The sequence below is a fragment of the Cupriavidus sp. DF5525 genome (assembly GCF_040149425.2).
Classification (GTDB): Bacteria; Pseudomonadota; Gammaproteobacteria; order Burkholderiales; family Burkholderiaceae; genus Cupriavidus; species Cupriavidus pickettii_A.
Genome location: NZ_CP168265.1, coordinates 3,387,566 through 3,837,187 on the forward strand (window position 1 = coordinate 3,387,566; position 449,622 = coordinate 3,837,187).

414 protein-coding genes, 4 tRNA genes, 1 other RNA gene, 8 pseudogenes and 2 riboswitches (2 of these 429 only partly in view) are annotated in these 449,622 nt (G+C 66.6%); of the genes and pseudogenes, 184 read left to right on the forward strand and 243 right to left on the reverse strand.

What is annotated here, in order from left to right:
• The 7 genes from ABNX08_RS15800 to ABNX08_RS15830 all read right to left on the reverse strand — a co-directional run.
• Nucleotides 1–385 carry the 5' portion of a peptidase domain-containing ABC transporter gene (locus ABNX08_RS15800; protein WP_022536036.1) on the reverse strand. 2,726 nt of this gene lie to the left of the window's left edge, so the window shows 385 of its 3,111 coding nt (coding positions 1–385); the start codon lies at nt 383–385; the stop codon falls past the left edge of the window.
• A complete protein-coding gene (locus ABNX08_RS15805; protein ID WP_349607287.1) occupies nt 366–1,118 on the reverse strand; it encodes a peptidylprolyl isomerase in 753 nt (250 codons plus the stop codon). The genes ABNX08_RS15800 and ABNX08_RS15805 overlap by 20 nt, the downstream gene beginning before the upstream one ends.
• An 80-nt stretch (nt 1,119–1,198) precedes the next feature.
• On the reverse strand, nt 1,199–2,578 hold the full coding sequence (locus ABNX08_RS15810) for an HlyD family efflux transporter periplasmic adaptor subunit (protein WP_022536038.1): 1,380 nt from the start codon (nt 2,576–2,578) through the stop codon (nt 1,199–1,201).
• Nucleotides 2,575–5,190 (reverse strand): FHA domain-containing protein, encoded by a 2,616-nt coding sequence (locus tag ABNX08_RS15815; RefSeq protein ID WP_349607286.1) that lies wholly within the window; start codon nt 5,188–5,190, stop codon nt 2,575–2,577. The genes ABNX08_RS15810 and ABNX08_RS15815 overlap by 4 nt, the downstream gene beginning before the upstream one ends.
• A gap of 227 nt (nt 5,191–5,417) precedes the next feature.
• On the reverse strand, nt 5,418–6,863 hold the full coding sequence (locus tag ABNX08_RS15820) for an efflux transporter outer membrane subunit (protein ID WP_022536040.1): 1,446 nt from the start codon (nt 6,861–6,863) through the stop codon (nt 5,418–5,420).
• Nucleotides 6,864–7,056: 193 nt separating this feature from the next.
• Nucleotides 7,057–7,326, reverse strand: a complete 270-nt coding sequence (locus tag ABNX08_RS15825) for a hypothetical protein (protein ID WP_022536041.1) — start codon at nt 7,324–7,326, stop codon at nt 7,057–7,059.
• Nucleotides 7,327–7,383: 57 nt separating this feature from the next.
• Nucleotides 7,384–7,653 (reverse strand): hypothetical protein, encoded by a 270-nt coding sequence (locus ABNX08_RS15830; protein WP_022536042.1) that lies wholly within the window; start codon nt 7,651–7,653, stop codon nt 7,384–7,386.
• A gap of 409 nt (nt 7,654–8,062) precedes the next feature.
• On the opposite strand from ABNX08_RS15830, the gene ABNX08_RS15835 reads away from it, so the two are divergent.
• The gene (locus ABNX08_RS15835; RefSeq protein ID WP_374063611.1) at nt 8,063–9,313 is read left to right on the forward strand and encodes an IS256 family transposase; all 1,251 of its coding nucleotides are present in this window, start codon (nt 8,063–8,065) and stop codon (nt 9,311–9,313) included.
• 203 nt (nt 9,314–9,516) lie between these two features.
• Here ABNX08_RS15835 and ABNX08_RS15840 read toward each other — a convergent pair whose 3' ends face one another.
• Both ABNX08_RS15840 and ABNX08_RS15845 read right to left on the reverse strand, forming a co-directional pair.
• The gene (locus ABNX08_RS15840; RefSeq protein ID WP_022536044.1) at nt 9,517–9,945 is read right to left on the reverse strand and encodes a DUF4399 domain-containing protein; all 429 of its coding nucleotides are present in this window, start codon (nt 9,943–9,945) and stop codon (nt 9,517–9,519) included.
• Nucleotides 9,946–9,982: 37 nt separating this feature from the next.
• Entirely contained in the window at nt 9,983–10,408 is a 426-nt protein-coding gene (locus ABNX08_RS15845; protein ID WP_041681111.1) for a DUF4399 domain-containing protein, read from the reverse strand.
• 826 nt (nt 10,409–11,234) lie between these two features.
• Between ABNX08_RS15845 and ABNX08_RS15850 the strand changes: the two genes are divergently transcribed.
• A complete protein-coding gene (locus tag ABNX08_RS15850; protein WP_374063680.1) occupies nt 11,235–11,885 on the forward strand; it encodes a formylglycine-generating enzyme family protein in 651 nt (216 codons plus the stop codon).
• A gap of 42 nt (nt 11,886–11,927) precedes the next feature.
• Here the strand turns inward: ABNX08_RS15850 and ABNX08_RS15855 are convergent, their stop codons facing one another.
• Nucleotides 11,928–13,979, reverse strand: a complete 2,052-nt coding sequence (locus ABNX08_RS15855) for a serine/threonine-protein kinase (RefSeq protein WP_022536047.1) — start codon at nt 13,977–13,979, stop codon at nt 11,928–11,930.
• Nucleotides 13,980–14,380: 401 nt separating this feature from the next.
• Between ABNX08_RS15855 and ABNX08_RS15860 the strand changes: the two genes are divergently transcribed.
• From ABNX08_RS15860 to ABNX08_RS15880, 5 genes are all read left to right on the forward strand, one after another.
• Complete coding sequence (locus ABNX08_RS15860; protein WP_022536048.1) at nt 14,381–14,644, forward strand: hypothetical protein; 264 nt, start codon at nt 14,381–14,383, stop codon at nt 14,642–14,644.
• Between the two features lie 57 nt (nt 14,645–14,701).
• The gene (locus tag ABNX08_RS15865; protein WP_022536049.1) at nt 14,702–14,965 is read left to right on the forward strand and encodes a hypothetical protein; all 264 of its coding nucleotides are present in this window, start codon (nt 14,702–14,704) and stop codon (nt 14,963–14,965) included.
• 82 nt (nt 14,966–15,047) lie between these two features.
• Nucleotides 15,048–15,323 (forward strand): hypothetical protein, encoded by a 276-nt coding sequence (locus ABNX08_RS15870; RefSeq protein ID WP_349608822.1) that lies wholly within the window; start codon nt 15,048–15,050, stop codon nt 15,321–15,323.
• 141 nt (nt 15,324–15,464) lie between these two features.
• Nucleotides 15,465–15,707: a hypothetical protein gene (locus ABNX08_RS15875; protein ID WP_022536051.1), complete on the forward strand. Its 243-nt coding sequence runs from the start codon at nt 15,465–15,467 to the stop codon at nt 15,705–15,707.
• Nucleotides 15,708–16,546: 839 nt separating this feature from the next.
• On the forward strand, nt 16,547–18,484 hold the full coding sequence (locus ABNX08_RS15880; RefSeq protein ID WP_349608820.1) for a DEAD/DEAH box helicase: 1,938 nt from the start codon (nt 16,547–16,549) through the stop codon (nt 18,482–18,484).
• 80 nt (nt 18,485–18,564) lie between these two features.
• Here the strand turns inward: ABNX08_RS15880 and ABNX08_RS15885 are convergent, their stop codons facing one another.
• Together ABNX08_RS15885 and egtD are read right to left on the reverse strand one after the other, a co-directional pair.
• Nucleotides 18,565–19,821, reverse strand: a complete 1,257-nt coding sequence (locus tag ABNX08_RS15885; protein WP_022536053.1) for an SUMF1/EgtB/PvdO family nonheme iron enzyme — start codon at nt 19,819–19,821, stop codon at nt 18,565–18,567.
• Between the two features lie 150 nt (nt 19,822–19,971).
• Nucleotides 19,972–21,081, reverse strand: coding sequence for an L-histidine N(alpha)-methyltransferase (egtD, locus tag ABNX08_RS15890; RefSeq protein WP_349608818.1), 1,110 nt, complete (start codon nt 21,079–21,081; stop codon nt 19,972–19,974).
• Between the two features lie 523 nt (nt 21,082–21,604).
• On the opposite strand from egtD, the gene ABNX08_RS15895 reads away from it, so the two are divergent.
• The 4 genes from ABNX08_RS15895 (at nt 21,605) to ilvA (ending at nt 25,520) form a co-directional block, all read left to right on the forward strand.
• Nucleotides 21,605–22,309 carry a TerC family protein gene (locus ABNX08_RS15895; protein ID WP_022536055.1) on the forward strand — a complete coding sequence of 235 codons (705 nt, stop codon included), beginning with the start codon at nt 21,605–21,607 and terminating at the stop codon, nt 22,307–22,309.
• Between the two features lie 135 nt (nt 22,310–22,444).
• A complete protein-coding gene (locus tag ABNX08_RS15900; protein WP_041681113.1) occupies nt 22,445–23,239 on the forward strand; it encodes a thymidylate synthase in 795 nt (264 codons plus the stop codon).
• Nucleotides 23,236–23,736: a dihydrofolate reductase gene (locus tag ABNX08_RS15905; protein ID WP_022536057.1), complete on the forward strand. Its 501-nt coding sequence runs from the start codon at nt 23,236–23,238 to the stop codon at nt 23,734–23,736. The genes ABNX08_RS15900 and ABNX08_RS15905 overlap by 4 nt, the downstream gene beginning before the upstream one ends.
• Before the next feature lie 212 nt (nt 23,737–23,948).
• Nucleotides 23,949–25,520 (forward strand): threonine ammonia-lyase, biosynthetic, encoded by a 1,572-nt coding sequence (gene ilvA / locus ABNX08_RS15910; RefSeq protein WP_022536058.1) that lies wholly within the window; start codon nt 23,949–23,951, stop codon nt 25,518–25,520.
• Between the two features lie 30 nt (nt 25,521–25,550).
• Here the strand turns inward: ilvA and pmbA are convergent, their stop codons facing one another.
• Nucleotides 25,551–26,918, reverse strand: coding sequence for a metalloprotease PmbA (gene pmbA, locus ABNX08_RS15915; RefSeq protein ID WP_349608815.1), 1,368 nt, complete (start codon nt 26,916–26,918; stop codon nt 25,551–25,553).
• A gap of 67 nt (nt 26,919–26,985) precedes the next feature.
• Here pmbA and yjgA point away from each other — a divergent pair, with 67 nt between their 5' ends.
• Complete coding sequence (gene yjgA, locus ABNX08_RS15920; protein ID WP_349608813.1) at nt 26,986–27,594, forward strand: ribosome biogenesis factor YjgA; 609 nt, start codon at nt 26,986–26,988, stop codon at nt 27,592–27,594.
• Nucleotides 27,591–28,229 (forward strand): molybdopterin adenylyltransferase, encoded by a 639-nt coding sequence (gene mog, locus ABNX08_RS15925; protein ID WP_022536061.1) that lies wholly within the window; start codon nt 27,591–27,593, stop codon nt 28,227–28,229. The genes yjgA and mog overlap by 4 nt, the downstream gene beginning before the upstream one ends.
• Before the next feature lie 63 nt (nt 28,230–28,292).
• On the opposite strand, the gene ABNX08_RS15930 is transcribed toward mog, so the two are convergent.
• Both ABNX08_RS15930 and orn read right to left on the reverse strand, forming a co-directional pair.
• Nucleotides 28,293–29,174 carry an AEC family transporter gene (locus ABNX08_RS15930; protein ID WP_022536062.1) on the reverse strand — a complete coding sequence of 294 codons (882 nt, stop codon included), beginning with the start codon at nt 29,172–29,174 and terminating at the stop codon, nt 28,293–28,295.
• Nucleotides 29,175–29,308: 134 nt separating this feature from the next.
• Nucleotides 29,309–29,965, reverse strand: coding sequence for an oligoribonuclease (gene orn / locus ABNX08_RS15935; protein ID WP_041681114.1), 657 nt, complete (start codon nt 29,963–29,965; stop codon nt 29,309–29,311).
• 222 nt (nt 29,966–30,187) lie between these two features.
• Here orn and ABNX08_RS15940 point away from each other — a divergent pair, with 222 nt between their 5' ends.
• The 3 genes from ABNX08_RS15940 to ABNX08_RS15950 are packed head-to-tail and all read left to right on the forward strand — an operon-like array spanning nt 30,188 to nt 32,740.
• On the forward strand, nt 30,188–31,435 hold the full coding sequence (locus ABNX08_RS15940) for a M48 family metallopeptidase (RefSeq protein WP_022536064.1): 1,248 nt from the start codon (nt 30,188–30,190) through the stop codon (nt 31,433–31,435).
• The gene (rsgA, locus tag ABNX08_RS15945) at nt 31,432–32,403 is read left to right on the forward strand and encodes a ribosome small subunit-dependent GTPase A (protein WP_022536065.1); all 972 of its coding nucleotides are present in this window, start codon (nt 31,432–31,434) and stop codon (nt 32,401–32,403) included. Before ABNX08_RS15940 ends, rsgA begins: the two co-directional genes overlap by 4 nt.
• Before the next feature lie 31 nt (nt 32,404–32,434).
• The gene (locus ABNX08_RS15950; RefSeq protein WP_022536066.1) at nt 32,435–32,740 is read left to right on the forward strand and encodes a putative signal transducing protein; all 306 of its coding nucleotides are present in this window, start codon (nt 32,435–32,437) and stop codon (nt 32,738–32,740) included.
• A 29-nt stretch (nt 32,741–32,769) separates the two neighbouring features.
• Here the strand turns inward: ABNX08_RS15950 and ABNX08_RS15955 are convergent, their stop codons facing one another.
• On the reverse strand, nt 32,770–33,765 hold the full coding sequence (locus ABNX08_RS15955; RefSeq protein WP_022536067.1) for a CobD/CbiB family protein: 996 nt from the start codon (nt 33,763–33,765) through the stop codon (nt 32,770–32,772).
• A gap of 230 nt (nt 33,766–33,995) precedes the next feature.
• Entirely contained in the window at nt 33,996–34,694 is a 699-nt protein-coding gene (locus tag ABNX08_RS15960; RefSeq protein WP_022536068.1) for a pirin family protein, read from the reverse strand.
• Nucleotides 34,695–34,846: 152 nt separating this feature from the next.
• Between ABNX08_RS15960 and ABNX08_RS15965 the strand changes: the two genes are divergently transcribed.
• Nucleotides 34,847–35,767 carry a LysR substrate-binding domain-containing protein gene (locus tag ABNX08_RS15965; RefSeq protein ID WP_041681115.1) on the forward strand — a complete coding sequence of 307 codons (921 nt, stop codon included), beginning with the start codon at nt 34,847–34,849 and terminating at the stop codon, nt 35,765–35,767.
• A gap of 10 nt (nt 35,768–35,777) precedes the next feature.
• Entirely contained in the window at nt 35,778–36,689 is a 912-nt protein-coding gene (gene gluQRS / locus ABNX08_RS15970; RefSeq protein WP_022536070.1) for a tRNA glutamyl-Q(34) synthetase GluQRS, read from the forward strand.
• Between the two features lie 56 nt (nt 36,690–36,745).
• Here gluQRS and ABNX08_RS15975 read toward each other — a convergent pair whose 3' ends face one another.
• Complete coding sequence (locus ABNX08_RS15975) at nt 36,746–38,233, reverse strand: DEAD/DEAH box helicase (protein WP_349608808.1); 1,488 nt, start codon at nt 38,231–38,233, stop codon at nt 36,746–36,748.
• Between the two features lie 318 nt (nt 38,234–38,551).
• On the opposite strand from ABNX08_RS15975, the gene ABNX08_RS15980 reads away from it, so the two are divergent.
• Nucleotides 38,552–38,704: a hypothetical protein gene (locus ABNX08_RS15980; protein ID WP_349608806.1), complete on the forward strand. Its 153-nt coding sequence runs from the start codon at nt 38,552–38,554 to the stop codon at nt 38,702–38,704.
• An 84-nt stretch (nt 38,705–38,788) separates the two neighbouring features.
• Here the strand turns inward: ABNX08_RS15980 and ABNX08_RS15985 are convergent, their stop codons facing one another.
• From ABNX08_RS15985 to ABNX08_RS15995, 3 genes are all read right to left on the reverse strand, one after another.
• On the reverse strand, nt 38,789–40,426 hold the full coding sequence (locus tag ABNX08_RS15985) for a malonate decarboxylase subunit alpha (protein ID WP_349608804.1): 1,638 nt from the start codon (nt 40,424–40,426) through the stop codon (nt 38,789–38,791).
• Between the two features lie 599 nt (nt 40,427–41,025).
• Entirely contained in the window at nt 41,026–41,379 is a 354-nt protein-coding gene (locus tag ABNX08_RS15990; RefSeq protein ID WP_022536076.1) for a DUF1428 domain-containing protein, read from the reverse strand.
• A gap of 246 nt (nt 41,380–41,625) precedes the next feature.
• Nucleotides 41,626–42,585: a LysR family transcriptional regulator gene (locus ABNX08_RS15995; protein WP_022536077.1), complete on the reverse strand. Its 960-nt coding sequence runs from the start codon at nt 42,583–42,585 to the stop codon at nt 41,626–41,628.
• A gap of 155 nt (nt 42,586–42,740) precedes the next feature.
• On the opposite strand from ABNX08_RS15995, the gene ABNX08_RS16000 reads away from it, so the two are divergent.
• Genes ABNX08_RS16000 through ABNX08_RS16010 form a run of 3 tightly spaced genes read left to right on the forward strand, consistent with a single transcriptional unit; the run spans nt 42,741 to nt 45,726 of the window.
• Nucleotides 42,741–43,715 carry a tripartite tricarboxylate transporter substrate binding protein gene (locus tag ABNX08_RS16000; protein WP_022536078.1) on the forward strand — a complete coding sequence of 325 codons (975 nt, stop codon included), beginning with the start codon at nt 42,741–42,743 and terminating at the stop codon, nt 43,713–43,715.
• Between the two features lie 14 nt (nt 43,716–43,729).
• Entirely contained in the window at nt 43,730–44,932 is a 1,203-nt protein-coding gene (locus ABNX08_RS16005) for a CoA transferase (protein ID WP_041681549.1), read from the forward strand.
• 23 nt (nt 44,933–44,955) lie between these two features.
• Nucleotides 44,956–45,726: an enoyl-CoA hydratase/isomerase family protein gene (locus tag ABNX08_RS16010; RefSeq protein ID WP_022536080.1), complete on the forward strand. Its 771-nt coding sequence runs from the start codon at nt 44,956–44,958 to the stop codon at nt 45,724–45,726.
• 47 nt (nt 45,727–45,773) lie between these two features.
• Here the strand turns inward: ABNX08_RS16010 and ABNX08_RS16015 are convergent, their stop codons facing one another.
• The 4 genes from ABNX08_RS16015 to ABNX08_RS16030 form a co-directional block, all read right to left on the reverse strand.
• Entirely contained in the window at nt 45,774–46,580 is an 807-nt protein-coding gene (locus ABNX08_RS16015) for a hypothetical protein (protein WP_022536081.1), read from the reverse strand.
• Between the two features lie 178 nt (nt 46,581–46,758).
• Nucleotides 46,759–48,138, reverse strand: coding sequence for an MFS transporter (locus ABNX08_RS16020; RefSeq protein ID WP_022536082.1), 1,380 nt, complete (start codon nt 48,136–48,138; stop codon nt 46,759–46,761).
• A gap of 169 nt (nt 48,139–48,307) precedes the next feature.
• Complete coding sequence (locus ABNX08_RS16025; protein WP_022536083.1) at nt 48,308–49,573, reverse strand: iron-containing alcohol dehydrogenase; 1,266 nt, start codon at nt 49,571–49,573, stop codon at nt 48,308–48,310.
• A gap of 21 nt (nt 49,574–49,594) precedes the next feature.
• Nucleotides 49,595–50,326, reverse strand: coding sequence for an alpha/beta fold hydrolase (locus ABNX08_RS16030; RefSeq protein ID WP_022536084.1), 732 nt, complete (start codon nt 50,324–50,326; stop codon nt 49,595–49,597).
• A gap of 171 nt (nt 50,327–50,497) precedes the next feature.
• Here ABNX08_RS16030 and ABNX08_RS16035 point away from each other — a divergent pair, with 171 nt between their 5' ends.
• The gene (locus ABNX08_RS16035; RefSeq protein ID WP_051369914.1) at nt 50,498–51,211 is read left to right on the forward strand and encodes a GntR family transcriptional regulator; all 714 of its coding nucleotides are present in this window, start codon (nt 50,498–50,500) and stop codon (nt 51,209–51,211) included.
• A gap of 77 nt (nt 51,212–51,288) precedes the next feature.
• On the opposite strand, the gene ABNX08_RS16040 is transcribed toward ABNX08_RS16035, so the two are convergent.
• The 6 genes from ABNX08_RS16040 to ABNX08_RS16065 all read right to left on the reverse strand — a co-directional run bounded on the left by ABNX08_RS16040 (nt 51,289) and on the right by ABNX08_RS16065 (nt 58,358).
• Nucleotides 51,289–51,367, reverse strand: a tRNA-Ile gene (locus ABNX08_RS16040).
• 10 nt (nt 51,368–51,377) lie between these two features.
• On the reverse strand, nt 51,378–53,651 hold the full coding sequence (rpoD, locus tag ABNX08_RS16045) for an RNA polymerase sigma factor RpoD (RefSeq protein WP_041681117.1): 2,274 nt from the start codon (nt 53,649–53,651) through the stop codon (nt 51,378–51,380).
• A 494-nt stretch (nt 53,652–54,145) separates the two neighbouring features.
• A complete protein-coding gene (gene dnaG, locus ABNX08_RS16050) occupies nt 54,146–55,960 on the reverse strand; it encodes a DNA primase (RefSeq protein WP_022536087.1) in 1,815 nt (604 codons plus the stop codon).
• A gap of 202 nt (nt 55,961–56,162) precedes the next feature.
• Nucleotides 56,163–56,612, reverse strand: coding sequence for a GatB/YqeY domain-containing protein (locus ABNX08_RS16055; RefSeq protein ID WP_349608798.1), 450 nt, complete (start codon nt 56,610–56,612; stop codon nt 56,163–56,165).
• A 130-nt stretch (nt 56,613–56,742) separates the two neighbouring features.
• Nucleotides 56,743–56,955 (reverse strand): 30S ribosomal protein S21, encoded by a 213-nt coding sequence (rpsU, locus tag ABNX08_RS16060; RefSeq protein WP_022536089.1) that lies wholly within the window; start codon nt 56,953–56,955, stop codon nt 56,743–56,745.
• Nucleotides 56,956–57,098: 143 nt separating this feature from the next.
• Nucleotides 57,099–58,358, reverse strand: a complete 1,260-nt coding sequence (locus tag ABNX08_RS16065) for an NAD(P)/FAD-dependent oxidoreductase (RefSeq protein ID WP_022536090.1) — start codon at nt 58,356–58,358, stop codon at nt 57,099–57,101.
• 157 nt (nt 58,359–58,515) lie between these two features.
• On the opposite strand from ABNX08_RS16065, the gene tsaD reads away from it, so the two are divergent.
• Nucleotides 58,516–59,550, forward strand: coding sequence for a tRNA (adenosine(37)-N6)-threonylcarbamoyltransferase complex transferase subunit TsaD (gene tsaD / locus ABNX08_RS16070; RefSeq protein WP_022536091.1), 1,035 nt, complete (start codon nt 58,516–58,518; stop codon nt 59,548–59,550).
• Nucleotides 59,551–59,603: 53 nt separating this feature from the next.
• Here the strand turns inward: tsaD and folE2 are convergent, their stop codons facing one another.
• The 4 genes from folE2 to ABNX08_RS16090 form a co-directional block, all read right to left on the reverse strand.
• On the reverse strand, nt 59,604–60,407 hold the full coding sequence (gene folE2 / locus ABNX08_RS16075; protein ID WP_022536092.1) for a GTP cyclohydrolase FolE2: 804 nt from the start codon (nt 60,405–60,407) through the stop codon (nt 59,604–59,606).
• Between the two features lie 252 nt (nt 60,408–60,659).
• Nucleotides 60,660–62,576: a 1-deoxy-D-xylulose-5-phosphate synthase gene (gene dxs, locus ABNX08_RS16080; protein ID WP_022536093.1), complete on the reverse strand. Its 1,917-nt coding sequence runs from the start codon at nt 62,574–62,576 to the stop codon at nt 60,660–60,662.
• A 43-nt stretch (nt 62,577–62,619) separates the two neighbouring features.
• Complete coding sequence (locus ABNX08_RS16085) at nt 62,620–63,504, reverse strand: farnesyl diphosphate synthase (RefSeq protein ID WP_349608795.1); 885 nt, start codon at nt 63,502–63,504, stop codon at nt 62,620–62,622.
• Nucleotides 63,501–63,824, reverse strand: coding sequence for an exodeoxyribonuclease VII small subunit (locus ABNX08_RS16090; RefSeq protein WP_022536095.1), 324 nt, complete (start codon nt 63,822–63,824; stop codon nt 63,501–63,503). Before ABNX08_RS16090 ends, ABNX08_RS16085 begins: the two co-directional genes overlap by 4 nt.
• 381 nt (nt 63,825–64,205) lie before the next feature.
• Between ABNX08_RS16090 and ABNX08_RS16095 the strand changes: the two genes are divergently transcribed.
• The 3 genes from ABNX08_RS16095 (at nt 64,206) to ABNX08_RS16105 (ending at nt 67,345) form a co-directional block, all read left to right on the forward strand.
• Nucleotides 64,206–65,309, forward strand: a complete 1,104-nt coding sequence (locus ABNX08_RS16095; protein WP_022536096.1) for an SRPBCC family protein — start codon at nt 64,206–64,208, stop codon at nt 65,307–65,309.
• Between the two features lie 204 nt (nt 65,310–65,513).
• Nucleotides 65,514–66,437, forward strand: coding sequence for a DMT family transporter (locus tag ABNX08_RS16100; RefSeq protein ID WP_022536097.1), 924 nt, complete (start codon nt 65,514–65,516; stop codon nt 66,435–66,437).
• A 50-nt stretch (nt 66,438–66,487) separates the two neighbouring features.
• Nucleotides 66,488–67,345 carry a sulfurtransferase gene (locus tag ABNX08_RS16105; RefSeq protein ID WP_349608792.1) on the forward strand — a complete coding sequence of 286 codons (858 nt, stop codon included), beginning with the start codon at nt 66,488–66,490 and terminating at the stop codon, nt 67,343–67,345.
• 2 nt (nt 67,346–67,347) lie between these two features.
• On the opposite strand, the gene ABNX08_RS16110 is transcribed toward ABNX08_RS16105, so the two are convergent.
• The 4 genes from ABNX08_RS16110 to polA form a co-directional block, all read right to left on the reverse strand.
• Nucleotides 67,348–68,160, reverse strand: coding sequence for a ZIP family metal transporter (locus tag ABNX08_RS16110; protein ID WP_349608790.1), 813 nt, complete (start codon nt 68,158–68,160; stop codon nt 67,348–67,350).
• Between the two features lie 183 nt (nt 68,161–68,343).
• A complete protein-coding gene (locus ABNX08_RS16115; RefSeq protein ID WP_022536100.1) occupies nt 68,344–69,222 on the reverse strand; it encodes a dienelactone hydrolase family protein in 879 nt (292 codons plus the stop codon).
• Nucleotides 69,223–69,364: 142 nt separating this feature from the next.
• Nucleotides 69,365–70,690, reverse strand: a complete 1,326-nt coding sequence (locus ABNX08_RS16120) for an NAD(P)/FAD-dependent oxidoreductase (RefSeq protein ID WP_022536101.1) — start codon at nt 70,688–70,690, stop codon at nt 69,365–69,367.
• A gap of 146 nt (nt 70,691–70,836) precedes the next feature.
• Nucleotides 70,837–73,656, reverse strand: a complete 2,820-nt coding sequence (gene polA, locus ABNX08_RS16125) for a DNA polymerase I (RefSeq protein ID WP_022536102.1) — start codon at nt 73,654–73,656, stop codon at nt 70,837–70,839.
• A gap of 4 nt (nt 73,657–73,660) precedes the next feature.
• On the opposite strand from polA, the gene ABNX08_RS16130 reads away from it, so the two are divergent.
• From ABNX08_RS16130 to ABNX08_RS16145, 4 genes are all read left to right on the forward strand, one after another.
• Entirely contained in the window at nt 73,661–74,608 is a 948-nt protein-coding gene (locus ABNX08_RS16130; RefSeq protein ID WP_022536103.1) for a TIGR00730 family Rossman fold protein, read from the forward strand.
• A gap of 242 nt (nt 74,609–74,850) precedes the next feature.
• Nucleotides 74,851–75,282, forward strand: coding sequence for a membrane protein (locus tag ABNX08_RS16135; RefSeq protein WP_022536104.1), 432 nt, complete (start codon nt 74,851–74,853; stop codon nt 75,280–75,282).
• Nucleotides 75,283–75,425: 143 nt separating this feature from the next.
• Nucleotides 75,426–76,421 (forward strand): homoserine kinase, encoded by a 996-nt coding sequence (locus ABNX08_RS16140; RefSeq protein WP_349608787.1) that lies wholly within the window; start codon nt 75,426–75,428, stop codon nt 76,419–76,421.
• 3 nt (nt 76,422–76,424) lie between these two features.
• Nucleotides 76,425–77,231, forward strand: a complete 807-nt coding sequence (locus tag ABNX08_RS16145; RefSeq protein WP_022536106.1) for a BPSS1780 family membrane protein — start codon at nt 76,425–76,427, stop codon at nt 77,229–77,231.
• Nucleotides 77,232–77,321: 90 nt separating this feature from the next.
• Here ABNX08_RS16145 and ABNX08_RS16150 read toward each other — a convergent pair whose 3' ends face one another.
• Nucleotides 77,322–78,080 (reverse strand): IclR family transcriptional regulator, encoded by a 759-nt coding sequence (locus tag ABNX08_RS16150; RefSeq protein WP_022536107.1) that lies wholly within the window; start codon nt 78,078–78,080, stop codon nt 77,322–77,324.
• A 242-nt stretch (nt 78,081–78,322) separates the two neighbouring features.
• Between ABNX08_RS16150 and ABNX08_RS16155 the strand changes: the two genes are divergently transcribed.
• The 3 genes from ABNX08_RS16155 to ABNX08_RS16165 all read left to right on the forward strand — a co-directional run bounded on the left by ABNX08_RS16155 (nt 78,323) and on the right by ABNX08_RS16165 (nt 82,831).
• A complete protein-coding gene (locus tag ABNX08_RS16155) occupies nt 78,323–79,792 on the forward strand; it encodes an aldehyde dehydrogenase family protein (RefSeq protein WP_022536108.1) in 1,470 nt (489 codons plus the stop codon).
• Nucleotides 79,789–81,315 carry an acyl--CoA ligase gene (locus tag ABNX08_RS16160; RefSeq protein ID WP_022536109.1) on the forward strand — a complete coding sequence of 509 codons (1,527 nt, stop codon included), beginning with the start codon at nt 79,789–79,791 and terminating at the stop codon, nt 81,313–81,315. Before ABNX08_RS16155 ends, ABNX08_RS16160 begins: the two co-directional genes overlap by 4 nt.
• Before the next feature lie 223 nt (nt 81,316–81,538).
• On the forward strand, nt 81,539–82,831 hold the full coding sequence (locus tag ABNX08_RS16165; protein WP_022536110.1) for an MFS transporter: 1,293 nt from the start codon (nt 81,539–81,541) through the stop codon (nt 82,829–82,831).
• A 64-nt stretch (nt 82,832–82,895) separates the two neighbouring features.
• Here ABNX08_RS16165 and ABNX08_RS16170 read toward each other — a convergent pair whose 3' ends face one another.
• Nucleotides 82,896–85,244 (reverse strand): UvrD-helicase domain-containing protein, encoded by a 2,349-nt coding sequence (locus ABNX08_RS16170; protein WP_022536111.1) that lies wholly within the window; start codon nt 85,242–85,244, stop codon nt 82,896–82,898.
• Between the two features lie 248 nt (nt 85,245–85,492).
• On the opposite strand from ABNX08_RS16170, the gene ABNX08_RS16175 reads away from it, so the two are divergent.
• On the forward strand, nt 85,493–88,360 hold the full coding sequence (locus tag ABNX08_RS16175; RefSeq protein ID WP_349608783.1) for a valine--tRNA ligase: 2,868 nt from the start codon (nt 85,493–85,495) through the stop codon (nt 88,358–88,360).
• A gap of 121 nt (nt 88,361–88,481) precedes the next feature.
• Nucleotides 88,482–89,369 (forward strand): UTP--glucose-1-phosphate uridylyltransferase GalU, encoded by an 888-nt coding sequence (gene galU, locus ABNX08_RS16180; RefSeq protein ID WP_022536113.1) that lies wholly within the window; start codon nt 88,482–88,484, stop codon nt 89,367–89,369.
• A 77-nt stretch (nt 89,370–89,446) separates the two neighbouring features.
• On the opposite strand, the gene ABNX08_RS16185 is transcribed toward galU, so the two are convergent.
• From ABNX08_RS16185 to ABNX08_RS16210, 6 genes are all read right to left on the reverse strand, one after another.
• Complete coding sequence (locus ABNX08_RS16185) at nt 89,447–89,674, reverse strand: sulfurtransferase TusA family protein (protein ID WP_010813669.1); 228 nt, start codon at nt 89,672–89,674, stop codon at nt 89,447–89,449.
• A 37-nt stretch (nt 89,675–89,711) separates the two neighbouring features.
• Nucleotides 89,712–90,296 carry an NUDIX domain-containing protein gene (locus ABNX08_RS16190; protein ID WP_022536114.1) on the reverse strand — a complete coding sequence of 195 codons (585 nt, stop codon included), beginning with the start codon at nt 90,294–90,296 and terminating at the stop codon, nt 89,712–89,714.
• A gap of 53 nt (nt 90,297–90,349) precedes the next feature.
• Nucleotides 90,350–91,387, reverse strand: coding sequence for a low specificity L-threonine aldolase (locus ABNX08_RS16195; RefSeq protein WP_349608780.1), 1,038 nt, complete (start codon nt 91,385–91,387; stop codon nt 90,350–90,352).
• Nucleotides 91,388–91,415: 28 nt separating this feature from the next.
• Complete coding sequence (locus tag ABNX08_RS16200) at nt 91,416–91,604, reverse strand: 4-oxalocrotonate tautomerase (protein ID WP_010813672.1); 189 nt, start codon at nt 91,602–91,604, stop codon at nt 91,416–91,418.
• A 38-nt stretch (nt 91,605–91,642) separates the two neighbouring features.
• Entirely contained in the window at nt 91,643–92,416 is a 774-nt protein-coding gene (locus tag ABNX08_RS16205; protein WP_022536116.1) for a class II aldolase/adducin family protein, read from the reverse strand.
• Nucleotides 92,417–92,562: 146 nt separating this feature from the next.
• Nucleotides 92,563–93,822 (reverse strand): YbfB/YjiJ family MFS transporter, encoded by a 1,260-nt coding sequence (locus ABNX08_RS16210; protein ID WP_022536117.1) that lies wholly within the window; start codon nt 93,820–93,822, stop codon nt 92,563–92,565.
• A gap of 132 nt (nt 93,823–93,954) precedes the next feature.
• Here ABNX08_RS16210 and ABNX08_RS16215 point away from each other — a divergent pair, with 132 nt between their 5' ends.
• The 3 genes from ABNX08_RS16215 (at nt 93,955) to ABNX08_RS16225 (ending at nt 97,211) form a co-directional block, all read left to right on the forward strand.
• Complete coding sequence (locus ABNX08_RS16215) at nt 93,955–94,848, forward strand: LysR family transcriptional regulator (protein ID WP_022536118.1); 894 nt, start codon at nt 93,955–93,957, stop codon at nt 94,846–94,848.
• 102 nt (nt 94,849–94,950) lie between these two features.
• On the forward strand, nt 94,951–96,450 hold the full coding sequence (locus ABNX08_RS16220) for a nodulation protein NfeD (protein WP_051369789.1): 1,500 nt from the start codon (nt 94,951–94,953) through the stop codon (nt 96,448–96,450).
• A gap of 2 nt (nt 96,451–96,452) precedes the next feature.
• The gene (locus ABNX08_RS16225) at nt 96,453–97,211 is read left to right on the forward strand and encodes a slipin family protein (protein WP_022536120.1); all 759 of its coding nucleotides are present in this window, start codon (nt 96,453–96,455) and stop codon (nt 97,209–97,211) included.
• A gap of 244 nt (nt 97,212–97,455) precedes the next feature.
• On the opposite strand, the gene alaS is transcribed toward ABNX08_RS16225, so the two are convergent.
• Nucleotides 97,456–100,080: an alanine--tRNA ligase gene (gene alaS, locus ABNX08_RS16230; RefSeq protein ID WP_349608776.1), complete on the reverse strand. Its 2,625-nt coding sequence runs from the start codon at nt 100,078–100,080 to the stop codon at nt 97,456–97,458.
• 296 nt (nt 100,081–100,376) lie between these two features.
• Between alaS and ABNX08_RS16235 the strand changes: the two genes are divergently transcribed.
• The 3 genes from ABNX08_RS16235 (at nt 100,377) to ABNX08_RS16245 (ending at nt 103,199) form a co-directional block, all read left to right on the forward strand.
• A complete protein-coding gene (locus ABNX08_RS16235; RefSeq protein WP_041681118.1) occupies nt 100,377–101,597 on the forward strand; it encodes a CaiB/BaiF CoA-transferase family protein in 1,221 nt (406 codons plus the stop codon).
• 123 nt (nt 101,598–101,720) lie between these two features.
• A complete protein-coding gene (locus ABNX08_RS16240; RefSeq protein ID WP_022536123.1) occupies nt 101,721–102,176 on the forward strand; it encodes a DUF2214 family protein in 456 nt (151 codons plus the stop codon).
• A gap of 27 nt (nt 102,177–102,203) precedes the next feature.
• Complete coding sequence (locus tag ABNX08_RS16245) at nt 102,204–103,199, forward strand: tripartite tricarboxylate transporter substrate binding protein (RefSeq protein ID WP_022536124.1); 996 nt, start codon at nt 102,204–102,206, stop codon at nt 103,197–103,199.
• 84 nt (nt 103,200–103,283) lie between these two features.
• Here the strand turns inward: ABNX08_RS16245 and ABNX08_RS16250 are convergent, their stop codons facing one another.
• Complete coding sequence (locus tag ABNX08_RS16250; RefSeq protein WP_022536125.1) at nt 103,284–105,062, reverse strand: potassium/proton antiporter; 1,779 nt, start codon at nt 105,060–105,062, stop codon at nt 103,284–103,286.
• 362 nt (nt 105,063–105,424) lie between these two features.
• Here ABNX08_RS16250 and ABNX08_RS16255 point away from each other — a divergent pair, with 362 nt between their 5' ends.
• From ABNX08_RS16255 to ABNX08_RS16265, 3 genes are all read left to right on the forward strand, one after another.
• Nucleotides 105,425–105,886, forward strand: a complete 462-nt coding sequence (locus ABNX08_RS16255; protein ID WP_022536126.1) for a tripartite tricarboxylate transporter TctB family protein — start codon at nt 105,425–105,427, stop codon at nt 105,884–105,886.
• Between the two features lie 13 nt (nt 105,887–105,899).
• Nucleotides 105,900–107,402, forward strand: a complete 1,503-nt coding sequence (locus ABNX08_RS16260) for a tripartite tricarboxylate transporter permease (RefSeq protein WP_022536127.1) — start codon at nt 105,900–105,902, stop codon at nt 107,400–107,402.
• A 231-nt stretch (nt 107,403–107,633) separates the two neighbouring features.
• Nucleotides 107,634–108,110: a YbaK/EbsC family protein gene (locus ABNX08_RS16265; RefSeq protein ID WP_041681553.1), complete on the forward strand. Its 477-nt coding sequence runs from the start codon at nt 107,634–107,636 to the stop codon at nt 108,108–108,110.
• Nucleotides 108,111–108,314: 204 nt separating this feature from the next.
• On the opposite strand, the gene katG is transcribed toward ABNX08_RS16265, so the two are convergent.
• Both katG and ABNX08_RS16275 read right to left on the reverse strand, forming a co-directional pair.
• Nucleotides 108,315–110,579, reverse strand: coding sequence for a catalase/peroxidase HPI (gene katG, locus ABNX08_RS16270; RefSeq protein WP_022536129.1), 2,265 nt, complete (start codon nt 110,577–110,579; stop codon nt 108,315–108,317).
• Between the two features lie 316 nt (nt 110,580–110,895).
• Complete coding sequence (locus ABNX08_RS16275; RefSeq protein WP_349608772.1) at nt 110,896–111,780, reverse strand: LysR family transcriptional regulator; 885 nt, start codon at nt 111,778–111,780, stop codon at nt 110,896–110,898.
• A 246-nt stretch (nt 111,781–112,026) separates the two neighbouring features.
• On the opposite strand from ABNX08_RS16275, the gene ABNX08_RS16280 reads away from it, so the two are divergent.
• The 4 genes from ABNX08_RS16280 (at nt 112,027) to ABNX08_RS16295 (ending at nt 116,418) form a co-directional block, all read left to right on the forward strand.
• On the forward strand, nt 112,027–113,004 hold the full coding sequence (locus ABNX08_RS16280; protein WP_022536131.1) for a tripartite tricarboxylate transporter substrate binding protein: 978 nt from the start codon (nt 112,027–112,029) through the stop codon (nt 113,002–113,004).
• A gap of 78 nt (nt 113,005–113,082) precedes the next feature.
• The gene (ggt, locus tag ABNX08_RS16285; RefSeq protein WP_022536132.1) at nt 113,083–114,708 is read left to right on the forward strand and encodes a gamma-glutamyltransferase; all 1,626 of its coding nucleotides are present in this window, start codon (nt 113,083–113,085) and stop codon (nt 114,706–114,708) included.
• 177 nt (nt 114,709–114,885) lie between these two features.
• Complete coding sequence (locus tag ABNX08_RS16290) at nt 114,886–115,746, forward strand: PhzF family phenazine biosynthesis protein (RefSeq protein ID WP_022536133.1); 861 nt, start codon at nt 114,886–114,888, stop codon at nt 115,744–115,746.
• 54 nt (nt 115,747–115,800) lie between these two features.
• Nucleotides 115,801–116,418 carry a pyridoxamine 5'-phosphate oxidase family protein gene (locus ABNX08_RS16295; RefSeq protein WP_022536134.1) on the forward strand — a complete coding sequence of 206 codons (618 nt, stop codon included), beginning with the start codon at nt 115,801–115,803 and terminating at the stop codon, nt 116,416–116,418.
• 49 nt (nt 116,419–116,467) lie between these two features.
• Here ABNX08_RS16295 and ABNX08_RS16300 read toward each other — a convergent pair whose 3' ends face one another.
• Entirely contained in the window at nt 116,468–117,907 is a 1,440-nt protein-coding gene (locus ABNX08_RS16300; protein ID WP_022536135.1) for a CoA transferase, read from the reverse strand.
• Nucleotides 117,908–118,182: 275 nt separating this feature from the next.
• Between ABNX08_RS16300 and ABNX08_RS16305 the strand changes: the two genes are divergently transcribed.
• From ABNX08_RS16305 to ABNX08_RS16335, 7 genes are all read left to right on the forward strand, one after another.
• Complete coding sequence (locus ABNX08_RS16305; RefSeq protein WP_022536136.1) at nt 118,183–119,940, forward strand: glutamine--tRNA ligase/YqeY domain fusion protein; 1,758 nt, start codon at nt 118,183–118,185, stop codon at nt 119,938–119,940.
• On the forward strand, nt 119,940–120,173 hold the full coding sequence (locus ABNX08_RS16310) for an RNA-binding S4 domain-containing protein (RefSeq protein WP_022536137.1): 234 nt from the start codon (nt 119,940–119,942) through the stop codon (nt 120,171–120,173). The genes ABNX08_RS16305 and ABNX08_RS16310 overlap by 1 nt, the downstream gene beginning before the upstream one ends.
• Nucleotides 120,174–120,234: 61 nt before the next feature.
• Nucleotides 120,235–120,618, forward strand: a complete 384-nt coding sequence (locus ABNX08_RS16315) for an MAPEG family protein (protein ID WP_022536138.1) — start codon at nt 120,235–120,237, stop codon at nt 120,616–120,618.
• 3 nt (nt 120,619–120,621) lie between these two features.
• Nucleotides 120,622–121,212: a YceI family protein gene (locus ABNX08_RS16320; RefSeq protein ID WP_022536139.1), complete on the forward strand. Its 591-nt coding sequence runs from the start codon at nt 120,622–120,624 to the stop codon at nt 121,210–121,212.
• Between the two features lie 112 nt (nt 121,213–121,324).
• The gene (locus ABNX08_RS16325) at nt 121,325–121,633 is read left to right on the forward strand and encodes a hypothetical protein (protein WP_022536140.1); all 309 of its coding nucleotides are present in this window, start codon (nt 121,325–121,327) and stop codon (nt 121,631–121,633) included.
• Nucleotides 121,634–121,790: 157 nt separating this feature from the next.
• Nucleotides 121,791–122,339, forward strand: a complete 549-nt coding sequence (locus ABNX08_RS16330) for a YaeQ family protein (protein WP_022536141.1) — start codon at nt 121,791–121,793, stop codon at nt 122,337–122,339.
• A gap of 63 nt (nt 122,340–122,402) precedes the next feature.
• Nucleotides 122,403–122,750: an FKBP-type peptidyl-prolyl cis-trans isomerase gene (locus tag ABNX08_RS16335; RefSeq protein ID WP_022536142.1), complete on the forward strand. Its 348-nt coding sequence runs from the start codon at nt 122,403–122,405 to the stop codon at nt 122,748–122,750.
• 75 nt (nt 122,751–122,825) lie between these two features.
• On the opposite strand, the gene ABNX08_RS16340 is transcribed toward ABNX08_RS16335, so the two are convergent.
• Entirely contained in the window at nt 122,826–123,146 is a 321-nt protein-coding gene (locus ABNX08_RS16340) for a hypothetical protein (protein ID WP_022536143.1), read from the reverse strand.
• Nucleotides 123,147–123,401: 255 nt separating this feature from the next.
• Here ABNX08_RS16340 and ABNX08_RS16345 point away from each other — a divergent pair, with 255 nt between their 5' ends.
• Entirely contained in the window at nt 123,402–124,169 is a 768-nt protein-coding gene (locus ABNX08_RS16345; protein WP_051369791.1) for a gamma-glutamylcyclotransferase, read from the forward strand.
• A gap of 17 nt (nt 124,170–124,186) precedes the next feature.
• Nucleotides 124,187–124,990, forward strand: coding sequence for an ankyrin repeat domain-containing protein (locus tag ABNX08_RS16350; protein ID WP_022536145.1), 804 nt, complete (start codon nt 124,187–124,189; stop codon nt 124,988–124,990).
• 85 nt (nt 124,991–125,075) lie between these two features.
• On the opposite strand, the gene ABNX08_RS16355 is transcribed toward ABNX08_RS16350, so the two are convergent.
• Complete coding sequence (locus tag ABNX08_RS16355) at nt 125,076–126,791, reverse strand: long-chain fatty acid--CoA ligase (RefSeq protein ID WP_022536146.1); 1,716 nt, start codon at nt 126,789–126,791, stop codon at nt 125,076–125,078.
• A gap of 235 nt (nt 126,792–127,026) precedes the next feature.
• Here ABNX08_RS16355 and trxA point away from each other — a divergent pair, with 235 nt between their 5' ends.
• Nucleotides 127,027–127,875 (forward strand): thioredoxin, encoded by an 849-nt coding sequence (trxA, locus tag ABNX08_RS16360; protein ID WP_022536147.1) that lies wholly within the window; start codon nt 127,027–127,029, stop codon nt 127,873–127,875.
• Nucleotides 127,876–127,945: 70 nt separating this feature from the next.
• The gene (locus ABNX08_RS16365; RefSeq protein WP_022536148.1) at nt 127,946–128,323 is read left to right on the forward strand and encodes a cupin domain-containing protein; all 378 of its coding nucleotides are present in this window, start codon (nt 127,946–127,948) and stop codon (nt 128,321–128,323) included.
• Between the two features lie 12 nt (nt 128,324–128,335).
• Here ABNX08_RS16365 and ABNX08_RS16370 read toward each other — a convergent pair whose 3' ends face one another.
• Nucleotides 128,336–128,776: a bacteriohemerythrin gene (locus tag ABNX08_RS16370; RefSeq protein ID WP_022536149.1), complete on the reverse strand. Its 441-nt coding sequence runs from the start codon at nt 128,774–128,776 to the stop codon at nt 128,336–128,338.
• 124 nt (nt 128,777–128,900) lie between these two features.
• On the opposite strand from ABNX08_RS16370, the gene ABNX08_RS16375 reads away from it, so the two are divergent.
• A complete protein-coding gene (locus ABNX08_RS16375; RefSeq protein ID WP_022536150.1) occupies nt 128,901–129,479 on the forward strand; it encodes an ATP-binding protein in 579 nt (192 codons plus the stop codon).
• 29 nt (nt 129,480–129,508) lie between these two features.
• Here the strand turns inward: ABNX08_RS16375 and tcdA are convergent, their stop codons facing one another.
• Complete coding sequence (gene tcdA / locus ABNX08_RS16380) at nt 129,509–130,357, reverse strand: tRNA cyclic N6-threonylcarbamoyladenosine(37) synthase TcdA (RefSeq protein WP_022536151.1); 849 nt, start codon at nt 130,355–130,357, stop codon at nt 129,509–129,511.
• A gap of 221 nt (nt 130,358–130,578) precedes the next feature.
• On the opposite strand from tcdA, the gene ABNX08_RS16385 reads away from it, so the two are divergent.
• The 4 genes from ABNX08_RS16385 to ABNX08_RS16400 all read left to right on the forward strand — a co-directional run bounded on the left by ABNX08_RS16385 (nt 130,579) and on the right by ABNX08_RS16400 (nt 136,715).
• Nucleotides 130,579–132,894 carry an AsmA family protein gene (locus ABNX08_RS16385; protein WP_022536152.1) on the forward strand — a complete coding sequence of 772 codons (2,316 nt, stop codon included), beginning with the start codon at nt 130,579–130,581 and terminating at the stop codon, nt 132,892–132,894.
• A 348-nt stretch (nt 132,895–133,242) separates the two neighbouring features.
• Nucleotides 133,243–134,436 (forward strand): MFS transporter, encoded by a 1,194-nt coding sequence (locus ABNX08_RS16390; RefSeq protein ID WP_041681556.1) that lies wholly within the window; start codon nt 133,243–133,245, stop codon nt 134,434–134,436.
• A 163-nt stretch (nt 134,437–134,599) separates the two neighbouring features.
• The gene (pdxH, locus tag ABNX08_RS16395) at nt 134,600–135,238 is read left to right on the forward strand and encodes a pyridoxamine 5'-phosphate oxidase (protein ID WP_022536154.1); all 639 of its coding nucleotides are present in this window, start codon (nt 134,600–134,602) and stop codon (nt 135,236–135,238) included.
• 235 nt (nt 135,239–135,473) lie between these two features.
• Nucleotides 135,474–136,715, forward strand: a complete 1,242-nt coding sequence (locus tag ABNX08_RS16400) for a cyclopropane-fatty-acyl-phospholipid synthase family protein (protein ID WP_022536155.1) — start codon at nt 135,474–135,476, stop codon at nt 136,713–136,715.
• A gap of 97 nt (nt 136,716–136,812) precedes the next feature.
• On the opposite strand, the gene tnpA is transcribed toward ABNX08_RS16400, so the two are convergent.
• Nucleotides 136,813–137,226: an IS200/IS605 family transposase gene (gene tnpA, locus ABNX08_RS16405; RefSeq protein WP_374063612.1), complete on the reverse strand. Its 414-nt coding sequence runs from the start codon at nt 137,224–137,226 to the stop codon at nt 136,813–136,815.
• A 22-nt stretch (nt 137,227–137,248) separates the two neighbouring features.
• Here tnpA and ABNX08_RS16410 point away from each other — a divergent pair, with 22 nt between their 5' ends.
• Complete coding sequence (locus ABNX08_RS16410; RefSeq protein WP_022533340.1) at nt 137,249–138,472, forward strand: RNA-guided endonuclease TnpB family protein; 1,224 nt, start codon at nt 137,249–137,251, stop codon at nt 138,470–138,472.
• Nucleotides 138,460–139,578, forward strand: coding sequence for a DUF72 domain-containing protein (locus ABNX08_RS16415; protein ID WP_349606610.1), 1,119 nt, complete (start codon nt 138,460–138,462; stop codon nt 139,576–139,578). The genes ABNX08_RS16410 and ABNX08_RS16415 overlap by 13 nt, the downstream gene beginning before the upstream one ends.
• Before the next feature lie 4 nt (nt 139,579–139,582).
• On the opposite strand, the gene msrA is transcribed toward ABNX08_RS16415, so the two are convergent.
• The 5 genes from msrA to ABNX08_RS16440 all read right to left on the reverse strand — a co-directional run bounded on the left by msrA (nt 139,583) and on the right by ABNX08_RS16440 (nt 144,953).
• Entirely contained in the window at nt 139,583–140,125 is a 543-nt protein-coding gene (gene msrA, locus ABNX08_RS16420; protein ID WP_022536160.1) for a peptide-methionine (S)-S-oxide reductase MsrA, read from the reverse strand.
• 75 nt (nt 140,126–140,200) lie between these two features.
• Nucleotides 140,201–141,730, reverse strand: a complete 1,530-nt coding sequence (locus ABNX08_RS16425; RefSeq protein WP_349606585.1) for an AMP-binding protein — start codon at nt 141,728–141,730, stop codon at nt 140,201–140,203.
• Nucleotides 141,727–142,980 (reverse strand): acyl-CoA dehydrogenase family protein, encoded by a 1,254-nt coding sequence (locus tag ABNX08_RS16430; RefSeq protein ID WP_349606587.1) that lies wholly within the window; start codon nt 142,978–142,980, stop codon nt 141,727–141,729. Before ABNX08_RS16430 ends, ABNX08_RS16425 begins: the two co-directional genes overlap by 4 nt.
• Nucleotides 142,981–143,064: 84 nt before the next feature.
• A complete protein-coding gene (locus ABNX08_RS16435) occupies nt 143,065–143,886 on the reverse strand; it encodes an alpha/beta fold hydrolase (protein WP_349606588.1) in 822 nt (273 codons plus the stop codon).
• On the reverse strand, nt 143,883–144,953 hold the full coding sequence (locus tag ABNX08_RS16440; protein ID WP_349606589.1) for a peptidase M29: 1,071 nt from the start codon (nt 144,951–144,953) through the stop codon (nt 143,883–143,885). The genes ABNX08_RS16435 and ABNX08_RS16440 overlap by 4 nt, the downstream gene beginning before the upstream one ends.
• 148 nt (nt 144,954–145,101) lie before the next feature.
• Here ABNX08_RS16440 and ABNX08_RS16445 point away from each other — a divergent pair, with 148 nt between their 5' ends.
• Together ABNX08_RS16445 and ABNX08_RS16450 are read left to right on the forward strand one after the other, a co-directional pair.
• Nucleotides 145,102–145,662: a flavin reductase family protein gene (locus ABNX08_RS16445; protein ID WP_349606612.1), complete on the forward strand. Its 561-nt coding sequence runs from the start codon at nt 145,102–145,104 to the stop codon at nt 145,660–145,662.
• Between the two features lie 16 nt (nt 145,663–145,678).
• A complete protein-coding gene (locus ABNX08_RS16450) occupies nt 145,679–146,134 on the forward strand; it encodes a MarR family winged helix-turn-helix transcriptional regulator (RefSeq protein ID WP_022536166.1) in 456 nt (151 codons plus the stop codon).
• Here the strand turns inward: ABNX08_RS16450 and ABNX08_RS16455 are convergent.
• Nucleotides 146,131–146,616, reverse strand: coding sequence for an Lrp/AsnC family transcriptional regulator (locus ABNX08_RS16455; protein ID WP_022536167.1), 486 nt, complete (start codon nt 146,614–146,616; stop codon nt 146,131–146,133). The genes ABNX08_RS16450 and ABNX08_RS16455 overlap by 4 nt on opposite strands.
• A gap of 158 nt (nt 146,617–146,774) precedes the next feature.
• Between ABNX08_RS16455 and kynB the strand changes: the two genes are divergently transcribed.
• From kynB to kynA, 3 genes are read left to right on the forward strand one after another with little or no spacing between them, the layout of a single operon-like run.
• On the forward strand, nt 146,775–147,425 hold the full coding sequence (gene kynB, locus ABNX08_RS16460) for an arylformamidase (RefSeq protein ID WP_022536168.1): 651 nt from the start codon (nt 146,775–146,777) through the stop codon (nt 147,423–147,425).
• A 28-nt stretch (nt 147,426–147,453) separates the two neighbouring features.
• Nucleotides 147,454–148,710, forward strand: a complete 1,257-nt coding sequence (gene kynU / locus ABNX08_RS16465; protein WP_349606592.1) for a kynureninase — start codon at nt 147,454–147,456, stop codon at nt 148,708–148,710.
• Nucleotides 148,711–148,723: 13 nt separating this feature from the next.
• Nucleotides 148,724–149,605 carry a tryptophan 2,3-dioxygenase gene (gene kynA, locus ABNX08_RS16470; protein ID WP_022536170.1) on the forward strand — a complete coding sequence of 294 codons (882 nt, stop codon included), beginning with the start codon at nt 148,724–148,726 and terminating at the stop codon, nt 149,603–149,605.
• A 25-nt stretch (nt 149,606–149,630) separates the two neighbouring features.
• Here kynA and ABNX08_RS16475 read toward each other — a convergent pair whose 3' ends face one another.
• The gene (locus ABNX08_RS16475; protein ID WP_349606595.1) at nt 149,631–150,440 is read right to left on the reverse strand and encodes an IclR family transcriptional regulator; all 810 of its coding nucleotides are present in this window, start codon (nt 150,438–150,440) and stop codon (nt 149,631–149,633) included.
• A gap of 247 nt (nt 150,441–150,687) precedes the next feature.
• On the opposite strand from ABNX08_RS16475, the gene ABNX08_RS16480 reads away from it, so the two are divergent.
• Nucleotides 150,688–151,881, forward strand: a complete 1,194-nt coding sequence (locus tag ABNX08_RS16480; protein ID WP_022536172.1) for an acyl-CoA dehydrogenase — start codon at nt 150,688–150,690, stop codon at nt 151,879–151,881.
• A 152-nt stretch (nt 151,882–152,033) separates the two neighbouring features.
• Here the strand turns inward: ABNX08_RS16480 and ABNX08_RS16485 are convergent, their stop codons facing one another.
• The gene (locus tag ABNX08_RS16485) at nt 152,034–152,672 is read right to left on the reverse strand and encodes a peroxiredoxin (protein WP_349606597.1); all 639 of its coding nucleotides are present in this window, start codon (nt 152,670–152,672) and stop codon (nt 152,034–152,036) included.
• A 253-nt stretch (nt 152,673–152,925) separates the two neighbouring features.
• Between ABNX08_RS16485 and ABNX08_RS16490 the strand changes: the two genes are divergently transcribed.
• The 3 genes from ABNX08_RS16490 to ABNX08_RS16500 all read left to right on the forward strand — a co-directional run bounded on the left by ABNX08_RS16490 (nt 152,926) and on the right by ABNX08_RS16500 (nt 154,357).
• A complete protein-coding gene (locus ABNX08_RS16490; protein ID WP_022536174.1) occupies nt 152,926–153,252 on the forward strand; it encodes a YqjD family protein in 327 nt (108 codons plus the stop codon).
• Nucleotides 153,253–153,446: 194 nt separating this feature from the next.
• Nucleotides 153,447–153,827 (forward strand): phage holin family protein, encoded by a 381-nt coding sequence (locus ABNX08_RS16495; RefSeq protein WP_041681559.1) that lies wholly within the window; start codon nt 153,447–153,449, stop codon nt 153,825–153,827.
• The gene (locus tag ABNX08_RS16500; RefSeq protein WP_022536176.1) at nt 153,824–154,357 is read left to right on the forward strand and encodes a DUF3318 domain-containing protein; all 534 of its coding nucleotides are present in this window, start codon (nt 153,824–153,826) and stop codon (nt 154,355–154,357) included. The genes ABNX08_RS16495 and ABNX08_RS16500 overlap by 4 nt, the downstream gene beginning before the upstream one ends.
• 35 nt (nt 154,358–154,392) lie before the next feature.
• Here the strand turns inward: ABNX08_RS16500 and ABNX08_RS16505 are convergent, their stop codons facing one another.
• Nucleotides 154,393–157,218, reverse strand: coding sequence for an EAL domain-containing protein (locus ABNX08_RS16505; protein ID WP_374063613.1), 2,826 nt, complete (start codon nt 157,216–157,218; stop codon nt 154,393–154,395).
• A 457-nt stretch (nt 157,219–157,675) separates the two neighbouring features.
• Here ABNX08_RS16505 and ABNX08_RS16510 point away from each other — a divergent pair, with 457 nt between their 5' ends.
• The 3 genes from ABNX08_RS16510 to ABNX08_RS16520 are packed head-to-tail and all read left to right on the forward strand — an operon-like array spanning nt 157,676 to nt 160,390.
• Nucleotides 157,676–158,638 carry a glycosyltransferase family 2 protein gene (locus ABNX08_RS16510; RefSeq protein WP_349606601.1) on the forward strand — a complete coding sequence of 321 codons (963 nt, stop codon included), beginning with the start codon at nt 157,676–157,678 and terminating at the stop codon, nt 158,636–158,638.
• The gene (locus ABNX08_RS16515; protein WP_349606603.1) at nt 158,631–158,996 is read left to right on the forward strand and encodes a GtrA family protein; all 366 of its coding nucleotides are present in this window, start codon (nt 158,631–158,633) and stop codon (nt 158,994–158,996) included. The genes ABNX08_RS16510 and ABNX08_RS16515 overlap by 8 nt, the downstream gene beginning before the upstream one ends.
• The gene (locus tag ABNX08_RS16520; RefSeq protein ID WP_349606605.1) at nt 158,993–160,390 is read left to right on the forward strand and encodes a hypothetical protein; all 1,398 of its coding nucleotides are present in this window, start codon (nt 158,993–158,995) and stop codon (nt 160,388–160,390) included. Before ABNX08_RS16515 ends, ABNX08_RS16520 begins: the two co-directional genes overlap by 4 nt.
• On the opposite strand, the gene ABNX08_RS16525 is transcribed toward ABNX08_RS16520, so the two are convergent.
• From ABNX08_RS16525 to queC, 4 genes are all read right to left on the reverse strand, one after another.
• Nucleotides 160,381–160,599, reverse strand: coding sequence for a DUF2514 family protein (locus tag ABNX08_RS16525; protein WP_349606614.1), 219 nt, complete (start codon nt 160,597–160,599; stop codon nt 160,381–160,383). The two genes, ABNX08_RS16520 and ABNX08_RS16525, sit on opposite strands and share 10 nt — an antisense overlap.
• Nucleotides 160,600–160,880: 281 nt before the next feature.
• Nucleotides 160,881–160,956 (reverse strand) — tRNA-Lys (locus ABNX08_RS16530).
• 59 nt (nt 160,957–161,015) lie between these two features.
• Nucleotides 161,016–162,131, reverse strand: a complete 1,116-nt coding sequence (locus ABNX08_RS16535) for a YeeE/YedE family protein (protein ID WP_349606606.1) — start codon at nt 162,129–162,131, stop codon at nt 161,016–161,018.
• A 45-nt stretch (nt 162,132–162,176) separates the two neighbouring features.
• The gene (gene queC, locus ABNX08_RS16540; protein WP_349606608.1) at nt 162,177–162,860 is read right to left on the reverse strand and encodes a 7-cyano-7-deazaguanine synthase QueC; all 684 of its coding nucleotides are present in this window, start codon (nt 162,858–162,860) and stop codon (nt 162,177–162,179) included.
• 173 nt (nt 162,861–163,033) lie between these two features.
• Here queC and ABNX08_RS16545 point away from each other — a divergent pair.
• Nucleotides 163,034–163,339 (forward strand): annotated as a pseudogene (locus ABNX08_RS16545) (transposase domain-containing protein); the annotation flags it as partial.
• Between the two features lie 354 nt (nt 163,340–163,693).
• Here the strand turns inward: ABNX08_RS16545 and ABNX08_RS16550 are convergent.
• Nucleotides 163,694–164,833 carry an IS110 family transposase gene (locus ABNX08_RS16550; RefSeq protein ID WP_374063614.1) on the reverse strand — a complete coding sequence of 380 codons (1,140 nt, stop codon included), beginning with the start codon at nt 164,831–164,833 and terminating at the stop codon, nt 163,694–163,696.
• A gap of 203 nt (nt 164,834–165,036) precedes the next feature.
• On the opposite strand from ABNX08_RS16550, the gene ABNX08_RS16555 reads away from it, so the two are divergent.
• Both ABNX08_RS16555 and ABNX08_RS16560 read left to right on the forward strand, forming a co-directional pair.
• On the forward strand, nt 165,037–166,167 hold the full coding sequence (locus ABNX08_RS16555) for an IS110 family transposase (protein ID WP_349609889.1): 1,131 nt from the start codon (nt 165,037–165,039) through the stop codon (nt 166,165–166,167).
• A 292-nt stretch (nt 166,168–166,459) separates the two neighbouring features.
• Nucleotides 166,460–167,470: pseudogene (locus ABNX08_RS16560) on the forward strand (IS4 family transposase); the annotation flags it as partial.
• A 58-nt stretch (nt 167,471–167,528) separates the two neighbouring features.
• Here the strand turns inward: ABNX08_RS16560 and ybgF are convergent.
• The 7 genes from ybgF to ybgC all read right to left on the reverse strand — a co-directional run bounded on the left by ybgF (nt 167,529) and on the right by ybgC (nt 173,070).
• The gene (ybgF, locus tag ABNX08_RS16565) at nt 167,529–168,287 is read right to left on the reverse strand and encodes a tol-pal system protein YbgF (protein ID WP_022536199.1); all 759 of its coding nucleotides are present in this window, start codon (nt 168,285–168,287) and stop codon (nt 167,529–167,531) included.
• Between the two features lie 17 nt (nt 168,288–168,304).
• Nucleotides 168,305–168,814: a peptidoglycan-associated lipoprotein Pal gene (pal, locus tag ABNX08_RS16570; RefSeq protein WP_022536200.1), complete on the reverse strand. Its 510-nt coding sequence runs from the start codon at nt 168,812–168,814 to the stop codon at nt 168,305–168,307.
• A gap of 15 nt (nt 168,815–168,829) precedes the next feature.
• Entirely contained in the window at nt 168,830–170,203 is a 1,374-nt protein-coding gene (gene tolB, locus ABNX08_RS16575) for a Tol-Pal system beta propeller repeat protein TolB (protein WP_349607128.1), read from the reverse strand.
• Between the two features lie 204 nt (nt 170,204–170,407).
• Complete coding sequence (tolA, locus tag ABNX08_RS16580) at nt 170,408–171,433, reverse strand: cell envelope integrity protein TolA (RefSeq protein ID WP_349607127.1); 1,026 nt, start codon at nt 171,431–171,433, stop codon at nt 170,408–170,410.
• 48 nt (nt 171,434–171,481) lie between these two features.
• Nucleotides 171,482–171,925: a protein TolR gene (gene tolR, locus ABNX08_RS16585; protein ID WP_349607126.1), complete on the reverse strand. Its 444-nt coding sequence runs from the start codon at nt 171,923–171,925 to the stop codon at nt 171,482–171,484.
• A 60-nt stretch (nt 171,926–171,985) separates the two neighbouring features.
• The gene (gene tolQ / locus ABNX08_RS16590; protein WP_022536204.1) at nt 171,986–172,669 is read right to left on the reverse strand and encodes a protein TolQ; all 684 of its coding nucleotides are present in this window, start codon (nt 172,667–172,669) and stop codon (nt 171,986–171,988) included.
• Complete coding sequence (gene ybgC, locus ABNX08_RS16595) at nt 172,666–173,070, reverse strand: tol-pal system-associated acyl-CoA thioesterase (RefSeq protein WP_041681124.1); 405 nt, start codon at nt 173,068–173,070, stop codon at nt 172,666–172,668. Before ybgC ends, tolQ begins: the two co-directional genes overlap by 4 nt.
• Before the next feature lie 153 nt (nt 173,071–173,223).
• A riboswitch (ZMP/ZTP riboswitch) is annotated at nt 173,224–173,324 on the forward strand.
• A gap of 128 nt (nt 173,325–173,452) precedes the next feature.
• Between ybgC and glyA the strand changes: the two genes are divergently transcribed.
• Together glyA and nrdR are read left to right on the forward strand one after the other, a co-directional pair.
• The gene (gene glyA, locus ABNX08_RS16600; protein ID WP_349607125.1) at nt 173,453–174,700 is read left to right on the forward strand and encodes a serine hydroxymethyltransferase; all 1,248 of its coding nucleotides are present in this window, start codon (nt 173,453–173,455) and stop codon (nt 174,698–174,700) included.
• Nucleotides 174,701–174,857: 157 nt separating this feature from the next.
• Nucleotides 174,858–175,322, forward strand: a complete 465-nt coding sequence (nrdR, locus tag ABNX08_RS16605; protein ID WP_022536207.1) for a transcriptional regulator NrdR — start codon at nt 174,858–174,860, stop codon at nt 175,320–175,322.
• An 18-nt stretch (nt 175,323–175,340) separates the two neighbouring features.
• Here the strand turns inward: nrdR and ABNX08_RS16610 are convergent, their stop codons facing one another.
• From ABNX08_RS16610 to ABNX08_RS16635, 6 genes are read right to left on the reverse strand one after another with little or no spacing between them, the layout of a single operon-like run.
• On the reverse strand, nt 175,341–175,802 hold the full coding sequence (locus ABNX08_RS16610; protein WP_022536208.1) for a type IV pilin protein: 462 nt from the start codon (nt 175,800–175,802) through the stop codon (nt 175,341–175,343).
• Complete coding sequence (locus ABNX08_RS16615) at nt 175,799–179,410, reverse strand: PilC/PilY family type IV pilus protein (protein ID WP_349607124.1); 3,612 nt, start codon at nt 179,408–179,410, stop codon at nt 175,799–175,801. The genes ABNX08_RS16610 and ABNX08_RS16615 overlap by 4 nt, the downstream gene beginning before the upstream one ends.
• The gene (locus tag ABNX08_RS16620; RefSeq protein WP_349607123.1) at nt 179,407–180,030 is read right to left on the reverse strand and encodes a pilus assembly protein; all 624 of its coding nucleotides are present in this window, start codon (nt 180,028–180,030) and stop codon (nt 179,407–179,409) included. The genes ABNX08_RS16615 and ABNX08_RS16620 overlap by 4 nt, the downstream gene beginning before the upstream one ends.
• Complete coding sequence (locus tag ABNX08_RS16625; RefSeq protein ID WP_349607122.1) at nt 180,031–180,846, reverse strand: PilW family protein; 816 nt, start codon at nt 180,844–180,846, stop codon at nt 180,031–180,033. It lies immediately after the preceding gene.
• A complete protein-coding gene (pilV, locus tag ABNX08_RS16630; RefSeq protein ID WP_349607121.1) occupies nt 180,819–181,412 on the reverse strand; it encodes a type IV pilus modification protein PilV in 594 nt (197 codons plus the stop codon). Before pilV ends, ABNX08_RS16625 begins: the two co-directional genes overlap by 28 nt.
• Nucleotides 181,403–181,954, reverse strand: a complete 552-nt coding sequence (locus tag ABNX08_RS16635) for a GspH/FimT family pseudopilin (RefSeq protein WP_349607120.1) — start codon at nt 181,952–181,954, stop codon at nt 181,403–181,405. The genes pilV and ABNX08_RS16635 overlap by 10 nt, the downstream gene beginning before the upstream one ends.
• Nucleotides 181,955–182,340: 386 nt before the next feature.
• Here ABNX08_RS16635 and ABNX08_RS16640 point away from each other — a divergent pair, with 386 nt between their 5' ends.
• From ABNX08_RS16640 to ABNX08_RS16660, 5 genes are all read left to right on the forward strand, one after another.
• Nucleotides 182,341–182,775: a hypothetical protein gene (locus tag ABNX08_RS16640; RefSeq protein WP_349607119.1), complete on the forward strand. Its 435-nt coding sequence runs from the start codon at nt 182,341–182,343 to the stop codon at nt 182,773–182,775.
• A complete protein-coding gene (locus tag ABNX08_RS16645; RefSeq protein WP_022536215.1) occupies nt 182,772–183,236 on the forward strand; it encodes a prepilin-type N-terminal cleavage/methylation domain-containing protein in 465 nt (154 codons plus the stop codon). The genes ABNX08_RS16640 and ABNX08_RS16645 overlap by 4 nt, the downstream gene beginning before the upstream one ends.
• A 1-nt stretch (nt 183,237) precedes the next feature.
• Nucleotides 183,238–183,471 (forward strand): Tfp pilus assembly protein FimT/FimU, encoded by a 234-nt coding sequence (locus ABNX08_RS16650; RefSeq protein ID WP_022536216.1) that lies wholly within the window; start codon nt 183,238–183,240, stop codon nt 183,469–183,471.
• A 378-nt stretch (nt 183,472–183,849) separates the two neighbouring features.
• Nucleotides 183,850–184,965 carry a bifunctional diaminohydroxyphosphoribosylaminopyrimidine deaminase/5-amino-6-(5-phosphoribosylamino)uracil reductase RibD gene (gene ribD / locus ABNX08_RS16655; RefSeq protein ID WP_022536217.1) on the forward strand — a complete coding sequence of 372 codons (1,116 nt, stop codon included), beginning with the start codon at nt 183,850–183,852 and terminating at the stop codon, nt 184,963–184,965.
• Nucleotides 184,966–185,030: 65 nt separating this feature from the next.
• Nucleotides 185,031–185,651, forward strand: a complete 621-nt coding sequence (locus ABNX08_RS16660) for a riboflavin synthase (protein ID WP_022536218.1) — start codon at nt 185,031–185,033, stop codon at nt 185,649–185,651.
• Between the two features lie 29 nt (nt 185,652–185,680).
• Here the strand turns inward: ABNX08_RS16660 and ABNX08_RS16665 are convergent, their stop codons facing one another.
• Complete coding sequence (locus tag ABNX08_RS16665) at nt 185,681–185,923, reverse strand: hypothetical protein (RefSeq protein WP_041681567.1); 243 nt, start codon at nt 185,921–185,923, stop codon at nt 185,681–185,683.
• A 434-nt stretch (nt 185,924–186,357) separates the two neighbouring features.
• Here ABNX08_RS16665 and ABNX08_RS16670 point away from each other — a divergent pair, with 434 nt between their 5' ends.
• The 8 genes from ABNX08_RS16670 to ABNX08_RS16705 all read left to right on the forward strand — a co-directional run bounded on the left by ABNX08_RS16670 (nt 186,358) and on the right by ABNX08_RS16705 (nt 191,673).
• Entirely contained in the window at nt 186,358–186,684 is a 327-nt protein-coding gene (locus ABNX08_RS16670) for a hypothetical protein (RefSeq protein ID WP_022536220.1), read from the forward strand.
• Nucleotides 186,685–186,694: 10 nt separating this feature from the next.
• Entirely contained in the window at nt 186,695–186,976 is a 282-nt protein-coding gene (locus ABNX08_RS16675) for a hypothetical protein (protein ID WP_022536221.1), read from the forward strand.
• A gap of 19 nt (nt 186,977–186,995) precedes the next feature.
• Nucleotides 186,996–187,604, forward strand: coding sequence for a hypothetical protein (locus tag ABNX08_RS16680; RefSeq protein WP_022536222.1), 609 nt, complete (start codon nt 186,996–186,998; stop codon nt 187,602–187,604).
• A 2-nt stretch (nt 187,605–187,606) separates the two neighbouring features.
• Nucleotides 187,607–187,852, forward strand: a complete 246-nt coding sequence (locus tag ABNX08_RS16685) for a hypothetical protein (protein ID WP_022536223.1) — start codon at nt 187,607–187,609, stop codon at nt 187,850–187,852.
• Nucleotides 187,853–188,169: 317 nt separating this feature from the next.
• Nucleotides 188,170–189,279, forward strand: coding sequence for a bifunctional 3,4-dihydroxy-2-butanone-4-phosphate synthase/GTP cyclohydrolase II (gene ribBA, locus ABNX08_RS16690; RefSeq protein ID WP_022536224.1), 1,110 nt, complete (start codon nt 188,170–188,172; stop codon nt 189,277–189,279).
• Nucleotides 189,280–189,352: 73 nt separating this feature from the next.
• A complete protein-coding gene (ribH, locus tag ABNX08_RS16695; RefSeq protein ID WP_022536225.1) occupies nt 189,353–189,850 on the forward strand; it encodes a 6,7-dimethyl-8-ribityllumazine synthase in 498 nt (165 codons plus the stop codon).
• Nucleotides 189,843–190,349: a transcription antitermination factor NusB gene (nusB, locus tag ABNX08_RS16700; RefSeq protein WP_022536226.1), complete on the forward strand. Its 507-nt coding sequence runs from the start codon at nt 189,843–189,845 to the stop codon at nt 190,347–190,349. The genes ribH and nusB overlap by 8 nt, the downstream gene beginning before the upstream one ends.
• Nucleotides 190,350–190,491: 142 nt before the next feature.
• Nucleotides 190,492–191,673 carry a pyridoxal phosphate-dependent aminotransferase gene (locus ABNX08_RS16705; RefSeq protein ID WP_022536227.1) on the forward strand — a complete coding sequence of 394 codons (1,182 nt, stop codon included), beginning with the start codon at nt 190,492–190,494 and terminating at the stop codon, nt 191,671–191,673.
• An 82-nt stretch (nt 191,674–191,755) separates the two neighbouring features.
• On the opposite strand, the gene ABNX08_RS16710 is transcribed toward ABNX08_RS16705, so the two are convergent.
• Nucleotides 191,756–192,823 (reverse strand): lytic transglycosylase domain-containing protein, encoded by a 1,068-nt coding sequence (locus ABNX08_RS16710; RefSeq protein WP_349607118.1) that lies wholly within the window; start codon nt 192,821–192,823, stop codon nt 191,756–191,758.
• Nucleotides 192,824–193,416: 593 nt separating this feature from the next.
• On the opposite strand from ABNX08_RS16710, the gene ubiD reads away from it, so the two are divergent.
• Together ubiD and ABNX08_RS16720 are read left to right on the forward strand one after the other, a co-directional pair.
• Complete coding sequence (gene ubiD, locus ABNX08_RS16715; RefSeq protein ID WP_349607117.1) at nt 193,417–194,946, forward strand: 4-hydroxy-3-polyprenylbenzoate decarboxylase; 1,530 nt, start codon at nt 193,417–193,419, stop codon at nt 194,944–194,946.
• 110 nt (nt 194,947–195,056) lie between these two features.
• Nucleotides 195,057–197,081, forward strand: coding sequence for an acetoacetate--CoA ligase (locus ABNX08_RS16720; RefSeq protein ID WP_349607116.1), 2,025 nt, complete (start codon nt 195,057–195,059; stop codon nt 197,079–197,081).
• Between the two features lie 15 nt (nt 197,082–197,096).
• Here the strand turns inward: ABNX08_RS16720 and ABNX08_RS16725 are convergent, their stop codons facing one another.
• Entirely contained in the window at nt 197,097–197,750 is a 654-nt protein-coding gene (locus ABNX08_RS16725) for a glutathione S-transferase family protein (protein ID WP_042886852.1), read from the reverse strand.
• Between the two features lie 293 nt (nt 197,751–198,043).
• Here ABNX08_RS16725 and ABNX08_RS16730 point away from each other — a divergent pair, with 293 nt between their 5' ends.
• Both ABNX08_RS16730 and ABNX08_RS16735 read left to right on the forward strand, forming a co-directional pair.
• Entirely contained in the window at nt 198,044–199,258 is a 1,215-nt protein-coding gene (locus ABNX08_RS16730; protein WP_349607115.1) for a polyhydroxyalkanoate depolymerase, read from the forward strand.
• Nucleotides 199,259–199,337: 79 nt separating this feature from the next.
• Nucleotides 199,338–200,237: an aldose epimerase gene (locus ABNX08_RS16735; protein WP_349607114.1), complete on the forward strand. Its 900-nt coding sequence runs from the start codon at nt 199,338–199,340 to the stop codon at nt 200,235–200,237.
• A gap of 87 nt (nt 200,238–200,324) precedes the next feature.
• Here ABNX08_RS16735 and ABNX08_RS16740 read toward each other — a convergent pair whose 3' ends face one another.
• From ABNX08_RS16740 to ABNX08_RS16780, 9 genes and pseudogenes are all read right to left on the reverse strand, one after another.
• A complete protein-coding gene (locus tag ABNX08_RS16740; protein WP_349607113.1) occupies nt 200,325–200,702 on the reverse strand; it encodes a DUF5594 family protein in 378 nt (125 codons plus the stop codon).
• A gap of 572 nt (nt 200,703–201,274) precedes the next feature.
• The gene (locus ABNX08_RS16745) at nt 201,275–201,655 is read right to left on the reverse strand and encodes a transglutaminase family protein (RefSeq protein ID WP_349607112.1); all 381 of its coding nucleotides are present in this window, start codon (nt 201,653–201,655) and stop codon (nt 201,275–201,277) included.
• A complete protein-coding gene (locus ABNX08_RS16750; RefSeq protein ID WP_349607111.1) occupies nt 201,655–201,843 on the reverse strand; it encodes a hypothetical protein in 189 nt (62 codons plus the stop codon). The genes ABNX08_RS16745 and ABNX08_RS16750 overlap by 1 nt, the downstream gene beginning before the upstream one ends.
• Before the next feature lie 25 nt (nt 201,844–201,868).
• Nucleotides 201,869–203,104 carry an MFS transporter gene (locus ABNX08_RS16755; RefSeq protein ID WP_349607110.1) on the reverse strand — a complete coding sequence of 412 codons (1,236 nt, stop codon included), beginning with the start codon at nt 203,102–203,104 and terminating at the stop codon, nt 201,869–201,871.
• Nucleotides 203,101–203,661 carry a carbamoyltransferase C-terminal domain-containing protein gene (locus ABNX08_RS16760; RefSeq protein WP_349607109.1) on the reverse strand — a complete coding sequence of 187 codons (561 nt, stop codon included), beginning with the start codon at nt 203,659–203,661 and terminating at the stop codon, nt 203,101–203,103. The genes ABNX08_RS16755 and ABNX08_RS16760 overlap by 4 nt, the downstream gene beginning before the upstream one ends.
• Before the next feature lie 182 nt (nt 203,662–203,843).
• Nucleotides 203,844–203,927: pseudogene (locus tag ABNX08_RS16765) on the reverse strand (hypothetical protein); the annotation flags it as partial.
• A gap of 233 nt (nt 203,928–204,160) precedes the next feature.
• The gene (locus tag ABNX08_RS16770) at nt 204,161–204,853 is read right to left on the reverse strand and encodes a helix-turn-helix domain-containing protein (protein ID WP_022536241.1); all 693 of its coding nucleotides are present in this window, start codon (nt 204,851–204,853) and stop codon (nt 204,161–204,163) included.
• Between the two features lie 15 nt (nt 204,854–204,868).
• Nucleotides 204,869–206,239, reverse strand: a complete 1,371-nt coding sequence (locus ABNX08_RS16775) for an MFS transporter (protein ID WP_374063615.1) — start codon at nt 206,237–206,239, stop codon at nt 204,869–204,871.
• 273 nt (nt 206,240–206,512) lie between these two features.
• Nucleotides 206,513–206,863 (reverse strand): DUF2958 domain-containing protein, encoded by a 351-nt coding sequence (locus ABNX08_RS16780; RefSeq protein WP_041681569.1) that lies wholly within the window; start codon nt 206,861–206,863, stop codon nt 206,513–206,515.
• 279 nt (nt 206,864–207,142) lie between these two features.
• On the opposite strand from ABNX08_RS16780, the gene ABNX08_RS16785 reads away from it, so the two are divergent.
• Nucleotides 207,143–207,538 carry a transcriptional regulator gene (locus tag ABNX08_RS16785; protein ID WP_349608064.1) on the forward strand — a complete coding sequence of 132 codons (396 nt, stop codon included), beginning with the start codon at nt 207,143–207,145 and terminating at the stop codon, nt 207,536–207,538.
• Between the two features lie 94 nt (nt 207,539–207,632).
• Here ABNX08_RS16785 and ABNX08_RS16790 read toward each other — a convergent pair.
• Nucleotides 207,633–207,851, reverse strand: a pseudogene (locus ABNX08_RS16790) (DUF2958 domain-containing protein); the annotation flags it as partial.
• Between the two features lie 478 nt (nt 207,852–208,329).
• Here ABNX08_RS16790 and ABNX08_RS16795 point away from each other — a divergent pair.
• A complete protein-coding gene (locus ABNX08_RS16795) occupies nt 208,330–208,728 on the forward strand; it encodes a helix-turn-helix domain-containing protein (protein WP_349608062.1) in 399 nt (132 codons plus the stop codon).
• 601 nt (nt 208,729–209,329) lie between these two features.
• Here the strand turns inward: ABNX08_RS16795 and mobH are convergent.
• Complete coding sequence (gene mobH, locus ABNX08_RS16800; RefSeq protein WP_349608060.1) at nt 209,330–211,153, reverse strand: MobH family relaxase; 1,824 nt, start codon at nt 211,151–211,153, stop codon at nt 209,330–209,332.
• A gap of 239 nt (nt 211,154–211,392) precedes the next feature.
• Between mobH and ABNX08_RS16805 the strand changes: the two genes are divergently transcribed.
• Together ABNX08_RS16805 and ABNX08_RS16810 are read left to right on the forward strand one after the other, a co-directional pair.
• Nucleotides 211,393–211,578, forward strand: coding sequence for a hypothetical protein (locus tag ABNX08_RS16805; protein WP_349608058.1), 186 nt, complete (start codon nt 211,393–211,395; stop codon nt 211,576–211,578).
• 65 nt (nt 211,579–211,643) lie between these two features.
• Nucleotides 211,644–212,027, forward strand: a complete 384-nt coding sequence (locus tag ABNX08_RS16810) for a DUF3742 family protein (protein WP_349608057.1) — start codon at nt 211,644–211,646, stop codon at nt 212,025–212,027.
• 26 nt (nt 212,028–212,053) lie between these two features.
• On the opposite strand, the gene ABNX08_RS16815 is transcribed toward ABNX08_RS16810, so the two are convergent.
• The 31 genes from ABNX08_RS16815 to ABNX08_RS16965 form a co-directional block, all read right to left on the reverse strand.
• On the reverse strand, nt 212,054–213,571 hold the full coding sequence (locus tag ABNX08_RS16815; protein WP_349608055.1) for a conjugal transfer protein TraG N-terminal domain-containing protein: 1,518 nt from the start codon (nt 213,569–213,571) through the stop codon (nt 212,054–212,056).
• 15 nt (nt 213,572–213,586) lie between these two features.
• Nucleotides 213,587–213,892 (reverse strand): hypothetical protein, encoded by a 306-nt coding sequence (locus ABNX08_RS16820; protein WP_374063681.1) that lies wholly within the window; start codon nt 213,890–213,892, stop codon nt 213,587–213,589.
• Between the two features lie 44 nt (nt 213,893–213,936).
• Nucleotides 213,937–215,340: an integrating conjugative element protein gene (locus ABNX08_RS16825; RefSeq protein ID WP_349608051.1), complete on the reverse strand. Its 1,404-nt coding sequence runs from the start codon at nt 215,338–215,340 to the stop codon at nt 213,937–213,939.
• A gap of 10 nt (nt 215,341–215,350) precedes the next feature.
• On the reverse strand, nt 215,351–216,301 hold the full coding sequence (locus ABNX08_RS16830) for a TIGR03756 family integrating conjugative element protein (protein ID WP_349608049.1): 951 nt from the start codon (nt 216,299–216,301) through the stop codon (nt 215,351–215,353).
• The gene (locus ABNX08_RS16835; protein WP_349608047.1) at nt 216,298–216,744 is read right to left on the reverse strand and encodes a TIGR03757 family integrating conjugative element protein; all 447 of its coding nucleotides are present in this window, start codon (nt 216,742–216,744) and stop codon (nt 216,298–216,300) included. The genes ABNX08_RS16830 and ABNX08_RS16835 overlap by 4 nt, the downstream gene beginning before the upstream one ends.
• A 192-nt stretch (nt 216,745–216,936) precedes the next feature.
• On the reverse strand, nt 216,937–217,428 hold the full coding sequence (locus ABNX08_RS16840; protein ID WP_041681127.1) for a JAB domain-containing protein: 492 nt from the start codon (nt 217,426–217,428) through the stop codon (nt 216,937–216,939).
• A gap of 193 nt (nt 217,429–217,621) precedes the next feature.
• Entirely contained in the window at nt 217,622–218,386 is a 765-nt protein-coding gene (locus ABNX08_RS16845) for a thioredoxin domain-containing protein (protein ID WP_349608045.1), read from the reverse strand.
• A gap of 10 nt (nt 218,387–218,396) precedes the next feature.
• Nucleotides 218,397–221,288 carry a conjugative transfer ATPase gene (locus ABNX08_RS16850; RefSeq protein ID WP_349608043.1) on the reverse strand — a complete coding sequence of 964 codons (2,892 nt, stop codon included), beginning with the start codon at nt 221,286–221,288 and terminating at the stop codon, nt 218,397–218,399.
• Nucleotides 221,288–221,722, reverse strand: a complete 435-nt coding sequence (locus ABNX08_RS16855) for a TIGR03751 family conjugal transfer lipoprotein (RefSeq protein WP_349608041.1) — start codon at nt 221,720–221,722, stop codon at nt 221,288–221,290. The genes ABNX08_RS16850 and ABNX08_RS16855 overlap by 1 nt, the downstream gene beginning before the upstream one ends.
• The gene (locus ABNX08_RS16860) at nt 221,703–223,184 is read right to left on the reverse strand and encodes a TIGR03752 family integrating conjugative element protein (protein ID WP_349608039.1); all 1,482 of its coding nucleotides are present in this window, start codon (nt 223,182–223,184) and stop codon (nt 221,703–221,705) included. Before ABNX08_RS16860 ends, ABNX08_RS16855 begins: the two co-directional genes overlap by 20 nt.
• Nucleotides 223,174–224,094, reverse strand: a complete 921-nt coding sequence (locus ABNX08_RS16865) for a TIGR03749 family integrating conjugative element protein (protein ID WP_349608037.1) — start codon at nt 224,092–224,094, stop codon at nt 223,174–223,176. Before ABNX08_RS16865 ends, ABNX08_RS16860 begins: the two co-directional genes overlap by 11 nt.
• Nucleotides 224,091–224,780: a PFL_4703 family integrating conjugative element protein gene (locus ABNX08_RS16870; RefSeq protein ID WP_349608035.1), complete on the reverse strand. Its 690-nt coding sequence runs from the start codon at nt 224,778–224,780 to the stop codon at nt 224,091–224,093. Before ABNX08_RS16870 ends, ABNX08_RS16865 begins: the two co-directional genes overlap by 4 nt.
• Nucleotides 224,777–225,238 (reverse strand): TIGR03750 family conjugal transfer protein, encoded by a 462-nt coding sequence (locus ABNX08_RS16875; RefSeq protein ID WP_349608033.1) that lies wholly within the window; start codon nt 225,236–225,238, stop codon nt 224,777–224,779. Before ABNX08_RS16875 ends, ABNX08_RS16870 begins: the two co-directional genes overlap by 4 nt.
• 12 nt (nt 225,239–225,250) lie before the next feature.
• Nucleotides 225,251–225,613, reverse strand: a complete 363-nt coding sequence (locus ABNX08_RS16880) for a TIGR03745 family integrating conjugative element membrane protein (RefSeq protein WP_022536265.1) — start codon at nt 225,611–225,613, stop codon at nt 225,251–225,253.
• Nucleotides 225,614–225,636: 23 nt separating this feature from the next.
• Nucleotides 225,637–225,876 carry a TIGR03758 family integrating conjugative element protein gene (locus ABNX08_RS16885; RefSeq protein WP_349608031.1) on the reverse strand — a complete coding sequence of 80 codons (240 nt, stop codon included), beginning with the start codon at nt 225,874–225,876 and terminating at the stop codon, nt 225,637–225,639.
• Nucleotides 225,873–226,241 (reverse strand): RAQPRD family integrative conjugative element protein, encoded by a 369-nt coding sequence (locus ABNX08_RS16890; protein WP_349608029.1) that lies wholly within the window; start codon nt 226,239–226,241, stop codon nt 225,873–225,875. The genes ABNX08_RS16885 and ABNX08_RS16890 overlap by 4 nt, the downstream gene beginning before the upstream one ends.
• Before the next feature lie 554 nt (nt 226,242–226,795).
• Entirely contained in the window at nt 226,796–227,545 is a 750-nt protein-coding gene (locus ABNX08_RS16895) for a TIGR03747 family integrating conjugative element membrane protein (protein WP_349608027.1), read from the reverse strand.
• Nucleotides 227,542–229,713, reverse strand: coding sequence for a type IV conjugative transfer system coupling protein TraD (traD, locus tag ABNX08_RS16900; RefSeq protein WP_349608025.1), 2,172 nt, complete (start codon nt 229,711–229,713; stop codon nt 227,542–227,544). Before traD ends, ABNX08_RS16895 begins: the two co-directional genes overlap by 4 nt.
• A 15-nt stretch (nt 229,714–229,728) precedes the next feature.
• On the reverse strand, nt 229,729–230,265 hold the full coding sequence (locus ABNX08_RS16905; RefSeq protein WP_349608023.1) for an integrating conjugative element protein: 537 nt from the start codon (nt 230,263–230,265) through the stop codon (nt 229,729–229,731).
• Nucleotides 230,262–230,849 (reverse strand): lytic transglycosylase domain-containing protein, encoded by a 588-nt coding sequence (locus tag ABNX08_RS16910; RefSeq protein ID WP_349608021.1) that lies wholly within the window; start codon nt 230,847–230,849, stop codon nt 230,262–230,264. Before ABNX08_RS16910 ends, ABNX08_RS16905 begins: the two co-directional genes overlap by 4 nt.
• Entirely contained in the window at nt 230,834–231,529 is a 696-nt protein-coding gene (locus ABNX08_RS16915) for a TIGR03759 family integrating conjugative element protein (protein ID WP_374063682.1), read from the reverse strand. The genes ABNX08_RS16910 and ABNX08_RS16915 overlap by 16 nt, the downstream gene beginning before the upstream one ends.
• A gap of 45 nt (nt 231,530–231,574) precedes the next feature.
• On the reverse strand, nt 231,575–232,228 hold the full coding sequence (locus ABNX08_RS16920; protein ID WP_022536276.1) for a hypothetical protein: 654 nt from the start codon (nt 232,226–232,228) through the stop codon (nt 231,575–231,577).
• Nucleotides 232,225–232,815 carry a PilL N-terminal domain-containing protein gene (locus ABNX08_RS16925; RefSeq protein WP_349608078.1) on the reverse strand — a complete coding sequence of 197 codons (591 nt, stop codon included), beginning with the start codon at nt 232,813–232,815 and terminating at the stop codon, nt 232,225–232,227. Before ABNX08_RS16925 ends, ABNX08_RS16920 begins: the two co-directional genes overlap by 4 nt.
• Nucleotides 232,816–232,998: 183 nt before the next feature.
• Complete coding sequence (locus ABNX08_RS16930; protein WP_374063616.1) at nt 232,999–233,331, reverse strand: hypothetical protein; 333 nt, start codon at nt 233,329–233,331, stop codon at nt 232,999–233,001.
• Nucleotides 233,332–233,365: 34 nt separating this feature from the next.
• The gene (locus ABNX08_RS16935; protein WP_349608017.1) at nt 233,366–233,617 is read right to left on the reverse strand and encodes a hypothetical protein; all 252 of its coding nucleotides are present in this window, start codon (nt 233,615–233,617) and stop codon (nt 233,366–233,368) included.
• A gap of 1,206 nt (nt 233,618–234,823) precedes the next feature.
• Nucleotides 234,824–235,132, reverse strand: a complete 309-nt coding sequence (locus ABNX08_RS16940) for a hypothetical protein (protein WP_367576175.1) — start codon at nt 235,130–235,132, stop codon at nt 234,824–234,826.
• Nucleotides 235,133–235,156: 24 nt separating this feature from the next.
• A complete protein-coding gene (locus ABNX08_RS16945) occupies nt 235,157–235,705 on the reverse strand; it encodes a DUF3158 family protein (RefSeq protein WP_349608015.1) in 549 nt (182 codons plus the stop codon).
• The gene (locus ABNX08_RS16950) at nt 235,702–236,478 is read right to left on the reverse strand and encodes a PFL_4669 family integrating conjugative element protein (protein WP_349608074.1); all 777 of its coding nucleotides are present in this window, start codon (nt 236,476–236,478) and stop codon (nt 235,702–235,704) included. The genes ABNX08_RS16945 and ABNX08_RS16950 overlap by 4 nt, the downstream gene beginning before the upstream one ends.
• A 196-nt stretch (nt 236,479–236,674) precedes the next feature.
• Nucleotides 236,675–237,427, reverse strand: a complete 753-nt coding sequence (locus ABNX08_RS16955) for an OST-HTH/LOTUS domain-containing protein (protein ID WP_349608072.1) — start codon at nt 237,425–237,427, stop codon at nt 236,675–236,677.
• A 495-nt stretch (nt 237,428–237,922) separates the two neighbouring features.
• A complete protein-coding gene (locus ABNX08_RS16960; protein ID WP_349608013.1) occupies nt 237,923–238,483 on the reverse strand; it encodes a DUF2857 domain-containing protein in 561 nt (186 codons plus the stop codon).
• A 15-nt stretch (nt 238,484–238,498) separates the two neighbouring features.
• Complete coding sequence (locus ABNX08_RS16965) at nt 238,499–240,169, reverse strand: ParB family protein (protein ID WP_374063683.1); 1,671 nt, start codon at nt 240,167–240,169, stop codon at nt 238,499–238,501.
• Nucleotides 240,170–240,583: 414 nt separating this feature from the next.
• Between ABNX08_RS16965 and ABNX08_RS16970 the strand changes: the two are divergent.
• Nucleotides 240,584–241,571 (forward strand): annotated as a pseudogene (locus ABNX08_RS16970) (IS630 family transposase).
• Nucleotides 241,572–241,995: 424 nt separating this feature from the next.
• Here ABNX08_RS16970 and ABNX08_RS16975 read toward each other — a convergent pair.
• Nucleotides 241,996–242,301: a hypothetical protein gene (locus ABNX08_RS16975; protein ID WP_022536287.1), complete on the reverse strand. Its 306-nt coding sequence runs from the start codon at nt 242,299–242,301 to the stop codon at nt 241,996–241,998.
• 227 nt (nt 242,302–242,528) lie between these two features.
• On the opposite strand from ABNX08_RS16975, the gene ABNX08_RS16980 reads away from it, so the two are divergent.
• From ABNX08_RS16980 to trmB, 3 genes are all read left to right on the forward strand, one after another.
• Entirely contained in the window at nt 242,529–243,389 is an 861-nt protein-coding gene (locus tag ABNX08_RS16980) for a transglutaminase family protein (RefSeq protein WP_022536288.1), read from the forward strand.
• 98 nt (nt 243,390–243,487) lie between these two features.
• A tRNA-Gly gene (locus ABNX08_RS16985) sits at nt 243,488–243,562 on the forward strand.
• A 66-nt stretch (nt 243,563–243,628) separates the two neighbouring features.
• Nucleotides 243,629–244,417 (forward strand): tRNA (guanosine(46)-N7)-methyltransferase TrmB, encoded by a 789-nt coding sequence (trmB, locus tag ABNX08_RS16990; RefSeq protein WP_349608008.1) that lies wholly within the window; start codon nt 243,629–243,631, stop codon nt 244,415–244,417.
• Nucleotides 244,418–244,488: 71 nt separating this feature from the next.
• On the opposite strand, the gene ABNX08_RS16995 is transcribed toward trmB, so the two are convergent.
• The 3 genes from ABNX08_RS16995 to ABNX08_RS17005 form a co-directional block, all read right to left on the reverse strand.
• Nucleotides 244,489–245,370 carry an undecaprenyl-diphosphate phosphatase gene (locus ABNX08_RS16995; RefSeq protein ID WP_022536290.1) on the reverse strand — a complete coding sequence of 294 codons (882 nt, stop codon included), beginning with the start codon at nt 245,368–245,370 and terminating at the stop codon, nt 244,489–244,491.
• A gap of 79 nt (nt 245,371–245,449) precedes the next feature.
• Nucleotides 245,450–246,010 carry a DUF1439 domain-containing protein gene (locus ABNX08_RS17000; protein ID WP_349608006.1) on the reverse strand — a complete coding sequence of 187 codons (561 nt, stop codon included), beginning with the start codon at nt 246,008–246,010 and terminating at the stop codon, nt 245,450–245,452.
• A 55-nt stretch (nt 246,011–246,065) separates the two neighbouring features.
• The gene (locus ABNX08_RS17005; RefSeq protein ID WP_022536292.1) at nt 246,066–246,371 is read right to left on the reverse strand and encodes a YkgJ family cysteine cluster protein; all 306 of its coding nucleotides are present in this window, start codon (nt 246,369–246,371) and stop codon (nt 246,066–246,068) included.
• Nucleotides 246,372–246,635: 264 nt separating this feature from the next.
• On the opposite strand from ABNX08_RS17005, the gene ABNX08_RS17010 reads away from it, so the two are divergent.
• The 6 genes from ABNX08_RS17010 (at nt 246,636) to ABNX08_RS17035 (ending at nt 254,561) form a co-directional block, all read left to right on the forward strand.
• On the forward strand, nt 246,636–247,433 hold the full coding sequence (locus ABNX08_RS17010; RefSeq protein WP_374063617.1) for a TetR/AcrR family transcriptional regulator: 798 nt from the start codon (nt 246,636–246,638) through the stop codon (nt 247,431–247,433).
• Nucleotides 247,430–248,548, forward strand: coding sequence for an efflux RND transporter periplasmic adaptor subunit (locus tag ABNX08_RS17015; RefSeq protein WP_349608002.1), 1,119 nt, complete (start codon nt 247,430–247,432; stop codon nt 248,546–248,548). Before ABNX08_RS17010 ends, ABNX08_RS17015 begins: the two co-directional genes overlap by 4 nt.
• Before the next feature lie 7 nt (nt 248,549–248,555).
• Nucleotides 248,556–251,804, forward strand: coding sequence for an efflux RND transporter permease subunit (locus ABNX08_RS17020; RefSeq protein ID WP_349608001.1), 3,249 nt, complete (start codon nt 248,556–248,558; stop codon nt 251,802–251,804).
• A 114-nt stretch (nt 251,805–251,918) separates the two neighbouring features.
• Nucleotides 251,919–252,572: a protein-L-isoaspartate O-methyltransferase gene (locus ABNX08_RS17025; protein WP_349607999.1), complete on the forward strand. Its 654-nt coding sequence runs from the start codon at nt 251,919–251,921 to the stop codon at nt 252,570–252,572.
• Between the two features lie 13 nt (nt 252,573–252,585).
• Entirely contained in the window at nt 252,586–252,909 is a 324-nt protein-coding gene (locus tag ABNX08_RS17030) for a rhodanese-like domain-containing protein (RefSeq protein ID WP_022536297.1), read from the forward strand.
• A gap of 134 nt (nt 252,910–253,043) precedes the next feature.
• Nucleotides 253,044–254,561, forward strand: coding sequence for a TolC family outer membrane protein (locus tag ABNX08_RS17035; RefSeq protein WP_349607997.1), 1,518 nt, complete (start codon nt 253,044–253,046; stop codon nt 254,559–254,561).
• A 61-nt stretch (nt 254,562–254,622) separates the two neighbouring features.
• On the opposite strand, the gene ABNX08_RS17040 is transcribed toward ABNX08_RS17035, so the two are convergent.
• Entirely contained in the window at nt 254,623–255,453 is an 831-nt protein-coding gene (locus ABNX08_RS17040; RefSeq protein WP_022536299.1) for an META and DUF4377 domain-containing protein, read from the reverse strand.
• A gap of 282 nt (nt 255,454–255,735) precedes the next feature.
• Here ABNX08_RS17040 and ABNX08_RS17045 point away from each other — a divergent pair, with 282 nt between their 5' ends.
• Nucleotides 255,736–256,833 (forward strand): glycosyltransferase family 4 protein, encoded by a 1,098-nt coding sequence (locus ABNX08_RS17045; RefSeq protein ID WP_349607995.1) that lies wholly within the window; start codon nt 255,736–255,738, stop codon nt 256,831–256,833.
• 8 nt (nt 256,834–256,841) lie between these two features.
• Here ABNX08_RS17045 and waaA read toward each other — a convergent pair whose 3' ends face one another.
• From waaA to ABNX08_RS17060, 3 genes are read right to left on the reverse strand one after another with little or no spacing between them, the layout of a single operon-like run.
• Nucleotides 256,842–258,131 (reverse strand): lipid IV(A) 3-deoxy-D-manno-octulosonic acid transferase, encoded by a 1,290-nt coding sequence (waaA, locus tag ABNX08_RS17050; protein ID WP_349607993.1) that lies wholly within the window; start codon nt 258,129–258,131, stop codon nt 256,842–256,844.
• On the reverse strand, nt 258,131–259,237 hold the full coding sequence (gene waaC / locus ABNX08_RS17055; protein ID WP_349607991.1) for a lipopolysaccharide heptosyltransferase I: 1,107 nt from the start codon (nt 259,235–259,237) through the stop codon (nt 258,131–258,133). The genes waaA and waaC overlap by 1 nt, the downstream gene beginning before the upstream one ends.
• Entirely contained in the window at nt 259,218–260,603 is a 1,386-nt protein-coding gene (locus ABNX08_RS17060; RefSeq protein WP_349607989.1) for a phosphomannomutase/phosphoglucomutase, read from the reverse strand. The genes waaC and ABNX08_RS17060 overlap by 20 nt, the downstream gene beginning before the upstream one ends.
• 315 nt (nt 260,604–260,918) lie before the next feature.
• Here ABNX08_RS17060 and ABNX08_RS17065 point away from each other — a divergent pair, with 315 nt between their 5' ends.
• The 4 genes from ABNX08_RS17065 to ABNX08_RS17080 are packed head-to-tail and all read left to right on the forward strand — an operon-like array spanning nt 260,919 to nt 265,781.
• Nucleotides 260,919–262,073: a glycosyltransferase family 4 protein gene (locus ABNX08_RS17065; RefSeq protein WP_374063684.1), complete on the forward strand. Its 1,155-nt coding sequence runs from the start codon at nt 260,919–260,921 to the stop codon at nt 262,071–262,073.
• Nucleotides 262,073–263,392 (forward strand): sugar transferase, encoded by a 1,320-nt coding sequence (locus ABNX08_RS17070; RefSeq protein WP_349608070.1) that lies wholly within the window; start codon nt 262,073–262,075, stop codon nt 263,390–263,392. Before ABNX08_RS17065 ends, ABNX08_RS17070 begins: the two co-directional genes overlap by 1 nt.
• Nucleotides 263,392–264,525 (forward strand): glycosyltransferase, encoded by a 1,134-nt coding sequence (locus ABNX08_RS17075; protein WP_374063618.1) that lies wholly within the window; start codon nt 263,392–263,394, stop codon nt 264,523–264,525. Before ABNX08_RS17070 ends, ABNX08_RS17075 begins: the two co-directional genes overlap by 1 nt.
• Nucleotides 264,525–265,781: an oligosaccharide flippase family protein gene (locus ABNX08_RS17080; protein WP_349607985.1), complete on the forward strand. Its 1,257-nt coding sequence runs from the start codon at nt 264,525–264,527 to the stop codon at nt 265,779–265,781. Before ABNX08_RS17075 ends, ABNX08_RS17080 begins: the two co-directional genes overlap by 1 nt.
• 27 nt (nt 265,782–265,808) lie before the next feature.
• Here the strand turns inward: ABNX08_RS17080 and ABNX08_RS17085 are convergent, their stop codons facing one another.
• The 13 genes from ABNX08_RS17085 to rfbB form a co-directional block, all read right to left on the reverse strand.
• The gene (locus ABNX08_RS17085) at nt 265,809–266,912 is read right to left on the reverse strand and encodes an MraY family glycosyltransferase (RefSeq protein ID WP_349607983.1); all 1,104 of its coding nucleotides are present in this window, start codon (nt 266,910–266,912) and stop codon (nt 265,809–265,811) included.
• A gap of 9 nt (nt 266,913–266,921) precedes the next feature.
• The gene (locus ABNX08_RS17090; RefSeq protein WP_349607981.1) at nt 266,922–267,716 is read right to left on the reverse strand and encodes a glycosyltransferase; all 795 of its coding nucleotides are present in this window, start codon (nt 267,714–267,716) and stop codon (nt 266,922–266,924) included.
• Entirely contained in the window at nt 267,700–268,743 is a 1,044-nt protein-coding gene (locus ABNX08_RS17095) for a glycosyltransferase family 2 protein (protein ID WP_349607979.1), read from the reverse strand. Before ABNX08_RS17095 ends, ABNX08_RS17090 begins: the two co-directional genes overlap by 17 nt.
• The gene (locus ABNX08_RS17100) at nt 268,740–269,672 is read right to left on the reverse strand and encodes an NAD-dependent epimerase/dehydratase family protein (RefSeq protein ID WP_349607977.1); all 933 of its coding nucleotides are present in this window, start codon (nt 269,670–269,672) and stop codon (nt 268,740–268,742) included. Before ABNX08_RS17100 ends, ABNX08_RS17095 begins: the two co-directional genes overlap by 4 nt.
• Nucleotides 269,669–270,952: a glycosyltransferase family 4 protein gene (locus ABNX08_RS17105; protein WP_349607975.1), complete on the reverse strand. Its 1,284-nt coding sequence runs from the start codon at nt 270,950–270,952 to the stop codon at nt 269,669–269,671. Before ABNX08_RS17105 ends, ABNX08_RS17100 begins: the two co-directional genes overlap by 4 nt.
• A complete protein-coding gene (locus tag ABNX08_RS17110) occupies nt 270,949–271,965 on the reverse strand; it encodes a glycosyltransferase family A protein (RefSeq protein WP_349607973.1) in 1,017 nt (338 codons plus the stop codon). Before ABNX08_RS17110 ends, ABNX08_RS17105 begins: the two co-directional genes overlap by 4 nt.
• Before the next feature lie 14 nt (nt 271,966–271,979).
• Entirely contained in the window at nt 271,980–274,928 is a 2,949-nt protein-coding gene (locus ABNX08_RS17115; RefSeq protein WP_349607971.1) for a glycosyltransferase, read from the reverse strand.
• Nucleotides 274,921–276,345, reverse strand: a complete 1,425-nt coding sequence (locus ABNX08_RS17120) for an ABC transporter ATP-binding protein (protein ID WP_374063619.1) — start codon at nt 276,343–276,345, stop codon at nt 274,921–274,923. The genes ABNX08_RS17115 and ABNX08_RS17120 overlap by 8 nt, the downstream gene beginning before the upstream one ends.
• On the reverse strand, nt 276,290–277,108 hold the full coding sequence (locus ABNX08_RS17125; RefSeq protein ID WP_349607969.1) for an ABC transporter permease: 819 nt from the start codon (nt 277,106–277,108) through the stop codon (nt 276,290–276,292). The genes ABNX08_RS17120 and ABNX08_RS17125 overlap by 56 nt, the downstream gene beginning before the upstream one ends.
• Nucleotides 277,109–277,254: 146 nt before the next feature.
• Nucleotides 277,255–277,809, reverse strand: a complete 555-nt coding sequence (rfbC, locus tag ABNX08_RS17130; RefSeq protein WP_349607967.1) for a dTDP-4-dehydrorhamnose 3,5-epimerase — start codon at nt 277,807–277,809, stop codon at nt 277,255–277,257.
• Complete coding sequence (rfbA, locus tag ABNX08_RS17135; protein ID WP_349607965.1) at nt 277,806–278,684, reverse strand: glucose-1-phosphate thymidylyltransferase RfbA; 879 nt, start codon at nt 278,682–278,684, stop codon at nt 277,806–277,808. Before rfbA ends, rfbC begins: the two co-directional genes overlap by 4 nt.
• A 10-nt stretch (nt 278,685–278,694) precedes the next feature.
• Nucleotides 278,695–279,609 carry a dTDP-4-dehydrorhamnose reductase gene (gene rfbD / locus ABNX08_RS17140; RefSeq protein ID WP_349607963.1) on the reverse strand — a complete coding sequence of 305 codons (915 nt, stop codon included), beginning with the start codon at nt 279,607–279,609 and terminating at the stop codon, nt 278,695–278,697.
• Nucleotides 279,599–280,663, reverse strand: coding sequence for a dTDP-glucose 4,6-dehydratase (gene rfbB / locus ABNX08_RS17145; protein ID WP_349607961.1), 1,065 nt, complete (start codon nt 280,661–280,663; stop codon nt 279,599–279,601). The genes rfbD and rfbB overlap by 11 nt, the downstream gene beginning before the upstream one ends.
• Before the next feature lie 231 nt (nt 280,664–280,894).
• Here rfbB and ABNX08_RS17150 point away from each other — a divergent pair, with 231 nt between their 5' ends.
• Entirely contained in the window at nt 280,895–281,743 is an 849-nt protein-coding gene (locus tag ABNX08_RS17150) for a symmetrical bis(5'-nucleosyl)-tetraphosphatase (protein ID WP_349607959.1), read from the forward strand.
• Nucleotides 281,744–281,784: 41 nt separating this feature from the next.
• Here ABNX08_RS17150 and ABNX08_RS17155 read toward each other — a convergent pair whose 3' ends face one another.
• The 7 genes from ABNX08_RS17155 to ABNX08_RS17185 all read right to left on the reverse strand — a co-directional run bounded on the left by ABNX08_RS17155 (nt 281,785) and on the right by ABNX08_RS17185 (nt 287,366).
• Nucleotides 281,785–282,618, reverse strand: coding sequence for a lysophospholipid acyltransferase family protein (locus ABNX08_RS17155; RefSeq protein WP_349607957.1), 834 nt, complete (start codon nt 282,616–282,618; stop codon nt 281,785–281,787).
• Nucleotides 282,615–283,898, reverse strand: a complete 1,284-nt coding sequence (locus ABNX08_RS17160) for a dihydroorotase (RefSeq protein ID WP_349607955.1) — start codon at nt 283,896–283,898, stop codon at nt 282,615–282,617. Before ABNX08_RS17160 ends, ABNX08_RS17155 begins: the two co-directional genes overlap by 4 nt.
• Nucleotides 283,899–283,954: 56 nt before the next feature.
• Entirely contained in the window at nt 283,955–284,929 is a 975-nt protein-coding gene (locus ABNX08_RS17165) for an aspartate carbamoyltransferase catalytic subunit (RefSeq protein WP_022536335.1), read from the reverse strand.
• 98 nt (nt 284,930–285,027) lie between these two features.
• A complete protein-coding gene (gene pyrR, locus ABNX08_RS17170) occupies nt 285,028–285,558 on the reverse strand; it encodes a bifunctional pyr operon transcriptional regulator/uracil phosphoribosyltransferase PyrR (RefSeq protein WP_022536336.1) in 531 nt (176 codons plus the stop codon).
• Nucleotides 285,555–285,980 carry a Holliday junction resolvase RuvX gene (gene ruvX / locus ABNX08_RS17175; protein WP_022536337.1) on the reverse strand — a complete coding sequence of 142 codons (426 nt, stop codon included), beginning with the start codon at nt 285,978–285,980 and terminating at the stop codon, nt 285,555–285,557. Before ruvX ends, pyrR begins: the two co-directional genes overlap by 4 nt.
• On the reverse strand, nt 285,973–286,545 hold the full coding sequence (locus ABNX08_RS17180; protein ID WP_041681585.1) for a YqgE/AlgH family protein: 573 nt from the start codon (nt 286,543–286,545) through the stop codon (nt 285,973–285,975). The genes ruvX and ABNX08_RS17180 overlap by 8 nt, the downstream gene beginning before the upstream one ends.
• 113 nt (nt 286,546–286,658) lie before the next feature.
• Complete coding sequence (locus tag ABNX08_RS17185; protein WP_349607952.1) at nt 286,659–287,366, reverse strand: pseudouridine synthase; 708 nt, start codon at nt 287,364–287,366, stop codon at nt 286,659–286,661.
• Nucleotides 287,367–287,529: 163 nt separating this feature from the next.
• Between ABNX08_RS17185 and ABNX08_RS17190 the strand changes: the two genes are divergently transcribed.
• A complete protein-coding gene (locus ABNX08_RS17190) occupies nt 287,530–289,086 on the forward strand; it encodes a deoxyribodipyrimidine photo-lyase (protein WP_349607950.1) in 1,557 nt (518 codons plus the stop codon).
• A 31-nt stretch (nt 289,087–289,117) separates the two neighbouring features.
• Here ABNX08_RS17190 and ABNX08_RS17195 read toward each other — a convergent pair whose 3' ends face one another.
• The 3 genes from ABNX08_RS17195 to hemC are packed head-to-tail and all read right to left on the reverse strand — an operon-like array spanning nt 289,118 to nt 293,481.
• The gene (locus ABNX08_RS17195) at nt 289,118–290,308 is read right to left on the reverse strand and encodes a heme biosynthesis protein HemY (protein WP_349607948.1); all 1,191 of its coding nucleotides are present in this window, start codon (nt 290,306–290,308) and stop codon (nt 289,118–289,120) included.
• A gap of 4 nt (nt 290,309–290,312) precedes the next feature.
• On the reverse strand, nt 290,313–292,454 hold the full coding sequence (hemDX, locus tag ABNX08_RS17200; protein WP_349607946.1) for a fused uroporphyrinogen-III synthase HemD/membrane protein HemX: 2,142 nt from the start codon (nt 292,452–292,454) through the stop codon (nt 290,313–290,315).
• A gap of 10 nt (nt 292,455–292,464) precedes the next feature.
• Nucleotides 292,465–293,481: a hydroxymethylbilane synthase gene (hemC, locus tag ABNX08_RS17205; RefSeq protein WP_022536343.1), complete on the reverse strand. Its 1,017-nt coding sequence runs from the start codon at nt 293,479–293,481 to the stop codon at nt 292,465–292,467.
• A 66-nt stretch (nt 293,482–293,547) separates the two neighbouring features.
• On the opposite strand from hemC, the gene ppc reads away from it, so the two are divergent.
• Entirely contained in the window at nt 293,548–296,586 is a 3,039-nt protein-coding gene (ppc, locus tag ABNX08_RS17210) for a phosphoenolpyruvate carboxylase (RefSeq protein WP_374063620.1), read from the forward strand.
• Between the two features lie 216 nt (nt 296,587–296,802).
• Here the strand turns inward: ppc and ABNX08_RS17215 are convergent, their stop codons facing one another.
• Entirely contained in the window at nt 296,803–297,414 is a 612-nt protein-coding gene (locus ABNX08_RS17215) for a ferritin-like domain-containing protein (RefSeq protein ID WP_374063621.1), read from the reverse strand.
• A gap of 140 nt (nt 297,415–297,554) precedes the next feature.
• Between ABNX08_RS17215 and ABNX08_RS17220 the strand changes: the two genes are divergently transcribed.
• From ABNX08_RS17220 to ABNX08_RS17250, 7 genes and pseudogenes are all read left to right on the forward strand, one after another.
• A complete protein-coding gene (locus ABNX08_RS17220) occupies nt 297,555–298,154 on the forward strand; it encodes a sigma-70 family RNA polymerase sigma factor (protein ID WP_041681135.1) in 600 nt (199 codons plus the stop codon).
• Nucleotides 298,151–298,903: an anti-sigma factor domain-containing protein gene (locus tag ABNX08_RS17225; RefSeq protein WP_349606212.1), complete on the forward strand. Its 753-nt coding sequence runs from the start codon at nt 298,151–298,153 to the stop codon at nt 298,901–298,903. Before ABNX08_RS17220 ends, ABNX08_RS17225 begins: the two co-directional genes overlap by 4 nt.
• A 131-nt stretch (nt 298,904–299,034) precedes the next feature.
• The gene (gene argH, locus ABNX08_RS17230; RefSeq protein ID WP_349606214.1) at nt 299,035–300,447 is read left to right on the forward strand and encodes an argininosuccinate lyase; all 1,413 of its coding nucleotides are present in this window, start codon (nt 299,035–299,037) and stop codon (nt 300,445–300,447) included.
• A 191-nt stretch (nt 300,448–300,638) separates the two neighbouring features.
• Nucleotides 300,639–301,181 (forward strand): TRAP transporter small permease subunit, encoded by a 543-nt coding sequence (locus ABNX08_RS17235; protein WP_022536349.1) that lies wholly within the window; start codon nt 300,639–300,641, stop codon nt 301,179–301,181.
• The gene (locus ABNX08_RS17240) at nt 301,178–302,917 is read left to right on the forward strand and encodes a TRAP transporter large permease subunit (RefSeq protein ID WP_349606216.1); all 1,740 of its coding nucleotides are present in this window, start codon (nt 301,178–301,180) and stop codon (nt 302,915–302,917) included. The genes ABNX08_RS17235 and ABNX08_RS17240 overlap by 4 nt, the downstream gene beginning before the upstream one ends.
• Before the next feature lie 386 nt (nt 302,918–303,303).
• Nucleotides 303,304–305,103: a cytochrome P450 gene (locus ABNX08_RS17245; protein WP_349606218.1), complete on the forward strand. Its 1,800-nt coding sequence runs from the start codon at nt 303,304–303,306 to the stop codon at nt 305,101–305,103.
• 128 nt (nt 305,104–305,231) lie between these two features.
• A pseudogene (locus ABNX08_RS17250) lies at nt 305,232–305,346 on the forward strand (VapC toxin family PIN domain ribonuclease); the annotation flags it as partial.
• An 83-nt stretch (nt 305,347–305,429) separates the two neighbouring features.
• Here ABNX08_RS17250 and ABNX08_RS17255 read toward each other — a convergent pair.
• The 14 genes from ABNX08_RS17255 to apbC form a co-directional block, all read right to left on the reverse strand.
• Nucleotides 305,430–307,703: an arginine/lysine/ornithine decarboxylase gene (locus ABNX08_RS17255; RefSeq protein WP_022536352.1), complete on the reverse strand. Its 2,274-nt coding sequence runs from the start codon at nt 307,701–307,703 to the stop codon at nt 305,430–305,432.
• 150 nt (nt 307,704–307,853) lie between these two features.
• Complete coding sequence (gene dcd / locus ABNX08_RS17260; protein ID WP_022536353.1) at nt 307,854–308,420, reverse strand: dCTP deaminase; 567 nt, start codon at nt 308,418–308,420, stop codon at nt 307,854–307,856.
• Between the two features lie 96 nt (nt 308,421–308,516).
• Nucleotides 308,517–309,347 carry a formate dehydrogenase accessory sulfurtransferase FdhD gene (locus tag ABNX08_RS17265; protein WP_022536354.1) on the reverse strand — a complete coding sequence of 277 codons (831 nt, stop codon included), beginning with the start codon at nt 309,345–309,347 and terminating at the stop codon, nt 308,517–308,519.
• A gap of 65 nt (nt 309,348–309,412) precedes the next feature.
• Nucleotides 309,413–309,796, reverse strand: coding sequence for a hypothetical protein (locus ABNX08_RS17270; protein WP_022536355.1), 384 nt, complete (start codon nt 309,794–309,796; stop codon nt 309,413–309,415).
• A gap of 37 nt (nt 309,797–309,833) precedes the next feature.
• A complete protein-coding gene (locus tag ABNX08_RS17275; protein ID WP_349606221.1) occupies nt 309,834–311,060 on the reverse strand; it encodes a formate dehydrogenase subunit gamma in 1,227 nt (408 codons plus the stop codon).
• 76 nt (nt 311,061–311,136) lie between these two features.
• A complete protein-coding gene (locus ABNX08_RS17280; RefSeq protein WP_022536357.1) occupies nt 311,137–311,373 on the reverse strand; it encodes a hypothetical protein in 237 nt (78 codons plus the stop codon).
• Nucleotides 311,370–312,059, reverse strand: coding sequence for a formate dehydrogenase FDH3 subunit beta (fdh3B, locus tag ABNX08_RS17285; RefSeq protein WP_022536358.1), 690 nt, complete (start codon nt 312,057–312,059; stop codon nt 311,370–311,372). The genes ABNX08_RS17280 and fdh3B overlap by 4 nt, the downstream gene beginning before the upstream one ends.
• Before the next feature lie 15 nt (nt 312,060–312,074).
• Nucleotides 312,075–315,104 (reverse strand): molybdopterin-dependent oxidoreductase, encoded by a 3,030-nt coding sequence (locus ABNX08_RS17290; RefSeq protein WP_022536359.1) that lies wholly within the window; start codon nt 315,102–315,104, stop codon nt 312,075–312,077.
• Between the two features lie 71 nt (nt 315,105–315,175).
• Nucleotides 315,176–315,391 carry a hypothetical protein gene (locus tag ABNX08_RS17295; RefSeq protein ID WP_022536360.1) on the reverse strand — a complete coding sequence of 72 codons (216 nt, stop codon included), beginning with the start codon at nt 315,389–315,391 and terminating at the stop codon, nt 315,176–315,178.
• A 211-nt stretch (nt 315,392–315,602) separates the two neighbouring features.
• Complete coding sequence (locus tag ABNX08_RS17300; RefSeq protein ID WP_349606226.1) at nt 315,603–316,235, reverse strand: molecular chaperone TorD family protein; 633 nt, start codon at nt 316,233–316,235, stop codon at nt 315,603–315,605.
• 38 nt (nt 316,236–316,273) lie between these two features.
• Nucleotides 316,274–318,439 (reverse strand): 4Fe-4S binding protein, encoded by a 2,166-nt coding sequence (locus ABNX08_RS17305; protein WP_022536362.1) that lies wholly within the window; start codon nt 318,437–318,439, stop codon nt 316,274–316,276.
• Nucleotides 318,440–318,540: 101 nt separating this feature from the next.
• Entirely contained in the window at nt 318,541–319,158 is a 618-nt protein-coding gene (locus ABNX08_RS17310) for a DUF3306 domain-containing protein (RefSeq protein ID WP_349606229.1), read from the reverse strand.
• A gap of 35 nt (nt 319,159–319,193) precedes the next feature.
• Entirely contained in the window at nt 319,194–319,742 is a 549-nt protein-coding gene (locus ABNX08_RS17315; protein WP_349606231.1) for a DUF3305 domain-containing protein, read from the reverse strand.
• A 27-nt stretch (nt 319,743–319,769) separates the two neighbouring features.
• Entirely contained in the window at nt 319,770–320,858 is a 1,089-nt protein-coding gene (gene apbC / locus ABNX08_RS17320; RefSeq protein ID WP_349606233.1) for an iron-sulfur cluster carrier protein ApbC, read from the reverse strand.
• Between the two features lie 347 nt (nt 320,859–321,205).
• Between apbC and ABNX08_RS17325 the strand changes: the two genes are divergently transcribed.
• On the forward strand, nt 321,206–321,844 hold the full coding sequence (locus ABNX08_RS17325) for an OmpA family protein (RefSeq protein WP_022536366.1): 639 nt from the start codon (nt 321,206–321,208) through the stop codon (nt 321,842–321,844).
• Nucleotides 321,845–322,143: 299 nt separating this feature from the next.
• Nucleotides 322,144–324,204 carry a methionine--tRNA ligase gene (gene metG / locus ABNX08_RS17330; protein ID WP_022536367.1) on the forward strand — a complete coding sequence of 687 codons (2,061 nt, stop codon included), beginning with the start codon at nt 322,144–322,146 and terminating at the stop codon, nt 324,202–324,204.
• Between the two features lie 76 nt (nt 324,205–324,280).
• Here metG and bamE read toward each other — a convergent pair whose 3' ends face one another.
• Genes bamE through ABNX08_RS17345 form a run of 3 tightly spaced genes read right to left on the reverse strand, consistent with a single transcriptional unit; the run spans nt 324,281 to nt 330,825 of the window.
• Nucleotides 324,281–324,829 carry an outer membrane protein assembly factor BamE gene (gene bamE, locus ABNX08_RS17335; RefSeq protein WP_022536368.1) on the reverse strand — a complete coding sequence of 183 codons (549 nt, stop codon included), beginning with the start codon at nt 324,827–324,829 and terminating at the stop codon, nt 324,281–324,283.
• A 43-nt stretch (nt 324,830–324,872) separates the two neighbouring features.
• Nucleotides 324,873–329,006: a translocation/assembly module TamB domain-containing protein gene (locus ABNX08_RS17340; RefSeq protein WP_374063622.1), complete on the reverse strand. Its 4,134-nt coding sequence runs from the start codon at nt 329,004–329,006 to the stop codon at nt 324,873–324,875.
• A gap of 28 nt (nt 329,007–329,034) precedes the next feature.
• Complete coding sequence (locus tag ABNX08_RS17345) at nt 329,035–330,825, reverse strand: autotransporter assembly complex family protein (RefSeq protein WP_349606237.1); 1,791 nt, start codon at nt 330,823–330,825, stop codon at nt 329,035–329,037.
• 269 nt (nt 330,826–331,094) lie between these two features.
• Here ABNX08_RS17345 and ABNX08_RS17350 point away from each other — a divergent pair, with 269 nt between their 5' ends.
• The 3 genes from ABNX08_RS17350 (at nt 331,095) to panC (ending at nt 333,254) form a co-directional block, all read left to right on the forward strand.
• Nucleotides 331,095–331,286 (forward strand): DUF3460 family protein, encoded by a 192-nt coding sequence (locus ABNX08_RS17350; protein ID WP_022536371.1) that lies wholly within the window; start codon nt 331,095–331,097, stop codon nt 331,284–331,286.
• Between the two features lie 44 nt (nt 331,287–331,330).
• Nucleotides 331,331–332,218, forward strand: a complete 888-nt coding sequence (locus tag ABNX08_RS17355; RefSeq protein WP_349606238.1) for a ScpA family protein — start codon at nt 331,331–331,333, stop codon at nt 332,216–332,218.
• Nucleotides 332,219–332,405: 187 nt separating this feature from the next.
• Nucleotides 332,406–333,254 carry a pantoate--beta-alanine ligase gene (gene panC / locus ABNX08_RS17360; protein WP_022536373.1) on the forward strand — a complete coding sequence of 283 codons (849 nt, stop codon included), beginning with the start codon at nt 332,406–332,408 and terminating at the stop codon, nt 333,252–333,254.
• Nucleotides 333,255–333,311: 57 nt separating this feature from the next.
• Here panC and ABNX08_RS17365 read toward each other — a convergent pair whose 3' ends face one another.
• Nucleotides 333,312–334,505 carry a PepSY-associated TM helix domain-containing protein gene (locus ABNX08_RS17365; protein ID WP_349606332.1) on the reverse strand — a complete coding sequence of 398 codons (1,194 nt, stop codon included), beginning with the start codon at nt 334,503–334,505 and terminating at the stop codon, nt 333,312–333,314.
• Between the two features lie 134 nt (nt 334,506–334,639).
• A complete protein-coding gene (locus tag ABNX08_RS17370) occupies nt 334,640–336,160 on the reverse strand; it encodes a cobyric acid synthase (protein ID WP_349606239.1) in 1,521 nt (506 codons plus the stop codon).
• Nucleotides 336,161–336,231: 71 nt separating this feature from the next.
• On the opposite strand from ABNX08_RS17370, the gene cobU reads away from it, so the two are divergent.
• The 4 genes from cobU to ABNX08_RS17390 are packed head-to-tail and all read left to right on the forward strand — an operon-like array spanning nt 336,232 to nt 339,812.
• A complete protein-coding gene (cobU, locus tag ABNX08_RS17375) occupies nt 336,232–336,906 on the forward strand; it encodes a bifunctional adenosylcobinamide kinase/adenosylcobinamide-phosphate guanylyltransferase (protein WP_022536376.1) in 675 nt (224 codons plus the stop codon).
• Nucleotides 336,900–337,874 (forward strand): adenosylcobinamide-phosphate synthase CbiB, encoded by a 975-nt coding sequence (gene cbiB / locus ABNX08_RS17380; protein ID WP_349606241.1) that lies wholly within the window; start codon nt 336,900–336,902, stop codon nt 337,872–337,874. The genes cobU and cbiB overlap by 7 nt, the downstream gene beginning before the upstream one ends.
• Complete coding sequence (cobD, locus tag ABNX08_RS17385) at nt 337,871–338,890, forward strand: threonine-phosphate decarboxylase CobD (protein ID WP_022536378.1); 1,020 nt, start codon at nt 337,871–337,873, stop codon at nt 338,888–338,890. The genes cbiB and cobD overlap by 4 nt, the downstream gene beginning before the upstream one ends.
• A 19-nt stretch (nt 338,891–338,909) precedes the next feature.
• Nucleotides 338,910–339,812 carry a cobalamin-binding protein gene (locus ABNX08_RS17390; RefSeq protein WP_022536379.1) on the forward strand — a complete coding sequence of 301 codons (903 nt, stop codon included), beginning with the start codon at nt 338,910–338,912 and terminating at the stop codon, nt 339,810–339,812.
• On the opposite strand, the gene ABNX08_RS17395 is transcribed toward ABNX08_RS17390, so the two are convergent.
• The 7 genes from ABNX08_RS17395 to ABNX08_RS17425 are packed head-to-tail and all read right to left on the reverse strand — an operon-like array spanning nt 339,813 to nt 346,652.
• On the reverse strand, nt 339,813–340,388 hold the full coding sequence (locus ABNX08_RS17395; RefSeq protein WP_349606243.1) for a histidine phosphatase family protein: 576 nt from the start codon (nt 340,386–340,388) through the stop codon (nt 339,813–339,815).
• Nucleotides 340,373–341,197, reverse strand: coding sequence for an adenosylcobinamide-GDP ribazoletransferase (locus ABNX08_RS17400; RefSeq protein ID WP_349606245.1), 825 nt, complete (start codon nt 341,195–341,197; stop codon nt 340,373–340,375). The genes ABNX08_RS17395 and ABNX08_RS17400 overlap by 16 nt, the downstream gene beginning before the upstream one ends.
• Nucleotides 341,194–342,234 (reverse strand): nicotinate-nucleotide--dimethylbenzimidazole phosphoribosyltransferase, encoded by a 1,041-nt coding sequence (gene cobT / locus ABNX08_RS17405; protein WP_349606247.1) that lies wholly within the window; start codon nt 342,232–342,234, stop codon nt 341,194–341,196. The genes ABNX08_RS17400 and cobT overlap by 4 nt, the downstream gene beginning before the upstream one ends.
• 28 nt (nt 342,235–342,262) lie before the next feature.
• A complete protein-coding gene (gene cobO / locus ABNX08_RS17410; protein WP_042886999.1) occupies nt 342,263–342,895 on the reverse strand; it encodes a cob(I)yrinic acid a,c-diamide adenosyltransferase in 633 nt (210 codons plus the stop codon).
• Nucleotides 342,892–343,740, reverse strand: coding sequence for an ABC transporter ATP-binding protein (locus tag ABNX08_RS17415; protein WP_022536384.1), 849 nt, complete (start codon nt 343,738–343,740; stop codon nt 342,892–342,894). Before ABNX08_RS17415 ends, cobO begins: the two co-directional genes overlap by 4 nt.
• Entirely contained in the window at nt 343,737–344,744 is a 1,008-nt protein-coding gene (locus ABNX08_RS17420) for an iron ABC transporter permease (RefSeq protein WP_022536385.1), read from the reverse strand. The genes ABNX08_RS17415 and ABNX08_RS17420 overlap by 4 nt, the downstream gene beginning before the upstream one ends.
• A 15-nt stretch (nt 344,745–344,759) precedes the next feature.
• Nucleotides 344,760–346,652 carry a TonB-dependent receptor domain-containing protein gene (locus ABNX08_RS17425; RefSeq protein WP_349606249.1) on the reverse strand — a complete coding sequence of 631 codons (1,893 nt, stop codon included), beginning with the start codon at nt 346,650–346,652 and terminating at the stop codon, nt 344,760–344,762.
• 73 nt (nt 346,653–346,725) lie between these two features.
• Nucleotides 346,726–347,021, reverse strand: a riboswitch (cobalamin riboswitch).
• 190 nt (nt 347,022–347,211) lie between these two features.
• On the opposite strand from ABNX08_RS17425, the gene ABNX08_RS17430 reads away from it, so the two are divergent.
• The 6 genes from ABNX08_RS17430 to ABNX08_RS17455 all read left to right on the forward strand — a co-directional run bounded on the left by ABNX08_RS17430 (nt 347,212) and on the right by ABNX08_RS17455 (nt 350,590).
• Complete coding sequence (locus tag ABNX08_RS17430) at nt 347,212–347,517, forward strand: hypothetical protein (protein ID WP_041681139.1); 306 nt, start codon at nt 347,212–347,214, stop codon at nt 347,515–347,517.
• Nucleotides 347,514–347,846: a cell division protein ZapA gene (locus ABNX08_RS17435; protein WP_022536388.1), complete on the forward strand. Its 333-nt coding sequence runs from the start codon at nt 347,514–347,516 to the stop codon at nt 347,844–347,846. Before ABNX08_RS17430 ends, ABNX08_RS17435 begins: the two co-directional genes overlap by 4 nt.
• 296 nt (nt 347,847–348,142) lie before the next feature.
• Nucleotides 348,143–348,360: non-coding RNA, 6S RNA (gene ssrS / locus ABNX08_RS17440), on the forward strand.
• A gap of 110 nt (nt 348,361–348,470) precedes the next feature.
• Nucleotides 348,471–348,953 (forward strand): EVE domain-containing protein, encoded by a 483-nt coding sequence (locus ABNX08_RS17445; RefSeq protein WP_022536389.1) that lies wholly within the window; start codon nt 348,471–348,473, stop codon nt 348,951–348,953.
• Nucleotides 348,953–349,777 carry a sulfite exporter TauE/SafE family protein gene (locus ABNX08_RS17450; protein WP_022536390.1) on the forward strand — a complete coding sequence of 275 codons (825 nt, stop codon included), beginning with the start codon at nt 348,953–348,955 and terminating at the stop codon, nt 349,775–349,777. Before ABNX08_RS17445 ends, ABNX08_RS17450 begins: the two co-directional genes overlap by 1 nt.
• Nucleotides 349,778–349,891: 114 nt before the next feature.
• Nucleotides 349,892–350,590 (forward strand): SIMPL domain-containing protein, encoded by a 699-nt coding sequence (locus tag ABNX08_RS17455; protein ID WP_022536391.1) that lies wholly within the window; start codon nt 349,892–349,894, stop codon nt 350,588–350,590.
• A 124-nt stretch (nt 350,591–350,714) separates the two neighbouring features.
• On the opposite strand, the gene ABNX08_RS17460 is transcribed toward ABNX08_RS17455, so the two are convergent.
• The 5 genes from ABNX08_RS17460 to ABNX08_RS17480 all read right to left on the reverse strand — a co-directional run bounded on the left by ABNX08_RS17460 (nt 350,715) and on the right by ABNX08_RS17480 (nt 356,562).
• Nucleotides 350,715–352,268: a malonyl-CoA synthase gene (locus ABNX08_RS17460; RefSeq protein WP_349606251.1), complete on the reverse strand. Its 1,554-nt coding sequence runs from the start codon at nt 352,266–352,268 to the stop codon at nt 350,715–350,717.
• A gap of 104 nt (nt 352,269–352,372) precedes the next feature.
• Complete coding sequence (locus ABNX08_RS17465; protein WP_022536393.1) at nt 352,373–353,155, reverse strand: enoyl-CoA hydratase/isomerase family protein; 783 nt, start codon at nt 353,153–353,155, stop codon at nt 352,373–352,375.
• 5 nt (nt 353,156–353,160) lie between these two features.
• Nucleotides 353,161–354,174: a tripartite tricarboxylate transporter substrate binding protein gene (locus ABNX08_RS17470; RefSeq protein WP_022536394.1), complete on the reverse strand. Its 1,014-nt coding sequence runs from the start codon at nt 354,172–354,174 to the stop codon at nt 353,161–353,163.
• 147 nt (nt 354,175–354,321) lie between these two features.
• The gene (locus ABNX08_RS17475) at nt 354,322–355,779 is read right to left on the reverse strand and encodes a malonyl-CoA decarboxylase domain-containing protein (RefSeq protein WP_349606252.1); all 1,458 of its coding nucleotides are present in this window, start codon (nt 355,777–355,779) and stop codon (nt 354,322–354,324) included.
• 75 nt (nt 355,780–355,854) lie between these two features.
• On the reverse strand, nt 355,855–356,562 hold the full coding sequence (locus ABNX08_RS17480; RefSeq protein WP_349606254.1) for a GntR family transcriptional regulator: 708 nt from the start codon (nt 356,560–356,562) through the stop codon (nt 355,855–355,857).
• Between the two features lie 820 nt (nt 356,563–357,382).
• Here ABNX08_RS17480 and ABNX08_RS17485 point away from each other — a divergent pair.
• Together ABNX08_RS17485 and ABNX08_RS17490 are read left to right on the forward strand one after the other, a co-directional pair.
• The gene (locus ABNX08_RS17485; RefSeq protein WP_349606255.1) at nt 357,383–358,483 is read left to right on the forward strand and encodes a YjgN family protein; all 1,101 of its coding nucleotides are present in this window, start codon (nt 357,383–357,385) and stop codon (nt 358,481–358,483) included.
• A gap of 25 nt (nt 358,484–358,508) precedes the next feature.
• Nucleotides 358,509–359,528 (forward strand): M48 family metallopeptidase, encoded by a 1,020-nt coding sequence (locus tag ABNX08_RS17490; RefSeq protein ID WP_349606256.1) that lies wholly within the window; start codon nt 358,509–358,511, stop codon nt 359,526–359,528.
• 19 nt (nt 359,529–359,547) lie between these two features.
• On the opposite strand, the gene lgt is transcribed toward ABNX08_RS17490, so the two are convergent.
• Together lgt and ABNX08_RS17500 are read right to left on the reverse strand one after the other, a co-directional pair.
• Entirely contained in the window at nt 359,548–360,366 is an 819-nt protein-coding gene (gene lgt, locus ABNX08_RS17495) for a prolipoprotein diacylglyceryl transferase (RefSeq protein WP_022536399.1), read from the reverse strand.
• Nucleotides 360,367–360,410: 44 nt separating this feature from the next.
• The gene (locus ABNX08_RS17500) at nt 360,411–361,376 is read right to left on the reverse strand and encodes a LysR family transcriptional regulator (protein ID WP_349606258.1); all 966 of its coding nucleotides are present in this window, start codon (nt 361,374–361,376) and stop codon (nt 360,411–360,413) included.
• 153 nt (nt 361,377–361,529) lie between these two features.
• Here ABNX08_RS17500 and ilvD point away from each other — a divergent pair, with 153 nt between their 5' ends.
• Nucleotides 361,530–363,203 (forward strand): dihydroxy-acid dehydratase, encoded by a 1,674-nt coding sequence (gene ilvD, locus ABNX08_RS17505; protein ID WP_349606259.1) that lies wholly within the window; start codon nt 361,530–361,532, stop codon nt 363,201–363,203.
• 75 nt (nt 363,204–363,278) lie between these two features.
• Here ilvD and ABNX08_RS17510 read toward each other — a convergent pair whose 3' ends face one another.
• Genes ABNX08_RS17510 through ABNX08_RS17520 form a run of 3 tightly spaced genes read right to left on the reverse strand, consistent with a single transcriptional unit; the run spans nt 363,279 to nt 365,796 of the window.
• A complete protein-coding gene (locus ABNX08_RS17510; RefSeq protein ID WP_349606260.1) occupies nt 363,279–363,770 on the reverse strand; it encodes a hypothetical protein in 492 nt (163 codons plus the stop codon).
• On the reverse strand, nt 363,767–364,201 hold the full coding sequence (locus tag ABNX08_RS17515; RefSeq protein WP_022536403.1) for a DNA polymerase III subunit chi: 435 nt from the start codon (nt 364,199–364,201) through the stop codon (nt 363,767–363,769). The genes ABNX08_RS17510 and ABNX08_RS17515 overlap by 4 nt, the downstream gene beginning before the upstream one ends.
• Nucleotides 364,202–364,233: 32 nt before the next feature.
• A complete protein-coding gene (locus ABNX08_RS17520) occupies nt 364,234–365,796 on the reverse strand; it encodes a leucyl aminopeptidase (RefSeq protein ID WP_349606262.1) in 1,563 nt (520 codons plus the stop codon).
• A 178-nt stretch (nt 365,797–365,974) separates the two neighbouring features.
• On the opposite strand from ABNX08_RS17520, the gene lptF reads away from it, so the two are divergent.
• Genes lptF through ABNX08_RS17535 form a run of 3 tightly spaced genes read left to right on the forward strand, consistent with a single transcriptional unit; the run spans nt 365,975 to nt 368,700 of the window.
• Nucleotides 365,975–367,102: an LPS export ABC transporter permease LptF gene (lptF, locus tag ABNX08_RS17525; RefSeq protein WP_022536405.1), complete on the forward strand. Its 1,128-nt coding sequence runs from the start codon at nt 365,975–365,977 to the stop codon at nt 367,100–367,102.
• The gene (gene lptG, locus ABNX08_RS17530; protein WP_022536406.1) at nt 367,099–368,277 is read left to right on the forward strand and encodes an LPS export ABC transporter permease LptG; all 1,179 of its coding nucleotides are present in this window, start codon (nt 367,099–367,101) and stop codon (nt 368,275–368,277) included. Before lptF ends, lptG begins: the two co-directional genes overlap by 4 nt.
• A gap of 24 nt (nt 368,278–368,301) precedes the next feature.
• Complete coding sequence (locus ABNX08_RS17535) at nt 368,302–368,700, forward strand: CbiX/SirB N-terminal domain-containing protein (RefSeq protein ID WP_349606264.1); 399 nt, start codon at nt 368,302–368,304, stop codon at nt 368,698–368,700.
• Between the two features lie 84 nt (nt 368,701–368,784).
• Here ABNX08_RS17535 and cobA read toward each other — a convergent pair whose 3' ends face one another.
• From cobA to ABNX08_RS17570, 7 genes are read right to left on the reverse strand one after another with little or no spacing between them, the layout of a single operon-like run.
• Complete coding sequence (gene cobA, locus ABNX08_RS17540; RefSeq protein ID WP_022536408.1) at nt 368,785–369,585, reverse strand: uroporphyrinogen-III C-methyltransferase; 801 nt, start codon at nt 369,583–369,585, stop codon at nt 368,785–368,787.
• A gap of 27 nt (nt 369,586–369,612) precedes the next feature.
• Entirely contained in the window at nt 369,613–370,917 is a 1,305-nt protein-coding gene (locus ABNX08_RS17545; protein ID WP_022536409.1) for a sulfate adenylyltransferase subunit 1, read from the reverse strand.
• A gap of 26 nt (nt 370,918–370,943) precedes the next feature.
• Nucleotides 370,944–371,909 carry a sulfate adenylyltransferase subunit CysD gene (cysD, locus tag ABNX08_RS17550; protein ID WP_022536410.1) on the reverse strand — a complete coding sequence of 322 codons (966 nt, stop codon included), beginning with the start codon at nt 371,907–371,909 and terminating at the stop codon, nt 370,944–370,946.
• Between the two features lie 13 nt (nt 371,910–371,922).
• A complete protein-coding gene (locus tag ABNX08_RS17555) occupies nt 371,923–372,726 on the reverse strand; it encodes a phosphoadenylyl-sulfate reductase (protein WP_349606266.1) in 804 nt (267 codons plus the stop codon).
• Nucleotides 372,723–373,307 carry a DUF934 domain-containing protein gene (locus tag ABNX08_RS17560; protein WP_349606268.1) on the reverse strand — a complete coding sequence of 195 codons (585 nt, stop codon included), beginning with the start codon at nt 373,305–373,307 and terminating at the stop codon, nt 372,723–372,725. The genes ABNX08_RS17555 and ABNX08_RS17560 overlap by 4 nt, the downstream gene beginning before the upstream one ends.
• A gap of 16 nt (nt 373,308–373,323) precedes the next feature.
• Nucleotides 373,324–375,006, reverse strand: coding sequence for a nitrite/sulfite reductase (locus tag ABNX08_RS17565; protein ID WP_022536413.1), 1,683 nt, complete (start codon nt 375,004–375,006; stop codon nt 373,324–373,326).
• Nucleotides 375,007–375,034: 28 nt separating this feature from the next.
• A complete protein-coding gene (locus ABNX08_RS17570) occupies nt 375,035–375,808 on the reverse strand; it encodes a sulfite exporter TauE/SafE family protein (RefSeq protein WP_022536414.1) in 774 nt (257 codons plus the stop codon).
• A gap of 165 nt (nt 375,809–375,973) precedes the next feature.
• Here ABNX08_RS17570 and ABNX08_RS17575 point away from each other — a divergent pair, with 165 nt between their 5' ends.
• From ABNX08_RS17575 to ABNX08_RS17590, 4 genes are all read left to right on the forward strand, one after another.
• A complete protein-coding gene (locus tag ABNX08_RS17575) occupies nt 375,974–376,915 on the forward strand; it encodes a CysB family HTH-type transcriptional regulator (RefSeq protein WP_022536415.1) in 942 nt (313 codons plus the stop codon).
• An 85-nt stretch (nt 376,916–377,000) separates the two neighbouring features.
• Nucleotides 377,001–378,164: a class I SAM-dependent methyltransferase gene (locus ABNX08_RS17580; protein ID WP_349606270.1), complete on the forward strand. Its 1,164-nt coding sequence runs from the start codon at nt 377,001–377,003 to the stop codon at nt 378,162–378,164.
• A gap of 73 nt (nt 378,165–378,237) precedes the next feature.
• A complete protein-coding gene (locus ABNX08_RS17585) occupies nt 378,238–379,407 on the forward strand; it encodes an ABC transporter substrate-binding protein (RefSeq protein WP_349606272.1) in 1,170 nt (389 codons plus the stop codon).
• 33 nt (nt 379,408–379,440) lie between these two features.
• Nucleotides 379,441–380,316, forward strand: a complete 876-nt coding sequence (locus ABNX08_RS17590) for an NAD(P)-dependent oxidoreductase (RefSeq protein WP_022536418.1) — start codon at nt 379,441–379,443, stop codon at nt 380,314–380,316.
• Nucleotides 380,317–380,327: 11 nt separating this feature from the next.
• On the opposite strand, the gene ABNX08_RS17595 is transcribed toward ABNX08_RS17590, so the two are convergent.
• Entirely contained in the window at nt 380,328–381,248 is a 921-nt protein-coding gene (locus ABNX08_RS17595) for an alpha/beta hydrolase (RefSeq protein WP_022536419.1), read from the reverse strand.
• Between the two features lie 117 nt (nt 381,249–381,365).
• Here ABNX08_RS17595 and ABNX08_RS17600 point away from each other — a divergent pair, with 117 nt between their 5' ends.
• The 4 genes and pseudogenes from ABNX08_RS17600 to ABNX08_RS17615 form a co-directional block, all read left to right on the forward strand.
• Nucleotides 381,366–381,731 carry an HNH endonuclease gene (locus tag ABNX08_RS17600; RefSeq protein WP_022536420.1) on the forward strand — a complete coding sequence of 122 codons (366 nt, stop codon included), beginning with the start codon at nt 381,366–381,368 and terminating at the stop codon, nt 381,729–381,731.
• A gap of 86 nt (nt 381,732–381,817) precedes the next feature.
• A tRNA-Leu gene (locus tag ABNX08_RS17605) sits at nt 381,818–381,902 on the forward strand.
• Nucleotides 381,903–382,372: 470 nt separating this feature from the next.
• Nucleotides 382,373–383,116, forward strand: a complete 744-nt coding sequence (locus tag ABNX08_RS17610) for a M48 family metallopeptidase (RefSeq protein WP_022536437.1) — start codon at nt 382,373–382,375, stop codon at nt 383,114–383,116.
• A gap of 131 nt (nt 383,117–383,247) precedes the next feature.
• Nucleotides 383,248–383,376, forward strand: a pseudogene (locus ABNX08_RS17615) (SMP-30/gluconolactonase/LRE family protein); the annotation flags it as partial.
• Nucleotides 383,377–383,405: 29 nt separating this feature from the next.
• Here ABNX08_RS17615 and hutG read toward each other — a convergent pair.
• The 11 genes from hutG to ABNX08_RS17670 all read right to left on the reverse strand — a co-directional run bounded on the left by hutG (nt 383,406) and on the right by ABNX08_RS17670 (nt 395,641).
• Nucleotides 383,406–384,221 (reverse strand): N-formylglutamate deformylase, encoded by an 816-nt coding sequence (gene hutG, locus ABNX08_RS17620; protein WP_022536439.1) that lies wholly within the window; start codon nt 384,219–384,221, stop codon nt 383,406–383,408.
• 33 nt (nt 384,222–384,254) lie between these two features.
• The gene (locus ABNX08_RS17625; RefSeq protein WP_349606275.1) at nt 384,255–385,661 is read right to left on the reverse strand and encodes a formimidoylglutamate deiminase; all 1,407 of its coding nucleotides are present in this window, start codon (nt 385,659–385,661) and stop codon (nt 384,255–384,257) included.
• The gene (gene hutI, locus ABNX08_RS17630) at nt 385,658–386,914 is read right to left on the reverse strand and encodes an imidazolonepropionase (protein ID WP_022536441.1); all 1,257 of its coding nucleotides are present in this window, start codon (nt 386,912–386,914) and stop codon (nt 385,658–385,660) included. The genes ABNX08_RS17625 and hutI overlap by 4 nt, the downstream gene beginning before the upstream one ends.
• Complete coding sequence (locus ABNX08_RS17635) at nt 386,911–387,513, reverse strand: HutD family protein (protein WP_022536442.1); 603 nt, start codon at nt 387,511–387,513, stop codon at nt 386,911–386,913. Before ABNX08_RS17635 ends, hutI begins: the two co-directional genes overlap by 4 nt.
• On the reverse strand, nt 387,510–389,210 hold the full coding sequence (gene hutU / locus ABNX08_RS17640; RefSeq protein WP_022536443.1) for a urocanate hydratase: 1,701 nt from the start codon (nt 389,208–389,210) through the stop codon (nt 387,510–387,512). The genes ABNX08_RS17635 and hutU overlap by 4 nt, the downstream gene beginning before the upstream one ends.
• Before the next feature lie 36 nt (nt 389,211–389,246).
• Nucleotides 389,247–390,836 (reverse strand): histidine ammonia-lyase, encoded by a 1,590-nt coding sequence (gene hutH / locus ABNX08_RS17645; protein ID WP_022536444.1) that lies wholly within the window; start codon nt 390,834–390,836, stop codon nt 389,247–389,249.
• A gap of 63 nt (nt 390,837–390,899) precedes the next feature.
• Entirely contained in the window at nt 390,900–391,658 is a 759-nt protein-coding gene (gene hutC / locus ABNX08_RS17650) for a histidine utilization repressor (RefSeq protein WP_022536445.1), read from the reverse strand.
• 6 nt (nt 391,659–391,664) lie between these two features.
• Entirely contained in the window at nt 391,665–392,444 is a 780-nt protein-coding gene (locus tag ABNX08_RS17655) for an ABC transporter ATP-binding protein (RefSeq protein ID WP_022536446.1), read from the reverse strand.
• A complete protein-coding gene (locus ABNX08_RS17660; protein ID WP_349606278.1) occupies nt 392,441–393,310 on the reverse strand; it encodes an ABC transporter permease in 870 nt (289 codons plus the stop codon). Before ABNX08_RS17660 ends, ABNX08_RS17655 begins: the two co-directional genes overlap by 4 nt.
• A gap of 27 nt (nt 393,311–393,337) precedes the next feature.
• Complete coding sequence (locus tag ABNX08_RS17665) at nt 393,338–394,279, reverse strand: ABC transporter substrate-binding protein (protein ID WP_041681143.1); 942 nt, start codon at nt 394,277–394,279, stop codon at nt 393,338–393,340.
• Nucleotides 394,280–394,642: 363 nt separating this feature from the next.
• On the reverse strand, nt 394,643–395,641 hold the full coding sequence (locus ABNX08_RS17670; RefSeq protein WP_349606280.1) for an NAD-dependent epimerase/dehydratase family protein: 999 nt from the start codon (nt 395,639–395,641) through the stop codon (nt 394,643–394,645).
• A gap of 9 nt (nt 395,642–395,650) precedes the next feature.
• Here ABNX08_RS17670 and ABNX08_RS17675 point away from each other — a divergent pair, with 9 nt between their 5' ends.
• Together ABNX08_RS17675 and ABNX08_RS17680 are read left to right on the forward strand one after the other, a co-directional pair.
• The gene (locus ABNX08_RS17675) at nt 395,651–396,715 is read left to right on the forward strand and encodes a CDP-6-deoxy-delta-3,4-glucoseen reductase (RefSeq protein ID WP_349606281.1); all 1,065 of its coding nucleotides are present in this window, start codon (nt 395,651–395,653) and stop codon (nt 396,713–396,715) included.
• 307 nt (nt 396,716–397,022) lie between these two features.
• The gene (locus ABNX08_RS17680) at nt 397,023–398,210 is read left to right on the forward strand and encodes an acetylornithine transaminase (protein ID WP_349606283.1); all 1,188 of its coding nucleotides are present in this window, start codon (nt 397,023–397,025) and stop codon (nt 398,208–398,210) included.
• A gap of 225 nt (nt 398,211–398,435) precedes the next feature.
• Here the strand turns inward: ABNX08_RS17680 and ABNX08_RS17685 are convergent, their stop codons facing one another.
• From ABNX08_RS17685 to ABNX08_RS17715, 7 genes are all read right to left on the reverse strand, one after another.
• Complete coding sequence (locus ABNX08_RS17685) at nt 398,436–399,152, reverse strand: ABC transporter ATP-binding protein (RefSeq protein ID WP_022536452.1); 717 nt, start codon at nt 399,150–399,152, stop codon at nt 398,436–398,438.
• A gap of 17 nt (nt 399,153–399,169) precedes the next feature.
• Nucleotides 399,170–399,946 carry an ABC transporter ATP-binding protein gene (locus tag ABNX08_RS17690; RefSeq protein WP_022536453.1) on the reverse strand — a complete coding sequence of 259 codons (777 nt, stop codon included), beginning with the start codon at nt 399,944–399,946 and terminating at the stop codon, nt 399,170–399,172.
• A gap of 13 nt (nt 399,947–399,959) precedes the next feature.
• On the reverse strand, nt 399,960–401,117 hold the full coding sequence (locus ABNX08_RS17695) for an ABC transporter ATP-binding protein (protein ID WP_022536454.1): 1,158 nt from the start codon (nt 401,115–401,117) through the stop codon (nt 399,960–399,962).
• Between the two features lie 13 nt (nt 401,118–401,130).
• The gene (locus tag ABNX08_RS17700; protein ID WP_022536455.1) at nt 401,131–402,066 is read right to left on the reverse strand and encodes a branched-chain amino acid ABC transporter permease; all 936 of its coding nucleotides are present in this window, start codon (nt 402,064–402,066) and stop codon (nt 401,131–401,133) included.
• A gap of 214 nt (nt 402,067–402,280) precedes the next feature.
• The gene (locus tag ABNX08_RS17705; RefSeq protein WP_022536456.1) at nt 402,281–403,474 is read right to left on the reverse strand and encodes a branched-chain amino acid ABC transporter substrate-binding protein; all 1,194 of its coding nucleotides are present in this window, start codon (nt 403,472–403,474) and stop codon (nt 402,281–402,283) included.
• A 563-nt stretch (nt 403,475–404,037) separates the two neighbouring features.
• Nucleotides 404,038–405,003 carry a 4-hydroxy-3-methylbut-2-enyl diphosphate reductase gene (gene ispH / locus ABNX08_RS17710; protein ID WP_022536457.1) on the reverse strand — a complete coding sequence of 322 codons (966 nt, stop codon included), beginning with the start codon at nt 405,001–405,003 and terminating at the stop codon, nt 404,038–404,040.
• Between the two features lie 40 nt (nt 405,004–405,043).
• Nucleotides 405,044–405,532 carry a peptidylprolyl isomerase gene (locus ABNX08_RS17715; RefSeq protein ID WP_022536458.1) on the reverse strand — a complete coding sequence of 163 codons (489 nt, stop codon included), beginning with the start codon at nt 405,530–405,532 and terminating at the stop codon, nt 405,044–405,046.
• A gap of 709 nt (nt 405,533–406,241) precedes the next feature.
• On the opposite strand from ABNX08_RS17715, the pseudogene ABNX08_RS17720 reads away from it, so the two are divergent.
• The 4 genes and pseudogenes from ABNX08_RS17720 to nadB all read left to right on the forward strand — a co-directional run bounded on the left by ABNX08_RS17720 (nt 406,242) and on the right by nadB (nt 409,176).
• Nucleotides 406,242–406,792 (forward strand): annotated as a pseudogene (locus ABNX08_RS17720) (JAB domain-containing protein).
• A 179-nt stretch (nt 406,793–406,971) separates the two neighbouring features.
• Nucleotides 406,972–407,205: a 50S ribosomal protein L28 gene (rpmB, locus tag ABNX08_RS17725; protein ID WP_006575661.1), complete on the forward strand. Its 234-nt coding sequence runs from the start codon at nt 406,972–406,974 to the stop codon at nt 407,203–407,205.
• 13 nt (nt 407,206–407,218) lie between these two features.
• Nucleotides 407,219–407,389 (forward strand): 50S ribosomal protein L33, encoded by a 171-nt coding sequence (gene rpmG, locus ABNX08_RS17730; protein WP_010814980.1) that lies wholly within the window; start codon nt 407,219–407,221, stop codon nt 407,387–407,389.
• A gap of 194 nt (nt 407,390–407,583) precedes the next feature.
• Nucleotides 407,584–409,176 carry an L-aspartate oxidase gene (gene nadB / locus ABNX08_RS17735; RefSeq protein ID WP_022536460.1) on the forward strand — a complete coding sequence of 531 codons (1,593 nt, stop codon included), beginning with the start codon at nt 407,584–407,586 and terminating at the stop codon, nt 409,174–409,176.
• A 78-nt stretch (nt 409,177–409,254) separates the two neighbouring features.
• On the opposite strand, the gene nadC is transcribed toward nadB, so the two are convergent.
• The 6 genes from nadC to purN all read right to left on the reverse strand — a co-directional run bounded on the left by nadC (nt 409,255) and on the right by purN (nt 416,514).
• Nucleotides 409,255–410,118 (reverse strand): carboxylating nicotinate-nucleotide diphosphorylase, encoded by an 864-nt coding sequence (gene nadC, locus ABNX08_RS17740; protein ID WP_349606285.1) that lies wholly within the window; start codon nt 410,116–410,118, stop codon nt 409,255–409,257.
• On the reverse strand, nt 410,115–411,269 hold the full coding sequence (gene nadA / locus ABNX08_RS17745; RefSeq protein WP_349606286.1) for a quinolinate synthase NadA: 1,155 nt from the start codon (nt 411,267–411,269) through the stop codon (nt 410,115–410,117). Before nadA ends, nadC begins: the two co-directional genes overlap by 4 nt.
• A gap of 126 nt (nt 411,270–411,395) precedes the next feature.
• Entirely contained in the window at nt 411,396–412,586 is a 1,191-nt protein-coding gene (locus ABNX08_RS17750; protein WP_349606287.1) for an acyl-CoA desaturase, read from the reverse strand.
• Between the two features lie 389 nt (nt 412,587–412,975).
• On the reverse strand, nt 412,976–414,370 hold the full coding sequence (locus tag ABNX08_RS17755; protein ID WP_349606289.1) for a mechanosensitive ion channel domain-containing protein: 1,395 nt from the start codon (nt 414,368–414,370) through the stop codon (nt 412,976–412,978).
• A 63-nt stretch (nt 414,371–414,433) separates the two neighbouring features.
• On the reverse strand, nt 414,434–415,849 hold the full coding sequence (locus ABNX08_RS17760; protein ID WP_022536465.1) for an RsmB/NOP family class I SAM-dependent RNA methyltransferase: 1,416 nt from the start codon (nt 415,847–415,849) through the stop codon (nt 414,434–414,436).
• Nucleotides 415,846–416,514: a phosphoribosylglycinamide formyltransferase gene (purN, locus tag ABNX08_RS17765; protein WP_349606290.1), complete on the reverse strand. Its 669-nt coding sequence runs from the start codon at nt 416,512–416,514 to the stop codon at nt 415,846–415,848. Before purN ends, ABNX08_RS17760 begins: the two co-directional genes overlap by 4 nt.
• A 265-nt stretch (nt 416,515–416,779) precedes the next feature.
• On the opposite strand from purN, the gene ABNX08_RS17770 reads away from it, so the two are divergent.
• The gene (locus tag ABNX08_RS17770; protein WP_022536467.1) at nt 416,780–417,439 is read left to right on the forward strand and encodes a response regulator transcription factor; all 660 of its coding nucleotides are present in this window, start codon (nt 416,780–416,782) and stop codon (nt 417,437–417,439) included.
• 43 nt (nt 417,440–417,482) lie between these two features.
• Here the strand turns inward: ABNX08_RS17770 and ABNX08_RS17775 are convergent, their stop codons facing one another.
• A complete protein-coding gene (locus ABNX08_RS17775) occupies nt 417,483–419,201 on the reverse strand; it encodes a hybrid sensor histidine kinase/response regulator (RefSeq protein ID WP_349606333.1) in 1,719 nt (572 codons plus the stop codon).
• Nucleotides 419,202–419,559: 358 nt separating this feature from the next.
• Here ABNX08_RS17775 and ABNX08_RS17780 point away from each other — a divergent pair, with 358 nt between their 5' ends.
• From ABNX08_RS17780 to dut, 6 genes are all read left to right on the forward strand, one after another.
• On the forward strand, nt 419,560–420,555 hold the full coding sequence (locus ABNX08_RS17780) for a bifunctional riboflavin kinase/FAD synthetase (RefSeq protein ID WP_041681144.1): 996 nt from the start codon (nt 419,560–419,562) through the stop codon (nt 420,553–420,555).
• Nucleotides 420,556–420,681: 126 nt separating this feature from the next.
• Nucleotides 420,682–423,564 (forward strand): isoleucine--tRNA ligase, encoded by a 2,883-nt coding sequence (gene ileS, locus ABNX08_RS17785; RefSeq protein ID WP_349606292.1) that lies wholly within the window; start codon nt 420,682–420,684, stop codon nt 423,562–423,564.
• Nucleotides 423,564–424,103, forward strand: coding sequence for a signal peptidase II (gene lspA / locus ABNX08_RS17790; RefSeq protein WP_022536471.1), 540 nt, complete (start codon nt 423,564–423,566; stop codon nt 424,101–424,103). The genes ileS and lspA overlap by 1 nt, the downstream gene beginning before the upstream one ends.
• A gap of 106 nt (nt 424,104–424,209) precedes the next feature.
• Complete coding sequence (gene coaBC / locus ABNX08_RS17795) at nt 424,210–425,412, forward strand: bifunctional phosphopantothenoylcysteine decarboxylase/phosphopantothenate--cysteine ligase CoaBC (protein ID WP_349606293.1); 1,203 nt, start codon at nt 424,210–424,212, stop codon at nt 425,410–425,412.
• Nucleotides 425,413–425,426: 14 nt separating this feature from the next.
• Complete coding sequence (locus ABNX08_RS17800; protein WP_022536473.1) at nt 425,427–426,452, forward strand: LLM class flavin-dependent oxidoreductase; 1,026 nt, start codon at nt 425,427–425,429, stop codon at nt 426,450–426,452.
• Between the two features lie 64 nt (nt 426,453–426,516).
• Nucleotides 426,517–427,017 carry a dUTP diphosphatase gene (gene dut, locus ABNX08_RS17805; RefSeq protein WP_349606294.1) on the forward strand — a complete coding sequence of 167 codons (501 nt, stop codon included), beginning with the start codon at nt 426,517–426,519 and terminating at the stop codon, nt 427,015–427,017.
• Between the two features lie 56 nt (nt 427,018–427,073).
• Here the strand turns inward: dut and ABNX08_RS17810 are convergent, their stop codons facing one another.
• From ABNX08_RS17810 to clpS, 4 genes are all read right to left on the reverse strand, one after another.
• Nucleotides 427,074–427,922: a VOC family protein gene (locus tag ABNX08_RS17810; RefSeq protein WP_022536475.1), complete on the reverse strand. Its 849-nt coding sequence runs from the start codon at nt 427,920–427,922 to the stop codon at nt 427,074–427,076.
• Between the two features lie 49 nt (nt 427,923–427,971).
• Complete coding sequence (locus tag ABNX08_RS17815) at nt 427,972–428,982, reverse strand: tripartite tricarboxylate transporter substrate binding protein (RefSeq protein ID WP_349606296.1); 1,011 nt, start codon at nt 428,980–428,982, stop codon at nt 427,972–427,974.
• A 164-nt stretch (nt 428,983–429,146) separates the two neighbouring features.
• The gene (gene clpA, locus ABNX08_RS17820) at nt 429,147–431,441 is read right to left on the reverse strand and encodes an ATP-dependent Clp protease ATP-binding subunit ClpA (RefSeq protein WP_022536477.1); all 2,295 of its coding nucleotides are present in this window, start codon (nt 431,439–431,441) and stop codon (nt 429,147–429,149) included.
• Complete coding sequence (gene clpS / locus ABNX08_RS17825; protein WP_010814998.1) at nt 431,438–431,764, reverse strand: ATP-dependent Clp protease adapter ClpS; 327 nt, start codon at nt 431,762–431,764, stop codon at nt 431,438–431,440. Before clpS ends, clpA begins: the two co-directional genes overlap by 4 nt.
• Before the next feature lie 525 nt (nt 431,765–432,289).
• Here clpS and ABNX08_RS17830 point away from each other — a divergent pair.
• Complete coding sequence (locus ABNX08_RS17830; RefSeq protein WP_010814999.1) at nt 432,290–432,496, forward strand: cold-shock protein; 207 nt, start codon at nt 432,290–432,292, stop codon at nt 432,494–432,496.
• Nucleotides 432,497–432,726: 230 nt separating this feature from the next.
• Here ABNX08_RS17830 and ABNX08_RS17835 read toward each other — a convergent pair whose 3' ends face one another.
• Nucleotides 432,727–433,188: a VOC family protein gene (locus ABNX08_RS17835; protein ID WP_349606299.1), complete on the reverse strand. Its 462-nt coding sequence runs from the start codon at nt 433,186–433,188 to the stop codon at nt 432,727–432,729.
• Between the two features lie 148 nt (nt 433,189–433,336).
• Nucleotides 433,337–434,587 carry an NADP-dependent isocitrate dehydrogenase gene (gene icd / locus ABNX08_RS17840; protein WP_349606300.1) on the reverse strand — a complete coding sequence of 417 codons (1,251 nt, stop codon included), beginning with the start codon at nt 434,585–434,587 and terminating at the stop codon, nt 433,337–433,339.
• A gap of 263 nt (nt 434,588–434,850) precedes the next feature.
• Between icd and ABNX08_RS17845 the strand changes: the two genes are divergently transcribed.
• From ABNX08_RS17845 to ABNX08_RS17855, 3 genes are all read left to right on the forward strand, one after another.
• Nucleotides 434,851–435,516 carry a pseudouridine synthase gene (locus ABNX08_RS17845; RefSeq protein WP_022536481.1) on the forward strand — a complete coding sequence of 222 codons (666 nt, stop codon included), beginning with the start codon at nt 434,851–434,853 and terminating at the stop codon, nt 435,514–435,516.
• A 104-nt stretch (nt 435,517–435,620) separates the two neighbouring features.
• Nucleotides 435,621–435,818 carry a hypothetical protein gene (locus ABNX08_RS17850; RefSeq protein WP_349606302.1) on the forward strand — a complete coding sequence of 66 codons (198 nt, stop codon included), beginning with the start codon at nt 435,621–435,623 and terminating at the stop codon, nt 435,816–435,818.
• 208 nt (nt 435,819–436,026) lie between these two features.
• Nucleotides 436,027–436,491 (forward strand): DUF192 domain-containing protein, encoded by a 465-nt coding sequence (locus ABNX08_RS17855; RefSeq protein ID WP_041681146.1) that lies wholly within the window; start codon nt 436,027–436,029, stop codon nt 436,489–436,491.
• Between the two features lie 39 nt (nt 436,492–436,530).
• On the opposite strand, the gene ABNX08_RS17860 is transcribed toward ABNX08_RS17855, so the two are convergent.
• Entirely contained in the window at nt 436,531–437,016 is a 486-nt protein-coding gene (locus ABNX08_RS17860; RefSeq protein ID WP_022536484.1) for a YajQ family cyclic di-GMP-binding protein, read from the reverse strand.
• Nucleotides 437,017–437,149: 133 nt separating this feature from the next.
• Here ABNX08_RS17860 and murB point away from each other — a divergent pair, with 133 nt between their 5' ends.
• On the forward strand, nt 437,150–438,160 hold the full coding sequence (murB, locus tag ABNX08_RS17865; RefSeq protein ID WP_022536485.1) for a UDP-N-acetylmuramate dehydrogenase: 1,011 nt from the start codon (nt 437,150–437,152) through the stop codon (nt 438,158–438,160).
• A 49-nt stretch (nt 438,161–438,209) separates the two neighbouring features.
• Here murB and ABNX08_RS17870 read toward each other — a convergent pair whose 3' ends face one another.
• Both ABNX08_RS17870 and argF read right to left on the reverse strand, forming a co-directional pair.
• Nucleotides 438,210–438,521, reverse strand: coding sequence for a pyrimidine/purine nucleoside phosphorylase (locus ABNX08_RS17870; protein ID WP_010815007.1), 312 nt, complete (start codon nt 438,519–438,521; stop codon nt 438,210–438,212).
• A 76-nt stretch (nt 438,522–438,597) separates the two neighbouring features.
• Nucleotides 438,598–439,521 carry an ornithine carbamoyltransferase gene (gene argF / locus ABNX08_RS17875; protein ID WP_022536487.1) on the reverse strand — a complete coding sequence of 308 codons (924 nt, stop codon included), beginning with the start codon at nt 439,519–439,521 and terminating at the stop codon, nt 438,598–438,600.
• 428 nt (nt 439,522–439,949) lie between these two features.
• Here argF and ABNX08_RS17880 point away from each other — a divergent pair, with 428 nt between their 5' ends.
• The gene (locus ABNX08_RS17880) at nt 439,950–440,249 is read left to right on the forward strand and encodes a DUF3579 domain-containing protein (protein WP_041681147.1); all 300 of its coding nucleotides are present in this window, start codon (nt 439,950–439,952) and stop codon (nt 440,247–440,249) included.
• A gap of 115 nt (nt 440,250–440,364) precedes the next feature.
• Here ABNX08_RS17880 and rpsT read toward each other — a convergent pair whose 3' ends face one another.
• Nucleotides 440,365–440,631, reverse strand: a complete 267-nt coding sequence (gene rpsT / locus ABNX08_RS17885; RefSeq protein WP_022536489.1) for a 30S ribosomal protein S20 — start codon at nt 440,629–440,631, stop codon at nt 440,365–440,367.
• 372 nt (nt 440,632–441,003) lie between these two features.
• Here rpsT and murJ point away from each other — a divergent pair, with 372 nt between their 5' ends.
• Complete coding sequence (gene murJ, locus ABNX08_RS17890; protein ID WP_041681148.1) at nt 441,004–442,554, forward strand: murein biosynthesis integral membrane protein MurJ; 1,551 nt, start codon at nt 441,004–441,006, stop codon at nt 442,552–442,554.
• Between the two features lie 52 nt (nt 442,555–442,606).
• Nucleotides 442,607–443,455, forward strand: coding sequence for a SirB1 family protein (locus ABNX08_RS17895; RefSeq protein WP_022536491.1), 849 nt, complete (start codon nt 442,607–442,609; stop codon nt 443,453–443,455).
• Nucleotides 443,456–443,482: 27 nt separating this feature from the next.
• Here the strand turns inward: ABNX08_RS17895 and ABNX08_RS17900 are convergent, their stop codons facing one another.
• The gene (locus tag ABNX08_RS17900) at nt 443,483–444,136 is read right to left on the reverse strand and encodes a VTT domain-containing protein (protein WP_349606335.1); all 654 of its coding nucleotides are present in this window, start codon (nt 444,134–444,136) and stop codon (nt 443,483–443,485) included.
• A gap of 144 nt (nt 444,137–444,280) precedes the next feature.
• Between ABNX08_RS17900 and mutL the strand changes: the two genes are divergently transcribed.
• From mutL to ABNX08_RS17920, 4 genes are all read left to right on the forward strand, one after another.
• A complete protein-coding gene (gene mutL, locus ABNX08_RS17905) occupies nt 444,281–446,278 on the forward strand; it encodes a DNA mismatch repair endonuclease MutL (RefSeq protein ID WP_022536493.1) in 1,998 nt (665 codons plus the stop codon).
• 36 nt (nt 446,279–446,314) lie between these two features.
• Nucleotides 446,315–447,280 (forward strand): tRNA (adenosine(37)-N6)-dimethylallyltransferase MiaA, encoded by a 966-nt coding sequence (miaA, locus tag ABNX08_RS17910; protein ID WP_022536494.1) that lies wholly within the window; start codon nt 446,315–446,317, stop codon nt 447,278–447,280.
• 68 nt (nt 447,281–447,348) lie between these two features.
• A complete protein-coding gene (locus tag ABNX08_RS17915; protein WP_022536495.1) occupies nt 447,349–447,852 on the forward strand; it encodes a GNAT family N-acetyltransferase in 504 nt (167 codons plus the stop codon).
• A gap of 108 nt (nt 447,853–447,960) precedes the next feature.
• Nucleotides 447,961–448,707, forward strand: coding sequence for a GntR family transcriptional regulator (locus ABNX08_RS17920; protein ID WP_022536496.1), 747 nt, complete (start codon nt 447,961–447,963; stop codon nt 448,705–448,707).
• Between the two features lie 22 nt (nt 448,708–448,729).
• Here ABNX08_RS17920 and ABNX08_RS17925 read toward each other — a convergent pair whose 3' ends face one another.
• Complete coding sequence (locus ABNX08_RS17925; RefSeq protein WP_022536497.1) at nt 448,730–449,473, reverse strand: aspartate/glutamate racemase family protein; 744 nt, start codon at nt 449,471–449,473, stop codon at nt 448,730–448,732.
• A gap of 5 nt (nt 449,474–449,478) precedes the next feature.
• A protein-coding gene (locus ABNX08_RS17930) for an amidase (RefSeq protein WP_041681596.1) crosses the window boundary here: on the reverse strand, nt 449,479–449,622 show its final stretch. It continues 1,251 nt past the right edge of the window; 144 of the gene's 1,395 nt are visible here — the last part of the coding sequence; the start codon falls outside the window, past its right edge — the gene reads right to left on this strand; it ends in the stop codon at nt 449,479–449,481.

Sequence of the window (449,622 nt, forward strand, 5' to 3'; positions counted from 1 at the left end):
TCATCAGCAGCTCGGTCTTGCCCGAGGCGCGCACCGACGACTCATGCCGGTATTCGCGCAGCAAGGCGATATCGGCAAAGACCTCGCCGGCCTTGCGCACGCCCATGCTGATTTCCTTGCCGTGCTCCTCGTTGAACACGCGCACCGAGCCGGACTTGACGATAAACAGGCCCGGCGCCGCATCCCCCGCGTTGCAGACGGTGTCGCCGAAGCCGAAGGTCAGCACCTGCGCGGCATCGGCCAGGCGCCCCAGCTCCTCCGGCGTCAGCACCGACAGGATCTCGACGGTGGCGAGGAAGGCGGCCAGCGCCGACGCTGCCTCCGGCTTTTCCGGGGCAGCCGGGGCGGCGGGATCGCCGGTCTCGCTAGCGGGCTTCGATGACATGTTCCTGCGCCCTGGCCATCAGCCAGTCCTCGCGCAGCAGGCGGCGCACTTCCACCGCCACGTCGCCGTCGAGCGTGGCCGGGTGTTTCTCGCGCACCAGGAAAACTTCGAAGAAGGAACGGTCAGCGGCCGGGAACGGCCCCAGCAGGTCGCCCGGCTCGGCATTGAAGACCTTGGCCTCGATATCGGTCTTGAGCGAGCCGCGCAGCACCTTGCCGATCTCGCCGCCGCGCTCGCGCGTGTCGGCAATGGAATGCTCGCGCGCCATCTCGGCAAAGGCGTCGGGATCGTCCTGCAGGTACGAGATCAGCTCCTTGGCCTTGCCCTCGCTATCGACCACGATATGGCTGACCTCGATGCTGTCGAAGCGCGGCGAGTTGAGCGCAAAGTACTCCTGCACCGCGGCCTCGCTGCACACCTGCTCCATCATCCGTTCCTGGTACAGGCTGTCGGTGATAAAGGCCTCGAACTCGTCCAGGCTGACGTTCAGCGCATCCAGGTAGTGATTCATGTCGGCCGCGCGGTGGAGGCCCTGCACACGGCGGAACTGGTCGGCGCGCTCCTGGATTTCCTCGGGCGTGACCAACAGGCCCTGCCGCTTCGCGGCGTGCACGGCCAGCTTGTCGCGCACCATCTGCTCGACCAGGCCTTCGAACTGCCCGGTCAGCTTGAGCAGCCGCACGAACTCCTCGACGCCGAGCACCTCGTCGTCGATACGCACAATGCCAGTCATTTCTCGGCTCCTTTGACGGCCCCCTGCGCTGGCGCACCGGGCTGTCCACATCGGCTGTTTTCGTGTTTCCCCCGGCTGCGCTACCCGGCCACCTCACGGAAGGGGTCTAGCCCCAGGTCGATCAGGCGGCGTTCGCGCACCACGATCTCTGCCGTGGCGGTCATGCCGTAACGCAACGGATACTTGTTGTCGGCCACGGCGTAGTAGTCGCGTGCCAGGCGCACGCGGCCCTCGTAGACCGGCTGCTTGTCCGGCCCCGGCTTGGTGGCGGGCGAGATGAATTCCAGCGTGCCTTCGATGATCCCGTAGCGCTGGTACGGGAAGGCGCTGAACTTGAGCTTGACCGGCAGGCCTTCGCGCAGGAAGGCGCGGTCGCGCTCGGCAATGACGATCTTGACAACCGGGCGCGCATCCTTGGGTGCGATGCCGCCCAGCGGCGTGTTGGCCTGCACCTTGTCGCCGCGCTGGGTGGAGGTGACATCGGTGATCACGCCCGACACCGGCGCCAGGATCAGCAGGAAGTTGTCCTTGTCGATATTCTCGAAGCGGATGCGCGCCGCGGCGTCGGCCACCAGCCGCGCGGTCTGTACCTGCAGGCGCAGCTTGTCCTCGGTATTGGCGATCTCGCGCAGCGCGGCGTCGTACTGCACGCGCAGCCCGGCCAGGTCCTGGCCGCTGCTTTCGAGCTCGGAGCTGGCCTGCGTCAGCTCCCGGCCCAGCCGCGCATCCAGCTCGGCCAGCCGCGACTGCGCCACGCGCAGGTTGTTTTCCGCATCCTGCGCCGCCGCGCGCTTGGCATCCACCTGCGACTGCGACACCCCGCCGCCGCCAGGCAGTGCCAGCAGCCGCGCATAACGATCCTGCTCCTGGCGCGCGAACTCGCGCGCACGCCGGGAGTTTTCCAGGTTGCTGCGCGCTTCCTGCAGCTGCGCACGCTGCTGCTCGGCCAGGCGCGCGGTGCCCTCGGCGAGGCGGTTCTCATGCTGGCGCGTGGCCACGTCGATCTGCTGCTTGAGCGCGGCCGCCCTGCGCTCCATCAGCGCCTTCTTGTCGGGGAACTGCTTCCATTCGCGTTCGGAGTCTTCCAGCTTGAGCTGCGCTTCCAGCGCATTGGCCGCGGCTTCGATCGCGCCGCGCGCATTCAGGCGCGCCAGCACGTCGTCCTTGGATACCGGCTGCCCTTCGGCCACGTAGAGGTCGGCCAGCTCGCCGTCCACCGGGGCATAGAAGCGCCGCACCTCGGATTCCGGCGCCAGCGTGCCCTGCGCCGTAACAATGACATCGGCATGCCCGACGAACGACCACACCAGCGCGCACAGCACCAGCGCGAAGGTGGTCACGATGGTCAGCAAGCCCAGGCGCGACGGCTCGGCGCTGAGCAGGCCGATGCCTTCGGCGCTGTGGTCTTCCAGCGCCTCGGTCAGCGGCTTGAGACCGCCCTGGCGGGAGTCGTCCTTCATGGCTGCCCCGCTTGCTGTGGCGCCGCGCTGCTCACTGCGTCCCGGGCCGGCGCCTTGCCGGTGTCTTCGCCGCCGATCAGCTCCAGCTTGGTCTTGAGCACGGCGGGATCGAGCACGCTGCGCAGCTCGCGCAACGCCTGGCGCTGCTGGTCGGCCTCGGCGCGGATTTCTTCCTCGACCTTGGCGAGCTGCGCCAGGTCGGCGCTTTCGCCGGCGCGCAGCTGCGTGAAGATGCGCATGCCCTGGCGCGCGTCTTCCTGCGCCTGCGACAGCAGCCGGGCCTGCGCGCGGAACTTGGGCGAGATGCCGGGCTCGAGCCGCTGCTCGCTGCCGATCACGCCGTTGCTGCGGTACTGCTTCCACGCAACGACGGCGCTTGTCATCAGTTCGCGCGCGCGCCGCAGTGCGCTGTCGCGCACGCCGTTGACGTCGGCCTCGACCGCCTTGGCGAAGTAGCGGTCTTCATCGGCGTCGAGCATGGCGTAGAAGCCCAGCAGCCGATCCTCGTAACCCGTGCCGCCGCGCGCGGACTGCAGCTCGGCATATTGCGAGGCCACCTTCTGCTTGTGCGCGAGGTCGCGCGCGAGGTCATCGGCCCACGGGCCGCCGTTGATCTGCTTCAGCCCGGCAAGCGCGCCGGTGGTGTCGCCCTGCTGCCACGCCTTGGCCGTGCTGGCGTACTGGCGCGCCATTTCCGGCGGCGGCAGCCGCGCTGCCAGGCTGGCGAACTGCGCCTGGAACGGCGGCGTAACAAAGCGGCTGTCAGCCAGGCGTGCTACCAGCGCACCGGGCCGGCGCGCGCGCAGCGCCTGCATCAGCGCGGTATAGCGGTCCAGGTCGGCCTGCACGCGATCGAGGCCCGCCAGGCGCGGGTATTTCTCGCGGTATTCCGCGATGACCGGCTGCAAGGCCTCCGGGCGGTCGCGGCCGAGTTCGGCGGCGATGGTGGCGTTGAGCCGGTCGATCGCCGCCAGGTAGACGGACGCATCATTCTGCAGCCGGCGCACGTCGCTCAGCGCGTCCGCATAGAGGTCGCGGAATGCCGGTACATCGCCCGCGATGCGGCCGAGCGCGCGCTGGTGCGCGATGGTGTCCTGGTTCCAGTACGCCAGCAACTGGCGGATCGGCGCCTCGTCGGTGTAGAGGCGGATCGGCGCGTCGGCGCCGCGCTGCGCGGTAAAGCGCTCGAGCCGGCCGATCCAGTCGATTTCCTCCACCAGAGCGCGCGCGTCGGCGTTGTGCGCACCGAGCTTGCGCATCTGCGCCAGTGCGGCGTCGGCGCCGCTGAAATCGCCCGCCTTCAGCTTTGCCGTCCACGCGGGCACGTAGCCGCGCAGCAGCGCCTCGGTGCCGATAGCCTGCACCTGGGCATCGTCGGGATGGCGCGCCAGGTAGTCGTCGGCAGCCTGCGCCGCGCGGGGGTGGTCGCCGGCGGCAAACAGCGCCTGCACTTCGCGCTCCGCTGCGCCGCGCCAGTAGACGGCCGCGCCCGCCAGTATCGCCAGCAACAGCAACGCGCCGCCCCAACGCGCCGCGCGCCGTGTGCGCGCAGGATCGTCCAGGCCGAACTGCTTTGCGCCCTCGGCCAGCAACAGCGCGACGCGTCCGCGCTTGCGCCGCGCATGCGCGGCGTCGTGCGCCGCGGTGGCGGCCGCGGCTTGCGCTTCAGCGTCGGCATTGACTTCATCGTCCTGCTGCGCGGCGTAGTCGACGCAGAAGATATCGAGGAAGGAGTCGGCCGCGCCGACGAAAGTGGTGCGGTCATCGTCGTCGTCCGCGGCCGTTGTCGGGGATGCGGGTGGCGCGTCTGGTGCAGCGGCAACAGGCTGCAGTATCGCGTGCGTCGCGGTGGCATCGCCATCATCCGTGCGCTGGACCTGTGCCTTGTAGACAAAGTGGTTGCCACCGAAGGCGATCAGGTCGCCGTCGTCCAGCGGCACGCCGTGGTCCGTCAGCCGCTTGCCGTTGACGAAGGTGCCGTTGGTGCTGCCCAGGTCTTCCACGAACGGCACGCCGCCCTTCAGGTAGACATGCGCATGGCGGCGCGACAGGTAGTTGACCTGCTGCGGATAGCTGTCGCGGTAGCGCGCGAAGGCATCGTCGGCCTTGCTGATCAGGTACGGGAAGCCGTCCAGGTGGATCGGGTGCAGCCCGACGTCGCCGCGTTCGGGCACCAGCGTCAGCGCCACGCGTGGCGGCTCGGGCTGTGTCGCGCGCGGCGACAGCCGCACGCGGAACGACAGCGCGGGGCCGAAGGCCACTTCGTCGCCATCGGACAGCTGCGCCGGCTGTCGCGCCACCGCCGCGCCGTTCACGCGCGTGCCGTTCTTGCTGCCGAGGTCGGCTACATAGACCGCGCCATGTTCGGCAAAGATGCGCGCATGGCGGCGCGACAGGGGCGCGGCCAGTTCTTCCGGGTAGGCGGCAAACGGCCGCTCGGTCCGGCCAACGGCGAAGAGCTCTTCGTCGATGCGGATCTCGCCGAGTTCCGGGCGCGACACGGGCGTCAGGAACACATCGAATTCCTGCGCGAAATCCTGGGAGAACTCCCGCGTGAATCCCTGGGCCATTTTCACCGGCATTTCCATGATCAGTGCTTCGTCAGGAGCCATGTTTCCAGCGAGCCAACAGCACGGCTGCCGCGGCGGCCGGCCAGGGGGGTGAAGCGACTAAGAACATAGTAGGCGACGGCTTAGGCTAGTCAATCGGCCGCGGTGTGCGCGGGTGGCACCGTAGCGACACATTCGGTATGGCAAGTGGCGGGAATAAGGGGCTCGGTGCGCAACCCGTTGCGTACGCCGGCATCACGTGGATAGCGGGCCGGCACCGTAGACAGCATTTATTGAGGGGGATTCGAGGCCGTGTTGCGCACATCCGTATCGGGCCAGCCACCGCCAAGCGCCTTGTACAGCGTGACGGTGTCGGCCAGGATCTGTTGGTGGACCGCCAACAATTGCAGCTGCGCAGTCAGCAGCGAACGCTCGGTCTCGAACACTTCCAGCTGCGAGACCACGCCCTCCCTGAGCTGCGCCTCGATCTGCGCGGACACGACGCGCAGCTGCTCGACCTGCTGCTGCAGCTCGATGCGTTGCTTCTTATGCGCGTCGACATTGACCAGTGCACTCTCCACCTCTTCGAAAGCCGTCATCACGGTGCGGCCATATTCGTTTTCCGCCACGCCCACCTGTGCCTCGGTGGTCTTCACGCGGGCGCGTACGTTCGGGTCGAGCATCGGCAGGTTGATGCTGGGCATGAAGCCGAAGGTGAAGGACTTGAGCAGGTCGCTCAGGGCAAAGCTGGCGGTGCCGCCGCGCGCGGTCAGGCTGATGGTGGGCAGCTGCGCCAGGCGTGCCTGGCCGACGATGTTGTAGGCCGCCAGCACACGGTATTCAGCGGCCACGACATCCGGGCGGCGCGCCAGCAACTGCGACGGCAGCCCGGCCGGCACCGCGGGCGGCTGCACGCGGTCCTGCAGGCGCCCGGCCGGCACCTTGAGATTGCCCGCGGGCACCCCGACCAGCGTGGCCAGCGCGTTTTCCGCCACGTCGCGCGAACGGCGCAGCTCCAGCAGGTCCTTGTTGAGGCGGTTGATTTCCGCCTGCTGCTGCATCACGCGGATCTTGGGCACCAGACCGTTCTGGTACATGGCCTGGTAGGTGGACAGGATCTGCCCGTTCTTGGCGACGGTGCGCGCCTGCTGCTCGATCTGCTCATCGAACTGCAGGATCTGGAAGTAAGTAGTCGATACATTTGACACCAGCGTCAGGTAGCCGGCGCGCCAGTCGGCCTCCGTCGCGCTGAACTCGGCGGTCTGGGCCTGCACGCCCTTCTCGACCTTGCCCCAGATATCGATGTCCCAGTTCAGCTGGGCGGCGGCGTTATAGGTCCAGGTGGACTTCTGCCCGGTGGTCTTTTCGAAGCTTGCGCCGGCGCCGATATCGATCACGGGCAGCGCGCCGGCACGCGCCTCGCCGATCTGTGCGTTGGCCACGCGGATGCGCGCCGCCAGCACCTTGATGTCGTAATTGCCGCTGAGTGCCTGCTCGATCAGCTTGTTCAGGTAGGGATCGTTGAAGCCATGCCACCAGTTGGGCTGCACCGCGTCGGCCGGCGATACCGTGATCGAGTCCTGGCGCGTCCATTCGGCCTTGGCCGGCGTTTCGGGGCGCTGGTACACCGGCGGCCGGAAGTCGGCGCAGCCTGCCAGCAATGCCGCGCAGGCGGCCAGTGCGGTCAGCCAGCAGCGCGGCACCAGGGTTGGCGAGGCAATGAGGGATTCAGGCACGATAGCTTCCTGCGTGCGACAGCGGCGGAACGTGTCGGGGCGTATTGGGGATACCGCCCTGGCGTGCGCCGGGGCCGCGATGTCTGTCTGTATTGTGGTGCGCGCTGGCGCGCGCTCCAACCCCGATCTGCACGGGGTCAAGAAAAGCGCCGCGGGGACGCCCCCGCGGCGCGGCGCCATCTCAACAACCTTCTCAACGATAGATATTGTTGCTGGCGTTCTGGTTGGTATCCACATGCGAACGGACATGGTCGAGGAAGGCCGAGCCATTGCCGTTCAGATTCGTTACGGTCTGCATCTGCGCGATTTCCTGCTTGGCATTGATGCTGCTGTCGAACGCCAGCTTGATCGGGGCGTACACGGAGGCGAAGGGCAGGTAGGACAGGCCGCCGCGCACGGCGTGCATGCGCTTGCTGTCGAGGGTTTCGGCGGCGGACAGGTCTTTGATGGTCAGCGTGGTCATGATGGTCTCCGGGATCGGTAGTCAGTGCTTCGGTTCAGTTGGCCGGGGCGCGAGGGCTCAGCCGTAGATGTTGTTGGTGGCGTTCTGGTTGGTGTGCACGTTGGACTTGACGTGGTCCAGGAAGGCCGAGCCGTTGCCGTTCAGGTTGGTCACGGTCTGCATCTGCGCGATTTCCTGCGTGGCGGTGATGCTCTTGTCGATCGACAGGCTGAGCGGGTGAAACACCGGCATGAACGGCAGCAGGGCGCGGCCGCCGCGTACGGCGAGCATGCCCTTGCGGTCCAGGGTGTCGATGGTGGTCAGGTCGTTGATGGTCAGCGTGGTCATGATGGGCTCCGGTAGAGGAAGGTGTTGCCTTTGGGGTTAGGGTTGAGCATCGGGTTGGTGTCGCGCTCGGAGGGGATATCGCAGGGAGCGTGCCAGGGGGGCGGTTGTTTTTGTTGCCATCGCGCAAATGCCTGTAAACATGGGGATTTTGGCGTTTTGCGTGGTGGCGGGATGCGATGGTGCGCTGCTGGTGGAGGGTGGGCGTGGTGGATCGTGGCCAACAGATGGTGGAGATGTGTTGGGGGGTGGGTGACACTTGGCTGCTTGGGAGGCTCGCTGCGGGTTTACATCTGGTCGATGCTCGACGGCCCGCGTTGCTGGTGACATGTTGTCGCTGTTGAACCGCCTGGTTCCGCCCTCCTGGGCGGGATTTTGTGTGTAGGGCATAACATGTCGAGAAGGAGCATGTATGCCACGCAAACCAAAAGCCACACCCCGGGACCTTCCGAGCATCCCCAAGGAGCTAATTGATCAGCTCGTCAAAGGTCCGATGACTGCTGAGGCGGTGCAGGATGCCGCCATGGCGTTCAAGAAGGCCCTGATCGAGCGGGCGATGGGCGCGGAGCTGGGCCATCACCTGGGCTACCCGGAGGGTGCTGAGCGCCCCGAGAATGCCACCAACCAGCGCAACGGCTCCAGCGCCAAGACGGTGCTTACCGACACGGGACCGCTGCGCCTGGCGATCCCGCGGGACCGCGACGGCAGCTTCGCGCCCATCCTGATTCCCAAGCACGACCGGCGTTTCACTGGCTTTGACGACAAGATCATCGCCATGTATGCCCGCGGCATGACGGTGCGCGAGATCCAGGCGTTTCTGGTCGAGCAGTACGGCACCGAGGTGTCGCCTGCGTTCATCAGCTCGGTAACGGATGCGGTCATGGAGGAAGTCACCGCCTGGCAGGCCCGCCCGTTAGAGGTCATGTACCCAGTGGTGTTCTTCGACGCGCTGCGGGTCAAGATGCGCGAGGATGGCGTCGTGCGCAGCAAGGCGGTCTATCTGGCGCTGGGCGTGCTGCCCGATGGCACGCGTGACATCCTGGGCCTCTGGATCGAGACCACCGAAGGGGCAAAGTTCTGGATGAAGGTGTTCAACGACCTGAAAACGCGAGGCACCCAAGACATCCTGATCGCGGTGACCGACGGCTTGAAGGGCATGGAGCAGGCCCTGAACGCGGTGTTCCCGAGCACAACACTGCAGACATGCATCGTGCATCTGATCCGCGGCAGCCTGGACTACGCGAGCTGGAAGGACCGCCGTGCGGTGGCAGCCGCGCTCAAGCCTGTCTACACAGCAGCCACGGTAGAGGCCGCACAGGCGGCGCTATTGGCCTTCGAGCAAAGCGACTGGGGCAAGCGCTACCCGCCGATTGCAGCCTCCTGGCACCGCGCGTGGGACCGCGTGATTCCATTCTTTGCGTTCCCGCCAGCCATCCGCAAGATCATCTACACCACGAATGCCATCGAGAGCATCAACGCGCAACTGCGCAAGATCATCAAGACCCGCGGACACTTCCCGAGCGATGAAGCGGCCACCAAGCTGCTGTGGCTAGCCTTGCGCAACATCACCTGCAAGTGGGGCAGCGCCACGCACGACTGGAAAGCGGCCATGAACCAGTTCGCGATCCTCTACGAGGATCGCTTCACACAACCCCATCGCTGAGATAGGATCAAAGGCCTGCCTGCCGGGCAGCCGGCCCGGCAGGCAGGCCTTTAGCCTTGCACACAAAAATCCTGACACCCCCCGCCCAGGAGGGCAGAACCGAGCGGTTCAACAGCGAAAACATGTCACCAACAGCGAGGGCCGCCGATCATCGACCAGCCCCCCCCTTCACTTCACTTCACTTCACTTCACTTCACTTCACTTCACTTCACATAAATCGTAATCTTCTTCGAATAAACCGGCGGGTTGGTAGGAATGTGCTTGTCATCACCCATCAAAAGCTGCAGCGTGTGCTTGCCGGGCGGCAACTCGACCATGGTCTCGGTCTCCCCCGCCCCAAAATGCAAGTGATTCCGGTCATTGGGGATTTCCTTATCCATCGGCGGCAGCTCGACATCGATCAGCAAATGATGATGCCCGGTGTTGGGATACTTCACATCCTTGGGCGCCACCCCCATGTTCCGCAACCCGAACCACACCTTGAACGGCTTGCCCGCAGGCATCGTCTGCCCATCGTTGGGCCAGCCGATATAGAGATAGGCATTGGGCGGGGCCGGCGTCGACCCGCCCTGGACCGCCGCGGACAGCAGCACGCTGACGGCGAAGGCAGCGGCAGCAAGTAGTCTGAACATGGCGCTCTCCCCTGTTTGCTGATCGGCCTGCGCGCGGCTAGCGCACCGTGATCGTGACCTTCTTCGAATAGATCGGCGGCTCGAACGGCACATGCTTGGCATCGCCCAGCAGCAGCTGCAACGTGTGCTTGCCGGGCGGCAGCTCGATGCGCGCGTCGGTCTCGCCCGCACCGAAGTGCAGGTGGTTCTTGTCCGACGGGATTTCCTTGTCCAGCGGCGGCAGCTCGGTGTCGATCAGCAGGTGGTGGTGCCCGCAGCGCGACGATTCGACGCCCTTGGGGCAGACGCCCATATTGCGCAGGCCCATGCGCACCCAGAACTTGCCGCCGCTGATGACGGTCCCATCGTGCGGCCAGATAATGTAGACCTCGGCATTGGGCGGGGCTGCCGTCGACAGCGACAACGACGGGGCTGCGGCCAGGGTTGCGGCCGCCAGCAGGCGGAACAGGAATCGTCTGGACATACGCGGCGCCTCCCGGAAGACTGTCCGAAACCCGATCACGTTGTCCCGAAAGCCCATTCTTGTTGCTTGTTGGTCAGCGCTCGGCGATTCGTCATTCAGGTTAGGATGCAACCCCGGAAAAAGCGAACCCGGCGTGTCGTGGCCAGATGGGAATGCCCCGCCGGAGACACAAGCGCTGTGCTATCTTGAAGCAAGCCGGTCGACGTCTCGGCAACACCACAATGCGCCCCCGGGTATGCGTCCCGCATGCAACGGGTTCGCCGCGGCCCCAATGAGGTGTGAAATGTGGCGCAATCTACCAGTCGTGCGCCTGGCCGCGATGGCCGGGATCCTCGCCACCGCGCCGCTGCCCGCGCAGGCGGCCGGCGCTGCCACCGCTGCACCGGCCACGGAGCCGCTGCTGCTGGCCGGCATCATGCCCAAGAACACCGACGAGCAGTACGAGCTGAGCTTCTGGGAATCGATCAAGAACAGCAACCAAGCCAGCGACTACGAAGCCTACCTGAAGCAGTATCCCAACGGGCGCTTCGCGGTGCTGGCCAAGGCGCGCCTGGAGCGGCTCGCCGCCGCCTCGCCACCGAAGGCGCAGCCACCATCGCCGCCCCGCTCCGGCGCAACTGCCGGCGGCCAGGTGACGCGGCCGCCGGCGGCATCCCCACCGGCCGCGGCGCGTCCGGCATCGCCACCGGCGGCCCCGCCTGCGGCGGCATCGGCAAAGCCGGGCGCGGCGGCAGGCGGTGCGGTCAGCACCACACTACGCGCCGGTGAGATCCGCGATTGCCCAACCTGCCCGGTGCTGGTCTCCCTGCCTGCCGGCAGCTTCACCATGGGCAGCAGCGCCAGCGACCCCGCCGAGAAGCCCCCGCATCACGTCACCATCGGCCAGCCATTCGCGATCGGCCGCTACGAGGTCACGGTCGAGCAATGGAACGCCTGCGCCACCGCCGGCGGCTGCCAGAGCATCCCCACCGTTGCCGAAAGCGCCAAGAACGCGCCGGTGCGCGACGTCAGCTGGGACGACGCGCAGCAGTACGTGGCCTGGCTCAGCAAGACCACCGGCAAGACCTACCGGCTGCCGACGGAGGCGGAATGGGAATACGCGGCGCGCGGCGGCACCGCCAGCGCGTTCTGGTGGGGCGACCAGATGCGCAAGGGCAATGCCAACTGCAAGGACTGCGGCGAGCCGTGGAGCCAGGACGCGCCGGCGCCGGTGGGCTCATTCGCGGCCAACCCCTATGGCCTGCACGACGTCAACGGCAGCGTGTGGGAATGGGTGGCCGATTGCTGGCACAGCTCGTACAAGAACGCACCGACCGACGGGCGCGCCTGGAACGAGAATGCCTGCGGCTCGCGCGTGATCCGCGGCGGCTCGTGGCGCGAAGGCGCCAGCTACATGGTGTCGTCCACGCGCTTCAAGTACAGCCCGAGCGTGCGGCAGTCGCAGAACGGCTTTCGCGTGGCGCGCGACATGAAGTAGTGCTGGCGCCAACGGCAATGCCGGGCGTCATGAGGCTCGCGCTCACCGCGCGCGCGTCGAGATCTGCACCAGGTCCGCGCTGATGCGGTCCCGGCCATAGGTGCGCGCCATCTGCGCGAGTGGCTTCTCCAGTGCGCGGACGTAGTCCTGCCGCGCCTCGACCTCGGAGCGGCGCCCTTCGAACAGCGGCGCCGGCGTGGTCAGCAGCACCACCAGTTCGGTACCGAACGGACCGGAGACGATCCAGTCACCGCTGTCGCCAATGGTGGCAGTGAGACCGGGCGGCGCCTGGTGCGCGGGCACGCGTGCGCTGGGCACCATGTGCGCCACCTTGCCGTCAGCCGCGAAGTAATCGACATAGACATAGGAGTCCTGCGCCGGCGTGCGCAGGTCCAGCACCAGCGGGTTTCCCTCGGTCAGCTGCGTACCCTGGCCGCGCAGCCGCAGCGAAGACGCGGTGCCGCCCTCGCGGTTGCCCGACCAGTATGGGGCGACCAGCGTGGCCACGTCGCACTTGTCGGCGGCCAGCGGCTGGGTGTCGATCGACACGCCCTTCACCCCCGGCAACGCGCCGAGCTGCTCGCGCAGTCGCGCGGGCCCCACGCTCTCGGCCAGGAAACCGCGCACGCGCACTGTCTGCGCCTGCTCGCTGGCGCTCAGCAGCGAGCACGGCACAGCGGCCAGCACCTTGCGGACCTCGGCCATCGACAGTACTGCCGGACGCGCGGGTGCGGGTGCGGGTGCGGGCGTGGCGGGCGCCGGAGCCGGTGGCGTGGCCGGCGCCTCGACCCGTGTGTCGTCCGCCGGCGCTCCCGCCTGCCGCTGTGCATGCCAGGCGTAGTAGCCGATCGCCGACACGCCGGCCAGCACCGCCAGCACGCCACCTGCCATCAGCGGCGAGGGGCGCGGCGTGGGCGCTATCGGCACCGCGCTCATGCCTTTCAGGAACAGCGCGACCGTCGGTGTGCGGGTTTCACGGTCCAGCGACAGCGCTTCGCGCAGCGTCTTCCATTGGGTGCGGCTCAGCTGCGGCGGCTGCACCGGCTTGAGCCCGGCCTCGCGCGCCTGGTTGGCTCCCAGCCGCTGGTACGGATGCTTGCCCGTCATCAGTTCATAGGTCACGCAGGCCAGCGCGAAGATATCGTCGCGCGGATCGGGCTCACGGTGCTCGAACATCTCGGGGCTGGCGTAGGCCGGGGTCATGCCGCCCAGCGAGCCGGGATCGAACACGGTCTTGTCGGATTCGTCCGCCGGTGGCAGGAAGCCGCGCGCAATGCCGAAGTCGATCACCTTGACCTCGCCGCTGTCGGTCAGGAAGACGTTGGCGGGCTTGAAGTCGCAATGCACGAAGCCGCGTTCGTGCGCGTAGGCCAGTGCGTTGCCCATGCCGTTGATGATGGACATGGCGCGCGCCATCGGCATGCCGGCAAAGCCCGGCGCCTTGAGCACATGGTTCAGCGAGGTGCCGGACAGGTATTCCATGGTCAGGAAGACCACCGGCCCGTCGCGGTCGAAGTCATAGACCGTGACGATGTTCCGGTGCGCCAGCGTCTGCGCCTTGCGCGCCTCGCGCTGCAGCGCCATCAGCGACTTGGGATGGCCGCTGAACTGCAGGTTCAGCACCTTGATGGCGATATACGGCTTGCGGTCAGACGCTTCTAGCTTGCGCAGGTCGAGCGCCTTGTAGACCGTGCCCATGCCGCCCACGCCCAGGCACTCCTCCAGCACGAAGCGGCCGTTGAGGGTATCGCCGACGCCCTTGGTGTGCGCCGCCTGCGGCAGCGTGCCCGCCTCGGGCGAGGTCGCGTACAGCGAGCCCGTCTGCGGCCCGCTGGCCAGGCGCGTGGCTTCGGTGGCGGCACCGTACTGCGTGGCGCTCTGGCGCTCGATGCGCCGCATCACTTCAGCATAGACCGCGGGCGGGAACGGGAAACGCGTGTTTTCCTCGATGACCACGCGCGCCGCCTGGCTGGGCGTGGTGGGGTCCTGCGCCAGGGCTGTCTCGAACGACGCGACGAACTCGTCGTCGGAGAGACCGCCGTTCTGGAACTTGCGGATCAGGTCTTTGAGACTGGCCACGGCATGCCCCGACATGGTTGCTGACAGGATCGACCCACCGTGCGGAAGTACCCTGCCTTCGATGGATACTAGTGCGCACCCAAGGCATGCGCAATCCATCCGCAGTCAGCACGCAACGCATCGCGCGCCCGGTCGTCGCCGATCGCGGCAGCCGCGCAGCGCCACTGTCGCCGCGGCGCCAACACCAGTATGCCAACTGTTGGCCCGGGCCCGTCAGCCATGACCCCCGGCATGAGCCGCAGCCAGTGCGCGCGAGCCGACATCACAAATAAATCCCTCATGTTTTCAGGTAGTTACGCGTGCCCGGCGCGGTTGGCAACGGCGTTGGCACACTCCCTGCGTTAGTACCTCCCGAGCGCGACATCCGATGCTCGAAACCAACCCCAAGGCAATACCTTCCTCTACCGGAGACCATCATGACCACGCTGACCATCAAGGACCTGTCCTCCACCGAAACCCTGGACCGCAAGGGCATGCACGCCGTACGCGGCGGCTTCGCCTACATGCCCTTCGTCTACAGCCCCGTGAAGCTGTCATTCGACAGCAGCATCAACGCCAAGCAGGAAATCGCGCAGATGCAGACCGTCACCAACATGAACGGCAACGGCTCGGCCTTCCTGGACCACGTCAAGTCCAACGTGCACACCGACCAGTACGCCAGCAACAACATCTACCGCTGAGCCCTCGCGCCCCAGCCAACTGAACCGACGCACCGACTACCGATACCGGAGACCATCATGACCACGCTGACCATCAAAGACCTGTCCGCCGCCGAAACCCTCGACAGCAAGCGCATGCACGCCGTGCGCGGCGGCTTCGCCTACATGCCCTTCGTGTACGCGCCGCTCAAGCTGTCGATCGACAAGAGCATCACTGCCACGCAGGAAATCGCGCAGATGCAGACGGTGACCAACCTGAACGGCAACGGCTCGGCCTTCCTGGACCACGTCAAGTCCAACGTGCACACCAACCAGAACGCAACCAACAACATCTACGGCTGATACGTCCTGGTCGCGGCATGCGCGGAGAAGCAGCAATCTCCGCGCCAGCCGCCCCCGGCACCCCGTTTAAAGGAGCACCATCATGTCAACAATCCTCGTCCGCGATCTTGCCCTGAGCAAGGAACTCGACCGTGCCTCGCTGTGCGCCGTACGCGGCGGCAATTCGTGGCTCAGCCGCGGCATCGGCAACGTCGGCCCGCTGGCCAACGTCACGGTCAATGTCAACCAGAACATCGCGCAGCTGCAGAGCGTCAACGTGAACACCCTGAACAACGTCGGCAGCATCGGCCCTGGCTTCGGCCCGGTGCGCGTCAACGTGGACCCGTCGCAATGGGGCGGCAATTTCGCCGCCGTCTGAGCGAAGCGCGGGGCGGGACTGTGGCCAGGGAGGACCGCGGACCGTCTCGCCTATACTGAAGCGGTCCCGCGGCCGCATGGCTGGGGTTCCCTACCGGGGACCGCGGCCATGCGGCCGCGGTCCCGCATGACGGAGACAGCCATGGCAGTGATCGTCATCAAGGATTTGTCCGACAGCATGGATCTCGACCGGCAGGCCATGACCGCCATCCTGGGCGGGGGGCGCACCGCCGGCGGCCAGGCATGGCATGGCCTGCGGCGCCAGGGCGTCGCGCGCATCGTCGACTACCCGGGCGGATTGCCGGGCAACCGCTACGTGATGCCGCGCGAGCAGCCGCTCGGCCGGCTGCCGCGCAAGGCAGCGGGCAAGGATGCCGAGGACTGAACTGCAGCAGGAACGAAAGCCGCAAAATGAAAGCCCGCCAGTCAATGGCGGGCTTGGTTGCGGACGGGCCCGGACATCCTGGGTCCACGCGGTCAGCAGTTCGGTCATTCAATTGGCCAGGCAGGCTTCCCATGATTCCGCCCATGACGCGGACGCCCATCCGGACCACCCGGAGAGTCGCAGAAAGTCTGGCACTGGGGGCAATGACCGCATTGCTCGCCGCGAACAGCGGCCCAATGCCGCTGGAGGAGGTCAAGCGGGAACGTTTCGTCCGCCCCGTGCGGGCATCCTGTGTGCCCGCGCCTCCAGTATAGGCGGGCGCCGCGCCCTTGCAACCCGCGCCAGCGCCGGCGCGGTGCCGGGGCGGCGTGGGGTGATCGCCGGCTGACATATCCGGTTACGTTTTCGCACCGCAACAAAAATTCCGCACTCTGCTATAATCCGCCGCTGTGAGTTTCGCAACTGTGAGATCCGCCAAGCGCCCGGCACTGCTTCACCTTCCTGCCGCGGCGAATCCGCTGCCCTCCCAAGCTCTGTTTCCTCGCTGCCGGACGCCTGGTTAATCACCTAAGCGCCAGCCGCCCAGCAGAACGCATCGCTCACCTGACGTCGCCTCGTCTCCGATCCTGTTGAACAGCCTGAAACCTGAGCTGTTTGCCTGCCAGGGACATGGCCGGACCGCCTAGCGGGACCAGCCAAAGCCCTGCCTGCCGCCGTACTGCCAGCTGTGTCTGTCGTAACGGCCTCACCGATTGGCGCCGAAGCCTTTTTAAGACTTTGCACTGCGCCCACCCCATTTGCTTTGCCGGGGTGCCATGCATTTACTTGACCATTACGACATGACCCAGCACGACATTCGTGCGGAGCAAGCTATTGCCTCCGCGACCGACGCTTCGATCACTTCCGACGCCGCCCAGATTATCGAGAGCCCGCTCGACAAGCTCGACGCCATGCTCAACGGCAGCCCGGCAGCCGAAGCCCCGGCCGCTACCATCCAGACTGAGAGCGGTTTCGCCACGCTCGGCCTGGACGCCGCCATCCTGCGCGCGCTCTCCGAACTGAATTACAACACGCCGACCCCGGTGCAGGCCCAGGCCATCCCGGCCTTCCTGGCCGGCCGTGACCTGCTGGTCTCGAGCCAGACCGGCTCGGGCAAGACCGCCGCGTTCATGCTGCCCGCGATCCAGCGCATCAGCGAAATGCCGGCGCCGCAGCGCGCGACCGAGCCCGCCAAGCGCATGAAGGGCAAGCGCCCCCGCCCGTCGCCGGCCCAGCCCGCACTGCTGGTGCTGACCCCGACGCGCGAACTGGCGCTGCAGGTGACCGAGGCTGCCGCCAAGTACGGCCGCAACCTGCGCCGCATCGTCTGCGCCAGCATCCTGGGCGGCATGCCCTACCCCAAGCAGCTGGCCGCGCTGGCCAAGATGCCTGACATCCTCGTGGCCACGCCGGGCCGCCTGCTCGACCATATCGACGCCGGCCGCATCGACCTGTCGGCACTGCAGATGCTGGTGTTCGACGAGGCCGACCGCATGCTCGACATGGGCTTTGCCGACGACATCGACGCCATCGTCAACGCCACGCCGGCTTCGCGCCAGACGCTGATGTTCTCGGCCACGCTGGATGCGCGTATCGGCCAGCTCGCCTCGCGCCAGCTGCGTGACCCGCAGCGCATCGAGATCGCCGCGGCCCGCGCCGACCAGAGCCATATCGAGCAGCGCCTGCACTTTACCGACGACATGTCGCACAAGGAGCGCCTGCTGGACCACCTGCTGCGCGACTCAACGCTCAAGCAAGCCATCGTCTTCACCGCGACCAAGCGCGATGCCGATTCGCTGGCCGAGCGCCTGTCCGACACCGGCTTCTCGGCCGGCGCACTGCACGGCGACATGACCCAGGGCGCGCGTAACCGCACCCTGACCGCACTGCGCCGCGGCAACCTGCGCGTGCTGGTGGCCACCGACGTGGCCGCGCGCGGCATCGACGTGCCCGATATCACCCACGTGGTGAACTTCGACCTGCCCAAGCAGGCCGAGGACTACGTGCACCGCATCGGCCGTACCGGCCGCGCAGGCCGCTCGGGCACCGCCATCAACCTGGTGAACCACAACGACATGTTCCAGTGGAAGCGCATCGAGCGCTTCACCAACCAGCGCATCGACGCTTCGGTGATCGAAGGCCTGGAGCCGCGCCGTTCGCCCAAGCCCCGCTCGAACTTCGGCGGCAAGCCGGGCGGCCGTGGTGACTTCCGTGGCAACGGCGGCGGCAATGGCGGCGGCTACCGTGGCGGCGAGCGCAGCTTCGGCGACCGTAAGTTCGGCGGCGGCAATGGCGGTGGCGCCGGCGGCTTCGGCGAGCGCAAGTTCAGCGGCGAGAGCCGTGGCTTCGGCAACCGCGCAGAAGGCGCGCGCCCGTTCGGTGACGACAACCGTGGCGGCTTCGGCAACCGTGAAGGTGCCGGCTACCGTGGCCAGGGCGGCCAGGGCGGCGGCTACCGCGGCGCCAGCGACGGCGCACGTGGCTTCGGCAACCGCGAAGGCGGCCGCAGCTTCGGCGACGACAACCGCGGTGGTTTCGGCAACCGCGAGGGTGCTGCGCGCACCTTTGCCGACGGCAATCGCACCGGTAGCGGCGGCTACCGCGGCAACGGCGAAGGCCGTACCTTCAGCGGCAATCGCGATGGCAACCGCGATGGCAACCGCAGCTTTGGCGGCGGCTACGGCGGCAACGGCAACAGCAACGGCAACCGCAACAGCCGCTCGCGCTACGAGCGCTGATCGGACGGTGCGCTGAGCGCACCTGCCAGGCAGAAGAAAGGGCACCCTCGGGTGCCCTTTTCCATGCGCGGCGCCGTCTGCTAAAGCGCGCAGGTGCGGAAGCCGACGAAGGCAAGATCATCCTCCGGCAGCAGCGCCCAGCGTGCGCGCACATGGCGCAGCCGCGCAGGACTGGCGAAGGAGATGCCGCGCACCGCCTGGTGCGTGCCGAAGTGGCTCACCAGCTCGCCGTCCGAAGGCGCGGCGGTAAAGCCCGCATACGGCTCGTACGGCGTTGCCGTCCACTCGCGCAGCGCGCCCCACTGCAGGCCGCGGTTCTGCGTGGCGGCGAGCTCCCATTCCGATTCCGCCGGCAGGCGCCGCCCGGCCCAGACGCACCACGCCTGCGCTTCGTACAGCGTGACGTGGCGCACCGCCTCGTCGGGGTTAAGCGTGCGCAGCGTGCCGAAGCGCTCCACCATCCACGCGCGCGTCGACGGATGGCGCGACCAGTAGCGCGGCGCCGAGCGTTCCTGCGTCATCAGCCACTGGCGCCCGGCGGGCGACCACCAGGCCGGGTGCTGGTAGCCACCGTCCTCGACGAATTCCAGGAACTGCGCGGTGCTGACCGGCGCCATGTCCATCTCGAAGGCCGGCACATAAGTCGGCTGGGGCGGAAGCTCGTCGGGCCAGGCAAAACCGTCGGGATCGTTCCAGCCGAGTGTGAAGCGCCCGCCCGGGAAATGCAGCGTGCCCCCATGCCCCGCGGGCTGGGCCATGCCGGCGCCCACGGCCTCGGCCGGCGCCATGCCCAGCGCCTGCAGCAGCGCCGCCACGCCCTCGCCCTGCGCATCCTCATGGAACAGCGCGCGGCGAAACGGGTACAGCGTCAGGTCGTCGTCATCCGGCAGCAGTGCGATCCGGCGCAGCACGCCGTCGAGCACCTCGGCGGCATACTGCTTGACCACGGCCACGTCGGGCAGCGTGATTTCCCAGCGCTCGTCCGGGCCGATGCGGTCGGGGTCGAACCATTCGTCGGCGCCGTCGAGCAGCGCGGGCTCGCTCGCCACCGGCACCGGTACGCCGCCGCGGTCCACCTGGCGCACGCCGCGCAGGCACCACCACTCGGCATGCCAGGCGACATGCCCCAACGTCCACAGCGGCGGATCGGCATCGTACTGGCGTGGCACGTCCCAGGCGCGCCGCGTCTGGCCGAACGGCGCGAGCCAGGCCAGCGTGCGGCTGCGGGTCTCGACCAGCGCCTGCGCCAGGCCTTCGCGCGGCAGCCGGCGCGGGTCGGACCAGGTCGCCTTGCCGCCAGTGAAATAGAGATCGGGAAGCATGGGGAAGCCGCTCATCGGGAAGGTCCGCGCTGGGGAACAGGTATTGGCTGTGGCCGCAGCGGCCACGGAGCGTGCGCAGCACGCGACACGCCCGTCGCGGCCATTATGACACTACCTGCCTGACCTGCCCGGCGCCCCCCCGCGGCCCTGCCCGGAGGCGCGCCCTCAGCCGCGCGCGTGGAACACGGCGAACCAGCCTTGCGGATCAGTCCAGTACACCGGGTCGTCAAACCCGGCGGCGTCGAGCAGCAACGCGAAATCCTCAGGGCGGTATTTGTAGGAGTCCTCGGTATGGATGCGCTCGCCCGCTGCAAACTCGCGCGCGCCGCCGTCCCACTGCACGCGCACGTCGCGGCAGGCCTGCAGGTGCATCTGGATGCGCGAGGCCTCGTGGTCGAAGCTCGCCAGGTGGCGCCAGTCGGACAACTCGAAGTTTGTGCCGACGATCCGGTTCAGGTTGCGCAGCACGTTACGGTTGAAGGCGGCGGTGACGCCCAGCGCATCGTCGTAGGCGGACACCAGCGTGGCCTCGTCCTTGTGCAGATCCACCCCGATCAGCACGCCGTCGCCGCGCCCGGCCGCGCCACGCAGGCGCTGCAGCAAGGCCAGGGCATCGACCGGGGCGAAATTGCCAATGCTCGATCCAGGATAGAAGAACAGGCGCCTGCCCCGCCTGACGTTCGACGGCAGGTCGAACTGCGAACACAGGTCGGCGCCGAGGCCCAGCATCGGGATACCCGGGTGCTGCTGCTGCAGCGACGACAGCGTCGCGCGCAGGAACTCGACCGAGATATCCAACGCCACGTACTGCGCCGGGCGCAGGCTGCCGAAGAGCCGCGCCGCCTTCTCGCAATTGCCGGCGCCCAGGTCCACCAGCACGCAGCCGCTTCCGGCGCGCGCGGCGATGGCCGGCGCCGCGCTGGCAAAGATCGCGGCCTCGGTGCGGGTCGGATAGTACTCTGGCAGGTCGGTGATGGCCTCGAACAGGCGTGAGCCCAGCACGTCGTAGAAGAACTTGGGACTGATCGCGGCATGCTCCGCGCGCAGCCCGGTCAGCACCTGCTCGCGCAGCGCCCCGTTGTCCTCGCGGTACTGCTGCACGAATTCCGGCTGCGGCGGCGGGCGATGCGCGTGCCCGTTGGCGAACGCGACCAGCGCGGGCTGCCCGTTGGGCGGCGGGGCGCTAGCGTGCCCATTATGGTTGTGACGAGGGGAGTTCTGCGGGGTCTTGTGCGGGAGGGGGGAGGCGTTCGGCGAGTTCGGGACAGCCGGCATGACGTTTCCTTGTGTGGTCGCGAATGTTGCTGCTCACTGCGTGTTCCCCAAGGCCGCGCTGTGCATGTCGTGCGCGCCGGTCTCCGCAACGCCTCCCTGTGCTGTCCAGGACGCATCGGGCGGAGCCGATATTCAAGGATAGGCCCATCCGGCGGATTGTGCAGCGCCCAATGCCCGCATGCGCCGTATGCAACACATAAAAAACCTTGAGTCAGTATCTCCCCCAATGGGCCATGTTGCGGGTAGTTCGTTTATAATCCGGCCCAACGCGGCCCCTTAGTGGGTCGCGTCCCTCAAAGGGGAGTAGCTCCGGGGCCCATGCCCTTAGCACAATCGTCATTCCGGGACCGGCGTCCCCGGTTGTGCTGACTACCGGTGCGCATACCGCGCCGTTGGTCGAGCAAGACCTTTGCAACCTGGCATTTCATGGTTTGCAAAGGCGGCCCCACCCTCCCGTGCTCCGTGAATCCAGGCGAACCCAATACGGCGCGCTTGCGCTTGATTCGTACCCTGAGGAGAGTTCATGGAGTGGTTTACCGATCTGTTCACGATGCAGTTCCTGACGGCGCTGCTGTCCATCGTCGTCATTGACCTGGTGCTGGCCGGCGACAATGCCATCGTGATCGCCCTCGCGGCGCGCAACCTGCCCCCCCACCTGCAAAAGAAGGCCATTATCTGGGGTACCGTCGGTGCCGTGGTGGTACGCTCGGCCATGACGATCGGCGTGGTCTGGCTGCTCAAGATTCCCGGGCTGCTGCTGGTCGGCGGCCTGGCGCTGGTATGGATCGCCTACAAGCTGCTCTCCGACGAAGGCGCCGGCGAGGGGCACGGCTCGGGCGCCGCGACCCTGTGGGGCGCGATGAAGACCATCATCATCGCCGACGCGGTGATGGGCGTGGACAACGTGCTGGCCGTGGCCGGCGCCGCGCATGGCAGCTTCCTGCTGGTGGTGCTGGGCCTGCTGATCAGCATCCCCATCGTGGTGTGGGGCTCGAGCCTGGTGCTCAAGCTGATGGGCCGCTTCCCGGTCATCATCTATGTCGGCGCGGGCGTGCTGGCGTTCACGGCGGTCAAGATGATCGTGCACGAGCCGCTGGTCAAGGCCTTCTTCGAGGCCAACCCGGTGGCCAACTGGGGCCTGTACGTGCTGATCATCGGCGGCGTGCTCGGTGGCGGCTACCTGGTGCAGAAGCGCCGCGTGCAACAGGAACCGGCCGGCAGCCACTAAGGCTGGTGCCATGCGCAGCCGGGGCAAGCGCCCTGGTTGCTTCAGGAAAGGGCCACCCGAAGGGGTGGCCCTTTTGCTTTAAAATGCCTGCTTTGCGGTCCCACGCCCGCGTCACTTCCCACCCGCCCCGCGCCGATGAAACAGTATCTCGACTTCATGCGCCATGTGTACGAGCATGGCACCGACAAGGCCGACCGCACCGGCACCGGCACACGCTCGGTGTTCGGCTACCAGATGCGCTTCGACCTGCGCGAAGGCTTCCCGGTGGTGACCACCAAGAAGCTGCACCTGAAGTCCATCATCCTGGAACTGCTGTGGTTCCTGCAGGGCTCGACCAATGTGCACTGGCTGCAGGAAAACGGTGTCAGCATCTGGGACGAATGGGCCGACGAGAACGGCGAACTGGGCCCGGTGTACGGCTCGCAGTGGCGCTCGTGGCCGGCGCCGGACGGCCGCCATATCGACCAGATCACCGAGCTGATGGCGCAGATCCGCGCCAACCCGGATTCGCGCCGGCTGATCGTGTCGGCCTGGAACGTTGCCGACATCCCGCGCATGAAGCTGCCGCCCTGCCACGCGTTCTTCCAGTTCTACGTGGCCGACGGCAAGTTGTCGTGCCAGCTCTACCAGCGCAGCGCCGATATCTTCCTGGGCGTGCCGTTCAATATCGCCAGCTATGCGCTGCTCACGCACATGATCGCGCAGCAGGCCGGGCTGGAAGTGGGCGACTTTATCTGGACCGGCGGCGACTGCCATATCTACAACAACCATTTCGAGCAGGTGCAGACGCAGCTGGCGCGCGCGCCGCTGCCGCTGCCGCAACTGAAGATCCTGCGCAAGCCAGACAGCATCTTCGACTACCGCTACGAAGACTTCGAGCTGGTGGGCTATCAGTCGCACGCCGCCATCAAGGCACCGGTGGCCGTATGACGCTGCTGACTTTGGTTGTCGCGCGCGCGCGCAACGGCACCATCGGCCGCGACAACACGCTGCCGTGGCGCCTGCCGGAAGACCTGGCGCATTTCAAGCGCACCACCATGGGCGCGCCCGTGATCATGGGCCGCAAGACCTGGGACTCGATCGGCCGCCCGCTGCCGGGCCGGCGCAATATCGTGGTCAGCCGCAATCCTGACCTGCGCATCGAGGGCGCCGAGGTGGCGCCATCGCTGGAAGACGCGCAGCGGCTGTGCGTCGGCGTCGACCAGATCTTCCTGATCGGCGGCGCGCAGCTCTATGTCGAGGCGATGCCGAGCGCCGACCGGCTGGTAGTGACCGAGATCGACGCGGACGTGGAAGGCGACGCCTTCTTCCCGCCGATCGACCGCACGCAGTGGCTGGAAGTCGCGCGCGAGACGCATCATTCCGAGGCCAACGGCTTCGACTATGCGTTCGTCACCTACGAGCGCCCGCCTTCCGAAGAGTCGTGAGCGCATGCCGGCGGCATTGACAAATCCCGCTCCATCGCCCACAGTCTGGTCCATGGACCGCCGTCACTTCCCCATCGCGCGAATTATTCGCACCATTCTCCGAATGGTGGGTTAGCGCGCGTCCAGAACCAGTTTTCCGCAAACACCCGCCCTGCAGGCGGGTGTTTTGTTTCCGGCTCCAGGGCAATCGACAACGAACCCGGAGCCCCTCCATGCAGGCAACTGCCGAAGCCACCACGGACCACGCCACAGCCGCTGCATCCGACCATCACGTCTACCTGAAGCGCATCCTGACGGCGCGCGTCTACGACGTGGCGCGCGAGACCGAACTGGACTTTGCCAGGCACCTGTCCGAGCGGCTGCACAACCAGATCTACCTCAAGCGCGAAGACACCCAGCCGGTGTTCTCGTTCAAGCTGCGCGGCGCCTACAACAAGATGGCGCACCTCAGCCCCGATGCGCTGCGGCGCGGCGTCATCACCGCTTCGGCGGGCAACCATGCGCAAGGCGTGGCGCTGTCCGCGGCGCGCCTGGGCGTACGCGCGCTGATTGTGGTGCCGACCACGGCGCCGCAGGTCAAGGTCGACGCGGCACGCGCGCACGGCGGACCGACCGTCGAGGTGGTGCAGGCCGGCGACTCCTATACCGATGCCTACCGCCATGCGATGCAACTGCAGGCGGAACAGGGGCTAACCTTTATCCCCGCGTTCGACGACCCCGACGTGATCGCCGGCCAGGGCACGGTGGCCGCCGAAATCCTCAACGCGCACCGCGGCCCGATCCACGCGATCTTCGTGCCGATCGGCGGCGGCAGCCTGGCCGCAGGGGTGGCGACCTACGTCAAAGCGGTGCGGCCCGAAATCAAGGTCATCGGCGTGCAGACGGAAGACTCCTGCGCCATGGCGCAATCGATCCGCGCCGGCCGACGCGTGGAACTGGACGAAGTGGGACTGTTCTCGGACGGCACCGCGGTCAAGCTGGTCGGCGAAGAGACCTTCCGGCTGTGCCGCCGCTACCTTGACGACATCGTCATCGTCGACACCGATGCGCTTTGCGCGGCAATCAAGGACGTGTTCGAAGACACCCGCAGCGTGCTGGAACCCGCCGGTGCGCTGGCCGTGGCGGCAGCCAAGCAGTATGCGATGCGCGCGGGCCTGCGCAACCAGACACTGGTGGCGGTCACCTCAGGCGCCAATATCAACTTCGAGCGCATGCGCTTTGTCGCCGACCGGGCCGAGTTGGGCAACGCGCGCGAAGCGATGTTCGGCGTGACGCTGCCGGAGGCCTGCGGCGCATTCCGGCGCCTGTGCAGCCGGGTCGGCGACCGGCAGGTCAGCGAGTTCACCTACCGGATTGCCGATGCGCAGACGGCCCACGTCTTTGTCGGCATGCAGCTAAGGGCGTCGGGAGAGTCTGAACAGCTAGTGAAGGCACTGCAGCAGGATGGCTTCCCGACCATCGACCTGACGGCCGATGAGGTAGCGAAAGAGCATGTGCGGCATATGATCGGCGGCCGCTCGCCGCTGGCACGTGGCGAACGCCTGTTCCGCTTTGAATTTCCGGAACGGCCCGGAGCACTGATGCGGTTCCTGTCGGCGCTGGCGCCGGACTGGAATATCAGCCTGTTCCACTACCGGAACCAGGGCGGCGACACCGGCTCGGTGCTGGCCGGCATCCAGGTGGCCGAGGCGCAAGGCGCGGCGTTCGAAGAACGCCTCGCCACGCTTGGCTACCCGTACCAGGACGTCAGTGCCAATCCGGCGTATCGCCTGTTTCTTGCCTGAAAAGGCGAACCATGTGGATGGCCCGTCGGCTCAGGCACCGGCGATGGTCATCTGCTCGAGCAGGATCGAGCCGGTTTCCTTGGTGCCACGCACCAGCGAATCCGCGCCGATCGCAACGATTTGCTTGAGCATCTCGGCCATATTGCCGGCGATGGTGATTTCCTCGACCGGATACTGGATCACACCGTTCTCGACCCAGTAGCCCGAGGCGCCGCGCGAGTAGTCACCGGTCACGTAGTTGACGCCCTGCCCCATCAACTCGGTCACCAGCAGGCCGGTGCCGAGCTTGCGCAGCATCGCCGGGAAGTCGTCGCCCGGCTCGGTCAGCTTGCTCGACAGCGTCAGGTTGTGCGAGCCACCGGCGTTGCCGGTGGTCTGCATGCCAAGCTTGCGCGCGGAGTAGGTCGACAGGAAATAGCCCTGCACCACGCCATCCAGGACCACGTCGCGCTCGCGGGTGCGCACGCCTTCCTCGTCGAATGGGGCGCTGCCCATGGCGCCAGGGGTATGCGGCTGCTCGTGGATCTGCACGTGCGGGGCGAATACGGTCTTGCCCAGCGAATCGCACAGGAAGGTGGACTTGCGGTACAGCGCACCGCCCGACACCGCCTGCACGAAGGCGCCCAGCAGGCCCGCGGCCAGCGGCGCCTCGAACAGCACCGGGCAGCGGCGCGTGGACAGCTTGCGCGCCTGCAGCCGCGCCAGCGCGCGTTCGGCGGCGTACTTGCCGATGTCTTCCGGCGCCGCCAGCACCGTTGGCGAGCGCTTGGACGAGTACCAGTCGTCGCGCTGCATGCCGCTGCCGCTGCCGGCGATCGGCGCGCACGAGATAAAGTGGCGCGAATACGGATAGCCGCCGACGAAGCCGCGCGAGGTGGCCAGCACGAACTGCGAATGCTGGGCCGACACGCTGGCGCCGTCGCTGTTGCGGATGTGCGGCGACACCGCGAAGGCCGCGGCCTCGGCGCGGGTGGCGATGTCGATCGCGGCTTCGGCGTCGATGTTCCACGGGTGGAACAGGTCCAGGTCCTGCGGCGAGCGCTCCAGTAGTTCTTCTTCCGCAAGGCCGGCGCACTCGTCCTCGGCGGTGAAGCGAGCGATGTTGTAGGCCGCCTCGGCCGTGGCGCGCAATGCCGCTGGCGAGAAGTCTGAGGTGCTGGCGTTGCCGCGACGCTTGCCGATCATCACCGTGACACCGACCACCTTGTCGCGGTTCTGCTCGATGGTTTCCACCTGCCCCTTGCGCACCGACACCGACAGGCCGCTGCCTTCGGAGATCTCGGTGGCGGCATCGGTCGCCCCCAGTTCGCGTGCCACACGCAGCACATCGGCGGCCATCTCGCTGAGCTGGGCCTGGGTGTAGGTGAAGTGCGCGGTCTGTTCTGCAATATGGTCCATGGGGTCCATGCTGGGCGGGTGTCATCAAAAGTCCAAGCGGCAATCATAGCAAGATAAAATGCCGGGCATGACGCGAAATTCCCGTAATCCGAACGGCTCGCGCTTTCCTGGAGGCTTTGCGCCGGAACCGGAAGACGACGAACCGAAAAGCAAGTCGCAGCGCAAGCGCGACATGACCGCCCTGCAGGACCTTGGCACCGAGCTGGAAGGCCTGGCCAAGGACCGCCTGGCGCGCGTGCCCATGCCCGAAGCGCTGGCCGACGCCATCCACCAGGCGCGCCGCATCACCAGCCACGAAGGCAAGCGCCGCCAGATGCAGTATGTGGGCAAGGTCATGCGCGGCCTGGACGACGACGAGGTCGAGGCCATCCGCCGCGCGCTGGAAGGCTTCAAGGGCACCAGCAAGGCCGAGACCGCACGCATGCACCTGATCGAGCGCTGGCGCGAGCTGCTGCTGGCCGACGACGCGGCGCTGACGCGCTTCCTCGGCGAGCATCCCGGCATCGACGTGCAGGCGCTGCGCAACACCATCCGCAACGCGCGCAAGGAAAAAGAGCAAGGCAAGCCGCCGCGCTATTTCCGCGAACTGTTCCAGGCGATCAAGGCGGCGCTCGACGAAAAGGATGGCAAGGCCGCCGCGCAGGACCAACCCCCGACCCCGGAGCCCGAGGCATGACCCAGACCACGCAGCCGATCGCCCGCAACCATCCCGACGAACTCGTCGTCGGCTTTGTCTCGATCTCGGACCGCGCCTCGGCCGGCACCTACCAGGATGAGGGCATCCCGGCGCTGCGCGAGTGGTTCGGACGCACGCTGACCTCGCCGTGGCAGGCGGTGGAGCGGCTGATCCCCGACGAGCAGGCGCAGATCTCGCGTACGCTGATCGACCTGGTGGACGTGGCCGGCTGCGACCTGGTGCTGACGACCGGCGGCACCGGCCCCGCGCGGCGGGACGTCACGCCCGAAGCCACGCTGGCCGTGGCGACCAAGGAAATGCCCGGTTTCGGCGAGCAGATGCGCCAGGTCAGCCTGCATTTCGTGCCGACCGCGATCCTGTCGCGCCAGGTGGCGGTGATCCGCGAAACCGCCAGCCGCGCCGCGCTGATCATCAACCTGCCCGGCCAGCCGCGCGCCATCCGCGAAACGCTGGAAGGCCTTCGCGATGCCGACGGCAAGGCGGTGGTGCAAGGGATCTTTGCTGCGGTGCCGTATTGCATCGACCTGATCGGCGGCCCGTACATGGAAACTGACGAGGCGATCGTCAAGGCCTGGCGTCCGAAGAACGCCGTGCGCGCCAAACCCGGCGCATAACATAATCCACCCAGCCTCCACCCGGCCCGCCGGCATACGCCGCGCGGGCACCCTCCCTGCGCCTCAGCGCAACCCCAGGTACAACCCCACCGGCACGAACACCACCGCGGCGATATTGCCCAGCAGCACGATCGACGCCACCTGGTCCGGCTCTTGCCGGAAGTGGTCCGCCACCAGGAAGTTCAGCACCGCCGGCGGCAACGAGGCAAAGACGAACAGTAGCCCGCGCTGCAGTTCCGTCAGCGGCACCCACTGCGCCAGCAGCAACGCCACCGCGATGCCGGTCAGCGGGCAAGCCACCGCGCCGACCAGCCCCATGCCCCAGTTGCGCAGGCTCACATCCTTCATGCGCACGCCCAGCGCGAACAGCATCAGCGGCACCGTGGCATCGCCCAGCAGCTTGACCGACTGGTAGACCGGGTCGGGCAGCGTGAACCACGGCCGCGCCAGCGACAATCCCACGCCAGCCACGGTGGCCAGCACCATGGGATTGCGCGCGATCTGCGCCATCGACGCATGCCGGTTAACGGTCTTCATGCCGATGGTGAAGTGCATCAGGTTGGACGCAGCGAACAGTGCCACCGCCGGCGCCAGGCCGGCCGGCCCAAAGGCAAAGACCGACAGCGGCAGGCCCATGTTGCCGCAGTTGTTGAACATCATCGGCGGCACGAAGGTGCGCGGATCGACCTTGAGCAGCCGCGCCAGCCCCCACGCCAGCACGCCGGAGCCCAGCACCACGGCCACCGCGCAGCCCAGCAGCACCAGCTGATCGGCCAGCAGGAAGTCCTTGCTGACGAAGGCCGACACCACCAGCAGCGGCGCGATCACATCCAGCGTGGCGCGGTTGATGCCGGCCATGTCCGGATGCGCCCTGCGCCCGTACAGCCACCCGACCAGGATGATCAGGATGACCGGGGTGATGATGGAGACGATGCGCTCGAGCATGGGCGGGCGGGACGGGGGCTCGCGCCGGGCACGGAGCGGCGCCCGGCAGCGGCAACAAGGCCCGGCAATGCGTGCGGCCCGTCGCTGGTGGTGAGTTGTTGTTGTGTGGTGGCGGGTGGCCCTGCTGGTCCGGGTTATGGGGCGGGCGTGCCGGGGGCGGGCGTGCCGACGGCCGACGCGTCCGGGACCGTCGCGTCAGCCGCGGGCGCTGCGCCGGGCGCCGTGTGGCGGATAAAGTGCGTGCGGTAGTAGCGCAGTTCCTCGACCGACTCCAGGATATCGGCCAGCGCCGTGTGCAGCTGGCGCTTGACGAAGCCCTTGTGGATGGCCGGCTCCCAACGCTTGCACAGCTCCTTGAGCGTGGACACGTCCAGGTTGCGGTAGTGGAAGAACGCCTCCAGCTTGGGCATATAGCGCGCCATGAAGCGGCGATCCTGGCAGATCGAGTTGCCGCACATCGGCGACTTGTTGGCCGGCACCCAGCGCTTGAGGAAGGCCAGCAGCTCGGCCTCGGCCTGCTCTTCGGTCAGCGTGGAAGCCTTGACCTTGTCGATCAGGCCGGAGCGGCCGTGGGTGCCCTTGTTCCAGTTGTCCATGCCGTCGAGCACGGCATCGCTCTGGTGGATCACCAGCACGGGGCCCTCGGCCAGGATATTGAGCTCGGAGTCGGTGACCACGATCGCCACCTCGATGATGCGGTCGGTGTCCGGCGACAGGCCGGTCATTTCCATGTCCAGCCAGATCAGGTTGTTTTCACTTTTTACGGATTTGGCGGCGGCGTGGGTTGTCATCGGGACTGCGGAAGATAGGGATTTCGGGGATGCGGCCGCGGCAGGGGCGGGCGCGAACAATTTATAATTCTCGCATATCCGTCCGGGATGCCCGCTGGCGCACAGTTTTGCCGGCCCTCCCGGGTATCCCGGACCGCCGACAATCCTGCCCCGGGTTTCGCGGTCCCAACGGACGCCCGCCGCGCACGATGCCGGGCGCCCGAACCCACAAGGCTCTTGCCGATGTTCACGATTGTCTTCCTCGCCGCCCTGGTGCTGATGGTGCTGACCAAGCTCTGGCTGGCCGCCCGCCAGGTCCGGCATGTGGCGCAGCACCGCAACGCGGTGCCGGCGCGCTTTGCCGACACCATCACGCTGGCCTCGCACCAGAAGGCCGCCGACTACACCATCGCCCGCACCCGGCTGTCGATGCTGGAAGTGCTGGCCGGCGCCGCGGTGCTGATCGGCTTCACCATGCTGGGCGGGCTGCAGTGGCTCAACCAGTTCTGGCTCGATACCTTCGGACCCGGCTATGCCTACGGCGTGGCGCTGGTGGCCAGCGTCGCGCTGATCGGCGGGCTGGTCGACCTGCCCTTCTCGCTGTATGGCCAGTTCGGCATCGAGGAGCGCTTCGGCTTCAACAAGATGACCTTCGGCCTGTGGCTGGCCGACATGACCAAGATGCTGCTGGTCGCGTGCGCGCTGGGCCTGCCGCTGCTGCTGGCGGTGCTGTGGCTGATGGAGCGCGCGGGTTCGCTGTGGTGGCTGTGGACCTGGCTGGTGTGGATGGCGTTCAACCTGTTCCTGCTGGTGATCTTCCCGACCTTCATCGCGCCCCTGTTCAACAAGTTCGAGCCCCTCACCGACGAATCGCTGCGCGAGCGCATCGAGGCCCTGATGAAACGCTGCGGCTTTGCCAGCAAGGGCCTGTTCGTGATGGACGGCAGCAAGCGCAGCGCACATGGCAACGCCTACTTCACCGGCTTTGGCGCGGCCAAGCGCATTGTCTTCTTCGATACGCTGCTGGCCCGCCTGTCGGGAGACGAGATCGAGGCGGTGCTGGCGCATGAGCTGGGCCACTTCAAGCGCCGCCACGTGGCCAAGCGCATCGCCGTCACTTTTGCGCTGAGCCTGGTGTTCCTCGCGCTGCTGGGCTGGCTGGCCACGCGCAGCTGGTTCTACACCGGGCTGGGCGTGGTGCCCAACCTGGGCGTGTCCAACAACGCGCTGGCGCTGGTGCTGTTCTTCCTGACGCTGCCGGTGTTCACCTTCCTGCTGGGGCCGCTGTCGAGCCAGTCATCGCGCCGCCATGAGTTCGAGGCCGACGCCTTTGCCGCGGACCAGACCAACGCCGGCCACCTGGTGTCGGCGCTGGTGAAGCTGTACAAGGACAACGCCTCGACGCTCACGCCCGATCCGCTCTACAGCGCCTTCTACTACTCGCATCCGCCCGCCGCGCAGCGGATCGACCGTCTGCTGGCGCACGCATGAGCCGCGCGACGCGTCACCGCAACGCCGGCGGCGGCACCAATGCCGGTACCAGCCATGAGTCCGCACTGATCATCGCCGCGCACGGCCGCCACTACGTGGTCGAGCTGGGCGACGGCACGCGCATGCATGCCTTCCCGCGCGGCAAGAAAAGCGACTGCGCGGTGGGCGACCATGTCAGCGTGGAACGCGCCGCCGCCGACCAGTGCGTGATCACGAAGGTTGCGCCGCGCAAGAACCTGCTGCACCGCTCCGACCAGTTCAAGTCCAAGCTGCTGGCCGCCAATATCGACCAGGTCGTCATCGTGCTGGCGACCGAGCCGGGGTTCTCGGAAGACCTGCTCGGGCGCGCGCTGGTGTCGGCCGAGGCAATGGAAATCCGGCCGCTGATCGTGCTCAACAAGACCGACCTGCCCGACCGGCTCGACGAGGCGCGTGGCCGCTTGGCGCTGTACCGCGAGCTGGGTTACGACACGCTGGAGCTGTCGGTGCGCGCCGACCCGGCGCAGGCGCTGGCCACGCTCAAGCCGCGCCTGGCGGGGCTCGCCAGCATCCTGATCGGCCAGTCGGGCATGGGCAAGTCTTCGCTGCTGAACCTGCTGATTCCGGGCGTCGATGCCCAGACCCGCGAGATCTCGGCCAAGCTCGATTCCGGCAAGCACACCACGACTTTCACCCGGCTCTACCACCTGCCTGCGGACTGGGGCACGGCCGACGGCCGCCTGGGTGCGCTGATCGATTCACCGGGCTTCCAGGAATTCGGCCTGTACCACCTCAGCGAGGGCATGCTGGAGCGCGCGTTCCCGGAATTCCGGCCGCGCCTGACCGAGTGCCGCTTCTACAACTGCCACCATGTGAACGAGCCGGGGTGCGGGGTGCTGGCCGCGGTGGAATCCGGCGCGATTTCCGAGCGCCGCCACCAGCTCTACACGCAGCTGCTGCACGAATCCAGCCAGCAGAAGCCGTGGTAAGGTAAGCGCACCTGCATTCCGGTGCGCTGCCATGAAACTGCTACTGTCCGCCACCTCCCTGGTCCATGCGGCCCATTGCCAGAACGTCCTGCAGGCGGCCGGCATCCGGGCCGAGCTGCGCAATACCTGGCTGGCCGGCGCGACCGGCGAGATCCCCTTCCGGGAAAGCGCGCCGCAGGTATGGCTGGTCGATGACGAGATGGAAGCGCAGGCGTGGGCGGCGCTCAATGCCGCCGCCAACCCGGTACCGGGGCCCAGCTGGCAATGCCGCCATTGCCACGAGTGGCACGAGGCCCAGTTCGGCGCCTGCTGGCGCTGCGGCGCGGCGCGCGACTAGCGCGCGGGCTGCCCCGTTAAAACCCTGGATCAGCCCACCCAGAGCGCCAGCGACAGCATGGCGAGCAGCAGCATCCACAGCACCACCGCGCGCCACACCAGGCCGACGGCCGACTGCAGCGTGCGCACGCCGGGCTCGGTGCCGAATTCGGGCGCGGCCGGCTCGGGGCCGCCGTTGTCCTCTTCCATGCCGGGTGCGTAGTCCACCGCCGGGCCCGCCACGCTGGCGCGCAGCACCACGGTGGAATCGTCCTCGGCCAGTGGCGTGCCCAGCCTGACGCCGAGCGCCCCGCCGCCGCTGGCAAGCAGGATGCCGTTGACCGCATCGTTCCACTTGCGCGCGTGGTTGCGCCAGGCATAGACCGCATCCTCGAAATTGCCCACGATGGCAAAGCCGATCGCAGTCAGCCTTGAGGGAATCCAATCGAGCACATAGAAGGCGCGCGCCGCGAAGCGGCCCAGCGCGGGACTGCGTTCGGCCGAAGGCTGGTTCCACTGGCGGCCGAGGTATTCGGCGGTCCGGTACAGCACCACGCCGCCGGGCCCGATCGGCACCAGGAACCAGAAGAACACGCCGAACACATGCCGGTGCACGGCCACGATCGCCGCTTCCAGCGTTTGCCGCACGATCTCGGTGACCGGCATCTCGACGGTGTCGAGCCCGGTCCATTCGTGCAGCAGCATGCGCGCGGTATGGACGTCGTCGCGGTTCAGCGCTTCATGGATGTCGGTGAAGTAGTGGCTGAACTGGCGAAAGCCCAGCGTCATGTACAGCACCAGCACGTTCCAGGCGAGCGTCAGCGCCACGCTGATCGAGGCCAGCAGGTAGTGAACCACGACCACCGCCAGCGTCAGCGGCAGCACCACGGTGAGCCACGCCAGCGCGGCGTCGCGCGGGCGGCCAGTGTCGAAAGCGTGTTCGGCGCGCTCGCCGAGCGCGCGCACGATCTCGTGGATCGGGTTGTTGCGGCCCAGGGCGCGGAACTGCTCTGCGATCAGCGCCAGGAGAATAGAAACAAAGGTCATCTTGGTACTGGGTGTTCCAAGGGGGCGTCGGCACGGGGACGCCCCCTGTCGTGATCAGGGGAATGGGACCCGTGCTGGCCTGCGGGCGATGTGCCGGTGCAGGCGCAATGCATAGCGAGAAGATAGCACAGCGGTACCTGCCGGGTCCCGGAGCGCGACGCAAAATGCAAAAAGCCCGCCGGGCGGGCGGGCTCTTGCGGACTTCAGCGACTACGTTTGCCGGGCGCGGCTCAGGGCAGGTCGAACACCAGCACCTCGGCGTTATCGCCGCCGGAAAGCGCGACTTCACCGACCGACTCCAGCTTGGCCGCATCGCCGGCCTCGAGTGCCTTGCCGTTGACCGTCACCCGGCCACGCGCCACATGGACATAGGCACGGCGGCCCGGCGCGAGCGCCAGCGTGGTGGCCTCGCCGCCGTCGAACAGGCCGGCGTACAGGCGCACGTCCTGGTGCACCACTACCGAGCCGTCGGCGCCGTCGCGGCTGGCCACCAGGCGCAGCTTGCCACGCTTGTCGGCCACGTCGAAGTGCTTTTCCTCGTAGCCGGGCTCGATGCCGTTCTGGTCAGGCATGATCCAGATCTGCAGGAAGTGCGTCGTATCGTGCTGGGCATGGTTGTACTCGGAGTGGCGCACGCCCGTGCCTGCGCTCATGCGCTGCACATCGCCCGGGCGAATCACGCTGCCGTTGCCCATGCTGTCCTTGTGGGCCAGCTCGCCTTCCAGCACGTAGCTGATGATCTCCATGTCGCGATGGCCGTGCGTGCCGAAGCCCATGCCGGGCGCGACGCGGTCCTCGTTGATCACGCGCAGCGGCCCAAACTGCACATGCTGCGGATCGTAGTAGTCGGCGAACGAGAACGAATGAAAGGACTTCAGCCAGCCATGGTCGGCGTAACCGCGCTCTGCAGACTTTCTGATTTCAATCATTTTGATGGCCCTCCTTGGCCCGTTTCGCCGTCGGCACTCGCTGTGTAACCCGTGTCACGGCATGTGTTGCACTGTTGATGCTAGGCAGTTTAGGGCTTGAGGCGTATATTTACGGGGTCCACCTTAGAAGCAGTCATTCAGAATTTCTGAACATGGCCCTCTCGCTAGAATCCCTCGAAGTCCTCGACGCCATCGAACGCAAGGGCAGCTTCGCCGCTGCCGCCCACGAGATGGGCAAGGTGCCCTCAGCGCTGACCTACGTTGTGCGCAAGCTGGAAGAAGACCTGGACGTGTTGCTGTTTGACCGTCGCCGCCACCGCGCCGAGCTGACCCCGGCCGGCCGGGCGCTGCTCGACGAAGGCCGGCACCTGCTGCATGCGGCCGACGACCTGGCGCGCCGCGTCAAGCGGCTGGCCACGGGCTGGGAGGCGACGCTGACCATCGTGGTCGACGACCTGATCAACTTCCGCGCGCTGCTGCCGGTGATCCACGACTTCTACGCCGAGAACACCGCCACCCGGCTGCGCTTTGCCAAGGAAGTGCTGGGCGGCGCCTGGGACGCGCTGATCAGCAACCGCGCCGACCTGGTGATCGGCGGCGCCTACGATGCGCCCAGCACGCAGGGCTTCCAGATCCGGCCACTGGGAACGGTGCCGTTCGTGTTCGCGGTGGCGGCGCACCATCCGCTGGCCACAGAGGAAGGCCCCCTGACCACCATTCAGATCGCCAGGCACCGCATCGTCGCGGTCGGCGATACCTCGCGCAACCTGCCGGCGCGCACGCACGGCGTGTTGGCCGGCCAGGACGTGCTGGTGGTGCCGACCATGCGCGACAAGCTGGAAGCGCAGATCCGCGGCCTTGGCTGCGGCTGGCTGCCGGCACCAATGGCGCAGCCACATATCGAAAGCGGCGTGCTGCAGGCGCGCGAGACCGTGGAAGTGCGCGCGCCCGGCAACTTCAAGGTGGCCTGGCGCACCAGCAACCGCGGCAAGGCGCTGCAATGGTGGGCGAGCAAGCTGGAAGACCCGCGCCTGGCACAGGCGCTGCTGCAACACGCCGAATTCGCCGGCTGAGGGCAGGCGCATGGCGGTCATCACGGGCGGCTATCGCGGCCGCTTTGCCCCCTCGCCCACCGGGCCGCTGCATATGGGCTCGCTGGTCACAGCGCTGGCCAGCTGGCTCGATGCGCGCGCGCATGGCGGCCAGTGGCTGGTGCGCATCGAAGACATCGACATGCCGCGCTGCGTGCGCGGCGCCGACGACGACATCCTGCATACGCTGGAACGCCTTGGCATGACACCGGACGAGCCGCCGTTGTGGCAGAGCCGGCGCGAACCGCACTACGCCGACGCGCTGCGCCGGCTGGACGCCGCCGGGCAGCTCTACCCGTGCGGCTGCTCGCGCAAGGAGATCGCCGATTCGCTGGTACATGTGCGCGAGCGCCACCAGACGCTGGCCTACCCCGGCACCTGCCGCCACGGCCTGAACGGCAAGCTGCCGCGCGCCTGGCGCGTGCGCGTGCCGGACGGCGCGACGGCCAATATCTGCTTTGACGACCGCTGGCAGGGCCGCCAGTGCCAGGACCTGGAAACCGAGCTGGGCGATTTCGTGCTGCGCCGCGCGGACGGGCTATGGGCGTATCAACTGGCAGTGGTGGTGGACGACGGCCTGCAGGGCATCACGCATATCGTGCGGGGCGCCGACCTGCTCGACTCCACGCCGCGGCAGCTCCACCTGCAGCACCTGCTGGGCCTGCCCACGCCGGCCTACCTGCACGTGCCGGTGGTGGTCAACGAGATCGGCGAGAAGCTCAGCAAGCAAAGCGGCGCACTGGCGATCGACACCGGCGCGCCGCTGGATACGCTGCGCGAGGCAGGCAGCCACCTGGGGCTGGTCAACAACGCGGGGAATGTGAAGGACTGGCTGGCAAGCGCCACCGACGGGTGGCGCCAGCGGCTGGAGACGTTGCCCCAGCCTCAGCCGCCGCACGGCTAGCGTGCGGCTTTGATGCGATGGCCCGAGCAGGCGGGCCGCCGCGGACTACAACTGGATCAGGACTTGCGCGGCACGCCGCCCAGCAGCGCGGCCACCGGCCGCTTGGGCGCCTGTCGGCCGCGGCTCAGCGCGGCGGCCATTTCTTCAGACGGCTGGGCCTGGGTGCTGTTGGCGCTGGGCTCGTACGGGCGCGAGAAGAAAGGATCGTCCGAGGCGCGGAACATCTGGCGGCTGCCGCTGTGATCGTGGCGGCGCGGGCGCTCTTCGCTCTCGCCGTTGCCGCGCGCGCGGCGCACGTCGCCACGCTCGCGGCGGCGCTCGGTGTCGCCTTGGCGCGCACGCTCGCCGGTCGGGTCGAAGCCTTCCAGCTTGCCGCGCGGGATGCTGCGCTTGATCAGCTTCTCGATATCGGACAGCAGGCGCTCGTCATTGCCGGGCACGTAGATCGACAGCGCGTCGCCGCTGGCGCCGGCACGGCCGGTACGGCCGATACGGTGCACATAGTCTTCGGCGCTGTATGGCACGTCGAAGTTGACCACGCACGGCATGTCGGGAATATCGAGCCCGCGCGCGGCCACGTCGGTGGCGACCAGCGCGTCGATGGTGCCGCTCTTGAAGCCGTCCAGCGTCTGCATGCGCTCGGTCTGGGTCTTGTCGCCGTGGATGGCGGCGGCGTTGATGCCCTCGCGCTCCAGGTGCCGCGCCAGGCGCGAGCAGCCGATCTTACTGTTGACGAAGACGATGCACTGGCGCGACAGCCCCTGCTCGGCACGCTGCTTGAGCAGGTGCACGACTGCCGCCTGCTTGTGGCCGTCTTCGACCTGGTACACCATCTGGCGCACGTTCTCGTTAGTCGAATTGCTGCGCGCGACTTCGATGGTGACCGGCTGCTTCAGGTAGCTGGCAGCCAGCCGCTTGATTTCCGCCGAGAACGTCGCCGAGAACAGCAGCGTCTGGCGCTGCGCCGGCAGCAGGTTGATGATGCGTTGCAGGTCCGGCAGGAAGCCCATGTCGAGCATGCGGTCGGCTTCGTCCAGCACCAGCATCTGCACCTGCGACAGGTTGACCGACTTCTGCTGCACGTGGTCGAGCAGGCGGCCCGGCGTGGCCACCAGGATCTCCACGCCGCGGCGCAGCGCATCCGTCTGGGGGTTCATGTCGACGCCGCCGAACACCACCGTGCTGCGCAGGTCGGTGTGCTTGGCGTAGCGGGCGACGTTGTCGTAGACCTGGTCGGCCAGTTCGCGCGTGGGCGTCAGCATCAGCGCGCGCACCGGGTGTCGCGCCGGCGAGGCGCTGGCATTGGCCAGCGGCAGCAGGCGCTGGATGATCGGCAGCGCAAAGCCGGCGGTCTTGCCGGTGCCGGTCTGGGCGGCGCCCATCACGTCCTTGCCGAGCAGCACGACGGGAATCGCCTGCGCCTGGATCGGCGTGGGCGTGGTGTAGCCCTGGTCGGACAAGGCGCGCAGTATGCGCGCGTCGAGGCCGAAGCTCTCGAAGGTCTGCACAGCGGTAGTTGCTTCTGGTGCGGTCGTAGTTGTCATGGGTATCGGTGTCTGGCGGGAGGCGAACCCGGCACAAACGGATACGCGTCTGGAACTCATCTCGCCCTGGCTCTCGCCTGGCGCCGGTGGGTTCCGGCGCGGCCCTGCTGGCTACAGCATTTGGCCAAGAGAATCAAAGACTTAGATTTTAGCACCTCTGCCCGCGCAGTGACCAGTATGGCGGGAGCGTACGCGCGACGCGACAAAGCCCGGCGCCGGCTGGCAGGTTTTCAAGAAACTGTCATATCGGCAGCGGAAGATGCCAGCGGCGCGGTGGCCATCGCCGATCCGCGCCAGCGTACCTCAACCGAGAACCACATGGACTTCGAGCTTTTCCGCCAGACCTGCCAGCAGTTCCTGCGCACATCAAGCCAGTTCCTTGGCCTGGCCGCAGCGGCCTGCCAGCCGGCCCTGCCGCTGGCCGCGCGGCAACCCGGCCAGCCGGTGCAGACCGGGCAGCAGCCGGCCTGACCCTCGCCGCGCCCCCCACGGGCGCGACCGGACGGGATCCAGGTGACTCAGTCGCCGCGGATGCCGTTTTGTACGGGGAACGGCTTATAGGCGCAGAGTGCCGCCCCGGAACAGCCGGGCATCCATCTCGCGCAGGTCCGGCGCCACCGCCACCGGCGTCGCGCACTGGTCCAGCACGTCGCTCCGCAGGTCCACGCCTGGCGCGATCTCCACCAGCGTGAGGCGCGCCTCGCCATCGTCGGCGGCGCGCATCTCGAACACCGCGCGCTCGGTGATGTACAGCACCGGGATGCCGAGCGACGCCACGTAGGGACCGTTGAAGCTCAGGTGCGATACCTCGGGCACGATCTTCTTCACACGCCCTTCGCGCACGATCTGCAACTGGCCGTCGCCGGCACGGACTTCCAGCCCGCCCGCCGTCAGCGTGCCCATGAAGACCACCGCGCGCGCGCTCTGCGTGATGTTGATAAAGCCGCCGACGCCCGCGATCAGAGCGCCCTCGCCTTCGCCGAACTTGCTGACGTTGACGTTGCCATGGCCATCGAGTTCGGCTAGGCCGAGGATGGCCAGGTCGATGCCGCCGCCTTCGTAGAAATCGAACTGCGCGGGTTGGTCGACCACGGCTTCCGGATAGGCCGATGCGCCGAAGCTCAGGCCATCAGCGGGGGTGCCGCCGATCGGGCCCGCCTCGACAGTCAAAGTGAAGCCGTGCAGCCCGGCCTGGTGCGCCAGCATGCCGACCGCTGCCGGCATGCCGACGCCAAGGTTGACCACGCGCGGTGCGCGCCGCGCCAGCTCCATCACCGCGCGGCGCTGCACGATCGTGCGCGCGTCGAGCGGGCCCGTGGCCGCCGCCGCTGCCTCCTCCGCGTCGGCCTCGGCCGCTGCTGCCTCGCCCTGCCACGGCGTCACGTAGGCCGGATTGTAGGCTTCGGCGAACGTCATCTGGTGGTTGGCCGGGTTGTCGCAGACCACCACGTAGTCGACCAGGATGCCGGGCACATGGATGGCCTGCAGGATCTCGTGGTGGTCGACCAGACTTTCCACCTGCGCGATCACGATGCCGCCCGAGTTGTGCGCGGCCTGCGCCATCGCCAGCAGTTCGTGGTGGAAGGCCTCGCGGTGCGTGCTGAGGTTGCCGCGCGTATCGGCCGCGGTGCAGCGGATCAGCGCGCAGTCGATGCGGAAGCTCGGGTAGAACAGGTATTCGTCGCCGCGGAAATCGACCGCCTCGACCCAGCACGCCTTGCCCTCGGCCAGCGCCTGGCGCGCGCGCTCGTTGACGGCGCCGCCGTGATAGCGCGAATCCTGCGCGGTGCGCGGATCGACGAAGGTATGCAGTCCGATCTTCGTCATCACGCCGGGCTTGCCGCCCGCGATGGCGCGGTACAGGTGCGTCAGCACGCCCTGCGGCAGGTTGTAGCCCTCGCACTGCTCGGCCATCGCCAGCGCCGCCAGCCGCGTGGCCGAGCGCCAGTGGCCGCCGACGATGCTGGCGGTCATGCCGGCATTGCCGAAGTGGTTCACGCCGCGGGCGCCACGATCGCCCTGCCCCGCCGAGTACACCAGCGTCAGATCGCGCGGCAGCCCGCCGTGCAGGAAGCGCTGCTCCAGCGCCTCGGTCACGGCCTCGGCGTGGCCGGCACCGACAAAGCCGGCGCTGGCCACGGTCCAGCCGTCCTGCACCAGGGCGGCCGCTTCGCGTGCGGTGATCACCTTCATCGCTGTCTCCGGTTCTTGTGGTGTCGCTCCATGTCGCCCTGCTGCGGCAACCGAGCCCGGATGTAGAAAAGCCCCGCGTGCCGGGGAGGCAGCGGGGCTCAAATGGTAGCGGGGTAATCATTCGACCACCCACGCCTCGATCTTGGCGTATCGCGCCGCGGCCAGCATCACCCAATTGCGGGCCGCCGCAACATGAACGACCGGCCGGCGCATCCCGCGCGCCGCGCCCTGCAAAGCCTGTCAATCATCACCTTTGCCCTGCCAGCAGGGTATCCGGGTTTTCTCCGAGCGGGTTTTTGCCAGCTTCCGGCCCGCCTGCGCTTGCGGTCTACTGGAATCACGTCGACAGCCTGGCATCGCCGAAGCCTCGCGATACCGCAGTCGATGGCGCCAGAAATATTCCAATGACCGGGAGACAGACCATGGTGACGAAGAAAGAAGAGGCGTTCGTACTGAAGAACCTCCTTGCCCTCGCAGCAGTGGAAACCCTGGGCGGCGCGATCGCCCTCGGCATGGTCTTCCACCTGATCTGAAATCATTTGCAGCCGCGCCGGCGTCGCAGCGCCGGCACGGCGAATTCCGCAGACGGACCTGCTCGGCTACTCGTCGACGATTACCTCGAAGCCACCGAAGATCATCCGCTGGCCATCGAACGGCATATTGTCCATGCCTTCCTTCAGGCGCGGATCCTCCATCGCCGCCTTCATGCCCGAATCGCGCTTTTCGCGCGACGGCCACAGGATCCACGAGAACACCACCGCTTCATCGTCCTTGCGCTTGACCGCCATCGTAAAGGACGTGACCTTGCCTTCCGGCACATCGTCGCCCCAGCATTCCACCACCTTCAGCGCGCCGTGTTCCTTGAACACCGCGGCCGCCTTCTGCGCCACCTGGCGATAGGTCTCGCGATTCGCTTGCGGTACGGCCAGCAAGAATCCGTCGATATAGGACATTGACTGCCTCCTGATCGGGTTGAACGGTTGCGTGGCGGCACCGCAGGGGCCACCGCCCGCGTCTGACTACGATAGTCCATCGCAGCCGAGGCGCCAGAGCCGTCACGTGGCCTGAAAGATGCTTGCCGTGCTGCAAGTGTGCCGGCGCGATCTGCTGGACCGTCCGGGCGCGTCGTTTGTGCGCTGTCGAAGCACGCGCTGGGCCCGACGGGGCATCGGGGCGCGGCAAACGGCCCGTCAGAAGGGTCAGCGCGCAGATGGCAGATGCGCCGGCCAGGCGCCACTCGCCACGAGTCCTTCGGCGATACCAATCAACTGGTTCCAGACAGCGTTGACGGCCAGCGAAACGGGTGAAGTGGCTGACCTGCAGATGTACACCTGCCGCGCCAGGCCAGGATTCACGATCCGCGCGCACGACAGCAATCCGGCTTCCAGCTCCTGGCGTACGGCTGCATGGGAGAGGATCGTGTAACCGACACCAGCCGCCGTGAGTGCAATCAACTCCGGAATGGCGTTGACTTCCGCAACGATGCGCAATTGCACATCATGCGACGCGCAGTGCCGCTCGATCAGGCTGCGCAGGCCATGCAAGCTGGCCGGCAGGATCATCGGCAGTTGCGACAGGTCGCCGAAGGACACCGTCATGGCTTCCGCCACAGCGGCGCCGGGCAAGCTCGACAGCGTGCCCGGCGGGCCAACCAGCACTAGGTCTTCCTCCAGCAGCAGATCGCTGCGCAGCCCGGGTTCGGGGCCCCCGCCAAAGGTCATGCCGATATCGATATGCCCGGTCAGGAGGTTCTGGGGAATATAGCCAGTGCTCAACTCGATGATCTGCAGGTAAACGTCCGGCCAACGCGCGACAACTTCGCGCACCAGCGGGACCGTCACCAGCTTGGCCATCGATTGTGGCAATCCCACCGCCACGCGCCCCCTGGGTTCCCGCACAGCCGTACGGATCTCTTCGACCGCCACATCCACCCGCTTGAGGATATCGGCGGCATGGCCAAGCAGCATGACCCCCGCCGCTGTCGGCGTGACACCTTTCGGGGTCCGGTCGAACAACGCCGTACCAAGCTCTTCTTCCAGGTTCTTGATCTGCAGGCTCAGGGCCGGCTGGGCCAGGTGCATGCGCTCGGCGGCGCGTGAAATGGAGCCGGCCGAGGCCACCGCCATAAAGGATCGGAGTGTGCGCAGGTCCAGGGCCATGCTGTTGTCCCGGTCAGAGTGAGAGTGCATTTGGCATATTGGAATCTTATACCGAGCATCAAAAACTTGTCTTCGACATATACCCCGGCCGTCGCCAAGATGTCAGCCACATCGCCACATGGCGATCGAAGTTTGCTGACACACCGGAGACACCTATGAACCCGAAACGCCGCTCGCTCATGCTCGGCGCCGCCGTGTCGATGCTGGCGCGGCCAGTGCTGGCCGCCGGCTGGCCAACGCGTCCCATCAAGCTCCTCGTGCCGTTCGCGGCAGGCGGACCGACCGATTTCATCGCCCGCCTGCTCGCCACGCCGCTTTCCCGCGAACTGGGGCAACCGGTCGTCATCGACAACCGGCCCGGAGCGAGCGGCAACCTGGGCGCACAGAACGTCCTGGACGCCGACGCCGACGGCTATACGCTGCTGCACAACACCGTCGGCATGCACGCGGTCAATCCTCTGATGTACCCCAGTGCGCGCTTCCAGCCGCTACGCGACTTCAAACCGATTGCGACCACGGCTGCCATGCCCAACGTGCTGGTCGTGCACCCTGACAAACTCCCCGTCAGGTCTGTCGCAGACCTGGTGCGCATCGGCAAGTCCAGGGCCGACGGGCTCACCTATGCCACCTTCGGTGCCGGCACCTCGCCGCACATTTATGCGGCGCTGTTGCAGAAGGCGGCCGGTTTCAGCGCGATGGCGATTCCGTACAAGGGCAGTTCCCCCGCGCTGACCGATGTCATGGCCGGCCAGGTCGATTTCGTCTTCGACTCGTTCACGACCTGCATTGGCCAGATCCAGGGGGGCAAGCTGCGCGCGCTGGCAATCACTGCTTCGGGCCGCTCGCCGATGCTGCCCGATGTGCCAACGCTGAAAGAGGCTGGCTATCCCGACGTGGACAAGAAATTCTGGTTCTCGCTGCAAGCCCCGGCGCACACGCCCAAGGCGGTGATCGATCGGCTGCGCGCTGCGGCGGCGAAGGCAGTCGCAGATCCAGACTACATCGCCGCGCTGCGCGCACGGGGCGCAGAGCCCATGCCCACGCGCAGCAGCGAGCTCGACGCCTTCGTGCAACGTGACGCCGAACGCTGGACCTCGGTAGCACGCGGCCTCGGCATCAAACCTCAATGAACGGACCAGTCACCATGCAACCATTGAAAGGCATCCGCGTCCTGGACCTGAGCAAAGTCCTGGCCGGACCGCTGTGCGGCCAGTACCTGGGCGAGCTTGGCGCGGACGTGACCAAGGTGGAGCCGATCGGCAAGGGCGACGATACCCGCGCCTGGCTGCCCCAGGAAGCCGGGCAGTCGGCCGTGTTCCTGTCCGTCAACCACAACAAGCGCAGCATCGCCGTGGACCTGAAGAGCGAGGCTGGCCGCGAGGTGGTACAGCGCCTCGCGGCGCAGTCAGACGTGGTACTGCAGGGTTTCGGCGGCGGCACCGCGGCGAAGCTGGGTGTGGACTACGAAACCCTGCGCGCCCTCAATCCGCGGATGATCTACTGCGAGATCTCCGGCTACGGCCGTGACGGGCCGCTCGGACACGAGCCAGGCTATGACGTCATGCTGCAGGCATTCAGCGGCATGATCAGCACGATGGGGGAACCCGGAGGAAGCTATGCGCGCGCCAGCTTCTCACCCGTGGACATTGGCACAGGCATGCACGCGCTCAGCGGCATCCTGGCTGCCCTGATCGAGCGCCAGGCGACCGGCAAGGGCGTCTATGTGGAAGTGGCGCTGATGGAAACCGCGCTCGGCTTCATGGGCTACATGGCGCAGAATTATTGGCGCACGGGCGCCGTGCCGCAGAAAATGGGGACCGCGCACCCGTCGATGTCGCCTTACCAGGCGTTCGAGGCCGCCGACGGGCCGCTCATGCTCGGCGTCGGCAACGACGCGCAATGGCGCCGCTTCTGCGCCGTGGCAGAGCTGGACGACTGGGTGGATCACCCGGATTTCGCCACCAACGCCGACCGCGTCAGGAATTTCGCGCGTACCGTGGCGCTGGTGCAGGACCGCGTTGCCCGCAAGCCCTTGGACTTCTGGCTCAACGGCCTTCGGCAGGCCGGCGTTGCGTGTTCGCCGATCAATACCCTGGATCAGGCATTGAACCATCCTCAGGTGCAGGCGCGCGGGCTGATCGTCTCTTCACAGCATCCGGTTCTCGGCACTGTCAAGAACGTGGGGCTGCCTATCCGGTTCGGGCAGGCGCCGCGCACTGCCCGGCGCACCGCGCCGCTGCTTGGCGAACACACGAAAGCCATCCTCCATGAGGCTGGCTACGATCCGGAAGACATCGCCCGCCTGACACAAGCAGGCGCCGTCGCTACCAGCACGCCCTCTGCCTGAAGCCTGAACAACCTGGAGCACTCATGCCTCTTCTTTCTTACACCGTGCGCAACCATGTCGCGGAGATCCTGCTCGACAATCCACCCGTCAATGCACTGACGATTCCGATGATCGGTGCCCTGCTGGATGCATTGGCGCAAGCCGCCGCAGACGATAGCGCGCGTGCGGTGATCATTGCCAGCGCCGTACCTGGCCGCTTCTGCGCGGGGCTCGACATCGCAGCCCTGCAAGGCGCATCGCCGTCCGAGGTCCATACCCTGCTCGACAAGCTCTACGTCCAGCTATGCGATGCCCAATACAACCTCGGCAAACCCTCCATCGCGGCGATCAGCGGCGCGGCGCGTGGTGGCGGCATGACGCTAGCGATCTCCTGCGACCTGATCGTGGCCGCGGAAAGCGCCACCTTTGGCTATCCGGAGATCGACGTCGGCATGCTGCCGGCGATCCACTTCACGCATCTGCCGCGCATCGTCGGCCGGCACGTGGCGTTCGACCTCCTGTTCACCGGGCGCGCGTTTGACGCGGCGCAAGCGCAGGCCATGCACCTGGTGAACCGTGTGGTGAAAGACGAGGACGTGCTCGCGCAAGCGCGCGCGCTGGCAGCGACGCTGGTGGGCAAATCGACAACGGCCATGCAGATGGGTCGCGCCGCCTTCCATCGCGCCGTTGACAGCGGCTATCGCCGCGGCGTGTCGTATGCGGTCGATACGTTTTGCCAGGTCGCGGCGACCGACGATGCCAGGGAAGGGATAGCTGCCTTTATGGAGAAGCGGCGCCCCGTGTGGGGCGCCTGACAGGATAGATCAGCCAACCAGGGAGGGTTCGCATGCGGTGGATACACTCATGCGGCCATCACGCTGCGTTCGTCATCGGTCAGCTCAGGACCATCCAGCGTGACGCGCGAATGGTCGTGGCGGAACTTGCGGATGATGGGCTTGAGCTCCTCCTTGACGTGCTTCTCGCTGTAGCCGTTGAACAGGTGGCCGGCCAGGCCGCGGCGCAGGTCGCTGGTGTCCATGAACCAGTCGGCGATCGGGAACGTGAGGTTCATGTTGTACTTCATCATGATGCCCATGTTGTGATGTGCGGTGTGGTGGCGGCGGATCGTGTTGACAAAGGGCATGTTGCGCACGAACCAGTTCTCATGCACGTGGCAGCAGTAGTGGAAGGTCTCGTAGACCAGGTACTGCGCCACCATCGTCATGAACACGACCCAGCCGGCATTGCTGTTGAGCAGCACCGAGGCCAGGTAGCCGAGCGCACCGCCGCCTACGCCGAGCGTGGTCAGCACCCGCCACGGGAAGAACACGATGCGGAATTCGCGGGTGGTATCGATGGTCGGCTCTTCATCGGTGAAGTACTGGTGGTGCTGGCGCGTATGGCGCTCGTAGATGGCGCGCAGCGCGAACACGTCGATCCGGCGGTGCATCACGTACTTGTGCATCGCCCATTCGACGAAATTGCCGGCCAGGAACACCGGCAGCACCAGCGCCCATTCCCAGGCGGCGTGCTGCAGTTGCCCGAAGGCGTAATACAGCGCGGCGGCGCCGACGCCGTAGATCACCACGATATGCAGCAGGCCGTTGTAGAGCGGGCTGATATCGGCCTTGTACTGTTCGCGGAATTTGCGCTGCCGTTCGGTCATCATGGCTGTCTCCTCGTTTGATGATACGTAACTAATATATTAGTCGGATATCACGCCCTGTCAAGGCGCGTGGGGGATTTTTGCAGGGCCGATTTGCTGGCGCTCGCAGACCACGGCCAGCGCACCAAAAGCAAAGGCCCCTGTCTTGCGCCAGGGGCCATCTCAGGGGAACTGCGGTGGGCTAGTTCGAGACTTCCTCCAGCGCCTTGCCCTTGGTCTCGACGCCGAACAGCAGCACGACAACGGCCGCGACCGCAAACGACAGCGCCCCCATCGTGAACACGCCGCCCTGCCCCGCAACCGGGAGCAGCACGCCCACCAGGTAGGGGCCGGCAAGCGATCCCACCCGACCGATCGATGAGGCAAAGCCCGAGCCGGTGCCGCGCGACCGCGTGGGATACAGCTCCGGTGTATAGGCGTACAGCACCGACCACATGCCGAACAGGAAGAACTGCATGCACAGCCCGGCGGCAATCAGCTGCTCGACCGGCAGCCGGTGCACGGCGGCCTGGCCGTAGGCATACGCAGCCAGCGCGCTGCCGATGAGCATCAAGGCACAGGTCGGCTTGCGCCCCCACTTCTCCAGCAACCAGGCCGAGAACAGGAAGCCGGGAATGCCTGCCAGTGAGATGTAGACCGTGTACAGCACGGACTTGGTGACGGCATAGCCGGCCTGCTGCAGCAGCGCACCGAGCCAGGTGGTGAGGCCGTAGTAGCCGAGCAGCGCAAAGAACCAGACCGCCCACAGCATCAGCGTGCGCTTTGCGTAGGGGCCGTGCCAGAGCTCGGCGAACAGCGCCTTGCGCGCACGCCGCTGCGGCGGGGCGAAGGTATCGTCAACCGGCGGCAGCGGCTTGCCGCTGGCGCGTTGCACGTGGTGCTCGATGTTCGCCATGATGTGGTCGGCTTCGCGGTCACGCCCCACTTCCTCGAGCCAGCGCGGCGACTCGGGCACGCGGCGGCGTACCACGAAGACAAAGACCGCCGGCACCGACAGGGCAATGAAGATGCCACGCCAGCCGATCACCGGCAGCAGGAAGTACGTCAGCACGCCCGCCGCGATAAAGCCGATGGGCCAGAAGCCTTCAAGGATTGCAACGTACTTGCCCCGGCTCTTTGCCGGGACGATCTCCGACACCATCGACAGCCCGATCGGGAATTCCATGCCCATGCCGAAGCCGAGCAGCACGCGGTAGAGCATCAGCGCCGTCACGCTGTCAGCCAGCCCGCACATCAGGCTGCCCACGCCCCAGAAGATCATGCTGATCTGGAATACCGGCTTGCGCCCGAAGCGGTCCGCCAGCATGCCGGCCGAGGCCGCGCCGGCGAACATGCCGAGGAAACTGGCGCTGGCCAGCAGGCCGGCCTGCGCCGCGCTGAGCCCGAACTCGGCCTTGATCGAGCCGAGCACGAAGGTCATCAGCCCGAGGTCCATCGAATCGAAGAACCATGCCGTGGCGATGATGCCAAACAATGAACGCTGGTAGCCCGTCATGGGCAAGCGTTCCAACCGGGCAGCGATCCCGGCGCTCAGCCTGAGGCTGCCTGCCGACATATCCATGTCTGTCTCCTGTGTGGTCTATGACGGCATCGGGGGCGCCATCTAGCTAATATATTAGTTGCATCTCAGAAGCATGCAAGTGATAAACATTGGGTTTCAGGGAAAACCCCGTGAGGGGCAGCGATGGGATTTTTGGGGGCGGGCCTATGCAAGGCCCCCCGCGTGCCGCTCAGGCCGCCTGTCGTGCGTTGCCGGTCTCGGCGTGCAGCGTGCCGTGCCAGGCGTCGTGGATGATCTTGCTGTAGCACTGCGGCACGTCCGCCACCGGGAGTGCCTTGGCCAGTCGCGCGACGCCCAGCGCGTCGTGCACCAGTGAAGGAAGTTGTTCCTGGGCGATGCCGAAGTCGGCCAGGGTGCCTGGAATGCCGAGCGCCTCCACCAGCTCGCGGATCACCAACGGCAGGCGCGCCACCCGCTCGGCTTCGCTACCCTGCACGATGCCGAACAGGTCCGCCACTTCCAGCAGTTCGGCACGCCGTTCCTGCGCGAGTGCGTCGAGCACATAGGGCAGCACCACCGCATTGGTGCTGCCGTGCGACTTGTGCGTGATGCCCGCCACGCCGTACGCAATGCCATGGACCGCGTTAAGCCCGGCGCTGCCATACGAGAGTGCCGCATAGAGGCTGGCGTAGGCCATCCCCACGCGCGCCTCGGTATCGCTGCCGTCCCGGTACACACGCAGCAGGTAGCGCGCGCACAGGCGGATCGACTCGCGCGCGAACAGCATGGTGATGCCGTTGCGGCCGCTGTAGCCGGGATCGGGATTGCCGGCACGGTCATAGGCGAAGGAATCGATGGTCAGGTAGGACTCGATTGCATGGGTCAGCGCATCGATGCCGGCGTCGGCGGTAACGCGCGGCGGGCAGGTGTAGGTGAACTCGGGATCGACCAGCGCAATGCCCGGGCGCAGCCGGTTGTCCATCACGGCGATCTTGGTGGCGTTGGCGGGATCGACCAGGATGGCGCCGGGCGTCGCTTCGGAGCCGGTGCCGGCGGTGGTCGGCAACGCCACCAGCGGCAGCACCGGCGTGGCACCATCGATGGTGCCGGCAAATGCGCCGATGGCGCGTCCTGCTGGTAAGGTCAGGCACAGCGCCTTGGCCAGGTCGATATTGCTGCCGCCCCCCAGCGCGATCACATGATCCGGCGCGCGACCGGCGAGGCGCGCACGCACCGAGGCCGTGGCGTCGTCGCACAGCGTGGTGGTGGGATCGGGGATGCCGCCGTCGTAGACCACGGTCTCGATGCCCAGGGCCCGCGCGGCTTCGACGTACTCCTTCACCCACGGGGTCTGGCTGGTGAAAAACGTATCCGTCACCAGCACCCCGCTGCGATAGCCAAGTTGCGCCAGCAGCGCGGGCAGGCCGGCACGCGTGCCAGGGCCGACGATCAGGCGCGAAGGCGCGCAGAAGAACACCAGGTCCTCAACTCTCATCGATGACTCCTTGGGAAACGTTCAGGCGGCAGTAGGTGTCGCAGCGGCGAGCCGCGGCAAGTGCGCGCGCACGGCAGCGGCGACATCTGCGGTATTGGCGGCCAGGATGCCGTGGCCAGCGCCGGGCAGCATCACGAGGCTGGCCTCGGGCAGGCCTGCGGCCAGCGCGCGGGCATGCTGAGCCGGGCAATCGTCATCAGCTTCGCCATGCACAACCAGCGCGGGCAGGCGCAGCGACGGCAGCCGGCCGCGCTGGTCGGTGATGCGCAGTGCCTGCCAGGTCCAGGCCACGGTCTGGTGGTCGGCCGCCTGCGCCAGCCCCAGGCGCCGCTCGCGCGCCGCGATCTCGGCCAGCAAATGCGGCTCGTCGGTGGCCCGGAACCACCGCGCCGAAGTCAGTTGCGGCGAACCGGACAGCAGCAGCAGGCCGCTGGGACCGCGTCCGTCGCGAAGGGACTGCGCCGCGAGGCACAGTGCCACCGACACGCCCATGCTCCAGCCTGCCAGCACGTAGGGTTCGTCACCCGCCTCGGCCTCGATCACCGCGCGCAGCATGGCCGCATAGCTCTCCAGCGTGCAATCGGTCGGCGACACAGGTCGGGCTGCGTCCCCGCGTCCCCACAGGTTCGGCAGCACAAAGCGGCATTCGCGCCGCAGCGCCTGCGCCAGCGGCAGCCACGCGGCGTTGGTACCCTGGATGCCGTGCACCGCCACCACGCGCACCGGCCCCTCACCGCTTCGCAAAATATCCATATCCCTCTGCCGTCCATCTAATATATTAGTTGTATCATAGCAGCAGACGGAAATATGGCAATGAAGAATACGAACGCCGCCCTTACCCTCCCCGCGGGGGAACTGCCCGGAACGTCATATACAATTGACAACCTGCGCACACTACCGACCGCAATGACTGGCACTGGCAAGATGGCAACCCGCAATAAGGCAGCCCCGCCTCCGGCCGAGGACGAAGCGGCCGAGCAGACCCCCGGACTGCGCGGCCGGCTGACCGACCTCGCCTACGAACAGATCGAGGAAGCGATCATCACGCTGCGGCTGGCGCCCGGCTCATCGATCTCGGAACTGCAACTGAGCGAGATGACCGGCATCGGGCGCACGCCGATCCGCGAAGCCATCCAGCGCCTGGCGCGCGAGCACCTGGTGGTCGTGTTGCCGCAACGGGGCCTGCTGGTGCCGCCCATCGACGTGGGCAAGCAACTGCGGCTGCTGGAAACCCGCCGCGAAGTCGAACGGCTGATCTGCCGCAGCGCCGCGCGCCGCGCCAACGCCGACGAACGCGCGCACTTCAAGCGCCTGGCCACGGAATTCGCGCAGTCCGCCAAGAACGGCGACGATGTGTCCTTCGTGCGCGCCGACCGCGAGTTCAATGAGCTATGCCTGGCCGCCGCGCGCAACGAGTTTGCCGAAGGCGCGATGCGGTTGATGCACGGGCTGTCTCGACGCTTCTGGTATCTGCACTACAAGGAAGCTGCGGACCTGCCGCAGATGGCCAAGCTGCATGCCAATGTGGCGGCGGCCATTGCCAAGGGGGATATCGACGGAGCGGGCAAGGCGCTGGATGCGCTGCTGGACAATATCGAGGATTTCACGCGGGCTACGGTACTGGGCGATCGGCGCTGACCGGCTGCCCTTCGCTCACGCACGCGGGAATAGAAAAAGGGGTTACGGCATTCACCGTAACCCCTTTTCAATTGCATTGGTGGGCCTCCCGTGAGTCGAACACGGCACCAACGGATTATGAGTCCGCTGCTCTAACCAGGCATGAGCTAGAGGCCCTTGGAAGCGTTTAGTTGCCTTCCAGGAAACTCTTCAGCTTGTCCGAGCGGCTCGGGTGGCGCAGCTTGCGCAGTGCCTTGGCCTCGATCTGGCGGATCCGTTCACGCGTGACGTCGAACTGCTTGCCGACCTCTTCCAGCGTGTGGTCGGTGCTCATTTCGATGCCGAAGCGCATGCGCAGCACCTTGGCTTCGCGCGGCGTCAGCGAGTCCAGCACGTCCTTGACGACGTCGCGCATGGAGCCGTGCAGCGCCGCTTCGGCCGGGGCCAGCGTGTTGGTGTCCTCGATGAAGTCGCCCAGATGGGAGTCGTCGTCGTCACCGATCGGCGTTTCCATGGAGATCGGTTCCTTGGCGATCTTCATGATCTTGCGGATCTTGTCTTCCGGCATCTCCATCTTCTCGGCCAGCGTTGCCGGATCCGGCTCATTGCCGGTTTCCTGCAGGATCTGGCGCGAGATGCGGTTCATCTTGTTGATCGTCTCGATCATGTGCACCGGGATACGGATGGTGCGCGCCTGGTCGGCGATCGAGCGCGTGATGGCCTGGCGGATCCACCACGTGGCGTACGTCGAGAACTTGTAGCCGCGGCGGTATTCGAACTTGTCCACCGCCTTCATCAGGCCGATGTTGCCTTCCTGGATCAGGTCGAGGAACTGCAGGCCGCGGTTGGTGTACTTCTTGGCGATCGAGATTACCAGGCGCAGGTTGGCCTCGGTCATCTCGCGCTTGGCTTCGCGGGCACGACGCTCGCCCTCGGCCATCTTGCGGTTGACGCCCTTCAGTTCCTTCAGCGGCAGCACCACGCGCGACTGCAGGTCGATCAGCTTCTGCTGCAGTTCGTGCACGGCCGGCACGTTGCGCTCGACAATGCCGCTGTAGCCCTTGCCGTCGGCCACCACGGTGTTGATCCACTCGAGGTTGGTCTCGTTGCCCGGGAAGCGGGCGACGAATTCCGAGCGCGGCATGCCGCACTTGTCGACCACGATATTCAGGATCGAACGCTCGAGCTTGCGCACTTCGTCCACCTGGCCGCGCAGCGTGTCGCACAGGCGCTCGACATTGCGGGCGGTGAAGCGGATGCCCATCAGCTCGGCCTGGATCGCTTCCTGCGCCTTGACGTAGGGCTTGGAGTTGTAGCCGTCCTTCTCGAACGCGCGGCGCATCTTGTCGAACTGCTCGGCGATCACGCGGAATTTCTCCAGCGCGTTCTGCTTCAGCTCTTCGAGCTGGCGGGCGGAGGCACCAGCGCCGGCGCCGCCTTCGTCGTCATCGTCCTCGTCGCCTTCCTCTTCGTCGTCGGACTCGATATCCTCTTCGTCAGACGCCGCGGCCGGGGCCGCGGGCGCTTCAGGGGCTTCGTCGGCGTTCGGGTCGATCAGGCCGTCGACGAATTCGTCGATCTTGATCTCGTCGCTGGCGACGCGCTCGGCGTGGGCGAGGATCTCGGAGATGGTGACCGGGCAAGCCGAAATCGCCATCACCATGTCCTTCAGGCCGGCCTCGATGCGCTTGGCGATCTCGATTTCGCCTTCGCGCGTCAGCAGCTCGACCGTGCCCATTTCGCGCATGTACATGCGCACCGGGTCGGTGGTGCGGCCGAACTCGGAGTCCACCGTGGACAGGGCCGCTTCGGCCTCTTCCTCGGCTTCTTCTTCGCTGGTTGCCGACGGGGCATTGTCGTTGAGCAGCAGCGTCTCGGCATCCGGCGCCTGTTCGTAGACAGCGATGCCGATGTCGTTCAGCGTGGCGACCAGCGTGTCGATCGTTTCCGAATCGACCATGTCGTCCGGCAGGTGATCGTTGATTTCCGCGTAGGTCAGGTAGCCGCGCGACTTGCCCAGCTTGATCAGCGCCTTCAGCTTCTGGCGACGCAGCTCGAGCTCTTCCTCGGTGCCCTGCTGGGTCGAGGCGAACTCCTTGAGCAGGGCCTTTTCCTTGGCCTTGCGGTCCTTGGCCTTCTGCTTTTCGGTCTTCGGTGCCGCGGTGGGGGTCGCCGCCGGCATATCGTTCTCGTAAAACTCTTCAGTCACGTCGTCTGTTGTGCTGTCGTCGTGCTGCATCCCGGCCTTGGGCTTGCGGCCACGCTTTTTCGGCTCCGGCTTGATTGCCGGCGCAGCGGGACGCTCGGATGCAACGGATGCAGGTGTCGCGGCGCGCGCCTTGGACGCCGTCGCGGTGGTGTCCGCCTTGGCGGTTCCGCTCTTGGCGCCGGCTGCTGCCGCTCGCTTGCTCTCGACTTCGGTATTCTGCTGTTTCGCCACGGTGATACTCTTGCCTTTCACTGGTGCAGATGCGGCGACCTTGCCGCTCGTACTGGCGCTCTTGCCGCTCTCGCGTGCCGAAGTCGAGGCCTGTGTTTCCTTGGATGTGCGAGTCCTGGTGTGAGTCGTCTCGGCGGGCGTCTTTGCAACGCTACGCGCGGACTTTGATGGCGCAGACCGGGCTGGTGTCTTGACTGACGCGGTCGATGTCTTCGCCGCCGTTGTTTTCACAGACGCCTTGCCGCTCCCTGATTGGGGAGCTTTCGAGGTAACCGTTTCGGTTGCTTTGGCCTTTGCCATTGGCACGCTCACTTTCACCAGAACTGGGAAGAAAGATTTCGCAATCCAAACCGGCTATTGTAGCACGCCACAGATAGCCAGCTTCCGGTCAGGTGAGGTTTTCACCTGAAAAATCAAGGCTTAAGCTCGGCGGTGCCGGCCCAGCCCCTCATTCAACGCTTACTGCTGCCTCCTGGTTGATAGCCAGTGTGATAGCCAGTGCGCCCAGCGGCGCCTCAGCCAAGTTGGCGCCGCCGGTGGATTTCACTCACCAGCCAGCGCATGCGCTGCTTGCCCGCCTCATCGGCCGTGCCGGCCACCACTTCCGCCTGCAGTCCGTCGAGTTCGCGCCGGAGCGGCTCGGCCAGCAGCTTGGTGATGGCCGCATCGAATTCCTGGGTCGCGGGTGCTTCCTCGATCTCTTCCCGCAACACCGCGGTGCGCGCCCCGGCATACACTTCAGCGTAGAGCGACTGGGCCAGATGTTCGCTGAAGGCCGCAAAGTTGACCTCGCCCTGGATTGCGTCACACGCCGACACCAGGTGCGCCAGCACCTCGCTTTCACCGCCGGTCTCGCCGTCGAGCAGCAGCGCGCGGGCATCCTCGTCGAGCCGGGCCGACAGCGCCGGGTAGCACATCAGCAGCTGGATCACCCGCTGCTCGAGCCCGGTCGGGGCCTGGCGCCGCGCGCGCGGGCGCGGTTTTTCAAAGCGGCCCACCCGGGACGGATCGCTGCGCAGGCCGCAGATTGCCTCGATCTCCGCAGGTGTCGTACCCGTGGCATCGGCAAGTTCACGCACAATCTGTAGCCGCAACCCGCCGGAGGGCATTGCCTGCAGCAGCGGCTTGGCCTCATATTGGGCACGGGCGCGGCCTTCCGGCTGGCGCATGTCCAGTTCTTCGGTCACCGATTGCAGCAAGAACCGCGACAGCGGCATGGCATTGCGCACCTGGGCGGCAAAGGCATCGGTACCCTCTTCGCGCACATAGCTGTCCGGATCGTGCTCGGCCGGCAGGAACAGGAAGCGGATGGTCTTGTTGTCCGCCACATGCGGCAGGCAGGCTTCCAGCGCGCGCCGCGCGGCGCGGCGCCCGGCCGCGTCACCATCGAACGAGAACACCACCGCGTCGGTCTGGCGCAGCAGCTTCTGCACATGCACAGGGGTGCACGCCGTGCCGAGGGTGGCAACGGCATTGGCAAAACCGAGCTGGGCCAGCGCCACGACGTCCATATACCCTTCGACCACCAGCACGTAGCCGGTTTCCCGAATGGCGTGACGGGCCTCGAACAGCCCGTACAGTTCCGTGCCCTTGCTGAACAGCGGGGTCTCGGGCGAGTTCAGGTACTTGGGCTCGCCCTGCCCCATCACGCGGCCGCCGAAGCCGATCACGGCCCCTTTGGTGTTGCGGATGGGGAACATGATGCGGTCGCGGAAGCGGTCGTAGCGGCGCGACTTGCCGTCCGCATCGCGCTTGTCGCTTTCGATCAGCAGGCCGGCCTCGACCAGCGGGGCGGCAATGTTGTCGTCACGATAGCTGCCGAACACGGCCTCCAGGCCCTGCCAGTCGTCCGGGGCATAGCCGAGGCCGAAGTTCGCGGCGATCTCCCCGGTCAACCCGCGGCCCTTCAGGTACTGGATCGCCTGCGGTGCGCTGCGCAGCTGGCGGCGGTAGAAGTCGGTCGCTCGGCTCATAGCATCGGACAACGCCACCGAACGGGCTTGCTGCTCGGCGCGCTGGCCCGGCGGCAGCCGGTCGCGCTCTTCCGGCACGGACATGCCGACCGACTGGGCCAGTTCGCGCACTGCCTCCGGGTAGGACTGGCCCGAGTACTCCATCAGGAAGCCGATGGCCGAGCCGTGGGCGCCGCAGCCGAAGCAGTGATAGAACTGCTTGGTCGGCGATACCGTAAATGACGGGGACTTCTCGTTATGGAAGGGGCACAGCCCCATGAAATTGGCGCCGCCCTTCTTCAGCTGTACGTACTTTCCCACCACATCGACAATGTCGACACGGTTGAGCAGGTCCTGAATAAAGGATTGCGGAATCACCCGACTGACCGTCCTGAGGCATGGCCGTCCCGCGGCGGGCGGCGTTTTTCTAGGAATGCGTGACCGGTGCGCGCCCGGTTGCTATCGGATTATTGTAGTGCAGCGACGATAAGGCCGCCCGGACTTGTTTTCAACTCCGTGCATCTGCGCCGAACCTCTTTGATCCGGCATTCATCACGCTTACAACCGATTAAATCAGCATTTACTTCGGAGTCAGCGCGGCCTTGACCAGGGCCGACACGGCGGTCATGTCGGCGCGCCCGGCCAGCTTGGCCTTGAGGACGCCCATGACCTTGCCCATGTCCTGCGGACCGGCGGCGCCGGTGGCGGCCACGGCCTGCTGCACCTCGGCGGCGACTTCATCGTCCGACAACGCCGCAGGCATGTAGACCTTGAGCACTTCGACCTCGGCCAGTTCCTTGTCGGCCAGGTCGGTGCGGCCGGCCTGCTGGAATTGCGAGATCGAGTCCTTGCGCTGCTTGATCAGTTTTTCGACCACGGCCAGCACGGCGGTATCGTCCAGTTCCACGCGCTCGTCGACCTCGCGCTGCTTGATCGCGGCCAGCAGCAGGCGGATGGTGCCGAGGCGATCCGTTTCGCGGGCGCGCATGGCGGTCTTCATGTCTTCGCTGATACGGGCTTTGAGGGACATCGTGATCTTCCAGAAAGTGGGTGGACACTCACAGGTGGTGGCGGTGGCCGCGCGCTGCAAGGGTCCCAGAACGCAAAAACCCGCCGAAGCGTACGCCACAGCGGGTCGGATGCAAGCGGAAGGCGCCGGGTCAGTACAGCTTCTTCGGCAGCATCTGGCTGCGGATACGCTTGTAGTGGCGCTTTTCGGCGGCAGCCTTCGTGCGCTTGCGCGCGGCGGTGGGCTTTTCGTAATACTCGCGGGCCCGAAGTTCGGGAATCAGCCCGCTCTTCTCGATGGTGCGCTTGAAACGGCGCATAGCGACTTCAAAAGGCTCGTTTTCCTTGAGACGGATCGTGGTCATTTGGCCGGAAAATGGGAATTTTCGGGATAAGCGGCTTTACGAAGCCTCGGATTGTAGCACCAACGATCTTTAGCGGAAGTGGCGCGCAACGGACACTGACGACATGCCGTTTGCGCCGCATTTCCACCAGACAGCCCGGCTGCTCATGCCACCGACTGCCCTGCGGCCGACGTCCGTGCCGCCTCGGCTACCGCCTCCCCGGCCGCCACCGCGGACGCCCACGCCCACTGGAAGTTGTAGCCGCCCAGCCACCCGGTCACGTCGACTACCTCACCGATGAAATACAGGCCAGGCACGTCGCGAGCCATCATCGTCGTCGATGACAAGGCGCGCGTATCCACGCCTCCGATCGTCACCTCGGCCTTGCGATAACCCTCGGTGCCGGACGGCATGATGCGCCAGTCATTGAGCGTGGCCCCGAGCTTGCGCAGTGCCTTGTCCGTAATATCGTGCAGCGGCAGCGTGGCATCCACGCCCGACGCCGCGCACCAGGCATCGGCCAGTCGCGCCGGCAGCCGTTGCGCCAGCAGGTTGCCCAGGTGCTTGCGGCTGCCGCCCTTCTGCTCGAGCAGCCAGGCCGCGGCGTCCTCGCCGTCGAAAAGGTCGATGGCGATCGGCGTGCCCGGGCGCCAGTAGCTGGAGATCTGCAGCACGGCGGGGCCCGACAGGCCACGGTGCGTCCACAGCAAATCCTCGCGGAAGGCGCCGGCGGTTTTGCCGCTGGCGGTGGCGACGTCGACTTCAAGCGAGACTCCGGCCAGCGGCGCGAACGGCGCCCAGTCCTTGCCGTCGAAGGTCAGCGGAACCAGTGCGGGCCGGGTTTCGACGATACCCAGGCCGAATTGCCGGGCGATGCGGTAGCCGAAGTCGGTGGCGCCGATCTTGGGGATCGACAGCCCGCCCGTGGCCACCACCACGGCCCCGGCGCGCACCGTGCCGGTCGAGGTCAGCAGCAGGAAGTCGTCGCCCTCGCGCCGGATCTCGGCCACGGTGCAGCCGGTCTGCCAGCGCACATGGCCGGTGTCGCATTCGGCATGCAGCATGGCGATCACGTCTTCCGCGCTGTCGTTGCAGAACAGCTGGCCGCGGTGCTTCTCGTGCCAGGCGATGCCGTACCGGCGCATCAGGTCGAGGAAATCCTGCGGCGTGTAGCGTGCCAGCGCCGAGCGGCAGAAGTGCGGATTGGATGACAGATAGTTGGCGGGCCCGGCCTGCAGGTTGGTGAAATTGCAGCGGCCGCCGCCCGAGATGCGGATCTTTTCGGCGAGCTTGGTGGCATGGTCGATCAGCACCACGCGTGCGCCGCCCTGGCCGGCTACGGCGGCGCACATCATGCCGGCCGCACCCGCGCCCAGCACGGCCACGTCGTACCGGCCCGTCCGGGTCGTTGCCACCCCGCTCATCGCACGCCTCGCAAATCCATTGTGTTGCCACCGCTCAAGAAAGGGCAGATTGTAGCGAAAAGCACGCAGCGCGCCGCTGTGCTACCCTGCGCGCTTCCTGCAACCTGTTGTTTCCACAGCCGTTTCCTTGATCGGGACGGCCGTATGCTCCTCACCCATGCTTGTCCTCGGCATCGAATCTTCCTGCGACGAAACCGGGCTGGCCCTCTACGACACCGAGGCCGGCCTGCTCTCGCATGCGCTGCACTCGCAGATCGCCATGCACCGCGACTATGGCGGCGTGGTCCCCGAACTGGCCTCGCGCGACCATATCCGGCGTGTGCTGCCGCTGCTGGAGCAAGTGCTGGCCGAGGCCGGCCGCGCGCGCAAGGACATCGACGCCATCGCCTTCACCCAGGGCCCGGGGCTGGCCGGCGCGCTGCTGGTCGGCGCCTCGGTGGCCAATGCGCTGGGCTTTGCGCTGAACGTGCCGATGGTCGGCGTGCACCACCTGGAAGGCCACCTGCTGTCGCCACTGCTGACGCCTGAGCCCCCGCCGTTCCCGTTTGTGGCGCTGCTGGTGTCGGGCGGGCATACGCAACTGATGGATGTGCGCGGCATTGGCGATTACACGTTGCTGGGCGAGACGCTGGACGATGCCGCGGGCGAGGCCTTCGACAAGACTGCCAAGCTGCTCGGCCTGGGCTATCCGGGCGGCCCGGAAGTGTCGCGGATGGCGGAATTCGGCACGCCCGGCGCGTTTGCGTTGCCGCGGCCGATGCTGCATTCAGGCAACCTGGATTTCTCGTTTGCGGGCTTAAAGACCGCGGTGCTGACGCAGACGCGCAAGCTCTCCAATACCTGCGAGCAGGATCGGGCCAACCTGGCGCGTGCCTTTGTCGATGCGATTGTCGACGTCCTTGCCGCCAAGTCGATGGCGGCGCTCAAGCAGACCGGTCACAAGCGGCTGGTGGTGGCCGGCGGCGTGGGCGCCAACCGGCAGTTGCGCGAGCGACTGGACCAGCTTGGCAAGCAGCGCAAGATCGAGGTGTATTACCCGGACCTGGCGTTTTGCACGGACAACGGCGCGATGATCGCGTTTGCCGGGGCGATGCGTTTGCAGGCAGCGCCGGAGCTGGCGCGGCGCGATTATGGTTATGGCGTGACACCGCGCTGGGACCTGGCAGATATCAGGCTGCCGTCCGCAGCCTGACACCAAAGAAAAAAGCCACCGCGGTGGCTTTTTCAATCTCTGCGACAACCCGATCAGTCGACGCGCTTGTCGCGCTCGATCACCGCATACGCGCTGTGGTTGTGGATCGACTCAAAGTTCTCCGCCTCCAGCACATAGGCGACGATGCGATCGTCCGCATTCAGGCGCATCGCGATATCGCGCACCAGGTCCTCGACGAACTTGGGGTTCTCGTAAGCACGCTCGGTAACGAACTTCTCGTCCGGACGCTTGAGCAAACCCCACAGCTCGCACGAAGCCTCTTCCTCGGCCATGCGCACCAGTGCTTCCACCGGCAGATCATCGGCCAGCTCCACGTCCATGGTGATATGCGAGCGCTGGTTGTGCGCGCCATATTGCGAGATCTTCTTCGAGCACGGGCACAGGCTGGTCACCGGCACCAGCGCCTTCAGGAACACGCGCGTGGCGCCATTGCGCACTTCGCCGGTCAGCGTGACCTCATAGTCCAGCAGCGACTGCACGCCCGACACCGGCGCGATCTTGCTGATGAAGTACGGGAAGGTGACCTCGATGCGGCCGGCCTCGGCTTCAAGCTTTTCCAGCATCTTGTCGAGCAGCAGGCGGAAGCTCGCCAGTTCCAGCGGCTCTCGCTCTTCTTCCAGCAGCGCGACGAAGCGCGACATATGCGTGCCCTTCTGGTCCGCCGGCAGGTGCACGTCGAGGTTGAAGGTGCCCACGGTCGGCACCACGCCGGTCGGGGTCTTCAGGGTCACGGGATATCGCACGCCCTTGACACCGACGCGCTGGATGGGGATCTGGCGGGTGTCGAGGCTCGACTGGACGTCGGGCATCACGAAGGCGGGATTGATGTCATTCATCTACGGTTTCCTCCAGGGCTGCGCCAAACGGGGCGGCACAGCTCCTTACGGTCGCGGCATTTTCGCAGTCCATCCATGCCGCGCAACGAGTGTGAAACCACGGGACCCGGCATATGGCACGCCGACCCGCAGCTGCGAACACAAAAAGGGGGAGTTTAAGGGAATTCGGACGCACTCGTGGTGCAGCGCCCCGGATCCCCTATTGCGGAGCAGGTGATCACCGGCACACCGGCGTCACCTGCAAGCGGTGGATCACGCCACGCGCGAAGCGACCGTGACCTTGGGCTGGTCCAGGCCGAAGCGCTCGCGCACCGAACGCTCGATACCAGCGGCGTCCAGCCCGCATTGCTGCAGCAGGTAGGCCGGGTCGCCGTGGTCGACGAAGCGGTCGGGCAGGCCCAGTACCAGCACCGGGATGTCGATGCCGGCTTCGGCCAGCGCTTCGAGCACCGCGCTGCCGGCGCCGCCCATCACGCTGCCCTCTTCCACCGTTACCAGGAAGTCATTCTCCGCGGCCAGGCGCTTGACCAGTTCCACGTCGAGCGGCTTGACGAAGCGCATGTCGGCCACGGTGGCGTCAAGCACTTCGGCGGCGCCCATGGCCGGATGCAGCATCGAGCCGAACGCCAGGAAGCCGACACGATGACCCGCGCGCGCAGCGCCCTCGCGGCGCACCACACCCTTGCCGACCGGCACGCCGGTCAGTTCGGCGGCAATCGCCGCGCCCGGGCCGGAGCCGCGCGGATAGCGCACGGCGCTCGGGCCCGACTGGTGGAATGCCGTGGTCAGCAACTGACGGCACTCGTTCTCGTCGGACGGCGTCATCACCATCATGTTGGGGATGCAGCGCAGGTAGGCGATATCGTAGGCGCCGGCGTGCGTGGCGCCGTCCGCGCCCACCAGTCCGGCGCGGTCGAGCGCGAATACCACCGACAGGTTCTGCAGCGCCACGTCGTGGATCAGCTGGTCATAGCCGCGCTGCAGGAAGGTCGAATAGATCGCCACCACCGGCTTCAGGCCTTCGCAGGCCAGGCCGCCGGCAAAGGTCACCGCGTGCTGCTCGGCGATGCCGACGTCGTAATAACGATCCGGGAAGCGCCTCTCGAACTCCACCATGCCCGAGCCTTCGCGCATGGCGGGGGTAATGCCGACCAGGCGCTTGTCGGCGGCGGCCATGTCGCACAGCCACTCGCCGAACACCTGCGTATAGGTCTTGCGCGCCGGCTTGGCCGCCGGGCGGATGCCCTCGGCCGGGTTGAACTTGCCCGGGCCGTGATACAGGATCGGGTCGGCCTCGGCCAGCTTGTAGCCCTGGCCCTTCTTGGTGACCACGTGCAGGAACTGCGGGCCGGCGCCCTCCAGCGCGCGCTGACGGATGTTTTGCAGCGTCGGCACCAGCGAGTTCAGGTCATGCCCGTCGATCGGGCCGATGTAGTTGAAGCCGAATTCCTCGAACAGCGTGGCCGGCACCATCATGCCCTTGGCGTGTTCCTCGAAGCGCTTGGCGAACTCCAGCACCGGCGGTGCCACCGACAGCACCTTCTCGATGCCCTTCTTGGTGGCCGCATAGAACTGGCCGCTCAGCAGCCGCGCCAGGTGGCGGTTGAGCGCGCCCACCGGCGGCGAGATCGACATGTCGTTGTCGTTGAGCACCACCACCAGCGGCAGGTCCTTGTACACGCCGGCGTTGTTCAGGGCCTCGAAGGCCATGCCCGCGGTCATCGCGCCGTCGCCGATCACCGCCACCGAGACGCGCTGCTCGCCCAGCGTGCGCGCGCCCAGCGCCATGCCGAGTGCGGCCGAGATCGAGGTCGACGAATGCGCGGTCCCAAAGGTGTCGTACTCGCTCTCGCTGCGACGCGGGAAGCCCGAGATGCCGCCCCACTGGCGCAGCGTGCCCATGCGCTCGCGGCGCCCGGTCAGGATCTTGTGCGGGTAGCTCTGGTGGCCCACGTCCCACACCAGCCGGTCGTCCGGGGTGTTGAAGACGTAGTGCAACGCGATGGTCAGCTCGACCGTGCCGAGGTTGGATGACAGGTGGCCGCCGGTCTGGGAAACCGCCTCCAGTACATAGGCGCGCAATTCCTCCGCCAGGGTCTGGAGCTCGCGCCGGTCGAGCTTGCGCAGGTCTGCGGGGGCGTCAATCTTCTTGAGGAGTGCGTAGGTCATGATGTCCGTTCGGCCGCCGGTTTCTTGCGTCCGGCTCTTCATTTCAGTGTGTGCGCAGCACGATCAGGTCCGCCAGGTCCGCCAGGCGGGCCGCGCGGCCCCCAAAGCCAGCCAGCGCCTGGTGAGCGTCGGCGCGCAATGCCCCGGCCAGTTCGCGCGCCGCTGCCAGCCCCATCAGCGACACGTAGGTCGGCTTGTCGTGCGCGGCGTCCTTGCCGGCGGTCTTGCCCAGCGTGGCCGTATCCGCAATGACGTCCAGAATATCGTCAACCACCTGGAACGCCAATCCCACCGCCGCCGCGTACCGGTCCAGCGCGGCCAATCCCTGCGCGTCGATTTCACCACACAGCGCGCCCATGCGCACGCTCGCGCGCAACAGCGCGCCGGTCTTCATGCGGTGCATCGCCTCGAGCGCGTCGCGCGTCATCGCGCGGCCCACGTTCTGCAGGTCGATCGCCTGGCCCCCGGCCATGCCGGTCGAGCCCGACGCCAGCGCCAGCTCGGCCACCAGCTTCAGCCGCGCCGCGGGCGCCACGGCCTCGGCGCCGGCCAGCACGATAAAGGCCTGGGTCTGCAGCGCGTCGCCCACCAGCAGCGCAGTGGCCTCGTCATAGGCCTTGTGCACGGTGGGACGGCCGCGGCGCAGGTCGTCGTCGTCCATGCAGGGCATGTCGTCGTGCACCAGCGAGTAGGCGTGGATCATCTCTACCGCGCAGGCCGCGGCATCGCAGGCGGCCGGATCGGCCCCGCTTACCTCGCCGGCGGCGTGCACCAGCAGCGGCCGCACGCGCTTGCCGCCGCTCAGTGCAGCATAGCGCATCGCCTCGTGCAGCGTATGCGGCACGGTGTTGGCATCGGGCAACGCTGCCTGCAGCGCGGCTTCAGTCCGGGCGCCCTGCGCCTGCATCCATTGGGCGAAGTCGCTCATTCGTCGTCCCCCTCCAGCCCGCGGCCGCCGCCACCATTGGCACCGTTACCGCCATTGCCCTCTCCGGCCAGCGGCTTGAGCACATCGCCTTCCAGCACCTTGACCTGCTGCTCCACGCGCTCCAGCTTCTGCTGGCAGTAGCGCACCAGTTCGGCGCCGCGGCGGTAGGCCGCCAGCGACGCCTCCAGCGGCAGCTCACCGCTCTCCATGCTGGCCACCAGGGTCTCGAGCTCGGCCATCGCGGCTTCGTAGGAAGCGGGCGGCGCGGAAGCCGCGGTGGTGTCGTCGGTCTGGACCGGAGCGGTCGTCGTTTTTGGCATGTCTGGCCCTGGAAATAAGGAACCCCGGGGGAAACCCGGATGGGGAAGCCCGGATTTTACGCCAAAGCCGGCCCTTGCCCCATCCTTGCGCATCCGCAGTGCAAGCTCCGATGAGTGCCTTTGGGGCATATGTGACTTGTGCGCTCGGGTCGTCTTTCCGAATGCGCCCGGTACGGCACCCCGATGACGACCCGGGTCGACTTTTTCGCTAAAAAGGCAAAAAAATCAGTCCCTTAACTTTTTGGCTCGGGTACAATCTCCCCCTCGCCGCCAGGGGGCTACCGGACGTTGCCGACCTGGCGGAAGTCTTTCCCAAATCGATTCAATTTTCGATGGTTGGGTTGTTCACTGCTTTCACCTGTTCATCTGGGAGTGGGGATAATGTCCAATCTCAGCACCGCGCTCAATCTGGCGCCGGCTGATACGCAACTGCCCGTCGGCGTCTATTTCGACGAAGCGCTGCATCAACAAGAACTCGAACTGCTGTTCAGGAATGGCCCGGGCTACGTCGGCCACGAGCTGATGGTTCCCGAAGTCGGCGACTACCACACGCTCAAGGCCGAGGACGAAGGCCGCATGCTGGTACGCAATGCCGCCGGTGTCGAACTGATGTCCAATGTCTGCCGCCACCGCCAGGCCATCATGCTCAATGGTCGCGGCAATGCGCAGAACATCGTCTGCCCCCTGCACCGCTGGACCTATGACCTCAAGGGCGACCTGCTCGGCGCGCCGCATTTCGACCAGCAACCCTGCCTGCACCTGAAGCGCTCGCCGCTGCAGAACTGGAACGGCCTGCTGTTCGACGGCAAGCGCGACGTGCGCGCCGACCTGGCCAGGCTGGGCGTGGCAAAGGACCTGAACTTCGACGGCTATATGCTGGACCATGTCGAGGTGCACGAGTGCGACTACAACTGGAAGACCTTTATCGAGGTCTACCTCGAGGACTACCACGTCGTGCCGTTCCATCCGGGGCTGGGCAGCTTCGTGTCCTGCGACGACCTCAAGTGGGAGTTCGGCGAGTGGCACAGCGTGCAGACCGTGGGCCTGCATGCCGGCCTGAAGCGTCCCGGCAGCCCGACGTACCAGAAATGGCACGACGAGGTGCTGCGCTTCAATAACGGCGTACTGCCCAGGCACGGCGCGATCTGGCTGACCTACTACCCTAACATCATGGTGGAGTGGTACCCGAACGTGCTGGTGATCTCGACGCTGCACCCGGTCGGCCCGCGCAAGACGCGCAATGTGGTCGAGTTCTACTACCCCGAGGAAATCGCGCTGTTCGAGCGCGAGTTCGTCGAGGCCGAGCGCGCCGCCTACATGGAAACCTGCATCGAGGACGACGAGATCGCCGAGCGCATGGACGCCGGGCGCCTGGCGCTGCTCAAGCGCGGCACCAGCGAGACCGGCCCGTACCAGTCGCCGATGGAAGATGGCATGCAGCACTTCCATGAGTGGTACCGCCGCGCCATGGCCTACGCGGGCTAGTGCGATAACCGCACAGCGCAAGCAACGACGGACCGCCACCGCGGTCCGTTTTGCATTGCGGTCCGATGTGCGCTGCTAGAATCATCGTCCGGCGACGGCCAGCGCATGCTGCCGCGCCAGTTCGTTCCGCGGCGCGGGGCCGCGATGAAGCCCCGCTCGCGCGCAGTACCTCTCTCCTTACGCACGCTTCGCCAAGCCCTCGCCATGCAATCGCTCTGGATGCTGTTCGCCGCCTTCGCCTTTTCGTTGATGGGGGTGGGCGTCAAGCTGGCATCCGACCACTACACCACCGGCGAAATCGTCTTCTACCGCGGCCTGATCAGCGTGGTGATCATGTGGGTGCTGCTGTCCTCGCGCGGCGTCTCGGTGCGCACGCCTCACATGCTGTCGCATATCAAGCGCAGCGTGTTCGGCGTGACCTCGCTGATGCTGTGGTTCACCTCGATCTCGCTGCTGCCGCTGGCCACGGCGATGACGCTGAACTACATGTCGCCGGTGTGGATGGCGCTGATCTTGGGCGCGAGCGCGACGCTGGCCGGCACCGGCGGCACCGCCGACCGGCGCCTGGTGGTGGCGATCCTGATGTCTTTCGCCGGCGTGATCTGCCTGTTGCAGCCCTCGGTCGGCAAGGACCAGCTCACCGGCGGCCTGGTCGGGCTGATCTCAGGCGTATTCACCGCACTGGCCTATGTCGAGGTGCGCCAGCTCGGCCAGCTGGGTGAGCCCGAGGGCCGCATCGTGTTTTATTTCTCGCTGGTGGGCATGGTCGCCGGCCTGGTGTGGATGCTGCTGGGCGGCACCAGCCAGCACACCTGGTACGGCGTGGGCCTGCTGCTGACCATCGGCGTGCTGGCCACGCTCGGCCAGACCGCGATGACGCGCGCCTACAAGCGCGGCAACACCCTGCTGACGGCCAACCTGCAGTACGCCGGCATCGTGTTCTCCAGCGTATGGGGCATGCTGATCTGGTCCGACAAGCTCAACTGGCTGTCATGGCTGGGCATGGCGCTGATCGTCGCCAGCGGCATCGCCACCACGCTGATGCGCGCGCGTGAAGGCACCAGTGCCAAACCCACGCCCGCCACGCCGGTCAAGTCGGCCGAGGCGGAAGTGCATCCCGAGGTGTAGCATCCCTTTTGATCCCGTCCTACCCGTCCATCGATCGCTACAGGATTCCCATGCAGAAACCGCTGATTTCCGTCACCGCGCTGCAATCGTTGCTGGCCGGACCCGGCCGCTGTGCCGTGATCGACTGCAGCTTCGACCTGGCCAACCCGGCCGCCGGCCGCGAGGCATATCACGTCGGCCACCTGCCCGGCGCCTTCTACCTGCACCTGGACAATGAACTGTCAGGCCCCAAGACCGGCCGCAACGGCCGCCACCCGCTGCCCGACGCCGACGACTTCGTCGCGCGCCTGCAGGCGCTGGGCATTGACGACGATACCCCGGTGGTGGCCTACGATGCGCAGGGCGGCATGTTCGCCGCGCGCCTGTGGTGGCTGATGCGCTGGATCGGCCACGATGCCGTGGCCGTGCTCGATGGCGGCAAGGATGCCTGGGTCAAGGCCGGCCTGCCGCTGGAGCACGAGGCCACGCCGGAGCCGGAGTTCCCCGGCAAGGTCACGCGCCGCAAGTCGCTGGTGCCGACCGTCGACGCGGCGGCTCTGGTCAGCAACCTGGACAACGCCAGGCTGCTGGTGGTGGATGCGCGCGCCCCCGACCGCTTCCGCGGCGAGAACGAGACGCTGGACCCGGTCGGCGGCCATATCCCCGGCGCGGCCAACCGCTTCTTCAAGGACAACCTGGGGGCCGACGGCCGCTTCAAGCCGGCCGAGACGCTGCGCGCGGAGTTCGGCGCGGTGCTGGGCGAGCGAACCCCGGCGGAGGTGGTGATGCAGTGCGGCTCGGGCGTCACGGCCTGCCACAACCTGCTGGCGCTGGAAGCGGCGGGCCTGGGCGGGGCGGCGCTCTACCCGGGATCGTGGAGCGAATGGTGCGCCGACCCGGCACGCCCGGTAGCGACGGGCGCTGACTGAAGCTAGTCTGACGTGGCCACGGGAGCGGCCTGGCCGTGGCCATGGCCGTGCCGCTCGTGCACGCCGTTGGTGATGAAGACGATCGCCGAGATACCCGCGGCCACCAGCACCACCTGGATCGCCGACTCGCGCCAGCGGGGCTTGCGCTGCATCTGCGGCATCAGGTCGCTGACGGCGATATAGACGAAGCTGCTGGCGGCGATCACCAGCACATAAGGAATCCAGCCGCTCAGCTCGTCGAGCAGGAAATACCCGACCACGCCGCCGGCGATGGCTGCCACGCTCGACAGCAGGTTGAAGGCGAAGGCGCGCGCCTTGGAGAAGCCGGCATTGAGCAGCACGATAAAGTCGCCCACTTCCTGGGGGATTTCGTGCGCCGCGATCGCCAGCGCGGTAACCACGCCGATATGCGGGTCGGCCAGGAAGGCCGCCGCGATCACGATGCCGTCGGCAAAGTTGTGGAAGGTGTCGCCGACCAGGATGGTCAGGCCGCTGCGGCCTGCTTCCTCGCGGTCATGGCCGTGATGGTGGTGGTGCCCGTCGCCCTCGTGGTGGTGCGAGTGGCGCAGCAGCGAGAGCTTTTCCAGCAGGAAGAAGCCCAGCAGCCCGGCCAGCAGCGTGCCGAACAGCGCGCGCGGATCGGCGCCAGACTCGAACGCCTCCGGCAGCGAATGCAGCAGCGCCGTGGCCAGCAGCACCCCCACCGAAAAGCTCACCATGCGCTCGACCACGCGGGACGCCACCGTCAGCGATAGCAGCGCCGCCCCGAGGATGCTGCCCACGCCCGAAATCGTGGCGGCGAGCAGGATGTACAAAAGCGTCGAATGGATGATGGGCTCCCGGGGTGGCGGCGCCGCGCGGCCCCGCCGTTCCGCCCCGCATGGCGCCGGGCGGCTAACGCAACAATGTTGCAATAACTCAAAGGCCGCATTGTACGTATCCGCCGGGACTTTGCAATCCTGCGATTGGCCGGACCGGCCTAGCCAGGCCGGGGCGGTTCAGGCCACGCCGTGCTGCTTCAGCCAGGCCAGGCACTTCTGCCAGCCGTCCTTCGCGTCCGCCTCGCGGTAGCTGGGCCGGTAGTCGGCATGGAAGGCATGGCCTGACTCGGGGTAGACGATAAAGCGCGACGCCTTGGCATTGGGATTCGGCGAAGCTGCCAGCGCGGCCTTCATCTTCTCCACTTGCTCGTGCGTTATGCCGGTGTCCTTGCCACCGTACAGGCCCAGCACCGGCGCATTGAGCTGGCCAGCGATATCGATCGAGTTTTTCGGCTTGAGCGAGTCCGGCATGCCGACCAGCTGCCCGTACCAGGCCACCGCGGCCTTGAGCCGCTTGCTGTGCGCGGCGTAGAGCCAGGTGATGCGGCCGCCCCAGCAGAAACCGGTGATGGCCAGCCGGGATGCGTCGCCGCCGTTGGTGCCGGCCCATGCCACTGCCGCATCCAGGTCACCCATGACTTGCGCGTCAGGCACCTTGGCAACGACCTCGCGTAGCAGCTCCTGGACGGTGCCGAAGCTCTGGGGATCGCCCTGCCGGGCGAACAGTTCAGGCGCGATCGCCAGGTAGCCGAGCTTGGCGAAGCGCCGGCACACATCGGCAATATGTTCGTGCACGCCGAAGACCTCGCTGACCACCAGCACCACCGGCAGGTTCTTCTTGCCTTCAGGCTGGGCGCGGTAGGCGGGCATGCTGAAGCCGCCCGACGGGATCGTGACCTCGCCGGCGGTGAGCCCGGCAAAGTCGGTCTTGATGGCCTGCTGCGCCATCACCGGCAACGCGGCCGCCGCAAAGGCAGAACCCAGCGCCGTCTTGACAAACCCGCGGCGGTCGAACATCTGGCCAGGGACGAGGCTTTCCACTTCCGGTTTGAGCATGCGTGTCTCCAAGGATCGTTGGTGGCTGGGCCGATGTGCGGCACCAGCCACCGATTTTAAGCAGACATGGAGATAACATGGCACCGGGCGCACACCCGGCTGCCATGGCGGCAAGCCGGATGCGCAAGGGATGCGATCGGGCTCAGTGCAGCTTGACCCGAGGGCTGGTCTTGCTGCGCAGCCAGTGCGACACCGTATCCAGCGCCATGCCCACGGCGCCATGCAGCGCCATGATGTGCATCCGGTACAGCGAGGTGTACATGAAGCGCGCCATCAGCCCTTCGATAAACATCGAGCCGCCGATCAGCCCGCCCATCAGGCTGCCCACCGCGCTGAAATGCCCGAGCGACACCAGCGAGCCGAAGTCCTTGAACCCGAACTTCGGCAGCGGCCGCCCTTCCAGCCGGGCGCGCAGCGCGTCATAGAGGAAGGTGGCCTGCTGGTGCGCCGCCTGCGCGCGCGGGGGCACGCTCGTCTGCTTTTCCGGCCACGGGCAGCTGGCGCAGTCGCCGAAGGCAAAGATATCGGGATCGCCCTCGCTCTGCAGCGTCGGGCTGACCACGATCTGGCCCTGGCGGCTGACCGGCAGGCCCAGGTTGGCCAGTACCTGCGGCGCGGTGATGCCGGCCGCCCACACCGTCAGGTCGGCATCGATATGCTTGCCGCTGGCGGTCAGCACGGCCTGTGGCGTGACCTCGGTGACGCGCTCGCTGGTAAATACGCTGACATCGAGCTTGTGGAGCAACTTGGCGGTCTCGGCCGACACCCGTTCGGACAGCGCCGGCAGGATGCGCGGGCCGGCCTCAATCACGTGGATGCGCACGTCGCGGCGCGGGTCGAGCCGGTGCAGGCCGTAGGCGCTGAGCACGTGGGCGGTGTTGCGCAGTTCGGCCGACAGCTCCACGCCGGTGGCACCGGCGCCGATGATGGCCACATCCACGCGCGGGCGGCCATCTTCACCCATGCGCCCGCGCCCGTTCTGCGCGCGCACGCAGGCCGCGATCAGCCGCTTGCGGAAGCGTTCGGCCTGCGCCACGGTGTCGAGCGCGATGGCATGGTCGGCCGCGCCGGGCACGCCGAAGAAATGCGTGACGCAGCCGATCGCCAGCACCAGCGTGTCATAGGGCAACTCGCGCGCCGGCAGCAGCTCGGCGCCGTCCTGGTCGAAGCAGGCCGAGACCGCAATGGTCTTGCGGGTGCGGTCGATGCCGGTCAGCTCGCCCTGCTGGAACTCGAAATGATGCCAGCGCGCCTGCGCCGCATATTCCAGCTGGTGCGTGTTGGGATCCATGCTGCCGGCAGCGACTTCGTGCAGCAGCGGTTTCCAGATATGGGTCGGCAGGCGGTCCACCAGCACCACCTGCGCCGCGCCCTTGCGGCCGAGCTTGTCGCCCAGCCTGGTTACCAGTTCCAGCCCTCCTGCCCCGCCGCCGACAACAACGATGCGGTGCGCCTTTGCTTCTGTCATGGTCTACCCGATGCGTTTTGGAAATCTTTGCCTGAGGCATTTCCACAGTCTGCTGCATCGCAGCATGCCTTGCAAGCCGCAAAGCCCGACTCAGCAGTCGCTACATTCGATACCGCCACGCACGAGGCAGGTGGGCCGGGCGGCCTTCAGTGCGCTTCTTCCCAGTTCGCGCCGCTGCCGACCTCGGCCACCAGCGGCACGCGCAAATCCGCCACCGTGCACATCAGTTCCGGCAGCCGCACCCTGACCAGCTCCAGCTCGTGCTCCGGCACCTCCAGCACCAGTTCATCGTGGACCTGCATGATCTGGCGCGTCTGCAGGCCGTCGCGCTCCAGCCATCCCTGCACCGCGATCATCGACAGCTTGATCAGGTCGGCGGCGGTACCCTGCATCGGCGCGTTGATGGCGGCGCGCTCGGCGGCCTGCCGGCGCGGGCCGCTGCCGCCGTTGATGTCGGGTAGCCACAGCCGGCGGCCGAACACGGTCTCGACATAGCCCTGCTCGCGCGCGGTCTGCCGGGTTTCTTCCATGTAGTGGGCCACGCCGGGGTAGCGCATGAAGTAGCGGTCGATATAGTGCTTGGCGGCCTCGCGCTCGATGCCCAGGTTGCTGGCCAGCCCGAACGCGCTCATGCCGTAGATCAGCCCGAAGTTGATCACCTTGGCATAGCGGCGCTGCTCGCTGCTGACCGCGTCGCGCTCCACGCCGAAGATCTCGGCGGCGGTGGCGCGGTGGATGTCCTCGCCGTTAGCGAAGGCGCGCAGCAGGTTCTCGTCGCCCGAGATATGGGCCATGATGCGCAACTCGATCTGCGAGTAGTCGGCCGACACGATCACGCTTCCCGGCTCGGCAATAAAGGCTTCGCGGATGCGGCGGCCTTCCTCGGTGCGCACCGGGATGTTCTGCAGGTTGGGCTCGGTCGACGCCAGCCGGCCAGTCACCGCGGTGGCCTGCCCGTAGCTGGTGTGGACGCGCCCGGTGCGCGCGTTGACCATCCTGGGCAGCTTGTCGGTATAGGTGGACTTGAGCTTGGACAGGCCGCGGTAGTCCAGCAGCAGCTTGGGCAACGGATAGTCCTCGGCCAGCTTCTGCAGCACCTCTTCGTCGGTCGACGGCGCGCCGCTGGCGGTCTTCTTCACCACCGGCAGCTTCATCTGGCTGAACAGGATCTCGCCGATCTGCTTGGGCGAGCCCAGGTTGAACGGCTGGCCCGCGGCCTCGTACGCGGACTGCTCCAGCGCCAGCATGCGCTGGCCCAGCTCGGCGCTCTGCGCGGCCAGGCGCTCGGCGTCGATCAGCACGCCATTGCGCTCGATCTTCTGCAGCACCACCGAGACCGGCATCTCGATCTCTTCGTACACGCGGCGCAGGCCGGCCGCGGCCTCGACCTGCGGGAGCATCTTGCGGTGCAGGCGCAGCGTTACGTCGGCGTCTTCGGCGGCGTACTCGGTGGCGCGCGCCAGGTCGATCTGGTCAAAGCAGATCTGGCCGGCGCCCTTGCCGCACACCTCTTCATAGGTGATGGTCTTCAGGCTGAGCAGGCGCTCGGCCAGGCTGTCCATGCCGTGGTTGCGGTGCGAGGCCAGCACGTAGCTCTGCAGCATGGTGTCGTGGAGCACGCCGCGCAGCGTCACGCCGTGGTTGGCGAAGACGTGGATGTCGTACTTGAGGTTCTGGCCCAGCTTGGGGCGGCTGGCATCCTCGAGCCACGCGCGCATGCGCTCCAGCACGAATTCGCGCGAGAGCTGGCCGTGGTCGGGCAGCCCGGCCACGTCCGGCCCGCGGTGCGCCACCGGGATATAGCAGGCCTCGCCCGGGTCGGCCGACAGCGAGATGCCGACCAGCTGCGCCTGCATCGGGTCGAGCGAGGTGGTTTCGGTATCGATCGCCACCAGCGGCGCGGCTTCGATGCGCCGCATCCAGTCCTCGAGCATGCCTTGGGTGGTGACGGTCTCGTAGCGGATCTCGGTCGGCGCGGCCTCGTCCGCCGGCTGCGCCTGGGCTTCGCTTGCAGCCGCCGGGGCATCGAACAGGCCACCCTGCGCCGGCGCCGTGGCCGCGGCGCGGGCGCGGGCCTGGGCGCGCGCATCGGGCAGGCTCTCGCCGGTCGCTTCGCGCAGCCAGCTCTTGAAGCCGTAGCGCGAGAAGAACGCCACCAGTTTTTCCTTGTCTTCGCCGGCTTCGCGCAGCGCGTGGAAATCCGCCACCGCGGCGCTCAGGTCGCAGTCGGTCTTGACCGTGACCAGCTTGCGCGCCATCGGCAGCCATTCCAGCGTATTGCGCAGGTTCTCGCCCACCACGCCCTTGATGCCGGGCGCGGCGGCCATCACGCCGTCGAGCGAACCATGCTCTGCCAGCCATTTGACCGCGGTCTTGGGGCCGACCTTGGGCACGCCAGGCACGTTGTCGACCGCATCGCCGATCAGCGACAGGTAGTCGATGATGCGCTCGGGCGGCACGCCGAACTTGGCCACCACACCGGGGGGATCGAGGACCTCGCCGCTCATGGTATTGACCAGCGTGACCTGGTCGTTGACCAGCTGCGCCAGGTCCTTGTCGCCGGTGGACACCACCGTGCGCACGCCCTGCTCGGCGGCCTGGCGCGACAGCGTACCGATCACGTCGTCGGCCTCGACACCGTCCACCACCACGATCGGCCAGCCCAGTGCGCGCACGGCTTCATGGATCGGCTCGATCTGGCGCGCCAGGTCTTCCGGCATGGACGGGCGGTGCTCCTTGTAGGCCGGATACATGTCGTCGCGGAAGGTCTTGCCCTTTGCGTCGAATACGCAAGCGCTATACTCTGCCGGGTAATCGTTGCGCAGCTTGCGCAGCATGTTGATCATGCCGTAGATTGCCCCTGTGGGCAGACCCTCTCCATTCCTCAGGTCCGGCAGAGCGTGATAAGCGCGATACAAATAGCTCGATCCATCGACGAGCAAGAGTGTTTTTGGACTATCCGACATTCCCATGGACTCAAAATTGACTGGTGCCGCTGCAGGCGGTGCTTCGACCGCCCCCCTTGCTGACCCGGATGTTTCCGATATCTCCGGCGATACCGTACAACCCCCGCCGGAGGCTGCTTCCGAACACGCCGCAGCCGTAGCCGCCGCAGCCGATGCCGCCGCCGCGGGCCATCCGCCCGAAGTGGCGGCTGAAAAGGCCGCCGCGGCGGCCGCGCGTGCCAATCCGCGCAAGATGATTCCCAGCCTGCGTGCGCTGGCCGACGAAGACCGCGCTACCGCAAAGAAGGCGCGCGCTTCGTGGCAAATGTTCACGATTATGGCAGAGTTCATCGAGGCGACCGAGTACCTCTCCGAGATCCGCCCGGCCGTGTCGATCTACGGCAGCGCACGCCTGCGCGAGGATTCGCCCTACTACCAACGCACCATCGAGATCGCGCGGTTGTTCTCCGATGCCGGCTTTGCCGTGATCTCGGGTGGCGGTCCGGGCATCATGGAAGCGGCCAACAAGGGCGCGCACGCCGGCAAGTCCGCCAGCGTCGGCCTGAACATCGAGCTGCCGCACGAGCAGCAGGGCAATCCGTACCAGGACATTGCCATGCGCTTCCGCCACTTCTTTACGCGCAAGGTCACCTTCGTCAAGAACTCGGACGCCTTTATCGTGATGCCAGGCGGCTTTGGCACGCTCGACGAGCTGGCCGAGGTGCTGACGCTGGTGCAGACCGGCAAGTCGCGCTCGGTGCCGGTGATCATGTTCGGCAGCCGCTTCTGGAAGGGCCTGCTCGACTGGTTCCGCTTCACGCTGCTGCCGATGGGCCTGATCGCCGAGCACGACCTGGACCTGATGAAGATCGTGGACGAACCGCATGAAGTGCTCGAAGCGGTCTACGACTACTACGAGCGCCGCGGCGGCGACAAGCCGATCCCGCCCAAGGAAGAAATGTTCTACCTGTAAGGCTGGCGGGCGGGACGCGGGGCGCGGCGCCCCGCCGCAAGCCGCGTTCCCAGCACATCGCGCCGTTGCGCAGGTGTCCCACGGGGCACGGCGGCGGCCTGCGCACGGCAGGAATTGCTAGAATGGAACTTGTCCGTCTGCCAGGCCCCGGCGCCGCCGGAGCGCAGACCCACCGCCAGTCAAACTGCCGCATGCCGCGGCGCTGCGCGCCCGATACGCGCAGCGCTGCACAGGAGCACCTGATGACCTCCCCCTCACCCGTCCGGGCCACCCGGTTCGTCGCCGTGGCTGACGAACCTGAACCTGCCAGGCTGTCCCCGGCCCGGATCGCCGCCATCGCGGCCGCCGCGCTGGCGCTGGTCGCTCCCGGCCTGGCGCTGGCCCAGGAGCAGCAAAGCAATGCGCTGACGCAGCAGGAGCTGAACCAGATCAACAACCAGCCGATTGCCCCGGCGGCCAAGTCGCAGCTGAACCAGCCGCGCCAGCCGAGCTTCCAGCTCAATGAGCGCGACGGCACGCAGGTGCGCGAGTACCGCAACAAGGGCCGGGCCACCGACATCCAGGTCCAATCGGGTTTCGGCACCAAGTATGAGATGAGCAAGCCGGAAGACAGCTCGCCCAGGATCCGCGAGCATGACGTCAACCGCGTGCCGTCGGTCAACCTGAAGTTCTGAACGTCGTCCACGGATTCAGTGGACTAGCCCACGGCCCGGCATAGCCGGGCCGCGCCGGCCCTCCGGCAGTCATGCCGCGGCGGCGGACCGCGTTTTGTCCGCAACTGCCTCCGCCGCTTTCCGATTCGCTTCACACAACGAGTATGGCCGTATTCACCACGGTCTCGCAGGACGAGATCGCCCGCTGGCTGCTGGATTTCGACCTTGGCGAAGTGCGCGAACTGCGCGGCATCGCCTCTGGCATCGAGAACAGCAATTTCTTCCTCACCATGGAGCACGAGGGCCAGGCGCGCCAGTACGTGCTGACCATCTTCGAGCGCCTGACGTTCGAGCAGCTGCCCTACTACCTGCACCTGATGGCACACCTGGCCGAACGCGGCATCCGCGTGCCGGCGCCGATCCCGGCGCGCGACGGCGAGATCCTGCGCCCGCTCAAGGGCAAGCCCGCCACCATCGTCACACGGCTGCCCGGGGCGTCGCAACTGGCGCCCGACCGGCAGCACTGCGCCGAAGTGGGCGACATGCTGGCGCGCATGCACCTGGCCGGTCAGGACTACCCGCGCCGCCAGCCCAACCTGCGCAGCCTGCCGTGGTGGCAGAAGACGGAAGCCGAGATCCTGCCTTTCCTCGATGCTGGCCAGCGCGCGCTGCTGCAGCGGGAGATCGCCCACCAGGCCGTGTTCTTCGCCAGCGCGGACTACGCCAGCCTAGGCGAAGGCCCCTGCCACTGCGACCTGTTCCGCGACAACGCGCTGTTCGAAGAGGACGGCAGCGGGCGCCACCGGCTGGGCGGTTTCTTCGACTTCTACTTTGCCGGCAACGACAAGTGGCTGTTCGACCTGGCGGTCACCGTCAACGACTGGTGCATCGACCTGGCCAGCGGCGAACTCGACCACGAGCGCGCGCAGGCGCTGCTGCGGGCTTATCATGCGGTCAGGCCGCTGACCGGCACCGAGGCCGCGCACTGGCAGGACATGCTGCGCGCGGGTGCGCTGCGCTTCTGGGTATCGCGACTGTGGGACTTCTACCTGCCGCGCGAGGCCGACATGCTGCAGCCGCACGATCCGACCCATTTCGAACGTATCCTGCGCCGGCGCCTGGACGCGAACCCCGCGCACGCCCCGCTCCCCTGGATCTGATCAATGCAATTACTGGAAGTCCCTGCCAAGGAAGGCTACGTCTGGTTCCGCCAGGGCATCTGGCTGTTCCGCAAGAATCCGCTCACGTTCCTGATGCTGCTGTTCGTCTACCTGATCGCCGCGCAACTGGCGATCGTGGTGCCGCTAATCGGCATCATCGCGCTGCTGGTGGTCACGCCCGGCCTGTCGGTCGGCGTGATGACCGCGTGCCGCGACGTGATCCTGAACAAGCGCGTGATGCCCACCGTGCTGCTGGCGGGCTTTCGCACCAACGGCAAGGAAGCCACGCGCAACCTGCTGGTGCTGGGCGGCATCTATGCCGGGCTGGTGTTCATACTGGGCCTGATCGCGGGCTCGGTGGTGGACATGAGCGCGCTGGTGCCGATCGTGCTGAAGGAAGAGGCGCCATCGGCCGAGGCCGTGCGCCAGCTCTACTACGCGATGATGATCGGCGCGCTGCTGTACACGCCGATCGCGATGATGTTCTGGTTCGCGCCGTTGCTGGCCGCCTGGCACGGCGTGCCGCCGGTCAAGGCGCTGTTCTTCAGCTGGACCGCGTGCTGGCGTAACCGCGGCGCGTTCTTCACCTATGCCGTGCTGTTCGCGATGCTGCTGGTGGCGATTCCGTTCTTGCTGGAGGCGGTGTTCAGCGCGTTCGGGGCGGAGACGGTGTTGTCGTTCCTCGTGACGCCCTACTCGCTGCTGATGCTGGCGATCCTGTACTGCTCGTTCTATGCGACGTATCGCGGCTGTTTCAACGTGACGCCGCCGGGTGTCGAGCCGGCTGCGCCGATGGCGCCAGGCGCCTGAAGGCCTTCCACACGCTGATTGTGTGCTCCCTCTCCCGCAAGCGGGAAAGGGAGCAAACCGACGCCACGCGATTCCCTTCCGCCCCGCGCCCTATTCACTGAACGTCTTCACCATCGCTTCCGCCGCCTGGCGCAGGTCCGGCACGAACGTCATCAGCTGGTCCATCGACATGCGCGCCAGCGGCACCTGCACGGCAATCGCCGCGCAGGCACGGTTGCGGTCACGCATCACCGGCACCGCGACCGCAATCATCCCTTCCAGGTTTTCCTGGTTATTGATGCCCAGGCGCCGCCGCCGCGTCTCGGACAACTCCGTGTGCAGCGCCTCGGCATTGGTGATGGTGTGCGCGGAGTGCGCGCGCAACGGCAGGCTGGCCACCAGGCGCTCGCGCTGCGCACTGGGCAGGAACGCCAGCAACAGCTTGCCGCTGGCGCTGCAGTGCAGCGGCACCCGCGACCCCGGTTGCAGGTGCATGCGCAGCGGCCATTGCGTTTCCACCCGGTCCAGGTACACCACGTCGTCGCCCGACAGCATGGTCAGGTTGCAGGTCTCCCCGACCTTGTCGACCAGCTGCTGAAGGATCGCGTGCCGCGCGGCTGCGGGCCCGGCCTGCATCAGCACATTGACGGCGAGCTGGCGCACGCGCGACGAACACTCGTAATGGCGGTTGCCGGCCGTGCGCGACACCAACCAGGTGCTTTCCAGCTGCTTGAGAAGGCGGTGCACGGTCTGCTTGGGCAGCCCGATGGCCTGCACGATGGCCGACAGCGACATGGGTGCATCGGCTGCGGACAGGATCTCGAGGATGCGGAAAGCGCGCACCGCGGCGGCGTTCGAATGATTGCTCATGGATTGAATTTAGAAGATTCCGGGACGCCTGCGCGTCCCGAAAACTGATAACTCCGTCGCACGCCCGCTGCGCGCTTGCGAAAGCGCACAAATTGGGACTGACTGTCCGGCCAGCTTCACTAGATTCGATGCGGGGCCGGCCAAACCTGCTACTCACCGCGACGCACCGCAGCGCACCTGCCGCGAAGTGCACGACACAGCAGCCGCAACGGCCCCACCCGTCCAAACTGCGGAGTCGATCCATGAGTGTGCAATTACTGCATCCCCGGCAGTCCAGCAATTCCGATTTGCCCCTACCGCAGGCCTCCCTGCCCGACCATGCAGCCGAAGCCGTCACAGCGGTCGTGGCCAGGGCGCGGCAAGCGCAGCGCGAGTTCGCGCGTGCCGACCAGGCCACTGTCGACACAGCCGTCGCCGCGGCGGCGTGGGCCATCATGGAACCCACGCGCAACCGCGCGCTGGCAGAGCGTGCCGTAGCCGACACCGGGCTCGGCAACGTCGACGACAAGCTGCGCAAGAACCACCGCAAGACGCTGGGGCTGCTGCGCGACCTGCATGGCCGCAAGACCGTGGGCGTGATCGCGCAGGATGCCGCGTCGGGCATCACGGAAATCGCGCGGCCGGTAGGCGTGGTCGCGGCCATCACGCCGTCGACCAATCCCGCGGCCACGCCCGCCAACAAGATCATCAACGCGCTCAAGTGCGGCAACAGCGTGGTCGTGGCGCCATCGCCCAAGGGCCAGGGCACGTGCGAGCTGCTGCTGTCGTTCATCCATGCCGAGTTTGCCCGCGCCGGCCTGCCCGCCGACCTCGTGCAGATGCTGCCGGCACCGGTCTCCAAGGCCGCCACCGCGGCGCTGATGCGCCAGGCCGACCTGGTGGTCGCGACCGGCTCGCAGGCCAACGTGCGCATGGCCTACACCTGCGGCACACCGGCCTTCGGCGTCGGCGCCGGCAACGTGGCCTCGGTCATCGACGCGAGCGCCGCGCCGGCCGACGCCGCGGCCAGGATCGTGCGTTCCAAGACTTTCGACAACGCCACCAGTTGCTCGTCGGAGAACAGCCTGGTCGTGCTCGACGCCATCTACAAACCCATGCTCGAAGCACTTGCCGCAGTCGGCGGCGTGTTGCTCACGGCCACGGAAAAGGCACGGCTGCAGGCGCTGATGTGGCGCGACGGCAAGCTGGCCGGCAGCTTCACCGGGCAGAGCGCGACGCGCATTGCCGAACTCGCCGGGCTGGAGCGCGTGCGCGCGCTCCAGCCAACCATGTTGCTGGTCGAGGAAACCGGAGTCGGCCGCGACTATCCCTTCTCCGGCGAAAAGCTCTCGCCCGTACTGACGCTCTACCGGGCTGCCGACTTTGCCGCGGCAGTCGCAGGCGTGGCGCGCCTCTATGCCTATATGGGCGCCGGGCATTCGGTCGGCCTGCATTCATCCAATCCGCGCCAGGCCCTGCAGCTGGGACAGGACTTGCCTGTCGCGCGCGTGATCGTCAACCAGGCCCACTGCTTCGCCACCGGTGGCAATTTCGACAACGGCCTGCCGTTCTCGCTGTCGATGGGCTGCGGCACCTGGGGCGGCAACAGCTTCTCGGACAACCTCGGCTGGCGCCAGTACCTCAACATCACCCGCATCGCCGTGCCGATTGCCGAGCGCGTGCCCGATGAAGCCGAGCTGCTGGGCGACTACTTCGCGAGGGTCGGCAAATGAACGCGCGCACCGATCCCCAAGTCGACACCCTGGCCGGGCTGCTGGCCACGCGTGCCGCGCAATGGCCCGACAAGCCGTACCTGTTGTCCCCGGACAGCGGCAACGTACTCACCTTCGGCGCGCTCGCTGCCGACGCCGACACGCTGCGCCGCCGCTATGCGGCAACCGGCCTCGCCAGCGGCCAGACGGTGTCGGTGTACCTGCCCAACGGCGAGCAGACCGCGCGGCTGCTGCTCGGCACCATGGCCTGCGGGCTGGTCGTCAACCCGCTCAACCTGCTATGCCAGCCGGCCCAGCTGCGCTACATCCTCGCGCATTCGGACACGCGGCTGGTGTTCACCTGGCCCGACGGTGAAGCCACCATCCGCGCGGCGCTGTGCGAAGCCGGGCTGGACGTGCCGGTGGTCGTCACCGCGCCGGACGGCGACAGCCTGCCACCATTGCCCGCCATGCGCGAAACGGCAGCGCCGCTGTCGCCACCACAGCCCCATGCCCCGGCGCTGCTGATGTACACGTCCGGCACCACCGGCACGCCCAAGGGCGTGCTGCTCACCCAGCACAACCTGGTGACCAACGGCGCCAACGTCAGCCGCGAGCACTGCCTCGGCCCGGACGACCGCGTGCTGGCAACGCTGCCGCTGTACCACATCAACGGCCTGGTCGTGACGGCGATCGCGCCCCTGGTGCACGGCGGGTCGGTGGTGATGCCGATACGCTTCTCCGCCAGCGGCTTCTGGAAGGACATTGCGCGCCATGGCTGCACCTGGCTCAACGTGGTGCCGACCATCATCGCCTACCTGCTGAACGATCCGGATGGCCAGGCGCCCGGCGGCGTGCGCTTCTGCCGCTCGGCCTCCGCCGCGCTGCCGCCCGAGCACCACCTCGCCTTCGAGGCGCGCTTCGGCATCGGCGTGATCGAGACCATGGGCATGACCGAGACCGCCGCGCCGGCCTTCAGCAATCCGCTCGATCCGCGGCGGCGGCGCATCGGCAGCATCGGCCGGCCCTCCGGCACGCGCGCGCGCGTGCTCGGGCGCGACGGCAAGCCGCTGCCCGACGGCCAGGTCGGCGAGATCGTGCTCCAGGGCGAAAACGTAATGGCGGGCTACTACAAGGCGCCGGAGATCACGCGCGAGAGCTTCACCGCCGATGGCTGGCTGCGCACCGGCGACCTCGGCTACCGCGATGCCGACGGCTACTTCTACATCACCGGCCGTGCCAAGGAACTGATCATCAAGGGCGGCGAGAACATCGCCCCGCGCGAGATCGACGAGGCCTTGCTGCGCCACCCGGCCGTGCTCGAAGCCGCGGCAGTAGGCATACCGGATCCCGCTTACGGGCAGGAGATCGTCGCCTACGTGGTGATGCGCGAGGCCGTGCCCTGCGATGACGCGGCGCTGCGCGCGCACTGCCTGCGCGAGCTGGGCCGCTACAAGACGCCAAAGGAGTTCCGCTTTATCGCCGAGCTGCCGCGCGGCCCGTCGGGCAAGGTGCAGCGGCTCAGGCTGCTGGACCACGCCTGAGCGCCCCGCCTGCTTTTCCACAACCCTCGCCAAGGAGCCTGCCGACCCATACCCACATACCCACCCAGCCAGGAGACACGACTCAAGACCAGACAGATTGCTCTAGGACGGGGCAGCGCGGCCAACGCCGCGCCCCCGGCGAGCCGAAGGCGCATGGCTATGGACCAGCGCCGGCCGCCCGCCCCGTTATCGCCACGCGCACTCACCGCGCAAAGGAGGTGGTATGAAGCAACGCATCAAGACCCGGCACATGATCCTGGGCGTCATGTGCCTGATGTATTTCATCGCCTATATCGACCGCGTCAACATCTCGGTCGCCGCCCCGCTGATCCGTGAGGAAATGGGGCTGACTTCGTCGCAGCTGGGGCTGGTGTTCTCGGCCTTTGCCTATCCCTATGCCGCCATGCAGATCCTCGGCGGCTGGATGTCGGACAAGTTCGGGCCCAAGAAGGTGCTGATCGCGCTGTCGCTGATCTGGGGCGTGGCCACGGTGCTGACCGGCTTCGCCGGCAGCGTGCTGATGCTGGTGGTGCTGCGCTTTGCGCTCGGCATCGGCGAAGGCGGCGCATTCCCGACCGCGACGCGCGCCTTCACCTACTGGATGCCGGTGGCCGAGCGCGGCTTCGCGCAGGGCATCACGCACAGCTTCGCGCGGCTGGGCGGCGCGATCACGCCGCCGGTGGTGCTGGCCATCGTCGCAGCCGCGGGCTGGCGCGAAGCGTTTATCGTGCTCGGTGCGGTCAGCCTGGGCTGGACCCTGCTCTACGCCTTCGTGTTCAAGGATACGCCCGACCAGCACAGCCGCGTGAGCGCGCAGGAACTGCAGGAAATCGGCTACCGGCGCGGCGAATGCCAGCAGGCGGCGAAGGCGGCCACGCCCTGGCGGCGGCTGTTCCGGCGCATGTGGCTGGTGACCTTCGTCGACTTCTGCTACGGCTGGTCGCTATGGGTCTACCTGACCTGGCTGCCGTCGTACCTGAAGGAAGCGCGCGGCTTCGACCTGAAGCAGCTGGCGCTGTTCACGGCGCTGCCGCTGATGGCGGGCGTGGTTGGCGACACCCTTGGCGGCGTGCTGTCCGACCGCATCTTCCGGCGCACCGGCAACCTGCGGCTGGCGCGCGGCTCGATCCTGTTCCTGGGGCTGGCCGGCTCGCTGATGTTCATCGTGCCGATGACATCCACGGCCGATGCCGTCAACGCCGTGATCCTGCTGTCGCTGTCGTTCTTCTTCCTGGAGCTGACCAATGCCGTGCTGTGGAGCCTGCCGCTGGACATCGCGGGCAAGTACGCCGGCACCGCGGGCGGCATGATGAACACCGGCTTCGGCCTGGCCGGCATGGTGTCGCCGGTGGTGTTCGGCTACCTGATCGAGCGCACCGGCAGCTATGACCTGCCCTTTATGATCTCGGCGGTGCTGCTGGGCGTCGGCGCGCTGGCTTCGCTGTTTATCAACCCGCTGCGGACGGTGGACAGCCCCGAGCAGAAGGCCAGCGAGGTGCGCCATGCCCTGCCCTAAAGTAAGCCGAGGCGCAACCCGAGGAGCCTGAACGCGGTGCGCCTGCCCGCGAAGCCGGACCCGGTCAGTCGATCGCGTCCAGCTTCGCCACCGACAGCGCCAGCCACTTGGCGCCGTGGCGCTTGAACTTGATATTGGCGCGCGCATCGGCGCCCTCGCCCTCCAGCGCGGTGATCACGCCTTCGCCGAACTTGTTGTGGAACACCGACTGACCCACGCGGAAGCCGGTGCCGGCCTCGCGCTTGGCATCGGCATACCCGTTGCCGTTGTCCATGCCGCCGGTCGGGCGCGTGCCGGTGTAGGGCACGTCTTCGGGCTTGCGGTACCAGTCCTTGCCCCACGCGCTGTCCCGTTCCTGCTTGCGCACGCCGCCGTAGCTCTGCGCCGGCGGCGTGAGCCATTTGAGCGAGGCCTCGGGCAGTTCCTCGAAGAAGCGCGAGCGCACGTGGTAGCGCGTCTGGCCGTGCAGCATGCGGCTTTGCGCGAACGACAGGAACAGTCGCTGGCGCGCGCGCGTGATTGCCACGTACATCAGCCGCCGTTCTTCCTCCAGGCCGTCCGGGTCCATCATGCTGTTCTCGTGCGGGAACAGTCCTTCCTCCAGCCCGGTGATAAAGACCACGTCGAACTCCAGCCCCTTGGCCGCGTGCACGGTCATCATCTGCACCGCGTCCTGGCCGGCCTGGGCCTGGTTGTCGCCGGCCTCCAGCGAGGCATGCGTCAGGAACGCGACCAGCGGCGTCATCACCACCGGCAGCGCCTCGGGATCCAGCACCTGTTGCGACTGGTCGCCTTCGGCCAGCGCCGGAGTCGGCGCGGCGCGGTCCACCGGGATCGCGGCGGCCAGCGCATCCAGCCCGTAGCCCTCCTCGACCACGAAGGCCTGCGCCGCGGTCACCAGTTCCTGCAAGTTCTCGATACGGTCCTGGCCCTCCTTCTCGCCCTGGTAGTGGGTGATCAGGCCGCTGGTGTTGATCACGTACTCGACGGTTTCCGCCAGCGTCATGCGCCGGGTCTCGTCGCGCATCCGCTCGATCAGCCGCGTGAACGCCGCTAGCTTGCTGCCGGCGGCGCCGGGCACGTAGGCCACCGCCTCGGCCAGCGCGCAGTCGTACTGGCGCGCCATGTCCTGCAGCACTTCAAGCGAGCGCGCGCCGATGCCGCGCGCCGGGAAATTGACCACGCGGCCAAAGGCGGCATCGTTGCGCGGATTCTCCAGCAGCTGCATGTAAGCCAGCGCGTGCTTGATCTCGGCGCGCTCGAAGAAGCGCAGGCCGCCGTACACGCGGTATGGGATGCCCGCGGAGAACAGCGCATGCTCGATCACGCGCGACTGCGCGTTGCTGCGGTACAGGATCGCAATCTCGGCGCGGCTGGCGCCCTGCGCGATCTGGTCACGGATTTCGTCGATGATCCAGGCGGCCTCCTGGCCGTCCGAGCCGCCATGGAACACCCGCACCAGCTCGCCATGGCCGGCGTCGGTGCGCAGGTTCTTGCCCAGGCGGCGCGCGTTGTGCGAAATCAGGTGGTTGGCCGAATCCAGGATATGCCCGTGCGAGCGGTAGTTCTGCTCCAGCTTGATCATCCTGCGCACACGGAACTCATGCTCGAAGTCGCGCATATTGCCGACGTTGGCACCGCGGAAGGCGTAGATGCTCTGGTCGTCGTCGCCCACCGCAAAGACCGCGGCGGGGTTCTGCGTGCCATGGCCGGCCAGCAGCTTGAGCCACTGGTACTGCAGCACGTTGGTGTCCTGGAACTCGTCGACCAGCACATGGCGGAAGCGGTGCTGGTAGTGCTGGCGGATCGCGTCGTTGTAGCGCAGCAGCTCGTAGCAGCGCAGCAGCAGCTCGGCAAAGTCGACCACGCCCTCGCGCTGGCACTGCGTGTCGTAGGCGGCGTAGAGGTCGACGAAGCGCTTGTTGAAGTCGTCGTTGGCCTCGACATCGGCCGGGCGCAGGCCCTGCTCCTTGGCGTTGTTGATGAAGTACTGCAGGTTCTTGGCCGGGTACTTCTCGTCGTCGACGTTGAGCGACTTCAAGAGCCGCTTTATCGCCGAGAGCTGGTCCTGGCTGTCCAGGATGGCAAAGGTCTGCGGCAGGCCGGCATCGCGAAAATGCGCGCGCAGCAAGCGGTTGCACAGGCCGTGGAAGGTGCCGATCCACATGCCGCGGGTGTTGATCGGCAGCATCGCCGACAGCCGCGTCTGCATTTCCTTAGCGGCCTTGTTGGTAAAGGTCACCGCCAGGATGCCGGCCGGCGAGACATGCCCGTTCTGGATCAGCCAGGCGATGCGCGTGGTCAGCACGCGGGTCTTGCCGCTGCCCGCACCCGCCAGGATCAGCGCCGGCTCGTCAGGCAGGGTCACGGCGGCTAGTTGTTCGGCGTTCAGGTTGGCAAGCAGGTCGGACATCGGAGGGGCCTTGTGGAATGGCGTCGATTATACCGGTCGGCCCTGTCCGATCCGTCACATCCAATGGACGAAAGCCGTCCTGGCCGGAGCCGGGAACCTGCGCCGGCAACCCCTGGCCGGCCGGGCCCGCCGTCCACAAAATAGGCACCGGCCGGCCTGCCCCCGTATAATTTGACGTTTCACTGGCGCAAGGCCGGCCCGCGGGCCGCTGCAGCCTGCGACGCACCCGCCAACATCGATATCCCAGCATGACCGCCCAAGACCAATCGCTTGCCAAGAGCTTCGAACCCGCCGCCATCGAGGCGAAATGGGGCCCTGAGTGGGAGAAGCGCGGCATCGCCAAGCCGACCTTCGACCCTGCCCGCCCGGACTTTGCGATCCAGCTGCCGCCGCCCAATGTGACCGGCACGCTGCACATGGGCCACGCCTTCAACCAGACCATCATGGACGGGCTGACGCGTCACGCGCGCATGGCGGGGGCCAATACGCTGTGGGTGCCGGGCACCGACCACGCCGGCATCGCCACGCAGATCGTGGTGGAGCGCCAGCTTGAAGGCGAAGGGGTGTCGCGCCATGACCTGGGCCGCGAGAAGTTCACCGAGAAGGTCTGGGCCTGGAAGGAAGAGTCGGGCTCGACCATCACCCGCCAGGTGCGGCGCATGGGCGCGTCGATCGACTGGAGCCGCGAGTACTTCACCATGTCGCCGGAGATGTCGCAGGCGGTCACCGAAGTCTTCGTGCGCCTGCACGAGCAGGGCCTGATCTACCGCGGCAAGCGCCTGGTCAACTGGGACCCGGTGCTGGGCACCGCCGTGTCCGACCTGGAAGTCGACAGCGTCGAGGAAGAAGGCTCGCTCTGGCATATCCGCTATCCGCTGGTCGAGGCTGACCCCAAGGGTGGCCTGACCGACCTGACCGTGGCCACTACCCGCCCGGAAACCATGCTGGGCGACGTGGCCGTGATGGTCCACCCGGAAGACGAGCGCTACGCGCACCTGATCGGCAAGTTCGTGCACCTCCCGCTGACCGGCCGCCAGATCCCGGTGATCGCCGACGAATACGTCGACCGCGAATTCGGCACCGGCGTGGTCAAGGTGACCCCGGGCCATGACTTCAACGACTATGCCGTCGGCCAGCGCCACAACCTGCCGCAACTGTCGATCCTGACGCTGGACGCGAAGATCGTCGCCGACGCCCCCGCTGCCTACGCCGGCCTGGACCGCTTCGACGCGCGCCGGGCCATCGTCGAGGACCTGGACAAGCGCGGCCTGCTGGTCGAGGTCAGGAAGCACAAGCTGATGACCCCGCGCAGCGAGCGCACCGGCAGCGCGATCGAGCCGATGCTGACCGACCAGTGGTTCGTCGCGATGAGCAAGCCGGCGCCGGAAGGCACCTTCTACCCCGGCCGCTCGATCGCCGAAGTGGCGCTCGAAGCCGTGCAGAGCGGCGAGATCAAGCTGGTGCCGGAAAACTGGATCAGCACCTACAACCAGTGGCTGGGCAATATCCAGGACTGGTGTATTTCGCGCCAGCTCTGGTGGGGCCACCAGATTCCGGCGTGGTACGACGATGCCGGCAACTGCTTCGTCGCCCGCACCGAAGAGGAAGCTGCCGCCAAGGCCAAGGCGGCCGGCAGCACCGGCGCGCTGCGCCGCGAGGAAGACGTGCTCGACACCTGGTTCTCGTCGGCGCTGGTGCCGTTCTCCTCGCTGGGCTGGCCGGAAGAAACGCCCGAGCTGCAGCACTTCCTGCCGTCGTCGGTGCTGGTCACCGGCTACGACATCATCTTCTTCTGGGTGGCGCGCATGGTCATGATGACCAAGCACTTCACCGGCAAGGTGCCCTTCCATACCGTCTACGTGCACGGCCTGGTGCGCGATTCGGAAGGCAAGAAGATGAGCAAGTCCGAGGGCAACACGCTCGACCCGGTGGACCTGATCGACGGCATCGACCTCGATACGCTGCTGAAGAAGCGCACCACCGGCCTGCGCCGTCCCAAGGACGCGCCCAAGATCGAGAAGAAGACCAAGAAGGAATTCCCCGAGGGCATTCCTGCCTTCGGCGCCGACGCGCTGCGCTTCACCTTCGCGTCGCTGGCCACGCTTGGCCGCAATATCAACTTCGACACCGGCCGCTGCGAGGGCTACCGCAACTTCTGCAACAAGCTGTGGAACGCGACCCGCTTCGTGCTGATGAACACCGAGGGCCATGACTGCGGCATGGGCCCGTGCAACAACGACTGCGGCCCGGACGGCTACCTCGACTTCTCGCAGGCCGACCGCTGGATCGTGTCGTTGCTGCAGCGCGTGGAGGCCGAGGTCGAGAAGGGCTTCGCCGAGTACCGCTTCGACAATGTCGCCAACGCGATCTACAAGTTCGTCTGGGACGAGTACTGCGACTGGTACCTGGAACTGGCCAAGGTGCAGATCCAGAACGGCACCGAGGCCCAGCAGCGCGCCACCCGCCGCACGCTGCTGCGCGTGCTGGAAACGGTGCTGCGCCTGGCGCATCCGATCATCCCATTCATCACGGAAGAACTGTGGCAGAAGGTTGCGCCGCTGGCCGACCGCGCCAAGAGCGACGGCTCCGAGACCATCGCACTGCAGCCCTACCCCCTGCCGGCCGTCGCCAAGATCGACGAGCAAGCCGAGCAATGGGTCGCGCGCCTGAAGGAAGTGATCGATGCGTGCCGCAACCTGCGTGGCGAAATGAACATCTCGCCGGCCCAGCGTATTCCGCTCTACGCCGAGGGCGACAGCGCCTTCCTGAAGGCGGCAAGCGCACATATCCAGGCTTTGGCGAAACTTTCTGAGGTTCGGGTCTTCGAAGATGAAGCCTCCCTGCAGACGGAAGGCGCCGGCGCGCCGGTCGCCATCGCCGGAGGCAATCACCTGCTGCTGAAGATCGAGATCGACGTGGCCGCCGAACGGGCGCGCCTGTCGAAGGAAGTCGAGCGCATCGGTGGAGAAATCGGCAAGTGCCGCGCTAAGCTATCCAACGAGAGCTTTGTGGCGAAGGCACCGCCCGCCGTGGTGGCGCAAGAGACGCAACGCCTGGCCGATTTCGAGCAGACGCTGGCCAAGCTGCAGGGCCAGCTGCAACGGCTGCCTGCCTGACCGGCAGCCAGGACGCCCCTGCCAGGCCGTGATTCCGTCCGCTTCGTCGGACGGAACCGGACAGACGGCGCCGGCAATGGCTGGCAGGGTTATGAACCAGAATCCGAGAGGTACACAAGATATGGAAAATCGCGTCACCAAGGCCGTCTTCCCGGTTGCGGGACTGGGCACCCGCTTCCTGCCAGCCACCAAGGCCAGCCCGAAAGAAATGCTGCCGGTGGTGGACAAGCCGCTGATCCAGTACGCCGTGGAAGAAGCCATGGCCGCCGGCATTACCGAGATGATCTTCGTCACCGGCCGCTCCAAGCGCGCCATCGAGGACCATTTCGACAAGGCCTTCGAACTGGAAGTGGAGCTCGAGGCCAAAAACAAGCAGGCGCTGCTGGACGTGGTGCGCTCGATCAAGCCCGCCAACGTGGAGTGCTACTACGTGCGCCAGCCCGAGGCACTGGGCCTGGGGCACGCGGTGCTGTGCGCGGCCAAGCTGGTCGGCGATACCCCGTTCGCGATCATGCTGGCCGATGACCTGATCGACGGCAACCCGCCGGTGATGAAGCAGATGGTGGATACCTACAACCACTACAACTGCTCGGTGCTGGGCGTCGAGGAAATCACGCCGGAGCAGAGCCGTTCGTACGGCGTGATCGAGGGCCGCGAGTGGGAACCGGGCGTGATCAAGGTGTCGAACATCATCGAGAAGCCAGCGCCGGAAGACGCGCCGTCCAACCTCGGCGTGGTCGGCCGCTACATCCTGACGCCGCGCATCTTCGACCACCTGCGCGAACTGAAGCCGGGCGCCGGCGGCGAGTTCCAGCTGACCGACGGGATCCAGTCCCTGCTAAGCCAGGAGCAGGTGCTGGCCTATCGCTACCAGGGCCGCCGCTATGACTGCGGCAGCAAGCTGGGCTACCTGAAGGCGACCGTGGAGTTTGCGCTGAAGCACCCGGAAGTCGGCGAGGAGTTTAGTGCGTACCTGGAATCGCGCGAGCACCTGACGGGTCCCGCCTGATCCCGGCGCATTGCGCAGTCAAAGAAAAAGCCGCTTCGAGCGGCTTTTTCTCTCTGGGCAACCCTGCGGCGTGCGGGTCAGCGGCGGCGCATGTAGAACACGAACACCTTGTCGACTTCCGAGTGCGACAGCAGCTCATTGCCAGTCTGCTTGGCAAAGGCCTGGAAATCGCGCGTGGCGCCGGGATCGGTCGCCAGCACTTTGAGCACGTCGCCGCTGGCCATGTCGGCCAGGGCCTTCTTGGTGCGCAGGATCGGCAGCGGGCAGTTCAGGCCGCGCGCATCCACTTCTTTCTGGAACTCCATTCGTCTCTTCCTTCGATGTCCGGGGACTTTGGTTGGTCTACAACCGGTATTGTAGCGAAGCCCCGAGCAGGCTGAAGTCGTGCGGGCGCCGCGGGTCCGGGATGTCCTCGCCGGTCTGGCGATCGAAGAAGCGCACCGGGTAGCCGCGCGCGGCCAGCCAGTCGGCCACCGCGAAGCCGGTGCCGGCCGACCACACGCGCACGTCTTCCGGCGCCACCAGCTTGTACTCGGCCAGCTCCTCGGACAGGGCGACGGCGCCGGTCGCCTTGACGTGGTACGCGATGATCAGCTCGTTCTTGCGCATGAACTCGTAGACGCCGATCAGCGACACCGACTCGGTATCGAGGTTGGTCTCTTCTTTCAGCTCGCGCGCCACGCCCAGTTCGGGCGGTTCGTCGCGCTCCAGGAAGCCCGTCACCAGCGCAAACATCTTCTCCGGCCAGGCGGCATTGCGCGCCAGCAGCAGCTTGTCCTGGTACTCCACCACCGCCGCCAGCACCGGCAGCGGGTTGTTCCAGTGCACGAAGCCGCAGTCCTGCTGCACGCAGGCGTGGCGTTCGCGCCCGGACAGCGGCAGCACCTCCAGCGGCGCGCCGCACTGCGGGCAGAATCGGTATTGCATTTAGGGGCTCCTGAAGGGGTCTCGTCGTTATAGGTATGGATCTGGCGGGTTCACTATGCTGCGGCGGTGCAGGCCGCGCGCATGTCGGCGGCGAGCGCCTCCACCGTCTGCGGCTGCAGGTCCCACGCACACATGAAGCGGCAGCCGCCGGCGCCGATAAAGGTGTAGAAGCGCCAGCCCTTGGCGCGCAGCGCCTCGATCGCCGGCAGCGGCAGCTCGGCGAAGACGGCGTTGGACTGCGTCGGGAACATGATGCGCACGCCCGGAATATCGGCGATGCGCTGCTGCAGCAGCTGCGCCATCGCATTGGCATGGCGCGCGTTGGCGAGCCACACGTCGTTCTCGAGCAAACCCAGCCACGGCGCCGAGATAAAGCGCATCTTCGACGCCAGCTGGCCAGCCTGCTTGACGCGATAGGCAAAGTCCTCGGCCAGGCGGCGGTCGAAGAACACCACCGCCTCGCCCACCGGCAGGCCGTTCTTGGTGCCGCCGAAGCACAGCACGTCGACGCCGGCGCGCCAGGTGATCTCGGACGGATGCACGCCCAGCGATGCCACCGCGTTGGCAAAGCGCGCCCCGTCCATATGCACGCGCAGCTGGCGGCGCTTGGCGATGGCGGCAATCGCGCGCACCTCTTCCACCGTGTAGACCGTGCCGACTTCGGTCGACTGCGTCAGCGACACGACCTTGGGCTTGGGATAGTGGATATCGGAGCGGCGCGTCACCAGCGCCTCGACCGCGTCGGGCGTGAGCTTGCCGTCGGCGCCGGGCGCGGTCAGCAGCTTGGAGCCGTTGGAAAAGAACTCCGGGCCGCCGCATTCGTCGGTCTCGATATGCGCCAGCTCGTGGCAGATCACCGAGTGGTACGACTGGCACAGCGCCGACAGCGCCAGCGAGTTGGCCGCCGTGCCGTTGAACACGAAGAACACTTCGCAGTCGGTCTGGAACAGGTCGCGGATGCGGTCGCAGACCTTCTGGGTCCACGTATCGTCGCCGTAGGCCTGTTCGTGGCCGCTGGCGTTGGCTTCCAGGAAATACTTCAGCGATTCCGGGCAGAAGCCGGCGTAGTTGTCAGAGGCGAAGTGCTGCATGGTGTCCGGTGCGAAGCTGGGTCGGGTCCTACTTCTTGTCGGCCCACAGCTCGCCGCCGGTGGCCCAGTTCTCGCGCTTGATGTCGGTGATGATGATGTCGACGGCCGAGGCCGAGCAGCCCAAAGTTTCGCAGCTGACGCGCGTCACTTCCTCGACGAACTTGCGCTTCTGCTCGATGGTACGGCCTTCAAACATTTCAACGTGGAAAGTCGGCATGCAATGCTCCTGTGCTTGATTGATCTTGTCGCCGGGGATCAGTCCCGGTACGAGGGATCGATTCTATCCAGTTTGCGCAGCAACGCGGGCCACTCCAATGCGCCCTCGACCGCGCCGTTGTCGTACAGCTGTTCCGACGCCTTGTGCACCACCGCGGCATCCGGCTGCACCAGCGCGCCGCCGGCCTGCGCGGCGATCTGGATCTCGCACGCCTTGATCAGCGTCGCCATCAGCACATAGGCCTCGGCCACGGTGCGGCCCACTGTCAGCGTGCCATGGTTGCGCAACAGCATGGCGGGATGCTCGCCCAGCGAGGCCGTCAGGCGCGTGCCTTCGGCCGGGGTGAAGGCCAGCCCTTCGTAATCGTGATAAGCGATGCGGCCGTGGAAGCGCATCGCGTGCTGGGACAGCGGCAACAGCCCCGCGGCCTGCGCGGACACCGCGATACCGGCGGTGTTATGCAGGTGCATCACGCACATCGCGTCGGGACGTGCCGCATGCACCGCGGCATGCAGCGCGAAGCCGGTCACGTTGACCGGATGCACCGTTTCGCCAACGACCTCGCCACGGCCGTTGATCTTGACCAGGTCGCTGGCGCGGATCTCGTCGAAGGCAAAGCCGAAGGGGTTGATCAGGAAGTGGTCGGGCTCGCCCGGCACCGTGGCGGAGATATGGGTGTAGATCAGGTCATCCCAGCCCTCGCGCGCGGCCAGGCGGTAGGCGGCGGCAAGGTCCACGCGCACGCGCTGCTCTTCGGCGGAAACGGGATGGGCAGTGCCCGCGGCACGCGCGGGCTGCAAGGCAAAAGACATGGGGGGTCGCTCCTGCGCCGCCCGTCTCGCGTGCCGGGTACGGCCCCGGCCTTCTGTGCCGCGCCACCGGCCGCGCGGCTGCGGGGCGCAGCCGCAACGCGTGGCGCTTCAGGCGGCAAAGGCCATACTGTAGCGCACCTTGCCGGTCAGCTCCGGGCGCCTTCCAGCGGCCAGGCGCGGCGCATCCAGGCGAACACCACCGCCCCCAGCAGCAGCGACGCCGCCGCGCACGCGAGCGAGCTGGCGAAGCCCCCAGTACGCGCCACCAGCGCGGTCGCCAATGGCGGCCCGGCGATCTGGCCGAAGCCGTAGGACGCCGTCATCAGGCCCATCAGCCGCGGCGCGTGCGGGCCCCACAGCCGGCGTGCCTCGCGCATCGCAAATGCCACCAGCGCGGTGAACGGCAGCCCCGCCAGCAGGCTGCTCAGCGCGAAGCCCACTACGGTCGGAAACACCACCGCCAGCGCCACGCCCAGCGCCTGCATGCCGTAGGCAATCGTCAGCAGCTTGCGGCTGTCGTGCGCCATGCCGATCCGGGTGGCCAGCAAGGCGCCTACCGCCACGCCCGCGCCGAAGATCGGCCAGAACAGGTCGGCCCAGACCGTGCCCGGCAGCGCTTCACGCGCGATCACCGGCAGGAAGGTCGCAGTGATGATGTAGCCGAAGCCGGCCAGCCCGTAGGCCAGCGTCAGAGTCCAGGTCTGGGCGTCGAGCCGGGCGGCGTGGTTGTCCGCCGGAAGGTCTTCCTGCACGGCGGCGCTTTGCACCGGCGCCGGTTCCGACACGAATACCCACCACACCGCCGCCACCAGCACTGCGGCCAGCGCCGTGAACGCCAGCCAACCGTAGTCGGCATGCCAGCCCGCGCCGACCATGCCGGAGGTGCCCAGCCCCGTGACCACGATGCCAAGCCCCGGCCCGCAGAAGATCAGCCCGGCGAGCTCCGGCTTGCCCAGCTCCGCCAGCCGCTGCAGGCACCAGCCGGCGGTGTAGACCATCACCACCGCGCTGGCCACGCCCGCGGCGGCGCGCCACAGCGACCAGGCCGGCATGCCGCCCGGCAGTGCCATGCCCAGCGTCAGCAGCACCGTGGCCACCAGCCCCCAGCGCAGCATGCGCACCGCGTCGGGCCGGATAAACATGCACACGGCGGCGCCGAGAAAATAGCCGATGTAGTTGACCGTGGCCAGCCAGCCGCCCTCGTGCAGCGTGACGCTGCCGTCATGCAGCATCATCGGCAGCAGTGGCGTAAAGGCGAAGCGGCCGATGCCCATCACCACCGCCAGCGACACCAGCCCGGCCATCGCCACCGCCACCGGTCCGGCCTTGCGCGCAACCACCCGCGCGGCCGGGCCGGCGCCGGTGGCCGCGGCGTGTTCAGGATCGATGCTGTGCAGATTGGGCATGTCGGTAGCTGGTCGGGGGCAGCGGTTGCATTGCGATCTCCGTATGCTACGCTTTGGAAACCATCCCGAAAAATGAATTATCAAGATGCCAAGCATCCTGATACGAGATGTATTGTTCCGGAGCCACTGCCCATGGATCTCGCTGCCCTCGAAATCTTCCGCACCGTGGTCGAAGCCGGTGGCATTACCCGCGCGGCCGAGCGACTGCACAGGGTGCAGTCCAATGTCACCACCCGCATCCGCCAGCTTGAGCAGTCGCTCGGCGTCGAGCTGTTCGTACGCGACGGCCGGCGCATGGTGCTGACGCCCGCCGGCCAGACCCTGTTCGACTACGCCTGCCGCATCCTGAAGCTGACCGACGAGGCCCGCCAGGCGGTGCTGCCGGCACGCCCGCATGGACGGCTGCGCATCGCCTCGATGGAAAGCACCGCGGCCAGCCGCCTCCCCAATGTGCTCGCCGCGTACCACCAGGCCTGGCCGGAGGTGCAGCTGGAACTGGTGACGCTGGCCACGCGCCAGGCGCTGGATGCGCTGGCGCGCTTCGAGGTCGACTGCGCCTTTGTCGCCGAGCCGGTCCCGGACCCGGCGCTGTCCACCATCCCGGCCTTCGAGGAAGAACTGGTGGTGATCGCGCGCGAGCGCCATCGTCCGATCCGCACCGCCGCCGACCTGGAAGTGCCGACGCTGCTGGCGTTCGAGCCGGGCTGCAACTACCGCGCCCGGGTCGAGGCCTGGTACGCCACCGGCGATGCGCCGCCGCCGCGCGTGCTGGAACTGGGCTCGTATCACGCCATCGTCGCCTGCGTGGCGGCCGGCATCGGCGCGGCGATCGTGCCGCGCTCGGTGCTGGGCCTGTACCGCGACCTGCCGGCCATCAGCCAGCACAGCCTGGGCGCGGCGGGGCGCGTGCGCACCATGCTGGCGTGGCACCCGGCCATGGCCAGCGCGGCGCTGCATGCGCTCGTCGACGCGCTCACGGCGCAAGCGCCGGGCCCGGCCGACAAGCCTGAACTGGCGGCAGCCTGAGCGCCACAAGCGGGACAGCGGCACGTCTCCGTGCAAGATGTGCCCGGTGGCCTACACTGGAAGTGGCGCCACCACGGCACCCTGCGTGCCCCGCCCCTCCTGATGAAACCTGCCACCGCGCTCGCGCGGGCCCTTCGGCTGCTGCACGGCCGCCTGCTGGTCGGCCTGGCACTGGCGTGCTGCGCCGCCGCGCTCGCCAGCACACTCGCCAGTTTCCATGCCCGCGCCGCACCGCCGGCCGGCCCCGCTTCGGCACCAGCCGCCACGGCCACGGCGCCGGTCTACGTGATCCCGCTAAAGGGCGCGGTCGGCCCGGCCAGCGCCAGCTTTGTCCTGCGCGGCATGACGCGCGCCCGCGAGGCCGGCGCCCAGTTGGTGGTGCTGGAAATGGACACCCCCGGCGGGCTGGATGCGTCGATGCGCGAGGTCATCCAGGCGATCCTGGCCTCGCCGGTGCCGGTCGCCAGCTACGTCTACCCGGGCGGCGCGCGCGCCGCCAGCGCCGGCACCTACATCCTCTACGCCAGCCACATCGCGGCGATGGCGCCCGGCACCAACCTGGGGGCCGCGACCCCCGTGCAAGTCGGCATCGGCGGACCGCAGCGGCCCGACGCCCTGCCCGGCGCCAGCCCCGCTTCCGCCCCGGCCAGCGAACCGGCCAGCACCGACACCATGGCGCGCAAGCAGATGCACGACGCCTCGGCCTATATCCGCGGCTTGGCGCAACTGCGCGGGCGCAATGCCGAGTGGGCCGAGCGCGCGGTACGCGAATCGGTCAGCCTGTCCGCCAACGAGGCACTGGCCCAGCGCGTGATCGACATCGTCGCCCCCGACCTGCCCTCCCTGCTGCGCCAGGTCGAGGGCCGCAAGCTCACCGCGGCCGGCGGCAAGGACAGCGTGCTGCACACCGCCAATGCGCCCGTGGTCGAACTGGAACCCGACTGGCGCAGCCGCTTCCTGGCCGTGATCACCGAACCCAGCGTGGCGCTGATGCTGCTGATGATCGGCATCTACGGGCTGATCTTCGAGTTCTCCACGCCCGGCATGGTGGTGCCCGGCATCGCCGGCGCGATCTGCCTGCTGGTGGCGCTGTTCGCGCTGCATATGCTGCCCGTGAACTACGCCGGACTGGCGCTGGTGGCGCTGGGCATCGGCTGCATGGTGGCGGAGCTGTTCCTGCCGACCTTCGGCGCGCTGGGGGTGGGCGGCATCATTGCCTTTGCCTTCGGCGCGGTAATGCTGATCGACACCGACGTGCCCGGCTTCGGCGTACCGCTGCCGATGGTGGCGGCGCTGTCGGCGATGTCGGCGATCTTCGTGTTCGGCATGTCGGCGGTGCTGGTGCGCTCGCGCAAGCGGCCGGTGGTCAGCGGCGCCGATACGCTGGTCGGCAGCCACGGCGAACTGCTCGACGACCTACGCGATGAAGGCTGGGCCTCGGTGCGCGGCGAGAACTGGCGCGTGCGCAGCGCCACCCCGCTGGCGCGCGGCACACCGGTGCTGGTCACCGCCCGGCACGGCCTGGTGCTCGACGTGGTCGCCGCCGGCAACGCCCCGCTTTATCAAACTCCACCCCAACCGACTCCAGACAAGGGAGCCTGACCATGGCCTTCGGATTTAGCTTCGGCGGTTTGATCTTCCTGCTGGCACTGCTCGTCATCACGGCATTCCGCGTGCTGCGCGAATACGAACGCGGCGTGGTGTTCATGCTCGGACGCTTCTGGAAGGTCAAGGGGCCGGGACTGGTGCTGATCATCCCGGCCGTGCAGCAGATGGTGCGGGTGGACCTGCGCACGGTGGTGATGGACGTGCCGCCACAAGACGTCATTTCTCGCGACAACGTCTCGGTGAAGGTGAACGCGGTCGTGTACTTCCGCGTGGTGGACCCGGAGCGCGCCATCATCCAGGTCGCCAACTTCCTCGAAGCCACCAGCCAGCTGGCGCAGACCACGCTGCGCTCGGTCCTGGGCAAGCACGAACTGGATGAAATGCTGGCCGAGCGGGAGAAGCTCAATCTCGACATCCAGCAGGCGCTGGACGCGCAGACAGACGGCTGGGGCATCAAGGTATCGAACGTCGAGATCAAGCATGTCGACCTGAACGAAACCATGATCCGCGCGATTGCGCGGCAGGCCGAAGCGGAACGCGAGCGGCGCGCCAAGGTGATCCATGCCGAGGGCGAATTGCAGGCTTCCGTGAAGCTGCTCGAGGCCGCGCAGATGCTGGCGCGGCAGCCGCAGGCGATGCAACTGCGCTATATGCAGACGTTGACGCAGATTGCGGGGGATAAGAGTTCGACGATCGTGTTTCCGTTGCCGATGGAGTTGTTGACGGTGTTAGGGAGCAAGGGGGAACGGGGGTGAAGGGGGATGGGGGAGGCCTGCGCTGCAAGTTACGTCTTGTCGTTGCTCGACCGCTCGCGCGCCTGTGGCTCAACGGCTTTCGCGCTTGGTGACATGTTGTCGTTGTTGAACCGCTTGGTTCCGCCCAGCTGCAACATGTCACCAGCCGCGACGGGCCGGGCCGGGCCGGGCCGGGCCGTCGATCATCACCTAAATGCATATCCGAAAAAAAGAGGCGCCGAAGCGCCCCTCATTCATTCGACAATCAAACCTTTGAAGCCACCCACTCACTAACCCCAGCCAGCGCCTGCGGCAACTTGGCCGGCTCGGTACCACCAGCCTGCGCCATATCCGGCCGGCCACCACCCTTGCCACCCACCTGCTGCGCCACAAAGTTGACCAGTTCGCCAGCCTTCACCTTGCCCGTCGCATCGGCAGTCACACCAGCAATCAGACTGACCTTGCCATCCGACACAGCACCCAGCACGATGGCCGCACTCTGCAGCTTGTCCTTCAGCTTGTCCATGGTCTCACGCAGCGTCTTGACGTCAGCGCCATCCAGTTGGGCAGCCAGCACCTTCAGCCCCTTGATGTCGACCGCCTGCGCCGCCAGCTCATCGCCCTGCGACGCCGCCAGCTTGCTCTTCAGGCGCTCCAGCTCCTTCTCCAGCGCCCGCACCTGGTCCTGCACCTGGCCGATACGCGGCACCAGCTCTGAAGGCTGGGCCTTCAGCGCCGCCGCGGCTTCGTTCAGCTTCGCATCCAGTTTCTGCAGGTAATGCAGCGCATTATCACCGGTGATGGCTTCCACTCGACGGATGCCGGCGGCCACGCCACCTTCCATCACGATCTTGAACAGGCCGATGTCGCCGGTGCGGTGCACGTGGGTGCCGCCGCACAGTTCCTTCGAGGTGCCGATCGACAGCACGCGCACATCATCGGCGTACTTCTCGCCGAACAGTGCCATCGCACCGCTCTTGACCGCGTCATCAAACGGCATGATCTCGGCGTGCGTGTCTTCGTTGCGCAGGATCTCGGCGTTGACGATCTCTTCCACGCGGCGGATCTGTTCGTCGGTCAGCGACGCATTGTGCGAGAAGTCGAAGCGGGTCTTGTCTGCATCCACCAGCGAGCCCTTCTGCTGCACGTGGCTGCCCAGCACTTCGCGCAGTGCCTTGTGCATCAGGTGGGTGGCCGAATGGTTGCGCACAGTGCGCGCACGGCGCAGCGCGTCGACCTGTGCCGTCACGGCGTCGCCCACCTTCAGCGCGCCGCCTTCCAGCGTGCCCTGGTGGCCGAACACATCGGCCTGGATCTTGGTCGTGTCAGCCACGGCAAAGACAGCATTGCCTGCCTTCAGCACGCCCTGGTCACCAGCCTGGCCGCCGGATTCGGCGTAGAACGGGGTGTTGTCGAGCACCACCACGCCAGTCTGGCCCGGCTGCATGGCGTCGACCGCGGCACCGTCCACGTACAGCGCGGTGACCTTGGCCTGCGGCAGCTCCAGCTTCTCGTAGCCATGGAACACCGTCTTGTCACCGGTGTACTCCAGCCCCGCAGCCATCTTGAACTTGCCGGCAGCACGCGCCTGCTCGCGCTGGCGGCTCATCGCGGCGTCGAACGCCGCTTCATCCACGCCGATTTCCTGCTCGCGGCAAACGTCCTGCGTCAGGTCGAGCGGGAAGCCGAAGGTGTCGTGCAGCTTGAACGCCAGCTCGCCGTCCAGCGTCTTGCCACCCTTGAGCTTCAGGTCAGCCAGCGCGGCGTCCAGGATCGACATGCCGTTCTCGATGGTCTCGAAGAAGCGCTCTTCCTCGGCCTTCAGCACTTCGGTCACGCGCGACTGGGCTTCAGCCAGTTCGGGATAGGCCTGGCCCATCTGCTCGACCAGATCGGCCACCATCTTGTGGAAGAACGGGGTCTTCTGGCCCAGCTTGTAGCCATGGCGGATGGCGCGGCGGATGATCCGGCGCAGCACGTAGCCGCGGCCTTCGTTGCCGGGGATCACGCCGTCGACGATCAGGAACGAGCACGCGCGGATATGGTCGGCAATGACCTTCAGCGAGTTCTGGTTCAGGTTGTCGATATGGGTCTCGCGCGCGGCAGCCTTGATCAGTGCCTGGAACAGGTCGATCTCATAGTTGCTGTGCACGTGCTGCAGCACCGCGGCGATGCGCTCCAGGCCCATGCCGGTGTCCACGCACGGCTTGGGCAGCGGCGTCATGTTGCCCTGCTCGTCGCGGTTGAACTGCATGAACACCAGGTTCCAGACCTCGATGTAGCGGTCGCCGTCTTCCTCGGGCGATCCCGGGGGGCCGCCCCACACTTCCGGGCCGTGGTCGTAGAAGATTTCCGAGCACGGGCCGCAGGGGCCGGTGTCGGCCATCTGCCAGAAGTTGTCCGAGGCGTAGCGCGCGCCCTTGTTGTCACCGATGCGCACGATGCGCTCGGCCGGCACGCCCACTTCCTTGGCCCAGATGTCGTAGGCCTCGTCGTCTTCGGCGTAGACCGTCACCCACAGCTTCTCGGCCGGCAGCTGGTAGGTCTTGGTCAGCAGTTCCCACGCGTACAGGATGGCATCGCGCTTGAAGTAGTCGCCAAACGAGAAGTTGCCCAGCATCTCGAAGAACGTATGGTGGCGGGCGGTGTAGCCCACGTTCTCCAGGTCGTTGTGCTTGCCGCCGGCGCGCACCGAGCGCTGCGACGAGGTCGCGCGGGTGTACGAGCGCTTGTCGGTGCCCAGGAACACGTCCTTGAACTGCACCATGCCGGAATTGGTGAACAGCAGCGTCGGGTCGTTCGCCGGCACCAGGCTGGACGAGCGGACCACGGTATGGCCCTTCGATTCGAAGAACTGCAGGAACTTGCTGCGAATGTCTGAGACTTTCATGGGATGGCGGACGCTTGCCGCACTTAACAAGGCGCGACGAGTCAGTATTGGATTTGCAAACCGTTGATTATACGGGCAAGCCAGCCCGCAAGGCACACCGGGGCCGGCGCCTCGGGCCCGGCCGGCTATCGCCCAAATCCCACGCCATAAAGAGCCCGATGCGCCACCCGTCACCCCGCCTCGCTTAAGCCCGGTGGTACAGTGCAGGCAACCCGCGCCGCCCCCTTCAGCGTCGCAGCGCCGGCAGCCGGTTTTCCGATTCTTCCCCCGCCCTACCTCAGCATTCGCCTACCGCCATGGGAGCCTTAAGCCATCTCCGCGTCCTCGACCTGACCCGCGTCCTTGCCGGGCCCTGGTGCGCCCAGAACCTAGCCGACTTCGGCGCCGATGTGATCAAGGTCGAGCGTCCCGGCGCGGGCGACGACACCCGCACCTGGGGCCCGCCCTGGCTCAAGGACGCGGACGGCCGCGACACCGCCGAGGCCGCCTACTACCTGGCCGCCAACCGCAACAAGCGCTCGGTCACCTGTGACATCAGCACGCCGGAAGGCCAGCAGATCGTGCGCGAACTGGCCGCGCAAAGCGATGTGGTGCTGGAGAACTACAAGGTCGGCCAGCTGAAGAAGTACGGCCTGGACTATGAATCGCTCAGGCAGGTCAAGCCCGACCTGATCTACTGCTCGGTCACCGGCTTCGGCCAGACCGGCCCATACGCCGCGCGCCCCGGCTACGACTTCATCATCCAGGGCATGGGCGGCTTCATGAGCCTGACCGGCGAGCGCGACGACCTGCCGGGCGGCGGCCCGCAGAAGGCCGGCGTGGCCATCTCCGACCTGATGACCGGCCAGTACGCCACCATCGCCGTGCTGGCGGCGCTGGCGCACCGCGACCGCACCGGCGAGGGCCAGTACATCGACATGGCGCTGCTGGACGTGCAGGTGGCGATGCTGGCCAACATGAACACCAACTACCTGGCCAGCGGCGAGGCGCCGCGCCGCTGGGGCAACGCGCACCCCAACATCGTCCCCTACCAGACCTTTCAAGCCGCCGACGGCTGGCTGATCGTGGCGGTGGGCAACGACGGGCAGTTCCGCAAGTTCGTCACGGACGGCGGCAAGCCCGAGCTGGCCGACGACCCGCGCTTTGCCACCAACCCGCAGCGCGTGGCCAACCGCGACGTGCTGGTGCCGATCCTGGCCGAGATGGTGCGCCCGCGCACCCGCGCGCAGTGGATCCGCGACCTGGAGGCGGCCGGCGTGCCGTGCGGCCCGATCAACACGCTCGACGACGTGTTCCAGGACGACCAGGTCAAGGCGCGCGGCCTGCGCGTGGACCTGCCCCACCCGAGCGCCGGCGAGGTCAAGCTGGTCGGGAGCCCGATCAAGATGAGCGCCACGCCGCCCGAGGCGCTGCGCCATCCGCCGCTGCTGGGCGAGCACACCGACACGGTGCTGGCCGAGACGCTGGGCTACAGTGCTGAGCAGATCGAAGCACTACGTGCAAAGGGTGTGCTGTAAGATTCTCCTCCTGCCGGCGGCGAGGTCTTGCCGTCGGCGCTTTCCGGAAGCCGTTCTGTCCCCGACTGAAGTCCCTTCCCCGGGCTGGCGCCCTGCCGGCTCGCGCAAAGCCAAGGAGAAACCATGCTGACCGATGCCATCCTGGCCTTCCTGCATTTCCTTGCCATCTTCGTCCTGATCACCCTGATGGCCGCCGAGGCGGTGGTGCTGCGCCCGGAAATCACGCCGGCCGCGGTGCGGCGCCTGTCGCTGTACGACCTGTTCTACTTCCTGTCCGCGATGGTGGTGCTGGGCACCGGCCTGCTGCGCCTGTTCTACGGCGCCAAGGGCCTCGACTTCTACCTGCACAATCCGTGGTTCCACGCCAAGGTGGGCGTGTTCGTGCTGATCGCGCTGTGCTCGCTGCCGCCGACCTTTGCCATTGCGCGCTGGCGCAAGCAGGCGCGCAGGCTGCCGGATTACGTGCCGCCGCCGTCCGAGCTGAAGGCGGCGCGCCGCTGGGTCATGATCGAGGCCCACCTGCTGATCCTGCTGCCGTTGTGCGCCGTGATGATGGCGCGCGGCATCGGTGCCCGATAACAATTCCAATCCTGCTGTAGTCCCGACATGCTGAAGAAACTGCTTGCCGCCGCCATGATGGCGGCGATGGTCCCCGCCACGGCCGCCATGGCGGCTGCCTCGTATCCGACCAAGCCGGTCCGCTTCGTGGTGCCCTACCCGGCCGGCGGCCCGCTCGACACCGTCGCGCGCGCCATCGGCGAGAAGCTGCGCGACAGCCTGGGCCAGCCGGTAGTGGTGGAGAACAAACCGGGCGCCGGCGGCAACCTGGGCGCGGACTACGTCGCCAAGCAGCCGGCCGATGGCTACACCATCGTGATGGGCGCGGTGGCCACGCATGCCATCAACCCGACGCTGTTCAGCAAGATGCCGTACGACCCCGTGAAAGACTTCGCGCCGATCACGCTGGTGGCGGACGTGCCCAATGTGCTGGTGATGCACCCCGGCAAGGCGGCCGAACTGCATATCAACAATGTGCGCGACCTGGTCGCGTACGCGCGCAAGAACCCGGGCAAGCTGGACTACGCCTCCGGTGGCAACGGCAGCGCCGGCCACCTGTCGGGCGAGCTGTTCAAGAGCATGGCCAAGGTCAGCATGGTCCATATCCCCTACAACGGCGCCGCACCGGCGCAGCTGTCAGTGCTGTCGGGCCAGACCGACCTGATCTTCGACAACCTGGCTTCGGCGTCGGCGAATATCAAGGCAGGCAAGCTCAAGGCCTTTGCCGTGACCACCGCGGGCCGTGCAGCGGCGTTCCCGGAGCTGCCGACCATTGCCGAGGCGGGCAAGGGCCTGGGGCTGGAGGGCTTCGATATCTCGACCTGGTTCGGTGTGTTCGCGCCGGCCAACACGCCGCGGGAGATCGTCGAGCGGCTTAACCAAGAGATCGTGGCGATCCTGAAGACCGATGATATGAAGGCACGGCTGGCGCGCATCGGGGCGCAGCCGGCGCCGACCACGCCGGAGCAGTTTTCGGCGTTGATCCAGCGGGAACTGAAGAAGTATGCGCAGATCGTGAAGGTGTCGGGGGCGAAGGTGGACTGAGGCCAGAGAGTCTTTCATTTGCAAGGAAAAAGGCGGCCGCGGCCGCCTTTTTCCTTGCGCCGGCGTGTTTGCATCTGGGGCGCCCTACTCCGCCCCCCGCGCCTGCGCAGCCTTGCGCCGCTTCCATATCCGCCCGCCGGAATCCCCCTCCAGCCGCGGCAACAGCAATCCGACCTGCAGGATCTGCGGCCCTTCCATCCGCATCACCGTCAACGGCAACCCCGCAATCTCGACACTGTCGCCCTCCACCGGCGGCGAGGTGAACACCCGCTGCATCGCCGCTTCCAGCGTAAGCGGTTCTTCTTCTGGCGTCAGTGCACGCGTGCCATACATCGCCGCCACGTCCCGCAGCGGCGCATCCCCCGACAGCAGGAAATCGTGCGAGACCTCTTCCCAGGTCGGCGCGCGCCCCGGCGCCTGGAACATCGCCGACAGCATCGGCAGCGTCGTGGTCGGCGCCAGTACGCAGACGCTGTCGCCGGCGCGCAGCATGGTCTGGTCAGGCGCCACCAGCGCGTCGTCGCGCGCCACCGTCATCAGGCTGCAGCGTGGCGGCAGTTCGAGCTGGTCGGCACGCACGTTCTCCACCGGTGCGTTCGGGCCCACGCAGAACTGCATCACTTCCAGGATCGGCGCGCGTGTGCCGCGCAGGCGCGAGCGCGCGACCGGCTCCGGGTAGCCCGGCCGGCGCACGCGCGCCAGCCGCGCCGCCACCGACACCGTGGTGCCCTGGAACAGCAGGCTGGCCAGCACCACGGCAAAGGCAATGCGGAATAGCAGCCCGGATTGCGGCACCTCGCGCAGCAGTGGGAATAGCGCCAGCACGATCGGCACCGCGCCACGCAGTCCCATCCAGGCGATAAATCCGGTCTCGCGCGCATTGAAGCGGAACGGCAGCAGCGCCAGCCACACCGCCACCGGGCGCGCCACCAGCATCAGGAAGGCGGCTACCGCCGCGGCCGGTCCGGCCACTTCCCAGATCCGGTGCGGCGACACCAGCAGGCCGAGCAGCAGGAACATCGCCGATTGCGCCAGCCAGGCCATGCCGTCCATCGCGCGCATGGTGTCGGGCGTGACGGCGCGTTCGCGGTTGCCGACCAGCATGCCGGTCAGGTACACCGCCAGGAAGCCGCTGCCGCCGGCGGTCTGCACCAGCGCGAATACCATCGCGCCGCCCGAGCACAGCATGATCGCCTGCAGGCCCTCGGCGACCTGGATGCGCTCCAGCACGCGCGCCAGGCAATAGCCCAGCGCCAGGCCAAGCACGCCGCCCACGCCGAACTGCACCAGCAGCCGCGTGACCAGGCCCAGCGGCGTCAGGCCATCGGGCGCGGTCAGCCATTCGATCAGCGTCAGGGTCAGGAAGATCGCCATCGGGTCGTTGATGCCCGACTCGATCTCGAGCACGCTCGCCACCCGGTCCTTCAGGCGGATGCCGCTGCTGTGGAGCATCGAGAACACCGCCGCGGCGTCAGTCGACCCGACAATCGCGCCGAGCAGCAGCCCGAGCCGCCAGTCGATGCCCAGCAGCCACGCGGCAAACACCCCCACCAGCGCCGCCGTCACCAGCACGCCCACGGTCGCCAGCGACAGCGATGGCCTGAGCGCCACCCGGAAAGTGGCAAAGCGCGTGCGCAGCCCGCCGTCGAGCAGGATGATCGCCAGCGCCAGGTTGCCCACCAGGAAGCTCAGCCAGGTGTCGGAAAAGCGGATGCCACCCGGCCCGTCCACGCCCGCCAGCATGCCCACGGCCAGGAAGACCAGCAGGAACGGCACGCCCAGGCGTGCCGAGAAGGCGCCCAGCACGATGCCCAGGGACATCACGACGGCGCCGATCAGGATGACGTGGTCGATGCTCTCCAAACCGCTCCTTTCGTTGCATTGAGGTGCCTTGCGGAACCTTTCAAACCTGACAGCATGCCACCCTTGCGCCGCGCGGCAGGTCCGCGCAGGGTGCCCCGGATGATAGCGCAGCAGCCCCCACGCAGCCCCGCCCGCCCGCCCGCGAAGCGGCCTCCAGTCTGGCCCGGCGGCGCTTTTAAGCGCTGATTCACTAGGGGATACCCTCAGCATGACCCTGTTTGCAGACATCTGAAAGGTAGCTGAAAGGTCGCCCCCTTAACTTCCACCCTGCCCGCAGGAGGGCCCCCTTCTTCATCGCGCATTGACGCAGTGCAGCAAGGGGCCCGCCACAGATTTCAAGCGTCTTTTCGAGGAGATTCACTTTGCGCATACGTAGCCAAAAGGACTTCGCCTCCGGCCTGATGTTCATCCTGGTCGGATTCGGCTTTTCCTGGGTCGCACGCGGCTATTCCATGGGAACTGCCGCAAAAATGGGACCTGGATACTTCCCGTTCTGGCTCGGCATCGTGCTTGCCCTGCTGGGCGTGCTGGTGCTGGCTGGTTCGCTGTCGTCCAAGATGGAACAAGACAGCCTGGCCCGCTGGGACATCAAGACGCTGCTGTGGATTCTCGGTTCGGTGGTGCTGTTCGGCCTGCTGCTGAAGCCGCTGGGCATGGTGCTGTCGGTGCTGGTGCTGGTGCTGGTGTCGTCGATGGCCAGCCACGAGTTCAGCTGGAAGGGCGCCATCCTCAACGCGATCATCCTGGTGCTGATCAGCCTGGGCGCGTTCGTGTACGGCATCAACCTGCAGATGCCGGTGTGGCCGGCTTTCCTGGCAAGCTAAGGAGCCCGCCAACATGGAACTTCTAACCAACCTGGGTCTGGGCTTTTCCACCGCCCTGACCTTCCAGAACCTCGCGTACGCCTTCCTGGGCTGCGTGCTGGGTACCCTGATCGGCGTGCTGCCGGGCCTGGGGCCGCTGGCCACCATCGCCATGCTGCTGCCGGTGACCTACACGCTGCCGCCGGTGGCCGCGCTGATCATGCTGGCCGGTATCTACTACGGCGCCCAGTACGGCGGCTCGACCACCGCCATCCTGGTGAACCTGCCCGGTGAATCGTCCTCGGTGGTGACAACCATCGACGGCTACCAGATGGCAAGACGAGGGCGAGCGGGGGTGGCGCTGGCGACAGCGGGCCTGGGCTCGTTCTTCGCCGGCTGCGTCGCCACCATGATCCTGGCCGCCTTTGCCGCGCCGCTGTCCGAACTGGCGTTCAAGTTCGGCCCCGCCGAATACTTCTCGCTGATGGTGCTGGGCCTGATCGGCGCCGTGGTGCTGGCTTCGGGTTCGCTGGTCAAGGCCATCGCCATGATCGTGCTGGGCCTGCTGCTGGGCCTGGTCGGTACCGACGTGAACTCGGGCGCCGCGCGCTTCTCGTTCGACGTGCCGGAACTGACTGACGGCCTGAACTTCGTCTCGGTGGCAATGGGTATCTTCGGCTTTGCTGAAATCATCGCCAACCTGGAGCAGAAGGAGCACCGCGAGACCTTCACTGACCACATCACCAACCTGTTCCCGACCAAGGAAGACTTCAAGCGCATGATCCCCGCGGTGCTGCGCGGCACCTTGCTGGGCTCCGCACTGGGCATCCTGCCTGGCGGCGGCGCATCGCTGGCCTCGTTCGCGGCGTACTCGCTGGAGAAGAAGACCTCCAAGTACCCGCAGGAATTCGGCAAGGGCGCGATCGAAGGCGTGGCGGGTCCGGAATCGGCCAACAACGCTGCCTCGCAAACGTCGTTCATCCCGCTGCTGACGCTGGGCATTCCGCCCAACGCGGTGATGGCGCTGATGGTGGGTGCCATGACCATCCACAACATCCAGCCCGGCCCGCAGGTGATGACCAGCAACCCGGCGCTGTTCTGGGGCCTGATCGCCTCGATGTGGATCGGCAACCTGATGCTGATCATCCTGAACCTGCCGCTGATCGGCATCTGGGTGAAACTGCTGAAGGTGCCCTACCGCTACCTGTACCCGGCCATCCTGACGTTCTGCTGCATCGGCGTGTACTCGGTCCAGAACACCACCTTCGACGTGTTCCAGACCGCTGCCTTCGGCGTGGTGGGCTACCTGTTCATCAAGCTCAAGTGCGAACCCGCTCCGCTGCTGCTTGGCTTCGTGCTGGGGCCGATGATGGAAGAGAACTTCCGCCGCTCGCTGCTGCTGTCGCGTGGTGACTTCAGCGTGTTCGTGACCCGTCCGCTGTCGCTGGGTCTGCTGATCGCCGCCGCGGTGCTGGTGCTGATCGTGGCGATGCCGGCGATCAAGGCCAAGCGCGAAGAAGCGTTCCAGGAAGAGTAAGCAGGGAAATACGCCGAACGCAAGACTAAGGGCACCGCGAGGTGCCCTTTTTTTACGTGACCGTTCAGGAACAAAAAGCGCCAACCGCACACTGCTGTTGTCCTGGCGTTGCGACACAACAAGAATCCGCTAGGTTGAGGTTGGCCCTGCGCGACCGCCGCCCGGTCCGCGACGACCTATATTACTGACACGTGGACAACTGTCGCGATGAGCGCGTCGGAGGTTGAGATCATGACCATGGCTACCACGCTGGCGAGATGCCTGAGCAACAAGCAGACCCAGTTCGACACCGTTCGCCACCCCTACAGCCCCAGCAGCAGCATGGCCACTGCGCAGGCTGCGAACATTCCCGGAGACAGAATGGCCAAGACGGTCCTGCTGGAAGACGGCAGCGGCTACGTCGCAGCCGTAATTCCTTCCACCCACCACCTGAAACTGTCGGAGATCTGCGAGCAGACGGGCCGAAAGCTGTCGCTGGCGCACGAGGATGGCGTGCGCGAAGTGTTCAGCGATTGCGACCACGGCGCGATCCCGCCGGTCGGCATGGCGTACGGCACGCAGACCTGGCTCGACGACAGCCTGCTGACGCATCCCGACGTCTACTTTGAAGCGGGCGACCACCAGGAACTGGTGCACATGAGCACCGATCAGTTCCTCGAACTGATGGCCGACGCGCGGCGCGGGCATTTCGCGCACCGGATGATGTAGGACAAGTTCATGCCCTGACAGGCCACGCGGCCGGCGCTTGCCGGCCGCTTGTCTTTTGCGTGGGCGATCGCTTCACCAGGCACTCACGCGCGGATGGCAAAAAGCTGCCGCCACCGGTCACGCTGACCGGCGAAAAATCTTCTTTCCCCTCGCGGACCAGGCCCCGTCAGGGGAATAACAGCCCTGACGGGACCAGGCGACCGCTTAAGCGACGTCGAACCGGTCGAGGTTCATCACCTTGACCCAGGCCGCGACGAAGTCCCGGACGAGTTTCTCCTGCGCGTCCTCGCTTGCGTAGACCTCGCAAAGCGCCCGCAACTGGGCATGCGAGCCGAACACCAGGTCGACGCGGGTGCCGGTCCACTTCTTCGCACCGGTCTTGCGGTCACGCCCTTCGAACACGTCCCGGGCTTCCGGGGACACCGGCTTCCATTCGGTGCTCATGTCGAGCAGGTTGCGGAAGAAGTCGTTGGTCAGCGTTTCCGGCCGGTCGGTGAAGACGCCATGCGCATCTTGCCCGGTATGGACGTTCAGCACGCGCAGCCCGCCGATCAGCACCGTCATCTCGGGCGCGGTCAGGGTCAGCAATTGCGCCTTGTCGATCAGCAGCGCCTCCGCAGGGATACCGTACTCCTGCTTGAGGAAGTTGCGGAAGCCGTCCGCCTTCGGCTCGAGCGCGCCGACCGACTGCACGTCGGTCTGTTCCTGCGAGGCATCCATGCGGCCCGGCGTGAATGGCACGGTCACGCGATTGCCGGCCTTCTGCGCCGCCTGCTCGATCCCGGCTCCACCGGCCAGCACGATCAGGTCCGCCAGCGAAATCTTCTTGCCGCCGGACTGCGCGCCGTTGAACTCAGCCTGGATCCCTTCGAGCACCTTCAGCACCTTGGCCAACTGCTCGGGTTCGTTGGCGGCCCAGTCCTTCTGCGGCGCCAGGCGGATGCGCGCGCCATTGGCACCACCACGCTTGTCCGAACCGCGGAAGGTGGATGCCGAGGCCCAGGCAGTCTGCACCAGTTGCGAGACCGGCAGCCCCGACGCCAGGATCTTCTGCTTGAGCGCGGCGACGTCCTGCTCGTTGACCAGCGGATGGTCGACCGCCGGGATGGGATCCTGCCAGATCAGTTCTTCTTGCGGGACTTCCGGGCCGAGGTAACGGGCACGCGGGCCCATGTCGCGGTGGGTCAGCTTGAACCAGGCGCGGGCGAAGGCATCGGCGAGCTGGTCAGGATGCGCCAGGAAGCGCCGGGAGATCTTCTCGTAAGCCGGGTCGAAACGCAGCGACAGATCCGTGGTCAGCATCGTTGGCCGCAGCTTCTTCGACGGATCGTAAGCGTGCGGGATGGTTTCGCCGCCATCCTTGGCCACCCACTGGTTGGCACCGGCGGGACTCTTGGTCAGCTCCCATTCGTGGCCGAACAGGTTCTCGAAGTAGCTATTGCCCCACTTCGTCGGCGTATTGCTCCAGGTCACCTCCAGGCCGCTGGTAATGGCGTCGGCGCCCTTGCCGGAGCCATAGGTGCTTGACCATCCCAAGCCCTGGAGTTCAAGGTCGGCGCCCTCGGGCTCGGCCCCGATGTTGTCCGCGGGACCGGCACCATGCGTCTTGCCGAAGGCATGCCCACCGGCAATCAGCGCGACGGTCTCCTCGTCGTCCATGGCCATGCGCGCGAAGGTTTCGCGGATGTCGTGCGCCGCGGCGAGCGGGTCCGGGTTGCCTTCCGGGCCTTCCGGGTTCACATAGATCAGGCCCATCTGCACGGCGGCCAGCGGGCTCTCCAGGTTGCGGCCGGGGTCGGTGCGGCTGGCCTCGGCGCCATGCAATTCCTCGTCGGCGACAATCACGCCCTCATCGTCGTACTTGCCGGCGGCACCCTTGCCGTAGCGAAAGTCACCGCCCAGCCAGGTCTTTTCATTGCCCCAGTACACATCCAGGTCCGGCTCCCAGGTGTCTTCGCGGCCACCGCCGAAGCCGAAGGTCTTGAAGCCCATGGTCTCGAGCGCGACGTTGCCGCTCAGGATCATCAGGTCGGCCCAGGAGATCTTCTGACCGTACTTTTGCTTGATCGGCCATAGCAGGCGGCGAGCCTTGTCCAGGCTGGCGTTGTCCGGCCAACTGTTGATCGGCGCGAAACGCTGCTGGCCGCGCCCGCCGCCGCCGCGGCCATCGCCGATGCGGTACGTGCCGGCACTGTGCCAGGCCATGCGGATGAGCAGCGGACCGTAGTGGCCGAAGTCCGCCGGCCACCAGTCCTGCGATTCAGTCATCAGCGCCGCCAAGTCCTTCTTCACCGCCGCCAGGTCGAGGCTCTTGAAGGCTTCCGCATAGTTGAAGTCCGCGCCCAGCGGGTTGGACTTGCTGGAATGCTGGCTGAGCAGGTCCAGGCGCAGTTGCTTTGGCCACCAGTCGCGATTCGTGGTACCGCCGCCGGCGGTATGAGTGAAGGGGCACTTTGCTTCGTTAGACATGCGTTCTCTCCTTGTGGGGACGTACTGAACACGCCTGCAGCGATGGCGCGGGGGTTCGCTGGTGTTTCGGCGATCCCCGCTCCGGCGGATCTTGCGGATCAGCGCCGGGAATCTCCTTCAAAAGCATGCCGGCTTATTACTGCCGGTGCGCGGACGCGCGTGGGCACGCCCCGACGCGGCAGGTCGGGCGCCCATGGCAATGCGGCCGCGTCAGCGGCTGTCCGCAACCCAAATATATGCACAGGTGGACGCCAGGAGAATGCGTTTCTGACTATCCTCCCGATAGACCCTGGTTATGGCGTGGACGCAACGCGTACTAGGCGCCGAACAGCTCGCTGCAAGCTGCCCGCACCGCCGCGGTCACCTGCCCGCGCCCGTGGTCGCGCCGCTCCAGCATGCCGATGTGACGCATCACCGGCTCGCCGTTGACCAGCAGCGGCAGCACGCGCAGCGCCTCGTCGTCGCGCCAGCGGGCGCGGCGCAGCAGCGGCACCACGGTCACCCCCACCTCCTGCCGCACCAGTTCGACCAGCGCCTCGATCGCGTTCAGTTCCAGGAATTCATTGACTTTCAGGTGCGCGCGCCGCAATGCGCGCTCGATCAGCACGCCGGTGCGTTGGGTCCGGTCAAAGCGCAGGTAGGGATTGCCGGCGAGTGCCTCTAGCGCATCTCGGCCGGGGCTGCCGCGCGCGGCGATGGCGACCAGCGGCTCCTGGTACAGCGGCGTCCAGCGCAGCGAGCCCGGCACGCGCGCGGTGCCCTCGACCAGGATCGCGGCGTCTAGCTCGCCCGCCTCTACCTGCGCGGCCAGCTCGATCGACTTGGCGCCGACCAGGCGCACGTCCAGCGCCGGATAGGTGCGCTTCATATGTGCCACCGCATGCGACAGCCCGCCCATCACCGACACCACCGCGCCTACCGCGACGGCGCCGGCCATGGCCTCGGCCGAGGCCAGTGGCAGGCGCATCTCTTCATACAGCGCCAGCAGCTTGCGCGCCTGCGGCAGCAGCGCGCGGCCGTCGGCATTCAGCACCGCGACGCGACCGTTGCGATCGAACAGTTCGCGGCGCAGCTCGTTCTCGAGCGCACGCATCTGCAGGCTGACGGCGGCCTGGGTCAGCGCCACCTGGCCGGCGGCGGCAGCGAAGGAGCCGTGCTCGGCCACGGCGACAAGGGTTCGGAGGAAGCGGATAGTGCTCATCAGCGCACCCGTGGAGGGTAGGAATGACGATGCCGACAAGGGTGTGACACTTAAGTTTTCCTTGTGACATCGGAAAGGAATATTAGCTTTCTTTGTGACCGGCGGCGCGGAATAATGAAGGCCGGCTCATGAATCTGGGCCCGGGCGAGCGGGGCCGGCCGCCACAAGCGGCGGCCCATGGCAATACAGCCGCCTGCCCCGCAACGGTCTTCCTGCTTTTCCTTTCGCCTGACACCGGAGATGAGAATGAAATCCTGGCTGCGCCTTCTCGGCATCGGCCTCGCCTCCGGCCTGTGCCTGGCCGCCACGCCCGCACTGGCCGACAACTATCCCAGCAAGCCCATCCGCCTGATCGTGCCCTTCCCGGCCAGCGGTGCCACCGACTTGCTGGCGCGCGCGATCGCGCAGAAGGTCGGCGCCAACATGGGCCAGCAAATCGTGGTCGACAACCGGCCCGGGGCGGGCGGCGCGATCGGCTCCGACATGGCCGCCAAGGCCGCGCCCGACGGCTATACGCTGCTGATCGCCACCACCAGCACGCATTCGATCGGCCCGTATATCAATACCCGCCTGCCCTACAACACCGAGACTGATTTCACGCCGGTCGGTCAGGTGGCGATCGCCACCAACGTACTGGTGGTGCCGAACAGCCTGCCGGTGAAGAACGTGCGCGAGCTGGTCGACTACGCCAAGAAGCATCCCGGCGAACTGAACTACGCCTCCAGTGGCAACGGCACCGTGGTGCACCTGACCGCCGAAGCGTTCAAGGCGCAGGCCGGCGTGTTCATCACCCACATCCCCTACCGCGGCACCGCGCTGGCCGTGCCCGACCTGATCTCGGGCAAGGTGCAGGTGCTGTTCGACAGCATCGTGTCGGGCCTGCCGCATGTGAAGGACGGCAAGCTCAAGGCGCTGGCGGTGACCAGCGCCAAGCGCTCGCCGCTGGCGCCGGAGATTCCCACCGCCAGCGAATCGGGCCTGCCCGGCTTCGAATCCGATACCTGGTTCGGCATCTATGGCCCCAAGGGCCTGCCGCCCGATATCGTCATCCGCCTGAACGCCGAGTTCAACAAGGCGATCCAGTCGCCCGAGGTGAAGGAACGCCTGGGCAAGCTGGGCGCCGAACCGGTCGGCGGCACGCCGGCGCAGTTCGCCGCCATGGTGAAGAAGGACAGCGCCCGCTGGGGCAAGCTGATCAAGGATCGCAAGATCACGGCAGAATAAGGCACCGAGGCCACTCCTGCTGCCACCGCACCGGGTCCGGCAGCGACCCGGCCGCCCCCTCAGACGACAGACAACGCCATGCAGAACTTCAACTGGACCAACCCCTACCCCTCCGTGCGCATCCCGCTGTTTGCGCGCAACGTGGTGTCCACCTCGCACCCGCTGGCCGCGCAGGCCGGCCTGCGCATGCTGCTCAAGGGCGGCAATGCCGTCGATGCCGCCATCGCCGCGGCGGCCGCGATCACCATCGTCGAGCCGGTGTCTTGCGGCCTGGGCAGCGACGCCTTCGCCATCCTGTGGGACGGCAAGGAACTGCACGGCCTGAACTCGTCCGGCGTGGCGCCGGCCGCGTGGAACCCGGAGTATTTCAAGAACAAGTACGGCACCGACGCCAACGGCCTCGCCAACCGCCCGATCCGCGGCTGGGATTCGGTGACCGTGCCCGGCGTGATCGCCGGCTGGGCCGCGCTGCACGAGCGCTTTGGCAAGCTGCCGTTCGCCGACCTGATGGAGCCGGCGATCGAGATCGCCGAGCGCGGCTATGCCGTGCCGCCGGTGGTGGCGCACAAGTGGGCTGCCGCGGTGCCTGAGCTGAAGGACCAGCCGGGCTATGCCGAGACCTTCATGCCCAGCGGCCGCGCGCCACTGGTCGGCGAAAAGTTCACCATGAAGGCTGCCGCCGAGACGCTGCGCAAGGTCGGCGAAACACGCGGCCGAGCCTACTACGAAGGCGAGATCGCCGAGAAGATCGCGGCGTTCAGCAAGCAATGCGGCGGCGCCATGACGCTGGACGACCTGCGCAACTACCGCCCGGACTGGGTCAAGCCGATCAGCAAGTCCTACCGCGGCTACGAACTGCACGAGATCCCGCCCAACGGCCAGGGCATTGCCGCGCTGATCGCGCTGGGCATCCTCGACCAGTTCGACATGGCGTCAATCCCGGTGGATTCGGTCGATTCGCAGCACCTGCAGATCGAGGCGATGAAGCTGGCCTTTGCCGACCTCTACCGCTACGTGGCCGATCCGCGCAGCATGGAGGTCACGCCGGAGGCAATGCTCGATGACGCGTACCTGAAGTCGCGCGCGAAGCTGATCGACATGCAGCGCGCCACGCATTTCAACTTCGGCATGCCCAAGGTGGGCGGCACCATCTACCTGACCGCCGCCGACGAGAATGGCATGATGATCTCGTTCATCCAGTCGAACTACATGGGCTTCGGTTCGGGCGTGGTGGTGCCGGGCACCGGCATCAGCCTGCAGAACCGCGGCGTGGGCTTCTCGATGGACCCCAAGTCGGCCAACGTGGTGGCCGGCGGCAAGCGCCCGTTCCACACCATCATCCCGGCCTTCCTGACCAAGGGCGGCCAGCCGGTGATGAGCTTCGGCGTGATGGGCGGCGACATGCAGCCGCAGGGCCACCTGCAGACCGTGGTGCGCATGCTGGATTACAACCAGCAACCGCAGGCCGCGTGCTGCGCGCCGCGCTGGAAGGTCAACCGCGACTTCACGCTGGACGTGGAGAGCACGATGGACGCGGCGACGGTCGAGGGGCTGAAGGCGCGCGGGCACCAGCTCAAGTCGGTGGATGATCCGTATATGGATTTTGGCTCGGGGCAGTTCATCTGGCGCCTGTCGGAGGATGCCGAGCATGGTTACGTCGCCGCCAGCGACAGCCGGCGTGATGGGCAGGCGGTGGGATTCTGATCCAGCCTGACTGAAGCGCCTGCAGTACCGAGGACGCCCGGGACACCCCGGGCGTTTGTTTTTGTCCCGTCGGTCGACCGATACAACTGGCCCGCCCGCGATTGCACCAACTGTGCATGGCGTGGGCGCCCCGGCTCCGTACACTTGTGATCAACAAGCCTCCGGAGCCTCTGCGCCATGACCACCTACGCCTTCCGCCTGCTCAACGTCTTTGCCGAATCCACCTTCGGCGGCAATCCCCTGTGCGTGTTCGAGGACGCGCGCGGCCTGGACGATGCCACCATGCAGGCGCTTGCGCTGCAGTTCAACCTGTCGGAGACCACCTTCATCCTGCCGTCCGACAACGCCAGCGCCCATGTGCGCATCTTCACCCCCGGCTACGAGATGCGCTTCGCCGGCCATCCCACGCTGGGCACCGCGCACGTGGTACGCGAACTGGCCGGCACCGGCGACGCACTGACGCTGGAATTCCTCGCAGGCGTCGTGCCGGTCACCGCGCAGGGGGATGTCTGGACCTTCACCGCCCCGCACAGCGGCCAGCCCAGGACCGCACCGGCCGGCCTGCCCGACGCCGAAATGGCAAGCCTGCTCGGCCTGGAAGAACGCGACCTGCTGGTGTCGCCGATGTGGGTCGACACCGGCGCCGACCAGTTGCTGGTCGCCGTGCGCAGCACCGAGGCCGTGCGCCGTGCCAGGCCGGACAGTTCGCGCCTGGAGATCTGGCCGCAGAGCAGCCTGGGCCGCAAGACCGCCTATGTCTTTGCCTTCGATCCGGAGCAACCGGGCCGGGTGCTGTCGCGCTACTTCTTCACCAAGCAAGGCGGCGGCGTGGCCGAGGATCCGGGCACCGGCTCGGCCTGCGCCAACCTCGGCGGCTGGCTGCTGGCCACCGGCCACGCACTGCCGGCGGATTACGCGATCGACCAGGGCGAGGCCGTGGACCGCCCCTGCCGGCTGCGGCTGGCGGTCAATGCGGACGGCGCGATCCGCGTCGGCGGCCGCGTGATCGAGATCGGCCGCGGTACCGTCACCCTGTAAGCGCACCTGCGCTACATTGACGGCTTGCGCCCAATGTCCAACGCCCGAACCGCCATGACCTCGCACGCCATCACCACCCTGGCCGACCTGGAAGCGCTCTATGCGCAGCCCGCCGCCCCATCGCTGGCCAAGGAAGTCGACCACCTGCACCCGCACTACCGCGCCTTTATCGAGGCAGCCCCGTTCTGCCTGCTGTCGACCGTGGGCGAGCAATGGGCCGAATGCTCGCCGCGCGGCGACGCGCCGGGCTTCGTGCAGGTGCTGGATGAGCGCACGCTGCTGCTGCCGGACCGGCGCGGCAACAACCGCATTGACAGCCTGCGCAATATCGTCGCCGATCCGCGCGTGGGGCTGCTGTTCGTGATCCCGGGCGTCAACGAGACCATCCGCGTCAACGGCACCGCGCAGATCAGCGTCGATCCCGCGCTGATCGCGCGTTGCGTGGTCGACGGCAAGACGCCGACCACGGTGCTGGTGGTGACGGTGCAGTCGGTGTTCTTCCAGTGCGCCCGCGCGCTGATCCGCTCGCGCCTGTGGGCCGCCGATGCGCAGGTCGCGCGCCGGACGCTGCCGAGCAACGGCGAGATCCTGGCCACGCTGAGCGGGAACGCCATCGACGGCGCCGCCTACGACCGCGACCTGCCCGAACGGCAGCGCACGACCCTCTACTAGCCCCCCCTTACCGCAAAGCGCCATGTCCACGCGGGGCGCCTGATTCCGCCTATGCGCGCGGGAGCCACTCCGGCGCGTGGGTGCCGAGCGGCTCGGACGGCAACGTCCAGCGTGCCGGCGTTTCCGACAGCCGCGCCGCGTGCCGCACCGTGGTCAGCATGCCGAAACCGGAAAGCACCGCTTCGAGCAGGTCGGCGATGTCGTCGATCTTCTGCTCGGGCGCCTTCAAGCCGTCCGCCACCCTCCCCAATCCGCGCAGCCACTGCCCGACCTGCGCCAGCGATACGCGCACATGCCAGCTTCCGCCCTCGATGGCGCGCCGGTGCAGCGCCGCCATCGCGCCGAATGCCAGCAGGTAGCCCGCGGCATGGTCCAGCACCTGTGCCGGCAGCGGCCGTGGCATATCGCTGCCGGCGACCTCGGCTTCGGCATGGTTGAAGCCGGTCGCGGTCTGCACCAGCGAATCGAAGCCGCGTTTGTGCGCCCACGGCCCCACGTGGCCATACGCGCTCAGTGAGACATAAACGATGCCCGGATGCGCCCGCGCCGCGGCTTCCGGCCCCGCGCCCAGCTCGGCCAGCGCGCCGGGGCGGTAGCCCTGCACCATGACATCGGCACCGTGCAACAGCTTGTGCAGCAGGCGCTTGTCGTCGGGATCGCGCAGGTCGAGCTGGCAGCTGCGCTTGCCGCGGCCGGTGTCGATCACCAGCGGCGGGATCGACGGCAGGTGCGCGGCGGTGACCAGCAACACGTCGGCGCCGTGCGCGGCGAGGGTGCGCCCCGCCACCGGGCCGGCGATGATGCGGGTGAAGTCGAGCACGCGCACGCCCGACAGCGGCTGCGCGTCAGGTGACGCAGGCGCCGGCAGTGGCTGCGGCGGCGCGTCGCCGATGCGCTCCAGCGTCACCGGCGGCATCCCGCGCAATGCAGCAGCCTGCGCATGGCAGTCCCACTCGTCGAAGCTGCGCATCGCGGCGACCACCATGCCGGCGTCGGACGCCGCGGTCTCGAAGGCTTCCGCTTCCCACTTCTCCAGCGCGGCCTGCACCGCCGCCTTGTCGTTGGCGCAGCCCAGCAGCCGCAGCACGCCGTCGCGGTGATGCGGGAAATTGGTGTGCAGCCGGACCCAGCGGCCGTCGCCACAGCGGTAGGTGCCGGCGATCTTGTCCCACAGTTCGGGCGCGGGCCCGCCGTCGACGCGCAGGTAGCGCTCGCTGCGGAATTCGGTGATGGCATGGCGCATGTCGACGCTGACCTGCTGCCAGCGGCCGGTGCGGCTGTGCCACAGCGCGGCCGCGGCCAGCGCGGAGGCGGCCAGGCTGGCCTGTGCGGCGGTGCCGACGGCGAAGCTCGAGGGCAGCACCGGCTCGGCGCCGTCCAGGTTCAGGTGAGCCAGCGCCTCTGCCGGCAGGCCGGCGTCGCGCCACAGCGCGGCGACAACATCGGAGGGCTCGGGCGGCGTGGATGCCGCATCAGGATGGGTGGTCATGAGCGTTCCTGCAGCGATGGGTCGGAAACCGGCCGCCAGGGGCCAGCCGGCATGGGCCTTTATGCTACTCCCACGCATCACTTTCGTCGCACCGGCACGTATCGGCGCAGCGCAAACCCGGGATATGTCCGGAAATCCGCGGCGGCTCGCGGCGTGCGGCGCCGCCGGCACGGTAAAATCCCGGTATTGGCATTCCGCCACGCAATCTGACGACCCGGCCGAACCTTGGAAACCCTCTGCGGTTACACCATTCCGGCCGGCCAACCGGCGCCACCATGAGCCACGACAACAAGCCTACCGACAGCACCCCCGCCGCCTCCAACTTCCTGCGGAGCATCATCGACCAGGACCTCGCCGCCGGCACCTACGCCGGCCGCCAGGACAAGGCCGGCGAACCGCTGCCGACCGTGATTACCCGCTTCCCGCCGGAGCCCAACGGCTACCTGCATATCGGCCACGCCAAGAGCATCTGCCTGAACTTCGGGCTGGCGCGCGACTACGGCGGCCGCTGCCACCTGCGCTTTGACGACACCAACCCGGTCAAGGAAGACACCGAATACGTCGATTCGATCATCGACGCCGTGCACTGGCTGGGCTTTTCCTGGGACAGCCAGGGCAAGGACGGCGAAAAGCACCCGCACCTGTACTACGCCAGCGACTACTTCGACCAGCTCTATGCATTTGCCGAGAAGCTGATCGAACGCGGTGCCGCCTACGTCGACAGCCAGAGCGCCGAGCAGATCGCCGCCAATCGCGGCAATTTCTCCGAGCCGGGCAAGCCCTCGCCCTACCGCGAGCGCGGCGTCGAAGAAAACCTGCAACTGTTCCGCGACATGCGCGCCGGCAAGTACGCCGACGGCGAACACGTGCTGCGCGCCAAGATCGACATGACCGCGCCCAACATCGTGATGCGCGACCCGGTGATCTACCGCATCCGCCATGCGCATCACCACCGCACGGGCGACAAGTGGTGCATCTACCCGATGTACGACTTCACCCACTGCATCTCGGACGCGATCGAGAACATCACGCACTCGCTGTGCACGCTGGAGTTCGAGAACAACCGCCCGCTATACGACTGGGTACTGGAGCACCTGCGCGACTGCGGCGTGTTCCATGACCCGCTGCCGCACCAGTACGAGTTCGCGCGCCTGAACCTGACCTACGCCATCACCAGCAAGCGCAGGCTCAAGCAACTGGTCGACGAAAACCGCGTAGACGGCTGGGACGACCCCCGCATGCCTACGCTGGTCGGCGTGCGCCGCCGCGGCTTCACGCCTGAGTCGATCCAGCTGTTCTGCGACCGCGTCGGCGTGGCCAAGGCCGACAGCTGGATCGACATGAGCACGCTCGAAGGCGCGGTGCGCGACGACCTCGACGGCCGTGCCGCGCGCGGCGTGGCCGTGCTGGACCCGCTGCGCCTGGTGATCGACAACTACCCCGAAGGCCAGAGCGAAGAGTGCTCGGCACCGGTGCACCCGAAGAAGCCGGAACTTGGCCGCCGCGTGTTCCCGCTGTCGCGCGAGCTGTGGATCGAGCGCGAGGACTTCAACGAGAATCCGCCCAAGGGCTATTTCCGCCTGTTCCCGGGCAACAAGGTGCGCCTGAAATACGGCTACGTCATCGAGTGCACCGGCGTGGACAAGGACGCTGACGGCAACATCATTGCCGTGCATGCCGACTACTTGCCCGATACCAAGAGCGGCACGCCGGGCGCCGACAGCGTCAAGGTCAAGGGCGTGATCCACTGGGTCAGCGCGGCGCATGGGTATGAGGCCGAGGTACGCCTTTACGACCGCCTGTTCAACGACCCGAATCCGGATGCCGGTGGCAAGAACTTCCTGGATGCACTGAACCCGGATTCCAAGAAGGTGATCACCGCCTACCTGGAGCCGGGCCTGCGCGAGGCGCAGCCGGAAGACCGCTTCCAGTTCGAGCGTCACGGCTACTTCGTCGCCGACCGCAACGATTCGCAGCCGGGCAAGCCGGTCTTCAACCGCATCGTCGGGTTGAAGGACAGCTGGGGCAAGTGATGGCCAAATCAGGCATACAGACCATTACCTTCCCGCTCGAGGGCGAGTTCATCGCCCTCAATGACCTGCTCAAGCTGGCGGGCGTGTGCGACAGCGGCGGCGCCGGCAAGGCGCTGGTCGCCGCGGGCGAAGTGTCGGTGGACGGCGCGCCAGAATCGCGCAAGACTGCGAAGATTCGCGCCGGGCAGGTGGTGGGCCTGGCGGGCATCGAGATCCGCGTGGTCGCCGCCTGACCGCGCGGGCCGGGCCGGCCACCGCGGGCGCGCCGGCGTAGCAACCGAAAGGACTGGGACCATGCCGATCGCGTTCTGGTGCGTACTGCTGGCCGGCGTGCTGCCGCTGGCGACGGTGGCCATCGCCAAGGCCAGCGCGCCTGGCTTTGACAACCATGACCCGCGCGGTTGGCTGGACCGCCAGACCGGCCGCGCGCGCCGCGCCGACATGGCGCACCGCAACCACTTCGAGGCGTTCCCGTTCTTTGCCGTGGCCGTCCTGGCCGCCAGCTACCTGCAGGCGCCGCAGGCGCGCATCGACGAACTGTCGGTGGTCTTCATCATCGCCCGCATCCTCTACACGGTGTGCTACCTGGCCGACCGCGCCACGCTGCGCACGCTGTGCTGGACCATCGGGTACCTTTCGGTGGTGGGGATCTTCCTGCTGCCGGTCTTCTTCTACTGAACCATGGCCGTACGCACACTGGCCTTTGTCGCCGCCATGTCCTGGGCCCTGGGCGCACACGCCGCGCCGGTCGAATACACCATCGACCCGGCCCACACCACCGTCTACTTCGCCGCCAGCCATTTCGAACGCAGCTCGGTACGCGGGCGCTTCGGCAAGATCGACGGGCGCATCGTCTATGACGCCGACAGCGGTGCCGGCGCGTTCGACGTGACCGTTGACCTGGCCTCGGTCGACACCGGCAACCGCACGCTGGATGGCGTGCTGCGCTCGGCACAATTCTTCGATGTCGCCCAGCATCCGCTGGCACGGGTGCGCGCGCAGCGCTTTATCGTCGAGGGCGGCCGGCTGGTTGCGGTCGAGGGCGAACTGACCGTGCACGGGGTGACGCAGCCGTTGCGGCTGCAGGCCGAGCGCTTCCGCTGCGGCGAGGTCACGCTGTTCGGCGTCAGCCGTCAGGTCTGCGGCGGCGACTTCCGCGCCGAAGTGCCGCGCAGTGCCTTCGGCATGACCCGCTTCCTGCCCGATGTGGGTGACACCATCACGCTGCAAGTGGCGGTCGAGGCATCGCCGGCGGGCAGCCCTGCGCAATAACCCGAAGCTTCCCAGAAGCGTCACCTTCGGCACGAATTTCTCTTGTAGAATCAGCGCTTTGCCAATTCCCTGCCACGCGCGCCTGCGTGTGCGGCGACGCGAGACAGAGAACATGTTCGAGATCACATCCGGCGACATCGTGGCTGCCGCGCTGGCGGCTGCCGGCGCCTGCCTGGCCTGCAGCATCCCTGGTGACTTCCTGCGGCGTTTCCCGCTGTGGGCGGTGCGCACCTACGGCCGCGGCGCGCTGCTGATGCCGTTCCTGGTGATGATGGTCGGCACCTGGCTGTTCCGCCTCGGCATGGCCGGCCAGATGGATACCCCCGCCGGCCAAGCGCTGGTGGTGGCGGCTGCCTTCCTGGCCACGCTGCTGCTGTCGGCGCTGCTGCGCTTCTACCTGAAGGAATACCGCAAGCGCTGATACGTGCGGCGCGCGGCGGCACGCCCGCTGTGCCGCCTTGCCCACGTTCCCTGCGCCGCCATGCGCACGGCCCCACCATCGAATCGCGTATGATGCGGCCTTTTGCGTCTCCCGCGCCGCCCTCCCGCGCCGGGGCGCCTGCTGCTCACTTCACTTCATGGCGCTTAAATCCACCATCTTCAAAGCCGAACTGGCCGTGTCCGACATGGACCGGCCCTACTACGGCAGCCACAGCCTGACCATCGCCCAGCATCCGTCCGAGAACGACGCGCGCATGATGGTGCGCCTGCTGGCCTTCGCCTGCGAAGCCACCGAAACACTGGCCTTCACGCGCGGCCTGGACGAGCCGGACGAGCCCGACCTGTGGGACAAGCGCCTGACCGGCGACATCGCCAACTGGGTCGAACTGGGCCAGCCCGATGAAGCGCGCCTGAAGCGCGCCGCCGCCCGCGCCGAGCGCGTGAACGTCTACACCTACAACGGCCCGAGCGCGCGTGAATGGTGGAAGGGCATGGCGGGCAAGGCCGGCAAGCTGCGCAACGTCACCATCTACAATGTCCCGACGGAAGCGGTCGAAGCGCTGGCCGCGCTGGCGCAGCGCGCGATGCGCCTGTCGGTGACGATCCAGGACGGCGATATCTGGGTCGCCGACGACGACCACAACGTGCAACTGCGGCTTGACGTGCTCCAGCACGCCCAAGCCTGAACGCAGCCGCCGCGCTGCATTCACCCAACCACCCCGTCTTTTCCCATCGGAAGGAAATACGCCATGCAAACCACGCCCTCTGGCCTGCAATACGAAGACACCACCGTCGGCTCCGGCGCCGAAGCCACCGCCGGCAATCACGTCACCGTGCACTACACCGGCTGGCTGTACGAGAACGGCCAGGCCGGCCGCAAGTTCGACTCGAGCAAGGACCGCAACGACCCGTTCGTGTTCCCGCTTGGCGCCGGCCATGTGATCCGCGGCTGGGACGAAGGCGTGCAGGGCATGAAGGTCGGCGGCGTGCGCCGCCTGGTGATCCCGGCCGACCTGGGCTACGGTGCGCGCGGCGCCGGCGGCGTGATCCCGCCGAACGCGACGCTGCTGTTTGAAGTGGAATTGCTGGCCGTTTAAAAGCCTGGCTGTCGTCCCCGCTGGCGCGGGGACGACGAGGAAGCGAATCCTACGCTATCAGGCGCCCTCTGCGCGTCAGAACCCGATGGCGGCGTTGCCGACATCGACGCGGACCTTGTCACGGTCCAGCAGCCGCGCCGCATGGCGCGCATAGTCCTGCGCCCAGGCAGGATCCCCGGAGAAGCGCGCTTCTCCCGAGAACTTGGCGACATTCAGGATCTTGTCGATCACCAGCACCTTGCCGACGGGGCTCGACGCCTGGCAGTCCAGCTCGGTGTACTCCCGGTCGAACCAGCGCCACGCGGCATCCTCGCTGACCGCGGCCAGCTCGTCCGTGCCGATCGTAAAGTCAAATTCCTTGCCGCTGCCGAACACCACCGTAAGCGTACGCGCCATCGCAGGTTCCCCCTGGTCGGATTGAGGCTCCCATTGTAAGGACATGGCCGCCCCGCGGGCCAGCAAATCACGGCGGCCTGATCGCGGACAAGCGTGCGCCAGCCCTCGCCCACCCGCGTGTCACAGGCGGCACGCCGCGCCAAACGTTGTCAGGCGCCCACACCGCGCCGGTTGCTCAGGTAATTCTGAGAAAAACTGGCACTTATGTCATTTCCCCCACCTGCCCGTGGCGCGGCTTTGATTTATGCTTGCACCATGGCCATCACGCGACAGGACCTCGAATCCGACCGGCTGCGCACCTCGCTGTGCAGTACGCCGGTCGCGTCCTCGCTGCTGCCCGAAGACGTGCTCGAGCAGTCCCTCTGCAACACGCTGGCGTGCCGGCCCGACGATCCCGCTCTCGGCGGCGATGTCTGGGTATTCGGCTATGGCTCCCTGATCTGGAACCCGATGGTGGTGCACACCGACCGCCGGCGCGCGACGGTGCATGGCTATCACCGCGGCTTCTATCTCTACTCCCGCATCAATCGAGGCACCTGGGACAACCCCGGGCTGGTGCTCGGTCTGGACCGCGGCGGCTGCTGCCACGGCATGGTGTTCCGCATCCCCAGCCACGTGGTCGAGCAGGAGTTCCGCGTGCTGTGGCGCCGCGAGATGCTGACCGGCGCCTACCATCCCCGCTGGCTGCGCATCCGCACCGACGACGGTCCCGAGCAGCGCGCCCTCGCCTTCGTCATGAACCGGGCGCACGAGGCCTATGCCGGCCGGCTGCCGGACGCCGACGTGGTCGAACGCCTGCGCCACGCCGCCGGGCTGTACGGCCCGGCGCGCGAATACCTGCAGCAAACCCTGCTTGGCCTGGCCACCAACGGCGTCGACGATCCCTATCTCGGGCGGCTGTGGCGCCAGTTGCAGGCCGACGACGCCGCCGATGCGGAACGCTCGACGCACCCCGCAGACTGCGCCGAGGCCGAGGACGTTGCGCCGCCGCCCTTGCCCACCACGTCACGCGAAACCGTCTGAGCCCTGGAGCAGCCGCCATGACGCGCCCCGCCGCCCGCACCCGCAGACAGGCACTCAACGAGTTGCTGGGCCTGATGGGCTTGCTGGTGGGCGGTGGACTGCTGGCGGCCCAGGGCGGCCAGACCCTGGCGGCACGCCCTGCCGGCGGCGCTGCCAGCCAGCCCGGCGCGGCGCGCGCGCCGCGCAACACCACCGCGCGCGCGCCAGTGCGCAGCGACGGCATCAGCGCCCTGGACCGCAACCTGATCACGGCCGCCGGGATCGGCGACCAGGACATGGTGGCGCGCCTGCTGGCCGCGGGTGCGACGGCGCGCGCAGCTGACGAACGCGGGCGCAGCGCGCTGCTGGCGGCGGTGCAGAACCGGCATGTCGAGGTCGCGCGCATGCTGGCACTGGCCGGCGCCGATGTCAATCTCAAGGACGCCGACGCCAACAGTCCCTTCCTGCTGGCCGCCGCCACCGGGCAGCCCGATATGGTGCGGCTCGCGCTGGCGCATGGGGCCGACCTTGCCAGCACCGACCGCTACCACGGCACCGCGCTGATCGCCGCCAGCCAGCACGGGCATGTGGAGGTGGTGAAGCTGCTGCTGAAGGCTGGCGTTGCGGTGGACCATGTCAACGACCTGGGCTGGACTGCGCTGCTGGAGGCGGTGGTGCTTGGCGACGGCAGCGCGCGTTATGAGGAGACGGTGCAGTTGCTGCTGGATGCGGGTGCGGATGCCAACCTGGCTGACCGCGAGGGCGTGACGCCGACGCGCCATGCGCGGGAGCGGGGGTACAAGACGATGGTGAAGATGCTGATGCGGGTGCGCGGGCATTGAGGCTGCGCGCGTTCGCAGAAAGACAAAGGCCGGTTGACCGGCCTTTGTCTTTGCTGCAACCGTCGGAAGCGGTTTGCCAACGGCCTCAGGCCGCCGCCGGCTTCTCGCCCTCCGCACTGCGCGCATTCTCGCTTTCCTGCAGATGCCGCCACATCACCTTGCCAGTGCCCGACTTCGGCAGCGCCTCCACGAACTCCACCACGCGCGGATACTTGTACGCGGCCATATTCTCCTTGGCCCATTCAATGATCGCTTCCGGCGTGGTCTTGCCCTTTGCATGCGCGCGCAGCACCACCACCGCCTTGACGGTCTCGCCGCGATACGGGTCGCGCGTGCCGATGATGCAGGCCTCCTGCACGTCAGGGTGCTTGTACAGCAGGTTCTCCACCTCGGCCGGCCACACCTTGAAGCCCGACGCATTGATCATGCGCTTGAGGCGGTCGGTGATGAAGTAATAGCCCTCTTCATCCATCCGGCCCAGGTCGCCGGTGCGGAAGAAGGTCTTGCCCTCAAACTCGATAAAGGCGTCGCGCGTGGCGTCGTCCTTGCCCCAGTAGCCCTTGAACACCTGCGGGCCGCTGACGATGATCTCGCCGGTCTCGTTGGGCGGCAGTTCCTTGAGCGTGACCGGGTCGACCACGCGCGCGTCGGTGTTGAAGGTCGGCACGCCCAGGCATTGCAGCTTGGGCCGGTCCGACGGGTTGCCGTGCGTCGGCGCCATGGTCTCGGACAGGCCGTAGCCCTCCAGGTAGCTGAGCCCGAACTGCTCGCGCAGCCGCTCGGCAACGGCTTGCGGCATGGCCGCGCCGCCGCCGCCGATATAGCGCAGGCTCGACAGGTCGAACTGCGCCAGGTTGGGGCTGGCCAGGAAATCGATCACCATGGTCGGGATATTGGTCCAGTGCGTGACCTGGTAGCGCGAGATCAGGCGGCCGGCCACTTCGCGGTCCCAGCGCGGCAGCATCACCACGGTGGCGCCGCTGTAGATCGGACCGTTCATGCCGTACTGCATGCCGGTGACGTGGAACAGCGGCAGCACCGACAGGATCACGGACTCGGCGCCCGAGCCCGACCAGGTCGCGCCGCCGACGATGTTGTGCATCACCGAGCGATGCGTATGGATGCAGCCCTTGGGGAAGCCGGTGGTGCCGGAGGTGTAGGGCATCACCGCCATGTCATCCGGCCTGGCGGTGTGCGGGCCGGGCAGCAGGCCGGCGCCAAGCGCCTCGGTCCACGCGGTAGCGCCCGCGGGCAGCGGGTGCGGCGTGGTCAGCCAGGCCGGCGGGGCGTCTTCCGGATGCTCATGCGTGGGCGGCAGCGCGTCGGCGTACCGCGTCACCAGCAGGTGCTGCAGGCGCTCGGCCGGCGCCAGTTCGGACACGGCCTGTTCGACGCCTGCTGCAAGGTCCGCCGTGCAGATCGCCACGCGCGCCTGTGCGTCGGTGACGTAGTGCTTGAATTCCTCGGCGCGGTTCATCGGGTTGACCGGCACCACCACCGCGTCGGCACGCAGGATGGCGTAGTAGCTGACGATGAACTGCGGGCAGTTCTGCATGTACAGCAGCACCCGGTCGCCCTTCTTCACGCCGGCCTTCTGCTGCAGCCAGCCCGCCAGCGCCGTGGCCTGCGCCTCCAGCTCGCGGAAGGTGATGGCGTTGCCGAAGTAGCGGATCGCCGCCTTGTCGGCGTAGCGGTGCGCCGACACTTCCAGGTTGTACCAGAGCGACGTCTCGGGCAGCACGATGGCGGTCGGCAGGCGCTTCGGCCAGAACTGGAAATGCGGGCGGGCTGGGGTCTGCATGAAACGTCTCCTGTGCGTCGGTCTCGGGACCGGGTCTGTCGGTATGGCCAAGGACTATAACCGAACGATCGTTCTATTTTCAACCGCAGACTTTCCCGAACCCCGCCCGGCGAGTGATTGGGGCGGGGCGTTGCATTCGGCGCCTTCGCCCCCACAATAGGGGTATCGAATGCCCTCTTCCGGGCGGCCCGCATTGCTGGGCCGCTCCTGCCCCTTTTCCTCACCGGGATACCCCATGAGCGACGTCACCCTGCAGAATTTCGAAACCGAAGTGATCGACGCCTCGCGCCACGCGCCCGTACTGGTCGACTTCTGGGCGCCCTGGTGCGGGCCGTGCCGCACGCTGGGCCCGATGCTGGAACGGCTCGAAGCCGAGGCCGACGGCCAGTGGAAGCTGGTCAAGGTCAATGTCGACGAAAACCAGGACCTGGCCGCGCACTTCGGCGTGCGCAGCATCCCGCATGTGGTGGCGATCGCCGAAGGCCAGGCGGTGGACCAGTTTATCGGCGTGCTGCCGGAATCCGGCCTGCGTGAATTCCTGGGCCGGCTGATGCCCAAACCCGCCCAGCTGGCGCTGTATGAGGCGCAGGAGCTGGCCGCCGAAGGCAACCGCGCTGGCGCCGAGGCCAAATTCGCGGAAGCCATCGCGCTCGACCCGGAAGCTGCCGACACGGCACGGCTGGCCTATATCGCCTTCCTGCTGGATGGCAATGCGATCGACGAGGCCAAGGCGCAGTTCGAGGCGCTGCCGCCGCGCGCCGCGCAGTTGGACGCTTATGCCGCGCTGCGCACGCGCATGGAAGCGATGGAAAACGTGTCCGGCCTGCCCGACCAGGCCACCCTCACGCGCCGCATCACCGCCGACCCGCGCGACCTGGCGGCGCGGCTGGACCTGGCGCGGCTGCTGATCGCGCGCCAGCAGTACGAGCCGGCGCTGGAGCAGTTGCTGGCGATCGTGCGCACCGACCGCGGCTATGAGGACGATATCGGCCGCAAGACCATGCTGTCGGTATTCGAGATGCTGGCCGACCAGCCCGAGGTGGTATCGCGCTGGCGCCGCCAGCTCAGCACTTCGCTGAACTGAGCGGCAGGGCTACGTCCCTGGCGCGGTAAACTGGCGGGCTCAGACCCGCCAGTTTTTTTACGCCCCTGCCATGCCAGCTCCCCGCCTGATCGATTTCAAGACCGACCCCGCCCCGACCCACGACCGCCCGCGCGAAGACCGGCTGGTGTCTGGCAACCCGGACCGCACCACCTGGACGCACTACAGCGCGCGGCATGGCGATTTCGATTGCGGCATCTGGGCGTGCGAGCCGGGCGCGTGGCGCATTGCCTTCCCGGCCGGCAAGGAAGAGTTCTTCCACGTAATCAGCGGCCGCATCCGCATCAGCGACGAGGCCGGCAACGCCAGCGAGTTCGGCCCGGGCGACGCCTGCGTGATCCCGGCCGGCTTTACCGGGCTGTTCCAGGTGCTGGAGCCGGTGCGCAAGTATTTCGTGGTGATCGACCGGGACGCGGCGCGGCCGCTCTGAACGCCGGCGCGCTCAGGCCGAGGTGGCCGGCCCCTCGACCAGGGTGAAGCCGTTCTCGCGCATATGTTCGACCATCATCGCATCCATCGACTTGACGTGATGGTCGAACCAGCCTGACAGCTCGGCCACCAGGCGCCGACCCAGCCCGAACTCGGCATCGGTGTGCACCTTGTCGCGCACCGCGGCGGCCACGGCCAGCACCTGCTGGTGCTCGCCCGCATGGCAATGGCGCGGGCCGAAGCCCATCGCTTCCATCCACTGTTCTTCCTGCGCGAAATGATGGCGGGTATGGTCGATCCACTCGTCCATTGCGGCCAGGAAGCCGGCGTCGTCGGCGCTGGCCACGGCCGCCAGCAGCTGCACGAACTCGGCATGGGTGGCATCGGTAACCGGCTCGCCCAGGTGGAGGTGGTCCGGCAGGCCGGCGGAGGAAAGCTGGTCTTTGGCGTCCATGGGATCGGCTGCAAACGTAGGAAAAACGGCAAGGATACCCAATCGCCGCGGCCCGGGCCTGATCTCGCGCAAGCCGGGCGGGTATGCTGTGGGCTATGCGCCCCGCCCGCCACTCCTACATGCCATGCCACGACTGATCTTCTTCTGCGGCCATGCCGGCACCGGCAAGACCACTCTCGCCCACCGCCTGATCGGCCCGCTGATGCAGGCCACCGGCGAGCCGTTCTGCCTGCTCGACAAGGACACCCTGTACGGTCGCTACAGCGCCGCCGCCATGGGCGCCATCACCGGCGACCCGAACGACCGCGACAGCCCGGCCTACCTGGACAACCTGCGCGACCCGGAATACCAGGGGCTGCTCGACACCGCGCGCGAGAACCTGATGCTGGGCATCAGCGTGCTGGTGATCGGCCCGCTGTCGCGCGAGGTCCGCGCCCATCTGCTGCACGATCCGGAATGGCTGCACGTGCCCGACGGCACCATGGTGCGCATCGTATGGGTCCACCTGCCGGAAGACGAGGCGCATGCGCGCATCATCAAGCGCGGCAATCCCAACGATGCCTACAAGCTGCAGCACTGGGAGGCCTACCGCACGCGGCGCTTCATGCCGACTGCGCAGGAATACCCGGAACTGATCTTCTTCGACAATCTCGCCCCGGGCGATGCCGAGGTCGACGGGCTGCTGCGCGCACTGAGCGCCTGAGGGAGCGCCTGAATGAGCGCCTGAGCCCTTCAGCCGCGCGCGATCTCCCCGATCACGGCCGACGCCGCCACGAAGCCGAACACCGCCGTCACCGCCACCGACGAGCCGAAGCCCGCGCAGGCCAGCCCCTGCGGGCCATGGGTGGCCGGCGGCGGCGCTTCGTCGATCTCGCACGCCTGCTGCTCCGGCTCGGGGTACTGCAGGGGCTCGTCGGAATACACCGCGGCGATGCCGAACTTCTTCTTCGGGTCGCGGGTAAAGCCCCACTGCTTGCGCAGGTTGGCGCGCACCTTGGACAGCAGCGGGTCCTGGATCGTGCGCGCCAGGTCGTCGATGCGCACGCGGGTGGGATCAAGCTGGCCGCCGGCGCCGCCGCAGGTGATCACCGCCACGCCCTGGCGCCGCGCCCAGCCCAGCATCTCGGTCTTGACGCGCACCGCGTCGATGGCGTCGATCACGTAGTCATAGCCGGCGCCGAGCAACTCGGGCACGTTGTCGGGGGTGACGAAGTCATCGACCTGTGTCACCCGGCAGCGCGGGTTGATGGCGACGATGCGCTCGGCCATGGCCTCGACCTTGGCGCGCCCGTAGGCGTCGCCCAGCGCGTGGATCTGGCGGTTGGTATTGGACAGCGCGATATGGTCCAGGTCGATCAGCGTGATGCGGCCGACCGCGTTGCGCGCCAGCGCCTCGGCGGCCCAGCTGCCGACGCCGCCGATGCCGACCACGCACACATGGGCCGCCTCCAGCCGCGCCAGCCCGGCGGCGCCGTAGAGCCGCGCCACGCCGCCAAAGCGGCGGTGGTAGTCGTCATCGGCCGGGCTTTCGTGGGTCAGCGGCTCGGGCAGGCCGGCGAGGTCGTGTGCGGCATCGTTCATGCTGGAATTCGGGTCGAAGGGGCTCGCGGACGCGTCGCGCGGACATCGCCGCCGCGACAAATCCGGCGCAAAAATCCGGCATTCTCCGGCGGCGATGTCAGCCAATCCCCGACAAAGACGGGAAGCGCGCAACTATACAATAGACGTGCAGTGGTTCGTTCGCCGCCCCGCGCTCGGGTCAGCGGCCCCGGACCTGCCCCCGCCAGACTGGAGCCCGCCTCATGCCCGTGCGCCGCAAGGTCGTTCTGTGGAGTGTCCTGACACCCATTGCGCTGATCGCGCTGCTGGTGGTCCTGATCCTGACCTTCGACTGGAACCGCCTCAAGCCCTGGCTCAACGACCGCGTCACCGAAGCCATCGGCCGCCCCTTTGCCATCAACGGCGACCTGACCGTGACCTGGCGCCGCGGCGAGGGCGAGAAAGGCTGGCATACTCTGGTGCCGTGGCCCCGGCTGTCGGCGCGCGACATCACCATCGGCAATCCCGACTGGGCCAGGCAGCCCAATCTCGCCACCGTTCGCGAGCTGATCTTCGTGCTGCGCCCGGTGCCGCTGCTGGCGCACCAGATCGCCGTGCCCACCATCGTCGTGGACAGCCCGGCGGTGTGGCTGGAGCGCCTGGCGGACAGCCGCAACAACTGGACCTTCGATACCGGCCCCAAGACCGGCACCTCCAAATGGGAGCTGGATATCGGCGAGGTCGTGCTTGCGCGTGGCAACCTGGCGCTGTCGGACCAGCTCAAGAAGATCGAGCTGCAGGCCGAGCTCGACACCATCGGCGAGAGCCCGCTCTACGACAAGGCCCGCGACGGCGCGCTGGTCGCGCCCGAAGCGTCCGCGGTGCCGCCCGGGCCGCCCGCCAGCGCGGTGGTGGCAGCTTCCGCGCCGCCGGCCTCGCCGCCTGGCGCTTCCGCTCCGGCAGCCACGGCCAAGGGTGCGAACGGCCGCTACGGGATGCGCTGGCAAGCCACCGGCCGCTACAACGACGCCACCATCAACGCCACCGGCAAGGCCGGCACGGTGCTGAGCCTGCGCAATACCAACGTGCCCTTCCCGATCCTGGCCGACGTGCGCGTCGGCACCACCCGCGCGGTGATCGAAGGCACGGTCACCAATCCCGCCCACCTGGCCGCGCTCGATGTGCACCTGACCCTGGCCGGCGACAGCATGGCCAAGCTCTATGCACTGACCGGCGTGGTGCTGCCGTCCACGCCGCCGTACCAGACCCGCGGCCGGATGATGGCGACGCTGCGCAAGGAAGGCTCGATCTACGAGTACCAGAAGTTCACCGGCCGCGTCGGCGGCAGCGACCTGTCCGGCACGCTGACCTTCACCAAGCGCGACCCGCGCCCGCTGCTGGCCGGCAACCTGGTGTCCAACCAGCTGCGCTTCGTCGACCTGGCGCCGCTGATTGGCGCCGACGCCAAGCCGGGCCGACCGGCCAAGGACAGCCCGGTGACGCAGCCGCCCGCCAAGGTGCTGCCGGTGGCGCCGTTCCGCACCGAGCGCTGGGACGAGATCGACGCCGACGTGCATTTCACCGGGAAGCGCATCATCCGGGATGCCGAGCTGCCGATCACCGACCTGGTCACGCACCTGAAGCTGCAGGACGGCGTGCTGCTGCTGGACCCGCTCAACTTCGGCGTGGCCGGCGGCAACCTGGTGTCGACCCTGCGGCTGGACGGCAAGCGCGAGCCAATGGGAGCGATGATCGACATGACCGCGCGGCGCATGAAGCTCAAGCAGCTGTTCCCGACCGTCGACCTGATGCGCGCCAGCATCGGCGAACTCAATGGCAAGGCCAAGCTGTCGGCCACCGGCAATTCGGTGGCGGCGCTGCTGGGCTCGTCCAACGGCGAGGCGCGGCTGCTGGTGGAGAACGGCACCGTCAGCAAGTTCCTGCTTGAAGCCATCGGCCTGAACGTGGGCAGCCTGGTGATTTCCAAGCTGTTCGGCGACAAGCCGGTGCAGATCAACTGCGGCGTCAGCGATTTCACCTTTACCGACGGCATCGCGCGGGCGCGTACCTTCGTGCTCGATACCGACGACGCGGTGATCGAGACCACTGGCGGCATCGACCTGCGCGATGAACGGCTGGCACTGACCATCCACCCCGACTCCAAGGGTCTGCGTGTATTCTCGCTGCGCTCGCCGCTGTACGTGGGCGGCACCATGAAAAAGCCGACCGTGAGCCCGGACATCGGCGTACTGGCGCTGCGCGCCGGCGGCGCGCTGTCGCTGGCGCTGCTGGCGCCGGTGGCGACCGCGGTGCTGCCGCTGCTGGACATCTCTCCTGGCGGCGAGGACACCCAGTGCGCCAGGCTGCTGGCCGACCTGCGCAAGCGCCCGACCGCACCTCCGCCGGGCAAGACCTACAAGGATCCGAAGGCTGCCAGCGCGGTCGCTGGCCAGCCGGCCCCGGGCACCACGCCGGGCACGCCGGCCGAAGCCGCGGCCCAGCCGGGCAAGCCCGCGCGTGCGGCTGACCAGCGCGCGCCGGCGCGCACGGACAGCGATGCGCTGTACAAGGGCGGTTGACCCCTGACATCCCCTCCCATCCCCCTGCGGCGTTGCGGCCAGCCGACAGCGATGGCCGCAACGCCGCAGCGGCCATGAAATGTCATCACGATTGTCTGAAGCAAATTCGCAACACCTCGCGCCCCTGCGTCATCCTGCCGCACTTTGCCGTTGTGCCCCGCCCACACCAGGCGCATAATTAAACGGCCATTTACAAGAAACTTAAGCAATGGCAAGCATCGGATGCGGTGCGGGCTCGCCCGTCTGCATCCTTCGGAAGGCGCGGCTTCGGCCGCCCTTGTTTTCCGCCTCGGCACGGCCGCCGGCCGCCACGAGCGCGGCCACACGACGCCACTCGCCCGCCCCGCCATGTCGCTGCCACACGCTGCCGTCCCGCCGATCACCTGGCTGATCGCGCTGACGGTGTGCAACCACGTGGCCTACAACGCCAGCCGCGTGGTGGTGTCGCTGTTCGCAATTTCCCTCAAGGCTTCCACCGTCACGCTCGGCGTGCTGATGTCGCTGTACGCGCTGTTGCCGATGCTGCTGGCGATCCGCGCCGGCAAGCGCATCGACGAGATCGGCCCGCGCAAGCCGATGACCGCGGGTTCGCTGATGGTGGTGACAGGCACGCTGCTGCCGGCGGTCTGGCACGACACCGGCGCGCTGTACCTGTCGTGCGCGCTGATCGGCGTGGGCTTCATGCTGGTCCAGGTGGCGATGCAGTTGCTGATCGGCCTGGTCTCCACCAATGAGACCCGGCTGCGCAACTACACCTGGCATGCGCTCGGGCTGTCGGTCTCGGGCACGCTCGGGCCGGTGGCGATGGGCTATGTGATCGAACACGCGGGCTTCCGCCCCGCTTTCCTGGTGCTGGTGGCGGTGGCGCTGGTCGGCCAGGCCGGCCTGCAATGGGTGCGCCCGCGGCTGCCGGCGCACGGCGGCAATGCCGGACGCATCGCCATCGACGACGGCAGCCGCCATTCCACGCTGGACCTGCTGCAGCATCCCGAGCTGCGCGCGGTCTTCGTCGCCAGCGCGGTGCTGTCGGCGGCGTGGGACCTGCACGCCTTCCTGATCCCGATCCAGGGTTCGCGCATCGGCCTGTCACCGTCGTCGATCGGCTGGGTGCTGGGTGCCTTTGCCATTGCCACCTTCGCCATCCGCGTGGCGATGCCGATGGTGTCGCGCCGGCTCTCGGAGTGGAAGATCATCCGCGCCGCGCTGCTGGTAGGCGCGCTGGCCTACCTGGTCTATCCGTTCGTCGCGCATTTCTGGCTGATGTGCGGGCTGGCCTTCGTGCTGGGCCTGGCACTCGGCAGCGCGCAGCCCAACGTCATGAATTTGCTGCACCGTGCCTCGCCCCATGGACGCGCCGGCGAGGCACTGGGCCTGCGCTCGGCAGTGCTCAATACCAGCCAGGTGGTGTGGCCGCTGACCTTCGGCGTGGTTGGCACGGCGCTGGGTATGCTGCCTATCTTCCTGTCGATGGCGGGGGCGATGGGCGCGGCCGGCTACTATTCGCGCCGCCAGGGGCGCAAGGCGCTGCCGCCGCCGGCCTGAGTAACGTACACCACGCGCCACGCATGCAGGGTGATGCGTGCGCCGCGCCTTGTCGCCACACAAATGCGGCCCCCGACGCATTCGCTATACTCAAATCAGCCGGACCTGCGGCCCCGCCCCCGGGCGCACCGCGCATCCCGACCGATTTCCTGATGATTGCGACATGACTCAACTCGCCGACCTTCGCCGTACCTACGTCCTGGGCTCCCTGTCCGAAACCGACGTCGCCCCCGACCCGATGAGCCAGTTCAAGCGCTGGTTCGACGAGGCGGTCACGGCCAAGCTGCCCGAACCCAATGCCATGACGCTGGCCACCGTGGACGCCACGGGCCAGCCGTCGGCGCGCATCGTGCTGCTCAAGGGTATCGACGACCGTGGCTTCACCTTCTTCACCAACTACGAAAGCCGCAAGGGCCTGGACCTGGCCGCCAACCCGCGCGCAGCGCTGTTGTTCCACTGGGTGCAGCTGGAGCGCCAGGTGCGCGTCGAAGGCTACGTCGAGAAGGTTTCCGACGACGAGAGCGATGCCTATTTCGCCTCGCGCCCGCTCGGCTCGCGCGTGGGCGCGTGGGCCTCTGAACAGAGCCGCGAAGTGCCCGGCCGCGACGTGCTGGAGCAACGCGAACTGGAATACCGCAGCAAGTTCGGCGAGAACCCGCCGCGCCCGCCGCACTGGGGCGGCTACCGCCTGGTGCCCACGGCGCTGGAGTTCTGGCAGGGACGCCCCTCGCGCCTGCACGACCGCATCGCCTACCGGGTCCACCCGGACGGTAGCTGGCAGATCGTGCGCCTGTCGCCCTGAGGCGGCTGGCGCAAGTGCCCCGGATGCGCACTAAAGGGGCTGTCCCGGGGCCTTCGGGGCAGTGCGCTGCACTGGATGCGGATTTCGACTAAAGTGAGACTGGCGTCGCTTGACTTTTTCGCGAGCGCTCGCGACGGACCTGGGCAAGGCTAGTCCAGTGAAGCAAGCAGTACCAACCAGCCTTGGCCGATGCGTCGCGCGAAGCGTGTGCCGCAACCATCGGGAGGTAAAGCGCATGTTTTTCAAGCAAGCCCTGGAAAGGCAACTCGACAACTGGATCGCTGACCTGCGTGAAAATGCCAACTTGCCGGTCAGCTTGCGCCTGTGGAACGGCACGGAATACCCGCTCGGGCATTTCGACAAGCCGGAGGTCACGCTGACGGTGCGCGAGGCCGCGGCGTTGCCGCTGCTGCTGACGCCAAGCCTGGACAACCTGGGCGAAGCATACGTGCAGGGCAAGATCGACTTCGAGGGCAGGCTGGCGGACATCATCAAGGTCGGCTACGGCTTGTCGGCCGCGGCGACGCGCCACGCCGGCGGCGCGCTGGCCAGGGTTGCGGAGCACTTCTCGCACACCAAGCAGAAGGACAAGGAGTCGATCCAGTACCACTACGACGTCTCCAACGATTTCTACAAGCTCTGGCTCGATCCCAACATGGTCTACTCCTGCGCCTACTTCGAGAACGGCGACGAGGACCTGGCGACCGCGCAGTTCAAGAAGATCGACCACATCCTGACCAAGATCCGGCTGCAGCCGGGCCAGACGCTGCTCGATATCGGCTGCGGCTGGGGCGCGCTGGTGCTACGCGCCGCGCAACAGTTTGGCGCCCGCTGCGTGGGCATCACGCTGTCGCAGAACCAGTTCGACCTGGCCACCGAGCGCGTCAGGGCCGCGGGCCTGTCGGACCGCATCGAGATCCGGCTGCAGGACTACCGCGACACCGCCGGCACCTTCGACCGCATCACCAGCGTCGGCATGTTCGAGCACGTCGGCAAGGACAACCTGACCGGGTACTTCGCGCGCATGCGCGAGCTGCTGGCCGACGACGGCTATGCGATGAACCACGGCATCACCTCGCCCGACCCGGACAACGGTGAAACGCCGATGGACGGCGCCGGGTTCATGGACCGCTACGTGTTCCCGCAGGGCGAATTGCCGCATATCGGGCTGGTGTTGACCACGCTGGAGAAAGGCGGGCTGGAAGCGTACGACGTCGAACTGCTGCGCCGCCATTACGCGCAGACGCTGCACCACTGGGCAGAGAATTTCGAAGCCCAGGGCGAGACCATCCGCAACCTGGTCGGCGAGAAGAAGTACCGGATCTGGCGCGTCTACCTGGCCGGTTGCGCGCACGCCTTCGAGACCGACAAGATGTCGATCTACCAGGTGGTCTGCCACAAGGCCAAGCTGCCCGCCGGCACGCTGCCGTGGTCGCGCCACTACATCTACGACCAACCCATCGGCCGCAATGCCTGACGGCGCCCCTCGCGATTGACCCAGTGCGCGGCAAGCCCCGCCATTCATGGTGGGGAAGGATAGCGCGGACGGCGTAGCCGTCCTTGCTGTTGGTTTTTCAGTGTGGGGTCTGCTGTTGTTCGATGTACTGGCGCACGATGGCGATCGGTGCGCCGCCACAGGATGATGCGAAGTAGGAAGGCGACCACAGCACGCCCTTCCAGTAGCGTTTCTGGATGTCGGGTCTTTCCTTGCGCAGCAGGCGGCTGGACACGCCCTTGAGGCTGTTCACCAGATTCGACACCGCGACCTTTGGCGGGTACTCCACCAGCAGGTGAACGTGATCGTCCTCGCCGTCCATCTCGATCAAGTTCGCCTCGAAGTCGGCGCATACCTTGTCGAAGATGGCGTGCAGCCGTTTGATGGCGTCGCCGTCGAACACTCTGCGGCGGTATTTCGCCACGAAGACCAAATGGACGTGCATCTTGAAAACACAGTGTCTTCCGTGTCTAATATCGTTGTCATCGCTCATAGGCCAAGAGTATGATTGAGCCATGCAGCGACTTCAAGCCTACAAGTACGAACTGATGCCGACCGGCGAGCAGCAACGCAACATGCGTCGCTTTTCTGGTTCGTGCCGGTTCGTCTTCAACAAGGCACTGGCGTTGCAGAAGGCTCGTTACGAGCAAGGCGAGAAGAAGCACGGCTACGCCGGACTGTGCAAGCTGCTCACCGAGTGGCGCAACAGCACGGAAACCGCATGGCTGGCCGATGCGCCGGTTCATCCGCTGCAACAGACGCTCAAAGATTTGGAGCGGGCCTACGGCAACTTCTTTGCCAAGCGGGCCGACTTTCCGCGCTTCAAGAAGAAGGGCCAGGGCGACAGTTTCCGCTATCCCGACCCCAAGCAAATCAAGCTCGACCAGGCCAGCAGCCGCCTGTTTTTGCCCAAGCTGGGCTGGCTGCGATACCGCAACAGCCGGAAGGTGCTGGGGGTGGTGAAGAACGTCACAGTCAGGCAGTCCTGCGGCAAGTGGTTCGTGTCGATCCAGACCGAGCGTGAGGTCGAACAGCCGGTGGCACGGGCCGCGAGCGCGGTTGGCATCGACATGGGTGTTGCCCGGTTCGCCACGCTTTCGGACGGGACGTTCTACGCCCCGCTCAATAGTTTCAAGCGGCAAGAGGCCGCGCTGCGCAAAGCGCAGCAGGCGATGAGCCGCAAACAGAAGTTCAGCAGCAACTGGAAGAAGGCGAAAGCCCGCGTCCAGCGCATCCATTCCCGCCTCGGCAATGCCCGCCGCGACTACCTCCACAAGTGCTCCACCACGATCAGCCAAAACCACGCGATGGTGTGTATCGAGGACTTGCAGGTACGGAACATGTCCAGGTCGGCGGCAGGCAGCACCGAACAGCCGGGTAAGCAGGTTCAGGCCAAGTCCGGCCTGAACAAAGCCATCCTCGATCAAGGCTGGTTCGAGTTCCGCCGCCAACTGGACTACAAGCTGGCTTGGAACGGTGGCTATCTCATCGCCGTGCCACCGCAGAACACGAGCCGCACCTGTCCATGCTGCGGCCATGTCTCGGCAGACAACCGCCAGACGCAAGCCCGGTTCGAGTGCGTGGAATGCGGTTTCGAGGAAAATGCCGATGTGGTCGGCGCGATCAATGTTCTAAGGGCGGGACACGCCCGGTTAGCCTGTGAAGTGAACGCTGCGGTAACGGCGTCAGCAGCAGGAACCCACCGAAGCGACTCAGGGGCGGCTCAATGCCGCGTCTGAGCGCCGTAGGAATCTCCGGCCTTCAGGTCGGGGAGGATGTCAATGAAGATCTGTTTGGCGGGCTGCCCCTGCCCGCCGTGCCCGCCCAGCAGGAACGGCCCGCTTCCTCCACCCCCTCCGGCAAACCCGCACGCTCCCAGAGCGTGCAGCCCACGCGCGCGGACGACGCGCTGCAGGCGCTGGCCGCGCGGCTGCCCACGAACCTGTACTTCGGCACCTCCTCCTGGGCCTACCCCGGCTGGAACGGCATGGTCTATGACGGCGAGTACGGCGACAGCCTGCTATCGCGCAAGGGACTGGCCGCGTATTCGCGCCATCCGCTGCTGCGCGCGGCCGGCATCGACCGCGGCTTCTACGGGCCGACCCCGCTGGCGGACTACCTGTCCTACGCGGCACAGGTGCCTGACGGCTTCCGCTTCCTGGTCAAGGCGCCGGCCAGCGTCTGCGATGCCTGGCTGCGCGGCTCGGACGGCGCCGGCCGGCTGGCCAATGCGGCGTTCCTGGATGCGGAGATCGCCGTGCGCGATTTCATTACGCCGGCCACCAGCGGCCTGGGCAGCAAGTGCGGGCCGCTGCTGTTCCAGCTTTCGCCGATGGGCGCCCTGGCGGACAGCGCGGTGTTCCTGGAGCGGCTCGATGCCTTCCTAGGCGCGCTGCCGCCGCTGGATCCGTCGCTCACGCCGCACGCCTGCTACACGGTGGAACTGCGCGACCCGGCGCTGCTGACGCCGCGCTATATCCGGCTGCTGCGCCGCCACGGCGTGCGCTTCTGCCTGGCGGCGCGCGACCGGCTGCCGCCGGTGCCGCGCCAGGCCGCGGCGCAGGCGCTGATGGATGAGGAGACGCCGGGCCCGCTGGTGCTGCGCTGGATGCTGCATGCGGGCCGCCCGTACGCATTTGCTGAGAAGCTCTATGCGCCCTTCGACCGCATCGTCGACGACGATCCCGACACGCGCCACGCCATCGCCGACGTGGTCGCGCGTACGCTGCGCGCCGGCCAGCCCGCCATCGTCATCGTCAGCAACAACGCCGAGGGCTGCGCCCCGATCAGCTGCGTGCGGCTGGCCGAGGCCATCGCCGCACGGCTGGAAGCCGGGTCCCGCTAGGCGCTCAGACCCGCAGCTTGGCGGCGAACTGCTTGCGGAACTTGGCCAGCTTGGGCGAGATCACGACGGCGCAGTAGCCCTGGCTCGGATGGTCCTGGAAGTAGTTCTGGTGGCCTTCCTCGGCGCGCCAGTACGGCTGCTCGGGCTCGACCTGGGTCACGATCGGCGCATCGAAGACCTTGGCCGCGGTCAGCTCGCGCATCACGTATTCGGCGGTCGCGCGCTGCGCTTCCGAATGCGTGTAGATCACCGAGCGGTACTGCGGCCCGACGTCGTTGCCCTGCCGGTCAGGCGTGGTCGGGTCGTGGATGGCGAAGAATATCTCAACGATCTCGCGGAAGTTGATCACCGACGGGTCGAAGGTCACGCGCACCACCTCGGCGTGGCCGGTATTGCCCTCGCACACCTGCTGGTAGGTCGGGTGATCCACATGGCCGCCGGTATAGCCGGACTCCACCGCCACCACGCCCTTGACCTGCTGGTAGACCGCCTCCAGGCACCAGAAGCACCCGCCGCCCAGCGTGGCGGTTTCAAGTCCATGTTCCATTTGCGCCGCTCCCTCGTGTGGTTTGGTGTGTCACGGCCTCAAGCATAAGCGCAGTTCGGCACCCGTGCAGCGGATTCAGCCAGGCTGGCGCCTGGCCTCCAGCATCGCCCGCAGTTGCGGCTTGAGCACCTTGCCCAGCGCGCTGCGCGGCAGGTCGTCCAGCAGCAGCACCTCGCGCGGCAGCTTGAAGCGGGCGATGCGCGCGGCCAGCGCGTCGCGCACCGGCCCGGGCGCCAGCGTGTCGCGCGGCGCGCCCGGCGCCGGCACGATCACCGCCACCGGCACCTCGCCCCAGCGCGCGTCGGCCACGCCCACCACCGCGCATTCCTGCACGCCGGGCAGGCCGACCAGCACGTTCTCGATCTCGGCCGGGTAGATGTTCTCGCCGCCAGAGATGATCATGTCCTTGCTGCGGCCGACCACCTCGATGCAGCCGTCGACGCCGCGGTGCGCCAGGTCGCCGGAGCGGAACCAGCCGCCGGGCAGGCCATTGTCAGGCTGGCCCCAGTAGCCGGCCATCACGTTGGCGCCGCGTACCCACAGCTCGCCGACCTCGCCCGGCGGCACCTCGGCGCCGTCCGGGCCGGCGAGGCGCACTTCGGCCTCCGGCTGCGGCCAGCCGGCATAGCCCGGGCGCGCCATGGCGTCTTCCAGCTTCAGCACCACCGACACCGGGCCGGTCTCGGTCGCGCCGTAGACCTGCCCGAGCGGCACGCCGCGCGCATGGAAAGCCTCGATATACGACAGCGGGATGGTCGACGAGCCGGCCATCACGCCGCGCAGCGACGACAGATCCGAATCCGGCCAGCCGGGATGCGCCAGCACCGCGCGCAGCGTGGCAGGCACCATCAGCGCCAGGCTCGGCCGCTCCTGCGCCACCGCATCCAGCCATGCGCCCGGCGCGAAGCGCTCGTGCAGCGTGACCTGCGCGCCGGCCAGCAGCGCCGGCAGCGTCTGGATGCACAGGCCGCCGACATGGAACATCGGCAGCGCCGACAGCACGTGATCGTCCGGCGTCATGCCATGGGCCCACCAGCTGGCCCGCGCATTGGCCAGCAGGCCGGCCTGGGTGTGCACCGCACCCTTGGGCTTGCCGGTAGTGCCTGAGGTGTAGGCCAGCAGCAGCCGCGCATCGTCCGTCACGTGGGGGAAGTCGACACCAAACGGCGCGGGATGGTCGACCACGCGATCGAGATGCACCAGCTGGCAGCCGCTGCCGCAGCCCTCCTGAGCCAGTGCGGCGTGCGCGTCGTCGTGGAACAGCAGCGCCAGTTGCGCATGCGTGGCGATCGCCTGCAGCTCGGCCGCGGCGAGCCGGTAGTTCATCGGTACGAATATCGCACCCACCCGCGCGCAGGCGAACAGCAGCACCAGCTGCAACTCATGGTTCAGGCACAGCGTGCCGACGCGATCGCCCGGTCGAACGCCCCACGTCGCCACAAGATGCGCGCTGGCACGCTCGACGCGCCGCCACAGCTTGCCGTAGGAGAAGGTCCGCCCGAGGTAGTGCAGCGCGGGCCGCTGCGGCGTTGCCTCGGCACGGCCATACAGCGTGGCCGGCAGCGCGCCAAGCCCGGCCGCGCCGGGACGTGGTGTCGCGCTCATTCGTCGCGCTCGCCGGCTTCGTACAGTGTTTCGCGGCCCATGCGGTCGAGGATCAGCTCGGCGGTCCAGGGCAGCATCAGCGCGCCGCAGCGCGAGTCGCGGTAGAGCCGCTCCAGCGGCAGGTCCTTGAGCATCGACTGGCCGCCGCAGGTGCGGATCGCCAGCCGCGCGATGTCGTTGGCGCCTTCCATCACCGTGTAGTGCGCGGCGTACAGGCGCAGCCGCTCGTCCTTGGACGGGTTGGGCTTCGCTTCATGGATCGCGCGCCAGAAGAGCGAGCGCATCGATTCCAGCTGGATGCGCATCTGCGCCACCGCGATCTGCTTGGTCGGGTACATGCGGCGCTTGACCGGCGGCTGGCCCGGCACCTCCCCGCGCAGGTATTGCACGGTGAAGTCGTAGGCGGCCTGCGCCACGCCCAGGTAGGTCGGCGACAGCGTGAAGAACATCGCCGGCCAGGTCTGCGCGGCGCGGTAGTAGACGCCGCGGGGCATCAGCTGCTCGTGGTCGGGGACGAACACGTCCTTGAGCAGCAGCGTGCGCGAGACCGTGCCGCGCATGCCCATCGGGTCCCATTCGCCGGTCACGGTGAGGCCGTCCGCCTTGCCCGGTACCGCGATATAGAGCGTGTCGCGCATGTCGGGATGGTGGTCGCCGCGGTCTTCGGTGCAGAGGATGCCGTAATAGTCGGCGGCCCCCGACAGCGAGGCGAAGATCTTGCGCCCGTTCAGCACCCAGCCGCCCTCGACCTTGCGTGCGGTGGTACCGAAAGGCGCCTTGCCCGCCGCGGCGGCCGAGCCTTCGGAGAACGGCTGTGCGTAGACCGCGCCGTCGCGCACCACGCGCGCGAAATGCAGCGCGCGCCGGGCCTCGTGCTCGGCGCGCTGCGCGGGCGTCATGTCGATGCCATCGGACAGCATGCCGGTCCACATGGTCGAGCAGATATGCATGTTGTAGGTGAGCGCGGTCGCGCCGCAGAAGCGCCCGATCTCCGCGCCCACCATGCAGTAGGTGGCAAAGTCCGCGCCCTCGCCGCCGAAGGCCTCCGGCACGCACAGCGCCAGCAGCCCGGCGTCGCGCAGGTCGTCATAGTTGGCGAACGGGAAGCTGGCCTCGCGGTCCCAGGTGGACGCGCGCGCCGCGAAGCGGTCGCGGCCGAGGCGGTTGGCCAGCGCAAGCAGGCGTGCCTGGCGCGGGGTGAAGTCCGCCGTGCCGACGGCGGGGATGAAGTCAAGCTCGCCGGATGGCATGTCGCAGTCTCCTTTGCGCCGGATGCGGGGGCGGCGCGGCGTTGTTCTGGTGTTGCGGTGTTGATGCCAGACTTGCGGTGCGGCTCAGCGCACGGGGAAATGCCGGCGCAGGAAGTCGAGCACGGCGTCGTTGAAGGCCGCCGGCTTTTCCATGCACGCCAGGTGGCCGGCATCGGGCAGGCAGCGGTATTCGGCGCCCGGGATGCGCTGCGCCATGCGTTCCATCACTTCGGGCGCGGCGTTGGTGTCGTGCTGCCCGGCCAGCGCCAGCACCGGCACGGTGATGCGCGGCAGCGCGTCGCGCTGGTTGAAGCGCACCAGTGCGCCCAGCGCGGCGCGGTAGGTGGGCGCCGGCACCGCGGCCATGACCGAGGTGGCGAAGGCCACCGCATCCGGATCGGCAGCGGGTGCCACCATCGTGCGCACCAGCCCGGCGGCCATCTCCGCCATGGTCTTGCCCGCGTCCAGCGGCGCGGTGCGGGCGGCGATAAACTCGCGCTGCCACGGTCCGTCACCCTTGCCGAAGGCGGGCGAGGTGCCGGACAGCACCATGCCGTCGACCAGCGCCGGGGTGGCGGCATAGGCCTGTTGCGCGACCATGCCGCCCATGCTGTGGCCGAGCAGCACCACACGGCGGCCCGCTTCGCGCTCGGCCTGCAGCAGCGGCGCCAGGGCGCGCGCCAGCCCGTTGAAGTCATAGGGGTCGATCAACGCGCTGTCGCCGTAGCCCGGCATGTCCCACGCCACCGCGCGGTAGCCGGCCTGCGCCAGCGCCTCGCCCTGCGCGGGCCACGCGGCCTTGCCGCCGCCGATGCCGTGCAGCATCACCACCGCGACCGGGCCGTCGCCCCAGGCGAGCGTGGCGATGCCGTTGGCGTGGCGTTGCGTGGTCGGGATCGCGCTCATGCCGCCACCTCCACCAGCGTGCCGGCCTCGACCTCGTTGCGGCCGTCGAGCGACACCGTGCAGTTGCGCAGCGGCAGGTCGAAGTGCCCGAGCGTATGCCGCCCCGCCACCTCGTTGGCGCCGGTCGAGAACAGGAAATTGCCGGCAAACGCGCGCAGCTCCGTGCCATTGCAGTCGCGCTTGTCGTAGAACGTCATCGCATCCCAGCGCGCCAGCCGGTTCAGCCCCCAGCCCACGTGCGAGACCGCATACGCGTCGCGCGTGCCCTCGCGGTCGGCCCAGGCCTGGTAGTAGCCGCGCATCATGTCGGCATCCACGCCCTGCCCCTCCACGCCGACGATGTAGTCGTCCTCGATATGGCAGACCACGGTATCGCGCAGGTAAGTCTTGAAGGTCAGGTTGACGTCGCCCGGCGCCAGCACCAGCGTGCCGTTGACCTGACGGCTGGCGGGAAAGGCCAGGCACAGCCCGCCGGGCCAGTGCGAGACCTGTCCGGGCTTGTTGCAGTAGCCCCAGACGCCGCCCACGCGCGCATCGGCCAGGCCGATGCGCAGTTCCGTGCCGGCGGCCGAATGCACGCGCAACTCGCGCGCGCCGCGCAGGCGCTTCATCGCCGCGCGCACGGCGCCTTCCAGCGCGGGGTCGGGCTGGCAGCGTTCCAGGATCTCGGGGTGTTCATTGCTGACCATCAGCATCCGCGGCACGATGCCGTCGGCGCCGCGCAGGATCTGGGGCAGTTCGGGCGCATGCAGCAGGCCCTCCACCGTGCAGTCCAGCACCAGCTGGCAGCGCGACAGCGCCGCGACCACCGGCGGCAGTTCCTGCAGCGCATCGCTGGCGCCGGTGGAGCGCACCGGCGCGGGCGCGCTGAGTGCCGGCGTCGGCACCTGGATGCGCACGGGGGTGGCGCCCAGCGACTGCACCGCCAGCTCGGCCAAGGCCACGTTGACAGGGCGGGATTGCGACTCCGTTACAATTCCAACAACTTCGCCGCCCTTGAGGGCACAGAGTTCGAGGGTGCGCCGGAACGCCGCCAGCCAGCGGTGTTCGATCTGCTCGATGAGCATGTCTTGTCTCCTGCTCGTTCTTGTATGGCGGCAGGGCCCGCCTGGTTTTGTGCGCCAGCCAACGCGGCCATTGCGTCGCCGGACTTGTACTCGCTGTCCCTGGCGCGAATAATATATATGAAATTTCATGAACTCCAGTGGAGCCCCCATGGGCATGCCTGAGGCCCAGCCACGGATCGCCAGCGTCGCCGCCGCCCCCGACTTCGACACGCAGCACTTCCGCCGCACCCTGTCGCAGTTCGCGACCGGGGTCACGGTGATCACCACGCGCGCCAGCGCCCATTCCGTGGCCGCGGGCGCGCCGCCGTTCATCGGCATTACCGCCAGCTCGTTCAACTCGGTGTCGCTGGACCCGCCGCTGGTGCTGTGGAGCATGGCCACGCGCGCCAACAGCCTGCCGATGTTCCGCGACGGCACCCACTACATCATCAACGTGCTGTCGGCCTCGCAGCTGGACTTGTGCCAGCGCTTCGCCACGCTCAAGGGCGACCGCTTCGCGGGCGTGGACTACCGGCTCTCGGCCACCGGCCTGCCGATCCTGTCCAATGCGCTGGCGTGGTTCGAATGCCACAACCGCAGCCGCTACGACGAAGGCGACCACGTGATCTTCGTCGGCGAAGTGGAACGCTGCGGCGTGCTCGATTCCCCCGACGGCCCGCTGGTGTTCCAGGGCGGGCAGTTTTCCACCACCGTCACGCTCGAGCCCTGAGCCGCCCCGGCCCATCATGGCTGACCAGTCCGCGCAGGATGCCCTGCCCTTCGTCGACGGCTACCTGGCCTACCTGCTGGCCCGCGCCAGCCATCTGGTCTCGGGCGAATTCCACCGCGAGGTGGAAGCCAGCGGCCTGTCCGTGCCGGAGTGGCGCGTGCTGGCGACGCTGGCCGACCGCCCCGACTGCACCATCGGCGTGCTCGCCGAGATCACGCTGACCAAGCAGCCGACGCTGACCAAGCTGGTCGACCGCATGGCCGCCGACGGGCTGGTCAGCCGCCGCGCCGGCAAGGAAGACCGCCGCCAGGCGCTGATCTCGATCACGCCGCGCGGGCGCGCGCTGGCGCAGCCGCTGCTGGAACGCGCCGCCGAACATGAACGCGCAGTGCTCGACGACTTCGGCCCGCAGCAGGGTGCGCAGCTCAAGGAAACGCTGCGCCAGCTGATCGCGCTGCATACCCAGCGCTAGGCGTCCTCCGCGCCCGCCTTCAGGATCGCCAGCGGCGAACTGTCCACCTTGATTCGCTGCAGCACGATATTCGAGCGGATATCCATCACGCCCTTGGTGCGGTACAGCCGGTTCACGATGAAGTCCGAGTAGTGCTTCAGGTTGCGCGCCTGCACCCGCAAGATGTAATTGCTGTCGCCGGTGATAATGTACGCCGACAGCACTTCCGGCCACGACTGCACCGCGGCGATAAAGGTGTCGTGCCAGCCTTCGACGTCGTGCCGCATCGATACCTGCACGATCGCCTCCAGCTCCAGCCCGAGCTGCTCGGCATCGAACCAGGCGCGGTAGCCGCCGATCACCCCCGACTCTTCCAGCAGGCGCACGCGCCGCAGGCATGCCGAAGGCGACAGCGCCACGCGGTCGGCCAGGTCCTGGTTGCTGATGCGGCCGTTCTCCTGCAGGCACGCCAGGATGCGTAAATCGGTGGGATCGAGGGTCATTCGAATTTCCTTCGATGAATTGGTGATTCTTCGCATTTTATGCGAAAGATGGCGCCGACGACGGCCCATTTCGCAAGCCTCTTCCTGCCGATTTTGACTATGATTTCCGACATCGAGGCAGACAAGGACGGCGCTTTGCAAAGACGCCGCGCACCCAGATGACCGCCCCCAATCAAGACCCGCGCCGGCTGTGGGACATCAGCCCGCCGCTCTCCCCCGCCACCCCGGTCTGGCCCGGCGACACGCCGTTCCGGCAAGAGCCCGCGTGGCAGATGGACGAGCACTGCCCGGTGAATGTCGGCCGCATCACGCTGTCGCCGCACACCGGCGCCCATGCCGACGCGCCGCTGCACTACGCGGCCGACGGGGCGCCGATCGGCGCCGTGCCGCTGACGCCGTACCTCGGCACCTGCCGCGTGATCCACTGCATCGGCGCCTCGCCGGTGGTGGAGCCGCGCCATATCGAACACGCATTGGCCGGCCTGCCGCCGCGCGTGCTGCTGCGCACCTACGCACAGGCGCCGCTGGCGCAATGGGACCCGGGCTTCTGCGCGGTCGCCGCCGACACCATCGCGCTGCTGGCCTCGCACGGCGTGCAGCTGGTCGGCATCGACACGCCTTCGCTCGATCCGCAGGAATCCAAGACCATGGACGCGCACAACGCGGTGCGCCGGCACGGCCTCGCCATCCTGGAAGGCATCGTGCTGGATGAGGTCGCCGAAGGTGACTACGAACTGATCGCGCTGCCGCTGCGCTTTGCCGGGCTCGACGCCAGCCCGGTACGCGCGGTGCTGCGCAGCCTGGCCTGAACAACAACCCATGACAACGCATCACGACATGACGACAACTGACCGCGAGCAATGTATCCGGCTCGATCAGCAAGACCCGCTGCGCCCGCTGCGCGACCAGTTCGCACTGCCCGAGGGCGTGATCTACCTCGACGGTAACTCGCTCGGGGCCCGCCCGCGCGCCGCTGCCGCGCGCGCCGCCCAGGTGGTGGCCGAGGAATGGGGCGAAGGCCTGATCCGCAGCTGGAATACCGCCGGCTGGTTCGAACTGCCGCAGCGGCTGGGCAACAAGCTCGCCCCGCTGGTGGGCGCCGGCCAGGACGAAGTGGTGGTGACCGACACCACCTCGATCAACCTGTTCAAGGTACTGGCCGCGGCGCTGCGGGTGCAGCAGACGCGCGATCCTGCGCGCAAGGTGATCGTGTCCGAGGCCAGCAACTTCCCGACCGACCTCTATATCGCGCAGGGCCTGGCCGACCTGCTGCAGCAGGGCTATTCGCTGCGCCTGGTCAATTCGCCGGCCGAGCTCGACGCCGCGGTCGGCGCCGACACCGCCGTGCTGATGCTCACGCACGTCAACTACAAGACCGGCGAAATGCTCGACATGGCCTCGCTGACCGAGCTCGCCCACGCACGCGGCGCGCTGACGGTGTGGGACCTGTGCCACTCCGCCGGCGCGGTGCCGGTCAACCTGAAGGCGGCCGGCGCCGACTACGCCATCGGCTGCACCTACAAATACCTGAACGGCGGCCCGGGCTCGCCGGCCTTCGTCTGGGTCGCTCCCGCGCTGCGCGATGCCTTCTGGCAGCCGCTGTCGGGCTGGTGGGGCCACGCCGCGCCGTTCGCGATGGAGCCGCAATACCGCCCGGTCGACGGCGTGCGCCGCTTCCTGTGCGGCACGCAGCCAGTGACTTCGCTGGCGATGGTCGAGTGCGGCCTGGACATCTTCGCCCAGACCAATATGCAGGTGCTGCGCGCCAAGTCCCTGCTGCTGACCGACTTGTTCATCGAACTGGTGGAGGCACGCTGCGGCCACCACCCGCTGACGCTGGTCACGCCGCGCGAGCACGCGCGCCGCGGCAGCCAGGTCAGCCTGGAGCATCCGGAAGGCTATGCGCTGGTGCAGGCGCTGATCGAGCGCGGCGTGATCGGCGATTACCGCGAGCCGCGCATCGCCCGCTTCGGTTTCACGCCGCTGTACACCAGCTTCACCGAGGTGTGGGATGCTGTGGAAATCCTGCGCGATGTACTGGACAGCGGCGCCTATCGCGACGCGCGCTTCCAGACGCGCGGCCAGGTGACCTGATCGGGAGCGCATCATGAGTGAATTCAAGGGATGCCCCTTCTCCGGTGGTGCAGCAGCCCCGTCCGGCGCGCAAGCTGATGGCTGGCATGGCGCGCAGATGGATTTCGCCAAGGACATGAGCTACGGCGACTATCTCGGGCTGGACCAGATCCTGAATGCGCAGCACCCGCTGTCGCCGGACCACAACGAGATGCTGTTTATCGTGCAGCACCAGACCACCGAGTTGTGGATGAAGCTGATGCTGCACGAGCTGCGCGCGGCGCGCGAATCGGTCAAGTCCGACAGCCTGCCGCCGGCGTTCAAGATGCTGACGCGGGTGTCGCGGATCATGGACCAGCTGGTGCAGGCGTGGAACGTGCTGGCGACGATGACGCCGCCGGAATATTCCGCGATGCGGCCTTACCTGGGGATGTCGTCGGGCTTCCAGTCGTTCCAGTATCGCGAGATCGAGTTCATTCTCGGCAACAAGAACGCGGCCATGCTGAAGCCGCATGCGCACCGGCCGGAGCACCTGGCGTTGGTGGAGACTGCGCTGAAGACGCCGTCGCTCTATGACGAGGCGATCCGGCTGATGGCGCGGCGTGGTTTTGCGGTCGATGCGGATTGCGTGGAGCGGGACTGGACCCAGCCGACTGCGTACAACGCCTCAGTCGAGGCGGCGTGGCTGGAGGTCTACCGCGATCCGTCGGCGCACTGGGAGCTTTACGAGCTGGGCGAGAAGTTCGTTGACCTTGAGGATTCGTTCCGCCAATGGCGCTTCCGCCATGTGACCACGGTGGAACGCGTGATCGGCTTCAAGCGCGGCACCGGCGGCACCGAGGGCGTCAGCTATCTGCGCAAGATGCTGGACGTGGTGCTGTTCCCGGAACTGTGGAAGCTGCGCACGGACCTGTAACGCCTGCGCACGTTGGACCTGGCCATCAGCCTGCCGGGTCCGACAACCTTGCCGCCAGCGCCTGCAACGCCGGTGCCAGCGTCTGGTGGAACACCGCTTCCTCCACTGCTCCATACGAAGCACTGCAGCTCAGCATGTGCAACTCCTTCTCCCCCACCGGCCGGAACGCCACCGCACAGGCATGGATGGCCGGGTGCCAGTCACGGAACGACGCCGCATAGCCGCGCTGCTGCGCCTCGGCCAGCGCCGCGCGCGTCGGCACTTCCTGCTGCTTCCATTGCTCCGGGAAGGCCTGGCTGAACTCGGCGAGCACGCGCTCGCGCCGTGCCGCAGGCAACGCCGCCAGGTATGCCCGCCCCATCGAACTCGACACCAGCGACAGCCGCGAACCCACGCCCAGGCCCAGCATGACGCCGGCGTCATTGCGGATCGATTCCAGGTAGATCACCTCCATGCGTTCGCGCTTGCCGAGCGACACCGAGACACCGTACGACTGGGCAAACGCCAACATATGCGGCCGCGCCAGCGCCACCACGTCCGATGCGGACAGGTAGGAGTAGCCCAGCGCCAGAACGCCCGCGTCGAGTGCGTACTTACCCAGGCTTTCGTCGTAGCGCAGGTAGCCCAGCTGCACCAGCGTGCCGGCGAGCCGGCTCACCGTCGCCTTCGGGAAGCCGGTGCGGCGCACGAAGTCCTGGTTGCCCAGCATCGCCTCGCCGGTGCGGAAGCAGCGCAGCAGTTCCAGGCCGCGCGCCAGCGCAGTGACAAAATTGGGATCGCTGTCGCGCACCGCGGACGGTGGCGCGGTATCAGTAGAAAGTGACGAATTGGTCAAGGCGAGTCCTGTCAGGTCGGCGGTTGTCCGCTCATCGCACACGGCATCGGTAGCTCCGGGTTTTGCCTGTTGCACGGCAAACCCGTTGCGATATACTAATTCAACGGAACACAGTTCCGCAATGCGGAACCACAAAAACCCTCCGCGAAGATCACCGAACCCGTCATGATTCCCGGAAGCGCCGGTGCGGCAAGCGATCATTCGCCCCGCCCCCGATGCTTCCCCCGCGCTACCGAAGGAGACCTGCATGGCTGCCAACGCCGAATTCCACTGGGCCGACCCCCTGTTGCTGGACCAGCAACTGACCGCCGAAGAACGCATGGTGCGCGACGCCGCCGCGGCGTACAGCCAGGACAAGCTGATGCCGCGCGTGCTTCAGTCGTTCCGCAATGAAAAGACCGACGTCGAGATCTTCCGCGAGATGGGCGAACTGGGCCTGCTCGGCCCCACCATCCCCGAGCAATACGGCGGCCCCGGCCTGAACTACGTCAGCTACGGCCTGATCGCGCGTGAAGTCGAGCGCGTCGATTCCGGCTACCGCTCGATGATGAGCGTGCAGTCGTCGCTGGTGATGGTGCCGATCCATGAATTCGGCACCGAAGCGCAGAAGCAGAAGTACCTGCCCAAGCTGGCCACCGGCGAATGGATCGGCTGCTTCGGCCTGACCGAGCCGAACCACGGCTCCGACCCGGGCTCGATGGTCACCCGCGCCAAGAAGGTCGACGGCGGCTACGAGCTGACCGGCGCCAAGATGTGGATCACCAACTCGCCGATCGCCGACGTGTTCGTGGTCTGGGCCAAGCTGCAAGAGGACAACGGCAAGGACGAGATCCGCGGCTTTATCCTGGAAAAGGGCTGGAAGGGCCTGTCGGCTCCGACCATCCACGGCAAGGTCGGCCTGCGCACGTCGATCACCGGTGAAATCGTGCTCGACCAGGTGTTCGTGCCGGAAGAGAACATCATGCCGGGCGTTAGCGGCCTGAAGGGCCCGTTCACCTGCCTGAATTCGGCCCGCTACGGCATCGCCTGGGGTGCGCTGGGCGCCGCCGAGTTCTGCTGGCACACCGCCCGCCAGTACACGCTGGACCGCAAGCAGTTCGGCCGCCCGCTGGCCGCCACGCAGCTGGTGCAGAAGAAGCTGGCCGACATGCAGACCGAGATCACGCTGGGCCTGCAAGGCTGCCTGCGCCTGGGCCGCATGAAGGACGAAGGCACCGCCGCGGTCGAGATCACCTCGATCATGAAGCGCAATTCGTGCGGCAAGTCGCTGGACATCGCCCGCGTGGCGCGCGACATGCTGGGCGGCAACGGCATCTCGGACGAGTTCGGCGTGATCCGCCACGTGGTCAACCTGGAAGTGGTGAACACCTACGAAGGCACGCACGATATCCACGCGCTGATCCTGGGCCGCGCCCAGACCGGCATCCAGGCCTTCTTCTGACCAAAACAAACGACTTGCGGACAGGCTCTCTGCCATAAAAAAGCCCGGCTGCAAAGCCGGGCCAAGCACACTACCAAGGAGACGACGAGGCTGCCCCCGTCGATAAAACACCTGTCGTTCACGCCGGCCCCGCCTTCAAGCGGGGCCGCGTTTCATTTGTTCGGTTGCGGCGTCAGCCGCAGGTACGGCCGCACCGCCTTGTAGCCCTTCGGGAATTTCTCGCGGATCACCGCTTCGTCCTTCAGCGAGGGCACGATCACCACGTCGTCGCCGTCCTGCCAGTTGCCCGGCGTGGCCACGCTGTGGCTGTCGGTCAGCTGCAGCGAGTCGATCACGCGCAGGATTTCGTTGAAGTTGCGCCCCGTGCTGGCCGGATAGGTAATGATCAGGCGCACCTTCTTCTTCGGGTCGATGATGAACAGCGAGCGCACCGTCAGGGTCTCATTCGCGTTCGGGTGGATCATGTCGTAGAGCTGCGAGACCTTGCGGTCGCCATCGGCCAGGATCGGGAAGTTGACCGTGGCCGACTGGGTCTCGTTGATGTCGCGGATCCAGCCATGGTGCGACTCCACGCCATCCACCGACAGCGCGATCGCCTTGACGCCGCGGCGCGCGAACTCACCCTTCAGCTTCGCGGTCAGGCCAAGTTCCGTGGTGCACACCGGGGTGTAGTCGGCCGGGTGCGAGAACAGCACGCCCCAGCTTTCGCCAAGCCACTCATGGAAGCGGATACGGCCTTCGCTCGAATCCTGTTCGAAGTCCGGGGCGATGTCGCCAAGACGCAATGCCATGCTCTGTTCTCCTGTTTTCGGGTGGAACCAGAGTATCCGGATTGATATCCAACCCAAACGAATATAAAGTCACTACAAAATCACTCCAAGTCATAAAGACTTTTTCTGACAATCATCGCGCGGGCGTTCCGGCATGCTGGCATCATCGGCATCGCCGATTGCTGGTTCCGGCGCGTGGCCTTGAAACCACGGCCGCTCGCCACATATGCTAAGTATCAGACCGACAATTGCCGTTAGCCTCGGAGCGAAGAAAATGTCAGAATCCGCACAAACCGAACCAACCGCCCGCAAACAGGAGAAACTGATGAGCGATGTCAAGACCGTTCTGTCCGACGCCGAAGAACTGCTTAAGCAAGCGGCTTCGACCACCGGCGAAAAGGCCGCCGAACTGCGCGAGCGCGGCATGGGTCTTCTCAAGCAAGCCAAAGAAAAGGCCCAGGACCTGCAAGATGCCGTCGTGACCAAGAGCAAGGCCGCTGCACGCGCCACCGACGACTACGTGCATGACCACCCGTGGCGCGCCGTGGGCGTGGCCGCCGGCGTGGGCCTGCTCGTCGGTCTGCTGCTGAACCGCAAGTAAGCGCTGCCAGCCAGCGTTTTGAAGTCCCGACGCGGCCCGCTGGTGCCGCGTCAGAGCGGCAACCCGGCGCGATGCGCGGGTTGCCAGTGGCCCGGGAGCCCGCACATCGGCGCCACCCGGCCCCGCCCGCAGGAAAGGCGCGCACGGCCATGCCGGCGCGCCGCTCTTTCACGCCGGAGCCGCTGAGCGAACCCATGAGCGAACCCACCCCCTCCCCCAAATTCCTGGAATCCGTGCGCAACCTCGCCAACTCGGTGGTCGCCATGGTCCAGACCCGCCTGGAACTTGCCAGCGTCGAGTTTTCCGAGGAGCGCTCGCGCCTGATGAAGGTCGCGCTGCTGGCCTGCTTCGGCCTGGTGTTCTTCGGCATCGCGCTGGTCACCTTCACCGCGCTGATCGCGATCCTGTTCTGGAATGCCTACGGCTGGCAGGCCCTGGGCGTGCTGGCTGTCCTCTACCTGCTGCTGTGCGCCGCCTGCCTGGCGTACGCACGCAACCTGGTGCGCAACGCCCCGCCGATGTTCGAGGCCACGCTCGCCGAACTCGACAAAGACCGGGAGATCCTGCGCCGATGAGCACCCTGGAACCCGAGGAAAGCGCCAGCGGGCGCAACCGCCGCGAACACCCGCGGCCTGTCCGATTCAACCACGAGGTGCGCCTGCCGCTGGAAGTGCGAAAGGAGCTGCTGCTCACGCGCGCCGCGCTGGAACGCCACGACTGCCTGCAGGCCCTGCACGAGGTGCGTGGCGGCGCCCGGCGCTTGGGCACAGTCGCCCACTGGCTGCCGCGCATCGCGCGTCCCGGCTCGTGGATGAAGGTGGTCGGCATGACCAAGGAATATCCGCTGCTGAGCACCGCGATCACGCTGGCACTGCCGCTGATCAAGCGCACGCCGGTGCTACGCTGGACCTGGAAGCTGGGGAAGATCGGCGCCGTCGCCGGCGCGGCGTACTGGGTCTACAACACCTGGCGCGATGCCCGGCGGCAGGCCATCCCGCCCGCGATCGTGCCAACGCCTGCTGCGCCGCCTGTACCGCCACCGGCGGCCGGCAACGCGGCACCGCCCGCCACCGATACGGGCTTCCGCGACCCGCTCGTTCCCTGATCCCCTTACCGCTGGCTGGCTGGCAGGTTGCCAGCTCAGCCCGCCAGCGCCACCGCCGGTTCGTCACCGGCCGCCGGCCCGGCCGGTGCGAACGGCACCGGCGGCGCCAGGTGGTAGCCCTGCGCCAGGTCCACGCCCAGCTCCCGCAGCCGCTCCAGCATCGCCTCGCTCTCAACGAATTCCGCAATAGTCTTCTTGCCCATCGCATGGCCGATGCGCTGGATCACCTCCACCATCACCAGGTTGACCGGATCAGCCAGCATCTCGCGCACAAAGCTGCCGTCGATCTTCAGGTAGGCCGCCGGCAGGTGCTTCAGGTAGGTGAATGACGACATGCCGGCACCAAAGTCGTCCAGCGCGAAGCTGCAGCCCAGCTGCTGCAGCTGCTGGATAAACGATCCCGCCTGCGCCAGGTTGGCGATGGCCGCGGTCTCCGTGATCTCGAAGCAGATCCCGTCCAGCGCGATACCGAAGCGCTGCGCCTGCTCGCGCACGAACTCGGGAAAATGGAAATCCGCCAGCGACGAGCCGGACAGGTTGATCGCACAAGTGGCAATGGCCTCCTCGCCATCGCTGCCCTGCCGCCCCGCCAGCGTGGCAAACGCGGTCTCCACCACCCAGCGGTCGATCATCGGCATCAGGTTGTAGCGCTCGCAGGCCGGCACGAATGCCATTGGCGGCACCAGCCGGCCGCGCTCGTCCACCAGGCGCAGCAGCAGCTCAATGTGGCGGCCGGCCTCTGCAGCGCCCGCGCCGGTCTGCACCGGCACGATCTCCTGCGCGAACAGACAGAAGCGCCCCGCCGCCAGCGCCGCATGCACGCGGCTGACCCACTCCATCTCGCCGTGGCGCGCCTGCACCACGCTGTCCAGCGGATGGTAGACCTGCACGCGGTTGCGGCCGCCCTCCTTGGCCACGTAGCAGGCCGCGTCGGCCGCGCTCAGGGCCTCGGCGACGCTGCCGGTCTGGCGGTCCAGCGTGACCAGGCCGATGCTGACGCCCAGCGCGAAGGTGCGCTGGCGATGGGCAAAGCGGAAGCACGCAATCGCGCAGCGCAGCGCCTCGGCCACGCGCTCGCCATCGGTCCCGGCGCAATGCTCCAGCAGGATGCCGAACTCGTCGCCGCCCAGCCGGGCCAGCGTATCGCTCTTGCGCAACTGGCTGCCCATGACTTCCGCCATTTGCCGGATCAGCTCGTCGCCGGCGGCATGCCCGCAGGTATCGTTGACCACCTTGAACTGGTCCAGGTCCAGGTACATCAGCGTATGGGGGGTGCCTTGCGATCGCGCGCGCGCGATCGCCGCGCCCACGCGGCGCTCGAACTCGGCGCGGCTGACCAGCCCCGTCAGCGCATCGTGGCTGGCCTCGTACGCCAGCCGCGCGGCGTGCGCGCGTTCCTGGCTGACATCGTGCAGCACTACCACCACGCCGATGGCCTGCGCGCCGCGGTCGCGGATCAGCGCCACCGAAGGCTTTACCGCCACCACCGGCCCGTGCTGCCCGGACGCCGCGCGCTGCACCAGCTGCGCCGACTGGCCGTGCCAGCGCTCCCTGAGCGCCAGCGTGACGATATCGGGCAGCGGCGCGTGGCTGTCTTCGTCGCGCAGCACGCAGACCTGGGCCAGCGGCAGGCCGCGGGCATCGGCTTCGCCCCAGCCGGTCAGCGCTTCGGCCGCCGGGTTGAGCGACTGCACGCGCCCCCACACATCGGTTGTCACCACGGCGTCGCCGATGGCCTGCAGCGTGACCTGGGCGCGCTCCTTCTCGGCAAAGAGCTGCGTCTCGTAGCGCTTGTTGTCGGAGATATCCGTCAGCGATCCTGCCATGCGGGCACGCCGCCGCGCCGGCCCGCGCACCAGCCTGCCACGTGCGCGCACCCACAGGTAATGGCCGGCGCGCGTGCGCAGCCGGAACTCGGCGTCATAGGGCTCGCCGCTGCGCAGGTGGCGCGTGAGCTTGTCCTCGAAGGCGACCAGGTCGGACGGATGCAGCAGCCCCAGCACCGTCTCGCGCGCATGCGGCAGCTGGTCGGCCTGGTAGCCCAGCATCTGCGCGCAGCGCGGCGAGAAGTACAGCTCGCCGCGGCCCAGGTGCCAGTCCCATAGCCCGTCGTTGCTGCCCTCTACCGCCAGCTGCAGCTGCTCCTCGCGCTGCGCCAGTGCCTCGCGCAGCTGGCGCTCGCGCCGCAGCGGCCCATGTGACAGCAAGATCGCCGACATCAGCAGCAGGGTCGCCATCACCGCGCTGCCGGTCGTGAACAGCCGTGTCACCCGGCGCGAGGCCTGGCCGAGGTGTTCGGAGAAGGCACGCTCCAGCGGCGTCAGCCTGGCATCAATCCGGGCGATATTGCGCAGCACCGGCGCCACGCATTCGTCGCCGCATCCCGGCTGCTCAACGAGATGGCGCAACGCCAGCGCCTGCTCGTGCAAGGCAAAGATTTCCTGGTCGCCCGCCGCCCACACGCGGATCGCGGCATCGACCTCCTGGATATTGCGGAAATTGCGATAGAGCCGGACCATCCGCGGAATGTCTTCCAGGTGGTTGCCGCCGGCGAGCAACCCCTCGCGCACGAGCTCCAGGTCAGGCTCGGCGCGGTCCAGTTCCAGGCGCGCGCGATGGTCGCCGAGCGGGATGGCGATGGCCGCCAGGTAAGAGGCAAAGTCTTCGGGGTTGCGGTCCTCGCCATAGCGCAGCAGGTGCAGCACGGCGTTCTTCTGTCCCTTGGACCACTGGCTCTCCCCAGCCACGAACGCGCGCGCGGCCGATAGCAGGTCCAGGCTGGCGATGCTGAACAAGGCCAGCGCGACGACAACCGGAACGAACGGCCAGATGATGCGCAGCACGTGCCCACTGGCCGGCAAGGAAAGGCCTGCTCGCCGCATAGGGACTGGTTGGGAGTCGTTGGGGGCCGTGCCTTGCCGGCCCCTCTGTAGTACCGTGGCCGACACAGCCGCGGTTGTCCCATTGTCCTGTGCGTCCGCCCCTAAGTCTCTACCTCGAACAAGTTAAAGCGGCTGCACGCCAATGCAAAAAGGGCCTGTGACTTGCGCCACAGGCCCTTCGTAATACTGGTGGGTCGTGCGTGACTCGAACACGCGACCAACGGATTAAAAGTCCGAATCAACTGTATGTAAACACAGTGCAGAATCAAGGCGTTGCAATGAAATCAAGGACTTAGCGACGCTCAGAATACTGTATATAAAGACAGTAAAGCAGGCTGGAAGGCAGAAAAATCCCACTCGATTACCGGCCGTCAGCTTGGCCGAACCGTGATCACGTAGAATGCAACCCTTTTCAGCAAGCGCCACATTAGACGTGATGCCAGAACAACAACGACAGCGGCCGTTCATCTCCATCGTGGCGCCCTTCTACAACGAGTCCGAGGCGCTGGGTCGATTCTTCGAGGTCATGGGCCCGGTGCTGGCCGGTGTCGAGTGCCGCGGCTACGAGATCGTTTGCGTCAACGACGGCAGCCGGGACGACAGCCTGGCAAAGCTGATAGCCGTCAGCAACATGGATACCCATGTCCGCGTGGTCGACCTGTCGCGCAACTTCGGCAAGGAGGCGGCGCTGACCGCAGGCATCGACGCGGCGCGCGGTGACGTGGTTATCCCGATCGATTCGGACCTGCAAGATCCGCCCGGGCTGATCGAGGTGATGCTGGAGGAATGGGCCAAGGGCGCGGACGTGGTGCTGGCCAAGCGGGCAGATCGCTCATCGGATGGCTACCTGAAGCGGCGCACCGCGGAACTGTTCTACCGGGTGCACAACCACCTGTCCGACATCGACATCCCGGAGAACGTGGGCGATTACCGGCTGATGGATCGCACGGTGGTCGACGCACTGAAGCAACTGCCGGAGCGCCGCAGGTTCATGAAGGGCCTGTTCGCCTGGGTGGGGTTCAACACGGTCACGGTTGAGTACGTGCGCGAGGCGCGGGTAGCCGGCCAGTCGAAGTTCTCCGGCTGGAAGCTCTGGAACTTCGCCATCGAGGGCATTACCAGCTTCAGCACGGCGCCGCTGCGGGTCACCACCTACGTCGGGTTGGTGATCTCCCTTGCGGCCTTCGCCTTCGCCCTTTACATCATCCTGCGCACGCTGATCCACGGCGTCGACTGGCCGGGCTATAGCTCCCTGATCGTGGTGATCCTGTTCATGGGCGGCGTGCAACTGATCAGCATCGGCCTGGTGGGCGAGTACGTGGGCCGCATCTACATGGAATCGAAGCAGCGCCCGATCTATATCGTCCGGCGCGTCTACGAGCGCAAGCAGGATGCTTAGGAAGATCCTGCGGTTCGGCCTCAGCGGCGGCGCGGCGACGGCAACCCATCTCCTGGTCGCGTGGTTGGTCTTCACGCTGGTCATTCAGCGGGCAGATGTCGCCAATGCCGCGGCCTTCGTCGTGGCAAATATCGTCTCCTACGTGCTGCACACGCTGTGGAGTTTTTCGAGCCGGATGGGCGCGCGCCAGCTCGTGCGCTTCCTCGGCGTGTCTGCCGTGGGGCTGGGGCTGTCGACCCTGATACCAGCGATGGTCGGCCATGATCGGCTGTGGCTGGGAACCCTCGCCGTCACCCTCATCGTGCCGCCGGTCACCTTCGTGCTGCACAACTCCTGGACCTATCGGCAAGAACAATGAAAGCGCCTGGTCGCAACGAATACATTCTGGTTGCTGCGCTTGCCTTCGTGGCCGTCAGCACCGCGCTCTACAACACCTACTCGCTCGACTACTTCGGCGTCCACTTTGCCGGGGACCGGTTCGGCATGCTGGTGCTGGGAGAAATCTCAAGTGGGCGCTATACGAACGTAGCGTTCCTGCGGCTGTTCCAGTGGATCAGGCTGGACCTGCAGGACTGGTATCCACTCTTTGTGGCGGCCACCGGCGTGAGCGCCGGGCTGTTCCTGTGGGAGCTTTGCCAGCGGTACCTGCGGCTGAATGCCGGCATATGGGCGTTCGGCGCCGCGGCTGCGGCCTTCCTGTTCTCCGGCCCGATGCTGGACCTGCTGTCGTTCCGGGAGGTCATCCACCATCCGCTGCTGGTTTTCCTCGTCGGCTACGCATACCTGCGCGCGCACGAGATCCCGAATCGGTGGCTTCGTGCCATCACCCAAGGCGCTGCAGCGATCCTGATGTTTGGCACCTACCAGCCGGCCGCCGTGATGCTGTTCGTGCTGGCCGTCCTGAAGGCGATGCTCGATGCGGAGGATGATCTGCCGGTGTGGCGGGAATTCCTGACGACATGCGTCATGCTGCTGGCCTCTGCCGCGCTGTACATGGTCCTGAAGGGCGGGATCGAGCGGGCGTTCCATCTCGATGTCACCCGCGCGATGATGGACTTCCACAACGGCGGATCGGTGAAGGCTCGTGTCGTGGCGCACACCAAGGCGCTGTGGGCGCTGTACAACCCGGCCGGCACCACCTACAGGTGGTCGCACGTCAATCTCGCCCTGCTGGCTGCAATGGCGTGGCTGGCATGGCACGCACGGAATCTGGCGGGGGCGTTCTTCGTGGCGCTGATGGTCGGCGTGTCGCAAAGCCCGATGAATGCCCTGCTGGTGGACTACTGGCCGTCGCTGCGGAGCTCGTTCTATATCGGGCTGATCCCGCCCGTGGTCGCGCTCTACTTCATGAAGCACAGCAACAGGAGGCTGCCTGTCTACGCGCTGGCGCTGCTGTGGGCGTTTGCCTCGGCATCAACACTGCTGGCGATGCACAAGGTGCGCGAGCAGGATGCATTGCTGGCGCGGGAAATCGCCGCCGCAGTGCGGGGAACCGGAGAGCCGGTGAAGGCGATGCGCATGCCTGCGGATTGGAACCTGATCATCAAGGACTACTATCCCGGCCGGGACAATGCGCCGATGGACATGGGCGCCCCGGCCCTCTATGCGCCCTGGACGGCGGCGCCATTCCTGCGCCACGAAACAGGGCTGGTGCTGAGCTATGCCGGGCGCATCGAATGCGCCGCACCTGGGCCCGCGCCGCGCGTTCGAGTGACAGTTGAGGACGGGGTGGCGAACGTCTGCTACCGGTGATTCAGCGAGTCGTAAGACCACTCGCAGGCTTGGCCGGCGATGTGGGCCCGGTCGGCATACTCAGCAAGTTCTCCCGCTCTCTGGTCAAGCCGGCTGAACATGAGGGCAAGCACATCGAGGGGGTCGCCGGCTGCCTGGCCTCCGATTGCAGGGGCGGGATTGTCGGCACGCCGGCTTGCGGCGACAAGTTCCGCGACCCGCTCGCGCAGCGCTGAGCAACACCATTGGCAGCGCGAGCATCAGCCCGCGCAGATTCGGGAGGCCCTCATTGGCCCCATGTATCCCTCCTGGCAAGAGATCACAGCCTCCATGCAAAGGAGGGCTCAGGAGAGCCAACGCCTCCATAACGAGCGCTGGGCGGCGCGGGTCGCACTCATTGATGACGCCGGGATGCAGATGCAAGACATGTGGGATCGGCCGGCAAGGCAAGAAATCCCACACCCCATAACGACACAAGGGATAGCAGTTGCCCGCTATCCCTTGCTGGTATTGGTGGGTCGTGCGTGACTCGAACACGCGACCAACGGATTAAAAGTCCGCTGCTCTACCGACTGAGCTAACGACCCCAAAAAACAGAACGGCGATTATAGTGACACGATTCCCGATGTGTCAAGCGCACGGCAGCTCAGGCCATGCGCTCCAGCCGCCATATCTGGTAGCGGAACGCCAGCACCGCTCCCGACAGGATACCCCCCAACGCGATAAAGGAGCCGATCGCCAGCGTCGACACGCCCGACAGCCCCTGCCCCACCGTGCACCCCAGCGCAGTCACGCCGCCGGCCCCCATCAGGATGCCGCCGACCATATGGTTGGCGACGTCCTCCGCATTGCCGAAACCTTCCCAGCGGAAAGTGCGCGTGGCCAGCGCATAAACCGCCGCACCGGCGATCACGCCGAACACGCTGACAATGCCGATAGTCAGCACCTTGCTCTTGTCGCTGAACATCATCAGCCAGTCAAGCGTATAGGCATACGGCGCGACGAAGCTCAGGCTTTCCATGCGGCCGCTGTTGGTCGACACAAACAGTTCTTCGAGCGTGTTCGGGTCTTCCGACACGTAGCCGAGATGGCCCGACACGTACCACATCGCCACGATGATCAGGCCGACGCCGATGCCGCCGAGAAGGTTATCGAACGAGCGGAAGCCACGGCCCGCCAGCGCCCACAGCACCAGCACGCCGCCCAGCAGCAGGCCCAGGCCGAGTTGCAGCGCGCCGCGCGCGAGCCCGGTGCCCTGCGCCAGCACCGACGGCAGGTCCTGCGTGGTCGGCAGCGTTACCGCGACAGCATCAACGGTGTTCACACGCACCACGCCAAACAGTCCGCGCAGCGTCATATAGGCCGACAGCCCCAGGAACACGAACACCACCAGCGACTTCAGGTTGCCCGCGCCGATGCGCACCAGCGTCTTGCTGCCGCACCCCGACGCCAGCACCATGCCGAAGCCGAACATCAGCCCGCCGGCCAGCGCCGACAGCCAGCCCAGCTTGCTGGCGGTGTAGATGGTCTTGGTCGGGTCGACCGCGCCCATCCACGCCAGCACGCCGGTGCCGATCATGGCCACGCCGATCGCCAGGCCCCACATGCGCATGCGGGTCCAGTCGCCCATGTTGACCACGTCGGAGACCGCGCCCATGGTGCAGAAGTGCGTGCGCTGCAGCACGGCGCCGAACAGGAAGGTCAGGACGAAAGTGCTCAGCAGCACGGTGCGCGAGAGCGCGGCGAGGTCGATATCGGGCATGTGTGGGGGGCAGAACGGCGGCGGGTGATGAGGCGGTCTGGGTGCTCAGGCGGCGCCCTGGTAACGCGTGGGATCGGGCACGCCGGCGGCCTCGAAGCCGGCCCGCCGGATGCGGCATGAATCGCACACGCCGCAGGCACGGCCGTCGTCGTCGGCCTGGTAGCACGACACCGTCAGGCTGTAGTCCACGCCCAGGCCGATGCCGGCGCGGATGATCTCGGCCTTGGTCAGGTCGATGATGGGCGCGTGCACGCGAAAGCGGTCGCCCTCGACCCCGGCCTTGGTGGCGAGGTTGGCCAGGATCTCGTAGGCGGCGACGTATTCCGGGCGGCAGTCCGGGTAGCCGGAGTAGTCGACCGCATTGGCGCCGAAAAACAGGTCGCGCCCGCCGACGGCCTCGGCCCAGCCAAGCGCCAGCGACAGCATGATGGTGTTGCGCGCCGGTACGTAGGTGACGGGGATGCCGGTGGAAGCGCCGTCGGTCGGCACCTCCAGCGTATCGTCGGTCAGCGCCGAGCCGCCGAAGCGGCGCAGGTCCAGGTCGATGATCTCATGGCGGGTGGCGCCCAGGGCCGCGGCCACGCGCCTGGCGGCTTCCAGTTCGGACGAATGACGCTGGCCATAGCGCATCGACAGCGCATAGGTCTCGAAGCCCTGGGCGCGGGCCATGGCGAGTACGGTGGCGGAGTCGAGTCCGCCGGAAAGCAGGACGATGGCGCGTTTGGTCATGATGGGGGGCGCGCGCCGAATCAGGCGCGCAAAACGTTCAGGCGAATCGCATATTCTAGCGCGAGCCAAGAAAAAGGCCCGCCGGAGCGGTAATGCCGTTCAGTTAAGTCTGAACGGCATTTTTCTTTGCAGGGGTTGTAAACAAGGTGTCGAGCTGTTAACTTGCCGTTCCGATGCTATCGGAACAAGTCCACGCCACCCTTGAGCTTAGTGAGCCGGCCAGTTTTGCCCGGCTCAGCGAGCATCTGCCGATGGCTTGGATTGAGCAGGCGCTGGCAGCCACAGGAACAGCGTCCGTTCGCCGGCGTCGACTGCCAGCAGAGCAGGTGGTCTGGCTGGTCATCGCGCTGGCGCTCTATCGGCACCAATCGATTCCCGATGTGCTGGAGACGCTGGATCTGGCACTGCCCAACGATGCCAACGCCTGTGTCAGCAAGAGCGGGATTGCCCAAGCCCGCGAGCGGCTTGGAGACAAGCCTTCTATGAGGGCAAGGATGTCAACCCCCGTTCAGTATTGGATTTCATGTAGTTGTCATGTCGGGCTCGATATGTCTTTCCTTGCAAGCCATTAGCTTTCCTTCGCGGGAACTGACGCGGCGGGCGAAGCCGGAGGTCGGGGTGCTCAATGACGGGCTGTTGCCCGGCTACCTTCTATCCGTGCCGGCGCGGAGCCGGGCACCACATACCACATGCGCAAAGCGCTGGGACCACCCCTGTTACCTGCGCGCCCCATCTCTAACGACGGCTACCCGCGGGGGGGAGTAGCCCGGCTTGTCTACGGGCGCGCTGACCTGGCTATCGTTACCGCGTTGCTGTCCACACTTAGGTCGGCATCACGTCGCTACTGGTTTGAGGCTTGCGCCGGGGGGAATCTCGCCGTACTCGAGATAGCGCCACAGGGCAATGGCCAATCGACGGGCAAGTGCGACGATACCGACGCGCCGCATGCGCTTGCTGCCTGGGGCGAAGCGCTCATTGAACCATTGCGTGAGCTGACTCGTTGGCTGGTGGCGTCGCCAGCTCCATGCCAGTTCAATCATCAGCCAGCGCGCTCGTTTGTTGCCGGCCTTACTGATGCCTTGCTCGACCTCACTTTCGCCACTGCTGTAGGGCGTCGGCGCCAGTCCCAGGCAACCTGCGACTTCGCGCCGATTGTGAAAGCGCCGCCAGCCAAACAGTTCCTTGACCAGGAGCCAGGAGCTGCCCATGCCGATACCGCTGAGCCGCGCGAGCAGCGCGATGGCTGGCTGCGTGCTGCTGAGCTTCACCGCCTTGTGCTGCTGGGCTTCGATTGTCTTGATTTGCGCTTTCACCAGCGCCAGTCGCACGACTTCACGCTCGATCTCGGCACGCAAGCCAGGGGGAAGTTGTGAACCATGATCGCTCCACCACTGCTGCCAGGACCGGTCACCGATGTGGGCGACCCGCAGGTTGTGCAATACCAGCAGCGAACGAACACGGTTGCTGTGGGCCGTACGTTCCTGTTTGAGCCGACCGAGCTCGCGGTGCAAACGCCGTTCATCTTCCTGCTCTTCAGTTGGTACCCGTGCGACTGCCCACACCCGCCGCTCGCCGGCGTGGTAGCGCATCAACATGGAGAGCAGCTTGTCGCCGTCGAGCCGGTCGGTCTTGGCACGCCGGGCACGACGGTTGACTTCGATGCTTGCCGAATCCACCACTAGGTTATGGATTCCTTGCTCGGCCAACCAGCGGTGCAGCCAGAAGCCGTCGCGCCCAGCTTCGTAGCAACTGCGCACCGGTGCTTGCGGCGCCAGGCCGAAGCGTGCCTTGGCTTTGGTGATCACTTGCAGGACTGCATTCAGATCGCCAGCCACCAGGGTATGCCGGCTCGGTCCGTGCACGCTGTCCCCGAACGACAGCTTCCAAGTGTTCTCACCCAGTTCGAAAGCCATGTACAGCCAGCCGGTGATTGGCGTATTCTGCCCATGAAGGGCTGTGTCAGGCGCGTCCATTTGCGTGTCTCCTTTCGAGAAACGAGAGTGCGAATCTTCGTTTTACTCCAGGAGTTGCCTCCGCGGCCCCTTCATAGGCAGTATGACTTCCCGTGCTGCAGAGGCTGGCCCGCCGCGAGGAATCAAACGCGGGTTAGCATTGCTGCCAGAGCCGCACGGTGCGGACAGGGCCGCACCCGGCGATTTCCAGCGCGGAGGCCAGCATGGAAAACGATAGCACGTTGTATGTAGGGCTGGACGTTCACAAGGACTCAATCACGGTCGCCTACGCACTCGGCACGGGCGAGGTCGAACTGCTTGGCAAGATCGGTACCTCGAAGGCCGATATCGATCGCCTGTGCAAACGCCTGCAGTCTAAAGCGCGGCGGATCCGAATCGTCTACGAGGCAGGCCCATGCGGATATGGCCTTTACAGACAGCTTGCAGGGAAGGGATTCGAGTGCATGGTATGCGCGCCGTCGCTAATCCCGAAGAAACCCGGCGAGCGCGTCAAGACCGATCGGCGCGATGCGGTCAAGCTCGTGCGTTCGTTGCGTGCAGGGGACCTGTCGGCGGTGTACGTGCCCAGCATCGAGGACGAAGCATTCCGTGATCTGGCACGCGCGTGGGTCAGCGCCAAAGACGATCTGAAGCGCGCCCGGCAACGGCTGAAGGCCTTTCTGCTTTCGCACGGTGTGCGCTACAGCGGCCGAGCCGACTGGGGGGCGGCGCACCGGCGCTGGATCAGTGCCTTTGCCTTCGACACTGCGTGGCAGCAACTTGCCTTTAACGAATATCGACGTACGATCGAGGATCGCCTCGAGCAATGCAGCCGTCTCGAAGCCGCCTTGCGCGAAGCGGTGGTCAACTGGCACTTCTATCCAGCCGTATTAGGCTTGCAAGCCATGCGCGGGGTGCAGTTCACCACCGCTGTGGGCTTGATCGCGGAATTGGGCGATCTCTCGCGCTTTGAGCATCCGCGCCAACTGATGGCTTGGCTCGGTGTTACACCATCCGAACACTCCTCGGGTGATAAGCGCCGTCAGGGCAGTATCACCAAGACCGGCAACAGCTACGCAAGGAAGCTGCTCGTCGAGGCTGCCTGGAGCTACCGGCACCCGGCCCGCGTGAGCCCCGATATCCAACGTCGGCACGAAGGCATTCCGAAGGTCATCATCGATCGCGCCTGGGACGCGCAGTTGCGGCTATGCCGCCGCTATCGCAAACTGGCGGCGCGCGGCAAGAACCACAACATTGCGGTGGTCGCGGTGGCGCGCGAACTGAGCGCGTTCATCTGGGACATCAGCCAACTGGCCATGTCGTTGGCCATACCGCGAGAGGCGTACGCGGTATAACACAGCGCTTCGGCCAACCACCACAACCCACTGGAGGAGTTTCCTGAAGGCGGCGTAGCCCGGCATCCCGAGTAACCCGCGAAGATACTACGCAAGGAATGTCATCCGATTTGCGACCATAGGTAGCGGCCAGGCTCATTGGACGGACCTCTGTAATGCGGTAGCCAACCCGCGAATATCAGTGTGATCCACCGTCGACTCTTACTGCTACGTCGCCCTCAGGAAATTCAGATCAAATGCTCACAAACTAGAAACCAATCCCCCATTGACACGGGAAGTCATATCAGTATCTCTGTTGTGGCTGTTCGAGCAGACCGCGCGGGCGTGGGTGGCTCAGGATGCTGCGCACTACAAATGGAAGGGCTTGGCGCTTTACGCCATGGATGGGACCACCTTCCGCACCGCCGATAGCCCTGAGAATCGCCTCCACTTTGGCGCGCAGAGCTACGCCAGCGGCAAGGTCGCCAGCTATCCACAAGTCCGCGGGGTCTCGCTCACGGCTGTTCCCACCCATCTTGTTGCCGATATCGCCTTTGGCTGTTACGGGCGCAACGAGATGCTCTATGCCAAGGAGCTCATTGAGCGGATCCCGGATCATTCGTTGACGATCTTTGACAAGGGCTTTCTGGCCGCAGAGATCCTGTGGGGCTTGCGCATGGGCGGCAGCGAGCGCCACTTCCTGATCCCCGCCAAGAAGAATCTGCAGTGGGAGCTGCTCTCAGGCAACGAGGGCGATGGCATCGTCCAGATGAAGGTCTCGCCTCAGGCTCGCCGCAAGAATCCTGCCTTGCCAGAGACTTGGACAGCTCGCGCGATCCGGGACGAGGACTCAGACCGCGTCCTGTTGACCTCGTTGACAGACCGTCGGCGCTTCAAGGCAGCCGACATCATTGGGTGCTACAAGCGCCGTTGGGAAATAGAAACCAGCTATCGGGAACTGAAGCAGACGATGCTCGGGGCCGAACTGACCTTGCGCAGCCGCCAGCCTGAGGGCGTGTATCAGGAAATCTGGGGGGCACTGATTGCGTACAACCTGGTGCGTCTGGAGATGGCCAAGGCTGCGCTCGAGGCCCGCGCCGAGCCCACCGACCTGAGCTTTGTGCTGGCCTTGCGCCTGATACAGGGCGAGTTGATCTGGGCAGCCGGCATGGCCCCAGGCAAGCTGCCGGCCCATCTGCAGCGCATGCGCGCCAAACTTCAGTTGGCGATCGTCCAAAAACGACGGGGGCGTAAGTGCCCCCGTGTAGTCAAAGCCCTGCCTAAGCGCTACTCCGTCCGGTTCCTCAGAAAGGACCTTAACTGAACGGCATTACCGCCGGAGCGGGCCTTGCGGACAGCCAGCGGCAAGCCGCCGTCGCCAGTTACTTCAGCGTCTTCAGCCGGTTGCTCGCCGCCTGCGCGCCTTCGGTGCCCGGATACTTGGCCACCACCTGCTCCAGCGTCTTGCGCGCGGCCGCCTTCTGGCCGGACTCGAGCTGGTTGTTGGCGACCGCGATCATCGCATCCGGCACCTTGGGGTGCGTCGGATTGTTATTGATCATGGTCTGCAGCACCGAGGTGGACCCCTTGTAGTCGCGCTGCGCGTAGAGCGAGTTGCCGAGCCAGTACTGCGCCAGCGGCAGGTACGGGCTCTGCGGGTACTTCTTGACGAAGGCCGAGAACGAATTCCCGGCGCTTTTGAAGTCGCCCGCCTGGAACTGCTTGAGCGCGGCATCGTATTCGGGCTTTTCGCCCGGCTGCGCCACGCCTTCGCGGCCTTCGACCGTGACCTGCTGCGGCTCGAATTTCTTCAGGCGCGCATCCAGGTCGGCGTAGTAATCCTTCTGCTGCTTCTGCAGCGCGTCCACCGTGTTCTGCAGCACTTCGTTCTGGCCGCGCAGCCGCGCCACTTCCTGGCGCAGGCCCTCGAGCTGGTTCTGCATGTCGAGCGTGGTGCGGCTGTTCTGCTCGATGCGCTGGGTCGCGGTCGCCTGGAAACCGTTGAACTGGTCGCGCAAGGTGATGACCGCTTTGCGCGCCTCGTCATCGTCGAACACTCCGGCATGCACCTGCGTGAGCGGCAGCATGCCGCCGCCGGCGACGGCGGCGAGCCACAACAGGGTGGAAACGCGTGCTTTCATGGATGGCAATCCGCAGATCAGTAGTTGATGTCCGCGCGGCGGTTTTCAGCCCACGAGGCTTCATCATGGCCGGTGGCCTTGGGCTTTTCCTTGCCCAGGCTGACGGCTTCCATCTGGCCGTCGGGCACGCCCATCGAGCCAAGCGAGCGGCGCACGGCTTCAGCGCGCTTCTGGCCCAGCGCCAGGTTGTACTCGCTGGTGCCACGCTCGTCGGTGTTGCCCTGGATCAGGATCTTGCGGCCCTTGTTGGAACCCAGGTACTTGGCGTGCTCGGTCAGCATGCCCTGGTAGTCAGACTTGACGGAGTAGCTGTCGAAGTCAAAGTACACGCTGCGCTTGGCCAACGGGCTGTTCGGGTCGTTCAGCGGGTCGGCGGCCGTCACCGGGGTGACCGCGCGCGGATCCGTACCGACGCCGCCCTTGCCGGCGCCGGCATTGGCGGTGTCGTCCAGCTTGACGCCGGAGCTGCAGGCGCCCAAGGCCAGCAGTGCGGCAACGGCAAGGGTTTTGCTCATCAGTTGGGGCATGGTGAATGACTCCTGTTATTGCATGAAAGGACCCCAGGACGGCTCGCGAACATCGCCGGACTGGAGGGACAGAACCTGCCGGGTACGCCCGTCAGTGGAAACCGCCGCCAGGACCGCGCGACCGCCCACGCGGGTGGCATAGAGGATGTACTTGCCGTTGGCGGCGAAGCTCGGGGCCTCGTCGTTGGCCGTATCGGTCAGCGACGTCACGTCGCCGTTGCTCAGGTCCTGCAGTTGCAGCTTGAAGCCACCCGCGCGCGAGATGTACGCCAGGTACTTGCCGTCCGGCGAGATGCGCGGGCTTACGTTGTAGCTGCCCTTGAAGGTGACACGCTGCGCCCCGCCGCTTTCCTCGCCGCCGGCGGGCATACGGTAGACCTGCGGCGCGCCGCCGCGGTCGCTGGTGAAGTAGATGCTCTTGCCGTCGGGCGAGTACTGCGGCTCGGTGTCGATGGCGCTGCTGCGGGACAGGCGGCGGATGCCGGAGCCGTCCGCGTTGACCTGGTAGACCTGGGTATTGCCGTCGCGCGACAGCGCCAGTGCCAGGTGCTGGCCGTCAGGCGACCACGACGGCGCGCTGTTGTTGCCCTTCTGGTTCGACACCAGCGTGCGCTTGCCGGTAGCCAGGTCGTGCACGTACACCACGGGCTTCTTGGCCTCGAACGAGACATAGGCCACGCGGCGGCCGTCCGGGGACCACGACGGCGAGATGATCGGCTCGTTGCTGGTCAGCGCCACCTGCGAGTTCTGGCCATCGGAGTCGGAGATCAGCAGCTGGTAGCGGCCACCCACGCGCGACACGTAGGACAGGCGCGTGGCAAACACGCCGCGCTCGCCCAGCAGCTTTTCGTAGATGTAGTCGGCGATCTTGTGCGCGGTCACGCGCAGCTGGCCCTGGTTGACGGTGAAGGCCAGCCCGCCCAGGCTCTGGCCCTTGACGGTGTCGTACAGGCGGAAGCGCACTTCGTACTGGCCGCCACCGGCCGGGGTTACGCTGCCGGCGACGAAGGCGTCGGCGCCGCGCGACTTCCAACTGCCGAGGTCGACGTTGGCGGATTCCGCCACCGTGGCGCCGCCGGGATCGACATTGCGCAGGCGGCCGCTGCGCGCCAGATCCGCGCGGATGATGGCGGTCAGGTTCTGCGGGGCCTGGGCTTCGCCCTGGAAGTTGGCGGTGGCGACGGGGATCTGGCTGGAGCCGACGCCGGAGATCTCAACATTCAGCTGCGCGTGCGCGGCGCCTGCCGCCATCGTCAGCGCCGCAGCCAGCCACGCCATCAGCGCGCGGCGGCCCGCCAGGGGACTGGCGGAAATTGCGGGTAGGGTTGCGGGTTGAGTTGCGTTGTGCCGCCTCGCGGACAGCCAGTTGGGGGCCCAAAGCTTTCGCATGCTGCTCCTCAGTCGATTTCAAGATTCGTCGGGCACGGCAGGCATCGGCAACACGGGCAGGTCGGGCGCTGCGCATGGCGCACTCCCGTTCTGCGTGCGCGTTGCACACTGCCGGCTGCGTCAGGCAACCTGCCATGGTAGCGATGGGACCGGACCCCGGCGATGATGGTTGCATTATGTTGCAAATCATGACGCCCGGGTCACTCAGTCCTTCGGCCGGAAGGTGATGGTAAAGCTGCCTGGCGCCTTGCCATCCTCGTCGCGCGGCAGCGGGTCGGAACGCTCGACCGCGCGCAGCACGGCGTTGTCCCAGTCCGAATTGCCGCTGGACTTGGACAGGCGCGCCGACATCAGCGAGCCATCCGGCGCCAGCCGCACCGACACCACCGCGGTCGGGTTGCCCTGCACGTCTTCGGTGAAGACGATGTTCGGTTTCACGCGGCGGCGCACGCGGTCGGCATAGCCCGGCGACGCCTTGCCGCCGCCACCGGCGCCCGCGCCGGCCGAACTGCCGACTCCGCCACCGCCCGCGCTCGAGCCGCTGGCCAGCGCCTGCAGGCGCGCCAGTTCGCTCTGGCGCTGCGCATTGGCCGCGGCCTCGCGCTTGGCCTTGGCGTCGGCATCCGCCTTGGCCTTGGCCTTGGCCTCGGCCTCATTCTTCGCCTTCGCGTCCGCCTGGGCCTTGGCCTTGGCGTCCGCTTCCTTGCGTTCGGTTTCCTTGCGCTCGGCCAGTTCCTTGCGCTGCTGCTCCTGCTGCGCAGCCTTCTTCTTCGCGTCGTCCTTGCGCTGCGCTTCCTTGCGCTCGGCCTCGCGCCGCTCGTCTTCCTTGCGGGCGGCTTCCTTGCGCTCGGCCTCCTTGCGCTCCGCTTCCTTGCGGGCGGCTGCTTCCTTGCGCTCGGCCTCTTCACGCGCAGCCGCTTCGGCTCGGCGCTTCTGGCGCTCGAGCGCGATGTCGGCGTCTTCCTCGACCTTGCTCTTCACCTGGGGCGGCGGCGGCACCGGGCGAGGCTGCACCACCGGCTCAGGCTCGGGCGGCGGCGGCGGCGCTGTGGCAGCGGGGATTTCTTCCCATAGCTCGGCCTCGGCGCCGACCGGCGTGCTGCTCTGCCAGCGCACGCCGTAATACAGCACGATGCCCAGCAGCAGGTGCATGACGAGCGCGAACAGGAAGGAACGCAGGGTTCCTCGCTCCTTGACCGGCTGGTAGGGATAGGCGGCGACGGTATTCATCGGGCGCAACGGCAATCGCAATGGCAATCAGATAGGCGCTTCAATGCGTCAGGAGGTCTTGGACTTGACCATCAGGCCGACGCGCTTGATGCCGTCGGCCTTCAGGATCGACATCACGTCGAGCACCGCCTCGTACTTGACCGAGCGGTCGGCGGCAATCACCACCGGCTGGTCGGGATTCTCGTTCTGGCGCTGGTGCACGAAGTCGAGCAGGCCCTGCTTGTCGACCTTGCGCTCGAAGGCATTGCCGGCGTTGTCCTTGCCGCGCGCGGTGAGCTGGCCGCTCTCGTGCACGGTGACCACGATCGGCGGCGCCTTCTGCTGCGGCGTGGCGTTGGCCACGGTGGGCAGGTCCACGGTGGCAGGACTCACGATCGGCGCCGCCACCATGAAGATGACCAGCAGCACGAGCATGACGTCGATATATGGCACGACATTGATGTCGGCGCTTGCCCGGCGGCGCGAGCCGCCGCGGCGCTGAATGGCTGCCATTGCAGGACTCCTGGAAACACCGGTCCGGGCTTGCGCCCGGACCGTTTGTATTAGATTCGGTTAGCGGGCCTGGCGTTGCAGGATGTTCAGGAACTCTTCCATGAAGCTCTCGAACCGGATCGCCAGGCGGTCGATCTCCGTGGCGTAGCGGTTATAGGCGATCACCGCCGGGATGGCCGCGAACAGGCCGATGGCCGTGGCTACCAGCGCTTCGGCGATGCCGGGGGCCACCGAGGCGAGCGTCGCCTGCTGCACATTCGACAGACCACGGAACGCGTTCATGATCCCCCACACCGTGCCGAACAGGCCGATATACGGGCTGACCGAGCCGACCGACGCCAGGAACGGCAGGTGCGACTCGAGCACGTCCATCTCGCGCTGGTAGGCTGCGCGCATGGCGCGACGGGCCGCGTCGAGCAGCGCGCCGGCTTCGTTGCCGCGCTCGCGTGCCTTCAGGAACTCGCCCATGCCGGATTCGAAGATCCGTTCCAGCGCGCCGGTGTTGTGGCGGTTGTTGACAGCACTGTTATATAGCGCCTGCAGGTCGCCGCCGGCCCAGAAGTCGCGCTCGAACCCCTCGGTCTGGGTTCGCGCCGAGCGCACCGCCAGGTGCTTGCGGAAGATATAGGTCCACGAAAACAGCGACATGACGAGCAACAGCACCATGACGGCCTGTGCCAGCAGGCTGGCGTGGAGCACCAGCGTAATGATCGACATGTCTTGTGTGACGGTCACGGGATTCATCGGGCGGACTTGATGGTAGCTAGGACGGGGGCGGGAATCGGGGCGGGACGGAAAGTGCTTCGATCGACACATCCAACGCGAATGGCGCCGGTGGCCAGCAACAGCTCGGCGCGCCAGGCTTCCTGGGTGAACTGGACCGAGGCCGGTCCGACCCGGTCGATGCGCGTGCGGATATCGAGCTGGTCGTCCAGCCGGGCGGGCGCATTGTAGTCCACCGCAGTGCTGCGGACGATAAACACCACGCCCGCCTCGTCGGCGAGCGCCTGCTGTTCGATGCCGAGCGAGCGCAGCCACTCGGTGCGGGCTCGTTCGAAGAACTTCAGATAGTTTGCGTAGAACACTACGCCGCCCGCGTCGGTGTCTTCCCAGTACACCCGCAGGGTCCAGACAAAGTTTGTCATGGCCGCGATTGTAACGGAGAGCGCCGGCGCTTCGTGTAAACCCGCACGACTAGTTTGCAACAGCAAGTTGCTGGCCAGCCCTTGCCAGGGCTTGGCTGGCGGGCCGACGGCTTGCGGCGGGCGCACTCTCCGCGCTACACTGCGCGCAACCATTCCATCTTGCGCGACTGGCGATGTCAGTGGGCACTACCACGAGGAAGCGCAAGTTCTCTGGCGTGAAGTTCAGACGCCTGCCGCTCGCCTGGGCAGCGAATGGGAAGCAGGGTGCGCCCTGTAGCGACGGTCTTATATAGAACCGCCGGTACCGGACGCCATCAGCCTTCCCCGCGCGCCCTACCCCCGATGCGCTAATCGGATTCCCTTTTTTCAGACGAGTTTCGCCATGTTCGAACGCAGCCGTTTTACGATCGACCAGATCGACCCCGAGGTCTTTGCCGCCATCCAGAAGGAAAACCAGCGTCAGGAAGATCACATCGAGCTGATCGCTTCCGAAAACTACACGTCGCCGGCCGTGATGGCCGCGCAGGGTTCGCAGCTGACCAACAAGTACGCCGAGGGCTACCCCGGCAAGCGCTACTACGGCGGTTGCGAATATGTCGACATGGTCGAGCAGCTGGCCATTGACCGCGTCAAGCAGCTGTTCGGCGCCGACGCCGCCAACGTGCAGCCCAACTCGGGCTCGCAGGCCAACCAGGGCGTGTTCTTCGCCATGCTCAAGCCGGGCGACACCATCATGGGCATGAGCCTGGCCGAAGGCGGCCACCTGACCCACGGCATGGCGCTGAACATGAGCGGCAAGTGGTTCAACGTGGTCAGCTACGGCCTGAACGCCCAGGAAGACATCGACTACGACGCGCTGGAAAAGCTGGCGCAAGAGAAGAAGCCCAAGCTGATCATCGCCGGTGCCTCGGCCTTCGCACTGCGCATCGACTTCGAGCGCATCAGCAAGGTCGCGAAGTCGATCGGCGCTTACTTCATGGTCGACATGGCCCACTACGCCGGCCTGATCGCCGCCGGCGTCTACCCGAACCCGGTGCCGCACGCCGACTTCGTCACCACCACCACGCACAAGAGCCTGCGCGGCCCGCGCGGCGGCGTGATCCTGATGAAGGCCGAGCACGAGAAGGCAATCAACTCGGCGATCTTCCCCGGCATCCAGGGCGGCCCGCTGATGCACGTGATCGCTGGCAAGGCGGTGGCGTTCAAGGAAGCGCTGACCCCCGAGTTCAAGGAATACCAGCAGCAAGTGGTGAAGAATGCCGCCGTGCTGGCCGAGACCCTGATCGCGCGCGGCCTGCGCATCGTCTCGGGCCGCACCGAAAGCCACGTGATGCTGGTCGACCTGCGCGCCAAGAACATCACCGGCAAGGAAGCCGAGCGCATCCTGGGCGAGGCGCATATCACCGTCAACAAGAACGCCATCCCCAACGATCCGGAAAAGCCGTTCGTGACCTCGGGCATCCGCCTGGGCTCGCCGGCCATGACCACGCGCGGCTTCAAGGAAGAAGAAGCCCGCGTCGTCGGCAACCTGATCGCCGATGTGCTGGACAACCCGCACGACGCCGCGAACATCGCCAGCGTGCGCGAGCAGGTGGCCGCCCTGACCAAGCGTTTCCCGGTCTACGGCTGATGCATCAAGGCCGCCCCCGCATGTCGTGGGGGCGGCCGGCAGCCCCGCAAGCCACGCCTTCATCCGGCGCCCGGCTTGCGGGCCTGGCCAACCCGCCCCCGCCACCGCAGAACGACAACACGGACAAGGCGACGGGGTTCAACTGAAGGTGGTCGGCATGAAATGTCCCTTTTGCGGTCATTCCAATACCCAGGTACTCGACACGCGCATGTCGGAAGACGGCGATGCCGTGCGCCGGCGCCGCCGCTGCGAGGCCTGCGATCGCCGCTTCACCACCTATGAGCGGATCGAGCTGTTCTTCCCCGCCATCGTCAAGAAAAACGGTTCGCGCGTGGACTACACGCGCGCCAAGCTGAAGGATTCGATGCGCCTGGCGCTGCGCAAGCGCCCGGTCTCGGCCGAGGCCATCGATGAAGCCATCACCCGCATCGAAGAAAAGCTGCTGTCGCTGGGCGAGAAGGAAATCCCCAGCAGCCAGGTCGGCGAACTGGTGATGCGCGAGCTGCGCAAGCTCGACAAGATTGCCTATATCCGCTTTGCTTCGGTGTACCGGAGCTTCGAGGATGTGTCGGAGTTCTCCGACGTGCTCGCGGAAGTGACCGCGGGCAACAGCAAGCGCTAGCCTCTCCCCCTCGCTCTCTTATCGCTCCCAGCAGTTCTGCAGGTACACGGCCGGGTTGGCCCCGACCGTGTTCAGCCGCGCGCCCGTCTGGTCGAGCAGGTAGATGCCGCACGCGTCCGCCGCATCCACCGGTACCGCCTGCAGCCAGTAGCCGTTTGCCGTCAGCGTATTGGCCACGATCGAGATGTTGTAGCGCACCCGGTTGCTGTCACGCGGCGAAGTCCGCAGTGCCGCCGGCAGCGCGAACGCCACGCCGGCCGGGGTCTGGTCATAGCGGCCGTTGACCGAGCGGAAGCGCTCGAGCTGCTGCGCCGCCTCGGTCATCATGCCGCGCGCATCGGTGCGGTAGCCGCGCCGCACATACTCGGTGTAGTTGGGGATGGCGACCGAGGCGATGATGCCCAGGATCACCACCGTCACCATCAGCTCGATCAGCGTCACGCCGCGCATGTCGCGGCGGTTGCGGAAGCGGTTCGTCATTGGGATATCTGCCTCCACGACAGCCGGTTGCGGGCGATATTGCCTTTCTCCACCACGCTGATCACATCGCCGGTGGTGGCACTGGCGACCTTGAGGTGGTCGCTGCTGCCACCGCCCCCGGTGAAGATGGTCGAACCGAAATTGCCCTGCTGCGCGATACCGGACACCACCAGCACCTTATTGTTGATCTTCAGGCTGTCGTCACCGTCGATCTTGCCGTCGCTGCTTACGTCGAGCACAGAGTACGTCAGCGCCCCGCCGGTCAGCGCGGCAAAGTCGAACAGGTTGGAGCTGATGCCACCCACGCATTCATCGGTGGACGGTGTCAGCGTGGTGACCACCAGCCGTTCCGCATCCATCTTGGGCTTTACCACCACGCGCTCGCCCTGGGCCAGCAGGTCGATATACCAGCCGCGCTGCGTGGTGTAGTCGACGGTGTTGCTGCTGAGCGTGAATACCGTGCGCGCTGCCCCGTCCACCATCATCGAGCCGGTGGCCAGCGCCTGCGCGCGCAGGTTGCCGCGCGTGGCCGACGAGACATTGTTGTCCCACACGCCGTAGACCGAGTTGTAGCCGGTGGCGGCGGTGTCGGCGGCATCGTAGAAGCGGCCGGTGCCGAAGGTCAGCAGGAAGCCCTTGTTCGGGTCCTTGGGATTGATCAGCGCGGTCGGTGCCGCCGTGATCGGCTGGGCCACGTTGGACGCGCTCACCGCGGTGAACAGCGGCGCGCCCTGCGTGGTACCCATGCGCGCAGCCCATGCCGACGGGTTGGCGCCGGACAGGTCGAACTTCCACAGCCGGCCCTTCAGGTCGCCGGCATAGACGGCCTGGATGGTCAGGTTGTCGTCATAGACCACTTCCGGGCTGCTCAGGCCGTTGCCGTTGCCGGTAGCCGTGGTTTCCTTGGCATCGGCATAGATCTTCTGGATGCCGCCGGTGGCGAATGGGTTCGCCAGGTCGACGATATAAAGCACGGCCTTGCCAGAGCTGCTCTCATAGCCGTTGCCGAAGATCGCCACCCACTTGCCGCTGTTGACGCGCCCGATCACCGGCGTGCCGATGGTGTAGCCCAGGTCGGCCTCGGTATCGCCGGCGATCTCCCACATGACCTTCTTCTCGTCGAAGTTCGCCGGGTCGGTCACGTCGAGTGCGAACATGCCCTTGCCTCCTGCCCCCATGCCGCCCACCAGCACCGTGCGCCAGCTGGCCGTACTTCCGGAGCCGCTGGGGATAAAGACATCGCCGGCGCTCGGCGTGGCATCGACGAAGAAGCGGTGGACATAGTCCGGCGAGGCCAGCGCCTTGACCGAGTTGGTGCCGACGATCGCCTGGTTGGGCAGGTAGGCGAACTTCTCGACGCCGGTCAGCGCATCGAAGCCGTGCAGCATGCCGTCGTTGGCGCCGACATAGATCATCGGCCTGCGGTTGGTGCGGTTGTTGGCGAGGAAGGAGAAGTAGCTGCCGCCGCCGTCTGCCTTCAGGTAGTCGTAGCCGGCGTCCGCCGCCTTCACGTAGATCGGCGAGGAGTTGACGATATCGCCCAGCACGTTGGACACCGCGCTGCCGCTGCCGTTGTCGGTCACGCGGTCGCGGTATTTGCCGCCGTTGCGCTTCTCCAGCGTGGTATCGCCGCGCAGGTAGGAGACGATGGCCTTGTCGCCGCCCAGCGCGGTCTTCTGCGCGGTGGACAGCGAAGCATCGCTGTCGCTGGCCCAGGTGAAGGGCTTGCCGACGGGAGCGGTGCCGCCCGGCGACCATGTATAGATTTTGCGCGACGCGGCAGCGGGCATCTTCTGGTACGCGTTCCAGTTCTGGATCGAAAAGGTGCGATCGGTCGCGTTAAAGCTCTGCGACAGCAGCTCGCCGGTCCAGGCCCCGGAGCGGAAGCGCGTCAGGAACAGCGCGGTATCGGTGTTCAGCGTGGTCGAGTTGGTCGCGGCCGATGACGACGAGCCGCTGCGCGAGGCGATCTGCGTCAGTGCGTTGTTCAGCGCCTCGGCAAGGCCGGTAGTATCGCCGGCGCTGTAGTTGTCGCCGCGCGTGTTGACCGCCGCGTGCCAGAGGTCATCGATCTTGGTCTGGTCGCTGCTGGACGCCTTGGGCCAGGAAATCGTGCCCGCCTTCAGCTTGGCCAGGATGGCATCAAGCACGTCACTGCGCGAGGCATTGGGGTTGCTCGGCTGGTTGTTCGGATCCGACTCCAGCGACCCCTTGACGCCGAGCCCCAGCGTGAACGTGACCAGGTGCTGCCAGAAGGCTTCGTCGCGGGCATTGGTCGGCACGCGGTTCTCGGTCGTGCGCAGGTCATTGACCCAGTACTTCATCGCCGCGTCGGCGAGCGTGTTGGAGTAGTCGTCCTTGTACGGCGTCACCGGCTGGTATTGGTAAGCCGTGCCCGACACCGGCGAAATCTTCGATCCCTTGTTGTTATCGATATTGCCGACCGAGGTGCTGTCCGAATAGTAACCATCGGTCGACAAGATGTGGTAGCTGGCGCGGCAGGCGCTTTCCTTGGTGCTACCGGGCTCAGTCCACGGCTGGGCGTTGTTCTGGAAGTACTTGCCTACAGTCTCCATCCCACCGAGCAGCGGCGTGCCGTTGGCGCTGATGCCCAGGCTGTAGAAGTCCTGGTAGAACTGGGGCTTGTTGGTGGTATCGAAGGGCGCCACCGCGCGGCGGATGCCGGCGTAGGTCGAAGTACCCGACTCGGTGTCGTCGTTGATGGAGGTAAAGCCCACGCGGATGGCTTCGTTCTGCCCCGCGAACGCCTGCCCTACCGCGGCGCGCATGGCCAGGATGCGCGAGCGGTAGTACTGGAACCAGTTGGCGAAGTTCTGGATTTCCTCTGCGTAGGTGCAGCTTGTCGCCGCTGCGCAGTCCGTGCGCTTGCCGTTGTGCGGGAAGGTGAATCCGGACTTGACCTCGTAGCGCTTGAAGCAATCCAGGTCCGACGTGGTCTTGTTGCAGTTGCTGAGCGTCGGATCGTATCGGTAGTAGAGCGCGGGGTAGAAAGTGACTCCTTTTTTTGAATAGCTCTTCCCGTCATTGCTGAGCCAGTATGTCTCTACCGTCTTGTCGCTGGTCAGGTCGATCGAGCCCTTGCCCGTCAGCATCGGGTTGTAATACGCCTGCTTCGGGTCGGCGTTGACCAGCTTGTTGGCCGGATCGAACCACGGGCGGTAGGTGACGTCGGGGTTGTAGTAGGAAACGTTCAGCGTCGCCGTCCGATATCGCGCTGCCGCAAGCGAGCTGCTGCTGAAGTTCACTACCGAGGCCTTTCTGCCGGAGTAGTAACTGCCATTGCCCGAATAGACACGGCCGCCGGATGGCAACGGGAAGGTATAAATCAGCCAGTTGTCGTCATCACCGCTCGGCGTCAGGTCCCATTTCGATTCCGTTCCATTCGGCGACAGACTCTCCGGCGTGATTTCGAACATCATCGAGCCCGAGTCATCCAGCGTGAACATCACGTTCGGCGCCACCGACGTGCTGAAGATCAGCGGCTGCTGCGAAATCGCGGCATGGCCGGCCGATACCGGCAGCATCGCTGTCGCGCATGCCACCGTGGCCGCGACGGACCGGCGGAACCCTTTGCTGAAGACTGTCATTGCCGTACCTCCGACTGGAGCGTGACCTGCGTGCCGGCGTTGATGCCGGTACCCAGGGCAGTGACGCGGTAGTGGATATTGATCGGCATGCCGGTCTGCGTATTCCTGACCTTGGACGGCTTGCGGATCTCTTCGATAAAGCAGCGCGGCGCCGCCGCGGCTTCGCGCAGGGTCACGCCATCGCTGGCGGGAATGACGATGACGTTGGTATTGGGCTCGGCGTTCACGCTGGTATCCCAGTTGGACGGCACCTCCCAGAACTGGCGGCCGTTGGCATCGAGGTAGCCGAGCTTGAGCTGGCCGGCGCTGTCGACCGGCGGGGTTGCCGCGTTGACGATGGCACTCATGTCCTTGCGGTACATGCGGTTGAACAGCGCCGCCGGTTGCCCGGTGACCACCACCCCCTCGCAGAAGCGCAGCCCCAGTTCCGCCGCCTGGAACGCCACCTGGTGGTCGCGGTTGTTCCCCGCCAGGCGTTCGTCGAACAGGCTGCCGCGCATGCTCCAGACCGTCAGCATCGAGACGATCACGATGATCACCAGCGCCACCACCAGCACCACGCCGCGCGCATGGCGCCGCGCATGTAGTGGCGGGTGCTTCCGGATTGCGTTCTTCCTCATTCAGCCCACCCGGTTACGCAGCGCGAAGCTGCTGGTAAAGCGCCGGCGTACGCGGCCGTCGGCGACGTTCTGGACGTTGTCGCCGCAGTCGCGGAAGCTGGTCGCCACGTCCGCGTTGACGGCGCTGGGATCGCTCACCAGCAGGCACACGCGCACGCTGACCACGCGGTTCCAGTCTGCCGCCGCCAGCGCGCTGGCCGGCTGGTACTGCGTCACGTTGACCGAGTCGGCATCCTGCGCCAGGCCGTAGGTAATCTGCAGGTCCTGCACGTTTTCAAGGATGGCCTCGGAGCGCGACGCCGCCATGGTGGCGCCGTCCGAGCCGCGGCACATCAGCGTCGAGCCCGCAAGGTAAAAGGCGTTCTCCGCCGTGCCGCGCGCTACCGGGATGGCGCGGCCGTTGCAGTCGGTCATGCTCGACAGCGAGCCGTCCAGGCGCAGGTAGCGCACGGTGACGGCATCGGGATTTGCATTCGCCACGGCAATGCAGGCACCGGTGTTGACATCCGCCATGCCGCCGTCGCATCCCTGCACCGGCGCGCCGTCAAAGGTCACCGGCCGCGCGCTCAGCAGCGACAGGTCGACCCGGCCAAGACCGGCCAGGCGCAACTGGTCGCCCATTACCGACAGCGCCCAGCGCGCGCCGTCATCGATGCTGCGCAGGCCTTCCTGCGTGCGCGTGCTGCGCTGCGTGGTCAGGTAGAACGCGGTGATCGAGCCCAGCAGCAACAGGCTGAGCACCAGCGCGATCATGATCTCGATCAGCGAGCGCCCGCGGCTGCGACGGATCAGGGCCGAAGGGTGACGGTAGCGCATGTGACTCCCCTGGTATCAAACCCGGCCAGCGTGGCGAAATAGTTGTTCGCGGCCTGCGAGCAGTCCGCCGCGGCAGCCGTGGAGGCCGGATCCTTCCAGTAGAGCTCGAGGCGGTAGCTGACAAAGCCGGCCGGAATGGTGCCCGCGGGCGCCGCCGCGGCAGGCGAAGTCCATGAAGCGACTCCGGCGCCGGGCAGTTGCGCGATCAGCATTGCCCACCATTGCGACACGTCCCAAGCGGCGTATTCCGCGCCGTCGCAAGTGACCCGGCTGCAGTCCTTGGCCGGCGCCGCGGGCGGCTGCACGGCCAGCGCATCGAGGTAGGCGTTCGCGCCCTCGGGAACGCCCTCGGCCAGGGCCGAGGTATTGGCGCGGATGCGCTCGGACAGGTCGGTCGCCGCGTCGACGATGGTGTAGCGCACGCTGGCACCGGAGCGGTAGCGTAGCGACGCCGCCTGCAGCGACATCATGCCGATCAGCACGATCGCAACCAGCACCATCGTGATCAGCACCTCGATCAGGCTGGTGCCGGACTGGCGTCGCTTGTAGCGTGGGATCAACTGCATGTCGCAGTCCTCTGATCCACCCGCCCCGATTGCGACACGCAGACATTGCGTGCGAGGCGATCCGAGCCGGACGCCGCAACGTGGAACGCCAGCGCGTTGCCTGCGGACAGGAAGCCTCGCGACGTGATCTGGATCGCCTGCACCGGCGCCGCCAGGGACAGCGCCAGGCCGGCATTGCCCGCATCCCGCACGCGGATGATCTCCTCGGTCGCGGCGCGGATCTGGTCGTTGTCGGTGTCCTGGAACAGGATCCAGCGCCCGCCCCAGTCCGCCTGCGCATCCTGCGCACAGACCGTGCTGGTGGCCGTGGTGGCGCGGCAGATGGTCACCGGCGCGTTGCGGCGGATGGCTTCGCTGCGCGCCAGTGAGAACAGGCCGGCCACCTCGGCGGTAGCCGCATCGGTGCGCGCGCGCTCCAGGAAGCTCTGAAAAGAAGGCACGGCGAACGACGTCGTGATGGCGATCAGCGCCACCACGACCAGCAGTTCGATCAGCGTGAAGCCCGCCGAAGGCTTTCGGCCGGCCCCGGGTGAAGCACGCACGCCATCAATGCCCGCATCCTGCCAGCGGCCATACAACGACGAGCGCCCTCCACACCCGGCGCGGCGGGTGCGAAATGGGCTGCCCATGTCAGCGCAACCGGCGACTGACTGGCGAACCGTCCTGCAAAAACCTCGGAATGACCCTGCTCATGATGACCCCCGGAATAACCGTTCTGGCGTCGGGCGCCTCTCTGCGGAGGCGCGCCGTTGCCACACCCGACTGCTTCTTTTGATTTTTCAGCCTGTCCAGACCGGCCGGCACAAGCCCAGAAACTGTGAGCCAATTTCTGGCTGTGGCGATACCCCGCAATAGTGGGGAATTCACTATGCGGTGTCAATAGCACTTGGCAAGGGGACGATTCCCATTTTGTCGCCGGCTGACAACGATGCCGGTGGGCACCAGTGCCGATGCTTGCAGGCCCGCGTTCACCAAATTTCGCAGACTCATATCAGGCATCAACACTCCCGCGGCACCGGGATACCTGTATGTGCAGACGCGCCTGCCCGATGGCTGGCAACGCGGCTACCTGGTGCTGGCGGCGAGCGGGGAATCGCTGGGCCGTCTCCACGACGGCGCGCCACGGCTCCACTACGCCACGGGTCACAGCCTCGGCCTGGCGGGCACCCTGGCACTGACCCGCGACAGCGTGGCCGTCCGCCCGCCGGTGGCGGGCACGTCGGGGCGTGAGGCGCATGCGCTGGCGCTCTGGTCGGTGGACAGCAGCACAGCAGCCCGGCTTGCGCAAACCGTAGCCAGCCGGCGCACTGGCCGCCTGGCCTGGCGCGAACTGGTCGGTCCCGTGCAAGAGGCGCCGCCATGAACGCAACCAGGCCGCGCGGCAACGCCATGCCGCAGCGGGGTGTCTCCCTGATCGAACTGCTGGTCGTGCTCACCGTGCTGGGGATCCTGGCAACCCTGGCCATACCGGCCTGGACCGAGCACCTGATGCGCGGCTGGCGCGCCCAGGCGCGGGCGGAACTGGCCGGCGCCCTCCTTGAGCTGGAACGGCATGCCGCAGTCGCTATGAGCTTCGCGACCCAGGCCGGCGGCGACGCCGTCGCGGGCGACTGGCCGCGCCTGGTGCCGGCGGCCGGCCGCGCTCGCCATGCCGTCTCTGCCGGCCCATGCCCGGCCACCAGCCTCGATGTCTGCGTCGAACTGCATGCCGCGCCGCTGTTCGCGGACCCGCGCTGCGGCGTGCTGATTCTGCGCAGCACCGGCCAGTGGCTGTCCCGGCCAAAGGCCGAAGACAGCCCCCGGCAGCTGCCGGCGGAGTGCTGAGGTGTGGATCCACGCCCCACCCGCCTGGGGCGGCCTGACGCTGGCCGAACTGCTGGTTGGCCTGGCCATCCTGTCCGTGCTGGCCGCGGCCGGCTGGCCAGCCTTCACCCGGCTGCTCGCCCGCCAGACCGTCGACCAGGCCGCCGACCGGCTGGCGGCGTCGCTGGCGCTGGCGCGCTCGATGGCGATGGCACGGCGCGTCGAAGTGGCGCTTCAGCCGCTGGACGGACGGTAGGACCTGGACCAGGGCTGGCAGGTGGTGGCGGCAAGCGAGGCCGGAGGGGCCGGGGCGGCCGCGACCGTCCTGTCAGTGGTCGAGCTCGCCGCGCCATGCCTGCGGGTTGCGCTGCGGCAGACCGCACGTGGCAGCCACGCGGTGCGCTTCACAGCTGTGGGATACTCACGGTCGGAGCAGGGCGGCTTCCAGGCTGCCACCTTCTCGCTCAGTTGTCGCGGCGCGCAGCGCCAGGTCCGTCTTGGCGCACAGGGACGCATCCGGCTCTGCACGCCGGCGCGCGACAGCGATTGCGACGCAGCGGACGGCCCGGAGCCGCCGTGACCCTGGAAAGACACCCTCCGATCGACAGCAAACCGGCCAAGAGCTACAGGCGCAATGTTTTCCGATACCGACCACGCCGCCATGCAACAGGCCCTCGCGCTCGCCGCGCGGGGCATGTTCACCACCACGCCCAATCCGCGCGTCGGCTGTGTGCTGGTCAAGGGTGGCCAGGTCATCGGCCAGGGCTATACCCAGCCTGCTGGCCAGGACCATGCCGAGATCCAGGCAATGAAGGATGCGCTGTCGCGCGGCCTCGACCCCTCCGGCGCCACCGCCTATGTCACGCTCGAGCCGTGCAGCCATTTCGGGCGCACGCCGCCGTGCGCCGATTCGCTGGTGCGCGCGGGCGTGGCCCGCGTGGTGGCGGCGATGGAAGATCCCAACCCGTCGGTGTCGGGGCGCGGCCTGCAGCGGCTGCGCGATGCCGGCATCGACGTGCGCTGCGGCCTGCTGGAAAAGGAAGCGCGCGACCTGAACATCGGCTTTGTCTCGCGCATGACGCGCGGGCTGCCGTGGGTGCGCGTCAAGGTGGCCGCGTCGATGGACGGCGGCACCGCGCTGCACGACGGCACCAGCCAGTGGATCACCGGCAAGGCCGCGCGCGACGACGGCCATGCCTGGCGCGCGCGCGCCTGCGCCATCCTGACCGGCATCGGCACGGTGCGCGACGACAACCCGGCGCTGACCGTGCGCGCCATTGCCACGCCGCGCCAGCCGCAGCGGGTGCTGGTCGATTCGCGCCTGGAGGTGCCGCTCGACGCGCAGATCCTGGCACCCGACACCGGCGAGTTCGCCAAGCCGGTGCTGGTGTTCTGCGCGGTGGAAGACCGCGAACGCCAGCGGGCGCTGACCGCGCGCGGCGCCGAAGTGGTGGTGCTGCCCAATCCCCACGGCAAGGTCGAGCTGCGCAAGATGCTGGAAGAACTCGGCCGGCGCGGCATCAACGAATTGCACGTGGAAGCCGGCTTCAAGCTCAACGGCTCGCTCGTGCGCGAGCACTGTGCCGACGAGCTGCTGATCTACCTAGCGCCCAAGCTGCTGGGCGACGCCCAGGGCATGTTCAACCTGCCGCCGCTGGCGCGGCTGCAGGACGCAGCCCAGTTCCGCTGGCACGAGATCCGGCAGATCGGCGACGACCTGCGGCTGATCGCGCGGCGCAACGATGCGTGAGGCGTTGCATCGGACTGCGCCTATCCACCAGATACCCAAGATTCACGAAAGCAGAAGACACCATCATGTTTACAGGCATTGTCGCGGCGGTCGGCCGCATTGAATCCGTTACCCCACTGGGCGCCGCCGATGCCGGCGTGCGCCTGCGCATCGCCGCCGGGGGGCTGGACCTGTCGGATGTGATCATCGGCGACAGCATCGCTATCCAGGGCGCCTGCATGACGGTGATCGCCATGGGCCCCGACAGCTTCGACGTGGAGGTTTCGCGTGAATCGCTCGACAAGACCGTCGGGCTGGGGGGCGCCGGCCGCGTCAACCTGGAAAAGGCGCTGCGCCTGGCCGACCGCCTGGGCGGCCACCTGGTCTCGGGGCACGTCGACGGCCTGGGCGAAGTCGTGCACTTCGCGCCAGTAGGCGAATCGCATGAACTGCGCATCCGCGCGCCGCGCGAGTTGGCGCGCTACCTGGCCTACAAGGGCTCGGTGGTGGTCAACGGCGTGTCGCTGACGGTCAACCGCGTCAGCGATGAAGCCGACGGCTGCGTGTTTTCCATCAACCTGATCCCCCACACCGTGGAAGTGACCACGCTTCAGGAGCTCAAGCCGGGCGCGCGCGTGAACCTGGAGATCGACCTGATCGCCCGGTACGTGGAGCGGATGCTGTCGGCAGGCCAGGCCGCGTCGTAAGCGGCCAGGGCAGCGAAGAACGGCGGCGGTTACTTGCCTTCGTCCGGCACGTTGTACAACGCGCGCAGCTGGTCAGTGAACGGGCGGATCGCTTCGACACAGGCCGCACTGTTGCCGCCTTCCATCGTTGAGAGGCTCCAGTTGCAGCCGCTGGCGTCTGGCGCGTGGCAGACCACATCGCCAAAGCAGGTGCCCTCGCAGGCCGGGATCTTCGCCTGCTCGGCGCGCACCATGGCGCGGATTTCGGCCTTGTTCTTGATCTGCCTCGAAATGGTTGCTTCCGACATGCGTGCCTCCCTTGGTTATGCAAAGCCTGGGGGCGCGGTCAGGCTGGCGCCCTGATTCGAAGAACGTCGCGCCGATATCTGTTCGGGCGGATCCGGGACAGGCGTCGTTCCCTTTTGCCCTGAGCATACGCTGCCAGCCCGCCTCTGTGGCGATTAACTTCCCTACCGCCCGGCAAAGGACCCTTGCGCACGCTGAGGAATCTCCACCGTCGGCAGCAGCGGGGTGCGCAATACGGGGCCTGTGCTCCTTTGTTGTAAGTGTGCTGGGTTCGTGGCCCGCCCGGGCCTACACTGCTTAGGCAGCGCTGTCAGGACATGTATGCTCCCAGGCGCTCGCAACTCGTTTCCGGGCTTCCCCCTCGACAACGTCTTAGGACCGGTGACTCCTGAAGTCACTCACGGGGATTTCCGGAACCTCCATGCAAGCTGCCCTGCCGCGTCTCCCGTTCGCCCGCGAACTGACGCTTACGCCGTCGTTTTCGTTTGCCGGCGACCTCGCTGGAGAACTGGTCAGGTTCCCGCCCACCGCCCTGCGCAAGCCGATCGCCGCGTTGATCCGCACCATCTTCGGCGGCCTGGCCCGACCGTGGAGGCAGGCGCCGGGATGGCGCGCGGATTCGGATGCCCTGCTGATCCTCGGCCATGGGACCCGGATGCGCGCCCTGAGCTGGGCGCAGTGGCATCCCGACCACCATCGTGCCGCCCCGCTGCCCGCACCCGCCGGCCGGCCCGGCAACCACCCTTGAAGGAGGCACCGTGCCAGTTCACCCGACCAAGATCATTTACCGGATGGTTCCGGCCATGCGCCTGCTGCGCGGCCGGCACCAGGCCGCCCGGGGACACACCAGCGCGGGCCTGGTCCGGCTGACCGCCACGCGCCTGCACCGTGCCGTCACGCTGCTGATCGACTGGGATAGCGCCGTCGACCAGGGCTGGCCCCGGCTGCAGACACCATCCTTGCCATTACCCAGGCAATTCCGGCGTCCCGGTACCAGGCGCTACGCCGGCTTTCCGTGGTTCAACGGCAAGCTCAACTGACCCGAATTGAGGTACCACCATGCGCACGCTCTTGTATTTCCGGCTGGACGACATCGATACGGCCCGGCGCGCGCTAACGCGATTGGGCGAACTGGCGGATACGGCCGACCGCATCGCGGGGCCATGGTTCTCCCGGGGCGACCACCAGCCCGTTGACGGCTTGCCGGCACCGCGCGCCGGCCAGATCACGTACCGCGATGAAGCCACGATTGGCGGCCTCGTCATCGGGGCACTGCTGGCAGCGTGGGTGTTGTTCCGCTACGGCACACCGGTCAGCGTAGCGGCGGGCGTCGTGGCGTGTGTCGGCGGTATGGCGCTGGGCGCCGTGATCGGAGGCTGGCTTGGCGGCGTGCTCGGCGCCAAAGTCACGCGCGCCGGTCTGCGTCGGCAGCACCGGCAACTGGCGGAGGGGCAGATGCTGATGACCTGTGCCTGCGCAAGCAATGCCAGGGAACGGCTCTGCCAGGCCGTCCAGGAACTGGGCGGCGCGGCCAGCGTGGCTCCGAACATCGACCCGCACAACGCGCCACACAACGGCCTGCTGCCCAACCGCGGCTGGCTGGCGGACCGTCACTGGCCCGCATGGCCCTTCGGCCACGGCCAACGTGCCGTCACCAACCGGAATTGACAATGAGTGAGAGTTTTTTCTATCAAAAATGCCACGTCGTCGTGACGCTGTCCGAAGTTACGTTCGGTAGCTGGGAGTGGTCCTATGCGCTGGATGCGCACGCGAGGTTCACCCGGCGCGACGCCGGCTTCCTCACGCGCGAACTGGCGCTGGCCGACGCGACCCGCGCGGCCAAGTCGCGCATCGCCAGGACCTCGCGCCTGCGCACGATCCGCGCTGACAACACGCCGCTGGCTGCCGCAGCGTAGCCACCGGCAAGGCCCGGCGGCGGCCTGCCGCTTGCCGGGCAACCAGACACACCCAGCCACACCCAAGCTTTACCCTCCCCGCCCCACCCGCTTCGGGCAGGCGCCGCACTTTCCGGCGCGGTCCGCTCCAGCCTAGCCTGCCTTGGCGTACAATACCCGGCTTGACTGGGCAACCTGCCGGGCGTATATGACCTGGCCGGCCCGGCCCCAACGCCCCGCCTCAGTCCGGCTGCTTTCAAACGCGGCCACCTGCCTGCTTTCGCATCGCCTTTTCGCTTCATTCGCCCGTTTCGCTTCAATTTGCCGTCCAGCACGCCATGACAATCGCCCGTACCGAAGACATCATTGCCGACATCCGTGCCGGCCGCATGGTTATCCTGGTTGATGAGGAAGACCGTGAAAATGAAGGCGACCTGGTCCTGGCTGCCGATTTCGTCACGCCGGAAGCCATCAACTTCATGGCCAAGCACGGCCGCGGCCTGATCTGCCTGACGCTGACGGCCGACCGCTGCCGCCAGCTGAACCTGCACCCGATGGTCAGCCGCAACGGCACCCAGCACGGCACCAACTTCACGGTGTCGATCGAGGCAGCCGAGGGCGTGACCACCGGCATTTCCGCCGCCGATCGCGCCCGCACCGTGCAGGCCGCCGTCGCCCGCGACGCCAAGGCCTCCGACCTGGTCCAGCCGGGCCATATCTTTCCGCTGACGGCCCAGCCCGGCGGCGTGCTGATCCGCGCCGGCCATACCGAAGCCGGCTGCGACCTGGGCGCGCTGGCCGGCCTGACGCCGGCGGCCGTGATCTGCGAGATCATGAAGGACGACGGCACCATGGCCCGCCTGCCGGACCTGGTCGAGTTCGCGCAAGAGCACAACCTCAAGATCGGCACAATCGCCGACCTGATCCACTACCGCAGCCGCACCGAGAGCATCATCGAGCGCGTTGGCGAACGCGCCATGCAGACGCCCTACGGCACCTTCCACAGCATCGCCTACCGCGACAAGCCCACCGGCCAGGCGCACCTGGCGCTGGTCAAGGGCACGCCGGAGCCGGAGCAGGAAACGCTGGTGCGCGTGCACGAGCCCTTCTCGGTGCTGGACCTGCTGGAAGTGAAGTGCACCACGCATTCGTGGAGCATCCCGGCGGCGATGAAAGCCATCGCCGAGGCCGACAGCGGCGTGATCGTGCTGCTGAACTGCGGCGACTCGGCCGACCAGCTGTTCACGCAGTTCAGCGCGCTGGACACGCCGCAGTCGCGCCCGCGCCGCAAGCCGGACCTGCGCACCTACGGCATGGGTGCGCAGATCCTGAAGGACGTGGGCGTGGGCAAGATGCGCGTGCTGGCCTCGCCGCAGCGCATGCCCAGCATGACCGGCTACGACCTGGAAGTGACCGGCTACCAACCGATGAACGGCCAGGCCGCCTGAGCCCGGGCCACCCGAACACACCTGCAGCGGCGCAACGGCGCCCTGCCGAACCCGAAAACTGGAGAACTGAACAATGGATCACGGCTTCTACCCCAGCAACCTCGACGGTGAAGGCCTGCGTATCGGCATCGTGCAGGCCCGCTTCAACGAGCCGGTCTGCACCGAGCTGCTCGAAGCCTGCGTGGCCGAGCTGGACAAGCTCGGCGTCGAAGGCGAGGACACCCTGGTGGTAACCGTCCCCGGCGCGCTGGAAGTGCCGCTGGCGCTGCAGAAGATGGCCGAGAGCGGCCAGTTCGACGCCCTGGTCGCCTTGGGCGCCGTGGTGCGCGGCGAGACCTACCACTTCGAGCTGGTCTCGAACGAGTCGGGCGCCGGCATCACCCGCGTCGGCCTGGACTTCAACGTGCCCATTGCCAACGGTATCCTGACCGTGGACACCGACGAGCAGGCCCACGCCCGCACCCGCGAAAAGGGCCGCGACTGCGCCCGCGCCGCGGTGGAGATGGCCAACCTGGTCGTCGCGCTGGATTCGCTGCGTGGCCAGGACGAAGACGAGGACGATGATGAGTGATACGTCCAGCAATGACGCCGGCAAGCCGGCCGGCGGCAAGCCCGCGGCCCGCACCGAAGCCAAGGCGCCGCCCAAGAGCGCGCGCCGCCGCTCGCGCGAACTCGCGCTGCAGGGCCTGTACCAGTGGCTGCTGAACCGCAACGACATCGGCGCGATCCAGGCCCACCTGCATGACGCCCAGGGCTTCAACAAGGCCGATCGCGAGCACTTCGACGCGCTGCTCAACGGCGCCGTGCGCGAGGAAGCCCGCCTGACCGCCGCGTTCGAGCCCTTCCTGGACCGCACCGTGGGCGAGCTGTCGCCGGTCGAGCGCGCCGCCCTGCTGGTCGGCAGCTACGAGCTGGTGCACTGCATCGACATCCCGTACAAGGTCGTGATCAATGAAGCCGTCGAGCTGACCAAGACCTTCGGCGGCGTCGAGGGCTACAAGTACGTCAACGGCGTGCTGGACAAGCTCGCGGCCCAGGTACGCGCGGCCGAGGTCGCGGCGCGCCGCTGAGCCGCAACCAGCCGGACCCAGGCCGGGCCTGCGCGGCCGGCCGTTGCATCACGGGGCACACGCGCGCCCCGGATGAAGACGACACCCGCCCAGGCGGGTGTTTTTGTTCCTACCTACACTTTTTGCTGAACCCCGGATCACCATGGACCTGCAGCGCCTCGCCACCGCCTCCCGCCTCGCCAATATCGAAGCCTTCCACGTGATGGAGCTGGCCAAGCAGGCCGCCGCGCTGGAGCGCGCCGGTCGCCACATCGTGCACATGGGCATTGGCGAGCCTGACTTCACCGCCGCCGAGCCCGTGGTGCGCGCGGCGGAAGCCGCCATGCGCCGCGGCGTCACGCAATACACCGGCGCGCTCGGCATCCACCCGCTGCGCGAGGCCATCGCCGGCTATTACAAGACCACCTACGGGCTCGATATCCCGGCGCGGCGCGTGATCGTCACCGCCGGCGCCTCGGGGGCGCTGCTGCTGGCGTGCGCGGTGCTGGTCGAGATCGGCGCCGAGGTGCTGATGCCCGACCCCAGCTACCCGTGCAACCGGCACTTCGTCGCCGCCTTCGACGGCGCCGCGCGCATGATCCCGAGCGGCCCGGCCGAGCGCTTCCAGCTGACCGCCGCGCAGGTCGAGGCCAACTGGCGCGAGCAAACCCGCGGCGTGCTGCTGGCTTCGCCCTCCAACCCGACCGGGACCTCGATCCTGCCGGACGAGCTCGACCGCATCCTGCAGGCCGTGCGTGCCCGCAACGGCTTTGCCATTGTCGACGAGATCTATCAGGGCCTGTCGTACGACGCCCCGCCGGTCTCGGCGCTGAGCCTGGATGACGACGTGGTCACGGTGAACAGCTTCTCCAAGTACTTCAACATGACTGGCTGGCGCCTGGGCTGGCTGGTGGTGCCGGAGGCGCTGGTCGAGGCCTTCGAGAAAGTCGCGCAAAACCTGTTTATCTGCGCGTCGGCGGTGGCGCAGTACGCGGCACTGGCCTGCTTCACCCCGGAAGCGCTGGCGATCTACGACGAACGCAAGGCCGAGTTCCGCCGCCGCCGCGACCTGATCGTACCGGCGCTGGAGTCGCTCGGCCTGCGCGTGCCGGTGCGCCCGGACGGCGCCTTCTACGTCTACGCCGACTGCCGCGGCGTCAACCACCCCGCCGCCGGCGATGCCGACCGGCTGACACAGGCGATGCTGCACGACGCGGGCGTGGTGATGGTGCCGGGGCAGGATTTCGGGCCGCATACGGCCAAGGACTACATCCGGATCTCGTATGCGACCTCGCGCGAGAATATCGAGGAGGCGATGGCGCGGCTGGGCAAGCTGTTCGCCTGAGCGGCACAACGCGCCAGGCAGGCAAAAGAAAAGCACCCCGCGGGGTGCTTTTCTTTTTGGCGCTGCCAGTGGCAGCGTAGCGTCAGGCGTTGTGCGGCCCGTTGTTCGCTTCCAGCTTCTCGGTCGGTGCGCGCTCGGTGGGCGCCTTTTCGGCCGGCTTGTCGGCATCGGCCGGCACGCCGCGCACGCCGAGCAGCTGGCGCAGGCGGGCACGCTCGGCCAGCACCTTGGCGCCATAGCCGCCGTCGGTGCTGGTGGTGGCGCCGACGTAGTACTTCAGGCCGCCCTCGATCGAGCCGGCGCGGGCGATGCAGTCCTTCAGCACCAGCGCGCCGATCTTGATATTGGCGTACGGATTGAGCGCCGCGGCCACGCCGCCGACGGCTTCGTACTTGTCCCGGTGGACCTTGGTCATGACCTGCATCAGGCCCTGCGCACCCACGCCGCTCTCGGCGTACGGATTGAAGCTGGACTCGATCGCGATCACGCCCAGGATCAGCAGCGGATCGATGCCGACCTCGCGGCCGGTCAGGTAGGCCGCCTTGACCAGTTGCCCGGTGGCCTGCGCCGCCACGCGGTACTTGCGGGCGATATAGTCGGCCACGGCCGCCTGCTCGCGCGCGGAGCCGAGCGTGGCGGTGTTGCGGGCGTCCTGCGCCACGCGCGTGACCGGGATCTTCGCGGCGAGGTGCGCGACCGACGGCACCTTGACGGATGCCGCCAGGCTGTGTTCGTCCACGCCCGACACCGTCGGCAGGCCAGCCCTGCCCAGGCCGAGCTTGGTCGCGGCAACGTCCGCCGAACTCGCCGGCACACCATGGCCGGGCGCAGCGGCGGCCGCCACGGCAGGCGCGGCCGGCATGGCAGCGCTGACCAGCACCGCCGGAGCCTCGTCGCCAGCCAGCAATGCGGCCAGCGTGGTGCGCCATTCCTGGCTCAGCCACAGCGAGATGGCCGAAACGACCGCCACCACGCCGAGGCTGTTCAGCGCGTACTTCAGTGTTGTGCGGCCACCGCGCAATGCGCGGCCCGCGACCGGATGCGCGAGACGGACCTGCAATGCCCGCCTCACTCCGGGTACCGGCTGTCGGAGGCGAACCTGCAAGGCGCGCCCGATGCCGGGAAGATGAAGGGTTTTCCAACCGCTCATGCTTACCTCCATCCGTTGCCCGCTTCGCATGCCAGACTGCGGCAAGCGCCCGATCTCAACGTACTCAAGTAAGGATGCCGCGCCGTCTAGCAGTGACGACCAAGCATCTGTTGGCAGGCGCTCCCCGTGCGCCCAACTGGAAACAGCGTACGCTCTGGGGGAGCGCACCCTGCCACGACAAAACTCACAAATTCGGTCTTTGCTGGAGGGACTTTCAAGCACATTTTCTTTATGTGCACCCCTTGACACAGGGCGAAAATCCATGTTGCGACGCAACACTCCTTTGAGCAAGACCGGATTGTAGGAACGCTGTTATATCTCGTCAAGAATAATAACTACGATTTCTACTACTTATAGTTATTTGTAACAAGAGTCACCATGTCGGCCTCGGATCACTCGATTGCCCGCAAACGCAGGCCTGGCCTTGGCTCGTCGCCGGGAAAAGTACGCTGTCAGCGACAAAAAACTTACAATTTGCGCGGCTTCGCTCTGACGATTTTTTTGCCGCGGCGCCGGTGAATGTGTATCGTCACCGACTTGGACGCCGTCTTGCGGACGCCTTCCCCCGGCCCCGCACCACAACAGAATTCACTATGCAATACAAAGACTTGCGCGATTTCATCGGCCAACTCGAAGGCATCGGCGAGCTGCGGCGCATCGCCCGGCCCGTCGCGCCCAACCTGGAAATGACCGAAGTCTGCGACCGCCTGCTGCGTGCCGGCGGCCCCGCGGTCCTGTTCGAGAAACCCTCGGGCGCCGGCACCAATGGAGGTATCTATAGCGTCCCGGTCCTGGCCAATCTGTTCGGCACGACACACAGGGTCGCACTTGGCATGGGCGCCGAATCGATGGAAGACCTGCGCGACATCGGCCGGGTCTTGTCAGCGCTGAAGGAACCGGAGCCACCGCGCGGTTTGCGCGAGGCCGGCAAGCTCTTCACGCTCGCCAAATCTGTGTGGGATATGGCACCAAAGCGCGTCAACAGCCCGGCTTGCCAGGAGGTGGTGTGGGAAGGCAACGACGTCGACCTGGCGCGCCTGCCGATCCAGACCTGCTGGCCCGGCGATGCGGCGCCGCTGATCACCTGGGGCCTGGTGGTGACCAAGGGCCCGCACAAGAAGCGCCAGAACCTGGGCATCTACCGCCAGCAGGTGATCGGCCGCAACCAGGTCATCATGCGCTGGCTGGCGCACCGCGGCGGCGCGCTCGACTTCCGTGAGCATGCGCTGGCCAACCCCGGCAAGGCCTTCCCGATCGCGGTGGCGCTGGGCGCCGACCCGGCCACCATCCTGGGCGCGGTGACGCCGGTGCCGGATACGCTGTCCGAATACCAGTTCGCCGGCCTGCTGCGCGGCAGCCGCACCGCGCTGGCCGGCTGCCTCACGCCGACGCTGTCCGAACTGAGCGTGCCCGCGTCGGCCGAGATCGTGCTCGAAGGCCATATCCAGCCCGACCCGAACCACCCCTCCGGCTACCAGCATGCGCTGGAAGGCCCATTCGGCGACCACACCGGCTACTACAACGAGCAGGACTGGTTCCCGGTGTTCACCATCGACCGCATCACCATGCGGCGCGACCCGATCTACCACTCCACCTACACCGGCAAGCCGCCCGACGAACCGGCGGTGCTGGGCGTGGCGCTGAACGAGGTGTTCGTGCCGCTGCTGCAGAAGCAGTTCCCGGAGATCACCGACTTCTACCTGCCGCCCGAAGGCTGCAGCTACCGCATGGCGCTGGTGCGCATGAAGAAGCAGTACGCCGGCCATGCCAAGCGCGTGATGTTCGGCGTGTGGAGCTTCCTGCGGCAGTTCATGTATACGAAGTTCATCGTGGTGGTCGATGACGATATCGACGTGCGCGACTGGAAGGAAGTGATCTGGGCCATCACCACCCGCGTCGATCCGAGCCGCGACACGGTGCTGGTGGACAACACGCCCATCGACTACCTCGACTTCGCCTCGCCGGTATCCGGGTTGGGCTCCAAGATGGGGATCGACGCCACCGACAAGTGGCCCGGCGAGACCACGCGGGAATGGGGCACGCCTATCACGATGGATGCCGCGGTCAAGGCGAAGGTCGACACCATGTGGGAAAGCCTGTTCGAGCGTCCGGCCGGCAACTGAGCGTGAGCGCCGTTATCATGTCGGGCTGATGCCGAGTGCCGCTAGAGTCGCCCGACATATCCATCGCCACCATCCGATGCCCGCGACAGACGGCCAAGGAGGAGACAGACATGAGCACCCCCGCCCCTCTCACCGAAGGGAACCTGATGTGGACGCCTTCCGAGGCGTTCCGCGACAGCAGCCAGATCGCCGCCTTCATGCGCTGGCTGCGGGCCGAGCGCGGCCTGGCCTTTGACGACTACGACAGCCTGTGGCAGTGGTCCGTCACCGAGCTGGAAGCCTTCTGGGACGCCGTGCGCGCCTATTTCGACGTGCATTTCGACACGCCCGCGGCGCGTGTGCTGGATCGCCGCACCATGCCGGGCGCGCGCTGGTTCGAGGGCGCGACGCTGAACTACGCGCAGCAGGTGTTCCGCCACGCCGGCCGCGGCGACGCGCGCCAGCGCGCCGCAATCCGCTACGCCGGCGAGGCGCAACCGCTGGCCGAAGTGAGCTGGGCCACGCTCGAAGCCCAGGTCGCGTCGCTGGCCCATGCGCTGCGCCAGATGGGCGTGCAGCGCGGTGACCGCGTGGCCGGCTACCTGCCCAACATCCCCGCCACCATCATCGCCTTCCTCGCCACGGCCAGCCTGGGCGCGGTGTGGTCCGGCTGCGCGCCCGACATGGGCCAGGTGGCGGTGACCGACCGCTTCCGCCAGATCGAACCCAGGGTGCTGATCGCCGTCGATGGCTACCACTACGGCGGCAAGGCCTATGACCGCGCCCCGGTGGTGGCCGAACTGGTCGCGGCCCTGCCCTCGCTGACCGACCTGGTGCTCGTGCCGCAGATCGGCAGCACCGCACCGTCACCCGCCGGCGTGCGCACGCATGCCTGGCCGGACGTGCTGGCGCACGACGTGCCGCTGGCGATCGAGCCGGTGCCGTTCGACCATCCCTTGTGGATCGTCTATTCGTCCGGCACCACCGGCATGCCCAAGCCCATTGTGCACGGCCATGGCGGCATCGTCATCGAGCAGCTCAAGCTGATGGCCTTCCACAACAACCTCGGCCCGGACGACGTCTTCCACTGGTACAGCAGCAGCGGCTGGATCATGTGGAACGCGCAGGTGGCCGGGCTGCTGCTGGGCACCACCATCGCGCTGTATGACGGCAACCCGGCTTTCCCGGATGCGGGCGTGCTGTGGCGCTTCGTCGACGATGCCGGCGTGACCATGTTCGGCGCCGGCGCGGCGTTCTTCACCAATTGCATGAAGGCGGGCATCGAGCCGGCGCGCATTGCCGACCTGTCGCGCCTGCGCGGGCTGGGCTCGACCGGCTCGCCGCTGCCGGCGGAGGCCTACGACTGGATCTACCGCCATGTGCGCGAAGACATCTGGCTGGTGCCGATGTCGGGCGGCACCGACTTCGCCGGATCGTTCGTCGCCGGCTGCCCGCTGCTGCCGGTCTACTCCGGCGAGATGCAGTGCCGCTGCCTGGGCGCCAAGGTGCAGGCCTTCGACGACAACGGCCAGCCGCTGATCGACGCGGTCGGCGAGCTGGTGTGCACCGAGCCGATGCCGTCGATGCCGCTGTTCCTGTGGGGCGATGCCGATGGCAAGCGCTATCGCGACAGCTATTTCGATACCTACCCCGGCGCCTGGCGGCACGGCGACTGGATCAAGATCACAAAGCGAGGCGGCGCGGTCATTTATGGACGCTCGGACGCGACCATCAACCGGCACGGCATCCGCATGGGCACCAGCGAGTTGTACCGCGTGGTGGAAGACCTGCCGGAAGTGCTCGACAGCATGGTGGTCGACCTTGAGTACCTGGGCCGCGAATCCTATATGCCGCTGTTCGTCGTGCTGCGTGAAGGGCTGGTGCTGGACGATGCCCTGCGTGACACGCTGCGCGCGCGCATCCGCGACGCACTGTCGTCGCGCCACGTGCCCAACGAAATCGTGCAAGTGCCGGGCGTGCCGCGCACGCTGTCGGGCAAGAAGATGGAAGTGCCGATCAAGAAGCTGCTGCTGGGCCATGCGCCGCAGGGCATCGCCAACCGCGATGCAATGGCCAACCCGGATACGCTGGACTGGTACTTCGACTACGCCGCGCGTTTCCTGAAGGCGCGGCAAGCCGAATCCACCACTGTGTAGCGTTAGCGGCGGCCGCTAGAACTCCACATCCAGTTCGCTGATTTCGTCGGGTTCCTCGCGCGCCGCCGCGATCCATTCCTGCAGCTCCGGCATCGCCAGGATCTGCTTGCAATAGGCGACCGGCTCCGGATCGAGCATCACGCCGTAGGTGACAAAGCGCGTCACCACCGGCGCGTACATGGCATCGGCCATGGTGCGCGTGCCGAACAGGTACGGCCCGCCGTAGCGGGTCAGGCATTCGGTCCAGATCGCCGTGATGCGGTCGATGTCCGCCTGCGCACGCGACCACACCTTCATCCCCGGGAAATGCCCTTTCAGGTTCATCGGCAGCGCCGAGCGCATCGCGGCAAACCCTGAGTGCATCTCGCCACAAATGGCGCGGCAGTGAGCGCGCGCGGCGCGGTCTTCCGGCAGCAGGCCGGCCTTGGGGCGGATCTCGTTCAGGTATTCGGCGATCGCCAGCGTGTCCCACACCGTCACGCCCTGGTGGCGCAGGCAGGGAACGAGGATCGACGGGGACAGCAGCAGGATCTCGGCACGCGCCGCGGCGTCGTCGGGCGGCACCAGCACTTCCTCGAATTCCAGGCCGGCAAAGCGCGCCAGCAACCAGCCGCGCAGCGACCACGAAGAATAGGTCTTGCTGCTGATTGTGAGTGTGGTCTTGCTCATCACGCCTCCTTAGCCGCGCCTCGGAGCCCGTCGGCGCGTTCGCGATATCGGTGTCGCATCCTGAGGCCAGCGCGCCGCGCACCCATGCGGTGCGCTCATGCGGCACCAGTCTGGCGCCGGCGGCCCGGTTCGTGCAACGATGCGGCGCCATGCCGCTGCCGCAGGCGCATCTTGCACAACTTGTGCACGCTCGTGCCCGCCTTTCGCGTGGCACCGCGCAAAGCGCGTGCCAAGCGCGTGCCGATGGCATATATATTGCGGAATGCGGAAACCAGAATGACGGGGGCCGAGCCATGCTGTACCAGGCGTACCAGACCTACGCGGACATGATACTGCCGGCGTGCACGGTGGCGGAGCTTGCTGCCGCGACGCTGGCGGCGAGCCCCAGGCCAGGCGGTTTCGACGGCGCGCACCGCCTGCGCGCCGTCTGCGAGCTCATCGCGCTGGCGCGGCTCACGCATCACCGGCCGGCCTTCGGCATCGACAGCACAACCGTTGGCGGACGGCCGGTGCAGGTCACCGAGGAGGTTGTCGCGCGCACGCCGTTCTGCTCGCTGCTGCACTTCCGCCGCCACGGCATCGTTGGCCAGCCGCGCGTGCTGCTGGTGGCGCCAATGTCCGGCCACTTCGCCACGCTGCTGCGCGGCACGGTCCAGACCATGCTGGCCGACCACGACGTCTATATCACCGACTGGCACAACCCCCGCGACATTCCCTTGCTGGCCGGGCGCTTCGGCTTCGATGAATTCGTGCAACACTTGATCGGCTTCCTGCAAGCGTTGGGCGGCGGCACACACGTGGTGGCTATTTGCCAACCTACCGTGGCGGCGCTGGCGGCGGCGGCCATCATGGCCGAGGACGGCGACCCCGCCCAGCCGCCCAGCCTGACGCTGATGGCCGGCCCCATCGACGCGCGCGTCAACCCGACCAAGGTCAACGAGCTGGCCACCAGCCGGTCCCTCGACTGGTTCGAGCGCACGCTGATCGGCATGGTGCCGCTGCGCTTTGCCGGCGCCGCGCGGCGCGTCTACCCGGGCCACGTGCAGCTGCTGGCCTTCATGAGCATGAACCTGGAGCGGCACGAACAGGCGCTGCGCGAGCTCTACGCGCTGCGCGAGCGCGGCGAGCACGACAAGGCCGACGCCATCCGCGACTTCTACATCGAGTACTTCGCCACCATGGACCTGACGGCGGAGTTCTACCTGGAAACCGTCAGCCTGATCTTCCAGCGCTTCCTGCTGGCGCAGGGCCTGCTCGACGTGGGCGGGCGCCGTGTCTGCACGCGCGCCATCCACCGCACCGCGCTGCTCACCGTCGAGGGCGAGCGCGACGACATCTGCGCGATCGGCCAGACCGTGGCCGCGCAGGAGCTGTGCACCAGCCTGCCTCCCTACCTGCGCATGCATCACGTGCAGACCGGCGTCGGGCACTATGGGGTTTTCAACGGCACGCGGTGGGAGACGCAGGTGTACCCGCTGGTGCGCAACACCATCTACACCACCAGCTGAGACCGCTGCCGCCAGCGCGCTGGCATATCATGGCGGCTGCGCCGGGCGTCACGCGGACGGCGCAGCGCCAACGATCATCATGCCATTGCTTCCGACACAAGACTTCCAGGGCCAGCCGCTGGTCCGGGTCGGCGATGCCGACAACTTCCTGCTGCTGGCCCCGCAACATGGCGCCCGCCTGGTCCGCTGGGTGCATCGCGGGCAAGACATCCTCCACTGGCCCGACAACGCCGACTGGAGCCGCCCGGCCAAGGTGCGCGGCGGCAACCCGCTGCTGTTCCCGTTTATCGGCCGGCATTTCGTCGAGGGCAATGCCGGGCAATGGCGGGACGAGACCGGTGTCGTGCATTCGCTGGCCCAGCATGGCTTTGCTCGCGACCTGCATTTCGATATCGCCGCCATCGATGCGCAGGCGATCACCATGACGCTGCGCGACAGCGACGCGACGAGGGTGGGCTACCCGTACGCGTTTGTCTTCGACGCGGTCTACGCCCTGCTGCCTGACGGGCTGGAAGTCACGCTGCGCACCACCAATACCGGCGAGCGGCGCCTTCCCTGCTACCCGGGCCATCATTTCTATTTCGCGTTGCCGCACACGCAGCGCGCATCCGCGTCCCTGACACTGGCCCGCGCCGACCGCGTGCGCCAGTTGCCCGATGGCAAGCCCGGCCCCGCAGAGGCCGGCGAAACCACATACCGGCTCGACGATCCGCGCCTGCAGGACACCTTCCACGTCTTTACCGACGGCCCCGCCGCCACGCTGGCGATGCCCGATCGCACCATCGCATTCGAACTCGACCGCCCCGGCAGCGCGCCGTGGCATGCCGTGACGACGTGGTCCGAGAGCGAGGCCTCGGACTTCTACTGCGTGGAACCATGGGTAGGACTGCCCGATGCCATCCACCACGGCCAGGGGCTGCGGTGGATCGAACCGGGGCAAGCGGAAAGCGCGGTGTGCCGGCTGCTGGTGACGGGCTAACCAACCCGGCGCTGCTGGCGCTATAGGTAACTCATCAAGATCTACCGTCATTCCCGCGCAGGCGGGAATGACGATGGTGCGAGAGTTTCAGTGCTCGAAATCCAGCCCGCCGATCAGGATCGCCGGGTCCACCTGCGACAGCGAGCCGAAGTCGATGCCGCGCGACTCCTGCCACGCGCGCAGCTTGCCCGGCAGCGCCGCAAGATAGCCAGCAAAGCGCGCCTCGCCGCCGGCCGCGAACAGGCGCTGCACTTCCAGCCCGTCCCATGCCAGCGTGATATCGAGCGCAAACGGATGGCGCCGCAATTCGGCCGGCCCTTCGCCGGTCAGGCGCAGGCGCGCGGGCCGGTTGGGGCCATCGGCCGGCAAGGTGTGGAGTTGCACGCGCCGTTGCAGCTTGCCGATGGTCTCGGCGATGCGCGGCAGGCATTCCGCTTCAAAGCGGGCGAAAAGATCCGTGGTCAAGGTGGGGGCGTCCTGACGTTGCGAGTTGGGCGATGGCGGCACTCTGCCGTGCGCCATGTTGCCAGCAACTATACGCCGGGCCGCAGTGGCCAACGAGCCTTGGACAGGATTGGCGCCCGTTCGTACGCAAGCAGGGGCAGCACGGGCGTGGGCCGCGGCCCTCGATCTTCACCCGGGGTCAGACGTCGGATTTCCGCTCACAGCTTGCTGTGCTTCGAAGCTACCGATATCGTCGCGAGCCTTGGGAAGGCCATGGTCAAGCGCGGCTTCAACCGTTGGGAAGAGCTCCGTCCCTACGTTGAATTCATAGGAGGTCACCGTCTGGAAGCCCGGACGCACTGGGGCTCCGTCGCTGCGTGCCAGGGTGTACCGCACGGAATATCCCGTGACTTTACCCGCCTCGCTACCCTCGCATTTTGGTTCTGCCCGAATCGAAACCAGATACTGGCCAACGACTACATCTCTTTGCATGGCTACCTCCGTTCCATAGAGTCGTTGCACCGCGGAACCAGTATGGCAGCGAGCCCTATGCCGCCCTTCGCAGTATAGGCGTCGGCCAATACGGCGATGATTCATACGTGAACAGTCTGCTGAGGCGGTCGCTCGGTCGGGCACGAGTTTTTCCCGTCAGTTTTGGTAGTTGCAAGGAATATCACGACGGTCGTCAATAGAAAAGAAACCAGTGGAATGGGGAACGTGCAAATCATCTCGGGTGAACCATAGTCCAGGCTGCTGGACATGCGCGCAGGGATGCTCAGTGCGCGGCACAGGGCGATCATCAGGTGGGCGAAATCCCTGCAGACGCCGGTGCGCTTCACGATGGTATCGGCCGCCGAGGTGCGTTCGTTGGTTGAGCGCGCCAGGAAGCGCACGTGATTGCGTACCCACTCACGAACGGCGTAGACGCGCGCGTAGCCCTGCATGCCGCCGAACTCGCGGTTGGCGAACTCCATCAGGCGGTCGGATTCGCAATTCCGGCTCGGCGCCAGGTAAGGCAGGACCCGAACGGAAGTTCGGTGACGGGCACCTCTGACAGCTTGTGGCCCTCTTCCCGGTGTTGATCGATGTCGACGATCGCCTCATAGCGGATGGCAAGACGGCCCTTGGGCGCGCGCAGCCTGAGTAGCCGGTTGGCCAGCACGGGATCAGTCCGGTTGCATGCGGCCTCATGGACGCTTTCGATCAACCGGCTGCCTCAGGAGTGGCGGCTGTATCCCGGTTCGCACCCGCCCAAGAACACCTCCGATCACGATGGCGATCGTGCCGCTTAGGACGAAGACGAGGGAAATTCCCAAAAGTTTGGCTAGCGCCGCGCCTGCCAGCGGTCCCAGTACCAGGGCCGCGAGCTGCACGCTCCTGGCAGTGGCGCTGACAGTCCCAATTGACTGGATCTGGCATTGTTGCTGCATGGCGACCACGAAGCTCATGGCGGTCAGACCGTAGAAGCAGCCGTTTGCTACCCAGAATGCCAACAACAGCCACACCGGCATGCCGATAGCCGCCCATGCCAGCAATCCCGGGATCGCCACAGTCAACCCAAAACCCGCCAGGCCGACGGTTGCCGTGCAATGCCTGCTTCCCGCATGAACCCGCTTGAAGATCAGGGCGCCAAGAATGGCACCGGCCGCGGTACTACTGACGATCATGCCGAAGGTGGCAGCGGGCATGCCTTTCTCTTTCAGGAAAAGCGCAAGCAAGGGGTCATACAAGCCAAGAATTGCCGTCTGGGAGACGGCAGCGACGAAAGCCCGCCGGAATACTGCGTTGTCGCGCATCAGCAAGAACAGTGCATGGAGGTGGCGGCGTGCCTGCTTGCCGGCTACTTCACGCTTCGACATGCCGACATGCTTTCGTAGCAGGTACACACACAGGACGCCGGCCAGCCCCAACGTCGCGGACAGGCTGAATCCGGCCATCGGATGATGCAGGCTTGCCATGCCCGCTCCCACCAGCGGCGCACATATCTTGGTCAACTGATCGATGGTGGTCATGATGCTGGCGTTGGAAACAAACTGTTCTTTCGACAGAATCATCCGGACAATGACCTGCTCTGCGGGCATGGCACCAAGGTTGGCCAGGCCTTTGAGGAAGACCAACAGAACAAAGAGGTGAATGTCAGGGGCGAAGAGCAGCAGAAGGGAAGTGAGAGCGCGCGCCAGGTAGCTGACGGCAAGCATGGCGACAGGATTCACACGATCCGCGAGCGCGCCAAAGAAGGGCCCGAGAACTAATCCCGGCAGGCCATACAAGGCGGATGCGACGCCGATGGTGGCCGCATCGGCGTGCCAGTAGTACCCAAGCAGAGAAAAGACCAGCGTGAAGTCCACCCAGAGAATGGTCGAACTCAGCACGCGGGCGGCAGTAAGTGTGCGGTACCCCGGCACCGACTGCAGGTTGGTCATACGGTCATAGTGTTTGTGGACCTGCGGGGATCCCGACTGAACAGCACGCTGTTGATAGCGAAGCCATCCAGCCCCATGCTCTCCGCGTAGCGTACAAGATCGGATGTCCGATTGATGAAGCCAGTACCGTTGAAGTTCAGCGACGTGTTGCATAGCACCCCGAAATGCGTCAGCGCCTTGAACTCGGAAAGCAGTCGATACAACATTGGATTCTGTACGGCATTTACGGACTGGACCCGGGACGACCCGTCGACGTGGGTAACGGCCCGCAGCCGGTCGCGGGATTTCACCTTGCAGAAATAGAGCATGTACGGACTCGGGCGTTCCAGATCAAAGTGGGTCGCGATCTCTTCCTCCAGACATACAGGGGCAATTGGCCGGAAGGATTCTCGTCGCTTGATCGTATTCAGTCGGTCGAGCATCGTCTCGTCGAACGGCGCAGCGAGAATGGAGCGGTTTCCCAACGCTCGGGGCCCCATCTCGGCACGGCTGGCAGCCCATCCCAGTACGTTGCCGCGCCGCAGCGCATCCGCGATGGCTTCCGTTCCGCCAGGCATCCGCGTGAACGGCCCCCAAGCTGGCGCGCCGTCGCGTATCCCACGTCATCCACAAATGTCTGGCCGCAATAGACGTTCCAGTTAAGCTTTGCATTCCCAGTAAGGTGCCATTGCGCATCGGCGGCCGAGCCGAGCGCGGAGCCGACGTCATTGGCACATGGAGGGATGAAAACATCGGAGAACAGCCCGGAATCCAGCCAGCGGCGATTCCATTCGCAGTTCAGTCCGCACCCGCTCCCAATCAGCAAGGAACGTTTCTCCCGCACCAGTTGGATTTTTCACACGTTCCCCTAGGCCGTGGAAATGACGTGCGCCGCCCTGCGGCAGGCGCGCAGTGCCACCTTCCACTTCGCCGCAGCGAGCTCGAGTGACACCGCCAACACCAGTACGTCACTACTACCCGTGTATGACTGATCGGTACGCATGATGTTCCTCCTGTGTGCAAACCTCAGCAGCTGATTGTAGGCGTCAGCTCGTGGAGTGCTTCGCTTCATAGGATCTACAGACGAATATCAACGGAAGTTGGCGTGGCGAATAGCTTGGGTTCCTTGCCTAGCGGAAACCCGATCACGTACAGGACGTTAGCTGGCATTGGCCTGTCCGGGTCCGAGCCCCCCTTCAGCAGCACTTTGCGCTCGGCATAGCATAGCGAAACGCCAAGAGTCTTGAGCACATCGATATTGGCTTGCATCGTGTCAGACGCCTCGCGCTTCTGCGCTTCGCTGTAGGCGTCCAGGCCATCCCGGTAGTTGCGGAAGTATTCCATCAGCGCGGCGAAGCGTTTATCCGCTTCGCTGCCCATCTCGAAGGCCAGCTGCGACATGTCCATCGTGCTGGTCTGCGCCAGCTCCGCCAACTGCTTACCCGTGGTCAGCCGAATCGCTGCGAAGGTGACGGGCTCCTGGTCGAACTGTTCCTGCGCAGCCTTGAGTTCGTCCTCCGGTGGAATCGCGAATGGCTTGTTGAGCGCGTCGATGTCCAGGAAATCGAACGCGCTGGCCAGCGCCCGGCAGGTGTCGGGGCCGGCGGGCCAGCCTTGCTCGACGCGCTGAACGGTTCGCACGTTGAGTCCGGCGATCACGGCCAACTGCTCCTGAGTCCATTGCCGGGCGTCGCGGAACACCTTGATGCACACAGCCAGCTCGGCGGGGGTCAGCAGGCGGACTGGCGGCGTGTTTTCCGTCGCGTTCATTTCGTTGCTCCTTCGTTATCGAGCGACGTGACCAGCACGGCTGGCCACGCCATTGCGCATGGCATGGCCGCATCTGGCGAGGGGCCAGAATGCAAGCAAGAATCCGACAGCGGCCAGCACTGCCACATAGTGAGCAGGCGCCATGGTGTCGTGCTGCAGCCACAGCGTGAGAATCATCGGCGTGAGGCCGCCAAAGACTGCGTAAGACATGTTGTAGGCAAACGAGAGACCAGTGAAGCGCACCGGTGCCGGAAAGGCGCGCACGCCGGCAATCGGCACGGTGGCGATGGTGCCGACGAACAGACCCAGCAGCCCGTAATGCCAGAACAGCGTGGCAGGCGTGCCGGGCAGGCTGCCGTAGAAGAGGTACGCGGTCATGAACAGTCCGCTCCAGCCGATCAGCATGACGGCCCGGGTGCCGATGCGGTCGCATGCCCAGCCGACAATCACGCAACCGATGGTCAGCATGAGGGTGGCGAACGCATTGGCCTCGAGCGCAAGCGCGGCGGGAATGTGATGCACCTTCTGCAGGTAGGCGGGCGTGTACAGCACCACCACGACGATAGCGGTAGAAAGTACCCAGGTCAGCAGTGCGACGAACAGGCTGGCCGAGCGGTGCTCGCGCAGCACGGTACGGATCGGCAGTTCGCGCGCCAGGTTGCTGCGGTCAGCCAACTCGCGGAACACGGGGGTCTCATGCAGAAACCGGCGCAGGTACACGGACACCAGTCCGAAGACACCGCCCAGGAGGAAGGGAATGCGCCAGGCGAAGTCGCTCACCTGCTCAGGCGAGTAATGGCGATTGATGGCGACGGCAACGAGCGACCCCAGCAGGATGCCGCCCGTGATGCCAGCGGTCAGCGTGCCGATGCCGAAACCGTAATGCCGGCTCGGCACGTGTTCGCCGACAAACACCCAGGCACCGGGCATCTCGCCACCGATGGCCGCGCCCTGCAGCACGCGCATCGCCAGCAGCAGCAGCGGCGCGGCTACGCCGATGCTGGCGTAGGTGGGCAGCAGGCCGATCATCAGCGTGGGCGCGGCCATCAGCAGGATGGAGAGGGTGAACATGCGCTTGCGGCCCAGCCGGTCACCAAAGTGTGCGATCACGATGCCGCCCAGCGGCCGTGCCAGGTAGCCCGCGGCGAAAATGCCGAACGTCTGCAGTTGTCGCAGCCAATCTGGCATGTCGGGCGGGAAGAATAGCGCGCCCAGCACCGTGGCGAAGAAGACGTAGATGACGAAGTCGTAGAACTCGAGCGTGCCGCCGAGGGCGGCGAGACCCAAGGTCTTGTAGTCGCGCGCAGCCAGCGTGCGTGCCGGAGCGGGTAAGACGCCGCCCGGTACGCTCAGGGGATTCACATTCGGTTCTTGTTGTGGATTCACGTTCGGTCCTCGTCAGGTTGTGATCAATGGACTTCGGTCAGGGCTGGTCCTTTTGAGACCCAGACCCCATCGTTTGCGCGTGAGGGATGCCGATCAGGCATCGTCCGGTGCGCCACGCCCGCATGGAAACGGTCAGTTGCTGCGCGGACATCAAGCCGTGCGCACCGTCTTTCTATGCTGGCCGGTTTTGTGCGGAATCGAAGCCCCTGCTGCAACCAATGAGGCGCAGCAGAGGGCGGCCGGTCCGGCTAGCGGAATGGCCGGCGGGTTCGGTCAGTCGGGGATTGAACCGTCTACCTGCGCCAGCTGCGCATACGCCGATAGCGATCGGTTTGGCCGGAAGTACAGGTCGCGAAGAATCGGCCTTTTGAGCGGCCCAACGATGGATGCCAGGTCGGACAGCTTTACATGGCCCAGTTCGGGCATGCCAATACCCACGTCGCATAAACCGTAGGCGGTGTCACCATCGGCGGGGTCGAGCGCAGCCAGTAGCCAGGTCGCATGTGCGTCAGGGGTAAACAGCCGCACTACGGGCAGCGGATCGCCAGCGTGGCCGGCTACGTACGCGTGGCCGTTGGCGAGCAGTTGTGCTCGTTGCTCCGCGGTGATGAGGGGTTGGATCATGGTCATTACCTCCTGGAAGGTTCACTGCAAGTCAGAGCTAGACAATATTGGGCGCACGCTGCGCCGAGAAAGTGCTCAACAGCTTTGCCTGCGCCGCAATGGCACCCGCAGTCCGATAGCGTAGTCCTATGAAGTGCACACGCTGGGATGGCGTGGTCCACCGCACATTGATAAGGATGTCTAGAGCCTTATCCTGAGCTAGCTAAGTTTAAACTATAAACGATATTTTTAGCCCATACGGTTGATCGCAAGAACGGCACGTCAACACAGAATGGCGAAATGCCTACCGATGCCGACAAGCAAGCCTTTTCTAATCGCCTGCGCTTGGCGCTACGCCGCGCCGAGCAGGAGGTTTCCGGCCCGACCGAACTCGCGTTGCAGTTCAATCTTCGCTACAGATCGGGCACGCCTGTCACGGCACAGACCACGCACAAGTGGTTGTCAGGAAGGTCGATTCCGACCTCAGACAAGATCGCAGTTTTGGCCGAATGGCTTCAGGTGACCCAGCATTGGTTGCACCATGGGCCGCCCCCGGTCACCAAAGGTCAAGAACCGCGAAAGGCCGAGAAGGTGGGCCCTGAGCTGCTAGCATTAGCCCACAAGATTCAGACCTTGACCCCTCACCGACGATATCTCATCGAGGAATTGGTAGAGCAGTTGCGCCAAGAAGCCTAATAGGCGGCTAGCACAGGGGCCCGCGACGCAGCATTTGTCAATGGTGTAGAGCGCCATGGTTCGCTCTCACTATGCATGCAAGGTCGGACAGCTACACATGGCCGAGTTCGGGCATGCCGATACCCACGTCGCACAGGCCGTAGGCGGTGTCACCATCGGCCGGGTCGAGCGCGGCCAGTAGCCAGGTCGCATGCGCGTCCGGAGCAAACAGTCGCACCACAGGAAGCGGGTCGCTAGCCTGGCCGGCTGCGTACGCTTGGCCGTTTGCGAGCAGTTGCGCGCGTTGTTCCGCGGTAATAAGGGGTTGGATCATGGTCGTTGCCTCTTGAAAGGTCCTCTCCACGGTGGAGCGAGGAGAACTGTGGCCCTTGGCGCGGACCGCCCCCCCCCAACACGGGCCGGTGCGGGCCAGCGTTGACGGCAAGGGGCGTGCGCCAGCGTTGAGCACTTTTCCGCAGTGGAGTGAATCGTAATGGCGGTCATTACCGGCACGAAGCCCAGGAAGCGCGGATGAGCTTGCCGGGGTTTTACGGGAGCGCCAGATCCACGCGTCCCGTGTGCGCGGACAACCAAGCTGTCTTCTCAAAGGCAGCCTCCACTGCTGCTGCCTCGGCGGCAGCAATGTCGACCCCGCTCGATGTTCCGTAGCTTCAGGCCCCCGGCCGCCACCATCAGCAGCGGCATCGGTACTCCACCTTATCCTAAGCCGAGGGGGAAATCAACCATTTTGGTCCAATGTATTCCAGTTAGGATGTTCATCGCAAGTGGAATAGATACCACCATTGTGTCCTATGCCTATTCGATCAACACCATTTGGCGAAGATGCACAGGACGCAGCCATTGCGGCCCGTGTTGGATCTGCTATTGCCGCGCAACGACGTGCTCGCGGCCTGACTCAGGCGAAGCTGGCGGAGATGATCCACCTGGAACAGGAAGCGGTCAGCCGCTGGGAACGCGGCACTCGTGTTCCAACGCTATATCGCCTCCAGCAACTAAGCGATGCACTGGAATGCAAGGTGGATGATCTATTGCGTCGGGGCTCAAGGCATATTGATGACCAGACTGCTGTGGTGTCAGATGCCTTGAAGGACCTAGAGCCGGATGAACGAGCGCTTGTGATCAGCTTTGTTCAGCAATTCACTGATCTCCTGCGGTCCAAACATTCCTCGCGTAGTCCACGCCGCAAGTGACGGCTCACATGCAATAGCGAGCAGGGGCTACTGACCTTGCCGGCCCTAAGCATTCGAAATTCGACACTCCATTTCGCCAGCAAGTTGCCTGCCTCGAGGCCGGCAATGTCCTCGCACAGCAGATGCCGCTCTAAAAAATCGCCACAGGAAGGTTAGCCACGAAGTGTTCGCTCGCAATCTCCACAAGGGCCTCTGTTCACCCTGAGGGGCAGTGGATACACATTCAGCCGGCCCTGACCGGTACATTTTGTGGTACACCAATGCGGTGAGCGGCCATCGCGCATAGTTGCTGGAAAAGCCCAGGGTCCGGTAACGAACACGGTATCCAACCCGCTTACCAGGCGTTGGATTCATTCGTGCGGTACGGCTCGGAAAGCGCGGCACCAACAAGAGCGTCAATCTAGGTATGCGCCCACGAGAGTAAGGAATCGCACATATTGCCGGCTTCCTCGCGCTCACTCAGAAAATGGGCGTCAAAGTCAGACGGAACGCCGATGAAGATTGAAGTTACGTCCCCGCTTGCGTCGCAGTCCTTCCTTCAGCTCCATGGAAGATGCCCACTGCAAAAGCTTTTGCTGTTTAGCCTGAGACCACGCGGTGACTACTGCCCAGAACCTGCGGACAGGGAGAGCGACAGGTAAGGGTTGTTCGGCGGCATATCGGAGAACAGGACTCGCGGGTCCTCCAACAGGTAGCCATGAAGTCTCCGCGACTTCCGCGGCCCCTTCACTGTGCAGGTCCAGATGTTCAGGCCGGCCTGCTGCTTGCGGTGCAGTTGCAGCTTCTCGAACCGTTTCTGCACCCATTGCCAATCTGCCACTTGGTTTTGCTTGGCAAGGAAAGCAGTCTTGGGATGTTCCTGGGCATAGCGCTGGAACACACACGGACTCACCAGATAGACGGTATCGGCGACCGTATGCACCAATGCCTTGGCGTCATTGATGATGAGCGCGCGCTCTTCGATGCGCCGACGCAGCCAGGCAACAAAATGCTCGCCTGACGGCGTTTCCTCCTGCCCCGAAGTCAACGCGGGCGCCAGCGACACCGAGCCGGTTGGCGCCCTCGCCTCTCCCGACTCGAGAACCCGGTCGTCCAGAACTGGGGGACGGAATGCGATGGCTGATGAGGAAGCGGCCGACGCCGCGCTGGGAGGGGCAAGCAGATCCACCAAGGCTTCGACGCTATCGCCCGTTGGCTGGCCGGCGGACGAAGGCCCAGATGCGGGCGAACTCGCAGCGATTGGCAGGGATGCGAGAATCGTTGCCTCTCCCTCTTCCTGCACCACCGTTACCGTACCGGTGAACGATGGGGGCCGCTCATCTCCTTCCCAAATCAGCGAGGGCGCGAGGCGCAGAAGCGTGAAGGTATGGGACCAACCGACATCGCTTGTCACGGTACCTTTCCAGATCGCCTTGCCGTCCGGCGTGGCCAAGGCGATGCCATGGTCCTGCAGCACGTTGAAGACGGCGGTGTTGCTGGAAGGAATGCCGTCGATGCCCTGCGACAACAGGTGTGCGCGCAGCTTGTCGGAAACAGTCTTGCTCACCAGCCAGAGCGCGTCCTGGGTCAACCAGCCGTCCGAAGCCTGAGGCTGGTTCAACTTGAACTCCTCCTTGAGCAGGTAGCGCAGGCCGTCCAGCAGCTTGCGCTGTAGCGCGTTCCTGGGGGCAGCCAGAGCCTTACTCGGATCGCCGCCGAGTTCCTGCGCGACCGAGGCCTGATCGGCCTGGACCACCAGTTCGCCCAGCGTGCCGGCGTGCTCGTCCTGGCCGGCCAGGACATAAAGCAAGGCGGACCACAGGTCGGGATACTCACTCAGCCAGTCGAAGATGTCCGTATCGAGCAGTCGTGCGTACAGCAACCCGGTTGCCGCGCCGTGAAGCCGGTACTCGCGATCCTTGCGGTAGCGGAAGCGGTATGGCCGCCGCAGCGGGCCATGCCAAGGGTGCCAAACAGTGCCGTCGCCATACTCGACATGCAGATCCACGGCGATCTTGCCGACATCATGCAGCAGTGCCGCGTAGGCGGTGCCTGCGGTCCAGGCTTCGGCCTGCGCGGCTTGGGCTTCCGGCGTAGCACCGGCCGGCAGGAGATGGGATTGCCGCAACTTCAGCGCGTAGGCGACGATTTCCAGGCCGTGGTCTAGCATGCCGCCTGGGTAGGCATGGTGGTGGCATTCCGAGGCCGGAAACTGTTGGACCAGCTCGGCGTAGCGTTCCAACGGCGCGAGGTACAACGTAGCGAACTGGTTGCGGGAGACGGAAGTGCGCTGCCAAATGTGCTCCAGCAGCTTCTGTCGGCGCGGTGTCGCTAGCAGGGACGCGGCCGATTCCGGCCGCGTCAGCCCTTTAGGCGGATCCAAGGTAGGTGTGGACCGAGTGTCGGTATTTGGCGGCACTCTCCTGCGTAGGAACAACGAAAGCATGGCGAATCCCGGATGACGCGCAGACCTTTGGACCTTTGGATATAGGGCAACGGCTCTTCTCAGGCCACAGCCAATGCGGCCTTGGCCCAGGTCGGATTGAAGCCGGAAGGCTGGCTGTGCCAGACCTACGAAGCTGACTCCTAGAACAAGCGTCATGCTGAACCCGAACCATAATGAATAAATCGCGCAAGCGTATGCCGAGGTGCCCGCGGAGGTCGTCGAGCCGGAGAGCGCCCAACATGCGAACCTGCGCGACCCCACCGACCAGCCTCGTGCTGCTCACGTTGTTGGCGGCAAAGGCCGACTACCTGCTCACCGGCGACAAGGAGCTGCTGGCCGCCAGTACCCCATCCTCACGCCTGCGGAATTTTGGGCACGCCACGGAGTCTGATTGGATGTTGCAGGAAAATCGGCCTCTCGGTTGAAAAACCGTGCAGGATTCAAGAACAAGTATCGAAGGACACGGCAGGACGAGCATGAGGTAGCCACGATGAAACACGTTGCACAAACCACTTTCGCGGAGGGTGTGGGCCGGACCTTGGGCCGGCTGTCGCGGCGTGTCATGCGCCTGGGTAGGAAGGCGATTGGCTGGCTGACGGCGCATGGGCTGGCACCTGGCGTTGCCAAGGTGGTGGTGCTGGTCGCCAAGCTCGTTGCACTCGGACTGCTGCTCTACATCGTCTTCTGGCTGTTACTGCTGCTCACGTTCGCTGTGGCGGCGGCTCGGGTGGTTCGGAACACCGAATACGGTGAACCAGAGGAATGGGCGATCGGGGAGCAAGCTGAGTACAAGAAGAATCCAGGATACCACCCCATTCTTTACAACGACACTCCAGACCCCCAGTATTACGACCCCCGGTTTGACAAAGACTGAAGTCCGGCAAGCGGAGAGGCAGGTATTCACCTGAGCTTTTTCGACACGACCCCCGCCCCCTTTCCTCCGGCTTGACTCGCTGGCCGCGTGGCATCTGAAAGACCTTGGAGCACGCTTCCGGCATGTACGCCTACCCAGGACAGAGCCGCCACCCAAAACGTAGGCAGCACAATAAACATCGTCGCCATGACGAAGTTCAGCAGCATGTCGCCGAAGGCATTGTTCAAGCCGATCAAGGGATCGAAGTTCGAGTGCGGTCGGCTCGCACCGAACCCCCAGCCATAGAGCGCATCGAGGATCGTGCTGTCCAGCCAGCGCGCAAGCTGGAACCAGAAATCCACGAAGAACAGCGCGAACTCGACGCAGCTCACGGCGACCACGGCCTTCAGCTCGTAGGTGCCGAACAGCAGCACCAGCGGGATGCAGATGACGAGTGCCATCTTGAGCAGCGACAGCACCATCGGCAGCGCCTGGCGCATCACGTCCATGGCTGGGAAGAAAGCAGGCGACCCGGCGGCCAGGCCGAGATCGCCGGTGCCGCGCGCCACAATGTTGGGCAGCGTCTTCTCGATCTGACCGCCGTAGTCGGTATAGACGGCCCCCTGGTTCATCTTCTGCTGCCGGGGCGAGACGACGGCGCGGACCACTGAGTCGTTGACCTCATTCTGCGAGAGGAACCCCGCCCATCGCCCGATACGAGAGAGCAGATCGGGATCGACCTGGGCCAGCAGGCGTGCGCGCAGCCCACTGCTGCCATCGGACCACCATTGCCGGCAGGTCGGATAGCCGCCGCCACTGTCCACCTGGGCCAGCCCCGCATCGCGGGACGCGTCGTAAGGCCAAGCCGTGCGCGGCGTGCTCGAATGGTAGGTGTCGTAGAAGCCGGCGGTGTTGAGGAAGTGGCCCGAACCGATCCAGGTGACGTCGTTCATCTGTTCGTCGGAGAGCGTCGGCCGGCTTATGAACAGCTTGGCGCGCGAAGGGCCGTAGCAATCACGCACGAAATCCCCGACTTCCTGGGCCAGCACCGGGTTATCGATGCGCGTGCCGTCCACATCCATGCGCATCTGCCGCAGGTCCGTTCCACAAGGAATCGCCGCCACCGCGGCGCCTGTGACGGCCTTCGAGATGGCGTGCATGAAGAACCACCACACCGGGACCAGTGCGCTCTGGTTGTTAAGCGTCGTATAGGCGCTGGACCAACCCGTATCAGCCGGCTGGGGGACATTGACTTGGCACTGCACGGAACGGCTCGTGTCGAGTTTGATAGTGCTGAGATCCATCGGAATGAAGGGGATGCCGGCGAACAGGATCACCACGATCGCTACCCACACGCGGTTCTCGATGCGCATCGAGGACAACACGCCCTTGTTGCCCTCGTCCGCCTCGTCTGCCCTCGCGCGCAGCCACTCGTGGATCACGATGGCAACGAACGGCAGCGCGAACAGGCCGCTCGCCACGAGGATGTTCCAGATGCCGTTGTTGACCACCCACCCTACCAGGGTCAGGTAATACTCCAGGTAGTCGGTCGTGTAGAGGGTCATGAGGCCCTCCCAGCTTCAGCCATGGCGCAGCAGTTGGCTGCCTTCGAGCAGCACGATGGTGATCACGGCCGCGATCTCGACTCGCAGCAGGCGTTGATGCGCTTCGCCCGACGGCTCGCGCTGCCGCAGGCGCCCGCGCATCCACCACCAGCCATAAGCCGTCGCTGCGTAGAGAAGCAGCCGCCAGACGAAGAAATGGGCCGCGTGAGCACGCAGCCAGCGTTCCCAGCCGTCGATGCTGCCGACGACGTGGATGCCGACCACGCTCACAACCACGGAGATGCCGGCTACCACCAGTAGCCACAGCAGTGCAATGCACATGCGGCGGTTGAGCAGCCAGGCCAGCCGCAGCCAGGTCCGGGCGGTCACGGCGTGCTCCGCGGCTTCTGCACTTCCTTGAGCCGATCGCGCGTGGTGTCGCCCTCGAAGATGCCGCGCGATCCGCCGGCGCGGGTCTCGTGGCGCTGCACGATCGCCAAGGCGGAGTTCCCGGCCAGCGTGCGCCGCAGCTCCAGCTCGGCCTTGAGGTTGTTGATCTCCTGCTCCAGCGTACTGTTCTCCCGGTCGACCTCCTTCACGGCCAACTCATTGGCTGCGACGTTCGGCTCCTTCTTGCCGGTCAGCAGCGTGCGCTGCAACAGCAAGGCCTTCTCCAGCACACTTGACAGCGCCGCCTCGGAAGCCAGCCGCGTGCCCAGCAAATCCTGGTCGGGCTCGTCGCGCAGGGCCTCGATCACGCCGCGGGTGATCGGCAGCGAATTGCTGCCGGCCGCCTCGAGGTTCAATACCGTAGTCGGCTTCACACCCGTCACCAGCTCCTGCAGCGCCTGCAGTTTGGCTTCGTACTCTTCCTGAATCACCGGCGTGAGGCCGACGCCCGGCGTGGTCTGCGTTTTGGTGCAGTTGTCGCAGGTGCGCTGCTCGCGCTCGCCCAGCACACGGGTGGCGAAGTTGGTAGCGGCCTGCGGCGAGGACCAGGTGAGGCAGGTCAGCCGATTGCCGCAGGAAGCACGCGGAATCGACGAGGTATCCGTGACGTTGCGCCCATTGAGCAGGTTGTAGCCCGCGCGGGTTACGTCGCTCACCACCTTGATCGAACTCTGGCCCGAGCCGCCCGCATTGCCGCCGCCGACCCAAGGCACGCCGTTGTTGCCCTTGTTCGATTCGGCCCGCTCGATGGCCGACACGGCATCGGTGCTGCTGACCGCATCACGCAGTGCCATGCCCTCGGCGAGCTGATCCCACCCCGCCTGGCCGCCTGCTATGTCCGCCGTGCGGTTGGCGATGGCGCGGCAGGTCATCTTGGAGCGGTCGAAATCCAGGCGCGCCTGCAGCACGCCGTTGGTCAGCAGGTTGTAGAGGGCCGGATCAGCGCGCTGGATGATCAGCGCCGGCAGCGACGCCACGGCGCTGGTGGCGTTCTGGATCACCGAGGACATGATGGCCTGGAAGCCGTTAGTGATGCCGTTGAGCTGGTTCTGCAGCGTCGTCGTGATGCTCATGTCGCCGCAGATCAGGTTGCTGTTCCAGCCGACCCCGACGCCGATGCTCTGCATGTTGCCAGCCCCGCCCATGGACACGGCCCGACCGCCGCCCACACTGTAGAGCACGTCGTCGCCGATGACGCTGCCGCTCACGCTCGCGCCGTTGCGGTCGATACGGGTCTGCGCCCAGGCGATACCAGCTCCGGCCGTGACGGCGCAAGCGAGCACGATGGTCAACGCGCAGGGCGTGGCACGCCCTGCTATACGGGAATGGGACGCCTTCATCGGGAATACCTCACATGAAATCGACGCTACCGAGGAAGACCTGCCCCCGGCGCTGGCAACAGGCATAGGGCCGCCACAGCGCCCAGGCGTAGTCGCCCTGCTGGGCCTGCACGCGCGGGCTGTTGTGCGGAAAGACCGCACAAGAGTTCGAAAGGGTCGGCGTCAGCTCCTGCCACTTGCCGGTGGAGGCATCGACTTCCATCAGTGCGCCGGCCGGCCAGTAACCATCTCGGGCATTGGCCAGCAGTGGTTGATAGACGTGGGGCTGGGTGCGCCGCGTCACGATGTCGCCCGCGCGCTGCGCGACCACGGCACCGCTTTTGTAGTCGTCGGTCTGGTGCAAGAAGCCGCCGCGCGGATAGACATTGCCCCACAGATCCAGCGTCGCGCGGCCGCCGATCTCTCGCATGCCGGGGATCCGCGCCTCCGGGTACACCATCTCTGGCACGTTGTAGCGCCAGGCCATTGTGTCGAGCGTGCTCAGAAGGTATGGCATGAAGGCCGTACCCACACCCTGACAGGTGTAACCAGAGGCGCTGGCGAACTGGCTGAACACCGAGCCGGCGGGATGCCCGATCACGTCGGCGTTCTTGAACTTCGCCAGGTTGTTTTCGTTGTCATGGTTGGTGGCGCCGTCGCCGCCGGTCTGGGCCGTGGGATTCGGCATGCTTATCGCGCGCACCTCGATCCACGGGTTCTCGCCAGTGTTCGAGTAACTCGACACCACCGCATCCGGGACGTAGTGGCGCACCTTCACCGACGTGCGCACCCTGCAACCCGACCACGAGCAATACAGCCAGTAGCAGATGCCGACGACGCGGTACTCCAGACAGCCGGGCGACGCAGAAGAGGCCACGATGGTGGCCGTGGTCAAAGCGAATGCCGACGCGGCGCCGCTCAGGAGCGCTAATGCCATAGCCAGCCGAAACCGGCGAGAGAGTGGCAAGAGCAGGCGATTCATGGCTGTTCCCTCCGATGGCTTTCGATGCGCGCCACGGCGCGCGCAACGTCCGGGTCGCCATAGACCACATAGCGGCGGTCGACCACTACGGCGGGCACCTTGACGACGCCCAGACGCCAGGCATCGGCAACGCCCTGGTAGGCTAGGCCTATCCGGAGCTGAAGTTCGTCCTTGCCCCCGCTCATGCGCTGACGCACGAGGTCGGCGGCCCTGCTCGCATCTGCAGGCAGGCCCGCGGACAGCTCGGCCTCGATCCGCGAGGGAAGGTCCAGTTCGATGACCCGCTCACCGCCCATGGTTCGTACTGGATGGCGGCTGTCGGTGATGACAAGCACGTCGGCGGCGAAGGCGGGCGTGCTGAATGTAATCAGCATGGTTGGCAGTACAGCAGCGATGCAGTGGGCCGGCCACCCCGGCAAGAACTTGAGTAGAAGGGCCGACATGCACGGGATCCTGGGAAGCTGATCAGAGCCATAGTCAAACGCTGAAGGCGGCATCGCCTCGACAAACAAGACGCACTGCGCGTGTTCCGTTTGTTGCCTCAGCACGGAACGCGTTGGATTGGCGACAAGAAAGGCGGGAGCCGAAGCTCCCGCAGGGTGGAATATGCGCGTCCGGAACGTCGCCGTAACCGGTTACAGCAGCCCCGAATCGGCGAACGAGTACGGTGTGTCCTTGCCGATGATGACGTGATCCAGCAGACGAACCTCCACCAGCGCCAAGGCGACAATGAGTTGGTCCGTGAGCACTCGATCGGCCATCGACGGCTCGGTTATCCCGGACGGATGTTGATGCGCAAGGATGAGCGCCGAGGCGTTGAGGGCCAAGGCGCGCTGAACAACCACTCGCGGATATACCGCGACCTCGCTACGCGAGCCCTTGAACAGCGGCTCGTAGGCGAGTACCTGGTGCTGACCGTCGAGGAACACCGCTGCAAACACCTCGTTGGCCTCCGCAACCAGTTTGAGACGCAGGAAGTCGCACACGGCCGCGAGACCGTTCAGCACCGGACCGGACTTGAAGACACGCTTTTCCAGCAAGGTGATGGCCTGCTGGATGATCCAATCCTCGTGCTGGGCGGCAAGCAGAGCGAGCGACTGCGGGGTGGAATCAGACACAAAAGACATGGCAAACCTCCAATGGTTGAAATCGGAGGGCGCATGCCCGGGAGGGCAAACCCTCCAAGGGACGACGGCATGAGACAGGGGACAAACAGGCATCCACCACCGCGGTGGCGATGGCTGTTCGCGCCAGGGATGCGATGCGAACGGGGTTTCGATCAACGCGGTCGAGCCGCGCCGTAGTCTTGAAGATCGAGGACTACCTGGGCATGTCGCCGACGGATGCGGCGGGCATGTCTGGAGAACGGGACGGTTCGGCGGCAGTCTGGCCACCCGCGGCGAGCAGATCGAGAGCAGAAAGCAAGGTATCGCCTTCGACAGGCCCGTGCAGCAGTAGAGTCTTACCGGTCTCACGGTCCCGCAGCAGCAGGGCCGGCGTCGCCGTGACACCGCTCCTGGCCGCCTCTTCGGCTTGGGCGCGAATCCATGCATCGGGCCGGTCGGAAGCCAAGCACTGCTGCACGGCCGGCGCGAGGTCGGGATAGCGCACCCCCTCGGGCAGCCCCTGGCCGTCGCCGCGCGTATGGGTGTAGACCCATTCGACCGCCTGCCAGAACGCAGCGTGGCCGCCGGCAGCACCGACGCATTCGACGAGTCGGGCTTCGGCGGATGCGGCCGGCTCGTGCATCGCGAGCGGCAGATGGTGCCATTGCAGCGCTACGTCTGGGTGTTCATCGATCCAGCGCTTAAGGACCGGGAAGTAGGTCCGGCAGAACGGGCATTCCAGGTCGGCATATTCGATCACGGTGAAACGCGCATCAGAACGGCCGCGGCGCCAAGGCGGTCCGGGTACTGCCGTAGACCGAGCCCCAGTCTTCGCCTCGGCATGAGACTCGCGTTGAACGGTGGCTGGCGCCGAGGCCTGCGGACGCAGTACCAGCCAGGTGGACACGCCCACCAGCAAGACGGTCGCCAGCAGTAAGGTAAGGAAGGTCCGGGATCGGGTAAAGCCGGGAAGTTGCATCGTGCGCTCCTTACGGCGCCAGCACATCGAGCGGAAGCGACTCGATGCCGCGGGCGCGGTCGATCCTCTCAGCCACCTTGAAGGCTGCATCCAGTTCGCCGATGCCATATTGCTGCATCAACTGGAAGCGCTCGGCCTTCTCCTCCGGTTCGGTCTGGGCCAGCGCCAGGTAGAGGCTGGGTGGCACCGCACGGAACAGCACTTCCATCGATTTGGACAGGATCACGCCCTCACTGAACTTGCTGGCCTCCTTGCGCGCCGACAGCATCAGCGCCTTCTGCGCCGGGTTCAGCTCGCGGAAGCGCGCCATCTTCTCTACCTCGTCCGGCGGCATCGACAGGCAGATCCACCACTCGATCATGTTGAGCATCGGTTCGGCCGCCTTGGGCAGGTCGTCGATGTTCTGGGTCGCGAGCCAGTACCAGGCGCCGAGCTTGCGCCACATCTTGGTGATCTTGACTACGTAGGGTGCGAGCAGCGGGTTCTTGGTGATGATGTGCCCCTCATCGGTCACGTTGATGATCGGCCGCCCCAGAAACTGGTCGCGCTCGGCGATGTTGTTCACCGTGTTGATGAGGCTGATGTAGGCGATGGAGAGCTGGGCGTTGTAGCCCTCGCGCGCGAATGTGGCCAGATCGACGATGGTGATGTCGGCTTCGGGCCAGGGCGTGCCGGGTCGGTCGAACATCTCGCCATCCACGCCTTGGCAGAACATGTCCATCGCGTCGGCCATCTCCAGCAACCGGGCGCGACGGACCTCGGGCAGTGTCGTGTCGTTAGCGCGCCCGCGCAGCGCGTCGCGCACGTCGCGCGTGAGTACCGTGCGCTTGTCGGCCACACAACGCTGGGCCGCGTCGAGAATGCACTGGCGGATGAGGCTGCGGTCGGCGCGCGTCATCCGGGCCTCTTCCTTGTCCTCGCCGCCGGTGATCATCAGCCGCGCCGTGATTTCCAGTTCGCCAAGCACGTCGCGCTGCTCATCATCGTCCGTGACCTGTGTTGTCTCGTCGCGGTCCTCGTCGAGGTCGTCGGCATCCAGCGTTTGCACTTGGCCAGGCGTGTCCACCAGACGCCAGGCGTCGGCGAAAGGGGCCAGGCTCATGCCGGCGCCGGGGGCGAGCTTGACGCGGTGCACCGACAGGCCCAGGCGCGTGGCGAAGTCGCCGAAAAGGCCGAAGCTGTTGCCCGCCTCGACGATGAACAGGCGCGGCCGGTAGATCGCCGTGATCTGGTTTAGGATATTGTTGAGCGTGGCACTCTTGCCCGAGCCGGTGGGGCCGAACAGAAACAGATGCGCGTTCATCTGCCGATCCAGCCGGTTGAGCGGATCGAAGGTGATCGGCCCGCCGCCACGGTTGAAGAAGGTGATGCCCGGATGCCCCGTGCCCTGGCTGCGGCCCCAGACCGGCGCCAAGTTCGCGGCGTGCTGCGCGAACATGAGCTGGGTGTACCACTGCCGCTTGTCCAGGGCCGGGTCGAAGACGCAGGGCAACCAGCGCAGGTAGCTGTTGAGCGGCGCAACCTCGTCTTCCTCGCGCACCAGCTGCAGACCGGCGTTGAGCATGACGTTGACCAGTTGCAGGCCGCGGGCGTCGAGTTGCTGCAGGTCGCGCCCGCGTAGGTAGAAGGCCAGCGCGCCGCGGTAGAGCTTGTGCGCGCTGCCGATCAGGCTGCGTGCTTGCTGCACGTCCTGGCGAGTCTGCTCCGAGGCCAGCGTCTCCCCCACCGATTTCTTGCTCACGTGGTTCAGGTGCGCCTCCAGCACGTCCTGAGGCGTGGCGACCAGGGTGAGACACATCACCGTGTCTTCCGGCATCTGGTCGAACAGCGCATTGACTGCATCGCCGCCCTTGCGGGTCTCGCCGGTGATGTGTCCCGTCGCCGGGGGCATGCGCAGCCGGTCCATCACAATGACCCGATGCGGCATCCCGTCGAAGAGCCAGGCGCCGTTGACCACGTCCGAGCACGGCTGCCCGAAGAACAGGCGCTGGGCAAAGTCGCCGCTAGCCAGTTCGATCTCGCCTGTTTCCCTCGCCTCGGGATAGCGGGTCAGCGCGTAGAAGCGCTCACGATCTTCAGCACTCGGCCCCAGCAGGGTCGGATGCGGGTTGAACCAGCGCAGCAGCCAGTCGTGGATGTCGGCCGCATGCATGCGGCGGGCCTTCACGCCCGCATTGGCGAGCCCGCCCACGAGTCGATCACAGATCGTGGACAGGGACTGCTCGGGCGATTGGCCGCGCCGGGAGACCGCTGTCGTTGGTGCGCGCCGGAAGACCACCATGCGCACGCGCCGGACCTGGCCGCGCCACGGCAAGCGTGTCACCGTGGTGTCCTCGAACAGCCCGCCGGGCTTGGCGATCGCGCGCAGATGGTGCGCGAGGAAGCGCAGATAGAACTCGCTGAAGGCGATGCCCTGAGCGCGCGGCCGGACGTAGTCTGCCAGCGTGCGCAAATAGCCGTCCCAGTTCGCCTCGTCCTGGGCATAGAGCTGGACCACCCAGGGGTGCTCGTCGAGTTCATCGAAGGAATCCTGCAGCGCGTTCTCCAGCGCGTCGCGCGCCTGCCACAGCCAGGCCAGCTCGCGCCCTTCAGTGCCGACAGGGGCCAGCTCGAAGAAGGCCGCGACCGACTGGCCGTCCTCCAGCAGCATGCTCATCGATTCGGGCAGGTATTCCACCCAGGGCAGCAGATCGGCGAAGGACGGGGCGACGTCATAGAGCGCCTGGGCGTCCGCCTCGGTGGCCGGGTTGCGGCGGCCGGCGGCCAACGCGCTGCCGGGCTCGGTAATGCCATGCGCGGCCAGCGACGACACATGCCGGGTCCAGGCGTCGTCGGCTGGCGCGTCAGCACCGGTTGGCCTTTCGGCCTGGCGCGCCCGAAAGAAGGGAACGGACCGGATCATCAGTAGTCCTCCAGGCGTTCGCCCGGCATCGCGTACTGCACCCGCTGGTAGAGCGGGAACACCGTGGTGTAGCCGGGCACCGGCACCGGATCGGTGCCAGCTAGGTGCGGGAAGACGTACATCACGAGGTCCGGGTTCGGCAGTCGGTGGAACTGGCGGTAGATCTCGTTGGCGGCGGTGCGGGTGTAGGCCGCATTGGTCGCGGGCATGCCCTGTACGTCGGCTTCGATCACCGGCCGGCGCAAGCCCTGGCGCACATCGAGCAGTTGCCCGGCGGGCTGGCCACCGCCCGCACTGCCGCCGGCCTCCTGGTTCCAGATATCGAGCATGGTGTGATCGCCCTGCGGCAGCAGCTTGTCCTTGCTGGTGGCACACCCTCCCAGCACCATGACCGCGATCAGGGTTGCGGCCGCTTCAGTCCAGATCCGACGCATGAGCTTCTCCAATGCGGTGATTGACCCGCCGCCCCTTGGCGTCGTAGTCGATGTTGAGGGGCTGCTCCAGATGGACGGCGACCTTGGCACCAGGCTGCACGTAGATGGCGGCAAACGCCTGCCCGTAGAGCTTGTTGACCCAATCGGCCATGTCGCGCACACCACCGGCCAGGATGCGGCCCATGGCCTCGTTGCCGGAGATACCCACCGTGCCGAGCGAGCCGTTGCTGTTGGAGACCACGGCCACGCTACCGTTGTCGGACTTGATGAGCGAGCCCACGCCGGCACCCGCGGCGGTAATCAACGCCTGCGAACCGAGGTACTGCTGCGCGTTGTTGCGCCGCTCGCCGGAGACGCAGGGAATGCCATAGGGATCGCTGATCCAGCCCAAGGCGCCCCGTGTGGCGCTGCCGTCCGTGCCGTTGCTGCCGGCCTGGCCACCGTTGGCGCCCTGGCTGCGCGAGCTCTTCTCCGGCACGGTGCGGATGGTCCCGTCCTGGAAAACGAAGGTCACGCTGCGGACCTGGCCGCGCACGCATGAAAGCGTCCAGTCGCCCGAGGCGGTGCCGCTGACCACGGCGCCGGCCACGTCGGGGATGTCGATGCCGTTGGCGGTGAGGTTGTCCGGACCGATCAGCACCTTGAAGGGATACGGGTCGTTCACCGTACCGTCGATCGGCACACGTCCGATCAGCGCTGTCATGGCAATCGCCCCCATCAGCGTCGAGTTGGACGGCACCGTGTAGACCGGCTTGGCGAAGGCCTCCACGGCGCGGCTGCCGCCCTCATCGACGGTGCTCGTAATGCTGTCGGCCGTATCCGTCAGGGTCTTCTGCGCGGGTCCGAAGCTGGTGGGCAGGTTCGGGCCGGCACCTGCACCACCGCTCTTGGAGGGCGTGGCGTCGTCCGGCTCCACCCAGCGCGTGCCGCCACTGCTGCGAGCACCGCCGCCCTGGCCGCCGCCGAAGTTCTTGCCATCGCCCTCCTCCAGGCCCAGCCCGATGGGCAGGTCGGACTGCCTGCCCTTGCCGGAAAGCCCGTCGAGGCGCCGCTGCAGGTCTTGCAACTGGCCCTGCGTCTGCTGACGATCGTTGGCGATCTGATCGCGCTCCTGTTGCAGGCGGCCGCGCTCGCCATCCAATGCGGTCTGGATGCGTTGGTCGATCGCGCTCTCGCGGGTGCGCATGCGCTCGTTCTCGGCCTTCTGGTTCTTGTTGTCGTTGAGCGCTGTCTGTAGTTCATTGCGCAGCTGCTTGACCTGGGCGACCAGCGTGGCAACGGTGTCGCGCGGCGTGTCGCCCTCGATACCCACGGCCTTCATCTCTTCAGGCGTGAGCGGATTGGCAGCACCGGGCTGAGCGAGCTTGGCGCCACGATCCCCCGAGAAGAGCTTGATGCCGACGAAGACCACCAGTAGCACCATCGGGATCAGCAACCACTTGAGGAGGGGGTTACTTTTCATTACGGGCACCTCCTCCTTCGGCCTGGCCGGCCGCGGCTGCCGCCGGCAGGTTCACGGCGGCGTCGATGGGAGCCACCTTCGGCAACAGCGACTCGGCCAGGCCATGGCCACGGGTAACGAGGTAGACCACGGTGGTATCGGCCGACTGGCCGGCCGGCCCCAGGGCCGCATGTTGGAAGGTTGCCGCGACGAAATCGCCCTGCAGTGCGCGCGGGTCGAGCACCAGGTGCCGTGCCGAAGTGTTGGTGAGCTTCACAGCCGTCACCCACTGGTCCTCGAGCCGCCACGCGGCCAGCGCCTGCGCGCGCACCGGGAGCGTGGGCAGCAAGGTGTGCAGAGCCAGATCGCGGCGTGGGTTCACGCGGCCGATGCCGGCCACCGCCTCCACCGTCCGCAGCGGTGCATAGAGGTTCTGTGCCGCATAGCGTGTCAGCACCACGGGCACCGGGGTCGCGCGCCGCGCGGCCGCGCTGGCCGTGTCGCGAGGCTCGTCCTCGCTTGTGACGGTACCGGCCAGGGCTTTGGCGGGGGAAGATGTCCCATCGCCCGCGACGATGCGCACGGGCTCCAGCGCCGGCTGGCCCGCCTTGGCCGGCTCGGCAGCGATGTCGAGCAGGATCAGCACCCCGGAGTTCACATCCTGCAGTTGCAACCGAGAGGGCGGAATCGGCTCGCTTGCGCGCAGATAGATCGCGCCGCCCGCGCTCTGCACGCGCAGGTGCGATCGGATGCTCTCCGGCAGACCGATTCGCACGTTGCGGTCGATGAAGATCACGCGCTCCTGGCCGACCACGAGCGGCACGGCCAGGGGCAAACGCTCCCAGCGCAGGATCTCCACGGCGTGGCCGGTGCAGACGAGCCCCATGCTGAGCAGGAAGCCGGCCAGGGCTGGCACGATAAGGCGCTTCATGGGGCTCCTCCTTGCAATTGGGTGGCAGCGGCGGGTTGGCTGGCCGACGCAGGTGCCGGCGCAAGTTCAATGCGCTGCGGCGCGCTCGTGTAGCAGTCCACGGCCAGACCGAAGGGGTTGTGCTCCGGATCGACATCCATGCGCACGACCTTCAAGGCGTAGCGCACCAATGCGCGCTTGACCTGCTCGGCGCCCAAGTACTCGTCGGCGCTCACGTCGAGCATGACGATCCAATCGTTCGCCGACACAACTTGCACGCGCGACGCGGGATCGTCGCCGTAGCCTCGACCGGGAATTTCGTAGATGCCGCGCACGCGCTGGCGCAGCTCGCCGTTGTTGCGCCGGAATTCGTAGTCCTGTTGCAGGAAGGACAGGCAGCTCGGCGTGAAGTAGGCGGACAGGGCCTTGAGGTTGCGCGGGTAGTCTTCCTCGCCATTGGTCGGCCAGCGCTGGGCCTGCTGCCATATGTAGAAGGTGAAGGCATAGACGCTTTCCGGTGGCACGTCCCACCACTTGCGGGTGCTGCCCGAACGCAGGTCCGGGGGCACGTGGATGGTCAGGCTCTGCGGCGCGCTCCACCAGCCGAACCCCATCAGCAGCGCAACGACGAAAAGCGCGGCGGCACCGAGGCGCAAGGTTTTGACATGCGCCTGCAGGTGCATGACTTCGTTCTTGAACCGGCTCATGCAGGACCTCGACGGACGGACATGGAAGGCTGCTGGCGTCGCGTGATCCACCGGCCGGAGCGAGTGATGAGCTGCCGCCCCCCCTGCCGTCCCCCCACATGGGCAACCAGCGAGGGGTAGCGCAGCGCGAGCCGCCACTGGAGCTGGCGGTACAGCCAGGTGTCGGGCCGACCGCGCTTTTGTCGGCGCAGCAAGCCGCCACCCGCGAAGACGCCGATCCCGATGCCGACGACGATCAGTGTCGGCACCATGGCGATACTGTGGGTCAGCCAAGCCAGCGGCAAGCTGGCCAGGAAGCCGGCTACGGCCGACAGACCGGCGCAGACCCACAGCTCGTCGGCGGTCAATCCGCGTACGACCATTGGATGGCGGTTCAAACGATGCGGCAGGAAGGTCACGAGCCCATCCCCCGGGCCATCATGTTGAGCCTGCCTCGGGATTTGCGGGTAGCTGGCCATCGGTGCCGGCCCTCAGAGCACACCGGCCGCCTTGGTCAGCAGCCAGATGCCAACGATCAGCAGCATAGCGCCCACCGCCACCGTGAGGCCGAACTGGCCCCAGGTGGCACGGCCGGTGTGGATCTCGGCGTAACGCGTATAAGCGTGGTAGCAGACCCCGATGAACATCGAGGCAACCACCAGCAGCGCAATGAGCATCACGATGTCGTAGCCGTAGTTCTGCAGCGTTTGCAGGATGCCCTTACCCGCGCCGCGCGATGGGTCTTCCATGGTCGGCAAGCCGGCGAACGAGGCCAGCGGCGTGGCCGTGATGCCCAGCGAAACGAGCATGGCAGCAGTGCGTGCGGCGCGATGGGAAGTCGAACAAGTGTTCATGGCGATTCAACGTTTCGTGGTGGTCAGGACAGGAGGAAGAAGCTCAGCACCAGGTACATCGCGACGAAGCGTACGACCACACCGAGGAACTGGCGCTGAGTTATTCGGTTCTCGGCCCAACCGACATAGGCGGTACGCATCGCCCAAGCGCCCCACAGCAGCAGGACGGCGAAGACGAAGCCGAGGACAACGGTGGAGACGGTCGCGGGCGTGAAACCGCCGTTGGCCTGGAATGCGGCGACCTGATCGGCGGAAGGCGTCATGGCGATGACTCCTGCCGTTCATCGCGGTGCACGTAGTCGCCGGCCAGCGGAACGGGATCGCGCGGCTGGGCTCGCTGCGGGACGAGGTAGTCCTGCACGCCTGCGCGGACGCGCTTGAGGTCCGCACGCAGCCGGGCGTAATCGAAGTGGTAGCGAGCACGTTCATTCAGCGCGGTGTTGGCGGCGTGCTCTGCCAGGCGGTCAGCCAGTTCGATCTGGCGTGCCAGAGCGGCGAGCTCCTCACGCTCTAGGGCGCCATCGGAGGCAATGGCCGCACGCACGTCCGAAAACGAGAGGGTCAGCGCCAGGAGCAGCATGACCATTGCACGCGGCCACGTGCCATTGCGTCGGCAGGTCTGTTTCATCGTGCCATTCCCCGGTGAAGTGAATGGCGTCGATGCTGCGGCGCGCCTCGGTCAGGCGCAGTAGAGAAAAAGAACTTCTGCGCGACCGGATTGATGGCGCCATGTCCCGCCAGCGGCCCCATTTAGGGTGCTCATCGGAAGCCGTTTCTCTTCTTAGAGCTTCCTTGGAAGCAGTTATTACCTGTTTCAGCAGATCCGGTTGTGCATTGGCAAGGCGGGCCTGCCGGTCGATTCGCTCGTCTATGTCCGGCAAGGCCGGCCTTGAGAACTGCGCCTTCGCCTATGACGAGGCCTGGCCGGCCAACCCGGCGCGATTCAACGTGTCGTCCGACGTGCAACTGTCGGCACCAGGCTCTTGTTGCTCGAGGATCTAGAAGCGGAGGTGGCGGTGCTGCTGAACACGGAAGGCATGAGCGCACGGAACTTGTACGTCGCCATGCCCCCCGGTCTCGATGAGGCTGGTGGTGGGCAGCGCCAGCCTCATCGTCGGGTTGAAGCGCATGTTGATGATTGCCGCCAAGGCGAAACCGCAGACGTCCACCGCCTAGAGTCGCCTAGAGGTACTTCTTGAACGTCGCTGCTGCGATGCACACGGCTACGCCGAACATAGCTGCGCTGGGCAACAGGATCAGCAGCGGATGGACGCTTACCGGCAGTGCCAGGTAAGTAACCCACGGCAGGATGGCCAGCGGCATCAGGCTGGCCTTCGCTCGGTGGTAGACGAATCCCGTCTCTCGGCCGGCTCCGAAGCTGCGCACGTCGCGCCGAACCAACCCATCCACCAGGCCGACGAAGGCGGCCATCAGGAACAGCGGCAAGGTCAGCGTCAGCACCAGCAGCCGCACGAGAAACACGAGCGCGGTGTAGGCCGAGGCGATCAAGTAGCGCTCCACATGCACATAGACCATGCCCAGGTAGTAGCGCAAGTCATGGGCCTGGCTGCGGACACCGGCGCTGGCGTGGCTGGCGGCATCGCGTATCCAGTCGAGCAGCCCGCTTTTCACGAAAAGACAGTCGTAGGCCAGCTCGACAAGATGCCGGGCGGTGCGGCCTGGTTCCTGCACCAGCACGCTACGCGTAAAGCTCTCCGACACCAGGGTCAACTCGTGGTTGAGCATGCCCTGGGCGTGACGCCAGCTCTCCTGCGGCCAGAAGAAGTGTACCCCGATGCACTCGATCACGATGCACAGGAGCAGCGAGCCGCATAGCACGCCGAAGAAGCGGAACGGCAAGGTGATAAGGCCCGCGATCAGCCCCTGTTGGTGGACCTGCTGGCGCTGCGCTGCGGCGGCCGGATCGCTCATGTTGGGGCGCCTTCGTGGCCAGCCTCATCGGCCGCGGCCATCTGCTGAAAGTTCGCCAGCAGATCGTCGGGTAGCGCCTGGTCCTGCAGGCCGGGGACGCCCTGGCTCGCCCACCAGTCGCCGGCCTCGACATAGTGCTGCCGCATGTAGCCGGCCAGCTCCTGCAGGTCCCTGGGCATGGCCTCGTCGGGATCGGGTGCCGGCAGCGGCATGCGGATCTTCCACAGATTGCCGCCCTCAATCAGCGCGAAGCATTGTCCCTTGGGCAAGGCGACCACGTGCGCGGGCTCGATCAGCGGCACGCTGGTGCTGCTGATGCGATCCTGGGTGTTGGAGGTGAAGGCGGTATTGCCGGTCGGGTCGGAGCTGTCGGTCGCGCCGCTCGTCACCGTGGTGGCATACACCTCGACCTTGGGCAGTTGCCGCGTCAGCAGTTCGGCCGTGGCGGTCTCGCGCACGCGCAGCATGAACAGGTTATTGAAGTTGCCGACCACCTGCCCGGCCTTGGCGCGGCTGCCGATGCGCGCCTCGATGTCAGAGAGCGTCTGCGTGTAGGCCGTCACTTGAACCCCGGCGCCGCCGCCCTTGTTGATCATCGGCATGAACTCGTCGCCCATCAGTTCGTTGAACTCGTCAGCGTGGACGTTGATTGGCACCTTCACGCCGGTCGATGCGCCCGGCAGACCTTCGTCGATACCGAACTTGTAGATGTGACCAGCCACTGATACCAGGTCGCTGAACATCGAGTTGCCCACGGCGGCCGCGACTTCCGCGTCCGAGAGCGCGTCCAGGCCGACGTAAACCACTGCGCGCTTGCGGATGATCTGCATCCAATCGAAGATGGGCCGCAGGTCGCTCAGGTCCGAGTAGTTTGGCGCGAGCAGTTGCGCGATCTTTCCAGTGGTCAGCTTCTCCAACAGTGGCAGCAGGCTCGCAACGATCTTGTCGAAATAGGTGCGATCGTAGCGCACTGCACTGCGCAGACCATCGAGCACGGGGTCGTAGATGTGCACCTGCGAGAGGTACTGCTCCAGCGCCACGACCCGCTTCTCGCGGCCGATCATGTTGCGCGGAATGTTCCTGTCGTTCAGCCGCGCCTCGAGCTGCACGATGATCTCCCAGGCTTTCGGCTCGCTCTTGGCGAAGAAATGCTGGGCGTACTCGATGAACAGCGCGTCGATGTTGATGACGTGGCGCTGGATCAGCAGGTAGTCGGGACGCTGACCCAGTTCGACCAGGGCGCGCGCGATGATGTTGACAAAGCGCCAGGCGAACTCGCGGAACGCTGCGCTGTTGCCCTCGCCCGAAAGCTGGCCCGCAATGCGCGTGGCAACCTCCGATATACGGTCGAAGCGGCCCACAGCGTTGTAACGTGCCGAGATATCCGGCCAGCCCAGGTGAAAGGCGTAGAACTCCCCTTCCCTTCCGGCACGCCTGGCCTCCACGTACATACGTTTGAGCAGGTCTGCGTCCCCCTTTGGGTCGAAGACGATCACCACCTCGTGCTGGCCGCCCGCCTTGCGGCGGATGTCCTGGGTGATGAACAGCTCGGCCAGGCGGGTCTTGCCCACGCGCGTGGTGCCCAGCACCAGCGTGTGGCCGACCCGCTCGCCCAGCGGAAGCGTGACGTCGACCTCGTTCGGCTCGATGCCGTGCAGGCGTGGCAGGCCGCCGAGCGGCGGCAGCGGCCGCGCCGGATTGAGTGGACTGTCCCAGGCCAAAGCCTTCGCCAGCCCGGAAACAGGGAATGGCGCGAACTCCAGCCGCTGCTCAATCCGCCGTGCCGCTCGGTAGATCGCTGTCGGTTCCACGTAGCGGCGGAACTCCGCCCGATAGGTCTGCATAAGCCGGTGCGTGTGGCGCTGATCCCATCGAAAGCCCCTGCCGACGAATAGCCGCTGTTGGCTGACGGGCACGTCGCGGCTGGTCATCACGTAGCGCGGTAGCCTGCGGATGTTGCGTCGGTAGCGGAGGATGGCCCAGGCGTCCCTCAGCCGGATGGCACCGAAGGTGAGGAACATCAGCGCGCTGCCCGGGCCCAGCAAGGGGCTCAGCGCGAGCGACCACGGTGCCAACAGGCACAGCAATGCGGCTCCCGCACAAACCGCGACGGTGTATAGCTCCACCGCTGGCCGCAGCAAAACCTCGATGTTCCGGGACTTGGCCATGGTCGGCGTTTCACATCACGGCTCGATGCCGGTGGAGGTGATCAGTACCGGGTAGTGACGGATGCCCAGCCGCTGAGCCATGTCGTCGCCCGAGGCCGGCGACAGCATCAGGCCCGGCGCGAGGCGGCGCAGCGCGGCCAGCGCTTCGGGCGAGGCCACGTTGACTACCAGCCCCACCGCGCGCAGCTCTTGCAACGCCCCCCGGCGCTGCAGGAGCCAAGCGCGGGAGCGGTCATCGTCGCCGATCAGGAACAATGGTGTGAGGCCCGGCGCGCGAATGACGCGGCGCGGTTCATCACCCGGTGACAGCCGTGCCGAGCGCACCGGCAGCATGGCCGCCTCGGCTTCTGCCGGACCTCCGATGCGGGGTGCCGGCATCGGCGCGGCCGGCTTGGCCGGACCCGCGCCCTGAGGATTCAATGTCTGGTAGTACGGCAGCGCCGAGACGCCGCCGCGGTCCTCGACAACGATCAGCGGTTGGGTGGTCGATTGCGCCGTGGCGGTGGTGGCAATGAGCAGCCCCAGGGCGGTAGTGAAGAGCATGCGGTTCATGGCTTGGTAACTTTGGTGACAGAAAGCGTTGTGCGCGGACCCAGCACGCGGACGAGGTACTGGCGGACGCTGCGGCGGTAGCGGGCGGCCGGTGCGCCGCCGGCTGGATGGTGGTAGCGCCCGATGGCGACCAGCCAGTCCTCGCCCTCTATGTGCTGCTCCTTGAGGATTTGCGCGGCAATCGCAAGATTCCGGTAAGGGTCGAGCAGCTCGCAGGGGTGGCTGTAGCGGTGCGCTTGGTAGCCGAGATTGACCTGCCCGAGGCCGGCGTCGATCCGGTTGGCCGGGATGCGGGCGAGCGCCCTGCGCAAGCCGGCGCAGGTCTGGGCCGGCGTGGCATAACGCTCGGACCTGCCAGCGACATTGAGCGTCCACGGCCAAGGGATCAAACGGCCACGCAGCCTGGTGCCGGTCTCCTGCAAGGCCACCGCGTACAGCACCGGCGACGGCACGCCTGCCTGCTGCGCGGCAATCTGGTAGGCCGGTGGTGGCAGCTCTTGCGCGCAAGCAACCGAGGCCCAGACGCAAGCGCCAAGCAGGAGCGCGGCGCGCAACGCGGAGGGCGCACCTACTGCCGCTGCCATTCGCCGTTCACCTCACGTACCACAGCCGGCAGCTCACCCGGCACGCCGAGGGTCAGCCAGCGCCCGGCATCATGGTTGAGCGTGATCGTGCGTGCGCGCACCCGGGACGGGTCGATGCCGGCCTGGGTCGCCCACTGGCGGATGCGCGCATCGTCCTGGCGGCTGCCGACCATATAGACATCGAAGGCCGTGCCGGCCGCCTGCAACTGGCGCACGCGCTGGTCGCACGGCGCGCAGTCGGCCTTGACGAAGACGGCTAGGCGACCGGAGCCCCTGTTGCCGGCGCTTGGTGCCTGTGCACCCGGCAGATTTACGCGCTGCTGGCCCGAATAGAGACGCTTCCAAGCCGCGTCGTAGGCCCGCTGGTAGGCGAGCGTCTTGTTCACGCGCCGTGACTCGGCCTGCACCTGCAGCCCGGCGTAGTGGTTGCGCTCCTCGTCGCTGCGCGCCTCGATGCCCAGGGCCATGAGCGGATCGAGGTTAGGGGAATAGATACCCAGCGGCCCTTGCATCAGTTGCCGGTAGCGCGCCCATTCCTCGGAACGCAGCCCCCAATCCTTGGCCTGGCGCTCGTCGAGCGCGGCGTCGGCGCTGTTCAGCACCTGGCTCTGGGCTACGCGGGAGGTCGCCAGCGGCGCCGCCTGTGCGTATGCGCGGGGTAAGCCGGCAGCCATGAACATGGCAAGAACAGCCGCAGGCAGCGAATCTTGCTTCATGGCACGCTCCTACGGGATCGCGATGCGCAGCGTGTGGCCGTCGATGCGGAACACCGCGGCATGCGCTTCGATGGACTGGAGGTGCCAGGCGCCCAAGGTGTCGCCCTCACGTAGCAGCCGCGCGTCGCGCACCGAAGCTGCGCCGCGCGCCGCGACGGACAGGAAGCGCTCTCCACCGCGCAGCTCCAGGCCGACGACGTTGAACGGCGGCTCGGGTACCTTGGGCTTGGGAGGTTCAGCGGCGCGCCTGCGTGCCTCGGCCACGGTGGGTGCGACTCTCTTTAGGCGATCCTCGATGACGCCGACGCGCGCCTGCAACGCGTGCACCTCGCTGGCGCGGTCATCGGCGGTATGAGCCTGCTCGACACGCGCCAGGCGCTCGTCCAGCGCTTGGCGCGTGGCGTCGAGATCGGCCCGGGTGACGGGCGCGGGCTGACGCTTAACGGCCTCGGCCTGCTCTTCCAGGGCGTCGATGCGCGTCGCCAGCGCCTGGACATGAGCATCTTGGGCGCTGGCGCGGCTTTGCTCGGTGAGACGCGACAACCCGACGCTGTTGACGATCGTCAGCGCGCTGACGAGCAGCAGCCAGACACCCGCGGCGATCCAGGGCCAGCGTGCCCGTCCTTCTCGGTCGGACGGGGCCGGAATGTTCGGGACGTTCATGGTTGCACCTCTGGAGTAGCGATGCGTTTGACGGATTCGGCGCGATCCACAGCCGGTGCCCTCGGGGTGGTGGTGGCGGGCGCCAACTCTTGCTTGAAGCAGACCTGGCGGGTGGTGTCATCGACCGCCATATCCCACGCCGGACCAGCGAGGGTCAGCAGCGCATCGCGCAGGACCAGCGGCCCCAACCGCAGATGGGCAGCAGGCAACGGCAGCGCATACAGCGTTGCCGCCGCCGGGTCCTCGCACAGCCGGTAGCCTGAGCGCTGGAGGACATGGCGCATGGCGTCGCCAACCGTGGTGTCGAGCGCGGGGGGGATGGTGATTTCCACGACCTGCTGCATCAGGTCGCGCTGCGCCGGCTCCGGCACCAGTTCGACCAAGGTGTAGCGCCCGTAGCGGTAGACGGGCACCGGGCCGGCTGACGTGTCCATGCCGGACATCGGCGCCTGGGGCTGCTCGCGTGTGCTGGGCGTCTGCGTCAGATCAGGCGGTGGTACCGTGGTCGCACAGCCCGTGGTGAGGATGGCCCCTGCCAGCCCGGCGAGACAGGCAAGAGGGTGAAGGGAACTGGCGGACAGTCGCATTTGATTCGGCTTTCCGGAACATGGAGCCATGACCTTCGCCTCACTCGATGCAAATGGCAGCACCAAATGGGAAACACACTGCCACCGGATTGGCGATGCCAGCAGGCGGGCATTGAGGCTCAACATCCTGCGCGCCGGCACGCTTCTGAAGGAACCCCGCGCGGGGCTCAAAGGGGAAAGGCTCTATTCATCGTCGTGCAAGGGCAGTCCGTCCAGCACCTGCGCATCTGCTTCGAAGATCAGCACGCGCACATCGGCGGCGCCGGCCAGATGCAGCGCCTCCACGAGCCATTTCGGCATCTGCTTCTTGCGATGCTGCTGTCGCAACTGGTTGGGGGCTTCGTACCACCAGCGGCGTCTCGTAATGGCACGCTGCAGGCCTTCTCGGGTGCCGTCGCCGAACCCCTCGCCGCCAGCGATGTCCACGCTGCGCTTCCAGGCCTCGAAGAAAGCCCGTGGCGCATTGGCGAAGCGCCGTTCTTCCGGCGCGATCCGATCAAGCACGTCTTGGGGCAAGACTCGTTTATGACATCTCTCCAGGTGACTGGGGTCAGGGATGAGTCCGCTGTTGCCAGCGACCCGTCGCCAGGGCGAGGTCTGCCGCCTGCTGCGAGCGGAAATACTCGACGGACTCACGCGATACCGGCCCTTCAAGGTCGGCAGTGCCAATATAGTGGCCGGCGGCGCTGAGGAGCACCTGCAGGGGCAAGCGCTTGCCCGTGTAAGCCCTGGCCAGATAGCCGATGGACGCGGCACGGGCCTGTGCGGCACTCAGAGGCGCCGATGCGATAGCAAGGGACATGGTTTCTCCTGGCGGAAGGACCGGGAGCCCCACGCCCTGACGGGAGCGGAAACGTTCCGAAGGGTTGAGGAAAGAAGCATCGGCGTCGGGAAGACGCTCGTCCCCGGTGGGCGATGCGAAGCACGGACCGGTTCGATCCACGCGCCGATGACGCGTTGCAGCCTTGAAGATCGGAGCTGCCTGGGCATGGCGCTGACGGTGGTCAGCAGCGCATGGCTTCATGCATGGTCGCGAAGCCATGCCCGCGTTGCGCGCCAAACCGCGTCGCTGCCGCTTTGCGCCGGCGCGGCGCCGTTTTCTGATCAAGCAAAGAACAACAGGCCGAAAGCATGAAGCCTTCGGCCTTGGACGAAGGCACCACCTGTGGGCTGTTGCAGCCGTCGTCAAAGCCGTTTGCTGCACCAGCAGTCGCACTCGACCCGTATCGTGGCTGGGGTCGACATCCTTCGGCACACATCCGCGCACAAAGGGAGCCCGTTGTTCCACCGGCGGGCACCGGCAACGAATACCGCCAACCCGACGGGTCTCCTGGCGGCTCGCTGCGGCACAGGCCGGCCAGCCGCCAGGAGACCCCTCGCCATCGACGGAAGCACCTGGATCAATGCAACCGCGCCGAGCGCGGTCTGCCGAGGAATGGCCTTCTCGCCTCGCATGTCAATGACAGCACCGCGAGGCGCGCGCACCGTTGAAGAAGGTGACATGCGCTGGGGTATCCCGCGGGATGCGGGAGCTTGGCCCCGCCGTCGAATACGGCCGGCGTGGCGCGGGTTCGTGGGCTTCAGCGTGACCTGTCATGATGACCTAGAAGATTCACGCCGCCTGCGCGATGCGCTGCGCTGCCCCTCCGAGGTCTTCAGCGTCGGCGTCTGCACCCGGGCATGAAGCCTCCTTGTAAATGTGCGGTTCATCAGATAGGCGACAGCATGACTGCGCCGGATGAGACCGGCAGCAAGAAAGCCGGACGGCATGGATACCAATTTGTGATCGAGGGGGGAACGGTTGTCGCAGCGGTATACGTAGATCGCTGCACGCTGCGGGGCGGGTGATTCGCGTCGGGAGGGCGGGAGGAACCCGGTGGACCGCAATGGAACTATCCCCAGGGGATAGTCCACTGGCGCATGGCGGACGTCTGACAATTGCTACAGCCGCCCTCGGCGGCTGTAGAGAACAGCGACTACTGCCCGCCGGCGGGCTTGGCGCTCAGCGTCACGGCGTCGACGCGGTACCGCAGGATGCCCACGCACCGGGCCTCGAGCTTGAACGTGACGCGCACGTTCTCGTTGGCATCCTCCCCTTCGTCGCGCACCGTGTGGCCCGCGACCAGCACCCGCATGCCATTCTGGAACATCGTGGCTCGGCATCGCGGTGCAGTTCCACCGGCGCCCAGAAGCCGCCGCGGCCCGCCTCGCCGTCCTTGCGCGGGATCGGGTTGTCGAAATAGACGTTCAGGCGCAGCAGCCGGCGCGGCTCGTGATTGCCATTGGGGAATTCGCGGTAGTCCGGCGCAGAACCGATGTTGCCCTCCGACGAAGTGTGTGCTCATGGTGAATCCTTGGGAATGATGGCAGTGGACGCGGCATGGCCATGGATACGCCGCAGGTGAATCGCCTCGGCCTGGGCCATCTTGTTGGCGCATTCCAGGGCGTGGCGGGCGATGCTGTGGGTCAGGCTGATCTGCATGTTCAGCGCGATGCGCTGCAGCTCCATCGCATACAGGTCGTCGATCAGCGAGGCCGGTATTGCGGGACGGTCGAGCAGCGATTCCCACAAGGCCACGCCCATGGATGAGCGGTCGAGATTGCGCCAGCGCAGGAAGGTCGTCCCTGCGCCAGTGGTTTGCTGGGCCAGTTGCACGTCGAGCAGTCTGAAGGGGTAGGCCCGCGCCTGGGGCAGCACGCGCCGCTGTGCCAGGACAATCAAGCTGTCGCGCAGCGCCAGGCACTGGCTGGCCCAGGCCTCCAGGCTCCCCTTACCTTTAAAAGGTTGTAAAAGGCCTTTTAGGTAGCCCGCGTGTTCCAGTCGCTGGAAGTCCGCCTGTTCCAGCGCCGTGAAGCGAGTCGGCTGGACGGGAATAGTAGGTGCCGTCATTCCGTCGCATCCTCGTCGCGTGCCACGGTGCTGGCTGCGCCATCAATGGAGGTGGAAATCGGGCCCGCCGCCGTTGGCGCAGCCGAGGATTCGGAGCGACCGTCCCGACGCGCGATGGGTGGCGCAAAGCGCGAGCGGTGCGTGCCTTCGAGCACGTCCTGCGGCAGCTCGCCGAACTTCTCCACCGCCGCACGCGCCGCCTCGTTCTTCGCCGCGAAGTCATCGCGCGTCGTGCCGGAGTAGCGATACTGCTGTGCTAGCGAAAATAGGCTGCGCAGTGCGTGCGCGCCATCGTTGAGCCAGCGCTCCAACGTGCTGCGATCGATCAGCGCCGTGTGGTGGGCGAGGATCAGCTTGCGCGCGAGGTCATCGTAGTCGGCCAGCAAGTAGACGGCGGCGAAGCCGAGCTGGGCGTTGACGAACAGCGGGAGTTTCACCGGTTGCACGTTCAGGTTCTCACCCAGGCTGAGCGCCGGAGGCACGCCGGCCAGCGCCTGGTCCACCTGTTCACGCAGCGTCTGCAGATGCGTCTTGGTGTCGGCCAGTTTGTCCTCGATGCGCAGCATCCACCAGTCCGAGTAGGGATCGTCCTGCTCGGCGCCGCGCTTCATCTTGCTCATCACGCTGATGTAGCCATTGAGGCCGATGATGCCGGGACGCCCCTCGGCGGCAGCGCGGCCACGCCAGATGCGGGACGCGTGGTGTGTGTGCAGCGTCAGCGACATCGCGCTGCGCAGCGATCCGAGATTCAGTTGCAGGGATTCATTGGCCATTGGACGACTCGAGAAGAAGGAAAGAGTCGCCAGCATCGGCGTCGACCGGAAGGCCGTCAGTCAACAAACCGCAGCCCGCACTTGCCCGCTTTGTTCGACGCGGAAGGCCGGGCGTGCCAGTTATCTCCTGGGGATAGCACGGCAGTGTTCGGCCAGTTCATGGAGCGCTCGCACAGCGCCATGCGCGCAGTGGGCGCTATACCTCTCGTGCTCTGTACCAGGCGGCCCGCTGTCCATCCACGTCTCGATAGCGAAGCTCGAACAGCCGACACTCATGTACCACCTGGCGCCAACTGCTGCATCCGTACTTGGCGGGCAGTTGCTCGGGATGCCGTTCGGAGATCCACCGTCCGGCCGCGGCAATGGGCGTCCATCCATCGACGGCCAGTTCCCCGGCGGCCTCGCGCAAAACGCGAACGATGCCGGCTACCGGCCAATCTACCGTGCCGTCCGGTGCAATGCCGTTGACCACCAGATCGTGAAACACATCCGACTGGGCGAACTCCGCCGCCAGGCGCCGTACCTGATCCATGTGCTCAGCCCAGCCGCGCAGTTGCTCGAAGTGCTGATCGACGCGCGTATAGGCGGCGGTGAGTGCATCGTGTGCTGCGCGGCATCCGTCCGCCGTCCAAAGGTCGTGCAGGTCGATGAAGTGGTGTACCAGGGTATTGCGCAACGACACCAGCTCCTTGAGGTCCGCCTGCGCCTTGGCGTAGTTCTCGGCGGACAGGCTCAGTTGGACCCGCGTGCGAAAGGAAATCGCGTCGCCAGGCAGGTCCGCGTCGGGCTTGGTGTCGTCACCGCCCTCCGTGACGACATACGATCCGAACAGTTGGCCCACCAGCGTGCCCAGGGTCTTGGTCGCCGTGTCCTCGATGCGCGCCACGCGAATCGCCTCCAGCGAATGCGCCGGCCCGGAGATGTCGTGGTGTGCCACAATGGCTTTCATCAGGCGTTCGTACTGCTGAAGGCGCAGCAGGCAGCGGCCCAGCATGCGCTGAACCTCTCTCTGCACCGGTTGCACGTCGTCGGTGGATGGTGTCGTCATGTCGGTGGTCGGCGTGGCGTCGTGCGCCTCGGGTTCTTTCTTATTCTCAGGCGACAGTTTCGGCCGTGGTGCGATAGGAGCAATCGAATGCGGAGGAAGGACGTCGCTCCACCTATCCCCTGGGGATAGCGCCCCTCACGAATCATGCAGGGAGGCTCGGAGCTGCGCCATGTATGCGCGTGCGGCGCCTCGCGGCCGGCACCATTCGTGCGATAGGCGGTGACGGCGGCGTGGGTGCTGTGGGGCGCTGCTGCGGCGGCGCCGATTCTCCTTCACCGGCCCAGGTCTTGAACTTTCCGCGAATTGCCTTCTGGAGGATGCCAAAAAAGTAGCCGGCCGGGTTGCGCACCTTGCTGCCGCGGCACCGCGCCGTGGTGCGCCGCCCGTCGCCATGCTCTACACCAGCCCCTCGTCGATCCAATTCCGTATCGCCGCCCAGACCACCGACATCGGCAACGTCAGGGTCTCGGCCAGGTCCATCGTCAGGCCCAGCATGGCCAGATCGTCGCCCAACGCGATATGACGCTCGCTGACCCCGGCTTTCCAGCGCTTCCACAGGATGGTGCCCTGTGCTTCGTCCAGCACCGGGTGCCGACCCTTACGTTTGGGCAAGCGGAGAATGTCGCGCCGCAATGCGACTTCTTGATGCGTGAGCCCGTAGAAACGGCTTACCATCTCCGTGCTTGCGCCCAGGCGCAGCATGCGATCCACCGTGGCGATTTCCTGCTCCACGTCATGTACCTGGCTCAGCAGCCGCTTCAGCACCTCGCGGTTGACCGAGACCGAACACCACGACACCGTGGCGTTGACCAGCACACTGACCTGCGCCGGATGCTTGAGCGCCTCCAGATCTTCTTCGCCGAAGCCCATCGCCTTGCAGCGACGCAATTGGCCATTGCGCAGATCGTGCAGCGCTTGGGCGATGACAGCCTGGTTGAGCGGATGAGGTGACGACACGGTGGCCTCCCGCCCTCAGGAATCGTGGCCCCGGTCGGCAAACGCCGTACCGTTCTCCAGGTCCAGCAGCCGTCGCGCCAGGCGCAGCAGCCGGAACAACTTCACCACGCCAGTGTCGCTCAGGCGCATGGCCGTTCCGCCTCCGCCGTGCAGCAGCGGCGCCAGGTCGTCAGCCAGTCGCGTACGATCCAGTCCTGTCGCGGCTGGCTGAGCCATGCTCAACGCATGCAACAGCGCCAGCACGGCACGAGCGAAGTCAGGCAAGGCCCTCGCCTGCGCAACGGGCGGAGTCACGCAGACGAAGCCGATGCCATCGTCACTGGGCTCGATCTGCTCGGCGACCGCCGCCTCTTCGGCGACCTCGCGGGCGAACTGTGCGATATGCACCCGAAGCCGGTCCGGCACGTCCAATCCTGGCTCGATATACCAGACATCCGAGACGGGGTAGAGGCCACCGACCTGCGCGGGGATCGCGCGCAAGGCATTGGTCTCACAGTCGGGTAGCCTGTCGCCCAACTGGGCCCCTACTAGGCGTTCGGTGGTCGGCGCCGGGGACACGATGCGCCCCTGCAGGTGCTGCGCATCATGGTCGGCCCGTACTGGCGCGGCGCCTACTTCCCCGGCTTGCCCGCTGTCGGCCGCGGGCGCCATAGCAGTCCGTGTCGAGGGCCTCTCGCCAACGGATCCGGTCGGTACACCGGCCTGCTGTGCAGTAGTTGTCGCCGCCGGAGGTGGCGATGCAGGCCTTGGCGTCGCGGACACGGTAGAGGCTGTTGGCCTCACCGGCAACGGCTCGCTGCTCAGCACGCGCTGCCGGCTTTCGCTGTCGTCGATCTCCAGGCTCAGTGTGTCATAGTCTGTGTCCAGCAACTCAGCCATCTGGCCCGCCAGTTCGTCCTGCACCCGCTGGAACGAGAAGCCATCCGGTTGCGCGTCGAACTGCGAAAGCACATCCTGGAACAGCGAGGCGAAGTCCACGGCGAGGTGACGGCCCAGCGCTCTCCGTTCCCAGGTGTGCTCGCACGCCTTGCGCAGCACTGCGAGCCGCTCCACCTGATGCCGGCCGAGCCCGCCGTACAGCACGGTTGGAATCGCTGGCAGCAGGTAACACACCGCCTCCTGCATGCGGCTGATGCGCGATTGCTGCACCGGATACCCATCGGCCGTCAGGCGCCTGGCGAGCTCGGATTGGGTCAGTGTGCTACCCGTTTCCTGCTCGTAAAATTCGCGCGCTTTCTCGACGCCCAGGGCGCGCTCGATGAAAGTCAATCCGCCGCGCAGCTCGTTTTCCGCCAAGTGGCCCGTCAAGGCGGCGATCTCGCCCCGTTCCGGCCAGGGGCGGAATAGGCAGGACATGCGAAAAAACCGTTCCTGCTTGGTCTCAGCCCACAGCTCGCGAAGAATTGCCAATCGCGTATTGCCACCGTTGCGAATGATGTAATGCACTTCGCTTGGGCGTCGCGTGATCGCCGGTGGCGCATCCAAACCGCGCTCTCGGATGGACGCCTTGATTTCCTCATAAGCCGGATTGCGCTTGACGCGCGGATCGTGGTCATACGGGCGCAACTGGTCCAGCGTCACGATCATTGGTGTGTCGGCAATGGGATCGGTCAAAGCCGTCGCAGAAGGGCCAGCTCGCTGAAATCCGGCGGCGAGGAACTTGTCCGCCTTATTCCGAGGGCTCATCTCAACCACGACTACCCTCCTTCGCCTCGGCATCGAGGGTGCAACGCGCCGCGCGATCGGCACGACGGATCCGAGTAAATTTTGGATATTGATTCAGGGAGATGAATGCCATGGCCGGGGCCATCCACGACAGTTTGGCTATTCGCCCCTGATTCGTTGACACGCTGCCAGATTTCAAAGCACCTCCAGTTTCTCGGGAGCGATTCTGTTACGCTGCGCGGGCGGTGCGCAGCAGTAACATCGACATATGCGGTGTGCGTACTGCGTGAGTAGACCCGCTCTGCGGGCGCTTAGCAAGGACTCATTTTGCAAGAATTGTTGCGCCTGGAGTCTTATTGAGATTTACAAAAAACATGACAAGGGATTCAGTGCTGGCGCGTTTTATCTCTAACGGGTTGATTGGAGATACGGGCCGTGCCGAAGAAGCCATTAGACGATGCAACGGAGAAGCGCTTGCGAGCGGGTCGGATGCCGTTGGCTGGCAAGCGACCAGCCGAGGTGGCATTGGCCGTGGGGGTAGCCCGACAAACGGTGTACACGTGGAAAGCTCTGCTCGATGAAGGCGGAATTGATGCGCTATGGGCTGTGCCAGGTCGAGGCCGCCCAGCCAAGCTCGAGCCGGAGCAACTGGCCGAATTGCGCGGGGCGTTGCTGCAAAGCCCGACTGCGCATGGCTTTGGTACCGAGCTATGGACACTCAAGCGCGTCGGTTCGCTCATCAAGCGGACGTATGGCGTCGAGTTCAGCCAAACGCAGATCTGGCGCATTCTTGGGGCGTTGGGTTTCAGCGCGCAAAAGCCAGATCGTCGCGCGATCGAGCGAGACGAAGACGCGGTGCGCCACTGGAAGCGCCACACCTGGCCTGCGCTTAAAAAAAAGCCCAGCGCGAAGGCCGATTGATTGTCTTTATCGACGAGACTGGCATCAGCGAGCGGCCCACGCCTGTCAGCACCTGGGCGCCGAAGGGGCAAACACCCATCATCCAGTTTCATTTCAACTGGAGCCATGTGTCGGCGATCGCCGGCCTCAGTCGCACCAACTACCTGTGTACGAAGGCAGCGTCAAGAAAGAACCGGTGGTCGAGTTTCTTAAGGCGCTCAAAGCGCATCTGAAGCAGCCGTTGCTGATCATCTGGGATGGGGCCAGGCCCCATCGCGCCGCAATGGTCCGCGAATATCTGGATTCTCTCGAGGGACATATTCATATGACCTTCCCGCCACCGCAATGCCCCGAGCTCAACCCAGTTGAGTACCTGTGGGCATGGCCCAAGTGTCACGCGATTGCGAACTTCTGCCCCGACAACCTCAATGAGTTGCATACCGTCGCCCGCAACTAGCTCAAAAGCGCGCAACACCGGCCTTCGATCATCGCCGCGTGCTGGGTTCAGGCAACGTTGTGGTGATGTCATGATTTACGGAAAGATCAATAATTGCGGACTCACCACAAGTTTTCGGGTTGATCTGAAAACTCAACACGACTCAGCCTCTAACATCCCAGGCGCGGAGCAGACACCTTGTTTCGCTGGTTCATCGCGTTGTCGATGTACGAAGCTGCCTGCGTTACCGACTGCCATTCCATCAAGCTGATTTGCCCGGCGTGCGCACCGAGAGCGCGGTGCCAGGTGAAGGCGGACGCGCCGCCGGCCGGCGTCAGGCTCTTCTACGCCTGCAACCCAGTCACCGTCAACTGGCGCAAGGCGAAGTGGGAATCGGTGCCGAAGAACCGGGATGGCGAAACCTATGCCGCAACCCTCGCGCTGCGCGCCGGGGATCGGCTGGCGGCTGGTGAATTTTGCGAACTGAGACGGCCGCATCCGCGCGTGGGCGTCAGCCTTGGTCTGGAGCAGCGCTGCGCCTATCGGCGTCTTGCTGCGCTTCGAACGTCGCGATATCGTCGCGGGCCTTGGCAAGCCCATAGTCCAGCGCCGCCTCCACCGACGGGAACAGCGCCGTGCCCAGATTCAGTTCATAGGAGCACACAGTCGGAAAATTAGGACGCACAGGCGCGCCGTCGGTACGGGCGATGGTGTATCGCACGGCATAGCCCGCGACGTCGGCCGACTCGCCTTCATCGGTTTTCGGCTCTGCCCGGATCGAAACCCGGTGCTGGCCGATGACAACTTCCCTGTGCATGCCTCCCCCTGTACTGGTGGTGACGCGGACGCGGGTGCAATGGCGCCGTCTAGCAGTATAGGTGTCGGGCACGCGCCGCCCCCGCATGCGGCGCCTACCTCACCCGTGGCCCGCACAACGCGGCCGGGGTGCGTGCGGTGGCACTACACTGGAAAAGGCACGCATCACCATTTTCCGAACGGAGGGGCCACTCACCTTCCTCCGACCATGCCAAGGCAGACATTCAGATGAACCGACTCCGGTACGCGGCAAGCCTGTCCTACGAGGTCAGGGACGACATGGTGGACTTCCTGCTCAATATCGAAGTCGCCAGCACACCCCGGCAATCCATCGTTTCGGAGCGGCTGACAATCTCCCCGGAACTCGAGGTTGCCCGCTACACCGATCCCGTGCTGGCCAACCGGCTGCTGAGACTGCGCGCGCCTCAGGGCCGCCTTGCCATCCGCTACGAAGCGATCGTCGACATCGATCACCACCTGGAAGACGGCCACAAGCTGTCAGAGGTGCCCATCACCGAACTGCCGTTCGAGGTATTGCCTTACCTGGCGCCGAGCCGGTATTGCGAATCCGACCGCCTGATGGAATTCGCCAACCGCGAGTTCGGCGGCATGCAGCCGGGCTATGCGCGCGTCTACGCCATCCGCGAGTGGGTGCGCAATCACGTGCGCTTCCTGTCGCGCTCCACCAACGAACGCACCTCCGCGGCCGATACCATCGTGGAGCGCACCGGGGTCTGCCGGGATTTCGCCCACCTGATGATCGCCCTGTGCCGTGCGCTGAGCATCCCGGCGCGCATGTCCAGCAGCCTCGACTATGGCGCGGATGTGCGCATGGGGGCGCCGGATTTCCATGCGGTGGTGGAGATCTACCTGTCGCACCGGTGGTACCTGCTGGATCCTTCGGGGATTTCCATCCCCACGGGCCTGCTTCGCATCGGGACGGGGCGGGATGCGGGGGACATACCGTTTGCCGCCATATTCGGCAAGGTGGAATCCGAGCGTCCGCTGGTGGAGATCGAGCCGCTGACTGACGCGGCGGCCGGGATCGGGATGCCGGTGTTTACGCCGAAGGCGATTTCTACTTGGTAAGCCACTGCCCTTTTAGTGGCTTAGGTTGCACTTATCTTGCCAACTGGCACGCATACCGCTTGCGCCCGCGCCGGAAATCCGCTTAGAATCGCGGGTTCGCGGGCGTCGTATAATGGCCATTACCTTAGCTTCCCAAGCTAAAGACGTGGGTTCGATTCCCATCGCCCGCTCCACCTCCAGTCGAGACAAGCCGCCTTTGCCACCGTTACGGTGATCTGCCCGGCGGCTTTTTTGTTGCCATGCTTCCCCAAGACCCCAGCACCGAACCGACGCCGGCCGACGACGCCGCGCCGGTAGACAGCGCCGGACAAGTGTCCGCTCCCTCCCCTGCCGATCCTGAAGGCGTTGCGCATCCACGCCGGATCCGTTCGTTCGTGCGCCGCGCGGGGCGGACTTCGACGGGGCAGCAGCGTGCCATCGATGAAGTCGGGCCGCGCATGATGGTGCCCTATGCGCCGCAGCCGCTGGACTGGGAGGCGGCGTTCGGCCGCAAGGCGCCGGCGATCCTGGAGATCGGCTTCGGCATGGGCGAGACCACCGCGCATATCGCCGGGCTGCGTCCGCAGGACAACTTCCTCGGCTGCGAGGTGCACGAGCCCGGCGTGGGCGCGCTGCTCAAGCTGATCGACGAGCGCGGTCTCACCAACGTGCGGATCCTCCAGCACGATGCGGTGGAAGTGATCGCCCATATGCTGACCGACGACAGCCTGGACGGCGTCCATATCTATTTCCCCGACCCGTGGCACAAGAAGCGCCACAACAAGCGCCGGCTGGTGCAGCCGCCGCTGGTGAAGCTGCTGGCCGCGCGCCTCAAGCCGGGCGGCTATCTCCACTGCGCCACCGACTGGGAAGAGTACGCGCACCAGATGGTGGAAGTGCTGTCGGGCGAGCCGCTGCTGGAGAACACCTCGGTCACCGCGGACGGTTTTTCAGAGCGGCCGGAGTACCGGCCCGTGACCAAGTTCGAGCGGCGCGGCGTGCGGCTCGGGCACGGTGTGTGGGACGTGGTCTTCCGCAAGCGCGCCTGAGCGATTGCGGCGGACAAACAAAAAGGCGTGGCATCGGCCACGCCTTTTTGTTGCCTGAACGGCCGGTCGAATCAGGCGTGCCAGGTCACCAGGCCCGAGTAGGCCGTCGCCAGCACCACGATGCCGAACGCGATGCGATACCAGGCAAACGGCTTGAAGTCATGCGTGGCGACAAAACGCAGCAGCCAGCGCACGCACAGGAAGGCGGACAGGAAAGCAAAGACGAAGCCCACCGCGAAGATACCGAGATCATCGCCGTTCAGCAGCGAGCGCGCCTTGTACAGCTCATAGACCGTGGCGCCGAAGATCACCGGGATCGCCAGGAAGAACGAGAACTCGGTCGCGACCTTCCGCGACAGCCCGAACAGCATGCCGCCGATGATGGTGGCGCCAGAGCGCGACGTGCCCGGCACCAGCGCAAAGCACTGCGCCAGGCCGACCTTGAGCGAGTCGCGCCAGTTCAGGTCATCGACCGATTCGATGCGCGGGGCGCCGGCCTTGGCGGCTTCCAGCAGCGCGTTGCCTTGCGGGTGCGAAACCGTGCCGCGGCGCGCGTCGCGCCATTCGGCCAGCAAAATGATCACACCGCCGACGATAAAGGCCATTGCCACCGAGATCGGGTTGAACAGGTGGGCCTTGATCCATTTGCCGAAGATAAAGGCCAGCAGGATTGCCGGCACAGAGGCGATCACGACGTTGGCGGCGAAGCGCTGCGCCTGCGGGTCGGAGCCCAGGCCGCGCACGACGTTGCCGATGCGCGCGCGGAACTCCCAGCAGACCGCCAGGATCGCGCCGAACTGGATCACGATCTCGAAGATCTTGCCCTTCTCGTCGTTGAAATCGAGCAACTGGCCCGCCAGGATCAGGTGGCCGGTGCTTGAGATGGGGAGGAACTCGGTAAGTCCTTCGACGATGCCGAGTATCACGGCTTTCAGGGCAAGTGCGATGTCCATGCGGAACGGAGAGAGACGTTGTCATGGGCGTTGCCCGGCATGCGTGCCGGGCCGCCTGTATTGTTGTTAGAGGCCCCGATCAGGGACGGTTGATCTTGACGTTGATGCCGTCAGGCAAAACGGTGATTGTACCGGGCTCCACCTGCGTGCCAGCAACCCGCAACTGGTCGTCGCGGAAGGTATAGAGCGGATAGCCCTGCAGCAACTGCTCGGCCAGGATGCCGCCCAGCGCATTGAGCTGGCGCGAGAACTGCGCGGGCATGCCCTGCACGTCAAAGCGCTGCACTTCGGGATCCTGCAGCACCAGCGAGCGCGTGGGCTCGTCATAGCGCAGGCCGCTGTCCAGCGCGAAGCGCCCGCTCAGGGCACGGGGGAAGAACAGCTTATTGTCGACGGTGGCGTCGAACTGCACGTTGACGCGGTTGCGCGTCGGGTCCAGCGTCAGGCGCGGGTTGGTCAGCTGGATGTCGAACAGCTCCATATAGCGCTTGTTGAACGGGAACTTGCGCTCCAGCGCCGCCTGCAGCTGGCTTTGCGAGAAGGTGTATTCGCTGCGGAACGCGCCGCAGGCGGCCAGCCCCAGCGCCAGTGTGGCCGCGGCCGACGCGGCAAGCCAGCGCCGTCGGGAAGTCCGGATCATCAAATTGCCTCCGATTACAGGATGTCGGGCGTGTGCGCCGGCACGGCGGCGGGCGTCACACGCGCGGACCGGGCCGGGCGGACGTGGCCTGCGGCGCGGTCAGGATTTCGAGTCGGGTCAGCCAGTGCAGCGCGGCTTCGCGCGTGTCGCCGCACATTTCGGCCGACGGCTTCAGGCCGGCACAGAACGCGGGCCGGTCGAGCCTGCCGAACACCGCGCAGCGCATATCTGGCAACAGCTGCACGCAGGGCACGCCGGCCGGCTTGCCGTCGGGCATGCCGGGCAGCGGCGAGGCGATCGACGGGGCAATGCAGCAGGCGCCGCAGCCCGCGCGGCAAGGGTGGTCTGACCGACAACTCATCGCAATGATTCAGGGAACGGCCGCACGAAACGGAAACCGGCGGCGCGCTTGAAGTCACCATTGTGCCCGAAGGGCCCCTGGTGTCCTGTAAGAAAAGGCAAGCGTCGTGCAAGCCAGCGCAAGCCCTCGCCCTTAAGGGCATCAAGCATCACATGTATCACATTCGCCTCCGTGTGTACCCGGAGGCGGCTGCCGGGCGCTTGACCCTCCCATAGCGCTACTCTACATTACTGACCGACAAGTTATTAACAACCATCACCCCCCGTGCCCCGCAGTACCCGCAACACACCCGTGAAAACGCCCGCCGATCCGCACAAAGACGCCGACGCCCCGCGCTGGAGCCGCCGCAAGGCCGCCCGCCCGCAGGAACTGGTGGCCGCCGCGCTCGAACTGTTCGTGGAGCGCGGCTACGCCGCCACGCGCCTGGAAGACGTGGCCGCCGCGGCCGGCGTGTCCAAGGGCACGGTCTACCTGTATTTCGCCAATAAGGAAGAGCTGTTCAAGTCGGTGGTGCGCGAGAACCTGGTGCCAGCACTGGCGCGCGGCACGGACCTGGTCGACAAATATGAAGGCAGCACCCCCGAGCTGCTGCGCGAGCTGCTGCGCGGCTGGTGGGGACTGATCGGTGCCACCACGGTGGCCGGGCTGACCAAGCTGATCATGGCCGAGTCGGGCAATTTCCCGGACATCGCCCGCTTCTACAACGAGGAAGTGATGGTGCCGGGCGACGAGCTGTTCGCCAGGGTGCTGGCCCGCGGGGTGGCCCGCGGCGAATTCCGCGCGATGCCGGCCAACCCCACCACCACGCTGATCTGCGCGCCGCTGGTGTTCCTGATGCTTTGGCAGCGCGCGCTGCGCGCCACCTCGGAAAAGGACATCGATCCGGAAGCCTTCCTCGACAACCTGCTCGATACGCTGCTGTTCGGGCTGACCGCCGGCGAAGCGCGCGATCGCCCGCTTCCGCCACAGAACGGCCCCTATGTCTGGGAACGCATCCGCGACGAAATGCTGGCGCAGCGCGCCGCCGCCGAGCCCGAGTCCGAGCCCAATCCCAGAACATGAAGCGAAAGACCCTGCTGATCACCGCCGCCTGCGCCGTCATCGCACTGAGCGCCACGCTCGCGGTGCGCAAGGCCGGCAGCGCGCGCCAGCCGCAGCCGCAGCCGCCGGCGCAGGCCGCGGTGAACGTGGTGGAATTCCTGCAGACCGACCTGGTCAGCGCCGGCCGCCATGACCTGCAGGTCTCGCTGCCGCTGTCGGGCAGCCTGCGCGCGCTGAACCAGGCCTCGGTCAAGGCCAAGGTCTCCGGCGAGGTGCAGCAGGTGCTGGTGCGCGAAGGCGAGCCCGTGCGCGCCGGCCAGGTGATCGTGCGCATCGACCCGACCGAGTACGAGGCCAGGGTGGCGCAGGCGCGCGGGCAGATGCTGGCCATGCGCGGGCAGTTCCGGAACTCGCACCAGACCTGGGAGCGCAACCGCGAGCTGGTCGGCAAGGGCTTTATCTCGAAGACCGCATTCGACAAGTACCAGTCCGACCTCGACGTGGCCCGCGCCAACCTCGATGCCGCACAGGGCGGCCTGGCCGTGGCGCAGAAGGCGCTGGCCGACACGGTGGTGAAGGCGCCGCTGGACGGCGTGGTGTCCGCGCGCGCGGTGCAGCCGGGCGAGAAGGTGTCGCCGGACACGCGCCTGGTCGACGTGGTGGACCTGCGCGTGCTGGAGCTGGAAGCGCCGATCCCGATGGCGGACGTCGCGCGCGCCGCGGTCGGCCAGCCGGTCGAGCTCGACGTGGAAGGCGCCGGCCGCTTTCCCGGCAAGCTGGTGCGCATCAACCCTGCGGTCAGCCAGGGCACGCGCAGCATCATGGTCTATATCCGCGTGGAGAACAGCGACGCCAGGTTGCGCGCCGGCATGTTCGCGCGTGGCGCGCTGGTGCTGGGCGAGCGCGCCGGCGTGGTGGCGGTGCCGGTGTCGGCGGTGCGCATGGAAGGCGAGCGTGCCTTCGTCTATGCCATCGACAAGGACACGCTGGCCGAACGGCCGGTGCAGCTGGGCATCCGCGACGAGGCCAGCGGACTGGTGGAGATCGTCTCCGGCCTCGATGCCGGCGCTGAGATCGTGCGCAACAACCTGGGCACGCTGCGCAGCGGCAGCCAGGTCAGGCGTGTGAAGGCCTGACGCGGCCATGTGGTTCACCCGCCTGTCCATTCGCAACCCGGTGCTGGCCACCATGATGATGATTGCCTTCATCGTGGTCGGGCTGTTCTCTTACCAGCGGCTGCCGGTCGACCAGTTTCCCGACATCACCTTCCCGGTGGTGGTGGTGCAGACCGAATACCCCGGCGCCGCGCCGGAGTCGGTCGAGTCCGACGTCACGCGCAAAGTCGAGGAGATCGTCAACACCATCTCGGGTATCGACGAGATCTTCTCGCACTCGTACCAGGGCACCTCGGTCGTCGTCATCAAGTTCGACCTCAGCGTCGATGTCGGCCAGGCTGCGCAGGACGTGCGCGACAAGATCGCGCTGATCCGCCCGCAGTTCCGTGACGAGGTCAAGGAGCCGCGCGTGCTGCGCTATGACCCATCCGACGCGCCGATCTTCTACCTGTCGGTGTCCAATGCGCCCGGCGCCAGCCGCAGCCAGCGCGAGCTGACCACGATCGCCGACCAGATCGTGCGCAAGCGGCTGGAGACGGTGCGCGGCGTAGGCGCGATCAATATCGTCGGCGGCACCAAACGCGAGGTCGAGATCCGCATCCGGCCGGCACAGCTGGAGGCGCTGGGCATCGGCGTCGACCAGGTGATGAACGCCATCCGCAGCGAGAACCAGGAGCTGCCCGCTGGCGAGCTGCGTTCCTCGGCGACGGAAACCATGGTGCAGATCAAGGGCCGCGTGCCCACGCCCGACGCCTTCCGCCACATCATCGTCGCGCGCCGCGCCGGCCAGCCGGTCACGCTGGGCGAGATCGCCGACGTGCGCGACGGCCAGGAAGAGCAGGAAAGCCTGGCGCTGCTCGACGGCAAGCGCGCCCTCTTCCTCTCCGTGGTGAAAGCGCAGGGCCAGAACACCGTCGATACCGTCGACGGCCTGGTGCGCATGACCGACGAGGTGCGCAAGCTGGTGCCCGCCGGCGTGCAGCTCAACGTGGTCAACGACACCGCGCGCGGCATCCGCAGCAGCGTGAAGGAAGTGCAATCGACGCTGCTCGAAGGCGCATTCCTGACGGTGGCGATCGTGTTCCTGTTCCTCGGCTCCTGGCGCAGCACGGTGATCACCGGCCTGACGCTGCCGATCGCGCTGATCGGCACCTTCGGCGTGATGTATATGTGTGGCTTCACGCTCAACGTGATCACGCTGATGGCGCTGTCGCTGTGCGTAGGCCTGTTGATCGACGATGCCATCGTGGTGCGCGAGAACATCGTGCGCCACAATCTGATGGGCAAGGACCACCGCACGGCAGCGCTGGACGGCACCAACGAGATCGGGCTGGCAGTGCTGGCCACCACCTTCTCGATCGTGGCGGTGTTCCTGCCGGTGGGCTTCATGGGCGGCATCATCGGGCGCTTCTTCCACCAGTTCGGCATCACCGTGGTGGCGGCCGTGCTGATCTCGATGTTCGTCTCGTTCACGCTGGACCCGATGCTGTCCTCGGTCTGGCACGATCCCGACCTGCACGGTACCGGCAACAAGAAGAGCTGGTACGGACGCACGGTGGGACGTTTGCTTGACTGGTTCTCGGCGCGGATGGACCGCCTCGGCAACGGCTACGCCGCCATGCTGGGCTGGGCGCTGAAGCACCGGCTGGCGACCGCGCTGATCGCGCTGGTGACCTTCTTCGGCAGCTTTGCTCTGGTACCGCTGATCGGCACGGAATTCGTGCCCAATGCGGATCTTGGCGAGACCCAGGTCGGCTTCACTACGCCGGTGGGCACGTCCATCGAAGTCACCGAGTCCAAGGTGCGGCAGGTGGAAGCGGCGCTGAAATCCTTCCCGGAAGTCGCCTACACCTACGCCACCATCAATTCGGGCAACGCCTCGGGCCGCAACAACGCGCTGGTGTCGGTGCGGCTGACCGAGCGGCGCGCGCGCAAGCTGACCACCGCGCAACTCAACCCGCTGATCCGCGAGCGGCTGGCGAGCATCGCCGGCATCACGCTGACCATGGTCGGCATGCCCGACGGCGCCGGCGGCCAGAAGGCGATCCAGGTATCGATCCAGGGCGACGACCTGGACGAACTGCGCCGGCTGTCGCAGGAGGCCAGCCGCCGCATGCGGGCGATCCAGGGACTGGCCGACCTGGATTCGAGCATGAAGGATGACCGCCCCACCATCGAGGTCCGCATCCGGCGCGAACTGGCCTCGGACCTGGGCGTCGGCGTGGCGCAGATCGGCAACGCACTGCGCCCGCTGCTGGCCGGCGACGCCATCAGCTCGTGGCGCGCACCGAACGACGAGAACTACGACGTACGCGTGCGCCTGCCCAAGGACGCGCGCACCGGCATGGCCGATCTGAACGGGCTGATGATCGCCAGCAGCCAGACCAACGGCGACGGCTCGCCGAAGATGGTGCCGCTGCGCCAGATCGCCGAGCTGGTGCCCACCACCGGCGCCAACCAGATCAGCCGGCGCGACCTGAACCGCGAGGTCGAACTGACCGCCAACGTCGCAGGGCGCTCGGCCGGCGAGGTGGCGCGCGACGTCAAGAGCACGCTCGACGGCATGACCTGGCCGGCCGGCTACAAGTACCGTTTCGGCGGCTCGACCAAGTCGATGAACGAGTCCTTCGGCTACGCCGTGTCGGCGCTGGCGCTGGCGGTGATCTTTATCTACATGATCCTGGCCTCGCAGTTCGCCAGCTTCTTCCAGCCGGTCGCCATCATGACCTCGCTGCCACTGACGCTGGTGGGGGTGTTCGCGGCGCTGCTGCTGTTCCGCTCGACGCTGAATATGTTCTCGATCATCGGCTTCATCATGCTGATGGGGCTGGTGACCAAGAACGCGATCCTGCTGGTGGACTTTGCCAACCAGGCCCGGCACGGCCATGTGGACGGCGCCGACGGCCGGCAGCCGCTGTCGCGGGAAGCGGCCCTGGTGGAGGCGGCGCGCGTGCGGCTGCGCCCGATCCTGATGACCACGCTGGCGATGATCTTCGGCATGGTGCCGCTGGCCTTCAGCCTGGGCGAAGGCGCCGAGCAGCGCGCGCCGATGGGCCAGACCGTGATCGGCGGGATCGTCACCTCGTCGATCCTGACGCTGGTGGTGGTGCCGGTGATCTATACGTATCTGGACGACCTGGCGGCGTGGTTGCGGCGGCTGTGGTTCGGCAAGGCCGCCGTGCAGCCCGCGGCGCACCCCTCAGGACATCCGCAGGCAAGCTCCGGCCAGCCCGCGGCCCCGGAACTGCCGGCGCCCAGGGAGGCCAGCGCGGAATGAGCCTGGCGGCGTCCGCAAGGTTAAAATAAAGGGTTTGATAAGACTGTCCGGCCGTGGGCACCGCGCGGCCGGCGCACAGAACGACAGCGGTTGGCCTTGGTAAGGAATGGCAAGATGGATCTCGAAAAAGCCCGATTCAACATGATCGAACAACAAATCCGCCCGTGGGACGTGCTGGACCAGGAAATCCTGGACCTGCTGGCGGTGGTCAAGCGGGAGCAGTTCGTCCCGACCGCGTACGCCTCGCTGGCGTTCGTCGACATGGAGATTCCGCTGCCCGCCGGGCAGAACATGCTGCCGCCGCGGGTGGAAGCCCGCATCCTGCAGGACCTGGCCGTGCGCAAGCATGAAAACGTGCTGGAAATCGGCGCTGGCTCCGGCTACATGGCCGCCCTGCTGGCCAACCGTGCCCGCCACGTGCTGACCGTGGACATCGTCCCTGAGCTGGTCGAGCTGGCCCGCACCAACCTGGCCAACGCCGGCATCACCAACGTCGACGTGGCCGAAGGCAACGCCACCGACGGCTGGAGCGCCGCCGCGCCGTACGACGTGATCTGCATCTCGGGCTCGCTGCCGGCCATCCCGCAGTCGATCCTGTCGCAGGTCAAGGTGGGCGGGCGCATCGCCGCCTTCGTGGGCGAACTGCCGGTGATGGAAGCGCGCCTGATCACGCGCGTGTCCGAGACCGAGTACCAGGTCGTCAACCTGTTCGAGACCGCGGTCAAGCCCCTGCAGGGCGCGGCCCGGCCCTCGCAGTTCCAGTTCTGAAGACGGAGTCATCATGCAGGTCATCAAGCCGACCGAACTGGCCCAGTGGCTGGCCGACGCCAGCCGCGCCAAACCGGTCCTGCTCGACGTGCGTGAAGGCTGGGAGGTGCAGACCTGCGCCATGCCCGGCATCACCCACATCCCGATGCGAGACATCCCCGCGCGCGCGGCCGAGCTGGACGAGGACGCCGACATCGTCTGCATCTGCCACCACGGCATGCGCAGCATGCAGGTGGCCGCCTACCTGGAGCGCCAGGGCTACGGCAAGGTCTACAACCTGACCGGCGGCGTCGACGCGTGGGCCAGCGAGGTCGACCCGGCCATGCCGAAGTACTGAAGCCAGCCGCGGCCTGCCGGTAACCGACCGGCAGGCCGGCCGCGACCGCGGCAGTCCTGGGCAGGCACCCAGGCAGCAATCCGAAGAAGAAACGACCGTAGGCCGTGGCCCGTGCCCGGCAACCTGGAGGTGTCATGACGTTTGCGCCCAACGCCCTGTCCGGAGCGATCCGGACGCGCCTGGCGATCGCGGTTTCCCTGCTTGCCCCGCTGTTGGCCGTGATGCCCGCGGCACCGGCAAGCGCGGCCGACCTGCTGCAGGTCTATCGCGATGCGCAAGCCAATGACGCGCAGTTCGCCAGCGCCCGCTCGCAGTTGCTGGCCACGCGCGAGAGGCTGCCGCAGGGGCGCGCCGGGCTGCTGCCGCAGGTCATCGGCACCGCTGGCGCGTCGCGCACCAAGCTTGACCAGACCGCGTCGCTGCCGCTTGGCACCGGCGCCAGTGCCTCCGGCACGCGCTTCTTCAACAACAACAACTGGCAGCTGCAGCTGAGCCAGCCGCTGTTCCGCTGGGACCGCTGGGAAACCTACAAGCAGGGCGAACTGGCCGCGCTGGCGGGCGAAGTCACCTTCCACCAGGCCGAGCTCGACCTGATCACGCGCGCAGCGCAGGCCTACTTCGACGTGCTGGCGGCGCAGGACAACCTGTACCTGGCGCGCGCGCAGAAGAAGGCCATCGGCGAGCAACTGGAGCAGGCCAAGCGCAACTTCGAGGTCGGCACCGCCACCATCACCGACACCAACGACGCCCAGGCCCGCTACGACCTGGCGACCTCGACCGAGATCGCCGCGCAGAGCGACCTGGAGATCCGGCGCGCCACGCTGCAGCAGATCACCGGCAAGCCGGTCGACGAAGTGCTGGGCCTGCGCACCGAGGCGCCCATCCCCGGCCCGCAGCCGCCCGATGTCAACGCGTGGGCCGCGCAGGCGGAGAGCAGCAACCTGCAGGTCAACTTGGCCAGCTACAACCTCGAGACCGCGCAGCGCGAGACCAACAAGGCCAAGGCCGGGCATTTGCCGTCGGTCGACCTGGTGGCGTCGTATGGCTACACCAACCAGACCGGCAGCGCCACGCAGGCGATCTCGACCCACTACAACGCGTCGCAGATCGGCGTACAGCTGACCATGCCGATCTTTGCCGGCGGCCAGATCCAGTCGCGCGTGCGCGAAACGCTGGCGCTCGCCGACAAGGCCGCCAGCGACCTGGAATTTGCCCGCCGCACCGCCGCGCAGACGGCGCGGCAGACTTATTCGGGCGTGTCCAACGGGCTGGCGCAGGTGAAGGCGCTGGAAGCCGCGGAACGCTCGGCGCAGAGCGCGGTGGAGTCCAACCAGCTTGGCTATGAGGTGGGTGTGCGTATCAATATCGACGTGCTCAACGCCGAGGCGCAGCTGTTCTCCACCCGCCGCGACCTGGCCAGGGCGCGTTATGACACCATCATGAACGGGCTGCGGCTGAAGGCTTCCACCGCCGTGCTGCAGGAGTCGGACGTGGTGCAGATCAATACGCTGCTGACCTCGTCGCCGGGCGCGTTGTACAAGCTGCCGGTGCCAGCGCAGGCGAACGGCAAGGTGCCGGCAAAACCCGCGTCCGCGGCCGAACGCCGGGGCGGGCGGCGTGAAGCGATTCCGGCCGGCACGCCGCGCTCCTGAGCTGCGGTCACAAAACAAAACGGGCCGCGATTGGCCCGTTTTGCTTTGGTGACGGCTTACCCTACCGTGCCCGCGTGCGCGACTCCACATTCAGCAGCTGCCACCGGATCGACGACGCATCCGCCGGCGGGTTCGGCACCTGGTACTCGCGCACGCGCAGCTTGTAGGACACGCCCTGCTCGAAGTCCAGCCCTTCGATCGGGCCATACCAGAGCTGCCACGGCGCATCGGGCGATTCGCGCCAGCGGTAGCACATCATCTTGCCGACGCCCGTGCACTCCACTCGCTGCGAATCGATATAGACGGTCTTCTCCACCCCGCCCGCATCCGTGCGCGCGCCGCGCTTGCCCACGCCTTCACGCTCGACAAACTGCAGCAGGTCGCCACTGGCGGTCTTCCAGACGATCTGCCGGCCGGTGCTGCCCGCCGACGGCTGCGTGCCGACGGTGGCGAACGGCGTCTGCATCGCTTTGAGCAGCGCGGATTCGAGCTCCATGCGCGCCGGCGGGCAGGCCATGCGCGTGCCGGCGACGCGGTCGAAGCGGATGCCGGTGTCGGTCTTGCCATAGCTGCCGGTAAAACGGTTGCAGCCGCTGGTGCCGCTGACCGTGCCCTGCGCGGCATCGATGCCGTCGTTGAACTCGAAGATGATGGGCTCGCCGTTGTCGCCATGCGGGATGTCGCGCAGCGTACCGTCGGCTTGCTGCCAGCGCACCAGTTCCCAGCGGCTCGGGCCGGAGGGCTGGGTCTGGTTCAGGCTGGCGCCGGCACTGGGCAGGCCCGGCGCCGGGCCGGTGGTGCAGGCGGCAAGTGTGGCGGCAACGGTGACGAGGGCAAAGGCGGCGCAGCGCAGGCCGATCGTCCGACAGTTACCACGAAGGGATGTCTGCATAGGGGAAAGCTCCTGTGACAAGGCGCCGGGGCCATTTGCGGCCATCGGCGCTACATGCTGGCTTAGAGCCTGGCGGATTCATGCAAGTTCAGCATTGCCGGCTGCACAATGCTGCCGCGTAGTGTACCGCGCTGGCATTTCATGCCACGATCCGCCACCATCGCGGCGCAAACCCAAGGATAATTGCGGACCCGCCCTGCCCTCCGACTCTATCGCCCTGGTAGCCATGCATCGCCATAACCCGCGCGCAGCCAGCCGCTACGCCGCGCCACAGCCGCACCCATGACGGGCCGCCGTATCTGCTTCCTGACCGGCACGCTCAACGCGATGGCGGGGGCCGAGCGCATGACCGCGACCATCGCCAACGCGCTCGCGGCGCTCGGCCACCACGTCACCATCCTGAGCCTGTGGGATACGGCCAGCCAGTTCCCGCTGCATCCGGCCATCCGCCATGAAGCGCTGTTCGCGCAGCGGCCGTCGTTCCGGCGCGAGTATCTCGCCACCGTAGCCGGCATCCGCCGACATTGCGCCGCGCACCGGACCGAGGTGCTGGTGCAGGTCGACACCATGCTCGCGCTGTTCGTGCTGCCGGCCACCGCCGGCATGGGGCTGCACCATATCGCGTGGGAGCATTGCCACTTCGACGAGGATCTCGGCAAGCCGGCACGCAAGCTCGCCAGGCGCCTGGCGGCGCGCTTCTGCCGGCAGGTGGTGGTGCTGACGGAACGGGACCGCAGCCGCTGGCTGGAAGCCCTGCGCCCGCGCTGCGACGTGGTTTGCCTGCCCAACCCGCTGCCCTTCCCCATGCCCGCCACGCCCGCTCCGCGTACTCGGAAGACCGTGCTCGCCATGGGGCGGCTGGTGGCGGCAAAGGGCTTCGATGTGTTGCTGCGCGCCTGGCAGCAGGTCGCGGCACAGGAGCCGGAATGGCAACTGCTCATCCACGGCGAAGGCGAGGAGCGCCCTGCCCTGACCGCGTTGGCCGCGCAGCTCGGCCTGGAAGGCCGGGTCAGCCTGCCGGGCGTCTGCCACGACCCGGCGCAGGCCTATGGGCGCGCGTCGGTGTTCTGTCTGAGTTCGCGCTATGAAGGCTTTGGCCTGGTGCTGATCGAAGCCATGGCCTTCGGCCTGCCGATCGTATCGACCGATTGCGAGACCGGGCCGCGCGAACTGCTCGCGCCGGGACAAGACGCACTGATCGTTCCCGCGGACAACGCCGAGGCGCTGGCCTCGGCGCTGCTGACGGTGATCCGGGAGCCGGAAACCGCAAGCCGGCTTGCTGCCAGCGGCCGGGCCAAGGCGAACGGATTTGCGCTGGAGCGGATTTCCGCGCAGTGGGACGCGCTGGTCAAGGCGCCGCCATCCGGCGCGGCGCCTTAGTCGTCAGCTCAGTTTTCCAGCGCGGGCGCCAGCGCGGCCAGCGTGCGGACGGTCGCGCCGCGATGCAGGCCGGCAAAGGTCTGCGCATGCGCACGCATGTCCGCCAGGCGCGCCGGCTCGGCCAGCACCCCGGCAGCGGTACGTACCAGCTCATCGGCATTGCCGACGCGCAGGCACGCACCCGCGGCAATCGCATCCTCCGTCGCCTGCGCGAAGTTGAAGGTATGCGGGCCGATCAGCACCGGCGTGCCAACCGCGCAGGCCTCGATCAGGTTCTGCCCGCCCAGCGGCATCAGGCTGCCGCCGATAAAGGCGAGGTGCGACGCGGCGAAGTACATCGCCATCTCGCCCATCGAGTCGCCCAGCACGATATCCGCAGTGATCGGGGCCTGCACCTTGTCGAGATCCAGCGCACTGCGGCGTTCGACCGAGAACCCCGCCCGCGCCGCCATCGCCGCCACTTCATCGAAGCGCTGCGGATGGCGCGGGATCAGCAGCAAGGCCGGGCGCGGCACATCGCCGGCCAACGCCTGCCATCGCGCGAAGGCGTCGAGCAGCAGGGGCTCCTCCCCTTCGCGCGTGCTGGCGGCCGCGAGCACCTTGCGTGCGCCGAACGCCTTGCGCAGCCGTTCGCCCAGCGCCACGCCCGCCGGTGCGGGCTGCATGTCGAACTTCAGGTTGCCGGTGATCTGCACCGCCGGCACGCCCAGCGCGCGAAAGCGCTCGGCATCGCCGGCCGTCTGCGCCAGCACGCCCGCAAAGTCCCGGTACATCGACGCCGCCGCGCGCCCGAAGCGCGCCGTGCGCCGGAAGCTGCGCGGCGACAGGCGCGCGTTGACCAGGTACAGCGGCACCCCCGCCTTGCGCGCACCGTGCACGACGTTGGGCCACACCTCGGTCTCCATCAGCACCCCCGCCTCCGGCCGGAAATACCGCATAAACCGCCCCACCAGCCACGGCAGGTCATACGGCAGGTAGCACTGCAGGATGCGCGGCTCCTTGCCGAACAGCTGCGCGCCGGTCTGGCGACCGGTCGGCGTCATGTGCGTGAGCAGCAGACGGTGGTGCGGATAGGCACCGAGCAGGGCTTCGATCAGCGGCTGCGCGGCGCGGGTCTCGCCGACTGACACGGCGTGGACCCAGAGCCACGGGCCTTTCCTTGGCAGGTTGCCGTAGACACCCAGGCGCTCGCCGACATGCTGCACGTAGCCCGGCTCCTTGCGCGCGCGCCATGCCAGGCGCAGCAACGCTAGCGGCAACACGGCCAGCCACAACAGGCTGTAGATCAGGCGCAGCATCAGGCAGGCACCCCGCGCACGCGGCAGGCGGCCTCGTAGACTTCATCGACCGATGGCACCACGCCGTCGTCGCCGACATTGGCGATGCGCTCGGACCAGTAGCCCTCGGTCTTCCAGCGCCAGGTGGCGGTGTAGATTTCCACCGTGGGGCGGCACAGCGCCGCGGCGATATGGACCAGACCCGTATCGACGCCGATCACGACCTCGGCCCGGTTGATCAGCCCGAAGCCCTGCATCACCGAGAATCGCGGCAGCACCTGCGCCTGCGGCACGCCGGCGGCGATCTCTTCGGCGGCCTGGCGCTCTTTGTCGTTGCCCCACGGCAGCAGCATGGCCAGGCCCTCGGCGCGCAGCCGGTTGCCCAGCGCGTGCCAGTTCTGCACAGCCCACTTCTTGCGCGCGCCGGCCGTCGCATGGAAGCACACGGCATAGCGCGCCGGCAGGTCCGCCCACAACGAATCCTCGACATGCAAGGACTGCGCGGCCGGCCCGAAGAACCGCGGCGGCTCCGCCGGCGCCATCCCGGTCAGCGCCGCGCCCAGCAAGCGCGAGCGGCGCACCGAATGGGTCTGGCGCGGCACCTGCACCGGATCGGTGTACAGCAGCCGTGCCGCCGGCTCATAGCCCGAGCCCTGCGTGGCATTGCCGAGCCCGATGATCGGCGCACCCGGCGCGCGCGTGGCGACGCGCGCGACCACCGCGGTCTTGAGCAGACCCTGGCTTTCGATCACGGCGTCATAGCGCTCGGCCCGCAGCGCATCGCGCACCGCGCCGATCTCGCGCCAGGTGCCGCCCTGCAGGATGCGCTTGCGCCAGCGCCGCAGCGCGAACGGGATCACGCGGCGCACTTCCGGCAACAGGCGCACCAGCTCGACGTAGCCCTCTTCCACCACCCAGTCGATCTCGGCGTCCGGCCAGCGCATGCGCAGGTCGTGCACCAGCGGCATGTTGTGGACCACGTCGCCCAGCGACGACACCTTGACCAGCAGGATGCGCGGCCGCTCCGGCAACGGGAACGGCGCCGCCGCCGGCATGGACTGCACCACCCCGGACGCGTCCGGCGATGCCTGTGGCACCGCCGTGCGCTCAGAACGGGAGCTGAGCATCCGGCTTCTCTGCCAGGATCACGCGCTTGAACTCCGTCTGGATGCGCGCCAGCGCGGCGTCATTGTCAGCCTCGAAGCGCATCACCACCACCGGCGTGGTGTTGGACGGACGCGCCAGGCCAAAGCCATCGGCATATTCCACGCGCACGCCGTCGATGGTGATCACCTCGCGCGCGCCTTCGAACTTCGCGTTCGCCTTGATCTTGTCCAGCAGCGTGAACGGCTCGCCCTCGGAACACTTGAGCTGCAGCTCTGGCGTGTTGTTGGCGTTCGGCAGCGCGTTCAGCACCGCGCTCGGATCGGCGTGGCGCGACAGGATTTCTAGCAGGCGCGCGCCGGTGTACAGGCCATCGTCAAAGCCGTACCAGCGGTCCTTGAAGAACACGTGGCCGCTCATCTCGCCGGCGATCGGCGCACCGGTTTCCTTCAGCTTTGCTTTCACCAGCGAATGACCCGTCTTCCACATCAGCGGCTCGCCGCCGTGCTGGCGGATCCACGGTGCCAGCTTGCCGGTGCACTTGACGTCGTAGATCACCTGAGCGCCCGGATTGCGCGACAGGATCTCCTCGGCGAACAGCATCAGCTGGCGGTCCGGGAAAATCACCTGCCCATCCTTGGTCACCACGCCCAGGCGGTCGCCGTCGCCATCGAAGGCCAGGCCCAGCTCGCAGTCGGTCTCGCGCAGGCACTTCATCAGGTCCTGCAGGTTTTCCACATGCGCGGGATCGGGGTGGTGGTTAGGGAAGTTGCCGTCGACATCGCAGAACAGCTCCGTCACCTCGCAGCCCAGGCCGCGGAACAGGTCGCCGACGAAGGCGCCGGCCACGCCGTTGCCGGCATCCAGCGCGATCTTCATCGGACGGGCCAGCTTGACGTCGCCGATGATGCGGTCGAGGTACTTTTGGCGCACATCGACTTGCTTGTAGGTGCCGCTGCCGCTGGCGAAATCCTTGGCCTCGATGCGCTGGCGTAGGGCCTGGATCTGTTCGCCATAGATCGCCTGGCCGGCCAGGACCATCTTGAAGCCGTTGTAGTCGGGCGGGTTGTGGCTGCCGGTGACCATGAGGCCGGAGGTGGCGCGCACGCCATCGATCTCGATATTGGTGGCGAAGTACACCATCGGGGTGGCGACCAGGCCGATGTCGATCACGTCCAGGCCGGCGGCACGCAGGCCTTCTACGAGGCCGGCGATGAGGTCGGGGCCGGAGAGGCGGCCGTCGCGGCCTACTACGACGGTTTTTTCGCCGAGTTCTGCAGCGGCCGAACCGAACGACAAGCCAATCAGGCGTGCGACGTCGCGGGTGAGCGTTTTGCCCACGATGCCGCGGATGTCATAGGCTTTGAAAATAGAAGGTTCGATTTGCATATGGCTTCCTGTCAGTCTGTCGGGCGCGACGCACACTGCCAAGACGTGGACGACGACACCAGATCGGGCTCTTGGAACGAATCAAAGGGGCTATTTTGCCGGATTGCGCGACTGGCGGGCGGTATAATCGCCGCAATATACGGGACCGGCGCAATTTTCAGCGTCTGTCCTACACCTGAAGCTACACTTCGCCGCCCGCCAGGCCGCGCCTTTCGCTATCCGGTCGCATTGGACCCGACGGCGATTGCCCGACAATACGGAAGCTGCCATAACTCGCCGGTGCTTTCCGGCCAAGTGGCGGTTGCGACCTAGCTAATTTCGTACGCACACTTGACGCCCACCGCACAGCCTTCGCCGCGCCTGCGCATCGCTTATCTGATCACCAATTCGGAGATCGGGGGGGCGCAGTCGCATATCGGTGACCTGCTGCAGTCAATGCAGGGTCGCGCCGAAACCGTCTTGCTGGCGGGCGGCGAGGGGCCGCTGTTCGATATCGCCACCCGTACCGGGGCGAAAATCATGCGGCTTTCCCGGCTCGACAACGCCCTTTCTCCCTGGCGCGCCGTTACCGCATTGCGCGAGCTGGTGCAAGCGCTGAAGACGGCGGCCCCTGACCTGATCCATGCGCACAGTGCCAAGGCAGGCGCGCTTGGCCGCATCGCCGGCTTCCTGCTGAGAATCCCCGTGGTCTACACGGTGCATGGTTTTGCCTTCAAGCCCGAAGCGCCGTGGCGCCAACGTCTTGCCGCGCGCGCGGCGGAGTGGCTGCTGGCGCCGCTGGCGTCGCGCGTGATCTGCGTCGCCGAGGCCGAGCGCCGGCTGGCCCGGTCACTGCCGGTTCCCGCCGATCGCATCGCGGTGATTGCCAATGGCATTCCGGACACCGATCATCGCGCGGCGCCGCAAGCGCCGCTGCGCAGGATTGTGATGGTCGCGCGCTTTGCCGCGCCAAAGCGACCCGACGCGGTCATCCGCGCGTTTGCGCGAGCGAATCTGCACGATTGCGAACTGGTGCTGGCAGGCGACGGCCCGCAGCGTAAAGCCATGGAGCAGCTCGCACAACAGCTCGCGCCCGGGCGCATACGTTTTCCGGGCAATGTAGCGGAAATTGCCGCCCTGCTGGCGTCCGCGCAGGCCTTTGTGCTGGCCTCGGACCATGAGGGCTTGCCGCTGTCGGTGCTCGAAGCCATGCGGGCCGGACTGGCCGTGATCGCGTCGGACCTGCCCGGCATCCGCGAACAGATCGGGCACAACAAGCATGGGCTGCTGGTCGACCACAATGACGAGCCCGGGTTTTCTGCAGCGCTGGAACGCCTTGCCTCAGACGCCACGCTGCGTGGCGCGCTCGGCAGTGCCGCACGCCTGCGTTGGGAGCAACACTATGGGCTGGAACGGATGACCGAAGCGACCTGGTCCGTCTATCGCGATGCACTGGCGCGCACGCCTCGCGCCGCCCGGGTGCCGACATGATGAACACAAAATCCGACAGCCTGCGCCGCCACGCCCTGCGCCGCCACATCGGCGGCTCCGAGACGGTGCGCCGCGTGAGCCGGATGCTGACGTGGGCGGTGCTCGGCCTGGCGTTGTTCGCGATCAGCGCGGTATTCGCCGAGATGGCCCATCGTGCGGGCTTTGTCACCTACGTGTTCACGCGCACGTTGCTGTGGTCGGTGGTGCCGTACCTGTTCGCGTTCATGCTGCTCAACCGCTCGCTGCACCTGCCAGCCATGGAAGGCAACAGCCTGGCGGGGCTGGCGGTCACGCTGCCCTTCTGCGGGCTGCTTTTTGCCTTCGCCGCGTTTCATATCGAGTATTCACGAGGCGCCCTGCTGCTGGCATATGTCATCACGCTGGCCTGGATCTGGGCCGGTTACCGCCGCTTCGTGCAGAACTACGTGCCATTGTTCGGATATACCGATTCGCACACATTGACGCAGCTCGAGGCAATACTCGCCATGCCCGGCGCCGCACCGCCAGCCCGCATCCGCTTCGAGCCGGTTGGCTCGCTGGAGGACGCCAGGCATTTCGACGGCCTGATGGTCGAGCGCAGCGTCACCGGCGATCCGGAACGCACGCGCCTGCTCGCGCACTACAAGATGAGCCATGTGCGGATGTATTCGGTGGAGCGCGTTGGGGAAATGCTGACCGGGCGCGTCGGCCTGGCACATATCGACGAGAACTTCCTGGACGACTACGCGGCCCATTACCTGTACGGCTATCTGAAGCGTGTGGTCGATATCGTCACCGTCCTGTGCCTGGCGCCGATCGCCGTGCCGCTGGGCTTGGCCGTCGCGCTCGCGATCCGGCTGGAAACGCCTGGCGGCGCCATCTTCCGCCAGCAGCGCGTCGGCCTCTTCGGCAAACCCTTCGTGATGCTCAAGTTCCGCAGCATGGGCGTCGACAGCAGCGCGCCCGCCATGTTCGCCGCACGCCGCGATCCGCGTGTCACGCGCGTCGGCCGAGTCATCCGCAAGTACCGCCTGGATGAGATCCCGCAGCTCTGGAACGTGCTGCTGGGGGATATGAGCCTGATTGGTCCTCGGCCCGAACAGGCTCCGATGGTAGATCGCTTCTCCGAGACCATCGCCTATTACCCCTACCGCCACCTCGTGCGGCCGGGCCTGTCGGGTTGGGCACAGGTGCAGCAGGGCTATGCCGGCAGCCATGAGGAAACCGTGACCAAGCTGAGCTACGACCTGTACTACGTCAAGCACTGTTCACTTGCGCTGGATTTGCTGATTGCGGTGAAGACGCTGCGGACGCTGGCAACCGGCTACGGGGCGCGTTGATGTCTGCCGTTGGCGGACGCGCTGGACAGCGGCCCTTGCGTATCCTGCTCGTTACCACGGGGCTCAAGCTTGGCGGCGCCGAGCAGCAGGTCGCCGCCCTTGCCCGCGCCTTCGTCGAACTTGGCAACGAGGTTGCCATCCTGAGCCTGACCGCGGGCCGGGAAATCGAACTGCCCCCCGATATCGCCGTCACCGAACTCGGCATGCGCAAGACACCCCAGTCGATGCTGGCGGCACTGCGCAAGGCCAGACAGATCGTGCTTCGGTGGCAGCCCGACGTCATCCATGCGCACATGGTCCACAGCAACCTGTTTGCCCGGGCGCTGACTCGGCTGGGCCGCACTCCGCCTTTGATCTGCACTGCGCACAGCGCGCGGGAAGGCGGCAGGCTGCGCGCCATGGCCTATCGCATGACTGACCGGTGGTGCACGCTGACCACGCATGTCAGCGATGCCGGCAGGGACGCCATGATCGCCAGCGGCGCGGTACCGGCCCGACGCGTCACGGTGATCCCCAATGGCATTGATACCGGCCGCTTCCGGCCAGACGACGCCTCGCGCGAGCGCGCACGTCGCGAACTCGGCCTGAGCCCTGGGAATGTACTGCTGCTGAACGTCGGCAGGCTGGTCCCCGAGAAGGACCAGGCCATGTTGATCGAGGCATTCCGTGAAGTGGCCGCGCTGGTTCCCGGCACACGGCTGATGATTGCCGGCGATGGACCGCTGCGGTCAGACCTGGCGGCCAGGATCGCGCAGCACGGGCTGAACGACTCCGTCCTGCTGGCCGGCGCAAGAAGCGACATCCCCGAGCTGTTGCGGGCGGCCGACGTCTTCGTGCTGTCGTCGCGAATCGAAGGCATGCCACTTGCCGTGGGCGAAGCGCTGGCCAGTGGCCTGCCTGTGGTCTCCACGGCCGCAGCGGGCGTATCGGAACTGGCGGGCGGCACCGCCACGCTGACGCCCGTCGGGGACGCGCATGCCCTGGCGCGCGCCCTGCGCGAAGCGATCGCCCGGCTGCCAGGCACGCAGGCCGAACGAGACCGCCGCCGGCAGCAGATCGTCAGCCGCTTCGATGTGGCAGCCGTGGCCCGGCAATGGCTGGCGCAGTACCAGGACCTGAAGGAAAAACACTGATGCGCCGCAGAGTCGCAGGCAATCTGCTCTGGATGCTGGCCGACCGAGGCCTGCAGGTGGCCGTGGGGATCGGCGTCGTCGCCATGCTGGCACGCGCGCTCGGCGCCGAGGGCTTCGGGCACTTTCAATACGCGCAGTCGCTGGTGTTTATAGCGGCGTCGATACCGCTGCTGTGCTCGGCGGAGGTGGTGGTGCCCCGGCTGGTGGCAATGGCCACGCCGGAGGCGAGGCATGTTCTGGTCGCACACGCCTTCGCGATTCGAGTGACCGCCGGCATAGCCGGCTACGCGCTGATGTGCCTCTGGCTGGCGATCACGCAGCAGCCCGCCGACACCTGGTTTCCTGCCGCCATTCTCGGTACAGCCGTCATGATGCGCGAGCCGTTCGGCGTCGTGATCGCGTGGATGCAGGCGCGCACCCACAACCGGCCCAACGTCGTGTTCAACCTGGTCGCCCTCGCGGCAAAGGCTGGAATGATCGCAACGCTGTTCTTTGCCGGTGTGGAACTGGTACCTGCCTATGCCACCGCATTCGCCATCGAGCCGCTGATCGCGGCAGTGCTGCTCACCTGGTACTACTTGTCCCGCGCCCCCCGGGTCGTCCCGTCGCACGAACCGGCGCTCACTCGCGAACTGGTACGCGACGGCTCGCTGTTCTGGATCAGCTTTATGCTGATGGTCGCCGCGCGCCGCGCCGACCAGTTGATCCTGAAGCCGGCCGTGCCGCTGGCCGAACTGGGGACCTATGCGGCCACCATGCAGGTGCTCGACAACTTCACCACCATCGCCACCATCCTGGCCGCGGGCGTGGCGCCGATGTACGTGTTCGCGCAGCAATCTGCCGCCGCTGCGCGTCGCAACGTACTGCGCGTGGCGGCGGGCATGTCGATCATCGGCGTAACCGGTGCCACCATTCTTGCGCTCTGTGCCGAGCCCGTGGTGCGACTGCTCTACGGCCAGGCCTTCGGGGAAACCGTGGTGCTGTTGCGACTGGCGGCCCTGGCGTCCACACTGATTTTTGCCGACGTTGGTCTGAGCTTGTTGCCCGTCTACCTGCGCAAACCACGCTGGGTGGCGATCAAGTGGGGACTCGTCCTGGTGACCACGGTCGTCGTCGACATTGTCGCGGTCCCGCGTCTTGGCGCCCGTGGCGCGGTCCTCGGCTACGCGGTTGCCAACGCCGTCGCCGTCATCTTTGGCCTGGTCCTGGTGGTCCGTACCAGCCGCGCCACCACCACCGCGACGGTCTCTGCTTAAATCCGGCCGGAATCCACAGCAAGGGTCTTACTCAGTGTCGTCCCGAACGCCGAACCCACGCTTGCCGCGCAAGACAATGCGACGACCGACCCGGAGGCAACGCCATGCGTTGCGCATCAACAGCAAGTGAACCGCGGTGACGCCCAGGAACGCAAGGAACAGCACCTGCTCCGAGACCCCCTGCTTCCAGCCATAGACGCCGATAAAGCCCAGCAGCGCATTGCTGACAAGAATGACCCACACGATCGCGTCGGGACTCAGGCCAAGGCGAAGTAGCACATGGTGCAAGTGTGTCCGGTCTGCGGACAATGGATTGCGACGCTTCATTGCCCGGCGGATGACCACCACAAGCAGGTCAATCAGTACGAATCCGAGCACCCAGAGCATCACGACGGGCGGAACACGCTGACCATTGTTGTATGGCTTCTGGGACAGTTCCACCGCGAACCAGACAATGCCATATCCGAGCATCAGACTGCCGGCGTCACCGAGAAACACGCGCAGGCTCCCCCGGAAGGGATTGCGCATATTGAAGATCAGAAAGCCGAGAATTGCGCCGCAGAAGATGACGCACACACGCTGGGCGGCCAGGTTCCCGAGTTCACCGGCGAGGTAACTGAACCAGCCAAAGACGATAAGAGACAGCCCCCCAGCCAGACCATCGAGCCCGTCGCTCATGTTCATGGCATTGATCACGGCGACCACGGCAAAAAGCGTGAGCGGGATGGCCCAGTTTGCCAGTTCGATTTCGCGCCTGCCGAAAATATCGCCCAGCGACGTCAGGTAGACGCCGCCCCATGACGTCATCAGGATGGCGGCAAACAACTGTGCGGCAAGCTTGGCCACCGGCGACATGCCCTGCATGTCATCGATCAGCCCGACGAAGGCGAGCAACGTCAGACCACCCAGCAATGCCACGTAATAGCCCTGGTTGCGCATGAACAGCAGGCAACCCGCCCATATGGCCAGCGTTACGGCAATGCCCCCGACCAGCGGCACGGCGCCATGGTGACGCTTGCGGTTGTCGGGGCGGTCCAGCAGACCGCCGACCATTGCCACCGGGCGCAGGAGCAGGACACCCAACGCCGAAACCAGGAAGGCAAAGGACGGGACCCAGAAAAAGTCGAACATGGAATCGTTTTAATAATTGTTCATTTGCCGGGCGGCTACATTGCCAAAGCGGAACCGCCAGTATGCGCCGGATGTGAACAACCTCAGCATGCTGCCCAGATGCCAGCGCAGGTAACGGAATCTGCGATGGCTGTCGCGGCGCGCATCATGCATCACTATTGCCTCGTTTGTCCACGAGACGGTTCCGCCATCCAGCCAGGTGCGGAGGCAGACGTCGACATCCTCACAATAGAGATGATATCGGTCGTCGAAACCACCCAGTCGCTTGAATACCTGTGCATCAAACAGAAGGAACATGCCAGCCGCCCAGTCCACCGGAATCGTCCCTTCACTCTTGTAGTCCGGAGACAGGCGCTTTTTCGTCAGTCTGGCGAGCGCACGCTGAAAGAGGACGGAAGGCCGCGGCACTTTCCGCGCGCTGTCTTCGATGGTTCCATCTTCCGCCACGACACGCGGCGCGACAATGCCCGGCCTAGCCCTCGCTTGCGACAAGAGTGCAGGAAAGGGATTCTCGATCAGCCGGACGTCGGGATTGACGACACAGAAATACGGCGTGTTGCAGTAAGCGAACGCGGCATTGTGGTTGGCGCCAAAGCCCTTCGGTTCGATATTCCGGATATACCGGACATCCAGGCCAGCGAACCCGTCATCGGCGCCGCGGTGCTCGCGCAGATTCTCGGTGACAATCACCTGCAGCGGCAGCTCCCTGGCGATCGCGGACAATTGTCCGATCAGCGGGCGCATCAGTTCCCATTGACCATGGCTGACCAGCGAAACCGTCAGCAATTTAGCGGTCGGTTCCACGGCCTTGCCTCGCTTCTACCAGTGCGCCGCCACGGCCCTTGATGCCGTCGATGATGCCTTTGGTCATCAATCGGATCCGCCTGAAGCGCGGCGACATGCCGAGACCGAAAAACACTGCAAACTGCGACAGGCGGTACAGATGCGTAATCCGCCAGGCAATGCTCATCGGCGTCGTCAGCAGCATGCGCACCGTATTCCGGAACATGTAGTAGTCCCGCACCGGCGAGTGCACGGGTACCTCACGCCAGCGGCCGAGCCATACACGGATGACACTATCGCCCAACGTGTGGTCCAGCAGGGCGCCGCACACGCCTAAGATCTCCCAGCCTTGATGGCGAGCACGCAGGCACCATTCGGTATCGACGTGGTCGATGAAGTAGCCTTCGTTCATAAGTCCCACCGCATTGAGCGCCTCGGCGGGAATCAGGCAGCCCGACGCGATCAGGAAATCGGCGGGCACGATGCCATCGGCGGCATCGTCGCAGCCGCAGCGGCGCACGCCCCGCCATGTCAGGCGAACAAACTTGGAGGCCGTCCCGGTCCGGCGATCGATCGATACCGGCCCCACCGCGGCGACCTTACCGCCGGCGCCGCGCCGCGCGCCGAGCGCGCCGAGAAGGGCTGCAACCATGTCGTCGTGCGGCAGGCTATCGTGGTCTGATAACAGCACGAACTCCGCCCCCGACTTGAGGGCCAGCCGGATGCCGACATTCTGCGCTGCGGCGATGCCTTGATTGGACTCCAGCGCGATCAGACTGACGTCGTCGCGCGCGCAGGCCTGTTCGAGGCACTCCCGCACGGGCGCATTCGAGCCATTGTCGATCACGAACACATGACCTACCTGACATGCCAGCGCCACCAGTAGCTGCTGGAAATGCTCCACCTCCGGATTCATTGTGACCACGACAGAGCAAACCTCTAGCGCGCGACGTCCCGGTGCAGTGGGCTGGTCGAGCGACATGGCGTCGGCGTGCAGAGCGGCCCGTCCCGGTACCGCCGGCAAAGAAGGCGCCATCGGCAGGTTCATCGACCGCCCAAAGCCCGGACCGCTTGGCGATAGACCTCTTTGAGGCCCTCTTCCAGTCCGGTCTCTGCCGTCCAACCAAGTTGCACCCGGGCACGGTCGACTGCCAGCACGTTCACCGGCACATCAAAATCACGCTGAGGACCGCGGGTGACCTGCAGCGGGCGTCCGCTAATCCGTTCGAGATGACTCAGGATGGCGTTGAGGCTATGCCCCTGGCCGGAGCCTATATTGAAGACTTTGTCCTCGCCGGAATAGATCGCAGCGCGCACCATTGCCTGCGCCACATCGGCGACGTGCACGTAGTCACGCACCACCTCGCCGTCGCCCCAGATATCGATCGACTGGCCATTGATTATCCGGTCGATAAACGTCCCGATAGCACCCTGCCCTCGGCCGGCCCGTTGTCCCGGGCCATATGGATTCGAAACCCGCAGCACGCAGTAGTCGAGCCCGTGAAGCACATGGAACAGGTGCAGGTATTTCTCGATAGCGAGCTTGGTGATGCCATACGAACAGATCGGGTCTGTGGCATGGGTCTCGTCGATCGGCAACTTGTGGGGGACGCCATAAACTGTGCCCCCCGACGACACAAATACCACCTTGCGCACCCCCGCCTTGCAGGCTTCCTCGAACATTGCGATGGAGCCGGCAATATTGGTGCTGACATCGAAGATGGGCTGCTCGTTGGAAGACTTCGGCAGCGTGGTGGAAATCAGGTGGAAAATCGTGTCCCGGCCGGCCAGCGCGCGGCTCACAAAGTCACGATCGGTGAAATCCCCATAGTGGGCTTCCGTCTGCGCACGCACCTCCGCGGACAAGCCGGTGCCCTCATGCCGGTCAACAATGCCACAAGAATAGCCAGCCTCGACGAGCGCCCGGACAAGATAGGAGCCGATAAATCCTTCTCCTCCAAATACTATGGGTTTCATATCCTCTCCATTTCGCCAATCTGGCTCGGAGCGCGCAGCGCCTCGAGATAATCATAGAATCGATTGCCTTCGCGCTCCCAGTCGGTCTCATGCGCGAATCGCAGCCCTGCTTCACGCAGCGCGTGCCGGGCGGCATCATTGTCGATCAGCGTGCAGATCGCATCGGCGATGGCCGGCACATCGGAATCCACCAGCTTTGCCACGCTGTCGTCAAGCAGCCATTCGACATATGGGCCGCGATTGCTGACTACCGTGCAGCCGCACGCCATCAGTTCCACCGGCAATAGTGAGGCGTTAGAATATGACAGTACCAGCGCCACATCACAGCTGTGAAAGAGCTCAGGCAGGTCTTCGAGCGCCATCACGCCCCGATCGACGAATCGGAATGGCAGCTGATAGGCGCCGAGGTCCCACCCGGCCATAACGATCTCAACGTCCGGATGCCGCTTCGCCACCTCGGCCAGCACCAGCACGCCGATCTCGAATGCGCGCCGCAGGGTCGGCGGCCTGGCATAGAAGAACACTCGCCGCTTATCGTTGGCGGGTCGCGCCTGCACCGGCGGCTTATACAGGTCCTTGTCGTACGAAAAGCCGAGCGGGAAGGTCTTCATGCCGTATTCGGCGGCCAGCTTGCCGGCCAGCCAGTTGCCAGCAGTGACTCCGGTGAACCCAAAGCCATAGGTATTTTCGGCGAAGACATGATCGGTGCCGTGCGCGTAGAAATACGGCTCGAAGTCCTGGACGAAATAGCATTTGTGACGAACGCCACGCGCCGCGGCCACGCTGTAGGCAGTGTTCCAACTGGTAGCGAAGACGAATTCGGCAGGCGGCATGGTCTCTATGCCCAAATAGACTTGGGCCTCGACCGGGAAAAAGTTCTCGCGGATCGCGGTTCGCGCTTTCTCGGCGCTCGCAAACTGATGCTTGCCGTCGAGTACGATCGCGCAGCGGTATCCCCGCTTCTCCAGCGCACACACAAAACGGAAGATGTTCAGATGTCCGCCTGAGCCGATGCCGAAATCGGGAATGACCCAGTTTACGGTGCGCGCGGGCACCACGGCCGCCGGGTCCTCCGGCACCACCTCGCGCAGCACGAAGTCATAGGCCTGTTGGATGCTGGAGACCGACGCGCGCTGTCTCCATTTGGTGCGCGCAGCCTTTGGCGACACGGCCAGCGCAAGGAGCTCGCGCGAGCCGCGATGCACCAGGAATAGCAGAAACTGTCCCCAACCGACCTTGCGCCGGATGTGATTGAGCTGAATCCAGAGCCGCCGTATCACTTTGCGGCTCCCGACTCGCTGGATCCTGCTGGCTGGGTACCAACATATTTCTTCTTAGACTGGTCCAGCGACAGCTTGGACACCAATGGATGGTGATTCCATTCGCTGCCGAGGTAGAAGCCGAGCTGCTTGGCGATGTTCAGCAACGGTGCCTTCAGCAGCCAGCCCGTCCACCCCGGTATAGCGCGGCGGTGGCTCAGCAGATAGAGAATATCGGCGCCGCCGGAGCGCATCGACTGCCGCACCGCGGCGCGGAAGGTCGGGCACAGGCGGTACCCGAACAACCGCCGGAACGCTGCCGATTCGTCAAAGCTGCGGCGCAACGTTTCGTAGACGCCGAAGTCGTGGCTATGGAAAACCGCTGCGTCATCGACATACACCTTGGCGTAGCCAGCCTCGATGATCTGCTTGGCCCAAATCTGGTCTTCGGCGAAATCCACATCGGGATATGGAATGCTTTCCCATACCGAGCGGCGGATGCAGGCGTTATTGTCCGAGAAAAAATGCAGGACCTGACGGTAGCCTTCTTCCCGACGATAGCGCTCGGTGTCCTCTAGGCGGGCCACCGGATTCTGGCGGGCGAAACTGTCGAAATGCAAGGCCAGGTCGCGCTTGACAAAGGGGTTAGCGTCCTCATATGGCAGATGCCGGCCAAAAGCCCCCGCGATATTTGCATCACTCTCCAGCGCGGCCACCATTCTGGCGAGCCACTGGTCATTCTCGGGCAATGCGTCCTGAGTGATCACGGCGATGAATTCGCCGTGCGACAGGCCCACTCCAAGATTGCGCGTGCGGCCATGGCCGAACTCCGCCGGAGGAATCGTATGGAGACGAACATGCGGATATTGTTGGCACACCGCGAGCGTGCTGTCGCTAGATCCCGAGTCGATGACGAGAATCTCGAATGGCCACGGGGTCTTTTGCAGAGCCACGCGCGCGAGCACCTCAGCGAACCTGGGTCCACCATTCTTCGTCGGAATCAAGACCGTGGCCTTGGGCGTCGTTTGTTGCATCCCGTCCCTTCCCGCTACCTGGCCGCCGCCATATTCCGCACGCGACGCGCCATACGCCACACTGCCGCGCCACCGGCACGGGCCACCGCGAACGTACGCGGGAATCGCGCCAACCGGGCCACGATGCTGCGCGCCGCCTTGACCGATGCACGGTTCATCTCAGCGGTCAGATAGCTATGCTCGGCACGCAGCCGGATCAGCTCGGATCGCATGCTGCTCTCTTCATCGCGCCAGTTACGCATCACGGCCTGGAGCCTGAAATTTTCGAAGCGCGGCAGACCTTCCATATTTCGCGCGAGGCGACGCATCGCCGGCCATACCTTGTAAGTGCGGAGCATGGAGCCCGCCCGCACTCGGTACAGGCAGCCCACCTTAGGAATGACACCGATCCGGTGTCCCGACGAAGCCAGCTTCAGGTAAAGCGCCCAGTCTTCCCACATCGACTTCTCGCTCTCGTCCCAGCCGCCCAGCTGGCGCAGCACGCTGGTGCGATAGCCCGAATTCGCATGCCCGAGATGATTGTCAAGCTGCGATGCCACGATGCCGTCGCCCAGTGGTCGGTAGACATAGCCACCAAACTTCTGATCGTTGAAGTCCTCGTCCTCGTTGAAGGCCTTGAGATACGGGACAGCGGCGGCACACGCCGGCTCCGCATCGAAACGGCGAACGATATCGCGCACAAAGTCACTGAGCGGCACATCGTCTGAATCGATGTTGATGACGTATTCAGAATGGGCAGCGGCGAGCCCGGTATTGCGGGCGCCCGCCAGCCCCTTGTTCAGTGGGTGCCGCACCAAGCGGTAGGGAATTCGAAGCTCGCTCGCCAACACTGCCTCCAGCCCCTCGGCATAGCCGGGCTGGGAGGCGTCGTCGACGAACACGACCTCGGCCGGCAGCATGCTCTGGTTATTGAGCCCGAAGATCAACTCACGAATGAACTGGAGCTCGGTATTGAAGACCGGAACGATAACCGTTGCGCGGCCGTGAGTGGGCTCCAAACTGACCGAGGCAGCCGACTCACCGAGCGCGCGGGTGGCCTCGTTGATGCGGTGCTGCGTGGCGGTCATAGTCGCAAGGAAATCCAGGCGAAGTTGATGGCGGTCCTGCCCCGGCAGGTCGATCAGCGCGATCATCTGGTCCAACAGCGCAGACTTGTTGACATCGGCCAGCAGCATTTCGTCGAACGGTGCCGCGAACAGTTCCACCACCCCGCCCGCTCGCGCCATCAGCGGCAACGCACCAGCGAAGGTGACGTCCAGCAGGGCGAACGGATGGTTGTCGCCAAGGTAAGGCATCACGCAGAGCGACTGATCGGCGTACTGGGCTACAGCCCGCATCGCTGCCGTACGGCTCAGCGAGGGCATGTCCACAATCTCGAACAGCTCGTTCAGCTTCTCCAGGCGCGCCGTGTCTTCCAGGCTCTCGCTGACGCGCGGCCCGATAAAGACGATGCGCTTGACACCGCGCTCGCGCAGCAATTTGCCGTCATCCGTTGCCGCGGCTTCGAGGAACAGCCCATACCCCTTCATTGTCGAACGCTTTCCAAAAAACACCAGCGTATCGACAGGGCGAGTCGTCGCGATCTCCACTGGAGCTGCGTGATACGGATAGCGCAGCAATACCACCTTGTGATCCGGCACAGCAATACCGATATCGCGATACAAGCCCAGCAAGAAGACCGTCGGGAACACGACGCGGTCAGCGTTCTCAATCGAAATCTTTTCGCGCTCGGCCACGCCGAAATGCGTGCCACCATACCAGGTCTGGTTGGCATTCTCCAGATAGTGCGTGGCGCCGTGACAATGCACGATCAGTTCTACCCACTGGGGAAACATGGCCGCGCGCTTTGCCTGAGCCAAGCGGCAACCCAAGCCCTGATAATCCGCGTATTCGATCTTCTCGATATCGGGGAAATAGAACAGCAGTTGCAGTGCGGCCTTAAGGATAAGGTCCTCAATGGGCAACGCCATGTCTACTTCGTCGACCAGCAAACCGGGCACGATCAGGCCATGACGTTGAAAATCCTCGGGGCGCAAGCCCTCGTCCTGCCCGACGAACAGGCACAGGGTATTGTCGACCCCGTATGTCAGCCTCTGCTCAGCGACGAAGGTGCCGATTCCCCCGGTGTTGTGTAACCCAGCATATTCACTGGTGACCAGCAATTGCCGAGGCAGTGACGGACCATGCAACAAGCCTGCGTGGTTCAGGAAGGCAATGTAGTTCTCTCGTGCGCAGCGCACTTCGACAAAAATTGTCGAGTCCATCTCATCGAACTGGTTGGCACGCGTAAGACCGCATCGCACGATCTCGAAACCCGACGCATGGCAGTACGCGGCCAGCTCATCTATGGTCCACTCCCGCAAGTGGGATTCGTTCTCGGGGCGGCAGTCAGCCCCCTCGTAGCCGAGGCGGCTGCGATCCGGAGTCGAGATGATCAGGCGATTCTGCTCGTGCCGCATCAGCACAGAGCGCAGCCGTGCAATCAGGGGGCGCGGATCGGCCAGGTGTTCGATGACGTCGGACAGGATCAACAATACCGGCTCGCCGGTGTCCAACTCGTGTGACACGCGGGATAGTTCCTCGTTCGACGTCAGGTCGCATTCGAGCCAGCGGCGCGTCGGAAAGGTGCGCGAGACGATTTCCAGTGAACCATGAAAATCGAGTCCAGCTGTCTGGAAGTCGGTTTCTGGGAAGAAGTGCACCAGCTTTTCGCCATTGCCGCAGCCGATGTCGATAATGCGGCCGATGCCGGCCTGATCTGCGATGGCGCGCGCCTCGGCATATACATCAGGTTGCCAAATGACGTGATCGTGTGGCGTGTCCTGATAGATCGCATTGATTTCGCGAGCCGGACCTGCACAGGCGAAATTCTTCTCCGGCGTGGTAAGGCGAAGGTCCAACTTCTCCGGTATCCGAGGGTTGTGCAGCCGGATTGGCGCGGAGGAGAAATTGATTTTACTCATGAGGGTGACCCGATAGTTCTCGTTCTGGAGCCGGGGCTCCGTCAAGGCTTTTGCGTTCGAGGTGCGGCGCGGATTCGGTCTGGCAGATCTCAGCCGGCAGGCGCACCGCTCCCCAGAATTTCCGATTGCCCGTCACGCAGATCGCGCAGAAGTCATACAGTCCATAGCACTCCTGGTAGCTCTGCAGTGAATCGTGACGCGCCACGCCCGCAATCAGCAGGTACTCGCCCGGTGCCAGTTCCGTCTTGATGCGCGCGGTCAGCACGTGACGCTCGCCGGCGCGTATGGGACCGATGGCCTCGCCGGTATAGAACGAATGAGCGCCGCCGATCAATGTACCGGAGCGGTCGCGAATGCCGACGCCGAAATCGATTTCCGGATAGTCCGCGGTAAAGCGGACGACCAGCTTGATCGTCATCCAGTCGCCGACCAGGTAGTTCAGGCTGGTGTTGCCATGCTCGTCGAGAACATAGACGTCCTCGATATAGGCCGACTCGTCGCCGACCACGTGATCGCGTCGGACCGGAATGGGCTCGGCCGTGGGCAGTTGGCTGGCGCCGTAGTTAGCAACCAGTTCCGACGATGTCGTCGCGCACGCCGTGACGGCGGGCGGGGCCGGTGGCGCCAGCGCCGGATCGTCGCGGCTCATTTTGTAGTAGATGTTTACTGCATCGGCGGTGGCGCCCTCGAATACCTTCCGGCCGCGGTCCAGCACGATGGCGCGGGTGCAAATGCGCTCCACCGAATAGGTATCGTGCGTCACGAAGAACACTGTGCCACCGCTCTCGCGGAATTCGTCCAGCTTGCGCATGCAGCGCGCCTGGAAGAAGACGTCCCCCACTGACAGGATTTCGTCGACGACAAGGATCTCCGGATCCAGCGAAATGGCGACCGCGAACGCCAAGCGCGCATACATCCCGCTGCTGTAGGTCTTGACCGGCTGATCGATGAATTCGCCGATATCGGCGAACGCCGCGATCTCTGCGAACTTCTGCTCGATCCGCTCGCGCGACATGCCGAAGATTGACGCGTTTAGGAACACATTCTCCCTGCCGCTAAATTCGGGGTTGAAGCCCGCGCCCAGTTCGAGTAACGCGGTGATCTTGCCATGAATGGCAATATCGCCACCGCTGGGTGTCAGCGTGCCGGAGATCATTTGCAGCAGTGTCGACTTGCCGGAACCGTTGCGGCCCAGCACGCCGATGGTTTCGCCACGTTTCACGTCGAGCGACACGTCGTGCAGTGCCCAGAATTCGCGATAGTACTTGCGGCGTCCGCGGAACAGCATCTGCAGCAGGCGATCCCTGGGCTTGGAATACACCTGATACATCTTGCTGACGTTCTTGACGGAAATAACGGTATCAGATGACATCAGCAAATCCTTTCCGCGAGCGCTGGAACCATATGATCCCGCCAAAGAACACCGCCAGGCTCACTGCGAAATACACGGCCAGGCCAGACCAGTCGGGGGCGTGGCCGCCGATCAGCAGGGCGCGGGATTGTTCGACCACGAACGTAATCGGGTTCAGGTACAGGATCTTCTGCAGCCGCTCGGGCAATGCGCTCGCCGGATAGAACACCGGCGACAGAAAATTGAACACCACTGTAATCAGGCCGATTGATTGCGCGATGTCGCGGATATAAACGCCCAGCGATGCCAGCACCCAGCTGACGCCGAGAAGCAGCAGGCAATACGGCACGATCAGCAGCGGCAAGTAGAGCCCGGTGTAGGGCACGCCACCCCGGAACAGGATAATGGCCAGCACTAGCACGAGTAAGCTGACCGCCGCATGGAAAAGCGCCGACAGGCATGTCACTACCGGCAGGATCTCCAACGGAAATACCACCTTCTTTACGAAATTGGGATTCGAGACGATAAGCAGCGGCGCCTTGTTTATGCACTCGGCGAAGATCTGGAAAACCACCATGCCCGTGAACAAGGTGATGGCGAAATCGGCCTTGCCGTCGCCGCCGACGCCCCAGCGCGCTTTGAACACGTAGCCGAACACGAAGGAGTACACCGCCAGCATCAACAGCGGATTGAAGAACGACCAGAGCAACCCGAAGACCGAACCGCGATAGCGTCCCACCACATCGCGTTTGGTCAGCTGCCAAGTTAAGCCGCGCTTCTCCCAAAGCAGTCTGATGACCGCTGGTGGAGTTACGGGGAAATGTTGCATAGAGCTAGAATCCGTTCAGACAATCGCGGCGCCGGGCCCCGCGGGCCCGCGTCGGCGAATATTCGTACAGCAATTTCGAAATGATCGGGTCAATGCTGTGGCATGCTATCGACCGCGCATTGCGCTTAAAAAAAGCAAGTCTCCCGTTACTCGTAGCAATCGGCCTCGCGCAGCAGGTGCGCCCCGCGATCTTTCTCTGCCATGACCGGCTCGCCACCGTTCAGGGGCCACTGGACTCCGATCGCGGGATCGTTCCAGAGCACGGCGCGTTCGTGCTCTGGAAACCAGTAGTCAGTGGTCTTATAGAGAAAGTCCGCCGTCTCGCTCAGCACCAGAAAGCCATGCGCGAATCCCTCCGGGATCCAGAGCTGGCGCTTGTTCTCTGCCGACAGGCTGACGCCGACCCATTTCCCAAAATTGGGGGAGCTCCGGCGGATATCCACAGCCACATCAAATACCTCACCGGCTGTCACACGCACCAGCTTGCCCTGCGGATTCTGGATCTGATAGTGCAGGCCGCGTAGCACATTGCGCGCCGAGCGCGAGTGGTTGTCCTGGACGAAGCTGCGTTTGATTCCAGTTGCCTCTTCGAAAGCTCGCTCGTTGTAGCTCTCGAAAAAGAAGCCTCGTGCGTCGCCAAAGACTTTTGGCTCGATGATCAAGACTTCCGGCAGTGCAGTAGGAATGACGGTAAGACTCATTTGATCGCTTCCGAAATAATCTGCTGCAGATACTTGCCGTAACCATTCTTCGCCAGCGGCGCCGCCAGCGCAGCTACCTGCTCCGCATCGATCCACTTGCTGCGGTAGGCAATTTCCTCCGGACACGCCACCATCAGCCCCTGCCGGTTCTGCAGCGTGGCGATGAAGCTGGCGGCCTCCAGCAGCGAGTCGTGCGTGCCGGTATCCAGCCATGCATAACCGCGGCCCATGATCTCCACTTCCAGCTGCGTCATCTCCAGATAACGCTTGTTCACGTCGGTGATCTCCAGTTCGCCACGCGCCGAAGGCTTGATATCGGCAGCAATGTTACAGACCTGGTTGTCGTAGAAGTACAGGCCGGTCACCGCATAGTGGGAACGCGGCTTGGCCGGCTTCTCTTCCAGCGACAGCGCGCGAAAGTTCTCGTCAAACTCGACTACGCCATAACGCTCCGGGTCATGCACGTGATAGGCGAAGACGGTCGCACCTTCCTGTTGCTTGGCGGAACGCGTGAGCTGGCGGACCAGGTCGTGGCCATGGAAAATGTTGTCGCCCAGAATCAGCGTGGACGGATCATTGCCAATGAACTCGCGGCCGATGATGAAGGCCTGCGCCAGCCCATCCGGCGAAGGCTGCACCGCATACTGCAGATTGATCCCCCACTTGCTGCCATCGCCAAGCATGTCGGCAAAGCGCGGCGTGTCTTCCGGTGTCGAGATAATCAGGATGTCACGAATCCCTGCCAGCATCAGCGTGGACAGCGGATAGTAAATCATCGGCTTGTCATAGACCGGCAGCAGCTGCTTGGAGACCGATCGCGTGATCGGATAAAGCCGAGTGCCGGAGCCTCCGGCGAGAATGATGCCCTTGCGCATGATGTCTAGCTCAGGAAAAGATCTGGTCCAGCAGGTGGTGCACACCTTGCTGCCAGTCTGGAAGATGGATGCCGAATGTCTCGCGCAGCTTGGCGGTGCTCAGGCGAGAGTTGGCGGGGCGCGGTGCTGGCAGCGGATATGCCGTGGCCGGGATCGCTTCGATGCGCGCCGGATCTACCTTCAGCGCAATGCCTTTGGCGGCAGCATAGCGCAGCACTTCGGTGGCATAGGCGTGCCACGTGGTCTCGCCGGCGGCGGCGAGATGGTAGATGCCGGAGGCGAAGGCCTGCCTGTCACCAAACCACCAGTGCCGCGCCACAATTTGCGCAGTCACATCAGCAATCAACGCGGCCGTGGTAGGCGCACCGAACTGATCTGCAATCACTCGCAGACTGTCGCGCTCGCGGCCAAGCCGCAGCATGGTTTTTGCGAAGTTGCCACCGTGAGCACCGGCTACCCAGCAGGTCCGGAGAATCAAGGCTGAGCCACCGGCTGCTGCGATGGCCTGCTCCCCGGCCAGCTTGCTCTTGCCATAGACCGACTGGGGGTTGACGGGGTCATCTTCAACGTAGGCATCAGCCTTGCTGCCATCGAAGACGTAGTCGGTCGAATAGTGGACCAGCAGGCTGCCGAGCGCCTTCGCTTCTTCCCCAAGAACTCCTGCAGCCGTGCCATTGACGGCAAAAGCCAGTTCGGCTTCTGTCTCTGCCTTGTCGACTGCGGTGTAGGCCGCCGGGTTGACGATCACATCGGGGCGGCATTCGCGCACGACGCGCCGGATTTCGTCCGGGCGAGAGAGGTCTAGACCGGCGCGGTCAAGCGCCACCACCCGGCCAAGCGGCGCCAGGCTGCGGCGCAACTCGAAGCCGACCTGACCATTACTGCCGGTCACAAGGATGGTGGGGGCGGCCAACTTACGCTGCATATTGTTTGGCCACCCAGTGCCGATATTCGCCGGACATTACGTCCTGCACCCAGGCCTGGTTGTCCAGGTACCACTGCACCGTCTTGCGCAGGCCGGATTCAAACGTCTCTGCCGGCTTCCAGCCAAGCTCACGCTCCAGCTTGCCGGCATCGATTGCGTAACGGCGATCATGGCCAGGACGGTCCGTCACGAAGGTGATCTGGTCGCGGTACGAGCCGATTGCCTTGGGAGACAGTTCGTCCAGCAAGTCACACAGGGTGTGCACCACGTCGAGGTTGGTCTTCTCGTTCCAGCCGCCGACGTTGTAGGTTTCACCCAGGCGGCCCCGTGCCAGCACTTCGCGGATGGCGGAGCAGTGGTCCCGCACGTACAGCCAGTCGCGCACGTTCTGGCCGTCGCCATAGATCGGCAGCGGCTTGCCAGCGAGCGCATTGGCGATGATCAGCGGGATCAACTTTTCCGGGAAGTGGTATGGGCCGTAGTTGTTCGAACAGTTCGTCGTCAGAACCGGCAGGCCGTAGGTATGGTGGTAGGCGCGGACCAGGTGGTCCGATGCCGCCTTCGAGGCCGAGTACGGGCTGTTGGGCGCGTACGGCGTAGTCTCGGAAAACTGGGGATCGGTTTCGCTCAGCGAGCCGAACACCTCGTCGGTGGAGACGTGGAGGAAGCGGAATTCGGATCTGGCCGGTTCTTCCCGGCTGCCCCAGTAGGCGCGCGCCGCTTCCAGCAAGGTGAAGGTGCCGACGATATTGGTTTCGATGAATTCCGCCGGGCCGTGAATGGACCGGTCGACATGGCTTTCCGCCGCGAAGTGCACGACTGCGCGCGGCTTGTAGGTCGCGAAGAGCTCGTCCAGGGCGGCGCGGTCGCAGATATCCGTTTGCGAGAACACGTGGCGCGGATCGTTTTCCACCGACGCCAGCGTCTTCCGATTACCCGCATAGGTGAGCTTGTCGACGTTAATGACCCCGTCAGCCGACTTGTCGCCCAACCATGCCAGAACGAAATTGGCACCGATGAATCCGGCGCCGCCTGTGACCAAAATATGCGACAAAACTTGCTCCTTGCCTCGATATGTTTCGATGACCCGACAAAAGCCGAGCGCCCACCTTGTCCCCTTCAGGACGGGCGGGGCGTTAAGTGCCTGCAGAAGTGGCGGTATTCTATCCGACGGAATGCCCTAACCTACGTCCGCCACCCCTCTTTTTGTAGCCTCATGTAACCGTGCCACGGTATAGCGGTCACAAAACTACAAATAGAAGCGAAATAGTTTTCTTAACCGCTGATGCTCAATACCAAAGTGACGCTTACAACACCTCATGCCATCGGCGACCTCCAGGGCTGCGCGCCCTCCCTTGACGCCCTGCTCGCGCGGCTCGACCCCGCAACCCCGCTGCGCTTCGTCGGCGACCTGATCAACCGTGGCCCCGCCGCGCTGCAGACGCTGCGCACCGTCCGAGCCATGGGCAGCCGGGCCGAAACCGTCCTCGGCAACCATGACATCCACCTGATGGCCGTAGCCGCCGGCGTCCGCAAGCCGGGCAAGTCCGACACCCTCGACGACATCCTCGGCGCCCCCGACTGTGAGGACTTGCTCACCTGGCTGCGCTGCCGCCCGCTGGCTCTGCTGGAAGACAACTTCCTGCTGATCCACGCTGGCGTCCTGCCCCAGTGGAGTGCCGCGCAGGTGGTCGACCTAGCCCACGAAGTCGAAGAGCAGTTGCAAGGCCCCAACTGGCAAGGCTTCCTGGCCGACGTCTTCGGCAACGCCGCGGATCGCTGGCACGATGGCCTGCGCGGCATCGAGCGGCACCGGGTGGTGGTCAATGCCCTCACCCGGCTGCGCTACTGCACCGTCGATGGCGTGATGGACTTCAAGACCAAGGAAGGCCCGGGCAAGGCGCGGGACGGATTCATGCCGTGGTTCGACGTGCCGGGACGACGCACGGCGGATGTGACCGTCGTGTGCGGCCACTGGTCGACGCTGGGACTTGTGATGCGCCCGGACCTGATGGCGCTGGATACGGGTTGTGTGTGGGGCGGCAAGCTGACGGCGGTGCGCCTCGCGGCGGATCCGGCCGAGCGGACTTTGATCCAGGTGGATTGCCCGCAATATTGTGACCCGCTGGCCTGAACGGCCATCCCACCCCGCCTCGCCGGCGGAAAGCAGCACGGTCAGCTGATGGCGGCGGTGGCGGGTTCGGGCTCGTCCCCCGGCGCGACGGGCTGGTTTAGCCGGCGGGCCGTGTCGACGGCCTGCTCGGCCGCGCCCTGGCTGAGGTGGAGCACCACTTCCCTGGCGGCACCCGCCAGTTCCCGACGATCCCCCGAGACCGGCACCAGCGCCGGCCCGATCACCAGCCGCGCCCTGACCCGCGGCGCGCGCAGGATGGCCTCCAGCGATTGCAGCAGCGTGGTATCGCCGATATAGGCGGCCGCCAGCGTCGGCTGCCCTGTCGCGGCATCGAGATAATTCAGCCCCAGCGGTTGCACCGGCAACCCGCCGGAGATCGGCGCCTGCATCAGGTTCGCGTGGAACGGCAGCACCGCGGTGCCATCGGTGGTGGTGCCTTCCGGGAACACCCCGACCAGGTCGCCCTGCAGCATCACGTCGGTGATATTGTGCAGCACGCGGTGCGCGTCACGCTTGCGGCCGCGTTCGATAAAGATGGTGCCGGTCTTGTCGCACAGCCAGCCGATCACGGGCCAGTCGCGGATCTCGGACTTGGCGACGAAGCGCACCGGCCGCCAGCAGTGGATCACGTAGATATCCAGCCAGGAAATATGGTTGGAGACCACCATCGCGCCCTGGCGCGCCGCGCCGTGCACCGCGGCGCCGGTGGCGTCGACCACTTCCAGTTCCACACCCAGGATGCGCAGCAGCCGGCGCGACCAGCGCCGGATATGCCAGGCGCGCGAACTCACGCCCAGCCACGGGAACAGCACGGCGCAGGTCAGCAGCCCGCGCAGCAGGTGCAGCACCAGCGCGGTCTTGCGCAGCCAGATCATGCGTTTGCGTGGTTTCCGTAGACGACCTGCCCGCCGACCAGCGTCATGCGGACCTTGCCTTCCATCTCGTACCCGAGCCACGGCGAGTTCTTGCCCTGGCTCTTGATCGAGCGGCGGTCGACCTTCCACACCTGCTTCGGATCGAACAGGCAGATGTCGGCGGCGCTGCCGGTGGCAATCGTCCCGGCCTTCAGGCCGATCACGCGCGCGGGTTCGGAGGTGATGCGCGCCAGCGCCTGCACCAGCGGCACCTTGTGCTCGGTGGCCCAGCGCAGCGTCAGCGGCAGCAGCAGTTCCAGGCCGATGGCGCCGGGGGTGGCTTCGGCGAACGGCAGCAGCTTCTCGTCGTCGTCCACCGGGGTGTGGTCGGAGCACAGCGCGTCGATGGTGCCGTCGGCCAGCGCGGCGACGATGGCGTCGCGGTCGCGGGTGCTGCGCAGCGGCGGCGAGAAGCGCATCTGCGAATTGAAGTAGCCGATGTCCATGTCCGTCAGCGAGACGTGGTGGATATTGACGTCGCAGCTCACCGGCAGGCCTTCGCGCTTGGCCTGGCGCACCAGTTCCAGCCCCGCGGCCGACGACAGGCGGCACAGGTGCACGCGCGCGCCGGTGCTGCGCATCAGTTCGAAGATGGTGTGCAGGCGCACGGTCTCGGCGATCACCGACACGCCGGACAAACCCAGGCGCGACGCTACCGCACCGCTCGCCGCCACGCCGCCGCCGAGGAAGGGGTCTTCCGGGCGCAGCCACACGGTGAAGCCAAAGGTCTGCGCGTACTGCAACGCCCGCAGCAGCACCTGGGTGTTGCGCACCGGCTGCTCGGCCTGGCTGAAGCCGACGCAGCCGGCCTCGGTCAGCTGGTTCATCTCGGTCAGGATCTCGCCCTTCAGGCCCAGCGTCAGCGCACCCAGCGGGTAGACGTGGGTCTGGTTCAGCGTGCGGGCGCGGAACTTGAGCATCTCGACCAGGCCGGGCTCGTCCAGTACCGGGTCGGTGTCGGGCGGGCATACCAGGCTGGTGACGCCGCCGGCGGCCGCCGCGGCGACTTCGGATTCGAGCGTGGCCTTGTATTCGTACCCGGGCTCGCGCAGGCGCGCGCACAGGTCGACCAGGCCCGGGCACACGATCAGCCCCTTGGCATCGATGGTCTTGTTGGCGGTGAAATCCACCGGGGCGCTGCCCACGCCGACGATCTTGCCGGCGGCGATATAGAGGTCCTGCGTGGCGTCGGTGTTGCTGGCCGGATCGATCAGGCGGCCGCCCTTGATGTGAATCTTCATAGCTTGGCTTGTCGTGTCGCTTGGCGTGTTCGGTATGTTGTGGCTCGACGGCATCGTTATTCGTCGCTGTTCCCGGCCACGATGCCCATCACCGCCATGCGCACGGCGATGCCGAAGGTCACCTGGTTCAGGATCACCGATTGCGGGCCGTCGGCCACGGCGGAGTCGATTTCCACGCCGCGGTTCATCGGGCCCGGGTGCATCACGATGGCGTCGCGATTGGCTAGTGCCAGGCGCTCCGGCGTGAGGCCGTAGGCCTTGAAGTATTCCTGCGCCGACGGCAGCAGCGCGCCGCTCATGCGCTCGTTCTGCAGCCGCAGCATGATGACCACGTCCACGCCCTTCAGACCCTCTTCCATGTTGTGGAAGACGCGCAGGCCCATCTGCTCCAGCCCGGTTGGCAGCAGCGTGCGCGGCCCGATCGCGCGCACTTCCGGCACGCCCAGCGTGGTCAGCGCGTGGATGTCGGAGCGTGCCACGCGCGAGTGCAGAATGTCGCCGACGATCGCCACCGTCAGGTTGGTAAAGTCTTTCTTGAAGTGCCGGATCGTGTACATATCCAGCAGCCCCTGCGTCGGGTGCGCGTGGCGGCCATCGCCGGCGTTGATCACGTGCACGTGCGGGGCGACGTGCTCGGCGATCAGGTAAGGCGCGCCCGAGCTGGCGTGGCGCACCACGAACATGTCGGCGGACATGGCCGACAGGTTGTTGATGGTGTCCAGCAGCGACTCGCCCTTGCTGGTCGACGAGGCGTTGATGTTCAGGTTGAGCACGTCCGCCGACAGCCGCTTGGCCGCGATCTCGAAGGTGGTCCGGGTGCGGGTGGAGTTCTCGAAGAACAGGTTGAACACGCTCTTGCCGCGCAGCAGCGGCACCTTCTTGACATCGCGGTCTGAGTCGGACAGCGATACGAACTGGCTGGCGGTGTCGAGGATGTGCGTGATCATGTCACGCGACAACCCCTCGATCGACAGCAAGTGCTTCAGTTCGCCATTCTTGGTGAGCTGCGGGTTGCGGAACGTCTTGGTCATGGCTGGTCGGGCGCGGGCAAAAAACGGGGGGATCTGGTCTCAGGGCGTGGTGTCAGGCGCGCCGGGTGCGCGTCGGGCAATCGGGCATGCAGGCCGGCTCAGTTGCCGGCGGTCGGTTCGGTGGCGAAGGCGAAGCGCGCCGCGGCGCCCTCGCCCTGGCGCGACAGCACCAGCGTCGTGCCGGGCGGCAGCGCCATCTCGGCGGCGGTCAGGTCGGCGGCAACCGGCAGCTGGCGCCCGCCGCGGTCGACCAGCACGCCCAGCGCCACGCGCGCGGGTCGGCCGTAGTCGAACAGCTCGTTGACGGCGGCGCGGATGGTGCGGCCGGTGGCCAGCACATCGTCGATCAGCAGGATGTTGCGGTCCTCGACCGAAAACGGCAAAGTGGTCGGCTGGGCCTGGCTGTGCAGGCCCTTCTTGGCGTAGTCGTCGCGATGGAAGGCGACGTTGATCACGCCATGATCGGGCAGATTCAGGTCGGCGGCGAGCCGCGCGGCGATCCATGCACCGCCGGAATGAATGCCGGCCACCGACCAGCGCGCGCGCTCGGCGTCGGGAATAAGCGCCCGGGCCTGGTCCAGCAGCTTGCGGTACAGCGACTCGGCGTCGGGAACGGAAATCTGCGTCATAGCGGGAATTGGTCGAAATATTGTTGCAAGATGATGCGGGCGGCTTCGGCGTCCAGCTCACCGCGGCGGGCGCCGGCCATCGAGGCGGCGCGCGAGGAATAACGTTCGTCCACCCATTCCACCGGCAGATTGAAGCGGCCGTTGAGCTGGTTGCCGAAGCGCCGCGCCAGCCGCATCATCGGCTGTTCGTCGCCTTCCGGGTTGACCGGCATGCCGACGATCAGCTGCACCGGGTTCCACTCGCGGATCAGCTCGCCGACGGCCTCGAAGCGGCCTTCAACCGTGATATTGGGAAGGATGGTCAGCGCACGCGCCTCGCGCGTGATGAAATTGCCCAGCGCGACGCCGATCTTTTTTTCGCCATAGTCGAATGCCAGGACCGTGCCGTCGCGGGGCAGTTCGCGCCCCACGGCGTCAGGCATGCCCGGCCTCGCCCGACAGCATGTTGACGTCGACGCCCAACAGGCCGATGGCCGCGGCAAAGCGCCCTTCGGGCGGCACGCTGAAGATAATCTCGGGATCGGCCTGGACGGTCAGCCAGCCGTTGCGGCTGAGCTCTTCCTCCAGTTGGCCGGCACCCCAGCCGGAATAACCCAGCGTCAGCAAAAAGCGGTGCGGGCCGCTGCCGTTGGCCACGGCCTCCAGCACGTCCTTGGAGGTGGTCATTTCCAGTCCGCCCGGCACCGCCAGCGACGAGACATAGACGCCGACCGGGTCGTGCAGCACAAAGCCGCGCTCGGTCTGCACCGGACCGCCGAAGTAGACCGGCTGGTGCGCCACGGGCTGGATCTCGAGCTTGAGGTCGATCTTGTCGAACAGCGTGGCCATGTCGATATCGATGGGCCGGTTGATCACCAGCCCGAGCGCGCCACGCTCGTTGTGTTCGCAGATGTAGACGACGGAACCCGAAAAGGTCGGATCGGCCATGCCAGGCATGGCAATCAGGAACTGATTGGTCAGATTGATGGGTGCTTCGGGCTTCGCCATGCCTTGCATTTTATCAAATCGCCGGGGGTCTTCCGGAAAAGATTGGCGGGCGTTGCAGTGCAGCAATGAGCGCCCGGCCACGCTGTCCGCTTGTCATCAAACTGCCGTTCGCCTTACTCCTTGCCGCTCAGCAGCGCCAGGTCTTGCGCCGTCAGCCAGCGCCACTCGCCTTCGGCCAATGCGGGATCGAGCTGCAAACCGCCGATCGCGCTGCGATGCAGCGCGTCCACATGGTTGCCGGCCGCGGCCACCATGCGCTTGACCTGATGGTATTTGCCTTGCAGCAGGGTCAGCCGCAGGCTGCGTTCGCCGGTGATCTCGCAGGCTTCTGCGGCGATCGGGGCGGGTTCGTCGATCAGCTGGACGCCGGTGCACAGCGCCTCGGCCTGCGCCTGCGTGACCGGCTCGGCAGTCGTCACTTCGTAGACCTTGGGCACCTTGCGCTTGGGCGAGGTCTGGGCGTGAATGAACTGGCCGTCGTCGGTCAGCAGCAGCAGGCCGGTGGTGTCGTGGTCTAGGCGGCCCACGGCCTGCACTTCGCGCTGGCGCAGCGGCACCGGCAGCAGGTTGTACACGCTCTCATGGTGGCGCGGGCGCTGCGAGCATTCGTAGCCCGTCGGCTTGTTCAGCATCAGGTAGGCCTTGGTGCAGGCGAGCCATTCCTCGCCATCGACGGTCAGCCGCAGGCCGTCCACTTCGAACTGCGCGCGCGGGTTTTCGCACAGTTCGCCGTTGACCTCGACCAGGCCGGCGGCGATCAGGTCGCCGCAGTACCGGCGCGTGCCAAAGCCCTGGGATTGGAGGATACGGTCGAGTGTCATGTGTGCTTCGGTAAGAAAGTTGCAGTGGTGTCCGGAATGGCAGGGCGGCGGCTTGCCGTTGCCGCCTTGCTTCGCCGAATCGCTATGTTAGGGTATCGCGGCGACCGCCCCTGCGTTCGCGCGATTTCCCATTGTCCTGGTTTCCTTCAATCGACAGGCGAGCATGCAGGCAGCAGACACTCCGGCATCGGCGCGCAAACCCTACCGGATCGGCCAGCACTTCGAGCGCGGGCTGGTCTGGTTCCGGCGCGACCTGCGCACCGCCGACCACGCGGCGCTGCATTATGCCCTCAGGCACTGTGCCCGGGTGTGGTGTGTGTTCGTGTTCGACCGCGACATCCTGGATCCGCTGCTGGCACGCGGCCTGCAAGCCGACCGGCGCGTCGGGTTCATCCGGCAATCGCTGCTGGAACTGGCCGACACGCTCACTGCGGCCGGCGGTGGCCTGGTCGTGCTGCATGACCGCGCCGAAGACGCCATCCCAGCGCTGGCGCGCGAGCTCGATGTGCAGGCCGTCTTCGCCAACCACGACTACGAGCCCGCCGCCAACGCCCGCGACGAAGCCTTGCGGCGCGCACTGGCGGCGCAGGCGCGCGTGTTCTTCAGCTTCAAGGACCAGGTGGTGTTCGAGCGCGACGAGGTCCTGACCGGCCAGGGCAAGCCGTTCTCGGTGTTCACGCCTTACAAGAATGCCTGGCTGCGCACGGTGCAGCCATTCGACCTGCGCCCCTATCCGATCGACCCGTACCTGCAGGCACTGGCGCCGTTGCCGCAGGCGCACCGCAAGCCCGTGCCGACACTCGAACAGCTCGGCTTCCGCGAAAGCAACCTCACAGAGATCGCCATGCCCACCGGCGCCTCGGGCGCGCTGGCACTGTTCGAGGAGTTCAGCAACCGCATCGGCGACTACGGCCGCCGGCGCGACTACCCTGCCCTGCGCGGCCCGAGCTACCTGTCGGTGCACCTGCGCTTCGGCACGATCTCGATCCGCACGCTGGCGCGCACTGCGCATGAAGCCGTGCTGCGCGGCGGCGCCGACAGCGTGGGCGCCGCGGTGTGGCTGTCCGAACTGATCTGGCGCGATTTCTATTTCATGATCCTGCACCACCATCCGCGCGTGGCGGACGGCGCGGCCTTCCATCCGGCCTATGACACGATCCGCTGGCAGGACGGCGAGACCGGCGAACGCTATTTCCGCGCCTGGTGCGGAGCCGCCACCGGCTATCCGCTGGTCGACGCCGCCATGCTGCAGATCCGGCAGAGCGGCTATATGCACAACCGGCTGCGCATGGTCACGGCGAGTTTCCTGGTCAAGGACCTTGGCGTCGACTGGCGACGGGGCGAGCAGTACTTTGCCGACCAGCTCAACGATTTCGACTTTGCCGCCAACAACGGCGGCTGGCAGTGGGCAGCCTCGACTGGCTGCGATGCGCAGCCGTGGTTCCGCATCTTCAACCCGGTGACGCAGTCGGAGAAGTTCGATCCGCAGGGGCGCTTTATCCGCAAGTACCTGCCGCAGCTGGCGGCGCTGCCGGACAAGTACCTGCATGCGCCATGGACGGCGCCGGAGGACGTGCTGGCGGCTGCCGGCGTGCGCCTGGGCGACAACTACCCGCGCCCGCTGGTGCAGCATGACGTGGCGCGCAGGCAGACGCTGGCGCGTTATGGGGTGGTGAAGGAAGCCGGCAAGCGCGACGCGGCCAGCATCATGGAGGACTGAGGCACCTCGGGATGGAAGAAATGCCGGCGGCTCAGGCCGCCAGCATCGCGCTCTCGCGATAGTGGCGCTGCGCCTCCTCGAAGCGCTCGGTTTCCTCGAACAGCCGCGCCAGCGCCAGGTGGGTGCGCACGCGCAGGCGGCGCTGCTGGTCGGGATCGGCATACTTCAGCGCACGCTCGAAGCTGGACTGGGCCTTGCCCCACAGCTTCTCGCCCAGGCACAGCACGCCCAGCGTGTAGTAGAGGTCGGCGTCGGCGGGATGCGCGGCCAGCCATTTCTCGGCCTGCTGGATCTGCGGCAGCGCGTGGCCGGGCACGGCGCAATCGGCGTAGCGCAGCACCAGGCGGCTGTCCCAGTTGACCTTGAGCGCGTCCTCGACAATGCGGCGGGCTTCGTTCTGGCGGCCCAGCGCGGCAAAGTAGCGCGCCGCGGGTTCGGCGATGCGCGTGGCGCGGCGTTCATCGGCGGACAGCGAGCGCCAGAACTCGGTCAGCGCGTCGGCATCGTGGCGGCGCTCTTCGAGCATGGCTTCGACCGCCATCTGCTTCAGGCGCAGGGCCAGCACCGGATGCAGCGAATTGCGTTTTTCCAGCGAGCGCGCCAGGCGCAGCACCTCTGACCAGTTCTTCAGGTGCTGGTGCGCGCGCAGCGCAATGCGCTGCACGTGGATCTGGCGCGCGCCCTGCGCCTGCAGCTGGGCGATGGTTTCCAGTGCGCCGTCGGCGTCGCGGGCATCGACCAGCAGTTCGGCCATCGACACCAGCCGCGCCTGTTCGCGCTCGGGATCCGTGACCTGCGCCATCCAGGCGTCGCGCCGGTCGGTCTCCTGCATCCGGTGCGCGGCGCGAGCGCCGATCAGCGCGGCGGTCTGGGCCTGGTCTTCCCAGGACTGGGCCTCGCGGGCGCAACGCTCGGCGCGGGCGAAGCGGCCGGCGAACAGGTTCTCGATCGATTCGCGCAGCGCCGCCTGCGCCTTGTTCATGCGGCTGCGCTCACGGTAGGCGGCGGCGCGGCGCGGCATCTCGGACAGGTGGCGAATGGTGGTCATCACCGTCCACACCACGAAGAACACCAGCAGCAGCAGCGCCAGCGCGAGGTTCAGCGACAGCTCAACGCGATATGGCGGATAGAACAGCACCACATTGCTGTGGTTGAACTGTGTGAACAGTGCCAGCCCGACGGCACCGCCAAACAGGACCGCAACCCAGAACAGAAGGCGCATGGGCTTACTCCTTCTTCAGGGCCTGCAGCGCGCCCAGGCTTTCGGACATGGTCGGCAACTGCACCGTGACCGCGCCCGCTTGCGCCTGCTTGAGCAGGGTCAGCACGCCCTGCACGCGGCGCGACTTGGTATCGAAATAGCGGCCGATCATGGCCTGCGCCGCCGCCAGGTCATTGCGGAACACCGGCTCGTTGCGCGACAGCAGCGCCAGGCGCGCATTGAGCAGGCGCAGCTTGACGTTCTCGCGCAGGAACCAGCCCTGGTCGCCGGAAAGCAGCAGCGCTTCCGCGTCATCAACCTTGCGGATGCGGATCACTTGCGCCAGTTCTTCGCGCAGGTAGTCCCACACGCGCGTGAACCAGCCGCCGGTGGCGGCGTTGCCATTGGCGGCCGGCGCGCTGGTCCCGGCCGCGCCGCTGCGCGCGGCATCCTTGCGGGCATCGGCTTCGCTGCGCTCGAGCATGCGCTCGCTGGACAGCAGCGGCAGCACGTCGACCTGGTTGATGGCCTCGTCCAGCTTGATCGCGGCGCCGGTCAGGTCGGTGTCGGGCACGGCCTTCATGCGCGCGATATCGCGCGCGATCGCACGGCGCAGCAGGTTGTATTGCGGCTTGTCGGTGCGGGCCAGGCGGGCGTCGGCGCTTTGCAGGGCGGCCAGTGCCACCTGCACGTTGCCGGACAGTTGCAGCTGCTGTCCGGCATTGGTCAGCAGTTGCTGGATCTCGGCGATTTCCCAGTCATCGCGGTTGCGCATCAGGTCCTGGTAGACCTGCTCGAGCGCCACCTGCTTGTCGCGGGTCTCACCGACCTGGCTTTCCAGCGCGCCGACCTTGGCCTGCAGTTCCTTGACGGTGTCCTGTGCGTTGCGCGTCAGCACGCGCGATTCCTGCACCAGCGCATCGTTGCTCTGCTGGCGGCGGGCCAGCTCGCCGGTCAGGTGGTCCACGCGCTGCTGCAGCCACCAGAAGCCGCCAGCGGTGGCCACCACCAGCAGGGCGACCAGCGCCCACAGCGCGGCGGGACGGCGCGAAGCGGAACCGGGGGCACCGTTGACGGCGGGATTGCCTGGGCCCGGTGCGGGCGCGGAGGCCGCGGTGGGCGGCGGCGTAGCGGAGGAGGACGTGGTTTCTTGCGTCACGCGTTCGACCTTCGTTGACGTTGCAGGGACTGCTGTGGGTACTGCGGCGGGCGCCGGGGAGGCGGCCGGTACGGGTGGCGGTGGCGTGCCGGCAATGGCTGGGGCCGGCACGGCTTTGGCAGGCGTGCCGGCCGGTGCTGGGCCGGCATGGGCATCGGCCCACTGCAGGCACGCCGCCAACAGGCCGGCATCGCCGGGCGCGGCACGCTGGATATGAGTAAAGCCCAGCGACTGCGCCTGTTCGGCGATTCTCGCATGCGGCGCGATGCACTGCACCTGCCGCAGGTCGGCGGCTTCCTCCGCAGACAGGTGTTGCCGCGCCAGCGCATCGAGGTTGCGCACCGCTTCGGAGCTGGTCAGCAGCCAGGCATAGGGCGGCGCACCGGGGCGCAGGCTGTCGCGCACGGCCTGCCATTGCATCGCGGTGGGCTCGGGCAGCGTGCGGCGGTAGGCCTCGACCGCCTCGACCCGCGCACCGGCTTCACGCAGCCGGTCGCCGAGCCAGTCGCGCCCGCCGTTGCCGCGGATGATCAGCACCTGCTTGCCCGCGAGTGCGGCGGGATCGAGCTGTGCCCACAGGGCTTCGGAATCGAAGCGCGGCGTGTCGGCATCGTGGCTGCCGTCGTCGGTACCGTTGCCGTTGGCGGCAGCGCCGGCCGGCGCGATCACGTGGAAGGCTGGCGGCGCGATCCCGCGGTCGGCCAGTGCGGCCACGCTGGCGGGGCCGACCACGGCTACGGGCACCTGCGCCGGCCATTGGGCCACGGCCACGCCGTGCACGGCCGCCAGCGCATCGAGCGCATAGGCAATCGCATTGGGGCTGACGAAGACCACCAGCGCAAACTCGGGCAGCCGCGCCAGCACCGCGCGCAGCGGCACGTCGTCGGCGGTGGGGCCGATTGCCAGCAAGGGAAAGCTGAGTACGTCGAGACCCGCGGCCTGCAGCGCCTCGGTCAGTTGCCGGGACTGCCCGGCGGGTCGTGTCACAACGACGGTCGGGCGGGGCATCGGGCGGGCCTCAGGCAGGAGCTTGGGAGCCGGAGGGATCGGCAAGCGCCGCGAGGATGGCCTCGGCCCCCTGCGCGACCAGTTCGCGCGCGCACGCCTGGCCGAGCGCTTCGGCAGCGGCCGCGTCCGCGGCGGGCCCGGAAGCCGAGGCACGGATGGCGCGGGAGCCGTCGGGCAGCGCCACAAAGGCGTCCAGCTTCAGCTGGTCACCCTCCCAGCGGGCGTGGGCGGCCAGCGGCACCTGGCACGAGCCGCCCAGCATGCGCGACACGGCGCGCTCGGCGGTCACGGCCAGCAGGGTCGGCTGGTGGTTCAGCGGCGCCAGCCATTCGGCCAGTTCGGGACGGTTGGCCAGAATCTCGATGCCAAGCGCGCCCTGCCCCGCGGCGGGCAGCGACGCCTCGATCGGGATCAGCGCGCGGATGCGCTCGCCCAGGCCCAGGCGCTTGAGCCCGGCGGCAGCCAGGATGATGGCGCCGTACTCGCCGCGGTCGAGCTTGCCGAGCCGGGTATCCAGGTTGCCGCGCAGCGGCTTGATCACCAGCTGCGGGTAGCGGCTGCGCAGCGCCGCCTCACGGCGCAAGCTGGAGGTGCCGACCACGGTGCCGGCCGGCATCTCGTCCAGCGAGGCGTAGGTGGAAGACACCAGCGCATCGCGCGGGTCTTCGCGCTCCATCACCGCGGTCAGGGCGAAGCCGGCGGGCAACTCCATCGGCACATCCTTGAGCGAATGCACCGCCAGGTCCGCGCGGCCTTCGTCCATCGCGAACTCCAGTTCTTTGACAAACAGACCCTTGCCGCCGACTTTGGACAGCGTACGGTCTAGAATCTGGTCTCCGCGCGTGGTCATGCCAAGAATGGACACGTCGCACGCGGGATAGTATTGTTGCAACGCAACACGCACATGTTCGGCCTGCCACATGGCCAAGCGGCTCTCTCGGGAGGCGATGACGAGCGTTTGCGGAAGATTGCGAGACACGACAGCGGTAGAGGAAGAGGTGGCAGACAAGATGGCGGGTGCTTGCATCCGTCTATGGTAGCACGCGACCCAATAGCCGCTCCGCCCCATTAGATAAGCATACGAGGAGATTGCATGACGCAGCATGCTGCGCGCCCCGGCGGCCGGCGGACCGGTTCGGCCGCCAAAAACCAGACCCCAGTCACGGCCTCCGGCCATAGTGACGCAGGAGGCGCATCTACTCCCAAATCCCCCCGTTCGGCTCCTGGCAAAGGCGCTAAGCGCGCTACCCAGCCACAGCTTTCGATCGTGTCAAGCAACGGAACCACCCTCGCCTCGCCCGTGCGTCGCACCGCCGACAAGGACCTGCCGCTGCGCGAGGACATCCGCTTCCTGGGCCGCCTGCTGGGCGACTGCCTGCGCGAACAGGAAGGCGACGCCGCCTTCGAGGTAGTCGAGACCATCCGCCAGACCGCGGTGCGCTTCCGCCGCGAGAACGACCGCGCCGCCGGTGCCGAGCTGGACCGCCTGCTCAAGCGCCTGTCGCGCGACCAGACCAACCAGGTGGTGCGCGCGTTCAGCTATTTCTCGCACCTGGCCAATATCGCCGAGGACCAGCACCACAACCGCCGCCGCCGCGTGCATGCGCTGGCTGGCTCGCCGCCGCAGGCGGGCAGCCTGCCGCACGCGCTGGAGGCGATCGACGCCGCCGGCGTGACCGGCAAGCAGCTGCGCAAGTTCCTGGACGAGGCGCTGATCGTGCCGGTGTTGACCGCGCACCCGACCGAAGTCCAGCGCAAGAGTATTCTCGACGCCGAGCGCGAGATCGCCCGCCTGCTGGCCGAGCGCGACCTGCCGATGACGGCACGCGAGCGCGAGCACAACACCGCGCAGCTGCGCGCCAAGGTCACCACGCTGTGGCAGACCCGCATGCTGCGCGACGCGCGCCTGACGGTGGCCGACGAGATCGAGAACGCGCTGTCGTACTACCGCACTACCTTCCTGCGCGGCATCCCGCAGCTGATGAGCGAACTGGAAGAAGACATCGCCGCGGTGTTCCCGGCCATGCGCAAGCGCAAGGGCACGCCCGGCGCCCAGCCGACCCCGCTCGCGCCTTTCATGCAGATGGGCTCGTGGATCGGCGGCGATCGCGACGGCAATCCCAACGTCACCGCCGAGACGCTCGAGCATGCCGCCAGCCAGCAGGCCCAGCTGATCCTGGACTGGTACCTGGACGAAGTGCATGCACTGGGCGCCGAGCTGTCGATGTCCACGCTGATGGTCGACGCCAGCCCCGAGCTGCTGGCGCTGGCCGAACGCTCGCCCGACCACTCCGAGCACCGCGCCGACGAACCCTATCGCCGCGCGCTGATCGGCATCTACGCGCGCCTGGCCGCGACCTGCAAGACGCTCACCGGCCATGCCGCAACGCGCCGCCCGGTGGCGCCGGCCGAGCCGTATGACAGCGCAGAGTCCTTTGCCGCGGACGTGCAGGTGGTGATCGATTCGTTGCGCGCCCACCACGGCCAGGCGCTGGCCAGCAACCGCATCGACGCACTGGCGCGCGCGATCGCCGTGTTCGGCTTCCACCTGGCTTCGGTCGACATGCGCCAGGTGTCGGACGTGCACGAGGCGGTCATCGCCGAACTGTTCGCCGCCGCCGGCATCGCCGCCGACTACGCCAAGCTGCCCGAGCAGCGCAAGCTGGAACTGCTGCTGGCGGAGCTGCGCCAGCCGCGCCTGCTGACGCTGCCCTGGCACGAGTACTCGGAGCAGACCCGCAAGGAACTGGCGATCTTCGCCGCCGCGCGCGAGCTGCGTGGCCGCTACGGCAAGCGCATCGCGCGCAACTACATCATCTCGCACACCGAGACGCTGTCGGACCTGGTCGAAGTGATGCTGCTGCAGAAGGAGTCCGGCATGCTGCAGGGCACGCTGGGCAGCAAGACCGACCCGGCGCGCATGGAGCTGATGGTGATCCCGCTGTTCGAGACCATTGAAGACTTGCGCAATGCCGCCGGCATCATGCAGTCGCTGCTGGACCTGCCGGGCTTCGATTCGGTGATCGCGCACCATGGCGTCGAGCAGGAAGTGATGCTCGGCTACTCCGACTCGAACAAGGACGGCGGCTTCCTGACCTCGACCTGGGAGCTGTACAAGGCCGAACTGGCGCTGGTGCAGCTGTTTGAGCAGCGCAAGGTCAAGCTGCGCCTGTTCCATGGCCGCGGCGGCACCGTCGGCCGCGGCGGTGGCCCGACCTACGACGCCATCCTGTCGCAGCCGCCGGGCACGGTGAACGGCCAGATCCGCCTGACCGAACAGGGCGAGATCATCAACAGCAAGTTCGCCAACGCCGAGATCGGCCGGCGCAACCTGGAGACGGTGGTCGCCGCCACGCTGGAAGCGTCGCTGCTGCCGCAGCAGAACGCGCCCAAGGACCTCGACATGTTCGAGGCGGTGATGCAGCAGCTGTCGGACCGCGCCTTCACGGCCTACCGTGACCTAGTGTACGAGACCCCCGGCTTCAAGGACTACTTCTTCGCCACCACGCCGATCACCGAGATCGCCGACCTGAACCTGGGTTCGCGTCCGGCCTCGCGCAAGCTGATGGACAAGAAGAACCGCCGCATCGAAGACCTGCGCGCGATCCCGTGGGGCTTCTCGTGGGGCCAGTGCCGGCTGCTGCTGCCGGGCTGGTACGGCTTCGGCAGCGCGGTCAGGGAGCTGCTGGACAGCGCGCCCGATGACAAGGCGCGCAAGTCGGCCGTCACCACGCTGCGCCGCATGGTCAAGACCTGGCCCTTCTTCTCGACGCTGCTGTCCAATATGGACATGGTGCTGGCCAAGACCGACCTGGCGGTGGCCTCGCGCTACGCGCAGCTGTGCGACGACGCGGCGCTGCGCCGCAACGTGTTCAACCGCATCAGCAAGGAATGGCACCTGACCTGCGAGATGCTGGCGCTGATCACCGGCCACCAGGAACGGCTGGCGGACAATCCGCTGCTGGCGCGCTCGATCAAGAACCGCTTTGCCTACCTCGATCCGCTGAACCACTTGCAGGTTGAGTTGCTCAAGCGCTACCGCTCGGTCAAGGATGGCGATGACATCCGGGTTCGGCGAGGTATCCACCTGACCATCAACGGGGTGGCGGCGGGGTTGCGTAATACGGGCTGATCGCACGCACAGCGCGGGTCGCTCCCCTCTCCCGCGCCAGTGGGAGAGGGGCCGGGGGTGAGGGCTGGCGCCTGCAACGGGCGACGGCCTCCCCTGCGCCGGGCCCGGCTCTGCCGGAACTTCGACCCCTGCAGTACTGCCAACGCCTGCCCTCACCCCCTGCCCCTCTTCCTCATGTGGTAGAGGGGAGCAAACAAGGGGCGGGCTTGCGCCTCATCACCCCACGAACGCACCTGGCACCGGGTCCTCACCCAACGCATGCAGCAGCACCGCCCAGTGCATCGCCTCGTCACCGAGGATGCTGCCCGCTGCCCGCGTCAGCTCACGATTGTAGAAGTTCGGCAGCACGCCCAGGTAGGCCGCGGTGGCGCCCTTCTCCAGCCCCGCGGCAAAGCGCAGCACATCAGCCTGGGTCTTCAGCTGGCCAGCCGGGAAGTTGTATTCGGAGGTCTTCTTCGCCATCACCGGCGTGCCCCCCAGCTTCTGCACCGTGCCCGCCAGCACCTGCGCATGCGCCTTGTGGTGGCCCTGGAATTTCACCGCCGTATCCAGCACGGGCTTTTGCAGCAGCCCGCTTTCCGCGCCGACCTGGTAGGCGGCAATCGCCTGGTATTCCAGCCCCAGTGCGGTATTCAGGATATTGATGTCGTCTTTGGTGCTGCCTGATTCCGTCTGCGCCCAGGCCGGCATCGATTCGCCCAGCGTGATGACGGCCAGCGAGCCGAGCGCGAACAAGCCCGGCGCCTTGAGCAGCCCGCGCCGGCGGGCATCCGGCAGCGTGACGATGGTTTCAGTCTCGCGCGCGGGCATCTGTGACATGCGGTCCATGGTGATCTCCTGTGAGGGATGAAGACGTGGCGCCCCGGTCCGGGGTGCCTGGCTTGCGCCTGTCACTTGTACGCACGCGCCGCACGTTTGGATGCATCGCTATCTATAATCCCGCAGAGCCCCTGCGAGGACCCGTCCCGGTGCCCCCTTCTACCCAGCCGTCCTATGCCATGCCGGCCGATCCCGACCGGCTCGCGGCGTTGCTGCAATCCGTGGCCCTGGGCGACCGCCAGGCGCTGCGCGGCATCTATGACCTCACCGCAACGAAACTGTTTGGCCTCGCGCTGCGTATCACTGGTAGGCGCGATTGGGCGGAGGATGTCGTGCAGGAGAGCTTTGTCAGCATCTGGCACCACGCCGGCGACTACCGGCCGCACCTGGCCGCGCCGATGACCTGGATGACCGCGATCGTGCGCAACCGGGCGCTGGACTGCCTGCGCCGCGCCGCGGCTGCGCGCGTGCCGCAGACCGTCGAGTTGGAGGAAGACCTGGGCGAATGGCTTGCCGATGACGCCGCCGGCCCGGCCGAACTGGCCGACGCCAGCCAGCAGGCGCGCGCGCTGAACCGCTGCCTGCAGCGGCTGGAGCAGTCGCAGCGCCAGGCCATCGTGCTGGCCTACCTGCAGGACCTGAGCCACGCCGAGCTGGCCGCGCGGCTGCGCGTGCCGCTGGGGACGGTCAAGTCATGGGTGCGCCGCGGGCTGGAGCGGCTGCGCAGCTGCATGGAGGCAGCGACATGAAGCTGGCCGCCCATCCCGAACTGCTCGACCGCATCGCCGCCCAGTACGCGCTGGGCGTGCTGCGCGGTGGCGCGCGCCGCCGCCTGGAACAGATGGCGCGCGAAGAGCCCGCGGTGCGCGCCGCCATCCACCGCTGGCAGGATAGGCTCTCGGGCGTGGCCGAATTGCAGGCGGCCGCCGAGCCGGTCGACAAGGTCTGGTGCGGCATCGAGGAGCGGCTTGGCTGGAAGGCCGCCGAGGCTCGCGGCCAGTCCGCCCGCCCCATCCGCCCTGCCGACCTCGCCGGCGGCTGGTGGCAGCGCCTGTGGTCGACCCCGGTCTTCTGGCGCGGCGCGGCGGCGGCGATGGCCCTGGTGGCGGTAGTGGCCATCGGGCTTGGGGTGCGCCTGGCCCAGCAGGGCGAAGCGGCGCCGGCGGAGATCGTCGCGGTGCTGAACGACGACCGCGCCCAGCCGGCCATGCTGGTGTCCTGGGATGCCGGCGCGCGCAGCCTGATCGTGCGGCGCCTGGATCACCTAGCACTAAGCGAGCGGCAGGTGCTGCAACTGTGGGCGCTGCCGGCCGGCGGCAAGCCAAGGTCGCTCGGCGTGATCGGACGGGCGCCGGAAGTGCGGCTGGCGCTGGCGCAATTGCCCGAGGCTGTGCCCGCGCTGGCGGTCAGCATCGAGCCGCCCGGCGGCTCGCCCAATGCCGACGGGCCGAGCGGCCCGGTGGTATTCAAGGGACCTGTGATCCACAGCCGGCTCTGACGAACGGCGCCGTCGTGCCGGCCAGCGCCGCCAGCCGGCCGGCCGGCGATATAATCCCCGTTTCCCAATTTCTCGCGCCCGCCGCCGTCCACACGGCGCCCGCCTGCCGCGAGCCACTGCCGCTGACGTCCATGTCCACCTCCCAACTTGCCAAGAAAGGCGAAGCCTGGTCCGCCCGCTTCTCCGAACCGATGTCCGATCTGGTGAAGCGCTACACCGCCTCGGTGTTCTTCGACAAGCGCCTGGCCCTGTTCGACATCCAGGGCTCGCTGGCCCACGCGGCCATGCTGGCAAAGCAGGGCATCATCGCCGAGGCCGACCGCGCCGAGATCGAGCGCGGCATGACGCAGATCCGCGGCGAGATCGAGGCCGGCGGCTTTGAATGGAAGCTGGACCTGGAAGACGTCCACCTGAATATCGAGGCGCGCCTGACCGCGCTGGTGGGCGATGCCGGCAAGCGCCTGCACACCGGCCGCTCGCGCAACGACCAGGTCGCGACCGACATCCGCCTGTGGCTGCGCAGCGAGATCGACAACATCATCGCCCTGCTGGGCGCCCTGCGCGGCGCGCTGCTGGACCTGGCCGACCAGAACGCCAACACCATCCTGCCGGGCTTCACCCACCTGCAGGTGGCACAGCCGGTCACCTTCGGCCACCACCTGCTGGCCTACGTCGAGATGTTCACCCGCGACGCCGAGCGCATGGCCGACTGCCGCAAGCGCGTCAACCGCCTGCCGCTGGGCGCCGCCGCGCTGGCCGGGACCAGCTACCCGATCGACCGTGAATTCGTCGCGCAGCAGCTGGGCTTTGACGGCGTGTGCCGCAATTCGCTCGACGCCGTGTCGGACCGCGATTTCGCCATCGAGTTCTGTGCCGCCGCCGCGCTGGTAATGACCCACGTGTCGCGCTTCTCGGAAGAACTGGTGCTGTGGATGAGCCCGCGCGTGGGCTTTATCGACATCGCCGACCGCTTCTGCACCGGCAGCTCGATCATGCCGCAGAAGAAGAACCCCGACGTGCCCGAGCTGGCGCGCGGCAAGACCGGCCGCGTCAACGGCCACCTGATTGGCCTGCTGACGCTGATGAAGGGCCAGCCGCTGGCGTACAACAAGGACAACCAGGAAGACAAGGAACCGCTGTTCGATACGGTCGATACCGTGGTCGACACGCTGCGCATCTTTGCCGACATGGTGCCGGGCATCACCGTCAAGCCGGATGCCATGCGCGCCGCTGCGCTGCAGGGCTACGCTACCGCCACCGACCTGGCCGACTACCTGGTCAAGAAGGGCCTGCCCTTCCGCGACGCCCACGAAGCCGTGGCCCACGCCGTGCGCGCCTGCGACAGCCGCCAGTGTGACCTGGCCGACCTGACCGTGGCCGAGCTGCGCGACGTGTCCGGGCTGGGCGACAAGGCCGCGCTGATCGGCGACGACGTACACGCCGTGCTGACCCTGGAAGGCTCGGTCGCCGCGCGCAACCATATCGGCGGGACCGCGCCGGACCAGGTGCGCGCCGCCATTGCGGCCGCGCGCGCTGCCCTGTAATCCGGACGGCGCTGTAAGTTTCGCGTAAGTTTTGCGCAAGAAAAAGCCACCGCGGCGCTAGCCCGGTGGCTTTTTTCATAGGCGTTTCCCACTTTGGCGCAATCTCGTCGATCCCCGTAGGTAGTAGCCCCTAGCGCCGCCAAATTTTGTTACAGATAAACTAAGCGCCGCAAAAACCGGGGAGACAACCCATGTATTACTTGCTTGGTCTGTCACGACAGATCGACAGGTTGAATCAGCACACGGGCAGGCTTGCAAACATCATGATCCTGCTGTCGTGCCTGATCAGCGCAGGCAACGCCCTTCTGCGCTATGGCTTCAACTTGAGCGATAACTGGCCACTCGAACTGCAGTGGTATATGTTTGCCATCGCCGTGATGTTCGGCACCTCCTACACCTTCCAGCGCAATGAGCACGTGCGTGTAGACCTGATCTACGGCAACGTCTCGGAACGCGCGCAGCACTGGATCGACATCTTCGGGATCGTCGTGTTCCTGCTGCCCTCGTGCCTGCTGTTCACCTGGCTGTCGTGGGATTCGCTGTTCCTGCCCTCGTGGCGCATCCTCGAGCAATCGGGCAATTCCGGCGGCCTGCCGCGTTACCCGATCAAGCTGGTGGTGCCCGTCGGCTTCGCCCTGCTGACGCTGCAGGGCGTGTCCGAACTGATCAAGCGCTTCGCCGCCCTCAAAGGCCTGGTGCGCATCGAATCCAAGTACGAGAGGCCGGTTCAATGATTCCGTTGGAATATATGCCGCCGCTGATGTTCGGCGGCCTGGTGGTATTCATGCTGATCGGCTTCCCGGTCGCATTCTCGCTGTCGGCGGTGGGCCTGGCCTTCGGCTTCCTGGCGATCGAATGGGGTTACTTCCCGCTCAGCTTCCTGCAGGCCGTGCCCAGCCGCGTGTTCGGCAGCGTGCTGGCCAACGAGCTGCTGCTGGCGATCCCGTTCTTCACCTTCATGGGCGCCATCCTGGAGAAGTGCGGGCTGGCCGAGGACATGCTGGACTCCATGGGCCAGCTGTTTGGCCCGGTGCGCGGCGGCCTGGGCTATTCAGTGATCATCGTCGGCTTCATCCTGGGTGCGATTACCGGCACGGTGGCGGCACAGGTGATCGCCATGGCGATGATCTCGCTGCCGGTGATGATGCGCTACCGCTACAACATGAAGTACGCCACCGGCGTGCTGGCCGCTTCGGGCACCATCACGCAGCTGGTGCCGCCGTCGCTGGTGCTGGTGGTGCTGGCCGACCAGCTCAAGACCCCGCTGGGCAGCGCCGACGTGGGCAGCATGTACCTGGGCGCGTGGGGCCCGTCGGTGGTGCAGATCGCGCTGTTCGCGCTCTATACCTTCATGCTGGCCCGCTTCAAGCCTGACTGGCTGCCGCCGGTGCCGCCGGAGGCGCGCACGCTGCGCGGCTGGGCGCTGTGGCGCAAATGCCTGCGCGGCATCGTCCCGTGCGCGGTGCTGATCTTCCTGGTGCTGGGGACGATCATGATGGGCATTGCCACGCCGACCGAATCCGGCGCCATGGGCGCAGTCGGCGCGCTGGTGCTGGCCGTGATCCGCGACAAGGCCTTCACACGCATCGACCGCCAGGTCTACCGCGTCGGCATCGCCGCCACGCTGGTGGCCGCGGCCATCGGCATCTTCGCCTTCGGCTCACATGCGTTCCGTATCCCGCTGGCGGTGGTGTACCTGGTCATCCTCTGGCTGCTGCTGCGCGCCGGCCAGATGACCGAGCTGCGCCTGCTGATCGTCGATGCCTACCAGTCCACCGCGCGCCTCACCGCGATGGTGGTGTTCATCCTGATCGGCTCCACCTGCTTCTCGGTGGTGTTCCAGGGCGTGGACGGCGGTGCGTGGGTGGAACACCTGTTCACCTCGCTGCCGGGCGGCTGGATCGGCTTCCTGATCGTGGTGAACCTGTTCATCTTCTTCCTGGCCTTCTTCCTCGACTTCTTCGAGATCGCCTTTATCGTGGTCCCGATGCTGGCGCCGGTGGCGGTCAAGGTGCTGGCGCCGGTGGTGGCCGACTCGATGGGCGGCAGCCCGGAAGCCGCGGCTACGGCTGCGCTGGTGTGGTTTGGCGTGATGCTGTGCGTGAACATGCAGACCTCGTTCATGCATCCGCCGTTCGGCTTTGCCCTGTTCTACCTGCGCGGCATTGCGCCGAAGGAAGTGAAGAGCTCGGACATCTACTGGGGCGCCCTGCCCTGGGTGGGTCTGCAGATGGTGATGGTCGTCATGGTGATGTTCCTGCCGGGCATGGTGACGGGGCTGCTGGACAAGGGCACGCTGCGCCATAGCAATGCCGCGGAGGTCAGCATCCCGCTCGGCGGGGAGCCGGAGAAGCCAGCCACACAGCCGGGGCCGGGTGCCGCCTCCGCGCCCGGTACGCTGGAACTGCCAGGTGCTGCGGAGCCGAGCGAGCCGGCCGCGCCGCAGTTCGAGTTCGAGAAGAAGAACTGAGCGGCAAATTGCCTCCGGCATGGCCGTGGAGCCCCGCAGCGATGCGGGGCTTTTTCATTGGTGCGTGCCTGCCGGAATGGCGCAACCGTGACTTCCCCGCGGCGACTGAGGCGCGAATTCGACACGGCAGGTGAACGCTGGCCTCATCGGGCCATGGCGCACTTGCAAGCCGGGCGCGCCTCACTACGATGATTGCAAGGTGCCCTTGAATAACGGGCGGCAGCCGTTGTCGGCGATCCTTTGGAATCGGCGCTGAGACAAGGCGGAAAAGACGATGAACACGCACATCCTGCAATCTGCACCACGGCTGGCACTCACGGCCGCTGCCCGTCGGCAGGCTATGATCTCCACAATGCCGAACTGTCGTGCCCGCAAGGGTAGCGAACATGCGCGGACAGCCTGAAGCAATGAGCGCCGGCGACAGGATACGCGTGGCGTCCGCGGCCTCCCTCAAGGAGGGCTGTCTGCTGCCGGTGCAGGCGGAGGGCGTCGAAATCGTACTGGTGCGCCACCGCGGCGCGGTATCTGCCTACCAGGGCCGCTGCCCGCATCGGGGCACGCTGCTGGCGGAGGGTACGCTCGAAGCCGGCATCCTGACCTGCCGCGGGCACGGCTGGCGTTTCGACTGTGCCTCGGGCGTGAAAGTCGACCAGCCTGAGGTCTGCCTGCGGCGCTTCAGAGCCTCGGTGGCAAGCGCAGAAGTGTTGCTGGATCGTGCCGAGGTGCTCGCGTGGAAGCGCGAGTCGGCTGACAGCGGCCGGCCCGAGGCGCGGGCAGCGACCGGCGCCCCGGCACGATCGCTGTCGCAGCTGCCTGGCCCCAGGGGGCTGCCCTGGCTGGGCAACGTCCTGCAGCTGCACAAGGCGCAGCTGCATGTCGATCTCGAACGGTGGAGCCAAGCGTTCGGCCCGATCTACCGCATCCACCTGATGCGACGCCCGGTCGTCGTGGTCGCGCATGGCGAATGGATCGACCGCATCCTCCATGACCGGCCGGAGACTTTTCGCCGCGCAAGAGCCATCGAAGCGCTATCCCGCGAGATTGGCTCCGTGGGCGTATTCTCCGCGGAAGGTGCGGACTGGCGCAGGCAGCGCCGCCCGGTTGCGCAGGCACTCGACGCACGCCATCTGCGCGACTTCTTTCCCACCCTGGCCATCGTCACCCTGAGGCTGAAGCGGCGTTGGGAAAAGGCGGCCGCCAGCAAGCGGCCAGTCGACGTACAGCAGGACCTGATGCGATACACGGTCGATGTCACCACCAGCCTTGCCTTCGGCTACGACATGAACACGCTGGAGCGCGAGGGCGGCGTCATTCAGCAACATCTGGTGCGGATCCTGCCGATGATCGACCGGCGGGTGAACGCGCCTTTTCCATACTGGCACTATTTCCGCCTGCCGGCCGACCGCGCATTCGACCGGGCCGTGGCAGCCGTGCGCGAGGCGATCGGCGAGTTCATCGCGGCGGCACGCCAGCGGCTGGCACAATCCCCGGCACTCGCAGCGAATCCCAGCAATTTCCTGGAAGCCATGATCGCCGCGCAGGCCGCGGGCGAAGCCCCGCTCAGCGATGACGAACTGTATGCCAATATCTTCACCATGCTGCTGGCGGGCGAAGACACGACAGCCAACACCATCGCCTGGATGATGCATTTCATGTGCCTCCACCCCGAGGTCCAGCGCAAGATGCAGCAGGAGGCAGATGCCGTGCTGGGCGAGGACTACGTCCTGCGGGACATCGGGGATGCCACGCGGCTCCCCTACATCGACGCGGTGGCGCAGGAATCGCTGCGCCTCAAGCCGGTCGCGCCACTCTTCTTTGTCGAACCCAACGAAGACGTCGAAATCGGCGGATACCGGCTGCCGCGGGGCACCTTCATGATGCTGCTGACCCGCCCCGACGCCCTCAGGGAGAGCAATTTCGCCGCGGCCCGCGAGTTCCGTCCGGAGCGCTGGCTGGATGACACTGCCGCCGCCCATCACCGCAGCGGCTTCGTGCCCTTTGGCTCAGGCCCGCGCCTGTGCCCCGGGCGCAGCCTAGCGCTACTGGAAATCAAGGCTGCGCTATCGATGGTCTGCCGGCAATTCACGCTCAGTTACGCGCCGGGGTCGGGGCCGGTCGACGAGTCATTTGGCTTCACGATGACGCCGACCCGGCTGCGAGTGGTATTTGCAGCGCGACACGCCTAGCGTCTGCGCGACTGTCTACCTGCCGTTTGCGAATTGCCTTATCGCCCCTCCGTCGGTGACGGACCACTTGGGACATCCCAGTTCAACGCGAGGGCATTCGACATGCAAGCCACGACAACAGTCATCCCGCGCTGGACAAGTTCATCGCGGCGACGGCGCTGATCCATGACCTGACCATTGTTACGCGCAATGTGGAGGGACTTCAGCGGAACCGGGGCGGCGCTGTTGAATCCGTTCAGCTAACGTCCCCGGCGCATTCAGGCGCCGGACGAAAAAAAGCCCCGCATTGACGTGGGGCTCTTCGTACTGACGTTTCCTACCGAATCTCAGCCGCCCTGCTTCACACAGTCGACAAAGTACGCCTTCTTCCCATCGACCTCATCCTCCACCAGCCCGTGGATATCGGTCTCGAAGCCCGGGAACAGCTTGTTGAACTCGCGCGCGAACTTCAGGTACTGCACGATGGTGCGGTTGAAGCGCTCGCCCGGGATCAGCAGCGGGATGCCCGGCGGGTACGGCGTCAGCAGGATGGCGGTGACGCGGCCTTCCAGGTCGTCCACCGGCACGCGCTCGATCTCGCGGTGCGCCATCATCGCCCACGCGTCCGACGGCTTCATCGCGGGCTCCATGTCCGACAGGTACATCTCGGTGGTCACGCGCGCCACGTCGTTGGCCTTGTACACGCTGTGGATCGCATCGCACAGGTCACGCAGGCCCATGCGCTCGTACTGCGGGTACTTGCCGACGAACTCGGGCAGCACGCGCCACAGCGGCTGGTTCTGGTCATAGTCGTCCTTGAACTGCTGCAGCTCGGTCACCAGCGAGTTCCAGCGGCCCTTCGTGATGCCGATGGTGAACATGATGAAGAACGAGTACAGGCCCGTCTTCTCGATGATAATGCCGTGCTCGGCCAGGTACTTGGTGACGATCGCCGCCGGGATGCCACGCTCGCTGAACTCGCCGTCCACGTCCAGGCCCGGGGTGATGATGGTGGCCTTGATCGGGTCGAGCAGGTTGAAGCCGTCGGCGAGGTCGCCGAAGCCGTGCCAGCGTTCGTTGGCCTTGAGTATCCACTCTTCGCGGTCGCCGATGCCGTCTTCGATCAGCGCTTCGGGGCCCCACACCTTGAACCACCAGTCGCCGTTCTTGCCGTCGTCATATTCGCCCTCGACCTTGCGCATGGCGCGGCGGAAGTCCATCGCCTCCTGGATGCTCTCCTCCACCAGCGCGGTGCCGCCCGGCGCCTCCATCATTGCCGCGGCCACGTCGCACGAGGCAATGATCGAGTACTGCGGGCTGGTCGAGGTGTGCATCAGGTACGCCTCGTTAAAGCGGTAGCGGTCCAGCTTGCGCGTGTCGGAGTCCTGCACGAGGATCTGCGAGGCTTGCGACAGGCCGGCCAGCAGCTTGTGCGTCGATTGCGTGGCGAACACCAGCGCGTCCTTGCTGCGCGGGCGATCCTTACCGATCGCGTGCATGTTGTGATAGAAATCGTGGAACGCCGCATGCGGCAGCCAGGCTTCATCGAAATGCAGCGTGTCGATCTCGGCCGCCAGCATCTCCTTGATTTGCTCGGCGTTGTACAGCACGCCGTCGTAGGTGCCCTGCGTGATCGTCAGGATGCGCGGCTTCTGGTTCTTGGCCTTGCTGGCGAACGGGTGCGCAGCGATCTTGCGCCTGATGGTCTCGGGATCGAACTCGCTCTTCGGGATCGGGCCGATGATGCCGTAGTGGTTGCGCGTGGGCATCAGGAAGACCGGGATCGCGCCCGTCATCATGATCGCGTGCAGGATCGACTTGTGGCAGTTGCGGTCCACCACCACGATATCGCCCGGCGCCACGTTGGCGTGCCACACCATCTTGTTCGACGTCGAGGTGCCGTTGGTGACGAAGAACATGTGGTCGGAATTGAAGATCCGTGCGGCGTTGCGCTCGGACGCCGCCACCGGGCCGGTGTGGTCCAGCAACTGGCCCAGTTCATCCACCGCGTTGCAGACGTCGGCGCGCAGCATGTTCTCGCCGAAGAACTGGTGGAACACCTGGCCCACCGGGCTCTTCAGGAACGCCACGCCGCCCGAGTGCCCCGGGCAGTGCCACGAGTACGAGCTGTCCTGCGCGTAGTCGATCAGCGCCTTGAAGAACGGCGGCGCCAGCGTGTCGAGGTAGACCTTGGCTTCGCGAATGATGTGGCGCGCTACGAATTCCGGCGTGTCCTCGAACATGTGGATGAAGCCGTGCAGCTCGCGCAGGATATCGTTGGGGATATGGCGCGAGGTGCGGGTTTCGCCGTACAGGAAGATCGGCAGGTCCGAGTTGCGGCGGCGCACTTCGGTGACGAAGGCGCGCAGCTTTTCGATGGCGGCGGCCTCGAGCTGGTCGTCGCCGTCGCGTGTGAACTCGTCGTCGTCGATCGAGACGATAAAGGTCGATGCGCGGCTGGACTGCTGCGCAAACGACGTCAGGTCGCCGTAGCTGGTCAGGCCCATGACCTCCATGCCCTCTTTCTCGATCGCCTCGGCCAGCGCGCGGATGCCCGAGCCGGAGATGTTCTCAGAGCGAAAGTCTTCGTCAATGATGATGACGGGGAAGCGGAATTTCATCGGGCATCCTTGATGGAAAGCAGGACATAAAGGACTTGAGCCACATGGCCGGCGGGAGGTTCCCCGCAGCGGCGACATGTGGCTCTGACGTCAAGTGTGGCGGCCATTCTCGGGGCCAGCCTTCCGGCAAACGCCGGCATTGTAATGCGCTCAGGTCTTCGGCAGTGTGACACCGTGCTGGCCCTGGTACTTGCCGCCCCGGTCGCGGTACGAGGTCTCGCAGACTTCGTCGCTCTCGAAGAACAGCACCTGGGCGCAGCCTTCGCCGGCGTAGATCTTGGCGGGCAGCGGCGTGGTGTTGGAAAACTCCAGCGTCACATAACCTTCCCATTCCGGCTCGAACGGCGTCACGTTGACGATGATGCCGCAGCGGGCGTACGTGCTTTTGCCCAGGCAGATGGTCAGCACGCTGCGCGGGATGCGGAAGTATTCCATCGTGCGCGCCAGCGCGAACGAGTTCGGCGGGATGATGCAGACATCACCCCTGAAGTCGACGAACGACTTCTCGTCGAAGTTCTTCGGGTCAACGATGGTGCTGTTGATATTGGTGAAGATCTTGAATTCGTCGGCGCAGCGGATGTCGTAGCCGTAGCTCGAGGTGCCGTACGACACGATCTTGCGCCCGTCGGCCTCCCGGACCTGGCCTGGCTCGAACGGCTCGATCATGCCGTGCTGCTCCGCCATGCGGCGGATCCATTTGTCGGATTTGATGCTCATAGGGTTGGGAGGTAGACACACGGGCTCGGAGTGCGCCGCATTGTACAACCAATCCGCCCCTGCATCGTTGCACTGCCGCAAGTACTAAAGTGGCGCTTACGCCACTGCTTCTTCAGGCAGCCGGTGGCGGAAGCGCTCGCGCCCGGTATAGAGCAGGAAATGCTTGCCGGTGCAGCGCGCGAACAGCGTGAGGTTGACGCGTTGGGCCATCTGGTAGCCCATCTGCGTCACGCCCGAGCGCGACAGCAGGAACGGGATACCCATCTGCGCGCCCTTGATCACCATCTCTGAGGTCAGGCGGCCGGTGGTGTAAAAGATCTTGTCGTCGCCGCGCATGTCTTCCAGCCACATGCGGCCGGCGATGGCATCGACCGCGTTGTGGCGGCCGACGTCCTCGACGAACATGAGCAATTCGGTGCCCTTGAACAATGCGCAGCCATGGACCGAGCCGGCCTGCTTGTAGACCGACTGCTGCAGCCGGATGGTGTCGATGATGCCGTACAGCGTGTCCTGGTCGAGGGTCGTATCGACCGGCAGGCGGATGCTGTCCACCTCGTCCAGCAGCGAGCCGAACACCGTACCCTGCCCGCAGCCGGTGGTCACCACGCGTCGCGAAGTGCGTTCCTCGATGCGGTCCACGCCGGTGCGCGTGGTCACGGCGGCCGATTCTGTTTCCCAGTCGACCTGCACCGCGGCGATATCCTCGATCGATTCCACCAGGCGCTGGTTGCGCAGGTAGCCCAGCACCAGGTGCTCGGGCGCGCCGCCCAGCGTCATCAGCGTGACCAGCTCGCGCTTGTCGAGGTAGACCGTCAGCGGCCGCTCTCCCGGCAGGAAAGCCGCGCGTACGCGCCCCTGCTCGTCGACGACTTCAACCTCTTCGATCAGGGGAACGGCTGCCTGGGTAAGTTCGGGACGCAAGGTCATGACGGGAGGGCTCGGGGACTGCTGGTGAGGGCCCCGCGCCGTCCAGGCGTGCATCGGGGCTGCGGTTACGGCGCCTTCGCGGACGATTGTACCGCGCCGGGAGTGGACGGTTTGGCGGTGCCCGCGGTGGCCGCCACGGCAGGGGCCGGAGCCGCCGGCGTGGCGGCCGTCGGCGCCACGAACGGGCCCGGATCGGCACATGCCGCGGTCTGCGACGGCGCCCGGGTTTCCTTGCCGTGGGCCTTGCTTTCGGCGTAGTAATGCGAGGCGATCTTGTCCTGCGCCAGGCACAGCTGGTAAGCGGCGACCTTGTCGGACCAGGCGGCGCGCGCCCTGGTCTCGGCCGCCTTGGCCTGCTGGGCTTCGGTCGGCGCCGGCAACCTCGCCAGCGCGCCGGTGGTGAAGGTGGCGCCGGCGGCCACGGCGATCAGCGTCAGGATGCGTGTCATCGTCGATTGTTCCCGGGTTATCTGGTTGGCGCCGGCATCAGGCTTCGCCAGGGCTGTGCCGCGTGGGGCGCCCCGCCGCGGCATCCGGCCCGGTCGAACGCTGGGCCGGGATCTTGCCGGACTTGATGTCGTCGTACCAGTGCTCGTGGTGCTCCTTGGCCCAGGCCTCGTCCACCCAGCCGTCGCGCATGGCGCGATAGGCCCCTTCCATGCCGATGGTGCCCATGTAGATATGGCCGCACGCCATCGCGATCATCAGCACGGCCGAGATGCCGTGGATCACGTTGGCGATCTGCATGGTCGAGCGGTAGTAGTCCATGCCCGGCACGATCATGTCGAGCACCCAGCCCGAGGCCGACAGCACCAGCCCGAACACGAACACGCCAATCCAGAACCACATTTTCTCGCCGGCGTTGAAGCGCCCGCTCGGCACATGCTTGCCGGAGGCCAGGCCGCCCAAGCTGGTGACCCAGCGCACGTCGTCGCGGCTGGGCAGGTTGTCGCGCAGGAACACGACGAAGGCCACGATCACCGACAGCGTAAAGATGGGCCCGACCACGTTGTGCAGGTTCTTCAGCAGGTAAGTCAGCCAGCCGAACAGCATGTGCCCCATCAGCGGCAGCAGGAAATGCTTGCCCAGCAGCATCACGATGCCCGACACCGCCAGCACCACGAACGAGATCGCCATGGTCCAGTGCACGATGCGCTCGAGCGGCGTGAAGCGCTCGATCATGCGACCGGTGCGCGGCGTGCGCAGCGGGATGGTGCCGCGCCACAGGAAGAAGCCGACGATGGCCACCGGCACCACCAGCAGCAGCCAGCCGCCCCAGACCGTGATCACGCCGTTGCGGAACAGGCGCCATTCCTGCCCGGTGCGCTGGATCAGCACGCCAGCTTCCTTGTCGGGCAGGCTGCTGTAGTGGCGCTGGTCGGAATTGACCTCGCGCCAGACCGGCGCATTGTTGCCGGGCTGCGTGACGGTGCGCTGCTGCTGCGACTGCGCCTCGGCGGCAATGTCGCGGCGCGGCACGTTGAAGATGTTTTCGGAGGCGATGCCGGCGAGCGGCTGCACCGGGTGCGTGGCCGGGTTGTTGGCGTCGGCATTGGCCGAAGACGCGGCCGGGCCGGTCGCGGGCCCGGGTGCGGGCGCGGGCGACTGGGCGGCGGCGCCGCCGGCCATGGCCATCAGCGCGAGCGCGCCGGCGGCCAGCCAGCCACGCCAACTCGCGGCACGCGCCTGGCATCGATTTTGAGACGGCGTCATAGGCCCTCCTTCAGCTCAGCGGGCATATATGCCCGCATTCCCGGGACTCGCCGTCCCGGGATTCGCAGCGGCGCGTTCATTGCACCCGGTTGTACTCGTTCTGGTACTGGTTGCGCTGGCGGATCTGGTTGTTCCAGCTGGTCTTGTCGCCGGCCGTCCAGCCTTTGGCCACGAACGGATCGTCGGGCGCGCCCTGGAACGCCTGGGCGTCGGCCTTGCGGTGCGACGGGCCGATGGTCTGCGGCTTTTCGCCGCAGGCGGCCAACAGTACGCCGCACAGCGACAGCAGGGCAATCACGCGGACGCGGTTCATGATGCCTGTCCTCCCGGTTTGGCGGGTGCGGTGCGTGCACCGGGGGCGTCCGGCGCAGTGGACCCGGCTGGCGCGGCGGGCGCTCCGGGCGCGGTCTTGGGGACGCCGTAGGCCGTGCCCCAGCCGAACACATCGCCGCCGGTGCCGCGCTTGATCACGCGGTTGCGCAGGATGTCGGCAATCACGTCGCCGTCGCCGCCCAGCAGCGCCTTGGTCGAGCACATTTCCGCGCACAGCGGCAGCTTGCCTTCGGCCAGGCGGTTGCGGCCGTACTTCTCGAACTCCGCCTCGCTGCCGTTCTTTTCCGGGCCGCCGGCGCAGAAGGTGCACTTGTCCATCTTGCCGCGCACGCCGAAGGTGCCGGCCGACGGGAACTGCGGCGCGCCGAACGGGCAGGCATACGAGCAGTAGCCGCAGCCGATGCACACATCCTTGTCGTGCAGCACCACGCCGTCGTCGGTGCGGTAGAAGCAGTCGACCGGGCAAACCGCCATGCAGGGCGCGTCGGAGCAATGCATGCAGGCCACCGAGATCGACTTCTCGGCGCCGACCATGCCGTCGTTGATGGTGACCACGCGGCGCCGGTTCACGCCCCAGGGCACCTCGTGCTCGTTCTTGCAGGCGGTGACGCAGCTGTTGCACTCGATGCAGCGCTCGGCGTCACAGATAAATTTCATGCGTGCCATGGTGTTCCCCTGCGCTTAAGCAAACCGCTCGATCTGGCAAACGGTGGTCTTGGTTTCCTGCATCATCGTCACCGAGTCATAGCCATAGGTGGTCGCGGTGTTGACCGCCTCGCCCCGCACTACCGGCATCGCGCCCTCGGGGTAGTAGTCCTTCAGGTCCTTGCCCTGCCACCAGCCCGAGAAGTGGAACGGGATGAATGCGGTATCGGGCCCGACGCGCTCGGTCACCAGCGCGCGCACCTTGAGGTGCGCCCCGGTCGGCGTCTTCACCCAGCAGAAGTCGCCGTTGCGGATGCCGCGATCTGACGCCGCGCGCGGGTTGATCTCGACGAAGTTCTCCTGCTGCAGTTCGGCCAGCCACGGGTTGGAGCGGGTTTCCTCGCCGCCGCCCTCGTACTCGACCAGCCGCCCGGAGGTCAGGATGATCGGGAATTTCTCGTAGACCTTGTTCTCGATATTGCGCTGCTGCACCGACTTGTACAGCGTCGGCAGCCGCCAGAACGCCATCTTGTCGTCGTGGGTCGGGTACTTGGCGACCATGTCGGGCCGCGTGGAGTACAGCGGCTCGCGGTGCTGCGGGATCGGGTCGGGGAAGTTCCACACCACCGCGCGCGCCTTGGCATTGCCGAACGGGTGGCAGCCATGGTTCTTCAGCACCACGCGCTGGATGCCGCCCGACAGGTCGGTCTTCCAGTTCTTGCCCTCGGCCTTGGCCTTCTCGGCATCGGTCAGGTCGTCCCACCAGCCCAGCTTCTTCAGCAGCACGTGGTCGAACTCCGGATAGCCGGTGGTGATCTCCGCGCCCTGCGAATACGAGCCGTCCTCGGCCAGCAGGTTGACGCCGTCGCGCTCCACGCCGAAGTTGGCGCGGAAGTTGCCGCCGCCGTCCATCACGTGCTTGCTGGTGTCATAGAGGTTAGGCGAGCCCGGGTGCTTCAGTTCCGGCGTGCCATAGCACGGCCACGGCAGGCCGAAGTAGTCGCCGGTCAGGTCGTAGCCCGTGACCGGGTCCTTGCCCGACTTGCAGCGCAGCGTCTTGACGTCGAACATCTGCATATTGCGCATATGCGACTTCAACCGCTCCGGCGACTGGCCGGTGTAGCCGATGGTCCAGTTGCTGGCGTTGATCTCGCGCAGGATCGATTCCGGCTCCGGCTCCATCCAGGTGCGGCCGGCGCGCTTGACCTCGATCATCTTGTAGTTCTTCGACAGCTCCTTGCCGAAGCCGAGCTTGTCGGCGAACGCCTGCATCAGTGTCTGGTCGGGCATCGATTCGAACAGCGGCTCGATCACCTTCTCGCGCCATTGCAGCGAGCGGTTGGACGCGGTGCATGTACCCGAGGTCTCGAACTGCGTGCAGGCCGGCAGCAGGTACACGGCGCGGTTCGGGTTGACCTTGTCGCCCTCGGCCGGCGGCATGTTGGCCATGGCCGCGGTCGCCGACGGATACGGGTCGACCACCACCAGCAGGTCGAGCTTGTCCAACGCCTTCTTCATTTCCAGGCCGCGTGTCTGCGAGTTCGGGGCATGGCCCCAGAAGAACACGCCGCGCACGTTGTTGTCCTGGTCGATCAGTTCGGTCTTCTCGGTGACGATATCGATCCAGCGCGACACGGTCGTGCCGGACTTCTCCATCATCGTCTGCGACACGAACTGCTTCTTGATCCATTCGTAGTCCACGCCCCACACCGCCGCATAGTGCTTCCACGCGCCGGTGGCCAGGCCGTAGTAGCCAGGCAGCGAGTCGGGGTTGGGGCCCACGTCCGTGGCGCCCTGCACGTTGTCGTGGCCGCGGAAGATGTTGGCGCCGCCGCCCGCCACACCGATATTGCCCAGCGCCAGCTGCACGATGCACGAGGCGCGCACGATCGCGTTGCCGATGGTGTGCTGGGTCTGGCCCATGCACCACACCAGCGTGCTGGGGCGGTTCTTGGCCATGATCTCGGCAACCATGCGGACCTGCGCCTCGGGCACGCCGGTGACTTCCTCGACCTTGTCCGGGGTCCACTTGGCCAGCACCTCTTCCTTGACCTTGTCCATGCCGTAGACGCGGTCCTGCAGGTACTTCTGGTCTTCCCAGCCGTTCTGGAAGATGTGGTACAGCATGCCGAACAGGAACGCGATGTCGGTGCCCGAGCGGATGCGCACGTAGTGCTGCGCCTTGGCCGCGGTGCGCGTGTAGCGCGGATCGACCACGATTACCTTGCAGCCGTTCTCCTTGGCGTGCAGCAGGTGCAGCATCGACACTGGGTGCGCCTCGGCCGCGTTGGAGCCGATATACAGAGCTGCCTTCGAGTTCTGCATATCGTTGTACGAGTTGGTCATCGCACCGTAGCCCCAGGTGTTGGCCACGCCCGCCACCGTGGTGGAGTGACAGATGCGCGCCTGGTGGTCGGTGTTGTTGGTGCCGAAGAACGACACCCACTTGCGCATCAGGTAGGCCTGCTCGTTGCTGTGCTTGGACGAGCCGACGAAGAACATCGCGTCCGGGCCGCTCTGCTGGCGGATCTCCTTCATCTTCGCGGTGATCTCGTCCAGCGCCTTGTCCCAGCTGATGCGCTGGTATTTGCCGTCGACCAGCTTCATCGGGTACTTGAGCCGGTATTCGCCGTGGCCGTGCTCGCGCAGCGCCGCACCCTTGGCGCAGTGCGCGCCCAGGTTGATGGGCGAATCGAACACCGGCTCCTGGCGGATCCACACGCCGTTCTGCACCACTGCGTCGACGGCGCAACCGACCGAGCAGTGGCCGCACACGGTGCGCCTGACGACGATGCCGGTCTTGCCGTCGGCGACAGCCTCCTTGTCGTCGGCGGCATCGGCCTTGCGGATCAATGACAGTTGCGAGGCCGCCAGTCCGGCACCGACGCCGATGCCTGAGCGCTTGAGGAAGCTGCGACGGTCCATGGTCGGCATCGCGCCGGCCAGGCTGGCCGCGAGCCGCTGCGAGAGACGGCCGCTGGTGGAGGACGTGCCGGCCTGATTGGCAAGGCCGTCAGCGAGGCGGGCGGATGCGCCCTGCGCCGCGCGTTTGCGGGTCAAGATCATGTCTCACCTCAGATGCGGACGATGTTTGCGTCCGGTTGCAGGCGGCGCGGCAGACCACGCCGCCCTGGCATTTACACCAGCGTGGTCCGGTAGTACTTGCGAATATGATCAGATACGCGGTAACCCTTGCTGTCCGACGGGGTGTCGGTAGGTTCCGGTAACGCGGCGGTCGGGCCCGGCATCGCCGGCCCACGCGCTGTCAGTGCTGCCGCACCCGTAGCGGCAGCGACAACTCCAGCGCCCGCGAGAAACGTGCGGCGCGCGACCCTGGTTTGCTTCACTGTCATGTGGGGGCTCCTCGGCTGTCAAAGCCCGATGGTGTTAGCCGTTATGCGTTGTTATGCATATTCTAGAATCAAGTAGCAGGAAAGACCATGTAATGCACGGGTTTTTCCTGACTTTCGAGCTGAATTTGAGGCAGGTCTGTCGGGCCGGGCGCGACATCCTGAAGAAGCCGCCGCGCGTGCCGATAGGGATCGCCCCTCGTTTTTGTTCGCTTCAGTTCATCTCCAGCGCAACCGCTTCCACACTGGCAAACGCACTCAGCAAGCCGGCCACACTGCGATAGAAGCGCGCCTGCGGATGCTCGTTCACCGCATCGCACAATTTCTCCACCCACGGCTGCAGGTGCTGCGCATAGAAGCGCTGCTGCTCGCCCAGGTTGGACACGGACAGGTCATCGCCGGCCACCAGGAAGCGCATCACTTCGCACAGCGTGGCGATATGGTCCTCGGTCTCCATCACGCCCTCGTGGCGCTCCAGGCCGTAGCGGGCCAGGTCTTCGCGCAATGCCACCAGCGGGCGCTCGTTGAGAAAGCCCGTCATGTAGAAGGAGCCGTACAGGAACACATCCTGGCGGCCCACGCCGACGAACAGCTGCCGGTATTCCTCTTCGGCCTCGGCCGCGGTGGTCTCGGATGCTGCGCCGCACAACCCGTTCCACGCCTTGCCGAGCACGGTGTTGGCATCGTCGCCCACCGCGCGGTTGGTGGCGATATGGTGCAGCAGCGCGGCATCGGGTGCACTGTAGAACAGCGTGGCCAGCAGGCCATACAGGTCGGCGCGGGCGGTGTCCTCGGCATCGTCTGCCGGCGGCGCGGCGGTGAGCTGGATCGGCTGGAAATCTGTCATGTCGTGATGAATTGTGCTGAATAGTGGGCCGGCCCGGATCAGCGCAGCGTGGTGCCGCTGACTGTGCCCATGTCCTTTTCCATCATGTCGATTACGCGGCAGTCCTGGCACATCTTCAGGCGCTCGGACGCAGCGCCGGCAAAGGCGGGGTGGCCGGCCAGCCGCCCCAGCATCGACTCCACCATCTGTGCGGTGCCGAACGGCTTGCCGCAGCGGACGCAGTGGAACGGCTGGGTCTCGTTGAGCGTGACCGGGCGACGCGCGGCGTCGCCGGCAAGCAGGCGCGGCACCAGCGTAATCGCGTCTTCCGGGCAGGTCTTTTCGCACAGCCCGCACTGCACGCAGTTGCGTTCGATAAAGCTGAGCACCGGGCGCTCGGCGTTGTCGCGCAGCGCCTGCGACGGGCACGCGCCCACGCAGGCCATGCACAGGGTGCACTTGCCGGTATCCACGGCAATTGCACCGATCGGTGCGGCGGCTGGCAGCGGCACGATTTCCGCGGGAACCGGAGCGTGGCGTGCCAGGTGGTCGAGCGTAAAGTCCAGCATCTCGCGCTTGGCTGCCACCGCGCCGAAGGGCGCGGGCGGCAGCGCATTGCGGCCGGGGCGCAGGGCTGACAGGCCGGCGTCCAGCGTGGCGGTATCGGCGGCCTCGACCAGGGACAGCACTTCGCCGTCATAGCCCAGGCCCGCGAGGATGGCGCGGCCGACTTCCATCTGCTCCAGCAGCGCGGTGCGGTACTGCGGCGCCTCATCGCCGGTCAGCAGCACGGCGACGCGGCTGGCGCCCCAGCACAGCGCGGCAAGCCACAACTCCAGCCCGGCCGAAGCCGGATGGAACAGCGACAGCGGCATCACATTGGCGGGCACGCCCTTCGCCTTCCCGCCGCGTGCGGCGCGGCCCAGCGCCAGCAGCGCGGGCGTGCCGGATTCCTCGCCGTGCAGCAGCAGCACCGCATCGCGCCCGCCGGCCTGGCGGTAGACCGACAGCAGCGTGCGCAGGCGCGATCCCATCGCTTCCGGGCCCGGGTAGCCATAGCTGATGGCCCCGCTCGGGCAGACCGTGGTGCAGGCGCCGCAGCCCATGCACAGGTTGGGCGCGACCTCGATGCGGCCCTTGCCGTCATGCCAGCGCGAAGTGATCGCCTGGGTCGAGCAGATGTCGATGCAGGCGGTGCAGCCGGTGGTCTGGTTGCGGCCGTGCGCGCACAGGTTTTCCTTGTAGCGGAAGAATCTGGGCTTCTCGAACTCGCCCACCAGTCCCGCCAGCGTCAGCGCGAGCTGGTGCTGGCGCGCCGTGTCAGCACCAGCGTGCAGGTAGCCCTGCGGCGGCTGGTGCATGGTGAAGGCCGGCGCATCGCTCAGATCGAACACCAGGTCGAAACGCCCCTGCGTGCTGCCCTGCGGGCGCTCGAAATCGATCGCCGCGGCGGCGCCGCAGGCGCGCACGCAGTCGCGGTGCGAACGGCAGCGCGACAGGTCGATCTGGTAGGTGAAGTCGATCGCGTCTTCCGGGCAGGCATCGATGCAGGCGTTGCAGCGGGTACACAGGTCCAGGTCGATCGGGTTGCTGCGGCCCGCGCCGGTTTCCCAGCTGGCCTCGAACGCGCCCAGCCATCCGGTCAGCGAAGCAAGCCGGCCACTGTGGACCGGATAGTTGCGCGCGGCGGGCTGTGCCGCCGGGTTGGCCCCATTCGCTTCGCGCTTGTCGCCGCCAGTCAGCAGCACGGTGACTTCAAGCTGCATCGCGGCCAGGCGCTCGGCCCACGGCAGCGCGCGCTGCGCCGGGCCCATCACCAGCACCGCGCCGTCCGAGCGGTAATCCACCACCGGTACAGGGTCCGGTTCGGGCAGCGCGGCTACGGCCAGCAGCGCGGCGATCTTGGCATTGGCCGTCTTCGGGTCGCGCCGGGCGCCCTGCGACCAGCCACCGGTCTCGCGGATATTGACGAAGCGCACCGGCGCGGTCACCACCGCGCGGCCATCTTCGCCGCGTGCGGCCTGGGCGGCCACTTCCGTAAATAGCTGGCGCTCCTGCGTGCAGGCGACGATGACATCGTCGGTGCCGTCGAGCGCGGCAGTGAAGTCGCCGATCTCGCGCCGGCACAGCAGGCGATGGACCTTGAGCGGGCCCTGGTTCGCTTCGGACAATGCCGCCCCGTCAAGCGGCATGGTGTCGTTGCAATTGCAGATCAGCGTCGGCATGGCGAATGCGGCTGACCGGCCCGGACGTCCTTCTTGGCGAGGGGTCTGCGGGCCAGCGGATTGTGGGGATGCCTATTGTAGGCTGCGGTGCACTTTCGGGGCTACGCGCATTTATCCGGGTCTCGCGGGCCCTGTTCTTCGCTTGCTTTTTCGCTTTGTCTTGCGCTTTGACTTGCCGTTTGCTGCGCCGTTTCGGCTGGTGCGGGTATGTCCGTAGTGTCGGCGGTTTTGCCCGCGTCGGCGGGCGCCGTCGGCTGTACATCTGCAGGCTCGGCCCCGGCTGCGGCAGCGGCCTGCGCGGCGGCCCGTTCCTCGTCGGTCGGCTCGAACAACCCGAGCGTCTCGGCCTGGCGCAGCTGGCGCAGGATCTCCGGCGGGATCGGGTCGGGCTTGCTGTAGTCGTCGATGTAGGTGTCGAGGCCATCCATCACGTTGAAGTGCGGATCGGCAAACAGCGTCTTGAGCGCGGCGCGCTTGACCGACTCGTCGACACCGCGGGCGACGAAGCGCGCGATATTGTCGCCGGGGCGCAGCGCGGCGACGTCTTCCAGCGTCGGCGCGGGCACCTCGAGCACCGCTTCGGTGGCCGGGACTGCGGGCACGGCGGCTTCGGCCGGCACCGGGACTTGCTCTGGCGCTGGCTCGGGCGGCACGACCACGCCCTCCCGCACCGCGGCCTTGCGGCGCGACCAGCGTGACAGGAAGGACGAATCGCTCATCGGCGGTGCGAAGTCAGATAGTCAGGTCGTCACGGTCAGTAGCGCGCGCGGTCCTGCGGCGCCTTGAACGATTCGGGCCGGCGCCGCTGTTTGGGCTCGGGCCGATAGTGCTCGTTGACGTAGGCCTGCAGCCATTCGCGCTGCTCGGGCGCGAGCGGCACGTTTTCCACGATCTCGCCGGCGTCGAGCCAGCGGCCGGCTTCGTTGTAGGACAGCGTGACGGTCATGGGCACCGGGTGCGCGTCTTCGCCGCTGCCCCCGCCATCCTCGTCCTCGGGCGTGCGCCACAGCACGAACCAGCACGGCGTGGTCGAGGTCAGGTTCAGGAAGTAGCCCTCGCCCTGGTCGCGGAACAGCGCCACCTCGAAACCGGGGTACAGCCAGCGCGCGCCGTGTTCATCGTGCTCCAGGCAAACCGGGTGCGTGCCGAACTCGCCCAGGTCCGGCAGCACCGCGTCGAGCTGCCACTTCCACGGCTGCCAGCGGCTGGCCAGCGCCACCTTGCGCATCACCACCGCCATGGTGACGGCGGGGCGGGCACCGGGTGGCGGCGTCTCTGGCACGGGCGTGACTTCGGTTTCCATGGTCTGCCGGCGCGGCGAGCCGCGCGCTCAGGTGTTCTGCACGACGATGCTCGGGAACTTGCTGGTCATGTCGCGCGCCTTGTCGGCGACCTTGATCGCCACCTTGCGTGCGATGCCCCGGTACAGCTCGGCCACCGGGCTGTCGGGCTCGGCCACCACGGTCGGGCGGCCGGAGTCGGCCTGCTCGCGGATCTGCAGGTTCAGCGGCAGGCTGCCGAGCAGGTCCACGCCGTAGTCGGCGCACATTTTCTCGCCGCCGCCGTGTCCGAAGATGTGCTCGACGTGGCCGCAGTTCGGGCAGCAGTAGACCGCCATGTTCTCGACGACGCCGAGGATGGGGATGCCCACCTTCTCGAACATCTTCAGGCCCTTCTTGGCATCGAGCAGCGCGATGTCCTGCGGCGTGGTCACGATCACGGCACCCGTCACCGGCACCTTCTGCGACAGCGTCAGCTGGACGTCGCCGGTGCCCGGCGGCATGTCGACGATCAGGTAATCCAGGTCGTGCCAGTTGGTCTGGCGCAGCAGCTGCTCCAGCGCCGAGGTCACCATCGGGCCGCGCCACACCATCGGGTTGTCCTGCTCGATCAGGAAGCCGATCGAGTTGGCCTGCAGCCCGTGGCCCTCCAGCGGCTCCATGGTCTGGCCGTCGGCGGATTCCGGGCGGCCGTCGATGCCCAGCATCATCGGCAGGCTGGGGCCGTAGATATCGGCGTCGAGCATGCCCACGCGCGCGCCTTCGGCGGCCAGGGCGAGCGCCAGGTTGACCGCGGTGGTGGACTTACCCACCCCGCCCTTGCCCGATGCCACCGCGATCACGTTCTTCACGCCCGGCAGCAGCTTGACGCCACGCTGCACCGCGTGCGCGACAATCTTCATGGTCACGGCCACGCTGACATTGGTCACACCCGACAACTCCCGCACCGCGGCAACCACGAGCTTGCGGATCGGGTCGAACTGGCTGCGCGCGGGGTAGCCGAGTTCGACCTCCAGCGACACATCGCCGCCGTCGACACGGATATTCCTGGCCGAGCGGGTGGACACCAGATCCTTGCCCGTGTTGGGGTCGATGACGGTGCGCAGGACTTCGGTGACCTGCTCAGTGCTGACGCTCAAGGCAAACTCCGCTTTGATTGAATGTGGGGACGGACGCTTAACACGCGTCACGACTGGCGAGTAATGTATCAAAGTATGCAGCACCGGCCATGAGGGCCGGTAATCGGCGCGCAATACCCTCCGCACGGTGGGGGATTACAGACAATTACAAATCTCACAACCTTGCACTTGTGCGCGTGCCGTCATATCCATATTGTAGTGCGGTTGGGCGGGCCGGCATGGCACATCGCCGCCGCACGGGACCCAACGCGCACAAAGGCGCACAAAGGGTTACCTGAGCACCGCCCTGGGGGTACCATCGCGATGCGGTACCCAGAACACTTTCGGGAACATCAGAAGGAGAAAGCATGAAGATCAAGCTTGTCACCGTCACGCTCGCCGCCGCCACGCTGCTGGCCGCCGGTTGCGCCACCGAACAGCAGACCCATACGGCGGTCGGAACCGGCGTGGGCGCCGCAGTTGGCGCCGGGCTTGGCAACCTGATCGGCGGCAATACCACCGGCACGCTGGTCGGCGCGGCCGTGGGCGGTGCCGTCGGCGGTGCGACCGGCTACAACTGGAACGCCATCCGCGGCAAACTGAACAAGGACACCGCGGGCACGGGCACCCAGATCACCGAGCAGCCGGACGGCTCGCTGAAGGTCAATATCCCCAGCCAGGTGACCTTTGATACCGACAGTGCCACGATCAAGCCGTCGTTCCGCTCGGTGCTCGACCAAGTCGCGCAGACGCTGGGCCAGCATCAGGACGTGACCGCAAGTGTCGTCGGCCACACCGACAGCACCGGCAACCCCAACTACAACATGCAGCTGTCGCAGCGCCGCGCCCAGAGCGTGGCCAGCTACCTGGGTGACCACGGCGTCGCACGCAACCGCCTCTCGGCCGAGGGCCGCGGGCAAGCCCAGCCCGTGGCGGACAACGCCAGCGAGACCGGCCGGGCACAAAATCGCCGCGTCGAAATTTTTTTGAAACCAATTCAGGGATGACCCTGTCATAGAAACAGGTGCCGCTTGCCACCGTTGCTGGCTCGCGATGGGTGGCTGACCTCCCGGGCGGTACCTGATTTCTCCTCCTTTTCCGTTGTGGAAAGCTGCGCCGGCACTGACCGGCGCTTTTTTTTGGCCGAAAGGTTTCGCCACGCCGAGGTCTTTCGGACTTTTCCGCCATGCGGAACCGACGCGTCCGCCGCGCCCAGTTGCTAAAATAGTCCCTTCCCGGCACGCGCTCGCCCTCCTGGCTGGCGCCGTCCCCACGACATTTCCCCGCTCCTGACCGGCCCCTGTCTATGACCGCACGTCGCATCCTCGTCACATCCGCCCTGCCTTATGCCAACGGCCAGATCCATATCGGCCACCTGGTGGAATACATCCAGACCGATATCTGGGTGCGTTTCCAGCGCATGATGGGCAACGAGGTCTACTATGTCGGCGCCGATGACACCCACGGCACGCCGGTGATGCTGCGCGCCGAGAAGGAAGGCATCACGCCGAAGGCGCTGATCGACCGCGTCTGGATCGAGCACAAGCGCGATTTCGACAGCTTCCTGGTGTCGTTCGACAATTACTACAGCACCGACGCGGAAGAAAACCGCGAGCTGTGCGAGAAGATCTACCTGGCCCTGAAGGCCGAGGACCTGATCGCCGAGCGCGAGGTCGAGCAGTTCTTCGACCCGGTCAAGAACATGTTCCTGCCGGACCGCTTCATCAAGGGCGAATGCCCCAAGTGCGGCGCCAAGGACCAGTACGGCGATTCCTGCGAGGTATGCGGCACAACCTATGTGCCGACCGACCTGAAGAACCCGTACTCGGTGGTGTCCGGCGCGACCCCGGTGCGCAAGTCGTCGGCACACTACTTCTTCAAGCTGTCCGACCCGCGCTGCGAGACCTTCCTGCGCGAGTGGGTGGCCGACCTGGCGCAGCCCGAGGCTGCCAACAAGATGCAGGAATGGCTGGGCAGCGAGGGCGAGGCCTCGACGCTGTCCGACTGGGACATCTCGCGCGATGCGCCCTACTTCGGCTTCGAGATCCCCGGCGCCCCCGGCAAGTACTTCTACGTGTGGCTGGACGCGCCGATCGGCTACTACGCCAGCTTCAAGAACCTCGCGCAGAAGCGGGGTATCGACTTCGACGCCTGGGTCGGCCCGCATTCGACCGCCGAGCAGTACCACTTCATCGGCAAGGACATCCTGTACTTCCACACGCTGTTCTGGCCGGCGATGCTGCGCTTCTCGGGCTACCGCACCCCGACCAATGTGTTCGCCCACGGCTTCCTGACGGTGGACGGCGCCAAGATGAGCAAGTCGCGCGGCACCTTTATCACCGCGCAGAGCTATATCGACACCGGCATGAACCCGGAATGGCTGCGCTATTACTTCGCGGCCAAGCTCAACGCGAGCATGGAAGACCTGGACCTGAACCTGGACGACTTCATCGCCCGGGTAAACAGCGACCTGATCGGCAAGTACGTCAATATCGCCAGCCGCGCCGCCGGCTTCCTGGTCAAGCGCTTCGAGGGCAAGGTAGATGAAGCCGCGCTGGCCCATCCGCTGCTCGAACAGCTGCGCCAGGCCGCGCCGCAGGTGGCGCATCTGTACGAGGCGCGCGAGTACAGCAAGGCGCTGCGCCTGGTGATGGAACTGACCGACGCGGTCAACGCCTTTGTCGACACCGAAAAGCCCTGGGACCTGGCCAAGGATGAAGGCAAGCGCGCGGCGCTGCATGCGGCGTGCTCGGTGTCGCTGGAGGCCTTCCGCCTGCTGACGATCTACCTGAAGCCGGTGGTGCCGAACGTGGCCGCGGGCGTGGAGCGCTTCCTGAACATCGAGCCGCTGGACTGGCGCGCCATCGACAGGCAGCTGTCGGCCGCCAGCCCGGTGCAGGCGTACCAGCACCTGATGACGCGCGTCGATGCCAAGCAGGTCGATGCGCTGCTGGCCGCAAACCGCGAGTCGCTGCAGGCGACTGCGGCGCCGGCAGCCGCGGCTGCCTCGATCGAGCCGATTGCCGACACCATCACCATCGACGACTTCGCCAAGGTGGACCTGCGCGTGGGCAAGATCGTGGATTGCCAGAAGGTGGAAGGCTCGAACAAGCTGCTGCAGCTGACGCTGGACCTGGGCGAAGGGCGTACGCGCAATGTGTTCTCGGGGATCCAGTCGGCTTACACGCCGGAGCAACTGGTGGGCAAGCTGACGGTGGTGGTGGCCAACCTGGCGCCGCGGAAGATGAAGTTCGGTTTGTCCGAAGGGATGGTGCTGGCTGCGTCGGCTGCCGATGAAAAGGCGGCGCCGGGGCTTTATATCCTTGAGCCGCACAGCGGCGCGGTGCCGGGCATGCGGATCCGCTGATCCCGCGCTGGATGAAAAAACGGCGGCGCCTTCGGGCGACCGCCGTTTTTTTTACGCCCGCCGATTCGGTCGCGCCTCAACCGCCCTGCATCTTCGATGGATCGTCGCTGCGCGAGGTGGTCGTGACCGTGCCCTCGCTGTTGAAATGCACGTTGAAGAATGCCTTGTCGGTCGAGCTCTCCATCCACCGATAGCCCCACACCTCCTCCTTCTTCAACCTGAACGCCTCCACCTTGGTCGGCTTGCCCAGCAGCCGCCGGATATCGTCCTTGCTCATTCCGGCACGCACGCGCGCAAAGTTCTCGGGCGTCAGCACCTGCTCGATCTTCGCCACCTTGCCGTCCGCGCCGATGGTGACCATCCAGGTGGTCGTGCCCTCCGGCCCGCGCGGATATTCCAGCCGGCGGCCGCCATCGGCTTCTTCCCAGACGATCTCCGGCTTGCCGGCCTGGCGCCGCAGCTCCTCTTCGGTGGACTGTCCCGGAACGATGCCCTTGAACAGCTCGCTGTCGGGCTTGATCGCGTTCCAGGTATTGCGGGCGGTCTCGCCCGCCTTCTTCATCGCTTCATCGACCTTCTGCTGGTCGCAGCCGAACAGCGCGAGCAAGGAGGCAATCATTCCCATGGCGGCAAGGCGTCGCGGCGACGCAATAGTGGAGAGGCGTCCGTTATCGGCGCACAGGCTCGGCGATGACTGCCGAGGCTGCCTGCGCGGCGCGTTCGGGATCGAGTGGCTGACCTTCATCCTGCTGACTCCTTCGGGTGCCGCCGCGACCCGACGTCCCGCTGAACAGGTTCGCCCAGCTGTCGAAGCGGCGGTTAAACAAGACCGACAAACCGTTGATGGAGCCGCCCTTGGCAATCAGCGACCAGCGCCGCGAGAACTGCCAGCTCAGCTTCACCACGTTCGAGGCCGAGGTCAGGCTCTGCTCATAGCCAACCGACATACGGTCGGAAATGGCCTTGCCCATGCTGACCACCTGCTGGTCGTTCAGGCCCGCGGTGCTGGGCCCGATCGAGAATTCGTCGATACCGAAATGCTGCACAATCCCCTTGCCCGTCTTGCTGCCGATCATGCCGAGCGCCGCGCCGCCCAGGGCCGAGCCGCTCAGCTGGCGCTGCTGGCCGGCCCCCGCGCTTTCCGCGCCGTAGCCGAACATCAGCCACGATAGCTTGTCTTCGTCCGGCACATTGGGCTCCGACACCAGCCGCACGCGCGGCAGCCGCACCGTGCCGGTCACCTCCACGCCCGCCTCCACTTCCTGGTTGCGGCGCATGGCGCGGATATTCATGTTGGGATTGTCGATCGGCCCGTTGAAGTTGATGATGCCACGTTCGATATTGAGCTTGCGCCCGAAGGCCTCGTAGGTGCCGTCGGTCACCCGCACCGTGCCGGTGGCCTTCATCGGCACCAGCGGTTCGCTCTTGACGCTCATCTGGCCGGCCAGCGTCAGGTCGGCGCCCGCGCCACGGAAGCGGAAGTCGTTGCCAAGGTCCACGGTCAGGTCGATCACCGGGCTGAACTTGCTTGCCGGCTTAGTCTCCGGCACCGGGGTGGCGGCGGTCTTCACCGCGCGCTGGTCCTTGCGGCGGATCACCACCACGTCGTCGCCCAGCACCGGCGCGCCCGCCTTGGGCAGGTCGAACAGGCCGCGGTCGACGCGGAACTTGCCGCGGATCACGATCTGCTTGTTCTCGTTGGCGATGGTGGCATCGCCCGACACGACCAGCGTGCGCTCCGGGCTGGCAAAGAGCTGCAGCTTCTCGGCGACGATCTTGCCGGTCAGGTTGGGATCGGCCTCACCCAGCTTGATGTTGCCGGTGGCAACGATCTTGCCGTCGCCGCCGTGGAACTCCACGTGCTTGAGTTCGACCGTGTTCTGGTCCAGCACCACGCGCACGGTGCCGTCGGTCAGGCGCAGCCCCTGGTCGTACAGCGTGACCGCCAGGTTGTCGCCGTTGAGGGTGCCGGTCAGCAGCGGCGCGCCGACCGTGCCGCCCAGCCGCATCGCCGCTGCCAGGCGCCCTTCGAAGGCGTACTGCGGCCCCGTAAATGCCTCCAGCGACTTCAGGCGCGGCACGTCCACGGTAATCGTGCCGCCCAGCGTCGAGGCCGGGCCCACCGTCTGCAGCCCCTGTTCCTGCACCAGCCCGGCCGAGGCATCCACCACCACCTTGCCGATGCGCCCCGACACCATGCCGCCGCGCAGCGCGATGCGGTTGCCGCCGGCGTCGGCGCGCAGGCTGGTCTCGCCCAGGCCGAGCGTGGTGAAGCCCCGCCCCGCGTTGACCGACAGGTCGCCGCTGCGCCGGCGCAGCTCGGCAAACCCGGTCGCGGTCTCGGCCAGCGCCAGGTTCCAGCGGCCGTCGATCACCAGGTCGGAGCGCACCGGCGGCTTCTCGCCGGTGATGGTTTCCATCAGTTCCAGCACATGGCCGACCTGCAGGCCGTCGAGGCTGCCCGCCGTGCGGATGCGGCCGTGGTCCCAGTCCAGGCTGTCGATGGCGAGCGTGGCGCGGTCCAGCAGCAGCCGCGCGGCGCCCAGGCGCACGTGCTGGTCGGCCACCAGCAGCTGCGTGGGCGCGGCCAGCCGCAGGTTGACCGTGCTGCGTCCCTCCAGCGTGCGGATGGTGCCGTTCCAGCCGTCCTTGCCCCTCCACGCACCCTGGCCCGACAGCGCCAGCTGCAGCGGCCGCCGGTTCAGGCTGCCGGCCGCCTTGACGTCGAAGACATGGCTGGCCTGGGTGCCGTTGAGGGTGGCGTCGAGCGTGCTGAGGCTCGCCTGCGGCCCGCGATAGTCGCGCGCGGCCAGCTGCACCGACAGCGGTCCGTCCAGCCCGCCGCGCACTTCAGCGCGGCCGCTGGCGCTGGCCACCTTGTGCGGGCCCACCTCCAGCGCCTGCGCGTTGTAGTCGGCCACCACCTCGGGCTTCTTCAGCGTGCCGGTGATGGTGGCGTCGAGCTTGAGCTTGCCGGCCACGCCGAACTTGAGGCGCTCGAGCTGCGGCGCATCGACCGCCAGCTTTAGCTGATCGCCGCGCGCGCCGAAGCTGCCGCGCAGGTCGGCCTGGTTGCCGGCCATGTTCAGCGAGGCCTCGCTCGGCAGCAGCCGCTCGCCGGCCAGGCGCACCTTGCCGCCGCCGGTCATCGGCAGGCCCGCGTATTCGCTTTCATGCACGGCGAAGTCCAGCGCCACGCCAAGCACGGGTGCGATCTCGCCGGTGGCGGTGAAGTCGGCGTTGATGCGGCCGGCGGCGACCTTGGCCAGCCGCGACGGGTCGAACGACGCCAGCTTGCCCTTGAAGCTGAACGGCTGCTTGTCCTTGAGGCCGAGCTTGCCTTCGGCCGTCAGCACGCCGGGGCCGACCGTGGCGCGCAACGTGGACAGCGTGACCGCCTCGGCGTCGATATTGGCATCGGCAAACAGCTTGAGGGCGGCGCCCGACAGGTCCAGCGCCAGGCTCTGCCGGCCCGGCTCCAGGCGCACCACCACCGGACCCGACAGACTGGCGCTGGTGAGCGAGCCATGCAGCGCGGCCGGGTCGAGCCGGTGCACGTCCAGGTCGAAGCCGCCGCGGCCGCCGCGCAGCGTGCCGCCGCCGGTGATCTCGGCCTTGCCGGTCAGCGCCACGCGCAGGTCGCTGATGACCTGCGCCATCTCGCTGAGCTCGACATGGGCGCGCACCGACTGCACCGGCAGCCGTTCCTTGTCGAGCGGGCCGGCTTCCAGGTTGCGGATCTCGACGTCGCCGGCCACGGCCAGCGGTGCGGGGGGCGGCGCGGCCGCGGGGGCCGAAGCCGCGGGCGGCGCCGAGGCCGCGGGCGCGCTTGCCGCCTGCGGCGGCGCGCCAGCCGCCACGCCGGCCACCGGCCGCAGCTCGGCATGCACGGTCAGGTTGGCGTGTGGCGCCGTCGGACTGAACAGCCGCGGGTTGATACGCTCGCCATCGACCAGCAGGTGCGTGAACGGCACCTTGCCGAACGGCGTCAGGTCGGCACCGGCGCGCACGTGAATGCGGTCGCCATTGGCCTGCAGTTCGGCGCGCAGGGCTTCGAGCGTGCCGTTGGCGGTGGCGTTGACGGCAAAGGATTCCTTCTGCCAGCTCGCCTCGAGCAGCGCCTCGGCGCTGAGCACAAACGGCGCGCGAGCGCCGAGCTGGGCGTTGGCTGCGAGCTTGCCGTATGGCGTCTCGAGCTTGTCGACGCTGACGCGGTGGTGCTGGCCGTCGCTGTGCACGCCACCGGACAGGTTGCTGAAGACCATCGGCTCGGCCGTGGGCGCCGTGCCCTGCAGCAGCGACAGCCGCTCCAGCGTCAGCGTATCGACGTCGATGACCAGCGGCAGTTCGAGCGACTTCGGCAGCTGCATCGGCTCGGTGCTCGGCTCGGACGGGCCCAGCTTCACCTCGGCCTTGCCGATGCGCAGCCATTCCACATGCAGCCGCCGCGGCTGCCAGCTCAGCGCCCAGCTGGCGTCGACGCGGTCCACCGCCACGCGCGTCTGGCCGCTGGCAAACACCACGTCGCGCAACCGCAGGCCGTGCGCGACGGTGCCGCCGTCCAGCGTGCCGCTGAGCATGCCGGCCGACAGCCGCGTGGCCAGCGTCCACAGGTGGCGCGTGCCGGCCTCGGTGCTCAGCGCCGCCACGCCGGTGACCAGCAGCGCAACCACCAGTACCAGCGGCACGCCCACCAGCCAGGCGAGCACGCGCCAGACGCGCCGGCGCTTGCGCGGCGCGGGTGGTGTCGGTTGCGTGGGCGTGCCCTCGCCGGGCAGGCCGGGCTGGTCGGGGATGCTCATGCCGGCATCCGGTGCGCGCGGGCAGCCATCAGAACGCCACCCCCAGCGAGATATGCGGCCGGAACTGTTGCTCCTGGATGCCGTAGCCCACGTCCAGCTGCAGCGGGCCCACCGGCGTGCGCCAGCGCACGCCGACGCCCACGCCGTTGTAGATGGTCACGCCGCGCAGGTTGTCGGCGGCCGTGCCGAGATCCCAGAACACCGCCACGCCCCAGTCCGGCTTGAACCAGTACTGGTACTCCAGGCTGCCTGTGCCAAGGTATTTGGCGGGCAGGATACTGGCGCCGCTGGGCGTGCCGATCGACTGGTAGGTGTAGCCGCGGATCGAATCGGTGCCGCCGGCACGGAATCGCAGCGTGGCCGGGATCTGGCTCGAGCTGTCGCCGGTCAGGTCGGCGCCGAGTTCCAGCCGTGCCACCACCAGGTCGCGCTTGCCCACCGGTATGTACTGGCGAATACGGCCGTACAGCCGCAGGAAGGTGGCATCGCTGAGGAAACCCTTGGCGGCCACCCCGATCTGGGTGCTGATCACGTTGCCGCGGCGCGGGAACACGGGGTTGTCGACGTCGCGCCGCGTCCACGCAAAGGCCGGCACCAGCGCCTTGCTGATCTGGCTGGGCTGGCCCTCCGGCACCAGCTTGTCGTAGTAGAAATCCAGTGAGGTCGTGACGTCGTACTTCTCGCGCGAGCGCGAGCGTTTCAGGCCCGCGCGCAGGCTGGTGGTGTCGGTATTCTCGATGTCGATGGTGCGCTCGTAGCTGCTGTACACGCTGTTGCGGTAGTTGCCGCGGTCCGGCGGCATCGCGGTCTCGGCAAACAGGTAGGAACGCTTCTGTTCCAGCCGCGCCTGCGAGTCGAAGGTCCAGGCGCGGTTGAACAGGTTGTAGTACGAGTAACGCCCTTCCACCTGGGCGCCGGTGTCGGTGGTAAAGCCCACGCCGCTGTTGAGCCGGTTCACCGGATACTCGCGCACGCGCACCGAGACCGGCGCGGTGACCACGCCGTCGGGCGCCTTGTCGGCATCCGGGGGCGGCTCCAGGTCGACCTGCACGTTGGAGAAGTACGGCTGGTTCTGGATCGCGCGCTGCAGCTCCAGCAGCCGCTCCACGCGGTACGGCTCGCCCACGCTGAGCGGATTGACGTTGTAGATGATCTGTTCCGGATAGCGGCGCGTGCCGGTCACCCTGAGCGGCCCCATCAGGTAGGCCGGCCCGCTGGCGTAGTGGGCCGACAGGTCGGCGCGCAGCTCGTCCGGCTCCACCCGTGCCTGCGACGCGGCCAGGCGCGCGCCGTAGTAATTATGGCTCTGCAGCGTGACCAGCGCGTCTTCCTTGGCCTTGTCCCAGTCTGCCTGGCGGAACGGGTCGCCCACCGGCAGGCCCCACTTGGACCGCAGTTCCGCCACCTGCTCGGGCGAGCGCGTGGCCGCCGGGCCGGTCACCTGGACGTCGACATTGCGGATCAGCGTGCGCGCGCCGGGGTCGACCATCACGTGGACCACGCGCTTGTCGGCCTCGCCTTCCACGCGGGTGGTGGTGGTCGGGTCGAAATAGCCTTCGGTGGAGGTGAACTGGCGCACCTGCTCGCCGACGGTCTCGACCATGTAGTCGAACTGGTCCGGAGACAGGTCGGTACGGTCCTTGTAGCGCGCCAGATCGAGATGCTCTTCCAGCATCTCGCGGATCGGCTTGGGGGCCTCGACTTCGACCTTGTAGGCGGCGCCGGCCGGCAGCGCCAGGATGGCGGTCAGCGTCGCCAGCACGGCCGCAGCCACACGCGCCCGCCAGGGCGTCCGGCCTGCGAGTGGCGCCTTCGGCATAGCGGCGCTGGCCGGAGGGCCTGCCATCCTTGCCAGATCGGTCCTCATCCGTTGATGTCGCCTGGAGCGTCGGTAGCGGTGTCTTTCGGCATCGCCGTTTGTCCACACATACGAAGTCGGTATTTGACCACACACGGCCCTGCTGCCGGAACTTTCCGGTCGCGTGATGGCGCGGCGCCGGCCTAAATGCGTACCGGGCCGGGCCGATACTGTAAAATCCTGCCCCACCGCATCCAATCAGCGCCCGCCCGGCGCATCACGGTTTCACCATGGCCATCTACGAATCCGATATCACCCAGTTCCTGAAGCAGCTCAAGCAAGAGCGCCCGACGCTGGAAGCCGAGCAGCGCGACGGCCGCGCCCTGCTGTGGGACAAGTCGCCGATCGACCTGGAAGAGCGCGCCCGCGCCGAGGCTTCGCGCGTGGCGCAGAAGCCTTACGTCTACTCGCAGGACAACTGATCCCCGCCGCCCCGTCGTCCCGCCCCGTCGTCCACAACCCGGCCATGAGCGCCGAACAGGACAAGCTGGCGCTGCCGGTCGAGCTGCCCGCGGCGGCGCCCGCCACGGCCAATCCGGCCGGTCCCGCCGACATGGTCGACGGGATGGCCTTCGCGCGCCTGTACGGCGAGCCGCTGTTCAAGCTGCCGCAGGACCTGTACATCCCGCCGGACGCGCTCGAGATCTTCCTGGAAGCGTTCGAGGGCCCGCTGGACCTGCTGCTGTACCTGATCCGCAAGCAGAACTTCAACGTCCTCGACATCCCGATGTCGCAGGTCACCCGGCAGTATCTGTCGTACATCGAGCAGATCCGCAAGACCAACCTGGAGCTGGCGGCGGAATACCTGCTGATGGCGGCGATGCTGATCGAGATCAAGTCGCGCATGCTGCTGCCGGTCAGGAAGACCGACAGCGACGATGAGGCCGAGGACCCGCGCGCCGAGCTGGTGCGCCGCCTGCTGGAGTACGAGCAGATGAAGCTGGCCGCGCAGCACCTGGACACGGTGCCGCAGCTGGGCCGCGACTTCCTGCGCTCGCAGGTCTATATCGAGCAGAGCCTGGCGCCGCGCTTCCCGGAGGTGGAGACGATCGACCTGCAGTCCGCCTGGGCCGATGTGCTCAAGCGCGCCAAGCTCAACCAGCACCACAAGATCTCGCGCGAGGAACTTTCGGTGCGCGAGCACATGAGCCAGATCCTGCGCCGCCTGCAGCATGCACGCTTCATGGAGTTCAGCGAGCTGTTCGAGGACGCGATCCGCTCCGGCAAGGGCGTGCCGGTGGTGGTGGTGAACTTTATCGCCATGCTGGAACTCTCGCGCGAGTCGCTGGTGGAGATCACCCAGGCCGAGCCGTTCGCGCCAATTTATGTGCGATTGGCGTACAGCCCCAGCTGACCCACCCGTGGCGCGGGGTCCGGTGCCGCCCCAGTTGATCTACAATCCGCCGACAGCCGGCAGTACACGCCCCGACGGCAAGCGCCCGAGGGTCCAACGCCCGACAGAGGCCGAAACCGGTTTGTCCATGCGCCGCACCTGATACCGGCGCCGGGTCACCGCCACCACGACCAGCAAACCTAGCCAGATGAAAGTCATTTCCTCCATCCAAGAGCTGCGGGACCAGTTGCGCGGCCAGAACCGCGCCGCCTTCGTCCCCACCATGGGCAACCTGCACGAAGGCCACCTGTCGCTGATGCGCCTGGCGCGCCAGCACGGCGACCCGGTGGTGGCGTCGATCTTCGTGAACCGCCTGCAGTTCGGCCCGAACGAGGATTTCGACAAGTACCCGCGCACGCTGCAGGACGATATCGAAAAGCTGCAGAAGGAAGGCGTCTATGTGCTGTTCGCGCCCTCCGAGCGCGACATGTACCCCGAGCCGCAGGAATACCGCGTCGAGCCCCCGCATGACCTCGGCGACATCCTGGAAGGCGAGTTCCGCCCCGGCTTCTTCAAGGGCGTGTGCACGGTGGTGATGAAGCTGTTCTCGTGCGCACAGCCGCGTGTGGCCGTGTTCGGCAAGAAGGATTACCAGCAGCTGATGATCGTGCGCCGCATGGTGCAGCAGTTCGCGCTGCCGATCGACATCATTCCCGCCGAGACCATACGCGCCGAAGACGGCCTGGCGCTGTCGTCGCGCAACCGCTACCTGAGCCCGGACGAGCGCGCCGAGGCGCCGGTGCTGTACCGCACGCTGCATGACGTGCGCGACACCGTGCTGGGCAGCGACCGCGCTGCGGCCGACCTGCTGGCGGTGGAGGCCAGCGCGAAGGAATCGCTGGCCAAGCGCGGCTGGAAGCCGGACTACGTGTCGATCCGCAAGCGCGTCGACCTGCAGGCGCCGACGCGCGAGGAATTCGCCGCGGGCGAGCCGCTGGTGGTGCTGACGGCGGCCAAGCTGGGTGCGACCCGACTGATCGATAACCTGGAGATCTGAGGCGCGCGGCATCGCCGCGTCCGAGGTAAAGAAAAAGCAGGCCGCGGCCTGCTTTTTTCATGCCCCGCGCATACTGGAGCGCTGTGCGGTCTTTACCACATGCCGCTGGTGGCCGCGCCGCCGCTTCCACCAGATCAGCACGCCGGTCACGGCAAAGGTCAGTGGCGCCAGCCCGAACAGCGTGATGAACAACCGGCCCGGCAGGCCAAAGGCCTCGCCGGTATGCAGCGGGAACAGCCAGTTCAGCAGCGTGTCGCCGGCAGGCGCGTCGTGCGGGTCGCGCGCACCCAGGCGCTGGCCGGTCCAGGCGTCCAGCCACAGCCGCGTGGCGCCGCTGTCCTTGCGCACCTCGCCGGGCTGGCGCAAGCGCACCTCGAAGGCGTCGCCGGGCTTGCGCGGGAGGCTGATGCGCGTCACCTGCGCATCCGGGTACTGCGTCTGCGCCGCCGCCATGATCTGGGCCGCGCTGAGCTGCCGGGCCCCGGCCGGCGCCGGGGCGGACACGTGCTTGACCGGCGGCGTCACGGTCATCACCCCCGCCACGATGGGCGTCACCCATTTCGGCAGGTTCAGGTACCAGCCCGAAAAGGCGATGGTGGCCAGCACCGGCGCGGCCAGGATGCCGCCGGCGCGATGCAGCGAATAGTTGAAGCGCGGCCACGAACCGCCGTGCGTGATGCGGAAGGCCTGCACCACCGAGCGCAGCTTCATCTTTGGCCACCACACCACCATGCCGGCCAGCGTCGTCAGCAGCAGCAGCATGCCGACCACGCCGGTGATGGTCTTGCCGGTGTCGCCGGAGAGCAGGTAGCGGTGCAGGTGGAACAGCGTCGGCAGCAGCAGGCGGCGCGACAGGCCCGCCTCGCCCCAGACGCGCTCGCCCTTCACATCCAGCGTCACCGGATCGACCATCACCTGGCGCGAGCGGCCGGGCACGACGCCATCCGGCCCCTTGACCGGGTACCACGCGATGAATACGCCATCGGCATGGTTCGGCAGCATCAGCAGGTTGGGCTTGCCATACGGGGGTGCGGCCAGCCGTTCGGTCACGGCCTGGACGGTGGCCGGCGAGACCGCCTCCGTCATCGGCGCGGAGGCCACCAGCAGGTCCGGATTGAGCCACGCGTCCAGTTCTTCGCGCCACGCGATGGCCATGCCGGTCAGCCCCAACAGGACGAACAGCAGGCCGAGGCTCAGGCCGATATACAGGTGCAGCTTGACGAGGACGACGCGCAGGCGGCCGGTGACCATGACGGGGTGGAAGTGCGTTGAGCGGGCGCTGCAAAGCGCGGGATATGGCGTAGCAGCCATATCCCGCGCAGAATGCAAATGCGAAGGATTCGCGATTCTAACAGGGGCCCTGCCCCGTGGGCCGTGAGATTGCTTCAGCGCCGCAGCGGCGCCAGCATCGCTCCGAGATCAAGGTGCGCGGCCATGGTGTCGGCCAGCCGCTCGATCGAGGCCTCGCGCAGTGCATCGAGGTCCACCGCCTGGGCACCGTCCAACCCCGCCCAGCGCAGCAGCGCCTGGCAGCCGGCAGGGTCGTCGAACAGGCCGTGGACATAGGTGGCCAGGACCTGTCCGTCGTCGGAGCGCGCGCCGTCGGGCCGCACCGTGCCGTCGCCGCGGTCGAGCCACAGGGCGGGTTGTTCGAGTCCCGCGCCGGTGGTGACGCCAAGGTGGATCTCGTAGCCGCGCACCGGCGCGTCGGCATCGTCCAGCGCCAGCCTGCCACCGACCTGGCGCAACTGCTTCTCCGCGGCCAGCGTGGTCTCGTAGTCCAGCAAGGCCAGGCCCGGGCTGCTGCCGGCCGGCCCTTCGCGGCCATCGGGATCATGCACCTGCCGGCCCAGCATCTGCATGCCACCGCAGATGCCGATAAGCTTGCCGCCATAGCGCAGGTGGCGGCGCAGCGCCGGCTCCCAGTCGTTATCGCGCAGGAACGCCAGGTCGGCGCGCACGCTCTTGCTGCCGGCCAGCACCACCAGGTCGGCCGGCGGGATGGGCATGCCGGGCCCGACGAACTGCAGGTCGACCTGCGGATGCGCGCGCAGCGCGTCGAAGTCGGTATGGTTGGCGATGCGCGGCATGACCGGCACGATCACGCGCAGCCGTTGCGCCGGCGTGCCGGCCTTGTCTGATTGCGTGCCGATGATCGCGTCCTCGGCATCCAGGTGCAGGCCGTGCAGGTAAGGCAGCACGCCGAACACCGGCTTGCCGGTGCGCGCGGTGAGCCAGTCGAGCCCGGGCTCCAGCAAGCTGATATCGCCACGGAAGCGGTTGATGATGAAGCCGGTGACGCGTGCGCGTTCGCTCTCGGACAGGCAGTCGAGCGTGCCGAGCAGGTGCGCGAACACGCCGCCACGATCGATGTCGGCCACCAGCACCACCGGGCAGTCGACGCGCTCGGCAAAGCCCATGTTGGCGATATCGCGCTCGCGCAGGTTGATCTCGGCCGGGCTGCCCGCGCCTTCCACCAGCACCACGTCATACGCCTGTTCCAGGCGCGCGTGCGAGGCCAGCACAGCCTTCATCGCCTCGGGCTTGTAGGCGTGGTAGGCGCGCGCGTCCAGGTCCAGCCGCGCGCGACCGTGGATGATCACCTGGGCGCCGGTGTCGCTGCTGGGCTTGAGCAGCACCGGATTCATGTCGGTATGCGGCGCGAGACCCGCAGCCTGCGCCTGCAGCGCCTGTGCGCGGCCGATCTCGCCGCCGTCGGCGGTGACCGCGCTGTTCAGCGCCATGTTCTGCGGCTTGAACGGCACCACGCGCGTGCCGGCGCGGGCCAGCACGCGGCACAGGCCGGCCACCACGGTGCTCTTGCCGGCATCGGAGGTCGTGCCCTGGATCATCAGCGTGCCGCACAGGGCACCCGGCAGTATCGTTTGCGGGGAATCGGATTGCATCGGCGGATTATCGCACCGGGGCCTTGCAAGAGCAGGATGCGAGGGTCGGATGCGGCGGCTACAATACGCGGATGGAAACCCCGGCCATCGCACCCGCCTCCGCGCCCGGCACGGCCGCCGCTACCCAGCCGCGAGCCGCCACCAGCGGGAACGGCGCGCGCCAGCTCACGCTGGTGCTGGGCGGCGCGCGTTCCGGCAAGAGCCACTACGCCGAACAGCTCGCCACCGACCACGCCACCGTCATCGGTGGCCCGGTCACTTACGTCGCCACCGCGCGACAAGACCCGGCGCACGCCGACCAGGAACTCGAAGTCCGCATCGCGCTGCACCGCGCGCGCCGCCCCGCCGACTGGCGCCTGGTGGAAGAGCCGGTGCACCTGGCTGACGCGCTCTATGCCAACGCGCGCCACGACGGCTGCATCCTGGTGGATTGCATGACGCTGTGGATGAACAACCTGCTCTTCCCCGACGGCCGCAGCTATCCCGAGCACGGCGTGATCACGCCGCCCGATCCCTTCACCGAGGAAATCGAAGCGCTGCTCACCGCGCTGCCCACGTTGCCCGGCCACGTGATCCTGGTCTCCAACGAGATCGGTTTCGGCGTGATCCCGATGGGCGCGATCACCCGCTTCTATGTCGATGAACTGGGCCGCCTGAACCAGAAGCTGGCCGCTGCCGCCGACCGCGTGCGGCTGCTGGTGGCGGGCATCCCGGTTGCGGTCAAGGGCGCCGATCCCGCATGCTGATGCAGGCCTGGCCGGCCTGCGTTGCCGCTGCACTGGCAGGCGTGCTGCTGGACCGCTGGCTGGGCGAGCCGCGCCGCTGGCATCCGCTGGTGGGATTTGGCCGCATCGCCAGCGCACTCGAACGACGCATCAATGATCCTGCGCATCGCGGCGCGCCGTGGTGGCAGCGCCTGGCCGGCGTTGCCGGCTGGTGCGCGCTGGTGCTGGTGCCAGCCGCGCTGGCGTGGGGGCTGGTCGAAGCTGCCGCGCGCTGGCATCCGCTTGCCGCGCTGGCGCTGCACGCGCTGGCACTGTATGCCGCGCTCGGCGCGCGCAGCCTGCACCAGCATGTCGCCCCCATCGCCGCCGCACTCACCGCCTCCGACCTGCCGACCGCACGTAAGCTGACCGCGCGCATCGTCTCGCGCGACACCGCCGATGCCGATGCCGAAGCGCTGGCGCGCGCCGCCTGCGAATCGGCGCTGGAGAACGGCAACGACGCGATCTTCGGCGCGCTGTTCTGGTTCCTGGTTGGCGGCGCACCCGCTGTGATCGCGTTCCGGCTGGCCAATACGCTCGATGCGATGTGGGGCTACCGCACGCCGCGGCTGCTGTATTTCGGCTGGGCCGCGGCGCGCATCGACGATCTGCTCAACCTCATTCCCGCGCGGCTGACCGCGCTGTCCTACGCACTGCTCGGCGCCACCGCGCAGGCGCTGCGCTGCTGGCGCACGCAGGCACCCGCGTGGTCCAGCCCCAATGCCGGCCCGGTGATGGCCGCGGGCGCCGGCGCGGTCGGCGTTCAGCTCGGCGGTCCGGCGCGCTATCACGGTGAAATTGAACAACGTCCGCCGCTGGGCGCGGGCACCGCGCCGCAGGCCGCGCATGTGATGGCCTGCCTGCGGCTGGTCGATCGCGCCTTGTGGCTGTGGCTCGTGCTGGCAGGCGCCAGCGCGCTGGTCGTTCTTGCCGTTTCCACGCCGACGTGAGCACCGCCCTTGCCCCGATCCGCCATGGCGGCAACCTGCTGGCCGCGGTGCGCCGCTACGGCCGTCCTGCCGACGACTGGCTCGACTTGTCCACCGGCATCAATCCCGACGGCTATCCGGTGCCGGCACTGGCCGCGCAGGTGTGGCAACGGCTACCGCAAGATGATGACGGACTGGCCGAGCTGGCGGCGCAGGCTTGCGGTGCGCCGCAGGTGTTGCCCGTCGCCGGCTCGCAGGCTGCTATCCGCACGTTGCCGGGCTTGCTGCGCGCGGGCCGCGTGGGCATCGCCGCGCTGGGCTACAGCGAATATGCGCCCGCCTTTGCCGCGGCCGGACACTCGGTGGTGCCGCTGGATGAAGCGGACTTCGCGCGGGAAAACCTCGCCAACGCACTCGATCATCTCGTCGTGGTGAACCCGAACAACCCGACCGCCCGGCTGCTGCCGCCCGCTACGCTGCTGCGCTGGCATGCCTTGCTGGCGGCGCGTGGCGGCACGCTGGTGGTCGACGAAGCCTTTATCGATTGCTTGCCTGCGTCATCGGTCGCCGCGCACAGCGGCGCAGCCGGGTTGGTGGTGCTGCGTTCGATCGGCAAGTTCTATGGCCTCGCCGGAATCCGCTGCGGCTTCGTGCTGGCGCAGCCGGCGCTGCTGGAAGCGCTGCGCGAGCGGCTGGGCCACTGGACCGTCTCAGGCCCGGCGCGCGAGGTCGCGCGCCATGCCTTGACGGACCGAAGCTGGCAGCAGGCGACCCGCGCACGGCTGTGCGCGGCAGGCGCCCGGCTCACCGCGCTGCTGGAGCGCCACGGGTTCGCGCCCGTGATGCACCCGCTGTTCTGCTGGGTGCCGCATGCCGATGCCGCACGGCTGCATGAAGCCCTGGCACAGCACGGTGTCTGGACCCGGCTGTTCGACGCCGCCGGCGGCTGCCCGCCGAGCCTGCGCCTCGGCCTGCCGCCCGACCAGACAGAAGCCTGGTCGCGTCTCGATGCAGCGCTGGCCGCCGTCACTGCCTGATCCACGCCCCCCTACATCCATGCTGAACCTCCCGAAGTCCGCCATCGTCCTCGCACTGGCTGCTGCCCTGCCCGCGCAAGCCGCCGTGTCGGTCGTCGACGATGCAGGCCAGACCGTGACACTGGCCCAGCCCGCGCGCCGTGTGATCTCGCTGGCGCCGCACGTGACCGAAATGATCTTCGCCGCCGGCGGCGGCGACCGCATCGTCGGCACGGTCAGCTACAGCGACTATCCGCCGCAGGCGCGCGAGATCCAGCGCGTGGGCGACAACAAGGCGCTGGACCTGGAGCGCATCGCCGCGCTCAAGCCAGACCTGATCGTGATCTGGCGCCATGGCAATGCGCAGAAGCAGACCGACCGGCTGCGCTCGCTTGGGCTGCCGCTGTTCTACAGCGAGCCGCGCAAGCTGGCATCGATCCCGGAGAACCTGGAGAAGCTCGGCACGCTGCTGGGCACCGAGACAACGGCGCGGCGCGCGGCCGACAGCTTCCGCCAGCAGGTGGAGACGCTGCGCAAGACCTACGCGGCGCGGCCGCCGGTGACAGTGTTCTATCAGGTCTGGCAGCAGCCGCTGATGACGCTCAACGGCCAGCACCTGGTCAGCGACATGCTGGCGCTCTGCGGCGGGCGCAACCTGTTCGCGGCAGAGACGCCGCTGGTGCCGACGGTGTCGGTGGAAGCTGTGATTGCGGGCAATCCTGAAGCGATGCTGACCGCGGGCATGGGCGCCACGCGCTCGGACCAGCCGCTGCCGGACTTCGAGATGTGGCAGCGCTGGAAGCAGGTCACCGCGGTGGCACGCAACAACCTGTTCGTGATCGACGGCGACCTGGTCAACCGCGCCGGCCCGCGCGTGGTGCAAGGTGCCGAGCAGATCTGCAAGGACCTCGACACGGCCCGCAAACGACGCCCCGCGCGCTGATCAGGCGCCGCGGTTCCACCAGTCCAGCCGCACGCCACCCGCGCCGAGCCGGAAGCGGCAACTGGCGCCGAAGCCAAGCGCCCAGTTGACGGTGACCGCCAGCGGCACGCCCAGCCAGTGCGCGGCCAGCATGCGCATCGGGCCGGCATGGCTGACCACCCAGATGCAGTCAGCGCTGTCCACATCGAGCGATCCGGCCCAGCCGGCGACACGCGCCATCGCCTGCGCGGGCGATTCGCCCCCGTGCGGGCGGCCATGCAGCAGGTCCGCCGCCCACTGGTCGAGCGCGTCGCGGTCGATCGCATCCCACGCAATGCCCTCCCACGTACCGAAGTCGATCTCACGCAGCCGCGGCTCGCTGTCGATGGCGGACACGCCGGCCGTCTGCGCCAGTGCCTGCGCGGTCCCGCTCGCGCGCGCCAGCGGGCTGGTGACGATGCACGCAGGCGCCGGCAGCCCTGCCACGATCTGCGCCACCGCGGGCGTCAGCGGCGACACCAGCGGCAGGTCGAGGCAGCCGTAGCAAGTGCCCGCGGGGACCTCCGGCTGCGCGTGGCGGATCAGGACCACATCCATGCCGCGGCCACCAGGTAGAGCAGGATTTCCGCGCACTGCTGTGCCATGCCCAGGCAGTCGCCGGTATAGCCGCCGATGCGACGCACGAAATAGCGGCCGAGCAGCCACCACAGCACCAGCAGCGCGGCAATGGCCGCGGCGCAGAACAGCGGCGACAGCAGCCACAGCGGCGCCAGCCCGCACAGCAGCGCGAACACCATTCCCGCGCCGGCCAGGCGCTGTGCCACCGGCTTGGCCTTGCCCTCGGGCCGCACGTAAGTGAGCGTGGCGAGATAGCTGACCGCCATCGCGCGGCTGGCAGCATGCGCGGCCACGATCACCATCAGCAGCACGGCCAGCCCGCCGTGCGCGCCGATCGCCACCAGCAGCTGCCACTTGAGCAGCAGCGCCACCACCAGCGCGATCGCGCCGAACGCGCCAATGCGCGAGTCATGCATGATGCGCAGCACATCCTCGCGCTGCCACGCGCCGCCGAAGGCATCGATGCAATCGGCAAGGCCGTCTTCATGGAAGGCGCCGGTCAGCAGCAGCGTGGCGGCCATGCCCAGCAGCACGGCGACGCCGACGGGCCACCACAGCATCGCGCCCCAGGTGACCAGTGCGCCCACGCCGCCGACCAGCAGCCCGACCAGCGGGAAATAACGCGCGGCAGCGTGCAGGTAATGCGGTTCGAATCCGACCCAGCGCGCCAGCCAACCGGGCAACGGCACGCGCGTGAAGTAGCCCAGCGCCGTCAGGAAGAAGCGCAGCTCGCCTGCCAGCCCCGTGGGGGCGCTTGGCGCGGGCACCGGGTCGGACGGCACGCTCATGACGAGGCGGTACTGACACCGGCGCCGCTGAAGGTCGCCATCTCGTTCAGGAAAGCGGCCGCCGACGCCACCAGCGGCCATGCCAGCGCGGCCCCGGTGCCCTCGCCCAGACGCAGGTCCAGCGCCAGCAGCGGCTCGGCGCCGAAATACGCGAGCAGCGCGCGATGGCCGCGCTCGTGCGAGCAGTGCGTGAACACGCAGTACTGCAGCACGTTGGGGTCGAGGCGCTGCGCCACCAGCAGCGCGGCCGAGGCGATAAAGCCGTCGACCAGGATCACCATGCGGCTGGCGGCGGCGGCCAGGAAGGCACCGGCCATCATCGCGATCTCGAAGCCGCCGAAGGTGGCCAGCACCTCGAGCGGCGACTCTGCCCCGGCATGCAGCGCAAGCGCGCGTTCCAGCACTTCGCGCTTGCGCGCCAGGCCGGCATCGTCGAGGCCCGTGCCGCGGCCGATGCAGTCGTCAAGCGGCAGCCCGGTGAGTCGCTGCATCAGGCAGGCGGCTGCCGAGGTATTGGCAATGCCCATCTCGCCAAACCCGATCACATTGCAGCCCTGCTGCGCATGGCGCAACACGCGCGCCATGCCGGCCGTCATTGCGGCGGCGGCCTGTTCAGCCGTCATCGCGGGCTCGACCGCGAAGTTGCGCGTGCCGTCGGCGATGCGGCAGTTGACCAGCCCCGGCGCCTGCGGCAGCGGCACGCGCACGCCTGCATCAACGATCTCCAGCGCAATGCCATGCTGGCGCGAGAACACATTGATCGCCGCGCCGCCCCTCAGGAAGTTCTGCACCATCTGTGCGGTGACTTCGGCCGGGTAGGCGCTGACGCCCGCATCGGCCACGCCGTGGTCGGCGGCAAACACAATCATCGTGGGCCGCTGCAGCGCGGGGCGTTGCGTGCCGAGGATCAGGCCCAGTTGCAGCGCCAGCGACTCGAGCCGGCCCAGCGCGCCGAGCGGCTTGGTCTTGTCGTCGATGGCAGCCTGCAACGCGGGGCGCAAGGCCTCGTCGAGGGGAGCGATTTCCGGAAACTGCATAGCTTTGCTCTGTGTGTTGAAGTTGCGGCTACATTTCCACGCCGCGCTGGGCCTTGATGCCCTGCTGGAAGGCATGCTTGACCGGCGTCATGTCGGTGACGGTGTCGGCCGCCTCCACCAGCGCCGGCGGCGCGCCGCGGCCGGTAATCACCACGTGCTGCATCGGCGGGCGCGCGCGCAGGTCGGCGATGACCTGCTCCACGTCAAGATAGTGCAACTTGAGCGCGATGTTGAGTTCGTCGAACAGCACCAGGCCGATCGCCGGATCGCGCAGCATGCCGCGCGCCACTTCCCAGGCGGCTTCGGCCTTGGCCACGTCGCGGGAACGGTCCTGGGTTTCCCAGGTATAGCCCTCGCCCATCACGTGGAAGGCGCATTCCTCGGGAAAGCGGCGCAGGAACATCTCTTCGCCGGTAGGCTGCGCGCCCTTGATGAACTGGACCACCCCGGTGCGCATGCCATGGCCGAGCGCGCGCACCACCATGCCGAAGCCCGAGCTGGACTTGCCCTTGCCGTTGCCGGTGGTGATCACGATCACGCCGCGCTCGTCCTGCGCGGCGGCGATCTTGGCGTCGACCACTTCCTTCTTGCGCACCATGCGCGCCTTGTGGCGGGCGTCGCGGTCCGCGTCTTCGGTGGAGGGATTGTTGGAATCGGTCATAGGGAGGGGTCTTGCGTATCGGTACGTGGCGCCGCGGCGCCATCGGGAATCAGTGCAGTATGCACGCCGTCGGTCACGCTGACGATGGGGGTGCGCAGCGCGCGCGAGCAACGCGCGGGGGTCAGGACTTCAGCGGCCGGGCCGTGCAGTGCGGTGCCGTCTTCGGCCATCAGCAGGGCGTGGGTGGCGTAGCGCAGCGCCAGTGTCAGATCGTGCAGGATCACCACGATGGCGTGGCGCCCGGCGCGGGCCAGTGCGGCGAGCTGCTCCAGCACCACGATCTGGTGGCGCAGGTCCAGGTGCGATACCGGTTCGTCCAGCAGCAGCAGCGGCGCCTGCTGCGCCAGCGCCGCGGCCAGCGAGGCGCGCTGGCGCTCGCCCCCGGACAGCGTCAGCACATCGCGCGCGGCCAGCGCTTCGATATCCATCGCGCGGATCACGTCGCGAACGATGCGCTCGTCCTCGCGTCCGGTCCAGCCCCAGCCCGACAGGTGCGGGTGGCGGCCCACGCGTACCGCATCGAGCACCGACATCGAGAACGTGTCATGTACCGCCTGCGGCAGGTAGGCGCGCTGGCGCGCCAGTACCGCGGGCGCAACCTGCGTCGGTGCGATGCCGTCGATCTCGACGCTGCCGCCATCGGCATGGCGCAGACCGGCCAGCACCGTCATCAGCGTGGATTTGCCGGCACCGTTGGGGCCGGCGATGCACCACAGCTGGCCGGGGCCGATGCTCAGCGTCAGGCGCTCCACCAGCACGCGCTGGCCGGTGCGCAGCCGCACATCGCGCAGCGCGAGCGCCGGGCACGCGGTCAGCGGATGGGACCAGGGCGCGCCCGACGTCATCGTGGCCTCCGCAGCAGCAGGTAAAGGAAAGTCGGCACACCCAGCAGCGCGGTGATCACGCCCACCGGCAACTGCGCCGGCGCGATCACGGAGCGGGCGATCAGGTCGGCGGCCATCAGCAGCGCACCGCCCAGCAGCACCGCGGCCGGCAGCAACAGGCGCTGGTCGTTGCCCCACGCGAGCCGCACCAGGTGCGGCACCACCAGCCCGACAAAGCCGATCGAGCCGGCCGTGGTGATCGCCGCGGCAATGCACAGCGACGCCAGCATGAAGGTCGCCAGCCGCACGCGGCCGACGCGCACGCCCAGCGACTGCGCCACGGTCTCGCCCAGCAGCATCACGTTGAGCGCGCGCGCCATCGGCATCGCCAGCAGCAGCGCCACGACCAGCATCGCAAGCGCGCCGCCGTAGCTGGCGGTGCCGCTGAGGTCGCCGGTCAGCCAGAACAGCATGCCGCGCAGGCGCGATTCCGGCGCGACCGCGAGGATCAGCGTGATCATCGCCCCCCAGCCGGCGGCCAGGATCACGCCGGTCAGCAGCAGCCGGGCGCCGGCCTCGCGGTGGCCGCCCTGCACCTGCGGATGCAGCAGGTCGCGCCGCGCCAGCGACGCCACCAGCACCATCGACAGCAGCGCCCCCACGGCGGCGGAGGCCTGCACGCCCCACCACGGCGCCAGCAGCAGCATGGCCAGCAATGCGGCGGTGGAGGCGCCGCCCGACACGCCCAGCACGTATGGTTCGGCCAGTGGATTGCGCAGCAGTACCTGCATCAGCGCGCCGGACAAAGCCAGCAGTCCGCCGCAGGCAAACGCCGCGGCCGCGCGCGGCAGGCGCAGCTCGCGCACGATCGCGCCGGCAGTGCCAGTGTCCGCGCCGCTCAGCGCAAGCCACAGCTCGCGCGCATCGAGCGAGACGCTGCCCAGCGCCAGCGAGGCCGCAAACACGAACAGCGCCGCCAGCGCGAGCGCCAGCCAGACCGCCAGGGCGCGCCGCAGCTCAGACATGGCGCGCCCGTGCGCTCATCGCTGGCGCCAGCCCAGCATGATAAAGCCCGCGCGCCCCTGCGTGTTGTAGGGGAAGGCGAGCTGGTAGTCCTTGTCGAACAGGTTTTCGACGCGGGCGCCAATGAACCATTGCTTGTCGATGTTGTAGCGGGCGTTCAGGTTGACGATACCGTATCCGCCCAGCCGGCGCGAGCCCGCATCCATGCGCGCCGACGACAGCAGCCATTCGCCGCCAAAGCGCCAGTTGCCGAAGTTGCGGCCCACATCCAGCGCGGCGTGGCGGCGCGCGCGGCGCAGCAGCTGGGTGTCGGACTGCTCGTCCACCGGGTTCTGGAAGGTCACGCTGGCGCCGATGTCGGTGCCGTACACGGTGGCGCGCCACGAAGCCTCGATGCCCTGCACCTTGGCCTTGTTGACGTTCTGCGCCTGGAACAGGCCACTGGGTTGCAGCGCCGCCACGATCAGATCGTTGTAGCGCGTCTCGAACGCGGTCACGCGCAGCAGGCCGGCGCTGGCGGTGCTGTACTGCACGCCCGCTTCGACCGACTTGGCGCGCTCGGGCTGCAGGTTGGGCTGGCCGAAGTTGGGGAAGTACAGCTCGTTGAAGGTCGGCGCGCGGAAGGCATTGCTGACGTTGGCGATCAGCTTGAAGGCATCGGTCAGGTTGTAGCCGTAGCCCGCGAAGAAGCTGCCCTGGTTGCCGAAGTCCGAGTAGTGGTCGTTGCGCGCGTTGAGCTGCAACTGGTGCTTGCCGAAGCGTCCGTCATAGCCGCCGAACACCGAGAACACATTGCGCGTGGGCGCGCCGTAGGCGGTCGTTTCCAGCTCCTGCTGCAGGTAGTCGGTGCCGAACAGCAGTGTGTGATTGGCGGCCAGCGCATACTCGTTCTGCCAGTTGAACTGGCGGTTGCGGGTATTGAAGGTGCCGTTGGGATTGCCGTTGAGGAAGGTGTCGCTGCGGTCCTCGCTCTGCGCCAGCTTGAAATGCGTGGTCCAGTCCGCGCCCACCTTGCCGTTGACGAAGGCCGACAGCGTGTACAGCTCGCTGTTGGTGCGGTTGTCGTCGGTCGGGCGGCCAAAGGCACTGTCGAACGACACCTTGCTCTTCGAGTAGTAGCCGGTAATGCCCGCATCCCAGTTCGGCGTGAAGCGGTGCTTGACCTGGCCCGACACGCTCTGGTTCTCGTACGGATTGTCGTTGGGGTTGGCGCGCGGCGCCTGCTGCGTATTGATCGACGAGAAGCCGTCGGTCTTGAACGCCGAGCCGGTCAGGTTGAACGAGGTATCGCCGATCTGGCCGCCATAGCCGACCGTACCCTGGCGCGTATTGTTGCTGCCGTACTCCACCGCCGCATTGGCCGCCGGTGCCTGCCCGGCGCCGCTCTTGGTAAAGATCTGCACCACGCCGCCGATCGCATCCGAACCATACAGCGCCGAGACGTTGCCGCGCACCACTTCGATATGGTCGATCTGGTCGGGCAGGATATTGGCCAGCTGCGCGGTACCACTGCTGGCGGACGACACGCGCACGCCATCGATCAGGATCAGCGTCTGGTTCGAGTTGGCGCCGCGCATGAACAGCGTCGTGTTGCTGCCCATGCCGCCGTTGGTCGAGAACTCGACGCCGGCCTGGTTGCGCAGCAGCGAGCGCAGGTCGGGCGCCTGCGAGTTCTGGATGTCCTGCTGCGTGACCACCGTGGTGTGCGGCAGCGCCTCGGTAATGGCTTGCGCGGTACGGGTGGAAGTGACCACCACCGGCGCGAGCTGCGCGGTACCGCTGTCGGTCGCTTGCGCGAACGAAGTGGCCGGAACCAGGGTGAACGAGGCGATGGCCGCCAGGATGGCGGGCACGGACGGACGCACCGCCGGGGCTGCCGGGCGGGTCGACCTGTGAAGCGATGAACGCATGATGCAGGACTGGGATAGGACGGCCGGGCCCGTTCCCCCGCGGACCATATGGCGATGAGGCGTGCCGCGCACGGGCGGCAGCCCGCGTTCAGGCCGGTATCCGGGCTGGCGACACGGGGCCGGCGCCTTCCCGAACCTGAGGTTCAGTGGCATGTGGCCGGTCCTGCGCGGCATGGGGCCGGGAACGGATCCCGGCATTGCCAGCGGCCGAAATGATCGGGCTGGCAGATGCGCACGCGGTCGCTTACCGTTGCGGGGGCAGCACAGGTTGGCCTCTCCGGCACGCTGCCGGCCCGGCTCCCTGTTTCCCGTTGAACTGCCCTTTCGCCAGGGACGAAAAGGGCGAGCACCTGAGACGTGCGCGAGTGTAGGGAGTTTCGCACCCCGCGTCAACGCGGCCTCTCGTAGGGCTTTGTCACAACTCTCGCGGGGTTTTGGGTGCAGAAGGCTGCAACTTCCGCACCGCTTCCGGGTCAGAAACGCTTCCCTTCGCATTGTGCGAGGCTTCGCATCGGCTAGAATCGCGTTACCTGACACTACTCCCATCATGACAGGCCCTATGCTCACCGAACTCGAACAACTGGCCGCCAAGATCGGGCGCGTGCTGCACCATGCGGACACCCTGGCGGCGGAGAACCAGCGGCTGCGCGACGAAATCGCCCGGCTTGAGGGCGAAGCCGCGCAGTTGCGCGGCGAGCGCGAGGCCATGGCTGCCGACCGCGAGCTGCTCAATATCAAGATCGAGGAAGCGCAGCTGCGCATCCAGTCCATCCTTGACAAGCTGCCGACCGCCAGCGACACGCGCCAGCTCGACCTGCTGGGCGAGGGCGCGGAGCCGCACAAGGCCCCCGGAGAACACGCATGAGCAACAAGCAAGTCGAAGTCAATATCGCCGGCCAGCCGTACCGCTTTGCCATCGCCCCCGAGAACGAGGCTGCACTGCTCGACGCGGTGGCGCTGGTCGACACGCAGATGAACAAGCTGCGCAACGGCAGCGCCGCCAAGGGCGTGGAGCGCGTCGCGGTGATGGCCGCGATCAGCATCGCCTCTGACCTGCTGTCCCTGCAGCGCAAGCAGCAGGCCGACGGCGCGATTCCCGTGGAGGCGATCCGCGCACGCATCCGCGAACTGAACGAGCGCGCCGACGAGGCGCTGCGGCAGTACGCGCACGTGGGCACTGGTACACGCGGCTGACGGCGTCCGTGCGCGGCACCACCGATCTGCCGAAATGTGGTGGATGTGCAGAGGATGCCGCGCTGTCGCGCAAAATGTAACGGTACGCACGAGTGGACTTGGTATGCCCTGCAACGCGGTGTATAGTGTAGCCAGACTGCACGAGGCACCACAGATGTGCAGCTGACAGGTTGGGTTATCGCGCCCGGCCGCCGTTTTCATCCCATCCTAGTTAGAAACGGCAAACGTCTGACATCCCGCACGCGGACCCGGTTTTCCGGGCACGACGATGCGGCTGGAGCGTCAGACGTTTGACAGTTTCCCTGCCTGGTTCGTGAGGGTCATAAACTCCTTGAACCGATATGCATTGCATGGTGCGGGATTATGTCGCGTGGGCGAGCGCGTCGTCGCACTCATAGTCTGGGCCTGGCTTGGACTCCCTGAGTGGATGATGTACCCGAAATGCGACTTCCGCAGCCACTCTGAACCTCACTTGGGTTCAGGATGCCGACCCAGCGGCCGAGGCGGGGACCCCTTAAAAAGGCGGTGGTTTTCTGAACCATCGCCTTTTTTCTTTGTTGTCTGCAGCGCGTGCCAACCCTGCGCACCCGGTGCCTTGATCTGCCTTCCATCCTGAGCCGCGCCGTGAGCCCGAACCAGAACAAACGCGCCCGCCAGTACTGGCTGATGAAATCCGAACCGGACGAAGCCAGCATCGACGACCTGGCCCGTGAAGGCACGCTGCCGTGGACCGGCGTGCGCAACTACCAGGCGCGCAACTTCATGCGCGACGCCATGCAGATCGGCGACGGCGTGCTGTTCTACCACTCGTCGTGTCCCGAGCCGGGCATCGCCGGGCTGGCGGAAGTCTGCTCTACCCCCTACCCCGACCCGACCCAGTTCGACCCCAAGAGTCCCTACCATGATGCAGCCTCGAAGCCGGACGCCCCGCGCTGGCAGCTGGTCGACGTGCACTTCGAGCGCAAGAGCAAGCTGATTTCGCTGGCGGAGCTGCGCGAGCACGAGGAACTGGCCGACATGGTGGTGCTCCGGCGCGGCAACCGGCTGTCGATCACGCCGGTGACGCCGGCAGAATGGCGCTTTATCACCGGCAAGCTGATGCGCTGATGCAGTTCGACAGCCTGCTGGTCCTGATCCCCGCGCTGCTCGCACTCGGCGCCTTCACCGGCTTTTGCGCCGGCCTGCTCGGCGTGGGCGGCGGCATGATGATGGTGCCGTTCCTGACGCTGCTGTTCACGTCGCTGGGATTTCCCGCCGAAGCCATCGTCCATATGGCGATCGCCACCTCGATGGGCACGATCCTGTTCACTTCGCTGTCGTCCGTGCGCGCGCATCACCAGCGCGGCGCGGTGCGCTGGCCGATAGTGCTGGCATTGGCGCCGGGCATCGTGGTCGGCGGCATGATCGGCGGCGGCAAGGTCTTCGCGGCGCTGAAGACCAGCTGGCTGTCGCTGGCCTTTGCCGTCTTCGTCGGCTTCTCGGCGCTGCAGATGCTGCGCAACCGGCGCCCTACCCCTGGCCGGCAATTGCCCGGATTCGCCGGAATGGCAGGCACAGGCGGGTTCATCGGTTTCCTGTCGAGCCTGGTGGGTGCGGGCGGCGCCTTTGTCTCGGTGCCGTTCATGACCTGGTGCAACGTGCCCATCCACAACGCGGTGGCCACCTCGGCCGCGCTGGGCTTCCCGATTGCCGCGGCCAGCGTGGCCGGCTACGTCTGGAGCGGCTGGCAGATGCCCGGCCTGCCCGCGGGCTCGCTTGGCTATATCTACCTGCCGGCGCTGGTTGTGATCGCAGGGGCCAGCGTGCTGACCGCGCCGCTGGGCGCACGCACCGCGCACGGGATGGATGTCGGCCAATTGCGCAAGGTCTTTGCGGTGCTGCTGCTGTGCCTGGCGTCGTACATGCTGTGGAAGGCGTGGCAGGCGTTCTGAACGTCCGCAGTCGCTGTCTTCATAACCATCGTCGTAACGATGGTTTGCATTGTCGCGGAACGTTTCGCCGGCTGATTCCGTCTGATACCCATCACGTTTGAACGGGAGATCAAGATGAAACAGTGGCTTGCCGCCACCCTGCTGGGTACCACCGCCATCGTCGCCTCGGCGCACGGCGGCCCCACCGAGCCGCCCTCGGGCGTGCTGTCGCTGAACGCGCAGGCCGTCGCCGAAGTACCGACCGATATCGTCCACCTGACGCTGGCCGCGGAACAGGAAGGCGCCGAGCCCGGTGCGATCTCGTCGGCGCTGTCGACGCGCACGCAGGCGGTGATCGCTCAGGCTCGCCGCGTGCAAGGCGTGACCGCGGAATCAGGCGGCTTCACCATCCACCCGAGCACCGACCGCAACGGCCGCATCAGCACCTGGCGCGGGCGTTCCGAAGTCATCCTGAAGTCGCGCGACTTCGCCGCGGTATCAAAGCTGGCCGGGGAAGTGGCCAACCAGATGCAGGTGCAGAACATCGCCTTCTCGCTGTCGCGCGAAGCGCGCGAGGCGGCCGAGACCAAGCTGGCCGAGCAGGCCATTGCTTCGTTCCGCAACAAGGCGCAGGCGAACACCAAGCTGTTCGGCTACAACAGCTATACCATCCGGGAAGTGAACCTGAACGAGACCGGCGTGGTGCCGCCGGTGCCGCGGATGTATGGGGCGGCCAAGGCGATGATGGCCGATGCTGGGGCGCCGGTGCCGGTTGAGGGCGGGAAGACGCAGGTGACGGTGTCGGTGAATGGGTCGGTACAGATGTTGAAGTAAGGCACCAACGCAGAAAAAGCGCGCGGTTTTGGGTGCTCCAAAGCCGCCCGAACTAGCCTAAGCAAGGTGTTCTCCCTCTCCCGCTTGCGGGAGAGGGAGAACACCGGCAAGCGCTCAAAGGCCCTCACAGCACCGCAAACTGCTCCCGCAACACGTTCTTCTGCACCTTCCCCATCGTATTGCGCGGCAGCTCCTCCACCACGTGCACGCGCTTGGGCACCTTGAAGTTGGCGATGCGGCTCTTGAGCGTGCCGATCAGCGCCGACTCATCGAACTCCGCACCCGGCTTCGTCACCACCACAGCCACTACCGCCTCGCCAAAATCCGCATGCGGCACGCCGATCACGGCGCTCTCGGCCACGCCCGGCATCTCGTCGATAAAGCTCTCGATCTCCTTCGGGTAGACGTTGTAGCCGCCCGAAATGATCAGGTCCTTGCTGCGCCCGACGATGGTCAGGTAGTTGTCCGGCACCTGGCGCTCGCCTGACTGGCTGACGATGGCGCCGCCGAAGCGACCCACGTCGCCGGTCTTGAACCAGCCGTCTTCGGTGAATTCTTCGCGCGTTTTCTCCGGCATGCGCCAGTAGCCCGTGAACACGTTCGGGCCCTTGACCTCGACGTTGCCGATCACGCCCGGCGCGCACGCCTTGCCCTCGCCATCGACCACGCGCACCGACACGCCCGGCAGCGGCATGCCGACGGTGCCGCCGATGCGCTCGCCCAGCGCCGGATCGTACGGGTTGGACACCAGCATCACGGTCTCGCTCATGCCGTAGCGCTCCAGGATGGTATGGCCGGTGCGCTCGCGGAAGGCGTCGAAGGTCTCCAGCAGCAGGGGCGCCGAGCCCGACACGAACAGGCGCATGCGGCGGCAGGTGTCGTCGTCGAAGCGCGGCTCCTGCAGCATGCGCACGTAATAGGTCGGCACGCCCATCATCACGGTCGAACGCGGCAGGAATTTGAGCACCTGTGCCATATCGAGCCTGGGCGCCCAGATCATCTTGGCACCGGCCAGCAACGCGCCGTGCGAAGCCACGAACAGGCCGTGCACATGGAAGATCGGCAGCATATGCAGCAGCACGTCGTCGCTGCGCCAGCCCCAGTATTCGTGCAGCGTCTGCGCATTGGATGCCAGGTTGCGGTGCGTCAGCATCGCGCCCTTGCTGCGGCCGGTGGTGCCGGAGGTGTAGAGGATGGCGGCGAGGTCGTCGTCCGTGCGCTCGACGGTCGTGAAGTTGTCGGACTTGGCGGCGGCGCGCGCCAGCAGCGAGCCGCTGCGGTCATCGTCCAGCGTGAACACGTGGTTGACGCCATGGCGGAATGCCACCTTGGACACCCAGCCGAAATTCTTGCCGCTGCACACCACCACCGACGGCTCGGCGTTGCCGACGAAGTAGTCGATCTCGGCCTCCTGGTAGGCGGTGTTCAGCGGCAGGTAGACATAGCCGGCGCGCAGCGTGGCCAGGTACAGGAACAGCGCCTCGGGCGACTTCTCCACCTGCACCGCCACGCGCGCGCCTTCAGGCAGGTGCAGCGAGGCCAGCAGGTTGGCCAGCTTGGCGGTGGCGCGGTCGAGGTCGTCCCAGCTGTAGTACAGGCCGTCATGCGTCTCGATGCAGCAGGCGGTGCGGTCGGCGGGAAAGCGGGATTCGAACAGGGCGAACAGGTTGGCGTTCATGGTGGGGATCGAACGAAAGACTGCGGAAATCGGGCGATAAACGGGATAAGCGGTCACCGCCCGGGGGCGGCAACCGCAGCAAGGCAGCATCTTACCGGGTCGCGCTAGGCTCCCCGGAATTGCGGCGGGCGGCGCGCGAGGAAGGCGGCCACCCCTTCCGCGTGGTCGGCGCCCTCGGCATAGGCGAAGTGAGCGTCGAGTTCGGCGGGCGACAGCGGTGCGGGCAGCGGCGCCAGGCGCAGGATGGTGGCCTTGTTGATGCGGGCCGCCGTGGGCGCACCGGCGGTGATGCGGCGCACGGTGGCATCGACCTCGGCCGTCAGCGCACCGGGCTCGACCACGCGCGTGAGCAAGCCCTTGTCGCGTGCCTCGGCAGCGTCGAAGACGCGGCCTTCGAGCAGGATCTCCAGCGTGGCCGCACGGCCTGCCAGCGCCAGCAAGCCTTGCAGCTCGCCCGGCGCCATCGGGAAGCCCAGCCGGTTGATCGGCACGCCGAAGCGGCTGTCCGAAGCGGCGATACGCAGGTCGCAATGACAGGCGATCTCCAGCCCGCCGCCCACGCACACGCCTTCGATCATCGCCACGGTCGGGAGCGGGCATTGCGCGATCGCCGCCAGCGCCGGCGCGATGGTGGCCATATGGTAGTGCCGCACCGCGGCTGCGTCGCCGCGCTCGGCGGGAAACTCAGCGATGTCGGCGCCAGCGGCAAAATTGCCGTCGGCGCCGCGCACCACCACGCAGCGCAGCGCGGTATCGGCCGACAGGCGCGCAAAGCCCGCGGCCAGCTCGCGCCACATCTGCGCGGAGATGGCGTTGAGCTTGCCGGCGTGCGACAGCGTGACGGTGGCGATGCTGTCCGCGGTGGCGAAGATGACGGTGCCGCTCATCTTGCTCAGTCGATCTTGGCGCCGGACTGCTGCACCACCTGCGCCCAGCGGCGGATCTCCGCGCGCTGGAATTGCGCGAACTGCTCCTGGGTGAAGGCCGGCGTCTCGGAGCCGTTGTTGAGCCAGACCTGCTTCAGTTCAGGCGAGTTCAGTGCCTTCTCGGTCTCGGCGTACAGGCGGTCGACGATTTCCTTGGGCGTGCCCTTGGGCACCCACATCGCATACCAGGTCGAAACCTCATAGTTCGGCACCCCGGCCTCGGCCGCGGTCGGCACATTGGGGAAGGCTGCCGAGCGTTTGTTCGAAGCCACCGCCAGCGCCTTGATGCGGCCGGCGCGGATATGCTGCGCCGACGAGCCCAGGCCGTCGAACATCAGGTCGACCTGGCCCGCGATCAGGTCGGACAGCGCCGGGCCGGCACCCTTGTACGGGATATGGGTGATGAAGGTCTTGGTCTGGATCTTGAACAGCTCGCCGGCCAGGTGGTGGGCCGAGCCGTTGCCGGCCGAGCCGTAGTTGAGCTTGCCGGGATTGGCCTTGGCGTAGGCGATCAGTTCCTGCAGCGTGTTGGCCTTGACGCGGTTGGGGTTGACCACCACCACCTGCGGCGGCTGGGCGATCACCGTGACGGGGATGAAATCCTTCTCGATGTCGTAGTCCAGCTTCTTGTAGAACGACGGCGCAATCGCGTGGTGGGCGCCGCCGATAAACACCGTATAGCCATCCGGCGCGGCCTTGGCCGCGATGCTCGCGCCGACCGTGCCGCCGGCGCCGCCGCGGTTGTCGATCACGAACTGCTTGCCGAGCTGCTTGGACAATTGCGCGGTCAGCGGCCGCGCAAAGGCATCGGTGCCGCCGCCGGCGGGGAACGGCACGATCACGGTGACGGGCTTGGACGGCCAGGTGTCCGCATGTGCGGCGGGTGCCGCAAGCATTGCGCCGGCACTGATGCCTGCCAGACCCAAAGCCATGCCGGCTGCCCGCGCGGACGCGGCCAGGCTGAACTGACGACGATTCATCTTGTGTCTCCTCTCTCTTCTGCGGAAAGTCAATCCGATGGCCGCGGCGAACCTGCTGCGGCTTGATTTGCTACTTAAGTCCCGACAAGAAAACACGGCGCGCCAGGCGCCGCCTGTGCGGGGGCGATCCCCGTGACCGGACCAGGGTCACAGCAGCTTCCCGACGCTACGGCTGATGCGCGGGTTGCCTGCGCCCAGGCGAGCCAGATTGTCATCCAGCGCCTCGGGCACGTAAAGGTAATTCACCATCATGCCGCAGCTCTGGCTGCGGCCTTTGCGCGACAGGTCGGCAGCCCAGTTCAGGCGTTCGACGCAGGCGCCGTTGCCCAGGTGGAAGCGCGCCACGGGGTCGGCCGGCATGGCCTGGTTGCGTTCGCGCACCAGGTAGTGCGCGGCCAGGGTCATGGCGGTATCGCGGGTCACCGCGTCGGCGGCATCGGGCGCCAGCGCCTCCAGCCATGCCGCGCCGTCCGCTGGCACGTTGCCGTGGCGCTCGCTCCAGCGTGCCACGCGCTTGTCGCCGAGCACTTGCGACACAGCCGCGCCGTCTTGCTTGCGCAGCCAGTCGGCAAATCCGGGGATCGGCGACAGCGTCGCAAACTGCTTCACTTTCGGGAATTCGCGCTGCACCTCCTCGATCACGCGCTTGAGCAGGAAGTTGCCGAAGCTCACGCCGCGCAGACCCGCCTGGGTATTGCTGATCGAGTAGAAGATCGCCCATTTGACGCGGCGCAGGTCTTCCAGCGGCGCGGCCTCGTCGAGCAATGTATGCACATTGGCGGCCATCTCCGGCGCGAATGCCACCTCGACAAAGATCAGCGGCTCGCGTGGGATGCGCGGGTAGAAGAACGCATAGCAGCGGCGGTCCGAGTCGAGCCGGTTGCGCAGGTCGGTCCACGAGGCGATCTCGTGCACGGCTTCGTAGCGGATCAGCTTTTCCAGCAGCGACGCGGGCGAGTCCCAGGTGATCGGCTGCAGCTCCAGCAGGCCCACGTCGAACCAGTTGGAGAACAGCGCCTCGAGGTCGTCGTCGAGCGCGCGCAAGCCGGGCACGCGGCGCTGCCAGCGCAGCATGTCGGCGCGCAGCTGGATCAGGAAGTGCAGGCCGCAGGCGCTGTTGCCGCGCTGGCCGTGCAGCGCTGCCAGGCGCTTGAAGAAGCGGATGCGGGCGTTGGAGAGCGCCTGGGTCAGGCCGGAATGTCCGGTGTGCGCGCGGGCACTGCGCGCGCCTTTGTCGCTGTCCGCCGCAGCTTCGTCGCTGCCGCTGCTGCTGGCCACCTCGGCCAGCACCGCCAGCATGCCCCGCCGCGCGGCCTCGCCGGCCGCTTCGTACTCGGCTTGCCAGGCGTGCGCGGCGGCGTTGGCGGCGCCATCGGTCAGGCGCGCATCGAAGCACAGCCGCAGCTGCTCGCGCTGGCGCCGCGCCGCGCGCGGCGGCAGCGGCGCCTCGCCATCGGCAGGCGTGGCGGCGGCGGGTGCCTTGTTTTCGCCCTCGCCCTTGCGCCCCCACCAGCGGCCCAGCCGCGACAGGAAATTCGTGCCCGCCGGCTCGCTCTCGCCCAGCGGCGCGCTGATTTTCTGGTCAACCGTGTCGAAGGAATTCATGCCTTGCCTGCCTTGGTGCATCGATCGGAACGTGAAGGAACTGGCTGTTTCCATTGCGGCGTGCGTGCCCTGCCCCTACTCCTCGCCAACCGCAAGGCGGCGCGCGGGCGGCGCACGGCCGGCCTGCCCATCGGCGCCGCCGGCATCGAGCGCCTTGAGCGCGGCGCGCTGGCGCAGCAGGTGGGTCTTCATCATCGCCTCGGCGCCTTCCGCGTCACGCGCCTTGAGCGCGGCGAACACGGACAGGTGCTCGGCGCAGGATTCGTGGATCCGGCCTGGCAGCTTCAGGCTCTTGTGGCGCGACAGCCGCAGCACCTTGCGCAGGTCTCTGATCAGCCCCGACAGCCAGCGGTTGCCCGCCAGCCGCTGGATCGCTTCGTGGATCTGGGCATTGGTCTCGTAGTAGGCGTCAATGTCGCCCGCCTGCGCGTAGCGCGCCAGGTCGGCATGCAGGTCCTCGAGCGCGCCCAGGTCGGCGCGCGTGGCGTTCTGGGCGGCCTCGAAGGCGCAGCGGCCTTCCAGCAGCGCCATCAGCGGGAAGATCTCGTCCAGGTCCTGCTCGGACAGCTCGTTGACGAAGCAGCCGCGGCGCGGCTCCAGCCGCACCAGCCCTTCGGCGGCCAGCACCTTGAGCGCCTCGCGCAGCGGCGTGCGCGAGATGCCCAGCGCTTCGGCCATCGCGCTTTCGTCGACCCAGGCGCCGGGCGCGAGCGTGTGCGCGTCGATCATGGCGCGCAGCCGGTCCGCCACTTCCAGGTACAACGCCTGCTGGATGATGCGCATGCCCAACCCCGGGATGAATGCGAGGATCGAGGGACCTCGATCCGATTCTGCACCGGTCACGCGAATGCGCCCCGGTCGTCATAATTCATAATTATGGATTAGGGCGCGAACGAGACAAGGAATTTCGATGTTGCGGCGCAAAATCAGCCCAGATAGGGATTTGCGGTATTCGGCGTGGGGATTTGGCTGCCGGAGAATGCGCCGGCGGGAGAGGTGCGGCGGACGTTTCCCAGCCTCCCTGCAAGGAAACGTCCGCGCCTGAAAGAACTGCCAGAACTGCTTTCTCATCGCAGGCAGGCACTGACAGCAGTGTCCGCCGCGTGGGTCATTGAACAACCTGGCGCTGGCCCGGCGCCACCCCTTGAAAACGCGCTGACGCGCGGATTTTCCCGTTTGCCCTTGTATTCTCGTGAAGCGCGCTGGCTGTGCCGCCCTTGCGGGCCATGCCTGACCCTCCCTCGCGCTCCCGTTGGCGGCCTGTGGCATGCCGCTCATCTTGTAACAGGATCTATAGCGATTAACGTGCCAGAGATGCTAAGTCTCTGATTTAATTGATGACTGCTATTCGAAACTTGTTACAGAATACGTCTAGTGTAACAGGATGTTTCTGGAGTGTTACGAGGGTTTTCCCATAATGTCCGTGAAACAAGCCGGCTGGCGGCAATTGCATATGCAAAATGTGCCGTAGCCTTTGTTTATCGATGCGAGTATGTGTGCGGCACGCCGCAAAGGCAGCAAATCATTTGGTTTCATAAATGGAGCGGATCAGGCGCCGCTTTTCTCTTTTCGTCGCTTTTCCAACACACCCGGAGCTTGTGCCATGAACGCTGGCAGTAGCGATTTCACCCTTTCCGCCACGCCGGACTCCCCCGCCAGCGCGCCGGCCCCCGATCCGCGCGATGGCGAGCTACGGCCCCTGGGCCTTTCCTTTACCGGCACGGGCTCGGAGTACTTCCGCATCTGGATCGTCAATGTGCTGCTGAGCATCGTCACCTTCGGCATTTATTCCGCCTGGGCCAAGGTGCGCACGCTGCATTATTTCTATCGCAATACCCGCCTCGACGGCGCCAGCTTCGATTACCACGGCAAGCCTTCGGCCATCCTGAAGGGCCGGGCCATCGTGGTCGCGCTGGCGTTCGCGTTCCAGATCGCGACCAATGTGTCGCCCTTCCTTTCGCTGGCGATGCTGGTCGCGCTGCTGGCAGTGTTCCCGCTGCTGCTGGTGCGCTCGCTGCGCTTTCGCATGGCCAATTCCAGCTACCGCGGCTTGCGCTTTGCCTTTGCCGGGCGCGATGCCGAGGCCTACAAGGTGTTCGTGCTGTGGCCGCTGGCGGCGGTGTTCACGATTGGCCTGCTGGGCCCGCTGGCACACCAGCGCTTCAAGCGCTACCAGCACAACCACACGCGCTTCGGCACGGCGCCGTTTGCCTTCAGCGCCGGCGCAGGCGATTTTTACGGCGTCTACCTGCGCGCCTTCGGCATGATGGTCGCAGTGGTGGCCATCGCGGGAGCCGGCAGCTTCGTGCTGGGCGCGACCGCATCTGGCAAGCTCGGCACGGCGCTTTCGTTTGGTATCGGCATCGCAGGTTTCTACCTGGCGCTGCTGGCGGTCAGCCCCTACCTGATGGCGCGCCTGCAGAACATCGTGTGGAGCCAGACCACGCTCGCGCCGCACGCGTTCCGCAGCGAGATCAAGGCCGGGCGCATGGTCTTTATCTTTCTTACCAACCTGATCGCCATCGTGCTGACGCTGGGCCTGTACCTGCCGTTCGCGCGGGTGCGCGCGGCGCGCTACCGGCTGGAATGCGTGACGATGCTGGCCGCCGGCCCGCTCGACAGCTTCGTCGCGGGCGAGGCCGAGCAAGTGGGGGCGCTGGGCGACGCGGCGGTAGACTGGTACGACATCGACATCGCGCTCTGAGCCCGGGCGCCCCATCGCCAGCACCATGATTCCAGTCACCTTCTTCGACGGACGCACCTCGCGCGCGCACCCCGCCACGCTGGCCGTGGAGGCGCAGCAGGCGGTGCTGCGCGACGACACCGGCGCCGAGCTGCGCCGTGCGCCGTTGTCGGACGTGCGCGTATCCGAACGCGTGCGGCGCGCGCCGCGGCTGGTCACCTTCGCCGACGGTGCCTTCTGCGAAATCGCCGACCACGCCGCCTTCGACCATATGCTGGCCGCAAGCGGCCATCGCGAAGGGCTGGTGTCGCGCGCGCAGAACAGCTGGCGCGTGGCCGGGCTGGCGCTGGCCGCGCTGCTGGCGGTGCTGGTGCTGGGCTACTCCGTGCTGCTGCCGTGGGGCGCGGGCACGATGGCGCGTGCGGTGCCGCCGCAGGTCGAGGCCCACCTCGGCAAGCTGACGCTGACGAGCCTGGACAATGGCATCGTCAAGCCATCGCAGCTGCCCGCCGCGGAACAGCAGCGCATCCGCTCGGGCTTCGCGGCGCTGGTACGTCCGCGCGACGCCGGGCATGAGTACCAGGTGCTGTTCCGCCAGGGCGGAGAACTCGGCGCCAATGCGCTGGCGCTTCCGGGCGGCACCATCGTGGTCACGGATGAACTGGTGAGCCTGGCCGGCACCGGCCCCGGCATGATGGGCGTGCTGGCGCACGAGGCCGGCCACGTGGCGCTGCGCCATGGGCTGCAGCAGGTGATCCAGGCATCCGCGCTGGGCGCGCTGTCGGCCTACCTGTTCGGGGATATCTCGACGGTGCTGGCCGGCGTGCCGGCCGCCATGCTGACGCTGCGCTATTCACGCGACCACGAGCGCGAAGCCGATGACTTTGCGATCGCAGTCATGCAGCGCAACGGCCTGCCGCCCGCGGCGCTGGCCGATGTGCTGGTCAAGCTGGAGAACCGGCGCGGTGCGGCGTCGGACGCCGAGGCAGGGCGCGGCCAGGACTTCCTGTCGACGCACCCGCAGACCCGCGCCCGCATCGAGGCCCTGCGCCGCGCCGGCAAGTAAGTGCTGCGGCGCCGGTCGCTCAGGCCACCGGCTGCGGCGCGTCCGCGCCGGGCTGGCGGCGATAGGCCCAGATCACCATGGCGATGCCGGCCAGGATCATCGGCAGGCTCAGCCACTGGCCCATCGACATCTTCAGCGCCAGCAGCCCGAGGAAGTTGTCGGGCTCGCGCGCGAACTCCGCGGCAAAACGGAACGCGCCGTAGCCGATCAGGAAAACGCCCGAGACCGCGCCCATCGGCCGCGGCTTGCGCGCGAACAGCCACAGGATGATAAACAGCGCCACGCCCTCGCCGGCAAACTGGTAGAGCTGCGACGGATGGCGCGGGATGTTGTCGCCCGCCTGCGGGAAGATCATGCCCCACGGCAGGTCGGTCGCGCGGCCCCACAGCTCGCCGTTGATAAAGTTGCCGATGCGCCCGGCGGCCAGGCCGCACGGGATCATCGGCGCGATGAAGTCGGTCACCTCCATCCAGTGGCGCCGGCGCAGCTTGCCGAACAGCCACATCGCCACGATCACGCCCAGGAAGCCGCCATGGAAGGCCATGCCACCTTCCCACACCTTGAAGATCTCCAGCGGGTGCGCCAGGTAGTACGACGGCTTGTAGAACAGCACGTAGCCCAGCCGCCCGCCCAGGATCACGCCCAGCACGCCGAAGAACAGCATGTCGTCCAGGTCGCGCGTGGTCCAGCCCTTGGCCGCGATATGCGGCTGGCGGATGCGCAGGCGCCCGAAGCCCAGGAACATGATGAACCCGGCCAGGTACATCAGCCCATACCAGCGGATGGCGAGCGGGCCCAGGTGGATGGCAACCGGGTCGAACTGGGGATGAATCAGCATGTTGGCCTGAATGGAGTTGGGGACGGGCCTGGGCCCGCATGTAGTCAGCGAGGGTCTTGCCCGGCGGTGGCGGTCGTCTCGTGCGCGAGCGCGGTCGCGATCTCGATGAAGGAACGCAGCACCGGCGCCACGCCGGCGGCGCCCGCCGCACCAGTGGACGCGCCATCGCGCCAGACCAGGCCGGTCTCGATCTGCGGCCCCGCCTCGCGCAGCGCCAGGTACGACACGCCGGTGCGGCGAAGGTTGCACAGCGACGCCGGCACCAGCGCCACGCCCATGCCGGCCGACACCAGGCTGACAATGGTCTGCATCTGGATGGCTTCCTGCGCGATCACCGGCGCCAGGCCCTCGCGCGCATAGTAGCCCGTAATGATGTCATAAAACGCCGGCGCGCTTCGGCGCGGGAAGATGATCAGCGGCTCGTGGGCCGCCTCGCGCAGCGAAACCGTGCCATTTGCCGCGAACGCCCCGCCGGCCGGCCGCCAGCCGTCCGGGACGGCCAGTACCAGCGGCTCGCTCACCAGCGGCAGGTAGGCCAGGCCGTGCGGCATGGCCGGGAGCTGCGGTCGGATCACCAGGCCGGCGTCGATCGCCCCTTCCATCAGCGCTTCCAGCTGCACGTCGCTGGTGGCCTCGCGCAGCTGCAGCTGCACCTCGGGGTGGCGCGCCCGGAAGCGCCGCAGCAGATCGGGCAGGATGCCATAGTCGGCCGTGCTGACGAAGGCCAGCGACAGCGAGCCCACCTCCCCGCGCGCCAGCCGTTGCGCCAGCCCGGGCAGCGCCGCGGCGTCAGCCAGCACCCGGCGCACCTCAGGCAGCCACTGCTGGCCGGCCGGCGTCAGCACCACCGAGCGGCGCGTGCGCACGAACAGCTGCACGCCGATTTCCTCTTCCAGCGCCTGGATCTGCTGCGACAGCGGCGGCTGCGTCATCGACAGCCGGCGCGCCGCGCGGCCGAAATGCAACTCTTCGGCCACTGTGACGAAGTAACGCAGCTGGCGCAGGTCCAATCGGGCTCCTGATATGTTTTTCGACTCAATAAAGGTCAAATAATATATTTGACACACCAAAACGCAAGCGTCATCCTTTCGCCCACAACATCGCCGCCGTGCGCCGCTAGCACACGCAAGCCGGCACTGAAGATCCCCCGGAGATTCCCCACCATGGCATTCAACAAACGCTCGCAGAACATCACGCAAGGCGTGGCGCGTTCCCCCAACCGTTCGATGTACTACGCACTCGGCTACAAGAAGGAAGACTTCGACAAGCCGATGGTGGGCATCGCCAACGGCCACTCGACCATCACCCCCTGCAACGCCGGCCTGCAGCGCCTGGCCGATGCGGCCATCGACGCCATCAAGGCCTCGGAGGCCAACCCGCAGGTGTTCGGCACGCCGACCATCTCGGACGGCATGTCGATGGGCACCGAGGGCATGAAGTACTCGCTGATCTCGCGTGAAGTCATCGCCGACTGCATCGAGACCGCCGCGCAGGGCCAGTGGATGGACGGCGTGGTCGTGATCGGCGGCTGCGACAAGAACATGCCGGGCGGCATGATCGCGCTGGCGCGCACCAACGTGCCGGGCATCTACGTCTACGGCGGCACCATCAAGCCGGGCAACTGGAAGGGCAAGGACCTGACCATCGTGTCGTCGTTCGAGGCCGTGGGCGAATTCACCGCCGGCCGCATGAGCCAGGAAGACTTCGAAGGCGTGGAACAGAACGCCTGCCCGTCGACCGGCTCGTGCGGCGGCATGTACACCGCCAACACCATGAGCTCGTCGTTCGAGGCGCTGGGCATGTCGCTGCTGTACTCGTCGACGATGGCCAACCCGGACCAGGAGAAGGTCGACAGCGCCGCCGAATCGGCCCGCGTGCTGGTCGAGGCGATCAAGAAGGACATCAAGCCGCGCGACATCATCACGCGCAAGTCGATCGAGAACGCCGTGGCGCTGATCATGGCCACCGGCGGCTCGACCAACGCCGTGCTGCACTACCTGGCGATCGCCCATGCCGCCGAAGTGGAATGGACCATCGACGACTTCGAGCGCATCCGCCGCAAGGTGCCGGTGATCTGCAACCTGAAGCCGTCGGGCCAGTACGTGGCGACGGACCTGCACAAGGCAGGCGGCATTCCGCAGGTCATGAAGATCCTGCTCAAGGCTGGCATGCTGCATGGCGACTGCCTGACCATCACCGGCCGCACGCTGGCTGAAGAGCTGGAAAACGTGCCCGACACCACGCGTGCCGACCAGGACGTGATCCTGCCGATCGAGAAGGCGCTCTACGCCGAGGGCCACCTGGCCATCCTGAAGGGCAACCTGGCCGAAGAAGGCGCGGTCGCCAAGATCAGCGGCCTGAAGAACCCAGTCATCACCGGCCCGGCGCGCGTGTTCGAGGACGAGCAGAGCGCAATGGAAGCCATCCTGGCCGACAAGATCAACGCGGGCGACATCCTGGTGCTGCGCTACCTCGGCCCCAAGGGCGGCCCCGGCATGCCGGAAATGCTGGCCCCGACCTCGGCCATCATTGGCAAGGGCCTGGGCGAGTCGGTCGGCTTTATCACCGACGGCCGTTTCTCGGGGGGCACCTGGGGCATGGTGGTCGGCCACGTGGCGCCGGAAGCGTACGTGGGCGGCACCATCGCGCTGGTGCAGGAAGGCGATTCGATCACCATCGATGCGCACAAGCTGCTGCTGCAGCTGAACGTGGCGGACGAAGAGCTGGCCAAGCGCCGCGCCAACTGGAAGCAGCCGGCGCCGCGTTATACCCGCGGCGTGCTGGCCAAGTTCTCGAAGCTGGCGTCGACGGCGAGCAAGGGGGCGGTGACGGACTGATCGTCGTCCTGGTCATGTCAAGGAAAAAAAAGCCTGCGAGCGATCGCAGGCTTTTTTCCTGGAAAACCCGGAGGCTCAGTCCCCGCCCGGCGTCCTCTCAATCTCTTCCAGCGTCGCATCCAGCCACTCCACCAGGCGCGCTTCCAGCGACTGCGTCAGCTCGCTGGCCAGTTGCGCCGTCAGCGGTGCCAGCCGCGACTGCAGCGTGGCTTCGGTGTGGGCAGCGACCACCTGCGGCCACTCGGTGCGGAAGCGCATCATCACGCGCGTCAGCAACTCGGTGCGGACGGCGCGCAGGTCGTCTTCGCCCGGCTCCCCTGTATCTGCAGCCGATGCCGGTGCGATGCCCACGTCCTCCACGGCATCGCCCGTATCGCCGACATGCATGACCAGACCGGATTCGGCCATGCCGAAGGTATCGATCACCCCCTCCTGCGCAGCGGCAGCCGGCGCCGCCGTTTCGGCCGCTTTTTCCATATCAGGCAGGTCGACAACCTCGGTCAGCAACGGAATGCTGTCGTTCGGCCCGAGCCGCGGGATCACCCGCGAAGTGGTGCGTTCGCTCATGCGGCGTCTCCCTTGGGCTGGCCGATGTCGTGGTGCGTCAGCGGATAGCCGCGTTCGCGATAGAAGCGGTAGCGCTGGCGGCCGGCCTCGCGGGCCGCATCGCCGGCACCCACCACCTCGATCAGGCGTTCGAAGCTGGCGAATTGCGCCGGCGCCTCGTCGGCCAGGTTGATCAGCAGCTGGTGGTGCGGCACGCCCTCGGTGGTGGCGGCCAGCAGGATCGGCGTCACCGCCGCATTGGGGCTCTCGAGCCCGCAATGCGGCAGGAAGTCCAGCGCCGAAAACGTCCACAGGCGCGCGTCCAGGTCCGCCAGCTGCGCCGGCGCGCCGTGGATCACGACCTTCTGGCCGGCGCCGTAGGCCTTGCGGACCAGCCGGCAGACATAGCCGAGCACGTCCGGCACGTTGCTGTGGAAGTCGATGCGCGTCATGGACTTGTCGATGCCTGGGTTGCGCGCCGCGGTCAGGCCGCGCGGTCCATCAGGAACTGCGTCAGCATCGGCACCGGGCGACCGGTGGCGCCCTTGGCCGCGCCGCTCTTCCACGCGGTGCCGGCGATGTCCAGGTGGGCCCAGTCGTACTTCTCGGTAAAGCGCGACAGGAAGCAGGCCGCGGTGACGCTGCCCGCCGGGCGGCCGCCGATATTGCCCATGTCGGCAAAGTTGGACTTGAGCTGGTCCTGGTACTCGTCGTCCAGCGGCATGCGCCAGGCGGTGTCCATGGCGCGGCGGCCGGCCTGCAGCAGCTGGTCGGCGAGCAGGTCGGAGCGCGCGTACAGGCCGCTGTTGATATGGCCCAGCGCGATGATGCAGGCGCCGGTCAGCGTGGCGACGTCGATCACCGCGGCCGGCTTGAAGCGCTCGACATAGGTCAGCGCATCGCACAGGATCAGGCGGCCTTCGGCGTCGGTGTTCAGGATCTCGATGGTCTGGCCCGACATGCTGGTGACGACATCGCCCGGCTTGGTGGCGATGCCGCTGGGCATGTTCTCGCAGGTCGGCACCACGGCGATCACGTTCAGCTTCAGGCCCATTTCTGCCACGGCCTGGATGGTACCCAGCACCGAAGCCGCGCCGCACATGTCGTACTTCATCTCGTCCATGCCCTCGCCCGGCTTGAGCGAGATGCCGCCGGTGTCGAAGGTGATGCCCTTGCCCACCAGCACCACCGGTGAGTGCTTGGCGCCGGCGCCGTCATAGCGCAGCACGATGAACTGGGGCGGCTCTTCGCTGCCCTTGGTCACGGCGAGGAAGGCGCCCATGTTCAGCGCCTCGATCTGCTTGCGGCCCAGCACTTCGGCCTTGAGCTTGTGGCGCTTGGCGATGCCGCGCGCGGTGCTGGCCAGGTAGGTCGGGGTGCAGATATTGGACGGCAGGTTGCCCAGATCGCGCGTCAGTTCCATGCCGTTGGCGATGGCGGTGCCGCGCACTGCGGCCTGGGTGGCGGCGCGGGCATCGTCGCTGTCCACCGCGATCACGACCTTGCGCAGCGAGGACTTGTCAGTGCCGTTGGGCTTGCCGTTGGGCTTGCCGTTGGCGGCATTGTGCGCATTGGCACGTTTCAGGCCCGGGTGGCGCTCCAGCAGGCGGTAGCCGGCGTCGCGCACCAGCGTGATGGTGGTGATGACCGACCAGGCGACATCGCGCTGCTGCGGCGCCTGTTGCGCCAGGCACCACAGCGCCGAGGCCGCACGCGTGGACGACAAGGCACGCACGGCGGTGCGCACGGCGTCGGCAAAGGCCTTGTCCGAGAACTCGGCCTCCTTGCCCAGGCCCACCAGCAGCACCCGCGCGGCGCCCACGCCGGCGACTTCGTGCAGCATCAGGTGCGTGCCGCGCTTGCCTTCGAAGTCACCCTGCTTGACCAGCCGCGCCACCAAGCCCTTCGTGGCCACGTCCAGCGCCTTGGCCACGCCGGCAAGGTTCTGGCCTTCGAACAGGCCGACCACCAGGCAGTCGGTCTTGGTCGCCAGGAAACCATTTTGGCCGGCTTTGCTCCAATCCAGGGCTTTTGTGCTAAATTCCATCGCGCTTCCTTCCAGGGGCTCGTTAGACACGAAAGCCTCTATTATCCGCGATTTTCACCCGCGACCTGCCGCCGCTGATCCGCCCCGCTGACAGCCCGCTGTCTTGTCAGCTGTTCTCCCAGGCACATCTCGCACGGCACATCGCCCGCTCCGGCCGGCAGACCGGAACCGAACCCGCATGATCCTTCAACAAGCCCTGCGACGCGAGCTCGCCTACACCGCCGGGGCGGTGTTCCTGGTGATGCTGACCTTCATGCTCACGTCGCTCGTGATCCGCATCCTGGGGCTGGCCGCCAATGGCAAGGCCAGCCCCAACGACGTGCTGATGCTGATCGGCCTGGCCACCATCGGCTACCTGTCGATCCTGCTTTCGGCCACGCTCTTCATCTCCACCCTGATCGTGCTCACGCGCTGGTACAAGGATTCGGAGATGGTGGTGTGGTTCTCGGCGGGCATCTCGCTGCGCGACCTGGTCAAGCCGGTGCTGCAGTTCGCCGCGCCCCTCATCGTGCTGGCGCTGCTGCTGGGCATGTTCGCCTGGCCGTGGGCCAACCAGCAGAGCGCGCTCTTTCGCGACCGCTTCGAGCAGCGCGGCGTGATCTCGATGATCGCCGCCGGGCGCTTTATCGAGCCCGCCAAGGCCAACTACGTACTGTTCATCGAGGGCATCGACGCCGACATGAAGCATGCGCGCAATGTCTTCGTCGCCAATTCCGAGGCCGACAAGATCGGCGTGGCGCTGGCGCACCAGGGCAGCTTCGAGACCATGCCCAACGGCGACCGGCTGGTGGTGATGGAGAACGGCCGCCGCTATTCCGGCACGCCGGGCCAGATCGACTACCGCATCATCGAGTTCGAACGCTATGCGGTCAAGGTGGACAGCAAGCCGCCTGAGTCGGAGGCCAAGCTGCCGCCCAAGAGCCGCGACACCATCGACCTGATCCGCAATCCGACGCCGGAGAACCTGGGCGAGCTGGTGTGGCGCATCTCGCTGCCGATCCTGGCCTTCAACTTCGTGATGATCGCGATCCCGCTGGCCTACGTGAACCCGCGCCTGGGCCGCTACACGCCGCTGGTGTTCGCGGTGCTGATCTACCTGACCTACAGCAACCTGATCAACCTGTCGCAGTCCTGGGTGCGCTCGGGCGCGATCCCGTTCTGGCTGGCATGGTGGCCGATCCACCTGGCGGTGTTCCTGGGAGCGCTGATGCTGTTCCGCTACCGGCAAAACCGCAGCCTGGGCGGCTGGAGGGCGGTGTTCGGACTGCGCCGCCGCAATGCCGCGCCCACCGGAGGCCGGGCATGAGGATCCTGCGCGTCTATGAACGCTACTTCGGCCGGCTGGTCTACGGCGTGTTCGCCTTTATCCTGTTCGCGGTGCTGTCGCTGTTCGTGTTCTTCGACATGCTCAACGAGCTGGAGAACGTCAACAGCCAGTACACCTCGCTGGTCGCGCTGTTCCACGTGCTGCTGCAGGCGCCCACGCGGGTGTATGAGGTACTGCCGATTGCAGTGCTGATCAGCGCGATCTACGTGTTCTCGCAGCTCGCCAGCCAGTCTGAGTACACCATCTTCCGCGTGGCCGGCCTGAACACGCGCCAGGCGCTGTTCTCGCTGTTCAAGCTGGCGGTGCCGCTGGCGCTGGTGACGTTTATCTTCGGCGAGTTCATCGGCCCGCGCGCGGAGCAGTATGCGCAGAAGATCAAGCTCGAGGCGATCGGCGCGACGGTGTCCGCGGGCTTCCGCTCCGGGGTCTGGGTCAAGGACCGCGACAAGGACGCCACCGACGGCGGCGAGATCACCCGCTTCGTCAACGTGGCGGGGCTGCGTCCGGACCAGACCATCACCGGCATCACGATCTACGAATTCGATCCCGAGTACCGCCTGCGCGTGATCCGCGTGGCGCAGGAAGGGCGCTACCAGGGCGGTCAGTCGTGGGAACTGCAGAACGTCAGCGAGACGCGTTTTGCGGAGCTGGCCAAGACGGCGCAACCGACGCCGGCGGCACAGCCCGCCGCGCGCAGCGACGCGCTGGCGCCTGTCTTCCGTGCCGAGCAGATGAAGTTCCCGCGCGTGACCATGCATTCCGAGCTGACGCCGCAGATCCTGTCGGTGCTGCTGGTGACGCCCGAGCGCATGTCGACGCTGGATCTGTTCCGCTATATCCGCCACCTGCGCGACAACAAGCAGGACACGCAGCGCTACGAGATCGCGTTCTGGAAGAAGGTGATCTACCCGCTGACGCTGTTCGTGATGGTGGCGCTGGCCCTGCCCTTCGCCTATCTCCACGCCCGTGCCGGCGCGGTCGGCGTCAAGGTGTTCGGCGGCATCATGCTGGGGCTGTCGTTCCACTTGTCGAACACGCTGTTCTCGCACGTGGGGCTGCTGCATACGTGGCCACCGATCATCTCGGCGCTGGTGCCAGGCACGCTCTACCTGATGTTGGCGCTGCTGGCGCTGCGCTGGGTGGATCGTCACTGAGCCGGCACCGACGGACGCGCTGCCATGACCGCCTCCGCCCAGGCCCTGGTACTGTTCGCGCACGGGGCGCGCGATGCACGCTGGCGCGAACCGTTCGACCGGTTGCAGCAGAAGCTGGCCACCGCCCTGCCCCATTGCGAGGTGCGGCTGGCCTTCCTCGAACTGATGTCGCCCGGCCTGCCGGAATTGCTGGCCGATCTTGCGGCAAGCGGCGTGGCCGAGGTTACGGTGGTGCCGGTGTTCTTCGGCCAGGGTGGTCACCTGCGGCGCGACCTGCCCGCGCTGCTCGACCAATGCAGGCAAACCCAACCCGGCCTGCGCATCCATTGCGCCACGGCGGTGGGCGAAGCGGATGCGGTGCTGGACGCGATCGCGGCCTACTGCATCGCCTCGCTGCCAGCCGCCGCTACCGGACAGGCCTGACCCTGACCCGCGTGCCAATGACAAAAGCCCTGTGACGGCGACATGCCGTCACAGGGCTTCTTGTTTTTCGGGGACTGCGCGGAGTCAGGCGGCGCGCGGCGTACGGTCGATGGTCTCGCCAGCGTCGTCGCGCGGCGCTTCCGTCGCGCGCGCGGCCAGTGCCGCGCCGATCATCAGCAGGCTCGGCTGCACCGGATCGATCCAGGCCGCCGCTTCTCCCGCCGCCATCTGGCCAAGCGTGAATTCACGGCTGCGCTGCTGCGGCGTGGTGGCGGCTTCGACCACCCATGCCGGCGTCGACGCCGGCTTGCCATGCGCGATCAGTTGCGCGGCAATCGAGGCGGCCTGGTCGCGGCCCATGTAGTAGACCAGCGTATCGGCCTTGACCGCGGCCTCGATATCGGCGGAGCCTTCACCGTCCGCCGCCTTGGCCTGGGTGGCAAAGGCCACGCTGCGCGACACGCCGCGCTTGGTCAGCGGCTTGCCGATCGCCGAGGCGGCGGCCAGCGCGGCGGTAATGCCCGGCACCACCTCATACTCGATGCCGGCGGCTTCCAGCGCCTGCAGTTCCTCGTCGGCGCGGCCGAACAGCATCGGGTCGCCGCCCTTGAGGCGCACCACGCGCTCGTACTTGCTGGCGAGGTCGACGATCTGGCGGTTGATGAACAGCTGCGCGGTGGAGCGCTGGCCGCAGCGCTTGCCCACCTCGACCAGCTCCGCCTGCGGACACCAGGCCAGCATCTCCGGCGACACCAGTGCATCGTGCAGCACCACCTGGGCTTCGCCCAAAAGCCGTGCACCACGCACCGTAATGAGGTCTGCCGCACCGGGGCCTGCCCCGATGAGGGTCACCTTGCCGTAAGTCTTCTGAGCCTGCTTGTCCATCTGTTGCCCCTTCCCGTTCGTTACCGATCAGGAGAATGCACGGATCATGCCCGCGGCCACCGTGTGGTTGGTCGCTTCGTCGATCAGCACGAAGGCGCCCGTTGCCGGGTTGTCGCCATAGGCATCGCACACGATCGGCTTCTGCAGCGAGATCTGCACCGAACCGATATCGTTCAGGCGGATGTCATGGCGGCCGGTTTCGTGCGACAGCGTATGCACGTCCAGCACGCGGTCCACCGCCGACACGCGCGCGAACACGCTGGCCGTGGTGTGCTTGAGCACGTACTTGCGCGCCGGGTTCAGCGACTCGTCGTCGAACCAGCACAGGTCCGCCTGCAGCTTCTTGGCCGGCGCGGTGGCGGCATCGGCGGCGACGAACATGTCACCGCGTGATACATCGACGTCCTCGGCCAGGCGCACGGTGACCGTGTCGCCGACATTGGCGGATTCGGCGGCGCCGTTGGGCGTCAGCACTTCGGCCACCACCGCCTCGCGGTTGGCGGGCAGCACGCGCAGCTTCTGGCCCACGCGCACGGTGCCGGCTTCGATACGGCCGGCATAGCCGCGGAAGTCGTCCGACTGCGAACCGTCCTGACGGATCACCAGCTGCACCGGGAAGCGCAGCGCGGCGTCATCCTCGGGCGCGGCCTCTTCCACCGGCAGTTCTTCCAGCAGCGGCAGCAGCGGCTCGCCCTGGTACCAGGGCATGGCATCGCTCTCGTGCACGATGTTGTCGCCGCGCAGCGCCGACACCGGCACGTAGCGCACGTCCTTCAGGCCGAGCTGGGCGGCCAGTTCGGTGTAGGCGGTGCGGATTTCGTTGAAGCGCTGCTCGCTGTAGTCGACCAGGTCCATCTTGTTGACGGCCACGATCACGTGCCGGATCTCCAGCAGCTTCAGGATGGCCGAGTGGCGCTTGGTCTGCGCCAGCAGCTCGGCACGGCCGTCGGTGACGGTGACGCGGGTGGCATCGACCAGCACGATGGCCGCGTCCGCGGTCGAGGCGCCGGTGACCATGTTGCGGGTGTACTGCTCGTGGCCCGGCGTGTCCGCGATGATGAACTTGCGGCGCGCAGTCGAGAAGTAGCGGTAAGCCACGTCGATGGTGATGCCCTGCTCGCGCTCGGCTTCCAGGCCGTCGGTCAGCAACGAGAAGTCGATCTGCTCGCCGGCGGTGCGTTTGTTCTTGGCGTTGGTCAGCGCGGTCAGCTGGTCGGACAGCACGGCCTTGCTGTCGTACAGCAGGCGGCCGATCAGCGTGCTCTTGCCGTCGTCGACGGAGCCGGCGGTGATGAAGCGCAGCAGGCCTTGATGAGTTGCTTGGTGAGTCATGTTGAATTCCTTTGCTGCGTCCGGGATCAGAAGTAGCCTTCTTTCTTCCGGCGTTCCATCGAGGCTTCGCTGGTCTGGTCGTCCATGCGGGTCGCGCCGCGCTCGGTGATTTCGGTCACCGCGGTCTCGGCGATGATCGCTTCCGGCGAATCGGCAACGCTGGCCACCGGGCAGGTGCAGCTGATGTCGCCGACGGTGCGGAAGCGGACCGACAGCACTTCGCTGACGTCGCCGTCCTGCTTGGGGGTGATTGGCGTGACCGGCACCAGCAGGCCGTTCTTGCGCACCACTTCACGCTGGTGCGAATAGTAGATCGGCGGCAGCGCCAGCTTCTCGCGGGCGATGTACTGCCACACGTCCAGCTCGGTCCAGTTCGAGATCGGGAACACGCGCATCTGCTCGCCCTGTGCCATGCGGGCGTTGTACAGGCTCCACAGCTCGGGGCGCTGGGCCTTCGGGTCCCACTGGCCGAACTCGTCGCGGAACGAGAAGATGCGTTCCTTGGCGCGGGCCTTCTCTTCGTCGCGGCGGGCACCGCCCATCAGCGCGTCGAACTGGTGCGCCTCGATGGTTTCGAGCAGCGTCACGGCTTGTGCGGCGTTGCGCGAATCGGTTTCCTTGCGCAGGCGCACGGTGCCGCGCTTGATCGAGTCTTCCACATGGCCCACCACCAGGCGCGCACCCAGTTCGGCGACGCGCTGGTCACGGAATTCGATCACTTCCGGATAGTTATGGCCGGTGTCGATATGCACCAGCGGGAACGGCAGCTCGACCTTGCGGTCGCCCAGGCGGAACGCCTTCAGCGCCAGGTGCAGCATCACGATCGAGTCCTTGCCGCCGGAGAACAGCAGCGCCGGGTTGCGGCACTCGGCCACCACTTCGCGGATGATGTAGATCGACTCGGCTTCGAGGCGGTCGAGATGGTCGTTCTGTACCTGCAACAGGTGCGCCACGCTGCTGGTGGCTTCTGCGATGTCGTTCATGATGCCCATTTTTGTACCGGCCTCAATGCTTGATGTTCTGTTCGTGGAGCCCGCACTCTTTCGAGTCCTTGCTCTCCCACCACCAGCGTCCCGCGCGCACATCCTCGCCCGCGCGCACCGCACGCGTACACGGCTCGCAGCCGATGCTGGGATAGCCCTTGGCGTGCAGGTCGTTGATCGGCACGTTGTGGCGCTTCAGGTAAGCCCACACCTCCGGCTCGCTCCAGTCCGCCAGCGGGTTGAACTTGGGGATGCCGCGGGCTTCGTCCATTTCCTCGAACGGCAGCTCGGCGCGCGTCACGGCCTGCTCGCGGCGCTGGCCGGTCAGCCAGGCGTCGGCGTGCGACAGCGCGCGGTTGAGCGGCTCGACCTTGCGGATGCCGCAGCATTCCTTGCGCAGGTCGATGCTGTCGTAGAAGCCGTTCAGGCCATGCTTCTTCAGGTAGTTCTCGACCGCCTCCGCGTCCGGCGTGAACTGCTCGATGCTGTACCCGTAGTGCGACTGCACCTTGTCCAGCACCGCCAGCGTCTCGGCGTGCAGGCGTCCGGTCTGCAGCGTGAAGACACGGATGCCAGCGCGCACGGCGGGGGTACCGCGCAGGATGGCATCAGTCAGCACCATGTCTTCAGCCGCGAGGCTCGAGGCAAAGCGCGCGCGGAAAAAGCGTGTGGCGATTCCGGCCAGGCGCTCGCCCAGCTCGCGTTCCTTCTGCTCCAGCGCTTCGATGCTGCCGGTGTACTCCGGCGCCACCCACAGCGCGGGCGGCCGCAGCCCCGACACCGCGCCGGCGTCGACCACCGCGATCTCGCTCAGCACCGTGCTCATGCCGTTTCCTTCGGCTGCACGGCGCCGCCTTCGGTGCGGGCGCGGCGGAACAGCGGCAGCGGCTCGTCGACCGAAGCCTGGTAGGTCACGGTGAACTCGGTGAAACCCTTGATGGCGTCGTCGATGCTCTTGTCGGCGCGCACCGCGAAGGCGTCGAAGCCGCAGCGCTTCATGAAGTTGAGCTGGTCGCGCAGCACGTCGCCGATGGCGCGCAGCTGGCCGTTCCACTTATAGCGGGTGCGCAGCAGGTAGGCGGTCGAGAAGCCGCGGCCATCGCGGAACACCGGGAAGTCCACCGCCACCAGCGACACGCGCTCGAAGTACTGGGCCACGTCGCCCGGCTCGTCTTCCGGAGCCAGCCACACGCCGGTGCGGGCCACGTCGCGGCCGGCCAGCAGCGCTTCGTGGGCCAGCCACACCGACAGCGGGAACAGCACGGCGTCCTGGCTCTGCACGGCGGCAGCGATCTGCTCGTCGGTCAGCGGTTGTTCGGCGGTGCCGCGCAGCACGGTCCAGTTATCTTCGACGATGACCGGGACGACATTGGCGCCGTCGCGTTGCAGTTGAATAATCTTTGCCATGTTCAGTCTCCGGTCCTCAGGCCTCAGCGCGCTCGCGCGGCTGCTTGTCGGCGTACACGCGTTCCTTGAACGGCGCGATGCCGATGCGGGACAGAGTTTCGATAAAGCGTTCGTCCTCGATGCGGTTGGCAACGAAGGTGTCGATGATGCGGGTCACCACCTCGGGCATTTCCTCGGCGCTGAACGACGGGCCGATCACCTTGCCCAGCGCGGTCTTGTTGCCCTGGGCGCCGCCCAGCGTGACCTGGTACCACTCCGAACCGTCCTTGTCGACGCCCAGCACGCCGATGTTGCCGACGTGGTGGTGGCCGCAGGCGTTGATGCAGCCCGAGATGTTCAGCGAGATCTCGCCCAGGTCGTAGACGTAGTCCAGGTCGTCAAAACGGTCCTGGATCGCCTGCGCGATGGGGATCGACTTGGCGTTGGCCAGCGAGCAGAAGTCGCCGCCCGGGCAGGCGATGATGTCGGTCAGCAGGCCGATGTTGGGCGTGGCCAGGCCAGCCTTCTTGGCCAGTTGCCACAGCTCGTACAGGTCCTGCTTCTTCACGTCCGGCAGCACCAGGTTCTGCTCGTGCGCCACGCGCAGTTCGCCAAAGCCGAAGCGGTCGGCCAGGTCGGCCACGGTCTCGATCTGCGTGTCGGTGGCATCCCCCGGGGGCGAGGCCACGCCCGGCTTGGTCGACAGCGTCACCGCGGCGTAGCCCGGCACCTTGTGGCCGTGCACGCTGCGGCTGACCCAGCGCGCGAAGGCCTTGTCTTCCAGCAGGTGCTTCTCGTACGAGGTGTCGGTATCGGCCAGCTTCTCATAGGCCGGCGGCGCGAAGTACTGCGCCACGCGGTCGAACTCGGCCTGCGTCAGCGTGGCGGGGCCGTCCTTGCTGTGCTGCCATTCTTCCTCGACTTCCTGCGCGAACTTCTCCACGCCGATGGCCTTGACCAGGATCTTGATGCGGGCCTTGTACTTGTTGTCGCGGCGACCATAGCGGTTGTACACGCGGATCGCCGACTCGACGTAGGTCAGCATGTGCTGCCACGGCAGGTCTTCCTTGATCACCGAGCCCAGGATCGGCGTGCGGCCCAGGCCGCCACCGGCCAGGATCCGCAGGCGCACTTCGCCGTCAGCGTTCTTGTAGGCATAGATGCCGATGTCGTGCATCTGCACCACGGCGCGGTCGTCGGCCGAGGCGGAGATGGCGATCTTGAACTTGCGCGGCAGGAAGGCGAATTCCGGCTGGAAGGTGCTCCACTGGCGCAGCAGCTCGGCCAGCACACGCGGGTCCACCGACTCGTCCGGCGCGACGCCGGCGAAGTGGTCGGTGGTGATGTTGCGCACGCAGTTGCCCGAGGTCTGGATGGCGTGCATCTCGACGCTGGCCAGCTCGGCCAGCACGTCGGGCACGCGCTCCAGCTCCATCCAGTTGTACTGGATGTTCTGGCGCGTGGAGAAGTGGCCATAGCCGCGGTCATACTCGCGCGCGATATGGCCCAGCTTGCGCATCTGGTTCGACGACAGCAGGCCGTACGGAATCGCCACGCGCAGCATGTAGGCGTGACGCTGCATGTACAGGCCGTTCTGCAGCCGCAGCGGCAGGAACTCTTCCTCGGTCAGCTCGTCGGACAGGCGGCGGCGCACCTGGTCACGGAACTGGGCGACGCGCTCGGCGACGATGCGCTGGTCATATTGGTCGTACTGATACATGGCGGGGTCCGTTCAGTATTCGTTGAATTCAGGAAACGAGCTTGATGGCGACCAGCGTCAGCGTGGTTGCCAGTGCGGCACGCACGAGCCGTTCGGGCAGCGCCCGCGACAGTTGCGCGCCCAGCCAGATGCCGGGGATCGAGCCCACCAGCAGCGCCAGCAGCAAATTCCAGTCGACCGTGCCGAGCCACACATGGCCCAGCCCGGCAATCGCCGTCAGCGGGACGGCGTAGGCAATGTCGGTACCGGCGACTTCGGCCGGCTTCATATGGGGGTACAGCAGCAGGATCAGCGTGGCGCCGACCGCGCCGGCGCCAATCGACGATACCGTCACCAGCACGCCGATCACGGCACCGACCGCGATGGTGGCAATGACCTGGGCGCGGCCGTGCAGCTGGAAGCGCGGATTGCGTTCCAGCCAGGCCAGCATCTGCTTGCGGAACAGCAGCGACAATACGGTCAGCAGCACTGACACGCCGATGGTCACGCGGATCGCGTGCAGCCACTGGGCGTTGAGTTCACCTGCGCTCTTGAGCACCAGGATCGCGGCCACCGCCGTCGGCAGGCTGCCGATGCACAGGCGCCGCACCACCTGCCACTGCACATGGCCGTGGGCGCGGTGCGCGATGGTGCCGAAACCCTTGGTGATGGCCGCGAAGGCCAGGTCGGTGCCGACCGCGGTCGCCGGCGAGAAGCCGAACAGCAGCGTCAGCAGCGGCGTCATCAACGAGCCTCCACCCACCCCGGTCAGACCGACGAGGACGCCTACAAACAGACCGGAAACGGTATAGGCAACAGACATGGAGGACTCGGCTGGGCCTGGCCAGTGGGTCTCGCATCACAAAGTGGCTGCTGCGAGAGGACGCACTGAGGGCAGGCTGTTCATTAACAAAGTTCGAGAATCGTAATAAACTGGCCTCATACCTCAAACTAATAAGAAGTTGTTTGTTTATACGAACCTAGATATATGAACCTGCACCAGTTTCGCTTCGTGCGCGAAGCCGTCCGGCAGAACTACAACCTGACCGAGGCCGCCAAAGCGCTCTACACATCACAACCCGGTGTGTCCAAGGCCATCATCGAGCTGGAAGAAGAGCTGGGCGTCGATATCTTCACGCGCCACGGCAAGCGCATCCGCAGCCTGACCGAGCCTGGGCGGCGCATTCTCAGCTCCGTGGAGAAGATCCTGCAGGAGGTGGAAAGCCTGAAGCGCGTCGGCATGGACTATGCGGCACAGGACCAGGGCAACTTCACCATCGCCACCACCCACACGCAGGCCCGCTACGCACTGCCTCGGGTGATCGGCGAGTTCACCAAGCGCTACCCCAAGGTGCGGCTGTCGATCCAGCAGGGCAACCCGACGCAGATCGCCGACATGCTGCTGCACGACCAGGCCGATATCGGTATCGCCACGGAAGGCATCACCAACGACAAGAACCTGGTGTCGTTGCCGGGCTACCAGTGGACGCATATGGTGATTACGCCACCCGACCACCCGCTGCTGGACAAGAAGCACCTGGCGATCGAGGACCTGATGGGCTACCCGCTGATCACCTACGACCCCAACTTCGCCGGGCGGCCCAAGATCGACAAGGCCTTCGAGCTGCGCCACCTGAAGCCCGACATCGTGCTGGAGGCGATTGACGCGGACGTGATCAAGACCTACGTGGAGATCGGCCTGGGCGTGGGCATCGTCGCCGGGGTCGCCTATGATGCGGAGCGCGACCGCAACCTGCGCGGGATCCCGGCCGGACACCTGTTCGGCAGCAATGTGACGCACCTGGCGGTCAAGCAGGGCGCCTACCTGCGCAGCTTTGTCTACACCTTCATCGAGCTGTTCTCGCCGACGCTGAACCGCAAGCTGGTCGAGCAGGCCATGTCCGGCGACCACGAAGCCTACGAACTCTGAGCGCGGCACGCTGCCGCCCTCTCTATATAAGAAGCAGACCAACCATGCATTGCATATCCATCACGCCGCACCGGCCGGAGGCCCTGTGAGCCCCGAGCGCGAACTGCCCCGGATCCACTGGACCGAAGACGGCGCCGAACGCAGCGCCGCCTGGCGCTCCGAAGCCGGCACCACGCCGCCGCGGCGCGTGGTGATCGCCGACGACACCACCAGCGCCGACACCGCCTACCGCCTGGCCTGCGAGGGCACCGCCCTGCTCTGGCGCGGCGACTTCCAGAACGCGCGCCAACTGCTGCAGGCAATGGCCCGCCGCACCGAACGCAAGCCCAAGAAGGCCAGCCGGCCCGGCCAGAAGGCCAAGGCCGCGGCGCCGCACTCACCCACCGAGGCCTTCCACCTGCACCGGCTGGCGCAGTCGCAGCGCGCCCGCACGCTGGGCATGCTGCTGCTGCCTTTCGAGGCCGACCACAGCGTACCGCTGCGCCGCGCGCCGGACGTGCGCGAGGCCTGCGAGCAGGTCTATGGCCCGGCCGACGAACCCTACGTTGCGTCGATGCGCGAGCTGCTCGGCATGATCGGCGCCTATGAATGGCGCAAGAAAGGCGTGGAGATCCCGGCGCTGGAAGACCGCATCCACCCCTGGTACGGCGTGTTCTCGCCGGTGCGCGGCGAGTATGTCGACCTGGTCGCGGCCGAGCCGCTTCCGGCGAAGACGCTGGCCTTCGACATCGGCACCGGCACCGGCGTGCTGGCCGCGGTGCTGGCCCGGCGCGGCGTGAAGCGCATCGTGGCGACCGACCAGGACCCGCGTGCGCTCGCCTGCGCCCGCGAGAACATCGACCGGCTCGGCTATGCCGGGCAGGTCGAGATCGTGCAGGCCGACCTGTTCCCCGAAGGCCGCGCGCCGCTGGTGGTGTGCAACCCGCCCTGGGTGCCGGCACGGCCCAGCTCGCCGGTCGAGCGCGCGGTCTACGATCCGGACAGCGCCATGCTGCGCGGCTTCCTGCAAGGGCTGGCCGAGCACCTGGAGCCGGACGGCGAAGGCTGGCTGCTGCTGTCGGACCTGGCCGAACACCTGGGCCTGCGTCCGCGCGAGGAACTGATGGGCTGGATCGAGGCAGCCGGGCTGAAGGTGCTGGGCCGCTCCGATATCCGCCCGCGCCACCCGCGCGCGAGCGACGCCATCGACCCGCTGCATGCGGCGCGTTCCGCCGAGGTGACCACGCTCTGGCGTCTGGGCGCGCGCTGACGCGCCCCGGGCGTGCCCCTCGGGCAGAGTTCGGCTATCCTTTCCCGTCACATATAAGAACGGAGGAGACAAGATGCCGAACCTGCCCCGCCTGCTGCCCGCCGCCGTGCTCACCGCCCTGCTCTGCGCCAGCGCCACCGCGCTGGCTGACATCCGCGTCGGCATCGACGTATCCACCACCGGGCCAGCGGCCTCGATCGGCATCCCCTCCAAGAACACCGTGCTGATGTGGCCGCAGACGCTGGGCGGCCAGAAGGCGCATTACGTGATCCTGGACGACGGCTCCGACCCGGCCGCGGCGGTGCGCAACGTGCGCAAGCTGATTTCCGAGGAAAAGGTCGACGTGATCGTCGGCCCCAACATCACGCCCACCGCCATCGCCGCGCTCGACGCCGTGTCCGAGAGCGAGACGCCGATGGTGGCGATGGCGGCCTCGGCCGCCATCGTCGAGCCCCAGACCGACACCAAGCGCCGCTGGGCCTTCAAGATGCCGCAGAACGACTCGCACATGGCGACCGTGCTGACCGAGTACATGAGCAACCACGGCGTCAAGACCGTCGGCTTTATCGGCTTTGCCGACGCCTATGGCGAAAGCTGGTGGCGCGAGTTCTCGAAGCTGGCCGAGGTGCGCAAGATCAGGGTCGTTGCCAACGAGCGCTTCTCGCGCAACGACACCTCGGTGACCGGCCAGGTGCTCAAGCTGATGGCCGCCAACCCCGACGCGGTGCTGATCGCCGGCGCCGGCACGCCCTCGGTGCTGCCGCAGAAGACGCTGGGCGAGCGCGGCTACAAAGGCAAGGTCTACCAGACCCACGGCATCGCCACCTGGGACTTCCTGCGCATGGGCGGCAAGGACGTGGAAGGCACGCTGTTCCCGACCGGCCCGGTGGTGGTCGCGCGCCAGCTGCCCGAGAGCCACCCGGTGCGCAAGGTCGCGCTGGACTTCGTCAACCGCTACGAGGCCAAGTACGGCGCCGACAGCGTGACCCAGTTCGCCGGCGACGCCTGGGGCGCATGGATGCTGCTCGACGATGCCACGCGCCGCGCGCTCAAGACGGGCGCCCAGCCCGGCACGCGCGAATTCCGCGCCGCCATGCGCGACGCGCTGGAATCCACCACCAACCTCACCATCCCCAATGGCGTGATGAACATGAACCCGAAGGACCACCAGGGCTTCGACCAGCGTTCACGCGTGATGGGGGTGATCCGCAACGGCAAGTTCGCCTATGCGGGCGAAAAGTAGCCCGCTGCCTCAAGCCTGAAAGGAAGCATTCGCATGACCACCACCCCCACCACCGTTGCCTTTATCGGCCTGGGCGCCATGGGCTCGCACATGGTCCGCCACCTGCTGGCGGCCGGCCATGCCGTGCGCGCCTTCGTGCGCCGCCCGGAGGCCGCCGAGGCCGCGCGCGCCATGGGTGCGGAACCGTACTTCACGCCGGCCGAAGCCGCGCGCGGCGCCAGCGTCGTCTTCACCAACGTGACCTCGTCCGAAGACGTGCGCGAAGTGCTGCTGGGCGAGCAAGGCGTGATCCACGGCGCCGCGCCCGGCACCATCTGCGTGGACCACAGCACCATCTCGCCGATCGTCACGCGCGAGATCGCGGCGGCGCTGGCCGCGCGGGGCATCGAGGCGCTGGACTGCCCGGTGTCGGGCGGCACCGCGGGCGCCGAGGCCGCCACGCTTACCATCATGGTCGGCGGCAAGCCCGAGATGCTGGAGCGCGTGCGCCCGCTGCTGCAACTGCTGGGCAAGACCATCACCCATATCGGCGACAACGGCGCCGGCCAGGTCGCCAAGCTGTGCAACCAGATCGCGCAGGTGGTCAATATCGAAGGCATCGCCGAAGCCATGCGCTTTGCCGCCGCACAGAACGTCGATACCGGCCGCGTGTTCGAGGCCATGGCGACCGGCATGGCGGGCAGCCGCATGCTCGACCTGATGGGCCCCAAGATGGTGGCGCGCAACTTCGCCGCCGGCATCGAGGCGCGCCTGCACGACAAGGACTTCGGGCTGGCGCGCGATATCGCCGAGGAAATCGGCCTGGACCTGCCGGCGATGCAGGCCACCTCGGCGCAGTTGCGCATGCTGATGGCCAACGGCTGGGGCAAGGACGATACGTCGTCGCTGCTGCGCGTGCTCGAGGACTGACCGACCCTGCCCTAGCGGCCCATCAGGCGCAGTACCGCGCGCGTCAGCGTGCTGTCCGCCTCGCTGAAGCCGTCGAGCACATTGAAGTGGTGGCAGCCCGGCAGCACGATATCGCTCGCTGCCGGGTGCCCCACGTTGGCCGGCCACGCCGCGCGCATCAGCGCATGCTGGCGCTGGTACTCGTCCGCCTCCAGCTCGCCCACGGCAAGCGCCAGCGGCGCTGCGCCGGCCGGCGGCATGAACGCCGGCGACAGGCGCGCGACATCCTCTTCCGACAGCCGCAGGTCGCACTGCAGGAAGGCCGCGCGCCGCAGCGGCTCCATGTCGTACAGCCCGCTGACCGAGAGCCCGCCCTTGACCAGGTCGACCGGCAGATCGGCGCCGAGCTCCGGCCAGCGCGCCGCCATCAGCATCGCCACCAGGTGGCCGCCGACGGAATGCCCGGCCACGAACAGCCGGTCCGGATCGTGCCCGAACTGGTCCGACTCGCGGTACAGCCAGGCAACGCTGTCCAGCACCTGCCGCACGATCTCCGGCACCGTCACGGACGGCACCAGCGAGTAGTTGACCACCGCCACCGCTACGCCCAGCGCCGGCAGCACGCTGGCGACAAAGCTGTGGTCGCGCTTGTCCAGCGCACGGAAATAGCCGCCGTGTACGAACACCAGCAGCGGCGGCAGCGATCCGTTCGCCCTCTGCGCCGGGAAATAGTCCAGCGTCTGGTCCTGCGGATGCCGTGCGCACGCGCCGGCATAGCTCAGGTCGGCGAGGAAGCCGCCGCGCTCGCGCACCTCGGCGGACCACTGCGCCCAGCGTGCCATATGCGCCGGGTTGTCCGGCACATTGGCGCGGTTGTTATATTCTCGGTCGTAGAACTCAGGATCCTGCGAGGGAAGGCTGGCAAGGCTCGCCAGCGAAGCTTGGTCGGTCATGGCGTTCGGTGCGTTGCGGTAGCTGGAAGGCCGGCGCCGATCGCATGACGTGCGCCGTGCCGGCGATCCTAACCGGATTTGCGTGCCGCAGGCCATCCGTGCCACTACCGTTTATCCATGGTCGTCAAACGCCACCTGCGCTCCGGCCGGGCCAGCCAGCTCGGCCCCCCGCCCCCACCCCCGGACAGTCCGGCCGCCACGCGCTGCCCCTTATGCGGCCGCGAACTGGTGCCGGGCCCCAGCACCGACCTGCACCATCCCGTCCCGCGCAGCCACGGCGGCCGCGAGGTCGTGCCGATGCACCGCGTCTGCCACCAGAAGATCCATTCCGTCTTCACCGAGGCCGAACTGGCGACCACCTTCCACGACTGGCACGCGCTGCGCCGCCACCCCGCCATGGCCGAGTTCATCCGCTGGATCGCCCGCAAGCCGCCCGAGTACTACGACCGCAACCGCACCGCCCGGGCCCGGCGCGGGCGTTGAACCAACCGGACGCCGGTTGTCGGGCGGGTGGATTTGCGGCATAATCCTCGGCTCAGCACGGCATCGGTTCCGATGCCAGACACCCTGCCCGGGTGGTGAAACAGGTAGACGCAGGGGACTCAAAATCCCCCGCCGCAAGGCGTGTCGGTTCGAGTCCGACCCCGGGCACCATCAAAAAAAAAAATCCTTTGCTTTGCATAATGCGCAATCGGCCTTGACCGAGACGCGTTCGTTGGCGAGGCGCAGCTAGCCAGAGCTCCCGTTATCTGAGCAGTCTCATCCCGGCGACGTTCGCTGCCTTGGCATCAAACGTCGCCGTGTATTCGCACTGCGCTTCGTGGCACGTCTTCTCGATCAGGCAGTCCGCAAAATCGGCCGACGAACCAGCGTACAGCCGCAACGCCTTCCAGACTGTTTCCGCCGCCTCGATTACCAGTTCCTTCGTTCGCAGCAGCGTCTCGATGACCTGTGCGATTTCACAACACTTTCGGTGAGTTGAATCAGCAGCCCGATGTCCGGGCCTACAAATGCTTTGAGGGCCACTATTCGGAAGCCCGATGTCGGACGGCGTCCACTAGCGCACCCTCCTCCCGCTTCCTATCCTATGGCATTGCCCATTCCATTCTCCCCCGGAGCGAACCATGAAGCGACTCACCCTCTCCGCCCTAGCCTGCGCCACCCTGCTTGCCGGCTGCGCCGGTGCCAACGTGGAAAACCTCACCCAGGCCGGCGGCAGCCTCTTCACCGCCGCTACCTTGTCGGACGCCAACGTCAAGACGCTGTCCGACCAGTCATGCGCGGAGATGGATAAGAAGAACACCCTCGCGCCTGCGGACAGCACCTACACCAAGCGCCTGGCCACGGTGATGAGCGGGCTTGGCAATACCGGCCTGCCGCTCGACGCCAAGGTGTACATGACCAAGGACATCAATGCCTGGGCGATGGCCAATGGCTGCGTGCGGGTCTACAGCGGGCTGATGGATTTTTTGAGCGACGATGAAGTGCGCGGCGTGGTGGGCCATGAGATCGGGCACGTGGCGCTCGGCCATACCAAGGCAGCGATGCAGGTGGCCTATACCGCGGCCGCTGCGCGCGGGTTGCTCGGGTCGACCAGCATCGCTTCGCTGACTGCGCTATCGTCGTCGCAGATTGGGGACCTGGCCGAAAAGTTCGTCAATGCGCAATTCTCACAGCGCCAGGAAACCGCGGCCGATGACTATTCGTTCGACCTGCTGACGAAGAACGGCGCCAACCGGCAGGCGCTGGCGACGGCGTTCCGCAAGATGTCGACGCTCGACGGCGGGCAGTCGAGCATGCTCAGTTCGCACCCGGGCTCGCAGGAGCGTGCCAAGCATATCGAGGACCGCCTGGCCAGGCAGCGCTGAGCCGCGCTCTGCCTCTCCACGTCCCACTGCCCATCTCCTCCATCGGGGATGCCAAATCAGCCCTGTGCGCCGATGCGGCAAAAGCCAACAGCAAGCTGAGGCAGCTTACTGTTGGCTCGCACGGACTGGCACGGATGGCGCATATCCCGGTGCCGCAAAAAGTGGGCAACCTTACCTTCGGTGGCGTCGCGGGCAATGAATGGTTCATCGCCGCCAGCACCTCGCTCTACCGCCTGCGGCTTGGCCAGCAAGTCGCCTGAGCTTTGCCGCGGCTGGCAGAGCGCTGTGCTCAGCGGGACTCGACGAACTCCAGCACCGTCGCCAGCATGCCGCGCAACGCCGGCTGCAGTGCCGAGGCACGCGCCTCGTCATAGGCGAACGGATACACCTCGCTCATATACGCGCACTGCGACAGCTCGAGCTGCACCGCGTGCACGCCGTCCTGCGGCTTTCCATACTGGCGCGTAATGTAGCCACCCTTGAAGCGGCCGTTCAGCACCGCGGTATGGCCCGGCACCGCGGCGGCCTGCTCCAGCAACTGGTTCGCCAGCATGGCATCGCAGCTGTCGCCGTTGGCCGTGCCGAGGTTGAAGTCCGGCAGCCTGCCTTCGAAGAAGCGCGGCAGCACCGAGCGGATCGAATGCGCGTCCCACAGCGCGATGGTGCCGTGTTCCGCTTTCAGTCGGGCCAGTTCCGCGGCCAGCGCCTCGTGGTACGGGCGCCAGATCGCGTCGCGGCGGGCGACGATCTCCGCATCGTCCGGGCCGTTGCAGCCGTCGGCGTACACCGGCGTCTTGTCGAAGGTATCGACCGGGCACAGGCCGGTGGTGTCCTGGCCGGGATACAGGTTGGCGTTATCGGGCGGCCGGTTCAGGTCGACCACGTAGCGCGAGTGCGTGGCGGCCAGCACCGATGCGCCCAGCTCGCGGGCAAAGTCGTAGAGACGTTCCAGGTGCCAGTCGGTATCGGGCACGGTGCGAGCTTCGGCGGTCAGCCGTTGCGAGACGGATGCCGGCAGGTGCGTGCCGACATGCGGCATCGATACCAGCAGCGGGCGCGTGCCACGGTGCAGGGTGAAGGCGGGGGTATCGGTGGAGAAGGACATGGTCTTTGCGATGCGGTGGGCGAGCGCCCGGTTTCAGTCGGCCATCAGGCTGGCGCGGGCCGCGATGAAGAGCCGGCCCGCGTCCGCCTGCAGCGGATGCGCGCCATGCTGCACGCGGCTACGGCCGGCGGTGCGGACATCCGCTAGTGTCTCATGACCGTGATTGGCGAACACGTGGTTGGCGAGCGCCTGCGCGCCGTCGAGCCCGGCCAGCGCGGGATGCGCGCCGTCCAGCACGACGAAATCCGCCTGCTGTCCCATTGCCAGTCCGCTTATGGCGCGGCCGCTGGCGCGTGCGCCGCCGGCCACGGCTTCCAGATACAAACGGTCGGCCACCTGCGCATGTGTGTCGGAGGCCAGCACGTTGCGCCGCTGCAGACCTAACCGCTGGCCGTACTCGAACAGGCGCAGTTCCTCGGCCACGCTGACACTGGCGTGGCTGTCCGAGCCGATACCCCATGCGCCGTGCTGCGCGAGGTAAGGCGCGGCTTCGAACACGCCGTCGCCAAGGTTGGCCTCAGTGGTCGGGCAGATGCCGGCCACCGCGCCGCTGTGCGCGAGGCGCCGTCGTTCGTCCCAATCCATATGGGTGGCATGCACCAGGCACCAGCGCGCATCGACTTCAACATGGTCGAACAACCAGGTGACCGGGCGCGTGCCGGACCAGGCGATGCAATCGTCGACTTCGCGCTGCTGTTCGGCGATATGGATATGGATGGGCGCCTGCGGGTCGATGGCCTTCAGGCCCGCCAGCGCGTGCGCCAGGCTGCCTTCCGGCACCGCACGCAACGAATGCGGTGCCAGCCCGAGCCGTGCGCCGGACTGCGCGCATACGGGCGCGAGCCGTTCCAGCAGGCGCAGCATCGCGTCGGTGTCGTGCAGGAAACGGCGCTGCTCCGCCAGCGGCGGCTTGCCGCCAAAGCCGGCGGTCTGGTACAGCACCGGCAGCAGCGTCATGCCGATGCCGGTGCGCTGCGCCGCGCGCAGCAGGCGCAGCGACATCTCGGAGGCGTCGGCATAGGGCTTGCCGTCGGCATCGTGATGCACGTAGTGGAACTCGCACACGCTGGTGTAGCCGGCGCGCAGCATCTCGATATAGAGCTGCGTGGCGATCGCCTCCAGCGTATCTGGCGACAGACGTTGCGCAAAGCGGTACATCAGCGTGCGCCAGCTCCAGAACGAGTCGGCGCCGGCCGGGTCGTCGCCCTGCGGACGGCTGCGGTACTCAGTGAGGCCGGCAAAGCCGCGCTGGAAGGCGTGTGAATGCAGGTTGGGCATGCCGGGCAGCACCGGGCCGACCGCGCGCGGCAAGCCGGCCGCAGGCGTGGCGTCGGGCTGCACGGTGGTCAAGCGGCCCTGTTCGTCCCATGCGAGTAGCACATCGCGCGCCCAGCCGGACGGCAGCAGTGCATAAGGTGCGAGAAGTTGCGTAGCGCTCATGCCGATGCGCCTCCGTGCGCGTGATAGACGCGGCCCTGACGCACCACCGTCACCACCGGGTTGCGGCCGAACCAGTAGGCCAGCTCAGCGGGCGAATCGATGCCCCACAGCGCGAAGTCGGCAACACGCCCCGCTTCAAGCTTGCCGTGCCGGTCGGCCGCGCCCAGCGCGCGCGCTGCGTGCACGGTCACGCCGGCCAGTGCTTCGGGCACGGTCAGGCGGAACAGCGTGCAGGCCATATTCATCATCAGCAGCAGCGACGTCACCGGCGACGTGCCCGGGTTGTGGTCGGTCGAGATCGCCATCGGCACGCCGTACTGGCGCAGCAGCGCGATCGGCGGCAGGTTGGTGTCGCGCAGGAAGTAGTAGGCGCCGGGCAGCAGCACCGCGACCGTGCCGGCCTCCGCCATCGCCGCAACGCCGGCTTCATCGAGATGTTCGAGATGATCGGCGGACAAGGCGCGATGGCGCGCGGCCAGTGCGGCTGCGCCGAGGTTGCTCAGTTGCTCGGCATGCAGCTTGACGCGCAGCCCGTGGCGCGTGGCGGCATCGAAGACGCGTTCGGTCTGGGCGATCGAGAAGCCGATCGATTCGCAGAATGCATCGACCGCGTCGACCAGCCCCTCCTCTGCCAGAGCCGGCAGCATGGTGTTGCAGACCAGGTCGATGTAGTCGTCGGCACGGCCCGCGTACTCGGGCGGCAAGGCATGCGCGCCAAGGAAGGTGGTGTGGACAGAGACACCGAACTGCTCGCCCAGCCGCCGCGCCACGCGCAGCTGCTTGCGCTCGGCTTCGAGGCTCAGGCCGTAGCCCGACTTGATCTCGAGCGCGGTCACGCCCTCGGCCAGCAGCGGCTGCAGGCGCGCGGCGGCCTGTGCGAACAGCGTGTCTTCGTCGGCGGCGCGGGTGGCGCGCACGGTGGAGACGATGCCACCGCCTGCGCGCGCAATTTCTTCGTAGCCGGCGCCCGCAAGGCGCATCGCGAATTCATCGGCGCGCTGGCCGCCGTAGACCAGGTGGGTATGGCAGTCGACCAGGCCGGGGGTGATCCAGGCCTCGTTGGCATCATGGCGCGGCAAGCCGCGGTACGCGTCCGGCATCTCGGCGGCAACGCCGAGCCACGCGACACGTCCCTGCTCGACAACCAGCGCGGCATCGCGGATCGCCTGCGCGGGGTCGGCATCCGGCAGCAGGTGGCAGTTGTGCCAGACGCCGTCTGCACTGGGGGCGGACGATACAGAGGTCAGCGTCATTGGCCCGGCTCCGTCTCAAGGGTGACGCAAAGGCACAGCGCTTCATCACCCACAGGTTCAAACGGTTGCGTCGATGCAGTCCCGGCGGCGCCATATAGCGCCCCTTCGCCTGCCTGCAGCGACAGACTGGCGTCCTGCGCCTGCCAGGCGCCGCTGACGGCAAACAGGCACACGGTATGGTCGCCGGTGCTGACCGCAAACCCCTGGCGGAAAGCTTCGACACGCGCACGGCACCTGCCACGGCGCGTCATCACATTGAAGTCGCGCGTCGCGCCATCGAGCAGCGCTGCCTGCAGGCCGGTGTCGCCGGAAAAGGCAAACGGCTCGCCCGGCTGCGCGAGCCGATGGCTGAAGCTGCCGTCATCGGCGGCAAGCGTCACGCCCGCGCCTTCGAGCAGCACGATCTGGCGGTCGATGCCCGGGAACGGCGAGAACGGGCCATCCGCTTCGATATCGGCCACGCTCAGCCGCCACACAAAGTCGTCCATGCCGGCGCCGTCCGGCCACACCGCGATCTCGCGCGTGTTGCCGCCGCCGTTCTTCCAGCGCGTTGGGGCGATCTCATCCAGCGCAAAGCGCTGCGGCAGGGTCGTGCTCATAAGCCCTTCACCATCGGCAGGTTGAGGCCCTTCTCGTGCGCGCATTCGATGGCCACTTCATAGCCCGCGTCCGCATGACGCATCACGCCGGTGGCCGGATCGTTCCACAGCACGCGTTCGATGCGCTTGGCAGCGGCGTCGGTGCCGTCGCACACGATCACAACGCCCGAATGCTGCGAGAAGCCCATGCCAACGCCGCCACCGTGATGCAGGCTGACCCACGTGGCACCGCCAGCGGTGTTCAGCAGCGCGTTCAGCAGCGGCCAGTCGGAAACCGCATCCGAGCCGTCGCGCATCGCTTCGGTCTCGCGGTTGGGCGAAGCCACCGAGCCGCAGTCCAGGTGGTCGCGGCCGATCACTACCGGCGCCTTCAGCTCACCGGACTTCACCATCTCGTTGAAGGCCAGGCCGGCGCGGTGGCGCTCGTCCAGCCCCACCCAGCAGATGCGCGCCGGCAGGCCCTGGAAGGCGATGCGGTCATGCGCCATGTCGAGCCAGCGGTGCAGGTGCTTGTCCTCGGGGAACAGCTCCTTCATCTTGGCGTCGGTCTTGTAGATATCCTCCGGGTCGCCCGACAGCGCCACCCAGCGGAACGGGCCCTTGCCGCGGCAGAACAGCGGGCGGATATAGGCCGGCACGAAACCCGGGAAATCGAAGGCATTCTTCACGCCCTCGTCGAACGCGACCTGGCGAATGTTATTGCCGTAGTCGACCGTCGGCACGCCCATCTTCTGGAAGTCGAGCATGGCCTGCACGTGCTTGACGATCGACGGACGCGCTGCGGCTTCCACCGACTTGGGATCCTGCTTGCGCGCTTGCTCCCACTGCTCGACGGTCCAGCCTTCCGGCAGGTAGCCATTGACCAGGTCATGCGCAGAGGTCTGGTCGGTGACGATATCCGGGCGCATGCCGCCGGCCTGCGCGCGCTTGACCAGTTCAGGGACGATCTCGGCGGCGTTGCCGAGCAGGCCGACCGAGATCGCTTCCTTCTTCTGCGTGGCTTCGGCAATCATCGCCAGCGCTTCGTCGAGCGTGGTGGCCTTCTTGTCGACGTAGCGCGTGCGCAGGCGGAAGTCGATACGCGACTCCTGGCATTCGATCGCCAGCACGCAGGCGCCGGCGAGCACACCCGCCAGCGGCTGCGCACCGCCCATGCCGCCCAGGCCCGCGGTCAGGATCCACTTGCCCGACAGGTCGCCGTTGTAGTGCTGGCGGCCTGCCTCGACAAAGGTCTCATAGGTGCCCTGCACGATGCCCTGCGTGCCGATGTAGATCCACGAGCCCGCGGTCATCTGCCCGTACATCATCAGGCCGGCGCGGTCCAGTTCGTTGAATTTGTCCCAGTTGGCCCAGTGCGGCACCAGGTTGGAGTTGGCGATCAGCACGCGCGGCGCGTCGACATGCGTGCGGAACACGCCGACCGGCTTGCCCGACTGCACCAGCAGCGATTCGTCCTCGCCCAGGCGGCGCAGGCTGTCCAGGATCGCGTCGAAGCATTCCCAGTTGCGCGCGGCCTTGCCGATGCCGCCGTACACCACCAGGTCCTGCGGGCGCTCGGCCACGTCGGGATCGAGGTTGTTCTGGATCATGCGGTAGGCGGCTTCGATCAGCCAGTTCTTGCAGTGCAGCTGGCTGCCGCGCGGGGCACGGATTTCGCGCTGGCCGCGCTGGATGAATTGGTTTTCGTTGGCGTTCATGTCTTGTTCTCCTGCTGCGTGTCTGCTCTTGCTGGGTCAGTTGCGGTCGCATTCCGACAGGTTGGTCGGCAGGATCGCGCGCACGGCGTCGGGCCAGCCCGCACCGGCATCGCCCTGCACCACCCATTGCTTCATCGCTTCGATATCCGGCGCCAGGTAGCGGTCGCCTTCCACGAAGTCCACGCGCGCGCGGATGCGGGCCAGTTCGGTTTCCACCAGCGGCGACGACTTCAGCGGACGATGGAATTCGATGCCCTGTGCGGCCGCCATCGCTTCGATGCCGACCACCACCGCGGTATTGGCCGCCATCTCGCCCAGCCGGCGCGCACCGTAGGTAGCCATCGACACATGGTCTTCCTGGTTGGCCGACGTCGGCAGGCTGTCGACGCTGGACGGATGCGCCAGCGACTTGTTCTCGGAAGCCAGCGCGGCTGCGGTCACCTGCGCGATCATGAAGCCCGAGTTCAACCCGCCCTCGCGCACCAGGAACGGCGGCAAGCCCGACAGCCCGGTATCGAGCAGCAGCGCCAGCCGGCGCTCGGAAATCGCGCCGATCTCGGCGATCGCCAGCGCGATGATGTCGGCGGCAAACGCCACCGGCTCGGCGTGGAAATTGCCGCCGGAGACCACATCGCCCTGCTCCGGGAACACCAGCGGGTTGTCCGACGCGGCATTGGCCTCGATCTGCAGGATGCGCGCGGCGTGCTGCAGGTTGTCCAGGCACGCGCCCATCACCTGCGGCTGGCAGCGGATCGAGTACGGGTCCTGCACGCGGCCGCAGGCCTTGTGCGAATCGACGATCTCGCTGCCGTCGAGCATCGCGCGCACGGCGCCGGCCACGGCGATCTGGCCAGCCTGGCCGCGGGCTTCATGGATACGGGCATCGAACGGCTTGACCGAGCCCTTGATCGCTTCCAGCGACAGCGCACCTGCCACCAGCCCGGCGGCAAACGCGTCTTCGGCGCCGAACAGGCCGGCCAGCGCCAGTGCGGTCGACACCTGGGTGCCGTTGAGCAATGCCAGGCCTTCCTTCGGGCCAAGTTCAAATGCTTTCAGGCCGGCATGGGCCAGGCCCTCTGCAGCCGGCACGCGCTTGCCGTCGACCAGCACATCGCCCACGCCGATCAGCGTGCACGACATATGCGCCAGCGGAGCCAGGTCGCCGGAGGCGCCCACCGAGCCCTTGGCCGGGATGCACGGCGTCACGCCGTGGTTCACCAGCGCCAGCAGCGCCTCGATCAGTTCCGGCCGCACGCCCGAGTGGCCGCGCGCCAGGCTGACCGCCTTGGTCGCCAGGATCAGGCGCACGGTGTCCTCGGCCAGGTCGGGGCCTGTGCCGACGCTGTGCGACAGCACCAGGTTGCGCTGCAGCTGGGCCAGCTTGTCGTGCGGGATGCGGCTCTGCGCCAGCTTGCCGAAGCCGGTGTTGATGCCGTAGACCACGGCGTCGGCGTCGATGATGTCCTGCACCGTGGCCTGCGCGGCGCGCACGCCCGCCCAGGCGGATTCGGCCATCTCCAGGCGCACTTCGCCACGGTAGATGCGGCGCAGGTCGGCCAGGGTGACATGGCCCGGCTGCAGGGTCAGCAGCGGGCGGGAAGCTTGGTCGTGTTGGCTGGCGCTCATTTGTATGTTCCTGTCTATACAGCTTAAGGTAAAAATTGAACCATGGGCTGATCCGTCGGGGAATCAGCCGAAAGCGGGATTGCCGTCGGCGCGGAAGCGGCTGCCGAGGCGGTAGCGGTTGCCCGGATGCAGGCACCGCACGAAAGTCACCGGCACGCCGTTGGTCCAGGTGCGGCGCGTCAGCATCAGGCAAGGTTGCGTGGGCGGCATTTCCAGTTGCGCGGCCTGCTCGGGGGTGGCGGCGATCGCATCGACCACATGCTCTACCTGATCGTAGGGCACATGGCGCAACAGGTACTCGCCGGGCTGGGTCTGGCTGAAATCCTGGCCGATAAAGTCCGGCGCCACGCGCGGATTGACGTAGCGGTCTTCCAGCTGCACCGGTACGCCGTCCTCGCGATGCACGCAGACGGAGTGGTACACCGATTCGCCGGTGCGCAGCTCCAGCGCGGCGGCCACCTCGATCGACGCCGAGACGCGCTCCACCAGGATCACGTCGCAGGCATAGTCATGCCCGCGCATGCGGATCTCGTCCTGCAGGTTGACCACGCTCAGCAGCGTGGACTGCGGCTTGTGCTCGGCGACGAAGGTGCCCACGCCGGCCACGCGCACCACCCGGCCCTGCTCCGACAGCTCGCGCAGTGCCCGGTTGACGGTCATGCGCGAGACGCCGAAGCGGTTCACCAGCTCCTGCTCCGACGGCACCCGGTCGCCCGGCTGCCACGCGCCGCTCTGGATCTGGCGGGCGATGTACTCCTTGACCTGCTGGTAGAGCGCGGTGGGAGACGAAGGAGCGGAAGTAGGGCCTACTGCGTGGTTCATGTTGTTTCAGTGCTCGGCCGCGGCCATGGCCTCGGCGCGGATCTCTTCCGTCAGGCGCGCCTTGAGCGCGGAAAACTCGGGAGAGGTCTTGATCGTGTAATGGCGCGGATGCGGGAAATCCACCGCGATCTCGCTCTTGATCCGACCCGGCCTGGCGGAAAACACCGCCACCCGGTTGGCCATGAAGATGGCCTCGTCGATATCGTGGGTCACGAATAATACCGTCTTGCGCGAGGCTTCCCAGATGCCGAGCAGCAACTCCTGCATCAGCACGCGGGTCTGGTTGTCGAGCGCGCCGAAGGGCTCGTCGAGCAGCAGGATCTTGGGATCGTTGGCCAGCGCCCGCGCGATCGCGGTGCGCTGCTGCATGCCGCCAGAGAGCTGTTTCGGGTAGTGGTGCTCGAAGCCGCGCAGGCCGACGCGCTGCATGAAGAAGTCGCTGCGCTCCTTCTGCTCGGCCGCGCTCATGCCGCGCTCGCGCAGGCCGAAGCGCACGTTCTGCTCGATCGTCAGCCAGGGAAACAGCGTGTACGACTGGAACACCATGCCGCGGTCGGCGCCGGGGGCGGACACTGGCTGGCCGTCCAGCAGCACGCGGCCGCTGGAGGGGGTGTCGAGCCCCGCGACGATGCGCAGCAGCGTGGACTTGCCGCAGCCCGAAGGCCCGAGGATGGTGACAAAGTCGTTGTCGCGGACCTCGAAGTCGACCGGCTGCAGCGCCAGGGTCTGGCCACCGCGCGGGTTGGCGAAGGTGCGCGAGACCTGCTGGATGGACAGTGCGCTCATTGGATCGAACTCCACGGGAACAGGCGCTGGTTGGCGCGCTTGAAGACAAGGTCGGAGACCAGCCCGATGCAGCCGATCACGATGATGCCGAAGATAATCTGCCCGGTATTGAGCAGCGCCTGGCTGTCGGTGATCATGTGGCCGATGCCGGATGACGAGCCGATCAGCTCGGCCACGATCACGTAGGTCCAGGCCCAGCCCAGCACCAGCCGCAGGATCTCGGCGATCTCTGGCGCCGCCCCGGGGATCAGCACGCGCCGCACGATGCCGGCGCTGTTGGCGCCCAGCGTGTAGGCCGCCTCGACCAGGTCCTTGCGCGCGCCGCCGACGGCCACCGCCACCATCAGCACGATCTGGAAGAACGAGCCGATAAAGATCACCAGCAACTTCTGGGTCTCGCCGATGCCGGCCCACAGGATCAGCAGCGGGATAAAGGCCGACGCGGGCAGGTAGCGGCAGAACGACACGAAGGGCTCGAAGAACGCCTCGGCCGCCTTGTACGAGCCCATGAAGATGCCCAGCGGCACGGCCAGCACCGCGGCCAGCACGAAGCCGCCGACCACGCGCCAGACGGTCATGCCGATGTCGCCGATGAAGTTGTGCTCGGTGAAAAGGATGAAGCCCTCCTTGGCCATCGTCATCGGATCGGCCAGGAACGTGCGCGGCACAAAGCCGCCCAGCGTGACCGCGGCCCAGATGCCTAAGAACAGCACAAAGAAAGACAGGCCGAGGATCCAGCGCGTGTTCGGCGACACCGGGACCAGCGGGGCCAGCCACGGATGGCGCCGGCGCGCGGGCGCCTCGGCAGAGCCGCCGGCGGCCACCGCGGCCGCCGGGGCAGATGAACCAATTCGGGCTTGCGTCATGACGTCACGCCTCCTGGAAACTGCGGGTTACTTGAGGAAACGCGCGTCGTACAGCGTCGTCACGTCCGGCACCTGGCGGATCACGCCGATGTCGAGCAGCACCGCCGCCGCTTCCTTGCTGAAGCTGGCGAGCTCGCCGGAGAAGAACTTCTTGTTGGCCTCACGGTCCTGCCAACGCAGGTAGGCGGCCGACTTCGCGAACTGCTCGCCGGTCTGCTTGACCGCGGCGCCCATGATCTCGTTGGCCTTCTCGGGATCCTTGCGGATCATCTCCAGCGCCTCGAAGTAGCTGTCGACCAGCGCCTGCGCCGCCTTTGGGTTCTCCTTGAGCCACTTCGGCGCGCAGCCGAGCGTATCGGTCACCATCGGGTAGTCGAGCGTGGTCGCCAGGATCTTGCCCTTGTCCGGGTTCTGGCGCACCGTCGACAGGTACGGCTCATAGGTCATGGCGCCGTCGTTCTGGCCGGCCACGAAGGCCTGCGCGGCCGCCTGCGGCGACAGCGTGGTGGTCTTCACGTCCTTGAGCGTCATGCCGTTCTTCTTCAGCATCCAGGCCAGGCCGAAGTACGGCGCGGTACCCGGCGCATCGACACCGATGGTCTTGCCCTTCAGGTCGGCAAAGCTCTTCACGTCGGTGCGCACGGCCAGGCCGTCGGCACCGTAGGACTTGTCCAGCTGCACGATCTGGGTGATCGGCACGCCGTTGGCGTTCCAGGCCACGTGGGTCTCGACCGTGGTGGCCGCGCACTGGATCGCACCCGAGGCCAGCGCCAGGTGGCGGTCCTTCTGCGGGATCATCTTGATGTCGACTTCCACGCCGTTCTTCTTGAAGATGCCGGCCTTGTCGGCCAGCGTCAGCGGCGCGAAGCCGGTCCAGCCGCTCATGCCGAGCGTCACTTTGGTGGTCTGGGCGTGCGCGGTGCCGCCCGCGGCCACCACCGCGAACAGCATCGCGGCCCCAACTGCCATCCGACCGCGGATCCTGCTGTGAATGCGGCTCTGAATCCTCATCTGTACGCTCCTTTGGTGTGTCCGTCGACGGCAGGCCATACCTGTGGCCGCGCTCGTTTTCGGGCATTAAACAATACCTGTATATACAAGTCAATGTAGTACTTCCACCGAGTCAACTGATACAAAACCGCCTTGAAAGGCGCTTTATTCCGAGGATCGGTCAACGATGGCGGCACCACGTCGGTTCAGACGGACCGCCACCAGGCATCAGGCCGGGGCGATCCATGTGCCGCTGTATAGACAGGGACAAAGTGACGCAAGTGGACAGCAAGCCCCGTGCCAGCAGGAAGACCTTCCAGCAGGGCGCAGCCGCGGGCGCGGTCAGGCGTCGAAGAAGGAAGCGACGGTGGGATAGCGCAGCCGCAGGCGTAGCTCGCGTTTCAGGCGGCGATTGTCGAGCCGGCGCGATTCGCTCATAAAGCTCAGCAGCGTCGGCTCGATCACTTCACGCGCTTGCCCGCGCGTGATGCGGGGCGGGCGCGGCAGGCCACGGCGGTCGGCTACCAGGTCGAAGTAGTCGGCCATGCGCAGCTCGGTGTCGTCGCTGGCGTGGACCACGCGCTGCGGGCGGCCGCGGAACAGCGCGGCGACCATGATGCGCGCCAGGTCGTCGGCGTGGATATGGCTGGTGTAGACGTCGTCCTGAGGCACCAGCGCCGGGGTGCCGCGTTGCAGCCGCGCCACCGGCAGGCGGTCCGCCGCATAGATGCCGGGGATGCGGACGATGCTGGTGCGCCAGCCGGCGTCGCGGCCGAACGCGCGCACCGACTGCTCGGCGGCCACGCGGCGGCGCGCGCGCGCGGTCTGGGGCTGTACGGCGTGGAATTCGGATACCCGCGCGCCCTGGCGGTCGCCATAGACGCCGGAGGTGCTGGCGTAGACAAACGCAGCGCGGGGCGGGGCCCGGTCGGGTAGAATGGCGGGCTCGCCGGCAAGCGTGCCCGCAGGTTTCCTGGCCCGGCGCCAGGCCGTGCGGCGCAAGGCGGCGAGCAGTGCACGCGTGCGCGGATCGCCCTCGCCCTGCCCGGGCGGCGGCGCCAGGTCCAGCACCTGCGTGGCCAGCCCGCGCAGCCGCGCGAGCGTAGCGGGCCGGTCCAGGTCCGCCACCAGCGGCACCGCGCCGGCGGCGCGCAGTTCGGCGCGGCGCGCCGGCTGCGAGGTCACGGCAAACACGCGCATGCGCGACGACAGGATTCGCAGGCAGCGCGTCCCCACATCCCCGCAGCCAACGATCAACAGGCGCGGACGGCCCAGCCGGCGGCCAGGTGCCGGGAGAAGTGGGAGGCGCGAGGGCTGCAGCATCGACTGAATTTGGCTCATAGACCGATTATGGCTTATCAAGTAACCGTCATGCCCAGTGGCCACAAGTTCGAAGTGGCCGCGGACGAAACCATCCTTGGCGCGGCCCTGCGCCACAGCATCGGGCTGCCCTACGGCTGCAAGAACGGCGCCTGCGGCTCGTGCAAGGGCCGCGTGCTCGAAGGCACCATCGTCCAGGGCGACCACGCCCCGTCCGCGCTGACCGCGCAGGAAAGGACCGAGGGCCGAGCCCTGTTCTGCTGCGCCAACGCGGCCTCGGATGTCACCATCGAATGCCGCGAAGTCCACGGCGCAGGCGACATCCCCATCAAGAAGGTGCCGTGCCGCGTGACCACGCTGGAGCGCCTGGCCGACGACGTAATCTCGATTCGCCTGCAGCTGCCGGCAACCGAGCGCATGCAGTACCTGGCCGGCCAGTACGTGGAATTCCTGCTGCGCGACGGCAAGCGCCGCAGCTACTCGATCGCCACGCCGCCGCATGAAGACGGCCCGATCGAACTGCATATCCGCCATATGCCCGGGGGCGCCTTCACCGACTACGTGTTCGGTGCCAAGGAAGGCCAGCCGGCGATGAAGGAGCGCGACATCCTGCGCTTCGAAGGCCCGCTGGGCAGCTTCTTCCTGCGCGAGGAATCGAACGCACCGATCATCCTGCTGGCCTCCGGCACCGGCTTCGCGCCGATCAAGGCGATCGTCGAGCATATGGCCTACACCGGCATCGAGCGCCCGATGACCCTGTACTGGGGCGGCCGCCGGCCCAAGGATCTGTACATGCACGCGCTGTGCGAGCAGTGGGCGCGCGACCTGCCCAACTTCAAGTACGTGCCGGTGGTGTCCGACGCGCAGCCCGAAGACAACTGGCAGGGCCGCACCGGCTTTGTCCACCAGGCCGTGATCGCCGACCACCCGGACCTGTCGGGCCATGAAGTCTATGCCTGCGGCGCCCCGGTGATGGTCAACGCCGCGCGCACCGACTTCACCCGCCAGTGCAAGCTGCACGAGGACGCGTTCTTCGCCGACTCGTTCACCTCCGAGGCCGATATGCACCCGGCCGGCTCGGCCCCGGCGGCCTGAACGGCCAGCCGCCCTGCCCGTTCCGTCAGCGCAACAATGCCCGGGTCTGCCAAAATTCGTTTTGACACCCGGGCGCATGCGCCTTATATTTGGCCGCATGAACACGACCTTCAACCGACGCCGCAGCTTCCGTACGTCGCTCCCCAATGGGGTGCCACGCGGCTGACCGTCGACTGCGTCTGTTCAGGTCAACGAGCCACGGGCAAGCCCCGTGGCTTTTTGTTTTGGTTTGCCCGTTTGTTTCCCGCTTTGTTTCGTCGTTCCCGCCCTCCCGTCCATCGTTTAAAGCCGACCCCTGGAGTCCGCCATGGCATTTGCTGAGTTTCCCGTCCAATCCCTGATGTACATCACCAACCGGCCCGAGCTCGTCTTCACCGAGGGCAAGGGATCCTGGCTGACGGATCACAACGGCAAGCGATACCTGGACTTCGTGCAAGGCTGGGCGGTGAACTGCCTGGGACATTCCAACCAGGGCATGATCGATGCGCTGGTGGGCCAGTCGCACAAGCTGATCAACCCGAGCCCGGCCTTCTTTAACGAGCCGATGCTCAAGCTCGCCAAACAGCTGACCGACAACAGCTGCTTCGACAAGGTCTTCTTCGCCAACAGCGGCGCCGAGGCCAACGAAGGCGCGATCAAGCTCGCGCGCAAATGGGGCCGCAAGCACAAGCACGGCGCCTTCGAGATCATCACCATGGACCACAGCTTCCATGGCCGCACGCTCGCCACCATGAGCGCGTCGGGCAAGGCCGGCTGGGACACCATCTTCGCGCCGCAGGTGCCGGGCTTCCCCAAGGCCGACCTCAACGACCTGGCTTCGGTGGAGAAGCTGATCACCGACAAGACCGTCGGCATTATGCTCGAGCCCGTGCAGGGCGAAGGTGGCGTGCTCCCCGCCACGCGCGAGTTCATGCAGGGCCTGCGCGCACTGGCCGACAAGCACAAGCTGCTGTTGATCGTCGATGAAGTGCAGACCGGGTGCGGGCGCTGCGGCACCCTGTTCGCCTACGAGCTGTCGGGCGTGGAGCCCGACATCATGACGCTGGGCAAGGGTATCGGCGGCGGCGTGCCGCTGTCGGCGCTGCTGTGCAAGGCCGAGGTCGCCAGCTTCGAGGCCGGCGACCAGGGCGGCACCTACAATGGCAACCCGCTGATGACCGCGGTGGGCAGCGCCGTGATCGAGCAGCTGACCGCGCCGGGGTTCCTCGACGACGTCACGGCCAAGGGCGAGTACCTGAGGGAACAGCTGCTGGCGCTGTCGGCTGAATTCGGCCTGGGCGGTGAACGCGGCGAAGGCCTGCTGCGCGCGCTGATGCTGGGCAAGGACATCGGCCCGCAACTGGTGGAAGAAGCCCGCGACATGGCGCCGCAAGGCCTGCTGCTGAACGCGCCGCGCGCCAACCTGCTGCGCTTCATGCCGGCGCTGAACGTGACGCGCGAAGAGATCGACCAGATGATCGGCATGCTGCGCACGCTGCTGAAGAAGCTGGCCTGAGGCTGGTCATTCGCCAGACGGAAAAAAGCCTCGCTCGCGCGAGGCTTTTTTCTTCGTGGTGCCGCAGAGGAGTGAGGGAGAGAGCCAGCGCCGCAGAACCTGCGAACACCAGCCTGAGCAGGCGTTGCGCGGGGCCCCGCGGCAAGGGGAAAGGCCTTGCGCCTGCGTGCGCCTGCCCTCTCCCTCACCCCTCTTGCGGCGGGGTGGGAGGCGGCAGCGCGCGCTTTACTCGCCGAGGTATGCGGCCCGCACCTTGGGGTCGTCGAGCATCTGCTTGGCGTCCCCGCTCATGGTGATCAGGCCGGACTCCATCACGTAGCCGCGGTGCGCAGCCTGCAGCGCCAGGCGCGCGTTCTGCTCGACCAGCAGCACGGTCACGCCCTGCGACGAAATGTCGCGCACGACCTCGAAGATCTTCTCGACCATGATCGGCGACAGGCCCATCGAGGGCTCGTCCAGCAGCAGCAGCTTGGGCTGGCTCATCAGCGCGCGCGCCATCGCCAGCATTTGCTGCTCGCCGCCAGACATGGTGCCCGCAAGCTGGTTGGCGCGTTCCTTCAGGCGCGGGAAGATGCCGAACATGCGGTCGACGTCGGCCTTGATGCCGGCCTCGTCGTTGCGCGTGTAGGCGCCCATCTGCAGGTTCTCGGTGATGGTCATGCGCGCGAACACGCCGCGCCCTTCCGGCACCATCGCCATGCCCTGCTTGAGCAGCGCGTAGCTGGGCACGCCCTTGATCGACTTGCCCATGTATTCCACGTCGCCGCCGGCCCAGCCCTGCAGGCCGGTGATGGCCTTCATGGTGGTGGTCTTGCCGGCGCCGTTGGCGCCGATCAGCGTCACCAGCTCGCCATCCTTGATGTCGAGGTCGATACCCTTGACGGCCTGGATGCCGCCGTAGGCGACCTTCAGGCCCGAGATCTTCAGTACTGTCTGTGTCATTGCTTGTCCTCCGGCCATCAGTGCGCCGATGCGCCGAGGTAGGCCTCGATCACGGCGGGGTTGTTCTGCACCTCGTGCGGCAGGCCCTGGGCAATCACCTTGCCGTAGTCCAGCACCGTCATGCGGCTGCACAGCCCCATCACCAGCTTCACATCGTGCTCGATCAGCAGGATGGTCTTGCCGTCGTTCTTGATCTTGTCGAGCAGCCCGCGCAGCTCGACCTTCTCGGTCGCGTTCATGCCCGCGGCCGGTTCGTCCAGCGCCAGCAGCTTGGGCTCGGTCGCCAGCGCACGGGCGATCTCCAGCCGGCGCTGGTGGCCGTACGACAGGTTGCGCGCGGTGAAGTTGGCGTACTTGCCGATGCCGACGTAGTCGAGCAGGTCGTGCGCCATGTCCTCGATGCCCTCTTCCTCGCGGCGCACCGAAGGCGGACGGAAGATCGCGCCGAACAGGCCGGCCTTGGTACGCGCGTGGCGCCCGACCATGACGTTCTCGAGCGCGGTCATCTCGCCGAACAGGCGGATGTTCTGGAACGTGCGCGCTATACCGGCCTTCGCCACTTCATGCACGGCGGTCGGCTGGTAGGCCTTGCCGCCCAGCACGAACTCGCCCGAGTCCGGCGTGTACAGCCCGGTGATCACGTTGAAGAAGGTGGTCTTGCCGGCGCCGTTGGGGCCGATCAGGCCATAGATCTCGCCCGGCTTGATCTGCAGGCCCACCTCGGACAGCGCCTGCAGGCCGCCGAAACGCTTGTTCACCCCCTGTACCGACAGGAGGAAATCGTTGTTGCTCATATTGTCCTCCTGGTCAGAAACGGCCCACGCTGCCCGCACGGCGCACCACCGGGCGGTCTTCCTTGCGTGGCGACGGCCAGATGCCCGCCGGGCGATACAGCATGACGCCAACCAGGGCCAGGCCGAACAGCAGCTGACGCAGCACTTCGGCATCGACGATCACGTGGCCGAACAGGCCGGTCTGCATCGGCTCGGCGACCACGCGCAGCAGCTCCTGGAAGCCCACCAGCAGGACGCCACCCAGGATCACGCCCGGGATATGGCCCATGCCGCCGAGCACCACGATGGCCAGCACGTAGATCGATTCCCACAGCGTGAATGATTCCGGCGACACGAAGCCCTGGAAGGCCCCGAACACCGCGCCCGAGGCACCGCCGAACGACGCGCCCATGGCAAAGGCCAGCAGCTTGATGTTGCGGGTGTTGACGCCCATCGCCTTGGCCGCGATCTCGTCTTCGCGGATGGCCACGAAGGCGCGGCCGATACGCGAGGTCTGCAGCCGCAGGCTCACGATCACGATCACGATGACCAGGAACACCAGCAGGTAGTAGTACATGAACACCGGCGAGAACTTCAGCCCGAAGATCTCGTGCGTCTTCGAGAAGTCGAAGCCGAAGATGTGGACCGGGTCCACCGCGGTGATGCCCTTGGGTCCGTTGGTGATGTTGAGCGGGCGGTCCAGGTTGTTCATGAAGATGCGGACGATCTCGCCGAAGCCCAGCGTCACGATGGCGAGGTAGTCTCCGCGCAGCTTCAGCGTTGGCGCCCCGAGCAGCACGCCGAAGGTGGCGGCTACCAGGATCGCGATCGGCAATACGAACCACATCGACAGGTGGATGCCGGTGGGGAACAGTTGCTGGATCCACTCGAACTGGTTCGCCAGGTGGGGCGAGCCCAGCAGCGCCATCAGGTAGGCGCCCACCGCATAGAACGCGATATAGCCCAGGTCAAGCAGGCCGGCAAAGCCCACCACGATATTCAGGCCCAGCGCCAGCATGATGTATAGCAGCGCAAAGTCCAGCACGCGGACCCAGTAGTTGCCGCCCAGGGTCTGGACCAAGAACGGTGCGCACAGGGCGATCACCAGGAAGCCAATCAGTGCGGCCAGGGTCTTGGCCGGCACCTTGGTGGGCGCCGCAACGGCTGCCGTGGATGGAATCGGAGTATTCATGGATTCGCTCTCCTCAGGCGCGTTCCGCCACGCGTTCGCCCATGATGCCGGACGGACGGAAGACGAGCACGGTGATCAGCACGATAAAGGCAAAGACGTCCTGGTAGTTCGAACCGAAGACGCCGTTGGTCAGGTCGCCGATATAGCCGGCGCCGAGCGCTTCGATCAGGCCCAGCAGCATGCCGCCGACCATGGCGCCCGCCAGGTTGCCGATGCCGCCCAGCACCGCGGCGGTAAACGCCTTCAGGCCGGGGATGAAGCCCATGTAGAAGTGGGCATTGCCGTAGTTGGTGGCCATCATCACGCCGGCCAGCGCCGCCAGCGTGGCGCCGATCATGAAGGTGGCGGAAATGACGAAGTTCGGGTTCACGCCCATCAGGCCGGCCACCTTCTGGTTCTCGGCGGTGGCGCGCATGGCGCGGCCGAGCTTGGTGCGGTTGACCAGGGCCAGCAGGCCGGACATCACCATCACGGCCATGCCGATGATGACCATTTCCTTGCCGGTGATGGTGGCGCCGGTCGTGCCGATATCGATCGGCTCGGACGGCAGCAGCTGCGGGAAGGTCAGCGGGTTGCGCGACCAGATCAGCATGCCCATCGTCTGCAGGATGATGGAGACACCGATCGCTGTGATCAGCGGGGCCAGCCGTGGCGCATTGCGCAAGGGCCGGTAGGCGATCCGCTCGATGGCATAGGACAGGATCGCGCAGACCGGCATGGCGATCAGCGTGGCGATCACCAGCGTCAGCCATTCAGGCAGGCCGGGGGCGAACTTCTGCAGACCAAGAATCGCTGACAGGGCGGTCAGCGCGCCGATCATCAGGACATCGCCGTGGGCGAAGTTGATGATCCCCAGAATGCCGTAGACCATGGTGTAGCCCAGTGCGATCAGCGCATAGATGCTGCCGAGCACCAGACCGTTCACGATCTGCTGGATAAAGATATCCATGAAAACTCCTGCTTCAAGTCCCGGACCTTACGGCATGGTGTGGATGCCGGGGGGACCATAGTGTGTGATGGGTAACGTAGCTGAGGTTGGGTTGCTGGTAAGCGGCTTCGCCATGCTCCATCCATGGTAAGGATGCTTCTACATTAGGCGAGGCTAAAAAGAACGGCACCGCAAAATACTCACGGTGCCGTTCGGATGGGCCGGTAAGCCCAGATTACATCTTCACGACGTCGAGGACGGACTTCTTCTTGTCCTTGTACTCGTACAGCGTGATGGTGCCTTCCTTCATGTCGCCCTTCTCGTCGAAGGCGATGTTGCCGATCACACCCTTGTAGTTGGTCTTGGGCATTTCGGCCAGGATGGCAGCCGGTTCGGTCGAGTTGGCGCGCTTCATGGCATCGACGATGACCATCACCGCGTCATACGTGAACGGCGCATAGATCTGCACCGGCGCGTTGAAGCGAGCCTGGTAGCGCTTGGAGAAGTCCGCGCCCTGCTCCATCTTCGACAGGGCCAGGCCGGCCTCGGAGCAGATGATGTTGGTCACGGCATCGCCCGCCAGCTCGGCCACCTTGTCGGTACAGACGCCGTCGCCGCCAACGATCTTGGCGCCGATGCCGAGTTCCTTGGCTTGCTTGGCGAACGGGCCGCCGGTGGCATCCATGCCGCCGTACATGATCACGTCAGGCTTCTTGCCCTTGATCTTGGTGAGAATGGCCTTGAAGTCGGTGGCCTTGTCGTTGGTGGCCTCGCGCGCCACCACGCTCACGCCGGACGCCTTGGCGGTCTTCTCAAACTCGTCAGCCAGGCCCTTGCCGTAGGCGGTGGCGTCGTCAACGATCGCCACGCTCTTGGCATGGAGGGTCTTGCTGGCATAGTTGGCCAGCGCCGGGCCCTGCTGGGCGTCGGTGGCCACCACGCGGTAGGTGGTCTTGAAGCCCTGCTTGGTGTAGTCCGGGTTGGTGGACGACGGCGAGATCTGCACGATGCCGGCATCGCTATAGATCTTGGAGGCCGGGATCGACGTGCCCGAGTTCAGGTGGCCGACCACGGCCACGACCTTGGCGTCCACCAGCTTCTGCGCCACGGAAGTGCCGGTCTTCGGATCGGCGGCATCGTCTTCGCCGACCAGTTCCAGCTTGATCTTCTTGCCACCGATTTCCAGGCCGGTCTTGTTGACTTCTTCCACGGCCAGGCGGGCGCCGTTTTCGTTGTCCTTGCCAAGGTGCGCGATGCCGCCGGTCAGCGGGGCCGCGTGGCCGATCTTGACGACGACGTCGCCCGCTGCGGGAGCGGCTGCCGCCGGCGCCGAAGCCGCATCTGCCGGCTTCTCTTCTTTCTTGCCGCAAGCTGCTACGAGCGCCACTGCGGCCGCGATCGGCAGAATCTTGGCAAACGTGATTTGCATGAGTGATCTCCTAGGATTCACAAAAACAGGGATTGCAACGCCTCCCGGACGTTTCCCTGGACCGCCTTTGTTTAGTTTCAATTTGAAACGCGCGCATTGTATCCCCTTTCTTTCCAGATGCAATACGCGACGCAACAACATGAACGATTTACCCGTCAAATGAGCTAGGGAATTTCCCCAATGCACAAATTGGGGCAATTCCCGCCCACATGCCGGGGCCGCCTCACATACTTACAAGAATCGTGCCTGCGCCGCCCGGAGGCGGGATTAAGCACCGAGGCCGCCACCTATAATGACGCTTAATTAATTAGGCGTTTCATTTCAATTCGGCTGCACCGATCTCTAATGTGCAGAATGTAGCGCCGCACCATAATAGGGAAAACCCCAGTTACGGGGATTACCCTGATTTGTCTGATTAGGGGAACACCCACGGATTGGTCGCACCAACTGCGTGCATTATGCGTGACATTACAATCGGCACGCGCAAAGACAAAGGGCGCCGCATTGTGCGGCGCCCTTTGGAGGCAAGGCAGGAAATTGACGGGCGGGCGGCCCGCGTCCGCTCAGGCAGCGGCGCTGGTGGGCAGCAGGCCGCGCGGCAGCGGGAACGCCATGTTCTCCTGGATGCCTTCCAGCGGGCGCACCTGGCGCGCGCCGAGTGCGCGCAGGCGCTCGACGATGGACTGGGCCAGCGCCTCCGGCGCCGAGGCGCCGGCGGTCAGGCCGATGCGGCGCTTGCCGGCGATCCATTCGGGACGAACCTGCTCGGCCGCGTCCACCATGTAGGCCGGCACGCCCAGGCGCTCGGCCAGTTCGCGCAGGCGGTTGGAGTTGGAGCTGTTGGGGCTGCCTACCACGATCACCACCTCGACCTGCGGCGCCATGAACTTGACTGCGTCCTGGCGGTTCTGCGTGGCATAGCAGATGTCCTGCTTCTTTGGCTCGCGGATCTGCGGGAAGCGGGCCTTGAGCGCGGCCACGATCTCGCGGGTCTCGTCCACCGACAGCGTGGTCTGGGTCACGAACGCCAGCCGCTCCGGATCGGCGACCTGCAGCGTGGCGACGTCCGCCACCGACTCCACCAGCACCATGCCGCCATTGGCCTGGCCCATGGTGCCTTCCACCTCCGGGTGGCCGCGATGGCCGATCATCACGATCTCGCAGCCCTCGGCGCGCATCTTGCCGACTTCGACATGCACCTTGGTCACCAGCGGACAGGTGGCATCGAACACGTGCAGCCCGCGCGCGGCGGCGTCCTGGCGAACTTCGCGCGACACGCCGTGGGCGCTGAAGATGACGGTGGCGCCGGCGGGCACCTCGTCGAGTTCGCGCACGAACACCGCGCCCTTGCGGCGCAGATCGGCCACCACATAGGCGTTGTGGACGATTTCGTGGCGCACGTAGATCGGCGCGCCGAAGCGCTCGAGCGCCCGCTCGACGATCTCGATGGCGCGGTCGACGCCGGCGCAGAAGCCGCGCGGCTGGGCCATCAGGACTTCTGCGTCGGGGGCGGTGGTCAGGTCAGGCATGCTGCGGTATCAGGACAGGTTCGGCACACGTGGGTCGCAATCAAAGCACGCCGATCAGCTGCACGTCGAACAGGATGGTCTGCCCGGCCAGCGGGTGGTTGAAGTCGAACAGCGCCGCGGTGTCGCCGAATTCCTTCAGCACGCCTGCGTACTTGCCGCCGCCGGGCGCGTTGAATTCGACCAGATCGCCTGCGTTGTAGTCCTCTTCAAAGGAACTGTTCTCGCGCAGCGTGGCCAGCGACACCCACTGCAGCAGGTCCGGGTTGCGCGGCCCGAAGGCCTGCTCCGGCGCCAGCCGGTAGGTCATGCGCTCGCCCTCGGGCATGCCCAGCAGCGCCTGCTCCAGCGTAGGCGCGAGCTGTCCCTGGCCGAGCAGCAACGTGGCGGGCTTGTCCTCGAACGTGCTGACGATCTCGGTGCCGTTCTCGAGCGCGATGCTGTAGTGCAGGGTCAGGAATGAGTCGGCCTGGACAGTCTTGCGGCCAGCCGTGCCGCCGTCGGCTTCCGACGCGAAAGTTTGCAAATTCATGGGTGATCAACCGGTGTAGGGTAGGAGCAGGCCATCGCTGGCCCACTCCCCCCTAAGAACCGTACGCGCGGGTTTCCCCGCATACGGCTCAAACCTTCTCAAAATACCATCAAATCATGGCACCGGCTTTACAACAGAAAGCCCGTGGTTATGCCATAGCGCGCAGAGCTTTCGCTCCGCCCGAACCCTACCTGCCGGTCCAAACTGGACCGGAAATGCAAATGCTCCGCCTTGTGGGCAGATGACATTCGCCCACTTGGCGTTTGGCGGCCGACGTGGCCGCGTTCAAACTTGGTGCCAAACTTCGGCATGTGAAACCACTGTCCGCTCTCGGAAGAGCAGACAGAGCCACGCCCGAAGGCGTGGTTCGCGCCTTTGGGCGGGCACTGGCTGGTAGGCCAGTACTGCAAGCAACGCTTCTCAGACAACTCTGAAAAGTGAGCAGGCGCTAGCGGCGTAAGCTATGGTGGGCTTCGTTTCACTAGCAGGTGGGAGTACTCTCCCAGGGGCGATGCGTCTAACGTGACGCGGACGGACACGAGTGTGCGTGTCGCACCAACAACCCGTATTGTATTCGACTGGCCCATCGACCGCCGCCTTGGGCCCGGCCGGACCCTTTCCAGACAGTTTCCGGACTCGTTCCGAACAGTTTCCCGGCCCTTCCGTACCGTGCAACACTTTTTACGGCGGGAATCCACCGGGATTGCCCATGACCATTGCCAACTGGCCGCCTGCGAGCGACCGCGCGAGAAACTGCTTGAATGCGGCGCCGCCGCCCTTTCCGATGCCGAGCTGCTGGCCGTCTTCCTGCGCGTGGGCGCGGCCGGCAAGAGTGCCGTGGACCTCGCACGCGAGCTGATGCACCGCTTTGGCTCCCTGACCGCCCTGTTCGCGGCAGAGACGCGGGCGCTGGCGGGGACGCTGGCGTCCCTGCCGCACGAAGTCTTCCTGTGCCTGTTCCTGGACCCGCGGAACCGCATGATCGCCAGCGAGGAGCTGTTTCGCGGCACGCTGACGCGCACAGCCGTCTATCCGCGCGAGGTGGCGCGCCAGGCGCTGGTGCATAATGCCGCCGGCGTGATCGTGGCCCACAACCACCCTTCCGGCACCGCCGCCCCCAGCCAGAGCGACGTCCGCCTGACCCACGAGCTGGCGCGCACGCTGGACCTCATCGACGTACGGCTGCTCGACCATTTCATCGTCGCCGGGCAGGAAATCCGCTCGCTGGCCCAATGCTGCGAGCGGCTGCCGGGCTTGTGATGCACACGGCACGGCGCAACACCTGATGAGGCAAAAGCACAGATGGCATTGATTCGGTGGGGGAATCCGGTCTATAATGCCCGTTTTGCTGAAGTCTCAACCGCTGCAGTCCGGGCCCGCGCGCCTTTTGTTGATCTGTTGCGAACATTGTCCACGAATAGAAGATTTAGGAGTGCTTCATGGCACGCGTCTGTCAAGTGACCGGGAAAGCGCCGATGGTCGGCAACAACGTTTCCCACGCAAACAACAAGACCAAGCGCCGTTTTCTGCCCAACCTGCAGAATCGTCGTTTCTTCGTTGAATCCGAAAACCGCTGGGTGAGCCTGCGCGTCTCGAACGCCGGCCTGCGCCTGATCGACAAGAAAGGCATCGACTCCGTGCTCGCCGACCTGCGCGCACGTGGCGAAGTCTAATTAGGAGCACATCATGGCAAGCAAAGGCGGACGCGACAAGATCAAGCTGGAATCGACCGCAGGCACGGGTCATTTCTACACGACCACCAAGAACAAGCGCACCATGCCGGAAAAGATGGAGATCATGAAGTTCGATCCCGTCGCCCGCAAGCACGTCGCTTACAAGGAAACCAAGATCAAGTAATTGATCTGGGATCCCGCCAGAAAGCCCCGCCATGTTGCGGGGCTTTTTGTTGCCTGCGCGCCGTGCGGCACGCGCCGCCCGCAGGGCGATAAGCGCCCACCGCCACGCAGCGCGCTGATGCGTGGGAAGGCGCTTCAGGTGTAGACTTTCCCGTTTCCTCCTTTTTGCCTGGCGCCCCCAGCGCCCTCCGCACCATGAATTTCGACGTCGCCATCGTCGGCAGCGGTCTGGCCGGCCTTACGGTCGCGCTGCAACTGGCCGACACCCACCGGGTGGTCATCCTCAGCAAGCGCGCCATGACCCAGGGCGCCAGCGATTGGGCGCAGGGCGGCATTGCCGCCGTGCTGGATTCCGGCGACAGCCATGACGAGCACACGCAGGACACGCTCGTTGCCGGCGCAGGCCTGTGCGACGAAGAGGCAACGCGCTTTATCGTGGAGCACGGGCGCGAGGCGATCCAGTGGCTGATCGACCGCGGCGTGCCGTTCACGCGCGACGAACAGGCCGAACTGGGCTTCCACCTGACGCGCGAAGGCGGCCACAGCCGCCGGCGCATCATCCACGCCGCGGATGCCACCGGCCACGCCGTGGTCAGCACTCTGCTGGAGCAGGCGACCCGGCACCCGAACATCACCTTCCTGGAAGACCACTTCGCGATCGACGTGATCACTTCGCGCAAGCTGGGGCTGCCGGGCAACCGCTGCTACGGTCTGTATGTGCTGGATGACAGGACCGGCGCGGTGCACACGATCACCGCCACGCATACCGTGCTGGCCGCGGGCGGCGCGGGCAAGGTCTACCTGTACACCACCAATCCGGACACGGCGACCGGCGACGGCATCGCCATGGCGTGGCGCGCCGGCTGCCGGGTGTCGAACATGGAGTTCATCCAGTTCCACCCGACCTGCCTGTACCATCCTTATGCCAAGTCCTTCCTGATCTCCGAGGCGGTGCGCGGAGAAGGCGGCCTGCTCAAGCTGCCCGACGGCACGCGCTTCATGCCCGAGCACGATTCGCGCGCCGAACTGGCGCCGCGCGACGTGGTGGCGCGTGCGATCGACTTCGAGATGAAGAAGCGCGGCCTCGACTGCGTCTACCTGGATATCACGCACCAGCCCGAGGCCTTCCTGAAGGACCACTTCCCGACCATCCACGCACGCTGCCTGGAACTGGGCATCGACATCACGCGCGAGCCGATTCCCGTGGTGCCGGCCGCGCATTACACCTGTGGCGGCGTGGTCACCGACACCGCGGGCCGCACTGATATCGGCAACCTGTACGCCGTGGGCGAGACCGCCTGCACCGGCCTGCACGGCGCCAACCGTCTCGCCTCCAACTCGCTGCTGGAATGCATGGTGATCGGGCGCGCCGCCGCGGCCGACATCGCCTCCAAGGACAAGGCCGGCCGGCCCGATATCACGCTGCCCGCGTGGGATGAGAGCCGCGTCTCCGATGCCGACGAGGAAGTGGTGGTGTCGCACAACTGGGACGAGCTGCGCCGCATGATGTGGAACTACGTCGGCATCGTGCGCACCAGCAAGCGGCTGGAGCGCGCCCAGCACCGCATCGGCCTGCTGCGCGAGGAGATCGCCGAGTATTACGCCAACTTCCGCGTCACCAGCGACCTGCTGGAGCTGCGCAACCTGGTCGAAGTGGCGTCACTCATCGTGGACAGCGCCTATTCGCGCCATGAAAGCCGCGGCCTGCATTTCAGCCGGGACTATCCAGAGTCGCTGCCCAAGGCGCTGCCGACGGTGATGCAGCCGCTGGCCGTACGCAAGCGGTAACGCCTGGCAGACAGCAAGAAAAAACGGGGTGGTGCCTGATGGCCCCACCCCGTTTTTCTTTGCCAGGTGACTGGCCGTTCAGCCGATGATCCGCAACGAATAGTCCGTCGCGCGCACGTCCTTGGTCAGCGCGCCGACCGAGATGCGGTCCACGCCGGTCTCGGCAAAGGTGCGGATGGTGTCGGCATTGACGCCTCCCGACACTTCGAGCAGCGCCCTGCCCTGGTTGAGTTTGACCGCGTCTTGCATCATAGGCACGGTGAAGTTGTCGATCAGCACCGACTTCGCACCGGCCGCCAGCGCCTCGTCCAGTTCGACCAGCGATTCCACCTCGATCTGCACCGGCGCATCGGTATCGAGCGCCAGCGCCGCCTGCATCGCGGCGGTGATGCTGCCGGCCGCGGCGATATGGTTCTCCTTGATCAGGATGCCGTCGTACAGCGCCAGGCGCTGGTTCTCGCCGCCGCCGATGCGCACGGCGTACTTCTGCGCCAGGCGCAGGCCGGGGAGCGTCTTGCGCGTGTCCAGCACGCGCGCGCGGGTGCCGGCGATCAGGTCGGCATAGCGGCGCGTGGCGGTGGCCACGCCGGACAGCAGTTGCAGGAAATTGAGCGACGGGCGCTCGGCTGTCAGCAGCGAGCGCGCCGGGCCGTTGATCTCGCACACCACCGAGTCTGGCGCCATGCGTGCGCCTTCCTGCTGCAGCCAGCGCACTTCCAGCGCCGGATCAACCGCGCGCATGCAGGCATCGAACCACGGCTGGCCGCACAGCACCGCCGATTCACGCACGATCACGCGCGCGCGGGCGGCCTTGCCGGCGGGAACCAGCAGGCCGGTCAGGTCGCCGCTGCCGACGTCCTCGTCGATGGCTGCCTGCACATTGGCTTGCAGCGCTGCCTGCAGCGCCTGGCCGTAGCTGTCGAAAATCGGATTCACGCTCATGCCGGGCCGATCCCCTGGAACAGGGCCTGTTCCTTGGCCAGGTCAGACGACGGACGCACGTTGCGCTTCTGCGCGGCGGCGAAGTCGAGCATTCGGTTGATACAGGTCACCGCCTTGGCGCCGATTGCCGGGTCGACATGGATCTCGTTGCGGCCGGTTTCCAGCACCTCGGCCAGGTTGGTCAGCGCGTTCATCGCCATCCACGGGCAGTGCGCGCAGCTCTTGCAGGTCGCGCTGTTGCCGGCGGTCGGTGCTTCGATGAAGTGCTTGCCGGGCGCGGCCATGCGCATCTTGTGCAGGATGCCGTTGTCGGTAGCGACGATGAATTCGGTCGCGTCTAGCTTCTGCGCGGCCTCGATCAACTGCGAGGTCGAGCCGACCACGTCGGCCTGCGCCACCACGTTTTCCGGCGATTCCGGGTGCACCAGGATCTTGGCGTTGGGGAATTCACGACGCAGCAGGTCCAGCTCGATGCCCTTGAACTCGTCATGCACCAGGCACGAGCCCTGCCACAGCAGCATGTCGGCGCCGGTCTGCTTCTGGATATAGCTGCCCAGGTGCTTGTCCGGGGCCCACAGGATCTTCTTGCCCTGCGCGTGCAGGTGCTCGACGATCTTCAGGCCGATGCTGGAGGTCACCATCCAGTCCGCGCGCGCCTTCACGGCGGCGCTGGTGTTGGCGTAAACCACCACGGTGCGGTCCGGGTGCGCATCGCAGAACGCGGCGAACTCATCGGCCGGGCAGCCCAAATCGAGCGAGCAGGTCGCGTCCAGGTCCGGCATCAGCACGGTCTTTTCGGGGCTGAGGATCTTGGCAGTCTCGCCCATGAAGCGCACACCGGCCACCACCAGGGTCTTGGCCTCGTGGTCGCGGCCGAAGCGCGCCATTTCCAGGGAATCGGAGACGCAGCCGCCGGTTTCCTCGGCCAGGTCCTGCAGGTCGGCGTCGACGTAATAGTGCGCCACCAGCACCGCGTTGCGTTCCTTCAGCAGGCGGCGGATACGCGCCTTCAGTTCCTGGCGCTCGTCGGGCGTCAGCACCGGCGGCACCTTGGCCCAAGCGTGGGCCACGCAGCTTTCGCCAGTGGCGTTTTCGGCATTCGCCAGGTTCGGTTTCTCGAACTCGACGGTCTTGATCGATTGTGGGGTCATCTCCGGTACTCCTCTAGACCTCCGCCAACAAGGGTGCGGCCGGCCAGAACATGGGGGAGTTTATCTAAAACAAAAGCCCCGCCATGGGCGGGGCTTTGTCAAACCATACGGCGCGGCCGAATTGTATCAGGCGTAGCGGCGCAGGCGCAGCGAGAAATCGTGCAGCGCCTGGATGCCACTGGCCTCGGCGCGATGGCACCAGGCCTGCAGCTGCTGCAGCAGCTGCTCACGCGTCAGGTTGGAACGGCCCCAGATGGCGGCCAGTTCGCGGCGCATTTCCACGAAGGTCTGCAGCGCCTTGTTCTGTTCGACGATGCTGGCGAGCTGCTCGCGCTGGGTCGCGGCCAGCTTGGTTTCCTCGCGGTGAAACCACTTGCTGGCGGGCTTGAAGCTGCGGTACTCGGCCACGCCGCCTTCCTTGAGCTTGTCCAGTTCCTGGCGGAACGCGCCCTTGACGGCCTTGGCGTAGCGCGCCATCACGTCATAGCGGTTGGCGATGATGGCTTCCAGCGTGTTGTGGTCGACCGGGCGGGCTTCCACCAGGCGCGCCTTCGGCGGAGTCTTCTTGACCTTGGCCAGGCCGACCGCCTGCATCGCTCGGATATAGCCCCAGCCCACGTCGAACTCATACCACTTGATCGAGAACTTGGCCGAAGTCGGGTAGGTGTGGTGGTTGTTGTGCAGCTCTTCGCCGCCGATGATCAGGCCCCACGGCGACACGTTGGTCGACGCATCTTCGCAATCGTAGTTGCGATAACCCCACCAGTGGCCCAGGCCATTGATGATGCCGGCGGCATGGATCGGGATCCACAGCATCTGCACCGCCCAAACCGACATGCCGATCACGCCGAACAGCGCCAGGTCGATGATCAGCAGCAGGCCCACGCCCTGCCAGGTGAAGCGCGAGTACACGTTGCGCTCGATCCAGTCGTTGGGGCAGCCATGGCTGAACTTGGCGACGGTTTCCTTGTTCTTGGCTTCGGCGCGATACAGCTCGGCGCCTTCCAGCAGCACCTTGCGGATGCCACGGGTCTGCGGGCTGTGCGGATCGTCTTCCGTTTCGCACTTGGCGTGGTGCTTGCGGTGGATCGCGGTCCACTCGCGCGTGACCATGCCAGTGGTCAGCCACAGCCAGAACCGGAAGAAGTGTTGGGCAATGGGGTGCAGATCCAGCGACCGGTGCGCCATGCAGCGGTGCAGGAAGATGGTGACGCCGGCGATCGTGATATGCGTCATCACGAGCGTGTAGATGACGATCTCCCACCAGGTCCAGTTGGCAAGGCCATTGGCGGCCCAGTCAAGAATAGTGTCGAACAAACTGTTCTCCGTCGATTAAACAGGGACTTTCCCGTGCAGGCCGGCGGATGGCCGGTGCACACAACGCGCAGAAAAAAATAGCTGCGAATCTATTGATTGCGATAGCTGTCTGGCGCGTGCCGCGGGACCCGAAGTCGCTCCGGGCTCCCTGGCACACGAGTCTGGCGCCGGCCGTGGCTGGCGGGACAAGGTACGAGCCGCTGCAATCTGGCGGCTGTGTCTGATGTGGGGAGCGGGATGCGCGCAACCCGCGACAACCCGGCATTCTACCGGATCGTCGAAGTTGCATGCATACGCTGTTACCCGGATTTGGACGGGGCGCAACGCTTTTCGTTCCTTGGGGTGGCGCATGCGGCGCCCACCCAAGGTCGATCGGGCGCTAGTGACGCCTAAGGTGCATTTGCAGCTTCAGGCAGTTCGGCTGGCCGTGCCGCAGCGGTCATGCCGGGTAGCGGCGTGTCGCCCAGCACCCTCACCTCGCGCTGCGGATACGGGATCGAGATACCGTGGTCGCGCAGCGTGCGCCAGATGGCGCGGTTCATTGCCGATTGCACCCCCAGCTTGCCGCTCTGCGGGTCGGCGATAAAGACCGCAACCTCATACTCGATGCCGCTGTCGGCGAACATCACCAGGAAGGCGGCCGGCTCCGGGTCGCGCAGCACGCGCGGCAGGTCGCGCACGCAGGCGGTCAGCAGCGCGATCACGGTTTCCGGGTCGGCGTTGTAGTCGGCCTGCACGCGTGTCGCCACGCGCACATTGGTGTTCGAGAACGAATGGTTCTGCACCGACTGGGCCACCAGTTGCTCGTTCGGCACCAGTGTCTCGCCGTCGCCGTTGCGTACCACGGTGTAGCGGGTGCGGATCTGCGACACGATGCCGGTGTACTTGTCCACCGTGATCTGGTCACCCAGCTTGACCGAGCGGTCCAGCAGGATGATGAAGCCGGAGATGTAGTTGCTGGCGATCTTCTGCAAACCCAGGCCCAGGCCGACACCGAGCGCGCCTCCGAACACCGACAGGACAGTCAGGTCGATGCCCACCAGCGACAGGCTCAGCAGCAGCGACACCAGCAGCAGCAGCGCCTTGGAGATGCGCGTCAGCACCACCTTCAGGTTGACGTCCAGGTTGTTCGAGCGCATCAGCCGCTCTTCCAGCCACGAGCCAAACCACATCGCCACCAGCACCGTCAGCAGGATCCACACCGCCGCCATCAGCGTGTCGGCCAGGCTGATCTTCTGCTTGCCGCCGATCGAGAAGCGCACGGCCTCCATCCACCCGACCACGTCCGACAGCACGCCCAGCACGTAAAGCGCCATGCCGACCCACACCAGCGTGGTCAGCACCTTTTCCACCAGCAGCAGCATGCCGTGCAACTGGCCGCTGCCGGACATGACCCGGCGCAGGATATAGAAGGTGAAGTTCAGGGCGGTGATGCCGAACAGCGGCACCAGCGCGAGGCGCAGCACGCTGATCGGGATCAGCGACTCCAGCGCGAAGCGGGCGATCATCACCAGCACCCAGCCGGCCAGCGGGAACATAGCCCGCTCCAGGCTGGCGGCGGCAAAGCGCACCGAGAAGCTGGAGCTTTCGTAGCGGGCTTCGAGCCGCCGCACGACATAGCGCGCCAGCGGCCAGGCCACTAGCAGGCAGCCAGCCAGGACCAGCAGCTGCCAGAAGAAGCCCGGGCCGCCTGCGTCGCGGATCAGGTCGTCCAGCATCTTGCCGAACGTCGAATGGGAGGCTTTCAGGCCGCCGCCCAGGCCGGACAGGGTTTCGCCGTTCATGGAGAATTCAGGGGTTGGCGCAGGCCGGCCGCCCGCAAACCAGTGGGCGGCCGGCGGCGCGCTTCAGCTGGTGCGTTCCAGCACTGCGGCGAAGAAGCCGTCGGTCTGGTGCAGGTGTGGAAAGAGCGCGAACATGGCGCTATCTGCCGACAATCCGGGGACTTCGATCTTCTGTTCGGCGAGCACTTCGCTGGCTGGCACGAGGCGGAAGTTGGGGTGCGCGGCAAGGAAATCGCGCACGATCGCTTCGTTTTCGGCTTCCAGCACGCTGCAGGTGGCGTAGACCACGCGGCCGCCGCCCTTGACCAGGCGCGCGGCCGAATCCAGGATCGCACTCTGCTTGGCGGTCAGCTCCAGCACCGATTCTGGCGACTGGCGCCACTTCAGGTCAGGGTTGCGCCGCAGCGTGCCCAGCCCGCTGCACGGCGCGTCCACCAGCACCCGGTCGGCCTTGCCGGCCAGGCGCTTGATCTTGGCGTCGCGCTCGGAGTCGATCAGCACCGGATGGACGTTGGACAGTCCGCTGCGCGCCAGCCGCGGCTTGAGGTTGGCCAGGCGCTTCTCCGATACGTCGAAGGCATAGAGCCGGCCGGTCGAGCGCATCGCCGCGCCCAGCGCCAGCGTCTTGCCGCCCGCGCCCGCGCAGAAGTCGACCACCATCTCGCCGCGCTTGGGTGCCACCAGGTTGCACAGCAGCTGGCTGCCCTCGTCCTGCACTTCGACCAGGCCGTTGACGAAGATCGGCAACTGGTTCAGCGCCGGCTTGCCGGTCATGCGGATGCCGGCCGGCGCCATCGGCGTGGACTCGGCGCCCAGGCCGGCGGCCTGCAGCTCGGCCAGCGCCGCCTCACGGCTGGTCTTGGCCAGGTTGACGCGCAGGTCCAGCGGGGCCGGGCGCAGCCAGGCATCGCCCAGCGCCGCGGTGAAGGTCTCGCCATGCTGGCGCACCAGTTCGTCGTACAGCCATTCTGGCAGGTTGGCACGTACGCGCGGCGCCAGGCTCGAGCGCTCGATCGTGGTCAGCCGGTCCAGCCATTCGGCCTCTTCGGGATGCAGGAACGGCGACAGCACGTCGCGCCCCAGCGTCGCGGCCAGGCCCAGCAGCGCCAGCCGGCGCGAGGTCGCGCCCGTGCCGCTTTCGGCAAACTGCGCAAACTCCACGCGCCGCCGCAGCACGGCGTAGATCGCCTCGGCGATGATGCCGCGCTCGCGGTGGCCGAGCTTGCTGTTCTCGCGGAAGTAGTAGCTCACCACGGCATCGGCCGGGCGGGCGAACAGCATCACCTTGCCGAGCAGCCGGTCGATATGCTGGATATGGGTGGCATGCAGCCCGCCGTGCACGCGCGGCGCGCCGTCCCGGCCGGCGTTGGCCGGCTTGCGGATGGGACTGCCCTTGCCCTTGCTGCGCACGGGCGCGCGGCCCTCGCTGCGAGCGGGTCGGGTTCCTGCGGGTCGGTTTCCTGCCTCGTTGCGACTCATGCCTTGACTCCTTCCGCCCGGGTATTGGCGGAGATGGCCATCAGCAATTGCGGCTCGGCCGGGTTGATAACGTTGACTACGCCGTCCTGCAGTTGCAGGCGGTCCTCGACAAACCATTGCACGGCGCGCGGATAGATCACATGCTCGCATTCGAGCAGGCGCTCCGCCAGGCTCTCGGGCGTATCCGTCGGCCGCACGTCCAGCGCGGCCTGGATCACAATCGGGCCGTGGTCCAGTTCGGGCGTGACGAAATGCACGGTGGCGCCGTGCAGCTTGACGCCGGCGTCCAGCGCCTGCTTGTGAGTGTTCAGCCCGGGGAAGCAAGGCAGCAGCGAGGGATGGATATTGAACAGCCGGCCCGCGTACCGGTCGACGAAGCCGGGGGTCAGGATGCGCATGAAGCCCGCCAGCACCACCAGGTCGGGCGCGTAGGCGTCGATGGCCTCGGCCAGTGCCGCGTCGAAGGCGGCGCGGTCAGGGAACTGGCGATGGTCGACGACCCCGGTTTCGATGCCTTGCTGCTGTGCGAACCGCAGCCCGGCGGCATCCGGCCGGTTGGACAGCACCGCTGCCACGCGGGCGGGCCAGCCACCTCCCGCGCAGGCTCGGACGATGGCTTCCATATTGGAGCCCCGCCCGGAAATCAAGATGACAATTTTTTTCATCGCGCAATTCTACCAAGGCAAGGCGCTAAACTCCGGTAAAGCTAACCCATTAGGTACTTAATTCACGAGATTCGGAAAGGACGCGATGCCTCTAACATGTGGTGGCGGCGCCGTATACCCCCGATTGATGGATTGTGACGCTTCGCCCCCTCTGCTAGAGTGGGCCCTACGTCCACGCGCCAAACCTGTGCATGGCAGTACGACACAGTGCTCGCGTAGAGCTGGTGACAACAAGGACGAAACGGGAAATTAGACGGGAATTCGCATGTCGAACGCTGCACCGACGTTGTTGGTGGTCGATGATCATCCCATGGCTTTGTCAGGCACTACGGCGTTCCTCGCCGAAGTGATGCCGGATGTGGCGGTACACGCCGCCGGCAGTGCCCGCGAAGCCCTGGCTAGCTTGCAAGAGGGGCTTCGCCCCGACATCGTGCTGCTGGATATCTGGCTGAACGACGGCACCGGCTTCGATGCCATGCAGTCGTTCAAGACCGTGATCCCCGGCGCACGCTTTATCTTCATGTCCGCCGAGGCCACGCCGGAGATCGTGGGCCGCGCCCGCGCGCTGTCGGCCTGCGGCTTCGTCGGCAAGCACCTGGACGCCAACGCCTTTACCGCGGCGGTGCGCAAGGTGCTGGCGGGCGACACCTCCTTCCCTACCGATGAAGCGCTGAACGGGCACGCGCAGTCGTTCGGGCCCGCGCACGGCATTCCGGTCACGCCGGCTGAGCTCGGCCTGACGCCGCGCCAGGGCTCGGTGCTGGCGCTGGTGCTGGAAGGACTGCCGAACAAGGTGATCGCGCGCCGGCTGGGGCTGACCGAGAACACGGTCAAGGAACACGTGTCGGCCATCCTGCAGCGCCTGGGCGTGCGCACGCGCATGCAGGTGATGTCGCGGATGGAACGCTTCCGCCTGCGGCAGTAAGCATCAGCGGCGCCGGCATCGCCGGCGCTTTCGCCCTCTCCTCCTACGCCGGGCGCAGCCAGCGCCGCAGCAGCATGCGCAGCGAAGCCGGGTCCACCGGCTTTGGCAACACGAAATACCCCGCCTCTTCCGCCGCTGCCAGCGCGGCCGACTTCAGGTCGCCGGTCAGCAGCGCGCTGCGCGCCTGCGGCTGCGTGTTCTGCCAGCGCTCCAGCAGGTCCAGCCCGTTTTCACTGCCCGGCAGGCGCAGGTCGCAGAAGATGATGTCCGGGCGCAGGCCCTTCGCGAACAGCTTGTCGGCTTCGGCGCCGTGCGCGGCGCAGGCCACGCGGATGCCCCACGCTTCCATCAGCGCAATCCAGGCTTTGCGGATCTGGCTGTCGTCGTCGACCACCAGCACCGTGCCCTGCAGGCGATCGGGCTTGGCTTCCTCGGCCTGCGCCATGGCGCGCATCTCGCGCACGCTGGCCACGGTCTCGGCCGGCACCGGCGCCAGCGCGAACCAGAACACCGAGCCCTTGCCCGGCACCGAGCGCACGCCATAGGTGCCGCGCATCAGCCGCACGCACTCCTTGAAGATCGCCAGGCCCAGGCCCAGCCCTTGTGACGGGTCGCGCTGCGGGTTGTTGACCTGGTAGTAGGGCGAGAAAATTTCCGGCAAGTGCTCGGGAGTGACGCCGGCACCCGTATCCCACACCTCCAGCCGCACATGCTTGCGGCGCTGGCGCGCGTTCACCAGCACGCCGCCACGCTGGGTGTAGCGCAGCGCGTTCTGCACCAGGTTGAACAGCGCGCGGCGCAGCAGCACCGGCTCGGCCATCGCATATAGCTCGTCGGGCACGCGCGGCGTCAGCGTCAGGCCGCTTTCGCGCGCGTCGGCGGCAAACTGGCTCATCACGTCGCGGATCAGCGCGCCCAGCTCGCACGGCTCCAGCGTAGGCAGCACCTTGCGCCCTTCCAGCTTGGACAGGTCCAGCAGCGAGCGGAACAGCAGGTCGATGGTCTGGGTGCCGGCCGCCACCTGCTCCACCAGCGGATGCAGCGCCGAGGACTGGTTGCGCGCGCGCAGCGCCTCCACCAGCATCACCAGCGCATGCACCGGCTGGCGCAGGTCATGGCTGGCTGCTGCCAGGAAGCGCGACTTTTCCTCGCTGGCATGCAGTGCGCGCTCTTTCTCTTCCTGGAATTGCTTGGCCAGGCGGCGGCTGTCGCCTTCGAGCTGGATCGCGCGCACCAGCGTGACCTGCAGATTGAAGGCATGGCGCGACAGCATCAGCGCGTAGATCACCAGCAGCCCCTGTACATAGGCGCCATGGCCAGGGAAGGCGAACTCCGCCATCAGGATATTGGGCACCAGGATCGGCACCCCGGCGTAGACCAGGTTGGACGGCACCGGCGCCTGCGACACCGCGCCGCCCGCGATCACCCCCAGTGTCAGCAGGTACAGCACGCTGGAGAACACCGCCGAGCCTGTATACAAATGCAGCAGCGCCGAGCTGCCCCAGGTCACGCCGGTCAGGAACGCAACCGCGCGCATATTGTTCCACCACTTGCGCGTGTGCGCGGAGCGGCTCATCGAGGCGCTGTCGCGCTGGTAGCCGTAGTAGAACCACAGACCACCGGCGGTCAGCAACAGCATCACCACGCACCAGCCCAACAAGGCAGCATGGCTCACGTCATCCCAGAATCCGAGGGCAGTTAGCGCGGGCAGCAGCACCGAGGCCACGATTGCCGTCGGCGAGTTCTTGTGCACGATGGCCATCAGCTTGGCGCGCGTTTCAACGTCAAGCTGGGCGGTCGCCTGGGGCAGGATTCGGGGCAGGAGCCGGGGGAAGAACCGGTTGGGCGGCGCGTCGTTCAAGTGTGACTGGCTTGGAATGGCGGTGTCGGGGATCAGCGGGGCCGAATATATCGAGTTTTTGTCGTTCTTCCCGGAGTGATGCTTAGGTTACGCCGAGGTGACGCATATCATGCCGCCTTTTGCAGCATCGCGCCATGCCGCGAGGGCCGGTTGCGGCACAAAAACAGCAGCACGGGGCCGGCCACCGGCCGCGGGAGCGGCAAGCCGACCCATTCGCCTTATAATGCCCGCTTTACCTGAAAAGTTTCCCGCCGTCCCCGTGAAAGTCTTCCGCGGCCTGCCCAACGCCGAAAGCCGGGCGCCCTGCGCGCTCACCATCGGCAATTTCGACGGTGTGCATCGCGGCCACCAGTCGCTGCTTGCGCGCGCGCGCGCGGCTGCCGACGCGCGCGGCCTGCCGCTGTGCGTGATGACCTTCGAGCCACATCCGCGCGAATTCTTCACCCCGGACAAGGCCCCCACGCGCATCGCGCTGCTGCGCGACAAGCTGGAAAGCCTGCGCCGCAATGGCGTGGACCGCGTGGTGGTGGAGCATTTCAACGCCCACTTTGCCGGCCAGTCGCCGCAGGAATTCGTGGAGAACGTGCTGTGGCACGGACTGCACGCGCGCTGGGTGCTGGTCGGCGACGATTTCCGCTTCGGCGCCAAGCGCGCCGGCGATGTTGCCTACCTGCAGGAAGCGGGCCGCCGCTACGGCTTCGATGTCGAGCAGATGGGCTCGGTGTCCGAAGGCGGCATCCGCATCTCCAGCTCGGCAGTGCGCCAGGCGCTGGCCGACGGCGACCTGGAGCACGCGCGGCGCCTGCTGGGCCACGGCTATGCCATCAGCGGCCACGTGATCCACGGACGCAAGCTGGGCCGCGACCTGGGCTTCCCGACGCTGAACCTGCGCATCTCGCACAAGCGCCCCGCGGTCAACGGCATCTTTGTCGTGCAGGTGCACGGTATTGCCGAGCACCCGCTGCCGGGCGTGGCCAGCATCGGCGTGCGCCCGACCATCGAGGACGCCGGCCGGGTGCTGCTGGAAGTCCACCTGTTCGACTTCAATGAAAGCCTGTACGGCAAGCTGGTGCGGGTGGAGTTCATGAAGAAGCTGCGCGACGAGGCACGCTTCGACAGCCTGGAAGAACTGACCGCCGCGATCGCCAAGGACAGCGCCGAAGCGCGCGCCTTCTTCGGCCTGACCGCGCCGGGCGCGGCCGAAGGCGCGGGCGGCCGCGACTTCGCCACCTCCGCCACCGACCGAATTAGCTAGCGGCCGGCGCCCGCCCACGCACGCTGTTGCGCGGGCCCCGGTTCGCATGCCGCCTGCCCCAGTCTTCACGCGCGCCCGCCGGCCTGTCGCCGGCCGCGCGCCAACCGAATTGCTCCGAGAATCGAAATGTCCGACGACAAACGCGCCAAGCCCGAGAAGAACAAATACCCCGTCAACCTGCTCGACACGCCCTTCCCGATGCGTGGCGACCTGCCCAAGCGCGAGCCGCAGTGGGTCAAGCAGTGGCAGGACAAGCAGATCTACAAGAAGATCCGCGCGGCGCGCAAGGGTGCGAAGAAGTTCGTGCTGCACGACGGCCCCCCGTATGCCAACGGCGATATCCATATCGGCCACGCCGTCAACAAGGTGCTCAAGGACATGATCATCAAGGCGCGCGGCCTGAACGGGCTCGACGCCGTCTACGTGCCGGGCTGGGACTGCCACGGCATGCCGATCGAGATCCAGATCGAGAAGCAGTTCGGCAAGGGCCTGCCGGTGCAGGAGGTCCAGGCCAAGGCGCGCGCGTACGCGACCGAGCAGATCAAGCGCCAGATGGTGGATTTCGAGCGCCTGGGCGTGCTGGGCGACTGGGACCACCCCTACCTGACCATGAACTACAGCAACGAGGCGGACGAGTTGCGCGCGCTCGGCAAGATCATGGAGAAGGGCTATGTGTTCCGCGGCCTGAAGCCGGTGAACTGGTGCTTCGACTGCGGCTCGGCGCTGGCCGAAGCGGAGGTCGAGTACAAGGACAAGGTCGACCTGTCTATCGACGTGGGCTTCCCGTTCGCGGAAGCCGACAAGCTCGCCCACGCGTTCAAGGTGCCGTTCGACCAGCTCGACGGCAAGGCGGGCTGGATCGTGATCTGGACCACCACGCCGTGGACCATCCCGAGCAACCAGGCGCTGAACGTGCACCCGGAGGTCGAGTACGCGCTGGTCGAGACGCCGCGCGGCTACCTGATCCTGGCCACCGAGCGGGTCGAGGAACAACTGAAGATCTACGGCCTGGAAGGCAAGGTCGTTGCCACCACCACCGGCGCGGCGCTGTCGGAGATCCGCTTCCACCATCCGCTGGCCAAGATGGACACCGGCTATGACCGCCTGTCGCCGGTCTACCTGGGCGACTATGTCACCACCGACACCGGCTCGGGCATCGTGCACTCGGCACCCGCCTACGGCGTGGAAGACTTCCAGTCGTGCAAGGCGCACGGCATGCCCGACTCGGACATCATCAGCCCGGTGATGGGCAACGGCGTCTACGCCGGCACGCTGCCGCTGTTTGGCGGGCTGTCGATCTGGGACGCCAACCCCAAGATCGTCGAAGTGCTGCAGGCCTCGGGCAACCTGTTCAACTCGCACAAGTACACCCACAGCTACATGCACTGCTGGCGCCACAAGACGCCGATCATCTACCGCGCCACCTCGCAGTGGTTCGCCGGCATGGACGTGGACCCGGCCGACAACGGCCCCAGCCTGCGCGAGACCGCGCTGGCCGGCATCGACGCGACCGAGTTCTACCCGGCCTGGGGCAAGCAGCGCCTGCACAACATGATCGCCAACCGCCCGGACTGGACGCTGTCGCGCCAGCGCCAATGGGGCGTGCCGATGGCCTTCTTTGTGCACAAGGAAACCGGTGCGCTGCACCCGCGCACGCCCGAGCTGCTGGAAGAAGTGGCCAGGCGCGTCGAACAACACGGCATCGAGGCCTGGCAGACGCTGGAACCGGCCGAGTTGCTGGGCGACGAGGCCAGCCAGTACGAGAAGAACCGCGACACGCTGGACGTGTGGTTCGACTCCGGCACCACGCACTGGACCGTGGTCCGCGGCTCGCACCGCGACGACCTGTACGACGCGACTGCCGATGAAGCCGACGGCCGCCTGGCGGACTTGTACCTGGAAGGCTCCGACCAGCACCGCGGCTGGTTCCATTCGTCGCTGCTGACCGCTTCGATGCTGTATGGCAAGCCGCCCTACAAGGCGCTGCTGACGCACGGCTTCACCGTCGACGGCGAGGGCCGCAAGATGTCCAAGTCGGTCGGCAACACCGTGGCGCCGCAGGACATCACGAACAAGATGGGCGCCGAGATCATCCGCCTGTGGGTGGCCTCGACCGACTACTCGGGCGAGCTGTCGATCTCGGACGAGATCCTCAAGCGCGTGGTGGAAAGCTACCGCCGCATCCGCAACACGCTGCGCTTCCTGCTGTCGAACCTGTCCGACTACGACCACGCGAAGCACGCGCTGCCGGCCTCCGAATGGCTGGAGATCGACCGCTACGCCGTGGCGCTGACCGATCGACTGCAGAAGGAAGTGCTGTCGCACTACGAGGCCTATGAATTCCACCCGGTGGTGGCCAAGCTGCAGACCTTCTGCTCGGAAGACCTGGGTGGCTTCTACCTGGACGTGCTGAAGGACCGCCTGTACACCACCGCGCTGGATTCGAAGGCCCGCCGCGCGGCGCAGAACGCGCTGTACCACATCACCCAGGCGATGCTGCACTGGATGGCGCCGTTCCTGTCGTTCACCGCCGAGGAAGCGTGGCAGGTGTTCGCCCACGGCACCGAGCACGCCGATACCATCTTCACCAGCACCTACTACACGGTGCCCGAAGTGGACGACGACTCCGACGACCTGCTGCAGAAGTGGCACACGTTGCGCGAAGTGCGCGCGGAAGTGACCAAGCAGCTCGAAGCGGTGCGCGTGGAAGGCGAGATCGGCTCGTCGCTGCAGGCCGAGCTGACGATCCAGGCCGGCGGCCCGGTGCTGGAAGCGCTGCAGAGCCTGGGCGACGACCTGCGCTTCGTGCTGCTGACCTCGTCGGCCAAGGTAACGCACGCGCCCGAGGCCGGCGACCTGCTGGTGACGGTGACCCCGTCGGCGCACGCCAAGTGCGAGCGCTGCTGGCATTACCGCGCCGATGTCGGCCACAACCCGGACCACCCCACCCTTTGCGGGCGCTGCGACAGCAACCTGTTCGGCGCCGGTGAACACAGGAGCCATGCCTGATGGCATCGACCACGTCCCGCTCATCCCGTTCATCCCGGCCGGCGCGCCGCGGCAGCAGCGCCGCCAGCAACACCACCCCGCTGCTGTGGCTGGCCTTCGCGCTGCTGGTGGTGGTGCTCGACCAGTTCTTCAAGATCGTCATCGTGCGCACCTTCACCTATGGTGAATCGCGCCCGGTGACGAGCTTCTTCAACCTGGTGCTGGTCTACAACAAGGGCGCGGCGTTCAGCTTCCTGGCCGATGCCGGTGGCTGGCAGCGCTGGTTCTTTACCGGGCTGGGCATCGTCGTGGGGGCGTTCATCGTGTGGCTGCTGTACCGCCACACCGGGCAGCGGCTGTTCTGCTTCGCGGTATCGCTGATCCTGGGCGGCGCGGTCGGCAACGTGATCGACCGCGTGATCTACGGCCACGTGGTCGACTTCCTGGACTTCTACGTGCGCAACTACCACTGGCCGGCCTTCAACGTGGCCGACTGCGCGATCACGGTCGGCGCGGTGCTGCTGATCGTGGATGAGTTGCGACGGGTGCGGCGGCACTGAGTGCCATCTGACCTTAGCAGGTGACGCCGGGGCCGCGAACGCGGCCCCGGCGTCATCCGCGCCCAGCCGGTATCATGCCGATTCACACCTTTTGACGAGCCTTTCCATGGATTTGCGCGGCAAGCACATCGTTCTCGGCCTGACCGGCGGCATCGCCTGCTACAAGTCGGCCGAACTGGTCCGCCTGCTGACCAAGGCCGGCGCCACCGTGCAGGTGGCGATGACCGAGGCGGCGACGCACTTCATCACGCCGGTCACGATGCAGGCGCTGTCGGGCCGCCCAGTGTTCCTGTCGCAGTGGGACGCCCGCATCGACAACAACATGGCGCATATCGACCTCTCGCGTGAGGCCGACGCCATCGTCATCGCTCCCGCCTCGACCGACTTCATGGCACGCCTGGCCAACGGCCTGTGCGACGACCTGCTGAGCACGCTGTGCATCGCGCGCGACTGCCCGCTGCTGGTGGCGCCTGCGATGAACCGCCAGATGTGGGCCGCGCCCGCCACCCAGCGCAACGCCGCACAGTTGCGCGCCGACGGCGTAATGATCCTGGGTCCCGGCAGCGGCGACCAGGCCTGCGGCGAGGTCGGCGACGGCCGCATGCTGGAGCCGGAAGAGCTGCTCGACGACATCATTGCCTTCTTCCAGCCCAAGCCACTGCAGGGCAAGCGCGTGCTGATCACCGCCGGTCCGACCTTCGAGGCGATCGACCCGGTGCGCGGCATCACCAACCTGTCATCGGGCAAGATGGGCTTCTCGATCGCGCGCGCGGCACGCGAGGCCGGCGCCGAGGTGCTGCTGGTGGCGGGCCCCACCGGCCTGCCGACACCGCGCGGCGTGGTGCGCACCGACGTGCGCAGCGCGCAGCAGATGCATGACACGGTGATCGCGCAGCTGCCCGGCGTGGACATCTTTGTCGCCGTCGCCGCCGTGGCCGACTGGCGCCCGGCCGAGGTCTCGCAGCAGAAGCTGAAGAAGGCCAACGACACCGACACGCCCACGCTGCAGTTCGTGCAGAACCCCGACATCCTCGCCACCGTCGCGGCGCGTGCCGACGCGCCCTACTGCGTCGGCTTTGCCGCCGAGAGCGAGAACCTGGAGCAGTACGGCGAGCAGAAGCGCCAGCGCAAGGGTGTGCCGCTGCTGGTCGGCAATATCGGTCACCATACCTTCGGCCTCGACGACAACGAGATCGTGCTGTTCGACGCCGCCGGCATGACGCGCTTGCCGCGCGCCGACAAGCTGTCGCTGGCGCGCCAACTGGTCGCGGCCATCGGCCAGCGCCTGCCCGGGCGCGCGCGCCCCTGATCGCGGAGGCTGCCATGTCCGGGAACAAACCACGCCTGCGTCTGTCGGTGCTCGACCAGAGCCCGGTGATCGCAGGACACACCGCACGCGATGCGCTGGCGGCCACCGTCGAGCTGGCACAGATGGCCGACGCGCTCGGCTACACCCGCTACTGGTGCGCCGAGCACCACGGCCTGCACGGCGTCTGCAACCCGGCGCCGGAAGTGATGCTGGCCCGCTTGGGCAGCGTCACGCAACGCATCCGGCTGGGCTCGGGCGGCGTGATGCTGCCCTATTACAGCCCGTTCAAGGTGGCGGAGCAGTTCCGCATGCTCGAAGGCCTGTTCCCGAACCGGATCGACCTCGGCGTGGGCCGCGCGCCCGGCGGCGACATGCGCACCGCGCAGGCGGTGGCGATGGGCCAGTACGACCGCGGCGCGCAGTTCGAGGAACAGGTGCGCGACCTGTCCATGCTGCTGCGCGGCGAAGTGCCGCCCGGCCACCTGGCCGAGGGCGTGCTGCTGCAGCCGGTGATCGACACGCAGCCGGAGCTGTGGGTGCTGGGGTCGAGCGACTACGGCGGTGCGCTGGCGGCCCGACTGGGCCTGCGCTTTGCCTTCGCACACTTCATCAACGCGCATACTGGCCACCTGGTGGCGCAGCAATACCGCAACGATTTCACGCCTGGCTACGATGCGCAGCCGTACAGCGCCGCCGCCATCTTCGTGATCTGCGCCGACACCGACGCGGAGGCCGCCGAACTGGAACGCGCGGTTGACCTGCGCCGCCTGCAGATGGCGTACGGCGTCAACGCGCCGATCCCGTCGCTGACGCAGGCCGCCGAGTTCTCGCCCACCGAGCGCGACCGCCTCGTGATCGAACGCGAACGCCCGCGCACCATCTGCGGCACGCCCGAACGCGTGGCCGCGCGCATGGAAGCCTTGCGCGAGCAGTTTGCCGCCGACGAGCTGATCGTGCTGAGCGTCACCGCCAGCTATGCGGCGCGGCTGCGCACCTACGAACTGCTGGCGCAAGCGTTTGCGCTGGACGGCGCGGCCTGAGCCGCGCGTCCGGTATCATGCGCGGCTGCCGACCTGTCTGTTGAACCGAATTCCCGAGATTGCCATGACCCAGCCACTGAACCCGACCGTCGAAATCAAGGTGCTCGACGCACGCCTGAACGAATGGGGCCTGCCCGCCTACCAGAGCGAGATGGCCGCCGCCATCGACCTGCACGCCTGCGTCGACGCGCCCGTGTCGATCGCACCGGGCACCGCCGCGCAACTGGTGCCGGCCGGCATCGCCGTGCATATGGGCAACCCGTACATGGCCGCGACCATCGTGCCGCGCTCGGGGCTGGGCCACAAGAAGGGCCTGGTGCTGGGCAACTCGATCGGCGTGATCGATGCTGACTACCAGGGGCAGATCATGGTCAGCGTGTGGAACCGCAACGCACCCGGCACCGAGCCGATCGTGATCCAGCCGGGCGAGCGCATTGCGCAGATGATGTTCGTGCCGGTACTGCGGCCGGTGTTCTCGACGGTGGAAGAATTCAGCGAGGACAGTGCGCGCGGCGCGGGCGGATTTGGCTCGACGGGCGTGCATCTCGCCAAGGCCGGCGCCTGACGCTGCGCCTCTCGCACGAGAAAAGACTGGCGCCCTCAGGGGCGCCAGTTTGCCTTTCAGCCCTGCTGCTCGAACAGCAGCGCCACGCCACTGGCCGCCTCGGCCGGCACCAGCGTCTCGCGCGGGCCCAGGTCGTGGGTCGGCACACCCTCGGCGCGCCAGCCAGCTCGCGCCGCGGCCAGGTCATCGGTGCGCAGGCGGATTGCCGCATAGCCCGGCCTGTCGCGCCGCACATAGGCGGTCCCGGTGGCAGACGCCAGCGCCTGCGGCGTGCTGACCACCAGCGTGGCGTCGTCCAACGCCAGGCTGCAGACATGCTCGCTGAGCTGCGTCAGTTCGCCGCCGGTCAGTTCCGCATAGGCCCGCGCCGCAGCATCGACCAGTGCGGGCGCCACCACCAGGAACATGGTCGCGATGCTTTGCGCGCCGTTGGCGTGCGCAGTCCACTCGGGCCGCCACAGCAGCTCCGGCGTGCGATGCTCGCAAACGAAGTAGCGCGCGCCCGGCGCATCGTCCAGCGCGGTCACGCGGAAGGTGGCGGGATGCTCGCTGCCATCGTCCAGCCGCACCGGGCGCGAGAACTCGATCGGATCCGAGGTATGCCAGCCGGACCCGCGCAGCCGTGCCGCCGTGGCAAAGGCGTCCGCGCTCTTGCACGACATCGCCGCGCAACCGCCCACGCGCGTCTGCGCATCCCAGTAGTACTGGCGGCTGGGAGTGGGCGCGGTGACGTGCAGCAGCTCGATATAGTCGCGCCGCAGCATGATGCAGTGGTTCTGCGATCCGAGCGTGTGATAGCCGCGCGGCGTCAGCGTAAAGCCGAGCCGGCGCCAGGCTTGCGCTGCGGCATCCAGGTCTGGGCACACCACTACGGCGTGGTCGAACATTTCCGGTTCCGTTGCCATCGACTTCCTTTAAGTCTCTAGCGGCGGCGCGCTTGCGCGCCGGTCGCCGTCATTCAAACTGGATATTGGCCTTGCGCGCCACCGCCTGCCATTTGTCGTGCTCGTGGCGCACCAGGTTGCCGAGCTGGGCCGGGCTGCCGCCCACGATCTCGAAGCCTTGGGCGGCCAGCGCATCGACCACGCGCGGCTGGCGCAGCGATTCCACCAGTGCGTCATGGATGCGCGCGACCGTCTCCGCCGGCAGGCCCGCCGGGCCGAACACGCCGATCCAGGAGTATGCCTCGAAGCGCTTGATGCCCTGCTCGGCCACGGTCGGCACCTGCGGCAGCTGGCGCAAACGGCTGGTACCGGTCACGCCCAGAACCTTGATGGTGCGGGCGGCCACATGCGCCTGCACTGCAGCATAGCTGCTAAAGAAGATATCGACCTCGTTGGACAGCACCGCCTGCACCGCCGGGCCACCGCCCTTGTAGGGCACGTGCAACATGTGCACGCCGGCTTCGGTCGCCAGCGCCTCGGCCGCGAGCTGGTTCAGGCTGCCGATGCCGGACGAGGCATAGCGCACGCCATCGGGCTTGGTCTTGGCCAGCGCCACCAGGTCGCGCACATTGGCCGCTGGCAGCGACGGATGCGCGGCGATCACCAGCGGGAAGCGCACCAGCTGTGAGATCGGCGCAAAATCGCGGAAGGTGTCGTAAGGCAGCTGCTTGTAGGCGAAGGGATTGATCGCGTGCGTGTCGAAGGCCATCAGCAGCGTATTGCCGTCCGCCTTCGCGCGCGCCACGGTGCTCGACGCGATCAGCCCGCCGGCGCCCGGCTTGTTGTCGACCACCACGGTCTGACCCAGCGCCGCCTTCAGGCCGGGCTGCAGCTGCCGGGCGACGATGTCGACACTCCCGCCCGGCGGGAACGGCAGCACCATCGCGATCGGGCGATTGCCCGCCAGCGCCTCGGCCGCGGTGGCGGCAGCGGCGGCATGCAACATCGGGACGGGCATGGCGCCCAGCGGCAGGATCTTGAGCAGCAGGCGGCGGCGCCGCGTGCGTTCGGCAGAGGACATCGGGTATTTCAGGCGTTGGCAGCCGCAAACCCGGGCCCGACGGACACGGCCGGCGACCGCCGGGACAAAAGAAAAGGGCGGCATGACTGCCGCCCCCCTATTTTGCCCGATGATCGGCCACGTTGCAGGCAACGCGGCCGATAGCCGGCCAGGCACTTCCGCGGTCAGGCTTCGGCGCGCTGCTCTTCCGGCGCCTCTGGCGGTTCCGGCTCGATCTCGGAGAAATCGAGCTTGATCTGGTTCTGCTCGTCCAGGTCCACCACCACCTTGCCGCCCGAAACCAGCCTGCCGAACAGCAGCTCGTCGGCCAGCGCCTTGCGGATCATGTCCTGGATCAGGCGCTGCATCGGGCGCGCGCCCATCAGCGGATCGAACCCCTTGTGCGCCAGGAACTTGCGCAGCTTCTCGCTGAAGCTGGCTTCCACCTTCTTCTCGTGCAGCTGCTCTTCCAGCTGCATCAGGAACTTGTCGACCACGCGCAGGATGATTTCCTCGTCCAGCGAGCGGAAGCTGATGGTGGCATCCAGCCGGTTGCGGAATTCCGGCGTGAACATGCGCTTGATGTCGGCCATCTCGTCGCCCTGCTCGCGCGAGCCGGTGAAGCCGATGGTGGCGCGGTTCATGGTCTCCGCTCCCGCATTGGTGGTCATGATGATGATCACGTTGCGGAAGTCGGCGCGCCGGCCGTTGTTGTCGGTCAGCGAACCATGGTCCATCACCTGCAGCAGGATATTGAAGATATCCGGATGCGCCTTCTCGATTTCGTCCAGCAGCAGCACGCAGTGCGGCTTCTTGGTGACGGCCTCGGTCAGCAGGCCGCCCTGGTCGAAGCCGACATATCCCGGCGGCGCGCCGATCAGGCGGCTCACCGCGTGGCGTTCCATGTACTCGGACATGTCGAAACGCAGCAACTCGATGCCCATGATGAAGGCCAGCTGCTTGGCGACTTCGGTCTTGCCCACGCCGGTCGGACCGGAGAACAGGAACGAGCCGATCGGCTTGTCGGTCTTGCCAAGCCCGGCACGCGACATCTTGATGGCAGACGACAGCGCCTCGATCGCCGGGTCCTGGCCGAACACCACCGACTTCAGGTCGCGTTCCAGCGTCTGCAGCTTGCTGCGGTCGTCCTGGTTCACGCTCTGCGGCGGGATGCGCGCAATGCGCGAGACGATGTCCTCGATCTCGCCCTTGCCGATGGTCTTCTTCTGCTTGGACTTCGGCAGGATGCGCTGCGCCGCGCCGGCTTCGTCGATCACGTCGATCGCCTTGTCCGGCAGGTGGCGGTCGGTGATGAAGCGGGCCGACAGCTCGGCCGCGGCGGTCAGTGCCGAGGCCGCGTACTTGACGCCATGGTGCTCTTCGAAGCGCGACTTCAGGCCGCGCAGGATCTGCACGGTCTGGTCCACCGAGGGTTCGACCACGTCGATCTTCTGGAAGCGCCGCGACAGTGCCGCGTCCTTCTCGAAGATGCCGCGGTACTCGGTGAAAGTGGTCGCGCCGATGCACTTGAGCTGGCCCGACGACAGCGCCGGCTTGAGCAGGTTGCTGGCGTCCAGCGTCCCGCCCGAGGCGGCGCCCGCGCCGATCAGCGTGTGGATCTCGTCGATGAACAGGATCGCGTTGGGATTGTCCTTGAGCGACTTCAGCACGCCCTTCAGGCGCTGCTCGAAATCACCACGGTACTTGGTGCCGGCCAGCAGCGCGCCCATGTCGAGCGAGTAGACGGTAGCCTTTTCCAGGATGTCCGGCACCTCGTTCTTGGTGATGCGCCACGCCAGGCCCTCGGCGATCGCGGTCTTGCCGACGCCGGCCTCGCCCACCAGCAGCGGGTTGTTCTTGCGCCGGCGGCACAGCACCTGCACCACGCGCTCGACTTCGCTTTCGCGGCCGATCAGCGGGTCGATCTTGCCGGCCTTGGCCAGCGAGTTCAGGTTCTGGGTGTACTGCTCGAGCGGGCTTTCCTTGCCGTCGCCACCCTCGCCCTCGCCAGCCGCATCGCCATGCTTGGCGGGCTCGGACTGGTCCTTGCGGATACCGTGGCTGATGAAATTCACCACGTCCAGGCGCGTCACGCCCTGCTGCTGCAGGTAGTAGACCGCGTGCGAATCCTTCTCGCCGAAGATGGCGACCAGCACGTTGGCACCCGTCACTTCCTTCTTGCCGTTGGAAGTGGACTGGACGTGCATGATCGCGCGCTGGATCACGCGCTGGAAGCCTAGCGTGGGCTGGGTATCGACCTCGTCGGTACCCGGGACCACAGGCGTGTTGTCCGCAATGAAGTTCTTAAGGCTGGTGCGCAGGTCCTCGATATTGGCCGCGCAGGCGCGCAAGACTTCAGCTGCCGTGGGATTGTCGAGCAATGCCAGCAGCAGATGCTCCACGGTTATGAACTCGTGGCGTGCCTGCCTGGCTTCGACGAATGCCATGTGCAGGCTCACTTCCAATTCTTGCGCAATCATGCTTCCTCCATCACGCACTGCAGGGGATGCCCCGCCTGCCGCGCGTGCGTTGACACCAGCTCGACCTTTGTCGCCGCAATATCCCTGGTGTAGATACCGCAGACGCCCTTTCCTTCCCGGTGCACGGTGAGCATGATCTGCGTCGCCGTTTCCCGGTCCCTGCTGAAATACTGCTGCAGGATCATCACTACAAACTCCATCGGAGTGTAGTCGTCATTAAGCAGCACCACCTTGAACATGGCAGGCGGTTTGAGCGCCTGCTCTTTACGCTCCAGGATGGTGCCTGCTTCGCGTTGTGGGACATTCGCAAGCCGTGTAGCCATGGCTTTATTCTAACCCTTACTCGCAACTCTGCAATTTGGGGAAAAGGCGCCGGATTCAAGAGCCGGGTCGCCGGATTCCTGTGGTGAAAAGGCGCAGGCATTTACGCCGGAGCGCGCCGGAGGCATTGAAAAGCACGTCGCGGATGCCGTCGGGACAGCCCGCACGGCTTGCCTGGCGCCAGCCGTCACGGTACCACCAGGCGTCGTCCCATTCCCACCACACCCTGCGCGCAGTGGGGATTCCGCCAGCTTGACAGTATCCGGCTTTGCCAGAAGAATCGATCGCACACCTGCCACCGGCCACCGAGCCAAAGCAACAAGCCAAAGGCAGGTGATCCGTGAGCAGGGAGGCCCACGGCCCGCGGCGGCGAGTCAGCTTCGAGACTGGCCGCCACGCGATTTCACCTCGCCGCGCGTCATCGCCGGCCGCAAGTCAGTACGCGGCCGGTCATGGCGCCGCAGTTCGTGTCATCTGGCTGGCGTGGCTTCCCCGCTTTGAAATCTGCTATTTCGTTGGGGGAGTATATGGCAAGCGGTATCGTCAAATGGTTCAATGACGCCAAGGGTTTCGGGTTCATCAAGCCGGACGAGGGCGAAGAAGAACTGTTTGCGCACTTTTCGGCTATCCAGATGTCCGGCTTCAAGACGCTGAAGGAAGGTCAACGCGTCTCGTTCGAGGTGGTGCAGGGCCCTAAGGGCAAGCAAGCCACCAACATCCAGGACGCCAGCTAAAGCGCGCCGCGACCGCATCCCGGCCGTCAGAGCCGCGAGCGGTCAACCAGGGTGCGGGGGGAGCTCCCCCGGGACGGGATCGCTGCCAGCGTCCGCCTTGCCGCCACCGGCGGCCGGGCAGGCGCTGGCGCGCACCAGCAGCACGCACCGCATCCGACAGAAAGCCCGGCCTCGTGCCGGGCTTTCTGGCTTGGGGCCCTGGCCTTTGCTCCGCGCCGGTCCGCGCCGGCTCAGGCCCAGCCTTCGATCTTCAGCCCGCTGGCCTGCTCGGCCTCTTCCTTTGTGACCTTGCGCACAGTTTGGCCGAAAGTCCAGACATGGCCCTCGGGGTCCCGGGCTGTATAAGACCGGTCGCCGTAGAACTCGTCCTGCGGTTCGCGCACGATCACCGCGCCCGCCGCGCGGGCGCGCGCGCAATGCTGGTCCAGCCCTTCCTGCAGGTGCACATGCACGGTCTGCGTGTTCTTGCCGTCGACCGACGCGGGGCTGGCGGTGAAGTCCGCCCATTCGCTGCCGACCATCAGGTAGCTGTCACCGAAACGCATCTCCGAATGCACCAGCTGCCCCTTCTGGTCGCGGATCACCATGACGCGCCGGAAGCCGAAGGCGTTTTCAAGCCAGTCCAGCGCCTTCACCGGATCCTTGTAGAAGAGGGCCGCGCCAAAGGCGGTACGGCGGAAGGGATCGTCCATGTCAGTCTCCCCGGGCCCCAGGCCCGTCAGTTCAATCCCAGACGTTCTAGGCAAGGCCGGCGCCCGGCGCAAGAAGAAAACCCCGGCGCCTACCAGGCGGCGCCGGGGTTTTCCTTGGCAGGATGCCCGCCACAGCGGGAGTCCGCGCTTACATATTGTCGATCATCACCTGGCCGAAGCCGGAGCACGAGACCTGCGTCGCGCCTTCCAGCAGGCGTGCGAAATCATAGGTGACCTTTTTGGACAGGATCGACTTTTCCATCGACGCGATGATCAGGTCCGCGGCCTCGGTCCAGCCCATGTGGCGCAGCATCATTTCCGCCGACAGGATTTCCGAGCCCGGGTTGACGTAGTCCTTGCCGGCGTACTTGGGCGCGGTGCCGTGGGTGGCTTCGAACATGGCGACCGAGTCGGACATGTTGGCGCCCGGCGCGATGCCGATGCCGCCGACCTGCGCGGCCAGTGCGTCGGAGATGTAGTCGCCGTTCAGGTTCAGCGTGGCGATCACCGAATATTCAGCCGGACGCAGCAGGATCTGCTGCAGGAAGGCGTCGGCAATGGCGTCCTTGACCACGATGTCCTTGCCGGTCTTCGGGTTCTTGAACTTGCACCACGGGCCGCCGTCGACCAGCTCGGCGCCGAATTCCTTTTGCGCCAGCTCGTAGCCCCAGTCACGGAAGCCACCTTCGGTGAACTTCATGATGTTGCCCTTGTGCACCAGCGTCACCGACGGCTTGTCGTTGTCGATGGCGTACTGGATCGCCTTGCGCACCAGGCGCTCGGTGCCCTCGCGCGAGACCGGCTTGATGCCGATGCCCGAGGTCGCCGGAAAGCGGATCTTCTTCACACCCATCTCGTTCTGGAGGAAGTTGATGAGCTTTTTCGCCTGTTCGCTTTCCGCCGCCCACTCGATGCCGGCGTAGATGTCTTCCGAGTTCTCGCGGAAGATCACCATATCGGTCTTTTCCGGCTCGCGCACCGGTGAGGGCACGCCCTTGAAGTAGCGCACCGGGCGCAGGCAGACGTACAGGTCCAGCTGCTGGCGCAGCGCCACATTCAGCGAACGGATGCCGCCGCCCACCGGCGTGGTCAGCGGGCCCTTGATCGAGACCACGTAATCCTTGAGCACGTCCAGGGTTTCGTCCGGCAGCCACACGTCCGGCCCGTAGACCTTGGTCGACTTCTCGCCGGCATAGATCTCCATCCAGGCGATCTTGCGCTTGCCGCCGTAGGCCTTGTCCACGGCCGCGTCGACCACCTTGATCATCACCGGCGTGATATCGAGGCCCGTACCGTCGCCTTCGATGTAAGGAATGATCGGATTGTCCGGGACATTCAGCGAAAAGTCCTGGTTGACCGTGATCTTTTCACCGGCCGGAACCTTGATGTGTTGGTACATGACGTCTCCAGTGCGGAACGGTTGTGACTGCCGCCGGTGCGTGGCCGGGCGGCGAGATTCGGGAGATGGCGCTGGCAATTGTAGCCGGGCATCGTTGCGCGCCCGTGCTGCGCCGCACCACTTCAGCCTTGTTTCAGGCTGGTCTCAGTCTTATATAAGACACAAGACTAATTTCGTATTATGCAGCAATTTTTCATCATCCGCCAATCCTGGCGGGCCGATCCCGCCCGCTGCGGGGCACGGCTGCGGCATACTTGCGCCCCATGACCCTGATCGCCCTGAACAAGCCGTTCGGCACCATGAGCCAGTTTTCGGAACACCCGACGCGCCCGACGCTGGCCGCGTGCGTGACCGTGCCCGGCGTCTACCCCGCCGGGCGGCTCGATGCGGACAGCGAGGGACTGCTGCTGCTGACCGAGGACGGCGCGCTGCAGGCCCGCATCGCCGATCCGCGCCACAAGCTGGAGAAGACTTACCTGGCCCAGGTGGAAGGCATTGCCGACGCGGCCGCCCTCGCCCGCTTACGGGCCGGGGTTGACCTGGGCGACTTCGTGACGCAGCCGGCCACCGTGCGCGCGATCGACGCGCCCGAATGGCTGTGGCCGCGCCATCCGCCGGTGCGTTTTCGCGCCGCGATCCCGACCTCGTGGCTGGAACTGAAGATCCGCGAAGGCAAGAACCGGCAGGTCCGCCGCATGACCGCCGCGGTCGGCTTCCCGACGCTGCGGCTGGTACGGGTCGGCATCGGCCCGCTGGACCTGCGCACTCTCGGACTTGGGCCGGGGGAATCCTGCGAGGTCGATCCCGCCGTGTTGGGGCTGGGCACGCCCGCGGCGCCTCGCTCCCGTCCCGATCCCGCGCGCCGCCCCCATGTATCAACCACCAGACAGGCGAACGCCGCCAAGCGGCGTCCACGTTACAAAAGCTAACAAATCGAACGTCAACGCTGGCGACATCGGCCTCGTTCTTGTCAGGGACACGTCCAATCACGCGTCACAACTTCCGACTGTTCTTATCCTTCGAGGTAATCGTCATGAAAAAACTGATCGCTGCTCTGGTTGTTGGCCTGTTCGCCACCGGAGCCTTCGCCCAGGCTTCGGCACCCGCTGCCGCCGACGCTGCAGCGCCCGCGGCCACCAAGGAAGCACCGAAGACCGCCAAGAAGAAGACCAGCCACAAGAAGCACAGCAGCAAGAAGGCCGCCACCGCTTCGGCGCCGGCCGCGCAGTAAGCTGCGCCCCCCCTGCCGGCTGTTCGCATGGCAGGGAGCGAAAAAAAGGCAGGCCGCCGCCAGGCGCCTGCCTTTTTTGTTGCACACGGCGCCCGCCAGGAAAAGCCGCGCGGCACGCATCGGCTTGGCCGGCGTGCGCTATGCTTGCGGCTGCCTTTGTCTGCGCCAGTCACTGCGCCCGTCTGCGCGCCACTTCAGACCGAACACCATGTCCTTCCTGTCCAAGACGCTGTTGTCACGCTGCTTACCTGTTGCCGGCATGCTTGCCGCGCTGAGCGCGGGGATCGCCCATGCGCAGGCCGCACTGCCCGTGGTGCCGCTCACCGCCGGCATGTACGCGATCCAGGCTGAGGTCGCCGCCACGCCGGCGGCACGCGAGCAGGGGCTGATGTACCGCAAGAGCATGGCGCCCAACGCCGGCATGCTGTTCGTGTTCGAGCAGAAAGCGGGCCACTGCTTCTGGATGCGCAATACCGAACTGCCGCTGTCGATCGCCTTCCTGGCCGACGACGGCACCATCGTCAATATCGAGGACATGGCACCGCGCAGCGAGGACAATCATTGCCCGAAGGCGGCAATCCGCTATGCACTGGAGATGAACAAGGGATGGTTCGCGCAGAAGGGCCTCAAGGCCGGCGCGAAGATCGGCGGGCTGCCGCAGCCGCGGCAGTGAGCGATGCCGGCGCGGGCGCCGGCATCGGCGTCGCGCGACTCAGTCGCGGAAGTTGTTGAAGTCCAGCGGCGCCTCGGACACGTCCTTGCGCAGCATCGCGATCACGTTCTGGAGGTCGTCGCGCTTGGTGCCCGACACGCGCACCGCGTCGCCCTGGATGCTGGCCTGCACCTTGATCTTGCTGTCCTTGATCATGCGCACGATCTTCTTGGCCAGGTCGCCGGTCACGCCCTTCTTGATCGTGATTACCTGCTTGAGCTTGTCGCCGCTGATCTTGTCGGTCTTGCCGTAGTCCAGGAAGCGCACGTCCACGTTGCGCTTGGCCATCTTGCTGATCAGCACGTCCTTGACCTGGCCCAGCTTGAAATCGTCGTCGGCAAAGGCGGTCAGTTCGTTTTCCTTTTGCTCGACCCGGGCGTCCGAGCCCTTGAAATCGAAGCGGGTCGAGATTTCCTTGTTGGCCTGCTCGACAGCGTTCTTCACCTCGACCATGTTCGCTTCGCACACTACGTCAAACGACGGCATTGCATTCTCCTTGTGATCCATATGCACGGTGGCGGCCGCTGGCAATGGCGGCACTTCCGTATAATCCAGCCTACCTCGCAGTTCCGGGTCGCCTGCACACCACCAGCGGCGGCCGCGTCACCTTTCCTCTTGCATGGCAGATTTCCACGAATTCTATCCCCTGCGTCGCCACAATACATTCGGATTCGACGCGCGCGCGCGCTTTGCAGTGCACGTGCGCAGCGAGGCCGACCTGACGGCGGCACTGGCCGATCCGCGCGCCGCCGGCCTGCCGCTGGTGGTGCTTGGCGGTGGCAGCAACGTGGTGCTGACGCGCGACCTCGAGGCACTGGTGCTGTTGATGGAAATCCCCGGCTACCAGGGGGAAGATGCCGACGACGCATGGCTGGTCACCGCCGGCGCGGGCGAGAACTGGAACGCGCTGGTCAACCGCACCATCGCCGACGGCATGCCCGGCCTGGAAAACCTGGCGCTGATCCCCGGCACCGCGGGCGCCGCGCCGATCCAGAACATCGGCGCCTACGGGGTCGAGCTGCGCGAGCGCTTCGAAGGCGTACGCGCCTATGACCGCCACACCGGCGCATTCGTGTGGCTGGACCTGCGGGCCTGTGGCTTCGGCTACCGCGACAGCCTGTTCAAGCGCGTCGGCGCCGGCCGCTACATCATCACGGCGGTGACGCTGCGCCTGCGCAAGGCATGGCAGCCGGTGCTGTCGTATGGGGAACTGGCGCGCGAACTCGACGGACAGGCCGCGCCCGATGCGGCCATGGTGCGCGACGCCGTGGTCGCGATCCGCTCGCGCAAGCTGCCCGACCCCGCGCAAGTCGGCAATGCCGGCAGCTTCTTCAAGAACCCGCTGGTCAGCGCGGCACAGCGCGATGCCCTGTTGCAGGCCCATCCGGACCTGGTCAGCTACGCGCAGCTGGACGGGAGCTACAAGCTGGCTGCTGGCTGGCTGATCGACCGCTGCGGCTTCAAGGGTGTCAGCGACGGCCCGGTCGGTGTCTACGGCAAGCAGGCCCTGGTGCTGGTGCACCACGGCGGCGGTACCGGCGCGATGCTGCTGGCGCTGGCCAATCGCATCGCCGATACCGTCGAGGCCCGTTTCGGCGTACGCATCGAGCCCGAGCCGGTAGTGCTCTGAAGCGCCGCGGCTTCGGCGATCAGTCGCGCGGTCAGGCGCTCAGTCAGAGTCAGGCGAAGTGGCAGACGTAGTCCAGCGTCTCCTGCACCTCGATATCGAAGCTGCTGTTGCCCGGCACGCTGAACTGCTGGCCGGCGCCATAGGTCTGCCAGTCTTCCGAACCGGCCAGGCGCACGCGGCAGGTGCCGGCGTTGATTTCCATGATTTCCGGCGCGCCGGTATTGAAGGTCAGCGCGGCCGGGAAGATCACGCCCAGCGTCTTGCGGGTGCCGTCCGGGAACAGCACGGTGTGGCTCACGCACTTGCCGTCGAAATACAGGTTGGCTTTCTTGACGACCGACACGTTGTCGAACTGGCTCATTTCCATCTCCTGGCTTTGTCTTAAGACGTAAAAAGAGGGGCCATCGCGGCCCCTCCCCTGTTCACCCCGCGCGCGCTCAGTAGCGGCCGCAGAGCAGGTATTCCATCAGCGCCTTCTGCACGTGCAGGCGGTTCTCCGCCTCGTCCCAGACCACGCTCTTGGGGCCGTCGATCACGGCGGCCTCGACTTCCTCGCCGCGGTGCGCTGGCAGGCAGTGCATGAAGAGCGCGTCGGGCTCGGCGCGGTCCATCATCGCGGTGGTGACCATCCAGTCCTTGAAAGCGCGCTTGCGGGCGTCGTTCTCCGCCTCGAAGCCCATGCTGGTCCAGACATCGGTGGTGACCAGGCTCGCGCCCTGGCAGGCGGCGAGCGGATCGTCAAAGACCTTGACCAGCCCGGCGGCGGACGCCGGCACCATGGCCGGATCGAGCTGGTAGCCCGGCGGCGCCGAGAAATGGAAGGTGAAGCCCAGCCGTTCGGCCGCCTGGATCCAGGTGTAGGCCATGTTGTTGGCATCGCCGATCCACGCCACGGTCTTGCCGCGGATGCTGCCACGCTGCTCGATATAGGTGAAGATGTCGGCCAGCACCTGGCACGGGTGGTATTCGTTGGTCAGGCCATTGATCACCGGCACGCGCGAATGCGCGGCAAAGCGGTCGATGATGTCCTGGCCGAAGGTGCGGATCATGATGATGTCGACCATGCGCGAGATCACCTGCGCCGCATCCTCGATCGGCTCGCCGCGGCCCAGTTGCGAGTCGCGCGTGTTCAGGAACACAGCATGACCGCCGAGCTGGTGGATGCCGGCCTCGAACGACAGGCGCGTACGCGTGGAATTCTTCTCGAAGATCATGGCCAGCGTGCGGTCGTGCAGCGGGTGCCAGGTCTCGTAGTTCTTGAACTTGGCCTTCAGGATCCGCGCGCGATCCAGCAGGTACTCGTACTCGTCGGGAGTGAAGTCGCTGAACTGGAGGTAATGCTTGATCGGGGTTGAGCTCATAAAACAAAGAAGGCGGCTCGGTGGGGACGCGCCGTCATGAAGTGTTCATGACCCAAGCGCGCCGCGGAGCCGCCTTTTCGCGTCGCATACGCAATTTAACTGCAGGAATCATAAGGGATTATTTCTGCTTTGGCGAGCCCGGGACAACCCGCCCCGATTGACGCGCCCCGCTCGTTGACAGGTTCCTGACAGGATTTCGCCCTTATGCGCAACTCTTATATAAGATATAATACCTGCTGATTCACGCGGGGCCCGGCATACCCATGCCGCTGCCCGCCGCCGGCATCAAAAGTGCCCCCGCAGAGACCGACGCCCCGCCTTCCCGGCTGGAAAAAGCGCGAACCAAACGCGCACCGGCCGCGTCAAACGGGCGCCCGTTCCGCGGGTTTACCGTCGAGTCTTCAGCCCCACCCGCAGTCTCCAGCCTCATGAACCCCAACGTTCGCGAATACTTTATCCAAGGCATTACCAAGGAAGGCAAGACCTTCCGCCCGAGCGACTGGGCTGAACGGCTGTGCGGCGTGATGGCGCAGTTCCGCCCCGAGGGCGACACCGGCGATCCCCGCCTGACCTACTCCCCCTATGTGCGCCCGATCTTCGCCGGCAACGTCAAGTGCGTGGTGGTGGATGCGCGACTGCGCGACATTGAACCCAAGGCGCTGGACTTCGTGCTGAATTTCGCGCGCGACAACAACCTGCAGATGGTCGAGGCCTGCTCGCTGGAATAAGCAGCACAGCGGAGCAACAGAAAAACAAAAAAGCTCGTCGGATGACGAGCTTTTTTGTTGACTGATGCCTGGGCACCCGCCGGTGCTGGACCGCCTCAGCGGCCCGGAGCAGCTATCAGACAGCCATGGCCTTGATGGCAGCCGACAGGCGCGACTTGTGACGGGCGGCCTTGTTCTTGTGCACGATCTTCTTGTCGGCGATGCTGTCGATCACGGCTTGCGAGTTCTTGAAGATCTCGGCAGCAGCAGCCTTGTCGCCGGCGTCGATGGCCTTGCGGACCGCCTTGACGGCGGTGCGCAGACGCGAGCGCAGGCTGGAGTTGTGAGCGTTCTGTGCAACGGCCTGGCGGGCGCGCTTGCGAGCTTGTGCGGAATTTGCCATTTCGAAAATATCCTGAATTCAGATGCGTGCCGCGGGGGACACAACAATTAAGTCATATCGAGCGACCCGGGATGCACTGACACACGAATCCGGAACGCAACTGTCCTTGTGAATCGGCAATTATACACAGATGCTGACGCGCCACGCAACACCGCCGAGACTTTGCCGCCTCAGGGCGGGCCGGGCGTCGGACCGATCCGTATAATATGCGCCACATCACGCCGGTGCGCGTGGCGCGCGGGCAACTTTGCCGCCCGGCGCGCGTCTGAGAGGCGTCCGCGGCGCCTGACGCGCGGCGCTGCCGCCCTTCTCGGCCCGCCTGCGCCCGACCGGGGCCTGCACCGATCCACCCGTCCCGCATCGACCCTCACCTTGAACCTGCTCAAAGCGCTCGCCACCATCAGCAGCCTGACGATGCTCTCGCGCATCACCGGCCTCGTGCGCGAGATCCTGATCGCCCGCGCCTTCGGCGCGTCGGAGATGACCGACGCGTTCAACGTGGCCTTCCGCATCCCCAACCTGCTGCGCCGCATCTTCGGCGAAGGCGCATTCTCGCAGGCCTTCGTGCCGATCCTGGGCGAGTATCACGCCAAGCGCGGCGACGCGCCGACCAAGGCGCTGATCGACTCGGTCGCCACGGTCATGACCTGGGTGCTGATGGGCGTGTCCCTGCTCGGCGTGATCGGGGCGCCGCTGGTGATGACGGTGGTGGCCACGGGCTTCCGCGGGCAAAGCGAGACCTATACCGCCGCGGTGTTCATGACGCGAGTGATGTTCCCCTATATCGGGCTGATCTCGCTGGTGGCGCTGGCCTCGGGCATCCTCAACACCTGGCGCAAGTTCGCCGTACCGGCGTTCACGCCGGTGCTGCTGAACCTGTGCCTGATCGTCGCGGCGCTGTTCGTCGGCCCGCATATGGACCAGCCCATCTACGCGCAGGCCTGGGGCGTACTGATCGGCGGCGTGCTGCAGCTGGCGATCCAGGTGCCGGCGCTGCGGCGCCTGGGCGTGATGCCGCGCCTTGGCTTCAACCTGCGCGCGGCCTGGTCGGACGAAGGCGTGCGCCGCATTCTGCGCCAGATGGGGCCGGCGCTGCTGGCGGTGTCGGTAGCGCAGGTGAGCCAGATCATCAACACCAATATCGCCTCGCGGCTGGTGGCGGGCAGCGTCTCTTACCTGACGTATGCCGATCGCCTGATGGAGTTCCCGACCGCACTTCTAGGCGTAGCGTTGGGCACGATCCTGCTGCCCAGCCTGTCCAAAGCGAACGCGAGCGGGGATCACGCCGAGTACTCCGGCCTGCTCGACTGGGGCCTGCGGCTGACCTTCCTGCTGGCGGTGCCGTGCGCGGTGGGGCTGTTCGTGTTCGGCGCGCCGCTGACGGCGGTGCTGTTCAATTACGGCAAGTTCGACGCGCACGCGGTCGAGATGACGCGCCAGGCGCTGGTGTCGTATGGCACCGGCCTGCTCGGGCTGATCGCCATCAAGATCCTGGCGCCGGGCTTCTATGCGCGCCAGGACATCCGCACGCCGGTCAAGATCGCGGTGCTGGTGCTGGTCGTCACGCAGGCGTGCAACGTTGCGTTTGTGCCGTGGATCGGCCACGCGGGCCTGGCGCTGTCGATCAGTGCCGGCGCCACCCTCAACGCGCTGCTGCTGTTCTTCGGGCTGCGCCGGCGCGGCCTGTACAAGCCGGCGCCGGGCTGGTGGCTGTTCCTGGCGCAGCTTACGACCTCGGTGCTGCTGCTGTCCGGCATGCTGCTCTGGTTCACGCGCAACTTCGACTGGATCGGCCTGGGCGCCACGCCGCTCTTGCGCATCGCGCTGCTGGCTTCCTGCCTGGTACTTGCAGCGGTGGTCTACTTCGGTACACTGTGGCTCATGGGACTTCGCTTCTCCGCCTTCAGGCGGCGCGCCGGCTAGCCGTGGTGACCCACGCTGCGCGCGGCACCGACGGCTGCACCGGGAAACCGATATGACTTCCACCAAAGTCCTGGATTACTTCGCCAGCCTCGTGGCGGACGAGAACGGCATCCCGCTGACCGAAACCGCGCTGTCCATCGCGCAGGACGCCTACCCCGACCTGGACCTGCAGGCCGAGCTGGCGGCGCTGGACGTGCTGGCGCTGCGCCTGAAACGCCGGATCGCCGAAGGCACCCCCGCGATCCAGCGGCTGCGCCTGCTGAACCATTTCTTCTATCGCGACCTGGGCTTCGGCCCGAACGCGAACGACTACTACGATCCCGACAACTCCTACCTGAACGTGGTGGTGCGCCAGCGGCGCGGCATCCCGATCTCGCTCGCGGTCCTCTTTATTGAGCTGGGCCAGCAGATCGGCCTGCCGCTCAAGGGGGTGTCGTTCCCCAACCACTTCCTGCTGCGCATGACGATCCCGGCCGGCGAAGTGGTGCTGGACCCTCTTACCGGGGAAACCCTGTCGAAGGAACAACTGCAGGAAATGCTGGATCCGTACCTGGAGCGCGAGGGCATCACCGATGCCAGCCAGGTACCGCTGGGCCTGTTCCTGCGCGCGGCCAGCCACCGCGAGATCGTCGCGCGCATGCTGCGCAACCTGAAGGCGATCTACCTGCAGGAGTCGCGCTGGCAGCGGTTGCTGGCAGTGCAGAACCGACTGGTGATCCTGCTGCCGGGATCGATCGAGGAAGTGCGCGACCGGGGGTTGGCGTACGCCAACCTGGAGTGCTTCCGTCCCGCGCTGGCCGACCTGGAAGCCTATGTCCTGGCCCGGCCGGATGCGGCCGATATCGGCCAGATCCGCGAGCGCATGCCCGCGCTGCGGATGATGAGCCGCAGCCTCAACTGAAGAGGCCGCGGCAAGACGGCAACGGTCTCAGCGCTCGACGCGCGAAGGCCGGCGGCGATTGCCGCGCACCAGCTTCCACAGCCCGCCCAGCACCAGCGGCACCACTGCCGCGCCGATGCCGGCCAGCACGATCAGGTTCAGGTACTGGCGGATAAACGGCAGGTTGCCGAAGAAGTAGCCGGCGAACACCAGGCCCACCACCCAGGCCACGGCGCCGACCACGTTGAACATCTGGAAGCGCGCAAAGGTCATCTGCGACACCCCCGCCACGAACGGCGCGAAGGTACGCACGATCGGCACGAAGCGCGCGAGCACCAGCGTCTTGCCACCATGCCGCTCGTAGAAATCATGGGTGCGGCGCAGCGCATCCTGGTCCAGGAAGCGCCACTGGTGCTCGAACACCTTGGGGCCGATCCAGCTCCCCACCATGTAGTTGACGGTATTGCCCGTGATCGCGGCCGTCAGCAGCAGGCCGATCAGCGCCCACTCGTTCATCGCGCCGGTTGCACAGAAGGCGCCCGCGATAAACAGCAGCGAGTCGCCCGGCAGGAACGGCACCACCACCAGCCCGGTTTCCGCGAACACGATCAGGAAAAGGATGGCATAGACCCAGTGGCCGTACTGGTCGATGACCGTGCCCAGGTATTTGTCGACGTGCACCAGCATGTCGATGAGCTGCAAAGCGAGATCCAAGTCGTTCCCCGTTATGTTGGTTAGTGTGGCCGATTCCTTGGCCTGAATCATACAAGAGCCGCCACGCGGATCCGCCACCTTTGGCACCCCTGCGCCACCGACTCTGCGCGGACGGCCACGTATAATCGCCGGATGCCAGACACCGCCTCCCGCACCGACCTTCCCACCGCCTTGCGCACCACCCAGCTGCCGCGCCCGATCCGGCCGCTGCCGGACCAGCTCATCAGCCAGATTGCCGCCGGTGAAGTGGTGGAACGCCCGGCCTCGGTGGTCAAGGAGCTGCTCGAAAACGCACTCGATGCCGGCGCCACGCAGCTTGGCATCCGGCTGGAGGAAGGCGGCGTGCGGCGCATCGTCATCACCGACAACGGCTGCGGCATCCCTGCCGCCGAGTTGCCGGTGGCGCTGATGCGTCACGCCACCAGCAAGATTGCCTCGCTCGATGAGCTGGAATCGGTGCTGACGCTGGGCTTCCGCGGCGAGGCGCTGGCCTCGATCGCGTCGGTTTCCCAGCTGGCGCTGACCAGCCGGACCGCGGCCGATGCCCATGCCACGCAGGTCAGTGCCGATACCGGCACGGTGCAACCCGCTTCCGGCGGGGTCGGCACCACGGTCGACGTGCAGCACCTCTACTTCAACACGCCGGCGCGCCGAAAGTTCCTCAAATCGGAACAAACCGAACTGGGCCATTGCCTGGAGATGGTCCGGCGCGTGGCGCTGGCGCGGCCCGACGTGACCATCTCGGTCCACCACAACGGCAAGCCGCTGGAGCACTGGAACGCCGGCGACGTCGCCACCCGTACCGCGCAGGTGCTGGGCAGCGACTTTGCCAAGGCGCGGCTACCGCTGGACGAGCAGGCCGACACGCTGCACCTGTACGGTTTTGCCGGCCTGCCCACTGCCTCGCGCGGGCGCCCGGACCAGCAGTACTTCTTTGTCAACGGCCGCTTCGTGCGCGACAAGCTGCTCAACCACGCGGTGCGCAGCGCCTACCAGGACGTGCTGCACGGCGACCGCTTCCCCTCCTATGTGGTTTGCCTGGACCTGCCGCCGGAGATGGTCGACGTCAACGTGCACCCGTCCAAGATCGAAGTGCGCTTTCGCGAATCGCGCGCCGTGCACCAGTTTGTCTATCACGCGGTGCAGCGCTGCCTGGCGCGGCAGGCCGGCGAGAACGGCGACAGCTTGCACACCGACAGCGACGGCGAGATAAGCGAGCCGCCGGGCGGTTTCGCTCCTGCCGGCGCACGCGATGCCCGGCCCGGCTACTCGGGCGGTAGCGGTGGCGGCCAGTGGATCAACTACTCGGCGGCACGCCAGACCGAACTCGGCATCGCCCAGCCGCGCCAGGCCTACCTGGGCATGGTGCGCGATGCCACGGCGCCGGCCGCACGTCCGTATGGCGCGTTCCCTGGCGCCTCGGCGCAGCCCCCGGCCTGGCTTGCCGATGCGCAAGCGGCGCGAGCCGACGATCCGCCCAGCCTGCTGGACCGGTTGCCGCCCGCGGGGCGCAGCGATCCGGGCGCGCCGGAAGATGCCCCCGACGACCACCCGCTCGGCTACGCCATCGCCCAGCTGCACGGCATCTACGTGCTGGCGCAGAATGCGCGTGGCCTGGTGCTGGTGGACATGCACGCCGCACACGAACGCATCCTGTACGAGCAGATCAAGGCCGGCCTGGACGCGCGCGACCTGGCCGTGCAGCCGCTGCTGATCCCGGTCACGCTGCCCGCCAGCCCGATCGAGATCGGCGTGGCCGAGGAACACCAGGGGACGCTGACGCTGCTCGGCTTCGATATCGCGCCGGTGTCGCCCACCACGCTGGCGGTTCGCGCCGTGCCCGCGCTGCTGCAACAGGCCGATGCCGAGGCGCTGGCGCGCGACGTGCTGCGCGACCTGCACGCCTTTGGCGGCTCGCGCGTGCTGGCCGAGCGGCGCAATGAGCTGCTGGCCACGCTGGCCTGCCACAGCGCGGTGCGCGCCAACCGCAAGCTCACCGTCGAGGAAATGAACGCGCTGCTGCGCCAGATGGAGCAGACCGAGCGCGCCGACCAGTGCAACCACGGCCGCCCCACCTGGGTGCAACTGACCGTGACCGAGCTGGACCGGCTGTTCCTGCGCGGGCAGTAAGCCGCCTGCCACGCCCTCTCAAACACACCCCATTCGATGTCCGCCGTACCCCAAGATCCCGCCACGCATCCGCCCGTGGTCTGCCTGCTCGGCCCCACCGCCTCCGGCAAGACCGCGGCCGCGCTAGCGCTGGCCGCCGAGGCGCCGGTGGAGATCATCAGCCTGGACTCGGCACTGGTGTATCGCGAGATGGATATCGGCACGGCCAAGCCCACGCGCGAAGAACTGGCCGCCGCGCCGCACCACCTGATCGACATCATCGACCCGGCCAACAGCTACTCGGCCGCGCAATTCGTCACCGATGCCGAACGCCTGATTGGCGAGATCCGCGCCCGCGGCCATGTGCCGCTGATCGTCGGCGGCACCATGCTCTACTACAAAGCGCTGACGCAGGGCCTCAACGACCTGCCGCAGGCCGACGCCGCGCTGCGCGCGGAGCTGGACCAGCTCGCCGCCGAGCGCGGCTGGCCGGCACTGCATGCGATGCTGGCGGAGGTCGACCCGGTCACCGCGGCGCGGCTCGCGCCCAACGATGCGCAGCGCATCCAGCGCGCGCTGGAGATCCACCGCCTGTCGGGCCAGCCGATGTCGGCGCTGCTGGCGCGCCAGGCCGAAGGCCGCACCTTTGCCGGCGCGGCGGACCAGCGCTACCGCGTGATCGCGCTGGAGCCGTCGGACCGGCTGGCGCTGCATGCGCGCATCGCCCAGCGCTATGACGCGATGCTGGCCGGCGGCTTTATCGAAGAAGTCGAGCGGCTGCGCGCCCGCGGCGACCTGCATCCGGGGCTGCCGTCGATCCGCTGCGTGGGCTACCGGCAGGTGTGGGAATACCTGGATGGCGAATCCGACTTTGCCACCATGCGCGAGCGCGGCATCGCCGCCACGCGCCAGCTGTGCAAGCGGCAACTGACGTGGCTGCGCAGCACGCCCGAGCGGCTGGTGGTGGACTGCCTGGCGCCCGGCTACGTGGACCAGGTGCGCAGGCTGGCAGACCTCCATTGACGGCGATGCAAGCCGAGTGATGCTCAGGCGATAATCGCAGTCTGTTCACTGCTGCGCAAACACCGAGCATGTCCAAGCCCGCCTTCACCATCCGCCCCGCCACCGCCGCTGACAGCGAAACGCTGTTCAACCTGATCCTGGCCCTGGCCGAGTACGAGAAGCTGACCCATATCGTCGAAGCCACGCCGCAGAAAATCCAGGACGCGCTCTTCGGCGCCACGCCGCATGCCGAGGCCGTGCTGGTCGAAGTCGAGTCCGAAGGCGGCCGCCAGGCGGTGGGCTTCGCCCTCTTCTTCCACAACTTCTCGACCTTCCTGGCCAAGCCCGGCCTGTACCTGGAAGACCTGTACGTCGACCCGGCCTGGCGCGGCTATGGCCTGGGCAAGGCGCTGCTCAAGCACCTGGCCGCGCTGGCGGTCGCGCGCGGCTGCGGCCGCTTCGAATGGTCGGTGCTGGACTGGAACCAGCCGTCGATCGACTTCTACCAGGCCATGGGCGCCGACGTGCTGCCCGACTGGCGCATCTGCCGTATGACGGGCGAAGCGCTGGCGAAGCTGGGCACTGCAAAGTAATACGGCGCGCAGCAACCGGTCCACCGCCGGTGTTATACACTTGACGGCATGCCGCCATACAATAGTGGCACCGAATGTCTTTTTTCCGGGCCGTCAACGCTAACCGCCATGCCACGAACCAAAGCCGACCAACCCCCCGTTGCTGTCTCCGACGGTGCGAATGAAACCGACGCAGACAATGCGCGCGGCGCGTCGGTGGAGGAAATCGCCGACCGCATCCTGACCGCGATCTGGGAGCACCGGCTGCCCCCGGGCACCAAGCTGGTCGAGGAAAAGCTGGGCGGCGTGTTCGGCGTGAGCCGCACCAAGGTACGGCTGGCCTTCGGCAAGCTGGCGCATGAGGGCGTGCTGACGGTGCATCCCAACCGCGGCACCTTCGTCTCCAGCCCGAGCGTGGCCGAAGCGCGCCAGGTGCTGCACTCGCGCCGCCTGCTGGAGCCCGCGCTGGTGCGCGACCTGGCCGGCGCGATCGGCAAGCCCGGGCTGCGCGCGCTGCGCGACACCACGCGCGAGGAAGCGCAGGCGCGCGACAGCAACGACCGGCGCGCCATCATCCGGCTCTCGGGCGAATTCCACTGCCGGCTGGCGGAAATGACGGGCAACCAGTACCTGGGCAAGTACATGCGCGAGCTGTGCTCGCTGACCTGCCTGATCATCGCGCTCTATGACGCGCCGGGCGTGCCGTCATGCCCGCACCATGAACACGACGATATCGTCGATGCGCTGGAGGCCGGCGACGGGGATCGCGCCGCGCAGCTGATGGCCGAGCATCTCGAGCATGTCGAGAGCACGCTGCGGCTGCAGGCGCCGGACGAGGAAAAGGTCGACCTGGAAGCGGTGTTCGCCGCGGTCTGAGCCGCGGCCAGTGGGAAGGCGCTTAGCGGTGCTCGATGCGCGCCGCCAACGCGTCCGGCAAACCCAGCGTGGGCTTGGCATCCGGGCGCCGGAACGTGCCCGCGGTAGCCTTGCGCGGCTGCAGCGCGACCAGCGCCTCGGCCTGCTTGACGGCGGCGGCCATCTGGTCGACCACCGGCACCGGGATGCGGTCGCGCACGCGCGCGGCCAGGCCCGCCAGCGGTGCGCCCGCCAGGATCACCACGTCGGCCTCATCCTCCACCACCGCGCGGTTGGCCAGTTCCACCAGCACCGCCTCCTTCTCCTCCTGCACGTCCGACACTGAGGCAAAGCTGCCGTCGAGCATGCGGATGCCGGCCAGCCGGCCGCGCAGGCCGTGCATGTCCACGCACTCCTCGTACCAGGGCCCGAGCGCCCGCGCGAAGGTGACGATGGCAAAGCGCCGCCCCAGCATGCAGGCCGACAGCATGGCCGCCTCGGCCATGCCTACCACCGGCAGGTCGAACAGTTCGCGCGCGCCCATCAGGCCGGGGTCGCCGAAGGCGGCGATGATGGCGGCGTCGAACTGGCCGTGGTGCTCGGCCAGCATTTCCAGCGCGATGGCGCCGCCGATCTGGGCCTCGGCACGCGTGGCGATATAGGGGACGCCGCGGCTGGCGGTCAGCGGCACCAGTTCGGTACCGGGCGCAGCCACGGCGGTGGCGGCGTGCATCAGCCGATCGGTGATGCCCTCGCTGGTATTGGGGTTGAGAACGAGGATTCGCATATCGGTTATCCGGCAGGATTGAGCAGCGGCGCCAGCAGGCTTTCGGCCAGCCGGGCGGCGGCCAGCACGCTGCGGTCGGCGCCGCGCGGGCCGGCGATCTGCAGGCCCACCGGCAGGCCGTCGCGGCCGCTGCCGCAAGGCACCGAGAT

Coding starts and splice junctions, on each gene's coding strand:
- galU (WP_022536113.1), top strand. CDS start 88,482: ATGGAAAATCGCGTCACCAAGGCCGTCTTCCCGGTTGCGGGACTGGGC.
- kynA (WP_022536170.1), top strand. CDS start 148,724: ATGAGTGAATTCAAGGGATGCCCCTTCTCCGGTGGTGCAGCAGCCCCG.
- hutC (WP_022536445.1), bottom strand. CDS start 391,658: ATGAACCACGCAGTAGGCCCTACTTCCGCTCCTTCGTCTCCCACCGCG.
- ABNX08_RS16515 (WP_349606603.1), top strand. CDS start 158,631: ATGCTTAGGAAGATCCTGCGGTTCGGCCTCAGCGGCGGCGCGGCGACG.
- ABNX08_RS17425 (WP_349606249.1), bottom strand. CDS start 346,652: ATGCGTTCATCGCTTCACAGGTCGACCCGCCCGGCAGCCCCGGCGGTG.
- ABNX08_RS16345 (WP_051369791.1), top strand. CDS start 123,402: ATGGCCATCACGCGACAGGACCTCGAATCCGACCGGCTGCGCACCTCG.
- ABNX08_RS15825 (WP_022536041.1), bottom strand. CDS start 7,326: ATGACCACGCTGACCATCAAAGACCTGTCCGCCGCCGAAACCCTCGAC.
- ABNX08_RS16370 (WP_022536149.1), bottom strand. CDS start 128,776: ATGGACGCCAAAGACCAGCTTTCCTCCGCCGGCCTGCCGGACCACCTC.
- ABNX08_RS17355 (WP_349606238.1), top strand. CDS start 331,331: ATGAGCGCCGAACAGGACAAGCTGGCGCTGCCGGTCGAGCTGCCCGCG.
- katG (WP_022536129.1), bottom strand. CDS start 110,579: ATGTCTAACGAAGCAAAGTGCCCCTTCACTCATACCGCCGGCGGCGGT.
- ABNX08_RS17510 (WP_349606260.1), bottom strand. CDS start 363,770: ATGAGCGAACGCACCACTTCGCGGGTGATCCCGCGGCTCGGGCCGAAC.
- pmbA (WP_349608815.1), bottom strand. CDS start 26,918: ATGGACCATATTGCAGAACAGACCGCGCACTTCACCTACACCCAGGCC.
- ABNX08_RS17095 (WP_349607979.1), bottom strand. CDS start 268,743: ATGAACCTGCCGATGGCGCCTTCTTTGCCGGCGGTACCGGGACGGGCC.
- ABNX08_RS17080 (WP_349607985.1), top strand. CDS start 264,525: ATGCGCCGCAGAGTCGCAGGCAATCTGCTCTGGATGCTGGCCGACCGA.
- ABNX08_RS16160 (WP_022536109.1), top strand. CDS start 79,789: ATGAACGCGCGCACCGATCCCCAAGTCGACACCCTGGCCGGGCTGCTG.
- ABNX08_RS17475 (WP_349606252.1), bottom strand. CDS start 355,779: ATGAATTCCTTCGACACGGTTGACCAGAAAATCAGCGCGCCGCTGGGC.
- ABNX08_RS17490 (WP_349606256.1), top strand. CDS start 358,509: ATGATTCCAGTCACCTTCTTCGACGGACGCACCTCGCGCGCGCACCCC.
- alaS (WP_349608776.1), bottom strand. CDS start 100,080: ATGAAAGTCTCAGACATTCGCAGCAAGTTCCTGCAGTTCTTCGAATCG.
- ABNX08_RS16165 (WP_022536110.1), top strand. CDS start 81,539: ATGAAGCAACGCATCAAGACCCGGCACATGATCCTGGGCGTCATGTGC.
- ABNX08_RS16455 (WP_022536167.1), bottom strand. CDS start 146,616: ATGACCCTCGATCCCACCGATTTACGCATCCTGGCGTGCCTGCAGGAG.
- rfbC (WP_349607967.1), bottom strand. CDS start 277,809: ATGAGTCTTACCGTCATTCCTACTGCACTGCCGGAAGTCTTGATCATC.
- ABNX08_RS16770 (WP_022536241.1), bottom strand. CDS start 204,853: ATGAACGCGACGGAAAACACGCCGCCAGTCCGCCTGCTGACCCCCGCC.
- pyrR (WP_022536336.1), bottom strand. CDS start 285,558: ATGACGCAGATTTCCGTTCCCGACGCCGAGTCGCTGTACCGCAAGCTG.
- ABNX08_RS16105 (WP_349608792.1), top strand. CDS start 66,488: ATGCAGAAACCGCTGATTTCCGTCACCGCGCTGCAATCGTTGCTGGCC.
- ubiD (WP_349607117.1), top strand. CDS start 193,417: ATGCAATACAAAGACTTGCGCGATTTCATCGGCCAACTCGAAGGCATC.
- ABNX08_RS17430 (WP_041681139.1), top strand. CDS start 347,212: ATGCTCACCGAACTCGAACAACTGGCCGCCAAGATCGGGCGCGTGCTG.
- ABNX08_RS17700 (WP_022536455.1), bottom strand. CDS start 402,066: ATGGATATCTTTATCCAGCAGATCGTGAACGGTCTGGTGCTCGGCAGC.
- ABNX08_RS17415 (WP_022536384.1), bottom strand. CDS start 343,740: ATGACGTCGGGCGCGCCCTGGTCCCATCCGCTGACCGCGTGCCCGGCG.
- hutH (WP_022536444.1), bottom strand. CDS start 390,836: ATGAGCGCCAGCCAACACGACCAAGCTTCCCGCCCGCTGCTGACCCTG.
- folE2 (WP_022536092.1), bottom strand. CDS start 60,407: ATGAATGACATCAATCCCGCCTTCGTGATGCCCGACGTCCAGTCGAGC.
- ABNX08_RS17270 (WP_022536355.1), bottom strand. CDS start 309,796: ATGACACGCATCCTGACGCTGATCGCCGTGGCCGCCGGCGCCACCTTC.
- ABNX08_RS17015 (WP_349608002.1), top strand. CDS start 247,430: ATGAAGCGAAAGACCCTGCTGATCACCGCCGCCTGCGCCGTCATCGCA.
- rpsT (WP_022536489.1), bottom strand. CDS start 440,631: ATGGCAAATTCCGCACAAGCTCGCAAGCGCGCCCGCCAGGCCGTTGCA.
- ABNX08_RS17585 (WP_349606272.1), top strand. CDS start 378,238: ATGCCGAACCTGCCCCGCCTGCTGCCCGCCGCCGTGCTCACCGCCCTG.
- kynU (WP_349606592.1), top strand. CDS start 147,454: ATGACGACAACTGACCGCGAGCAATGTATCCGGCTCGATCAGCAAGAC.
- ABNX08_RS15850 (WP_374063680.1), top strand. CDS start 11,235: ATGGGCAGCAGCGCCAGCGACCCCGCCGAGAAGCCCCCGCATCACGTC.
- ribBA (WP_022536224.1), top strand. CDS start 188,170: ATGACAATCGCCCGTACCGAAGACATCATTGCCGACATCCGTGCCGGC.
- ABNX08_RS17625 (WP_349606275.1), bottom strand. CDS start 385,661: ATGAGCGCTACGCAACTTCTCGCACCTTATGCACTGCTGCCGTCCGGC.
- ABNX08_RS16440 (WP_349606589.1), bottom strand. CDS start 144,953: ATGCTCATCGAGCAGATCGAACACCGCTGGCTGGCGGCGTTCCGGCGC.
- ABNX08_RS17290 (WP_022536359.1), bottom strand. CDS start 315,104: ATGATCTTGACCCGCAAACGCGCGGCGCAGGGCGCATCCGCCCGCCTC.
- ABNX08_RS17635 (WP_022536442.1), bottom strand. CDS start 387,513: ATGAGCACGACCCTGCCGCAGCGCTTTGCGCTGGATGAGATCGCCCCA.
- ABNX08_RS16935 (WP_349608017.1), bottom strand. CDS start 233,617: ATGTCCCTTGCTATCGCATCGGCGCCTCTGAGTGCCGCACAGGCCCGT.
- rpmG (WP_010814980.1), top strand. CDS start 407,219: ATGGCAAGCAAAGGCGGACGCGACAAGATCAAGCTGGAATCGACCGCA.
- ggt (WP_022536132.1), top strand. CDS start 113,083: ATGCAGAACTTCAACTGGACCAACCCCTACCCCTCCGTGCGCATCCCG.
- ABNX08_RS16670 (WP_022536220.1), top strand. CDS start 186,358: ATGCAAGCTGCCCTGCCGCGTCTCCCGTTCGCCCGCGAACTGACGCTT.
- ABNX08_RS17165 (WP_022536335.1), bottom strand. CDS start 284,929: ATGACCAAGACGTTCCGCAACCCGCAGCTCACCAAGAATGGCGAACTG.
- pilV (WP_349607121.1), bottom strand. CDS start 181,412: ATGCAGTTGATCCCACGCTACAAGCGACGCCAGTCCGGCACCAGCCTG.
- ABNX08_RS17570 (WP_022536414.1), bottom strand. CDS start 375,808: ATGTCTGTTGCCTATACCGTTTCCGGTCTGTTTGTAGGCGTCCTCGTC.
- ABNX08_RS17800 (WP_022536473.1), top strand. CDS start 425,427: ATGTCCGGGAACAAACCACGCCTGCGTCTGTCGGTGCTCGACCAGAGC.
- nrdR (WP_022536207.1), top strand. CDS start 174,858: ATGAAATGTCCCTTTTGCGGTCATTCCAATACCCAGGTACTCGACACG.
- ABNX08_RS15965 (WP_041681115.1), top strand. CDS start 34,847: ATGGCCCTCTCGCTAGAATCCCTCGAAGTCCTCGACGCCATCGAACGC.
- ABNX08_RS16215 (WP_022536118.1), top strand. CDS start 93,955: ATGGATCTCGCTGCCCTCGAAATCTTCCGCACCGTGGTCGAAGCCGGT.
- cobA (WP_022536408.1), bottom strand. CDS start 369,585: ATGGACAAGCAGGCTCAGAAGACTTACGGCAAGGTGACCCTCATCGGG.
- ispH (WP_022536457.1), bottom strand. CDS start 405,003: ATGCCTGACCTGACCACCGCCCCCGACGCAGAAGTCCTGATGGCCCAG.
- ABNX08_RS16035 (WP_051369914.1), top strand. CDS start 50,498: ATGGCAACCCGCAATAAGGCAGCCCCGCCTCCGGCCGAGGACGAAGCG.
- ABNX08_RS16400 (WP_022536155.1), top strand. CDS start 135,474: ATGTTTTTCAAGCAAGCCCTGGAAAGGCAACTCGACAACTGGATCGCT.
- ABNX08_RS16490 (WP_022536174.1), top strand. CDS start 152,926: ATGTCAGAATCCGCACAAACCGAACCAACCGCCCGCAAACAGGAGAAA.
- ABNX08_RS16510 (WP_349606601.1), top strand. CDS start 157,676: ATGCCAGAACAACAACGACAGCGGCCGTTCATCTCCATCGTGGCGCCC.
- coaBC (WP_349606293.1), top strand. CDS start 424,210: ATGGATTTGCGCGGCAAGCACATCGTTCTCGGCCTGACCGGCGGCATC.
- queC (WP_349606608.1), bottom strand. CDS start 162,860: ATGACCAAACGCGCCATCGTCCTGCTTTCCGGCGGACTCGACTCCGCC.
- panC (WP_022536373.1), top strand. CDS start 332,406: ATGAAAGTCATTTCCTCCATCCAAGAGCTGCGGGACCAGTTGCGCGGC.
- ABNX08_RS17915 (WP_022536495.1), top strand. CDS start 447,349: ATGTCCAAGCCCGCCTTCACCATCCGCCCCGCCACCGCCGCTGACAGC.
- tolB (WP_349607128.1), bottom strand. CDS start 170,203: ATGCGAAAGCTTTGGGCCCCCAACTGGCTGTCCGCGAGGCGGCACAAC.
- ABNX08_RS16820 (WP_374063681.1), bottom strand. CDS start 213,892: ATGTGCATTGCACTGCTGTGGCTACTGGTGGTAGCCGGCATCTCCGTG.
- lgt (WP_022536399.1), bottom strand. CDS start 360,366: ATGCTGATTCATCCCCAGTTCGACCCGGTTGCCATCCACCTGGGCCCG.
- ABNX08_RS16340 (WP_022536143.1), bottom strand. CDS start 123,146: ATGGCGCGTACGCTTACGGTGGTGTTCGGCAGCGGCAAGGAATTTGAC.
- ABNX08_RS17100 (WP_349607977.1), bottom strand. CDS start 269,672: ATGAAACCCATAGTATTTGGAGGAGAAGGATTTATCGGCTCCTATCTT.
- nadB (WP_022536460.1), top strand. CDS start 407,584: ATGAATTTCGACGTCGCCATCGTCGGCAGCGGTCTGGCCGGCCTTACG.
- hutU (WP_022536443.1), bottom strand. CDS start 389,210: ATGAACGCCAACGAAAACCAATTCATCCAGCGCGGCCAGCGCGAAATC.
- ABNX08_RS17000 (WP_349608006.1), bottom strand. CDS start 246,010: ATGATCCGGACTTCCCGACGGCGCTGGCTTGCCGCGTCGGCCGCGGCC.
- ABNX08_RS16100 (WP_022536097.1), top strand. CDS start 65,514: ATGCAATCGCTCTGGATGCTGTTCGCCGCCTTCGCCTTTTCGTTGATG.
- ABNX08_RS17150 (WP_349607959.1), top strand. CDS start 280,895: ATGCTCAATACCAAAGTGACGCTTACAACACCTCATGCCATCGGCGAC.
- ABNX08_RS16000 (WP_022536078.1), top strand. CDS start 42,741: ATGAACCCGAAACGCCGCTCGCTCATGCTCGGCGCCGCCGTGTCGATG.
- tolA (WP_349607127.1), bottom strand. CDS start 171,433: ATGAATACCGTCGCCGCCTATCCCTACCAGCCGGTCAAGGAGCGAGGA.
- ABNX08_RS17675 (WP_349606281.1), top strand. CDS start 395,651: ATGGCTTATCAAGTAACCGTCATGCCCAGTGGCCACAAGTTCGAAGTG.
- ABNX08_RS16480 (WP_022536172.1), top strand. CDS start 150,688: ATGGCTGCCAACGCCGAATTCCACTGGGCCGACCCCCTGTTGCTGGAC.
- pal (WP_022536200.1), bottom strand. CDS start 168,814: ATGCCCCAACTGATGAGCAAAACCCTTGCCGTTGCCGCACTGCTGGCC.
- clpS (WP_010814998.1), bottom strand. CDS start 431,764: ATGGCTACACGGCTTGCGAATGTCCCACAACGCGAAGCAGGCACCATC.
- ABNX08_RS16920 (WP_022536276.1), bottom strand. CDS start 232,228: ATGAACGTCCCGAACATTCCGGCCCCGTCCGACCGAGAAGGACGGGCA.
- ABNX08_RS16485 (WP_349606597.1), bottom strand. CDS start 152,672: ATGGCATTGCGTCTTGGCGACATCGCCCCGGACTTCGAACAGGATTCG.
- ABNX08_RS16760 (WP_349607109.1), bottom strand. CDS start 203,661: ATGCCTGGCGGAACGGAAGCCATCGCGGATGCGCTGCGGCGCGGCAAC.
- ABNX08_RS16375 (WP_022536150.1), top strand. CDS start 128,901: ATGCCACGACTGATCTTCTTCTGCGGCCATGCCGGCACCGGCAAGACC.
- ABNX08_RS17610 (WP_022536437.1), top strand. CDS start 382,373: ATGAAGCGACTCACCCTCTCCGCCCTAGCCTGCGCCACCCTGCTTGCC.
- orn (WP_041681114.1), bottom strand. CDS start 29,965: ATGACAACCCACGCCGCCGCCAAATCCGTAAAAAGTGAAAACAACCTG.
- ABNX08_RS16975 (WP_022536287.1), bottom strand. CDS start 242,301: ATGCACAGGGAAGTTGTCATCGGCCAGCACCGGGTTTCGATCCGGGCA.
- ABNX08_RS16225 (WP_022536120.1), top strand. CDS start 96,453: ATGGCCTTCGGATTTAGCTTCGGCGGTTTGATCTTCCTGCTGGCACTG.
- hemC (WP_022536343.1), bottom strand. CDS start 293,481: ATGCAAGCACCCGCCATCTTGTCTGCCACCTCTTCCTCTACCGCTGTC.
- tcdA (WP_022536151.1), bottom strand. CDS start 130,357: ATGAACGATGCCGCACACGACCTCGCCGGCCTGCCCGAGCCGCTGACC.
- tolR (WP_349607126.1), bottom strand. CDS start 171,925: ATGGCAGCCATTCAGCGCCGCGGCGGCTCGCGCCGCCGGGCAAGCGCC.
- ABNX08_RS17755 (WP_349606289.1), bottom strand. CDS start 414,370: ATGAACGGCGAAACCCTGTCCGGCCTGGGCGGCGGCCTGAAAGCCTCC.
- cobU (WP_022536376.1), top strand. CDS start 336,232: ATGGAAACCCCGGCCATCGCACCCGCCTCCGCGCCCGGCACGGCCGCC.
- ileS (WP_349606292.1), top strand. CDS start 420,682: ATGTCCGACGACAAACGCGCCAAGCCCGAGAAGAACAAATACCCCGTC.
- ABNX08_RS16805 (WP_349608058.1), top strand. CDS start 211,393: ATGCGAACCTGCGCGACCCCACCGACCAGCCTCGTGCTGCTCACGTTG.
- ABNX08_RS17520 (WP_349606262.1), bottom strand. CDS start 365,796: ATGGAATTTAGCACAAAAGCCCTGGATTGGAGCAAAGCCGGCCAAAAT.
- ABNX08_RS16950 (WP_349608074.1), bottom strand. CDS start 236,478: ATGGCCAATGAATCCCTGCAACTGAATCTCGGATCGCTGCGCAGCGCG.
- ABNX08_RS17045 (WP_349607995.1), top strand. CDS start 255,736: ATGACGGGCCGCCGTATCTGCTTCCTGACCGGCACGCTCAACGCGATG.
- rfbD (WP_349607963.1), bottom strand. CDS start 279,609: ATGCAGCGTAAGTTGGCCGCCCCCACCATCCTTGTGACCGGCAGTAAT.
- ABNX08_RS17690 (WP_022536453.1), bottom strand. CDS start 399,946: ATGAGCAACAACGATTTCCTCCTGTCGGTACAGGGGGTGAACAAGCGT.
- ABNX08_RS16755 (WP_349607110.1), bottom strand. CDS start 203,104: ATGACCAACCTGCAGTCGGTGCCGGGGTACCGCACACTTACTGCCGCC.
- ABNX08_RS17595 (WP_022536419.1), bottom strand. CDS start 381,248: ATGACCGACCAAGCTTCGCTGGCGAGCCTTGCCAGCCTTCCCTCGCAG.
- ABNX08_RS15815 (WP_349607286.1), bottom strand. CDS start 5,190: ATGGCTCCTGACGAAGCACTGATCATGGAAATGCCGGTGAAAATGGCC.
- ABNX08_RS16500 (WP_022536176.1), top strand. CDS start 153,824: ATGAGCACCCTGGAACCCGAGGAAAGCGCCAGCGGGCGCAACCGCCGC.
- ABNX08_RS15980 (WP_349608806.1), top strand. CDS start 38,552: ATGGACTTCGAGCTTTTCCGCCAGACCTGCCAGCAGTTCCTGCGCACA.
- ABNX08_RS16235 (WP_041681118.1), top strand. CDS start 100,377: ATGGGAGCCTTAAGCCATCTCCGCGTCCTCGACCTGACCCGCGTCCTT.
- ABNX08_RS16995 (WP_022536290.1), bottom strand. CDS start 245,370: ATGGACATCGCACTTGCCCTGAAAGCCGTGATACTCGGCATCGTCGAA.
- ABNX08_RS15995 (WP_022536077.1), bottom strand. CDS start 42,585: ATGGCCCTGGACCTGCGCACACTCCGATCCTTTATGGCGGTGGCCTCG.
- ABNX08_RS16200 (WP_010813672.1), bottom strand. CDS start 91,604: ATGCCGACTTTCCACGTTGAAATGTTTGAAGGCCGTACCATCGAGCAG.
- ribH (WP_022536225.1), top strand. CDS start 189,353: ATGGATCACGGCTTCTACCCCAGCAACCTCGACGGTGAAGGCCTGCGT.
- ABNX08_RS17600 (WP_022536420.1), top strand. CDS start 381,366: ATGGTCGTCAAACGCCACCTGCGCTCCGGCCGGGCCAGCCAGCTCGGC.
- ABNX08_RS17555 (WP_349606266.1), bottom strand. CDS start 372,726: ATGAGCACGGTGCTGAGCGAGATCGCGGTGGTCGACGCCGGCGCGGTG.
- tsaD (WP_022536091.1), top strand. CDS start 58,516: ATGCTTGTCCTCGGCATCGAATCTTCCTGCGACGAAACCGGGCTGGCC.
- ABNX08_RS17815 (WP_349606296.1), bottom strand. CDS start 428,982: ATGTCCTCTGCCGAACGCACGCGGCGCCGCCGCCTGCTGCTCAAGATC.
- trmB (WP_349608008.1), top strand. CDS start 243,629: ATGCTTCCCCAAGACCCCAGCACCGAACCGACGCCGGCCGACGACGCC.
- ABNX08_RS16840 (WP_041681127.1), bottom strand. CDS start 217,428: ATGTCTTTTGTGTCTGATTCCACCCCGCAGTCGCTCGCTCTGCTTGCC.
- ABNX08_RS16055 (WP_349608798.1), bottom strand. CDS start 56,612: ATGTCCCTCAAAGCCCGTATCAGCGAAGACATGAAGACCGCCATGCGC.
- ABNX08_RS16320 (WP_022536139.1), top strand. CDS start 120,622: ATGGCCGTACGCACACTGGCCTTTGTCGCCGCCATGTCCTGGGCCCTG.
- ABNX08_RS15900 (WP_041681113.1), top strand. CDS start 22,445: ATGAAACAGTATCTCGACTTCATGCGCCATGTGTACGAGCATGGCACC.
- ABNX08_RS16785 (WP_349608064.1), top strand. CDS start 207,143: ATGCCTACCGATGCCGACAAGCAAGCCTTTTCTAATCGCCTGCGCTTG.
- ABNX08_RS17420 (WP_022536385.1), bottom strand. CDS start 344,744: ATGTCTGAGCTGCGGCGCGCCCTGGCGGTCTGGCTGGCGCTCGCGCTG.
- egtD (WP_349608818.1), bottom strand. CDS start 21,081: ATGCCGGCTGTCCCGAACTCGCCGAACGCCTCCCCCCTCCCGCACAAG.
- ABNX08_RS17830 (WP_010814999.1), top strand. CDS start 432,290: ATGGCAAGCGGTATCGTCAAATGGTTCAATGACGCCAAGGGTTTCGGG.
- bamE (WP_022536368.1), bottom strand. CDS start 324,829: ATGGGAATGATTGCCTCCTTGCTCGCGCTGTTCGGCTGCGACCAGCAG.
- murB (WP_022536485.1), top strand. CDS start 437,150: ATGGCAGATTTCCACGAATTCTATCCCCTGCGTCGCCACAATACATTC.
- ABNX08_RS16030 (WP_022536084.1), bottom strand. CDS start 50,326: ATGGATATTTTGCGAAGCGGTGAGGGGCCGGTGCGCGTGGTGGCGGTG.
- ABNX08_RS16845 (WP_349608045.1), bottom strand. CDS start 218,386: ATGCAACTTCCCGGCTTTACCCGATCCCGGACCTTCCTTACCTTACTG.
- ABNX08_RS16390 (WP_041681556.1), top strand. CDS start 133,243: ATGTCGCTGCCACACGCTGCCGTCCCGCCGATCACCTGGCTGATCGCG.
- ABNX08_RS16870 (WP_349608035.1), bottom strand. CDS start 224,780: ATGAGCCGGTTCAAGAACGAAGTCATGCACCTGCAGGCGCATGTCAAA.
- ABNX08_RS17180 (WP_041681585.1), bottom strand. CDS start 286,545: ATGGCGAAGCCCGAAGCACCCATCAATCTGACCAATCAGTTCCTGATT.
- ABNX08_RS17670 (WP_349606280.1), bottom strand. CDS start 395,641: ATGAGCCAAATTCAGTCGATGCTGCAGCCCTCGCGCCTCCCACTTCTC.
- ABNX08_RS16010 (WP_022536080.1), top strand. CDS start 44,956: ATGCCTCTTCTTTCTTACACCGTGCGCAACCATGTCGCGGAGATCCTG.
- ABNX08_RS17040 (WP_022536299.1), bottom strand. CDS start 255,453: ATGCAGACATCCCTTCGTGGTAACTGTCGGACGATCGGCCTGCGCTGC.
- ABNX08_RS17665 (WP_041681143.1), bottom strand. CDS start 394,279: ATGGCAGTTGGGGCCGCGATGCTGTTCGCGGTGGTGGCCGCGGGCGGC.
- ABNX08_RS17845 (WP_022536481.1), top strand. CDS start 434,851: ATGACCCTGATCGCCCTGAACAAGCCGTTCGGCACCATGAGCCAGTTT.
- ABNX08_RS16535 (WP_349606606.1), bottom strand. CDS start 162,131: ATGCCCGATATCGACCTCGCCGCGCTCTCGCGCACCGTGCTGCTGAGC.
- ABNX08_RS16170 (WP_022536111.1), bottom strand. CDS start 85,244: ATGTCCGACCTGCTTGCCAACCTGAACGCCGAACAACTAGCCGCCGTG.
- ABNX08_RS17370 (WP_349606239.1), bottom strand. CDS start 336,160: ATGCAATCCGATTCCCCGCAAACGATACTGCCGGGTGCCCTGTGCGGC.
- ABNX08_RS16015 (WP_022536081.1), bottom strand. CDS start 46,580: ATGATGACCGAACGGCAGCGCAAATTCCGCGAACAGTACAAGGCCGAT.
- ABNX08_RS17195 (WP_349607948.1), bottom strand. CDS start 290,308: ATGCGCCTTCTGTTCTGGGTTGCGGTCCTGTTTGGCGGTGCCGTCGGG.
- ABNX08_RS16085 (WP_349608795.1), bottom strand. CDS start 63,504: ATGAGCGACTTCGCCCAATGGATGCAGGCGCAGGGCGCCCGGACTGAA.
- ybgF (WP_022536199.1), bottom strand. CDS start 168,287: ATGAAAGCACGCGTTTCCACCCTGTTGTGGCTCGCCGCCGTCGCCGGC.
- glyA (WP_349607125.1), top strand. CDS start 173,453: ATGTTCGAACGCAGCCGTTTTACGATCGACCAGATCGACCCCGAGGTC.
- ABNX08_RS16240 (WP_022536123.1), top strand. CDS start 101,721: ATGCTGACCGATGCCATCCTGGCCTTCCTGCATTTCCTTGCCATCTTC.
- ABNX08_RS17560 (WP_349606268.1), bottom strand. CDS start 373,307: ATGGCAAAGATTATTCAACTGCAACGCGACGGCGCCAATGTCGTCCCG.
- ABNX08_RS16835 (WP_349608047.1), bottom strand. CDS start 216,744: ATGTCGGCCCTTCTACTCAAGTTCTTGCCGGGGTGGCCGGCCCACTGC.
- ABNX08_RS16890 (WP_349608029.1), bottom strand. CDS start 226,241: ATGAAACAGACCTGCCGACGCAATGGCACGTGGCCGCGTGCAATGGTC.
- ABNX08_RS16885 (WP_349608031.1), bottom strand. CDS start 225,876: ATGACGCCTTCCGCCGATCAGGTCGCCGCATTCCAGGCCAACGGCGGT.
- hutG (WP_022536439.1), bottom strand. CDS start 384,221: ATGTCCTTCTCCACCGATACCCCCGCCTTCACCCTGCACCGTGGCACG.
- rsgA (WP_022536065.1), top strand. CDS start 31,432: ATGAGCCGCGCGACGCGTCACCGCAACGCCGGCGGCGGCACCAATGCC.
- ABNX08_RS15835 (WP_374063611.1), top strand. CDS start 8,063: ATGCCACGCAAACCAAAAGCCACACCCCGGGACCTTCCGAGCATCCCC.
- ABNX08_RS15810 (WP_022536038.1), bottom strand. CDS start 2,578: ATGAAGGACGACTCCCGCCAGGGCGGTCTCAAGCCGCTGACCGAGGCG.
- ABNX08_RS16065 (WP_022536090.1), bottom strand. CDS start 58,358: ATGAGCGGGGTGGCAACGACCCGGACGGGCCGGTACGACGTGGCCGTG.
- ABNX08_RS17255 (WP_022536352.1), bottom strand. CDS start 307,703: ATGAAATTCCGCTTCCCCGTCATCATCATTGACGAAGACTTTCGCTCT.
- ABNX08_RS17895 (WP_022536491.1), top strand. CDS start 442,607: ATGACTTCCACCAAAGTCCTGGATTACTTCGCCAGCCTCGTGGCGGAC.
- ABNX08_RS16555 (WP_349609889.1), top strand. CDS start 165,037: ATGGAAAACGATAGCACGTTGTATGTAGGGCTGGACGTTCACAAGGAC.
- mog (WP_022536061.1), top strand. CDS start 27,591: ATGACCCAGACCACGCAGCCGATCGCCCGCAACCATCCCGACGAACTC.
- ABNX08_RS16205 (WP_022536116.1), bottom strand. CDS start 92,416: ATGTCTTTTGCCTTGCAGCCCGCGCGTGCCGCGGGCACTGCCCATCCC.
- ilvD (WP_349606259.1), top strand. CDS start 361,530: ATGGCATTCAACAAACGCTCGCAGAACATCACGCAAGGCGTGGCGCGT.
- ABNX08_RS17680 (WP_349606283.1), top strand. CDS start 397,023: ATGGCATTTGCTGAGTTTCCCGTCCAATCCCTGATGTACATCACCAAC.
- ABNX08_RS16980 (WP_022536288.1), top strand. CDS start 242,529: ATGAACCGACTCCGGTACGCGGCAAGCCTGTCCTACGAGGTCAGGGAC.
- ABNX08_RS15930 (WP_022536062.1), bottom strand. CDS start 29,174: ATGCTCGAGCGCATCGTCTCCATCATCACCCCGGTCATCCTGATCATC.
- cysD (WP_022536410.1), bottom strand. CDS start 371,909: ATGGGCATCATGAACGACATCGCAGAAGCCACCAGCAGCGTGGCGCAC.
- ABNX08_RS16710 (WP_349607118.1), bottom strand. CDS start 192,823: ATGAGCGGTTGGAAAACCCTTCATCTTCCCGGCATCGGGCGCGCCTTG.
- ABNX08_RS16135 (WP_022536104.1), top strand. CDS start 74,851: ATGACCTCCCCCTCACCCGTCCGGGCCACCCGGTTCGTCGCCGTGGCT.
- ABNX08_RS16550 (WP_374063614.1), bottom strand. CDS start 164,833: ATGGACGCGCCTGACACAGCCCTTCATGGGCAGAATACGCCAATCACC.
- ABNX08_RS16310 (WP_022536137.1), top strand. CDS start 119,940: ATGGCCAAATCAGGCATACAGACCATTACCTTCCCGCTCGAGGGCGAG.
- ABNX08_RS17020 (WP_349608001.1), top strand. CDS start 248,556: ATGTGGTTCACCCGCCTGTCCATTCGCAACCCGGTGCTGGCCACCATG.
- ABNX08_RS15840 (WP_022536044.1), bottom strand. CDS start 9,945: ATGTTCAGACTACTTGCTGCCGCTGCCTTCGCCGTCAGCGTGCTGCTG.
- ABNX08_RS16385 (WP_022536152.1), top strand. CDS start 130,579: ATGCCCGTGCGCCGCAAGGTCGTTCTGTGGAGTGTCCTGACACCCATT.
- ABNX08_RS16735 (WP_349607114.1), top strand. CDS start 199,338: ATGCCATTGCTTCCGACACAAGACTTCCAGGGCCAGCCGCTGGTCCGG.
- argF (WP_022536487.1), bottom strand. CDS start 439,521: ATGAGCTCAACCCCGATCAAGCATTACCTCCAGTTCAGCGACTTCACT.
- ABNX08_RS16430 (WP_349606587.1), bottom strand. CDS start 142,980: ATGCCATCCGGCGAGCTTGACTTCATCCCCGCCGTCGGCACGGCGGAC.
- ABNX08_RS16195 (WP_349608780.1), bottom strand. CDS start 91,387: ATGCAGCACTTCGCCTCTGACAACTACGCCGGCTTCTGCCCGGAATCG.
- ABNX08_RS16280 (WP_022536131.1), top strand. CDS start 112,027: ATGAAATCCTGGCTGCGCCTTCTCGGCATCGGCCTCGCCTCCGGCCTG.
- ABNX08_RS15940 (WP_022536064.1), top strand. CDS start 30,188: ATGTTCACGATTGTCTTCCTCGCCGCCCTGGTGCTGATGGTGCTGACC.
- argH (WP_349606214.1), top strand. CDS start 299,035: ATGTCCACCTCCCAACTTGCCAAGAAAGGCGAAGCCTGGTCCGCCCGC.
- ABNX08_RS17455 (WP_022536391.1), top strand. CDS start 349,892: ATGAAACAGTGGCTTGCCGCCACCCTGCTGGGTACCACCGCCATCGTC.
- ABNX08_RS16245 (WP_022536124.1), top strand. CDS start 102,204: ATGCTGAAGAAACTGCTTGCCGCCGCCATGATGGCGGCGATGGTCCCC.
- ABNX08_RS16705 (WP_022536227.1), top strand. CDS start 190,492: ATGGACCTGCAGCGCCTCGCCACCGCCTCCCGCCTCGCCAATATCGAA.
- ABNX08_RS16410 (WP_022533340.1), top strand. CDS start 137,249: ATGCAGCGACTTCAAGCCTACAAGTACGAACTGATGCCGACCGGCGAG.
- ABNX08_RS17575 (WP_022536415.1), top strand. CDS start 375,974: ATGAACCTGCACCAGTTTCGCTTCGTGCGCGAAGCCGTCCGGCAGAAC.
- cbiB (WP_349606241.1), top strand. CDS start 336,900: ATGCTGATGCAGGCCTGGCCGGCCTGCGTTGCCGCTGCACTGGCAGGC.
- ABNX08_RS16025 (WP_022536083.1), bottom strand. CDS start 49,573: ATGAGAGTTGAGGACCTGGTGTTCTTCTGCGCGCCTTCGCGCCTGATC.
- ABNX08_RS16880 (WP_022536265.1), bottom strand. CDS start 225,613: ATGAACACTTGTTCGACTTCCCATCGCGCCGCACGCACTGCTGCCATG.
- lptF (WP_022536405.1), top strand. CDS start 365,975: ATGATCCTTCAACAAGCCCTGCGACGCGAGCTCGCCTACACCGCCGGG.
- ABNX08_RS17545 (WP_022536409.1), bottom strand. CDS start 370,917: ATGACTCACCAAGCAACTCATCAAGGCCTGCTGCGCTTCATCACCGCC.
- purN (WP_349606290.1), bottom strand. CDS start 416,514: ATGAAAAAAATTGTCATCTTGATTTCCGGGCGGGGCTCCAATATGGAA.
- ABNX08_RS16860 (WP_349608039.1), bottom strand. CDS start 223,184: ATGAAAAGTAACCCCCTCCTCAAGTGGTTGCTGATCCCGATGGTGCTA.
- ABNX08_RS16185 (WP_010813669.1), bottom strand. CDS start 89,674: ATGGAGTTCCAGAAAGAAGTGGATGCGCGCGGCCTGAACTGCCCGCTG.
- trxA (WP_022536147.1), top strand. CDS start 127,027: ATGAGCGACGTCACCCTGCAGAATTTCGAAACCGAAGTGATCGACGCC.
- ABNX08_RS16660 (WP_022536218.1), top strand. CDS start 185,031: ATGTTTACAGGCATTGTCGCGGCGGTCGGCCGCATTGAATCCGTTACC.
- ABNX08_RS16325 (WP_022536140.1), top strand. CDS start 121,325: ATGTTCGAGATCACATCCGGCGACATCGTGGCTGCCGCGCTGGCGGCT.
- ABNX08_RS16295 (WP_022536134.1), top strand. CDS start 115,801: ATGACCTCGCACGCCATCACCACCCTGGCCGACCTGGAAGCGCTCTAT.
- ilvA (WP_022536058.1), top strand. CDS start 23,949: ATGCAGGCAACTGCCGAAGCCACCACGGACCACGCCACAGCCGCTGCA.
- ABNX08_RS16450 (WP_022536166.1), top strand. CDS start 145,679: ATGGCTGACCAGTCCGCGCAGGATGCCCTGCCCTTCGTCGACGGCTAC.
- ABNX08_RS15830 (WP_022536042.1), bottom strand. CDS start 7,653: ATGACCACGCTGACCATCAACGACCTGACCACCATCGACACCCTGGAC.
- mobH (WP_349608060.1), bottom strand. CDS start 211,153: ATGCTTTCGTTGTTCCTACGCAGGAGAGTGCCGCCAAATACCGACACT.
- lptG (WP_022536406.1), top strand. CDS start 367,099: ATGAGGATCCTGCGCGTCTATGAACGCTACTTCGGCCGGCTGGTCTAC.
- rpmB (WP_006575661.1), top strand. CDS start 406,972: ATGGCACGCGTCTGTCAAGTGACCGGGAAAGCGCCGATGGTCGGCAAC.
- ruvX (WP_022536337.1), bottom strand. CDS start 285,980: ATGCCTGACGCCGTGGGGCGCGAACTGCCCCGCGACGGCACGGTCCTG.
- miaA (WP_022536494.1), top strand. CDS start 446,315: ATGTCCGCCGTACCCCAAGATCCCGCCACGCATCCGCCCGTGGTCTGC.
- ABNX08_RS16720 (WP_349607116.1), top strand. CDS start 195,057: ATGAGCACCCCCGCCCCTCTCACCGAAGGGAACCTGATGTGGACGCCT.
- ABNX08_RS16680 (WP_022536222.1), top strand. CDS start 186,996: ATGCGCACGCTCTTGTATTTCCGGCTGGACGACATCGATACGGCCCGG.
- ABNX08_RS16140 (WP_349608787.1), top strand. CDS start 75,426: ATGGCCGTATTCACCACGGTCTCGCAGGACGAGATCGCCCGCTGGCTG.
- ABNX08_RS16220 (WP_051369789.1), top strand. CDS start 94,951: ATGAAACCTGCCACCGCGCTCGCGCGGGCCCTTCGGCTGCTGCACGGC.
- cobO (WP_042886999.1), bottom strand. CDS start 342,895: ATGACCGATTCCAACAATCCCTCCACCGAAGACGCGGACCGCGACGCC.
- ABNX08_RS16115 (WP_022536100.1), bottom strand. CDS start 69,222: ATGCTCAAACCGGAAGTGGAAAGCCTCGTCCCTGGCCAGATGTTCGAC.
- ABNX08_RS17345 (WP_349606237.1), bottom strand. CDS start 330,825: ATGCCGAAGGCGCCACTCGCAGGCCGGACGCCCTGGCGGGCGCGTGTG.
- ABNX08_RS16190 (WP_022536114.1), bottom strand. CDS start 90,296: ATGCAATACCGATTCTGCCCGCAGTGCGGCGCGCCGCTGGAGGTGCTG.
- ABNX08_RS16305 (WP_022536136.1), top strand. CDS start 118,183: ATGAGCCACGACAACAAGCCTACCGACAGCACCCCCGCCGCCTCCAAC.
- ABNX08_RS17810 (WP_022536475.1), bottom strand. CDS start 427,922: ATGGCAACGGAACCGGAAATGTTCGACCACGCCGTAGTGGTGTGCCCA.
- ABNX08_RS17855 (WP_041681146.1), top strand. CDS start 436,027: ATGTCCTTCCTGTCCAAGACGCTGTTGTCACGCTGCTTACCTGTTGCC.
- ABNX08_RS16290 (WP_022536133.1), top strand. CDS start 114,886: ATGACCACCTACGCCTTCCGCCTGCTCAACGTCTTTGCCGAATCCACC.
- rfbA (WP_349607965.1), bottom strand. CDS start 278,684: ATGCGCAAGGGCATCATTCTCGCCGGAGGCTCCGGCACTCGGCTTTAT.
- ABNX08_RS16830 (WP_349608049.1), bottom strand. CDS start 216,301: ATGAATCGCCTGCTCTTGCCACTCTCTCGCCGGTTTCGGCTGGCTATG.
- ABNX08_RS16965 (WP_374063683.1), bottom strand. CDS start 240,169: ATGAGCCCTCGGAATAAGGCGGACAAGTTCCTCGCCGCCGGATTTCAG.
- ABNX08_RS16895 (WP_349608027.1), bottom strand. CDS start 227,545: ATGAGCGATCCGGCCGCCGCAGCGCAGCGCCAGCAGGTCCACCAACAG.
- ABNX08_RS17060 (WP_349607989.1), bottom strand. CDS start 260,603: ATGCAAATCGAACCTTCTATTTTCAAAGCCTATGACATCCGCGGCATC.
- kynB (WP_022536168.1), top strand. CDS start 146,775: ATGACCGCCCCCAATCAAGACCCGCGCCGGCTGTGGGACATCAGCCCG.
- ABNX08_RS17075 (WP_374063618.1), top strand. CDS start 263,392: ATGTCTGCCGTTGGCGGACGCGCTGGACAGCGGCCCTTGCGTATCCTG.
- ABNX08_RS17390 (WP_022536379.1), top strand. CDS start 338,910: ATGCTGAACCTCCCGAAGTCCGCCATCGTCCTCGCACTGGCTGCTGCC.
- ABNX08_RS16810 (WP_349608057.1), top strand. CDS start 211,644: ATGAAACACGTTGCACAAACCACTTTCGCGGAGGGTGTGGGCCGGACC.
- ABNX08_RS17160 (WP_349607955.1), bottom strand. CDS start 283,898: ATGAAGATTCACATCAAGGGCGGCCGCCTGATCGATCCGGCCAGCAAC.
- ABNX08_RS16815 (WP_349608055.1), bottom strand. CDS start 213,571: ATGACCCTCTACACGACCGACTACCTGGAGTATTACCTGACCCTGGTA.
- ABNX08_RS16350 (WP_022536145.1), top strand. CDS start 124,187: ATGACGCGCCCCGCCGCCCGCACCCGCAGACAGGCACTCAACGAGTTG.
- nusB (WP_022536226.1), top strand. CDS start 189,843: ATGAGTGATACGTCCAGCAATGACGCCGGCAAGCCGGCCGGCGGCAAG.
- ABNX08_RS17480 (WP_349606254.1), bottom strand. CDS start 356,562: ATGCGCATCATCCAGCAGGCGTTGTACCTGGAAGTGGCGGACCGGCTG.
- tnpA (WP_374063612.1), bottom strand. CDS start 137,226: ATGAGCGATGACAACGATATTAGACACGGAAGACACTGTGTTTTCAAG.
- ABNX08_RS16265 (WP_041681553.1), top strand. CDS start 107,634: ATGACCATGGCTACCACGCTGGCGAGATGCCTGAGCAACAAGCAGACC.
- ABNX08_RS16315 (WP_022536138.1), top strand. CDS start 120,235: ATGCCGATCGCGTTCTGGTGCGTACTGCTGGCCGGCGTGCTGCCGCTG.
- ABNX08_RS15880 (WP_349608820.1), top strand. CDS start 16,547: ATGACCCAGCACGACATTCGTGCGGAGCAAGCTATTGCCTCCGCGACC.
- ABNX08_RS16365 (WP_022536148.1), top strand. CDS start 127,946: ATGCCAGCTCCCCGCCTGATCGATTTCAAGACCGACCCCGCCCCGACC.
- ABNX08_RS17155 (WP_349607957.1), bottom strand. CDS start 282,618: ATGATCTGGCTGCGCAAGACCGCGCTGGTGCTGCACCTGCTGCGCGGG.
- ribD (WP_022536217.1), top strand. CDS start 183,850: ATGTTTTCCGATACCGACCACGCCGCCATGCAACAGGCCCTCGCGCTC.
- ABNX08_RS17215 (WP_374063621.1), bottom strand. CDS start 297,414: ATGGACCGCATGTCACAGATGCCCGCGCGCGAGACTGAAACCATCGTC.
- waaA (WP_349607993.1), bottom strand. CDS start 258,131: ATGCTGCGCCTGATCTACAGCCTGTTGTGGCTGGCCGTGTTGCCGCTA.
- ABNX08_RS15985 (WP_349608804.1), bottom strand. CDS start 40,426: ATGAAGGTGATCACCGCACGCGAAGCGGCCGCCCTGGTGCAGGACGGC.
- ABNX08_RS17760 (WP_022536465.1), bottom strand. CDS start 415,849: ATGAGTCGCAACGAGGCAGGAAACCGACCCGCAGGAACCCGACCCGCT.
- ABNX08_RS16335 (WP_022536142.1), top strand. CDS start 122,403: ATGCAAACCACGCCCTCTGGCCTGCAATACGAAGACACCACCGTCGGC.
- ABNX08_RS16300 (WP_022536135.1), bottom strand. CDS start 117,907: ATGACCACCCATCCTGATGCGGCATCCACGCCGCCCGAGCCCTCCGAT.
- ABNX08_RS16090 (WP_022536095.1), bottom strand. CDS start 63,824: ATGCCAAAAACGACGACCGCTCCGGTCCAGACCGACGACACCACCGCG.
- dxs (WP_022536093.1), bottom strand. CDS start 62,576: ATGACCTACGCACTCCTCAAGAAGATTGACGCCCCCGCAGACCTGCGC.
- ABNX08_RS17315 (WP_349606231.1), bottom strand. CDS start 319,742: ATGGAAACCGAAGTCACGCCCGTGCCAGAGACGCCGCCACCCGGTGCC.
- ABNX08_RS17005 (WP_022536292.1), bottom strand. CDS start 246,371: ATGAGTTGTCGGTCAGACCACCCTTGCCGCGCGGGCTGCGGCGCCTGC.
- ABNX08_RS17300 (WP_349606226.1), bottom strand. CDS start 316,235: ATGACAGATTTCCAGCCGATCCAGCTCACCGCCGCGCCGCCGGCAGAC.
- ABNX08_RS16945 (WP_349608015.1), bottom strand. CDS start 235,705: ATGACGGCACCTACTATTCCCGTCCAGCCGACTCGCTTCACGGCGCTG.
- ABNX08_RS16330 (WP_022536141.1), top strand. CDS start 121,791: ATGGCGCTTAAATCCACCATCTTCAAAGCCGAACTGGCCGTGTCCGAC.
- ABNX08_RS17775 (WP_349606333.1), bottom strand. CDS start 419,201: ATGGCCATCGTGCACAAGAACTCGCCGACGGCAATCGTGGCCTCGGTG.
- ABNX08_RS16175 (WP_349608783.1), top strand. CDS start 85,493: ATGACCGCCCAAGACCAATCGCTTGCCAAGAGCTTCGAACCCGCCGCC.
- clpA (WP_022536477.1), bottom strand. CDS start 431,441: ATGATTGCGCAAGAATTGGAAGTGAGCCTGCACATGGCATTCGTCGAA.
- nadC (WP_349606285.1), bottom strand. CDS start 410,118: ATGAGCGTGAATCCGATTTTCGACAGCTACGGCCAGGCGCTGCAGGCA.
- ABNX08_RS16645 (WP_022536215.1), top strand. CDS start 182,772: ATGAACGCAACCAGGCCGCGCGGCAACGCCATGCCGCAGCGGGGTGTC.
- ABNX08_RS17460 (WP_349606251.1), bottom strand. CDS start 352,268: ATGAACGCCAACCTGTTCGCCCTGTTCGAATCCCGCTTTCCCGCCGAC.
- ABNX08_RS17470 (WP_022536394.1), bottom strand. CDS start 354,174: ATGAATCGTCGTCAGTTCAGCCTGGCCGCGTCCGCGCGGGCAGCCGGC.
- ABNX08_RS17225 (WP_349606212.1), top strand. CDS start 298,151: ATGAAGCTGGCCGCCCATCCCGAACTGCTCGACCGCATCGCCGCCCAG.
- ABNX08_RS17350 (WP_022536371.1), top strand. CDS start 331,095: ATGGCCATCTACGAATCCGATATCACCCAGTTCCTGAAGCAGCTCAAG.
- fdh3B (WP_022536358.1), bottom strand. CDS start 312,059: ATGGCACGCATGAAATTTATCTGTGACGCCGAGCGCTGCATCGAGTGC.
- ABNX08_RS17235 (WP_022536349.1), top strand. CDS start 300,639: ATGTATTACTTGCTTGGTCTGTCACGACAGATCGACAGGTTGAATCAG.
- ABNX08_RS16625 (WP_349607122.1), bottom strand. CDS start 180,846: ATGCGCTACCGTCACCCTTCGGCCCTGATCCGTCGCAGCCGCGGGCGC.
- ABNX08_RS17535 (WP_349606264.1), top strand. CDS start 368,302: ATGACCGCCTCCGCCCAGGCCCTGGTACTGTTCGCGCACGGGGCGCGC.
- ABNX08_RS16910 (WP_349608021.1), bottom strand. CDS start 230,849: ATGGCAGCGGCAGTAGGTGCGCCCTCCGCGTTGCGCGCCGCGCTCCTG.
- ABNX08_RS16120 (WP_022536101.1), bottom strand. CDS start 70,690: ATGACAGAAGCAAAGGCGCACCGCATCGTTGTTGTCGGCGGCGGGGCA.
- ABNX08_RS16145 (WP_022536106.1), top strand. CDS start 76,425: ATGCAATTACTGGAAGTCCCTGCCAAGGAAGGCTACGTCTGGTTCCGC.
- ABNX08_RS17590 (WP_022536418.1), top strand. CDS start 379,441: ATGACCACCACCCCCACCACCGTTGCCTTTATCGGCCTGGGCGCCATG.
- ABNX08_RS15805 (WP_349607287.1), bottom strand. CDS start 1,118: ATGACTGGCATTGTGCGTATCGACGACGAGGTGCTCGGCGTCGAGGAG.
- ABNX08_RS17400 (WP_349606245.1), bottom strand. CDS start 341,197: ATGAGCGTGCCGTCCGACCCGGTGCCCGCGCCAAGCGCCCCCACGGGG.
- ABNX08_RS17685 (WP_022536452.1), bottom strand. CDS start 399,152: ATGACACAGACAGTACTGAAGATCTCGGGCCTGAAGGTCGCCTACGGC.
- cobT (WP_349606247.1), bottom strand. CDS start 342,234: ATGCAGTTTCCGGAAATCGCTCCCCTCGACGAGGCCTTGCGCCCCGCG.
- ABNX08_RS15895 (WP_022536055.1), top strand. CDS start 21,605: ATGGAGTGGTTTACCGATCTGTTCACGATGCAGTTCCTGACGGCGCTG.
- ABNX08_RS16415 (WP_349606610.1), top strand. CDS start 138,460: ATGCCGCGTCTGAGCGCCGTAGGAATCTCCGGCCTTCAGGTCGGGGAG.
- ABNX08_RS16725 (WP_042886852.1), bottom strand. CDS start 197,750: ATGAGCAAGACCACACTCACAATCAGCAGCAAGACCTATTCTTCGTGG.
- ABNX08_RS15950 (WP_022536066.1), top strand. CDS start 32,435: ATGAAACTGCTACTGTCCGCCACCTCCCTGGTCCATGCGGCCCATTGC.
- ABNX08_RS16905 (WP_349608023.1), bottom strand. CDS start 230,265: ATGAACCGCATGCTCTTCACTACCGCCCTGGGGCTGCTCATTGCCACC.
- ABNX08_RS17770 (WP_022536467.1), top strand. CDS start 416,780: ATGTCGAACGCTGCACCGACGTTGTTGGTGGTCGATGATCATCCCATG.
- ABNX08_RS16005 (WP_041681549.1), top strand. CDS start 43,730: ATGCAACCATTGAAAGGCATCCGCGTCCTGGACCTGAGCAAAGTCCTG.
- icd (WP_349606300.1), bottom strand. CDS start 434,587: ATGTACCAACACATCAAGGTTCCGGCCGGTGAAAAGATCACGGTCAAC.
- yjgA (WP_349608813.1), top strand. CDS start 26,986: ATGACGCGAAATTCCCGTAATCCGAACGGCTCGCGCTTTCCTGGAGGC.
- ABNX08_RS17365 (WP_349606332.1), bottom strand. CDS start 334,505: ATGGTCACCGGCCGCCTGCGCGTCGTCCTCGTCAAGCTGCACCTGTAT.
- ybgC (WP_041681124.1), bottom strand. CDS start 173,070: ATGACAAACTTTGTCTGGACCCTGCGGGTGTACTGGGAAGACACCGAC.
- ABNX08_RS16925 (WP_349608078.1), bottom strand. CDS start 232,815: ATGCGACTGTCCGCCAGTTCCCTTCACCCTCTTGCCTGTCTCGCCGGG.
- lspA (WP_022536471.1), top strand. CDS start 423,564: ATGGCATCGACCACGTCCCGCTCATCCCGTTCATCCCGGCCGGCGCGC.
- ABNX08_RS16155 (WP_022536108.1), top strand. CDS start 78,323: ATGAGTGTGCAATTACTGCATCCCCGGCAGTCCAGCAATTCCGATTTG.
- ABNX08_RS16150 (WP_022536107.1), bottom strand. CDS start 78,080: ATGAGCAATCATTCGAACGCCGCCGCGGTGCGCGCTTTCCGCATCCTC.
- ABNX08_RS17125 (WP_349607969.1), bottom strand. CDS start 277,108: ATGCAACATTTCCCCGTAACTCCACCAGCGGTCATCAGACTGCTTTGG.
- ABNX08_RS16355 (WP_022536146.1), bottom strand. CDS start 126,791: ATGCAGACCCCAGCCCGCCCGCATTTCCAGTTCTGGCCGAAGCGCCTG.
- msrA (WP_022536160.1), bottom strand. CDS start 140,125: ATGGAACATGGACTTGAAACCGCCACGCTGGGCGGCGGGTGCTTCTGG.
- hemDX (WP_349607946.1), bottom strand. CDS start 292,454: ATGCCCCGCCCGACCGTCGTTGTGACACGACCCGCCGGGCAGTCCCGG.
- ABNX08_RS17340 (WP_374063622.1), bottom strand. CDS start 329,006: ATGAGCATCCCCGACCAGCCCGGCCTGCCCGGCGAGGGCACGCCCACG.
- ABNX08_RS17265 (WP_022536354.1), bottom strand. CDS start 309,347: ATGACCTTGCGTCCCGAACTTACCCAGGCAGCCGTTCCCCTGATCGAA.
- ABNX08_RS16730 (WP_349607115.1), top strand. CDS start 198,044: ATGCTGTACCAGGCGTACCAGACCTACGCGGACATGATACTGCCGGCG.
- mutL (WP_022536493.1), top strand. CDS start 444,281: ATGCCAGACACCGCCTCCCGCACCGACCTTCCCACCGCCTTGCGCACC.
- ABNX08_RS15885 (WP_022536053.1), bottom strand. CDS start 19,821: ATGAGCGGCTTCCCCATGCTTCCCGATCTCTATTTCACTGGCGGCAAG.
- ABNX08_RS17395 (WP_349606243.1), bottom strand. CDS start 340,388: ATGGATGTGGTCCTGATCCGCCACGCGCAGCCGGAGGTCCCCGCGGGC.
- ABNX08_RS17860 (WP_022536484.1), bottom strand. CDS start 437,016: ATGCCGTCGTTTGACGTAGTGTGCGAAGCGAACATGGTCGAGGTGAAG.
- ABNX08_RS17275 (WP_349606221.1), bottom strand. CDS start 311,060: ATGACGCCGTCTCAAAATCGATGCCAGGCGCGTGCCGCGAGTTGGCGT.
- ABNX08_RS17295 (WP_022536360.1), bottom strand. CDS start 315,391: ATGACAGTGAAGCAAACCAGGGTCGCGCGCCGCACGTTTCTCGCGGGC.
- ABNX08_RS16130 (WP_022536103.1), top strand. CDS start 73,661: ATGGACTCAAAATTGACTGGTGCCGCTGCAGGCGGTGCTTCGACCGCC.
- ABNX08_RS17695 (WP_022536454.1), bottom strand. CDS start 401,117: ATGAATACTCCGATTCCATCCACGGCAGCCGTTGCGGCGCCCACCAAG.
- ABNX08_RS15855 (WP_022536047.1), bottom strand. CDS start 13,979: ATGTCGGGGCATGCCGTGGCCAGTCTCAAAGACCTGATCCGCAAGTTC.
- ABNX08_RS16620 (WP_349607123.1), bottom strand. CDS start 180,030: ATGAGGAAGAACGCAATCCGGAAGCACCCGCCACTACATGCGCGGCGC.
- ABNX08_RS17035 (WP_349607997.1), top strand. CDS start 253,044: ATGACGTTTGCGCCCAACGCCCTGTCCGGAGCGATCCGGACGCGCCTG.
- ABNX08_RS17465 (WP_022536393.1), bottom strand. CDS start 353,155: ATGAGCGGCACCGTCATCTTCGCCACCGCGGACAGCATCGCCACCGTC.
- ABNX08_RS17245 (WP_349606218.1), top strand. CDS start 303,304: ATGCGCGGACAGCCTGAAGCAATGAGCGCCGGCGACAGGATACGCGTG.
- ABNX08_RS16260 (WP_022536127.1), top strand. CDS start 105,900: ATGGAACTTCTAACCAACCTGGGTCTGGGCTTTTCCACCGCCCTGACC.
- ABNX08_RS16275 (WP_349608772.1), bottom strand. CDS start 111,780: ATGAGCACTATCCGCTTCCTCCGAACCCTTGTCGCCGTGGCCGAGCAC.
- ABNX08_RS17115 (WP_349607971.1), bottom strand. CDS start 274,928: ATGAGTAAAATCAATTTCTCCTCCGCGCCAATCCGGCTGCACAACCCT.
- ppc (WP_374063620.1), top strand. CDS start 293,548: ATGACGCAGCATGCTGCGCGCCCCGGCGGCCGGCGGACCGGTTCGGCC.
- ABNX08_RS16610 (WP_022536208.1), bottom strand. CDS start 175,802: ATGACGAACCGCTTCCGCAACCGCCGCGACATGCGCGGCGTGACGCTG.
- ABNX08_RS17310 (WP_349606229.1), bottom strand. CDS start 319,158: ATGAGCGATTCGTCCTTCCTGTCACGCTGGTCGCGCCGCAAGGCCGCG.
- hutI (WP_022536441.1), bottom strand. CDS start 386,914: ATGACGCTGACCTCTGTATCGTCCGCCCCCAGTGCAGACGGCGTCTGG.
- ABNX08_RS15845 (WP_041681111.1), bottom strand. CDS start 10,408: ATGTCCAGACGATTCCTGTTCCGCCTGCTGGCGGCCGCAACCCTGGCC.
- ABNX08_RS15975 (WP_349608808.1), bottom strand. CDS start 38,233: ATGACAACTACGACCGCACCAGAAGCAACTACCGCTGTGCAGACCTTC.
- ABNX08_RS16435 (WP_349606588.1), bottom strand. CDS start 143,886: ATGAGCGCGATCCCGACCACGCAACGCCACGCCAACGGCATCGCCACG.
- ABNX08_RS16875 (WP_349608033.1), bottom strand. CDS start 225,238: ATGGCCAGCTACCCGCAAATCCCGAGGCAGGCTCAACATGATGGCCCG.
- tolQ (WP_022536204.1), bottom strand. CDS start 172,669: ATGAATCCCGTGACCGTCACACAAGACATGTCGATCATTACGCTGGTG.
- gluQRS (WP_022536070.1), top strand. CDS start 35,778: ATGGCGGTCATCACGGGCGGCTATCGCGGCCGCTTTGCCCCCTCGCCC.
- ABNX08_RS16495 (WP_041681559.1), top strand. CDS start 153,447: ATGAGCGAACCCACCCCCTCCCCCAAATTCCTGGAATCCGTGCGCAAC.
- ABNX08_RS16745 (WP_349607112.1), bottom strand. CDS start 201,655: ATGGAGTTCGCCAACCGCGAGTTCGGCGGCATGCAGGGCTACGCGCGC.
- ABNX08_RS15870 (WP_349608822.1), top strand. CDS start 15,048: ATGTCAACAATCCTCGTCCGCGATCTTGCCCTGAGCAAGGAACTCGAC.
- ABNX08_RS16425 (WP_349606585.1), bottom strand. CDS start 141,730: ATGAGCGCGACACCACGTCCCGGCGCGGCCGGGCTTGGCGCGCTGCCG.
- ABNX08_RS17025 (WP_349607999.1), top strand. CDS start 251,919: ATGGATCTCGAAAAAGCCCGATTCAACATGATCGAACAACAAATCCGC.
- ABNX08_RS17030 (WP_022536297.1), top strand. CDS start 252,586: ATGCAGGTCATCAAGCCGACCGAACTGGCCCAGTGGCTGGCCGACGCC.
- ABNX08_RS16855 (WP_349608041.1), bottom strand. CDS start 221,722: ATGCGTCGGATCTGGACTGAAGCGGCCGCAACCCTGATCGCGGTCATG.
- traD (WP_349608025.1), bottom strand. CDS start 229,713: ATGGCCAAGTCCCGGAACATCGAGGTTTTGCTGCGGCCAGCGGTGGAG.
- ABNX08_RS15960 (WP_022536068.1), bottom strand. CDS start 34,694: ATGATTGAAATCAGAAAGTCTGCAGAGCGCGGTTACGCCGACCATGGC.
- ABNX08_RS17070 (WP_349608070.1), top strand. CDS start 262,073: ATGAACACAAAATCCGACAGCCTGCGCCGCCACGCCCTGCGCCGCCAC.
- ABNX08_RS17305 (WP_022536362.1), bottom strand. CDS start 318,439: ATGCCGACGCTGATCTGCAATTGCAACGACACCATGCCGCTTGACGGG.
- ABNX08_RS16445 (WP_349606612.1), top strand. CDS start 145,102: ATGGGCATGCCTGAGGCCCAGCCACGGATCGCCAGCGTCGCCGCCGCC.
- ABNX08_RS16825 (WP_349608051.1), bottom strand. CDS start 215,340: ATGAAGGCGTCCCATTCCCGTATAGCAGGGCGTGCCACGCCCTGCGCG.
- ABNX08_RS17110 (WP_349607973.1), bottom strand. CDS start 271,965: ATGCAACAAACGACGCCCAAGGCCACGGTCTTGATTCCGACGAAGAAT.
- dut (WP_349606294.1), top strand. CDS start 426,517: ATGACCCAGCCACTGAACCCGACCGTCGAAATCAAGGTGCTCGACGCA.
- ABNX08_RS17190 (WP_349607950.1), top strand. CDS start 287,530: ATGCAGGCAGCAGACACTCCGGCATCGGCGCGCAAACCCTACCGGATC.
- ABNX08_RS15875 (WP_022536051.1), top strand. CDS start 15,465: ATGGCAGTGATCGTCATCAAGGATTTGTCCGACAGCATGGATCTCGAC.
- ABNX08_RS17880 (WP_041681147.1), top strand. CDS start 439,950: ATGAACCCCAACGTTCGCGAATACTTTATCCAAGGCATTACCAAGGAA.
- ABNX08_RS17715 (WP_022536458.1), bottom strand. CDS start 405,532: ATGAATTTGCAAACTTTCGCGTCGGAAGCCGACGGCGGCACGGCTGGC.
- ABNX08_RS16795 (WP_349608062.1), top strand. CDS start 208,330: ATGCCTATTCGATCAACACCATTTGGCGAAGATGCACAGGACGCAGCC.
- ABNX08_RS16915 (WP_374063682.1), bottom strand. CDS start 231,529: ATGTTCATGGCTGCCGGCTTACCCCGCGCATACGCACAGGCGGCGCCG.
- pdxH (WP_022536154.1), top strand. CDS start 134,600: ATGACTCAACTCGCCGACCTTCGCCGTACCTACGTCCTGGGCTCCCTG.
- ABNX08_RS17485 (WP_349606255.1), top strand. CDS start 357,383: ATGAACGCTGGCAGTAGCGATTTCACCCTTTCCGCCACGCCGGACTCC.
- ABNX08_RS17835 (WP_349606299.1), bottom strand. CDS start 433,188: ATGGACGATCCCTTCCGCCGTACCGCCTTTGGCGCGGCCCTCTTCTAC.
- ABNX08_RS17325 (WP_022536366.1), top strand. CDS start 321,206: ATGAAGATCAAGCTTGTCACCGTCACGCTCGCCGCCGCCACGCTGCTG.
- ABNX08_RS16865 (WP_349608037.1), bottom strand. CDS start 224,094: ATGAAGCGCCTTATCGTGCCAGCCCTGGCCGGCTTCCTGCTCAGCATG.
- rpsU (WP_022536089.1), bottom strand. CDS start 56,955: ATGACCACGATCCGTCTCAAGGAAAACGAGCCTTTTGAAGTCGCTATG.
- ABNX08_RS17240 (WP_349606216.1), top strand. CDS start 301,178: ATGATTCCGTTGGAATATATGCCGCCGCTGATGTTCGGCGGCCTGGTG.
- ABNX08_RS15860 (WP_022536048.1), top strand. CDS start 14,381: ATGACCACGCTGACCATCAAGGACCTGTCCTCCACCGAAACCCTGGAC.
- ABNX08_RS16020 (WP_022536082.1), bottom strand. CDS start 48,138: ATGGATATGTCGGCAGGCAGCCTCAGGCTGAGCGCCGGGATCGCTGCC.
- dcd (WP_022536353.1), bottom strand. CDS start 308,420: ATGAGCATCAAATCCGACAAATGGATCCGCCGCATGGCGGAGCAGCAC.
- ABNX08_RS15955 (WP_022536067.1), bottom strand. CDS start 33,765: ATGACCTTTGTTTCTATTCTCCTGGCGCTGATCGCAGAGCAGTTCCGC.
- ABNX08_RS17450 (WP_022536390.1), top strand. CDS start 348,953: ATGCAGTTCGACAGCCTGCTGGTCCTGATCCCCGCGCTGCTCGCACTC.
- ABNX08_RS17920 (WP_022536496.1), top strand. CDS start 447,961: ATGCCACGAACCAAAGCCGACCAACCCCCCGTTGCTGTCTCCGACGGT.
- polA (WP_022536102.1), bottom strand. CDS start 73,656: ATGTCGGATAGTCCAAAAACACTCTTGCTCGTCGATGGATCGAGCTAT.
- ABNX08_RS15990 (WP_022536076.1), bottom strand. CDS start 41,379: ATGTCCTATATCGACGGATTCTTGCTGGCCGTACCGCAAGCGAATCGC.
- ABNX08_RS16640 (WP_349607119.1), top strand. CDS start 182,341: ATGCCGGTGGGCACCAGTGCCGATGCTTGCAGGCCCGCGTTCACCAAA.
- ABNX08_RS17515 (WP_022536403.1), bottom strand. CDS start 364,201: ATGACGCGCATCGACTTCCACAGCAACGTGCCGGACGTGCTCGGCTAT.
- ABNX08_RS17435 (WP_022536388.1), top strand. CDS start 347,514: ATGAGCAACAAGCAAGTCGAAGTCAATATCGCCGGCCAGCCGTACCGC.
- ABNX08_RS17185 (WP_349607952.1), bottom strand. CDS start 287,366: ATGACACTCGACCGTATCCTCCAATCCCAGGGCTTTGGCACGCGCCGG.
- ABNX08_RS17280 (WP_022536357.1), bottom strand. CDS start 311,373: ATGAACCGCGTCCGCGTGATTGCCCTGCTGTCGCTGTGCGGCGTACTG.
- nadA (WP_349606286.1), bottom strand. CDS start 411,269: ATGACCCCACAATCGATCAAGACCGTCGAGTTCGAGAAACCGAACCTG.
- ABNX08_RS16615 (WP_349607124.1), bottom strand. CDS start 179,410: ATGACAGTCTTCAGCAAAGGGTTCCGCCGGTCCGTCGCGGCCACGGTG.
- ABNX08_RS15905 (WP_022536057.1), top strand. CDS start 23,236: ATGACGCTGCTGACTTTGGTTGTCGCGCGCGCGCGCAACGGCACCATC.
- ABNX08_RS17850 (WP_349606302.1), top strand. CDS start 435,621: ATGAAAAAACTGATCGCTGCTCTGGTTGTTGGCCTGTTCGCCACCGGA.
- ABNX08_RS16780 (WP_041681569.1), bottom strand. CDS start 206,863: ATGATCCAACCCCTCATCACCGCGGAGCAACGAGCACAACTGCTCGCC.
- ABNX08_RS17870 (WP_010815007.1), bottom strand. CDS start 438,521: ATGAGCCAGTTCGACAACGTGTCGGTCGTCAAGAAAGCCAACCTGTAT.
- ABNX08_RS16685 (WP_022536223.1), top strand. CDS start 187,607: ATGAGTGAGAGTTTTTTCTATCAAAAATGCCACGTCGTCGTGACGCTG.
- ABNX08_RS16095 (WP_022536096.1), top strand. CDS start 64,206: ATGTCCAATCTCAGCACCGCGCTCAATCTGGCGCCGGCTGATACGCAA.
- metG (WP_022536367.1), top strand. CDS start 322,144: ATGACCGCACGTCGCATCCTCGTCACATCCGCCCTGCCTTATGCCAAC.
- waaC (WP_349607991.1), bottom strand. CDS start 259,237: ATGCTCAGCTCCCGTTCTGAGCGCACGGCGGTGCCACAGGCATCGCCG.
- ABNX08_RS17925 (WP_022536497.1), bottom strand. CDS start 449,473: ATGCGAATCCTCGTTCTCAACCCCAATACCAGCGAGGGCATCACCGAT.
- ABNX08_RS15865 (WP_022536049.1), top strand. CDS start 14,702: ATGACCACGCTGACCATCAAAGACCTGTCCGCCGCCGAAACCCTCGAC.
- ABNX08_RS17655 (WP_022536446.1), bottom strand. CDS start 392,444: ATGAGCGCACTGTCCATCCAGCAGGTCTCGCGCACCTTCGCCAACCCG.
- ABNX08_RS16520 (WP_349606605.1), top strand. CDS start 158,993: ATGAAAGCGCCTGGTCGCAACGAATACATTCTGGTTGCTGCGCTTGCC.
- ABNX08_RS17705 (WP_022536456.1), bottom strand. CDS start 403,474: ATGCAAATCACGTTTGCCAAGATTCTGCCGATCGCGGCCGCAGTGGCG.
- ABNX08_RS16210 (WP_022536117.1), bottom strand. CDS start 93,822: ATGCCCAATCTGCACAGCATCGATCCTGAACACGCCGCGGCCACCGGC.
- ABNX08_RS17085 (WP_349607983.1), bottom strand. CDS start 266,912: ATGTTCGACTTTTTCTGGGTCCCGTCCTTTGCCTTCCTGGTTTCGGCG.
- ABNX08_RS17565 (WP_022536413.1), bottom strand. CDS start 375,006: ATGTATCAGTACGACCAATATGACCAGCGCATCGTCGCCGAGCGCGTC.
- ABNX08_RS16850 (WP_349608043.1), bottom strand. CDS start 221,288: ATGATCCGGTCCGTTCCCTTCTTTCGGGCGCGCCAGGCCGAAAGGCCA.
- ABNX08_RS16955 (WP_349608072.1), bottom strand. CDS start 237,427: ATGAAAGCCATTGTGGCACACCACGACATCTCCGGGCCGGCGCATTCG.
- ABNX08_RS17660 (WP_349606278.1), bottom strand. CDS start 393,310: ATGACGCAAGCCCGAATTGGTTCATCTGCCCCGGCGGCCGCGGTGGCC.